This is a genomic window from Pseudomonas sp. IAC-BECa141, from assembly GCF_020544405.1.
GTDB lineage: Bacteria > Pseudomonadota > Gammaproteobacteria > Pseudomonadales > Pseudomonadaceae > Aquipseudomonas.
Genome location: NZ_CP065410.1, coordinates 5,662,844 through 6,118,215 on the forward strand (window position 1 = coordinate 5,662,844; position 455,372 = coordinate 6,118,215).

Here is a 455,372-nt window from a genome sequence, read left to right on the forward strand (position 1 = left end):
CGCCGTAGCCTTCCGGCGCCTGGTCGAGGCTGATGACCTGCACCCCCACCACTTCGGCGATGTTGATGCGGTCCCACATGATCGCCTGCATCAGCTGGCGGTTGTACTTCATCACCGGTGTTTGTCCGGTGTGGAAGCTGTGGGATTTGGCCCAGCCAAGGCCGAAACGAATGCTCAGGCTGCCCATTTTCGCGGCCGCGTCCACAGCGCCCGGATCTTCGGTCACATACAGGCCCGGAATACCGATCTTGCCAGCTACGCGCACCACGCCCATCAGCGAGTTGAGTACGGTGGCCGGGGCTTCGGATTTGACGCCGTCGTGACCATGGCCGCGAGCTTCGAAGCCGACGCAGTCCACCGCGCAATCCACTTCAGGCTCGCCCAGCAATGCAGCGATCTGTTCGTGCAACGGGGTGTCTTTCGACAGGTCAACAATCTCGAAACCCTGAGCCTTGGCGTGGGCCAGGCGGATGGTATTGACGTCTCCGACGATCACCACCGCCGCGCCGAGCAAACGGGCGGAGGCGGCTGCGGCCAGACCGACCGGACCTGCACCCGCGATGTAAACGGTGCTGCCCGGACCAACGCCGGCGGTAACGGCTCCGTGGTAACCGGTCGGCAGAATGTCGGAGAGGCAGGTCAGGTCACGGATTTTCTCCATGGCCTTGTCGCGGTCCGGCAGTTTCAGCAGGTTGAAGTCGGCGTACGGCACCAGCACGTATTCGGCCTGGCCGCCGGTCCAGTCGCCCATGTCGACGTAACCGTAGGCACCGCCGGCGCGGGCCGGGTTGACGGTCAGGCAGACGCCGGTGTGTTGCTCCTTGCAGGAACGGCAGCGCCCGCAAGCCACGTTGAACGGAACGGACACCAGGTCGCCGATTTTCAGGTTTTCGACGTCGCTGCCCTTCTCGATCACTTCACCGGTGATCTCGTGCCCCAGCACCAGACCGACCTGGGCGGTAGTACGGCCGCGCACCATGTGCTGGTCGGAGCCGCAAATATTGGTTGAAACCACACGCAGGATGACGCCGTGCTCGATCTTCCTGCCGCGCGGGTCCTGCATTTTCGGATAGTCGATTTTCTGTACTTCGACCTTGCCAGCGCCGAGATACACCACACCACGATTGCCAGACATGCTTTCACCTCGCTGTTGTTTTTATGGAACCGCGCCGCCCAGGCAGGCAGCGCGTTAAGTGCTCGGGTACAGATGCTGATTCTTGTGTTGCCTGTTATGGCCTCATCGCCAGCAAGCTCGCTCCCACAGGGGTACGCATTCCAATGTGGGAGCGAGCTTGCTCGCGAAAGCGATCTAGAGAACGACCGTGCGATTGGCGTTCAAAAACACCCTCCGCTCAATGTGATACCCCACCGCCCGGGCCAGGGTCAGGCCTTCGATATCACGCCCCTTGGCGATCAGGTCTTCGGGGTAATGACTGTGATCCACCGCCTCGACGCCCTGGGCGATGATCGGCCCCTCGTCCAGGTCGTTGTTGATGTAGTGCGCGGTGGCGCCCACCAGTTTCACGCCCTTGTTGTAGGCCTGGTGATACGGCTTGGCGCCCTTGAAGCCCGGCAGCAGCGAGTGGTGGATGTTGATCGCCTTGCCATCGAGCTTGCGGCACAGCTCCGGTGACAGCACCTGCATGTAGCGGGCGAGAATCACCAGTTCAGCGCCGGCGTCCTCGATCACCTGCCACACCTGCCGTTCCTGGGCGGGTTTGTCGTTGGGGTCGAGGGGAAATGGTAGTAGGGAATCTGGTGCCAGTCGGCCAGCGGCTTGAGGTCCGGGTGGTTGGAGACCACCGCCGCCACATCCATCGACAACTGGCCGATGCGCTGGCGGTAGAGCAAGTCGTTGAGGCAGTGATCGGCCTTGGAAACCATGATCACCACTTTTGGCCGGTAGTTCGGCGCGGTCAGCTCGAAGATCATGCCGAACGCCTGACCGCGTTCGGCGAGGCCGGCGCGGAAGGATTGCTCGTCGAAGCCTTCGGGCTGACGGAATTCCACGCGAATGAAGAACCGGCCCGAAAGCCGGTCATCGAACGAGTGGTGCTCGGTGACGTAACAGCCCTGCTCGAACAGAAAACGCGTCACCGCGTCCACGGTGCCGAGAACGCTGGGGCAGTCGGCGGTCAGAATCCATGTATCCGGGGCGCGGCTCATCGTTTTCTCCTGGGTCTGGCCTCTGATCGTTCCCATGCTCTGCGTGGGAATGCCGCAATGGACGCTCTGCGTCCGTTCTTGGGACGCGGAGCGTCCCGGGATGCATTCCCACGCAAAGCGTGGGAACGATCATTACGCCTGAACGCTTAGGCCGTATTCGGCAGACGCATCCTGCAACCACAACCACCAGTAATCCGAGAAGCTGCGACGGATCAGCAGTTCCCAGGTGTCTTCGGCGGTGTGACGAATCATCAGCTGCGACTTGGAGAACACCGTGCCCACGGCCTTGCCGACCGGGAAGTTGTTCGGGTGCACGTCGTAGCTGGTGGATTTCATCAGCACCTGACGCACGTTCGGGCCGCTCAGTTCAAGTATTTGCTGCCCGCCGCTGACGTTGACGATTGCGATGTGCAGATCGCCCAGCGCTTCGCGCAGTTTCTGCTCGGCGGCGAATTCTTCACCGCTCGGCACGATCAGCAGCCACTCATCCGGCCCCATCCATTGCAGGCTGGTTTCGCCTTTGACGATCACGCTCAGGGCGCCCGGCAATTCGATGCCCAGCGCTTTGTGCACGCCGGCAGCGAACGCGGCATCGTGACCGTCGCCACGGATGGTCAGATGGCCGAGGAGTTTCTTCTCGCGCACGGTCACGCCGGCGGTCTTGCGGCCCTTGCCGACCAGGCTCGCGAGGTCGGCGTGATGCAGCGACGACTCGGCCTTGGCCCCGTTGGTCGGGCGTTGTTGGTAAACGTTGGCTGCGGTCATAAAGCACCTATTCTTTTGTTTGATCGTTCCCACGCTCTGCGTGGGAATGCCGCCATGGACGCTCTGCGTCCGCTCTTGGGACGCGGAGCGTCCCGGGATGCATTCCCACGCAGACGGTTCGACGCCTCGACGTGGGAACGATCAGTGTCAAATGTTCTGGCGATCGCCTTTCGGATCGAAGAACACCGAAGAAACGATTTCCGCCTCGATCACGCTGCCGTCCGCCAGCGGTGCGAACACCCGCTCGCCCATGCGCTTCAGACCGCCCTTCACCACGCCCATGGCAAACGAATAGCCGAGGGAGTTGTGCGCGTAGCTGGAGGTCACGTGGCCGACCATGGTCATCGGGATCGACTGCTTGGTGTTGAACACCAGCTGTGCACCTTCCGGCAGCCACACGTTCGGATCGATCGGCTTCAGGCCCACCAGTTGTTTACGCTGGTCACGCACGCAGTCTTCACGGTTCATGCCGCGCTGGCCGATCCACGAGAACGGCTTGGTGCGGCCGACGCACCAGCCCATGTTCAGGTCGTCCGGGGTCATCGAGCCGTCGGTGTCCTGGCCGACGATGATGAAGCCCTTCTCGGCCCGCAGCACGTGCATGGTCTCGGTGCCATACGGGGTCAGGTTGTACTGCTTGCCCGCCTCGACGATTTTTTCCAGCACGCCCATCGCGTAGTCGGCCTGGACGTTGACTTCGTACGACAGCTCACCGGTGAACGAGATGCGGAACACCCGTGCCGGCACACCGCCGACCAGACCTTCTTTCCAGGTCATGAACGGGAACGCTTCGTTGGCCAGATCGATGTCGGTCACGGCGCTGAGCAGCTTGCGGCTGTTCGGGCCGGACAGGGTCATGGTCGCCCAGTGGTCGGTGACGGAGGTGAAATAAACCTTCAGGTCCGGCCATTCGGTCTGGTGGTACAGCTCCAGCCACTGCAGCACGCGAGCCGCGCCGCCGGTGGTGGTGGTCATGACGAAATGGTTGTCGGCCAGACACGCCGTCACACCGTCGTCGAAGACCATGCCGTCTTCCTTGCACATCAGGCCGTAACGGGCCTTGCCCACGTCGAGCTTGGTCCAGGCGTTGGTGTACACGCGGTTGAGGAACTCGCGGGCGTCCGGGCCCTGGATGTCGATCTTGCCCAGGGTCGAGGCGTCCAGCAGGCCAACGCTGTCGCGCACAGCCTTGCATTCGCGTTTGACCGCGGCATGCATGTCTTCGCCGTTTTTCGGGAAGTACCACGGACGCTTCCACTGACCGACGTCTTCGAACTCGGCGCCGTTTTTCAGGTGCCATTGATGCAGCGCGGTGTAACGCACCGGTTCGAAGATGTGCCCGCAGTGACGGCCGGCTACCGCACCGAATGTCACCGGCGTGTAGTTCGGACGGAACATCGTGGTGCCCATCTGCGGGATGGTCACGTTCAGCGAACGGGCGGCAATCGCCAGGCCGTTGACGTTGCCGAGCTTGCCCTGATCGGTGCCGAAGCCCAGCGCGGTGTAGCGTTTGACGTGCTCGACCGATTCGAAACCTTCGCGGGTCGCCAGTTCGATGGCGGCGGCGGTCACGTCGTTCTGCAGGTCGACGAATTGCTTCGGCGCCCGGGAAGTACCTTTCTCGTGCGGCACCTGGAACAGCGCCAGGGTGGGTTCTTCGAGACGGCTCAGGGCTTTCGGCAACACGGCTTCAACGGTCTGGAAACCGGCTTCGGACGCAGCGCGCACGCCGCCTTCAAAACCGTCAGCCAGCGAATCGCCAAGACCGTAGACGCCGTTGATGCCACCGACGCACACGCGTTTTTGCGGTGCTTCGCCCGGTACGAAACCGAGGATGTCTTCGCGCCAGATCGGCTTGCCGCCAAGGTGCGACGCCAGGTGAACCACCGGGCTGTAACCACCGGAGCTGGCGATCAGGTCGCAGTCGAGCCATTCGCCCGGGCTGGTGACCTTGTGGCCTTTGACATCGATCGCCGCCACGCGGGCAGCGGTGACGTGCTTGCTGCCACGGGCCTCGATCACGGCGCTGCCAGTGAGGATGCGAATGCCTTTGGCGCGCGCTTCTTCCACCAGTGCACCACGCGGATTGCTGCGCGCGTCGGCGATGGCGACCACTTGCAGGCTGGCGTCGAGCCAGTCCAGCGCCACCCGATAGGCGTGATCGTTGTTGGTCGACAGCACCAGCTTTTTGCCCGGTGCCACGCCGTAACGGCGCACGTAGGTCGACACTGCGCCGGCGAGCATGTTGCCCGGCCCGTCGTTGTTGCCGTAGACCAGCGGACGCTCGTGAGCGCCGGTCGCCAGCACCACACGCTTGGCGCGGACGCGGTGAATGCGCTGACGCACCTGGCCGATCGGAGCACGGTCACCAAGGTGATCGGTGAGGCGTTCGTGAATGGTCAGGAAGTTGTGGTCGTGGTAACCGTTGACCGTGGCGCGCGGCAACAGCAGCACGTCCGGAGTGTTCTTCAATTCAGCGATGACACTGGCCACCCACTCCATCGCAGGCTTGCCGTCGAGGCTTTCGCGGGAGTCGAGCAGGCTGCCGCCGAACTCTTCCTGTTCATCGGCGATGATCACCCGCGCACCGCTGCGCGCAGCCGCCAGCGCAGCGGCCAGACCGGCCGGGCCGGCGCCGACGATCAGCACGTCGCAGTGCTGGTTCATGTAGTCGTAGGTGTCCGGATCGACCTCGGTCGGCGAGCGACCTAAACCTGCAGCCTTGCGGATGTACTTCTCGTAAGTCATCCAGAACGATTGCGGATACATGAAGGTTTTGTAGTAGAAACCCGGTGGCATCAGCTTGCCGCCGACCTTGCCGAGAATTCCCATCATGTCGTTGTTGACGCTCGGCCAGCCGTTGGTGCTGGTGGCGACCAGGCCCTGGTACAACGCCTGTTGCGTGGCACGCACGTTGGGAATCTGGGTGGCTTCGGTTGCACCGATCTGCAGCACCGCGTTCGGCTCTTCGGCACCGGCGGCGAAGATGCCGCGTGGACGCGAATACTTGAAGCTGCGGCCAATGATGTCGACGCCGTTGGCCAGCAGGGCTGCGGCCAGCGAGTCGCCTTCGAAACCTTTGTAGGTCTGGCCGTTGAAGGTGAAGCTCAGCACTTTGTTGCGGTCGATCCGTCCACCGTTGGACAGGCGATTGGTCTGGCTCATACCTTCTCTCCCAGCGCCGTCGTGGCTGTTTTCGCAGTGTCAGCCTTGTCGGTGAATTGCGGCTTGGTGCCGATCTTGTAGGTCTCGAGAATCTCGTAGGTCACGGTGTCGCGGGTGACGTTGAAGTACTGGCGGCAACCGGCGACGTGATCCCACAACTCGTGGTGCAGACCGCGAGGGTTGTCGCGGAAGAACATGTAGTCGCCCCACTCCTCGTCGGTGCAGCTGTTCGGATCCAGCGGACGCGGAATGTGCGCCTGGCCGGATGCATGGAATTCCTCTTCGGAGCGCAGTTCGCCGCAGTGAGGACAGAAGATATGCAACATGGGGATTTCTCCTGTTAGTGGGCGACAGCCGCAGCGCCGTGTTCATCGATCAACGCACCGCTGTGGAAACGGTCGATGGAGAAAGGTGCGGCCAGCGGGTGCATTTCACCCTTGGCCAGACTCGCGGCAAACACGTTGCCCGAACCCGGTGTGGCCTTGAAGCCGCCGGTGCCCCAACCGCAGTTGAAGAACATGTTCGGCACCGGGGTTTTCGAAATGATCGGGCAGGCGTCCGGCGTGGTGTCGACGATGCCGCCCCATTGACGGTTCATGCGCACCCGCGACAGCACCGGGAACATCTCGACGATGGCCTGGATGGTGTGCTCGATCACCGGGTACGAACCGCGCTGGCCGTAGCCGTTGTAGCCGTCGATACCGGCGCCGATCACCAGGTCGCCCTTGTCGGACTGGCTGATGTAACCGTGCACGGCGTTGGACATGATCACGCTGTCGATGATCGGTTTGATCGGCTCGGACACCAGCGCCTGCAACGGGTGGGATTCGATCGGCAGACGGAAACCGGCGAGTTTGGCCATGTGCCCGGAGTTACCGGCGGTCACCACGCCGACGCGCTTGGCGCCGATGAAACCCTTGTTGGTTTCAACGCCGATGCACACGCCGTTTTCCTTGCGGAAACCGATCACTTCGGTCTGCTGGATCAGGTCCACGCCCAAGGCGTCGGCGGCACGGGCAAAGCCCCACGCCACGGCATCGTGACGGGCCACGCCGCCGCGACGCTGAACGGTTGCGCCCATCACCGGGTAGCGGGTGTTTTTCGAGCAGTCGAGGTACGGAATTTCGTCCGCGACTTGCTTGGCGTTGAGCAGTTCGCCGTCCACGCCGTTGAGGCGGTTGGCGCTGACCCGACGCTCGGAATCACGGATGTCCTGCAGGGTGTGGCACAGGTTGTAGACGCCGCGCTGGGAGAACATCACGTTGTAGTTCAGGTCTTGCGAAAGGCCTTCCCACAGTTTCATCGCGTGTTCGTACAGGTGCGCCGATTCGTCCCACAGGTAGTTGGAGCGGACGATGGTGGTGTTGCGCGCGGTGTTACCGCCGCCCAGCCAACCCTTCTCGACCACGGCCACGTTGGTGATGCCGTGTTCTTTGGCCAGATAGTAGGCCGTCGCCAGACCGTGCCCGCCGCCGCCGACAATGACCACGTCGTAGACCTTTTTCGGGGTCGGCGTGCGCCACATACGCTGCCAGTTTTCGTGGTGGCTGAGGGAGTGTTTGAAGAGGCCGAAGCCCGAATAGCGTTGCATAGTCATTTACTCCAGAACGCTCAGCGATAAACCGGGAAGTCAGCGCACAGGGCCGAAACCTGCTGGGCGACGTTGGCCTCGACATCGGCATCGCCGAGGTTGTCGAGGATGTCGCAGATCCAGCCGGCCAGCGTCACGCACTGGGTCACCTTGAAGCCGCGGGTGGTCACCGCCGGGGTGCCGATGCGCAGGCCGGAGGTGACGAACGGCGACTGCGGGTCGTTCGGTACGGCGTTCTTGTTGACGGTGATGTGCGCGCGACCGAGGGCGGCGTCTGCGTCTTTACCGGTGAGGCCCTGACGGATCAGGCTGACCAGGAACAGGTGGTTGTCGGTGCCGCCGGACACTACATCGTAGCCACGTTTGATAAAGACGCTCGCCATCGCCTGAGCGTTGTCGATCACTTGTTGCTGATAGGCCTTGAAGCCAGGCTCCAGCGCTTCCTTGAAGCACACGGCCTTGCCGGCGATGACGTGCATCAGCGGGCCGCCCTGGGCGCCGGGGAATACCGCCGCGTTGAGCTTCTTCTCGATCTCTTCGTTCGCCTTGGCCAGGATCAGGCCGCCACGCGGACCGCGCAGGGTCTTGTGGGTGGTGGTGGTGACCACATCGGCGTACGGCAGCGGGTTCGGGTACAGACCGGCAGCCACCAGACCGGCAACGTGGGCCATGTCGACGAACAGCAGCGCGCCAACCTTGTCGGCGATCTGACGGAAGCGCGGGAAGTCGAGGGTTTTCGAGTAGGCCGAGAAACCGGCGACGATCATTTTCGGTTTGTGCTCGACGGCCAGACGCTCGACTTCGTCGTAATCGATCAGGCCGGTGTTGGTGTCGATGCCGTACTGCACGGCGTTGTACAACTTGCCCGAGGACGAAACCTTGGCGCCGTGGGTCAGGTGACCGCCGTGGGCCAGGCTCATGCCGAGAATGGTGTCGCCTGCTTGCAGCAGGGCCAGGTACACGGCGCTGTTGGCCGAGGAACCGGAGTGCGGCTGGACGTTGGCGTAATCGGCGCCGAACAGTTGCTTGGCGCGTTCGATGGCCAGCGCTTCGACCTTGTCGACGTGCTCGCAGCCACCGTAGTAGCGCTTGCCCGGATAGCCTTCGGCGTATTTGTTGGTCAGGCCGCTGCCTTGCGCTTCCATCACGCGTTTGCTGGTGTAGTTCTCCGACGCGATCAGCTCGATGTGATCTTCCTGACGTTGCTCCTCGGCATTCATCGCCGCCAGCAGTGCATCGTCGTAACCCTGGATCCGGTCTTGCTTGCTGAACATCGCGTCTCTCCCAGCGGCATCTGTGCGCCATTCGTCTCGGTAAGGCACGGCGTTCAGCCAGTGCCCTTTGATGCGATGGTATGGCCGGCGCAGGGAGGTCAAATGCCTACGGACGCCACGCAAAGGTGCGTTTACGACATGGCGGGGACGACGGACTCAAACAAGCAGCTGGCGCAAGGCCAGAAGGACCATGAAATGCGCGGGATAGAGCGCATACGCCCAGCGCCGCATGGGTGGCGCGTGGAGGTAAGTGGCGTGTCGCAACAGGAACATTCCGAGCAGTGGCGCGATCAGGCAGGTCGCAAGCCCGAAGATGGCGACGATGTTGCCGAACTGCGCGGCTTCGTACAGCACCCGCCATTGATTCGCGGCCACACACACCAGCCCTGGTAGCAGGCTGAAATACCAGGGCCGATGAAATACCAGCAACATCGCCAGCGGCAGCAGGACACCGAACAGACCGAACATCAGCCGCTCCGGGAACATCGCCGCCGCCAGTAAGGCTCCGACTCCCAGCAGTCGTGAAATCAGCACTCGATCCTGCCAGCCTCGCGCCACCAGCAAACCCAGCACCAGCGTGGGCATCACGTTCAAGGTGTCGGGCTCGGGAATGTACAGACGGTAGGGAATTTCACTGATAGCGCTGAACAGCAGCAACCAGCCCAGATAGCGCCATTCGGTCTTGCGTGCGCCGTCCCGGGTCAGATTCGCCGCCATCGCCAGGCAGAACCACGGGAACGCCAGCCGTCCCGGCACATACAGCCAATCGGCGCTGATCCCGACATATCGCAGGTGATCGAGCAGCATGCTCAGCAGCGCCAGCCACTTGAGCAGATCGAGTGCGCCGTCGCGCCGGCTCAGGTGCATAATCGGCTCGCATCCTTGTAAAGTTTTGACAGCGACATCCCGTGTGCTCCCCGGATGATCTTCGGTACAGTGCGCACCATCATTGACCCCACGAAGCGCCACAAGCGCCTCGATTACGGAAGCCGGCCATGACCGACAAGAGCCAACAATTCGCCAGCGACAACTATTCCGGTATCTGCCCTGAAGCCTGGGCTGCCATGGAACAGGCCAACCACGGCCACCAGCGCGCCTATGGCGACGATGAGTGGACAGCACGCGCCTCCGATTATTTCCGCAAGCTGTTCGAGACCGACTGCGAAGTGTTCTTCGCCTTCAACGGCACCGCCGCCAACTCCCTCGCGCTGTCGTCGCTGTGCCAGAGTTACCACAGCGTCATCTGCTCGGAAACCGCCCACGTCGAAACCGACGAATGCGGCGCACCGGAATTTTTCTCCAACGGTTCGAAACTGCTGATCGCCGGCACTGAAAACGGCAAGATCACCCCGGCCTCGATCCGCGAAGTCGCGCTCAAGCGCCAGGACATCCACTACCCGAAACCGCGCGTGGTGACCCTGACCCAGGCCACCGAAGTCGGCAGCGTCTACACCCCGGAAGAAGTCCGCGCCATCAGCGACACCTGCAAGGAACTGGGCTTGAACCTGCACATGGACGGCGCGCGCTTTTCCAACGCCTGCGCCTTCCTCGGCTGCTCGCCGGCGGACCTGACCTGGAAGGCCGGCGTCGACGTACTGTGCTTCGGCGGCACGAAAAACGGCATGGCGGTGGGTGAAGCGATCCTGTTCTTCAACCACAAACTGGCCGAAGACTTCGACTACCGCTGCAAACAGGCCGGGCAACTGGCTTCGAAGATGCGCTTTCTGTCGGCGCCGTGGGTCGGCATCCTGGAAAACGACGCCTGGCTCAAATACGCCCGCCACGCCAACCACTGCGCGCAACTGCTGGCTGAACTGGTCAGCGACATCCCGGGCGTGGAACTGATGTTCCCGGTTCAGGCCAACGGCGTGTTCCTGCAACTCTCGGAACCGGCCATTGCCGCCCTGACCGCTCGCGGCTGGCGCTTCTACACCTTCATCGGCAAGGGCGGCGCCCGCTTCATGTGCTCGTGGGACACCGAAGAAGAACGCGTACGCGAACTGGCGCGCGACATCCGCGAAGTCATGTCGGCCTGATCGCCTCCCCGTGGCGTTGATCGTTCCCACGTCGAGGCGTCGAACCGTCTGCGTGGGAATGCATCCGGGGACGCTCCGCGTTCCTCTCAGCAGCACCGCAAGATTCAAGGATGAATCCCATGGGCCGAAGCCGCTACACCATCACCGAATCCGACAAACCTCACTTCCTGACCTGCACGCTGGTGGAGTGGCTGCCACTGTTCGTTCGTCCCTACCTCGTCGACCACCTGCTCAACTGTTGGCGTTATCAACAAACCCATCAGGAGCTGAAGCTCTACGGCTACGTGATCCTGGAAAACCACCTGCACTTCGTCGCCCAGGCGCCTGACCTGAGTAAATGCCTGAGCCAGTTCAAATCCTTCACCGCTCGACAGATCATTGATGATCTGCAAAGTAAGGGTGCAGAAAGAGCATTGAATCGGCTTCGCTTCAGCAAACGGGCACACAAGGAAGATCGGGTGTATCAGATGTGGCAGGAAGGTGCTCACGCAGAGATGGTCTACAGCGAAGAAGTCATGCGCCAGAAACTCGATTACATCCACAACAACCCGGTAAAGCGCGGTTATGTCGAGTTGCCTGAGCACTGGCGGTATTCGAGTGCCCGAAATTATGCAGGGCTGGAGGGGTTGATCGAGGTTCAGCGCTGGTACTGAAGCCCCCGATATCCCACCCGCAGATCGTTCCCATGCTCCGCGTGGGAATACCTCCCGGGACGCTCCGCGTTCCTGCCGCACCACCGACGCAACGCCTGCCACCGTCATGACGCGGAGCGTCAAAGGCTGCATTCCCACGCGGAGCGTGGGAACGATCACTACTCATAGCGACAACTGAATTTCCTACCGCCGCCACAGACATCGGCCTCCCTACTCCGATCGTTCCCATGCTCCGCGTGGGAATGCATACCGGGACGCTCCGCGTTCCTGCTGCACCGCCGATGCAACGCTTGCCACCGTCATGACGCGGAGCGTCGAAGGCTGCATTCCCGCGCGGAGCGTGGGAACGATCACTACTCAAAGCGACAACTGCATTCCTACCGCCGCCACAGACGCCTATTCACGCACGGTCACATCGGCCTCCCTACTCCGATCGTTCCCATGCTCCGCGTGGGAATGCCTCCCGGGACGCTCCGCGTTCCTGCCACACCACCGACGCAACGCCTGCCACCGTCATGACGCGGAGCGTCGAAGGCTGTATTCCCGCGCGGAGCGTGGGAACGATCAGGCTCCCCCCTTCCATTTCAGCTCCATCGTCTACATTGTTTGTCGAGCCTTCGCTCGCATAACAATAAGCAGGAGCTTGCGCATGTCGCTAAAAGGCAAAACCTTGTTCATCACTGGCGCCAGCCGTGGCATCGGGCGCGAGATTGCGCTGCGGGCTGCGCGGGACGGGGCCAATATCGTGATCGCGGCCAAGAGCGCCGAACCGCATGCCAAATTGCCCGGCACCATTCACAGTGTCGCGGCGGAAGTCGAAGCGGCCGGTGGCAAGGCCCTGGCGCTGCAACTGGATGTGCGGGAGGAAGAGGCGGTATGTCAGGCACTGGCCCAGGCCAACGAACATTTCGGCGGGATCGATGCACTGGTGAACAATGCCGGGGCGATCAAGTTGACCGGTGTGCAACACATCGAACTCAAGCGCTTCGACCTGATGCACCAGATCAACACCCGCGCGGTGCTGCTGTGCAGCCAGGCGGCCCTGCCCTATCTGAAAAAATCCTCCGGGCACATTCTCAACCTGTCGCCGCCACTGAACATGGCCAGTAAATGGTTCGCCCAGTACAGCCCGTACACGGTGACCAAATACGGCATGAGCATGCTGACGGTGGGCATGAGCGAGGAATTCGCCAGCTACGGGATCAGTGTCAATTCGCTGTGGCCGCAAACCATGATTGCCACGGCGGCGATCGAGTTTCAGTTGGGCAATCGGGAGTCGTTCAAGCATGCGAGGACGCCGGCGATCATGGCGGATGCGGCGCATGTGATTTTGAGCAGCAGTGGGCGGCAGATTACCGGACGGTTGTTGATTGATGAGGAGATTTTGCGGGAGAGCGGTGTGACCGGGTTCGATCATTACCGTTTTGAACGAGAAAGCGACGTGGCACTAATGCCAGATTTGTTTATCGACTGAGAAAAGCCCCTCACCCTAACCCTCTCCCAAAGGGAGAGGGAACTGATTGGGGGATGCTCAAGAAATACACTGACCTGAATCTGCTTTGCCGAATCCATAATCGCCACGCTTAATCAGGTCGATGTATAGCGCAAGACACCGCGGTCGGCTCCCTCTCCCTGGGGAAAGGGAGCTGATTGGGGGATGCTCAAGAAATACACTGACCTGAATCTGCTTTGCCGAATCCATAATCGCCACGCTTAATCAGGTCGATGTATAGCGCAAGACACCGCGGTCAGCTCCCTCTCCCTGGGGAGAGGGCTGGGGTGAGGGGTAGGCCTGGCGCAGGAGACCGCCCCACCGCCGATCAGTATTCGATCCGCACATCCCCCTTCGGCACACTGCAGCAAGAAAGAATGTACCCCTCCGCCTCGTCGTCCTCGGTAATCCCGCCGTTGTGATCCATCTCCACTTCGCCACCCAGCTTGAGCACCTTGCACGTCCCGCAGATCCCCATGCCGCAGGCTTTCGGGATCATCAGGCCGACCTTGGCCGCCGCCGCATGCACGGTCTCGCCGGGAGCCACGCGGATGCTCTTGTCCGATGAGGTGAATTCCACCAGGTGCAGATCCGCCGCCGGGATTTCCGGTGCTTCGGCGGCCTGCTCGGCCTGTTCCACCGCATCGGCGCGGGCTTCCGGCGGCGTGGCGCCGAAGGACTCCTCGTGATAGCGCTTCATGTCGTAGCCGGCGTTTTCCAGCAGGCGCTTGACCGCTGTCATGTACGGCGTCGGGCCGCAGCAGAAGACTTCACGCTCAAGGAAGTCCGGCACCATCAGTTCCAGCATCTTGTGGTTGAGATAGCCGCGATAGCCGGCCCAAGGCTCGCCCAGCCCGTGCTTCTCGCAGATCAGGTGCAGGCTGAAGTTGTCGATCCGCGACGCCATGTGTTCCAGCTCGCGGTGGTAAATGATGTCCTTCGGTGAGCGGGCGCTGTGGATGAACGTCATGTCGACGTTGCCGTTGGTGTCGTAGAACCAGCGCGCCATGGACATCACCGGGGTGATACCGACGCCACCGCTGAGGTACAGCACTTTCGGGCTCGGGAAGTCGATCGCGTTGAACAGCCCGACCGGTCCGTGCACCGCCAGCTCCTGACCTTCATGCAGGGTGTCGTGCAGCCAGTTGGACACCTTGCCCCCCGGCACGCGCTTGATGGTCACCGAAAAGCTGTACGGCACCGACGGCGAGCTGGAGATGGTGTACGAACGCATGATCGGCTGGCCTTCGATTTCCAGCTCCAGGGTCACGAACTGCCCGGGCTTGAAGAAGAACAGGATCGGCTGGTCGGCCATGAAACAGAAGGTGCGCACATCCCAGGTTTCCTGGATGACTTTGACGCAACGGACGATGTGTCGGCCATTGGCCCAGGTCTGGGTGGTGACCGGATTCAGGAAGCTGTTCGACATGCTGTTCTCCACGGCCGACTGTCGGCCTTCATGTGGCGATTCTGCGTATAGCGTGAACGCCCCGTTTACCTATCCGCGACATTCACATACTTATCGCGACCAGCCCCCAACCACCGGGGGTTGCGCGTCGGGAACAGATTGCACCATGTCGCCCATGGATAAGGTTCCCGCCTGCGCCGGCCCCACACTCGCCCCAACACAAACGGTTTCTTTACACCTTGCGCTGCAACCCTGATCAGCCACTTTCGCGGCCACGCAGATGGCCTTGAGGAATTCATCGATGGACACCGCAAAAATCAGCCTGGGCGACCTGCTGGAACCCGCACGCAAGGCCACCGCACAAATGCTGCAGGAGCGCGAGCGCACCTTTTCCCTGCCGCAACCGTTCTACAGTGACGAGCGCCTGTTCGATATCGACATGCAGGAGATCTTCCAGAAAGAGTGGTTGATCGCCGGCATGACCTGCGAGATCCCGGCCAAGGGCAACTACCTGACCCTGCAGATCGGCAAGAACCCGATCATCGTCATTCGCGGTGCCGAAGGCGTGGTGCATGCGTTCCACAACGTCTGCCGCCACCGTGGCTCGCGCCTGTGCACCAGCGACAAGGGCAAGGTCGCCAAACTGGTCTGCCACTACCACCAGTGGACCTACGAACTGGACGGCCGCCTGCTGTTCGCCGGTACCGAGATGGGCGCCGATTTCGACATGAATCAGTACGGCCTCAAACCGGTGAACGTGAAGACCGCCGGCGGCTATATCTTCATCAGCCTGGCGGAAAACCCGCCGGCCATCGATGACTTCCTGTCGACCCTGAACCACTACATGGAACCCTACGACATGGAGAACACCAAGGTGGCGGTGCAAACCACCTTGATGGAAAAGGCCAACTGGAAACTGGTGCTGGAAAACAACCGCGAGTGCTACCACTGCAACGGTTCGCACCCGGAGTTGCTGAAAACCCTGCTGGAGTGGGACGACGTCACCGACCCGCGCGCCGACCAGGCGTTCAAGGATCACGTCGCCGCCTCTGCCGCTGCCTGGGAAGCCGAGAAGATCCCTTACGCTCACGCCAGTTTCGGCCTGCGCAACCGCATCGTGCGCATGCCGCTGCTCAAGGGCACCGTGTCGATGACCATGGACGGCAAACAGGGTTGCGCCAAGCTGATGGGCCGGATCAAAAACCCGGACCTGGGTTCGATGCGCATCCTGCACCTGCCGCACTCGTGGAACCACTGCATGGGTGACCACATCATCGTCTTCACCGTGTGGCCGATCAGCGCCCAGGAAACCATGGTCACCACCAAATGGCTGGTGCACAAGGATGCGGTCGAAGGCGTGGATTACGACGTCGAACGCATGCGCAAAGTGTGGGACGCGACCAACGATCAGGACCGTCGTCTGGCCGAAGAGAACCAGCGCGGGATCAACTCCACCGCGTACCAGCCGGGGCCGTACTCCAAGACTTATGAGTTCGGCGTGGTCAACTTCGTGGACTGGTACAGCGAGCGGATGCTGAGCAACCTCGGCGCCGAGCCTGCACCCTACCTCAAAGGCGTCCCGGTTCAGGGTTAAACCCGCGCCGTACAACAAAACCCGCAGACGTCGTCCGACGCTGCGGGTTTGTTTTTTCGTGCCTTACTTCGCCATGATTCTCATGCTCGAAACCTTGCCATCCAGCGTGTTGCTCGGACCGCCTCGAATGACGCGGTAGGCACCCGCGTCATAACTCCTCTCGAAGCTGCCAATGATCACCGGCGTAGTAATGTCGCTTATAAAATCCACCCGTGCGTAGCCCTGGTTTTCATTCACGTTCTTATTTCCATAGACCATGAAACTGGAGCCGCCCTTGGCTTTCACAACCTTCGCGGACCGCGCTTCATCGTTATCACAGTCACCGCTGAAGTTGAATGTCCGGGTGGTCGCGAGGTTCACCGTACAAACAACATTTTCAGTGGCGGAATTGCCCTCGTAGAACACCACACTTGCGTCACGAAAGTCGCCTGGCGCCGGTGATTTTCCTATCGAAATACGCGAGATCTTTCCATCCAGACCGTTATTACGAACATGGGTTACTTTGATATCGGCGCTTTCAAAGTTGGCCTCGAAACTGCCAAGTTTTACTGATTCATTGATCCCGATATCACGTTTAACATCAACAAAGGTGTAATCGTCACTGGTATTGCCACCGGACGAGTCATAAACACTCAGACGTGTACCTTTGGCGATACCACGCAACTCAAGCGAGCGCGCTTCATCATTCTCACAACCCCGTGCAGGCAAACTGAAATCGAGATCCTGCCCCGCCGGAACAACACAGACACTGTCACCGGTCTTGTCCACATTGTTTTTCGAGTAGAAGTAGAAACCACCCTGAGTCAATGCGGCTGCGTAGGGGAAGGCATCCCCCGTCTGATTGAAATCAATCGTCAGGAAGCTGGGGGCGGTGCGCTTGCCCAGTGCGCTTGCACAATGGTTATCAACACGGCGCTCAAGCCAGGTCAGGTTGTTATCGGTACTGCCCGCATGCAGTGATGTCGCGCCCCAGCCGTGGAACTGGTTCATCACGAACAGCCTTGGCCATTGAGTGAATCCAGTGACTGACACGGTCGGATGGTAATTCGTCCAGCGCGAAGGGCAACTCCATTCATGCTTGAGCGAAGTAATGCCCAGATCCCAGTAGTTCTGGCTTTCCCATTGACTGTCCTGCAGGACATTGATGGTCTTGCCATTGACGTTGTACTCCCCGGCATTTCGGTCGGTGAGAATAACCAGTCGCTTGCCGCTGCCGATCATCTGCTCAAGCGTCGGCCATGTACGGGTGTTCGGATAGGCCTTGGGATCGAATACCCAATCAGCCAGACCTGGCACCCGATTCATCGCATTGTTGAATTCGGCCCTTCCCACAAGGTTTTCCAGCAACAGCGTCACGACAGCGTTGGGATTACTGCGCAGATAAGGCAGAAATACATTGTTCAATGCATCGGCAAATTTCATGTCCGTACGTATGTCGCAAGTACCTTTTTCTCCGGTGTGACACAGATAGGCATCGGCCCCACCCGTCAGGTTTCCGGGGTGCAAGTCCAGCATGAAACCACGAACGCCCCGGTTGAGCTGAGTGCGCATGTCATCCAGATAACCATTGTGAGCAGTGACCCACGAATATTCGTTGAACGGCTTCTTGAAGTCAGTGATACCCGGCGCTGTTTCAGCGGCGGACACTAACGACAAAGAACCAAGCTGGGCACACAAGAGCCCCAGCGAAAGTGCTGTTTTCTTGATAGTAAACATTGTTCAATCTTCCATGATAAAAGTTCCGACAATCAAATGACTGCCGGCAACTTATTTACCGAAAAATCAAACAAGTCGCATATCGAATATATAGTTCCGAATGTTTTTATAAGTTTGAAAAACAAAAATGCGCCCAACCGGGCGCACTTGAGTTAAATACACTAGATTGATCGCCAGCGAACTTCCCCATTCTCGGCGATAAATTCTTCAACGATATTTTCGCCATCCAGCCGAACTTTCGCATATCCGTTCAACACCCGCAGCGGGTAGTCCGGATCGTTCGCATCCTTCGTCTCCGAAAACAGCACCCGCGAATGTCCGTTCAGCTCGCTGGTGGTGCCGTAAGGAATCGCGCCGTGCCCGGCACAGCGCGCATGCAGCCCACCTTGTGGTGCGTAGACGATGCCGTTGTGCAGATGCCCCCAGTACCAGTAATCCGGCTCGCGCCCCAATGCATCGCACACCGGCTGATACAGCGCGGTCTTGTTGTGCCCGGTGATGTCAAAGCCCTGATGGTGGCTGAGCACCATGAGTTTCTTGCGTTTCGGCAGGCCCTTCATCCACTCGATCTGCGGCTTGTTCAGAGTGCCGTCCATGTACAGGTTCATGACGTCCGAGGCATACGCCGTGTCCAGACCGACAATCAGCCAGTCGTCGTTGATCAGGGCAAAGTAGCTGGTGCCCTGCTGCCCCGGAAAACGCGCGGCCAGTTCCTTGAAATAGCCGTGGGCGCCGCTGTACATCTCGTGGTTCGAATTAAGGGTGAACGAGCCGCGGGTGCCCATCGGCCAGCCCGCCATGTCGGTGTCTTCCTGAGAATGGGTGCCGGCGTAATAAACGTCCCCCAGGTGAATGGTGAAATCGGCATTGGCCAGTTGCATCTGATTGGCCACCGACACCGCCGGCGCATGGCTGTTGAACGGACCGGTGCCCCAATCGCCGGCAATCGCCAGCGTTACCTGGCGATCCATTTTCACCAGTGCCGGATCGGTGCCGAAGGTCGCGTGATGGCGCAGGTTTTCAATCCACTTGAGCAGCGCCTCGCTCCACAGCAGATCCAGCAGTTCCCACTTGCGACAGCCCAGCAGCGTGCCGTCCTTGAGCACTTTGGTCTGCAGTTGATCGGGCGATTGCGGCAGCGGCGTCGCGTTGCCGATGCGCAGGATCGACAAGCCGTGGGACAGCTCCCACGGCACCGCCGGTTCGTCGTCCGGCAGCTCGCCGTGCTTGAGCACGTATTGCGCCTGATCGTGACCGCGCTGGAGCAATTTGATGATGGCTTGAAACTCCTGCGGCTCGAGTTCGCTGATGAGCTTCATCCAGGCCATTTCGATGCGCGTGAACAGGCCGTGCAGGCGCACCTTGACCTTGTCGTATTCGTGTTTCAGATGACCGACCGCTGACATGACGTAATCCTCTATCCGTAAGGGTTCACAGGGTTTTCATGAATTCGATCAGCGCACGCTTGTCGTCGTCCGACAGCGTCGTGCCGTACAGGTGACCGCTGTTGTGGTTGCCTTCCAGGCGCGTGTCGTAGGTGAAGTCCGCCGAGGCCTTGGCCTGGGCGCCGCTGGTCACGAAACCGACGTTGACGGGGTCGTAGACATCGGAGCCGGTGATGAACACCTGCGGACGTTTTTCCGGCGGTTGCAGCAAGTCCCACAGGGTCGGCACCGAACCGTTGTGCAGGTACGGCGCGCGCAGCCAGATGCCGTCGGTGGGCGTGTTGCTGTAGCTCTGGGTCTTGCGGTAGGCGCCGAAATCGAACGGCGGTTTCTTGAAGGTATGGAACGCCGCCACCAGCCCGGTGGTGAACGAGTTCAGCCGGTGCGGATCGGTGCCGAGCTGGTCGATGTTGGTGGTGACCTGCCCGGTGTCGACGCGACCGAAATCGTGACAACCCGCGCAATTGGCCTCCCACACCGGTTTGCCCTGAGCGACCCTGGCCTGATCCAGTGCCCACGGCCACGCCGGCGCCTTGTGTCCGAGCAGCCAGTTGGTCACCCGGTTGAAACTCGGCGGCAGCACCGATTCCGGCGTCGCGCCCACGGCCATCGCGGCGGCGTAGTTGCGCTCGTGGATCTTGTTGTTATTGCCGTCCCAGTGCAGGTACATCGATTCCCGGGGTTTCTGGTTCCACACTTGCGGCAGGTCGACGGTGCCGATGGTCGAGTCATCCGGGAAGCCGAACACCACCATTTTCGTCGGGTTGAAGGTGTCGGTGCGTCCCGGCCCCTGTTGCGGGCGCAGCTTCTGCCAGGCGTAGGCCTGCTTCTGTTTGAGCAGCGCGGTCTTGGCCATCGGGATGATCAGGTAACGGTTGTAGAGCTTCTCGAAAAAGCCCAGCTGGAACTTGCTGTTGATCGCCGCCATCACCGCGTCGGTGGTGAATTTCGGATCGCTGGCGCAATCGTAGGCGAACCACTGGAAGGCTTGCAGTTGCAGGGTATTGGCCGGCGCGCTCGGCACATTGACCGCGACGTCGCTGGCATTCGCCCGGTAGGAGCCGGTGTGGCACAACGCGCAGTTCGGCTCGACGGTCGGGTAGCCGATCTGCCGCTTGGCCATCCCGATCGGCAGGTCCTTGCCGTTCTCGAACAGGAAACCGAAGACTTCCCAGCCGCCGGGTTTCGGCAGTTTTTCCGGGCACATCTGCGGCAATACCGAGAACAGGTAATAGGGAATACGCGCTTCGATGCCCAAACCAATCGCGGCGTATTTGTAGTGATCCTCATCGGAGGCGTACTCCTGCTCCGGCACCACGCGCAGCATCTGATACCAGGTCTGGTAACCGATGAACGCCAGCAGCGCGACCACTACCAGCGTACCGACCTTGAACGCGTGGTTCTGCCAATGCCGCGCCCACGCCGCGCGCCATTCGCGCCAGCCGTCACAGAGCAGCGCCAGTGGCCGGTTTTCAGGCGTGGTGCCGAGGTACAGCAGAATGCCGAGGATCAGGAAAAAGCTCAGGTCGCCCATCAGCATCGGCACGAACACCGAACCCTGACTGCTGGTGTTGATCAGGTAGATCCAGAACGCCACGGCGATCAGCCGCGTCAGCACGCACAGCCAGGAATGCACCACGTAGCGCGGCGCGTTGAAGCCCGAGGGCATGTAGAACACGCTGATACCCACCAGCAGCATCCCGGCGTTTTCCAGCCACGGGTCGGAGAGTTGCGGCGGCAGGCCGACCACCGATGTCAGCAACCCCGGCGCAAACAGCGCCGGGATCGCGAACACCATGTTCATCGCAATGCCTAGCCAGATGAAGCGTTGAAACCAGCGGATGTAGCTGTCCATATCAGTTCCCCAGATCCTACCCACGTCGACGCGTCGAACCGTCCGCGTGGGAATGCATCTCGTGACGCTGCGCGTCACAAAAGCGGACGCAGAGCGTCCATGGCGGCTTTCCCACGCAGAGCGTGGGAACGATCGACGGCTATCCGAGGGCGGTTTTCTCCAGGTGTTCAAGGATGATCGGATACACATCGACCACCGCGTTCTTGCCGAACATGCAATCGATGTGGCCGTAACCCGGCACCACATGCCGGCTGTAGCGCTCCGGCCCGTGCTTCTCGCAAACCCGCTGATAGGTCTTGAGCGTACTTTCCGGCAGATAACACTGGTTGTCGGCGCCGCTGATGAAGCAGATCGGCATGGTCAGCCGATCAAAGTGCGGCATGTAAACATCGTGCCCTTTGAAATCCACCAGATGCCCTTTGCGCACGATCAGCGCCAGGTGTTCGAAGGTCTCGATATTGGACTCGCCGAACAGCTCGTGCAGGTTGTCGTGCAGTGTCTCGTTGAGGGTGTCGTGGCGATACAGCGAGGCGTACATGAAGGTGATGCGGTGGCACACCGGGTTGGTGCAATAGCCCTGGGCTTCAATCCGCGCGTAGCCGTTGAGCGCCTTGTCGTAGAGCCGGTTGAACCAGTTCTCCTTGCTGTCGGCGTAGGCGGTCATCGATTTGATACCGATCGCGTCGAGCATCCCCGGCAAGTGCAGACCGGCCTTGAGCCCCGTCGCCGTCGCGACCACCGTGTCGGCGGCGATCTGCGAGCAGACCACCGAACGCACGCCTTGCAAACCGGCGAGCAGCGACATGAAGAACGTGGTCGCGCCGTAGCAATGCACCACGCATTGCACGTCCTTCGCGCCGGTCTTTTGCTGGATCTGCGCAATGGCGGCCTTGAAGTCGTACTGGGCGATCTGGTCACCGTTCCATTCCTTCTTGCTCGCCGGCAGCAGGATGCTCACCCGGAAATCCAGCAGCCACACGTCGTAGTCGTGCTTGCAGAGAAACTCCAGCAGGTTGGTCTGGATGGTATCGGTGGAAAAGATATTCGAGCCCACGCCCAGACCATGCACCAGCATCACCGGGCCTTTGCTGCCAGCCTGATAGCGGGTCAGACGCAACTGCACGCCATCTTCGGTGGAGAAGAAATGCACGGCCGGCGTCGGCGCATCCAGCGGCCGTTTCAACCGTGGCGGCGCGTCGGGGTTGAAGTATTTGTCACCGGCGAACACCCCGCCGTAACTCTCCCAGAGAATCCCGGCAAAGAACTTGCCGAACCGCGCCAGCCCTTCGATGCGCTCGCGCTCGTTGCGCGCATTGAGGACCTTCATGGTGGTCATCTGTTTGGCGAAGTCGGTCGGCTTGATGTGCATCACGCCAGAGCCGATCACCTCGCCGGTCTTGTCCGGCCCGCGATACAGCGTGACGTAGAGGGTGCTGGTGTCGTGCCAGATATTCAGCACGCCGTTGTCTTCCGGCACGGTCTTGAAGGCGCTGAAGAAGTAGTCGTTGCCGTCCTCGGCGGTCAGTTTCATGTCGTACTTCATGTGGCGCGTGTCGACCTGCTGCTCGAACTGCTCGAACAGGTTGAACACGCCGTTGCTGGCGGTCAGCGGCTGCGGCGACAGCGCCGGGGCGATCACCGTGCCGACGATGGTCGCGGCGTGCTCCGGCTCCTTGATCATCCGGTTGAGGTCGTTGGCGGTGATGGTCAGGGTGAAGTCGATCGGCGAGTTGTCCGCCTCGCCGCGCTTGGCTGCCGCCTCATAAACCTTCAGGTCGGTGCTTTGTGCGGCGGTGAATGCGCGGGAGAAGTAGCCCTTCATGGTCTCGGTGAATTGCACGCCAAGGGTCGGTGGCACCGGTTGTTTGCGCGGTGCCGAGGGCAATGTGTAATCGATCTTCCAGCCCCGGTCGGCGGCCAGCAGGCCCATGTTGCGCTCGCTCACGGCGGAGATGGTCAGCAGCGGGTTGACCGCCAGTGACGTCGGGATCACCGCGCCGTCGGTCACGTACAGATTGGCGTAGACGTCGGTGCCGGTCGCACCACTGAACACCTGGCCCTTGTGGTTGACCACGCCTTGCGCGGCGTCATCGCCCATCACGCAACCGCCCAGCGGATGCACCGAGACGATGCTGTGCTTGAGCAGCTTGGTCCAGATCGGGTTCTCGACCCAGATCCCGCCCAGGGCCTTGGTGCTCTGGTACAGGCGTTCGTTGCCGATCTTGAAGTTTTCCTGCTCGCCGACGCCCGGCCAGTCGATGCGCAGTTGATCCTTGCTGTCGAGGACCATGCGTCCCTGACCGCTGTCGTGGCTCATGATCAGGTAGGTCTGCATGTTGTGCAGCGCGCCGTGATACGGGCCGCGCAGAAAGCTTTCCGCTTCGCGCTCCTTGTACTTCACTTTGCCGCTGAAGCTGTCGTCGGTGGGCTTGCCGATCATCTCGGCGAACCCGGCCATCGCCGGCACCATCGGCCGGCCGAGCGCTCCGGGGATCGAACCTTCCTCGATGACCATGCGACTGCTGCGGTCACCCTCGGTGCGCATGTCGATGATCGAGGTGATGCACGGGCCGACCGGTTGCAGTTCCTTGGCCGAATGCGCGCCGAAACCGATGCCGTTGATGGTCTGCTCGCAGTTGTGGCCGAAGCCGAGGATGTCGCCGTTGCCGCTCATGTTCTCGCCGAGCTGGCCGGACATCACCAGGCCCTTGTCCCGCGAGCGCAGCAGAATTTCGGTGGAGCCGAGGGTGCCGGCGGACACCACCACGATGTCGGCTTTCACGAACAGCGTCGGCGCGTCGAACTTCTCGCGGCCGCTGTCGAGGTATTGGAAGTGCACGATCCAGCCGTTGCCGTCGCGCTCCAGATGCCGCACCTGGGCCTGGCAGAAAATCTCCGCGCCGTGATTGGTGGCGTCCGGCAGGTAGTTCATCAACGTGGTGTTCTTGGCCTTGTTATTACAGCCCGAAACGCAGTCGCCGCAGTGGTTGCACGGCAGTTGCTCGACGCCGACGTGGTTGAGGTTGTTGGGCAGTTTGTCGAAGGTCACGTTGATTGGCGGCTTGTAGAAGTGCGCGCCTTGCTTGAGGAAGTCTGCGGATTTTTTGTTGGCGTCGAGTTTCGGCAGGTTTGGCGCGGTGCTCGGGTAGGGGTTGGGTTTGAGCATCTCCCGGGCCCTTTCGTAACCCGCCTTGAGCAGGCCGTCGTGGTCCTCGCGCACCGCCAACGGCCAGCGTGGATCCTTGAACACATCGGCTGTCGGTTCCAGCGAGACGTTGGCATTGATCAGCGACGTACCGCCGAGGCCGCAACCGACCACCACGTTCTGCTGCGCGTTGACGTGCAGATCGAACAACCCGGTGCGCGAGCCGATATGGCCGTCCGGGTCGTGCACCTGCAACTCCTCGGTCGCGGCGATCATGGTATTGGGATATTCGCCGGGCTGAATCTCCCGACCGCGTTCCAGCAGACAGACCCGTTTACCGGCCCGGGACAGGCGCGACGCGGCAATGCCGCCGCCATACCCGGAGCCGATGACGATCACGTCGTAATGTTCCTTGATTTCGCTGATGGGCGTTGCGATCCGTGTCATGAGGGGGTTCCTCTCTCAGGCAGATGGGGCAACTCTGCGGTTGCCTGCAATCAATGGGCGAACGGGCACCTGGCCTCCGGGAAATCCCGACGGCAGTACAGCGGTTTGGGCAGGAATCAGGCGCTACAGACGGGCGTGCTGATTGGCGGCACGACGCAACGTGCGCTTGCGCGGCGAAGGTGCCGGCAGCGCGCGGAGCGTGCAGGGACTGAGGGGTAAGCGGTGGGGCCGGGTATCCATCACGCGTTCTCCCTGAACCAGATGTGGATAAGTGACAGCTGTCCTTGTGCCATTGCAGTGAAGACAGGCACCGGATCGAAGTCAAGGCAGGACCTTAGAACTGTATGAAATGTGATCAATTGCCGTTTGGACTAAGCGCGCCGGGGGTTGCAGAGTTCGGCGAACAAGTTATCCACATAGCCACCCACAGCTAATGGGGACAACTGTGGATGACATGCAAAAATGATCGGGGTTTTGTGAAGAAAAACCGTGACTTATTCAGAAACAGGGTTTCCACTTGCGATTGATTGTTTTTTGATCAAATCTCTGCACATCCCGGATTACTTGGCTTTCAAGGGATGGCAAACACCTTATCCACAGAAGCGCCAACAGAGTTCGGGGGTAACTTGGCGTGCGCTGTGGAAAAACGCTGGAGGCGTTGATAAATCGGGGTTTGCGAGGGAATTGACGGGTTGAAAGGCTGAATTGAACGTTTTTTGATCAAGCCTCTGCAAGCCACGTTTTATATGGCCCCTGGCGGATAGCGAACATCTTATCCACAGAAGCGCCAACAGAGATTGGGGGCAAGTCTGTAAGTTGCCCAGGGGAAAAAGCTCGTAAAAACCGCGAGTCAGGCTGGTTGTTTTTTGATCTGCTGGCTGCAGCGCTTGATTGGCGTGGGGTGCAGGGAGGGGCGAACACGTTATCCACAGATCCGCCAACAGGGATTGTGGGTAAACCGCCCTCTCCCGCGGGAGAGGGTCAGCAACGTTTGTTTACCGGACCACACCTTCTTCGATCAGCAGCTTCAGAATGGCTTGCGCACCGGCCTGCGCGGTAACGCCTTTGAGCACCTGCCCACCACCACCGCTGGCCTTGGCCGTCGCTGCCTTCATCCGGTCCGCCCCGCTCTTGGCCTTGATCACCTTCAACCGTTTCGGCCGGGGCTTGGCCGGTTGCAGGGTCGCCACCGCAAGCAATTCGTCCTCCACCACTTCCACGTCTTGAGCCTGGAGAACACCGCGCCGCGCCGGGCCGTAAGCGCTCTGCCGAGGTTTGGGTGCGGCGTTATCCACAGTCGCCAGAAACGGCAGGCGCACCTTCAACCGGCGCCGCTGCCCACGGGGCAACGCTTGCAGCACCAGTGCCGAACCGTCGTTGATCGACTCGACCTGCGCCAACCCAACCACCAGCGGCCAGCCCAGTCCTTCGGCCAGCAGAAACGGCAGCATCCCCGAGCCTTCGCCGGTTTCCGCCTGGCTGCCAGTCAGTACAACCTGTGCACCGGCATCACGCAGATACTCGGTCAACGCCGGCAGCGCATCGGCGCCAGCCGGTTGTTCCAGCACGTGCAACTGTTCCAGTCCCATGCCCAGGTAGGCGCGCAGCGCCGGTTCCGCGATGTCGCCGGCGTGCAGCACTTGCAGATTGTCGCCCGCCAGTTGCAGGCCGAGCTCCACCGCGCGGGCATCCTGATCGGCGCGGCGCGGGCGGCCGGAGGTCGGGTGGGCACCGATTGAAACCAGACTGATGATCTTTGTGCTCATAACCGTTCCTTAAGCCGCATCGCGCTTGGCTTCGTTGCGGTAAGCCTCTACCGCCGCGATCAAGGCCTGAAGAATTTCCGCGCTTTCGCCGATCACCGACAGGTCGGCACGCTTGATCATGTCGCAACCCGGATCGAGGTTGATCGCCACCACCTTGTCGCAGGCACCGATGCCTTGCAGGTGCTGGATCGCCCCGGAAATCCCCACGGCCACGTAAACCCGCGCGGTGACCCAGGTGCCGGACGCGCCGACCTGACGGTCGCGGGCCATGAAGCCATCGTCCACCGCCACCCGCGAAGCGCCTTCGGTGGCACCGAGGGCGGCAGCGGTCTTGTGGAAAAGCTCCCAGTCCTTGACCCCGTTGCCGCCGGAGAAGATGAACTCGGCTTCGGCCATTGGAATCGCTGCCGGGTCCACCGCCACCGCGCCCAGATCCTCGATCCGCGACAGGCTGCGCGCCACGGGTGTGGATAACTCCACCGGCAGCGCTTCGTGACGGGTTTCGCTGACCGGTTCGGCGCACTCGGCGGACGCCAGAATCAGCCGCGCGACCGGGCGGGCCAGATCCTGCAACCCGGCACCGGCGCGGCCAATGCACTCCTGATCCTTGACCTGCCACACCCGCGTGGCCGGGCGCTCGCCCAGCGCCGCCGCGAAGCGCCGACCCAATTCGCCACCACCGCTGCGGCTGTCCGGCAGCAACCAGTGACGCGGGTTGAACTGGTTATCCACAGCCCGCAGACCCTGGATCCGTTGTTCCGGTGCATAACCGCTGAATTCTTCACCTTCCAGCACCAGCAAGCGGTCAACGCCTGCGGTGGCGAAAGCGTTTTCCTTGTGCTCGCCGAACACCACGGCCAGCACCGCACCATCGCTGCCGGCCAGTTGACGGGCCAGGCCGAGCAGATCGCGGTCGTGGCTGCTCAAACGGCCACCGACCATGTCCGGCACCACGCTGATATAGAACGCCGGAGCCGGCACCTGATGCAGCGGCAATTGCACTTCGACCGCTGCCGAGCGTTTGACCGCCCCGCCCTGCTGGGCGCCGCTGCGGTCGATGCGCTTGATGCCGTTCGGCCCGATAAAGCCGATGCCGTGCAGGTTCTTGCGGATGATCCCGTTGGGCCCCATCCAGCTGTGTTGCGCCGGTTGCATGGCCGCGTGCAGCGGGTGCAGGCGGTTGCGTGCGATCCACTCGGCGCGGGGGTCGCGGCGGATAATGTCGCTCATCAGTGGGCCTCCGCAGGTTCACGTTTGGCCGGGGTGGCAGGCTTGTTCGGCGCGGCGTCTTCGAGCAGCGCGTCGGCCACCAGTTCGGCGATGTCCTTGATCAGCGGACGCGGTTCGACCACGCCTTCGAGCATCGCCGTGCACTGTGGACAACCCACGGCCACCAGCTCGGCGCCGGTCTCGCGGATGTCTTCCATGCGCATGTCGGGGATCCGCTGCTTGCCCGGAATGTCGGTGATCGGCGCCCCGCCACCGCCGCCGCAGCAGCGCGAACGGAAGCCGGAACGTTGCATTTCCTTGATCTCGATGCCGAGGGCGCGCAGCACTTCGCGCGGCGCCTCGTACTCGCCGTTGTAACGGCCGAGGTAGCACGGGTCGTGATAGGTCACGCTGTTGCCTTTGTGCTGACCGAGGTTCAGCGCGCCGGCCTGGATGATTTCCGCCAGATAAGTGCTGTGATGCTGCACGAGATAATTGCCGTCGAACGCGCCGTACTCGTTTTTCAGCACATGGAAGCTGTGCGGATCGCAGGTGACGATGCGGTTGAAGCTGTATTTGGCCAGGGTCTGGATATTGCGTTTGGCGAGCAGCTGGAAGGTGGCTTCATCGCCAAGACGCCGGGCCACGTCGCCGCTGTCGCGCTCTTCGAGCCCCAGCACCGCGAAGTCGACCTTGGCCGCTTTCAGCACTTTGACGAAGGCGCGCAGGGTGCGCTGGTTGCGCATGTCGAAGGCACCGTCGCCCACCCAGAACAGCACGTCGGTGGACTTCTTCTCGCTGAGCAGGTTGAGGTTCAGGTCCGCCGCCCAGTTCATCCGCCCGCCCGGGGCGAAACCGCCAGGGTTGTCGGTGGCAATCAGGTTTTCCAGAACCTCGGCACCCTTGTTCGGGGTCGCGCCTTTTTCCAGGGTCAGGTGACGGCGCATGTCGACGATGGCATCGACGTGCTCGATCATCATCGGGCATTCCTCGACGCAGGCGCGGCAGGTAGTGCACGACCACAGGGTTTCGGCATCGACCAGACCGTTGACGATCGGTTGATGCGGATTGCCGCTGTGTTCGCCCACCGGTTTGCCCGGATACGGGCTGCCGGCGAACTGGGCATCGGTGCCGCCGGCGAGGCCGACGACCATGTCCTGAATCAGTTTTTTCGGGTTCAGCGGCTGGCCGGCGGCGAATGCCGGGCACGCGGCTTCGCACTTGCCGCACTGCACGCAGGCGTCGAAACCGAGCAGTTGGTTCCAGGTGAAATCCTTGGGCTTTTCCACACCCAGCGGCGCGGTCGGATCATTCAGATCCAGCGGTTTCAAACCGGTGGAACGGCCGCCGCCGAAGCGTTCGGCGCGGCGGTGCCAGGCCAGGTGCAAGGCACCGGCGAAGGCGTGTTTCATCGGGCCGCCCCAGGTCATGCCGAAGAACAGTTCCGACACGCCCCACAGCACACCGACCCCGAGAATCGCCGCCAGCACCCAGCCACCGAAGTTCTCCGGCAGGATCCCGGCCACCGGCAAGGTCACCAGGAAGAACGAGGCCGAGAACGCCAGCAGGCTTTTCGGCAGGCGCATCCACGGGCCTTTCGACAGCCGCGACGGCGGGTTGAGCCGACGCCGATAGACGAAGATCGCGCCGACGAACATCACCGCCGTCATCAGCAGCAACGCGTAGCCAAGAATGCGGTTATGCAGGCCGAAACCGTGCACCAGAATCGCCAGCACGATCGACGCCACCGCACCGCCCGCCGTGGCGACGTGGGTGTTGGCAATGTATTTGTCCCGCGCCACCACGTGGTGCAGATCGACCATGTAACGCTTGGGCATGGCGAACAGGCCGCCGATCAGATCGACCTTCGAGGCCCGGCCCCGGCGCCACATGGCCACCCGCCGCAACGCACCCAGCACCGCAAGGGCCAGGGCTGCGAACAACAGGATTGGAAGAAGGGTGTTCAACATAGTGAAGCTCCCACCAGTACAGCCTGGAGAAACACGTTCGGCGTGTTCCTGTGGGAGCGAGCTTGCTCGCGAAAGCGCCGGGTCAGTCGATGCAGCGGTGACTGACAGAATGCATTCGCGGGCAAGCCCGCTCCCACAGGGTCATGTGCAAGCTTTTAGAAATCCTTGCAGAGGCGCAGGGCGTCATAGATCGCAGCGTGGGTATTACGCTGCGCCACGCAGTCACCGATGCGGAACAGCAGGTAACCGTCGCCATTGCTGCTCAACGAAGGTTGCGGCTGGATCGCGAACAGCGCCTCGACATCGATCTGGCCCTTGTTGCGCGAGCCGTCCTTCAGCGCGTAGTAGATTTCTTCGTCCGGACGCACGCCGTTCTCGACGACCACCTGATCCACCACCCGCTCCTCTTTGGCGCCGGTGTATTCGTTCTCCAGCACCGCGACGAGTTTGTCGCCTTCGCGGTAGACCTTCTCCAGCATCATGTCGCCGGTCATGATCACTTCTTTCGGGTACATGCTGCGGTAGTAGGTCGGGAACGACGTACCGCCGATGGCCACGCCCGGCTTGATGTCGTCGGTGACAATCTCGACCTGGCTGCCCTTGTCCGCGAGGAAGTCGGCCACCGACATCCCGGTGAACTCGCAGATGGTGTCGTAGACCAGCACGTTCTTGCCCGGCGCAACCTTGCCGTCGAGCACGTCCCAGCTGCTGACCACCAGCCCTTCGGCAGCGCCCCAGTGTTCGTTCTGCTCCAGGTAAGGGTGACCGCCAACAGCCAGCACGACGATGTCCGGACGCAGGTCCATGATGGTGTCGGCATCGGCGGCAGTGCCCAGACGCAGGTCGACTTTCAGCCGCGCCAGCTCCAGCTGGAACCAGCGAGTGATACCGGCGATCTGGTCACGCTGCGGCGCTTTCGAAGCCGTGGTGATCTGCCCACCGATGAATTCCTTCTTCTCGAACAGGGTCACGTCGTGGCCACGTTCGGCCGCCACGCGGGCAGCTTCCATCCCCGCCGGGCCGGCACCGACGATCACCACCTTGCGTTTCGGTCCGGTGGATTTCTCGATGATGTGCGGCACGCCCATGTATTCACGGGAGGTCGCGGCGTTCTGGATGCACAGCACGTCCAGGCCCTGGTACTGACGGTCGATGCAATAGTTGGCGCCGACGCACTGCTTGATCTGGTCGACCTGGCCCATCTTTATCTTGGCGATCAGGTGCGGGTCGGCGATGTGGGCGCGGGTCATGCCGACCATGTCGACGTAACCGCCCTCCAGAATGCGCGTGGCCTGGTTCGGGTCCTTGATGTTCTGCGCGTGCAGCACCGGAACCTTGACCACTTCCTTGATCCCGGCCGCCAGGTGCAGGAACGGCTCCGGCGGGTAACTCATGTTCGGAATCACGTTGGCCAGGGTGTTGTGGGTGTCGCAACCCGAGCCGACGACACCGATGAAATCGAGCATGCCGGTGTCGTCGTAATACTTGGCGATCTGTTTCATGTCTTCGTGGGACAGACCGTCCGGGTGGAACTCGTCGCCGCAGATACGCATGCCGACGCAGAAGTCGTCACCGACCTCGGCACGCACGGCCTTCAGAACCTCCAGACCGAACTTCATCCGGCCTTCAAAGGTGCCGCCCCATTCGTCGGTCCGCTTGTTGACGCGCGGGCTCCAGAACTGGTCGATCATGTGCTGGTGCACGGCCGACAGTTCGACGCCGTCCAGGCCGCCGGCCTTGGCGCGACGCGCGGCTTGCGCGTAGTTGCCGATCACCCGCCAGATTTCTTCCGGCTCGATGGTCTTGCAGGTGGCGCGGTGCACCGGTTCGCGGATGCCCGACGGCGACATCAGGGTCGGCCAGTGAAAACCGTCCCAACGCGAGCGACGGCCCATGTGGGTAATCTGGATCATGATCTTGGCGCCATGCTTGTGCATGGCGTCGGCGAGATTCTGGAAGTGCGGGATGATCCGGTCGGTGGACAGGTTCACCGAACTCCACCATTGCTGCGGGCTGTCGATCGCCACCACGGACGAACCGCCACAGATCGCCAGGCCGATGCCGCCCTTGGCTTTCTCTTCGTAATACTTGACGTACCGTTCGGTGGTCATGCCGCCGTCGGTCGCGTAGACCTCGGCGTGCGCGGTGCTGAGCACGCGGTTGCGGATGGTCAGTTTGCCAATTTGAATTGGCTGAAACATTGCTTCGAAAGCCATGGCGGGTTCCTCGACTTACAACGGCTTGACGGTGAACAGGCCGTCGTCGTGGCCTTCTTCGGAGCCACCGTAGACCTGCTCGGCCACGGTGCGGATCTTGCTGCCGCGAGCGGCGAGGATCTGATCCATCGCTCCGGCAAACCAGCCGGTGAACATGTAGTCGACCTTGCGCCCGACCTTGCCGTAGACGTAGACGAACGCCGAGTGTTCGAGCTTGACGCTGGCGGTGCCTTTGTCGAGGTCGATGTCCTGGATCTTGAACAGGCCCCAGCCGCGCTGCGACAGGCGCTTCATGTAGTGCTCGAACACCGCGACGCCTTCCAGACTGTGGCACTCGGCTTCTTTTTCACACCAGTGCCAGGCGGATTTGTAGCCGGCCTTGTAGAGGATTTCGGCATAGGCCTCGGCGCCCAGCACTTCCTCGATGCCCATGTGGTTGTTGACGAAGAAATGCCGTGGCACGTACAGCATCGGCAGGGCGTCGGAGGTCCAGACACCGGTCTCGCTGTCGACTTCGATTGGCAATTGCGGGGCGATCTTGGCCATGGAAACTTAACTCCAGAAAAATTTTGGTGTTGCCCCCGGCGCGGACGGCCGGGGGAAAGTATTCGGGAAGCGGCGGCTTATTCGCCCCAGACGTCTTTCAGGACGTTCACCCAGTTTTCACCCATGATCTTGCGTACCACGCGCTCGGAGTGGCCGCGCTTGAGCAGGGTTTCGGTCAGGTTCGGGAACTCGCCGACGGTGCGGATGCCCAGCGGGTTGATGATCTTGCCGAAGTTGGTCAGACGGCGGGCGTAGCCCTTGTCGTGGGTCAGATATTCGAAGAAGTCCTGACCGTGACCCTGGGTAAAGTCGGTGCCGATACCGATGGCGTCTTCGCCGACCAGGTTCATGGTGTATTCGATGGCTTCGGCGTAGTCGTCGATGGTCGAATCGATGCCCTTGGCCAGGAACGGCGCGAACATGGTCACGCCGACGAAACCGCCGTGGTCGGCGATGAATTTCAGCTCTTCATCGGATTTGTTGCGCGGGTGCTCTTTCAGCCCCGACGGCAGGCAGTGGGAATAGCAAACCGGTTTTTTCGATTCGAGGATGACTTCCTCGGAGGTCTTGGAGCCGACGTGGGACAGGTCGCACATGACGCCGACACGGTTCATTTCGGCGACGATTTCGCGACCGAAGCCCGACAGGCCGCCGTCACGTTCGTAGCAACCGGTACCCACCAGGTTCTGGGTGTTGTAGCACATCTGCACGATGCCGACGCCGAGCTGCTTGAACACCTCGACATAGCCGATCTGGTCTTCGAACGCGTGGGCGTTCTGGAAGCCGAACAGGATGCCGGTCTTGCCCTGCTCCTTGGCCTTGCGGATATCGGCGGTGGTGCGGACGGGGATCACCAGGTCGCTGTTTTCACGAATCAGTTTCTGGCTGGCCGCGATGTTGTTGACCGTGGCCTGAAAACCCTCCCACACCGACACGGTGCAGTTGGCCGCCGTCAGACCGCCCTTGCGCATGTCTTCGAACAGCTCGCGGTTCCATTTGGCAATGATCAGACCGTCGATAACGATGCTGTCGGCGTGTAATTCGGCTGGGCTCATCAGGCGTCCCCTTATTGGCGATTCATGCGCCGAATCGTCTGCCGGCGCTTTGGGGCCAGCATATGCCTCGGTGCGCGACCAGCCGGGTGCAAAAACGACAGGGGAATTGCCGAAAGCGTCAATCCGCGACAAAGGGTCGCCAACCGGTCCGACCGGCCACCTGTTCAAGCCCGCGAGCTTGAGCCAGAATCTGCCGCATCCCGGAAACACCACTGGATTAGAGCGGCGACATCAATGAAATCGATCTTCCTGGCTTTGGCCCTGATTGCGACCGGCGTACACGCCGCCGAAGAGTCCGACAACAACCCGTGCGATGCGGTGGAAAACGACGTTCAGACCCTGGAATGCTCGACCTACAGCCGCACCACCGCCGAAGACCTGCTCAAGGACAACTACGCCAGCCTGAACGAGCGTATGCAGGCCACCTACGGCAAGAACCCGGCGCAACTGGCCGACATCACCGCCAAACTCAAGGCCGCCCAGCAACAATGGCTGAAAACCCGCGACGCCGACTGCGCCGTCGAAGCCTTCCCGGCGACGGACGGCAGCAAGGCGTTCAAGATTGCGCAGAATGACTGCGTGGCGCGGATGAGTGACGAGCGGTCGGAGTTTTTGGAGTCGATTGGGCAGGAGTAATCGCTTATTCACCGGAGAAAGCTGGAAGTATTTTCAGCTTTCTGATGCAAAAGAATCTTTTCCCACAAAGCGTTCAGATCTGCCCCACAGATTCTGTCTGAAGCCTCTGTTCTCGGGGCTTTCCATGAAACATAGCGTCAAGTTTTGTTTATTGGCCACCTGAAAAATATAAGCAAAGATTCGCAAATCTTATAAAAGACTTATATTCTGCCATGAACAGCATCCACTGGAACCGAAAGGCCGTTAAGCAACTCCTGAAATTGCACTCCGCTCATCAGTGTCAGGTCAGAGATGCCATCACGGTGCTTGCTGACATGCCTGATGTGGGTAATGTGAAAGCACTGGTTGGTCATGACTACGCCTATCGGCTGCGCGTCGGTAATTACCGAGTCATGTTCGACTGGGATGGCGCGATCAAAGTGGTCAGTATTCAAGAGGTAAAAAAACGCGATGAACGCACTTACTGACATCCAAATCATCAATGATTCCGAGGGCAAACCCGCTTTCGTAGTCATTCCTTACGCGCAATATGTGGCGCAGAAAATGGAGCCTGACCTGATTCCCCATGAGGTGGTCAGTCGTATTGTCGACGGGGCAACTCCGATCAGGGCCTGGCGCGAACATCTCAACCTGACCCAGGAAGAAGTAGCTCGGCGCATGGGCATTTCACAGCCTGCCTTTGCCCAGCAGGAAAGCGTTGCAAAGCCGCGCAAGGTCACTCGCGAAAAGATTGCAGCGGCGTTTGGTATCACCGCCAACCAGCTTGAGCTGTAAGCTGCACCTCTTCCGCCAATCAAGGGATTCACATGAACATCTGCGGTATCGAAATCAAAGGCAGTGAAGCGATCATCGCCGTGGCGTCCCTCGACGGTTCGGTGTTGAGCCATGTCGCTTTGAACACCAAGAAAATCGCTCTGGACGATGACGACGAGGCGGCCAACGTCAAACTGTTCGCCGCGCAGGTCGCATCGTTTGTGCGCGAGAACTCCATCGATCGCATCGCGATCAAGAAGCGCAGCAAAAAAGGCGAGTTTGCCGGTGGGCCGACCACGTTCAAGATCGAGGGTGTGTTTCAGTTGCTGGACGGTTGCGAGGTGACGCTGCTTTCGCCGCAGACGATCAATGCCCAGGCCAAGAAGCACAACTTTGAGCTGCCGGGCACGCTGAACAAGTATCAGCATGAAGCCTACAAAGCAGCGTGTTCGGCGCTATTGAAGAAGTAGGAATTTATCCAGCCAACACAAACCACTGTGGGAGCGAGCTTGCTCGCGAAGAGGGAGTATCAGTCGACATATTTGTTGTATGACCCGCCGCATTCGCGAGCAAGCTCGCTCCCACAGGTTCTTTTTCTGGCCTCAAAATCAAGCCTGAGCGGTACGCCGATCCTCTCTCGGACACCGGGCAAACTTCGCCCGGTAGCTGCGGGTGAAGTACGACGGTGATTCAAACCCGCAGGCGATGCTGACTTCCAGCACGCTCATGTCGGTCTGGCGCAACAGCTGCCGGGCCTTTTCCAGCCGCAAGCGCAGATAGAAATTGCTCGGTGTGTCGTTCAGGTGCAGGCGGAACAACCGCTCCAGTTGCCGCCGCGTCACCTTGATCGATTCCGCCAGCTCGAGGGTGGTCAGCGGCGGTTCGCTGTGCTGCTCCATCTCGCCAATCACATGCACCAGCTTCTTGTTGCTGATGCCGTAGCGCGTGGCGACTTCCATGCGCTGGTGGTCCTTGCGCGGACGAATCCTTCCCAATACAAACTGCTCGCTGACCTGGATCGCCAGTTGCGGGCCGTGGGCCTGGGCGATCAGGTCGAGCATCAGGTCGATGGACGCGGTGCCGCCGGCAGACGTGATGCGCCGACGGTCGATCTCGAACAGCTCCTGGGTGACGCTGAGCTGTGGATAAGATTCCTTGAAGGCGTCGATGGCTTCCCAGTGCAGGGTCAGGCGATGACCATCGAGCAGGCCTGCTTCGGCGAGGACGAAGCTGCCGGTGTCGATCGCGCCGAGGGTTACGCCTTCGTTGTCCAGCCGTCGCAGCCAGTGTTCCAGCGCCGGAGTGGCAAATTTCAACGGCTCGAACCCGGCGACCACCAGCAGCGTCGCCCCTTTCTTCAGGGGCTCCAGCGCCGCATCGGCGTTGACCGACATCCCGTTGCTCGCCAGCACCGCTCCGCCATCGGCGCTCAAGACGTGCCAGCGGTACAGCTCACCGCGAAAGCGGTTGGCCACCCGAAGCGGTTCGATCGCAGAGATGAAACCGATGGCCGAAAAACCCGGCATCAACAAAAAGTAGAAATCCTGGGACATGGTGCGCACTCGGTCAGCGGGTAGCGTGCAACGTTGATACGCCAGTTGTCGGCGGCATTCAAGAGCACAGGTCGCTACAGTGCAAGAGCCAGTCGCCGCAGTGCGTTTTCACAGGGGCATTGCTGCGTAACTTGGCATCACCGGCGCGACAGACGCCGGGATCCACAATAACGACCTGCCGAGGAACCCGACATGAAACGACTGATCAGCAGCTGTGTTCTCGCACTCAGCGGTACCGCGTTTTTAAGCGCCAGTGTCATGGCGGCCGATTCCGCATCGTGTCAGAACGTGCGCATGGGCGTGGTGAACTGGACCGACGTGATCGCCACCAGCGCCATGGCCCAGGTTCTGCTCGACGGACTCGGCTACAGCACCAAACAGACCAGCGCCTCTCAGCAAATCGTTTTCGCCGGCATCCGCGACCAGCGTCTGGATCTGTTCCTCGGCTACTGGAACCCGCTGATGACCCAGACCATCACCCCGTTCGTCGACGCCAACCAGGTCAAGGTGCTTGAAGCACCGAGCCTCAAGGACGCCCGCGCCACCCTCGCCGTGCCGACTTATCTGGCGGACAAGGGCCTGAAAACCTTCGCCGACATCGCCAGGTTTGAAAAGGAACTGGGCGGCAAGATCTACGGCATCGAGCCAGGCTCGGGCGCCAACACCCAGATCAAGGCGATGATTGCGAAGAACCAGTTCGGCCTCGGCAAGTTCCAGCTCGTGGAATCCAGCGAGGCCGGCATGCTCGCCGCCGTCGATCGCGCGGTGCGCCGCAAGGAAGCCGTGGTGTTCTTCGGCTGGGCGCCGCACCCGATGAACGTCAACGTGCAGATGACTTATCTGACCGGCAGCGAAGACGCCCTCGGCCCGAACGAAGGCATGGCCACCGTGTGGACCGTCACCGCGCCGAAATACGCCGAACAATGCCCGAACGTCAGTCGCCTGCTGAGCAACCTGACGTTCACCGCCGAAGACGAGAGCCGGATGATGCAGCCGCTGCTCGATCACAAGGACGCTTTCGAATCGGCCAGGCAATGGCTCAAGGATCACCCGCAGGACAAACAGCGCTGGCTCGAAGGCGTCACCACGTTCGATGGCAAACCGGCGGCTGAAAACCTCCAGCTCACCAGCAAATAAATCGCAACGAAAGAACCACTTCGCAGCCCGCCACGGGCTGCGAACAGACCCATCACGCCTGAAGGAAAACGCACCATGAACCACGACGTCATCATCACCTGCGCACTCACCGGTGCTGGCGACACGACCGCCAAAAGCCCTCACGTGCCGGTCACTCCAAAGCAAATCGCCGCCGCCGCAGTAGAAGCGGCCAAGGCCGGCGCCACCGTCGTGCACTGCCACGTCCGCGACCCGCAGACCGGCAAGTTCAGCCGTGACGTGGCGCTGTACCGCGAAGTCATGGAGCGCATCCGCGAAGCCGACGTCGACATCATCGTCAACCTCACCGCCGGCATGGGCGGCGACCTGGAAATCGGCCCGGGCGAGCGCCCGATGGAGTTCGGTCCGAACACCGATCTGGTCGGCCCGCTGACCCGCCTGGCCCACGTCGAAGAACTGCTGCCGGAAATCTGCACCCTGGATTGCGGCACCCTGAACTTCGGCGACGGCGACACCATTTACGTCTCCACCCCGGCCCAACTGCGCGCCGGTGCCAAACGCATCACCGAGCTGGGCGTGAAGGCCGAGCTTGAGATTTTCGACACCGGTCACCTGTGGTTCGCCAAACAGATGATCAAGGAAGGCCTGCTCGACAACCCGTTGTTCCAGCTGTGCCTGGGCATCCCGTGGGGCGCGCCGGCCGACACCACCACCATGAAAGCCATGGTCGACAACCTGCCCGCCGACGCTGTGTGGGCCGGGTTCGGCATCGGTCGGATGCAGATGCCGATGGCCGCGCAAGCGGTGCTGCTCGGCGGCAACGTGCGGGTCGGTCTGGAGGACAACCTGTGGCTGGACAAAGGCGTGCTGGCGACCAACGGCCAACTGGTCGAACGCGCCACCGAGATCCTCAGCCGCCTCGGCGCCCGGGTGCTGACCCCGGCAGAAGGTCGCAAGAAAATGGGCCTGACCCAGCGCGGCTGACGGCCACACATCAAACCCTGTGGGAGCGAGCCTGCGCGCGAAGAGGCCGGTACATCCGAAGCATCTTCATCAGCAGTGTCGCCGCATTCGCGAGCAAGCTCGCTCCCACAGGGAATCACCGATTTTTCCTAGGAAATCACCATGAGCTTTATTACCGAAATCAAAACCTTCGCAGCACTGGGCAGCGGCGTCATCGGCAGCGGCTGGGTCGCCCGCGCCCTCGCCCACGGCCTCGACGTGGTGGCCTGGGACCCGGCGCCGGGTGCCGAAGCGGCGCTGCGCAAACGCGTAGCCAACGCCTGGGGCGCGCTGGAGAAAAACGGCTTGGCGCCGGGCGCTTCGCAGGATCGCCTGCGCTTTGTGGCGACCATCGAAGAGTGCGTGCGCGATGCGGACTTCATCCAGGAAAGCGCCCCGGAACGCCTCGAACTGAAACTGGATTTGCACAGCAAAATCAGTGCGGCGGCCAAGCCGAACGCCCTGATCGGCTCCAGCACTTCGGGCCTGTTGCCGAGCGAGTTCTACGAGAGCTCGACCCACCCGGAACGCTGCGTGGTCGGTCACCCGTTCAACCCGGTTTACCTGCTGCCACTGGTGGAAGTGGTCGGCGGCAAGAACACTGCGCCGCAAGCCGTTCAAGCGGCGATGAAAGTCTACGAATCCCTCGGCATGCGCCCATTGCATGTGCGCAAGGAAGTGCCGGGCTTCATCGCCGACCGCCTGCTCGAAGCGCTGTGGCGCGAAGCACTGCATCTGGTCAACGACGGTGTGGCGACCACCGGTGAAATCGACGATGCGATCCGCTTTGGCGCCGGTCTGCGCTGGTCGTTCATGGGCACGTTCCTGACTTACACCCTGGCCGGTGGCGATGCCGGCATGCGCCATTTCATGTCGCAGTTCGGCCCGGCGTTGCAGCTGCCGTGGACGTACCTGCCGGCACCGGAATTGACCGACAAGTTGATCGACGATGTGGTGGATGGCACCAGCGATCAGCTGGGCCGGCACAGTATTTCGGCGCTGGAGCGCTATCGTGATGATTGCTTGCTGGCGGTGCTTGAGGCGGTGAAGACCACCAAAGAAAAGCACGGGATGAGTTTCAGCGAGTAATCCTTGCGCCAGCAATTCCGGCCTCTTCGCGAGCAAGCTCGCTCCCACAGGGGACTGCATTCAACTGTGGGAGCGAGCTTGCTCGCGAAGACGGCAACCCAGACAACATCAATGTCGGAACAGATGCCATGCCAACCCTCACCACCTACCAAACCAGAATCATCCCCGACTGGGTCGACTACAACGGCCATCTGCGCGACGCCTTCTATCTGCTGATCTTCAGCTACGCCACCGACGCCCTGATGGATCGCCTCGGCATGGATAGCAACAACCGTGAGGCCAGCGGTCATTCGCTGTTCACCCTCGAACTGCACCTCAACTATCTGCACGAAGTGAAGCTCGACGCCGAAGTCGAAGTGCGCACGCAGATCATCGGCCACGACCAGAAACGCCTGCACCTCTATCACAGCCTGCACCTGGCCGGCGGTGACCAGGAACTGGCCGGCAACGAACAGATGCTGCTGCACGTCGACCTCGCCGGCCCGCGTTCCGCACCGTTTACCCCGGACACCCTGGGCCGTCTGCAAGCCATCGTCGCCGAGCAGGCCGACCTGCCCGCCCCTGCTTACATCGGCCGGGTCATCGCCCTGCCCCCGGCCCGGTAAATCCATCCATCGCAAGGAGCCGCCATGCAAACCGCCGTCGCAGTTGCCGATTTCCGTACTTATCCGTTGATCAGCGCGCTGAACGGCGTGCAGACCCTGGCGGATCGCGTCCTGATTGAATGGGCCGACGGGCGTGTCAGCCCGTTCCACCACGTGTGGCTGCGGGACAACTGTCCGTGTCCGCACTGCGTCTACAGCGTCACCCGCGAGCAGGTGTTCGAGATTGTCGACGCAGCGCCGGATCTATCGCCCTCCGCTGCGCATATCGACACCGATGGCTGCCTGCGCATCGACTGGCAGGACGGCCACCTCAGCCGCTTCGATGCGGGTTGGCTGCGGGCCCACGCCTACGACGACGAATCCCGCTCCGAACGCCTCGCCGCCAAGCCGAAACCCTTCCTGTGGCGCAGCGATTTGCAGCTGCCGGTGTTCGACTATTCAGCCCTGATGCACGACAACGCCGCACTGCTGCAATGGTTGCTGGCGGTACGCGACATCGGTCTGACCCAGGTGCGCGGCGTACCCACCGAGCCCGGTTCGCTGAAGCTGATCGCCCAGCGCATTTCATTCATCCGCGAGAGCAACTTCGGCGTGCTGTTCAACGTTCAATCCAAGGCCGATGCCGACAGCAATGCCTACACCGCTTTCAACCTGCCATTGCACACGGATCTGCCGACTCGCGAGCTGCAACCGGGGCTGCAATTTCTGCATTGTCTGGTGAACGATGCCGAGGGTGGCGAGAGTATTTTTGTCGACGGTTTTGCGATTGCCGAAGCGCTGCGTCAGGAAGATCCCACGTCGTTTCAGGCGCTGTGCGAAATCCCGGTAGAGTTTCGCAACAAGGACCGCCACAGTGATTATCGCTGCCTCGCCCCGATCATCGCTCTGGATGCCTTGGGCCGGGTCGCAGAAATCCGCATGGCCAACTTTCTGCGCGGCGCGTTCGACACGTCCGTGGAACAGATGCCGCTGCTGTATCGCGCTTACCGACGCTTCATCGCCATGACCCGCGAGCCGCGCTTCCGGGTGATGCAGCGACTCAACCCGGGCGAGCTGTGGTGCTTCGACAACCGCCGCACCTTGCATGCACGCAATGCCTTCGACCCGTCCACCGGGGCCCGGCATTTTCAGGGCTGCTATATCGACCGGGACGAATTGCTGTCGCGGATTCTGGTGTTGCAGCGCTAGCCCGCGTCAGCCTTATTCGCAGACAAAAAAAGCCCCGATGCAAGCCGTGACAGGATCGGGGCGAGGGTACTGTTGAGGAGCTGCCATACCGAGGGTGACCAAACCTTCGTGAAGCGAGCTGAGGCCAGTGTGCCCACTCCCCTGGCCGGCAAGTTAGCCGAAAACGACCTGTTCATAGCCGTCGCGGCCACTGCGACAAATCGCCCTTGCCGTGCCTGGGCATGCCTACCAGAATCGAGCCACGACCTCCGTTGCCAAAGAAGGATTCGCGTCATGATGTATGCCGATTTGATCGATCAGGAAGACCTGTTGGGCCAGCTCAAGTCGTTGGGATTCGAAGTACCGTCGGGCTCCACTGCCCAGCAGGCCTGTGAATGCGCGGTGCGGGGGCTGGACGATGTGCGGGCCAACACGCTGCGCACCATGGTCAAGCAGATGTACACCAGCAGCGCGAGCATTCAGCCGATCGTGCGCGAAGCCATCGACAAGCAGTTGCTGCCGGCACTGGCGCAGTACCAGCAAACCCGCGCCTGACAACCCCTCATCGCTGGCAAGCCAGCTACCACAGGATTTGTGCCGGACACAGTTAAAGTGTTCAGCACAAATCAGTGTGGGAGCTGGCTTGCCAGCGATTGAACGATGACTCGATTCAGAGCCTTACGCTGGCGAAAGTGGACTCGTTGCGTGCCTGACTGAGCGCCGACATCGGCCCGGACAGCGGCGACATCACGATGGCCTGCGGCAGCGGCATCATCGCCACCTGCTGGGTGGTGTTGGAGCCGACGCGCTCGTCGCGCGGCGGAATGCCGAAGTACTCGCGGTAGCACTTGGAAAAGTGCGGCGTCGACACAAAGCCGCAGACCGACGCCACTTCGATGATCGACATCGGCGTCTGCTTGAGCAGTTGCCGCGCGCGGATCAGCCGCAGCTTGAGGTAGTAGCGCGACGGCGAGCAGTGCAGGTATTTCTGGAACAGGCGCTCAAGCTGACGACGGGACACGGCGACGTACACCGCCAGTTCGTCGAGGTCGATCGGCTCTTCCAGGTTGGCTTCCATCAGCGCAACGATTTCCTGCAGTTTCGGCTGGTTGGTGCCGAGCATGTGCTTGAGCGGCACGCGCTGGTGATCCTGCTCGTTGCGGATGCGTTCGTAGACGAACATCTCGGAGATCGCGGCTGACAGCTCACGACCGTGATCGCGGCTGATCAGGTGCAGCATCATGTCCAGCGGCGCGGTGCCGCCGGAGCTGGTGAAACGGTTGCGGTCGAGGGTGAACAGGCGGGTGCTCATCGCAACGCGCGGGAAAGCTTCCTGCATCGCCGCCAGACATTCCCAGTGCACGCTGCAATCGAAACCGTCGAGCAGACCGGCGCAGGCCAGGGCCCAGCTGCCGGTGCACACGGCGCCGAGGCGGCGCGACTGACGCGCCTGGCTTTGCAGCCACGACACGTGTTCGCGGGTAACGGTGCGCTGAATGCCGATCCCGCCGCACACGATGATGGTGTCGAGGGCCGGAGCTTTGTGCATGGAGGCGTCGGGGGTGATCTGCAGACCGTCACTGGCCCAGACCTGGCCACCGTCGACGGTGAGGGTGGTCCAGCGATACAGCTCCCGACCGGACAACTGGTTGGCCATGCGCAGTGGTTCGACTGCGGAAGCCAGGGAAATCAGCGTGAAATTGTCCAGCAGCAGAAAGCCGATGGATTGAGGCGCACGGTTCTGGGGTTGAGCCCCGGAGTTGAACGACGTCATCGCGGTATCTCCTCACACAAAGCGGGTGATGGCCTCAGGCGGAGGCTCTTGTTATTGCCATCGTTCTCTTGCGTGAGACGGGCTTTGTTATGACAGAGCAATTGCCATGCCTAAATTTGAATGGCTGTTCAATAACTCCTGAAAACGACGTCGCGACGCGTCTATACAAGCGCTCCAACGAAGGGTAATTCGAAGTGCCATCAGCGGCCGCGAATGCCCTGCTCCGAAGCGTGTGAGCAAATCGGTAGCACTTGTGGGAACTGGCCTGCGCACGATTGTCCTACAGTGTCACCGCAGGCACAGGTGACGGACGGTAGCGCCTTCGAATCAGGCGCTGGAGGTGGGAAAGACGCTTATCTGATAACGACGCGCCAAAAGGTGGCGCGTTTTGATTCCGGTGTGCACTTAACGCGCAGTTTTGACTGGTCCGGCCTCATCGCTGGCAAGCCAGCGATTGGGGCGACCAGGTATCAGCATTCCACCGCGCTGACCGCCAACCCGCCCCGCGAAGTCTCTTTATATTTGTCATGCATGTCGGCGCCGGTATCGCGCATGGTGCGGATCACCCGGTCCAGAGAAATGAAGTGCTGACCATCGCCACGCAAAGCCATCTGCGCCGCATTGATCGCCTTCACCGCCGCAATCGCATTGCGCTCGATGCACGGCACTTGCACCAGACCACCCACCGGATCGCAGGTCAGGCCGAGGTTATGTTCGAGGCCGATTTCCGCCGCGTTGCACAACTGCTCCGGCGAAGCACCGAGCACTTCGGCCAAACCGGCCGCCGCCATCGCACAGGCCGAACCGACCTCCCCCTGACAGCCGACTTCAGCGCCGGAGATCGAAGCATTCTTCTTGCACAGAATCCCCACCGCCGCCGCCCCGAGGAAGTAATCGACCACGTTGGCGTCGGTCACCGCCTCGCTGAATTTCATGAAGTAGTGCAACACCGCCGGAATGATCCCCGCCGCGCCGTTGGTGGGCGCCGTGACCATGCGGCCGCCGGCGGCGTTTTCCTCGTTCACCGCCAGGGCGAACAGGTTGACCCACTCCATCGCGCTGAGGGTCGAGCCGATCACGTTGGGCTTGTTCAATTCCTGAAGACTGCGGTGCAACTTCGCCGCACGGCGGCGCACGTTGAGGCCGCCGGGCAGGATGCCTTCGTGCTTGAGGCCCTGCTCGACGCAATCCTGCATCGCCCGCCAGAGTTTCATCAGGCCGGCGCGGATTTCCTCTTCGCTGCGCCAGACCTTCTCGTTGGCCATCATCAATTCGGCCACGCGCAGGTTGTGGGTCTTGCACAGTTCCAGCAGCTCCACCGCGCTGGAGAAGTCGTAGGGCAATTCAGTGCGATCCAGATCCACCACGCCGCTGGAGGCCTGCGCCTCATCCACCACAAAACCGCCGCCGACCGAATAGTAGGTGTCGCGATGCAGCTCGCCGTGATCGCCTTCGGCAACCAGGGTCATGGCGTTGGGGTGGAACGGCAGGTTCTCGTCGATCAGGCGCATGTCGCGGCCCCATATAAAGGGCACCGACAAACGACCGTCGAGCAACAGCGTGTGGGTTTCGCGCAGGACCTGGATGCGCGGGCCGATCTGCGACGGGTCGATCGCGTCCGGCCACTCGCCCATCAGGCCCATGATCACCGCGTTGTCGCTGCCATGACCGACACCGGTGGCCGACAACGAACCGAACAGCTGCACCTCGATGCGGCGCACCTGCTCCAGCAGGTGTTTGTCGCGCAATGACTCGACAAACAGGGCGGCGGCGCGCATGGGCCCGACGGTGTGGGAACTGGAAGGGCCGATGCCGATTTTGAACAGGTCGAAAACGCTGATAGCCATTGCTGCAGAGCTCCTGAGAGTGCCGGTCCGGGGCATGAAACGCCCGCTGGCGGAGCTGCTACGCTCAAGCTGCGATCCGCCGGAATGCCCGCATCATCGGGCTTTTCCCGGGTCGCTCGGCGTCTGACACCGACGTACTCATGCCCACTAACGCCGTGCCGGTTTCAGCCCGTGTTTTCGCCGTTTTTATGCGGTTCAGATGGCCAGACAGGGCAGAAAAAAGCTGTAAACGACGTCACTGACACTGGATGCGACCATCCCTGTACTGGATACGACGCACCCTGTAGGCGTCAGATTTTCACTGGTACATGATCGTATCGACTCGATTGCAAGGCGCTGCGGTAGAGCTGTCTCCAGAACGCCATCCAACCGCAACCCATAAGTGCGGTGGTCCAATCGGAACACTGCCAAAAAAACACCAAGGAGTCCCCATTCATGAAAGGTTCCCCGTCGTTGTTGTTGGCCGCCATGCTGAGTCTGCCATTGCTGGCTCAAGCCGCAGAACCGGCGCAGTGCAGTACCGTGAACTTCTCCGATGTCGGCTGGACCGACATCACCGCAACCACCGCCACCACCTCCGTCGTGCTCAACGCCCTCGGCTACAAGACCAAGACCACCATGATTTCCGTACCCGTGACCTACAAGTCTCTGGCCGACGGCAAGAACATGGATGTGTTCCTCGGCAACTGGATGCCGACCATGGAAAACGACATCAAGGCCTACCGCGACGCCGGCACCGTGGAAACCGTGCGCACCAACCTCAAGGGCGCCAAATACACCCTCGCCGTTCCGCAAGCCTTGTATGACAAGGGTCTGCACGACTTCGCCGACATCGCCAAATTCAAGAAAGAACTCGACGGCAAGATCTACGGGATCGAGCCGGGCAACGACGGCAACCGCCTGATCCAGAGCATGATCGACAAGGACGCCTTCGGCCTGAAGACCGCCGGTTTCAAGGTCGTCGAATCCAGCGAAGCGGGCATGCTGTCGCAGGTCGACCGTGCGCAGAAACGCGACACTGCCGTGGTGTTCCTCGGCTGGGCACCGCACCCGATGAACAAGCGCTTCAAGATTCAATACCTGACTGGCGGCGATGATTTCTTCGGCCCGGACTTCGGCGCGGCGACCGTCGCGACCAACACCCGCAAGGGCTACGTCGAGGAATGCAGCAACGTTGGCCAACTGCTGAAAAACCTGGAGTTCACCGTCGACATGGAAAGCGAACTGATGGGCAACATCCTGGACGACAAGATGAAGCCTGACGCGGCCGCCAAGGCCTGGCTGAAAAAGAATCCACAGGTGCTCGATACCTGGCTCGCTGGCGTGACCACCATTGACGGCAAACCAGGCCTGGAGGCCGTGAAAGCCAAGATTGCCCAGCCTTGAATTAAGGAGCATCGCTTATGCCGGGCGGCGTACGCCGTCCGGGCTGTTTATTTCCTTGCATGCGGACGTTCACTACCATGCTGATTGATCAGAAAATCCCTTTAGGCCAGTACATCGCGGGCTTCGTTGAATGGTTGACGCAACACGGCGCCAACACCTTCGACGCAATCGCCGTGACCCTGGAAACGATGATCCACGGCGTGACGTTTGCGCTGACCTGGTTCAACCCGCTGGTGCTGATTGGCCTCATCGCCCTGCTGGCCCACTTCATTCAACGCAAATGGGGCCTGACCGCGTTCGTGGTCGCCTCCTTCCTGCTGATCCTCAACCTGGGGTACTGGCAGGAAACCATGGAAACCCTCGCCCAGGTCATGTTCGCGACCCTGGTCTGCGTGGTCATCGGCGTGCCGCTGGGCATCGTCGCCGCGCACAAACCGATGTTCTACACTTTGATGAGGCCGGTACTCGATCTGATGCAGACCGTACCGACCTTCGTTTACCTCATTCCTACCCTGACCCTGTTCGGGCTGGGTGTGGTGCCAGGCCTGATCTCGACGGTGGTGTTCGCCATCGCCGCGCCGATCCGCCTGACCTATCTGGGCATCCGCGATGTCCCGCAAGAACTGATGGACGCCGGCAAGGCCTTCGGCTGCTCGCGTCGCCAACTGCTTTCACGGATCGAACTGCCTCACGCCATGCCGAGCATCGCGGCCGGCATCACCCAGTGCATCATGCTGTCGCTGTCGATGGTGGTGATCGCGGCACTGGTGGGCGCCGACGGACTCGGCAAACCGGTGGTCAACGCACTGAACACTGCTGATATCGCCCTGGGCTTCGAAGCGGGCCTGGCGATCGTACTGCTGGCGATCATGCTCGACCGTATCTGCAAACAACCCGACGCCAAAGTAGGGGGTGACGCATGAGCATAATTCGCTTCGATAACGTTGACGTGATCTTCACCAGAGATCCGCGCGAAGCACTGAAACTTCTCGATCAAGGCTTGACCCGTAGCGAAATCCTTAAAAAGACCGGGCAGATCGTCGGTGTCGAAAAGGCCAGCCTGGACATCAACAAAGGCGAGATCTGCGTACTGATGGGCCTGTCCGGCTCCGGCAAGTCGAGCCTGCTGCGCTGCATCAACGGCCTCAACACCGTGAGCCGCGGCAAGCTGTTCGTCGAACACGAAGGCAAGCAGATCGATATCGCCTCCTGCTCTGCGGCCGAGCTGAAAATGATGCGCACCAAACGCATCGCGATGGTGTTCCAGAAGTTCGCCCTGATGCCCTGGCTGACGGTGCGCGAGAACATCAGTTTCGGTCTGGAAATGCAGGGCCGTCCGGAGAAGGAACGACGCAAACTGGTCGATGAAAAACTCGAACTGGTGGGCCTGACCCAATGGCGCAACAAGAAACCCGACGAGCTGTCCGGCGGCATGCAGCAGCGTGTCGGCCTGGCCCGTGCGCTGGCGATGGACGCCGACATTCTGCTGATGGACGAACCGTTCTCCGCCCTCGACCCGCTGATCCGTCAGGGTTTGCAGGATGAGCTGCTGGAGCTGCAACGCAAGCTGAGCAAGACCATCGTATTCGTGAGCCACGACCTCGACGAGGCGCTGAAACTCGGCAGCCGAATCGCGATCATGAAAGACGGCCGGATCATCCAGTACAGCGTGCCGGAAGAGATCGTGCTCAATCCTGCGGACGATTACGTGCGGACCTTCGTCGCCCACACCAACCCGCTGAACGTGCTGTGTGGTCGCAGCCTGATGCGCACCCTGGACAACTGCAAACGCATCAACGGTTCGGTGTGTCTGGATCCGGGTGGCGACTCGTGGCTGGACCTGGCCGAAGGCAACACCATCAAGGGTGCGCGGCAGAACGGTTCAGTGCTGAACCTGCAGAACTGGGCACCGGGGCAAGCCGTGGAAGGACTGGAACGCAAACCGACACTGGTGGACTCGAACATCGGCATGCGCGACGCGTTGCAGATCCGTTACCAGACCGGCAACAAACTGGTGCTGCACGATAACAATCATGTGGTGGGGATTCTGGGCGACAGCGAGCTGTATCACGCGCTGCTCGGCAAGAACCTGGGGTAAAGAGAACAGACACAAAAACGCCGCGAGAGGATCGCGGCGTTTTTGTTTATCAGGACATGATGATCGTTCCCACGCTCCGCGTGGGAATGCCTCAAGGGACGCTCCGCGTTCCAGCCGCGCTGCCGATTTCAAGCTTGGCATCGATAGGACGCAAAGCGTCCTGGGCTGCATTCCCACGCGGAGCGTGGGAACGATCCTGGATCACAACTCAGCTATAGACCCGGCCAAGGAGTTGCCGATGGCTTTCAAACTGATCGAGCACATCGCGCGTGATCTGATCCTGTGTGAAGCCCATCAGGTCGTAGTCCTGGCTGCCGTTGTGCAGGTACACCTCGGCGCGGTAGAAACGCTGGCGCGCTTCATCGGACTGAGCCGACTCGCTCGGGGTGGCCAGATAGCCGTCCAGGCTCACTTCGTAGACAAAAGGGTTGCCCTCTTCCATCTCGACCCGTACGCCCATGCAACGCTTGGACTTGCCCAGCAGCGTCTGCACTTCCAGGCCCTGGGCACGCATTTGCGCAGCGGCATCTTCCAGCGCCGGGCTGACGTGTTTGTCCATGAAGCGCTGCACCACCGACTGACTCGGTTGCAGATCCAGCTGGGTCAGACGCTCGCTGAAACCACGACGACCGCGTTCAGCCAGTTGCGCCTGCTCCTGTTCGATCTGCATGTCCTGACGCATCGCCTTGTGCAGGCCGAACATGAAGCACACCAGCACCACCGAGAACGGCAGACCGGCCAGCACCACCATGGTCTGCATGGCTTCGAAGTTACCGGCGAACAGCAGGCCGATGGTCACCAGGGTGATCACGACCGACCAGAAGATCCGCAGCCAGTGCGGGGCGTCTTCGTCGACGTTGCCGCCCTTGCAGGACAGGTTCGCCATCATCACCGCGCCGGAGTCGGCCGGAGTCAGGAACAGCACGAAACCAACGAAAATCGACACACCGATGACGACTTTCGACGCCGGGTAGTGTTCAAGCAGTTGATAGATCGCCATCGACGGCTGTTCCAGCGCCGTCTTGCCAAGTTCCACCGCGCCCTGGTTCATCACCAGATCCAGCGCCGAGTTACCGAAGATCGACAGCCACGCCAGGGTGAAACCCAGCGGAATCAACAACACGCCGGCCACCAGTTCACGCACGGTGCGACCACGGGAAATACGCGCGATGAACATGCCGACGAATGGGGCCCAGGAAATCCACCAGGCCCAGTAGAACAGAGTCCACAGGCCCAGCCAGCGGTCGGACTTCTCGCTGTCGCCTTCATAGACGTACAGGTCGAACGTCTTCATGACTACGCCATTGAGGTAGTCGCCGATGTTCTGCACGAAGCCGTTGAGCAGGTGCAGGGTCGGGCCGAACAGCAGGACGAAAATCAGCAGGCCGCTGAACAGGATGATGTTGAGGTTGGACAGACGACGGATGCCGTTTTCCACACCGGACACGGCAGCGATGGTCGCCACGGTGCTCATCACGATGATCACGATCAGCAGGTTGGTGTTGCTGTGTTCCATGCCGAACAGGTTTTCCAGACCCGAAGACACTTGCAGCGAGCCGATCCCCAGGTTGGTCACCAGACCCAGCAGGGTCACGAACATGCCGAAGCCGTCTACCGCATGACCGGCAGCGCCCTTGACCCAACGCTCGCCCACCAGCGGGTACAGTGCCGAACGCAGGGCCAGCGGCTGGTTATGACGGTAAGCGAAATAAGCCACGGCCAGACCGACCAGCGCGTAGATCGCCCAGCCGTGCAGGCCCCAGTGCAGGAAAGTCAGCTGAACAGCCTGACGCGCCGCCAGGTTGGTGGCCGATGCCCCTTCCGGCGGGTTGAAGTAGTGATCCAGCGGCTCGGAAGCGCCGAAGTACAACAGCGAAATACCGATACCCGACGAGAACAGCATCCCCGCCCAGGCGCCGTAGCTGAAGTCAGGGGTATCGTCCTTGCCACCCAGTTTGAGTTTGCCGTAGGAGGAAAACGCCAGGCCGACCACGAAAACGAGATAAGCGGCGATCACCACCATGTAGTACCAGCCGAAGCTGCGGGACAACCAGGCCTGAGCCACTCCCAGCATTCTGCCGGCCTCTTGCGGGGCGATGATCAGAATGGCGGTCAACAACAGAATCAGCGCGGTAGAGGTGTAGAACACCCAACCGTTGACCGTCACCTTCTCGGGCGGGGTCTTTATAAGCGAGGCAGAACTCATGGCACAAATGCTCCAGGCAGTGCGAGAGAAGAACACAAGGCAACACGGAACCCGACCAATCGGTTAGTTGGCAGCCGACCGGCGGGTGATATAAAGACACCCCGAAAAAAGCCCGAACCTGCAGAGATGGCACCGCGAATCGCCGTCGTGGCCGAGGCATGGACGTTCATCCGAAACCTGGCCTTGAGCGTCTTGCCCATTCAACACGTCCATCGAACGTCGAACCGCGCCTTGCCCCGCGCAGGTTTCGAGCATTTTCGGATGTCGGTTTATCGCCACTTACACGTAGGAAAAATCTGTAGGCAGCGACGATTTGTCGCAGATCTTATTCTTTGTTGATTGAACGTTCAATCAAAACAAAATAGACTGGCCCTCAATCCGCCAGGCGTTCATCGCCCGTCGGAAGGCCTAAGGAGATGTGCAAGATGCCCAAGGTCGGTATGCAACCCATCCGCCGCCAACAACTGATCGAAGCCACTTTGCAGGCGGTCGATCAGGTCGGAATGGGGGACGCCAGCATTGCGCTGATCGCCCGTTTGGCCGGTGTCTCGAATGGCATCATCAGTCACTACTTTCAGGACAAGAATGGCCTGATCGCCGCCACGATGCGGTATCTGATGAGCGTCCTCAGCGAGAACGTCACCGCGCGCCGTCAGGCGCTGGCAGACAGCAGCCCCCGGGCGCATCTGCAGGTGATCATCGAAGGCAACTTCGACGCCAGCCAGGTCAATGGCCCGGCAATGAAAACCTGGCTGGCCTTCTGGGCCACCAGCATGCACCAGCCGTCTTTGCACAGGTTGCAGCGGATCAACGATCACCGTCTGTATTCCAACCTGTGCTGCGAGTTCCGCCGTGTGTTGCCGCTCGAAGATGCGCGCACCGCCGCCCGTGGACTGGCAGCTCTGATCGACGGCTTGTGGTTGCGCGGCGCGCTGTCGGGAGACGCTTTCGACACTGCGCAGGCGCAACAGATCGCTTACGAATACATGGATTTCCAATTGGCCAAGCAGGTGAGCTAGAGCACAGAGAAAACGCTCGGCCCCCTGAACTGTCACCGACCAGCGATGCCACAGCTACATGGCTCACCCGGTGACCAACGCCAACCACTAATGCACTTGCGAGGACACTATGGCCCGTTTCGAACTGCAAAAACTCTACATCGATGGCGCGTACTCCGACGCCGGCAGCGATGCCACCTTCGAAGCCATCAACCCGGCTAACGGTGAAGTCCTCGCACACGTGCAACGTGCGACCAAGGAAGACGTCGAGCGTGCTGTGGTCAGCGCCGAAAAGGGCCAGAAAATCTGGGCCGCGATGACCGCCATGGAGCGTTCGCGCATCCTGCGTCGCGCCGTCGACATCCTGCGCGAGCGCAACGATGAACTGGCTGCCCTGGAAACCCTGGACACCGGTAAAGCCTTCTCCGAAACCAAGTACGTCGACATCGTCACCGGCGCCGACGTGCTGGAATACTACGCAGGCCTGGTGCCTGCCATCGAAGGCGAGCAGATCCCGCTGCGTGACACCTCGTTTGTCTACACCCGTCGCGAACCGCTGGGCGTTGTCGCCGGTATCGGCGCGTGGAACTACCCGATCCAGATCGCCCTGTGGAAATCCGCTCCAGCCCTGGCGGCCGGTAACGCGATGATCTTCAAGCCAAGCGAAGTCACCTCGCTGACCACCCTGAAACTGGCCGAGATCTACACCGAAGCCGGCGTTCCGAACGGCGTGTTCAACGTGCTGACCGGCAGCGGCCGTGAAGTCGGCACCTGGCTGACCGAGCACCCGCGCATCGAGAAAGTCTCCTTCACCGGCGGCACCGACACCGGCAAAAAGGTCATGGCCAGCGCTTCGGCTTCGTCGCTCAAAGACGTGACCATGGAGCTGGGCGGCAAGTCCCCGCTGATCATCTGCGACGACGCCGACCTGGATCGCGCCGCCGACACCGCCATGATGGCCAACTTCTACAGCTCCGGTCAGGTCTGCACCAACGGCACTCGCGTGTTCGTGCCGAGCCACCTGAAAGCCGCTTTCGAAGCCAAGATCGTCGAGCGCGTCGCCCGCATCCGCGTTGGCAACCCGGAAGATGAAAACACCAACTTCGGCCCGCTGGTCAGCTTCGCGCACATGGAAAACGTGCTGGGCTACATCGCCAAGGGTAAAGAAGAAGGCGCCCGCGTTCTGTGCGGCGGCGAGCGCATGACCGACGGCGAATTCGCCAAGGGCGCGTTCGTGGCTCCGACCGTGTTCACCGACTGCACCGACGACATGACCATCGTCCGTGAGGAAATCTTCGGCCCGGTGATGTCGATCCTGACCTACGAAACCGAAGAAGAAGTGATCCGTCGCGCCAACGACACCGACTTCGGCCTGGCCGCCGGTATCGTCACCCGCGACCTGAACCGCGCCCACCGCGTGATTCATCAACTGGAAGCCGGTATCTGCTGGATCAACGCCTGGGGCGAGTCCGACGCAAAAATGCCGGTTGGCGGTTACAAGCAGTCGGGCGTCGGCCGTGAGAACGGCATCAGCTCGCTGAACAACTTCACTCGCATCAAATCGGTACAGGTCGAACTGGGCGATTACGTCTCGGTGTTCTAAGACCCGAGTTCTGTATTGCTCGCGAGGCCACCTTCGCTGGCAAGCCAGCTCCCACAGGTCGGGTGTCGCCCACCCAATCTGTGGCAGCCCCGATCCCTGTGGGAGCGGGCTTGCCCGCGAATCGAGTGCAAAGCACTCGCCAGGCCTGACCTGACCAACTTTCAAAGAGGGTGCATGCAATGTCCCAAGAATTCGATTACATCATCGTCGGTGCCGGCTCTGCCGGTAACACCCTGGCGACCCGCCTGACTGAAGACGAAGGCGTCACCGTCCTGCTGCTCGAAGCCGGCGGCCCGGACTACCGTCTCGACTTCCGCACGCAAATGCCGGCCGCTCTGGCCTTCCCGCTGCAAGGTCGTCGCTACAACTGGGCGTACGAAACCGATCCAGAGCCACACATGGACGGTCGCCGGATGGAATGCGGTCGCGGCAAGGGCCTCGGCGGTTCCTCGCTGATCAACGGCATGTGCTACATCCGCGGCAACGCGATGGACTACGACGGCTGGGCGAAACTGCCAGGCCTGGAAGACTGGACCTACCTCGATTGCCTGCCGTACTTCCGTAAAGCGGAAACCCGCGACATCGGCCCGAACGACTACCACGGTGGCGACGGTCCGGTCAGCGTGACCACGCCGAAGGCAGGCAACAACCCGCTGTTCCACGCGATGGTTGAAGCTGGCGTACAGGCCGGTTACCCGCGCACCGAAGACTTGAACGGCTACCAGCAGGAAGGTTTCGGCCCGATGGACCGCACCGTGACGCCGAACGGCCGTCGTGCTTCCACCGCCCGGGGTTACCTGGACGTGGCCAAAAAGCGTTCGACCCTGACCATCGTCACTCACGCCCTGACTGACAAGGTTCTGTTCGAAGGCAAACGTGCCGTTGGCGTGCGTTACCTGGTCGGCGCTGCCGAAGAGCGCGTTGAAGCCCGTGCCCGCAAGGAAGTCATCGTCTGCTCCGGCGCGATCGCTTCGCCGCAACTGCTGCAACGCTCCGGTGTCGGCCCGGCGAAACTGCTGGAAAGCCTCGACATCCCGGTCGTTCACGATCTGCCGGGCGTCGGCGAAAACCTGCAGGATCACCTCGAGCTGTACCTGCAATACGCCTGCACCCAACCGGTTTCGCTGTACCCGTCGCTGCTCTGGTACAACCAGCCGGCCATCGGTGCCGAGTGGCTGTTCAACGGCACCGGCATCGGCGCCAGCAACCAGTTCGAAGCCGGCGGTTTCATCCGCACCCGTCCGGAATTCGAATGGCCGAATATCCAGTACCACTTCCTGCCGGTGGCGATTAACTACAACGGCAGCAACGGTGTGAAAGAGCACGGTTTCCAGGCGCACATGGGTTCCATGCGTTCGCCGAGCCGCGGTCGCGTCCAGGTCAAATCCAAGGATCCGCGCCAGCACCCGAGCATCCTGTTCAACTACATGGCCACCGAGCAGGACTGGCAGGAATTCCGTGACGGCATCCGCCTGACCCGTGAAATCATGCAACAGCCTGCACTGGACGCCTTCCGTGGCCGCGAAATCAGCCCGGGCATCGAAGTGCAAACCGATGAGCAGCTGGACAAGTTCATCCGCGAGCACGCCGAAACCGCGTTCCACCCATCCTGCTCGTGCAAGATGGGCACCGACGAGATGGCCGTAGTGGACGGCCAGGGCCGCGTGCATGGCATGCAGGGTCTGCGTGTGGTCGATGCTTCGATCATGCCGATCATCACCACCGGCAACCTGAATGCGCCGACGATCATGATGGCCGAGAAAATCGCCGACAAGATCCGTGGTCGTCAGCCACTGCCGCGCAGCAAGGCGCCGTACTACGTCGCTGGCGATGCGCCGGTGAAAGGCAAGCCGATGCGTGAAGTGAGCACTGTTGCTCAGTAAGCCGTAACACTCCCCCTTGATCGCTTCCACGTTTTGCGTGGGAGCGATCAGCTGTTTCCTACACCCCCTCTTCACTTGATCCTACCCCCTCGCAGGCCTACTCTAGTCCTCGCCCAATCGTTTCACCCCCCTCCCCGCCGCATCCGCTGCGCCGCTGCTCCCATGACAAGGAGGTTCCCTGATGTTCGATTTCCACCCCCAGCTCAAGCAGCGCTTCGCTGCCTTGCGCACGGGCGCCGAGTTCTTTTCCTTGAGGTATGTCCGCGAGTCCGGCCAGTACCTGTTGGTGCGCAAGAACGTCGCCGAACCGCCGAGCCTGAGCCGCGATGAAGGCGCGATGCTCACCGTCCGGGTCAACGGCGTCGAAGCCTATGCCGCGACCAATGACCTGTCGCAACAAGGCCTGCAAGCCGCCCTCGAGCGCGCCGAACAACAGGCCCGACGGATCAAGCCGCACGCCCTGCTCGACCTGAGCCAGCAGCCGGTGTCCAGCGACCGCGCCGACTACTTTTCACCCAATCTCGAACAACCCTTTCCGTCCCTGAGCGAATGCTTCGAGCTGCTCGGCGCGGAATCCGCCTCGGTGCCAAAGGATGAGCGCCTGGTGAATTGGCAAGTGAGCATCGGCATCACCCACGTCGAACAGATCTACCTGAGCAGCGCCGGCGCCGAATTGCGTCAGGCCCAGCGTTTCGTCTACCCGGGCCTGGACGTCACCGCCTACGACGGCAGCGACAGCCAGACCCGCAGCCTCGGCCGCGAGAACTTCGGCCAGCAGGGCGGCGCTGACGTGATCAGCCGTTGCGGCCTGATTGGCGCCGGCCCGCAAGTCGCCGATCAGGCACTGCAACTGCTGCTCGCGCCGAACACCCCGCAAGGCCCTCGCGACCTGCTGCTGATGCCCGACCAGATGATGTTGCAGATCCACGAATCCATCGGCCACCCGCTGGAGCTCGACCGGATCCTCGGCGACGAGCGCAATTACGCCGGCACCAGTTTCGTCAAAGCCTCGGATTTCGGCAGCCTGCAATACGGCTCGAAACTGCTCAACGTGACGTTCGATCCGGGCATTCCCGAAGAACTGGCGAGTTACGGTCACGATGACGACGGCTCCAGGGCCAGCAAGCAATTCCTGATTCGCGAAGGCCTGCTGGTCCGGCCGTTGGGCGGTGCCTTGTCGCAGTTCCGCGCGGGTCTGGACGGCGTCGCCAACAGCCGCGCCTGCGGCTGGAACCGACCGCCGATCGACCGCATGGCCAACCTCAACATCGAGCCGGGCGACCAGCCGCTGGAGCAACTGATCGGCGGTATCGAAAACGGCATCCTGATGAGCACCAACCGTTCCTGGTCGATCGACGATGCACGCAACAAATTCCAGTTCGGCTGCGAATGGGGCCAGTTGATCGAAAACGGCGAACTCAAGGGCGTCGTGAAGAATCCGAACTACCGGGGCATTTCCGCGCATTTCTGGAAGAGCCTGCGCGCCGTCGGCAACGCCGGCACCACCCAGGTGCTGGGCACGCCGAACTGCGGCAAGGGCGAACCGAACCAGGTGATCCGCGTCGGCCATGCGTCACCGGCCTGCGTGTTCAGCAATGTTGATGTGTTTGGGGGAGACGCCTGATGAGTATTTCCAAGAACCCGTCCGAGGCGTTCAAGGTGCTGGTCGACTGGCTGCGCGATGCCGTGCGCGAGCCGGAACAGTTCACCCTGAGTTATGACGCCGAATCCTCGGCCTTCGTGCGCTTCAACCACGCCAAGGTGCGTCAGGCCGGGCAAGTCCAGCAAGCCGGTATCGGCCTGAAACTGATCGACGACGGTCGTCATGCCGACCTGCACATCACGCTGTCCGGTGAGCAGGCCACCGATCTGCAACGCCTCGCCGAAGGCTTGCAGCAACTGCGCGAAACCCTGCCGTTGCTGCCGCAGGATCCGTACCTGTTGCTCAACCACAACAGCTGGCAGAGCAAGAACGTGCAGGAACATCCGCTGCCGGACACCGAGCAGGTGGTGGCTGAAATTGCCCAGGCGGCCGAAGGTCTGGATCTGGTCGGCTTCTACGCTGCCGGCCCGATCAGCCGCGGTTTCGCCAGTTCTTCCGGCGCATTCGGCTGGCATCAGGCCAACAGCTTCAACTTCGACTTCAGCCTGTTCCACGAAAACGGCGAAGCGGTGAAGGCCAGCTACGCCGGGCACGACTGGAACAGCGAAGACTTCGCCAAACGCATCCAGCAGGCCCGCGAGCAACTCGAGTTTCTGGGGCGACCGCTGCGCACCTTGCCGCCCGGTCAATACCGCGCCTATCTGGCGCCGGCGGCCCTGGAAGAAATCATGGGCATGTTGTGCTGGGGCGGTTTTTCGGCGCAGTCGATTGCCAGCAAGAGCAGCCCGTTGCAGAAGCTGTATGCCGGCGATCAAGCGTTCAGTCCGCTGGTGTCCCTGGACGAAAAAGTCAGCGACTCGCTGAGCCCGGCGTTCTCCGGCGAAGGTTACCCGCGCAGCGATCTGCGGTTGATCATCGAAGGCAAGGCAGGTGATCAATTGGTCGGTTCGCGCAGTGCTGCCGAATACGGGCTGACGGCCAACGGCGCCGGTGGTGGCGAATCGCCGAGCGCGCTGAACATGGGTGCCGGTGATCTGCCGCAGGCCGAGATCCTCAAGCAGTTGGGCACCGGTTTGTACATCAGCAACCTGTGGTACCTGAACTTCTCCGATCAACCGGCGGCGCGACTGACCGGCATGACCCGGTTTGCCACGTTCTGGGTCGAGAACGGAGAGATTCAGGCGCCGGTCAGCACCATGCGTTTCGACGACAGCGCCTACAGCCTGCTGGGTTCGCAGCTGGAAGCATTGACCGCCGAGCGGGAATTGCTGCTGTCGGCGAGCACTTACAGCCAGCGCAATACCTCGTCGGCACTGTTGCCGGGGGCGCTGGTGAGCCGATTGACCCTGACTCTCTAACCTTCCGACCTGATCGTTCCCACGCTCTGCGTGGGAATGCAGCCCGGGACGCTCCGCGTCCCAGCCAAAAGCGGACGCAGAGCGTCCATGGCGGCGTTCCCACGCAGAGCGTGGGAACGATCATCTTCCAGACAACAAGAGGTTCCATGCCCAACCGCCCGCCACTCGACGCCATCACCGCCCGCTGGTTGCCGTGGGTCGTCGCCATCGCTTTCTTCATGCAGTCCCTCGACGGCACCATCCTCAACACCGCCCTGCCGGCCATGGCTCGGGACCTGGCCGAAGACCCGTTGCGCATGCAGGGCGTGATCATCGCCTACATGCTCACCGTGGCCCTGCTGATTCCGGCCTCGGGCTGGATCGCCGACCGCTTCGGCACCAAGAAAATCTTCTTCGGCGCGATCCTGCTGTTCAGCCTCGGCTCGCTGCTCTGCGCCTTGTCGAGCAGCCTGAGCATGCTGATCGGCGCACGCGTGATCCAGGGCCTCGGCGGTGCGCTGATGCTGCCGGTCGGACGCTTGGTGGTGCTGCGCGCCTACCCGCGTTCGGAACTGGTGCGGATCATGGGCTTCATCACCATTCCCGGCCTGCTCGGTCCGCTGATCGGCCCGACCATGGGCGGCTGGATGGTGGAATACCTGACGTGGCACTGGATCTTCCTGATCAACCTGCCGGTCGGCGTCATCGGTTGCTATGCGGTATGGAAATTCATCCCCGACCTGCGCGGCACCGAGCGCACGCGCTTCGACAGTCTGGGATTTCTGCTGTTCGGTGCGGCGATGGTGCTGATCACCATCGCCATGGAAGGCCTCGGCGAACTGCACCTGCCGCACTTGCGGGTGATGTTGCTGCTGTTCGGCGGCATGGCGTGTCTGGCGGCGTACTGGTTACGCGCCGGGCACATTGAAAACCCTTTGTTCGCGCCGTCGCTGTTCAAGACCCGCACCTTCGCCGTCGGCATTCTCGGCAACCTGTTCGCTCGCCTTGGCAGCGGCGCCCTGCCGTTTCTGGTGCCGTTGCTGCTGCAAGTGGCGCTGGGTTATTCGCCGTCCCAGGCCGGGATGAGCATGTTGCCTTTGGCCGCAGCCGCGATGGTCGCCAAGTGGGGCGCGCGACCGCTGATCGAACGTCTGGGCTATCGCATCGTGCTGACCGGCAACACCCTGCTTCTGGGAATCATGCTGGCGAGCATGGGTCTGGTCAGCGAGCAGACGCCGTACTGGCTGCTGCTATGCCTGCTGGCGATTCTGGGGGCGATCAACTCGCTGCAATTCACCGCCATGAACACCGTGACCCTGATCGATCTCGACGACGCCAGCGCCAGCAGCGGCAACAGTTTGCTGTCGGTGGTGGCGCAGTTGTCGCTGAGCCTGGGCGTGGCCTGCGCCGGTGCGTTGCTCGGCGGCTTTACGGCACAAGTCGGCAATGACGGCGTTGAGACCGTGTTGGGCGCATTTCAGCTAACGTTCGTGACCGTGGGGATCATGGCGATGCTGGCCGCGACGATTTTCTCGCAGCTATCGAAAGAGGACGGACGGCGTACCAAACGCCGTGAGGAACATATCGAGCATTGACCGGGGTCCGCGTGGCGAGGGAACCGGCCCTCGTCACAGGCTTTGCGTTCGTCCAGAACTTTCGAGGAAAGTGGCCAGAGGCTGCTACACTGCGCGACATTTTGTTTTGCAGGCCAGTCCCGTGACCACCATCGCCACCGCTTTTAATACTTTGCCGCTGTCCGCCGCCATGCTGGCTAACCTCGACTCCCTCGGTTATGCCCAGATGACGCCGATCCAGGCGCAGAGCTTGCCGGTGATCCTCAAGGGGATGGACCTGATCGCCCAGGCCAAGACCGGCAGCGGCAAGACCGCCGCGTTCGGTATCGGCCTGCTGAACCCGATCAATCCGCGCTACTTCGGTTGCCAGGCGCTGGTGATTTGCCCGACTCGCGAACTGGCCGACCAGGTCGCCAAGGAAATCCGTCGTCTGGCCCGTGCCGAAGACAACATCAAGGTCCTGACCCTGTGCGGCGGCGTGTCCTTCGGCCCGCAGATCGGCTCGCTGGAGCACGGCGCGCACATCATCGTCGGCACGCCGGGCCGCATCCAGCAGCACCTGCGCAAGGGTTCGCTGGTCCTCGACGGCCTGAACACGCTGATCCTCGACGAAGCCGACCGAATGCTCGACATGGGTTTCTACGACGCCATCGAAGACATCATCGAGCAGACCCCGGCCCGCCGTCAGACCCTGTTGTTCTCGGCCACCTATCCGGTGGGCATCAAGCAACTGGCGTCGAAGTTCATGCGTGACCCGCAAACGGTCAAGGCCGAAGCGTTCCACGACGACACCCAGATCGAACAGCGCTTCTACGAGATTTCCCCGGAAGAACGCATGAGTGCGGTGACCAAGGTTCTGCACCACTTCCGCCCGGCCTCCACCGTGGCCTTCTGCTTCACCAAGCAGCAAGTGCAGGAAACCGTCGATCATCTGACCTCCAAAGGCATTTCCGCCGTCGGCCTGCACGGTGATCTGGAACAGCGTGACCGCGATCAGGTGCTGGCGATGTTCGCCAATCGCAGCACCTCGGTGCTGGTGGCTACCGACGTCGCCGCCCGCGGCCTGGACATCGATTCGCTGGACATGGTGATCAACGTCGAGCTGGCCCGCGATTCGGAAATCCACATTCACCGCGTCGGCCGTACCGGTCGTGCCGGCGAGAAAGGCATCGCGGTCAGCCTGGTGGCGCCGTCCGAAGCGCACCGCGCGCAAGCCATCGAACAATTGCAGAAAACCCCGCTGAACTGGGATCAGTTGGACAACCTCAAGTCCCAGGGCGGTGCCCCGCTGCAACCGCCGATGAGCACGCTGTGCATCGCTGGCGGGCGCAAGGACAAAGTGCGTCCGGGCGACATTCTCGGCGCACTGACCGGCGAAGCCGGCATTCCGGGCGCTCAGGTCGGCAAGATCGCGATCTTCGATTTCCAGTCTTACGTGGCGGTTGAACGCACCGTGGTCATGCAGGCGCTGCAGCGTTTGAACAACGGCAAGATCAAGGGCCGTTCGCTGCGCGTTCGGGTTTTGTAAGAACGCTTAAATGATCGTTCCCACGCTCCGCGTGGGAATGCCGCCATGGACGCTCTGCGTCCGCTTTTAAATCGTGACGCGGAGCGTCACAGGATGCTTTCCCACGCAGAGCGTGGGAACGATCTGCGTGGTCATTGTGTGAGGACACCGTTTTGCGCTCTACCGAAGTCGTGATCATTGGCGCTGGCGCCGCAGGGTTGATGTGTGCACTGACAGCCGCCGGGCGCGGACGTCAGGTATTGCTGCTCGACCACGCGAACAAGGCGGGCAAGAAAATCCTGATGTCCGGCGGTGGGCGCTGCAACTTCACCAACATGTACACCGAACCGAGCAATTTCCTCTCGCAGAATTCGCACTTCTGCAAATCCGCGCTGGCCCGCTACACCCAGTGGGATTTCATCGGCATGGTCGCCAAGCACGGCGTGCCGTATCACGAGAAGAAACTCGGTCAGCTGTTCTGTGATAACAAATCCAGCGACATCCTCGGCATGCTCCTGGACGAATGCGATCAGGTCGGCGTCAACCTGCACCTCGAAACCTCGATCCAGACCATCGAAAAGGTTGAAGGCGGTTACCTGCTCGACACCACACTCGGCCAGATCCAGTGCCAGTCGCTGGTGATCGCCACTGGCGGGCTGTCGATCCCGACGCTGGGCGCCACCGGTTTCGGTTACCAGGTCGCCAAACAGTTCGGCCACGAGCTGCTGCCGACCCGCGCCGGGCTGGTGCCGTTCACCATCACCGATCAGCTCAAGGAGTTGTGCACCGAGCTGTCCGGCACCTCGGTGGATTGTCTGGTCAGCTGCAACGACCAGAGCTTTCGCGAGAACATCCTGTTCACTCACCGTGGCCTCAGCGGCCCGGCAATTCTGCAGATTTCCTCGTTCTGGGAGCCGGGCGACACAGTCGAGATCAACCTGCTGCCCGATCACGACGCCGCAAGCTGGCTGCAACAGCAGACCGCCGAGCGTCCGAACAGCGAACTGAAAACCCTGCTCGGCGAAATCTTCACCAAGAAGATGGCCAACCTGCTGGCGGACAACTGGTTCGTCTCCAAACCGATGAAGCAGTACACCCACGCCGAACTGGCGGACATCGCGCAGAAACTCGGCAGCTGGAAAGTCGTCCCGGCCGGCACCGAAGGCTACCGCACCGCCGAGGTAACGCTGGGTGGCGTCGACACCCGCGAAGTCTCGTCCAAGACCATGGAATCGCTGAAAAGCCCGGGCCTGTACTTCGTTGGCGAAGTGCTGGATGTCACCGGGCATCTGGGCGGATTCAACTTCCAGTGGGCCTGGGCCTCTGGCTACGCCGCCGCGCAGTACGTCTGATCCAAAGCCATATACAAAACCCTGTGGGAGCGAGCTCGCTCCCACAGTGGTATGTGGTGCATGAAAGGAACACTTTTTGCTGTCAGATGTGATCGGCGCCATTGCGTCGGCGTCATTACTGGCTCAATTTAGCGGCATCGCCTCGGAAGGCCTTCGCACTTCATGTCCTCGACCTCGTTTCGTCAGTCTTTGCGGCGCCTGTGGGCGCTGGATAAATTCAGCTACAGCGTGCGGGTGTTCATCGCCCTGACCGGCAGCATGGCGCTGTGCTGGTATCAGGATGAAATGGGGCTGCTGATTCCGCTGTTCCTGGGGATCATCGCCAGCGCCCTGGCCGAGACCGACGACAGTTGGCAGGGCCGCCTCAACGCGCTGGCGGTGACGCTGGTGTGTTTCAGCGTCGCGGCGCTGTCCGTGGAATTGCTGTTTCCCTACCCCATCGTTTTCGTCATTGCGCTGGCACTGGCCAGTTTCGGCCTGACCATGCTCGGTGCGCTCGGCGAGCGTTATGGCGCGATTGCTTCGGCGACCCTGATTCTTTCCGTCTACACCATGATCGGCGTGGATCAGCGCGGTGGCGCGGTCACGGATTTCTGGCATGAGCCGATGCTGCTGGTGGCCGGCGCCGCGTGGTACGGCCTGCTGTCGGTGCTGTGGCAGGCGATGTTTTCCAACCAGCCGGTGCAACAGAGCCTGGCGCGGCTGTTCCGTGAACTGGGCTTTTACCTGAAGCTGAAAGCCTCGCTGTTCGAGCCGATCCGTCAGCTGGACGTCGAAGCGCGGCGCCTGGAACTGGCCCAACAAAACGGTCGGGTGGTCGCAGCGCTGAACAGCGCCAAGGAAATCATCCTGCACCGGGTCGGCAACGGTCGGCCCGGCTCGAAAGTCAGCCGTTACCTGAAGCTGTACTTCCTGGCGCAAGACATTCACGAACGCGCCAGTTCTTCGCACTATCCCTACAACGCCCTGGCCGATGCGTTTTTTCACAGCGATGTCCTGTTCCGCTGCCAGCGCCTGCTGCGCCAGCAAGGCAAGGTCTGTCGGGCGCTGGCCGAATCGATCCAGATGCGCCAGCCATTCATTTACGACGCGAGTTTCGCCGAAGCCCTGAGCGACCTGCACGCTTCCCTCGAACACCTGCGCATCCAGAGCAACCCGGCCTGGCGCGGACTCCTGCGTTCGTTGCGCGCACTCGCCGCCAACCTCGGCACCCTCGACCGGTTGCTCAGCGACGCGAGCAACCCCGATGCGCTGGCGGATGCCACCGACAGCAGCCTGCTCGACCGCTCGCCGCGCAACTTAAAGGATGTGTGGATTCGTCTGCGCACGCAGCTGACGCCGACCTCGCTGCTGTTCCGTCACGCCCTGCGCTTGCCGCTGGCACTGAGCATCGGCTACGGCATGGTGCACCTGATCCACCCGTCGCAGGGTTACTGGATCATCCTCACCACGCTGTTTGTCTGCCAGCCGAACTATGGCGCGACCCGGCGCAAACTCGGCCAGCGGATTTTCGGCACGGCGATCGGCCTGACGATTGCCTGGGCGCTGTTCGATCTGTTCCCGAGCCCGCTGGTGCAATCGTGCTTCGCCATCGCCGCCGGCGTGGTGTTCTTTACCAACCGCACCACCCGCTACACCGTGGCGACCGCCGCGATCACGATCATGGTGCTGTTCTGCTTCAACCAGGTCGGTGACGGCTATGGTCTGTTTGTGCCAAGACTGTTCGACACCTTGCTCGGCAGCCTGATTGCCGGGCTTGCGGTGTTCCTGTTCCTGCCGGACTGGCAGGGTCGGCGCCTGAACAAGGTGCTGGCCAACACCCTCACCTGCAACAGCATTTACCTGCGCCAGATCATGCAGCAATACGCCGCCGGCAAGAGCGACGACCTCGCCTATCGACTGGCCCGGCGCAACGCGCACAACGCCGACGCGGCACTCTCCACGACGCTGGCGAACATGCTGATGGAGCCGGGGCATTTCCGGAAGGAAGCCGACGTCGGTTTCCGCTTCCTGGTGCTGTCGCACACCTTGCTCAGCTATCTGTCAGGGCTTGGCGCACACCGGGAAACCCAACTGCCGGCCGAGGTGCGTGAGCATCTGATCGATGGTGCGGGAGTGAAACTGGCCAGCAGCATCGACGAGATCGCCCAGGGCCTGGCGAGCAAAACGCCGATCGCGATCCAGAGCGATGAGGAAGAGGCGCTGGCCAATGAGCTTGAGCAAATGGCAGACGAGATCGACGAAGGCCAGCGACTGGTGCAGACGCAACTGGCGTTGATCTGCCGCCAGCTTGGCCCGTTGCGCACGCTGGCGGCGCACCTGATCAAAGACACAGCCGAAGACTGAGTTGGCCGCACAGGCCTCATCGCTGGCAAGCCAGCTCCCACAGTGTCGGTGTGGTACACAAAATATGTGAACTGCCGCTGTACCTGTGGGAGCGGGCTTGCCCGCGAAGAGGCCCGTTCGTGCACTAAAAATCTTTCAGGCTACATTCCGTGTTGCCTGAGCAGCTTGTCATAGCTGCCATCGGCCTTCATCGACGCAATCGCCTTGTCGAACCCGGCCACGATCTGTTCGTGCTGCGGGTTCTTCAGGCTGACCAGAATGTGCAGGCTGTTCTCGCTCAGCGGCTTGGGCAGAAACTCCACTGCGTTGCGTACTTTCGGTGACTCCCGAGCCAGGTAATAGCGGGCGACGTATTCGTCTTCCAGGGTCAGCTTGACCCGGTCCGCCGCCAGCATGCGCACGGCCATCGCGAAGTTATGCACAGGGACTTTCTGTAACGCGGCGTCGGCATCGAACGGCGCCGAATAGGCGTAGCCGCGCACGACCGCAATCGGATAGGTGTGCAATTCCTGCAGGTTGTTGTATTCGATGGGCGAGTCTTTGCGCTTGAGAAAACGCACGCGATTGAGCAGATACTCGGCAGAAAACTGCCCCAGCTTCGTGCGCTCGTCGTTGTACCAGGCGTTGACCAGCACGTCGTAACGCCCTTCGCCAACCCCCATCAACGCCCGCGCCCAGGGCACCTGCTCATAGGCGCTGGCATAACCGGCACGAGCCAGGGCCGTGCTGACGATATCGGTCGCCAGCCCACCGTTGACCAGCGTGTCATCGGTAAAAGGCGGCCAGACGTCGAATACCAGACGCAGTTTCTCCGCTGCAGCGCTTTGACCCAGCAACAGCAACCCGATCAAAGCAAAGGCTCGATGCAATCGCGGCATGCTTGAAAATCCTTAGCGGGCGGGCCGCCCGGCGTGTTTTCAGTCAAAACCCCAAGGCCCGTTACCGGCGAATCCCAGGCCCTAACATTAGCTCATTGAAGCCATCGCACAGCGCTTCCCAGCAGATTACACAAAGTACGGCGGACCGCGATATTGGAATGATGGCATTTTGGCCTTTGTCACAGATTTCTCAGCCATACAGACTTATTTCGGCGCTGCGCTTAGTATCGGGCGACGTAGTTCAAGGAATCGGAAGATGACAATCGAGTGGGTCTGCAAACATCACAGCGATCTGGGACTGGAGCAGCTGTACGCCATTTTGAAATTGCGCTCGGAAGTGTTCGTGGTCGAACAGCGTTGCGCGTACCTGGATCCGGACGGACAGGATCTGGACGGTGACACCTGCCATTTGATGGGCTGGGACGGTAATCAACTGGTGGCGTACCTGCGCCTGCTGGACCCGGAATCCCAGGGCGGCGACGTGGTGATCGGCCGCGTGCTCACGGCGCCGGCCGGGCGTGGCAAGGGGTTGGGCCATGAAATGATGGAACAGGCGCTGAAACAGGCCGAGAAGCGTTGGCCTGAAGTGCCGATCTACCTGTCGGCCCAGGCGCACTTGCAGGGGTATTACGGGCGGTACGGTTTTGTGGTGGCGGGTGAGGAATATCTGGAGGATGACATTCCGCACATAGGAATGCGTCGGTCTTGAGATTTCCCCTTCGCGGGCTTGCCCGCGAAGGGACTACATCGGTCAGGGATACTCGAGAACAGCCTTGATCTGCCGCAAATTGCGCTCGATCCACCCCCGATCAATCGCCCCCCACTCCCGAATCCGATAACGCCCCGCATGATTGCGCGCGCCCTCTTCCTGTTCGAACTCGCAGACGATATCCAGATCCGCCAGCGCCGCAATGGTGTCCTGCGCCGTACGCCGGGGCATGCCGGTGATCTCGGTCAGCGCCGGCACGCTGCTGGCCAGGCCGCTGTCGATCAGGTACGCCACGTACAAGCGCCGGTAGAAACTGCTCTTGGTCTTGCTTACGTCCATGCATGCGCTCCGGTGTTTGATGTCTTATTGCATGTCCAGCCACGTCAGGTACACCCGCAGATCGAACTCGATCTGGTGATAGCCCGGCAGCATGTGCTCACATAATTTATAGAACGCCTTGTTGTGATCCGACTCCTTGAAGTGCGCCAGTTCGTGCACGACGATCATCTTCAAAAACTCAGGCGCGGCGTCCTTGAACAGCGAGGCGATGCGGATCTCTTTCTTGGCCTTGAGCTTGCCGCCCTGCACCCGCGAGACCGTGGTGTGCAGGCCGAGGGCGCGGTGGGTCAGGTCGAGGCGGTTGTCGAACAGCACCTTGTCGATGGCCGGGGCGTTGCGCAGGTATTCCTGCTTCAAGTCCAGCGCGTAACCGTACAACGCCTTGTCGCTCTGCACGTCGTGACGGCCCGGATAGCGTTGGCTCAGGTAATCACCAAGGCGGTTGTCAGCGATCAATTGGCGCACCTGATCCTGCAGATTCGCGGGATAGGCCTGGAGGTATTTCAACGCAGTCATGGGGCGGCACAGATCATGAAAAGGCCGCCAGTGTAGCGAATTCAACCGGCCAACGCGCTCCAGTCGAACGGCTCGGTAAAGCGTGCGGTGTCCTCGGCGACCAACGGCCGCGCCACCAAAAACCCTTGCACATACTCACAACCATGAGCTTGCAGCCACTGATATTGCTCGACGGTTTCCACGCCTTCGGCAATCACCAGCAAGCCGTATTCCTTGCACAAGTCTATGACCGTGCGCACCAGCGAGGCGTCGCGGGACGAGTTCGGCAATCGGGCGATCAGGTGGCGATCGAGCTTGAGGGTGTCCAGCTCCAGATCGCGCAAGTGCGACAGCGAGCAAGACCCGGAACCGAAATCGTCCAGCGCCACCCGCACCCCGAGATTACGCAGCAGCTTCAGCTGTTTGCGGGTCTCGTCCGGGTTGATCGTCAGCGCCTCTTCGGTCACTTCCACTTCCATCTGGTGCGGCTGCAAACCATGGCGCTCCAGCACCTGACGCAATTCGGTGACCAGATTAGGCAGGCCGAACTGGGTGTTGCTCAGGCTCACGCCGATCACCAGATCTCCTGAGAACTCGGCCTCCCACGCCTTACGCTGCCCGGCGCTGCGATGATAGATCCAGCTGCCGAGCCGGCTGATCAGCGTCGCCTCTTCCAGCAACGGCAGGAACAACCCCGGCGGCACGTCGCCGACGCTCGGGTGCTGCCAGCGCAGCAACGCCTCGAAACCGCGAATCCGGCCATCGCCAATCGCCACCTGCGGCTGGTACACCAGATTGAAATCGCGGTTTTCGATGGCGTTGCGCACGCTCTCTTCCAGCATCAGCCGCGAGCGCGCGCGGCCGTTCATTTCATGATCGTAAAAGCGATATTGCTGACGCCCGGCACGCTTGGCCTCGTACATGGCGATGTCCGAGGCGCGCATCAAACCGTCGAGGTTGTTGCCGCAATCCGGGTAGGTGGCGATGCCGATGCTCGCACCCAAAGCAATATCGAGGCCTTCGATCTGCTGACAGATCGACACCCGCTCGATGAGTTTCTCGGCGATCTTCGCCGCTTGTTCGGGGAATTCCAGATCCAGCAGCGCGGTGAATTCATCGCCACCCATCCGCGCCAGAATGTCGAACGGCCGCAGGCAGGCTTTCAGTTGTTCGGAGACCCAGCGCAACACCCGGTCCCCGGCATCATGCCCGAGGGAATCGTTGACCCTTTTGAAGCCGTCGAGATCGAGGTACATCAGCACCCAGCTGCTGTCCGCGCGCTCGCCGCGCAGCAACAGGTTTTCCACAGTCTGGTAGAAACCCCGACGATTGAGCAGCCCGGTCAGCGGATCAGTGACCGCTTGAAATTCCAGCTGTTGATGCAGATGGCGCACCACCGACATGTCCAGGACCGTCACCACCATCGCGTGCTGTTCACTCGGCAACGCTGCGCAAGACAAGGCCACCGGCACCTGCTGGCCTGGTGCGGTACGCAGCAACGCGTCGTGTAAGCGCAACGTCTCGCCGCGTTTGTAACTGGCATAAAACTCGGAATCGACCCACAGCGGAATGTGCGGTTTCTGCAGGAAATCGAGAAACTCCTGCCCTTCCAATTCCTTTACCGGTGCATTGAGCAGCCGGGAAATCGCCGGGTTGGCGAAGCGGATCAGACCCTCCTCGCCCAGTACCAGAATCCCTTCGGCAGCGTTATCCAGCACCGACGCATTGAAGGCCCGCGCCGACTCCAGATCCTGACTCAGGCGCTGCAACGCCCGGCGATTGCGTTGATGTTCCAGCAACGCCTGGACTTTGGGTTTGAGAATCTGCGGATCGAACGGTTTGAACAGGTAATCCACCGCACCGCTGGCATAGCCCTTGATCACGGCGTCCTGGGACTGCTCGTTGGCGGTGAGGAAAATGATCGGGGTCAGGCGCGTGCGCTGGCTGCCGCGCATCAGACGCGCGACTTCAAAACCGTCCATGCCCGGCATCTGCACATCCAGCAGCACCAGATCGACGTCGTGTTCGAGCAGCAAACTGAGGGCTTCGAAACCGGAAGCTGCGGTCATAACCTGCCAGTCCTGGCGCTGCAACAATGCGCGCATGCTGATCAGATTTTCAGGGTAATCATCAACGATCAAAAGGACTGAGCTGCCTTCACCTGGCTGGGGTTGCGCGCATTCCATGCTGCTTCTCTTGTCGGGACATCTTGTGTCGGGGCATCTCGGATCAGTGTTCCGGCGTTTTCTCGTGAAAACCGTACAGTCACTGAGCGTTCACTCTAGTCCGGGATCTGTAAAAGCAATAGCTGTCATCCAGCCATCATTTAACCAAACCGATAGGCAGCCGACTAACGGTCACCGCTGAAGCCCTCGAAAACCGGGAAACATGGCATTTCGACAGGTTGTTGACGCCAATCATCCGCCAGACGGCCGTTAACAAAAAATCCCACTACGCTTATAAAGGCCGCCCCAAGAACCGCGGGCTAGAGCATCTGGCACGCGCGTACAACTGCAACAGAGTGGAAGAACCGACATGATCGACCTCGCAACCTGGAACCTCAGCGTTCCCGTTGGCAGCCCGCCCTACACCGTCGAAACCTCCAGACTGGTGAACGGCTTCAAGGATCAGTACTTCCATTCCGACACCGGCACCCTGTTCTTCTGGTCCCCGGTGACCGGCTCGAAAACCGAAAACGCCATCTACCCGCGTACCGAACTTCGTGAAACCTACAGCAACGGCACCCTGCGCAACTGGTATTACCCGGACGCCGACAACCTGCTGCGCGCGACCCTCTCGGTCAACAAGGTGCCCAGCTCCGGCAAGATCGTCATCGGGCAGATCCATGCCTATGAAAGCCAGAAGCCGATGCTCAAGCTTGAGTACCAATACAAAGACAAAACCGAGACCGGCAACCTGGTGATCAAACTGCGCACCCATCCGGATCAGGACGAAAGCCGCGTCATCACCCTCGCCACCGGGATCAAACTCAATCGCGAGTTCAACTACCTCATTCACCTGAGCCCCGGCGGCGCGCTGGGCGTGAGTGCGGCCGGGTATCAGTGGGATTCGCAGATCAGCGCGACGTGGCGTAACAAACCGTTGTATTTCAAGGCCGGCGTGTATGTGCAGGACAACACCGGGTACACCAGCGAGGGCGGGCAGGTGACGTTCAGCAAGCTGGATATCGATCACAATAAATAGCGGTGGCGCACACGTTTAAGGCTGCTGTTTAAAGACGGTTCGCGTTACGTCCTGAAGCCTACAACGGCTTGCGTCGCTGCCTACCGGTACGCCAGAATCCGCCGGCTTGTGCGCCTGGAGGGCCGTCGGTAACTTGATTCGGGTCACTGATTCGCAGTGATCGGGTTTAGTAGCCTGTGGTGTTTTCAGCTACGTGCAACGCGCTGTCCATCAGACATTCCAGTCTGACTGTGATGGTGGCTGTGCGCAGGGCGCTTCGGCGCGCCGGTTAATGCTGAATACTCCCCGGTCTACTAACCTGCGCACAGCTGCCACCCTTCTTTTAGTAGGGAAGGACCGGCAGCTCCTTACAGGAGTTTTCAGCTTATGTTCAAACCTACGCCTAACCCGCCAGAAACCGATCCGGCCTCCCCCTACGATTCCCTCGACCCCAAAAAACTCAACGAAGCCGCCGAACGCGCCCTCGACCACTACCTCTGCCCCGGCGCCCGTATCATGGCCACGGTCAACGAACCCGACCCCATGTACTTCGCCAACCCCGCCTACAACACCGAATCACTGCTGGCCAACGCCAGCGAAACCCTCGGCTCCGCCAGCGAAATGCTCAACAACTTCGCCGCCACCCTCCCTCCCGCCGACCGCAAGACTGCGATAGGCATTGCGCAACTGGTGATGCTTGGAGAACTGGCGGTGAATCAGGCGCTGGACCACGTGGAGCCAAAAACTTAATCAGCAACTGGCTGAGGTAACTCATCTACCACAGAACCCGCCATAGGCGGGTTTTCTTCGCGCAGTACCGAAAAACTGCCAACAATAAATCCGTCACCTTCTTAATACGTCGCAAAAAACCAGTATCGACATATAACTATTCGATTTTGAACAAATAAGTAATTGATATAAAAAACTGTCATATTTGACAGTTAGAAAAACCAGAAAAACAACTCACACTATTGACACCAAAGCCAACAAACCTCGAGTAACCAAGAGAGAGCATCATGGCCAAGTACGTCGTACTTCCAGGAGTAACTCTTTATTACAGCGACGCTGTACAGCACCCACTAAAGTCACCATTCGGGGTTAATATGAAAGACCCTCAAAATGTTGTCTACCAGATTCACGGACTACCTTATGCGTCTTACCAGCGCCTATCCGGTATCAGCATAAAACTCCCCGCCAACACACCAATGGCTGGGGACTTGTCTCTCTATATCGACAACGTAACAATGGAAAAATATATCCAGACAATCATAAAAACCCTACGCACCATTTTCCACTCGACAGCGGCGCGACTCAATAGGTACGCCCGCATGAAGCTTAATAGTTTAGGAGCCATAAATCATGGCACAACCGACATACATAGTGACTTCAGCTACAACGTTTTTTTATTCGGACTCTACAATTCCTGCCGAAAAAACTATCGGCATTGACACTAAGTTTCCCCAAAACGCCGCTTATACACTATATGGAAAACCCTATGGGCAATTCCAGAGGCTAGGTGAATTCAACTTGGCTATTGACCCTTCAATCCCTTTACAAGTTGGCCAAACACCCGATGCATATGGTGACAACATCATGACCAACAACCCTGCCAATTCGTTCTCACATAACCGTCAAATATTAGGACCTCAACCGCTTAAAGTTTTTGCTGGAATGCCGGCCATGAGAATACTGGACACTGGAGATATTGAATGCTACGGCTCGGTGACTGATACAGCGAACAACAGGATTTACATAATCCTCTCCAGCGATCATTACCATACAACAGCCATAACCCAAGAACAACGAAACGTACCAAGTTGGGCCAGACAGAAATTTTTAACTAGTAGGATAAGACACACACGATCGCAGAGCATATAAAAACCGCCATATACAAAATCACAAATCTTCCCTATCAAGCTATATCCCCCAACAACCAAACGGAGAATCAAACCATGAGCACTTCCACACCAACAATATCAACCCAGCGGTCAGTTCCATTTGTGCTTTTCCCATTCGACTCTATAGGTAGGGGCGCGAAATGCTGGATTAGAAGACCTGACGGCACAAGCGAAACAGTCGTATTAGACAACATAGATATGATTAACAGAAAAATTTACGCCACACGTCTCGACGGAACAAGTATTACCGAGGAAATCTCTGACATTGAACTATACCGAGAGAGCTACGTTGAGTGGCAAGCAGCCACAAAAAAATAGCGAGTTAACTTTTTAAAACATCAAAAGATGATGGAGAACAGAATGACTATCTTTCACTCCCAGGGCGAAGGTTTGCAATACAAAATTGGCGACACTATCAACTTCACCCACGACGGGTCAGCACTTTTCGACATGCGAATAATTGGAATCGACCAGACCGCAACCTCTTTAATTGCCGCACCTAATAGTGCTCCAAGCAAACTGAAACCCTACCTATTCAGGAATACAACACTCCTTACAAAAATAAGTTTCAAAGAACCGCCTAAAAACCAACTTTCAGTTGGTACGCAAACGCTCACTGCTTATCCAAGGAATGGTAATGGTGCAGTCTCAGGCGGCTTGATTGCATTTTGGGGAACGCCCGGTGCCGGGAGCACTAATTGGGATGACGGTGAGCCACCCTTAGTTCCACGCCCAGAGCACGCTTGGAATGTCCCTGATTATCCTGGGCAACAAACAAGTTGGCACTCGAACCTTTGCGTTTGCTGGAGGTGTCAGGCGATTTACGCTGCTGCCACTGCTTCTCTTGGTCATCCTGCAACGCCATGGGGAGATTATAGGTACGGTGACCCAGTGAAACCTTGAAAGATCAGAAAGGTGAGCTTAAAAAAATAGAAAAAAGGGGAGAAAAAGGGGACGGATTTATTTATCAACAAATAAATCTTCCCCTTTTTCCTTCCATGTAGACCATTCGATTTTTATACACCGCAAAATACTCACCAGCCAACGGAGGCACTTCACATGGCTAAGTACATCGTTTCTCCTGCACCTCTAGTTTTTTACTCCGATAGCAATATTCCAGCAGAACGAAAAATAGGTTTCGACCCCAAGGATATGAACAATGTTGCCTACACGCTCTACAACAAACCGTATAGCTTGTTTCGGCAAAATGACTTTAAGTGACTTTAAGGGGACAGATTTATTTAACATATGAATCCGCCCCCATAAAAAGCCCCTCATCTTTCCTCAAGCATTGAAAGACAGCGTGACCACCTTAACTAAAAAAGGAAGCTCTCCATGGCCACCCAATACGTTGTAGTTAAAGAACCATTTGCCCATTTCTATTCAGACACAACAACTGAAAGAGCGGAACCCATCATGGGTGTAAAACCAAGAGACACCAATAACGTCGCCTATACCTTGTACAACAAACCTTACGGCAAGTATCAATTTCTGGGCGGCTGTAATTTTTTGCTTCCAACATCCATTCCTTTCATACCCGGCATGGTCGTAGACTTTTATGCAGACAACACAACCACAGGCATAACTGCAAACTCATTCATCAACCAGCTGACACTACCCAGCAACTTCAACAATACCGATGTAAGGATTTTCATGGGCATTCCAGCCATGGACAAACTGGATAACGGCCTGATCGAGTGCTATGGCTCTGTGACAGACGCAGTGAACAACACTGTTTATGTTATGCAGTCTCTTTTCTTCACGATCCAGAAACCTTAGAAAACCGGATCATTGAATACCAAAGTGAAAAATTGAGGGGGCGTAATTTATAAATTTGCCATACACACCAAACCAATGAGTTCATCTGCAGAATAAATAAATCTGTTATCGGTCACTTTAACACCATCACACCAAGAAACCTGGAGTAACTGACATGAGTACAACACAAAACGTACAACGCCAGGTGCACCTGCGCACTGGCGACAAATTCACCGCGATCACAAAAAAAAACAAATTGGTCGACGGCACCATCGAATCGATAGACGGCGCAAGCGTAAAAGTAAAGAATACAGCAGGCATATTAGAAACTATTAGAAAGACTGATATCACTGCACTGCAGCTAGACAATTTTGATTATCATATACTTGATTATGTTGGCTCAAAGCCAGCAGCTTTCAACCCGCAGCCTGACTCCCCAAATATCTATCCGGGAATCGCAGAAACCGTAAGCATACCTAGTTTCCCACCCGCCGACCCAAAACCAATTACTGTTAAACCCTATATCCCTCCTGAACCTGATAGCACTCCGTGGATTTGGGATCGCTACAATAATCCCGGGTACGTGGAGGGTTCAAACGGACAACAATTACAACAAGGCTATGTTAGAAGCGACTCAACTACTTATGCATTGAAATTTACCTTCGAAGCGCAAGAAACAATTGAGGAGTCAACTGAAACCGTCAAGGTAAAAAGATATACATACCGCCCTGCATAAGCCAACCGACGACTCCAAGAGCTCTAGAGAACTATGAAGAGCTTATGGGGACAGCGAAACAAGAACTTATGGGGACAGATTTATTTATCATGCCATTGAGCAAACAGCAGCGCCGTTTGCTCTTACTTTTGGATAACCTCATGGCCCAAGAATATCGTCGCCCATAAAAAATCCGCCTCTCGGCGGATTTTTTATTCAATCAGCTCAACACCCAGTCTCAATTGACCTTGGCGTTCAACTCACCCTTCAGATAACGCTGATACATGCTTTCCAGCGAGATCGGCTTGATCTTCGAAGCATTGCCGGCAGTACCGAAAGCTTCGTAACGAGCGATACATACGTCGCGCATCGCCTTCACGGTTTCGCCGAAGAATTTACGCGGGTCGAATTCGCTCGGGTTGGTGGCCATCAGGCGACGCATGGCGCCGGTGGATGCCAGACGCAGGTCGGTGTCGATGTTGACCTTGCGCACGCCGTGCTTGATGCCTTCGACGATTTCTTCAACCGGTACGCCGTAGGTTTCTTTGATGTCGCCGCCGTACTGGTTGATGATCGCCAGCCACTCTTGCGGAACCGACGAGGAACCGTGCATCACCAGGTGGGTGTTCGGAATGCGCTTGTGGATTTCCTTGATGCGGTCGATCGCCAGCACGTCACCGGTAGGCGGCTTGGTGAACTTGTAGGCGCCGTGGCTGGTGCCGATAGCGATGGCCAGGGCATCAACTTGGGTCTTCTTGACGAAGTCAGCGGCTTCTTCCGGGTCGGTCAGCATCTGGCTGTGATCCAGAACGCCTTCGGCGCCGATGCCGTCTTCTTCACCGGCCATGCCGGTTTCCAGCGAACCCAGGCAGCCCAGCTCGCCCTCAACCGAAACGCCGCAGGCGTGAGCCATGGCGACAGTTTGTTGGGTCACGCGGACGTTGTATTCGTAGTCGGTCGGAGTCTTGCCGTCTTCGCCGAGGGAGCCGTCCATCATCACCGAGCTGAAGCCCAGCTGGATCGAGCGCTGGCAGACGTCAGGGCTGGTGCCGTGGTCCTGGTGCATGCACACCGGGATGTGCGGGAATTCTTCGATCGCGGCCAGGATCAGGTGACGCAGGAACGGGGCGCCGGCGTATTTGCGAGCGCCGGCCGAAGCCTGGACGATCACCGGGGAGTCAGTCTTGTCAGCGGCTTCCATGATGGCGCGCATCTGCTCAAGGTTGTTGACGTTGAAGGCTGGAACGCCGTAGCCGAACTCGGCTGCGTGGTCCAGCATCTGGCGCATGCTGATAAGTGCCATTGTGTGTCTCTCTCCCGGTTTGGGTCGTTAATCGTGCCAGCCTGCCGGAGCGGCGGCGGCTATTCAAGTGATTGCAGATCGGGGGTTGAGGCCCGGCCTGGTGATTCGATAAAGCAAATTCTGTTCTATTCGGCTTTGCAGCCCCGGCCGATCAGATCATTGGTAGCGACCCAGTAGACCAGGCCTTCATTACCTTTGATGTGAAACGCCAGCATGTCGTCGCTGTACAACGTGCCCGAGGCGCCCGGCTCTTCTTTCAGGCGATAGACCTGATCGCCACCGCCCAGTCGCACATCGACTGCCTTCTGGCCGGCGTCGGTGTAACGCCACAGCACCTTGGCCTGGCTGTCGCAGGTCCAGGTGGTCCAGTTATCCACAGGAGCGGACGACTGGAACGGGTTCCACTGCGCACAACCACCCAACAAGCCCAGTGCCGCAACGGCGATCAAACCTTTCATCCGTGTTCCTCGACCGGCAGCGCACGCCGCCGGACTTGAGTAAAGAGTCAGACCGGTCAAGGACAACCATGTTCCTTGGCCGGGGTTTGCGTCTCGTATTTGTCCAGACCGTCCGGCCCCGAGCGCTTGTTCAGCACCGGGTTGGTTTCGGCCTGCCAGTCGGCCTGGTAGCAGCCCTTCTGTGCCTCGCCGGGTGCCGGCTCCGGCGCAGCCTTCGGGTTACTCCCGCAGGCTGCCAATGTACCGGTCAGCAACAACAGCGCTAACGACTTGACCATCTGAACACTCCTTTGCCTGGCCAAACGGGCGGCCTCAGGCCTTGGCCCGGCTTTCCAGGACTTCAACGGCCGGCAGCACCTTGCCTTCGACGAATTCGAGGAACGCGCCACCACCGGTGGAAATGTAGGAGATCTTTTCTGCCACGCCATATTTATCGATGGCGGCCAGGGTGTCGCCACCGCCGGCAATCGAGAACGCCGCGCTTTCGGCGATGGCTTCGGCCAGCACTTTGGTGCCGTTGCCGAACTGGTCGAATTCGAACACGCCGACCGGGCCGTTCCACAGGATGGTTTTCGACGATTTCAGCAGTTGGGCGAAGTTGGCCGCGGTTTGCGGGCCGATGTCGAGGATCATGTCGTCCGCAGCGACGTCAGCGATCAGCTTCACGGTCGCTTCGGCGCTTTCAGAGAATTCCTTGGCAACCACTACGTCCACCGGCAGCGGGACGCTGACTTTGGCGGCGATGGCACGGGCGGTGTCCAGCAGGTCCGGCTCGTACAGCGACTTGCCGACCGGGTGACCGGCTGCAGCCAGGAAGGTGTTGGCGATGCCGCCGCCGACGATCAGTTGATCGCAGATCTGGCTCAGGCTGTTCAGCACGTCGAGTTTGGTGGAGACCTTGGAGCCGGCAACGATGGCCGCCATCGGCTTGGCAGGGGAGCCGAGGGCTTTGCCCAGTGCGTCGAGCTCAGCGGCCAGCAGCGGGCCGGCAGCAGCGACTTTGGCGAACTTGGCAACGCCGTGGGTCGAGCCTTCGGCGCGGTGAGCGGTGCCGAAAGCGTCCATCACGAACACGTCGCAAAGGGCGGCGTATTGCTGAGCCAGGTCGTCGGCGTTCTTTTTCTCGCCCTTGTTGAAGCGCACGTTTTCGAACAGCACGATGTCGCCGGCCTTGACGTCAACGCCGCCCAGGTAATCAGCTACCAGCGGCACTTCACGACCCAGCGCCTTGCTCAGGTAGTCGGCGACCGGCTTGAGGCTGTTCTCGGCGGAGAACTCGCCTTCGGTCGGACGACCCAGGTGCGAGCAAACCATCACGGCCGCGCCTTTTTCCAGGGCCAGCTTGATGGTCGGCAGCGAAGCCAGGATACGCGCATCGCTGGTGACAACACCGTCCTTGACTGGGACGTTGAGGTCTTCGCGGATCAATACGCGCTTACCTTGCAGATCGAGGTCGGACATCTTCAACACGGTCATGGGTCGCACTTCCTACGGTTTTTTTGAAGTCGCTGTCTGCAGATAGTGTTCTGCAACATCCAGCATTCGGTTGGCAAAACCCCATTCGTTGTCGAACCAGGCCAGGATGTTCACCAGCCGGGGGCCGGAAACGCGGGTCTGACTGGCATCGACGATGGCCGAATGTGGGTCATGGTTGAAATCACAACTTGCGTGGGGCAGCTCGGTGTAGGCCAACAGACCTTTGAGCGGGCCGCTGGTGGCAGCCTCGCGCAGGATCCGGTTGACCTCGCCGGCGTCGGTATCGCTCGCGGTCTGCATCGTGATGTCGAGGCAGGACACGTTGACCGTCGGCACGCGTACGGCTTTGGCCTGGATTCGCCCGGCAAGTTCCGGCAGCAGGCGCTCGATACCTCGCGCCAGCCCTGTGGAAACCGGGATCACCGACTGGAACGCCGAACGGGTGCGGCGCAGGTCTTCATGGTGATAGGCATCGATCACCGGCTGATCGTTCATCGCCGAGTGAATCGTGGTGATCGACACATAATCCAGGCCGACTGCCTGATCCAGCAGACGCAATAGCGGCACGCCACAGTTGGTGGTGCAGGAGGCGTTGGACACCAGCAATTCATCGCCGGTCAGGCAATCCTGATTGACGCCGTAGACGATGGTGGCGTCGACATCCGCCTCGCTGGCCATCGGCTGCGAAAACAGCACACGCGGCGCGCCAGCGTCGAGGAAACGCTGGCCGTCTGCGCGGGTGTGCCAGGCGCCGGAGCATTCGAGCACCAGATCGACGCCCAGCGACGCCCAATCGATGCCTTCGGGGGTGGCACTGCGCAGGACCTTCACACAGCCGCCATTAATATGCAGACAATCGCCGTCGACCTTCACTTCGCCGGGAAACCGGCCGTGAGTGGAGTCGAAGCGTGTCAGGTATTCGATGCTGGCCATGTCGGCCAGGTCGTTGATCGCGACAATTTCAAACCCTGCCTTCTCGCCTCGCTCGAACAACGCACGCAAGACGCAACGACCAATCCGGCCGTAGCCGTTGAGTGCAACTTTGTAGGGACGCGGTTGAGGCATGGGGTTCTCGATTACCGTGGTGTATCCGTTGATGCGATGGCGCCTGAACCATCGCTATCGCGAGCAAGCTCGCTCCCACAAGGGGCATATGTTGCAAACACTATTTGTGTCACACAACAAATCCCCTGTGGGAGCGAGCTTGCTCGCGATGGCGTCAGTTCAGGCGACACCTATTCTGGATCAGTCTTCCAGCAGCTCTTCAGCCTGGCCCAGGATGTTTTCCAGGGTGAAGCCGAACTCTTCGAACAGTGCCGAAGCCGGAGCCGATTCGCCGTAGGTGGTCATGCCGATCACGCGACCTTCCAGACCCACGTACTTGAACCAGAAGTCGGCGTGTGCCGCTTCGATCGCGATACGCGCGCCAACCTGCAACGGCAGGACCGATTGCTTGTAGCTGGCGTCCTGAGCATCGAACGCGCTGGTGCATGGCATGGAAACCACGCGCACCTTGCGGCCTTGCTCGGTCAGTTTGTCGTAGGCCTGAACGGCCAGACCGACTTCCGAACCGGTGGCGATCAGGATCAGCTCAGGCTCGCCTGCACAGTCCTTCAGTACATAACCGCCACGGCTGATGTTGGCGATCTGGCCGGCATCACGGGTTTGGTGTTGCAGGTTCTGACGCGAGAAGATCAGCGCCGACGGGCCGTCCTTGCGCTCCAGGGCGTTTTTCCAGGCCACGGCCGATTCAACGGCATCGGCTGGACGCCAGGTGTCGAGGTTCGGCGTGCTGCGCAGGCTGGTCAGTTGCTCGATCGGCTGGTGCGTCGGGCCGTCTTCGCCCAGACCGATGGAGTCGTGGGTGTAGACGTGGATGACACGCTGCTTCATCAGAGCGGACATGCGCACCGCGTTGCGGGCGTACTCCATGAACATCAGGAAGGTCGCGCCGTAAGGCACCAGACCGCCGTGCAGGGCAACGCCGTTCATGATGGCGGTCATGCCGAATTCGCGCACGCCGTAGTACATGTAGTTGCCGCTGGCGTCTTCGGCGCTGACGCCTTTGCAGCCTTTCCACAGGGTCAGGTTGGAACCGGCCAGGTCGGCCGAACCGCCCAGCACTTCCGGCAGCAGCGGGCCGAACGCGTTCAAGGTGTTCTGGCTGGCCTTACGGCTGGCGATGGTTTCGCCTTTGGCCGCAACGTCGGCGATGTAGGCGTCAGCCTTCTCGGAGAAGTCGGCCGGCAGCTCGCCGCTCAGGCGACGGATCAGTTCATTGGCTTCGGTCGGGAATGCGGCGGAGTAAGCAGCGAAACGCTGATCCCACTCGGCTTCGAAAGCGCGGCCTTTTTCCTTGGCGTCCCACTCGGCATAGATGTCGGCCGGGATTTCGAACGGGCCGTGGTTCCAGTTCAGCGCCTGACGGGTCAGGGCGATTTCCGCGTCACCCAGCGGGGCGCCGTGGCAATCTTCCTTGCCTTGCTTGTTCGGCGAACCGAAACCGATGGTGGTCTTGCAGCAGATCAGGGTCGGCAGCGGGCTCTTGCGAGCGGTCTCGATGGCGGTCTTGATCTCTTCCGGATCGTGACCGTCGACATTGCGGATCACTTGCCAGTTGTACGATTCGAAGCGCTTGGGCGTGTCGTCGGTGAACCAGCCTTCGACTTCGCCGTCGATGGAGATGCCGTTGTCATCGTAGAAGGCGATCAGCTTGCCCAGGCCCAGAGTGCCGGCCAGGGAAGCGACTTCGTGGGAAATGCCTTCCATCATGCAGCCATCACCCAGGAACACGTAGGTGTGGTGGTCGACGATGTTGTGGCCGGGACGGTTGAACTGGGCGCCCAGTACCTTTTCTGCCAGGGCGAAGCCCACGGCGTTGGCCAGACCCTGACCCAACGGGCCGGTGGTGGTTTCAACGCCCGGGGTGTAACCGAATTCCGGATGGCCGGGGGTGCGGCTGTGCAATTGACGGAACTGCTTCAGGTCGTCGATCGACAGGTCGTAACCGGTCAGGTGCAGCAGCGAGTAGATCAACATCGAGCCGTGGCCGTTGGACAGCACGAAGCGGTCACGGTCGGCGAACGATGGATTGCTCGGGTTGTGCTTGAGGTAGTCGCGCCAAAGCACTTCGGCGATATCTGCCATACCCATGGGGGCACCGGGATGGCCGCTGTTGGCTTTTTGCACGGCATCCATGCTGAGGGCACGAATGGCGTTGGCACGCTCACGACGGCTAGGCATCGCTGATCTCCTGGGTGTGAATAGATTGAAACGGAAAAAAGGAGGGCATTTTCCCTCACCCGAGCGCCTCGGGGCAATGACAGATAGTCATCCGGAGGCGTTTTTCCAATGGATAACATCGGTTTCGGCGGGTGAAACCTTTCCGCTGTTCGTTTGTAGAGTTAACCGGGCGGTGAGAAGTGCAATCGGATGCGCCATCCATCGAGCAATATCAAAACTTTTTGATATAGACCTTGCGATGCCTTCCGGCCGTCACTAGACTGCCAGCCCTATGAACTTACGTGTGCCTTCCATTCGCCATGACGATTGCGACGAGCTGGCGGCCCTGTGCAAGGCCGGCGGCGATCCACTGCGGCTGAATGTATTGCGCGCCCTGGCCAACGACTCGTTCGGCGTTCTGGAACTGGCGCAGATTTTCGATATCGGCCAGTCCGGCATGAGCCATCACCTTAAAGTGCTGGCGCAGGCGGATCTGGTGGCGACTCGCCGCGAAGGCAATGCGGTTTTCTATCGCCGCGCCCTGCCCCACACCGAGTTGCTGGGCGGCAAGTTGCACACTGCATTGTTAGAAGAAGTCGACAATCTGGCGCTGCCGGCCGACGTGGAAACCCGGATCGCAAAGGTTCACGGGCAACGCGCTGCCAACAGCCAGGACTTTTTTGCCCGGGTCGCGGAGAAATTCCGCGCCCAGCAGGATTTGATTGCCGGCCTGCCGCAGTACCGTGAAAGCGTGCTGGCCCTGCTCGACAAACTGAATTTCAATGGCGCAGCCACGGCCATTGAAGTCGGCCCCGGCGATGGTGCATTCCTGCCGGAACTGGCGCGCCGCTTCGGCACCGTAACCGCACTGGACAACAGCGCGGCGATGCTCGAACTGGCCCGTCAGGTATGTGAACGTGAACAGCTGGCTAACGTCAGCCTGCAATTGGCCGATGCATTGAATGGCGTGAGCCTTCAGGCCGATTGCGTGGTGTTGAACATGGTGTTGCACCATTTCGCCGCGCCGGCCGAAGCGCTCAAGCACATGGCCAGCCTGCTGCAACCGGGCGGTAGCCTGCTCGTGACAGAGTTATGTAGCCACAACCAGAGTTGGGCCAGGGAGGCCTGCGGTGATCTGTGGTTGGGGTTTGAACAGGACGATCTGGCCCGTTGGGCCACCGCTGCGGGACTCGTTCCCGGGGAAAGCCTCTATGTAGGCTTACGTAATGGTTTCCAGATTCAGGTCCGCCATTTTCAGCGACCGGCTGGCGACACTCACCATCGGTAAATTCAGGAAAACATCGAGATGAGCGAATACTCCCTCTTCACCTCCGAGTCCGTGTCTGAAGGACATCCGGACAAAATCGCCGACCAGATTTCCGATGCAGTGCTGGACGCCATCATCGCCCAGGACAAGCACGCACGCGTTGCGGTGGAAACCCTGGTCAAGACTGGCGTGGCCATCGTTGCCGGTGAAGTGACCACCAGCGCCTGGGTCGACCTGGAGCAGATCGTTCGTGACGTGATTTGCGACATCGGCTACACCAGCTCCGACGTTGGCTTCGACGGCGCGACCTGCGGCGTGATGAACATCATCGGCAAGCAGTCCCCTGACATCAACCAGGGTGTTGACCGTGCCAAGCCTGAAGATCAGGGCGCCGGCGACCAGGGCCTGATGTTCGGCTACGCCAGCAACGAAACCGACGTGCTGATGCCAGCACCGATCACCTTCTCGCACCAACTGGTGCAGCGTCAGGCCGAAGCCCGCAAGTCGGGTCTGCTGCCTTGGCTGCGCCCGGACGCCAAGTCGCAAGTGACCTGCCGTTACGAAGGCGGCAAGGTTGTCGGCATCGACGCCGTGGTGCTGTCGACCCAGCACAACCCTGAAGTGTCGTACAACGACCTGCGCGAAGGCGTGATGGAGCTGATCGTCAAGCACGTGCTGCCTGCCGAACTGCTGAGCAAGGACACCCAGTTCCACATCAACCCGACCGGCCAGTTCATCATTGGCGGCCCGGTGGGTGACTGCGGCCTGACCGGTCGCAAGATCATCGTCGACAGCTACGGCGGCATGGCTCGTCACGGCGGCGGCGCGTTCTCCGGTAAAGATCCATCCAAGGTTGACCGTTCGGCTGCCTACGCTGGCCGTTATGTTGCCAAGAACATCGTGGCTGCCGGCTTGGCCGAGCGTTGCGAGATTCAGGTTTCCTACGCGATCGGCGTGGCCCAGCCTACCTCGATCTCGCTGAACACCTTCGGCACCGGCAAGATCAGCGATGACAAGATCATCAAACTGGTCCGCGAAGTGTTTGACCTGCGTCCATACGCGATCACCACCATGCTCGACCTGCTGCACCCGATGTACCAGGAAACCGCAGCCTACGGCCACTTCGGTCGTGCTCCGCAGACCAAGACTGTTGGCGAAGACACCTTCTCCACGTTCACCTGGGAAAAAACCGACCGCGCCGACGCTCTGCGCTCCGCTGCCGGCCTGTAATTTTCCTGGCGGTACAGGAAGCCCCGCACGGTTCGCCGTGCGGGGCTTTTTCATTCGTACTCCGTGGGAGCGAGCTTGCTCGCGAAGAGGCCCGAATCAGCGACATCACATTCGGACTGGAAACAGCTCGCAAAACACCCATCTCTCTCAACAACAAATCCTCGCCTAGCCTTCAAGCATCTACCTGAGCAAGGACGCTCACGATGCTTGCCACACTGCGCCTGTTTTTGTTTTTCCTGCCGGTTTTCCACCTCAATACCTTCGCTGCCACCTGCCCGGACTGGCCCGCCGACCGGGCATCGAGCGAAGTCGCCGCCCTGCAACAACAGATCGACCGTTGGGACGACGCCTATCATCGCGAAGGTCGATCAGTGATCGCCGATGAGCTGTACGATCAGTCACGCCTGCGCCTGAACCAATGGCGCCGATGCTTCAAACTTCCTTCACCACCCGAGCCGTTGCGCACTGCATCAGGCCCGGTGGCGCACCCTGTCGCCCACACCGGCCTGGACAAACTTCATGACGCTGCGGACATCGCGATCTGGCTGCGCAACCGCCAAAACGTCTGGATACAACCCAAGGTCGATGGCGTGGCGGTCACCCTGATCTATCGCGACGGCCGGTTGCATCAGGCAATCAGTCGCGGGGATGGCATTCGCGGGCAGGACTGGACGGCTTCGGCCAAAAAGATCGGAGCCATTCCGCAACAGCTGACGCAACCACAGGATCTGCTGGTGCAAGGCGAACTTTACTGGCGCTTGAACGGACACATGCAGGCACGCGCCGGCGGCGCCAATGCCCGCGCCACCGTGGCCGGCCTGCTGGGGCGCAAGGATCTCGACGCGGAACATGCCGCCGGCATCGGGCTGTTTGTCTGGGACTGGCCGCAAGGGCCTGAGGACTCGCCAGAGCGAATCGCGGCCCTGGCGCAATTCGGCTTTCCCCCCACCGAACCCTACACCCAGGCCGTCGCCAGCCTGAACGACGCGCAACGCTGGCGCGATCACTGGTATCGCTCGCCATTGCCATTCGCCACGGACGGCGTGGTTCTGCGCCAGAGCCAGCGACCGCCCGCCGAACGCTGGCAGGCTCGTCCGCCCTACTGGGCTGTCGCCTGGAAATACCCTTTTGCCCAGGCGCTGGCAGATGTACGCAAGGTGAATTTCAAGATCGGCCGCACCGGGCGCATCACGCCGGTGCTTGAACTGTCGCCGGTAACGCTCGATGACCGGCAGATCAAACGGGTCAGCGTCAGTTCGCTCAGGCGCTGGCAGGATCTGGACATTCGCCCCGGCGATCAGGTGGCAATCAGCCTGGCCGGGCTGACGATTCCGCGACTCGACAGCGTAGTGCTGCGCAGCAAGGAACGCGCCGATCTGAACGTTCCGCTGGCCAGCGACTTTCATGCCCTGAGCTGCTGGCAACCGACGCCGGGCTGCGAAAGCCAGTTCCTCGCGCGCCTGACCTGGCTCAGCGGGAAACAGGGGCTGGCCCTGCCCCATGTCGGTCGCGGTACCTGGGAGAAACTTCTCGAAACAGGCCGCCTGAACAGCCTGCTGGATTGGTTGACCCTCGACGGGCCGGAGCTTGCTAACATTGCCGGTCTCGGCGAGCGCAGCAGTGCCCGCCTGCTGCACAGTTTTCACAGCGCCCGCCAACGGCCGTTTCTACAGTGGCTCAAAGCCCTGGGATTGCCACCGACCGGTCAGGCAACACTCGCCGATTCGTGGCAGGCGCTGGCACAACGCAACACCGAACAATGGCAGGCAGAAGCCGGGATCGGCCCGGGCCGCGCGGCGCAATTGAGCGCCTTTTTTCGCGACCCGCAGGTACTGGCCCTGAGTGAAACCCTGCAAGCCGCCGGCGTCGACGGCTTCTGAACATGCAATCCCCGGCCCGCCGGGAACCCAATGTCCGCCGGAGCGCTCCAACAGCGCAGTGCTTTACCGACCCGATTGCCTTTGCACATGGAGCTTTTATGAAATTTCTCGCACCGCTCGCCCTGCTGTCTTTCTGCGCAGTCCTCGCCGCTCCCGTGATGGCCGACGAAGACGCGCCGGGCCTGACCGGTTGTGCCGCCAAGAAGCAGGGCATCATCAACCAGATCGAACAGGCCAAGTCCCGAGGCAACACCGACCAGCAGGCCGGCCTCGAAACCGCCCTGCGCGAAGTCACCGAACACTGCACCGACGCCGGTCTGAAGAAAGAACGCGAAAACAAGGTACTCGATGCCAAGCACGAAGTGAGCAAGCGCCAGGCCGATCTGGACAAGGCCATGAAGAAAGGCGATCCGGAGAAGATCGACAAGCGCAAGAACAAACTCGCCGAATCGCGCAAGGAATTGCAGGACGCGCTGGACGAACTCGACAAGTAACCGCCAATGCGTTGAATGTGATGCCCTCTTCGCGAGCAAGCCCGCTCCCACATCAGACCGGGTTGCTCAGGTGAATACGGTCAAGTGTGGGAGCGGGCCTGTTCGCGAAGGCGTTCACTCAAACAACAGAAATCAATGGTCCCGAAATTCTTTATGGCAGGCACTGCAGGCATCTTCGACTTTCTGCACGGCCGGCCCCAGGTTACTGGCCTTGTAGGGTTGAACCTTGCTGGCGATCACCAGTTCACCGGTAGCCGCTTCAAGGGTGCGGGCCATTTCCTGGAAGCGGGCCTGTTTTTGCCAGACATCGTCCTTGGCGCTGGTGTGATCTTCCTCGCGCACCTGCGGGAAATGTTTCCACGGTTCATGGGACAACGCATCGAGCTTGACCGCACCTTCCGCAAATTTCGGCCCGTCGAAAGCAATGCGCCCGCGCAGCATGCCACCCAGGTCTTCGCTGGTCTTGAGCATCTGTTTGAAGATCGCCTTGCGCTGACCCAGCGGGGAATTCGGGTCGACACCGCCACAGGCGGACAGGGTCAGGCAGGCCAGCAATACAACAGAAATTCTTTTAAGAGTCATGGTGGCTTCAGATCACGGAAATCGGCGGCCAGTATCCTCGGGTCACCGCCAAACACCAATAGCCCTATTAACAATAAGGGTTGCTTGAGCGCATGGAGCACTTCTGCAACCGGCACAGGAAATTCTCCATGAACAGCCGTTTCAAGGCCTGGCGTCATCCGCTTATCGCTATCCTCCCGCTCTTGGCGGTCCTCGCCGGCTGCACCGGTGGCGACAGCGCCAAGCCGAAAACCCACGCCTTGGCCACCTACTCCAGTGCCACCTGGGACGCATTGCCGGCAGTGTCCGACAGCGATCTGGTGGCCGGTTTCGGTTCCTGGCGCAGCGCCTGCACCCGGCTCAAGGCTGATCCGGTCTGGGGCGCGACCTGCGCGGCAGCCGCCAATGTGCCGCAAAGCGCCGGCGACATCCGCGCCTTCCTCAAGCAGAACCTCGACGTCTTCGGCCTGCGCGCCGAGAACGACAACCCCAACGGCCTGATCACCGGCTACTACGAACCGGTCTATCCCGGCAGCCTGACGCAGACCGCCACCGCCAACGTGCCGGTGTATGGCGTGCCCGAGGACATGATCATTGTGTCGCTGGACAGTATTTACCCGGAACTGAAAGGCAAGCGCCTGCGCGGCCGCCTCGAAGGTCGCGTGCTCAAGCCTTACGACGACGCGGCGACCATCGAAAGCCAGGGCGTCAAGGCGCCGGTCGTGGCTTGGTTGACCGACCCGATGAACCTGCAATTCCTGCAGATTCAGGGTTCGGGGCGGATTCAGACCGATGACGGCCGCCAACTGCGTATCGCCTACGCTGACCAGAACGGTCACCCGTACCGGCCGATCGGCCGCTGGCTGGTGGAACAGGGCGAGCTGAAAAAAGAAGAAGTGACCATGGGCGCAATCAGCGACTGGGCCAAGGCCAACCCGTCGCGCATTCCGGAACTGCTGGCGAGCAACCCGAGCTACGTGTTCTTCACCCGCAACCCGGACAGCAACGAAGGCCCGCGCGGCTCGCTGAATGTGCCGCTGACCGCCGGTTACAGCGCGGCAGTGGATCGCAAGGTGATTCCGCTGGGCAGCCTGTTGTGGCTGTCGACCACTCGCCCGGACGGCACGCCGCTGGTGCGCCCGGTGGCCGCGCAGGACACCGGCGGCGCGATTGCCGGCGAAGTTCGCGCGGATCTGTTCTGGGGCACCGGCGATGCCGCTGGACAACTGGCCGGCGACATGAAGCAGCAAGGGCAGATCTGGATGCTCTGGCCAAAAGGCGCGGCGCTGCCGCAAGTGCCGCAGGTGGCCGACAAGCCGTAGGCACAATGCAAAAGATCGCAGGCCTCGTCAGCCTGCGATCTTTCACGGTTCAGACCGACACGAAGAAGAAACTGGCAATAAGCCCCATCCCGACGAACCACACCAGCGACCGCAGCATCGCCCAGTCCGCCAGATAGCAAATGATGTAGAGCAGGCGACTGGTGATGAACAGCACCGCCAGCACATTGACCGTTACCAGCTCCGCAGTGCCCACCAGGTGCGCGACGATCACCGCCGTCGCAAACGCCGGGGTCACTTCAAAACTGTTCAGTTGCGCCGCATGGGCACGGCGCGCCACGCCATCCACGCTGTCCAGAAAGTCCCGGGGATCATGATTGTCCCGCAGCCTGAAACCACCCGAGGCCTTGGCCACGACGGTGCACAGATAGGGCAGAAAGATCGCGATCAACACACACCACAGAGCCACCGTCATAACGCCGTCCTTCTTTCGAGTTTTAGAGTTGCCGGGCGGTCAGAGCTTCATCACCAGCATGCCGACCAGCACCAGCCCACAGGCTAAGAGCCGTGGCCGGCCGAAAGGTTCTTTCAGGTATCGCATGCCGAACAGCACCACCAGGATCACGCTGATTTCACGCAATGCCGCCGCTTCGGCAATCGAACCCAACTGCATCGCCCACAGCACCAGAGCGTAGCTGAACAACACGCAGAACCCGACCGCCAGACCCAGCCTCCATTGCTCGCGCCAGAACAGCCTGAACGCCGGACGTTTGGCCACCCACGCCAGCAACGGAAACGGCCAGGCACTGAGCAGTGTGACCCAGACCAGGTAATCCAGCGGATGCGACCAGCGCCGCAACGCCTGGCCATCGATGTAGGTGTAGCAGCCGATGCACAAGCCGATCAGCGCCACTACCGGCAGCATCGACCACGGCAGGTGTTTCCCGCCGCCGCCCTGCCAAAGCAGGCAGGCCATGCCCAGCGGGATCAACAGGATCCCGAAGATCTGCTGGGTGGTCAGCACTTCGCCGGCGAAGATCAGGGTCAGCGCCAGCACGACCAGCGGCGACAATCCGCGCATCAATGGATAGACCAGCCCCAGGTCGCCGACCCGATAGGCCTGGATCAACAGGTAGCGATAAAGCAGCTCGAACGCCGCCGACGCCAGAATCCACGGCCAGATCTCCGGCGGCGGCAGGCTGATGAAAGGGAATGCCAGCGCGACGAACAACAGTGCCACGGTGTCCATGCAGGCCACCACCAGCAGCCGCTCGGCACTGAATTTGATCAACGTATTCCACGCTGCATGCAACAGCGCCGCCACCAACACCAGAGCTGTCGCCAGCACGTGCCACTCCTTGCTTCTTGTTATTGAGACTGAGCCAATTAGTCAGATTATTGATTCGCGATGTGTCAGCAGCTGTTTATACTGCAAGCGACCACGCCGCACTCAGTTGCGCACAGACAAATTCCAATAATTCCTGCCTGTCCCGTTCTCGTCCGAGAGCGGTCGACGGCCTGCGTATGCCTGATCAAAGCGTCAAGACTAACGACAGAGACCTTGCGCATGCCACTCGCCTTGCTTGCACTCGCTGTTGCCGCTTTCGGCATCGGCACCACTGAATTCGTCATCATGGGCCTGCTGCCCGATGTCGCCCGCGACCTCGCGGTGAGCATTCCCCACGCCGGCCTGTTGATCACCGGCTACGCCCTGGGCGTGGTGTTCGGTGCGCCGATCCTGGCGATCGGCACCGCCAACATGCCGCGCAAGGCCACACTGCTGGGCATGACGCTGATGTTCATCCTCGGCAACGTGCTGTGCGCACTGGCGCCGAACTACGCGACACTGATGGCGGCGCGGGTGGTGACTGCGTTGTGCCACGGGGCGTTCTTCGGCATCGGTTCGGTGGTGGCCGCCGGGCTGGTCGCGCCGAACAAACGGGCGCAGGCAATTGCAATGATGTTCACCGGCCTGACCCTGGCCAACGTCCTCGGTGTACCACTGGGCACTGCGCTCGGCCAGTACGCAGGCTGGCGCTCGACCTTCTGGGCGGTCTCGGTGATCGGTGTGATCGCCGCCCTCGCCCAGTGGCTGTGGTTGCCGAAACATATCCCGATGGACAAGGCCAACCTCGCCAGCGAATTCAAAGTGCTGGGCAAGGTCAACGTGTTGCTGGCGCTGGGCATGAGCGTGCTGGCCTCCACCAGCCTGTTCAGCGTGTTCACCTACATCGCGCCGATTCTGCAGGACATCACCGGCGTCAGCCCCCACGGCGTGACTGTGATGCTGTTGTTGTTCGGCGTCGGCCTGACCGGCGGCAGCATGCTCGGCGGTCGCCTGGCCGACAGTCGCCTGCTGCCGTCGCTGGTGGGTGTCGCGCTGGCGGTGGTGGTGATTCTGGCGGCGTTCAGCCAGACCAGTCGAGCGGTGGTTCCGGCGGCGGTCACGCTGGTGCTGTGGGGGATTTTTGCCTTCGCCCTGTGCCCGATCCTGCAACTGCTGATCATCGATCAGGCGCATGAAGCACCGAACCTCGGTTCGACCCTGAACCAGAGCGCGTTCAACCTCGGCAATGCCGCCGGCGCGTGGATCGGCGGGCTGGTGGTCGCCAGCGGTGCGGACCTGGCCGACTTGCCGTGGACCGGCGCGCTGGTGGGTGTGCTGACCGTGCTGACGGCGCTGTTTTTCATCTACCTGCAACGTCGGGGTGTCGCTGCGGTCAATGTGTCCGGCTGATTTCCCCGGGGACACCATTGTGTCCCCACCCGGCGTCAGCCCATCCAACCCTTGCGTCCTTGCGCGGGCGCGCTGTCTTTCACCCCCCATCCAAAGGACTCCGGATGCTTGAACTCGTTGCCGCTTTCATCTGCCTGACCACCCTCCTCACCTTCGTCAATTTCCGTTTCATCGGCCTGCCCCCAACCATCGGCGTGATGGTGACTGCACTGATGTTTTCCCTGTTGCTGCAAGGCCTGAGCCTGCTCGGTTACCCCGGTCTCGAAGAGCGCGTACAGCAGCTGATCGGCCAGATCGACTTCGGCGATCTGCTGATGAACTGGATGCTCTCGTTCCTGCTGTTCGCCGGCGCCTTGCACGTCAACCTGAGCGACCTGCGCAGCTACCGCTGGCCCATTGGTCTGCTGGCGACCTTCGGCGTACTGATCGCCACTGCCGTGATCGGCAGCCTCGCCTATTACATTTTTGCCCTGTTCGGCTGGCACGTGAGCTTCCTCTACTGCCTGTTGTTCGGCGCACTGATTTCCCCGACCGACCCGATCGCGGTACTCGGCGTGCTGCGTACGGCCAACGCCTCGAAGCCGTTGAAAACCACCATCGTCGGCGAATCGCTGTTCAACGACGGCACCGCCGTGGTGGTGTTCACCGTGTTGCTGGGCATCGCGCAATTGGGCGAAACCCCGACCGTCGGCGCCACGGCCATGCTGTTTGCCCATGAGGCCATTGGTGGCGTGCTGTTCGGCGGGCTGATCGGTTATCTGGTGTACCTGATGATCAAGAGCATCGAGCAGCACCAGATCGAAGTCATGCTGACCCTGGCGCTGGTGATCGGCGGTTCGGCGATGGCCACCGAGCTGCACGTCTCGGCGCCGATTGCGATGGTGGTTGCCGGTTTGATCATCGGTAACCTCGGCCGCAACCTGGCGATGAACGACATGACGCGCAAATACCTGGACGGGTTCTGGGAATTGCTCGACGACATGCTCAACGCCCTGCTGTTCGCGCTGATCGGGATGGAGCTGTTGCTGCTGCCGTTCAACTGGCTGCATGTGGCGGCGGCGACTCTGCTGGCGCTGGCGATTCTGCTGTCGCGCCTGCTCACCGTGGCCCCGGCCATCGTCTTGCTACGGCGCTGGCGCACGGTGCCGCGCGGCACGATCCGGATCCTGACCTGGGGTGGTTTGCGCGGCGGTGTTTCGGTGGCACTGGCCCTGGCCCTGCCGCTGGGCCCGGAGCGCGATCTGCTGCTGAGCATCACCTACATCGTGGTGCTGTCGTCGATCCTGTTGCAGGGCCTGACCATCGGCAAACTGGTCAAGCATGCAACGCGCGACGAGCCGGCGACCGCTGCCGGACCGGCGCACCACTGATCATTTTTTGATCTGCTGCGGATCGGGCTTTTCGGCCTGATCCGCAGACTCTTTCGGAGCGCCGCTTTCACTGCGGATCTGCGCATGACTGATCAGGGCGAAGATGAAACTGCCGCCGATGATGTTCCCCGCCAGGGTCGGCCCGGCAAACACCGCCCAGAAATCACTCCACGGCAGCTCGCCGGCAAACACCAGATAGGACACCTCCGCCGAACCCACCACGATGTGCGTGAAATCGCCCAGCGCCATGAGATAGGTGATGAGGATGATGATCCACATCTTCGCGCTCTCCATGGACGGAATCATCCAGACCATGGTGGCGATCATCCAGCCAGAAACGATGCCCTTGGCGAACATCTGACTCGCGTGGTTCTCCATGACCTTGCGGCCGATTTCGAGAAAGGCTTCATCGGTCTTGCTGTCGAAGATCGGCAGTTCAAGCATCACGTACGCCACCAGAATCGTGCCGCACAGGTTGCCGAACAGCACGACAGTCCAGAGCCGGATCAATCGGCCGAAATTGCCGAACGTCGGTTTGGTCATCACCGGCAGCACGGCGGTCAGGGTGTTTTCGGTAAACAGTTGCTGGCGGGCGAGGATCACTGCGAGAAAGCCTGCGCAGTAGCCGAAGCTGGCGATCACCTTGAATTCTTCGCCCTCGGGCAGACGCGAATTGAGCAGGCCCATGCCCATCAGCGACAGGCCCATGGTCAGCCCGGCGGCCAGCGCCGACCACCACAGCGCGGCAATGCTGCGCTCCAGTTCCTGGTCGCCCTGTTTGCGGATGATTTCATGCAGAACCGCCGCGCGGGGCGGCTGGCTTTTCTCGACTTCGTGTTGTTCCTTGGCCGAGAGGTCGGGGGTCTTGCCGTCTGTTGGTGTGGTCATGGCGGGAAACCGGTGGCGGAGTCATAAGGCTACGACACGCGCCGCTCGGCTTCCGTTCGCCGGTCAGACGCGATTACTCGGTAACGGGCACGTCATCCTTGAACTGGTCTTTGACGTATCTGATTTCGGTCCGCCCGTGCGGCGCCGGCAGACCGTCTTCGCCGAGGTTGACGAAGACCATTTTCTCGACGGTCAGGATGCTTTTGCGGGTGATCTTGTTGCGCACTTCGCAGGTCAGGGTGATCGAGGTACGGCCGAACTCGGTGGCGGTGATGCCCAGCTCGATGATGTCGCCCTGGCGTGAAGCGCTGACGAAGTTGATTTCGGAAATGTACTTGGTCACCACACGCTGGTTGCCCAGTTGAACGATCGCGTAGATCGCCGCTTCTTCGTCGATCCAGCGCAGCAGGCTGCCGCCGAACAGGGTGCCGTTGGGGTTGAGGTCTTCGGGTTTTACCCACTTGCGGGTGTGGAAATTCATCTTCACTCCTGAGCGTCTTGCCGAATGATGGCGCCATCTTGGCAGACTGAGCGGTCATGCTCCATGAGGCTTCTACTATGGTCGCGATTGGCGATCTTCATCCGGCCGACAGAAACCCTTTGGAAGATCAGTCTAGACGGCTATAATCGCCCCCGTTTCAAAACGGTAACCTTCACTTGATACCGTTTTCCCGCCACCTGTCCGAGGGGCGCTGCAGCAGGTTCAACCTGTCAGGCTCGGATGGGGCGTTGGCCGGCTTGCGCCGGACACTAAACGCACAACGGCGCCCATTCGCATACATTACGAATGGAGGCTCTTCATGAGCGCTGTTATCACGCCTGCAGATTTTAACGATTACAAAGTTGCCGACATGTCCCTGGCTGCCTGGGGCCGTCGCGAAACCATCATCGCCGAGTCGGAAATGCCGGCCCTGATGGGTCTGCGCCGCAAGTACGCTTCCGAGCAGCCTTTGAAAGGCGCAAAAATCCTCGGCTGCATCCACATGACCATTCAGACCGCCGTGCTGATCGAAACCCTGGTTGCCCTGGGTGCCGAAGTGCGCTGGTCGTCCTGCAACATCTTCTCGACTCAGGATCAGGCCGCTGCTTCCATCGCCGCTGCCGGCATCCCGGTTTTCGCCTGGAAAGGCGAGACTGAAGAAGAGTACGAGTGGTGCCTGGAGCAAACCATCCTGAAGGATGGCCAGCCATGGGACGCCAACATGATCCTCGACGACGGCGGCGACCTGACCGAGCTGCTGCACAAGAAATACCCACAGGTTCTGGACCGCGTTCACGGCGTGACCGAAGAAACCACCACCGGCGTACACCGTCTGCTGGACATGCTGGCCAAGGGCGAGCTGAAAATCCCGGCGATCAACGTCAACGACTCGGTGACCAAGTCCAAGAACGACAACAAGTACGGCTGCCGTCACAGCCTGAACGACGCCATCAAGCGTGGCACCGACCACCTGCTGTCCGGCAAGCAAGCGCTGGTCATCGGTTACGGTGACGTGGGCAAGGGCTCGGCCCAGTCCCTGCGTCAGGAAGGCATGATCGTTAAAGTCTCCGAGGTCGACCCGATCTGCGCCATGCAGGCCTGCATGGACGGTTTCGAACTGGTTTCGCCGTTCATCGACGGTATCAACGACGGCACCGAAGCGAGCATCGACAAAGCGCTGCTGGGCAAGATCGACCTGATCGTGACCACCACCGGTAACGTCAACGTTTGCGACGCAAACATGCTCAAAGCCCTGAAGAAGCGCGCCGTTGTCTGCAACATCGGTCACTTCGACAACGAAATCGACACCGCTTTCATGCGCAAGAACTGGGCATGGGAAGAAGTGAAGCCACAGGTACACAAGATCCACCGTACCGGCCCGGGCGCTTTCGACGCTCAGAATGACGACTACCTGATCCTGCTGGCCGAAGGCCGTCTGGTGAACCTGGGCAACGCCACCGGTCACCCGAGCCGCATCATGGACGGTTCGTTCGCCAACCAGGTTCTGGCGCAGATCTTCCTGTTCGGCCAGAAGTACGCCGACCTGTCGCCAGCCCAGAAAGCCGAGCGTCTGACCGTTGAAGTACTGCCGAAGAAACTCGACGAAGAAGTAGCCCTGGAAATGGTTCGCGGCTTCGGCGGCGTGGTCACCAAACTGACCAAGCAACAGGCTGACTACATCGGCGTGACCGTCGAAGGCCCGTTCAAGCCGCACGCATACCGCTACTAAGACAAGAGCAGCTGCGAGCTACAAGCTTCAAGCGGCAAGCAAGGTCAAAAGCCGGACTTGCCGTGCGAAGCTTGAGAGCTCTGCCCCTATTTCAAAACAGTTTCAGGCAGCAGGTTTCACGCACGAGAGATCAGCGCACCTCCGCTTCTTTCGCAGCGTGTAACTTGCCGCTCGTAACTGGAGGCTCCCTCCATGTCCCAAGAACGCCGCTACAGCTTCGAGTTCTTCCCGACCAAGACCGATGCTGGGCATGAAAAACTGCTCGCCACTGCCCGTCAGCTGGCCACCTACAACCCTGACTTCTTTTCCTGCACCTACGGCGCGGGCGGTTCGACCCGTGACCGCACGCTGAACACCGTGCTGCAGCTGGAAAGCGAAGTCAAAATCCCCGCCGCCCCGCACCTGTCGTGCGTCGGCGACAGCAAGGACGACCTGCGCGGCCTGCTGAACGAGTACAAGGCTGCCGGCATCAAGCGCATCGTCGCCCTGCGTGGCGACCTGCCGTCCGGCATGGGCATGACCAGCGGCGAGCTGCGTCACGCCAATGAACTGGTTGAATTCATTCGTGAAGAAACCGGCAATCATTTCCACATCGAAGTCGCCGCTTATCCGGAGATGCATCCGCAAGCGCGCAACTACGAAGACGATCTCGCCAACTTCGTGCGCAAGGCCCGCGCCGGCGCCGACAGCGCGATCACCCAGTACTTCTTCAACGCCGACAGTTACTTCTACTTCGTCGACCGTTTGCAGGCGCTGGGCGTGGACATCCCGGTCGTGCCGGGGATCATGCCAATCACCAACTACAGCAAACTCGCGCGCTTCTCCGATGCCTGCGGTGCGGAAATCCCGCGCTGGATCCGCAAGCAGCTGGAAGCCTACGGCGATGACAGCCAAAGCATTCAGCGCTTTGGCGAACAGGTCGTCACCGAGATGTGCGAACGCCTGCTGCAAGGCGGCGCGCCTGGCCTGCACTTCTATTCCATGAACCAGGCCGAACCGAGCCTGGCAATCTGGAACAACCTGAAGTTGCCGCGCTAAAAAGACGTAACCGCAGGACCAGGAGATCGCAGTTGCGACAGCGCTTTCAGCGTTTTCGCCGCTGCGATCTTTTGCTTTTAACGCCCGAAACAGAGCTTCTGCGGCCAGTTTCTGGCTCTTTGCCGTTTCTCGTCGTAATCTCAAGCCATGCCTTTGATCACGCAGTTATTCGCCGTGCTGGTTTTTGCTTGCCTGAGCTTTGCGGCTCGGGGCGAGAAGCTGCGTATCGTCACCGAACCGTGGGCGCCGTACGTCTATGAACAGGGCGGCAAGAACCTCGGACTGGACTACGAAACCACCGCCATTGTGTTCAAGCGCCTGGACATCGAAGTCGAATGGCAGTTCCTGCCCTGGAAACGCTGCCTGTCGATGCTCGAAACCGGCCAGGCCGACGGCGCGCTGGACATCTTCCACAGCGACGAACGCGACGCCACCCTGCTTTACCCGAGCGAACCACTGTCGGACGTCGAGTTCGTGATGTTCTATGCCAACGACCGGCCGCACCCTTTTCACAGCCTTGAAGACCTCAAGGGCCTGACCGTCGGCACCTCGCCGGGCTATCTCTACAGCTCCGACTTTCGCGAATCGACCCTGTTCACCCGCGAGCCGGCCCCGACCCACGAAGCCAACTTCGGCAAACTGGTGCGCGGGCGTATCGACCTGCTGATCACGGATCGCCGGGTGGGCCAGCATTTGCTCGATGAGTTGGGCATTCGCGACAAAATTACCGAAAATCCGACCGTCATCAGCCGCCAGAGCCAGTTTCTGGCCGTGCGGCGCAATGCCGGGATGGATCTGCTGGTGCAGCGCTTCGGCGCCGAGCTCAAGCGTTTCAAGCGCGAACCGGCCTACGCCGAGCTCAGCGCCCGCTACGGCGCGGCCCCCGCCCTGGCGGCGCCGCTGGGCAACGCCACCGCCAGCGGCAAAACCGTTGAGCAGCAGGAAAGCGGCGCGCAGTGATTGCTCTGTTATACTCCGGCGTTCCCGCCAGGCTCACGCCCGGACGCCCGGAACCGTAACAGGCCTCCCGACCCGCTACAGCGCAGCTTCTCAGCCCGCGCGAGCACTCCGGACGTGCCTTCGGAACCGCAGCAGGACCGGACGGGATTGCGTCCTCTTAAACGCCATTCGCGCCAGGCAAGACTCCCATTGGGCCAAGCCCTAACTGAAACAGGATTACTCATGTCCTTTGCTTCCCTCGGTCTCTCCGAGGCTTTGGTCCGCGCTATCGAAGATGCGGGCTATACCGAGCCTACTCCGGTGCAACAGCGGGCCATCCCCGCCGTGTTGCAAGGTCGCGACCTGATGGTTGCGGCACAGACAGGTACCGGTAAAACCGGCGGTTTCGCCCTGCCGATCCTCGAGCGGCTGTTCCCCAACGGCCACCCGGACAAATCCCAGCGTCACGGCCCGCGCCAACCGCGCGTGCTGGTCCTGACCCCGACCCGCGAACTCGCGGCCCAGGTTCACGACAGCTTCAAGATCTACGCCCGTGACCTGAAATTCGTCAGCGCGTGCATCTTCGGCGGCGTCGGCATGAACCCGCAGGTTCAGGCCATGTCCCGCGGCGTGGACGTCCTCGTTGCCTGCCCGGGTCGTTTGCTCGACCTGTGCGGCCAGGGCAGCGTCGATCTGTCCCACGTTGAAATTCTCGTGCTCGACGAAGCCGACCGCATGCTCGACATGGGCTTCGTCCATGACGTGAAGAAAGTCCTCGCGCGCCTGCCGGCCAAACGCCAGAACCTGCTGTTCTCGGCGACCTTCTCCAAAGACATCACTGACCTTGCCGGCAAGCTGCTGCACAACCCGGAACGCATCGAAGTGACGCCGCCGAACACCACGGTCGAGCGCATCGAACAACGCGTCTTCCGTCTGCCAGCCAGCCACAAGCGTGCACTGCTGGCCCACCTGATCACCGCCGGCGCGTGGGAACAGGTGCTGGTGTTCACCCGCACCAAGCACGGCGCCAACCGTCTGGCCGAGTATCTGGACAAACACGGCCTGCCGGCTGTGGCGATCCACGGCAACAAGAGCCAGAACGCTCGCACCAAAGCCCTGGCCGACTTCAAGGCGAATCAGGTGCGCATCCTGGTAGCGACCGACATCGCGGCTCGCGGTCTGGACATCGACCAGTTGCCACACGTGGTCAACTACGAACTGCCGAACGTCGATGAGGACTACGTGCACCGCATCGGCCGTACCGGCCGTGCCGGCCGTTCGGGCGAGGCGATCTCGCTGGTCGCGCCGGACGAAGAAAAGCTGCTGAAAAGCATCGAACGCATGACCAAGCAGAAAATCGCCGACGGCGACCTGATGGGCTTCGATGCCTGCACCATCGAGGCCGAGAAGCCGGAAGCCCGTGAACGTCCGGACATGCGCAACCCGCGCAACGCCCGTGGTCCACGCGGCGACGGCCCGAATGGTGGCGGTGGCGGCGGCGGTCGTAAAGACAAAGGCAAAGACAAGGGCAAGGAAAAACCGGCCGGCGAACGCGGTGAGCGTGGCGAGCGTGGTGAACGTCCTGCCCGTCAACAAAAGCCGCGCGAAGGCACCCAGGCTCGCGAACAACGCCAGCCGAGCCAGCCGCCACGCATCCCGGCAGATCGCGCTCCGGATGAATTCCTCGACGACGATATCGATAATTTCGGCAACCGCGTTGACTACGTGCCGAAGCAGGCTCCGGCCGGTGGCCGTGGTCGCCGTCCTGGCGGTCAGGGCCAGGGCGCAGGTTCGGGCGCGCCACGCGGCGGTCAGTCGCAAGGTCGCCAGAACGGCCCGCGCAACAGCAACGGTTCGAGCACCGGCACCCCGCCAGGCAAACGCAACGGCCCGCGCAATGGCGCCCCGCGTGACGGCCAGGGTCGTCGCGATGAAAACTCGCGCAACCGCCGCCCGGCCCGTGACGATCAGCAACGCGCTGAACCGGCCGTGCAGAACCCACGCAGCAGCGGGCCGAAGATCATGCACAAGGAATCGAAAGCCGACCGCTTCCCGACGCCTGAGCAGCTGGATCAACTGCCAAGCCGCCCACGCGGTGAAAAACCGGCCTTGCTGACCCGCAATCGCTGAGTTTTCGACTGCTATGAAAAATGCCCTGGCCTGAAAACCGGGGCATTTTTTTGTGCGTCGCCGAGACGAGCGTTGCCGAAGGCAATAAAAAAACGCCCCCGGTCGCAAGACCGCGGGCGTTTTTGTGTGTCAGGCGAAAATTACTTCGCTTTGACACCTTCAAACGAGATGTACAGGTCGACGTTGTCGGACTGTGGACCCAGATCCATCATCTTGCCGAAATCAGAGCGCTTGATGCTGGTAGTGCCTTCGAAGCCGGCACGGTAGCCGCCCCATGGATCCTTGCCTTCACCCAGGAAAGTGGCCTTGACCACGATCGGCTTGGTCACGCCGTGCAGGGTCAGGTCGCCGGTGACGTCAGCCGTGTCTTTGCCAGCGGCGTTCTTGCCGGTGGATTTGACGCTGGTGGAAACGAACTTGGCGTCGGCGAATTTGCCCACATCCAGGAAGTCTTTGCTGGCGATGTGCTTGTCACGCTCGGCGTGGTTGGTGAACACGCTGGCGGTCTTCACGTCGAATTCGATCTTGCTGTCTTCAGGCTTGGCAGCGTCGAAGCTGAACTTGCCGCTGATGTCCTTGAAGGTACCCGTGATGTAGCTGTAGCCCAGGTGGCTGATCTTGAAGTCGACGAAGGCGTGCTGGCCTTCTTTATCAACCACGTAGTCAGCGGCCATCACGTTGGCGGACAGAACGGCGGAACCGATTGCCAGAGCGGCCAGAGTCTTTTTCAACATGCTTTGTTTTCCTTTGGAGTCGAGGTTGAACATCAGGCTTTGCGTCCCAGCATTCGTGTCAGGGTCGCATCACGATCGATAAAGTGGTGCTTCAATGCTGCCAACGCATGAAGGCCGGAAAAAATTACCAGCGCCCACGCCAGCCAGAGATGAATCACACCGGCGGTATCTGCCTGATCCGGTAGTCCGGAAACCAGTGCAGGAACTTCAAACAGGCCAAACACCGGGATCCCGACACCGTCTGCGGTGGAAATCAGGTAACCGGCAATCATCACGGCAAACAGACCGAAGTACAGAAATGCGTGGCCGAACTTCGCGCCGAGGCGCGTCATGCGGCTGTAGCTTTCCAGCGACGGCGGCGGCGGACTGACAAAGCGCCACAACACCCGCAACACCATCACCCCCAGCAGCACCAGACCGATGCTCTTGTGCAGATCCGGCGCGTCTTTGCGCCAGGTGCTGTAGTAATCCAGCCCCACCATCCACAAGCCCAGCGCAAACAGCCCGAAGACCGCCAGCGCCACACCCCAGTGCATGAAGATGCTGACCCAACCGTAGCGCGAAGAAGAGTTACGTAGCTGCATTGCCCAAATCCTGTGAGAACTGCGAACCAAGACTAGCGAGTTATCTATCGAATTAAAGCGGAAAATTTTGCTTTGAAATATCGAGAAATACGATCAAGAGTCTGGAAGTGGCGTGTTAAGGAAAGATTAAAGGCGATTTTGCCCAGGTGCGGTTGAGAAAGGGCTGGCAGACCCTCCCCCCATTTCTGCGGCGTGATACGAGGCATGGACCTCGCCGCTCCGCTCGCAGAGACGGCCACGTAGGACAAACATTAACGATATATATGTATTGCAGATTGCGAATTTGCCCATGTTCAAATGAAAACTCAGGCATTCATTTGACAGGTGAAAACATGGCTCTACGATACATTCCTTTTCAAGCAAGTGGATCATCGGTACTACCTCCCAATCAAACAATGACAGCGGGGCAATATCTTCAATCCGAAAACGGCCGATTCCGTTTACTATTACAAAGTGATGGAAATCTAGTAATTAAAGATGGAGAAGCCGTGATCTGGATTGCAGATAGCAATCAGGCTTACAGTAAAACACTCCATCAAAAGAGAATGCGCGAACCTCTGCAATTCGTCATTAGTAACAACGGATTCCTATATGATCCTTCCCGAAGGCGTTTATGGATCGCGGAAGGCAACCACAGTACTGATAAATCGCTTTGGTACAACGCTCACCTCATCCTGCAGGATGATGGAAATCTAGTCATCTATGACGGACGGACTGGGAAACTTAGCTGGGCCCGCTGGGGGTTTGTCCCCGGCAGATTTCCTAAGCCAAGGCCTCTCAAGATCTTGTCTGAAGGCATTCCAATATTCATATGGAATTTCCCATAAAATACGCCCTCTGAGCGCTTCAATTAATAGTCAAAGAGTATTCAGCTAATTTACCGAGCACTCCGGTTTAAATGGATCAATCTTGCATTTATGTGCTAACTCGAAATCATTCCTGGGAATCATCGGGATTTTCAATGGGTCTCTGCACTCACCCAATACGCACCCAGAAAGTGCAACTGACAGGATCAACAATATTGTAAATTTCATAGATGCTCCAAGTTTTTATGGAGCCTATGGCGTACGGCGAGCTGCAAGCAATCAATCCCTTCCGAATAATTTGTGGGATGTTTCCGATTGCTTTGAAAGATCACCGGCACTGCTCAAAAAAACGTAATAACCAAGCATCTGATAGTGGATAAACGCGAAAAAAAACGCGGCCCGTATGGCCGCGCTTTTTATTGAAGCAAAGGCTTACTGAGCCTTCGTATCAGTGGTTGCCGCCGGTTTGGCCGCTGGCTTCTTCGCCGGTTCAGCTTTTTTCACCGCAGGTTTGGCTGCAGGTTTTTTCGTTTCGGTCTTGGCCGCCGGTTTCTTCGCTGCAGGCTTGGCTGGCGCTTTCTTCGCCGGCTCGGCCTTCACCGGAGCCGCTGGCTTCGGTGCTTCTACCGGGGCTGGCGCAGGCGCCGGGGTCGGTGCAGGGGCTGGAGCGGCTGGAGCAGGTGCCGGCTCTGGCGCTTTTACTGGCTCTGGTTTTTTGTCGTCGTCCGAACCACCGAACAGGTTGGTGAAGAAGTTGCCTTTCTTCGCTGCCGTGGCCGCACCCGCTGCACCTGCCGCCGCGGCTGCGGTGGCCGCTGCCGGGCCGACCTTGATCGGTTCGAAGGATTTGCCTGCCGCCAGGTCTTCAACCTGACTGGCCGCGCGCTGGCCGGTGCGCAGCGCGCCTTCCAGGGTGCCTGGGTACAAGGTGTCGGTGTGTTCGCCGGCAAACGCTACGCGTTGCAGTGGACGTTCCCACAGGCGCCAGAATTTGCTGATCTGGCCAGGACCGAAGGCCAGGTAAGAGCCGCCAGTCGACGGGTCGGTGCTGTAACGACGGATTTCATAGCCGGTGAACGAGCCACGGGCCTGTGGATAAAAGGCGTGAAGACGGATCAGTACCTGATCGACCATCTGCTTGTCGCCAAAGGCCTGCATGACGCGGGCATTGTCGCCGGACAGGTTGATCACCACGTTGGCGCCGCCCTTCAGGGCTGGCTCGATCCACAACATGCCCAGGCCGGTGTTGCTGTAGATCTCGCCGGACATCCGCGCCTTGCTTTCCCACACCGGCGTCTTGAACTTCAACATGATCTGGTCGCGCCAGCCGTAGTTGGTGCCCTTGATCGCGGCCAGGTGCTGGGCATCCAGCGCCGGGGTCAGCTGGATCTTGTTGAGGGCGCGCAACGGCACCGCCAGCACGACGTAATCCGCCTGGTAGCCAACGCTGCCGACCTTGACGGTGACGCCATCCTTGTCCTGGGTGATGGCGGACACCGGCGAGTTGGTCTTGATGGTTTTCAGCTGTTTGACGAAGGCCTGGGCCAGCACCGGGCTGCCGCCGACCAGACGCGAAGCGCGCAGGTCACGGTCGGACACGCCGCGATACACCCGGCTCTGCTGCGCGAAATACAGCAGCGACAGACGCGAAGGCTCGTCGTAGTGGGTGCGGATATCCTGGTTGATCAGCTGACGCGCAGTGGCCGGCAGATTCTGCTTGTCGAGCCAGCTCGAGACGTTGATCTGGTCCAGGGCGTGCAGGGTGTTGGTCGCCGCCGGATTCTGCGGGTCGTCGATCGAGCGCGCCAGATCGTCACGGGTTTTCTCGTAGCGCTTGAGCGCTTCGGCCGTGGCCGGTTGTTTGGTGGTGAGGTCGGCGGCGGAGAAATACTCGCCGTCGATCAGGTAACCAGGAGTCCGCACGAATTCAGGGGCTGGCGTGGTGTTCAGCTTGAAGGTCGACACGTACTTGTTCAGCACCGGTTGAGTCTTGTCGTTGCCTATCCACTCGCTGGTGGCCATGCCCGAGCGACCGCCCAGGCTCGGTTTGGCTTCGAGCAGCGTGACTTGCCAGCCCTTGTTCTGCAGTTCGTAAGCCGCCGTCAGGCCCGACAGGCCGCCGCCGATCACGATTGCGGTTTTATCCTTGGCCAGCGCCGTAACGCTAAACAGCCCCAACACCACTAGCGCACAGGCGCGCAGCCAACCGACAGACATTCAGCGAACTCCGGAAAAACACGTAGGAAAATGCAGTTTTGCGGGTCATACGACCCAAAGAATCGCGAAGAATACGTCAGCCATCAAAACGCCGCCAGCGACGTCTATCGGCCCGTACAAAGTAGCTCAATCGACACAATGGGTTGTTCCGGCGCGATGCATTGCATAGGCTTGCGCGATTGTTTGCCCGCGCCTGACGCGAGCCGCCTCGAGGAGACTGAACATGGGCCTGAACAACCAGTGGATGCAACGCGATCTCGCGGTGCTGTGGCATCCCTGCACCCAGATGAAAGACCACGAACAGCTTCCGCTGATCCCGATCAATCGCGGTGAAGGTGTCTGGCTGGAAGACTTCGAAGGCAAGCGTTATCTGGATGCAGTCAGCTCCTGGTGGGTCAACGTGTTCGGCCACGCCAACCCGCGCATCAATCAGCGCATCAAGGATCAGGTCGATCAGCTGGAGCACGTGATTCTGGCCGGTTTCAGCCATCAGCCGGTGATCGAACTGTCCGAGCGTCTGGTGAAGATGACGCCGGAAGGCCTGAACCGGGTTTTCTACGCCGATAACGGTTCGTCCTGCATCGAAGTCGCGCTGAAAATGAGCTTTCACTACTGGCTCAACCGCGGCCAGCCGAACAAGAAGCGCTTCGTCACCCTGACCAACAGCTACCACGGCGAAACCATGGCGGCGATGTCGGTCGGCGACGTGCCGCTGTTCACCGAGACCTACAAAGCGTTGCTGATGGACACCCTCAAGGTGCCGAGCCCCGATTGCTACCTGCGTCCGCAGGGCATGAGCTGGGAAGAACACTCGCGCAACATGTTCGCGGCCATGGAGCAGACGCTGGCGGAAAATCATGACAGCGTCGCGGCCGTGATCGTCGAGCCGCTGATCCAGGGCGCCGGCGGCATGCGCATGTATCACCCGGTCTATCTCAAGTTGCTGCGCGAGGCTTGCGACCGTTACGGCGTGCACCTGATCCACGACGAAATCGCCGTCGGTTTCGGTCGCACCGGGACGATGTTCGCCTGCGAACAGGCCGGCATCCGACCGGACTTCCTCTGCCTGTCGAAAGCCCTCACCGGCGGTTACCTGCCGTTGGCGGCGTGCCTGACCACCGACGAGGTTTACGGCGCGTTCTACGACGACTACCCGACCCTGCGCGCCTTCCTGCATTCGCACAGCTATACCGGCAACCCGCTCGCCTGCGCGGCGGCGCTGGCGACCCTGGACATTTTCGAGCAGGACAACGTGATCGAGCGCAACCGGGCGTTGGCTCAACGCATGGCCTCGGCGACGGCGCATCTGGTGGATCATCCGAATGTCTCGGAAGTCCGTCAGACCGGCATGGTCCTGGCCATCGAGATGGTCAAGGACAAAGCCACGAAAGAGGCTTATCCGTGGCAGGAACGCCGCGGCCTGAAGGTGTTCCAGCATGCGCTGGAGCGTGGCGCATTGCTGCGTCCGCTGGGCAGTGTGGTGTATTTCCTGCCGCCGTACGTAATCACCCCGGAGCAGATCGACTTCCTTGCCGAAGTCGCCAGCGAAGGCATCGACATCGCCACCCGCGAGAGTGTCAGCGTGGCGGTACCGAAGGATTTCCATCCCGGGTTCCGTGATCCGGGTTGATTCGGCTTACTTGAGATTTGCAGTGCCTGGACTGCCTCTTTCGCGAGCAAGCTCGCTCCCACAGCGAAATGCATTCTAAATGTGGGAGCGAGCTTGCTCGCGAATGAAGTCGACTCCGATCCAACTGATTCACATCTTTTCAGAGAACCACCATGAGACTGTCCCGCTTCTTTATCGACGCCCCGCTGAGCACCGGCGAACACGAACTGCCGGAAGCCCAGGCGCATTACATCAGCCGCGTGCTGCGCATGGCCGAGGGCGATGCGGTGCAGTTGTTCGACGGTTCCGGCCACGAGTTTCGCGGATCGCTGGTGGAAGTCGGCAAGAAACGCGTGGTGGTGCAGATCGACGAGCAGTTTGCAGGTCAGGTCGATTCGCCGCTGCAAATCCACCTCGGCCAGGGCCTGTCACGGGGTGAGCGGATGGACTGGGCGATCCAGAAAGCCACCGAGCTGGGCGTGACCGAAATCACCCCGATCTTCAGCGAGCGCTGCGAAGTCCGCCTCAAGGACGAACGCGCCGACAAACGCCTGCTTCACTGGCGTCAGGTGGCAATCAGCGCTTGCGAGCAATGCGGTCGTTCGCGGGTGCCGGTGATTCACCCACCGGTGCTGCTCACCGACTGGCTGAAGCAGACCGAAGCCGAGCTGAAACTGGTGCTGCACCCGGTCGCCGAGCCGTTGATCAGCCACGCCAAACCATCGACCCTGGCGTTCCTGATCGGCCCCGAAGGCGGCTTGTCCGACGCCGAAGTCGAGCAGGCCAAAGGCAACGGTTTCCACGCCGCCCGCCTCGGCCCGCGCGTGCTGCGCACCGAGACCGCGCCAGTTGTGGCGCTGGCGGTGGCGCAGCAACTGTGGGGTGATTTCTAACCCGTCACTGCACCGGATCACTGATCGGTCTGGCAATGATTGCCTTGAGTTCGCTAGTCATCGGGAACTCAAGGTTCAAGCCTTTGGGCGGGATCGGCTGTTCGAACCACTTGCGGTAGATCCCGTTGATCTCCCCCGAGCTGTACAGGTCGGCCAACACACCGTTGACCAGTGCAAGGAACTGCGGATCATCCTTGCGCACCATGCAGCTGTAGATTTCCCGCGACTGCTCCTCCCCCACCACGACCCAGTTGTGCGGGTCGCGCGCCTTGGCCCGTTCGCCGTAGAGCAACGCATCGTCCATGTAGAACGCCGCCGCGCGCCCCGATTGCAGCATCTGGAACGCCTCGCCGTGATCCTTGGCACTGATCACGAACATGTTCAATTTGTGATCGAGGTTGTAGCTCTTCAGATAGCGCTCGTTGGTGGTGCCGGCGGTGGTCACCACGTTCTTGCCGCGCAGGTCATCGAAGCTGTGGATTGCGCTGTCCTTTGCGGTCAACAACTGGCCTTTGACGTAGATGAAACCGTAGGAGAACGCGACCTGCTTCTGCCGTTCGGCCGTCACTCCGGTGGAGCCGCATTCAAGGTCGACCGTGCCGTTCTGCACCAGCGGAATCCGCGTCTGCGAGGTCACCAGGTTGTACTTCACCTTCAGCTCCGGCAGCGCCAACTGCTGTTTGATGCGCTCGACGATCCTGTCCGCCAGTTCCACCGAATACCCCATTGGCTGCCCGGTGTGATCGCCCACATACGAGAACGGCACCGACGCATCGCGATAACCCAGGGTGATGCTGTTGGCGCTGGCAATCTTGCCGAGCGTACCGGTCAGCGGCACTTCATTGGCCTGTGCCTGGGCGCCGATGAACAGCGCCAGTGTGCAGCCGAGCAACGTGATTTTTTGCATTGTTATTCTCCGTTGTGGGTGGGGTGTTTTAGCAGAAAACGTCACGCCGCACGGGGATTGAACCCGTGCAGATCAATGGATGTGCGTTGCTGGCCGATCAGTTCGCTGAGCAACTGCCCGCTGCCGCAGGCCAGGGTGAAACCGAGCGCACCGTGGCCGAGGTTGAGCCACAGATTGCGATACGCCGTGGCGCCCAGCAGCGGAACGCCGGTGGGCGTTGCCGGACGCATGCCGGCCCACTCAATGGCGGCGTCATAGTGGCCGGCGTCGGGAAAGGTGTCGCGGGCCTGGCGTTTGATCAGAGCCAGTCGCTCGGGGTCCACCGCCGGGTCGAAACCGACGATGTCGACCATCGCCGCCACGCGTAACTGTTCGCCGATGCGGGCGTAGACGATCTTGCGGTCGTAGTCGGTGATGCTGACGTCCGGTACCCGGTGTTCACTGCCAATCGGTACGGTCAGGCTGTAGCCCTTCAGCGGATACAGCGGCAGGCGCAGGCCGGGCAGCGCCAGCAACGGGCTGCGATGGCCGGCGGCGATTACCAGTTGTTCGACCGGCAGGGTTTCTTCGCCAAGTTCGATGGCCGTGACGGCGCCGTGGCTGTGATGGATGCCGGTGACTGCCTGACCGAGGCGAAACTCGCAGCGGCCCGACGCGTTCAATCGCGCCGCCAACTGTTGGCAGAAACCGTGACAGTCGCCGACTTCTTCATCCGGCGTGTAGATCGCGCCCACAAACGGCGCCTTGGCCAATGCCGGTTCCAGTTGAGTACATTCGGTGGCGGACAACACCTGCTGTTGCTGCGGATCGGCCAGGCCCTTGCGCGCATGATCGAAGCTGGCGGCGTTGCGGAAGGTCACCAGTTTGCCGTTGCGCCGCCAGTTGAAACCGGCCAGCCCGTCGTCCTCGCGCCAGCGTTTCAGCGTGCTCTGGCTGAACAGCGCCAGACGCAACAGATGCGCGGCGTTTTCACGATTGACCGAGGTGCGGCAGGCGGCGAGAAACGACGCCATCCAGCGCCACTGCGTCGGGTCCAGGCGCGGGCGCAGCTTCAGCGGTGAATCGCCGCGCAGGATCCAGCCGATCGCCTGCAGCGGCACACCGGCATCGGCCAGCGGCGCAACATAGCGATAGGACAACTGGCCGCCGTTGGCGAAGCTGGTTTCGCTGCCCAGCGACTGCCGCGCCTCGACCACTGTCACTTCGAAGCCGTCGCGCACCAGCGCATAGGCCGTTGCCAACCCGATCACGCCGCCGCCGATGATGCACACACGCTGAGCCATGTCCGTCCTTAATCGCTCTTGAAGACGAGACCGAGGTTAGGGCGAGGTGACAGGCGCCGAACAATGAATAAAGATGCCAAACCTATAAACCAAGGTTATGGACTCACCATGCGCCTTCGCCACATCGAGATTTTCCAGGCCATCCGCCAGACCGGCTCGGTCAGCGCCGCTGCGCAATTGCTGCACGTCTCGCAACCGGCGGTGACCAAGGTGTTGCAGCACGCCGAACAGCAGTTGGGTTTTCCATTGTTCCTGCGGGTGCGCGGCAAGTTGCAGGCGACCCCGGAAGCGCTGGAGCTGGAGCGCGAAGTCGACAAGGTCACCGAAAGCCTGCAAAGCGTGCGGCGTCTGGCCCAGAGCCTGCGCCGCGAGCCCGGCCACAGCCTGCGGATCGGCGCGACGCCTGCCCTGGCGCTGTCATTGCTGCCGCCGGCGATACGGCAATGGACGGCGCAGTTCCCGGACATTGCCTGCGAACTGTCCAGCGCCCACAGCCGCGAGCTGATGCAGAACCTGCTGATGCGCGAAGTGGACGTGGCCCTGACGTTGCAGTTGCCGGATCATCCAGGGCTGAAGGCGCAGGCATTGGCAGTGGGCGTATTGGTGGCGCTGGCACCGAAAGGTTACTGGCCCGAGGAAGACGCGGGTCAGCCGTTGTCGCTGATGGCCCTGGCTGGTGCGCCGCTGATCGGGCTGTCCAGCGCCGATCCGCTGGCCGCCCGGCTCGACAGTTATCTGGAAGCCGTCGAGCCCCCGCCTCGGGTACGGATCGCCGTGCAGACGTACTCACTGGCGCGAGCGATGGTGGAGTCCGGCGCCGGGGTGGCGGTGATCGATCCGTTCACGGCGCTCGGTGCTTCGCCGACCAGCACTGTAATCCGCCCTCTCACTCCGCCGCTGCCGATCACGCTGTACGCGGTAACTCGCGCCACTGAACCGCCGCCGCATACCCTCGGCGACCTGTTGCAGATATTCAGCAGCCGCGCGCAGATAGAACTGCAAAACCTCGGCCCTGCGGGAGCGGGCTTGCCAGCGATTGCACTGGCCCCTTCAACACCTGAGTGACTGACAGTCCGTCATCGCGGGCAAGCCCGCTCAAAGGTTTTGGGTGATCTACAGGACGTAAAACAGTATCGCCACAAAGTGCAGCAGACTCCCGGCGATCACGAACAGATGCCAGATCCCGTGGGCATGCCGTAACCGATGGTCGAGGGCGAAAAAGATGATCCCCACGGTATACAGCACGCCCCCCGACGCCAGCCAGGCAAACCCCGCAGTCCCCAGCGCCGCAATCAGCGGCTTGACCGCCACCAGTACGATCCAGCCCATCACCGCGTAAATCACGATCGACAGGATCCGCGCCTCGGAGCGCGGTTTGATCTCTTGCAGGATGCCGATGAGCGCCAGGCCCCAGACAATCCCGAACAACGTCCAGCCCCACGGCCCGCGCAGGGTCACCAGGCAGAATGGCGTGTAACTCCCGGCGATCAGCAGGTAGATCGAAAAGTGATCGACCTTCTTCATGATCGCTTTCTTGCGCCCGCGCACGCTGTGGTACACGGTGGATGCGCTGTAGAGCACCAGCAAGGTGAAGGCGTAAATCGCCACGCTGACGATCTTCCACGGGCTGCCGTCGAGGCTGGCGATCACCAGCATCCAGACGCCCCCGACAAACGCCGCTACCGCCCCGACCAGATGCGTCCAGGCGTTCAGTTTTTCTCCGTGATACATGTGTCGCACACCTCGATTTCATTACCGCAGCGCGCAAGGCTCGGGCCTTGAGCGTAAAAGCGCAATGTTTCCGTTCAACGCGGGCCTGCGCCTGTCCTGATATTTGGGCACAATCGACCGATACCAAGAAGAGTCCGCGCCATGCTGATCGACGAAGAATTGACCCTGAAGAAACTCGAGGTGTTCCTCGCCTTCATGCGCACCGGCAACCTCGCCCGCGCCGCCGCCGAGTTGCAGACCAGCAACGTCAGCGTGCACCGCGCAATCCATTCGCTGGAAAGCGCCCTGCGCTGCCCGTTGTTCAAGCACGAAGGGCGCAACCTGACGCCGCTGGAAAGCGCCTTCGTACTCGAAGAGCGGGCGCAGAAGCTGATTCAGGACGTGGTCGAAAGCGTGCGCCTGACCCGCGAAGCCGCCGGGTTCTCGGCCGAGCGTTTCAAGCTCGGCTCACTGTATTCGCTGACGGTGAAGACCGTGCCGCAGCTGATCATGGGTTTGAAGATCCGCCGCAGCGAACTCAACATCGACCTGATCCTCGGCTCGAACATCGACCTGCTCTACAAACTGAAAAACATGGAAGTCGACGCGATCCTGGTGTCGCTGGACGACACCGTCAACGACCCGGACTGCGAACAGATTCCGCTGTTTTCCGACGACATCTTCCTCGCCACCCCGGCCGATTCCCGTTTTGCTCAGCGCAGCGAAGTGGACCTGGCGCAGGTGCGCGACGAAACCTTCATCACCCTCACCCAAGGCTTCGCCACCCATCAGGACGGGATTCGAGTGTTCAGGCAGGCAGGGTTCGAGCCGAAGGTGGCGATGCAGGTCAACGACATCTTCACCCTGCTGAGCATGGTCAGCTCCGGGGTCGGTTATGCGTTGCTGCCGGGGAGAATTGCGGCGGTGTACGAGAACCGGGTGAAGCTGATTCCGTTGCAGGAGAAGTACCGGTTGCAGCAGCACATCGGCGTGGTGTTTTTGAAGGCCAAGGAGCGGGATCCGAATTTGCTGGCGTTGCTGGCGGAGTGTCGGATGTATGCCAATCGCCAGGTCTCGCAATGATCGTTCCCACGCAGAGTGGAAACGATCACCCATCATCGTCCTAGCCCATCAAACCACGCATCAGCAGAAACAACAGCGAAGGCCCGAGCAAGCATCCAAGTGCGGTATAGAACGCCGCCGTCAGGCAACCATAAGGCACCAGTTTCGGATCGGTGGCCGCCAACCCTCCGGCCACACCACTGGATGTCCCCATCAAACCGCCAAAAATCACCGCACTGCGTGGGTTGTTCAGACCGATCATCGGCGCCACGAACGGCGTCATTACCATCACCAGAATCGCCTTGATCAACCCTGCGGCGATAGACAGCGCCATGACCTCGGAACTCGCGCCAATCGCCGCGCCGGTTACCGGTCCGACGATGTAGGTCACCGCCCCTGCGCCAATGGTCGTCAGACTCACCGCATCGGTATAACCGAATGCCATCGCCACCCCGACCCCGGCAACAAATGACGTGCCCACGCCGACAAACAACGCCAGCACACCAACAAACCCGGCCCGCTTCAGCTCATCGACACTGACGCCAAACGCCGTGGCAACAATCGCGAAGTCCCGCAGCATGGCGCCGCCAAGTAAACCGATACCCGACAACAACGGAATGTCCACGACCCCTTTCTGACCGCCAGTCAGGGCTCCGCCGATATACGACAGCACCAAGCCGAGCAAAATGGCGATGGCCGAGCCGTGCAGACGGCCCTTGGTGAAGGTGTTGGACATCCAGTAGGACACCCACATGGTCAGGCCGACAATCAGGAAACCGCTGATCAGCCCGTAGCCGGTGATGACTTTCATCATTGATTCGTACATGGCGCTCACCCCGCAGTCTTGGCAGGTGTGATCGGCGCCGGTTCCTTGTTACCCAGGCGCACCAGCACCGGCACCAAGGCAAAGGCAATGACCACGGCGAGCGTTCCCGCAAGGATCGCCATCGGCCCGCCCTTCAGCGCGCCGTAAACATTCTGTTGCGCGGCCATGGCGACCACGATCGGAATGTAGATCGCACTCCAGAACTCGACGCCCTGTTCGGTCTTGCCCTTGAGCCAGCCACTTTTGTTCAAGTAACTGCCCAACCCGATCAACAGCAGCATCGCAATACCGACACCGCCGACATTGGCCGGCACGCCGATCAACTTGCCGAGCAGTTCACCGACCCAGATACCCACCAGCGTACAAAAGGCGAGAAACGCCACACCGTAAATAATCATTGTTGTAGTCCTCAAAGTGCATCGTCGAATGTTGTTTTTGTTGTTCGAAGCCTGAGTCGGTGATTTAGGGTCGTCGGCCCTCCTCCTCTCGCAACAGCGCCTGCAAGGTGTCGAGCCGGGCACTGTCGAAGGCAGTGACGGTCCCCTGTTCGAACACCCGGCGCGCCAGCCCGGTCAGCACCGCACCGGGCGGCAGTTCGATCTGTAGTCGCACGCCGCGCTCGTAGGCGCTTTGCACGGTGCCGCGCCAGTCCACCACGCGGCACATGTTGAAGGCGAGGTCGTCGCGCAGCGCTTCTACCTTGGTCACAGGCCTTGCGCGACTGCCGCTCAGGTAAGCGATTTTTGGTGTTTTCAGCTCTACCTGGGTGAACGCCTCGGCGAGGGTTTGTGCCGGCTCATCCAGCAACGGGCAGTGGGACGGCACGCTGACCGCCAGACGTTTTGCCAGCCCGGCGCCACGGCTGCGCGCCAGCTCGGCCACTGCCTGCATCGCCTTGTCGCTGCCGGCAATCACCACCTGGTTATCGGCGTTGATGTTGGCCAGGTACACCGGTGTATCTGCGCTGTGCACCTGAGCCAGCAAATCTTCGACTGTGGAGAGTTGCAGACCGATGATCGCGGTCATCCCGAAGCCCTGTGGATAAGCCTGCTGCATCAACTCGCCGCGCAGGCTGACCAGATGCAACGCATCGCTGAAGCTCAACGCTCCCGCGACCACCGCTGCCGGATACGCACCGATGGACAGGCCGGCGACGTAATCGGCGGTAAGTCCGGCCTGCAACAATTGCCGCGAGGCGGCGACGCCGGCGATCAGCAGGCAGAGCTGAACCGCCCGGGTGCTGCGTAATGCTTCGCCGGAATCCAGCCGCAAGACGTCTTCACCGAGGCTATCGCTGGCCTCAATCAGCGTTTCCCGAGGCAAACGCTGGAGCATGCCGGGCTGCTGCGCGCCCTGACCGGGAAACACCAGCAGGCTGCTCACGCTGCCAGCTCCTGCGGGTTCCACGGATCGCTCACCAGACAGGCTTCATGGGCGTTTTTCAGCAGCACCCGCGAAGTGTTTCCGGCCCACTCGCGCAGGGCGACAGCACCGAATGGCGTCTGCAACTGCAGGTCGACCCGGCAGATCGCCTGATCGAAAACCGCCACCAGTTCACGTGCCTGGTGACGGGTGATGAGTTGCGGTGTACGCAGGATCAGATCGAGATCACTGGCTTCGTGCATGGCCGCAAAACCGCTCGCCAGTTCAAACCCGACACTGCCACTGACACCCCAGACCCAGCCGCAATCATCGAGCATCGAGCGCAGTTGCCGAAGCGCCTGCATGACCGGCAGATCACGCTGGCTGTCGACCTGACAAAGCGCTTCCGGGCTGACCCGGCAAGCAATCGAATCGAGCGCCATGAACGCCGCCAACCGCTGCTCACGCAAGCGACCGCGCACGCCCACCGCCACGAATCCCTCCTCACTCAACGCCCGCCGCACCACCACCGGTTGCCCGGCAGCCAGCGAGTCAATCGCCCACTGCGGCGCATCCGCCGGCAGTTGCGCCGGCGTCATGCCCCACAGCAGGTCGTGGGCCAGAGGCGTGTTCACCACTGCGCCCTCAACAGTTCACGCACGCGGCTGGAGGCTTCGCGATTTTTCGCACCGAGACGATTGCTCAAATCCGTCGCGCCAATATTGCCGATCGCCTGCTTCAGGCATTCGCCGACCCGCGCCAGATCCTCCGCCGTCGGCTGCTCGATCTGCTGCACCGACAGGGTTTCCCAGAGCAACCCGAGACTGGCATAGCTGTCGATGTCATAGGCCATCGGCGGCACGCTGGACGCCAGGGTTTCCAGTTCTTCGACGCTGCGCAAGGTCACCCGAGCCGCCGAAGCCTTGCCCATCGCATGCACCATCACCCCCGGATCACGCAGGGCGATCAAGCGATTAGCCTGATAACCGTGAGCGAGAAACGCCCCTGACATGGCCTTGCCCACCAGCAGCGCTATCACTGGGTGCCCGGCCAGACGCGCGCGAGCATAAGCGTCCGCCGCACCGGCCAGAGCCTGATGAATGCCGAGGGCTTCTTCGCGGCGACCGTAGGCTTGGCTCGGCACATCGACGATGGCGATCAAGGGACGCTTTTGCGGTTTGTCACGGTCGGCGGTGATCGCATCATCCACAGCCTTGGCCAGACCCCAGCCTTCGAGCAACCCGACTTCGCCGTTGCGAGCGCGAGGGAAACGGTTTTGCGGATCGGCGACCACTGCGATAAACCGCCCGAGCTCACCATCGACGACCTTCAACGAGGGCGGCAAACCCTCAATGGCCTTCGCGCCCGCACTCAAGGCGTTGAACCAGTTCAAACCGCGCACGGAATAACCACTCATGAGCGCTCTCCTTGATACAGATCGCGAACCACCGAAGGCTCGATTTGCTTGTCAGTGTCCAGGCTCGTCAGGCGTTGCAGGAACCACTCGGCCCGTTGACTGCGCGGTTGTTTCGGCAGGCCTTGGTGCAGCAGCTCGCCGACCTGATGGCGAATCTGCGCCACGTCATCAGCGGCATAACGGTCTACCAGGCCACTGGCGAAACGTTGCTCGCCACCGGTCAGGCTCCAGATGAAGGGCCGGTCGCGGGAGTCGTATTCCTCGATCCCGGCTTCCTGCTCGATCACCTGCGGACCGTTCAGGCCGAGGCGTGCTTCCTGGGTCACCAGCAAATAGCTGCACAGCGCGGCAGCAATCGACATCCCGCCAAAGCAACCGACGCTGCCGGCCACCACGCCGACCACCGGTTGGTGTTGCTGCAGATCGACAATCGCCGCGTGAATGTCGGCAATCGCCGCCAGTCCGAGGTTGGCTTCCTGCAGGCGCACACCGCCGGTTTCCAGCAGCAGAATGGCGCGAGTCGGGATGCCTTTGCGGTTGTCTTCGGCGGCCAGCTCCAGCGCGCCGGCGATTTTCGCGCCGCCGACCTCACCGAGACTGCCGCCCTGAAACGCGCCTTCAATCGCCGCGATCACCACCGGCAAACCGTCGAGGCGGCCCTTGGCGATCACCACACCGTCATCCGCCTGCGGCACCACGCCCTGACGCCCGAGCCACGGCGACATGACGCGTTGAAACGGGTCGAGCAGTTCGCGGAAGGTGCCGGCGTCGAGCAAGGCTTTCGCCCGCTGCCGTGCGCCGAGTTCGACGAAGCTGTGTTTGTGCAAAAGTGTTGAGGTGTCAGTCATGGCCGATCTCCTCAAAGCCTTGCTCCAGACGCAGGCGCACCACGCCCGGGGTCGCGCCGAAGTCATGGATATCGATGGCCATCGCCGGTGGCGTGGTGCCGTCGAACATCCGCGCGAACAGGTGCTGCCAGCGCTGCTGCGCGCCGTTGACCGAGGTCTGCACGTTGATCGTCAGCTTGCCGGCCAGGCCCGGTTCGATCAGCACTTCCAGATCGCCCGAGCCGACACAACCGACCAGCGCGCGACCGCGCGGCGGCTGCCCGGCGGGGAATTCAAAGGATAAGGTTTCCATCAAAACGCTCCCTGAAGGATGCCGTCGCGCTCGATTCGATCAAGCAGCAGGCTGGCGGCGAGCAAGTCGGCGGCGCCACCGGGCGAGGCATTCAATGCGATGAGTTGTTGATCCAGTTCATGCAGGCGGCGGCGACCGGTGAGGCTGGCGCTGCCACCGGCGTCGAGCACGGCCTGGGCGCCGTGCTGCATGGCGTGCAGGCCCTGTTCGCCGGCGCGGTACAGGACGCAGGTGTCGGCGAGCTCAGTCATGATCGCCAGCAAGCCATCGAGCCGGGCGTTCTGTTCGCCATGGCCGGCGGCGCGGCTGCGTTGGAGCTGCGGCAAACCGCGCTGCACCACCGACGGGAAACCGAGCTGCGCTTCTTCCCGGGCACCGCGAGCGCCGTAGCGTTGGGCGACTTGCGCGCCATGGCTCAGCGGGCGCGGCGCATGACGGTCATCGAGCAATGCCAGGCGCGCAGCGCGCAGGGTAACGGCGCCAGCGCTGGTGGACCTGGTGTCCAGCGCGGCAGCCGTGACCAGCAGGCCCAGCGCCCAGATCGCCCCGCGATGGGTGTTCACGCCGTGGGTGGTGGCGAGCATCGCTTGCTCGCCTTCCCGGCCGATGCGGCCAATGGCTTCGCGCAGCGGCAAGCCGATCTCGCCGAACTCGAGCGCGGCCTCGGCCATTTCCTTGAACGCCGGCCACAACGCCAACGCCGAGGCGTGCATCAATCCCAAGTGCAGATCGGTGTGCGCACCGTTGCCACGTCGGTCCACCAGCGCCGGTTTCGGCGACAGGTCGGCTTCGTCGATCAGCGCGTCCACTGCCAGGTCCGCCAGCCGTTCCGCGAGGGTGATGGTTTTCGGTTGCAGGTTGAGTGCGTGCATTACCAGCTCCTGAACTTGGCGGGCGGGTTATAGAGGCCGCCGGACCACTCGACCAGATCGGCCACGCTTTTCGCCGCCAGCAACTCGCGGGTTGCGTCGGTGCGACGGATGCCAAGGTCTTCGGGCAAGGCGATCAGGCCTTCGCGGCGCATGCGTTCAGTGTCTTTCGGGTTGTGGCGCAGGCCGATGGCCGTGACGCCGGCGACCGCAGCGATCATCGCCTGACGCTCTTCCAGCGAGCGCGCCTTGTACAGGTAGGCGATGCCCTCTTCGGTCAGCAGGTGAGTGACGTCGTCGCCGTAGATCATGATCGGCGCCAGCGGCATGCCGCTTTTCTTCGCCACCTCAACCGCGTCGAGGGTTTCGACGAAGGTCGGTTTGCCGCCCTCCTGGAACGTCTCGACCATCTGCACCACGAGTTTCTTGCCACGCTCGAGCATCGGCTGCTGCGAATCGTCATGCCGCATATCGAGCCATGCCGGAGTGCCGTGACGGCGACCGCGCGGGTCGTGACCCATGTTCGGCGCGCCGCCGAATCCGGCGAGACGGCCACGGGTCACGGTGGAGGAATGGCCGTCGCCATCGACTTGCAGGGTCGCGCCGATGAACAGGTCTACCGCGTATTGCCCGGCCAGTTGGCAGAACATCCGGTTGGAACGCAGCGAGCCGTCGCGCCCGGTGAAGAACACGTCCGGGCGAGCGGCGATGTAGTTTTCCATGCCCAGTTCGGTGCCGAAGCAATGCACGCTTTCGACCCAACCGCTTTCAATCGCCGGGATCAAGGTTGGGTGCGGATTGAGCGTCCAGTTACGGCAGATCTTGCCCTTGAGGCCAAGGGATTCGCCGTAGGTCGGCAGGATCAGTTCGATGGCCGCGGTGTTGAAACCGATGCCGTGGTTCAGCGACTGCACGTTGTGTTTTTCGTAGATGCCGCGGATCGCCATCATCGCCATCAGCACGTGTACAGGCTTGATGTGGCGAGGGTCGCGAGTGAACAGCGGTTCGATGTAGAACGGCTTGTCCGCCACCACCACGAAATCGACCCACGATGCGGGGATGTCCACGCGAGGCAGTTCGCTGACGTCGTCCACCAGTTGGTTGACCTGGACGATGACGATGCCGTCGCTGAAGGCTGCCGGCTCAATCAGCGCCGGGGTGTCTTCGGTGCTCGGGCCGGTGTAGATGTTGCCGGCACGGTCGGCCATGAACCCGGCCGAGAGCACGACGTTGGGAATCAGGTCCACCACCAGCCGGGCGTAGAGTTCGATGTAGGTGTGGATCGCGCCGACTTCCAGCAGACCGTCTTCGAGCAACTGGCTGATGCGCAGGCTCTGGGTGCCGGCAAAGGAGAAATCGAGTTTGCGGGCGATGCCGCGTTCGAACAGGTCCAGATGCTCTGAGCGACCGACGCTGGGCATGATCATGTGCAGGTCGTGGAGCTTTTCAGGATCGGCCTTGGCCAAAGCACGGGAAAGGAAATCCGCCTGCTTCTGGTTGTTGCCCTCCAGCACCACACGGTCGCCGGGCAGGATCAGCGCCTCAAGCGCCGCGACGATCCTGTCGGTGGGCAACACCGCACCGTCGGCCAGCCCGCGCACCTTGTCGAGGCGCCGCTGCTTCTCGTCACGCCGCCGCGTCCAGCGCGAGTCGGGGGATATTGTTGTTGTCATGCTCACTCCACGGGTTCGCTGTCGTGGAGCTACCTTAGGAGTGTCAGGTGGGGGCATCAATCAAGCGCGGTGGCAAACCGTTACGGTCAGCGTAATGAATACTGGCCTCATCGCTGGCAAGCCCTGGTTCAGTGAACCAGTCCGGCATCCACCAACAATTTCTCCAATGCCAACAAATCCGGCACCTTCGCCACCTGCTCCCCGACCTGCACCGCCGCCTGCTCCAGCGCACACAACGGCACGTCGACATAACTCAACTGGCTGTCGAGCTTGTACGAGCGCGGAATCCCCTGCACCAGCAGCGCGATGAACTTCAACTCAGGCCGCCCGCCGAGGGCGTTGAGGATGACGATCCGTGCCCGCTCGCCGATGACGATCTTGTTGCCGCAGGCCGACTCGAAACTCAGCAGCGGAATCTGCCGCTCGCGCCAGGTCACCCGGCCCAGATACCACGGCGGCGTGTCGAGATCGAAGGCACTGGACTGGTAGTCGATCAGCTCGGCAACGGCGACGTTGGGCAGGATCAGGTTGCGATCCGCCAGCGGCAGCAGCAGCCCGGTGAGTTGGCTGGTGCGTTGGTTGTCCCGGCGTTCATGCATGTTTTTTGCTCCACAGCGCGATGCTTTCGAGCAGCACCGATTCCTGGTACGGCTTGCCGAGGTAGTCGTTGACGCCGATGGCCATCGCGCGGTCGCGGTGTTTCTGGCCGGTGCGCGAGGTGATCATGATGATCGGCAGGTGTTTCAGGCGCTCGTCGTGGCGCACCTGGGTCGCCACTTCGAAGCCGTCCATGCGCGGCATTTCGATGTCGAGCAGCATCAGGTCCGGCATGTGTTCTTCCAGCAGCAGCATCGCATCGACCCCGTCCTTGGCGGTCAGCACGTTCATGCCGTGGCGTTCCAGCAAACGACTGGTGACCTTGCGCACCGTGACCGAATCGTCGACCACCATCACCAGCAACGGCTTTTGCGGTTCGCTCTCGATTTCGTGACTGGCCGGCCGCTGCGGCAACCGCGCCTGCATCGCGCGGATCGGCGCCAGCAGGTCGAGAATCAGCACCACCCGGCCATCGCCGAGAATCGTCGCCCCGGACACGCCCTGCACCGACGCGAACTGCGGGCCGAGGCTCTTGACCACGATCTCGCGGGTGCCGGCCATCGTGTCGACCTGCACCGCAATGTGCCGGTCGTTGCACTGCACCAGCAAGACCGGCACCGGCAGGCTCTGGCCGGACAGCTTCGGCCGTGGCGCGGTTTTCAGCAGCTCGCCCAAATAGCACAGTTCATAACGCTGACCGCCGTATTGATAACTCGGCGGGTCGAGACGGAAATGCCCGTCCAGTTCATTCGGCAGCACACGGACGATACCGTCGATGGTGTTCAGCGGAATCGCGTACTGATCCTCACCACACTGCACCATCAGCGCACGGTTGACCGACACGGTGAACGGCAGGCGAATGCGGAAGTGCACGCCCTGCCCCGGCACCGAGTCGATGCTCATGGTGCCGCCCAGTTGCCGGACTTCTTCGTGCACCACGTCCATGCCCACGCCACGCCCGGAAATCTGGGTGATTTTCTCGGCCGTGGAAAAACCTGGCTGAAGAATGAACTGCAGCACATCGCGATCACTGATCTGCGCGTCAGGTGCCAGCAATCCTCGCTTGATCGCCTTGCGTCGCACAGCGTCCAGCGGCACGCCGGCGCCATCGTCGCGGATGTCGAACACGATGTCGCCGCCCTCGCGGGACAGGTCGAGGCTGATCTGCCCCTGCGCCGGTTTGCCCGCCGCCAGCCGGACTTCGGCGGACTCCAGACCATGGTCGACGGCATTGCGCAGCATGTGCTCCAGCGGTGCGGCCATGCGTTCGAGTACGTTGCGGTCCATCTCGCCTTCGGCGTTGCCAACGGTAAACGCGACGTCCTTGCCCAGCTCTTCGGCGACCTGTCGGACGATGCGTTTCAAACGCGGCAACATGCGCTCGAAAGGCACCATGCGCGTGCGCATCAGGCCTTCCTGCAACTCGGTGTTGATCCGTCCCTGCTGCTGCAACAGGTTCTCGGCGTCGTGGGCGCGCCGGTCGAGGGTTTCCTTCAGATCCAGCAAGTCGGAAGCGGACTCGAACAGCGCCCGGGACAACTGCTGCAACTGCGAATGGCGGTCCATTTCCAGCGGGTCGAAATCCTCGTAGCCGAGGCGTTCGGCATCCACTTGCTGACGACTGAGGATCCGCCCCTGGGTTTCGGTGTCGAGCCGGCGCAACTGGTCGCGCATGCGCTCGATGGTGGTTTCCATCTCGTGCAGAGCGGTCTGCGCATCGCTGACTTGCTGTTCGATGCGCCCACGGAAAATCGAGGTTTCGCCGGCGAGGTTGACCAGTTCATCCAGCAGCTCGGCGGAGACCTTGACCATGTCCGCCCCGGCTTCGGGCGCCGGAGCAGCAGGCTCAACCTTCACCGCCACCGGCGGCACCGGCGCCGGAGTTTGCACCACCGGATGGCTGAAATTCTGGATCGCGCTGATCAGCCGATCCGCCGGTGGGCATGGCTGGCCGGCGCGCACCGCATCGAGCATCTGGGCCAACCGGTCATGACCACGCTGCAACAGGGCAAACAGTTCGGCACTGCCCTGCAGGGTACCGGCGGACAGGCTTTCGTAAAGGTATTCCAGCTCATGGGCGAGGTCGCCGATCGGGCCGATTTCCACCATCCGCGCGCCGCCCTTGAGGGTGTGCAGATCGCGCAACAGGGTTTCCACTTCCTGGCGATTGCCGGGCTCGGCCTGCCAGCGCAGCAACGCGGCACCGGAGTTTTCGATGATGTCGAAACCTTCTTCGAGGAAGATTTCCAGCAGCTCCGGATCGTGTCCGGGGCCGTCCTGCGTGACGCTGGTTGGCGGTGTTTCAGGATTGGCGGTCGAGCCCTGACGGAAACGGCGGATCGCCTCGATCAGGTCCTGCGCCGGATCCAGCGGCTGGTGCAGGTGCAACTGTTCGAGGAACTGCGCCAGACGTTCGTGGCTCTGGCGCAGCAATCGGTCGAGGGCTTCGCTGTGGCTGTAACGACGATCCACCAACCCTTCGTAAAGGCCTTCCAGCTCATGGGCCAGATCGCCGACAGCCGCCACCTCGGCCATCCGTGCGCCGCCCTTGAGCGTGTGCAGATCCCGTTGCAGCGACGACAGCGGTGCGCCGTTCTCCGGGTCTTTCAGCCAGCGCTGCAAGGCTTGCCCGGCGCTGTCGAGAATGTCGACCGCCTCTTCGAGGAAGATCTCGACGATCTCGTCGTCCGGCCCGCTGTCGGTGCTGTGTTGTTGCAGCTCGGCGGTGGCGCTGCCCAGTTCGCGAATGCTCGGGGTACGGCTGCCATCACTGCGGATCAGGCCCATGGCCGACGGGTCGAGGCTTTCGTCGAGCAGTTCGTGCAAGGCGCGGATACGCTGCGGTTGCGGGGTGATTTCCTGGCCGGCGGCCAGTTCGTCGAGCATGTTGATCAGGGCTTCATGGGCCTGCTGCGCCTCATGGAAAAACCGCTCGCTGACCGCCAGGCTGCTTTCTTCGACGGCGCCGTACAGATCGAGCAACGCTTCGCACAGCACGTCCACCGGCAGCAGATCCGCCAGGTGCGCGCCCTCGCCCAGGGTCGTCAGTTCATCCAGCAGCGCGCTGAGTTCCTGACGTTCGCCGGGGTGCTGTTGCCAGCGCTGCAGGAGGTTTTCGGCGTCGAGCAGGATGTCCATGCCCTGGGCCAGGAAGTTGTTGATCAGTTGCGGATCGCGCTTGACCCGCAACGCACTGCTCGGCGCGCTGAGGATTGATTCCAGGCGCTCGCCGAGCAGGGTTTCGGTGCGTTTGATCAGCGATTGCGCGCCGACAATCGGCGCCAGCGGATCGTGTTTGAGCTGACGCAGACCGACGCGGAACAGGCCCTCGGCTTCGAGCAGCAGTTCCACTTCGTCCAGGTCCAACGCCAGTTGATGGGCCTTGAATTCCCGGGCGAGCTTGTCGAGCGGCGCCGCCAATTCAGCAATCGGTGAAACCCCCGCCATCGAGGCGCTGCCCTTGAGCGTGTGCAGTGCACGTTGCAATTCGTCACTGGCCTGCAACGGCACATGCTCGGCGGCCTGATCGAGAAAACGGTTGAGGCTGGCGAGATGGGTTTCGGCTTCGTTGCGAAAAATCTCCAGCAGCAGCGGATCGAGGGCCGCGACGTCTTCCACGTCTTCAGCCGGCAGCGGTGTGTCGCCCTTGGCCAGCGCATGAGCACGGGCCGCCAGTTGATCGACATCGTGGCGCTGACGCTGGCCGTTGGTGGCGAATTCGCCGATCAGGTCCGGCAACAGCAGCAGCGTGTCGGCAAGCAACTGGTGCACCGCCGGGCCGGGTTCGACGCTGTGTTCGAGCACGCGGTTGAGCAGGTTTTCCACCGCCCAGGCCAGTTCGCCGATAACCAGCGCACGCACCATCCGGCCGCTGCCCTTGAGGGTGTGGAACGCGCGGCGCAGCTCACTGAGGGCGGCGCGGTCATCGGGCTCGGCAGACCAGCGCGGCAGGTATTCGCTCAGTACTTCGAGCACTTCCCCGGTCTCTTCGAGGAACACTTCGCGCAGCTCGTCGTCCACCGGTTCTTCATCAGCCGGTGGCGGCAGCAGGCTGCCCGGCGTGGTCAGCGCCGGCGGGTTGACCGCCGACACCGGGCTGGCCAGCACTTCGGCCAACGACTGCACGATCTGCGGATCATCCAGCTCCTGCAAATCCTGCATCACCAAGGCTTCGCTGGGGCTGAGCACATCGTCGAGCACCGGCACATGCGGCTCGCCGGGCTGTTCGTCGGGAAAGAAACCGAGACTGGCGAGGCTTTTCTGCGCGATATCCAGCAAGTGCTCGCTGGGTGCCTGCGGGTCATCGGTCATGCGCTCAAGGTAGTACTCGAGGCTGCTGATGGCGTCGGCGAGGCTGTCGAGTTGCTGCCAGCCCGGCTCATGAGGGTCGAGCAACAGATGCTCGCGGATGAACCCGTTGCAGGCTTCGAGCAGGCTTGCCGCGCGCGCCAGCGGAATCATCGCCAGTGCACCGCGCACCTGGGTCAGCAGCGCCGGCAGGCTTTGCAGTTGCTGGCGATCCCAGTCGGCGTCGATGTAGTCGACGATCATGTCCTTGGCCTGTTGCAGGCAGATGCGCGCTTCCTTGATCACGATCTGATGGATCTGCGTCAGGTCGGTGGTCGGCAGGCGCGAGTCTTCCGGGCTCTCCGGCTCCACCGTACCCACCATCCCGGCCAGCGTCGCCTCGACGTAGAGCAAGGCGCCGGCGACGTCCATCAGCGTGGCATCGTTCGGTTCGCGCTGGCCCTGCGCAAGGCTGAGCACCACTGCCAGTTGATCGATGATGACCTTGCGCGGCTGACCGAAACCAAGCACCGCCAGCGTATCGGCGATCTGCCGCAGCGGTGCCAGCAGGCTGTCCAGGTCCGAGGCGTGCTGGCGGTCGCTGCGCACGAACAGATCGAGGCGTTCCTTGACCCGTACCAGCTCTTCGCACAGCGCCGCGAGCACCGAGCGCATGGCATCGCGGTCGGGACCGGCCAGGCGCGCGCGTTCTTCGTCGACCATCGCGCTGTCGGGCAGCGCGTCGTCCAGGGAGTAGCGATCTTTCATGGTCAGCATCTGCCCGGTGGGATGTTCGGCTTTGGCGATATAAAACAGCAGGCTTTTCAGCAGTTCAGGCGGTGGCGGCTGGTTGAGGCCGGGCATGCCCTGTTCGAGCAGGCGCTTGAGTTCCTTGTCGGCGTCCTTGAACAGACTGCGCAGGGCCGGGCTGTTGGCGATTCGCCCTTCGCGCATGCCCTCGACCAGCGCCGAGGCGACCTGCCACAACGGGCTCAGCGGCGAGTGACCGCTGAGTGCTTCAAGTCGGGTAAAAACCTTGGCCAGATAACCGAGATGCGTCTGGTCGTCCTGCTCGCGGAGCAATCCGACCAGCGCCATTTGCAGCATCTGGCGCAACTTGCGCAGCACATTCGCCAGCTCTGGCGGTTCCAGCAGCGCCAGTGTTTCTTCGCTCAAAGGCGCCAGTTCGGGCAATTGCGGGCTGAACAGGCTGGTTTCCGACAACAGGCTTTCGCCTCGGGCGCTGCGCAAGTCGTTGATCAGCGGCAGTACCACCAGCGGCAGGTCACGGCGGGCGCCCTGCACGCGGTCGAGGTAAGTCGGCAACTGGCCCAGCGCCTGCAACAGCAAGTGCAGCGCTTCGTCGCGGTGGCTGACACGGTCGTTCTGCAACGCTTCGACCAGGTGTTCCATTTCTTCGGCGAGCAATGCCGCGCCATAGAACTCGACCATCTGCAGGCTGCCATGCACCTGATGGATGCAGGCCAGACACTCGTCCAGCCCCGGCACCGACTGCGGATCGTCGAGAACGGCTTCAATGGCCTGATGCGCCTGTCTCAGCGTCTCGGCTATTTCACCCTTGACCCATTCGAGGGCCACGTAGTCGTGCCGGTCACCCATAACCACTCCGCTCGACATGGCCTCGCCCGCAGGCCTCACGCCTTGTCCGCGACGGGCGAAGGCGCCGCCGGCAAGGTGAACCCGGACACCGAGCGACGCAACTGGCTGGCCATTTTCGCCAGGTTGCCGATGCTCTCGGCGGTGGCCGTGGAACCGGACGAGGTCTGCGAGGTGATCTGCTGAATCACGTTCATCGTCAGGGAAATCTGCCCGGCCGAAGATGTTTGCTGCTGCGCCGCGTTGGAAATGCTCTGGATCAGCGCCGCGAGGGTCTTGGACACGCCTTCGATTTCTTCCAGGGCCACACCGGCATCCTGCGCCAGCCGCGCGCCGCGCACCACTTCGGTGGTGGTCTGCTCCATGGAAATCACGGCTTCGTTGGTGTCGGTCTGGATCGCCCGCACCAGCGTTTCAATCTGCCGGGTCGCGGCAGACGAACGTTCGGCCAGCCGTTGCACTTCGTCGGCAACCACGGCAAAGCCACGGCCGGCGTCACCGGCCATCGAGGCCTGAATCGCCGCATTGAGGGCGAGGATGTTGGTCTGGTCGGCAATGTCGTCGATCAGGCTGACGATGTCGCCGATCTCCTGAGACGACTCGCCCAGACGCTTGATGCGTTTGGCGGTGTCCTGGATCTGCTCGCGGATGTTGTCCATGCCGTGGATGGTGTTGTGCACCACCTCGTTGCCCTTGTTGGCGATCTCCACCGATCGCTCGGCCACCGCCGACGATTCGGCGGCGTTGGCCGACACCTGATCGATGGATTGGGCCATGTCGCTGATCGCGGTCGAGGCTTCGGAAATCTGCTGGGCCTGATGCTCCGAGGCCTGGGCCAGGTGCATCGCGGTGGCCTGGGTCTCCTGCACCGCCGCGGCGACCTGGCCGGCGGTGAGGTTGATGGTGGCCACCAGATCGCGCAACTGATCGACGGAATAGTTGATCGAGTCGGCGATGGTCCCGGTGAAGTCTTCGGTCACCGAGGCGGTCACGGTCAGGTCGCCGTCGGCGAGGTCTTCGATCTCGTCGAGCAGGCGCATGATCGCGTTCTGGTTGCGTTCGTTCTTCTCGGCGGTCTCGCGCAACTGGCGGTTGGTTTCCCGGACCATGACCATGCCGATCAGGATGATCGAAGCCAGCGCCAGCAGGCCCAGCACATAACCGCCGATGGTGTCGGTGCTGCGTCCGCCGGCAAGGTTTTCGAAACCGGTGGCCAGGTGCGAGGCTTCGTCGAGCAGGGTCTGCGACAGGCTGAAGATATTGGTGGCCGACTCACGGACCTTGAACAGCTCAGGCGAGGTCTCGAGGATTTCATCCACCGAACCGGAGACGAACTGGAACAGCTCGGAAATATCGCTCAAGCGAGCGCGGGCGTCGCGGTCTTCGACCTGGCTGATCTTCAGCGTCGAGTTGCCTTGCAGCATGCCGTTAAGCACCTGACCGAAGCGTGCGGCATCGCGACCGAAGGCGTCGGCGGCCTGCTGGGAGTTTTCATCGCCGGAGAGCACGGTGTTCACCGCGCCGAGAATCCGCTCGGCCAGCAGCGACTGACGCTGGGCCATCGCCACCTGTCCCGCCGGGGCACCGCGTTGCAGGAGGATTTCGACGACTTTTTCGTATTCGATCTGCAACTGCGGCACGGTTTCGGCCAGGGTCGCGGCCACCTGATGCAGGGACAGCACGGTCTGTTCGCTGGAGAGAATCGCGTCGGTGTTTTTCAGCAGGCGTTCCCAATCCAGCTGCACGGCGCGCATTTCCGGGCGCACGGTGGACGGCGCGGGTGGCAGGCCGGTGGCCGGGTCGCCTTTCTTCAAATAGCCCCAGCGCTGGGCGAAGTCGTTGCGCGCATCGCTCAACAACTTGAACGCGGCGGCCTTGCCGGCGGCGGCTTCGGTGGCGTTCTTGGCGATCCGCTGCGACAGCACCCGCAGCTCGCCGGCGTGGCCGATGTACTGCTTGTCGTAGTTGGCCTGGGTGTTGAGGTAAGCGAAGTTAGCGAACAGCAGCATGATGAACACGATCAGTGCGATGAACAGCACGATGATCTGCGAGCGGCTGCGCGAGCCTTCTGCGGGCTTGCCTGTTTTTGCTTTGATCATCGGTCCTCGCCTGTTAAACCGCGACGTGCATGAAACTCGGTGACTGCGCCAGCGCAAACAGGCTGAACACCCGCCAGTTCTGCTCGCGCCGGAAATAGCCCTTGATGAACTCGCCCTTGGAGCCTTGCCGTTTACTGATCGAGACCGACTCGAAACTGTCCTGCTCGAAGTGCTGCAGGCCGAAGACTTCATCGACCAGCAACCCGGCAAACACGTCCTGATGCTCTACCACCAATACCCGCCGCTGTTTGCGCATCGGTGACAGCTCATGGCCGAAGAATCCGCACAGGTCCATGACCGGCAGCAGCCGACCGCGCAGATTGGCCACGCCCTTGACCCACGGCTTGACCCCCGGCAGCTGGGTGACGCGCAGTTCGGGCAGCACTTCGCTGACTTCGCCCATCGGCGTGACGTACCAGTGCTCGCCCAGACGAAAGCCGATGCCGCTCCAGCGATCCTGGCGCGCAGCTTGCGACGGCAGGTCGGCCGCCAGCAGGCGACAGCGCTGGTCGATCTGCCACAACAGTTCGAACGCGGTCAGCGACTCGCTCATGACGGCGCGATCAACCGGCCAGCACGTTGTTCAGGGTCTTGATCAGCGTGTCTTCGTCGACCGGTTTGGTCAGGTAGTCCCTGGCGCCCTGGCGGGTGCCCCAGACCTTGTCGGTCTCCTGATCCTTGGTGGTGATGATGATCACCGGGATGTGGCTGGTTTCCGCATCCTTGGTCAGCTGACGGGTGGCCTGAAAGCCGTTGAGGCCGGGCATGACGATGTCCATCAGCACCGCGTCGGGTTTTTCCTGACGGGCCAGGGCCACGCCGTCGGCGCCGTTTTCGGCTTTCAGCACTTCGTGCCCGTGCTTTTCCAGCATGCCGGTGAGTTTGTACATTTCGGTCGGCGAATCATCGACGATCAGGATACGTGCCATGGTCTTCCCCATTTTTCTTGTCGACACCGGGCCCGCTGGCCGAGCGTCTCTGTGCGTGTCTTACTGCGGCAAAGCGGCAGCGAAGCCCGGAACATGGGCCGAAATCGCGTCGAGCAGTTCTTCCTTGCTGAAAGGCTTGGTCAAAAATTGATCGGAACCGACAATCCGCCCCTTGGCCTTGTCGAACAACCCGTCCCGGGACGACAGCATGATCACCGGCGTGCCCTTGAACGCGTTGTTGTTCTTGATTAAAGCGCAGGTCTGATAACCATCCAGACGCGGCATCATGATGTCGACAAAGATGATCCCGGGATGGTGGTCGGCGATCTTCGCCAAGGCATCAAAACCGTCGATCGCGGTGATGACTTCGCACCCTGCATTTTTCAACAGGGTCTCGGCGGTGCGACGAATCGTTTTCGAGTCGTCGATCACCATGACCTTCAAGGCGCTGGACTGCTGTTCCATAAGGGGGCTCTACCGTCGCCTTTGCGAATCAATTTGTCCGTTTTGCGATGACTGATGGCTGGAAACCCTTGATGCTCAAGGGCCAGCACGGCTGGCAGCCTTTTTAGCACAGTCTCCAGACGCAATCTATCGACGGGTTTTTCCTTGACCGAAAACCCGCCCGGCGCCACTCTGGCGGCACTTTTTTCATACCGATCCGGTAGCCAATTTTCGAGGAAAACCCAATGAGCGTTCGCGTCGGGATTGTCATGGACCCTATCGCCAGCATTTCCTACAAAAAGGATAGCTCGCTGGCCATGCTGCTGGCGGCGCAGAAGCGCGGCTGGGAACTGTTCTATATGGAACAGAAAGACCTTTATCAGGGTGAAGGCCAGGCACGGGCGCGGATGAAGCCGCTGAAAGTCTTCGCCAACCCGGAAAAATGGTTCGAACTGGGCACCGAGCAGGATTCACTGCTCAGCGACCTGAACGTGATCCTGATGCGCAAGGATCCACCGTTCGACATGGAGTTCGTCTACTCCACCTACTTGCTCGAACAGGCCGAAACCGCCGGCGTGCTGGTGGTCAACAAGCCGCAGAGCCTGCGCGACTGCAACGAAAAGCTGTTCGCCACGCTCTTTCCGCAGTGCACGCCGCCAACCATTGTCAGCCGCCGTCCGGACGTGTTGCGCGAATTCGCCGACCACCACGGTGACGTGATCCTCAAGCCGCTGGATGGCATGGGCGGCTCGTCGATTTTCCGGCACACCGCCGGCCATCCAAATCTGTCGGTGATTCTGGAAACCCTGACCCTGCACGGCAAGCAACAGATCATGATCCAGGGTTATCTGCCGGCCATCGTCGATGGCGACAAGCGCATCCTGATGATCGACGGCGAGCCGGTGGATTACTGCCTGGCGCGGATTCCGGCCCATGGCGAAACCCGTGGCAACCTCGCGGCCGGCGGCCGAGGCGAAGCCCGTCCGCTGACCGACAAGGATCGCTGGATCGCCGCCCAGGTCGGCCCGACCTTGCGTGAGAAGGGCCTGCTGTTCGTCGGCCTGGACGTGATCGGCGAGCATCTGACCGAAATCAACGTCACCAGCCCGACCTGCATCCGCGAAATCGACAACGCTTTCGGCACCGACATCGGCGGGATGCTGATGGATGCCATCGAGAAAAAGCTGCAAGGTTGATGTACATCACATGCAGCCTGTCGCTTGATGCTTGAAGCCCAAGGCGTAAAACCAACATTGCGTTATCATGCGCGGCCTGTGAAAAACGCGATGTTGGTTTTCTTGTCATGACACTTCCGTCCGATCTGCCTGCTGAACTCGCCCACCGCGGCGTGCGCCCGGTCGATCGCCTCGGATTTACCCTGTTTCTCGCGGCGCTGATCCATTTGGCACTGCTGCTCGGCGTGGGCTTCACCATGGTCGAGCCCAAGCAGATCAGCAAAACCCTGGAAATCACCCTCGCCACCTTCAAAAGCGAAAAGAAGCCGGCGAAGGCCGATTTCCTCGCCCAGGAAAACCAGGAAGGCAGCGGCACTCTCGACAAGAAAGCGGTCCCCAAGACCACCGAAGTCGCGCCGTTCCAAGCAAACGAGGTCAAGAAAGTCACCCCGCCGCCGGCCGCCAAGCCGCAAGTGCAGGAAGCCGCGCCCAAGGCGGCCGTGACCACCGTCGCGCCGAAACCGAAAAAGGCGCCGACCAAGAAAGAAGAAGCCAGGACCGAGATCAAACCAACGGTCGATGCGCCGACTTTCGACAGTTCGCAACTCTCCAGCGATATCGCCAGCCTCGAAGCGGAACTGGCCAAAGAACAACAGCTGTACGCCAAGCGCCCGCGCATCCACCGCCTGAGCGCCGCATCGACCATGCGCGACAAGGGTGCCTGGTACAAGGACGAATGGCGCAAGAAGGTCGAGCGCATCGGCAACCTCAATTACCCCGAGGAAGCCCGGCGCAAGCAGATCTACGGCAATCTGCGCCTGATGGTGTCGATCAACCGCGACGGCTCGCTGTATGAAGTGCTGGTGCTGGAGTCCTCCGGCCAGCCGCTGCTGGATCAGGCGGCGCAGCGCATCGTGCGACTGGCAGCTCCGTTTGCACCGTTTACCGGCGACCTGTCGGACATCGACCGGCTGGAAATCATCCGCACCTGGAAATTCGCCCGCGGTGACAAACTCTCGAGCAACTGACACACCGAAGAACCCCTGTGGGAGTGAGCTTGCTCGCGAATGCGGTGTGTCATACAACATTGATGTGACTGATCCACCGCTTTCGCGAGCAAGCTCGCTCCCACATTGGAACAGTGTTGCAAGCATCTCCAGCTTGTCAGTTCGCCCCCCGAACGCCACACTAGCGCACATGAAAAACGTCAGCCCCAGCTACCTCAAGCATCACTTCCTGATCGCCATGCCACACATGGCCGACCCGAACTTTGCCCACACCTTGACCTACATCGTCGAGCACACGGCCAATGGGGCCATGGGGCTGGTGGTCAACCGACCGCAAGAGCTGAATCTGGCCGACATCCTCGAACAACTGCGCCCGGACATCGATCCGCCAGCGCTGTGCCAGCATGTACCGATCTTCATCGGCGGCCCGGTACAGACCGATCGCGGTTTCGTGCTGCATCCGGCGGGCCAGACCTTCCAGGCCACCGTCGAGCTGGACGGCGACCTGGCCCTGTCGACCTCGCAGGACGTGCTGTTCGCCATTGCCGACGGCGTGGGCCCGGCCAAAAGCGTCATCACCCTCGGCTATGCCGGCTGGGAAGCTGGACAACTGGAGGCCGAACTGGCCGACAACGCCTGGCTGACCTGCCCGTACGACGCCGACATCCTGTTCAACACCAGCAGTGAACTGCGCCTGGAGGCGGCGGCCAGGCACCTGGGGATCAACCTCAGCCTGCTGACCAGCCAGGCAGGACACGCCTGATGGCCCTGCGCCTGATCCTCGGCTTCGACTACGGCACCAAACAGATCGGCGTCGCGGTCGGCCAGGTGATTACCGGCCAGGCCCGCGAACTGTGCACCTTGAAGGCGCAAAACGGTGTGCCGGACTGGAATCAGGTCGAAGCCCTGATAAAGGAATGGAAGCCCGACGCCGTGGTGGTCGGCCTGCCGCTGAACATGGACGGAACGCCCAGTGAAATGTGCGCCCGCGCCGAGAAATTCGCCCGACGCCTCAACGGCCGCTTCAACCTGCCTTTCTATACCCACGACGAACGCCTGACGACCTTCGAAGCCAAGGGCGAACGACTGGTGCGCGGCGGGCAGAAAGGCAGCTACCGCGACAACCCGGTGGACGCCATCGCCGCCGCCCTGCTGCTGCAAGGCTGGCTCGACGAAAACACCGCACTATTTGAATCCTGACAAGCGCTACGGCGCTTTTCTTTTGGTTACAACCCGAGCCAAGGTTCGCGAGAACCGGCTCGACCCCAAGAAGGAGCAACCATGAGCCTGCCCAATCCCGCCGATCTGATCAGCCAGATGGCGACCCGCCTCAAGGCGCACCTTGCCCAGCGTAATATCAGCGAACCGCGTTACATCGGCATCCGCACCGGCGGCGTCTGGGTCGCCCAGGCCCTGCTTGCAGAGCTGGGCAGCGACGCGCCATTGGGCACGCTGGATGTTTCCTTCTACCGCGACGACTTCAGCCAGAACGGCCTGCACCCGCAAGTGCGCCCGTCCGCCCTGCCCTTCGAAATCGAAGGCCAGCATCTGGTGCTGATCGACGACGTACTGATGAGCGGCCGGACCATCCGCGCCGCCATGAACGAACTGTTCGACTACGGCCGCCCGGCCAGCGTGACGCTGGTCTGCCTGCTGGACCTGGACGCCGGCGAACTGCCGATCCGCCCGAACGTGGTCGGCGCGACCCTGTCGCTGGCCGCCCACGAGCGGGTCAAGCTGTCCGGCCCGGAGCTGGCCCTCGAACTGCAAGACCTTGCCCTTTAATCCGCCCTATTGAGAGTCCCCTTCGCGATGACGCCTCTAGATACCAAGCGCCCGCTGCAGCTCAATGATCAGGGCCAGCTGCGCCACTTCCTCTCGCTCGACGGCCTGCGCCGCGAGTTGCTGACGGAAATCCTCGACACTGCCGACTCGTTCCTCGAAGTCGGTGCCCGGGCCGTGAAGAAGGTCCCGTTGCTGCGCGGCAAGACCGTGTGCAACGTGTTCTTCGAAAACTCCACACGCACCCGCACCACCTTCGAACTGGCGGCCCAGCGACTGTCGGCGGACGTGATCACCCTGAACGTGTCGACCTCGTCGGCCAGCAAGGGCGAAACCCTGCTCGATACCCTGCGCAACCTGGAAGCCATGGCCGCCGACATGTTCGTCGTGCGCCACGGTGACTCCGGCGCTGCGCACTTCATCGCCGAACATGTCTGCCCGCAGGTGGCGATCATCAACGGCGGCGACGGCCGGCACGCGCACCCGACCCAGGGCATGCTCGACATGCTGACCATCCGCCGCCACAAGGGCGGCTTCGAGAACCTTTCGGTGGCCATCGTCGGCGACATCCTGCACTCGCGGGTGGCGCGCTCGAACATGCTCGCCCTGAAGACCCTCGGCTGCCCGGACATCCGCGTGATCGCGCCGAAGACCCTGCTGCCGATCGGCATCGAGCAATACGGCGTGAAGGTCTACACCGACATGACCGAAGGCCTGAAAGACGTCGACGTGGTGATCATGCTGCGCCTGCAGCGTGAGCGCATGACCGGCGGCCTGCTGCCGAGCGAAGGCGAGTTCTATCGCCTGTTCGGCCTGACCACCGCGCGCCTGGCCGGCGCCAAGCCCGATTGCATCGTCATGCACCCGGGGCCGATCAACCGTGGCGTGGAGATCGAGTCGGCGGTGGCCGACGGCCCGCACTCGGTGATCCTCAATCAAGTCACCTACGGCATCGCGATCCGTATGGCCGTGCTGTCGATGGCCATGAGCGGACAAACAGCGCAGCGTCAATTCGAGCAGGAGAACGCCCAGTGAAGCTCAGCATTCTCGGCGCCCGCGTCATCGATCCAAGCAGCGGCCTGGATCAAATCACCGATATTCACGTTGAAGCCTGCAAGATCGTCGCCCTGGGCGCTGCACCGGCCGGTTTCAGCGCCGTCGAAACCATCGACGCCCAAGGCCTCGTCGCCGCTCCCGGCCTTGTAGACCTGAACGTTGCCCTGCGCGAGCCGGGCTACAGCCGCAAAGGCACCATCGCCAGCGAAACCCGCGCGGCTGCGGCCGGCGGCGTGACCAGCCTGTGCTGCCCGCCGAAGACCAGACCGGTACTCGACACCTCCGCCGTGGCCGAGCTGATCCTCGACCGCGCCCGCGAGGCCGGCAACACCAAAGTGTTCCCGATCGGCGCGCTGAGCAAAGGTCTGGATGGCGAACAGCTTGCAGAACTCGTTGCACTGCGCGACGCCGGTTGCGTGGCGTTCGGCAACGGCCTGGAGAGCTTCCGCAACACCCGTACCCTGTGCCGGGCGCTGGAGTACGCGGCGACCTTTGACCTGACGGTGATTTTCAACTCCCAGGATCACGACCTGGCCGACGGCGGCCTGGCCCACGAAGGCGCTACCGCCAGTTTCCTCGGCCTGCCGGGCATTCCGGAAACCGCTGAAACCGTGGCCCTGGCCCGGGACCTGCTGCTGGTCGAACAGACCGGCGTGCGTGCGCACTTCAGCCAGTTGACCAGTGCTCGTGGCGTAGCCCTGATCGCTCAGGCTCAGGCTCGTGGTTTGAAAGTCACGGCGGATGTTGCCCTGTATCAGTTGATCCTGACGGACGAAGCGCTGATCGATTTCAGCAGCCTGTATCACGTACAACCACCGCTGCGCACCCGCGCGGATCGCGACGGCCTGCGTGAGGCGGTGAAGTCCGGGGTGGTCTCGGCGATCTCCAGCCATCACCAGCCCCATGAGCGCGATGCCAAACTGGCACCGTTCGGCGCGACCGAGCCGGGCATCAGCAGCGTCGAGCTGCTGCTGCCGCTGGCGATGACGCTGGTGGAAGATGGTCTTGTGGATCTGCCAACCCTGCTGGCACGCCTGAGCGCCGGCCCGGCCGAGGCCCTGCGCCTGCCGGCGGGCAAGCTGGCGGTGGGTGGCGCGGCGGATATCGTGCTGTTCGATCCGAAGGCTTCGACCGTGGCTGGCGAAACCTGGCTGTCGAAGGGCGAGAACTGCCCGTTCCTCGGCCATAGCCTGCCGGGTGTGGTGCGTTACACCTTGGTGGATGGCCGGATCAGCCATCAGGCTTGATACCGAGTCGAGCCTAATCGCGAGCAAGCTCGCTCCCACAGGATTTGTGCAGTGACAAATCCCAGGTTACACACAGAACCTGTGGGAGCGGCGGTGCGACGATTCGACTTGCCAGCAATGACTTACTGAAAGGCACCCCGCCCTTCGGCATTACGCACCGACACCTGATCGTTCAGCGTCCAGAAGTCATACAGCACTCCCAGAAAGAACAACCCGCCGGTCAGCAGATAAATCACCCCGCTGATCCACTTGCCCTGATACATCCGGTGCACGCCGAGCGCGCCGAGGAAGGTCAGGAGAATCCACGCCACGTTGTACTCGATAGGGCCCGCGGCGAAACGCAGGTCGGCTTCGCGATCCATCGCCGGGATCAGGAACACGTCGATCAGCCAGCCGATTCCCAGCAACCCGAAGGTGAAGAACCAGATCGTGCCTGTCACCGGCTTGCCGTAATAGAAGCGGTGAGAGCCTGTGAAACCGAAAATCCACAACAGGTAACCGATCACCTTGCTATGGGTGTCTTTTTCCTTCACACGGGGCAGCTGATAGCTGTTCATTAAGACCTCGATACACGCGATAGATAAATATTCTTTAATTCTTTGTGACTTTTTTACAGGTTGCCGACGTATGGCAAATGCTACCGTGTCTCCCGTCAAACCCTTATAGCACCGGACTTCTGTCCGACAATTGCGTATTTTTGCCGCTTATTTGGTTCCGTTGGCACCCGATTGAATCGACCAACGGCCTCGGAAGTGACAAAAAAGCTGTTATAAAGTTGCGCGCTAACACACCAAGAGCCCTGCCTAATGCGTCCATTTTTCAAGACATGGCTAACCATTTGCCTATTAATGCCACTGGCCGCCCACGCCACCAATCGTGAGCAACGTCTTCCAAACGTTAACGGTTTCACCCCCAAATCCCATGCCTCTGCTCCTTCGAACAAAGGCAAACAGGTCAAACACACCACGCTGAGCAGCAACGGCCGCAGCAAGCTGGTGCCACCAATGGCGACCAAGGAAAGCAGCAATGTCCTGAGTCGTGCGGTAAACGTCCTCGGTACGCCATACCGTTGGGGCGGCAGCAGCCCGAGTAAAGGCTTCGACTGCAGCGGTCTGGTGAAATACGCGTTCAACGACGCCACGTTCGACCTGCCACGCACCTCGAATGCCATGGCCAGCGGTCACGGCGAGAAAGTCGAACGCAAGGACCTGAAGCCGGGCGACCTGATTTTCTTCAATATCAAGAGCCGTCGGGTCAATCACGTTGCCATCTACCTGGGCAACGATCGTTTCATCCACGCACCACGGCGCGGCAAGTCGGTGAGCATCGACACTCTGAACAAGCCGTACTGGGAAAAGCACTACGTGGTGGCCAAACGCGTATTGCCGAAGGAACAGGGGCAGATGCGCGTCGTTCAGCGCTAACACCATACCGATCGTTCCCACGTCGAGGCGTCGAACCGTCCGCGTGGCAATGCCTCAATGGACGCTCCGCGTCCGCTTCGGCAGGGACGCAGAGCGTCCCGGGCTGCATTCCCAAGCAGAGCGTGGGAACGATCAGAACAAAAAAATCGCAGCCCACGGGCTGCGATTTTTTTTGCCTAGAAGTTATCCGGCGTACGCGCCTTCTCCCGCGCATGTTCGCGACTGATCAAGCCCTTGGTCACCAGATCCTTCAGGCACATGTCGAGTGTCTGCATCCCCAGTGAGCCGCCGGTCTGTATCGCCGAATACATCTGCGCCACCTTGTCCTCGCGGATCAGGTTACGGATCGCCGACGTCCCCAGCATGATCTCGTGCGCCGCCACCCGGCCGCCGCCGATCTTCTTGATCAGCGTCTGCGACACCACCGCCAGCAACGACTCCGAGAGCATCGAACGGACCATGGACTTTTCATCCCCGGGGAACACGTCCACCACCCGGTCGATGGTCTTGGCCGCCGATGTGGTGTGTAACGTGCCAAACACCAGGTGCCCGGTCTCGGCGGCGGTCAGGGCCAGGCGAATGGTTTCCAGGTCCCGCATCTCGCCCACCAGGATCACATCCGGGTCTTCACGCAGCGCTGAACGCAATGCAGTGGCGAAACTGCGGGTATCGCGATGGACTTCGCGCTGATTGATCAGGCATTTGCGCGATTCATGGACGAATTCGATCGGATCTTCGATGGTCAGGATGTGGTGATGGCGATGGGTATTGAGGTAATCGATCATTGCCGCCAGGGTTGTGGACTTGCCGGAGCCGGTCGGTCCGGTCACCAGCACCAGCCCGCGTGGCGCATCCGTGATCTTGCGAAAGACGTCGCCCATGGCGAGGTCTTCCATGCTCAGCACTTTCGACGGGATGGTCCGGAATACCGCGCCAGCGCCGCGGTTCTGGTTGAAGGCATTGACCCGGAAGCGCGCCACGCCAGGGACCTCGAAGGAAAAGTCGGTTTCCAGATGTTTCTCGAAGTCCACCCGCTGGGTGTCGTTCATGATGTCGTAGATCAGTTCATGCACTTGCTTGTGATCCAGCGCCGGCAGATTGATCCGCCGCACGTCGCCATCCACGCGGATCATCGGCGGCAGACCAGCCGACAGGTGCAGGTCGGAAGCGCCCTGTTTGGCGCTGAAGGCCAGCAGTTCAGTGATATCCATAGCGTCCCTCAATTCCAGTAGAATGCCGCGAACCTTCAGACCGCTGGCGCCAAATCCTGCCTGAAAAGTCACCGAACGATGATCAGGCAAGGCAAAAGTCGGCGAAGAAGCGGAGTTGACGTCAGTCAATGAGCATTCTGAGGTGACTTTTAACGCCGCATGATCGAGTGCAGGCACTTTTCAGGCAGGATTTGATGTCCACGATAGCAGACAACATCGCCCTCGTTAGTTCACGCATTCATGCCGCCACCGCTGCCGCCGGCCGCGATGAAAACAGCGTCCGGCTGCTGGCCGTGAGCAAGACCAAACCCGCCCAAGCCCTGCGCGAAGCGTACGCCGCCGGCCTGCGCGACTTTGGCGAGAACTACCTGCAGGAGGCCTTGGGCAAACAGCTCGAACTGGCCGACCTGCCCTTGATCTGGCACTTCATCGGCCCCATTCAGTCGAACAAGACCCGCTCGATTGCCGAGCATTTCGCCTGGGTGCACTCCGTGGATCGTCTGAAAATCGCCCAACGCCTGTCCGAACAACGCCCGACGGATCTGCCGCCCCTGAACATCTGCATTCAGGTCAATGTCAGCGGTGAAGCCAGTAAATCCGGCTGCACCCCGCAAGACCTGCCAGCCTTGGCCCAAGCCATCAGCACCTTGCCGCGCCTGAAGCTGCGCGGATTGATGGCGATTCCCGAGCCGACCGAAGATCGCGCCGAGCAGGATGCTGCATTCGCTGCCGTCCAGAAATTGCAGGCCGGCCTCGATCTGCCGCTCGACACACTTTCCATGGGCATGAGCCACGACCTCGAGTCGGCCATTGCCCAGGGCGCGACCTGGGTCCGTATCGGTACGGCCCTGTTCGGCGCCCGCGACTATTCCCAATCTTGACCATTTCCAGATAAGGACCTGACATGAGCAACACACGTATTGCCTTTATCGGTGCCGGCAACATGGCCGCCAGCCTGATCGGCGGCCTGCGGGCCAAGGGTCTGGAAGCTGCACGGATTCGCGCCAGCGATCCGGGTGAAGAAACCCGCAACCGGGTCAGCGCCGAGCACGGCATCGAAACCTTCGCCGACAACGCCCAGGCCATCGACGGCGCCGACGTCGTCGTGCTGGCAGTCAAGCCGCAGGCCATGAAGGCCGTGTGCGAGGCCATCCGCCCGAGCCTGAAACCGAATCAACTGGTGGTCTCCATCGCCGCCGGCATCACCTGCGCCAGCATGACGGCCTGGCTGGGAGAGCAGCCGATCGTGCGCTGCATGCCGAATACCCCGGCGCTGCTGCGTCAGGGTGTGAGCGGTTTGTACGCCACCAGCGCAGTGAGCGCCGAACAACGCCAACAGGCTGAAGAACTGCTGTCCGCCGTGGGCATCGCTCTGTGGCTGAACGAAGAGCAGCAACTGGACGCAGTCACCGCCGTCTCAGGCTCCGGCCCGGCGTACTTCTTCCTGCTGATCGAAGCCATGACCGCCGCCGGCGTCAAACTCGGCCTGCCGAAGGAAACCGCCGAGCAACTGACCTTGCAGACCGCGCTGGGCGCCGCGCACATGGCGGTGTCCAGCGACGTCGACGCTGCCGAGCTGCGCCGCCGCGTGACCTCGCCGGCCGGCACCACGGAAGCCGCGATCAAATCGTTCCAGGCCGGCGGCTTCGAAGCCCTGGTGGAAAAAGCACTCGGCGCCGCCGCGCACCGCTCGGCCGAAATGGCCGAACAACTGGGCAAATAAGGAGCCTTACATGATCGGATTGAACACCGCAGCGGTTTACGTGCTGCAAACCCTCGGCAGCCTCTATCTGCTGATCGTGCTGCTGCGCTTCGTCCTGCAACTGGTGCGGGCGAACTTCTATAACCCGCTGTGCCAGTTCGTGGTCAAGGCTACCCAGCCGCTGCTCAAGCCGCTGCGCCGGATCATCCCGAGCCTGTTCGGCCTGGACATGTCGTCGCTGGTACTGGCGATCCTCGTGCAACTGGTACTGATGGCGCTGACCCTGCTGCTGACTTACGGCACCACCGGTAACCCGCTGCAACTGTTGATCTGGTCGCTGATCGGCGTGACGGCGCTGTTCCTGAAGATATTCTTCTGGGCCATGATCATCAGCATCATCCTGTCCTGGGTCGCACCGGGCAGCCACAATCCGGGCGCCGAGCTGGTGAACCAGATCTGTGAACCGGCCCTGGCGCCGTTCCGTCGCATCGTTCCGAACCTTGGTGGCCTGGACCTGTCGCCGATCTTCGCTTTCCTCGTGCTGAAGCTGATCGACATGCTGGTGATCAACAACCTTGCGGCGATGACGATGATGCCGGAAATCCTGCGCCTGCTGATGTGAGCTGGTTTCGTTGGGACGGTGACGATCTGATTCTGGAATGTCACCTGCAGCCGGCTGCCCGCAGCGATGACTTTTGCGGGCTGCACGGTGATCGCCTGAAGATCCGCCTGACCGCGCCGCCGGTCGAGGGCAAGGCCAATGCTTATCTGATGGGCTTTCTGGCCAAGGCTTTTGGGGTTTCCAGGAGTCAGGTCAGTTTGCTCAGCGGCGAGTTGAACCGGCAGAAGCGGGTGAAGATTTGCTCGCCGAAGAAGTTGCCGGATTTGCCGGGTTTGGTTTTTCCCTGATCGATCCCACGCAGAGCGTGGGAACGAGCGCAGGTAGTTGCTTGCCGCTAACCCCACCGGTCTTTAGACTTACGCCTCATTTCAACGAGAGCAGGGTCGATGCCAGCTGCCTTTCCCCCCGATTCTGTTGGTCTGGTGACGCCGCAAACGGCGCACTTCAGCGAACCGCTGGCCCTGGCCTGCGGCCGTTCGCTGGCCGATTATGACCTGATCTACGAAACCTACGGCACGCTGAACGCGCAAGCGAGCAACGCCGTGCTGATCTGTCACGCCCTGTCCGGCCACCACCACGCCGCCGGCTACCACAGCGTCGAAGACCGCAAGCCCGGTTGGTGGGACAGCTGCATCGGCCCCGGCAAACCGATCGACACCAACAAGTTCTTCGTGGTCAGCCTGAACAACCTCGGCGGTTGCAATGGTTCCACCGGCCCGAGCAGCCTCAACCCGGAAACCGGCAAGCCGTTCGGCGCCGACTTCCCGGTGCTGACTGTAGAAGACTGGGTGCACAGCCAGGCACGCCTGGCCGACCTGCTCGGCATCGGCCAGTGGGCCGCGGTGATCGGTGGCAGCCTCGGCGGCATGCAGGCGCTGCAATGGACCATCACTTACCCGGATCGCGTGCGCCATTGCCTGGCCATCGCCTCGGCCCCCAAGTTGTCGGCGCAGAACATCGCCTTCAACGAAGTGGCGCGCCAGGCGATCCTCACCGACCCGGAATTCCACGGCGGTTCGTTCCAGGAACAGGGCGTGATCCCCAAGCGCGGCTTGATGCTGGCGCGGATGGTCGGGCACATCACCTACCTGTCCGACGACTCCATGGGCGAGAAATTCGGTCGCGGCCTGAAGAGTGAAAAGCTCAACTACGACTTCCACAGCGTCGAGTTCCAGGTCGAAAGCTACCTGCGCTATCAGGGCGAAGAGTTCTCCGGGCGCTTCGATGCCAACACCTATCTGTTGATGACCAAGGCGCTGGACTACTTCGATCCTGCGGCGAACTTCAACGATAACCTGGCGAAAACCTTCGAAGGTGCGAAAGCCAAGTTCTGCGTGATGTCGTTCACCACCGACTGGCGTTTCTCCCCGGCCCGCTCGCGGGAACTGGTGGACGCGCTGATGGCGGCGCGCAAGGACGTCAGCTACCTGGAAATCGACGCGCCACAGGGCCACGACGCCTTCCTGATTCCGATCCCGCGTTATTTGCAGGCGTTCGGCAATTACATGAACCGCATTACGTTGTGAGAAAGCCATGAGAGCTGATCTGGAAATCATCCAGGAATGGATCCCCGCCGGCAGCCGCGTGCTCGACCTTGGTTGCGGTGATGGCGAGTTGCTGACCTGGCTGCGCGACCACAAGCAGGTCACCGGCTACGGCCTGGAAAACGACCCGGACAACATCGCCGAGTGCGTGGCCAAAGGCATCAACGTCATCGAGCAGGACCTGGACAAAGGCCTGGGCAACTTCGCCAGCAACAGCTTCGACGTGGTGGTGATGACCCAGGCCCTGCAAGCCGTGCATTACCCGGACAGGATCCTCGACGAAATGCTGCGGGTCGGCCGCCAGTGCATCATCACGTTCCCCAACTTCGGCCACTGGCGCTGCCGCTGGTATCTGGCGAGCAAGGGCCGGATGCCAGTGTCCGAGTTCCTGCCGTACACCTGGTACAACACGCCGAACATCCACTTCTGCACCTTCGAAGACTTTGAAGAACTTTGCCGCGAACGTGAGGCGAAGGTCATTGATCGGCTTGCCGTGGATCAACAGCACCGCCACGGGTGGGCCAGTAAGCTATGGCCTAATCTGTTAGGTGAGATCGGTATCTACCGCGTCAGCAGCCCGGGGCTTGCGGATCACAGAATCGCGGTCTGAACCACGACATTGCGAGGAGAACGAACATGGGACGCTTGATTACCGTGCTATTGGCCGCCTGCCTGAGCCTGTCGGCCGTTGCCGCCGATGCCATCAAGGGCGAGCGCAAGGAAGTGTTCGGTGATGTCACCGTGCATTACAACACCTTCAATTCCACCTACCTGACGCCGGACATCGCCAAGGCTGCCGAGCTGGTCCGCAGCAAGAACCAGGGCGTGATCAATGTCTCGGTGATCAAGGACGGCAAGCCGTTGATCGCCAACGTCACCGGTACGGTGAAAGATCTGACCAGCCAGAGCGTGCCGCTGACCTTCCGCCAGGTCACCGAACAGGGCGCGATCTATTACATCGCCCAGTACCCGGTGGAACAGCAGGAAACCCGCACCTTTGAAATCAAGGTGCAGACCGGCGACAAGATCAACACCATCAATTTCAACCAAGAGCTTTTCCCTGGCCAATGATCAATCTCAAGCAACTCGTACTGGCCAGCCACAACGCCGGCAAACTCAAGGAACTCCAGGCCATGCTCGGCGATTCGGTGCAATTGCGCTCGATCGGCGAATTCAGCAGCGTGGAGCCGGAAGAAACCGGCCTGTCTTTCGTCGAGAACGCGATCCTCAAGGCCCGCAATGCCGCGCGCATCTCCGGGCTGCCGGCGCTGGCCGACGATTCGGGCCTGGCAGTGGATTTCCTCGGCGGTGCGCCGGGCATCTATTCGGCGCGTTATGCCGACGGCAAGGGCGACGCGGCGAACAATGCCAAGCTGCTCGACGCCTTGAAGGATGTGCCTGAAGCCGAACGCGGCGCACAGTTCGTCTGCGTGCTGGCGCTGGTGCGTCACGCCGACGACCCGCTGCCAATCCTCTGCGAAGGCCTTTGGCACGGGCGCATCCTGACCGCTGCCAGCGGTGAGCACGGTTTCGGCTACGACCCGCTGTTCTGGGTGCCGGAGCGTAACCTGTCCAGCGCCGAGCTGAGCCCGAGCGACAAGAACCAGATCAGCCACCGCGCCCGCGCAATGAATCTGCTGCGCCAGCGTCTGGGCTTGAAATGACCGGTGACTCTTCCGCGTCGCCACTGATCGTCGGTGGCGCCGCCTCCTCGCCTCGGACGCCGTTGCCGACGCTGCCGCCCCTGGCGCTGTACATCCACATCCCGTGGTGTGTGCGCAAATGCCCCTATTGCGACTTCAACTCCCACACCGCCAGCCCGGTGCTGCCGGAGCAGGAATACGTCGATGCGTTGCTGGCTGACCTCGATCAGGATCTGCACGCAGTGTATGGCCGTGAGTTGAGTTCGATCTTCTTCGGCGGCGGCACACCGAGCCTGTTCAGCGCTGAAGCACTCGGTCGCTTGCTGGAAGGCGTGAAACAGCGCATTCCGTTTGCCGATGACATCGAGATCACCCTGGAAGCCAACCCCGGAACCTTCGAACAAGAGAAGTTCGTCGCCTACCGCAAACTGGGGATCAATCGCCTGTCGATCGGCATCCAGAGCTTCCAGCAGGAAAAACTCAAGGCCCTCGGCCGTATCCACAACGGCGACGAAGCGGTACGCGCCGCCGGCATGGCGCGTCAGGCCGGGTTCGATAACTTCAACCTCGACCTGATGCACGGCTTGCCGGACCAGTCGCTGGACGATGCCCTGAGCGATCTGCTCCAGGCGATCGAACTGAAGCCGACGCATATTTCCTGGTATCAGCTGACGCTGGAGCCGAACACCGTGTTCTGGAACCAGCCGCCGGTGCTGCCGGAAGACGACACGCTGTGGGACATTCAAGAGGCCGGACAGGCGCTGCTGGCCGAGCACGGTTACGCGCAATATGAAGTTTCGGCCTATGCGCAACCGGGTCGCCCGGCGCGGCACAACCTGAATTACTGGAGCTTCGGCGACTTCATCGGTATCGGCGCCGGCGCCCACGGCAAGCTCAGTCACCCGGACGGGCGCATCGTCCGCACCTGGAAGACGCGCCTGCCGAAGGACTACCTCAACCCGGCCAAAAGCTTCCAGGCAGGCGAGAAAGCCCTCACCAACGACGAAATGCCGTTCGAGTTCCTGATGAACGCCCTGCGCCTGACCGCCGGCGTCGAATCGCGTCTGTACCCGGAGCGCACCGGACTGCCGCTGGAGAGTCTCGACGAACACCGGCGCGAGGCCGAACAAAGCGGTCTGTTGCAGGTCGAACCGTCACGTCTGGCGGCCACCGAGCGCGGACAGCTGTTCCTCAATGACTTGCTGCAGAAATTTCTGAGCTGACCGCTCTTAAGGAAACCGCATGGATTTGATACTCGACCTGCTCACCACCGTGTCCCGCTGGAGCCGCAGCAACCTCTCGGAAATCGCTCTGGCGCTGGTGGGCTGTCTGCTGGTGCTGTTTGGCGCCGACTTCAAGGGCTGGGTCGAGCAACGGCTGGGCAGCATCGCCGGCGCCCTGCGCGTCCCGCTGATGGCCCTGCTGTGCATGATCGGCAGCGGCGCGGCGCTGATTTACGCCACACCTTGGGTGGTGAAGGGGCTGAGCCAGTTCAACAACTACAGCCTGGCGCCGGTGTTGCTGGTGGTGCTGGTGTTGATCGGCGTGGTCGCGGATCGCCGCTGATTTTCAGCTACTACCCAAAACGACTGTGGGAGCGAGCTTGCTCGCGATGGCGGTGTAACAGACGACATAAATGTTGAATGTGACGGCCTCATCGCGAGCAAGCTCGCTCCCACAGTTTTTATTGCGTGATGCTTAGGACTGCTTTTCGAACTTCAGATCCCACACGCCATGCCCAAGACGTTCGCCGCGGCGTTCGAACTTGGTGATCGGGCGTTCGACCGGGCGTGGCACGCACTTGCCGTCTTCGGCGAGGTTGCGGTAGCCCGGGGCGACGTTCATCACTTCCAGCATGTATTCGGCGTATGGCTCCCAGTCGGTGGCCATGTGCAGAATGCCGCCAACCTTCAGCTTGCTGCGCACCAGTTCAGCGAAGGACGCCTGAACAATGCGGCGCTTGTGGTGACGGCTCTTGTGCCACGGATCCGGGAAGAACAGCATCAGGCGATCGAGGCTGTTGTCGGCGATGCAGCGGTTGAGCACTTCGATCGCGTCGCAATCGTAGACCCGCAGGTTGGTCAGGCCCTGAGTCAGCACGCCATTGAGCAGCGCGCCGACACCCGGACGGTGAACTTCGACACCGATGAAATCCTGTTCCGGCGCAGCGGCGGCCATTTCCAGCAGCGAGTGGCCCATGCCGAAACCGATCTCCAGCGAACGCGGCGCGGAACGGCCGAACACCTGGTCGTAATCCACCGGCGCATCGGCCAGCGGCAGGACGAACTTCGGCGCGCCCTGATCCAGGCCGCGCTGCTGGCCTTCGGTCATGCGCCCGGCGCGCATCACAAAACTCTTGATGCGGCGGTGTTGGCGCTCGTCGCCTTGTTCCGTCTGGATTGGCGTGTCGTTCGATTCAGTCATCAATAGCTCTTACTTGATCAGACCATCCAGCGGCGAAGAGGCACTGGCATAGAGTTTTTTCGGCATGCGGCCGGCGAGGTAGGCCAGGCGGCCCGCGACGATCGCGTGTTTCATGGCTTCAGCCATCATGATCGGCTGCTGGGCGTGGGCGATGGCCGAGTTCATCAGCACGGCGTCACAGCCCAGCTCCATCGAGATGGTGGCGTCGGAAGCGGTGCCGACACCGGCATCCACCAGCACCGGGATCTTGGCTTCTTCGAGGATGATCTGCAGGTTGTACGGATTGCAGATCCCCAGGCCCGAACCGATCAGACCGGCCAGCGGCATCACCGCGATGCAGCCGATTTCCGCCAGTTGCCGGGCGATGATCGGGTCATCACTGGTGTAGACCATCACGTCGAAACCTTCCTTGACCAGCACTTCGGCGGCCTTGAGGGTTTCAATCACGTTGGGGAACAGGGTTTTCTGGTCGGCCAGCACTTCCAGCTTCACCAGGTTGTGGCCATCGAGCAGCTCACGGGCCAGGCGGCAGGTGCGCACGGCTTCCACCGCGTCGTAGCAGCCTGCGGTGTTCGGCAGGAAGGTGTAGCGATCCGGCGACAGCACTTCGAGCAGGTTCGGCTCGCCTTCGATCTGGCCCAGGTTGGTGCGGCGCACGGCGAAGGTGACGATCTCGGCACCCGAGGCTTCGATGGCCAGGCGGGTTTCTTCCATGTCACGGTACTTGCCGGTACCGACCAGCAAACGCGACTGGTAAGTACGACCGGCCAGAACGAAAGGCTTGTCGCTACGAACGATGCTCATGGGGAATCCTCTGTTGGGGTGAGGGTCTTGCAGAATTGTCGGCCCATGCAGGCCTGGCGACTAGCCGCCGCCTATCGCGTGCACGACTTCGACATTGTCGCCGTCGTTCAGCGTGGTGTCGGCGTGCTGGCTGCGCGGGACGATATCCAGATTGAGTTCGACCGCGACGCGGCGTCCGGTCAGGTCCAGACGGGTCAGCAGGGCCGCAACGGTTTCACCGTCGGGCAGTTCAAAGGATTCACCGTTCAACTGAATGCGCATGCGCAACGCCGCCATCACTTTTTAGGGGGTGGCATTCTAGCCCGATCATGACCTAAAGGTCAGCACCAAGCGTCAAGCGGTTGGCTGCAGGCGCCAGGCGGCGAGTCCGAGGCACAGCCAGCCGATCAGGAATGCCAGGCCACCGAATGGGGTGATGATGCCGAGCTTGCCGATGCCGAGGGTGGTCAACAGGTACAGGCTGCCGGAGAACAGCAGGATACCGACGGTGAACGAGATACCGGCCCAGGCGACCAGACGCCCCTGAAGCTGCGTGGCCAGCAGCGCCACGCCGAACAGCGCCAATGCGTGTACCAACTGATACGTGACGCCAGTGTGGAAGATCGCCAGGTAATCCGGGGTCAGGCGGTTTTTCAGGCCATGGGCGGCGAATGCGCCAAGGCCGACACCCGTGAAACCAAAGAAGGCAGCCAGCATCAGAAAGCTACGCAGCATGTAGAACTCCACTCAGACTCGATCGGCAGGGTCTGTATAATGGCCCGCTCAACCGGTTCGGCCAAGCCATCTCTATGCTGCGTTTATTTCTCCGTCGTTTCACGAAGGCCCTGCTCTGGTTCGCGGGCGGCAGCGTATTGCTGGTGTTGGTGTTTCGCTTCGTGCCGCCGCCGGGCACGGCGTTGATGGTCGAGCGAAAGATCGAATCCTGGGTCGACGGCGAGCCGATCGATCTGCAACGCACCTGGAAGCCGTGGGACGAGATCTCCGATGATCTGAAGGTCGCGGTGATTGCCGGCGAAGACCAGAAATTCCCCGAGCACTGGGGTTTTGACCTGAGTGCAATCAAGGCAGCACTGGCCCACAACGAACTCGGCGGTTCGATTCGCGGCGCCAGTACCCTGAGCCAGCAAGTGTCGAAGAACCTGTTCCTGTGGTCGGGCCGCAGTTATCTGCGCAAAGGCCTGGAAGCCTGGTTCACCGCGTTGATCGAAGTGTTCTGGCCCAAGCAGCGGATTCTCGAGGTGTACCTGAACAGCGTCGAGTGGGATGACGGCGTGTTCGGCGCCGAAGCGGCGGCACGGCATCACTTCGGCGTAGGTGCCAAGTCATTGTCCCGGCAGCAGGCGAGTTATCTGGCGGCCGTACTGCCGAATCCTCGGGTGTGGAGCGCCAGTCATCCGACTGCTTACGTGTCGCGCCGCGCCGGATGGATTCGCCAGCAGATGAGCCAGCTGGGTGGCGACAGCTATCTGCTGACACTCGATGAGTCACGTCGGGCACCCTGGGCCCAATGAGTTTCTGAAGCGCACACGAAAACGCCCCGATCATCACTGATCGGGGCGTTTTTTATTGCCAGACTACCGGTTATGCGGCAATCGACAACTTGAGCTTGTTCATCGCGCTCTTCTCGAGCTGACGGATCCGCTCGGCCGACACGTTGTACTTCTGCGCCAGATCGTGCAGCGTGGCTTTCTCTTCTGCCAGCCAGCGCTGGTAGAGAATGTCGCGGCTGCGTTCGTCCAGCACTTCCAGCGCTTCGTGCAGATTGTGATTGGAGTTGTCGCTCCAGTCGGCATCTTCCAGTTGACGCGCCGGGTCGTACCGGTGGTCTTCCAGGTAGTTGGCCGGCGACTGGAAAGCACTGTCGTCGTCGGCTTCGGCAGCCGGGTCGAAGGCCATGTCATGGCCGGTCAGGCGACTTTCCATCTCACGCACTTCACGCGGCTCGACGCCGAGGCTTTCCGCCACACGGTGGACTTCCTCGTTGTTCAGCCAGGCCAGACGCTTCTTCTGGCTGCGCAGGTTGAAGAACAGCTTGCGCTGGGCCTTGGTGGTCGCGACTTTCACGATCCGCCAGTTGCGCAGGATGAACTCGTGAATCTCGGCCTTGATCCAGTGCACCGCGAAGGACACCAGACGCACGCCCATTTCCGGGTTGAAACGCTTAACGGCCTTCATCAGGCCGACGTTACCTTCCTGGATCAGGTCAGCCTGAGCCAGACCGTAGCCGGAATAGCTACGGGCGATGTGTACGACAAACCGCAGGTGGGCGAGCACCATCTGCCGAGCCGCCCCCAGATCCTGCTCATAGTAGAGACTCTCGGCCAGTTCACGCTCCTGCTCCGGCGTCAGCAATGGAATGCTGTTGACGGTGTGCACGTAGGCTTCCAGGTTTGCGCCTGGAACCAATGCATACGCAGGTTGCAAAGAATTGGACATACGGAAAAACCTCCGACTTACATACTCATGCTTTTCAGCATTGCGAAAAATTGACCGGAAACTCAAATGAAAGTTTCCTTAACCACTGAAAGGTCAATCACGCGCAAAAAAGATTCTACTTCGGCGCCAACTCCCTGAGATGACGTGCGACTGCAATCCATGCACCGATATAACCCAACAGCACCGCGCCAAGCAAGAGCGACAGACCGTCGGCAACTGGCACGCCGGCCAGTGCGAAGTCACTGCCGTACAAGCCGGCCAGCCCGACCACCGCGTCATTCAGCCAGTCCAGGCCGAACGCCAATACACCCCAGGACAGCAGCCCCGCACCGAAGCCATACAACGCGCCCATATAAAGGAAAGGACGACGCACATAGCTGTCGGTGCCGCCGACGAGTTTAATCACTTCTATCTCGGTGCGGCGGTTTTCAATATGAAGACGAATGGTATTGCCTATCACCAAAAGCAATGCGGAAACCAGCAACACCGTCAGACCGAACACAAAACGGTCGCCGAGCTTGAGGATGGCGGCCAGACGCTCGACCCAGACTAGATCAAGTTGCGCCTGTTGTACCTTCGGCAGCTCGGAAAGTTTTTGTCTTAATGCTTCCAGGGTCGACTTGTCGACCTCGTTCGGCGTCACCAGCACCACGCCCGGCAGCGGGTTTTCCGGCAGCTCGCGCAGGGCTTCGCCCAGTCCCGACTGCTGCTGGAATTCTTCCAGCGCCTGGTCGCGGCCGACATATTCAGCATCAGCTACGCCGGGCATGCCTTTGATCTGGTCGCGCAACGCTTCGCCCTGAGACGGACTGGCCTCGAGCTCCAGGTACAGCGAAATCTGCGCCGCGCGCTGCCACGAGCCGCCCAGGCGCTCGACGTTGCTCAGCAACAGCGAAAGCCCCATCGGCAGGCTCAGGGCAACCGCCATCACCATGCAGGTGAAGAAGCTGCCGATCGGCTGCTTGCCGAGACGGCGCAGGCTGTCGATCCAGCTGGCGCGATGGCTTTCGATCCAGGCACGGAACAATGTGGCGAAATCCGGGCCGTCGTCATCGTCGTGCTTTTTCTTCTTTGGCGGTTGCGGATCGGCTGCCTTCGGGGCCACGCGCTCGGAAACCTTCGGACTACGTGTTGCACTCATACGCCGGCCTCCCCGTCGCCGATCAATCGGCCGCGTTGCAGAGTCAGCATGCGATGGCGCATGCGCGCGATCAGCGCCAGGTCGTGACTGGCGATCAGCACGCTGGTGCCCAGACGGTTGATGTCTTCGAACACGCCCATGATCTCGGCCGCCAGACGCGGGTCGAGGTTACCGGTCGGTTCGTCCGCCAGCAGCAAAGCCGGACGGTGAACGATGGCGCGGGCAATGCCGACGCGCTGTTGCTGACCGGTGGAGAGGTCGCCCGGATACAGTTCGGCCTTGTCCGACAGCGCCACACGCTCCAGCGCCGAATCGACGCGCTTGGCGATTTCAACCTTGGACAGCCCGAGAATCTGCAACGGCAGCGCGACGTTGTTGAACACCGTGCGATCAAACAACAGTTGATGGTTCTGGAACACCACACCGATCTGTCGGCGCAGGAACGGAATCTGCGCATTGCTGATGGTGCTCAGGTCCTGTCCGGCCAGCAGCAGTTTGCCGCTGGTCGGACGCTCCATCGCCAACAACAGGCGCAACAATGTGGATTTACCGGCACCGGAGTGGCCGGTGACAAACAGGAACTCGCCGCGACGGACTCGAAAGCTCAGCTCATGCAAGCCGACGTGACCGTTCGGGTAGCGCTTACCGACCTGTTCGAAACGAATCATGAACGCTCCCGCTCGGCGAACAATGCCTGGACAAAGGGTTCGGCTTCAAAGGTACGCAGATCGTCGATGCCTTCACCGACGCCGATGTAGCGGATCGGCAGGCCGAATTGCTTGGCCAGGGCGAAAATCACCCCGCCCTTGGCGGTGCCGTCGAGCTTGGTCAGCGCCAGGCCGGTCAGTTCGACGGTCTGGTTGAATTGCTTGGCCTGGTTGATGGCGTTCTGACCGGTGCCGGCGTCGAGCACCAGCAGCACTTCGTGCGGCGCATCGGCGTCGAGCTTGCCGATCACCCGGCGAACCTTCTTCAGTTCTTCCATCAGGTTGTCTTTGGTGTGCAGACGACCAGCGGTGTCGGCGATCAGCACATCGATGCCACGGGCCTTGGCGGCCTGCACGGCGTCGAAGATCACCGAAGCCGAGTCCGCGCCCGTGTGCTGGGCGATCACCGGAATCTTGTTGCGCTCGCCCCAGACCTGCAATTGCTCGACAGCTGCGGCACGGAAAGTGTCACCGGCGGCCAGCATGACTTTCTTGCCTTCCAGCTGCAGCTTCTTCGCCAACTTGCCGATGGTGGTGGTTTTGCCGGCGCCGTTGACGCCGACCACCAGAATCACGAACGGCTTGTTCTGGGAAGCGATTTTCAGTGGCTGTTCGACCGGCTTGAGCATTGCGGCCAGCTCGGCCTGCAGGGATTTGTACAAGGCGTCGGAATCGGCCAGCTCTTTACGTGCGACCTTCTGGGTCAGACGCTGGATGATCACCGAAGTCGCCTCGACGCCGACGTCGGCCGTCAGCAGGCGGGTTTCGAGATCGTCGAGAAGATCGTCATCAATGGCTTTCTTGCCGAGGAACAGGCTGGCCATGCCTTCGCCAATACTGGCGCTGGTCTTGGACAGGCCTTGCTTGAGGCGGGCGAAGAAGCCGGCCTTGGTTTCCTCGGTGCGCGGGGCCTCGACCGGGGTTTCCACAAGAGCGACTGGCGCTACGGCGACTGGTGCAGGTGCAGGTGCAGGTGCAGGTGCAGGTGCAGGCTCGGGCGTTTCAACAATCGGGGCAACCGGGGCAGCAACCACAGGTTCTGGAATGACAGGAGCGGCTTCCACCACTGGCGCCTGAGCAGGTTCCGGCGTAAACGCAACCGGCGCAGGAATCGGCGGCGTAACGTGCGGCGCGGCCTCTTCCACCAGCGCCACCGGCTCTTCCGCCACCGGCAAGGTCAGCCACGGCTCACTGGCCGGGGTCAGCGGCAATTCGGCGGCAGCCGGCGCTTCAGGCTCGGCCTCGGCCACCGGTTGCAACACCGGCTCGGCGATCGGCAGCACAACCGGTGCCGGCGCTTCTTCTAATACGGGAGCAGGCGCGGGGGCTGGCTCAGGAATGGCAGTCGGCTGTTCGATGACGGGTTCCTGCGGTTTCTTGCGCAGCCATCCGAACAGGCTTTTCTTCTCGCCAGCCGCAGCTGGGGTCTTCTTGTCGTCGTTGGAACCAAACATGGAGGACGGCTATCTCACGGTAGCGACGCGCCACAGGGGCGCCCCGGCAAATAAATATTCGATGCAGAACAGACTGTGTTTCACCCAGCTTGTTCACGCGCAACATTTTGTCGAGGCACCAACGGCACCTCAAAGGAATCGTTTTAATGAAGGACTGGCCGGCAAAATCGGCGAAAAAGCGAAGTTTAGCTGATAAACCAAAGCCTTCTGCCGCAAACCCATACAACCTGATCAGGTTTCAAAACCGGATAGGCGTGGTCGCCGGTAAAACGGATCAGTATCCTAGCACCCTCTCGCCCGCCGACGCTAAGACCAAGCGGGCAGCCCAACAGGTTTAAAAACGAATGAATGCTCTAGCCCGCCGCGCCGCAGGCCTGCTGCTCAGCACAGTCTGCCTGCCCCTTTCGGCCCTGGCGGCCGATCCGCAACCGACTCACGAATTTACCCTCGACAACGGCCTGAAGGTCGTCGTGCGCGAAGACCATCGCGCGCCGGTGGTGGTGTCGCAGGTCTGGTACAAGGTCGGTTCCAGCTACGAAACCCCGGGCCAGACCGGTCTGTCCCACGCCCTCGAGCACATGATGTTCAAGGGCAGCGAAAAAGTCGGCCCCGGCGAAGCTTCGCTGATCCTGCGCGACCTCGGCGCCGAAGAGAACGCCTTCACCAGCGACGACTTCACCGCTTATTACCAGGTGCTGGCCCGCGACCGTCTGGGCGTGGCCTTCGAACTGGAAGCCGACCGCATGGCCAGCCTGCGGCTGCCGGCCGACGAGTTCGCCAAGGAAATCGAAGTCATCAAGGAAGAGCGCCGCCTGCGCACCGACGACAAGCCGATGTCCAAGGCCTACGAGCGCTACAAGGCCATGGCCTACCCGGCCAGCGGTTATCACACGCCGACCATCGGCTGGATGGCCGACCTTGAGCGGATGAAGGTCGAAGAGCTGCGTCACTGGTATCAGTCCTGGTACGTGCCGAACAACGCCACATTGGTGGTGGTCGGCGACGTGACCCAGGACGAGGTGAAAAGCCTCGCCCAGCGCTACTTCGGGCCGATCCCGAAACGCGACGTGCCACCGGCGAAAAAGCCGCTGGAGCTGGCGGAACCGGGTGAACGCCAGATCACCTTGCATGTGCAGACCCAACTGCCAAGCCTGATGCTCGGTTTCAACGTTCCGAGCATCGCCACCGCCGAAGACAAACGCTCGGTCAACGCCTTGCGCCTGATTTCGGCGTTGCTGGACGGCGGCTACAGCGGCCGCATCCCGACCCAGCTGGAGCGCGGTGAAGAGCTGGTGTCCGGCGGTTCGTCGAGTTACGACGCCTACACTCGCGGCGACAGCCTGTTCACCCTGTCGGCCACGCCGAACACCCAGAAGAAAAAGACCATGGCCCAGGCTGAAGCCGGTCTGTGGAAACTTTTGGATCAGCTGAAAACCACCGCACCGTCCGCCGAAGAACTGGAGCGCGTGCGTGCGCAGGTTATCGCCGGCTTGGTCTTCGAGCGCGATTCGATCACCAGCCAGGCCACCGCCATCGGCCAGCTGGAGACCGTCGGTCTGTCGTGGAAACTGATGGACACCGAACTGGCCGATCTGGAAAGCGTCACCCCGCAAGACATCCAGAACGCCGCCAAGCTGTATTTCACCCGCGAACGTCTCAGCGTCGCCCACGTCCTGCCATTGGAGACGACTCATGAGTGAGCGCAAAACCCCACGCCTGCTGCTCGGCCTGATCGCCGTGGCCGTCATCGGCTCCGCTGCGTTCTATCTGGTGCCGAGCGACAACACCAAGGCCAGCGAAGCGCTGGATAACGCCAAGTCCAGCCAGAAGCTGCAATCGCTGGCCGAACTCGACGGCAAGGCCCCGGCCAGCCGCAAGCTCGACGTGCAGACCTGGAACACCGCCGAAGGCGCCAAGGTGTTGTTCGTCGAGGCTCGCGAATTGCCGATGTTCGACATGCGCCTGATTTTCGCCGCCGGCAGCAGCCAGGACGGTAACGCGCCGGGCCTGGCCCTGCTGACCAACGCCATGCTCAACGAAGGCGTGGCGGGCAAGGACGTCGGTGCCATCGCCCAAGGTTTCGAAGGCCTGGGCGCGGACTTTGGCAACGGCGCCTATAAAGACATGGCCATCGCCTCGCTGCGCAGCCTGAGCGCCGCCGACAAACGCGAGCCGGCGCTGAAACTGTTCTCGGAAGTGGTGGGCAAACCGACCTTCCCGGCCGACTCCTTCGCGCGCATCAAGAACCAGATGCTCGCCGGTTTCGAGTACCAGAAACAGAACCCCGGCAAACTCGCCAGCCTGGAGCTGATGAAGCGTCTGTACGGCGATCACCCATACGCCCACTCCAGCGACGGCAACGCGCAAAGCGTGCCGAAAATCACGCTGGCGCAACTGCGTGAGTTCCACGCCAAGGCGTATGCGGCGGGCAACGTGGTGATCGCACTGGTGGGCGATCTGTCCCGCAGTGAAGCCGAGGCGATTGCCAATCAGGTGTCCGCTGCGCTGCCAAAAGGCCCGGCGCTGGCGAAAATCGAGCAACCGACCGAACCGAAGGCCAGCGTCGGCCACATCGAATTCCCGTCCAAGCAGACCAATCTGATGATTGCGCAACTGGGCATCGACCGTGATGACCCGGACTACGCCGCGCTGTCGATGGGCAACCAGATCCTCGGCGGTGGCGGTTTCGGCACCCGGCTGATGAGCGAGGTGCGTGAAAAGCGCGGCCTGACCTACGGCGTGTATTCAGCCTTCAGCCCGATGCAAGCTCGCGGCCCGTTCATGATCAATCTGCAGACCCGTGCGCAAATGAGCGAAGGCACCCTGAAACTGGTGCAGGACGTGCTCGGCGACTACCTCAAGACCGGCCCGACCCAGAAAGAACTGGACGACGCCAAGCGCGAACTGGCCGGCAGCTTTCCGCTGTCCACCGCGAGCAATGCCGATATCGTCGGTCAACTCGGCGCCATGGGTTTCTACAACCTGCCGCTGAGTTATCTGGACGACTTCATGCGTCAGTCCCAGAGCCTGACGGTCGAGCAGGTTCGCGATGCCATGAACAAACACTTGAGCACGGATAAACTGGTCATCGTCAGCGCTGGCCCGACCGTGCCGCAAAAGCCGTTACCGGCCCCATCTGATAAACCTGCCGAGCAGCCGCTCGGGGTTCCGGAGCATTAATGGCCAGTCCAAAGAAACCTGTACAAAAACTGCACAACGGGGTGAACCAGTTGCGCATCATCGGCGGCGAATGGCGCAGCCGCAAACTGAGCTTTCCTGATGCGCCGGGCCTGCGTCCGACGCCGGATCGGGTACGCGAAACCCTGTTCAACTGGCTCGCGCCTTACGTTGCCGGGGCCAAGGTTCTCGATCCGTTCGCCGGCAGCGGCGCACTGTTTCTGGAAGCGCTGTCCCGTGGCGCAGCAATGGGTCAGGCCCTGGACGCCAGCCATGTTGCGGTCTCCAGCCTGAAAGAACACCTCGGCACGCTGCGCTGCACCAACGGCCACGTACAGACCGCCGATGCGCTGCGCTACCTGGAAACCCAGACCGCGACCGCGTTCGACCTGGTGTTCCTCGACCCGCCGTTCAACCAGAACCTGCTGCCGTCGGTGTGCACATTGCTGGAAGAGCGCCAATGGCTGGCCGAAGATTCGTGGATCTACACTGAAAGCGAAACCGCACCATCGACCCTCGGCCTGCCGGGCAACTGGCGCCTGCACCGCGAGCAGAAATCCGGGCGGGTGTACTACGCGTTGTGGCAGCGCAGCCTGCCCGCTCTCTGACACCGTCGATCCACGCAATGCCCGGCGTGCGGTAGATAACTACCGCACGCCTCCCCTGCAAAATCTCCACAGTGGATTACGCCATTTCCGTAATCCACTGAGGATGAATCACTTATGGACACTTTGTGCAGCAGGATGCTGCCTTGCCTGGCCCTCGCCCCGCTGCTGGCGCTGGCCGATCCACCACCGACCACCCATGAGTTTCGGCTGGACAATGGCCTGAAGGTCGTCGTCCGCGAGGATCACCGGGCCCCGCTGGTCACCTCGCAACTCTGGTTCAAAGTCGGCTCGGCTGACGAATCGCCGGGCCAGACCGGACTGTCCCACGCGCTGGAGCACATGCTTTACAAGGGCAGCAGCAAGACTTGTCCGGGTGAGGCATCGGCCATTCTGGAATCCCTGGGCGCATCGGAAAATGCCTTTACCAATAAGGACGTCACGGCCTATTACCAGACGCTGCCCAAGCCTTATCTGGGCGTCGCGTTTGAGCTGATGGCCGACCTGATGTCGACCGCTCACCTCAGACCTGAGGATTTCACCCCCGAGATTGCCGTCATTCAAGAGGAACGTCGCTGGAGTGTTGAAGACAGTCCTCTCGACACCGCAATGGAACGCCTGGAAGCTCTGGCCTATCCCTCCAGCAGCTACCGAACGCCCGTCAGCGGCTGGATGACCTGCACGGTCTGAACGCCACTCAGTTGCGGGACTGGTATGAGTCACGCTATTCCCCCGGCAATGCCACGCTGGTTGTCGTCGGTGACGTCACGCTCGATTACGTTCAGCCCTTGGCTCAGCGTTACTTCGGCAGCCTGCCCGGTCGCGCCTTTCCACAAGCCGTGAAACCTCATGAACTGCCGGAGCCGGGCGAACGCCGAATCACACTCAAACAACCGGTTCCTGCCCCACAACTGATCATGGCAATCAACGTTCCCAGCCTGGCTACGGCAGACACCGATCGGACCGCACACGCACTGCAGCTGATCAGAATGTTGCTGGCAGGCTCCCAGAGCGCACGCCTGCAAAAACGCCTGTTGCACCAGGAGCATTTGCTCAGTCAAGTCGACGCCAGCTACAACCTTTACAGCCGTGGCGACACCCTCCTGATAGTGCGCACCCGGCTCGACAATTCGCACTCGGCCACGCCTGACAAGGCGCAATCACGCGTCTGGGATCTGTTCGAGGAGCTGCGCACAACGCCTCCCTCCATCGATGAACTGGAACGCGCGCGAACCCAGTTGATCGCCCAAAGGGTTTTTGCACGAGATTCTATCGAGAGCACTGCCCAACAGCTGGCCGCCCTCGAGAGCATTGGCCTGTCGTGGCAATTGCTCGATCAGGAGATTGCCGGGTTAAAGAACGTGACGCCCGAGGACATCCGTCAGACCGCTGAAAAATATCTGATCCGCGAACGCCTCAGCACCGCCCATGTGCTCATGGAGAAAAAACATGGATAAATCGGCGCGCGTCTTTGAGTCTGTCCTGGCCTGTTTCGCACTCATCGGTTGGCTGTCAGCCAGCCCGGCTACTGCCGCCAACTCGCCAGCCGGCTTTCCCGACACTCGATTGCAATCGTTGCTGGAAACAGACTCCACACAACAGGCTCCACGCCCCTTTACCATCAAGGGCTGGAAAACCACGACAGGCATCAAAACGTTATTCATCCGCACCACGGATCTGCCAATGTTCGACGTTCACGTCAGCTTCGCCGGCGGCAGTGCACGCGATGGCGACACACCCGGTCTGGCAGCGGTGACATTCAGTCTGTTCAACGAAGGCGTCGCCGACATGAGTGATCATGCAGCTATCGCCGAAGTGTTCGACGGGCTGGGAGCGAAGCTCGGGATGGACCTGGATCAGGAACGTGCCACTTTCACGTTGCGCAGCCTGAGCGATCCAGACAAAAGCAGCCCGGCACTGCAGCTGTTTACGCAAATGCTGGGGCAGCCCGCTCTTACCGAAGAAGCTCTGCTCAGGGTCAAGCGCGAGCTTCGTGGCTTGCAGCTGGCAGAACAGCAACAACCTGCGCAAATTGCCTCGCTGCGCCTGCAGGATCTGCTGGCTGCGGACACGCCATACGCCCGTTCGATCTACGGAACCGATGCCGGCCTGACCTCGCTCACCCGTCAGGCCGTTCAAACGTTTCACAGCCAGACCCACTCGGCAAGCCAGACACAAATTACATTGGTGGGAGACCTTTCCGTCGAACAGGCACAGGCCATCAGCCTGCAAATCGCCAACGCGCTACCCGCGCCCCTCGTTGCATTGCCCACCGTCGAACCGCTCAAGGCGTTCGGTACTGAAATGCATCGCCATGTCGAGCGCACACAGGAACAGGTTCACGTATTGCTGGGACAACCCAGCCTGTCGCGCCAACACGAAGACTTCGTTGCGCTGTATGCCGCGACGCTGATTTTCGGCAGGGGAGCAAACTCCCGTCTGATGACAGAACTGCGGCAAAAACGCGGCCTGGTGTACGACGCCAGCATTCGCACCAAAGACTGGGCGGGCAGCGGCCTGACATCAATCACCCTGCAGACCAGCCCTCAATTCGCGAATGAAACGGTGGCCCTGGTGAAATCGATGCTCAGCAAATTCCGGCGTGAGGGCCCGACACAGGAGGAATTGGCTTACTTCAAACGCCGACTGGCCAACGCCAACATCGTTAGCAGCGCCAGCAACGCGCAGATTCTCGGGCGCCTGGCCGAGATCAACCGGCATCACTTGCCACTGGACCTGGACTTCTTCGCACAACAGGTGCAGCGCCTGACGCTTGAACAGATCAGAACGGCAATGGACAAACATCTGCCGGACGATCAGTGGCGGGTAGTGACGGTCGGTCCGACGGTACCCCAAGTGCCGCTCCCGCAACCGGCCATTGTCCCGACCGTCGAGCCGTCGGGGCATTCGTGTCGCGCCGATGCAGGCTTTGTGGCAAGTTAGACCTCCCTTGAAGTGACAGCCCTTGTATGACTGTCACTTCATGCATGACACCGTCGAGATTTACCGTGCGCGCACTTCTTTCTCCTTCCGAACCAGGTTTTCGTTTCACGCCCGCCTTCGGCCTTGGCAATCCGCACCTGCAAACCTTGTGGGGGCCGCTTTGGCGCAAGACCGTTCACCTTGACCGCCAGCGCGAACGGCTATGGCTGGAGGATGGCGACTTTCTCGACCTCGACTGGTACGGCCCGCACAGCGCCGAAGCGCCACTGGTGCTGGTGTTGCACGGGCTGACCGGCTCCTCCAATTCGCCTTATGTGGCCGGAATCCAGGCAGCGCTCGCCGCACAGGGCTGGGCCAGTGTTGCGCTGAACTGGCGCGGCTGCTCCGGCGAGCCGAACCTGTTGCCGCGCAGCTACCATTCCGGCGCCAGCGAAGACCTCGCCGAGACCATCCGCCATCTGAAAGCCAAGCGGCCACTGGCGCCGTTGTATGCGGTCGGCTATTCCCTCGGCGGCAATGTGCTGCTCAAGCATCTGGGGGAAACCGGCAGCGCCAGCGGCGTACGGGGTGCCGTGGCGGTGTCGGTGCCGTTTCGCCTCGATCAATGCGCCGACCGTATCGGCCAGGGTTTCTCCAAGGTCTATCAGGCGCACTTCATGCGCGAGATGGTGGCCTACATCAAGAACAAGCAGCGCCAGTTCCAGCACGACGGGCGCGAGGACGGTCTTGCCGCACTGGCCGCTCTCGGCTCGCTGGAAAACATGCGCACTTTCTGGGATTTCGATGGCCGGGTGACCGCGCCGCTGCACGGTTTCGTCGATGCCGAGGATTACTATCGCCGGGCATCGAGCCGTTACTTTCTCGGAGAGATTCGCACGCCGACCCTGATCATTCAGGCGGCGGACGATCCGTTCGTGTTTCCCCACAGTTTGCCTTCAGCCAGTGAGCTATCGAGCTCGACCGTGTTCGAATTGCAGAACAAGGGCGGGCATGTCGGCTTCGTCGACGGCACGCTCCGCCAGCCGGGCTATTACCTGGAACGACGGATTCCGCAGTGGCTGGCTGACGCGGGTCGCGGGTGAGGTCATGAGCGATCGGGGCGAGTCGATCCGTTTCTGGCAAGCCGCGCCTCTGGCCGGGGTCGAGCTGTTGACCGCGCGCTACATCGAGCATCGTTTCGCCCCGCACGTCCACGACGGTTATGTGATCGGCATGATCATGGCCGGTGCCCAGCGCTACCGTTATCGCGGCGCCGAACACCTGGCGGGCAGCGGCACGCTGGTGCTGATCAATCCGGATGAATTGCACACCGGCCACAAGGGCACCGAGGACGGCTGGCTGTACCGTGCGTTCTACCCGGACACCGGCAAGATTGTCTCGCTGCTTGAAGAACTGGAGCTGCCGACCGCGCCGATGCCGGCCTTTGGCGCAACGCTGTATCGCGACCCGGATCTGGTCACCGGCTTCAGTCAGTTGCACCGCTTGCTGGAAAGCCCCGCCACCGCGCTGCAACAGCAAACGGTGTGGCGCGAAATGATGATGCGGCTGTTGCAGCGTCACGCGGCGGTGCAAATCAACGGCAACCCCGGCAAGGAGCATCGCGCGGTGGCGATGGCCAAGGAGTTGCTGCACGCGCAACTGGCGGCGCCGCCCTCGCTGGAAGAACTGGCGGCGGCCGTGAACCTGTCACCCTTCCACTTCGCCCGGGTGTTCCGCCGCGCCACCGGCATGCCGCCGCACAGCTGGCTGATGCAGCAGCGGATCGCCTGTGCGCGGGGCTTGCTGCAGAGCGGCTGCGTGCCGGTGGAAGTCGCCGCGCAGCTGGGATTTGCCGACCAGAGCCATCTGAGCCGGCAGTTCAAACAGGTTTATGGTGTGGGGCCGGCGGCCTATCGCAGCGCGCGGCTGGGTCGCTGAGCGCTTATTCGCCCGTCGCGATACCGCGCGACGGCTCGTTGATCCACTCGCTCCACGATCCGGCATACAGCGAACCCAACGGGTAACCCGCCAGACACAGGGCGAACAGGTTGTGACACGCTGTCACCCCGGAGCCGCAGTAAGCCACCAGATCGGCCGGCGAACGCTCGCCGAGTTTCGCGGCGAAACGCTGCTTGAGCTGATCGGCCGGCAGGAAACGCCCGTCGCTGCCCAGATTGTCGGTGAACGCCGCGCACTGCGCGCCGGGAATGTGCCCGGCGATCGGGTCGATCGGTTCCACTTCACCCTTGAAGCGCGGCAACGCGCGGGCATCGAGCAGGGTCAGGGCCGGTTGGCCGAGGCGCTGCTGCAATTGCTCGGCGCTGAGCAGCAGGTTCATGTCCGGCTGGCCGCTGAAGTTGCCGCGGACCGCTGACGGTGGATCGAGGCTCAGCGGCAGCCCCGCCGCATGCCAGGCCTTGAGCCCGCCATCGAGAATGAACACGCCGTCGCGCTTGCCCAGCCACGCCAGCAACCACCAGGCCCGCGCCGCATAGGCGCCCGGGCCGTCGTCATACAGAACCACGTCACTGTCGTTGTTGATGCCGAAGGCTTGCAGGCGATCAATCAGCGCCGTCGGCTCCGGCAGCGGATGGCGACCGGTCACGCCTTTGGTCACCGGGCCGCTGAGGTCCCGCTCAAGATCGGCGAAATGTGCCCCGGCAATGTGCCCCTCGGCGTAGCTGCGCTGGCCGTAATCCGGGTCTTCGAGGGCAAAACGGCAATCGAGAATCACCAGCCCCGGCTGCGCCTTGCGGGCATCCAGGGCGGTCGGGCTGATCAGTTGCGCAATCGGCATAGCGAACGACTCCAGTGAGGAAATGGAATTACGGTCTCTCTTCGAGGGCCTGGGCCAGCGGCACGTAGAACTCTTCGAACAAGGCGTTGACCTCATCGCGGGCCTGCTCGGTGACGAACCCCGCTTCCAGCACCAGCACCTGATACACGCCACGTTTGATGGCCTGTTCGCTGAGGTGATTGGAATTTTCTCGGGTCGTGCACAGGAAGCGCACCCACGAGGTGAGGATGATCCACGCGTTGAGGGTCAGGGATTCGATCTGCACCCGGTCCATCTTCAGGATCCCGGCGGCAACGAAGCCTTCGTAGATCGCCGCGCCCTGGATCACGCAGCGCTGGGAGAAGCGCCGGTAACGCTCGGCCAGATCCGGATCGCTGTCGAGCAGATGCTCGAGATCGCGGTGCAGGAAACGGTAGCGCCACATCGCCGACAGCAATTCCTTGAGATAGAAACGCTTGTCTTCGACCGTCGCGGCCCGGCCCTGGGGCGGACGCAGGAAGCTGTCCACCAGGCTTTCGTACTCACTGAACAGCACGGCGATGATCGCCTGCTTGTTGGGGAAGTGGTAGTACAGATTGCCCGGAGAAATCTCCATGTGGGCGGCGATGTGATTGGTGCTGATGCTGCGCTCGCCCTGCTGATTGAACAGCTCGAGGCTGTTCTGCACGATGCGCTCGCTGGTTTTGATCCGTGGGGCCATGGCTTGAGCTTTAATTCAGAGTGCGTTGGGGGGCATCTTACGACCTAACCGGAACCGGATAAAACCAGGATGCGCAAGGAAGCCATTTGACTTTCTAGAGCATAGACTCTAAAAAGTTCGTCACAACAACATCTCCGGAGCTGACAATGACTGCCGATATTGCCTACCTGCAAACGCTGCAACAGCCGCTGGAAGAGCTCAATCGGCTGTTCGATGCGCAGCGTGCCGCCTACGCCGCCAACCCGATGCCGCCGGCGGCCCAGCGTCAGCAATGGCTCAAGGCCCTGCGCGATTTGTTGAGCAGCGAGCGGCAGGCCCTGATCGACGCCATCAGCTCCGACTTCAGCCACCGCAGCGCCGATGAAACCCTGCTCGCCGAACTGATGCCGAGCCTGCACGGCATTCACTACGCCAGCCGGCACATCAGCCAGTGGATGAAACCTTCGCGGCGCAAAGTCGGCGTTGCCTTCCAGCCGGCATCGGCGAAAGTCGTGTACCAGCCGCTTGGCGTGGTGGGCGTCATCGTGCCGTGGAACTACCCGCTGTTCCTGGCCATCGGCCCGTTGACCGGCGCCCTCGCGGCCGGTAATCGGGTGATGCTGAAACTCAGCGAATCGACCCCGGCCACCGGCCTGCTGCTCAAGCAACTGCTGGCGCGAATCTTCCCCGAGGATCTGGTGTGCGTGGTGCTCGGCGAGGCCGATGTCGGCGTGGCGTTTTCGAAGATGCGCTTCGATCACCTGCTGTTCACCGGCTCCACCAGCGTCGGCAGGCACGTGATGCGCGCGGCGGCAGAAAACCTGACCCCGGTGACGCTGGAGCTGGGCGGCAAATCCCCGGCCATCGTCTCCCACGACGTGCCGCTCAAGGACGCCGCCGAACGCATCGCCTTCGGCAAGACCCTCAATGCCGGCCAGACCTGCGTGGCCCCGGATTACGTGCTGGTGCCGGAAGCGCGCATCGGCGGTTTCGTCGAAGCCTATCGCCAGGCCGTGCGCGGGTTTTATCCGACACTCGCCGACAACCCGGACTACACCGCCATCATCAACGAGCGCCAACTGGCGCGACTGAACAGCTACCTCAGCGACGCCACCAGCAAGGGCGCGCTGCTGATTCCGCTGTTCGAGCAGGGCCAGGGCCGGCGCATGCCGCACAGCCTGCTGCTGAATGTCAGCGACGAGATGACGGTGATGCAGGACGAAATCTTCGGCCCGCTGTTGCCGATCGTGCCGTATCAGGATCTGGATCAGGCATTTGCTTACATCAATCAGCGGCCACGTCCTCTGGCTCTTTACTACTTCGGCTACGACAAACGCGAACAGAAGCGCGTGCTCAGCGAAACCCATTCCGGCGGCGTCTGCCTCAACGACACGCTGCTGCATGTGGCGCAGGACGACATGCCGTTCGGTGGCATCGGCCCGTCGGGCATGGGGCATTACCACGGGCACGAAGGTTTCCTGACGTTCAGCAAGGCCAAGGGCGTGCTGGTCAAACAGCGTTTCAACGCGGCGAAACTGATCTACCCGCCCTACGGCAAATCCATTCAGAAACTGATCCAGAAACTGTTCATTCGCTAACGTCACCGCCGGGTAATAACAACAATGCACCCAAGCCTGACCGAAACACCTGCCCTCTCGCGCCGTGGCCTGCTGAAATTCAGCCTGGGCGCCACGGCGTTCCTCGCCACCGCCGGGCTTGGTGCCAGCCTCAGCGGCTGTTCATCGAGCGTATCGGCCCACGGATTCACCACGCTGCGCAGCGGTGACCTGCTGTTTCTGCGCGCGCTGATTCCGGTAATGCTCGATGGCGCCGTCGCGGTGGAAAAGATGCCCGCCGCTGTCGATGGAACCCTGAAGTCGCTGGATTACAGCCTCGATCACCTGTCGCCGGAAATGCTCAAGCTCACCCGGCAACTGTTTGATGTGCTGGGCATGGCGGTGACGCGCGGGCCATTGACCGGAATCTGGGGCAGTTGGGAAAACGCCAGCCCCGAGGCGATCCGCCATTTCCTCGATCGCTGGGAAAACAGCTCGCTGAGCCTGCTGCGCATGGGCCACAGCTCATTGCTGCAAATGGTGATGATGGCCTGGTACACCCGCGCCGAATCCTGGGCCCATTGCGGTTACCCCGGCCCGCCCGCCGTTTGAGCCTGGCGCCCCACGCAAAACAATAATAAGAGAACCTGATCGATGCCCGTACCCGACCCGTTTCGCGAAGGCCTTGCCCGTGGCTGGAAAACCTACAACGGCGCGCAACTCAGCGATGACCTGACCCTGGCAACCGATGTCGCCATCATCGGCAGCGGCGCCGGCGGCGGCACCACCGCGGAAATCCTCAGTGCCGCCGGCTACAAAGTGCTGTTGATCGAAGAGGGTCCGCTCAAGACCAGCAGCGATTTCAAACTGCTGGAAGACCAGGCCTACAGCAGCCTCTATCAGGAAGGCACCGGCCGCATGAGCAAGGACGGCGCGATTACCATCCTTCAGGGCCGCGCGGTTGGCGGCACCACCCTGATCAACTGGACATCGAGCTTTCGCACGCCGGAGCCGACCCTCGAACACTGGGCCAAAGAACACAACGTCAAAGGCCACAGCCCCGCCGACATGGCACCGTGGTTCGAGAAAATGGAGCAGCGCCTCGGCGTCGCCTCGTGGAGGGTGCCGCCCAACGCCAACAACGACGTGATCCGCAAAGGCTGCGAACAGCTCGGCTACAGCTGGCACGTGATTCCGCGCAACGTGCGCGGCTGCTGGAACCTCGGTTACTGCGGCATGGGCTGCCCGACCAACGCCAAGCAGTCGATGATGGTCACGACCATTCCGGCAACGCTGGAAAAGGGCGGCGAACTGCTCTATCTGGCCCGGGCCGAAAAACTGTTGATCAACGGCGACAAGGTCACCGGGCTGCAGTGTGTGGCGATGGACGAACGCTGCGTCGAGCCGACCGGACGCACGATCACCGTCAAGGCGCGGCATTACGTGCTGGCCGGCGGCGGGATCAACAGCCCGGCGCTGCTGATGCGTTCGGATGCACCGGATCCGCACAAACGCCTGGGCAAGCGCACCTTCCTGCATCTGGTGAACATGTCCGCCGGGCGTTTCGACGAAGTGATAAACCCGTTCTACGGTGCGCCGCAGTCGATCTATTCGGATCATTTCCAGTGGAAGGACGGCACCACCGGCCCGATGGCTTACAAGCTTGAAGTGCCGCCGCTGCACCCGGCGCTGGCTGCCACATTGCTCGGCGGGTTCGGTCAGGAAAGTGCGCAACACATGGCGGACCTGCCGCACACCCACGCGATGCTGGCCCTGCTGCGTGACGGTTTTCACCCGGACAGCCAGGGCGGCAGCGTCGAGCTGCGCGGTGACGGCTCGCCGGTACTCGACTATCAGGTTTCGCCTTACGCCTGGGAGGGTTTGCGTCGCTCCTTCCACAGCATGGCCGAGATCCAGTTCGCCGGCGGCGCCAAAGCAGTGATGCCGATGCACGCTGATGCGCGCTACGTGAACAGCCCGGCCGAGGCCCGCTCGTTGATCGACAGCCTGAGTCTGCAGTTGTATCGCACCCGCCTGGGCAGTGCCCACGTCATGGGCGGCTGCGCGATGGGCGAAGACCCGAAAACCGCCGTCACCGACAGCCTCGGCCGCCATCATCAACTGCGCAATCTGTCGATTCATGACGGCTCGCTCTTTCCCACCAGCATCGGCGCCAACCCGCAGTTGTCGGTCTACGGTCTGACGGCGCAACTGGCGACATCCCTCGGCGAACGGCTGAGAAACCCGTGAAAAAGACGAAAATTCCGATCGTCTATAGTGCTTTCTTACCCAACAGGCGACTTTCCCGACCGGGACGGCTGCGATACCATCCGACTCCCCAACGGATTCCCGCCAGGACGACGCGATGAACCGAGTGTTGTACCCAGGTACCTTCGACCCTATTACCAAGGGCCATGGCGATCTGGTCGAACGCGCCTCGCGCCTGTTCGACCACGTGATCATCGCCGTCGCCGCCAGCCCCAAGAAGAATCCGCTGTTCCCGCTGGAACAACGGGTCGAGCTGGCCCGCGAGGTCACCAAACACCTGCCGAACGTGGAAGTGGTCGGCTTCTCGACGCTGCTGGCGCATTTCGCCAAGGAACAGAACGCCAACGTGTTCCTGCGTGGCCTGCGCGCGGTGTCGGACTTCGAATACGAATTCCAGCTGGCCAACATGAACCGCCAGTTGGCCCCGGATGTGGAGAGCCTGTTTCTCACCCCGTCCGAGCGTTATTCGTTCATTTCCTCGACCCTGGTGCGGGAAATCGCGGCCCTGGGCGGCGATATCAGCAAGTTCGTCCACCCGGCGGTGGCCGAAGCCCTGACCCTGCGCTTCAAGAAGTAACGACCGTTCAAACGGCGCCCGCGTGCACTACGGGCGCCAATGCGGCACAATTGCGCGCATTGATTCATAGCGCCCGGGCTCCCCGCCCCGGCTGGAGTTAGCATGTCCCTGATCATCACCGACGATTGCATCAACTGCGACGTCTGCGAACCCGAGTGTCCGAACGCCGCCATTTCTCAAGGCGAAGAGATCTACGTGATCGACCCGAACCTGTGCACCCAGTGCGTCGGCCACTACGACGAGCCACAGTGTCAGCAGGTCTGCCCGGTGGATTGCATTCCACTGGACGAAGCCCATCCGGAGACTGAAGAACAGTTGATGGAGAAGTACCGCAAGATCACCGGCAAGGCCTGAGTTTCTGACCGTGATCGCAGCAGCAGGCTGCGATCACGTCATTCACGCTGTTCGAATCCCTCTCCAGTGCAGCCCAGGCAACGCACGAACGCCGCTTTCGCCGGCGCCACCACCAGCGCCTCTCCCGCATCGCCAATCCCGCCACCCAGCGCGGTGAACGGCAACGACACAACGAACGCCCCGGCACCGATCACCGTCGCCACCACCAGTAACGGACGGGCAATCAGCAGATCGCCGAGCATGGCGTAGGCCGGTGGATTCTGGATGGCGTAACGAGGATCGCCGCTGCCGCCTTCCGCGGCCTGAATGGTCAGGCTGAAGCACAGCAGCAGGGCGACGATGAGGGTTTGCAAGGACTTCATGGCACGATCCTTCGGGCTGAACAGTGAGACAACTCACTATAGACCGTAGGCGTTTTTCGGACGTCCAGCTCAGCTTTGGCAGCGCGGGCACCAGACGCTGGCGCGCTGGCCGAGCTTCATTTCCCGCAAGCCTGTGCCGCAGACCTTGCAGTGCTCGCCACCGCGACCGTAGACAAACAGCTCCTGCTGGAAATACCCCGGCTGCCCGTCGCCACCGATGAAATCACGCAACGTGGTGCCGCCGCGCTCGATGGCAGCAGCGAGGATGCGCTTGATCTCGATCGCCAGCTTCAAATACCGCGCCCGGGAAATGCCTTTGGCTTCACGGCGCGGATCGATACCGGCGGCGAACAGTGCTTCGGTCGCGTAGATATTGCCGACCCCCACCACCACCGCGTTATCCATGATGAACGGTTTGACCGCCATCGAGCGCCCGCGCGACAGCTGATACAACCGCTCGCCATCGAACAGATCGGTCAACGGCTCAGGGCCCAGACGGATCAGCAACTCGTGATTGAGCGGGTCATTGCTCCACAGCATCGCGCCGAAACGTCGCGGATCGGTGTAGCGCAAGGCCAGTCCGGAATCCAGTTCGATATCGACATGCTCATGCTTGGCCGCCGGCATCCCGACCTCAACCAGCCGCAAGTTGCCGGACATGCCCAAGTGGCTGATCAGCGTACCGGCCTCGGCGTTGATCAGCAGATACTTGGCGCGTCGCTCGACCAGCACGATGCGCTGCCCGGACAGCCGCACATCGAGGTCTTCGGGAATCGGCCAGCGCAGCCGCCGGTCCCGCACGATCACCCGGCTGACGCGCTGGCCTTCCAGGTGCGGGGCGATGCCGCGACGGGTGGTTTCGACTTCCGGCAGTTCAGGCATGGATTCCTCGAATCATCAGCTTCTCTAATCAGTGCGCGCCAAGTTCGCGGATCGTCTGCTTCAACGTTTCGAAGTCGTAATCCGAGAGGCCGATGTACTCAAGCACCAGCGGCCCGACAGCCTGCCATTCGAAGTCTTCGGTCTGGTTGCCCAGCACCCGGTACGACGCACAGATGTGCTCGGCCATCTTCAGGATCGCCAGCAGGTTCTTCATCTGACTGTTGCGCGAGGTCTCGTCGCTGAAGATCGCCAGGGCATTGTGGTGGTTGGCGATGGCCGCGCTGACATGTTCCGGCAGGCGCCAGGACTTGGCGGTGTAATAACCGACCACCGAGTGATTGGTGTTGTAGACATCGTTCTCGGTATCCACGACCCGGCGCTCGGCACTCGCGTTGGCGTAGGCCTTTTCGAGCGTCGTCATGTAATCCGGGAAACGCTGAAGCATCAGCGGCACGCCGCAGTCGTGGAACAGACCCAAGGCGTAAGCCTCGTCGCTCGCCTCGGTGCCGACGCGCTTGGCCAGGGTCAGGCAGGTCATGGCCACGTCCTGGGCGGTGTCCCAGAAACGGTTCAGGGTGACGATGGTGTCGTCGTTCATCTCGCCCTTGATCGACATGGCATTGATCAGATTGATGATCGAACGGCTGCCCAGCAGGTTCACCGCGCGCTTGATCGAGGTGATCTTGTTGCTCAGGCCGTAATACGGCGAGTTGACGATTTTCAGCAGCGAGCCGGAAAGGCCGGGATCCTGGGAGATCAGCTTGGCGATCGTCTCCAGGTCCGGGTCGGGCATGTATTGCTCCATTTGCAGATCCACCATGATCTGCGGCTGCGCGGGCACGCTGATGCCTTGCAGGGACTGTTGAATCTGTTCGGTGGTCAGCTCTTGGGACATAAGTACACACTCTGGGACAGGCGGCGATTCTAACCTCTAAAAACCGCCGCACGACACACCAGTGGGCAATTCGCAGGAACTTTCACTTTTGCCCGGCCTTCGGAATCTGTAGTGCCTGGAACAGTTCTCGATCTGTCCCGGGCTGTAATCCCAACAGACTCAGGAGCTTAACGATGGCAAATTCTCTCGGCAGCAAGCGCGTCGCTTTTCTGGTAACCGATGGTTTCGAGCAAGTTGAACTGACCGGTCCCAAAAACGCACTCGAGCAGGCTGGAGCGCAGGTTGACATCCTCTCTGCCGAAACCGGCAGCGTCAAAGGCTGGAACCACGATAAACCTGCGGACGATTTCAAGGTCGACCAGACTTTCCAGGGCGCAAGCATCGATCAGTACGACGCCGTGGTGCTCCCGGGCGGCGTGCAGAACTCTGACACCATCCGCATCGACCAGGACGCGCAACATCTGGTCAAGACCGGTGCCTCCGCCGGCAAACCGATCGCGGTGATCTGTCACGGCAGCTGGCTGTTGATTTCGGCCGGGCTGGTCAATGGCAAGACCATGACCAGCTACAAGACCGTCAAGGACGATCTGGTCAACGCGGGGGTGAACTGGGTCGATCAGGAAGTCGTAAAAGACGGCAACCTGATCAGCAGCCGCCAACCGGACGATATTCCGGCATTCAGCAAAGCGCTGATTGACGCGCTGTCGGCATAGAGCACAGGCGAGTGGACACGGGAGCGGGCCTGCTTGCGATGAGGCCCGCCGCGTTTCATCGCACGCCAAACCCGGCATAAGGCGCAACACGGTATACTCCCGCTCTTTTTTCCGGAGCGACGTCATGTCCCTGCCTAGCTTGCGCCTCAAAGCCAACGCCGACCGTCGCCTGCGCGCCGGTCACTTGTGGATCTACAGCAACGAAATCGACGTGGCCGCGACCCCGTTGCACGGCTTCAAGGCCGGCGACCAGGCGATCCTCGAAGCCGCCGGCGGCAAGCCGCTGGGCATCGTTGCCATGAGCCCGAACAACCTGATCTGCGCCCGCCTGCTGTCGCGCGACATCAAGCTGCCGCTGGACAAGTCGCTGCTGGTGCATCGCCTCAACGTGGCCCTGTCGCTGCGCGAGCGCCTGTTCGACAAACCGTTCTATCGTCTGGTCTACGGCGATTCCGACCTGCTGCCGGGTCTGGTGGTCGACCGTTTCGGCGACATCCTCGTGGTGCAACTCGCTTCGGCGACCATGGAAGCCCATAAAGATGACGTGATCGCGGCGCTGACCCAAGTGCTCAAGCCAAGCGGCATCCTGTTCAAGAACGACTCCGCTGCCCGCGATGCCGAAGGCCTCGAGCGTTACACCGAAACCGTCTTCGGCGTGGTGCCGGAGTGGGTAGCACTGGAAGAGAACGGCGTGAAATTCGAAGCACCCGTCGTTCAAGGTCAGAAAACCGGCTGGTTCTACGATCACCGCATGAACCGCGCCCGCCTGGCCCCTTACGCCAAGGGCAAGCGCGTGCTGGACCTGTACAGCTACATCGGTGGCTGGGGCGTGCAGGCCGCCGCATTCGGCGCCAGCGAAGTGTTCTGCGTCGACGCATCGGGCTTCGCCCTCGACGGCGTTGAGCGCAACGCCGCACTGAACGGTTTCGCCGACAAGATGACCTGCATCGAAGGCGACGTCTTCGAAGCCCTGAAGGAACTCAAGGCCGGCGAAGAGCGCTTTGACGTGATCGTTGCCGACCCGCCTGCGTTCATCAAACGCAAGAAAGACCTGAAAAACGGTGAAGGCGCCTACCGTCGCCTGAACGAGCAAGCCATGCGCCTGCTCAACAAGGACGGCATCCTGTTCAGCGCTTCGTGCTCGATGCACCTGCCGGAAGACGATCTGCAGAACATCCTGCTGACCAGCGCCCGTCACCTGGACCGCAACATCCAGCTGCTGGAGCGCGGCGGTCAGGGCCCGGATCATCCGGTACACCCGGCCATCCCGGAAACCCGCTACATCAAGAGCATCACCTGCCGCCTGCTGCCGAACAGCTGACAGATCCACGGCATTGACGCTATCGAAAGGGGAGCCCACGGGCTCCCCTTCTTTTTGTCTTTGATTTTGCTTTCCTACATTTATCTTCCTACCAACGTGCAGGATATTTCCGCAAATACTTTATTTACTGAAATTTAACTTACATAACCAGTTCCAGCCAAAGATCACTCCGACAAAATTACTGGATTATTCCTACTTAATATTTGCTTGCGATTAATCCATTACAAACTATTATTAAGTCGTCACCACGGAGGTGACACCAACTAATCCAAGTAACAATGAACAAGGAGTTCAATCATGAAAGCAATCACTCTGGAATCCCGCACCCTCGCAAACCTGGCTTTTCTGGTCGCACCTAAAGCCCGTTAAATAAGGTGGGCGCTGGGTATAGCCGGCTACCCAGCGCCTCTGACAAAGCAACTATCCAGAGCAGCGTGTCCCAACATGCATATAAACCCTTATTTATTCATACTGCCGCGAACTCCCGGCCAGATAGTCTGGAATTACAGAGACCATACTCAACATGAACTTGATCTTGAGTATTCCTCCCGACTGGCGCAACTTATTCACAACCCCGACTTATATGACAGCAGCAACATAATAGATACACAGCTATTAAATGCCGGAATACTGACTTCTTTAAAAATCTCCGCCCCTGCCTGGGGCTGGGATGAACTGTCCATGATCTACCATATCGGGACTCGGGATATTCCTTGCGAACATACTCCCCGAAATATTCAGGAATGGTCCAGGCAATACCTCGAACACTGCAACACGGTGCTCGCCACTCCACCGCCACACGACATGCCTGTGGATATCGGTCCGAACGCACTCATCGCCCTGCCCGAGCCGCTGGCATTGAATGACGACAGCCTGTCGAATTCGCTGACCCGGCGAAAGACCTGCCGATCCTTCACCGGCGCCGCCGTGTCGCTGGACGATGTCGGCACCTTGCTTTATCTGTCACTTGGTTACCTGCGAGAACGCGACGCCGATCGCGACGACAGCATCGCCGATGGACTTGGCGCGCGACGCAGCAGCCCTTCCGGCGGCGGCCTCAATGCCTGCGCCGGGTTCGTGCTGGTACAGAACGTCGACGGACTGGCGCCCGGCATGTATGCCTACCGCCCCACCGAACATGCCCTGAGCTTCATCAACCCTTTGCCCGATACCGCGCCCGGCAATCTGCTGGGAGGCCAGCACTTCATCAACAACCTGCCATTGGGGCTGTTCATCACCGCCCGTTTTGACCGGCTCTGGTGGAAATACCCGCATTCGCGTGCCTATCGAATGGCATTCGTCGAAGCCGGGCACCTTTCGCAGACGTTTCAACTGGTGGCTACGGCCCTGGGCATGAACACCTGGCTCACGGGCGCGTTTTCCGATGATCAGGTCGAAACGTTGCTGCAACTCGAGAACAGTGCGGAGCAACCCTTGTTTTTCGTCGGTTGCGGGGAAAGCGACGGTCAGGCGATGTGTCAGGAAATGCGCGACCTGCTGCGTGAGGCACAACCATGAACGCCCTCGCCCCGGCACCGGTTTTCCAGTTCACCCTGAGTGACTGGAACACCCGCGCCTCGGTCCGCACCAGCCCTCACGATTACCGCTTGCCGGACAACGTGCAGGAACAACTGGAGACCCGGCACTGGTTTCCGCCGACATTCCTGCCCTACCTGGCCCACCCGGCCATCGAGGCAGCGGGCCGTTCGATGCTGCATCGGCTTACGGCCCGACATCTGGTGCATTTTCTCGACTACACCACATTGCTCGAACACCGGATCGTCAATCGCGCCGTCGAAACCATCGTCCACGGAGAACTGCCGGTCGCGGTGCCGGCGCCGATGAAAACCGCCGCACTGCAGCTCTACACCGACGAGGGCTATCACGCTCTGTTTTCCAGTCAGGTGGCGGAGCAGATCGCCAGTCTCTACGCCATCACCGGGCGCCCGGTCATGCCCGGACGGATCACCCGGATGAACCTGCTGATCGCACGCACCGGGCAGGAGCACCAGCCGCTGGCGCGCTTTCTTCTGGGTTTCGTCTCGGAAACCATCATTGCCCGTGAACTGCTGGATGTCTGCCGCGACAGCCTGGTGTCCGGCGTCAACGATATGTTGCGCGATCACCTCACCGACGAAGCGCGCCACAGCCGCTATTTCACCGAAGTGTTCCACTACCTCTGGTTGCACCTGGACCCGCGACAGCGAACGTTCACCGCGACGACCTTGCTCGACATTCTGGAAATCTTCTTCGAAGTGGATGAGCACTGGCTGCAGGAAAGCCTCTGTGGCGCGGGCATTGCCAACACCACGGTGATGGACATTCTCGGCACGATGACTACAGCGCAGGCCATTCGACAGCGAGCACGCTCCGGCAGCCTCGCCACGATAAGCGCATTGAAGAAAGCCGGATTTTTCGCCGAACCTCAAAACCAGACACTTTTTGCCAGGGCGGGACTGATCGATGGATGACGGACAATCTGTGGTGACCGGACGTCAGCGGCGCGGAGCTGTCAGTCTTTTGCTGGCGATGGTGTTGCTCGGCGTCTTTCCGCTGGATGTCCTGCTGCCTTCGTTCCCAGCACTGGCCGAACACTTTCACCGCACCCCGGCGGACATCGCCCTGTCGATCAGCCTGTTCGCCGTCGGTATCGCCTTCGCCCAGTTGCTGATCGGGCCGCTGTCGGATGTGATCGGACGCAAAGGCCTGCTGCTCGCCGGCATGAGCGTTTCTATGCTCGGCGCCCTCGGGTGCGTGATGACCTCGGACTATTCGCTGTTTCTGACGTTCCGGGTGGTGCAGGCGCTGGGGTGCGGTTGCTTCGTGCTGTCCCAGGCGCTGGTGCAGGATCTGTTCGAAGGCGAAGAACGCGATCGCCTGCGGATCCTGATGGTCACCGCCGGCGGGATATTCATCTCGGTATCGCCGCTGGCAGGCACCTTTCTTCAGGCGACACTGGGTTGGCGCGGCAGCTTCTGGGTGTTCATCGGCTTATCCGCCGCAGTGCTGCTCAAGGCCTGGCTGCTTCTGGAAAACACCCGACCGACCGCCAGTGACACACGTACGAACTTCTTCATGGCCTATCGACGGGTTCTGGGAGATTTCGACTTCGTCGGCTACTGGCTGATTTCAGCGTTTGCATTCGCCTGCCACTTTTCATTCATCGTGATCTCGCCGCTGATCTTCATGGATCGGCTGCAACTTTCCGCTTACGAATTTTCGTTGATCCTGCTGATCTACGGTGCGGCTTACGTCACCGGGGGTATCCTCGCCAGCCTGTTGAGCAGACACCTCAACAGCGACCAGCAGATGGTCGTCGGCCTGAGCCTGATCCTGTCCGCGGGCCTGAGCATGCTTTACCTGTCATCAAGCTTTGCACTGGCTCCGGCGACCGTGCTGATCCCGATGCTGATCTGTACCGCCGGCACTACCATTGCACGGCCGGCGGCCACTTCCCGGGCCATGAGCCTGTTTCCGGAAAACGCCGGCACCTCGGCCTCGGCCGGCAGCACGATCATTTTCATCTGCGGCGGCATGATCAGTGCCTTGATCAGCCTGAGCCCGGCCAACCTGCAATCCACGCTCGGCTACAGCTTCGTGATACTCAGCGGGGTAGCACTGGTATTGAACGCCCGGATCAGTCGGCGCAATGATCTCGTGGGGCGACCGGACAGCGATTAACCTTGCCGGTCGTCATCCCGCACGCTTCGTCAGCACTGGAACAACGCTTTGCGCCATTCCCTCCTGACGCCAGCGGTGTAGAATCGCGAGATTCATCGCCATTCATCCCCGGCGGGTTTATGAGCTCAGGCTGAGACCAGCGGCGATCCCGCAACGTCATCGGCAACATCAGGACACACGGCCATTTCTGAGTGTTCCAGACGTCAATAGAAGCTCACTCCCTTTTGATACCTGATTAGCCGCCCGGAGTGCTCCATGCCAGATTACCGCTCGAAAACATCCACCCACGGCCGCAACATGGCCGGCGCCCGCGCACTGTGGCGCGCCACCGGGATGAAAGATGACGACTTCAAGAAGCCGATCATCGCCATTGCCAACTCCTTCACCCAGTTCGTACCGGGCCACGTTCACCTGAAGGACCTGGGCCAGCTGGTTGCTCGCGAGATCGAACGCGCTGGCGGCGTCGCGAAAGAATTCAACACCATCGCCGTGGACGACGGCATCGCCATGGGTCACGACGGCATGCTCTATTCGCTGCCGAGCCGCGAGATCATCGCCGACTCCGTCGAGTACATGGTCAACGCCCACTGCGCCGACGCCATCGTCTGCATCTCGAACTGCGACAAGATCACCCCGGGCATGCTGATGGCTGCGCTGCGCCTGAACATACCGGTGATCTTCGTCTCCGGCGGTCCGATGGAAGCCGGCAAGACCAAACTGGCCAGCCACGGTCTCGACCTTGTCGACGCCATGGTGATCGCCGCCGACTCCAGCGCTTCTGACGAGAAGGTTGCCGAGTACGAGCGCAGCGCCTGCCCGACCTGCGGTTCGTGCTCCGGCATGTTCACCGCCAACTCGATGAACTGCCTGACCGAAGCCCTGGGCCTTGCATTGCCGGGCAACGGTTCGACCCTGGCCACCCACAGCGATCGCGAACAGCTGTTCCTGCAGGCCGGCCGCACCATCGTCGAACTGTGCAAACGCTACTACGGCGAGAACGACGAATCGGTTCTGCCGCGCAACATTGCCAACTTCAAGGCGTTCGAGAACGCGATGATGCTCGACATCGCCATGGGTGGTTCGACCAACACCATCCTGCACTTGCTGGCCGCCGCCCAGGAAGCCGAGATCGACTTCGACCTGCGTGACATCGATCGTCTGTCGCGCAAGGTGCCGCAACTGTGCAAGGTCGCACCGAACATCCAGAAGTACCACATGGAAGACGTGCATCGCGCTGGCGGCATTTTCAGCATCCTCGGTTCGCTGGCCCGTGGCGGCCTGCTGCACACCGACTTGCCGACCGTGCACAGCCGCAGCATGGAAGAAGCCATCGCCAAGTGGGACATCACCCAGACCGACGATGAAGCCGTGCACCACTTCTTCAAGGCAGGCCCGGCCGGCATTCCGACGCAAACCGCGTTCAGCCAGTCGACCCGTTGGGAAACCCTGGACGACGACCGTGAAAACGGCTGCATCCGCAGCTTCGAACACGCCTATTCGAAAGAAGGCGGCCTGGCCGTGCTGTACGGCAACATCGCCCTGGATGGCTGCGTGGTGAAAACCGCCGGCGTCGATGAGTCGATCCACGTCTTCGAAGGCAACGCGAAGATTTTTGAAAGCCAGGACAGCGCCGTGCGCGGCATCCTCGCCGACGAAGTGAAGGAAGGCGACATCGTCATCATTCGCTACGAAGGCCCGAAAGGCGGCCCAGGCATGCAGGAAATGCTCTACCCGACCTCGTACCTGAAATCCAAAGGCCTGGGCAAAGCCTGCGCCCTGCTGACCGACGGCCGTTTCTCCGGCGGTACTTCCGGCCTGTCCATCGGCCACGCTTCGCCAGAAGCTGCGGCCGGCGGCGCGATCGGTCTGGTGCAGGACGGTGACAAGGTGCTGATCGACATTCCAAACCGCTCGATCAACCTGTTGATCAGCGACGAAGAACTGGCGGCACGCCGGGTCGAGCAGGACAAGAAAGGCTGGAAACCGGTCGAGAAGCGTCCACGCAAAGTGACCACGGCCCTCAAGGCCTACGCCCTGCTGGCGACCAGCGCCGACAAAGGCGCGGTGCGCAACAAGGCGATGCTCGACGGACTGTGATGCTTAACCGTCGTGCATAAAAATGCCCCGCCAAGTGCGGGGCATTTTTTTGCCTTCAGTTTGATCGTTCCCACGCTCTGCGTGGGAATGCAGCCCGTGACGCTCCGCGTCACTGGACGCGGAGCGTCCCGGTAGGCATTCCCATGCGGACGGTTCGACGCCTCGACGTGGGAACGATCATCGTAGAAAGGTTTACTGGATTTCTTCCGGCTTCACGATCACCCAGTTCTTGTCCGCCGTCACCGGCAAACCTTCTTTCGCCTGGGCCGCTGCGTGCTTGGCCATCATGCCGTTGAGCTGGGTCATGTACTTGTCCTTGCGGTTGATCCACAGGTGAATACCGCCCTTGGCCACGTCCACATCGTGGAACAGCATGTAGCCGTCGCTGGTCGGCGTGTCGCCACCCACCAGGACCGGTTTTTTCCACTCGTCGATGTAGGTCAGAATCGCCGCGTGCTTGCCGGCCATCCAGGTCGCCGGGGTCCACAAGTACGGGGTCAGTTCGAGGCCGAGGTTGGCCTTCTCGTCATACTTGCCGGCGGTGATCTGCTTGCGCGCGGTGGTCAGTTCGCCGGTCTCGCGGTTCTTCAGCAACGTGGTCACGCCGATCACGTTCTGCGGTTTGACGTTGTAGCCATACTTCGGATCGGCCGCGACCATGCGCACCAGTTCTTCGGAGGCGGCGGTCATCACGTAGACCTCGATGCCGTTTTCCATCAACTTGTTGTACAGCTCTTTCTGGCCGGTGAAGATCTTCGGCGGGTTCACATCCAGATTCTTGACCACATCACCTTCGTAATAGGTCGTCGGCACCGGTTTGCCTGAGGCCATCAACTCATCGACATAGCCCTTGAGTTCCTTGAGGGTGAAACCGGAAAACACCTGCGCGACCCATGGATAGCAAACCATGTCGTCAACTTCGCAGAGGCGGTAGTAGTAGCTGAACAGGCTTTCCTTGTGGTCGGCGGTGTCCTTGAACGGCATCAGTTTCAGGGAAGGGTCGAGCTTGTCGCGGGTGATCAGGCCCTTGTTTTCCATGAACGGCAACAACGACTCTTCGAGGTCGTAGCGGTAACTGGTGTTGTCCATGTCGAACACCGCGTAGTTACCCTTGTTGGCATTGGCGGCGATCATCGCGTCCAGTGCCTTGGCCTGATCCGCCGGCCAGTGTTTCAGGTCGGTGGCGAATGCCTGAGTGACCAGGCCCATTCCCACAGTCAGTGCGACAGCCAGAAATTTCGGTGCAAACTTCATTGGCGCTTCTCCCTGGGTCAAAGAAATCGACGCTAACAAATAAATGTGACAGTCCCCGTCTGTCAGCGACCATCCGCGTCCGTTTCGCGCCAGTTGCATCCCCGTGAGCGACACCCGCTTATTCCAAAACCGACGGACGACCTTTGATTTCGGTATTAAATCATTGGAAATCAAACTGTTAGGCTTGCCGGTTCGCAACAGCCCCGGAAGGTTGTTGGCACAGTCTTTTCTGGAGTTCTCATGAATCTGCCCCTGATTCTCAACTTGCTGGTGTTCCTTGCCCTGCTCTTCGGCCTGGCGCAAACCCGTCACACCACGTGGAGCCTGGCGAAAAAAGTCCTGCTCGCGCTGGTGCTGGGCGTGGCATTCGGCGTCGCGCTGCACACGATCTACGGTGCCGGCAACCCGGTGCTGAAAGCCTCGATCGGCTGGTTCGACCTGGTCGGCAACGGTTACGTGCAACTGCTGCAAATGATCGTGATCCCGCTGGTGTTTGCCTCGATCCTCAGCGCCGTGGCCCGTCTGCACAATGCTTCGTCGCTGGGCAAGATCAGCTTCCTGACCATCGGCACGCTGCTGTTCACCACCGCGATTGCCGCGCTGATCGGCATCGGCCTGACCAACCTGTTTGGCCTGACCGCCGAAGGCCTGGTCGCCGGGACGCAGGAAATGGCCCGCCTGCAAACCATTCAGACCGACTACGCCGGCAAGGTCGCCGACCTGAATGTGCCGCAATTGCTGCTGTCGTTCATCCCGCAGAACCCGTTCGCCGATCTGGCCCGAGCCAAGCCGACCTCGATCATCAGCGTGGTGATCTTCGCCGCGTTCATGGGGGTTGCCGCGCTGCAACTGCTCAAGGATGACGTCGAGAAAGGTCAAAAAGTGATCAACGCCATCGACACCCTGCAAGCCTGGGTGATGCGTCTGGTGCGTCTGGTGATGAAGCTGACCCCGTACGGCGTACTGGCGTTGATGACCAAAGTGGTGGCCGGTTCCAACCTGCAAGACATCATCAAGCTCGGCAGTTTCGTCGTGGTGTCGTACCTCGGTCTGGGCCTGATGTTTGTGGTGCACGGCCTGCTGGTGTCGGCGGCCGGGATCAACCCGCTGCGTTTCTTCCGCAAGATCTGGCCGGTGCTGACCTTCGCCTTCACCAGCCGCTCCAGCGCGGCGAGCATTCCACTGAGCATCGAAGCGCAGACCCGTCGTCTGGGCATTCCGCAATCGGTGGCAAGTTTCGCCGCTTCGTTCGGCGCGACCATCGGCCAGAACGGTTGCGCCGGTCTGTACCCGGCGATGCTGGCGGTGATGGTTGCGCCAACCGTCGGCATCAACCCGCTGGATCCGCTGTGGATCGCGACGCTGGTGGCGATTGTTACCTTGAGTTCGGCCGGTGTGGCGGGCGTGGGGGGCGGTGCGACCTTCGCCGCGCTGATCGTGCTGCCGGCCATGGGCTTGCCGGTTTCGCTGGTGGCGTTGCTGATTTCGGTCGAGCCGCTGATCGACATGGGTCGCACGGCGCTGAACGTGAGTGGTTCGATCACCGCCGGTGCGATTACCAGCCAGGTGATGCAGCAGACCGACAAGGCCCTGCTGGATGCCGATGAGCATGCGGAACTGGCTCAGGCTTGATTGACGTTGTGGCGAGGGAGCGTGCTCCCTCGCTGATCGTTCCCACGCTCCGCGTGGGAATGCAGCCCGTGACGCTCTGCGTCACTGGACGCGGAGCGTCCCTAGAGGCATTCCCACGCAGGAGCGTGGGAACGATCGAGATTCAGGCTTTTTCCCAGACTTCGAAGTTGTAAGCCGGTTTGTCGCCTTCAGCCGGATTCGGCACGTTCGACACCCGCTTCCACTGGTTCAGATCGAACTCCGGAAACCACGCATCGCCTTCCCGGCTCAGTGCCACACGGGTCAGATACAGACGATCCGCCTGCGCCAGTCCCTGCGCATACAGTTGCGCCCCGCCAATCAGCATCAACTCATCGACGCCCTGCTCTTTCGCCCAAGCTTCGGCGCGAACCACGGCGGCTTCCAGCGATGGATAGACTTCCGCGCCCTCCAGCACCAGATCCTGCTGACGGCTGACTACGATGTTCAAACGGCCCGGCAATGGACGACCGAGGGAGTCCCAGGTCTTGCGACCCATGATGATCGGCTTGCCGAGCGTCGTGGCCTTGAAGTATTTGAAGTCCCCCGGCAAGTGCCAGGGCATGCTGTTGTCGACGCCGATCACGCGGTTTTCACCGAGGGCTGCGATCAGGCTGAGGGGGAGAGATTTAGTCATGCCGGCGAGGATACCAGAGCCGCGCTTACCCCGATAAGCGCCACAGCGGTTATGCTCACGGCTCAATCAAGCAACGGGATGCCGCGTGACTGAACTGACTCCACTGCAAAACCTCTGGCTCACCGAAACCGTGCGCCTGCGCGAAGAACACGCAGGCCCGCTGGACGATCCGGAAGCCAATCGCCTGGCCCGCGCGGCCGGCGGCGATCTGCCCGGACGCATTCAACGCCGCGCCCTGTGGCTGGCCGAGCGCGATGGCCTGACCTCGGCGCTCAAGCGCTGGCTGCAAGGCGCGCGCCTGGCGCTGGTGTTGTTGGCGATCTTCGCGGTACTGAGCGGCGCCGGCCTGGCCTTCGCCGCACTGGGCCAGACGCCGGTCAATGTGTTCTGGGCGCTGGGCAGTCTGCTCGGGCTGAACCTGATCCTGCTGTTGAGCTGGGCGCTGGGGCTGATCTTCGCTGGCGAACATGGCGCCACTCTCGGCCGCTTGTGGCTGTGGCTCAGTGAAAAACTCGCTCGCGACGCCAAGGCTGCGCAACTGGCGCCGGCCCTGCTGCTGATGCTGCAACGCCGGAAACTCAATCGCTGGGCGCTCGGCACGCTGGTCAATGGCCTGTGGTTGCTGGCAATGCTCAGCGCGCTGGTTTTGCTGCTGACGCTGATGGCGACCCGGCGCTACGGCTTCGTCTGGGAAACCACGATTCTCAGCGCCGACACGTTCATCAACATGACTCAGGCCCTCGGCGCCTTGCCGGCGCTGCTGGGCTTTAACGTGCCCACGGTCGAAATGATCCGCGCCAGCGGTGACACCGCGCTGAACATCGAAAGCGCCCGTCAGGCCTGGGCGACCTGGCTGGTCGGCGTGCTGGTGGTGTACGGCGTGCTGCCGCGTCTGCTGTTGGCGCTGTTCTGCTTCTGGCGTTGGAACAGCGGCAAGGCTGCGCTGCGTCTGGACCTGAACCTGCCCGGATACGCCCAGTTGCGCGAACGCCTGATGCCGACCAGCGAACGTCTCGGCATCACCGATCCCGAGCCTGCGCAATTGCATCGCGTCGAAAGCACCGTCGGCGAACACGCCAGCGATGGCGCGTTACTCGTGGCCATCGAACTCGATGATCAACACCCATGGCCGCCGACGCTGCCGAAAAACGTCAGCAACGCCGGCATCCTCGACAGCCGTGAATCGCGCAACAAACTGCTCGAACAACTCAGCCGCTTCCCGCCGGCGCGCCTGGCGATCGCCTGCGACCCAAGGCGTTCGCCGGATCGCGGCAGCCTGGCGCTGATTGCCGAGTTGGCGCGCAATGCCGCCGCCACCCGCGTCTGGCTGATGCAGGCGCCGCAAGGACAAGCACTGGACGCCGAACGCCTCGGCGACTGGCATGTGGCTCTGCAACAACTCGAACTGCCGTTTGCCGATTGCGCCCCGTTGAACTGGCTGGAGCACGGACATGACTGATGCCTGGAAAGCGCCGCTGAAACTGGCGGTAGTCGGCCACACCAACGTCGGCAAGACTTCACTGTTGCGCACCCTGACCCGCGATGTCGGCTTCGGCGAAGTCTCCCATCGCCCAAGCACCACGCGGCATGTCGAAGGCGCGCGGCTGTCGGTGGATGGCGAGCCGTTGCTCGACCTCTACGACACGCCGGGCCTGGAAGACGCCATCGCCCTGCTGGATTTTCTCGAGCGCCTGGAACGCCCCGGTGAACGCCTCGACGGCCCGGCGCGATTGGCGCGGTTTCTCGACGGCAGCGAAGCGCGCCAGCGTTTCGAACAGGAAGCCAAAGTGCTGCGGCAACTGCTCGCCTCCGATGCCGGCCTGTACGTGATCGACGCCCGCGAACCGGTGCTGGCCAAATACCGCGACGAACTGGAAGTACTGGCCAGTTGCGGCAAGCCGTTGCTGCCGGTGCTGAATTTCGTCAGCAGCGCCAACCACCGCGAGCCGGACTGGCGCGAAGCACTGGCGCGTCTCGGCCTGCATGCGCTGGTGCGTTTCGACAGCGTCGCCCCGCCCGAGGATGGCGAGCGGCGGCTATATGAAAGCCTCGCCCTGTTGCTGGAAAACGCCCGCCCACAACTTGAACGCCTGATCGCCGATCAACAGGCCCAGCGCCTCGTCCGCGAGCAAAGCGCCGCACGCCTGATTGCCGAATTGCTGATCGACTGCGCCGCGTGCCGACGCAGTGTGGCGAGCAACGCCGAACAGGAACAACAAGCCATCAGCGAATTGCGCAAAGCCGTGCGTCAGCGCGAACAACGCTGCGTCGAAGCGCTGCTCAAGCTCTACGCCTTCCGCCCACAGGACGCCGCCGCGAGTGATCTGCCATTGCTCGACGGGCGCTGGGGCGATGACCTGTTCAACCCGGAAACCCTCAAGCAGCTCGGCGTGCGGGTCGGCGGCGGAATTGCCGCCGGTGCCGCAGCCGGCGCGGGTGTGGATCTGCTGGTCGGCGGCATTACGCTCGGCGCTGCCGCTCTGGCCGGTGCCATTGCCGGTGGCGCCCTGCAAACCGCCCGCAGCTATGGCAACCGCCTGCTCGGCAAGATCAAAGGGCAGCGGGAACTGACGGTCGATGACAACGTGTTGCGCCTGTTGGCCCTGCGTCAGCGGCAATTGCTGCAAGCGCTGAACGCCCGAGGCCATGCGGCGCTGGACAGCATTCAGGTGGCGACGCCGCAGGACAAGACCTGGCGCGAGGGCAAGTTGCCGGAGGCGCTGAACAAGGCGCGGGCGCATCCGCAGTGGTCTTCGCTCAATCCGCATCCGAAGCTGAATCAGGCTGAGCGGCAGGAGCAGATTGAGTTGCTGGCCACAGAGCTGTAGTGCCTGATCCGCCGTCTTCGCGAGCAAGCTCGCTCCCACAGGTACTTTGAGCGTTCACAGGATCTGTGTTTACCAAAGATCTTTGTGAGAGCGAGCAAGCTCGCGAATGCAGCAGCCCGGTCCAAGACTTACACAGCAAGCAACCGCGCTGCCTTGCCCTTCAGCACACCCAGATCCATCACCGGCACGGCCATTTCCTTCGCCAGCTCATCCCACTGGCGCATCCGCAGGCTGACGGCACACAACGGATCCTGCTCGAACGCATCGGCTTCAGCCTCGGTCATCACCCCGCCCTGATAGTCCAGGGTGCGGCGACTGGCTTCGCTCAAGCGTTCGTAATAGCCCGATTCCCTGAGCGTCAGATAGCGCTTGGCCTGAACGTGATACTCGACCAGCCGCGCCAGGCGCTCGCTGAATCCGGCCTCGCGCAAATAATCCGCGCCGAGGCGTTCGTGGCTGACCACGCCGTAACCACCCATGTTCTCCGCACCTTCGGCACACAAATGGCCGATGTCGTGAAAGAACGCGGCGAGTACCACTTCGTCGTCGAAGCCTTCGGCGATGGCCAGTTGCGCCGCCTGGGACATGTGTTCGATCTGCGATACCGGTTCGCCGATGTAGTCGCTGGCGCCGAAGCGCTCATAGAGGCCGAACACCCGGTCGATGACTTGCTCGTGACTCAACATCAGTTCTCTCCCAAAAGCTGTGCGACATTGCGCTCGGCCATGGCCGGGCCGACGCTCATGCCGACGCCGCTGTGCATCAGCGCCACACTCAGCCCCGGCGCCGGGCGCAGGAACGAAAACGGCCCCGGCCCCCGGGAACCATAGACACCCTGCCAGCGCTCGACCACTTGTACCTTGCAACCGAGAGTCTGCTCGGCCAGTTCGAGCATCCAGTTGTCCACCTGCTCGGCGTTGAACGGCGACGGATCGCTGCCGTAATGGTGCGAATCGCCGATGATCAGCTCGCCATAGGGCGTCGGGCTGATCAAAAGGTGGATGCCGTTTTCCTGCAGGTGCGGTTGTTCGCGCAGGATTTGCGCCTGCACCGCCGATGCTTCCGGCAAGTCAGCGAAGGCGCCGTAGTGCACGCAGCTGAGACCGGTGAGCAAGGCATGTTGCAAGTTCAGGTCAATCTGCGGCCGAGCGCGAAGCATTTGCAGGCGGCAGATTTGCGGGTCGAGGGCGGCAATCGGCTCGGCCAGCAAGGTCTGATAATCGTGACCGGAACAGACGATGATCTGCTCGGCGGTGAAGGTGCCGGCCGTACTGTGCAGGCGTCCCGGTTCGACGTCGCGCACCAGCGTCGAGAAGTGAAACCCGACGTTGAGTTCGCGGCGCAGGTATTGGATCAGCGCCGGAATCGCTTCCCGGGAATACAGTTGTTGATCGTCCATCCCGTGCAGCGCGGCGCGGTGATGGCTGAACTGGCCGCCATACAGATCGCGCAGCGCGGCACCGCGTAGCAGCTCGACGCGGTAGTCGTGCTCGACGGCGCGCCCGGCGCAGAAGGCTTCGAGCAAATGTTCTTCGGCCTCGGTGCGGGCGAACAGGTACGAGCCGTTGCGTTTGAGTTGCAGGCCGGCGAGCTGCGCCCACTGGCCCCAGATTTCGCGGCTGGCCTTGGCCAGCTCCAGCATCGGGCCCGGTGGCTGGCCGGTGACCAGCGCCTGGCCGAAGTTGCGTACCGAGGCGCCGAGAGGCGTGGAGGTGCGCTCGAAAACCGTGACCTTGAGACCGCGCCGGGCGGCGGCGTAAGCGTGGGACAGGCCCAGGATGCCGGCGCCGACGATCAGCAAGTCTTTGTGGTGTGTCATGCAGCCCCCAATGATCGTACTCGCGTCCAGGCGCTTCTCGTTCCCACGCTCTGCGTGGGAATGCAGCCAAGGACGCTCCGCGTCCTCTGTGACGCAGAGCGTCACGGTATTCATTCCCACGCGGAGCGTGGGAACGAGCGGGCAAGAAGATTTACTTGGCGGCGACTTTCTCGGACTTGCCGTCATAGCGCTTGCGCCATTCGGTCAGGATCTCGTCGCGGTTCTTCGAGGCCCAGGCGAAGTCGTTCTTGATCAGGCGCTGCTCGTAGTCGGCCGGCAGTTCGGTCTGCGGCTTGGCGATGCCCGGCTGGGCGAGGACGGCGAAGTTTTCCTTGTACAGGTCCATCGCCGGGGCGCTGGCGGAGAAGTCGGCCAGTTTCTTCGCGGCCTCTTCATGCGGCGTGCCTTTGATCACGGCAGTCGCTTCGATCTCCCAGCCCAGGCCCTCTTTCGGCAGGATGATGTCCAGCGGCGCGCCCTGACGCTTCAGCTGAACGGCCGGGTACTCAAAGGAAATCCCGATCGGGAATTCGCCCGCTGCCGCCAGTTTGCAAGGCTTGGAACCGGAGTGAACGTACTGGCCGATGTTCTGGTGCAGACCGTCCATGTAAGCCCAGCCCTGTTTCTCGCCGAAGGTTTGCAGCCAGGCGCTGACGTCCAGAAAACCGGTGCCGGACGAGGCCGGGTTCGGCATCACGATCTTGCCTTTGTACTCAGGCTTGGTCAGGTCTTGCCAGCTCACCGGTTTGGTCAGGCCCTGCTTTTCGGCTTCGACGGTGTTGAAGCAAATGGTCGCGGCCCAGACGTCCATGCCGACCCAGGCTGGCGGGTTGGCGGCGTCGCGGTAGTTTGCGCCGATCTTGCCCAGGTCCTTCGGCGCATAGCTTTGCAGCATGCCCTGTTGATCGAGGATTGCCAGGCTCGACGCCGCCAGGCCCCACACCGCGTCAGCCTGCGGGCGATCCTTTTCGGCAAGCAGTTTGGCGGTGATGATCCCGGTGGAATCGCGCACCCACTTGATCTCGACGTCCGGGTTGGCTTTTTCGAAGGCCTCTTTGTAGGACTTCAACTGCTCGGCTTCGAGGGCGGTGTACACCGTCAACTCGGTTTTTGCCGCGAAGGCATTCAGGCTGAAAGTAGCGAGCACAGCAGCGGCCAGGGCCATAGGCTTGAACATGATCGTTTTCCTGTAGGTGAGTTGAGCGATAGGGGACAAGTCGTGGATCAGTGGCCGGGCGCCGTTTGCCGCCAGGCCTGGGAACGGCGCAGCAAGCCGCGCGAAGCCCAAGCCAGCAGCAAGGACACGCCCGCCGAGGTGAACAGAATCAGGGTCGACATCGCCGCCGCGCCGCCGACGTTGCCGGCGTCATCCATGTTCAGTACCGCCACCGCCGCGAGAATGGTGTCGGGGCTGTAGAGGAAAATCGCGGCGGACACGGTGGTCATGGCCGAGACGAACAGGTAGCGCACGATGTCCAGCAGCGCCGGCAGGCAGATCGGCACGGTGACCCGCAGGTAATGCCGGTACAGCGGCGCCTTGAGCGACAGCGCGGCGGCCTCGAACTCGGCGTCGAGCTGACGCAGCGCGGTGGTGGCGGTCATCTGCGCAGTGGTCAAATAATGAGCAATGGTGCAGACGATCAGCAGGGTCATGGTCCCGTACAGCACGTGCAGCGGGTTGCCGGTCAGGTTGAAAAAGAAGACGTAACCCAGACCGAGCACCAGCCCCGGTACCGCCATCGGTACGAAACTGAGCATGCGCAGTGTCAGATTCAGCCCGCGCTGGCTGCGGGTCTTTTCCATCAGGTAGGCGCCGGTGAAGATCAGCACACTGCCGATCAACGCCGTGCCCAGCGCCATCTTCAGACTGTTGCCGTAGGCCTGCCAGCCACCGCCGGCGGTCTCGTTGAACTGATAGTGGTTGAGCGACAGCGACAGGTTGTACGGCCAGAACTTCACCAGCGACGAGAACACCGCCATGCCGAACACCAGCAGCAACGCGGCGCTGATCAGGAGGACAACGGCGAGATAAAAGGCATCACGCTTCTTCGACGGCGCCGGTTTGAACACCTGGGCGCGGCCGCTCATGGAGTCGCCGTGACGATGACGCAACCAGGCATCGACGCCGAAGCTGAACAGCGCCGGCAGCAGCAGAACCATGCCGATCAACGCACCGCGACCGAATTGCTGCTGGCCGACCACGGCTTTGTAGGCTTCCAGCGCCAGCACCTGATAGTCGCCACCGACCACCACCGGTACACCGAAATCGGTGATGGTCAGGGTGAACACCAGACAGAACGCGGCGAACACGGCCTGACGGGTCGCCGGCCAGGTGATGCTGCGAAAGGCTTTCGCGGGACTGGCGCCCATGCTCGACGCAGCGTCGAACAGTCGTGCATCCGCCAGTGACAGGGCTGACAGCAAAATCATCAAGGCATGTGGGAAGGTGTAGATCACCTCACCCAGAACAATCCCCCAGAAACCGTAGATGTTGTCCGAGAGCAGTCCGCGCAGCATGCCCTGATTGCCGAACAGATAGACCAGCGCGATCCCCGGCAACATCGACGGCGCCATCAATGGCAGCAACGAAATCCCGCGCCAGATACCCTTTGCCGGAATCAATGTGCGCTGCAAGGCGTAAGCAAACAGGTAGGCCAGCGGTACGACGATGGCCGCGACGCTGAGGGAAACTTTCAGGCTGTTGCCGAGCAGCCAGTGGAAATTGTCGCTGGTCACCAGTTCCTTCGCGGCGAGCCAGCCACCGCCCTGCCCGGCTTCGCTGCTGAAGCCGCGCCAGAAGATCGCCAGCAATGGCAACAGCACCGCCACACCGAGCAGCACCAGCAGCAGGAGTTTGCCGCCGAGGACGAAGATCCGGTCGCCGACCTCGGCCCCGGACACCTGCCGCGCCTGCTTTTGCGGTAGTGGCAGTGCGAGGTTGCTGTTCATCAGGCAAACACCTGCAGGCTGCGGGGCGGCAAAGCAACCATGATCTGCTGGGCGCCGAGGCGCGGCATGGCTTCCGGCGCCAGTTCGGCGAGCAAGGCATGACCGGGCAATTGATCGAGCTCGAAGCTCATGCGGCAGCGATTGCCGAGGAAGGTGATCTCGCGGACCCTGGCCGGGAACAGGTTTTCCTCATGCACCAGCGGATTGACGTTGATCGCTTCCGGGCGGCAGAACAGTCGGCCCGACGGACTGTGGACGCTGCCGTCGGCCAGGCGCAGGTCCATCCCGCCAACCTTGGCGTGGCCGTCGCTGCTGCGCTGGAACGGCAGCCAGTTGCCCTGGCCGACAAACTCGGCCACGAACGGTGTGGCCGGGCGGTTGTAGATTTCCTGCGGGGTGGCGTACTGCTCGACCTTGCCGTTGTTCATCACCGCAATGCGATCGGCCATCAGCATGGCTTCGTCCTGATTGTGCGTGACCATCAGGGTGGTGATGCCGAGGTTGCGTTGCAGTTGGCGCAGCTCGGTGCACAGATGCTCGCGCACCCGGGCATCGAGGGCCGACATCGGTTCGTCGAGCAACAGCAGCGACGGCGCGGGGGCCAGGGCTCGGGCCAGGGCTACACGTTGTTGCTGGCCGCCGGACAACTGGCCCGGGTACTTTTTCTCACTGCCGCTGAGGCCGACCAGTTCCAGCATCTGACCGACACGACGGCGCACTTCATCGCGACCACTGCCGGCGAGGCCGTAGGCAATGTTCGCTTCGACGGTCAGATTGGGAAACAGCGCGTAGGACTGAAACAGAATGCCGTAGTCCCGAGCCTGTGGCGCGAGGTGGGAAACGTCGCGCTCACCGAGGTACAACTCGCCGCTGTCCTGCTTCTCCAGACCGGCGATGCAACGCAACAGCGTGGTCTTGCCACAGCCCGACGGGCCGAGCAGGCACACCAGCTCACCGGCCGCGACATCGAGGGAGACATTATCCAGCGCGGTGAAGGCGCCGAAGCGCTTCTGCACGCCACGCACTTTCATCGGTGCGCCGGGGTTGGTCAGGGCAGTTGCGATTGCAGGGGTCATGGACAGGCCTCATCAAGCGGATGAGGCAGATCCTAGAGTTGTAATGCGTCGGTCATATGGCAACGAGGCAAAAACGACTGATAGTGGTATTGAGGGATTTTGGTTCGCCACGGATCGTTCCCACGCTCTGCGTGGGAATGCAGCCCGGGACGCTCCGCGTCCCAAGAGCGGACGCAGAGCGTCCAATGAGGCATTCCCACGCAGAGCGTGGGAACGATCATTACGATCAGGCCGGGGACATTTCCTGCGCCAGTCCAAGAAACGCTGCCGGCAACCGGGCGCTCTTGCGCTCCTTGAGGCAGTAGAGGTATTCGGGAATCTGCGGTGCATTCTCCAGGGTCAGCACCCGCAATTGCGGATCATGCGGCACTTCCTGACGGGCGATGATGCTGATGCCGATATTGCGCAGCACCGCTTCGCGGATCGACTCGCGGCTGCCGATCTCCAGCAACGGCCCGAAACTGACGCCGGCGCCGGCCAGCAACTCTTCGGTCAGGCGACGGGTGGTCGAGCCGGATTCACGCATCAGCAAGGTATGCCCGGCCAGCGCACTCAGCGCTACATGGTCGTGCGCTGCCAGCGGATGATTGCGATGCACCGCCAGCACCAGCGGATCGCTGCCGAGCACTCTACGGATCAACCGCGCATCGTCGAGCAGTTGCGACGACGCCGCGACATCCACCCGATAGTCCTCCAGCGCTTCGAGCACCTGCTGCGAGTTGCCGATTTCCACCGACACTTCCACCTGCGGCAGGCGCTCACGGAAGGTCTTCACCAGATCGAGGATGTAATACGGCGCGGTGGCGGCGATGCGCAGCGTGCCCTGCACCTGGCCACTGTTGCGCAGGAAAAACTCGATGTCGGCTTCCTGCTGCAACAGCGCCTTGACCATCGGCAACAGCCGCGCGCCTTCGTCGCTGACACTCAGGCGCCGGCCGCCACGGTAGAACAGTTCCACCGAATACTGGCTTTCCAGATTGCGGATCTGGGTGGTCACGGTCGGTTGGCTGAGGCCGAGCTTTTTTGCCGCCAGCGTGATGCTGCCCAGACGGGCCACCATGTAAAACGCTTTCAGCTCGGCACTCAGCACAACCGTCCCTCTTCCTCTACTTGCGCAACAGGCGCAAACCGTTGAACACCACCAGCAGGCTCACGCCCATGTCGGCAAACACCGCCATCCACATGGTGGCGAGCCCGGCGAAGGTTACCCCAAGAAAGATCGCTTTGATCACCAGCGCCAGCGCAATGTTCTGTTTCAGGATGCTGGCCGTGTTGCGGGACAGGCTGATGAAGGCCGGAATCTTGCGCAGATCGTCGTCCATCAGGGCGACATCGGCGGTTTCGATCGCGGTATCGGTACCGGCCGCCGCCATCGCAAACCCGATCTCGGCCCGAGCCAGTGCCGGTGCATCGTTGATACCGTCGCCGACCATGCCGACTCGACGGCCCTGCGCGTACAGATCTTCGATGGCTTGCAGTTTGTCGGTCGGCAACAAGTCGCCCTTGGCCTGATCGATCCCGACCTGCGCCGCAATCGCCTGGGCGGTGTGGACGTTGTCGCCGGTCAGCATCAGGGTTTTCACGCCCAGATCATGCAACTGGCGGATCGCCTCGCGGCTGGTTTCCTTGACCGTGTCGGCTACGGCGAACAGCGCCAGCGGGCCGGAACGGTCGAGCAGCAACACCACGGACTTGCCCTGTTTCTCCAGCGCGAACAGCTTTTCTTCCAGTTGCGGCGAGCACAGGCCGAGTTCTTCGACCAGACGGTGGTTGCCCAAGTGGTAGGCCTGACCGTTGATCTCACCTCTCACCCCGCGGCCGGCCAGCGCTTCGAAGTTATCCACAATCAGCGGCGCGAAACCTTTATCCACAGCCGCATTGGCGATGGCCAGCGACACCGGGTGATCGGAACGCCCGGCCAACGCGGCGGCAATCGCCGGGGCCGTGGCGTCGGCGGTCGGATCGAGGGACAGGTAATCGGTCTGCACCGGTTTGCCGTGAGTGAGGGTGCCGGTCTTGTCGAGGGCCAGATAGTCGAGTTTGAAACCGCCCTCCAGGTACACGCCACCCTTGACCAGAATGCCTTTGCGCGCCGCCGCCGCGAGGCCGCTGACGATGGTCACCGGGGTGGAAATCACCAGCGCACACGGGCACGCGACGACCAGCAGCACCAGCGCGCGGTAGATCCAGTCGAACCACGCGGCGCCCATGAACAGCGGCGGGATGATCGCCACGGCCAGGGCCAGGACGAAGACCACCGGGGTGTAGATTTTCGAGAACTGATCGACGAAGCGCTGGGTCGGTGCCCGCGCGCCTTGCGCCTGTTCTACGGCGTGGATGATCCGCGCCAGAGTGGAATTGTTCGCCGCTGCGGTCACCGCGTATTCCAGCGAACCAGCCTGGTTGATGGTGCCGGCAAACACTTTGTCGCCGACGGTTTTCTCAACCGGCAGGCTTTCGCCGGTGATCGGCGCCTGATCGATGGTCGAACTGCCGCTGACAACTTCACCGTCCAACGCAATACGCTCGCCGGGTTTTACCCGCACGCGGGCGCCGATATCGATGCTTTTCACCTCCAGTTCGACCCAGTTGCCGTCCGCCTGCAACACCGTCGCCCGCTCCGGCGTCATCTGCATCAGGCCGCTGATGGCGTTGCGCGCGCGATCCAGCGAGCGCGCTTCGATCAGCTCGGCCACAGTGAACAGGAACATCACCATCGCCGCTTCCGGCCACTGGCCGATCAACACCGCACCGGTTACGGCGATGCTCATCAGCGCGTTGATGTTGAGGTTGCGGTTCTTCAGGGCGATCCAGCCCTTTTTGTAGGTGGTGAGGCCACCGCTGAGGATCGAGATCAGCGCGATGATCGCCACCACCCAGGTCGGCGCAGCGCTGGTGAAGTGGATCACTTCGGCAGTCAGCGCACCGACGCCGGACAGCGCCAGCGGCCACCAGTGTTTTTTCACCGGGGCTGGCGCTGGTGCTTCAACGCCCGCCTCCAGCGGCTCGGCCTGCATGCCGAGGGATTTGATCGCGTCGATGATCGGCGCGGTGTCCGGCAGATTGTGGGTCACGCCGAGCACGCGGTTGATCAGGTTGAATTCCAGCTGCTGGATCCCGGTGAGTTTGCCGAGCCTGTTCTGGATCAGCGTCTGTTCGGTCGGGCAGTCCATTGCTTCGATGCGGAAACTGCTCAGCCGGGCGTCAGCGCTTTTCGCTTCGCTCAGTTGAATCAGCGACGGCGCCGCCGCTTTCGATGCACAGCAGGCATCAGCGCCGTGGTCGTGTTTATGCACAGGCTGCAATTTGTGGCGGTGGTCGTGTCCCGCGTGGGATTGGTGGGTGTGCTGGGAATCGCTCATTGGTCGCGTCCATGAAGGTGCCTGTTGCCAAGTAAAGACCCTGTAGCCACTATAGGGTCAAGCACCCTTTTGGAGATGGCCGTCATGAAGATCGGAGAACTGGCGAAACAGACCGATTGCGCCGTGGAAACCATCCGCTACTACGAGCGCGAAAACCTGCTGCCGGAACCGGCCCGCAGCGACGGCAACTACCGGGTCTACACCCAGGCCCACGCCGAACGCCTGACCTTCATCCGCAACTGCCGCACCCTCGACATGACCCTCGAAGAAATCCGCAGCCTGCTCGCCTTGCGCGACAGCCCGCAGGATCAGTGCGAGAGCGTGAATGCGCTGATCGACGAGCACATCCAGCACGTCAAGGCGCGGATCGACGGGCTACTGGCATTGCAGACGCAACTGCTCGACCTGCGACAGCGGTGTGGCGAAGGGCCGGAGGCGGATCAGTGCGGGATCCTGCAGCGGCTGGAGGTGAGTGGCGGGGTTGTGGCGGCGGAGATTGAGCATTCGCATGTGGGCCGTAGTCACGGTCACTGAGCACACCACATAACACTGTGGGAGCGAGCTTGCTCGCGAAGGCGGAGTGTCAGTTGGTAAAAATATCGACTGACCCGACGCTTTCGCGAGCAAGCTCGCTCCCACAGTTTTTTACATTGCCTGTCAGACCGCCATCGGCGCGGTCATCGGCGCATGGTGCTCGTAGCCTTCCAGCGAGAAGTCGCTCGGCTCTACCAGCTCCAGCCACTCCGGCTGATACACGCCCGTCTTGGCAAATTCCGGCACACGATCCGAAATCTTCAGCTTCGGCATGGCGAACGGCTCGCGCTTGAGCTGTTCGTTGAGCATGTCCAGGTGGTTTTCGTAGACGTGGGCATCACCGATGAAATAGGTGAACCAGCGCGGCGTGTAGCCGGTCAGGCGACCGATCAGGCTCAGCAGCGCCGCGCCTTCGGTGAGGTTGAACGGCGTGCCCAGGCCCAGGTCGTTGGAGCGGATGTAGAGGGTCAGAGAGATCTCTTTGGTCTCGACATTCGGGTGGAACTGGTACAGCAGATGGCACGGCGGCAAGGCCATTTCATCGAGCTGGGCGCAGTTCCAGCCGTGGAACAGGATGCGGCGGCTGCCCGGGTCCTTGATGATCGTGTCGACGCACTGGCGCACCTGATCGATGGCTTTGTACAAGACCACGTAGGTCTGGCCGTCTTCTTCGCCCTGGGCAATCTGCTTGTAGCCGTTGCTCAGGGTCTGTTCGATGGCGGCGGTGTTGCTCAGCGGAATCTGCTTGTACGCCGGCCATTTGCGCCATTGCACGCCGTAGATTTCGCCGAGGTCGTCTTCACCCTGGCGGAACGGGTTGGCCAGCCACTGGGCGTTTTCGTTGGCGTTCTGATCCCAGACCTTGCAGCCCAGCGCACGGAATTCGGCGGCGTTGTTCACGCCACGCAGAAAGCCGCACATCTCGCCGATGGCCGATTTGAAGGCCATCTTGCGGGTGGTGATCGCCGGGAAACCTTCCTGCAGATCGAAGCGCAGCATGGCGCCCGGAAAGCTGATGGTGTTCACGCCGGTACGGTTGGCCTGTTTGGTGCCGTTGTTGATGACGTGCGACACCAGATCGAGATATTGCTTCATGAGTTACCTGTTTCCCTGAGCCCCGGCAGACATCGCCGGGGATCGAATGTTTAAGCTGTCGGTGCAACCGGCGCCGCCGGGGCGCGGTGGTAGGCCAGCCAGATCAGGAACAGCCCGCCGATGATCATCGGTACGCAGAGTACCTGCCCCATGGTCAGCCAGTTCCAGGCCAGATAGCCCAGTTGCGCGTCCGGCACGCGGACGAATTCGACGATGAAACGGAAGATGCCGTAGAACAGCGCGAACATGCCGGAGACCGCCATGGTCGGCCGCGGCTTGCGCGAGAACAGCCAGAGGATCAGGAACAGCGCCACGCCCTCGAGCGCGAACTGATACAGCTGCGACGGGTGACGCGGCAGTTGCGCCGGGTCGCTGAACGGCGGAAACACCATGGCCCACGGCACGTCGGTGGCCTTGCCCCACAGCTCGGCGTTGATGAAGTTGCCGATGCGCCCGGCGCCCAGGCCGATCGGCACCATCGGCGCCACGAAGTCCATCAGCTGGAAGAACGACTTGCCGTTACGCTTGCCGAACCACAGCGCGGCCAGCATCACGCCGATGAAACCGCCGTGGAACGACATGCCGCCCTTCCACACTTCGAAAATCAGCGTCGGGTTGGCGATATAGGCGCTCAGGTCGTAGAACAGCACATAGCCCAGACGTCCGCCGACAATCACCCCCATCGACAGCCAAAACACCAGATCGGAGAGTTTCTCCTTGGTCCAGGTCGGGTCGAAACGGTTGAGCCGGCGCGATGCCAGCAGCCACGCGCCGCCGATGCCGACCAGGTACATCAGGCCGTACCAGTGGATTTTCAGCGGACCGATGGCCAGGGCCACCGGATCGATCTGCGGGTAAGGCAGCATTGCGACTCCTCGTTAGCATTCAAATCTTCAAAAATTCCCGGGCGACGCTGTCACCTCAGGATTAAGCCAGGATTGCGACCTGCCAAAACAGACGGCTCAGAACAAAAAGCTCAAGCCCACGCAAAACAGCAAAGCCGCGAACAGCCGTTTCAGCAACTTCGGCGACAACCTGTGCGCCAGCCGCGCGCCGAGACGGGCGAATACCATGCTGGTCAGGGCAATGCCGAGCAGCGCCGGCAGATACACAAAACCGAGACTATGAGCCGGCAGTAACGGATCATGCCAGCCCAGAATCATGAAACTTATTGCACTGGCCACGGCAATCGGCAGGCCGCAGGCCGACGAGGTCGCCACCGCCTGCTGCATCGGCACGCTGCGCCAGGTCAGGAACGGCACGGTCAGCGAGCCGCCGCCGATCCCGAAAATCGCCGACGCCCAGCCGATCACACTGCCGGCCACGGTCAGACCGAGTTTGCCCGGCACCGTTCGGCTGGCCCTGGGTTTGACATCCAGTGCCAACTGCGCCGCGATCACCAGGGCAAACACACCGATGATCTTTTGCAGGTTGGGCCCGGAGATCGCCTCGGCGGTCAGCGCACCGAAACCGGCGCCGAGCAGGATGCCGACGGTCATCCAGCGGAAGATCGGCCAGCGCACCGCGCCGCGTCGATGATGTTCACGCACGGCGTTGACCGAGGTGAAGATGATCGTCGCCAGGGACGTGCCGACCGCCAGATGGGTCAGGATCGACGGATCGAAGCCCTGCAAGGTGAAACTGAACACCAGCACCGGCACGATGATGATCCCGCCGCCCACTCCGAACAGCCCGGCCAATACGCCCGCACAGGCGCCGAGCGCCAGATAGAGCAGAAATTCCATGACTGCCTCCCAAGGCGCGTCCCCAAAACCGGAGCGGCATGGTAACGGATGGATACCCTTCGGCTCCACTGGCGATGGATGCACGGACAATGTCTGCGTAGAGTGGGCAAAAAACACACAAGGACCACCTTATGTGCCTGATCGTTTTCGCCTGGCGGCCGGGGCATGCCCAGCCGCTGATCGTCGCGGCCAACCGCGACGAGTTCTACGCCCGGCCCAGCCTGCCGCTGGCGCAGTGGCCCGAGTCGCCGCATGTTCATGCCGGTCGGGATCTGGAGGCTGGGGGCACCTGGCTCGGCCTGGGCGCCAACGGTCGTTTTGCGGCGCTGACCAACATTCGCGATCCGCATCAACCGCCGGCCCGACGCTCTCGGGGCGAGTTGGTGGCGGGATTTCTCACCGGAAACCTGTCGATCGATGACTATTTGTCCGACGTTGTCGCCCGCTCCCCGGAATATGCCGGCTTCAACCTGCTGCTGGGCAATGCCAACGAGCTGTGGCATTTCAATGCGCGGTCATCGGAACCGGTGATGTTGCAGCCCGGTGTTTATGGTTTGTCCAACGCCGGGCTGGATACGCCGTGGCCGAAACTGCTCAAGGCCAAGGCAGCGTTGAGTGGCGTGCTGGATGATCCGCAGCCCGAGCGGTTGTTGGCGTTGTTGGGGGATGCACAAACGGCGCCGTTTGCCGAGCTGCCGGACACCGGCGTGGGGCTGGCGACCGAGTCGTTGCTGTCGAGTGTGTTTATTGCCAGCCAGAGCTACGGGACACGGGCGAGTACGGCGTTGATTGTGCAGGCTGACGGGACGCGGCGGATGGTGGAGCGCAGTTTCGGGCCGTATGGCGGGCACTTGGGGGAAGTGGAAATTCTGATTTAGGCGTTGCTATACGGGCGCCATCGCTGGCTTGCCAGCGATGAGGCCCTCAGAATTTCAGAGCGGGTTGGCTGCCGCCGGATTGACCATCTTCGCCAACCCGAGTTTCTTCAACGCCAGTTGCAGCGAGCTGTGGATCACCTGCGGGTTGTCGATGGTCATCAACTCCGCCAGCAGTTCCTTGGCCTTGCTCAGGTTGATCTGGCGCAACATCCATTTCACCTTCGGCAGGTTGGTGGCGTTCATCGACAGGCTGTCGAAGCCCATCGCCATCAACAGCACCGCCGCCGCCGGGTCACCGGCCATCTCACCGCAGATGCTCACCGGCTTGCCTTCGGCATGGGCGTCGCGCACCACGGTTTGCAGGGCTTGCAGCACCGCCGGGTGCAGGTAGTCGTAGAGATCGGCGACCCGCGGGTTGTTGCGATCCACGGCCAGCAGGTACTGGGTCAGGTCGTTGGAGCCGACCGACAGGAAGTCCACCATCCGCGCCAGCTCTTTGGTCTGGTAAACCGCCGCAGGAATTTCGATCATCACACCCACTGGCGGCATCGGCACGTCGGTGCCTTCGTCGCGCACTTCGCCCCAGGCACGGTGAATCAGGTGCAGCGCTTCTTCGAGCTCGTGGATGCCGGAGATCATCGGCAACAGGATCCGCAGGTTGTTCAGGCCTTCGCTGGCCTTGAGCATCGCGCGGGTCTGCACCAGGAAGATTTCCGGATGGTCGAGGGTGACGCGGATCCCGCGCCAGCCGAGGAACGGGTTGTCTTCCTTGATCGGGAAGTACGACAGCGACTTGTCGCCGCCGATGTCCAGGCTGCGCATGGTCACCGGTTGCGGGTGGAACGCGGCAAGCTGCTCGCGGTAGATCGCCAGTTGTTCCTTCTCGCTCGGGAAGCGCTGGTTGATCATGAACGGCACTTCGGTGCGGTACAGACCGACGCCTTCGGCGCCACGCTTCTGCGCCCGCGCCACGTCTGCCAGCAGGCCGGTGTTGACCCACAGCGGCATGCGGTGGCCGTCGAGGGTCACGCACGGCAGGTCGCGCAGGGAGTCGAGACCCAGCGCCAGTTGTTTCTCTTCTTCCACCACCTCGGCGAACTGCTTGCGCAGCACATCGCCGGGGTTGGTGTAGACCTCGCCGCGATTACCGTCGACGATCAGTTCGATGCCGTCGACCTTGGCATACGGCAGGTCGACCAGGCCCATTACCGTCGGGATGCCCATGGCCCGGGCCAGGATCGCGACGTGGGAGTTGCCCGAACCGAGTACCGACACCAGACCGACCAGCGTGCCTTCCGGCACCTCGCCGAGCATTGCCGGCGTCAGTTCTTCGCTGACCAGAATGGTCTTTTCCGGATAGACCAGGTTCTGCTGACGCTCTTCCTGCAGGTAGGCGAGCAGGCGACGGCCCAGGTCCTTGACGTCCGACGCCCGCTCACGCAGGTATTCGTCGTCCATCAATTCGAAACGGTTGACGTGATCGGTCACGACCTGGCGCAGCGCGCCCTGGGCCCACTGGCCGGTCTTGATCACGGTGGTGATTTCGCTGCCCAGCGAGGCATCGTCGAGCATCATCAGGTAGACGTCGAACAGCGCGCGCTCTTCCGGACGCAGCTGGGTCGCCAGTTTGGCCGACAACGCACGCATGTCGGCCCGCACGCCTTCGATGGCGGTCTTGAACAGCGCGAGTTCCGCGTCGATGTCGGTGATGGTCTTGTCCGGCACCACGTCCAGATCCGCCGGCGGCAGCATGACCACCGCGGTACCGACCGCCGCACCCGGCGAACCCGGCACGCCGACGAACTTGGCTTCCTGGATGCCCTTGCCCTGACGGCCAAGGCCACGGATCGAGCCGGTAGCCTCGGCGTGAGCGATGACACCAGCGAGTTGCGCGCTCATGGTCACGAGGAAGGCTTCTTCACCTTCATCGAACTGGCGGCGTTCTTTCTGCTGGATGACCAACACGCCGACGACGCGGCGGTGGTGAATGATCGGCGCCCCGAGGAACGAGGCGTAGCGCTCCTCGCCGGTCTCGGCGAAGTAGCGGTAGCGCGGGTGATCCGCGGCGTTTTCGAGGTTCAGGGGTTCTTCACGCGTGCCGACCAGGCCGACCAGACCTTCGTTGGGTGCCATGCTGACCTTGCCGATCGAGCGCTTGTTCAAGCCCTCGGTGGCCATCAGCACGAAGCGGTTGGTCTCTGGATCAAGCAGGTAGACCGAGCAGACCTGGCTGCCCATGGCCTCTTTGACGCGCAACACAATAATCCCCAACGCCGCCTTGAGATCCTTGGCGGAGTTAACTTCCTGGACGATCTTGCGCAGCGTATTGAGCATGGCTCGGGGTCGAACTCCGTCGTCAGTCGCGCGCTAAAAGGCGCGGGGCAAGCTCTTTGAGAGCGCGGCGATACACTTCGCGCTTGAATGTCACCACCTGGCCCAACGGATACCAATAACTGACCCAGCGCCAGCCATCGAACTCCGGTTTACCGGTCAAATCCATCCGCACCCGCTGCTCGTTGGAGACCAGGCGCAGGAGAAACCATTTCTGTTTCTGGCCGATGCACAGCGGTTGGCTGTGGGTTCGCACCAGACGTTGCGGCAAACGATAGCGCAACCAGCCCCGGGTACAGGCGAGAATTTCAACATCTTCGCGTTCCAGGCCAACTTCTTCGTTCAGCTCGCGGTACAAGGCGTCTTCCGGCGTCTCCTCGGGATTGATTCCCCCTTGCGGAAACTGCCAGGCATCTTGATTGATACGGCGAGCCCATAGCACCTGGCCGGCGTCATTCGTCAGAATGATCCCGACATTAGGGCGGAAACCATCGGGGTCGATCACGGCAACAACCTCGCAAACGCATGTCGCCGCATTGTTCCACAAAGGTTGTGAAGGCGGCAACGAAGGTTCCGAGCTTATGTGCACTCTTGTGAAAAGACCGTATTCTTGTGGCCTTTTTACTGACTTTTCAGCGGGTAACTGCAATGCGCCTGGCTTTATTCGATTTGGACAACACCCTTCTGGGCGGCGACAGCGACCACGCTTGGGGCGATTATCTGTGCGAACGCGGCTTCCTTGACCCGATCGCCTACAAGGCCCGCAATGACGAGTTCTACCAGGATTACCTGGCCGGCAAACTGGATAACGCCGCCTACCTGAACTTCTGCCTGGAGATTCTCGGCCGCACCGAGATGGCCGTGCTTGAGCAGTGGCACAACGATTACATGCGCGACTGCATCGAACCGATCATGTTGCCAAAAGCCGTTGAGTTGCTGAACCAGCACCGCGACGCCGGCGACAAGCTGGTGATCATCACCGCCACCAACCGCTTCGTCACCGCACCAATTGCTGCGCGCCTGGGCGTCGAAACCCTGATCGCCACCGAATGCGAGATGCAGGACGGCCGCTATACCGGACGCAGCACCGACGTGCCGTGCTTCCGTGAAGGCAAGGTGACGCGCCTGAACCGCTGGCTGGAAGAAACCGGGCATTCGCTGGAAGGCAGCTATTTCTACAGCGACTCGATGAATGACCTGCCGCTGCTGGAGCAGGTGGTGAATCCGGTCGCAGTCGACCCGGATCCGAACCTGCGGGCCGAAGCCGAGAAACGCGGCTGGCCGGTAATCAGTCTGCGCGACTGACTACGCCTTCGTCGGAACGCCGCCCGGACCAAGCCCGCCCCAACATTGGATCTGTGTCGCACACAATCCCCTGTGGGAGCGGGCTTGCTCGCGATTGGGGTCGACTCGATCCCGGGCCTTAAACCGGCTTGGCGCCCATCAACCCGGCAATCGCGATAAAGCAGACCAGCCCGAACAACGCCAGCCCCAGACTGAACCGGCCCACGCCGCCCGGCGCCTTGCGCAACCGGTTCAAGCGCACCAGCAGCCAGAACCACGCCAGTGCGGCCACGGTGTACAGCACGCTGGAAGCCAGAATCCACGTCTGCCCCAGCGGCCAGCCCACCAGATGCACCATCCACCAGCCGGTAAACGGCATGCTCACCAGCGCCAGCACGATCAACAACCAGACAAACAGCCATGGCCGCTGCAACGTGCGGCTGCCCGCCGTCGCATCACCGTTGCGCCGTGCGCGCCAGACGCCTGTTCCGAGGCCCAGCGCACCGAGCAGCAACACCGCGGTCGCCAGCATGTGCGCCGCTTTCAGGGCGGTTAACGTTTCCATGATCCGATTTCCTTATGGCCTGCCCATCAGCGTAGCCGTTCAGCCAAGAAACAGCTGATAGGCCGGGTTGTCGCTTTCGTCCCAGTACGGGTAGCCGATTTCCTCAAGGGCTGCGGGCACCAGATGACGTTCGTCGTGGGGCACTTGCAGGCCCGCCACCACACGGCCGTCCGCCGCACCGTGGTTGCGGTAGTGGAACATCGAGATGTTCCAGCGGCCGCCGAGTTTGTTGAGGAAGTTGAACAGCGCACCCGGACGCTCCGGGAACTCGAAGCGCAGCACCACTTCATCGACCACGTGCGCCGCACGTCCGCCGACCATGTGACGGATGTGCAGCTTGGCCAGCTCGTTGTCGGTCAGGTCGAGCACCGGGAAACCCTGCTCGGTCAGGCTCGCCAGCAACGCACTGCGCGGGTCGCTGTCCGGGTGCGTCTGCACGCCGACGAAGATGTGCGCTTCGCTGCCATTGTTATAGCGGTAGTTGAATTCGGTGATCTGGCGCTTGCCGATGGCCTCGCAGAATGCCTTGAAGCTGCCGGCCTTCTCCGGGATGGTCACGGCGATGATCGCTTCACGACCTTCACCCAGCTCGGCGCGCTCGGCGACGTGGCGCAGACGGTCGAAGTTGACGTTGGCCCCGGAATCGATGGCCACGAAGGTCTGGCCGCTGACGCCGCGCTGCTCGACGTACTTCTTGATACCGGCCACGCCCAGGGCGCCGGCCGGTTCGGTGATCGAACGGGTATCGTCGTAGATGTCCTTGATCGCCGCGCAGATTTCGTCGGTACTGACGGTGATCACTTCGTCGACGTAATCCTTGCAGATGTCGAAGGTGTGCTGGCCGATCTGCGCCACCGCCACGCCGTCAGCGAAGATGCCCACGGCCGGCAGCACCACACGCTCGCCCGCGGCCATCGCCGCTTGCAGGCAGTTGGAGTCGTCGGGTTCGACGCCGATGACCTTGATGTCCGGACGAAGGTATTTCACGTACGCCGCGATGCCGGCGATCAGACCGCCGCCGCCCACCGGGACGAAGATCGCGTCCAGTGGCTGCGGGTGCTGGCGCAGAATCTCCATCGCCACGGTGCCCTGCCCGGCAATGGTGTGCGGATCGTCGTACGGGTGGATGTAGACGTAGCCTTTTTCATCGACCAGTTTCAGCGAGTAGGCCAGCGCTTCCGGGAAGGAATCGCCGTGCAGCACCACCTTGCCACCACGGGAGCGCACGCCTTCGACCTTGATTTCCGGGGTGGTCTTGGGCATCACGATGGTCGCCTTCACGCCCAGCACTTTCGCCGCCAGGGCCAGGCCCTGCGCATGGTTGCCCGCCGACGCGGTGACCACGCCACGGGCGCGCTCTTCGTCGCTCAACTGGGTCAGCTTGTTGTAGGCGCCGCGAATCTTGAACGAGAACACCGGCTGCAAGTCTTCGCGCTTGAGCCAGATGTCGTTGCCCAGCCGCTCGGAGAGCTGGCGGGCGTTCTGCAGCGGCGTTTCTACGGCAACGTCATAAACGCGCGAGGTGAGGATCTTCTTGACGTACTGTTCGAGCATCGGAAAGCATCACTGAGCGGGTTGGGCAGGGCCAACGAGTCTAACCCGGCTTTTGGGCGCACGACCACACGAATCCAGAGGTTTTAGCCCGGCTTGAGGCTATAATGCCGGCCTTTCCGTTCTTACCTTGCCCGCTTCCGGAGCCCGCATGACCCAGGATCAACTCAAACAGGCCGTGGCCCAGGCCGCCGTCGACTTCATCCTTCCGAAACTCGACGACAAGAGCATCGTCGGCGTCGGCACCGGCTCCACCGCCAACTGCTTCATCGATGCCCTGGCCCAGCACAAGGGCGCATTCGATGGCGCGGTCGCGAGCTCCGAAGCCACCGCCGCGCGCCTCAAGGGCCACGGGATTCCGGTGTACGAGCTGAACACCGTGAGCAATCTGGAGTTCTACGTCGACGGCGCCGATGAAAGCGACGAACACCTGAACCTGATCAAGGGCGGCGGCGCAGCACTGACCCGCGAGAAGATCGTCGCGGCCGTGGCCAAGACCTTCATCTGCATCGCCGACGCCAGCAAACTGGTGCCGGTGCTGGGCGCGTTCCCGCTGCCGGTGGAAGTGATCCCGATGGCCCGCAGCCACGTGGCCCGCGAGCTGGTGAAGCTGGGCGGCGACCCGGTCTACCGCGAAGGCGTGCTGACCGACAACGGCAACATCATCCTGGACGTGCACAACCTGCAGATCACCAATCCGGTGGAGCTGGAAGCGCAGATCAACGCGATCGTCGGCGTGGTCACCAACGGCCTGTTCGCGGCACGCCCGGCGGATCTGTTGTTGCTGGGCACTTCCGAAGGTGTGAAAACACTGAAAGCTGAATAAGCCGAAACTACCCACATCTTTGTGGGCAGATGAAAAAACCTGTGGGAGCTAGCTTGCTCGCGATAGCGGTGTGACAGTCGACATGTTTGGCGACTGACCCTCCCTCATCGCGAGCAAGCTCGCTCCCACAGTGTTTTGGGCTTTTGGTTAGTTCTGCGCAGGCCTCTTGAAGACGTAGAACAGATTCGGCTCGCTCACCAGATACAACGTCCCGTCGTCATCCATCGCGATACCTTCCGCCTGCGGCACGGTTTTCTTCAGGCCCTGTCGACCACCGCTCAACGACATCGTGCTCAACGGGCGCCCGTCCACATCCAGTTCCAGAATCAGCCGCGATTCATCGGACAGCGCCAGCAAATGACCGCTGCGCTCGTCGTATTGCAGACTCGACAGATCTCGCACGAACATCCCGGCATCGCGTTTGGGATTGTTGATTACGTGTACCGCGTAGGATTTTTCCGGGTTGAAGTGCGGAAAACCGTGCACTTCATAGATCAGCATCGGGTCCCGTTCCTTGGCCACGAACAGGCGCTTGCCCACCGAGTCGTAAGCCAGGCCTTCAAACCCCTTGTTGCCGCTCATGTGCACACCAAGGGTCATCTGCTCGGCGTCCGCCGCATCGAGGAACGTAGTGTCGTGCTCCAGATGGATCTTGATCAGCCGTTGCTGGCGCTCATCGGTGATTACGTAGGTATCGGCGCTGATGAACTCCACCGCCTCCGGATCGCCGAAGCCGATCAAGGCAACACGGCGCAGGATCGTGCCATCCAGTGACAGCTCGATCAGCTCGGCATTCTTGTTGGTCACGGTGAACAGGCTCTTGCGCACCGGATCGTAGGTCAGCGCCGAGACGTCGTCGTTCAGTCCGTCAATGACCTTCGCTTCGATCGCTACCCGATATTGATCCAGCCCGATGGCCTCGCTGTTCATCGGCTGCCAGAGCGTATTCAGGTTGAACCAGGCACGCTCGAACAGGCGCATGTATTGGCCGATCGCAATCAGCGCGATCAGGGCAATCACCGACAGGATGATGAACAGAGGCTTGGGACGGGCAAGTCGACGCATTCGGGGCAGGCTCGGAATCAAAACAGGCGGATGAAATATCACGCCTGTCTGAACTGAAGCTTAATGGCCACTTGCCTCAAGCCACAACTCCACAGATCTGCAATTGCTGCGGGAGCAATTACTTCTGCTTTTCGAAGCGGTAGAACAGGTTCGGCTCGCTGACCATGTACAGCGTGCCTGCCTCGTCCATGGTCACGCCTTCGGCGCGGGGAATGGTGTTCTTCAAGCCGTTGAAACCGCCGAGCAGGGTCATGAAGCTGACTTGTTCGCCCTTCTCGTCCAGCTCCAGCAACAGGTGCGAATCGGCGGACAGCACCAGGGTGTGACCGGTGCGCGGGTCAATCGCTAATGCTGAAAGGTTGCGCAGGTCCAGCTCATCGCTGTCGAGTTTCTGCTTGTCGCCTTTGAGCGTCTGGCTGCCGTCGCTTTTCCAGGTGAACAGCGCAGGCGGACGCTCCTCGCCCAGCAGCAGTTGCTGATTGCGGGCGTCCCAGGTAATGGCTTCGAAAGCTTTGTTCTGGTCTTTCGACGGGCCGAGGTCGTATTTGGGGAAATCGTCGCGCTTCAGCTCACGGGTGTCAGCATCGACCTTGACGATGGAGAGCATGTGCGCGCGCTCGTCGACAATCGCCATCAAGCCGTTTTCCATCACCGTCAGGCCTTCCGGATTGCTCCAGCCCACCAGCGGCATCTTGCGCAGCACGTCGCCCTGCAGAGTCAGCTCGACCAGAAACGGGTTCTTGCCCATCACCGAAAACAGGGTTTTGGTCTGCGGGTTATAGGACAGGTCCGAAGCTTCGTCCTTCTCCATGCCAGGCAGCAGTTTGGCGTCGATGACCGCCCGGTAGTCCGGAAGCCAGACGCTTTCCTGCTTCTCGGTCGAACTCTCGAAGCGCTCCAGCACCCACAACAGGCCACGGTCATCCCAATGCATGGCAAACGCCAGCCCGTACGTAGCGGCGGCTACCAACAACAGCCAGGAATACCAGCGCAGGGCGAAGCGTGAACGGCGAGCGGGTTTGAGCTGAGTTTGAGATGACATCAAAGGACGCGTTCCGAAAATTCAGGCTACGGGTAATAGCACAAAGAGGCCGGCTCAGACGCCAGAATGACCGGAATTATCCGGACTAAATGTGAAAAAAACGGCAAATGGCCGGAACGCCTTATATGTTTGCGAGCTGAAACGCACAAACAAATGTGGGAGCAAGCTCGCTCCCACAGTTTTTTTCAGAGTTGCCGTCAGCGAACGCTGCTGGTGAAGCGACTGGCGCCCGGCAGTTCCAGCACGATTTCATCGCCAACGTTCAGCGGACCGACGCCCACCGGTGTGCCGGTGAGAATCACGTCACCGGCCTGCAGCGAGAAGCAGCCGGCCATGTGCTGGATCATCGGCACGATCGGGTTGAGCATCGCGCTGCTGTTGCCGTCCTGGCGCACTTCGCCGTTGATGGTCAGGCGAATGCCGATGTCGGTCAGGTCGGAAAAGGTGCTGCCGACCACGAACGGTGCAATCACCGCCGCGCCGTCGAACGACTTGGCGATTTCCCACGGCAGCCCTTTCGACTTGAGCTCGGCCTGCTTGTCGCGCAGGGTCAGGTCCAGCGCCGGGGCGAAACCGGAGATCGCGTCCAGCACTTCTTCACGGCTCGGCTTGGTCGACAGTGGCTTGCCGATCAACACAGCGATTTCCGCTTCGTAATGCACCGAGCCACGCTCGGTCGGAATGCTGAAACCGCCTTCCAGCGGTACCACGCAACTGCCGGGCTTGATGAACAGCAACGGCTCGGTAGGCACCGGGTTGTCCAGTTCCTTGGCGTGTTCGGCGTAGTTACGGCCGATGCACACCACTTTTCCCAGCGGAAAATGAATCCGCGTACCGTCGACATACTGGTGCTGATAGCTCATTACCGACTCCTGCCTTCATTGATTCATCAGGGATTGCCAATCAAACCGCGAAGATCTTGCCCGGGTTCATGATGCCGTTCGGGTCGAACACCGCCTTGACCGCTTTCATGTATTCGATTTCCACCGGCGAGCGGCTGTAGGTCAAGTAGTCGCGTTTGGTCATGCCCACGCCGTGTTCGGCTGAAATCGAACCGTTGTACTTCTCCACGGTTTCGAACACCCACTTGTTGACGGTGGCGCACTTGGCGAAAAACTCGTCCTTGCTCAGGTTGTCCGGCTTGAGGATGTTCAGGTGAAGGTTGCCGTCACCGATGTGGCCGAACCAGACAATTTCGAAATCGGGATAGTGTTCACCGACGATCGCGTCGATTTCCTGCAGAAATGCCGGGACTTTCGAGACGGTGACCGAGATGTCGTTCTTGTACGGCGTCCAGTGGGAAATGGTTTCGGAGATGTATTCGCGCAACTTCCACAGGTTCTGCAACTGGGTTTCGCTCTGGCTCATCACGCCGTCCAGCACCCAGCCCTGCTCCACGCAATGCTCGAAGGTTTCCAGCGCGGTATTGGCCACTTCTTCGGTGGTCGCTTCGAATTCCAGCAAGGCATAGAACGGGCAGTCGGTTTCGAACGGCGCCGGGACGTCGCCACGGCCCATGACCTTGGCCAGGGCCTTGTCGGAGAAAAATTCGAACGCGGTCAGGTCGAGCCGGCCCTGGAATGCGTGCAGCACCGGCATGATCGAATCGAAATCAGCCGTGCCGAGGACCATCGCGGTCAGGTTTTTCGGCGAACGGTCCAGGCGCATGGTCGCCTCGACCACAAAACCCAGGGTGCCTTCGGCGCCGATGAACAGCTGCCGCAGGTCATAACCGGTGGCGTTCTTGATCAGGTCCTTGTTCAGTTCCAGCACATCGCCCTTGCCGGTCACCACTTTCATGCCTGCGACCCAATTGCGGGTCATGCCATAGCGAATGACCTTGATCCCGCCGGCATTGGTACCGATGTTGCCGCCAATCTGGCTGGAACCTGCCGAGGCGAAGTCGACCGGGTAGTACAAGTCATGTTCTTCGGCGGCATTCTGCAATTGCTCGGTGACCACGCCCGGCTGACAGACGGCGGTGCGGTCGGTGAGGTTGATATCGAGAATCTGGTTCATGTAGTCGAACGACACGACCACTTCGCCATTGGCGGCCACGGCGGCGGCGGAAAGCCCGGTGCGCCCGCCCGACGGCACCAGCGCCACTTTATGTTCGTTGGCCCAGCGCACGACGGCCTGCACCTGCTCGATGGTCTTGGGGAACACGATGGCGCTGGGCGCCGGGGCGAAATGCTTGGTCCAGTCCTTGCCATAAGCGTTCAGGGAGTCGGCATCGGTCAGGACCTTGCCAGGCTCGACCAGGGTCTTCAGTTCATCAATCAGGGCAGGATTGGTCATCGACGGAACTCTCGAACAATTCATGGTCATCCTGAGAACGCTTCACGTCGCAGGAATGAGTGATTAGCGGGGTGGCTATGCTAGCATACCGACCCCGCAGGCCAGTGCCCCAGGCCGGTTCTGCGGTGACGGCTTTCTTGTCGTCCAGGTCAATGTCTGTTGACCATTTCCTGCCATTTTTCTCCGGGATACAGGTTTACGCAGATGAGCAAGACTTCTCTCGATAAGAGCAAGATCAAGTTCCTTCTTCTCGAAGGCGTCCACCAATCGGCTGTCGACGTCCTCAAGGCGGCGGGCTACACCAGCATCGAATACCTGACAGGCTCCCTGCCGGAAGCCCAGCTCAAGGAAAAGATCGCTGACGCTCACTTCATCGGCATTCGCTCGCGCACCCAGCTGACCGAAGAGATCTTCGATCACGCCAAGAAGCTGGTCGCTGTCGGCTGTTTCTGCATCGGCACCAACCAGGTTGACCTGGAAGCGGCCCGCGAGCGCGGCATCGCCGTGTTCAACGCGCCGTACTCCAACACCCGCTCCGTGGCCGAGCTGGTGCTGGCCGAAGCGATCCTGCTGCTGCGCGGCATCCCTGAGAAAAACGCTTCCTGCCACCGTGGCGGCTGGATCAAGTCCGCAGCCAACTCCTTCGAGATCCGTGGCAAGAAACTGGGCATCGTCGGTTACGGCTCGATCGGTACTCAGCTGTCGGTCCTGGCGGAAGGTCTGGGCATGCAGGTGTTCTTCTACGACACCGTGACCAAGCTGCCACTGGGCAACGCGACCCAGGTCGGCAACCTGCACGAGCTGCTGGGCATGTCCGACATCGTCACCCTGCACGTTCCGGAAACCGCTGCGACCCAGTGGATGATCGGCGAGAAGGAAATCCGCGCCATCAAGAAGGGCGGCATCCTGATCAACGCTGCACGCGGCACCGTGGTCGAGCTGGATCACCTGGCCGCCGCGATCAAGGACAAGCACCTGATCGGCGCCGCCATTGACGTGTTCCCGGTCGAGCCGCGCTCCAACGACGAAGAGTTCGAAAGCCCGTTGCGCGGCCTGGACAACGTGATTCTGACCCCGCACATCGGTGGTTCCACCGCTGAAGCGCAGGCCAACATCGGTCTGGAAGTAGCAGAAAAACTGGTCAAGTACAGCGACAACGGTACCTCGGTATCGTCCGTGAACTTCCCGGAAGTAGCCCTGCCGGCTCACCCTGGCAAGCACCGTCTGCTGCACATCCACGAGAACATCCCGGGTGTGATGAGCGAGATCAACAAGGTCTTCGCCGAAAACGGCATCAACATTTCGGGTCAGTTCCTGCAGACCAACGAGAAGGTCGGCTACGTGGTGATCGACGTCGACGCCGAGTACTCGGAGCTGGCGCAAGAGAAGCTGCAACACGTCAACGGCACCATCCGTAGCCGCGTGTTGTTCTGATCCGGCGCTGAGCGACAAAAAAGGGAGCCTTCGGGCTCCCTTTTTCATGCACGCGAGAACGTCATTCGACGTTGACGGTGATCTTCTTCGACACGATCGGCGGATCGAACGCCATGTGACCGCTGTCACCCAGCTCCAGTTGCAGGGTGTGCTTGCCCGGCGCGAGTTTGATGTCCGCCTGGGTCTGCGCCTTGCCGAAATGCATGTGGTTGGCGTCGGTCGGCACAACGGAGCCGGCCGGAACGATTTCCTTGGCATCGATCAGCAGATGGTGATGACCGGTGTTCTTGGTGACGTCACCGGCCGGCGCCAGCGCGATGTCCTTTACACCGAACTTGACCGTGAAGGTCTGCGGAACCGTGGCTCCGTCCTCGGGAGAAACGATGAACACTTCGGCGCCCTTCGGTGCCGGAGTGGCCGCACTGGCCAGTACCGAAACACCCATCAGCACACCGGCCAACGCTGCACGTGACATAAAGCTTTTCATTTTCTTCTCCAGTTTTTCCGTAAAATCCGCACGGTCATGACAACTTCATGACCATTCGTTGTCGAAGGCACTCGACAACCATAGCAAAGCGAGCCTGGAAAACAGGCCGATATCGATTTCAAAGGAGTGACCATGCGTTTTCTGCCTGGCCTGATCTGTCTGCTTCCCCTTCTGAGCCCTCTGGCTCACGCCGAACTGATTGATGACGTCAACGACCGTGGCGAGTTGCGCATAGCCCTTGAGGCTAATACACCGCCCTTCAATTTCAAGGACGGCGACACGCTCACGGGGTTCGAGGTCGAGCTTGGGCAACTGCTGGCCAACGAACTGGATGTGCGGGCCGACTTCATCGTCACCGACGAAGCCGATCTGCTCCAGGGCGTCGAAAGCGGCAAGTACGACGTCGCGCTCAACCACATAGCACTGACACCTGAGCTCAAGGAACGTTTCGACATGAGCGAGCCTTACACGCAGGTGAATGCACAATTGCTGGCGAAAAAGGACGAGCAGCCCCGGCCGATGGTACTGGTCCAGGCACTGACCGAAGAGAAGCCGAAGGTCGGGCCGCCGGTGGATCTGGCGATTCCGTTTCAGAAGGGTAACCCGGCGTTCCACGCAAGCCTGGAAAATGCCTTGCAGCGGATCAGGGCGGATGGGCGGCTGGAAGCGTTGTCGAAAAAGTGGCTGAGCGTGCAGGCCTCTGAAGACCTGAAGTGAACACAACTTCCGTGTGGGAGCGAGCTTGCTCGCGAAAGCGGCCTGTCAGCCACCGATATCGGTACTGACAATACGCAATTGCGAGCAAGTTCACTCCCACAGTGTTGTTGGTGTGTGATTAGTCGAGTTGTGTCAGCGCTTGTGCAGCCTGCGGCAATTCGAGCTCGCTGAAGACCTGCACTCCATGGCGCTTGAGCAACGCTGCAGTAACCCCCTCGCCACTCACCTTCACCCCACTGAACGTCCCGTCATAGGTCAACAGGTTTCCGCACGAAGGACTGTTGGCCTTGAGCACCGCCACCCGAATCCCGTGCTTGTGCACCAGCGCCAACGCCTGCCGCGCGCCGTCGAGAAACTGCGCGCTGACATCTTCGCCCTCGGTGGTGATCACCGAGGCGAGCCCGTCCAGTACTTCGCTGCCCTGCCCGCCCGGAATCTCTGCCGCCGCTCGTGGTGTCGGCAAGCCGCCGGCGACCTCCGGACACAACGGCACCACGCGCCCTTCGGCAATCCACTGTTCCAGCAGATCGAACGGCCCGCTGGCCCCACCGTCATAACGCACGCGATGGCCCAGCAGGCAGCGACTGACCAGAATCCTGTGCATCTCAGAACGGCTCGTTGCCACGGCGGCGGAACCAGCCTGTCAGCGACAGCCGCTCGCGCTGTGCCGGCAGAACCTCGTGGGGGACTTCACCGGAGAGAAACACCACCAGACAACCGCCCGTAGGCTGTACGTCATGAACGCGGTCGTTCTCCAGGTACATGCGCAGTTGCCCGCCATCCTCCGGCAACCAGCCGTCATTGAGGTAGATCACCGCCGAGACCATGCGCCGGTCATCGTCGCGGAAACGGTCAACATGCTTGCGGTAGAACGCGCCCGGCGGGTACAGGGCGAAATGGCATTCGAAATCTTCCAGACCGAGGAACAGTCCGCGATTGAGGGCCTCGCGCAAACTGTCCATCAGGTTCAGATAACGGTCGCTGGCCTCGGCCTGGCCGGGATCGATCCATTGGATATGGTCGCCGCGAATGCCCTCGCGAACCTCAGAAAACGGCCCGCGTCCGACGCCCGCCGGCGCCAATTCACCTTCGGCGTCACGTTTGCGGCACTCGGCCGCCAGCGCGCGGGTCAAATCCGCAGGCAGGAAAATGTTCTGCTGCGACCAGCCGCGCTCGGCCAGGTCGTCGACGATACGTAACAGCAGCGGGTGATCAGAGGATATTTGCATGGCGCGCATAGTATGCCTGCGGCAAGAAATCCGACAGAGCCACGCGGCGGCTTGATACGAATTCTCGACAAGTACTGGCACCGCACGGAGAATAGTCGGCTGCCGACAGGAGTCCTTATGCGCCGTTTGCTTTTTTCACTGTTGATGTTCTGCGTTTTGCCCGCCTGGGCGGACGACCACGACCAGTTGTACAAGGTCGCTGGCTGGCCAGAACAACGCGCGCATTTCAACGACGCACTGAGTGCCGCGCAGCAGCGTTACCAGAACAGCCTGCCGCCCGCGGTGTTTCAAGCGCTGGTGAACAACAGCAACCAGCGCTTCGCCCCCCAGGCCGTGGATCAACGCGCCGAAGCGCAACTGCGCAAGAACCTCGCCGATCCGCAACCGGCCCTGTCGTTCTTTCAGTCACCGCTGGGCAAGAAGATCGTCGCCGCCGAACTGCTGGCGACCCGCCGCGATCAACTGGCGAAAAACGCCAAGGGCCTGCCGAAGATGCCGGCCAGCGACAGTCGTTTGCTGATCATCGGCCACCTCGCCCAGGCCCTGCCCGCCCGTGAAGCCGGTGCCGAAGTCAGTCTGGCGATTGCCGGCGTGGCGGCGGACAGCCTGAGTTCGATGATCCCCGGCCTGCTCGGCGGCGGTCAGGCCCAGGGCATGTTGAACGGTCAGCGCCAACGGCTGATGGATCAGATCGGCGCCGACCTGAACAACACGCTGCTGTACGTCTATCGCGACCTGTCGGATGAAGAGCTGGAAGAGTTCGCGACCTTTGCCGAATCCACTGAAGGCAAGGCCTACTATCAGGCCGCGCTGGCCGCGATCCGCGCCGGGCTGGCCGTCGGCCAGAGCACCTCGAACCTGAATCAATAAATCTCTGCTGCCTGACCGACCGCCTTCGCGAGCAAGCTCGCTCCCACAAAGGATTGCGATCTATTGTGGGAGCGAGCTTGCTCGCGAAGGGGCCCTCAGGATCACGAGTGATACCGGCCTTTGATCCGCTTGCTCAGAAACTCGAAATACTCCTCGCGCATTTCCGCCGTTTCGTTGGCCAGGTGATGGCGCGCGTCGGCCAGCAGCAAAATCTGCGGCCGGTCGAACTTCCACTTCATCACTTGCAGGTTGTGCTGCCAGTCCACGGTCATGTCCGCCTGGCCCTGCACGATCAGTGGCCGGCGCGGACTTTTCTTCGCGTATTCCACCCGGTTGATCCAGCGTGACAGCGCACCGACCCACGCGGTCGGCAGACGCTTGGGCTGCAACGGATCGGCCTGCAGGAACGACAGGAAATCCGGGTCGTTGGAGTTTTCGCTGAAACGTCGGGCGATGCCCCTGACAAAGGGCCGCAGCAGGTAGTAACTGAACTGCGACCAGCCCCAGGCGCGCGGCCGCACCAGCGGCGCCAGCAGAATCAACTGCCCTTGGGCCGGGCTGTTTTCACCATGGTTGAGCACATGATCGACAATGATCGCCCCGCCGGTGCTTTGCCCGCACAGGTGCCATGGCTGCGGCAACGCAATCGAGCGCGCCTCGGCGAACAGGCCTTGCAGCGCATCCTGATATTCGGAGAAATCACGGATGCTCGCACGCTCGCCGCTGGACAGACCATGCCCCGGCAGATCGCAGGCAATCACGGCGAAGCCCTGATCCAGCGCCCACTCGATCACATGCCGGTACAGGCCGGTGTGGTCATAAAAACCGTGCACCAGAAACAGCGTGGCCTTGGCCGTTTCCGCCGGCCACCAGCAATGACTGACCAGTTGATAGCCATCAATGTCGAACCGGCCCATTCCTCGCCAGACATCACGCTCCGGAAAGTCGGTCTTGTAGAACCGCTGATACGCCTTCGCCTCCTCGGACAACGGCTGCCACTCGGCCAACGGCTTGAGGCTCGCACGCAGATGATCGGGATCGAAAGCAACAGACATGGGCAATTCCAGAACGGTAAACGGACTTTATCGGCCTGCGATATTCATCTGTAGAAGCAAGCATGGCAAGCTTGGGGGCGCTCTCGACTGATTTCCCCACCGCGTTGTCGCCTTAAAGCGAGCCAGGCAAGGCGCAGGCCGCGGGGAATGGTGTTCCCTTTCCAAGGCCTGCAACGCAGGCTGGCTCGCTTTAAGGCACAACCCGAAGGGCCGGGCCTGCTGTTGTGCAGGGCTGCTTTGCTCGAAGCTTATTTGGAACAACCAAACCGCGCTTCTCGCGCCTTGCCCTGCACAACAGCAGACCCGGCGCGGCGGGGAAATCAGTCGAGAGCGCCCCCAGCCTCTGAGGAACCAAATCCATGCGCCCGCCCTACCGCACCGCACTGTTTGCCAGCCTGCTCGCCATCGTGTGTGCCGGCGTGCTGTGGGCAGCGTACGACTGGTTTCAGGGCAGCTACCTGCGGGCGTTCAGCGAACACACTGCGGTGTTTTCCGGCGACCCGTTGCGCCTGCCCGACGACCTCGCCGGCCCCGGCAATATCCGTCTGGTGCATTTCTGGGATCCGGCCTGCCCGTGCAACGTCGGCAATCAACAGCACCTGACCGAGATGGTCGAACAGTTCGGCCCCAAGGGCGTCGAGTTCTTTGCCGTGCAGAAGGCCGGCAGCCACGGCCAGTTGCCCGCCACGCTCAGCAATCTCAAGACCATCGCGGTATTGCCCGGCGCCGAACAGATTCCCGCGAGCCCCGCCGTAGCGATCTGGGATCGCAGCGGCAAACTGGCGTATTTCGGGCCTTACAGCGAAGGGCTGACCTGTAATTCCAGCAACAGTTTTATCGAACCGATCCTGCGAGCCTTGAGTGACGATCGTCCGGTCAATGCCACCCATACGCTGGCGGTTGGTTGCTACTGTCCGTGGCCGGCAGAGACGAAGTAAGGCATTCCGGACATTTCAAGGACGGCGATGCGCAGCACACGAAGCGTGTGCTAATTGTTTGCAGCCCGCACGGGCGGCAATCCCGAATGCACAAGGAGTCACCATGAAACGCGTCTTCACCGTTCTTGCCTTGCTCATCGTTGTCCTGCTCGCCGCCGGCGGGTGGTATGTCTACAGCAAGCAACCGACGCGTCAGGGCCAGGTAGAACTGCGCAACCTGCAAGGTTCGGTGACCGTGCGTTACGACGAGCGCGGCGTGCCGCACATCCGCGCCGAAAACGAGGCCGACCTCTACCGCGCCCTCGGCTATGTGCACGCCCAGGATCGCCTCTTTCAGATGGAAGCCATGCGCCGTCTCGCCCGGGGCGAACTGGCCGAAGTGTTCGGACCAAAACTGCTCGACACCGACAAACTGTTCCGCAGCCTGCGCATCCGCGAGCGCGCCGCCAGTTACGTGGCCGGCCTCGACAAGCAGTCACCGGCGTGGAAGGCCCTGCAAGCCTATCTGGACGGCATCAATCAATATCAGGACTCGCACGCCGCCCCTGTCGAGTTCGACGTGCTGGGCATCCCCAAGCGGCCGTTCACCGCCGAAGACAGCATCAGCGTCGCCGGCTACATGGCTTACAGCTTTGCCGCCGCGTTTCGCACCGAACCGCTGCTGACCTACGTGCGCGATCAACTGGGCGCCGACTACCTCAACGTCTTCGACCTCGACTGGCAGCCCAAGGGCGTGCTCGCCAAGGGTCACGCCGGCATGGCGCCGGCCCTCGCCGCCGAAGACTGGAAAGACCTGAACACCCTCGCCCGCGTCAGCGAACAGGCGCTGATCGATAACGGCCTGCCGCAGTTCGAAGGCAGCAACGCCTGGGTGATCGCCGGCAGTCGCAGCAAGAGCGCCAAGCCCTTGTTGGCCGGCGACCCGCATATCCGTTTCTCGGTACCGTCGGTGTGGTACGAAGCGCAGCTGTCGGCGCCGGGCTTTGAACTCTACGGCCATCATCAGGCGCTGGTGCCGTTTGCGTTTCTGGGGCACAACCTGGATTTCGGCTGGAGCCTGACCATGTTCCAGAACGATGACCTGGACCTGATCGCCGAGAAGGTCAACCCGGACCACCCGGATCAGGTCTGGTATCGCGGCCAGTGGACCGACATGGTCAAGACCGAGCAGCAGATCGCGGTGAAAGGCCAGGCCCCGGTGACCATCACCCTGCGCCAGTCGCCCCACGGCCCGATCGTCAACGACGCCCTCGGCAGCGCCGCCGGGAAAACCCCGATTGCGATGTGGTGGGCATTTCTCGAAACGCCAAACCCGATCCTCGAAGGTTTCTACCAGCTCAACCGCGCCGACACCCTGGCCAAGGCTCGCGCCGCTGCCGCCAAGGTGCAGGCACCGGGGCTGAACATCGTCTACGCCAACGCCAAGGGCGATATCGCGTGGTGGGCCTCGGCGCTGTTGCCCAAGCGTCCGGCCGGGGTGAAGCCTGGCTTCATTCTCGACGGCAGCAGCAATCAGGCGGACAAGGACGGCTACTTCCCGTTCAGCGCCAACCCGCAGGAAGAGAACCCGGCGCGGGGCTATATCGTCTCGGCCAACTTCCAGCCCGTGTCGCCGACCGGCATGGAGATTCCCGGTTACTACAACCTCGCCGACCGTGGCCAGCAGCTCAACCGCCAGCTCGCCGACAAGAGCGTGAAGTGGGACAACGAGGCCAACCAGAAACTGCAACTGGGCACCGCCACGGGTTACGGGCCGCGTCTGCTGGCGCCGTTGCTGCCGGTACTGCGTGAAGTGGCGGGCAATCCCGCCGAGCAGAAGCTGATCGAACAACTGGCCCAATGGCAAGGCGACTATCCGCTGGATTCGGTCAGTGCGACGGTGTTCAACCAGTTCCTGTTCAACCTTGCCGACGCGGCGATGCGTGATGAGCTGGGCAATGATTTCTTCGAAACCCTGCTGTCGACCCGAGTGATCGATGCAGCCCTGCCCCGGCTCGCGGCGAATGCCGATTCACCGTGGTGGGACAACCGCAGCACGCCGGCCAAGGAAACCCGCGTCGACACCGTACGCGCCGCGTGGCAGGCGAGCATGGCGCACCTGAAGTCGACTCTCGGCGACGATGCTTCCGGTTGGCAATGGGGCAAGGCGCACACGTTGACCCATGGTCATCCGCTGGGGCAGCAGAAGCCGCTGGATCGCATTTTCAACGTCGGCCCGTTCGCTGCACCAGGCTCCCATGAAGTGCCGAACAATCTCTCGGCGAAAATCGGCCCGGCGCCATGGCCGGTGACTTACGGCCCGTCGACGCGGCGGTTGGTTGACTTCGCTGATCCGGCTCACAGCCTGACCATCAACCCGGTCGGCCAAAGCGGCGTGCCGTTCGACAGTCACTATGACGATCAGGCGGAAGCGTATGTGGATGGGATGTATGTGCAGGCGCATTTCAGTGATGAAGAGGTAACGGCGAATACGCGCAGTACCTTAAAGCTGTTGCCGGCGCGAGCGGCGCAATAAGCGCCGCTCAAACCATCGCCGCAAAATTCAGCCGGAATTGCTGCGGCGTCACCCCCAGCCGCCGGTTGAACACGCTGCGCATGTGTTGCGCATCGCGAAACCCGCATTGATAGGCCACCGTCTTCAGCGGCGCCGTGGTGCTTTCGAGCATCACCCGCGCCGCATCCACGCGCGCCCGTTCGACGAACTCCGCCGGGGTGACTTTCGCCTCCCTCGCAAACACCCGGGAGAAATTCCGCGCACTCATGTTCGCCGCATTCGCCAGGTCGGCGATGGTCAGGTCGCCGGTGAGATTGGCCAGCACGTACAGCTGCACCCTCGCCACCGCCGACGTCGGCTCGGCATGGGGCGCGAGAAACGGGCTGAACTGCGACTGCCCGCCCGAACGCTGGGTAAACACCACCAGCCGCTTGGCCACGCTCAGCGCCACCTCGGCCCCGTAGTCACGCGCCAGCAGGTACAGCGACAGATCGATCCCCGCCGTCACCCCCGCCGAGGTGTAGAGCTGGCCATCCTCGACGTACAACCGATCCGCCTCGACCCGGCTCGACGGGCACAACTGCGCCAGTGCTTCGGCGTCGTTCCAGTGTGTGGTGATCGTGCGCCCGTTCAGCAATCCCGCACGGGCGAGCATGAACGCGCCGTTGCAGATCGAGCCAAAACGCCGCGCCCGTCCACAAGCCTCACGCAGCCAGGCATCGAACGTCTCGCCGAAATCCAGAAACGGCAACTGTGGCCCGCCCGCCACCAGCAGCAAGTCATAAGCCTCCTGCACTTCGCTGAAATGCCGATGCGCGCTCAGGGTCAGCCCGTTGGAACACGCCATCGACCCGCGCTCAACGCCGATCACCTCGAGCCGGTAATGATCCTCTGGTGCCAGGAAGCGGTTGGCCTCGGCGAACACATCCATCGGCCCGCTGACGTCCAGCGCCTGCACGCCGGGGAACACCACAATGGCGACGGTTTTGTTCATGGTGATGTGGGCTCCCGGGGAATGACGGATCAGCGCCAACCCTAGCCAATCCTCACCGCAGAAGCGAGCTGGCACGATTTGCAGGTGCAATGGCAAGGATCGCAGCCATGGATCGATTGTCCGGTTTTGCCCCCGGGAACAGACTTTCTCCATCAGCGCCACGACGGCGTTTTCGACGAGGAAGCTCAACATGACCACGACCATCGCCGGTATCCGGATCCCCGACAGCGCCCTCGCCCGGGCCACCACCGAATACATTCGCGACATCGAATCCGACCTGCTTTACCACCACTCGCGCCGGGTGTTTCTGTTCGGCGCCTTGAGCGGCGAACGCAAGCAACTGGCCTATGATCCGGAGCTGCTGTACGTCGGCGCGATGTTCCACGACCTGGGGCTGGTCGAAGGTCACCGCAGCGATGACGAGCGTTTCGAAGTCGATGGCGCCAACGCAGCTGCCGAATTTCTCAAGCCATACGGCTTGAGCGATGACGACATCGAGCAGGTCTGGCTGTCGATCGCCCTGCACACCACGCCGGGGGTGCCGAAGCATTTGCGTCCGACCGTGGCGCTGGTGACGGCGGGTGTCGAGATGGATGTGCTGGGCATGGACTACGCGGCGTTCACCACGGTGCAGCGCGAGGCAGTGGTGCATGCGCATCCACGGGGCGAAGGCTTCAAGGAGTGCATCATCTGCGCGTTTGCCGACGGCTTGCGGCATCGTCCGCAGACCACGTTCGGCAATGTGAAAACCGATGTGCTGAAAGATCAGATGCCGGGGTTCAAGCCGATGAACTTTGTCGAGGTCATCCGCAACTCTCCTTGGTCGGCCTAAAACCAACTGTGGGAGCGAGCTTGCTCGCGAAGGGGGCGTATCTGCCAACATTGATGTTGAATGACACACCGCTTTCGCGAGCAAGCTCGCTCCCACAGTTTGGATTGGGGTTGATCACAGAGTTGTGATCACCCCCACTGGCTCAAGCCGCTTCCGGCGTCGGCGCCCGGCGCACGTCCGGTTGCTTCCACGAATCCGCAGCGCCTTCTTCGATGGCTTGCTGGATCGCTTTCTTGCGGGCTTCTTCGGCACGGCGGCTGAAGAACCAGACCAGGAAGGTCACCAGCGACACCGCCAGCAGAATCAGGCTGGCCACGGCGTTGATCTCCGGCTTCACGCCCAGACGCACCGCCGAGAACACCTCCATCGGCAGGGTCGTCGAACCCGGGCCGGACACGAAGCTCGCCAATACCAGGTCATCCAGCGACAGGGCGAACGACATCATGCCGCCCGCAGCCAGCGACGGCGCGATCATCGGGATGGTGATCAGGAAGAACACCTTCCACGGACGCGCACCGAGGTCCATCGCCGCTTCTTCGATCGACAGGTCCAGCTCGCGCAGACGCGCCGACACCACCACCGCCACGTAGGCCGCGCAGAACGTGGTGTGGGCGATCCAGATGGTGACGATGCCGCGCTCCTGGGGCCAGCCGATCATCTGCGCCATCGCCACGAACAGCAGCAACAGCGACAGACCGGTAATCACCTCAGGCATGACCAGCGGCGCGGTGACCAGGCCGCCGAACAGCGTGCGGCCCTTGAAGCGGGTGATGCGGGTCAGCACGAAGGCTGCCAGCGTACCCAGCGCCACGGCGGCAACCGCGGTGTAGCAGGCGATTTCCAGCGAACGCACCACCGAGCCCATCAGTTGGGTGTTGTCGAGCAGGCCGACGTACCACTTCACCGACCAGCCGCCCCATACCGTCACCAGTTTGGAGGCGTTGAACGAGTAGATCACCAGGATCAGCATCGGCAGGTAGATGAACAACAGGCCGAGCACCAGCATCAGGCTGGAGAAACGGAAGCGCTTCATTCTTTACCCTCCATTTCCTTGGCCTGACTGCGGTTGAACAGGATGATCGGCACGATCAGGATCGCCAGCATCACCACCGCCAGGGCGGACGCCACCGGCCAGTCACGGTTGTTGAAGAACTCTTGCCAGAGCACTTTACCGATCATCAGGGTTTCCGGGCCGCCGAGCAGTTCCGGGATCACGAACTCGCCCACCACCGGGATGAACACCAGCATGCAGCCGGCGATGATGCCGTTCTTGGACAACGGCACAGTGATTTTCCAGAAGCTGTTGAAGGTGCTCGAACCCAGGTCGGACGCAGCCTCCAACAGGCTCGGATCATGCTTCACCAGGTTGGCGTACAGCGGCAGGATCATGAACGGCAGGTACGAATAGACGACGCCGATGTACACCGCGAGGTTGGTGTTGAGGATCTGCAGCGGCTCGTCGATCAAGCCCATGCTCATCAGGAAGCCGTTGAGCAGACCGTTGTTGCTGAGGATGCCCATCCACGCATACACGCGGATCAGGATCGCGGTCCAGGTCGGCATCATGATCAGCAGCACCAGCACCGTTTGCACTTCCTTGCGGGCGCTGGCGATGGCGTAGGCCATGGGGTAGCCGATCAACAGGCACAGCAACGTGCTGAAAAACGCCATTTTCAGCGAGCCGAGGTAGGCGGCGATGTACAGCTCGTCGTCGCCGAGCATCGCGTAGTTGCCCAGGTTCAGCAGCAGTTGCAGCTTCTGTTCGGCGTAGGTGTAGATCTCGGTGTACGGCGGGATGGCCACGTCCGCTTCAGCGAAGCTGATCTTCAGGACGATGAAGAACGGCAGCATGAAGAACAGGAACAGCCAGATGAACGGGACCCCGATGACCAGTTGACGGCCACCGGGAATTATTCGATTGAGCCGGCGTTTGAATTTGCGCATGTTCATGAGCGAAGTACCACGCCGCTGTCGTCTTCCCACCACACGTAGACCTGATCGCCCCAGGTCGGACGTGCGCCACGGCGCTCGGCGTTGGCCACGAACGACTGCACCAGCTTGCCGCTCGGCAACTCGACGTAGAACACCGAGTGACCGCCGAGGTAGGCGATGTCATGCACCTTGCCGCTCGACCAGTTGTACTCGCAGGTCGGCTGGTCGGCGGTGACCAGCAGTTTTTCCGGACGGATCGCGTAGGTCACGGACTTGTCCTGCACCGAGGTGCTGATGCCGTGGCCGACGTAGATCTGCCGGTCGAGGTCCTTGCAGGTGATGGTCGCGTGGCCTTCGGCGTCGTCGATCACTTCGCCTTCGAAGATGTTCACGTTGCCGATGAATTCGCAGACCAGACGGCTGGTCGGGGTTTCGTAAATGTCGATCGGGCTGCCGATCTGGGCGATCCAGCCCAGGTGCATGATCGCGATGCGCTCGGCCATGGTCATGGCCTCTTCCTGGTCGTGGGTCACCATCACGCAGGTCACGCCGACGCGCTCGATGATTTCCACCAGCTCAAGCTGCATCTGCGAACGCAGTTTCTTGTCCAGTGCGCCCATCGGCTCGTCGAGCAGCAGCAGTTTCGGCCGCTTGGCCAGCGAACGCGCCAGCGCCACACGCTGACGCTGGCCGCCGGACAACTGGTGCGGCTTGCGCTTGGCGTACTGGCTCATCTGCACCAGTTTGAGCATCTCGGCCACGCGGGCGTCGATCTCGGCTGCCGGGATCTTGTCCTGCTTGAGGCCGAACGCGATGTTCTGCGCCACGGTCATGTGCGGGAACAAGGCGTACGACTGGAACATCATGTTGATCGGTCGCTCGTACGGCGGCATGTCGGTGATGTCGACGCCGTCGAGGAAAATGCGCCCCTCCGTGGGCCGTTCGAACCCTGCCAGCATCCGCAGCAGAGTGGATTTGCCCGATCCCGAACCGCCGAGCAGGGCGAATATCTCGCCCTTCTTGATTTCCAGGGACACATCGTCCACGGCAACCGTCTCGTCGAACTTCTTCGTGACCCGGTCGATTTTGACCAGCACCTGTTTCGGTGTCTGATCGCCCTCGAGGGCTTTCTTATAGGCGCCGGAGGCAACTGCCATTTACAAAACTCCCAGAAAAAGAGTGCAGTTCGCCCACGCAAGACGAACCCAGGATAGTTTGTACGTTGAAGCTATTTACCCGACTTGACCTTGGTCCAGCTGCGGGTCATCAAACGCTGAATGTTCGGCGGCAGCTCGATCGACACGTAGGTCTTGTCGAGTACGGCCTGCGGTGGATAAACCGACTCGTCGGTGCGGATGGACTGCTCCATCAGCTTGTCCGAACCCGGGTTGGGGTTGGCGTAACCGACGTAATCACTGACCTGGGCGATCACCTCAGGTTTCAGCAAATAGTTGATGAAGGCGTGGGCCTCTTTGACGTTGGCCGAATCCTTCGGAATCGCCAGCATGTCGAACCACAGCGCGCCACCTTCTTTCGGGATCGAGTAGGCGATGTTCACGCCTTTCTTGGCTTCTTCGGCGCGGTTCTTCGCCTGGAAAATGTCGCCGGAGAAACCGATGGCCACGCAGATGTCGCCGTTGGCCAGGTCGCCGATGTATTTCGAAGAATGGAAGTAGGTCACGTAAGGACGCACCGCCAGCAACTTGGCCGTGGCCTTCTCGTAATCCTTTGGATTGGTGCTGTTGGCGTTCAGGCCCATGTAGTTGAGCACGGTCGGCATCATTTCATCGGCCGAATCGAGGAACGCCACGCCGCAGCTGTGCAGCTTCTTGATGTTCTCCGGCTCGAACAGCACGCTCCAGGAATCGATCTTGTCGACGCCGAGGACTTCCTTGACCTTGTCGACGTTGTAGCCGATGCCGTTGGTGCCCCACAGGTACGGCACGGCGTACAGGTTGCCCGGATCGTTCTGCTCCAGGCGCTTGAGCAGCACCGGATCGAGATTGGAATAGTTCGGCAACTGCGCCTTGTCGAGCTTCTGGAACGCGCCCGCCTTGATCTGCTTGCCGAGGAAGTGGTTCGACGGCACGACCACGTCGTAACCGGTACGCCCGGCGAGCAGCTTGCCTTCCAGGGTTTCGTTGGAGTCGAACACGTCGTAGACCGGTTTGATCCCGGTTTCTTTCTGGAAGTCGGCCAGAGTGGTCTCGCCGATGTAATCCGACCAGTTATAAATATGCACAGTACCGGCGGCTTGGGCACCGACAGCGAACGTCAGGCCGGCGGCAGCCAGCAAGGCATTGCGCAAAGAAGAAAAAATAGGCAAGTGGAGGTCCTCTGATTTAGTTGGGCCCAAGTTGCCCCGTGCTGCATGACAGTCACGGTTGCCCGGCAACAAAACCGGCGCGCAACTTACCTTCGAAAAACCGTTCCAGCAAAACTTTCTGTCATTTAATTGCACCGCTGGCCGCCCGGATGAAGGCGACGGCCAGCGATGACTGCTTCAAACCGGCTTATTTACCGGATTTGATCTTGGTCCAGCTGCGAGTGATCAGACGCAGGGTGGCTGCGTCCAGATCGCTGATCGCATAGAGCTGCTTCTTCACTTCAGCCGAAGGGTAGATGCTCGGATCGCTGGTGATTTCCTTGTCCACCAGCGCCGTGGCCGCCTTGTTGCCGTTCGGGAAACGCACGGCGTTGGTGATTTCGGCCATCACTTTCGGCTCGAGCAGGTAGTTCATGAACTTGTAGGCGGCTTCGACGTTTTCGGCATCCTTGGGAATGGCGACCATGTCGTAGAAAGTACCGGCACCTTCTTTCGGAATGGTGTAGGCCAGTTTGACCTTGTCACCGGCTTCCTTGGCGCGGGTCTTGGATTGTTCCAGGTCACCCGAGTAACCGACCGCCACGCAGATGTTGCCGTTGGCCAGGTCCGAGATGTACTTCGAGGAGTGGAAGTAGGCAATCGAAGGACGCACTTTGAGGAACAGGTCCTCGGCGGCTTTCAGGTCAGCCTTGTCTTTGCTGTTGGTCGGTTTGCCCAGGTAGTGCAAAGCCGCCGGAATCATTTCGGTCGGAGCGTCGAGGAAGCTCACGCCGCAGCTTTTCAGCTTCTCGATGTTTTCAGGCTTGAACACGATGTCCCAGGAATCGATCTTGTCGATGCCCAGCGCGGCCTTGACCTTCTCCGGGTTGTAACCGATGCCGATCGAACCCCACATGTACGGGAACGCGTGCTTGTTGCCCGGGTCGCTGGCGTCGCCAACGGCCTTGAGCAGGTCTTCGTCGAGGTTCTTCCAGTTCGTCAGCTTGGACTTGTCCAGTTCCTGATAAACGCCGGCCTTGATCTGCTTGGCCAGGAAGTTGTTGGAAGGCACCACGATGTCGTAACCGGACTTGCCGGCCAGCAGCTTGGCTTCCAGGGTTTCGTTGCTGTCGAAAACGTCATAGACGACCTTGATGCCCGTCTCTTTTTCGAAATTGGCAACCGTGTCCGGCGCGATGTAGTCGGACCAGTTGTAAACGTGCAACACCTTGTCGTCCGCCTGAACCGCACCCGCCATCACGCCCATCAGGGACATGGCGAGCAGAGTCTTGCCAGCGAGCTTTTTGCCTAATGCCTTCATGCGTTAATGCTCCAAATTTTCTTTTTTGAACCACTTTGTTCAGCGGCCGAACCCGGACAACTGGAACCGCGACTAGTCTGGCAAGATCCGAGGCGGTCTTTCAAGAAAAGACCAGCCTTTCTGACAGTTCCGAGCGACTTCGCAACAGCTCCATCGCTCTGAGCCTAGCACTTAGCCCTGCAACGCACTCAGGGTCAGATCCAGGCACTTGCGTGCCTTTGTAACGAGCTCGTCGATCTCCGCCTTGCTGATCACCAGCGGCGGCGCGATGATCATGGTGTCGCCCACGGCACGCATGATCAGGCCGTTGTCGAAGCAGAACTGGCGGCAGATCATGCCCACACCCTTGCCTTCGTAACGCTTGCGAGTGGCCTTGTCCTGCACCAGCTCGATGGCCCCCAGCAGACCGACCCCGCGCACTTCACCCACCAACGGGTGATCGTTCAGTTCGCGCAGACGTTTCTGCAAATACGGTGCCGTTTCTTCGTGGGCGCGTTCGATGATTTTCTCTTCGCGCAGAATCCGGATGTTTTCCAGACCCACCGCCGCCGCCACCGGGTGACCGGAGTAAGTGAAGCCGTGGTTGAAATCGCCGCCCTCGTTGAGCACCGCCACCACTTCGTCACGCACGATCAGGCCACCCATCGGGATGTAGCCGGACGTCAGGCCTTTGGCGATGGTCATCATGTGCGGCTTGAGGTCGTAGAAATCACTGCCGAACCATTCGCCGGTACGGCCGAAACCGCAGATCACTTCGTCAGCCACGAACAGGATGTCGTACTTGGCGAGGATTTCCTTGATGCGCGGCCAGTAGGTGTCTGCCGGAATGATCACGCCGCCGGCGCCCTGGATCGGCTCGGCAATGAAGGCACCGACGTTGTCCACGCCGACTTCGAGAATCTTCTCTTCCAGCTGATTGGCCGCCCAGATCCCGAACTCTTCCGGGGTCATGTCGCCGCCTTCGGCAAACCAGTACGGCTGGGCGATGTGGACGATGCCCGGAATCGGCAAGTCGCCCTGTTCATGCATGTAGGTCATGCCGCCCAGGCTCGCGCCGGCCACGGTGGAGCCGTGGTAGCCGTTCTTGCGGCTGATGATGACTTTCTTGTTCGGCTGGCCCTTGATCGCCCAGTAGTGGCGAACCATGCGCAGCATGGTGTCGTTGCCTTCGGAGCCGGAACCGGTGAAGAACACGTGGTTCATGCCTTCCGGCGCCACGTCGGCGATGGCCTTGGCCAGTTCCAGCGCCGGCGGGTGCGCGGTCTGGAAGAACAGGTTGTAGTAAGGCAGTTCGCGCATTTGTCTGGCGGCCGCATCGGCCAGCTCATCGCGTCCATAACCGATCGCCACACACCACAGACCCGCCATGCCATCGAGGATCTTGTTGCCCTCGCTGTCCCACAGGTACACGCCCTTGGCGTTGGTGATGATCCGTGGACCCTTTTCTTTCAGCTGCTTGAAGTCGCTGAAAGGGGCCAGGTGGTGATCGCTGCTGAGGGCTTGCCACTCACGGGTTTGCGGGTTGTTGCTGGTCATGCCAATTCTCCTTGTTATCGGTGAAGGCGCGGCGGCTGGCCACCGCGCCCGGCGTATCAGACGGCGAAGAGCAGGTATTCACGCTCCCAGGAACTGATCACGCGCTTGAAGTTTTCATGCTCGGCCCGCTTGACCGCGACGTAGCCGGTGATAAAGGTCTTGCCCAGATATTTCTCGATGGTCGCGCTGTTTTCCATGCGCTCCAGGGCGTCCTCGATGGTCAGCGGCAGGCGCAGGTTGCGGCGCTCGTAACCACGGCCCACGACTGGCGCGCTCGGGTTGATGCCTTCGACCATGCCGATGTAGCCGCAGAGCAGGCTTGCGGCAATCGCCAGGTACGGGTTGGCGTCCGCGCCCGGCAGACGGTTTTCCACCCGACGGTTCTGCGGGCCGGCGTCCGGGACGCGCAGGCCCACGGTGCGGTTTTCTTCGCCCCACTCCACGTTCACCGGCGCCGAGGTGTCCGGCAAGAAGCGGCGGAACGAGTTGACGTTCGGAGCGAACAGCGGCAGCAATTCAGGGATCAGCTTCTGCAAGCCACCGATGTGGTGCAGGAACAGCTGGCTCATGGTGCCGTCGTCATTGGAGAACACGTTCTTGCCGGTCTCGATGTCGACGATGCTCTGGTGCAGGTGCATCGCACTGCCCGGCTCGCCGGTCATCGGCTTGGCCATGAAGGTCGCGGCCACGTTGTGCTTCAGCGCAGCCTCACGCATGGTGCGCTTGAACACCAGAATCTGGTCGGCCAGCGACAACGCATCGCCGTGACGGAAGTTGATTTCCATCTGCGCCGTGCCGTCCTCGTGGATCAGCGTATCGAGGTCCAGCTCCTGCAATTCGCACCAGTCGTAGACATCTTCGAACAGTGGATCGAATTCGTTCGCCGCTTCGATGGAGAACGACTGGCGACCGATCTCCGGACGTCCGGAACGGCCGACCGGCGGCTGCAATGGATAGTCCGGGTCGTCGCTGCGCTTGGTCAGGTAGAACTCCATTTCCGGCGCCACGATCGGCTGCCAGCCCTTGTCGGCATAGAGTTTCAGGACTTTTTTGAGGACGTTGCGCGGCGACAGCTCGATCGGGTTGCCTTGCTTGTCGTAAGTGTCGTGGATCACCTGGGCGGTCGGCTCGATGGCCCATGGCACCAGGTACACGGCGTTCTGGTCGGGACGGCAGATCATGTCGATGTCGGCCGGGTCGAGCAGTTCGTAATAGATGTCGTCTTCGACGTAGTCGCCGGTCACGGTCTGCAACAGAACGCTCTCTGGCAGACGCATGCCTTTTTCGGCGATGAACTTGTTGGTCGGCGAGATCTTGCCCCGGGTGATGCCGGTCAAGTCGCCGATCATGCATTCGACTTCTGTGATCTTGTGGTCTTTCAACCAATCGGTGAGCTGGTCGAGGTTGTTACTCATAAATGCCTCTGGGCTGAGTCTCCTGACAGATGTCAGGCAATGTTTGACGCACCAGGCGTCGCGTTAAAGGGCCTTGCTCGCGCGCAGTGCCGGCTTACGCCTGGCACCGCGCATAGACAATGAAGGAGGAGCTTACCTGCCCTTTACGCTGGTGTTGCATTTCCTGTGCACATTCCGGGTGTGCAGAATCACGGGCACGGCGACGGACGCGATGCAGGCCGGGAGCGGGAAAGAGATCTATATTGAAAGTAGAACCGTTAAAGAGGATGCCCTCGCACACGTCCGGAATATCGGACGCTGCCGCTCGATCTGCCATGGGCAGGGAGATCGCTGGCACGTTGCAGGCCTTGCGGGCCGTGCTGCGGACGGACGTGTCGCCACTGATGTGATAAGCATGCAGACCGGACTGCAAAGAGCAGTCGGTGACGCCGATTAACGGCAGGCGAGACATGAAGCACCCCGGTATTATTGCTGTTATGGGTTTGACCCGAGCTTAGCCTTGTTCATTTTTTTACACAACACCCCCGTAAAAAATACAACACGGCCTGCTCAAGCCTGCGGGTGGCGCGTCCTTCACGGATAAAAAAATGCCCCAAAGTGCCCCATAAATGCCCTCGTGGCGCTTTTTCAGGGCAGAAAAGGCCTCGCTTGACTTCGGCAGGCCGTTCGGGTTGACTGAAACCAGAAAAGATCAATGATTGATATTTTTAACAACAAAGGTGTTGCATCATGTCGGTACCCCCGCGTGCCGTTCAGCTTAACGAAGCGAACGCGTTCCTTAAGGAACATCCTGAGGTTCTGTACGTTGACCTTCTGATTGCGGATATGAATGGTGTGGTGCGCGGCAAGCGCATCGAACGCACCAGCCTCCACAAGGTTTACGAGAAAGGCATCAACCTGCCGGCCTCTCTATTTGCTCTGGATATCAATGGTTCGACGGTGGAAAGCACCGGTCTGGGCCTGGACATCGGCGACGCCGACCGTATCTGCTATCCAATCCCCGATACCCTGTGCAACGAGCCATGGCAGAAGCGCCCGACCGCGCAACTGTTGATGACCATGCACGAACTCGAAGGTGACCCTTTCTTCGCCGATCCGCGCGAAGTGCTCCGTCAAGTTGTTGCAAAGTTTGACGAGCTTGGCCTGACCATCTGCGCCGCATTCGAACTCGAGTTCTACCTGATCGACCAGGAAAACGTGAACGGCCGCCCTCAGCCGCCACGCTCGCCGATCTCCGGCAAACGTCCGCACTCGACCCAGGTCTACCTGATCGACGACCTCGACGAGTACGTCGACTGCCTCCAGGACATTCTGGAAGGTGCCAAAGAGCAAGGTATCCCGGCCGACGCCATCGTCAAGGAAAGTGCCCCGGCGCAGTTCGAAGTGAACCTGCACCACGTCGCCGACCCGATCAAGGCGTGCGACTACGCAGTCCTGCTCAAGCGTCTGATCAAGAACATCGCCTACGACCATGAAATGGACACCACTTTCATGGCCAAGCCGTACCCGGGCCAGGCAGGCAACGGTCTGCACGTCCACATTTCGGTTCTCGACAAACAAGGCAAAAACATTTTTGCCAGCGAGGATCCCGAGCAGAACGCCGCGCTGCGTCACGCGATCGGCGGTGTGCTCGAGACCCTGCCCGCGCAGATGGCTTTCCTCTGCCCGAACGTCAACTCCTACCGTCGTTTCGGCGCACAGTTCTACGTGCCGAACTCGCCGAGCTGGGGCCTGGATAACCGCACCGTGGCCCTGCGCGTACCGACCGGCTCCGCCGACGCGGTCCGTCTGGAACACCGCGTGGCCGGCGCCGACGCCAACCCGTACCTGCTGATGGCATCGGTGCTGGCGGGCGTGCACCACGGTCTGACCAACAAGATCGAGCCACCGGCCCCGACCGAAGGCAACAGCTACGAGCAGAACGAGCAGAGCCTGCCGAACAACTTGCGCGATGCCCTGCGCGAGCTGGACGACAGCGAGGTGATGGCCAAGTACATCGATCCGAAATACATCGATATCTTCGTCGCCTGTAAAGAGAGCGAGCTGGAGGAGTTCGAACACTCCATCTCCGACCTCGAGTACAACTGGTACCTGCACACCGTTTAAGCGGATTGCAGCAAACGAAAACGCCGTTGGCTTCTCAGCCAGCGGCGTTTTTTTATTGGCCTCTGTGGCAGAGATTCAAGCTCTGCGTACAATGCCCGCTGCCCCGCAGGAGACTTTCATGACGCGTCCCGCCCCCGTCCGCAAACCCCGTGCCCGCAGTCAGGCGCGGATCGATTCGATACTCGACGCCGCACGCACGCTGCTGGCCGCCGAGGGCGTGGCGAGCCTGTCGATCTACAGCGTGGCCGAGCGCGCGCAGATTCCGCCCTCCTCGGTCTACCACTTCTTCGCCAGCGTCCCGGCGCTGCTCGAAGCCCTGACGGCGGACGTGCACGCAGCCTTCCGCGCCTGCCTGCAAGCGCCGATCGACCACACTGCCCTGCGCGACTGGCGTGACCTGTCGCGGCTGGTCGAAGAGCGGATGCTGCAGATCTACGGCGAGGATGCCGCCGCCCGGCAACTGATCCTCGCGCAACACGGTCTGACCGAAGTCACCCAGGCCGACCGCCAGCACGACCTCGAACTCGGCGACCTGATGCACAAGCTGTTCGATCATCACTTCGAACTGCCGCGCCTGCCGGATGACGTGGATGTGTTCGCGCTGGCCATGGAACTGGGCGACCGCGTCTACGCCCGTTCGGTGCAGCAGCATGGGCAGATCACCCCGCGCATGGCCGAAGAAGGGATGCGGGTGTTCGATGCCTATATCGGGCTGTATCTGCCGCCCTATCTGCCCAAACGCTGAGACATGATCGTTCCCACGCTCTGCGTGGGAATGCCTCTGGGGACGCTCCGCGTCCAGTGACGCGGAGCGTCACGGGCTGCATTCCCACGCGGAGCGTGGGAACGATCACTCGACCGCACTGACCATAAAAAACCCCGAAGGGCTCACACCCTTCGGGGTTGTGTTTTACTCACAGACTTACAACTTGGCGATGGACACCTCGGTGGATTTCACGAAGGCGATCACTTCGCTGCCGACCTCCAGCTCAAGTTCCTTGACCGAACGGGTGGTGATCACCGACGTGACGATGCCGGAAGCGGTCTGCACGTCGATTTCCGACAGCACGTCGCCGAGAACGATCTCCTTGATCGAGCCTTTGAACTGGTTGCGTACGTTGATGGCTTTGATAGTCATGGCATTGATTCCTGTCGTTTGCTTGAGTTATTGAGCCCAACGCAGTTGCGTCGGCAAGGGTGAAACGGGTTCCGGCGCCGGCGGCTCGCCGGGCAGGGACAACACACGATTGAGTACTTCGGTTTCCAGCGCGGCCAGGCGATGTGAGCCTCGTACCCGAGGGCGCGGCAGCTCTATTTGCAGATCGAGACCGATTTCGCCGTCCTCGATCAGAATCACCCGGTCGGCAATCGCCACCGCTTCGCTGACGTCGTGGGTCACCAGCAACACGGTGAAACCATGTTGTTGCCAGAGACGTTCGATCAGTTGCTGCATCTCGATCCGGGTCAGCGCATCCAGCGCACCCAGCGGCTCGTCGAGCAGCAACAGACGCGGTTGATGAATCAGCGCCCGAGCCAGCGCCACGCGCTGCTTCTGCCCGCCGGACAGCGCCGCCGGCCACTCATTGGCGCGATCGGCGAGACCGACTGCATCCAGCGCCTGCAAGGCTTGCGCACGCCAGTTGCCCTTGAGGCCGAGACCGACGTTGTCGATGATCTTTTTCCACGGCAGCAGCCGCGCTTCCTGGAACATCAGCCGGGTGTCATCCCGGGCATCGCTGAGCGGTGCAGCACCCGCCAGCAGATCGCCGCCGGTGGGTTGATCGAGGCCGGCCAGCAAGCGCAGCAAGGTGCTTTTGCCGCATCCGCTGCGCCCGACCACAGCGACGAACTGCCCCGCCGGAATGTGCAGATCGATGTCTCGCAGCACCTGCCGCGCGCCGAAGGTCTTTCGCAGGTTGCGCACCGCCAGCGGAATCCCGCGCAGCAGGCGTGGAGGTTGTTGAGCGGTCATGCCGCACCTCCTTTGGCCACTTGATACGCCGGATGCCAGCGCAGCCAGACGCGCTCAAGGCCACGGGCAGCGAGGTCGGCCAGCTTGCCGAGCACCGCGTACAGCAGAATCGCCAGCACCACCACGTCGGTCTGCAAAAATTCCCGGGCGTTCATCGCCAGGTAACCGATGCCGGAACTGGCAGAAATGGTTTCCGCCACGATCAGCGTCAGCCACATGAAGCCAAGGGCGAAGCGCACACCGACCAGAATCGAAGGCAGCGCGCCCGGCAGAATCACCTGCCAGAACAGGCTGAAACCGGACAGGCCATAACTGCGCGCCATCTCCACCAGCGCCGGATCGACGTTGCGGATGCCGTGATAGGTGTTGAGGTAGATCGGGAACAACGTGCCCAACGCCACCAGAAAAATCTTCGCCGACTCGTCGATGCCGAACCACAGAATCACCAGCGGAATCAGCGCCAGGTGCGGCACGTTGCGGATCATCTGCACCGAGCTGTCGAGCAGACGCTCGCCCCACTTCGACAGACCGGTGATGAAACCCAGCACCAGGCCGATGCTGCCACCGATGGTGAATCCCAGCGCGGCGCGCCAGCCGCTGATTGCCAGGTGCGTCCAGATTTCACCGCTGCGCACCAGACTCACGCCGGCTTCGATCACCGCCACCGGTGCCGGCAGAATCCGCGTCGACAACCACCCTGCCGACACCGACAACTGCCACACCCCCAGCAACAACACCGGCAACGCCCAGAGCGCGAGGCTGTGGATAAATTTCTTCATGGCAGCGCCTCAGCTCTGGGACGCGGCTTTGGGAAGAATGTCGTTGGCCACCATCTCGCCGAACGGGCTGACGTAACCGGCGCTTTTCGGCAGTTCCGGGCGCTCGACGTCGAGGTGCGGAAACAACAGCTCGGCCACGCGATAGGATTCTTCGAGGTGTGGATAACCGGAGAAGATGAAGGTATCGATGCCCAGATCCGCGTATTCCTTCACCCGTGCCGCCACGGTCGGGCCGTCGCCGACCAGCGCCGTACCGGCACCGCCGCGCACCAGACCGACGCCGGCCCACAGGTTCGGGCTGACTTCGAGGTTGTCGCGGCTGCCGCCGTGCAGCGCGGCCATGCGTTGCTGACCGACCGAATCGAACCGCGCCAGCGAGGCCTGGGCACGCTTGATGGTGTCGTCGTCCAGATGAGAAATCAGACGATCCGCCGCTTGCCAGGCTTCGGCGTTGGTTTCCCGCACGATCACATGCAGACGGATGCCGAAGCGTACGGTGCGGCCGAGCTTGGCAGCCTTGGCGCGAACCTGTTCGATCTTCTCGGCGACTGCCGCGGGCGGCTCGCCCCAGGTCAGCACCATTTCCACTTGTTCGGCGGCCAGATCCTGCGCGGCTTCCGACGAGCCGCCAAAGTACAGTGGCGGACGCGGTTGCTGGATCGGCGGATAGAGCAATTTGGCGCCCTTCACGCTGATGTGCTCGCCGTCGTAATCCACGGTTTCGCCCTCCAGCACACGGCGCCAGATCCGGGTGAATTCAACCGAGGCCTGATAGCGCGCTTCGTGATCGAGGAACAGACCGTCACCCGCCAACTCTTCCGGATCGCCACCGGTCACCAGGTTGAACAGCGCACGGCCGCCGGACAGACGATCCAGAGTCGCGGCCTGACGCGCCGCCACCGTCGGGGAAATGATCCCGGGGCGTAGGGCGACGAGGAATTTCAGACGCTGGGTCACCGGGATCAGCGAGGCCGCCACCAGCCACGAGTCCTCGCAGGAACGGCCGGTGGGAATCAGCACGCCGCCGAAACCCAGTCGATCCGCCGCTTGCGCGACCTGTTGCAGATAACCGTGGTCGACGGCGCGGGCGCCTTCGGCGGTGCCAAGGTAATGGCCGTCGCCGTGGGTCGGCAGGAACCAGAAGATGTTGAGGCTCATGGAGTGGTCTCCTTGGGGATTCGAATTACTGGGCCTGGGTGGCCGAGCTTTGGGCCACAGCGGCCGGTGGGGTCCAGATCACGTCCTTGATGCTCAGCGGCTTGGGAATCAGCTTGAGCTGGTAGAAGGTGTCGGCGATTTTCTGTTGTGCGGCGACCACTTCCGGGGTCAGGAACAGCGCGCCGTAGCCCTGGCGTTTCACCGAGGTCAGGGTGATGTCTGCCGGCAGGCCGAGCAGCGGCGACACCTGTTGGGTGACGTCTTGCGGGTTGGCTTTGGACCACTCGCCGACGGCGCGCACCTCGTCCACGAGGGTCTTGATCACCTCGGGATTTTTCTGTGCATAGGGTTTGGTCGCCAGGTAGAACTGGTGGTTGTCGACGATGCCTTTGCCGTCACGCAGGGTGTGCGCTTGCAGCTGTTTCTCGGCGGCAGCCTGGTAGGGGTCCCAGATGACCCAGGCGTCGACGCTGCCACGTTCGAACGCGGCGCGGGCATCGGCCGGCGGCAGGAATACGGTTTGAATGTCGGTGTACTTGAGGCCGGCGTCTTCCAGCGCACGCACCAGCAGGTAGTGAACGTTGGAGCCTTTGTTCAGGGCGACTTTCTTGCCCTTGAGATCCGCCACCGATTTGATCGGTGAATCTTTCGGCACGAGGATCGCTTCGCTGTTCGGCGCTGGCGGCTCGTAGGCCACGTAGAGCAGGTCGGCACCGGCTGCCTGGGCGAAGACCGGCGGGGTTTCGCCGGTGACACCGAAGTCGATCGAGCCGACGTTCAGGCCTTCCAGCAATTGCGGGCCGCCTGGGAATTCAGTCCATTGCACGTCGACGCCTTGGGCGGCGAGGCGTTTTTCCAGGGTGCCCTTGGCTTTGAGCAGCACCAGGGTGCCGTACTTCTGATAACCGATTCTTAGCGTCTCGGCTTGAGCTTGAGTGATGGCGCCGAAGGACACAGCCGCAGCAAACAGAGCGACCAGACCACGACGCAAAAATACAGTGCGCATAGCGCTCTCCTTTTTTGCTGTTGGGTTTTGGCTGCACCTGCTTGCCCGTTGGCGGGCGAGTAAGGCCAGTACTTCAACTTTCGATGTGGCTCAAATGCTCCAGCGAGCACTCAACAAACGTTCGTTCAACAACCCCGGCTCCAGTGGCTTCGGCCGACGGGCCATGGCGCTGACAAACTGGTCCAGCGCTTCATGCAACCGCTGCTCCAGCGCCGGTGCCAGCTGCGCCTGGGCACTGCCCTCGCCGTAGGCGATCTGGCTGTCCTCGGCAAAAATACCTTGCAGCATTTCCTGGGCTTTCAATGCCGACAGCACAGGTTTGAGGGCGTAATCGACCACCAGCATGTGGGCGATGCTGCCGCCGGTGGCCATCGGCAAAACAATCTTGTGGTTCAGCGCACGTTCGGGCAGCAGATCCAGCACGGTCTTCAGAGCGCCGGAAAACGACGCCTTGTACACCGGCGTGGCGATCAGCAGGCCATCGGCGTTTTCAATCTGTTGCAGCAGGTGGAGCACCTTCGGGCTGTCGAAGCGGGCGTGGAGCAGGTCTTCAGCCGGAAAGTCCCGCACCTGATAACTCACCACTTCCACCCCTTGCTGCTGCAACCAGCGTTGCGAGCGCTCCAGCAACACCCCGGAGCGGGAACGTTGACTGGGACTGCCACCGAGTGAGACGACCAGCATTCAGAAGATTCCTTGCGCGTTACAGGCGATTCGCGGGTTGCGGTCTCGCTTCAATGACAGTGACCTTACCAGCTCATTTATATATCCATAAATCATATTTATTCATTTGGTTATTCTTTAAAGAGATATGTATTTCACTTTCCTGCGGGCAAAAAAACAGGCCGTGAAAACGGCCTGAAACCCTGCATCGTGTTCGTACTGATCGCTCCCTAGCACTGATGATCGTTCCCACGCTCTGCTTGGGAATGAATCCATGGACGCTCCGCGTCCACTGTGACGCAGAGCGTCACGGGCGGCATTCCCACGCGGAGCGTGGGAACGATCTGCAACGAGGTGTGCCCGGTCAGATCACTTGTTCGGCTGTGGTGTGAGGCGCAGATACGGTTTCACCGCGCGGTAGCCCTTCGGAAAGCGTTGCCTGATTTCGTCTTCGTCCTTGAGCGACGGCACGATCACCACGTCTTGCCCGTCCTGCCAGTTGGCCGGGGTGGCCACCTTGTAGTTGTCGGTGAGCTGCAGCGAATCGATCACCCGCAGAATCTCGTGGAAGTTGCGCCCGGTGCTCGCCGGGTAGGTGATGGTCAGGCGGATCTTCTTGTTCGGATCGATCACGAACAGCGAACGCACGGTCAGGGTGTCGTTGGCGTTCGGATGGATCAGATCGTACAGATCGGAGACCTTGCGATCGGCGTCGGCCAGGATCGGGAAGTTGACGATGGTGTTCTGGGTTTCGTTGATGTCTTCGATCCACTTGTGGTGCGAATCCACCGGATCGACCGACAGCGCAATGGCTTTCACGCCACGTTTGCTGAACTCATCCTTGAGCTTGGCAGTGAAGCCCAACTCGGTGGTGCAGACCGGGGTGAAGTCCGCCGGGTGAGAAAACAGCACGCCCCAGCTATCGCCCAGCCATTCATGGAAACGAATCTTGCCGGCGCTGGAATCCTGTTCGAAATCGGGGGCGATATCGCCAAGTCTGAGGCTCATGGTGCGGCTCCTGATGAGTTGTTGGAGACCTCAACTGTAGCTCGGGATTCGTTCTTCTGAAAAAGAATAAATAACGAGATATTTATATCGTTATTGAATATTAAACATCTGTTCACTGGACGCCCCGCAGCATCGCGACGAACATCGCCCACAAGGTTCGAGAAGGCCTTGAGTTGCTGTAAAGAGGGGAACATCGGGAAAGGCTTACGGGGGTGAGCCGGACCCGAAACGCAAAAGCCCCGTCCGGCGCGATGCCGGACGGGGCTTTTTTACATCGGGCTTTTTACATCAGTGCAGGAGCGCGCTATTACAGCAGCGGGATCGAGTAGCTGACGATCAGGCGGTTTTCGTCCTGGTCACGCTGACCTGGAATGTCGTTGCGCCAGGTAGCGTTTTTCCACATCAGACCCAGGTTTTTCAGCGGGCCTTCTGGTACCACGTAACCAACAGTCAGGTCGCGTTCCCACTCGGAAGCACCGGTACCGTTCTCCCGACGGTTGGAGCCTACGGTGTCGATGTCGTCACCGCGCAGGTAAACCACACCGGCAGTCAGGCCTGGCAGGCCGACTTTGGCGAAGTCATACGAGTAGCGAGCTTGCCAGGTTTTCTCGCCGGCACGACCGAACTTCTGGATCTGCATGTCGGTGATGGTGTAGTTCGACGAACCGTCGCCCTGGTTCAGCCAAGGGAAGTCGGAGCTGCCGTTGGAAACCTGGTAGCCGCCACCAAAAGTGTGACCCTCAACGGTGTACAGGAACAGGCCGCTGTACAGGTTGTTGTCGATCGGGCCTTTGCCGCTGACGTTGCCAACATAATTACCGTTGCCGAAGTAGGCCGCGGTGTTGTTGTTGGCGCCATCGTCGCTGCTGTGGAAGTAACGGAAGTCAGACTTCAGCACGCCCGGGCCGATTGCCCAGTTGTGAACCAGACCCAGGAAGTGTTGCTTGTAGAAGTCTTCCAGGTTGCCGTAGTAGTACTGGGCAGTCAGGTCTTTGGTGATCTTGTAGTCACCACCGGCGTAGTAGAACTTGTTGCTGTTGGCTACGCGAGCATTCGCACCGCCGATGGACAGGTTCTCGTTGTTGCTGGAGTTACGACCTTTCACAGCTTCGATTTGACCAGCGACCAAAGTCACGTCCTTGATCTCGCCGGAAGTGATCTGACCGCCCTGCCAGGTTTGTGGCAGCAGACGGCCATCGTTGGTCACGATAACCGGGTTCTTCGGCTGCAGAGTACCCAGCTTCAGTTCGGTCTGGGAGATCTTGGCCTTGGCAGTCAGGCCCAGGCTGGAGAAATTATCAACCGCTTCACCGTTGGACTTGCTTGGGAACACGGTGCCGCCGTAAGAAGCGCCAGTGGCGCCGTTAGTGCCGCCGCCCGAATCCAGACGAACGCCCAGCAGGCCGATAGCATCAATACCGAAGCCTACGGTGCCTTGGGTGTAACCGGAGATGAAACGCAGATCGAAGCCTTGGCCCCATTCTTCGTTCTTGTTCTGCACGCCGGAGGCGGTTTTGGCAGCGCCATCGCGGTTGTCAGTGTTGATATAGAAGTTACGCAGCCCCAGGGTGGCCTTGCTGTCTTCGATGAAACCGGCGGCGCCTGCCTGCTGCGCCAAAACCCCTACGGCCACGGCCAGGGCCAAGGTGGACTTGTTCATGTTTCGCTCCTCTCGTTTCTATTTCTTTTGCTTTTTTTTGCTGTCGGCTCCGGATCAATTGCCCGAAAACCTGGAACACCTAACGCTGCGGATCTCTTAGCCCCGTCAAAGCCGCGGAAGCATACCTCGTCATAATCTCGAAAAGAATTGTTCCACTCTTTTTAAGAACGTCGAGACATATACAAACGCGCGACAGAATCGAGGTATCGGCTCAATCGCCGATTCCTGAACCCTTCAGATTGTCGAGGGACAAAAATGCCAAAACACCGCAGCGCATTCCGGACGTCGGACGGTCTACTCTAGACTGACGCCGAAAAACACAAAAAGAATAAAAAACACTCAATAAGTAACATTCAGGAATATGGAATAAAAGGCAAAAAAAACCTTGCCGAGCGGCAAGGTCTTTTTTCAGCACCTTTTACAGGAAGCTATAGGTGTAGTTGAAGATCAGACGGGTCTGATCCTGATCGGCAATATTGATCTGGCTGCCACGATAAACACCATTGCGCAGTGTCACGCCGAAGCCTTTGAGTACGCCCTCTTGAACGGTGTAATCAATACGCATGTCTCGCTCCCACTCGGACATGTCGCTACCGGTACCGTTCGTTGCCTTGATGTTTTCGCCATGCAGATAAGCGATCGAGGCTTTGAGGCCCGGTACGCCCAGACCTGCGAAGTCATAGGAATACTGTCCGAAGGTGGTGTTTTCACCGGCACGGACAAAGCCGTTAACCATGGCGTCAGTGAACAAATAGAAACTGGTCCCACCGGCACCTTCGGGACGACCGTTGCCATCCACCACGTTGCCTTGGTTCAAGTAGACGAAACCACCGTCATCGTTGACGCGTTGATGGCCGAGCAAGAACGCGTTGCCACCCAAGGTGTATGTGAACATGGCGCTCCAGGTCTTGTTATCGACCTCGCCCGGGTTCCTGGCATAACCACCGTTGTTATTGAAGCGGTAGCCTGCCTCCCCGTTCTTGCCATCGGAGCTGCTGTCAAAATAGCGGATATCGGTCTTGAACGACTGGTTGGTGCCGATCGGAAGAACATGCACCAGGCCGAAGAAGTTCTGCTTGTAATAATCCTGCAGGTTGGAGTGGTAGTACTGCAGGGTCAGGTCTTTGGTGACCTTCCAGTCGGCGCCTGCATAGCGGAACTGATTGCTGTCCTGCGTACCACCAGCCACTGCCAGGCCAGTGCTGTTTGTCGAGGCACGACCCACTGCATGCTCGAGCTGACCGGCGTTGAAGGTGACGTTATCGATTTCCTTGGAGGTGACCGTGCCACCCTCGAAGGTTTGAGGCAGCAGGCGGCTATCGTTCGCGACCAGAATCGGCAAGTTAGGTTGCAGAGCACCACCCAAGTGAGCTTCGGTCTTGGACAGACGTGCCTTGACGTTACCCGCTATGCGGCTCCAGGAATGTGTTGCCGAGCCGTCGGAATCACTTGGGGAGAACGTGTTGCTGTCCGGGTGGTGCCCACGTCCACCATCCAGGTGAATGCCGCTGATCGCCTGCACATCCAGACCAAACCCGACCGTGCCCTGAGTGAAACCGGAGAGGTAATCGAACTTGAAGCCCTGCGCGGTCTCTTTCTGATCGGCGCCGCCATCACGGTTATCGTTGTTGTAGTACATGGTGCGGGAGCTCAGGGAAGCCTTGCTGTCTTCGATGAAACCCGCGGCACCTGCCTGCTGCGCCAATACCCCAAAGGCCACAGCCACGGCCAAGGTGGACTTATTCATTGTCAAGCTCCTCTCGTTTCTAATTCTTGTTTTCCCGGCCCGGATCGACGCCCGAGTCCCAAGGTTAGCGATTAGCGCCAGAGCGTGACTCACAAGTCAATCGTAACCATGTGTGTCTACGACCATAGTCTAATCTCCGGTTTTTTGGTCCATGCAGTTTCATGAGTTCGTCATGAATCCGAAAAGAATTGATGTCTTCTTTTCTAATACCCTTTAGGAATTTAAACCCCGTGTTTAAAGGCTCGAGTGCTCCCCACGCGAACGCGACGATCAATTTCTGAAGAGTATTTGAATCACCCTGTCGAGAGTGATTTGTGCTGAAGCAATCCGGAAACATTTCCATCACAACAACCGCCAACCCGCGCAATATCCAGATCAATTGTTACAGTTTGTGTATCGGGATATTTTTTTCACGCACAACGCATCCGCCTTGCCGAATTGACCTGGCTCGATGCAGCAATTGTGTTCAGTGACGTTGAATCAGGAGGAGTACTGCAGAAAGCGGCTGAGTGGGGAGCTTGCGGCCTGCATCTGCTGCCCCACAGCCTGATGAGTCAAAGCGTCTTTTCGAAGATCTTCGAATTGCGCTGATAGTTATAGAGCGAAGCCCGCGCCGCCGGCAGGCGCTCGACGCTGCTCGGTTCGAAACCGCGCTCGCGGAACCAGTGGGCCGTGCGGGTGGTGAGGACGAACAGGGTCTTCAGACCCTGCGCCCGGGCGCGGGTTTCGATGCGCTCGAGCAGTTCGTCGCCACGACCGCCATGGCGATACTCGGGATTCACCGCCAGGCACGCCAGCTCGCCGGCATCCGAATCGGCAATCTGATACAGCGCCGCACAGGCGATGATCATTCCTTCACGCTCGACCACGCTGAACTGCTCGATTTCACGCTCCAGCACCTCACGGGACCGACGCACCAGAATCCCCTGCTCCTCCAGCGGGCTGATCAGATCGAGCAAGCCGCCGACATCTTCAATAGCCGCCTCGCGCACCAGTTCGAATTGCTCCTGGGCCACCAGCGTACCGCCACCGTCACGGGTGAACAGTTCGGTCAGCAGCGCACCGTCCTCCGCATAACTGACGATATGGCTGCGCGCCACGCCGCCACGACAGGCTTCGGCGGCAGCATCCAGCAGTTCCGCCTGATAGTTGCTGCCCAGACGCTGCAAGTGCGCCGGCACCTGTTGCGGGCGCAGCTCACGCACCAGTTTGCCGTTTTCGTCGATCAGACCGGGGTCGGCACCGAACAGCAGCAGCTTGTCGGCACCCAGATCGATCGCAGCACGGGTCGCCACGTCTTCACAGGCCAGGTTGAAGATTTCACCGGTCGGCGAATAGCCCAGCGGCGACAGCAGCACGATGGAGCGCTCGTCAAGCAGGCGGTTGATGCCCTTGCGGTCGACCCGGCGCACTTCGCCGGTGTGGTGATAGTCGACACCTTCCAGCACGCCGATCGGCCGTGCCGTCACGAGGTTGCCGCTGGCCACCCGCAGACGCGAGCCCTGCATCGGCGACGAAGCCATGTCCATCGACAGCCGCGCTTCGATGGCGATGCGCAGCTGGCCGACCGCGTCGATCACGCACTCCAGCGTCGCGGCATCAGTGATGCGCATGCCGTGGTGGTAGTGCGGGGTCAGGCCGCGGGCGGCGAGACGGGTCTCAATCTGTGGGCGAGAACCATGAACCAGCACCAGCCGCACGCCGAGGCTGTGCAGCAGCACGATGTCGTGGACGATATTGCCGAAATTCGGATGCTCGACGCCGTCGCCCGGAAGCATGACGACGAAGGTGCAATCGCGGTGAGCATTGATATAGGGAGACGCGTGGCGAAGCCAATTGACGTATTCGGGCATGAACCTGGGCCTGTAATAAATAGCAGCCGGAAAAGGGGCGAAACGGAAAACGCACAGCGGGCTGATGGTTATCGTCGGAACAGGCTTGGCGACACGCGCGCTCTCCTCATGAATACGGGTGGGTGTGTGGGCAATTTATACAGCTTTGAGACAGTAATGTTCGATCAACTGCCGCAATAGATGCACGGTAGGCTGCAAACGTGACATTTCGAGGTACTCGTCCGGCTGGTGCGCACAAGCGATGTCGCCGGGGCCGAGGACGATGGTTTCGCAGCCAAGGCGCTGAAGATAAGGCGCTTCGGTGCCGAACGCTACCGCTTCGGCCGCGTGGCCGGTGAGTTTTTCGGCAATTCGCACCAGTTCCGCGTCTTCGGCCTGCTCGAACGGCGGCACTTCGGGAAACAGCGGTGCGTAATCGATCTTCACCTGATGGCGTTCGGCGACCGGATTGAGCCTGTGCAGAATCTCGCTGCGCAAGACCTTGGGGTCCATCCCCGGCAGCGGCCGCAGGTCGAATTCCAGCGAACACTGGCCGCAGATGCGGTTGGGGTTGTCGCCACCGTGGATACAGCCGAAGTTCATGGTCGGCTGCGGCACGCTGAACTGCGGGTTGTTGAATTCGCGCTGCCACAACAGGCGCAGGCCGCGCAGTTCGCCGATGGCGTCGTGCATTGCTTCGAGAGCGCTGTGTCCCAGACGCGGATCCGACGAATGGCCGCTCTGCCCGAGGATATCGATGCGCTCCATCATGATGCCCTTGTGCATGCGGATCGGCTTGAGCCCGGTCGGCTCGCCGATCACCGCCGCCCGGCCCAGCGGCCGCCCTGCTTCAGCCAGCGCCCGGGCACCGGACATCGAACTTTCTTCATCGCAGGTGGCAAGGATCAGCAGCGGTTGCTTGAACGGCTGGTCGAGCAGCGGTTGCACGGCTTCGATGATCAGGGCGAAAAAGCCCTTCATGTCGCAACTGCCGAGGCCGACCCAGCGGCCATCGACTTCGGTGAGTTTCAGCGGGTCGGTTTTCCACAGCACATCGTCGTACGGCACCGTGTCGCTGTGCCCGGCCAGCACCAGCCCGCCGGGGCCGCTGCCGAAACTGGCGAGCAGGTTGAATTTGCCGGGGCTGACCTGCTGGATGTCGCAAGCGAAACCGAGGTCGCAGAGCCAGCCCGCGAGCAGGTCGATCACCGCCCGGTTGGACTGATCGAGGCCCGGCTGGGTGCAACTGACCGACGGCGCGGCGATCAGTGCAGCGAACTGGTCTTGCATGGACGGCAAAGGCATCGCTGACTCCAACTCCCGGATTGAGGTTCATCATAGAACCATCCGGCGCCGAGAATAAACCGCCGCAAAGCGTAGGAAGGTTCAGTCCTGTACACTGCACGACCTTGGCAGCCACACATTCCCCCGGCTGCGCTCCCGATCCTGGATTTTCCGGCCATGCAGAAAGAAACCGAAATCAAACTCCGCGTCAGCCGCGAAACCCTCGCCGCCCTGCGCGAGCACCCTCTCCTGAAAAAACGCAACAAAAGTGGCTGGGAACGCCGTGAGTTGATGAATCAATACTTCGACACGCCCGAGCGTGACCTGGCCCGGGCCAAAGTTGCCCTGCGCCTGCGCAAGGACGGTGAAGAAGTGATTCAGACCCTCAAGACCCGTGGCCAGAGCGTCGCCGGCCTGTCCGAGCGTAACGAGTACGACTGGCACCTGCCCAAAGCCAAGCTCGACGTGAAGAAACTCGACGGCGAGTGCTGGCCCGAGTCCCTTGCCGAGCTGGACAAGAAAACCCTGAAGCCGATCTTCACCACCGATTTCGTCCGCGAACGCGCCGAAATCGCCTGGGGCCGTGGCAAGACCAAAGTGGTCATCGAAGCCGCGCTGGACCTGGGCCACGTGGTGGTCGGCAAGCAGAAAGAAGAAATCTGCGAGCTGGAACTGGAACTGCGCGAAGGCGAACCTGCCGCGCTGCTGGAACTGGCCGCCGAACTGGCCGAAACCCTGGCCCTGATGCCGTGCGACATCAGCAAGGCCGAGCGCGGTTATCGCCTGTACGACGCCAACAGCTACTCGCTGAGCCTGCCGGCGCCGGCCATTACCGCCGAAACACCGCTGGACGACGCCTTCGCCGCCCTGGCCTGGCACTTGCTCGGCAGCAGTCAACGTCTGGCCGAACAGTATCGTTTCAACGGTCACTGGCGCCTGCTGCAGGACTGGGTCGAGAACCTTGCGGAAATGCGCGCCCTGCTGAGCAGCCTTGGCCAGGCTGCGCCCCGTCAGTCGACCCACGACTTGCGCGTTGCGCTGGATGCACTGCTGGAAGACTGGCGCCCGCTGGTACAGGTCGGCATCGAAGACGAAGACGTGCGCAAAGCCGCGCCGGAGCAGTTCCTCGAAGAACTGGAAGACCCGCGCTGGGGCCTGTTCTCGCTGAACGCTTCGCGCTGGTTGCTGGCCCGCACCTGGACGGCAGACCGCAACACCCGTGGCAATCGCCAGGGTGCCGCGCAGTTGCAAAGCTGGCTGCCGCGCCTGCTGGGCGAAGAAGCCACTTCGCTGCAATTGCAGCGTTATCAGCAGCAACCGGAAGATCTGGCCGAGCAACTGCCGCGCATCGAGCGCATCCAGGTCTGGCTGCACCACGCGCGCAACGTGCTGGACATCCCGGAAATGGATCGTCTGTACGGCGAGCTGAACAAACTGGCGCAACTGGCCAACGAGCCGACCATCACTGACGAACTGCTCGATGCACGCAAGCATCAGGCGATTGCGGTGTACCAGAATCGCGCCTGGAAAATGCTGCTGCGCATGTAACACCGCCATCGCCAGCAGACTGTGATCGTTCCCACGTCGAGGCGTCGAACCGTCTGCGTGGGAATGCCTCAATGGACGCTCTGCGTCCGCTTTGGGACGCGGAGCGTCCCGGGCTGCATTCCCACGCAGAGTGTGGGAACGATCATCAAATCAGCGCAGTACCGGCAGGCTCGTCGTCGACTTGATCTCCGACAACGCCACAATCGAATTCACTTCCTGAATCCCCGGCACCAGCGACAGCTTCTCGAAGAAGAATCGCTCATACGCCTCGATATCCGCCGCGACGATCCGCAGCAGGAAATCCACCGCCCCCATCAGCACATAACACTCCAGCACTTCGGGAAAGCCGCGAATCGCCTCGGTGAATTCAGTGAAGTTCGAACGGCCGTGGGCGTTGAGTTTGATCTCGGCGAAGATCTGCGTGTTCAGGCCGATTTTCTTGCGATCGAGCAAGGTCACCTGACCACGAATGATCCCCTCCTCCTTCATTCGCTGAATTCGCCGCCAGCAGGGCGACTGCGACAGGCCGACCTGTTCGGCAATCTGTGCGCTGGACAGGGAAGCGTCCTCTTGCAGCAACGCGAGAATGCGTCGGTCGTAACCGTCCAGCTCACTGTGCATAAATAATCCTCGGAATCAGCCAATAGCGAATTGATCCAGCCGATCAATTGCAGAATCGGCTCATCTTAGATAAGAAATGCCCGGCATCGAATGTAAAAATTTCTCCACTGATTCCGGAGACCTGCCATGCCACACCTCGAAGCCGTCAACACCCCCGCGCCCCGTGCCGATGTGTGGAACGCCAGCAACCCTCATTGCCTTGCGCAGTACCGGATCCTGGCCGAGGCCGAGCCGGATGTGCTGGTGCGCGTGCTGAACCTGTTCGCCTTGCAGTTCCTCACCCCGGAACAGGTCAATGTCCAGCGAATGGACGATTTGCTATCGATCGACATCGTCATGGGTGGCCTGAGCTGGCACCGCGCCCAGGTGATCGCGGAAAAACTTCGTAACCTGATCAGCGTCTGCTCGGTAAACCTGCAAAACCCCGACGCGGCGTGGGATGCGCCGGCGCAGGCGACCGGCTGACAAGAGCCGAAACGTCTTCGTCGGGTAGTGGCCCAACGGTCGGCGGGGCCACGACTATCCTTTGCGCACTGTCGTTCAAAAGGAGTCCGCATGCCCGTTCAACTTGCCACTCAGGACCGCTGGCTGGATCTCAATGAGGTACTGCGTGAACTGGTCGCCCAGGGTTTCATCTGCCAGGACTCGGCCGAGCAGGCGCTGAATGCCCGGCGCCGGCATGCCGCCCACGGCCAGAAGCACCCGCTGGAATTCATCGCCAGCCAGCAACTGGACGACCTCAGCCGTCCGGGCAAACACCTCGACCTGGAAAGCCTGACCCTGTGGCTGGCGCAGCAGGCCGGCCAGCCATATCTGCGGATCGATCCACTGAAGATCAACGTCGCCGCCATCACACCGCTGATGTCCTATGCGTTTGCCCAGCGCCACAAGATCCTCGCGGTGTCGGTCGACCGCGACGCGGTCACTGTGGCCAGCGCCCAGCCCTACGTCAGCGGCTGGGAGGCGGATCTGACTCACGTCCTGAAACTGCCGATCAAACGGGTGGTGGCCAACCCCGCCGACATTCAGCGTTTCAGCGTCGAGTTCTTTCGTCTCGCCAAATCGGTCAGCGGTGCCAGCAGTGCCGATGCGCACGGCGGCAATCTCGGCAACTTCGAGCAACTGCTCAATCTCGGTGCCAGCGATCAGGAACCGGATGCCAACGACGCCCACATCGTCAACATCGTCGACTGGCTGTTCCAGTACGCCTTCCAGCAGCGGGCCAGCGATATCCACATCGAGCCCCGGCGCGAGCAAGGCACGGTGCGCTTTCGCATCGACGGCGTGCTGCACAACGTCTATCAATTTCCGCCGCAGGTGACGATGGCCATCGTCAGCCGCCTGAAAAGCCTCGGCCGGATGAACGTTGCCGAGAAGCGCAAACCCCAGGACGGCCGGGTCAAGACCAAGACCCCGGACGGCGGCGAAGTCGAGCTGCGGCTGTCGACCCTGCCCACCGCGTTCGGCGAAAAAATGGTGATGCGGATCTTCGACCCGGAGGTGCTGCTCAAGGATTTCGACCAGCTCGGGTTTTCCGCCGACGACCTGCGGCGCTGGCAGGACATGACCCGCCAGCCCAACGGCATCATTCTGGTCACGGGCCCGACCGGTTCGGGCAAGACCACCACGCTCTACACCACACTGAAAAAACTGGCGACCCCGGAGGTCAACCTCTGCACCATCGAGGATCCGATCGAGATGGTCGAGCCGGCGTTCAACCAGATGCAGGTCCAGCACAACATCGACCTGACCTTCGCCGCCGGCGTGCGCGCGCTGATGCGGCAGGATCCGGACATCATCATGATCGGCGAGATCCGTGACCTAGAGACCGCCGAAATGGCAATCCAGGCGGCATTGACCGGGCACCTGGTGCTCTCGACCCTGCACACCAACGATGCGCCGAGCGCCATCAGCCGCCTGCTGGAACTCGGCGTGCCGCATTACCTGATCAAGGCCACCGTGCTCGGGGTGATGGCGCAGCGACTGGTACGAACCCTGTGCCCGCACTGCAAGGCGCCGCTGACTCTGGACGAAGAAGACTGGCAAACCCTGACCCGGCCGTGGCAGGCGCCGCTGCCGGGCAATGCGCAACGGGCCATCGGTTGCCTGGAATGCCGCGACACCGGTTATCACGGTCGTGCCGGGGTCTACGAAATCATGCAACTGAGCGACAGCCTCAAGGCCTTGATCAGCACCGACACCGATCTCACCGCGATCCGCCGGCAGGCGTTCAAGGAAGGCATGCGCAGCCTGCGATTGTCCGGCGCACAGAAAGTCGCGGCAGGGCTGACAACCCTTGAGGAAGTGTTGCGGGTGACACCCCAGAGCGAGCAGAAATAGCCGCTCACGGAACCGGATCGGGGAAACGGCGATCCAACCGGTTATTCAACACCAGTGGAGTCACCCAACATGCATCTCAAACTTGCTGTCGCCACCCTTGCCCTGCTGTCTCTGCCTGTTGGTTCGGCAATGGCCGACAGCTTTTGGCGTAACGTCATTTCGTCCGGTGCCACCACCGGCTCGACCTACCTGACCTTCAAGGATCACAAACTGATCGTTGCCGCCCAGGACGATGCCGGCAGCTTCGTCGCCAGTGACGGCGGTATCCGTGGCCCGTACCTGGAAGCGGCGATGCAGAAAGTCCGCGCCGACAATCCGGGCCTGCAGGCAACGGACATGGAACTGGCGAACGCGATTCTGGCGAAGAACGCCGTGGCGTCGGAATAACTTTCCGGACAGACAAAAATGCCGCTCACACGAGCGGCATTTTTGTGCCCGCAGTTTCCGGTTCGCCCTGACCCGCTCCCACGGTCGAGGCATACGCGAAAGATCAGCGGTAATCGTCCACCGGCACGCAGGCGCAGAACAGGTTGCGGTCGCCGTAGACGTTATCGACCCGGTTCACCGCCGGCCAATACTTGTGCGCCTTGGTGTGAGCATCCGGCGTGATGCCCTGCTCGATGCTGTAAGGCCGATCCCACACGCCGGTGATATCGGCCAAGGTGTGTGGCGCCCGCTTGAGCGGGTTGTCTTCGGCCGGCCAGTTGCCGTTCTGCACCTCGGTGATTTCTGCGCGGATGCTCAGCATGGCGCCGATGAAGCGATCCAGTTCGGCCTTGGACTCACTTTCGGTCGGCTCGACCATCAGGGTGCCCGGCACCGGGAACGACATGGTCGGCGCGTGGAAGCCGTAATCCATCAGGCGTTTGGCGACGTCTTCCTCGCTGATGCCGGTGGCGGCCTTGAGCGGCCGCAGATCCAGAATGCATTCGTGGGCGACCCGCTCGTTGCGCCCGGTGTACAGAACGGGGAAAGCGCCGGACAGGTGCTGCGCCAGGTAATTCGCCGCAAGGATCGCCACTTCGCTGGCGTCCGCCAGTTGCGGCCCCATCATCGCGATGTACATCCAGCTGATCGGCAGAATGCTCGCACTGCCCCACGGGGCAGCGCTGACCGCTCCGTTCTGCGGTTGCGGCCCGTCGATCGGGATCACCGGATGGTTGGCAACGAATGGCGCCAGATGCGCACGCACGCCAATCGGCCCCATGCCCGGCCCGCCTCCGCCGTGGGGAATGCAGAAAGTCTTGTGCAGGTTCATGTGTGATACGTCGGCGCCTATGTCCGCCGGCCGCGCCAGCCCGACCTGGGCATTGAGGTTGGCGCCGTCCATGTACACCTGGCCGCCGTGCTTGTGGATAACTTCGCAGATTTCGCTGATGCCTTCCTCGTACACGCCGTGGGTCGACGGGTAGGTCGCCATCAGGCACGACAGCCTGGCGCCAGCCTCGGACGCCTTGGCTTTCAAATCTTCCAGATCAACGTTGCCGGCCTCGTCGCACTCGACAATCACCACGTGCATCCCGGCCATCTGCGCCGAGGCCGGGTTGGTGCCGTGGGCCGAGGAAGGAATCAGACAAATATCCCGCCCGCCCTGCTGGCGGCTCTCATGGTATTTGCGGATCGCCAGCAGCCCGGCGTACTCGCCCTGGGCACCGGAGTTGGGCTGCATGCAGATCGCATCGAACCCGGTGATCGCGCACAGCCAGCGCTCCAGCTCCTCGATCATCAGCGTGTAACCGACAGCCTGCTCCCGGGGAACGAACGGGTGCAGGTTGGCGAACTGCGGCCAGGTGATCGGGATCATCTCGCTGGTGGCGTTGAGTTTCATGGTGCAGGAGCCCAGCGGGATCATCGACTGGTTGAGCGCCAGATCCTTGTTCTCCAGCTGCTTGAGGTAGCGCAGCATCTCGGTTTCGCTGTGGTGGGCGTTGAACACCGGGTGACGCAGGTACGGCGTGCTGCGTTGCAGTGTGTCGGGAATGCCGGAGGTCAGCGTTTCGCCGTCGAGATCATCGACACTCAACCCGTGATCGGCGCCCAGCAGCACATCGAACAGCCTGGCCACGGTGGTTTCATCACAGGCCTCGTCGAGGCTCAGCCCCAGTTGGCCACGACCAAGGATGCGCAGGTTGATCTGCGCGGACCGGGCACTTTCAATGATCGCGGTTTGCGCCCCGCCGACGTCCAGCGTGAGGGTGTCGAAGAAGTGTTCGTTGAGGCGCTTGATGCCATGGCGTTCAAGCCCGGCGGCGAGAATGCAGGTCAGCCGATGCACGCGCTGAGCGATTCGTTTAAGTCCTTCCGGGCCGTGATAGACCGCATAGAAACTGGCGATGTTGGCCAGCAACACCTGGGCGGTGCAAATGTTCGAATTGGCTTTCTCCCGGCGAATGTGCTGCTCGCGGGTTTGCAGGGCCATGCGCAGCGCGACGTTGCCACGGGCATCTTTCGACACGCCGATGATCCGCCCGGGAATTGCCCGTTTGTATTCCTCGCGACTGGCGAAAAACGCCGCGTGCGGGCCTCCATAACCCATTGGTACACCGAAGCGCTGGGATGAGCCGAACACCACGTCCGCACCCAGTTCGCCCGGCGGGGTCAGCAGCAACAGGCTGAGCAGATCCGCCGCCACGCAGGCCAGCGCCTGCTGCGCGTGCAGGTGGTCGATCAGCGGCCGCAGGTCGCGAACTTCGCCGTGGGTGTCGGGGTATTGCAGCAGCGCGCCGAACACCTGGTGCTGCTTCAAGTTATCCACAGTGTCGACGATCAGCTCGAAACCGAAGCCTTCGGCGCGGGTCTGCACCACGGAAATGGTCTGGGGATGACAGTTTTCGTCGACGAAGAACAGATTGCTTTTTGACTTCGCCACCCGCTTGGCCAGAGCCATGGCTTCCGCGGCGGCAGTGGCTTCATCGAGCAGGGAGGCGTTGGCCAGTTCAAGGCCGGTGAGGTCGATGGTCAGTTGCTGAAAGTTGAGCAACGCTTCGAGCCTGCCCTGGGCGATTTCCGGTTGGTAAGGCGTGTAGGCGGTGTACCAGCCGGGATTTTCCAGCACGTTACGCAGGATGACGGTCGGCGTCAGGGTGCCGTGGTAGCCCATGCCGATCAGGCTGGTCCAGACCTGATTCTGTTCGGCATAACCGCGCAGCTTGGCCAGCGCCGCCTGTTCGTCCAGCGCCGGCGGCAGGTCCAGCTCGCGGTTGAGGCGAATGCCCGGCGGCACGGTCTGTTCGATCAGTTCGACCCGGCTGCCGAGGCCGAGGCTGTCGAGCATCGCCTGCTGCTCGGCGGCATCCGGGCCGAGGTGGCGGCGCAGGAAGGCATGGGGATCGCGTAACTGGCTCAGGGATGGCAACTGGGACATGACGGGCTCTCTCTTGGCTGGCGGCTCAGCGTCAATGCAACACGGTCAAACCAGCATAGCAGCCACCCCGACCGCAAAAGTCCCGGGCAGAAAAAAGCCCCGACGGGTCGGGGCCTTGGGATCTGGCCTGCAGCTTATTCGCCGATGGCGGCCTTGTAGGCGGCAGCGTCGAGCAGTTTGTCCAGCTCGGACTTGTCGCTTGGCTTGAGCTTGAAGATCCACGCGGCGTACGGATCGTTGTTCAGCTCTTCCGGCGAACCGGCCAGGTCTTCGTTGACGGCAATCACTTCGCCACCAACCGGGGAATAGATGTCGGAAGCAGCCTTGACCGATTCGACAACGCCGGCGGCATCACCGGCGGCGAACACCTTGCCCACTTCTGCCAGCTCGACAAACACCACATCACCCAACGCTTCCTGGGCGTGATCGCTGATGCCCACGGTGACAGTGCCGTCGGCTTCCAGGCGCGCCCATTCATGACTTTCGGCAAAACGCAGTTCAGCTGGGATGTTGCTCATGCTCGGTGTCCTCAAGAAATTGTCAGCGGTCGTGCCCGCCGGAAAAGGTTTAGATCAAGGTTTTGCCGTGACGGACAAAGGTCGGTTTGACCACTCGTACCGGATACCACTTGCCACGGATTTCCACTTCGGCGCGGTCGGCAGTCGCCATCGGTACACGCGCCAGGGCAATCGACTTGCTAAGCGTAGGAGAGAAACTACCACTGGTGATCTCTCCTTCGCCAACATCTGCGATACGAACCACCTGATGCGCACGCAAAACCCCGCGTTCCTCAAGCACCAGGCCGACCAGTTTGTGCTGCACGCCGGCGGTTTTTTCCGCTTCCAGCGCATCACGTCCGATGAATCGGCGCGTGGCCGGTTCCCAGGCGATGCTCCAGGCCATGTTCGAGGCCAGTGGCGAAACGTCCTGATGGATGTCCTGACCGTAGAGGTTCATCCCCGCTTCCACCCGCAAGGTGTCGCGAGCGCCGAGGCCAATGGGAGAAATGCCGGCGCCCACCAGATCGTTGAAAAATCCCGGAGCCTGATCGGCCGGCAGGGCGATTTCCAGACCGTCCTCACCGGTATAGCCGGTGCGCGCAATGAACCAGTCGCCGTCGACGTGGCCTTCAAAAGGCTTGAGCATCTGGATCAGATTGGCGCGGGACTGGGTCACCAGTTCGGCAATCTTGTGCCGGGCATGGGGGCCTTGAATGGCGAGCATCGCCAGCTCGGAGCGTTCGTGCATTTGCACATCGAAGCTGCCCAACTGTGCCTGCATCCAGGCCAGATCCTGATCGCGGGTGGAGGCGTTGACCACCAGACGATAACCGTCCTCGAGACGGTAGACGATCATGTCGTCGACGATACCGCCGCGCTCGTTGAGCATGGTGCTGTACAACGCACGGCCGGGGCTGTGCAGACGTTCGACGTCGTTGGCCAGCAAATGCTGGAGCCAGACCTTGGCCTGGGGGCCGGTGACATCGATCACGGTCATGTGGGAAACATCGAACACCCCGCAATCGCGACGCACTTCGTGATGCTCCTCGACCTGCGAGCCGTAATGCAGGGGCATGTCCCAACCGCCAAAATCGACCATCTTCGCGCCAAGGGCGAGATGCAGGTCATACAGAGGCGTACGCTGTCCCATGGGTTTCTCCTTCCGGGCGTGGCGAAGGTGCGGAACGCTGCTGCACGGATCGGAAAACCCCGTAAAAAAGGGCTTTCAGCCGATTTCAGCGACAGGGTCTGTCAGACGGACCGCACCGAATGCCGCGCATTGTAGCCGCATGATTCAGGACTCACTACTAAGTGTTTCGATGTGCCGAGCGGCGAATAAGTCCGACAACCGGCAACAGACCGACCAGCACCAGGGTCAATGCCGGCAGCGACGCCCTCGCCCATTCGCCTTCGCTGGTCATTTCGAAGATCCGCACCGCCAGCGTGTCCCAGCCAAACGGGCGCATCAGCAGGGTCGCGGGCATTTCCTTGAGCACATCGACGAACACCAGCAAGGCGGCGCTGAGCGTGCCGGGCAGCAACAGCGGCAGATACACTTTGAAAAACAGTCGCGGCCCACTGACACCCAGGCTGCGTGCCGCTTCAGGCAAAGAAGGCCGTATACGCGCCAGACTGCTTTCCAGCGGCCCATAGGCCACCGCCACGAACCGCACCAGATACGCCAGCAGCAACGCCGCCAGACTGCCCAGCAGCAACGGTTTGCCCGCACCGCCAAGCCAGCCGGACAGTGGAATCACCAACTCCCGATCCAGATAACTGAACGCAAGCATGACCGACACCGCCAGCACCGAGCCCGGCAAGGCATAACCGAGATTGGCCAGACCGACCGCGGAGTTGATCGTCCGGGTCGGCGCCAGACGCCGGGCGAACGCCAGCAACATCGCCACGCCGACCGTGATCAGCGCCGCCATGCCGCCCAGATATAACGTGTGGAGAATCAGCCCGGCGTAGCGCTCATCCAGATCGAATCGCCCGCGCTGCCAGAACCACACCACCAGTTGCAGCACCGGAATGACAAACGCACAGGCGAACACCAGACCGCACCAGCCGCTCGCCGCCCAGGCCTTTGGCCCGCGCAAGTGATACAGCGCCTTGACCCGTGGTCGCTCGTTGCTTGCCCGATTGGCGCCGCGTGCGCGACGTTCGCCGTACAGCACCAGCATCACCACCAGCAACAACAGGCTGGCCAGTTGCGCGGCGCTTGGCAGGCTGAAGAAGCCGTACCAGGTCTTGTAGATCGCGGTGGTGAAGGTGTCGAAGTTGAACACCGAGACCGCCCCGAAATCCGCCAGGGTTTCCATCAACGCCAGCGCCACACCGGCACCGATGGCCGGCCGCGCCATCGGCAACGCCACGCGCCAGAACGCCTGCCACGGCGACTGGCCGAGCACTCGCGCGGCTTCCATCAAGCCCTTGCCCTGCGCCAGGAACGCGGTGCGCGCCAGCAGGTAAACGTAGGGATAAAACACCAGCACCAACACCAGAATCACGCCACCGGTGGAGCGCACTCGCGGCAGGCGCAGGCCGCTGCCGAACCATTCGCGCAGCAGGGTCTGCACGGGACCTGCGAAGTCCAGCAGGCCGACGAAGACGAACGCCAGCACGTAGGCCGGGATGGCGAACGGCAGCATCAGCGCCCAGTCGAGCCAGCGTCGTCCGGGGAATTCGCAGAGGCTGGTGAGCCAGGCAAGGCTCACGCCGATCAGCGTCACACCGACACCGACGCCGAAGACCAGCGTCAGCGTATTGCCCAGCAGGCGCGGCATCTGGGTTTCCCACAGGTGCGACCAGATCTGCTGGTCGATGGTTTGCCATGAGAGCAGGAGCACGCTGAGAGGGAGCAACACCAACGCGGCGATGGCGAAGACGATGGGGTACCAGCGGCGTTGGGCGGGGTGGGCCAATGAAACAGTCTCGTTCAAATGTGTGTGCCCACGCTTTGCGTGGGCACACATCCTGTGACGCTCCGCATCACGCTATCGTTGATGCGACGCAGAGCGTCGGGGCCTGCATTCCCACGCAGTCGGTTCGACGTGGGAATGATCAAAAAAAGTGAAAACTCAGTTCCAACCCGCCCGATCCATCATCCGGATCGCTTCAGCCTGACGCTTGCCCGCCACTTCAACCGGCAGCGTATCAGCCACGAACTCCCCCCAAGCCGCCACTTCGTCCGAAGGTTTCACCGCCGGATTCGCCGGAAACTCCTGGTTCACATCGGCAAAGATCTTCTGCGCTTCAGGCGTGGTCATCCACTCGACCAGCGCCTTGGCCGCTTCCGGGTGTGGTGCGTGTCTGGTCAGGCCGATACCCGACAGATTGACGTGTACACCGCGATCCGCCTGGTTTGGCCAGAACAGTTTCACCGGCAGTTCCGGCTTCTGCTTGTGCAGGCGCCCGTAATAGTAGGTGTTGACGATGCCGACGTCGCACTGGCCGGCGTTGATCGCCTCCAGCACCGCGACGTCGTCGGAGAACACGTCGGTGGACAGGTTGTTGACCCAGCCCTTGAGGATCTTCTCGGTCTTCTCGGCGCCGTGCACTTCGATCATGGTGGCGGTCAGCGACTGGTTGTAGACCTTCTTCGCCGTGCGCAGGCACAGGCGGCCTTCCCAGTTCTTGTCGGCCAATGCTTCGTAAGTGGTCAGTTCACCCGGTTTCACCCGTTCGGTGGAATAGGCGATGGTCCGGGCGCGCAGGCTCAGGCCGGTCCAGGCGTGGCTGGACGAGCGGTATTGCAGGGGAATGTTGGCGTCGATGGTTTTCGAGGTGAAGGGCTGGAGAATGCCCATCTGCTCGGCCTGCCAGAGGTTGCCGGCATCGACGGTCAGCAGCAGGTCGGCGGTGGCGTTCTCGCCTTCGGCCTTGATCCGCTGCATGAGCGGCGCTTCCTTGTCGGTAATGAACTTGATCTTCACCCCGGTCTTGGCGGTGTAGGCATCGAACACCGGTTTGATCAGTTCATCGATACGCGAGGAGTAGACCACCACCTCGTCGGCGGCCTGGGCGGCAGTGCTGCCGATCAGGGTCAGGGCCAGTGCGGTCAGAACACGCTTGGATGCCAACATGGGAGCGGTCTCTCGGTCGGGAAAAGTGGCCCAAATGATAAGGACTCACATTTGCGAGCTCAATCGAACACTTTCCCAAGGAGTTACCAGATGTTGCACAGCCCGAAACTTCCGGCGCCGTCAGCCTCAATAGAGCACTAAGGTTTAGCCAGGACTGGAAGGTCCCCAGTCAGCCCCAATGCTTCACGCACAAACAGCGCCTTGGCCTCTGGCATCTGCTCGACGATTTTCAGGCCGGTGTTGCGCAACCAGCGCAATGGCAATGGATCGGCCTGGAACAACCGCTCGAACCCCTCCATCGCCGCCATCAGTGCCAGGTTGTGCGGCATGCGCCGGCGCTCGTAGCGGCTCAGGACTTTCACGTCCGCCAGGCGTTCGCCGCGTTCGTGCGCTTGCAGCAGCACTTCAGCCAGCACGGCGGCATCGAGGAAGCCGAGGTTCACGCCCTGCCCCGCCAACGGGTGAATGGTGTGCGCCGCATCGCCGATCAGCGCCAGGCCTTCGGCCACGTAACGTTTGGCGTGGCGTTGACGCAGCGGCACGCACAGGCGCGGGTCGGCGCTGATGACTTCGCCAAGGCAGCCTTCGAACGCTCGCTCCAGCTCACGGCAGAAATCCGCTTCATCCAGCGCCATCAATCGCTCGGCCTCGCTCGGCGTGGTCGACCAGACGATCGAGCACCAGTCCTGCTGACCGTTACGCTCAAGCGGCAGAAACGCCAGCGGCCCGTGATCGGTGAAACGCTGCCACGCGGTCATCCGGTGCGGTTTGCTGCTGCGCACGCTGGTGACGATGGCGTGATGCAGGTAATCCCACTCACGGGTGGCGACGCCGGTCAGACGGCGCACGGCGGAATTGGCCCCGTCCGCCGCAATCACCAGCGGTGCGCGCAAAGTGCGGCCGTCGGCCAGGGTCAGCAGCCAGTCGTCACCGGAGCGGCGCATCTGCTCCAGCCGCGCGTTGGCCAGCAGGCCCATGTCGCAATCGTGCAGACGGTCGAGCAAGGCATCCTGGACCACGCGGTTTTCGACGATATGCCCGAGCACATCGGCGTGTACGCTGCTGGCCGAGAAGTGAATCTGGCCGGTGCCGCTGCCGTCCCAGACGTGCATGTCGGTGTAAGGGCTGCTGCGTCGGTTGACGATGCCGTCCCACACGCCGAGGCGATCGAGGATGCGCTGGCTGGCCGCCGACAGTGCGCTCACCCGTGGCTCGAACGGCGCGTCGCCATTGAAGGGTTTGACGCTCAACGGGCTGCCGTCGAGCAACAGCACTTCCAGTCCGCTGCCCTGCAACGCCAGCGCCAGGGCACTGCCGACCATTCCGGCTCCGACAATCAGCACATCCGCGCGCATTTCCATGCTTTAAGCCTGTCTCGCTGGCGGCTTGAGCCGCACGTAAAGGGTTTTACCGACCCGCGCCACCAGGTTGCCGGCGCCGTCATGAATATCGACCTGCAACTGCGGCAGGTACTTTTCGCCACTGGCGGTCTGCCGACGGATCTCGTCGAGCAACGTGTCGTCGATGTGGAACCGGGCGAACACCGGGCCTTTGCCTGGCGCTATGAAATCAATGTCAGCGGCCTTGTCCCAGACGATGTACCGCGAGCCGAGGTTTTCCATGAGCATCAACATGAAGAACGGATCGACCATCGAATACAGACTGCCGCCGAACTGGGTGCCGACATAATTGCGGTTGTACCAGCCCAGGCCCATCGAGACCTGAATGTCCCGAAAGTCATCGCTGATGTGCTTCACCCGGACACCCGCGCCGAAGTATGGCGGGTAGAACGTCATGATCCAGCGCATCAGCCGCGCCTTGCCAAATAGTTTGATCAGCCACTCACGCATCCGGCCGCGTCCCCAGCCCCATGGCCTGACGGGCGAACCAGCGTTTGGCCGGCGGCAGCAGATCGAGGCCGAGCAGGCCGATGTTGCGTCCCAGTGATACCAGCGGCTGGGTACTGCCGAACAGCCGCGTGACCTGATCGGAGAAGCCGACGGTGAGGTCCTGATCGAGACGCTGACGCTCGCGATAAGCCTGCAACGTGGCGAAATCCCCCAGCGGTTTGTCGCTGGTCAGCAGCGCGGCGGCCAGCGCATCGGCATCGCGCAGGGACAGGTTGAAACCCTGCCCGGCAATCGGGTGCAGACTGTGGGCGGCGTTGCCGAGAACGGCCAGATGCGAACGCACCTGCTCTTCGGCTTCCACCAGCGCCAGGGGGTACAGATGCCGTGCGCCGACCTGTTTCAGGGTGCCGAGGCGATAACCGAACACGCCTTGCAGTTCGCTGAGGAAATCCCGCTCGCTCAGGTCCGCCAGACGTTGCGCGTCCATGCCCAGACGGGTCCAGACCAGCGCGCAACGGTTTTCCGGCAGCGGCAGCAGCGCCATCGGGCCTTCGTCGGTGAAGCGTTCGAACGCCATGCCGTTGTGGGCTTCGCTCGGGGTGATGTTGGCGATCAGTGCGCTCTGGTTATAGGGGCGCTTGCGTACGTTGATGCCCAGTTGCTCACGCAGACCGGAACGGCCGCCATCGGCGAGCACCGCCAGATCGCACTCGACCGTGGTCTCATCGTTGAGGGTCAGGCGATAGCCGTCCGGCAACGGTTCCATGCGGGAGACTTCTGCCGGGCAGCGCCAGCTGATCACGTCTTTGTCGAGGTGCTGCCACAGGCACTGACCGAGCCAGGCGTTTTCCACTACATAACCAAGTGCCGGAACGCCCTCTTCCATCGCCGACAGGCGAGCGGTGGAAAAGCGCCCACGGTCGGACACGTGAATCTGTTTGATCGGCTCGGCGCGGCGGGAGATTTCCTGCCACACGCCCAGCCGCTGATAAATCTGTCGCGAGCCGAAGGACAGCGCCGAGGAACGCGCGTCGTAGCTTGGCTGCCAGGTGTTCCCGGGGGCGAACGGTTCGATCAGCACGATCTTCCAGCCACGGGCCTTGGCCCCGGCCTGCAAGGCCAACGCCAGACTGGCGCCGACCAGACCGCCACCGATGATTGCCAGATTGACCCGACTCATGCCGCGCAGGTCCGTGCTTGCGCCATCAGGGCTTCGATCTCGGCGACGGTTTTCGGCACGCCGCCGGTCAGGATTTCACAACCGCTCTTGGTCACTACCACGTCATCCTCGATGCGCACGCCAATGCCGCGCCATTTTTTCGCTACGTTCTGATTGTCCGGGGCGATGTAGATGCCCGGCTCCACGGTCAGCGCCATGCCGACTTCCAGCACCCGCCATTCGCCGCCGACCTTGTACTCGCCGACGTCATGCACATCCATCCCGAGCCAGTGGCCGGCGCGGTGCATGTAAAACGCCTTGTAGGCCTCGGAGGCGATCAATTCGTCGACTTGGCCCTGCAACAGCCCCAGCTTCACCAGCCCGGCGGTAATGACCCGGACCGTGGCCTCGTGCGCCTGGTTCCAGTGTTTGTTCGGAGCGATTTCAGCGAACGCTGCTTCCTGCGAGGCCAATACCAATTCGTAGATCGCTTTCTGCTCGGCGGAAAACTTGCCGTTGACCGGCCAGGTGCGGGTGATGTCGCTGGCGTAGCAGTCGATTTCGCAGCCAGCGTCGATCAGTACCAGATCGCCGTCCTTGAGCAACGCGTCATTCTGCTGGTAATGCAGGATGCAGCTGTTGCGCCCGGCAGCGACGATCGAACCGTAGGCCGGCATTTTCGCCCCGCCCTTGCGGAACTCGTAATCGAGCTCGGCTTCGAGGCTGTACTCGTACAGGCCGGCACGGCTGGCCTGCATTGCCCGGATGTGGGCCTGGGCGGAAATCCGCGCCGCTTCGCGCATCACCTTCACTTCTGCCGCCGATTTATACAGACGCATGTCGTGCAGCAGGTGATCCAGGGCAACGAATTCGTTCGGCGGCTGGGCGCCGAGATGCGCCTTGGAACGGATCACGTTGATCCAGTCCATCAGGTGGCGGTCGAACTCCGGGTTGCTGCCCATGGCCGAATACACCCGGTCGCGGCCTTCAATCAGGCCCGGCAGGATGTCGTCGATGTCGGTGATGGGGAAAGCGTCGTCGGCGCCAAAATCGCGAATCGCGCCTTCCTGGCCGGCGCGCAGACCGTCCCAGAGTTCGCGTTCGGCATTGCGTTCACGGCAAAACAGCACGTACTCGCCGTGTTCGCGACCGGGCATCAGGACGATGACCGCCTGTGGCTCGGGGAAACCGCTGAGGTACTGGAAGTCGCTGTCCTGGCGATAGACATGCTCGACGTCGCGGTTGCGGATGGCGACCGCGGCGGCAGGCAGGATCGCGATGCTGTTGGGTTCCATCTGCGCCATCAGCGCCTTGCGGCGCCGGGCGTATTCCGCTTTCGGGATATGGATCATGGGCAGATGGCTTTCCCTGGCACGCGATCAGTGCAGCGACGGCTTGGCCGCTGGCGGCACGTCGGCCTTTTTGGTTTCGGAGAACAGCAGCAGCGGCGCTACACGCAGGTACTCCATGACTTCCATATAGTCGCTTTCGCCGTCTTCGGACTCTTCCAGTGCGTCTTGCACCTGGGAGATTGCTGCAAGATCCTGCAACACTTCGGTGGCTTCGGTGCTCAGCATGCTGCTGTCGCGGCAGTTCAGGCCGAAACCGGTGAGGAAGCCCTGGCACCATTCGCCCAGCGCGGCGGCGCGCTCGGTCAGCGGAGCGTCATCGTTCGGCAGCAGCAGAACCACGGTGATATCGTCGCCGGTGAGTTCGCTCTTGACCATCTCCTGCAGACCGATCAGCGCGTTGCGGACGTTGTCCTGCGGCTCGCTTTCGAGCAGCTCGGCAGCATCGATCAGCCATTCTTCGGCATTGAAGCCGGCGCCGGCGCAACTGCGACCCAGCAACAGGCCGTGCAGTTCGGCAGGCGAAACGGAGTGACCGCTGGAATTGAGCAGGGTGGCAAAGCCTTGGTACGGGGAATTCTGAATGGGCATGGGCAGCTAGGCGCCAGACGGCGCTATGTCTAGAATGAAGGCCTTGTATCCTACATCGACAGACTCGCCAAGACCATTAAAGGCTGTCCGCCAGCCAAACCCATCAGACCGAATCAGTGGACACAATGGAAGACACCGACCTGCAAGCGCTGATGGCCAGACTCGAACTGCTGATTACCCGAGTCGAGCAACTAAAAAGTCAAAATGCACTCTTACTTGCTCAGGAAAAGACCTGGCGCGAGGAACGCGCGCACCTCATTGAAAAAAACGAAATCGCCCGGCGTAAGGTCGAATCGATGATTTCGCGCCTCAAGGCCCTGGAGCAAGACTCATGAGTTCAAGCAATAGCGTTACCGTGCAGATCCTCGACAAAGAGTATTCGATCATCTGTCCCCAGGAAGAGCGCAGCAATCTGATCAGCGCCGCCCGCTATCTGGACGGCAAGATGCGCGAGATCCGCAGCAGCGGCAAAGTCATCGGCGCCGACCGCATCGCCGTGATGGCCGCGCTGAACATCACCCACGATCTCTTGCACAAAGAAGAGCGTCCGGACATCCAGGCCAGCGGTTCGACCCGTGAACAGGTGCGTGACTTGCTCGATCGTGTCGATCTGGTGCTGGCCGACGATCCGGACATCAGCAAGGGCTGATTCGCCAGGCCGCTTGAGTTATACTCGCCGCACTCCCTGGGGTGCTTGCCAGTTGACGATGTCCCTGAGCCGATTTGCACTACCCTGGGGGTTGCACGTTGGGCTGGTGTGCATGTCCGCCAGACGGAAAGCCTTAAAGCCTACTGCATCCTCCACCTTGAACTCTCGGGTTCAAGGGCTAAGTCGACAGCGGCTCATCCGGGGAGCCTGATTCGAATCCGATGCCGGTGCATGCCGGCATCGGATTTTTTATGCGTACGTTTTCGTCCCACCCTGCCGAAGCCGAACCATGACCGAACCCGCGTTGCTGCCCCGCCCCCAACTGCGCCGCCTGCTGCGCAAGGCCCGCCGCTCTCTGACGCCGAGCCAGCAACGCCAGGCCGCCGAAGGCCTGTACAAGCAACTGGCACAAGACCCGCACTTTCGCCGGGCCAAACACATTTCCCTGTACCTGCCCACCGACGGTGAAATCGACCCGCGCCTGTTGCTGCGCGCAGCCCAGCGGCGTGGCAAGAAAACCTACCTCCCGGTGCTCAGTGCCTGGCCGAGGACCAAAATGGTCTTTCAACAGATCCGCCCAGGCGAAAAACTCAAGCCCAACCGTTTTCGCATCCTTGAGCCGCGCGCCAATCTGGCCCGTCAGCGCAAGGTCTGGGCACTGGATCTGGTGTTGTTGCCACTGGTGGGATTCGACGATGTCGGCGGGCGCCTGGGCATGGGCGGCGGATTCTACGACCGCAGCCTGGCGTATCTGGCCCGACGCCAGAACTGGCGCAAGCCTACACTGCTGGGTCTGGCCCATGAATGTCAGAAAGTCGGACGTCTCGCGCAAGCGAGCTGGGATGTACCGTTGCAGGGAACGGTGACAGACAAGGCATGGTATTTCGCGGGATAGACGCCGCGCGGATCAGCGGCGTCGAAAAGGCAGTTTCAGCGTTTGAAGGCTGTCGACTGTTGTACTTGTTGCGCCACTTCAATCGGAGCATCGGCCTTGTTGGCCCACAGACTTTGCGCATAACCGGTGGTCACGACGCCCAGACCGAACAAAATAACCAAAGTCCACAGCAAATCCGGTTTGCGTTTCATCGATTGCCCCCCTCAAGGCACATCATCACGATGACAGCAGCGGTTTCCATTCGTAGGCCGTGCAGCAGCGTCAAGCTTTAAAGGCCGGCATTTTGCGACAACGTGAACCTCTGCGCAAATGCTGACGTCAACCGACCGTCGGTTTGTCATAAAATTGCCCGACAACCTGCCCAACGACCGCTTGAGGAGCACACACCATGGCCTACTGGCTGATGAAATCCGAGCCCGACGAGCTCTCGATCAAGGGTTTGGAAAAGCTCGGTAAAGCGCGCTGGGACGGGGTTCGCAACTATCAGGCACGCAATTTCCTGCGGGCCATGGCAGTAGGGGACGAATTCTTTTTCTACCACTCCAGCTGCCCGGAGCCGGGAATTGCCGGGATCGGCAAAATCATTCAGGCCGCGTACCCGGATCCCACCGCAATGGATCCGCAAAGCCATTATTTCGACCCGAAAGCCACGCCAGAGAAAAACGCCTGGAGCGCGATTGACGTCGCCCATGTGGAGACGTTCAGCCGGGTCTTGAAGCTGGATTATCTGAAACAGCAGACCGCACTGGCCGAAATGCCGCTGGTACAAAAGGGCTCGCGACTGTCGGTGATGCCAGTGACGGCCGAGCAGTGGGCGGCAGTACTCGGTTTGCGCTGAGAGACCTCGGCCCTTGCGGCTGACATGACTCAGCACTGCTGCTTCGCCGACATTTGACCGACATCAAGCGATGCCATCGCTTAACCCGTCAGACTGAACGCCCAAGACGCAGGATGCCCTCATGTCAACGCATCGACGCTCCTCTCTGATATACGCCGGCGCCCTCATTCTGTTGTTGATGGCGGCCGGAGGCTTCGGCTACTGGAAGTCCATGAGCAACCGCCTTCCCGAGGGGCTCCACAGCGCAAACGGGCGACTTGAGGCAACGCAAGTGCAGATCGCCAGCAAGACCCCGGGACGTCTCGCCGAGGTCTTGGTCGACGAAGGCGACAAGGTCAGCAAAGGGCAACTGCTTGCGCGAATGGACACCCGAACCCTCGAGGCCCAGCGTAATCAGGCCGAAGCCGAGGTTATCCGCGCCCGCGAGAACCTCGCCGCCGCCCAGGCCAACGTGCAGTTACGCCTGAGCGAGCAACTGCTGGCCCAGCAAGAACTTGGCCGCTCGCAGTCGTTGTTCAAGCACGGTTTTGTCAGCGCGCAGGTCATCGATCAATTGCAATCAAGGATCGGCACCGCTAACGCTGCTGTGACTGCTGCCCGGGCGCAGGTCGCTGCAGTCAGCGCGGCCATCGGTGCAGCCCAGGCCCAGGTTGCGCAACTGGCCAGCGAGATCGATGACAGCCGTCTGCGCGCGCCGATCGACGGGCTGATCCAGTTGCGCATGGCCGAACCCGGCGAAGTGCTGGGTGCCGGCGGCCGAGTCCTGCTGCTGATCGATCCCGGCGACCAATACATGAATCTTTACTTGCCGGCTTCCGTCGCCGGGCGTCTGGCGGTCGGCGATGAAGCGCGGATCCTGCTCGACGCCCTGCCCGATCAGGCCTTGCCGGCGAAAGTCAGTTTCGTGGCGGCCAAATCACAATTCACACCCAAAGAGGTCGAAACCCGCGACGAGCGACAAAAACTGGTCTTTCGCGTCAAGCTGCGCCTGACCCGACCTGGCGACGTCCCCCAGGCCAAGCCCGGCATGCCCGGCGCAGGCTATGTGCGCACCGCGCCGATCGACTGGCCGGCCAATCTGCAATGAACAGCGTCGCGGTTCACGCGAACGCCATCACTCACCGCTATGGCGAGCGGCAAGCCCTGAATGGCATTGCGTTCGACCTGCCGACCGGTACCCGCTGCGGCTTGATCGGCCCTGACGGCGCAGGCAAATCCAGTCTGTTGGGGCTGATTGCGGGCGTGAAAACCCTTCAGCAAGGGCAACTGGAAGTGCTTGGCGGTCCGATCCAGGATCGCAGCCACCGCAACACGCTGTACGCGCGCATCGCTTTCATGCCGCAAGGATTGGGCGGCAACCTGTACCCGGAACTGTCGATCCGCGAGAACGTGCATTTTTTCGCCACCTTGTTCGGCCTCTCTGCAGACGAAAGCGCCCAGCGCCTGCACAACCTGTTGCTCGCGACCGATCTGCTGAGGTTCGCCGATCGACCAGCCGGCAAACTTTCCGGCGGCATGAAACAGAAACTCGGACTGTGTTGCGCACTGATCCACGAACCGGATCTGCTGATCCTCGACGAGCCGACCACCGGCGTCGATCCGCTTTCACGCCGCAAGTTCTGGGAGTTGATCGACGATGTTCGACGCCAACGACCGCAGCTGACCCTGCTGGTCGCCACGGCCTACATGGAGGAAGCAGAGCAGTTCGAGCATTGCCTGATGCTCGACGGCGGGCGGATGATCGCCACCGGTTTGAGCCGCGAACTGGCCGCTGTAACGCCCAGCGGCAAGCTGGATGACGCCTTTACTCATTTCCAGGGTGACAGCCGTCACACCACTCAACCACTGCAGATCCCGCCTCGCACCGGCAACGCCGATATTGCCATCGAAGCTCATGACCTGACGTTGCGTTTCGGCGACTTTACGGCCGTGGATCACGTCAGCTTCGCCATCGGGCGAGGCGAGATTTTCGGTTTCCTTGGCTCCAATGGCTGCGGCAAGACCACCACAATGAAAGTCCTGACCGGACTGATGCCTGCCAGCGAAGGTAGCGCAACGCTGCTGGGCAATCCGGTGGATGCGAAGGATCTGGCCACGCGCAAACGGGTCGGATTCATGTCTCAGAGCTTTTCGCTGTATGGCGAACTCAGCGTCCGGCAGAACCTTGAACTGCACGCACGCCTGTTCGACTTGCCGAAAACCGAGAGCGCCCAGCGCATCGACGCGCTGATTCAACGCTTCGATCTGCACGGTGTCGCCAATCAATCGTCCGGGGCCTTGCCGCTGGGAATACGCCAGCGCCTGTCACTGGCGGTGGCGGTCTTGCACGGCCCGGAAGTGCTGATTCTGGATGAGCCGACCTCCGGAGTTGATCCCGCGGCGCGAGACGATTTCTGGCGCCTGTTGATCGAGCTGTCCCGTGATCAAGGCGTGACCATTTTCCTCTCCACCCATTTCATGAACGAAGCTCAGCGTTGCGACCGCATTTCGCTGATGCACGCGGGCAAAGTGCTGGCCTGTGACACGCCGACGGCACTGCAACAACAGTTTGGCGGCAAGTCCCTGGAGGCAGCGTTCGTGAGCTGCCTTGAACAGGCTCAGGGCGACGCCGAAACCGCCCCGCCCCCCGAGCCGTCACCGGCCCCGAAAGCGCCGGCCGGTTCCGTCAAGGAACGGGTTTTCAGTTTCGGTCGTCTGACGGCAGTGGCTCGCCGCGAAGGCAAAGAGCTGGTCCGCGACAAAGTGCGCATGGCGTTTGCACTGCTGGGTGCGATTTTCATGATGGTGATTTTTGGCTTCGGGATTTCCCTGGATGTGGAGAACCTGGCCTTTGCCGTGTATGACCAGGATCAAACGCCACAAAGCCGCGCCTATCTGGAGGCCTTTCGCGGCTCCCGCTATTTCGCCGAACAGCCGCCCATCGAAGATCCACAGGCTCTGCACCGTCGGCTGCAACGTTCGGAAATCAAACTGGCGCTGGAGATCCCGCCCGGCTTCGGCCGCGACCTGTACGCCGGGCATCGGCCGGAGGTCGCGGCGTGGCTGGATGGCGGCATGCCCTTTCGCGCCGAGACCAGTCGCAACTACGTCGAGGCCGTTCATCTGGTCAATCTTGAGCAACTTGCCGAACAAAGCAGCCCGGCCTTGACCCTGTCAGCCCCGGCCACGCTGCAGACCCGCTTTCGCTATAACCAGGATGTGGTCAGCGTCAATGCCATCGGTCCCGGCGTGATGGCGCTGATTCTGGCCTTCATTCCGGCGATGCTGACGGCGCTCGGCATCGTGCGCGAGAAAGAGCTGGGCTCAATCACCAACTTCTACGCCACGCCCCTGACCCGCCTCGAATTCCTCCTGGGCAAACAAATGCCTTATCTGCTGGTCAGCCTGGTCAACCTCGCCGTGCTCACGGCCATGAATCGCTGGTTGTTCGGCGTGCCCTTCAAGGGCAGCCTGCCGACCCTTGCGTTCGGCGGGCTTTTGTATGTACTGGCCACCACCAGCATGGGCCTGCTGATTTCAGCGTTCACCCGAACACAGATTGCGGCGATCCTCGGCACCATGATCATCACCAGCCTGCCGACCATTCAGTTCTCGGGTCTGATCGTGCCGCGTTCTTCGCTGGAAGGGGCCGCCGCCGTGATGGGCGTGCTGTTTCCGGCCGGTCACTTCCTCGACATCGCCGTAGGAACGTTCACCAAAGCTCTGGACCTGCGCCAGCTCTGGCCACAATGCCTGGCGCTGGGCGGCTTTTTTATCGGGTTCACCGGTTTGAGCCTGATCATGCTGAAAAAGCAGGAGGCCTGATGCACAAGCTCGCACATATCCTGCGATTGGGCCTCAAGGAGCTGACGAGCCTGCGCCATGACAGCGTACTACTGCTGTTCCTGTTCTATGCCTTCACCGTGGCCATCTATATGCCAGCCGCCGGTTCGGTGATCGGCGTGCATAACGCCAGCGTGGCGATTGTCGACGAGGATCACGGCGCCCTTTCGCGCCAATTGGCCGAGGCGCTGCAACCTCCGGAATTCCAGACGCCGGTACCGCTGCCCTACGAGCAACTGGATGAAGTCATGGATAGCGGCCGATACACATTCGTCATCAACATCCCCGCCAGTTTTCAGACAGACCTGCTCGCGGGTCGCCAGCCAGCCCTGCAGGTCAACGTCGACGCCACCGCCATGAGTCAGGCGTTCATGGGCGCCGGCTACATCAGCCGGATATTTCAACGTGAGTTATTGGCTTACTCAGGCCAGGGTGATGTGCAGACCGGGTCTGCGGTGCAACTGACGACTCGAGCCCTGTTCAATACCAATCTTGAGGGCGGTTGGTTTCTGGCCGTGATTCAGATCGTCAACAACATCACTATTCTGGCGATTGTTCTGACCGGCACCGCGCTCCTGCGCGAGCGCGAACACGGCACACTGGATCATTTGCTGGTGCTGCCGCTGACCGCACTGGAAATCATGCTGGCGAAAGTCTGGAGCAATCTGCTGGTGGTGGTGCTATGCACCTGGCTGTCCCTGGAAGTGATTGTCAAAGGTGCGTTGGGCGTACCTTTATCCGGCTCATTGAGCCTGTTCTTGCTGGTTACGGCCGTTTATCTGTTCGCCAGCACCGCGCTGGGCATATTTCTGGCAACGCTGGCGCGTTCGACACCGCAGTTCGGCCTGCTGGCCATCCCGGTGATTATCCCGATGTTGCTGTTGTCCGGCGGCAGTACACCACTGGACAGCATGCCGCAGTGGTTGCAATGGGTCATGCAAGGGTCACCGTCCACCCACTTCGTCAGCCTCGGCACCGCGATCCTGTTCCGCGACGCCGGGCTGAGCGTGGTGTGGCCTGACTTGCTGGCGCTGGTCGTCATCGGTTTGCTGTTCTTTTTCATCGCCCTGGCACGGTTTCGCAAGAGCCTGGCGTCCTGAACAACCGCGACAACGTTTACTGAATGATCAGGTTGTTGAACAACAGATCCTCGACCACCGGCTTGCCGGTCTCGTCATTCATCACTTGCTGGGTCTGCTTCAAGGCTTCCTGACGCAGTTTTTCCTTGCCTTCGATGCTGCCCATCGCTTCGGTGGTTTGCTGAGTGAACAGCGCCACCAGTTGATTGCGAATCAGCGGCTCGTTGGCCTTGACCAGTTTGGTCGCCTCTTCGCCGGTCACCCGCAGTGCCACGTCGGCCTTGTAGACCTTCAGCTTCGGCGTGCCATCCAGCCCGTAGTTGCCCACGAACGGCGGGCTCAGGGTGATGTAGTTGACCTTCGGCGCCTCGCCCTCTTTGGCTTCTTCGGCCAGCGCTGCCACAGGCAGAGACAGGGCCAGCAACAACATGATCCACGCTTTCACAATTCGCTCCTTATCCGGTTTGCGGCCTAGCATAACGACCCGCCGCGCAAGCACAAGCTTATGGCGGACTATCAGGGCCGGGCATGCTCGTTGACCCGTTGACTGCCACACCTACACTTATCGGCCATCACTCCCAAAGGAATAGCCCTGATGAAAGCCGTGCTGTGCAAAGCCTTCGGCCCTGCCGAATCGCTGGTGCTGGAAGACGTCGCCAGTCCTGTCGCCAAGAAGAACGAAATCCTGCTGGACGTGCACGCCGCCGGGGTCAACTTCCCGGACACGCTGATCATCGAGGGCAAGTACCAGTTCAAGCCGCCCTTCCCGTTCTCCCCGGGTGGGGAAGCCTCCGGCGTGGTCAGCCAAGTGGGTGAAAAGGTCAGTCACCTGAAGGTCGGCGACCGGGTCATGGCCCTGACGGGCTGGGGCAGCTTTGCCGAGCAGGTCGCAGTGCCGGGCTACAACGTGCTGCCGATCCCGCCGTCGATGGATTTCAACACTGCCGCCGCGTTCAGCATGACCTACGGCACGTCGATGCACGCCCTCAAACAGCGCGGCAACCTGCAACCGGGTGAAACCCTGCTGGTACTCGGTGCCTCCGGCGGCGTTGGCCTCGCCGCCGTGGAAATCGGCAAAGCCATGGGCGCCCGGGTGATTGCCGCCGCCAGCAGCGCGGAAAAACTCGCCGTCGCCAAGGCTGCCGGTGCCGACGAACTGATCAACTACAGCGAAACCAGCCTCAAGGACGAGATCAAACGCCTGACCGACGGCCAGGGCGCCGACGTGATCTACGACCCGGTCGGCGGCGACCTGTTCGACCAGGCTATCCGCGCCATCGCCTGGAACGGCCGCCTGCTGGTCGTCGGCTTCGCCAGCGGACGCATTCCCGAACTGCCGGTCAACCTCGCCCTGCTCAAGGGCGCGGCGGTACTCGGCGTGTTCTGGGGTTCCTTCGCCCAGCGCCAGCCGCAGGACAACGCCGCAAACTTCCAGCAACTGTTCGGCTGGTTTGCCGAGGGCAAGCTCAAGCCGCTGGTGTCGCAGGTCTACCCGCTGGGCAATGCCGCGCAGGCGATCAATGATCTCGGGCAGCGCAAGGCTGTGGGCAAGGTTGTCGTCAGCGTGCGCTAAACGGAAAAAGCTGTCTGGTCATGTACCTGACCAGACAGGCATGCACTGTTCTCATAAAACCTTACGAATGTCTTCCGGCAGAAGGGTGACGTATTTAAGGCCTGGACTCTTTTGGCAGCGCGTCACAATGCTGGGAACACGCTTGTTCATTTTGGCGACCATGGCCAGGCGTTGCTCCATCGGGATCTGTCCCTGGAAAAACGTATTTGCCAGATAACCGCGCACATAATGAAACGGTGCAGCATCCACCCAGGCATGTCTTGGATAGTGCGCCAGCAAACTGTTGAACTCGCGGCATTTGAGATCCTTCAGCCACAGATTGACACCGTCGGGAGAGTCGAATCCGAACGTCATCGGGGCGATTATTTCCTGCTCTGGCGGGCGTTCTCCTTCAACAGTCCACGGTTTAAAGCGCCATTGCGCCAGCGCTTTTTTGACCGCATCGGACAGTTCGGCATGATCGCTTTTCAAAATGCCGACCTTACTCACCGCTCCGTCTGCACTGACGGTAAAGCTTACTTTGACGCCTCCGGTAAACCCGGCCCGTTGCAGCCCCGGAGGGTAGATTGGTTTCGGATGATGTTCCGGAATCAAAAATACCTCGGCCGCCCAGGTACTGCCCGCCACCAACAGCAAAACCAACAACGTACACCAGCGCATGATTCCTCCCCTCGCGACCCGAATGCCCGATCAGGCATCTGCGAAAAGGTTAAGGCGCGCCCCTCCAAAATAGAACGTCGCGGCTTCTGCGTTGCAAGCAGGAGATTTCCTCAAAACTTGCCCTACGTCTCGCTGAAACCCTGCAGGAAGCCGCCGAAGTAACCTTTCCCACAGCGCCCCTCACTTATATCTGAGCGACATGTTCATAAAGGAACGTGCGACTTCCAACATTTCCACTGTTTTGTCGATGGGAAGCGGTGCTATTTTCGGTAACGAAACTGTAACATTCGCATCCGCAGTCAAAACAAGAAATCTGGAGCTCTTGAATGTTTGCTTTCTTTCGTCCTGCCGCACATCAGGCTCCATTGCCTGAAGAAAAAATCGACAGCACCTACCGACGCCTGCGTTGGCAGATCTTCGCCGGCATCTTCTTTGGCTACGCGGGTTACTACCTGCTGCGCAAGAACTTCTCGCTGGCCATGCCGTACCTGATCGACGAAGGCTACAGCCGTGGCGATCTGGGCCTGGCGATGTCGGCGATCGCCATTGCGTATGGCTTGTCCAAGTTCCTCATGGGCCTGGTCTCCGACCGCTCCAACCCGCGTTACTTCCTGCCCTTCGGCCTGCTGGTATCGGCCGGGGTCATGTTCATTTTCGGTTTCGCGCCTTGGGCAACGTCCAGCGTGACCATGATGTTCATCCTGCTGTTCATCAACGGTTGGGCCCAGGGCATGGGCTGGCCGCCGAGCGGACGCACGATGGTGCACTGGTGGTCGCAGAAGGAACGAGGCGGCGTGGTGTCGGTGTGGAACGTGGCGCATAACGTCGGGGGCGGCCTGATCGGCCCGCTGTTCCTGGTCGGCATGGGCCTGTTCAACGACTGGCACGCAGCGTTCTACGTTCCGGCCGCTGTTGCTCTGGCGGTAGCGGTGTTCGCGTTCGTGACCATGCGCGACACCCCGCAATCGGTTGGCCTGCCGCCGATCGAGAAGTACAAGAACGACTATCCGGAAGGCTACGACGCCAGCCACGAAGACGAATTCAGCGCCAAGGAAATCTTCGTCAAATACGTGCTGCGCAACAAAATGCTCTGGTACATCGCCATGGCCAACGTCTTCGTTTACCTGCTGCGCTACGGTGTACTGGACTGGGCGCCGACCTACCTGAAGGAAGCCAAGGGTTTCACTGTAGATAAAACCTCGTGGGCCTATTTCTTCTACGAATGGGCGGGGATTCCAGGCACGCTGCTGTGCGGCTGGATGTCAGACAAGATCTTCCGTGGCAACCGTGGCCTGACCGGCATGGTGTTCATGGCGCTGGTGACCGTGGCGACCCTGGTTTACTGGCTGAACCCGGCCGGCAACCCGACCATCGACATGATCGCGCTGTTCTCCATCGGCTTCCTGATCTATGGCCCGGTGATGCTGATCGGCCTGCAAGCGCTGGAGCTGGCACCAAAGAAAGCCGCCGGTACTGCTGCGGGCTTCACCGGTCTGTTCGGGTACTTGGGTGGTTCGGTCGCGGCCAGTGCAGCGATGGGCTACACCGTGGACCATTTCGGCTGGGATGGCGGTTTCGTGTTGCTGGTGGGCGCTTGCCTGCTGTCGATGGCCTTCCTGGCCCCGACCCTTTGGCACAAGCAAGTCGCCAGTCAGACCCGCGAAGCAGTCGCCTGATCGGCCTTTGACCTGCAGCGCTTGAGCCGCGCCTCCAGATTCCGGTCTGGCATGGCGTGGCTGCGCAGGGCGTGAGCGGTCTGCTCGACATAATCGCGAGTCGTGCCGTAACGCCCGCAAGCGCTTTCGAACACCTGGCTCAGCACATGATCCGGCAAGTTGCCGGCATAGCTGGGCAGGTGTCGCTCCAATACGAATCCCAAGGCCTGAACCTGGCTGCCATCTTCGAGTCGGCAGTTGAGCCAGTGTGGGCGATAGGACGGGAACGGCATCTCGCGCTTCCACAACGCATAGAGCGCGCTGTCCAGGTTGTCTTCCGGCAACCGGTAGGCAAAGCCGCTGCATGAACCGCCCCGGTCCAGACCAAAGACCAGACCCGGCATTTCCGGCGTGCCGCGATGCTCGTGGGACCACAGGTACAAGCCACGATGGTAGCCATGCACTCGACCGCGCACACGCTCGACGGCGGTGCATTCCGGCCGCCAGATCAGCGATCCGTAGGCGAACAGCCACACCGGCCCGCCCTTGTGGCGCGCCATGGTCGATTGCATGGAAGCGAGAAGTTGTTCGTGCGTCAGCTGCGGCCCGAGATCGAGCCGCGGAGGGTAAGCCAGGTTCAGAAAAGCGTTTTCAATGGCGCTCATGGCGAATAGCGTTCAGCTCCCCGCGGGTGAAGAATTACTTAATAGAACGCACCGCTGTAACAATAAGGCACATATGTTTTAAAGCAATTGGAGTGCCATGGCACAGTTCTTAATTTATTGCCTGATTGATATATAACCTACCGGCATTTATGCAATTACATAAATACCGATCGGCTATATAGAGCGTTATAAAGAATTCAGGAACGGGGCGCGTAAGCGAACACATCCGCACGCATCTGATGGGCATCCATCCCCGCTTCCACCAGCGCATCCAGCGTGCCGTAGACCATGGCCGGCGAGCCGCTGGCGTAGACGTGCAGCGGTTTCAGATCGGGAAAATCCTCACACACCGCCTCATGCAACATGCCGCAGCGCCCTTCCCAACCGCATTGATCACTGACGACCTTGTGCAGGAACAGGTTGGGCAACTTCAGCCATTCGTCCCAATGTTCGATTTCGTAGAAGTCTTCCGGGCGACGCACGCCCCAGTACAAGTGCACCGGCTGTTTGAAGCCGTTGGCCCGGCAATGTTCGATCAGGCTGTGGATCTGCCCCATGCCGGTGCCGGCGGCGATCAGCACCAGCGGCCCGTCCGGCAATTCCGCCAGATGGGTGTCGCCGAACGGCAGTTCGACCCGCACCATCGGGTTGCGCGTGAGCTGATCGATCAGGTTCAGCGCACTGGATTCGCGCGCCAGCACATGGATTTCCAGATCGCGCCCGCCGTGGGGCGCCGAGGCCATGGAGAACGCCGACTTCTCGCCGTTCTCGCGCTCGATCATCAGGTACTGACCGGCGTGATAGCGCGGCGGCTTGCCGGCCGGTGCCCGCAGGCGCACACGAAAGGTATCGCCACCGACGTCCCGGCATTCGATGACCTGACACGACACACTGCGCACGGGCAGTTCTCCCAGCGCGAGCACGCCATCCCACAGCACGATGCAGTCTTCCAGCGGCTCCGCTATGCAAGTGTAGAACTCACCGTGGTCGTGCACCTTGCCGGCCTGTTCGACCCGGCCTTCCACCAGCAGCGCCGCACACACATGGCAATTGCCGTTGCGGCAGCTCTGCGGGCATTCATAGCCCAGGCGCCGCGCACCATCGAGAATCCGCTCTCCGGGCCGTATCTCGAGCACCGCTCCGGAGGGCTGCAGGGTTACACGCATCAATCTATTCCTAACTGATTCCAGATGGCATCGATCCGTTGGGTGACGGCATCATCCTTGACGATGACGCGGCCCCACTCGCGAGTGGTTTCGCCCGGCCACTTGTGGGTGGCATCCAGGCCCATCTTCGAGCCGAGCCCCGACACTGGCGAGGCAAAGTCGAGGTAGTCGATCGGCGTGTTGTCGATCATCACCGTGTCGCGCTTGGGGTCCATGCGCGTGGTGATGGCCCAGATCACGTCGTTCCAGTCACGCGCGTTGATGTCGTCGTCGGTGACGATAACGAACTTGGTGTACATGAACTGTCGCAAAAACGACCAGACACCCAGCATCACGCGCTTGGCATGGCCCGGATACGCCTTCTTCATCGTCACCACGGCCATGCGGTACGAGCAGCCTTCCGGCGGCAGGTAGAAGTCGGTGATCTCCGGGAACTGCTTCTGCAGGATCGGCACGAACACTTCGTTCAACGCCACGCCGAGAATCGCCGGCTCATCCGGCGGACGGCCGGTGTAGGTGCTGTGGTAGATCGGTTTGATCCGGTGGGTGATGCGCTCGACGGTGAACACCGGGAAGCTGTCGACTTCGTTGTAGTAACCGGTGTGGTCGCCGTACGGGCCTTCATCGGCCATTTCGCCCGGATGGATCACGCCTTCGAGGATGATTTCAGCGGTGGCCGGCACTTGCAGGTCGTTGCCACGGCACTTCACCAGTTCTGTGCGGCTGTCGCGCAGCAGACCGGCGAAGGCGTATTCGGAGAGGCTGTCCGGCACCGGGGTGACCGCGCCGAGAATGGTCGCAGGATCCGCACCGAGGGCCACGGACACCGGGAACGGCTGACCCGGATGCTTCTCGCACCACTCGCGGAAATCCAGCGCGCCACCCCGGTGGCTGAGCCAGCGCATGATGACCTTGTTGCGGTCAATCACTTGCTGACGGTAGATGCCGAGGTTCTGCCGATCCTTGTTCGGGCCCTTGGTGACGGTCAGGCCCCAGGTAATCAGCGGTGCCACGTCGCCCGGCCAGCAGGTCTGCACCGGCAACATCGCCAGATCGACGTCGTCGCCTTCGATGACCACTTCCTGGCACGGCGCGTCTTTGACGACTTTCGGCGCCATCGCAATGATCTTGCGGAAGATCGGCAGCTTCGACCACGCATCCTTCAAGCCCTTCGGCGGCTCCGGCTCCTTGAGGAACGCCAGTAGCTTGCCGATTTCGCGCAGCTCGCTGACCGACTCGGCGCCCATGCCCATCGCGACCCGCTCGGGAGTGCCGAACAGGTTGCCGAGCACCGGAATGTCATGGCCGGTCGGTTTCTCGAACAGCAGCGCCGGGCCCTTGGCCCGCAGCGTGCGGTCGCACACCTCGGTCATCTCCAGCACCGGCGAGACGGGAATCTGGATGCGTTTCAACTCTCCGCGCTGCTCAAGCTGCTGCACGAAATCCCGAAGATCCTTGAATTTCATTGACGATGGCACCCTCAAAATAGGCGTACATCCTACCTGCTCTGACGGGCAAACAGCAGCCCGTCAGCATCAGGCCTCGCTCAATTGTGGCTCGTACCCAGCAGCAGAGGCGCAAACAGCGGGCTCAGCCGGGAGCTCCCCGCGTCCGAAAGATGATCCTCATCCTTGTACTGCGAATGACCGTTGACCTCGATGCTGCAGACGCCGTTGGCGCACATCAGCGGCGTTGGATCGATCACGTGCACACCCGGATCAGCGGCGCTCATTGAGTCGAACAGGCTGCTGAGGAAATGCTGGCGCGCCAGATGTTCCTCAAGCGGACGACCCAGCCCTTCGGCTGACCTTCCGATCCGCGCCAGGCTGGTCAAGCGGTTGACGATGCCTTTGCGTTGCAGCGGCACCTCCTTGAACAGCCAGACTTGCGCCCCCGTCGCTCTCAATGCGGCAACTCGCGCTTTCAGCGCTGCGGCCATGCGTTGCTCGGCCTGGACGGTATCGTCTTGCGAATTGAGCAGCACCTTCTTGTCGCCGTCTTCGCGGCCATACACGTAAAGGCTCCAGTTGGACGCCAGCACCACATCCTTGATGCCGAGACTGCGCACGCGTTCCATGGTCCGTTCGTTGAAATCCTTGCAGCGCTGACGCGGGTCGTCGCTGAGAATCGGCGGGCACGCGCTCATGCTGTACAGCCAAACCGGACGCCCCTCGCGACGGGCATTATTCTCGATAGCCGGCAGCAAGGCGGCGGCGTGGCTATCGCCCCAGAACAATTGAGTGGCCGGAACATCCCCACTGCCACCCACCAGACAGGCCTTGTCCAGCTCTTTATCCTGAGTCACCAGCATGCATTTCATCTGCCCCGCATGCCACTCACGGGACTGTGCATACTCCAGCGCTTTACCGGTCAGACGTTGAGGGACGCCACCGGCGGAACGGATCGCCGACCCCGTCGCCACAAGTGCAACGATGGCCGCCAGACTGCCTGCCAGCACTGCATTACGCGAGGCGAGCAAGCGTTTTTCGCGAAACGGCAGCTCGATATAGCGCAGACTCAGCCAGGCCAGACCCAGCGCCAAGGCTATCCAGCCGATTGCTTCAACAGGCTGAATGCCATCGATGGAAATCGCGTTGGCATAGACAAACACAGGCCAATGCCAAAGATAGAGCGAATACGAAAGCAAGCCGACCCAGACCAACGGCCGCAGACTCAAGAGCCGCCCGGTGAGGCTCGCACCTTGCGCGCCCGACCAGATCAACGCCGTCGTCCCCAGTACCGGCAACAAGGCTGCCCAGCCCGGGAACACGGTGGACTTGTCAAAAGTGAACACCGCAACCAGTACTGCCACCAGACCGGCCAGCCCCACAGCCTGATACAACCAGGGACGCACCGCCTGTTTCGGCGCCGGCATGACCGCGAGCATCGCGCCGCAGAGCAACTCCCAGGCCCGGGTAGGCAGCGAGAAGAAGGTGAATTCCGGCTTGTGGTCGATGTTGGCGATGTTCAAGCCGAACGATACCAGCAACACGGCGAACAGCATCCAGCGCCAATGGCGGAAATAGCGGATCAGCACCGCCATCAACAGCGGAAAGAAGATGTAGTACTGTTCTTCTACCGCCAGCGACCAGGTGTGCAGCAGCGGCTTCAGATCCGAGGCTGGCTGAAAGTAGCCGTCCTCTCGCATGAACAGAATGTTGGAGATGAAAAGCGACTGATAGCGCACTGTTCGCCCGAGTTCGGCGAAGTCCTTGGCCGTCAGCAGCAACCAGCCCAATGCCAGCGTCACCAGCATGACCACACTCAGGGCAGGAATGATGCGGCGGGCACGGCGTGCCCAGAAATCAATGAAGCTGAAGCGCTGAGAGCTGATTTCGCGGAACAGGATCGTTGTGATCAGGAAGCCGGAAATGACGAAAAAAACGTCAACCCCGACAAAGCCGCCACTGAATGTACTGAATCCGAAATGAAACAGTACGACCGGAATAACCGCCAGAGCTCGTAATCCGTCGATATCACGGCGATTGCCAAACGTGTGCATGATCTTTCTCGTTCTGGATACAGAGTCCTTGGAAAGCGCGAAAGTTATCAGCCACGTACATTTCAATCCAGATACAAATAATCCGTTGCAAAAAAAGCGCCCTTATAGGGCGCTTTATTCAAACAACAGCGAATTACTTGCGCTTCATCGACAGGAAGAATTCGTCGTTGGTCTTGGTCGTTTTCAGCTTGTCGACCAGGAACTCGATGGCCGCCACTTCGTCCATCGGGTGCAGCAGTTTGCGCAGGATCCACATACGCTGCAGCTCATCGTCGGCAGTCAGCAGCTCTTCGCGACGGGTACCGGACTTGTTGATGTTGATGGCCGGGAACACACGTTTCTCGGCGATACGACGGTCCAGTGGCAGCTCCATGTTGCCGGTGCCCTTGAACTCTTCGTAGATCACTTCATCCATCTTCGAGCCGGTTTCAACCAGCGCGGTGGCGATGATGGTCAGCGAGCCGCCTTCTTCGATGTTGCGCGCGGCGCCGAAGAAACGCTTCGGTTTCTCCAGGGCGTGGGCATCGACACCACCGGTCAGCACCTTGCCGGAGCTCGGAATCACGGTGTTGTAGGCACGGGCCAGACGGGTGATGGAGTCGAGCAGAATCACCACGTCCTTCTTGTGTTCGACCAGGCGCTTGGCCTTCTCGATCACCATTTCAGCCACTTGTACGTGACGGGTCGGCGGCTCGTCGAAGGTCGAGGCAACCACTTCGCCGCGCACGGTGCGCTGCATTTCGGTCACTTCTTCCGGACGTTCGTCGATCAACAGCACGATCAGGTGAACTTCAGGATTGTTACGGGCGATGTTCGCCGCGATGTTCTGCAGCATGATCGTTTTACCGGCCTTCGGCGGTGCAACGATCAGACCGCGCTGGCCTTTGCCGATCGGGGCGCACAGGTCGATCACGCGACCGGTCAGGTCTTCGGTGGAACCGTTGCCGGCTTCCATCTTCATGCGCACGTTCGGGAACAGCGGAGTCAGGTTCTCGAAGAGAATCTTGTTCTTCGCGTTCTCAGGACGATCGAAGTTGATCGTGTCGACCTTGAGCAGGGCGAAATACCGCTCGCCTTCCTTCGGAGGGCGGATCTTGCCAACGATGGTGTCACCGGTGCGCAAGTTGAAACGGCGGATCTGGCTCGGCGAGACGTAGATGTCGTCAGGGCCGGCGAGGTAGGAAGCGTCAGCGGAGCGCAGGAAGCCGAAGCCGTCCTGGAGAATCTCCAGCACGCCATCACCGGAGATTTCCTCACCGCTTTTAGCGTGCTTTTTCAGCAGGGAGAAAATCACGTCCTGCTTGCGCGAACGGGCCATATTTTCTATGCCCATCTGTTCGGCCAATTCGAGCAGTTCGGTAATCGGCTTTTGCTTGAGTTCAGTCAGATTCATATAGGAATGACGTAATCATTTATGGAGGGGGGAAATTAAGCTTTTGGCTTAATGAGGCCGCGCCGCGGAGAAGGCGACAGGATCGCGTACTTATTCGAAAAGGAGTGCGTCGGCGACGGCTAGCAGGGGGCAGTGGAGAAACCAGTGCGGGGCCGAATGTATCACCTGAGTTTCGGAGCGTCTAGCCCTGAATACGCAAAAAGCCCCGCAAATTGCGGGGCTTTTCAAGGACAGTCTTTACCGCAACGCTTAGATGTTGGCGTCGAGGAAAGCTTTCAGCTGAGACTTCGACAGCGCGCCGACCTTGGTCGCTTCCACGTTGCCGTTCTTGAACAGCATCAGGGTTGGAATACCACGCACGCCGTGCTTGGCAGGGGTTCCCTGGTTTTCGTCGATGTTCAGTTTGGCAATGGTCAGCTTGCCTTCGTATTCCTCTGCAATCTCGTCCAGAACCGGAGCGATCATTTTGCAAGGGCCGCACCATTCAGCCCAGTAGTCGACCAGGACAGCGCCTTCGGCCTTGAGTACGTCGGCTTCGAAGCTAGCGTCGCTAACGTGTTTGATCAGATCGCTGCTGCTCATGGAATTCTCCAGGTTGTAAGCAAAAAAACGTGGCCCATCATAGCCGCCCTTCCCTTGTTCAGGAAGCCGCAGATGATTGAGTCTTGCTATGGCACCCGATGAGTTTGGGTATAGCTCAAGTCACGCGCTGGCGGGGGCAATGAAGGAAATTCCGGTGCGCAGGGCCGCGTTGCGCACGTGTTCCTGCATGGCTTTCTGCGCGGCGGCAGAGGCCCGGCGAGCCAGGGCGCGAAGGATCTTGCGGTGTTCCTGCCAGGTTTCCATGGCCCGCTCGGCGCGGATGAACGGTAGTTTCTGGCTCTCCAGAAAGATGTCGGCACTGGCGGTAAGGATGCTCAGCATCGCCTGATTGCCGCTGGCCAGCAGGATCCGCCGGTGAAATTCGAAATCCAGTTTCGCCGCCGCCTCGAAGTCGCCGGCGCGCAGCTGCTCGCGCATGGCCGCGACGTTGTCTTCCAGTTCGTCCAGATCAAACGTGCTCAGCGTCACCGCCGCCAGACCGGCCGCAAACCCTTCCAGCGCATAGCGCAATTGAAAGATTTCCAGCGGCGAAGCCTGGGCTGCAAACGGCCACGCCGGCGCGCCCTCGCCGCGCGGCAATTCCACCGGCGCCTGCACGAACACGCCTTTGCCCGGCTGGATGCTGACCACGCCCAGCGCACTCAAGGACGACAACGCCTCACGCAGCGACGCGCGACTGACACCCAACTGAACCGCCAGATCCCGTTGCGAGGGCAGCGCATCGCCGGGGCCGAAGCCCTGCTCGGTGATTAGTTTGCGGATCGCTTGCAGCGCCACTTCGGGTACGGCGCGGGAGATCGAGTTCATGGTTTTCCAGACGAACCAGGCCAAGGTGCGGCCAGTTGTAAAGCTATTCGAGGCATCAGGCAAGTCGTGCCCCAGCGGGGTTCGACAGGGCGCGTCGATGCGCTATCGCAGTGCGAAACCCGATCCGACTGTTCAGACCAGTAAGACCGAACAAACCCGCTAAACCCGTGGCTTTGCGGGGCCGAACCTCTGTCTTGGCACGGCCCATGCTCTGTCCGATCGCACATTTCACTTCCCGCCGATCCGGAGATTGTCCATGACGAAGCGTTACAGCGCCCTCCTCGCCGCCCTGTTTGCCGGTCTGATGCTGAGCCAGGCCCCCGCCCATGCCGACGGTCTGGATGACGTGGTCAAGCGCGGCACCTTGAAAGTCGCCGTGCCTCAGGACTTCCCGCCGTTCGGTTCGGTCGGCCCGGACATGAAGCCGCGCGGCCTCGATATCGACACTGCGAAACTGCTGGCCGAGCAGCTCAAGGTCAAACTCGAACTGACCCCGGTCAACAGCACTAACCGCATTCCATTCCTGACCACCGGCAAGGTTGACCTGGTGATTTCCAGCCTCGGCAAAAACCCCGAGCGCGAGAAGGTCATCGATTTTTCCCGCGCCTATGCGCCGTTCTACCTCGCCGTGTTCGGTCCGCCGGACGCAGCCGTCAACACTCTCGACGACCTGAAGGGCAAGACCATCAGCGTCACCCGTGGCGCCATCGAAGACATCGAGCTGACCAAGGTCGCTCCCGAAGGCGTGACCATCAAACGCTTCGAAGACAACAACTCGACCATCGCCGCCTACCTCGCAGGGCAAGTCGACCTGATCGCCAGCGGCAACGTGGTGATGGTCGCGATCAGCGAAAAGAACCCGAAACGCGTTCCCGCGCTGAAAGTGAAACTCAAGGATTCGCCGGTCTACGTCGGCGTGAACAAGAACGAGCCGGCGCTGCTGGGCAAGGTCAACGAGATCCTGGCCACTGCCAAGGCTGACGGCGCGCTGGAAAAGAATGCGCAGACCTGGCTCAAAGAGCCGCTGCCGGCCGACCTCTGACCGGCGCCGCGGGAGACTTTAATGGCCTATCAGTTCGATTTCTTGCCGGTGGTGGAAAACACCGACCTGCTCCTGCGCGGGGCGTTGTTTACCCTTGAGCTGACGGCCATCGGCGCGCTGCTCGGGGTTGGCGTGGGCATCGTCGGAGCGCTGGTGCGGGCGTGGAAGATCCGTCCGTTCTCGGCGATCTTCGGCGTGTACGTGGAGCTGATCCGTAACACGCCGTTTCTGGTGCAGCTGTTCTTCATTTTTTTTGGCCTGCCGTCCCTCGGCGTGCAGATTTCCGAGTGGCAGGCGGCGGTGCTGGCGATGGTGATCAACCTCGGTGCCTATTCGACCGAGATCATCCGCGCCGGCATCCAGGCAATTCCGCGCGGGCAGCTGGAAGCCGCGGCGGCATTGGCGATGAGCCGCTTCGAAGCGTTCCGTCACGTGGTGCTGCTGCCGGCGCTGGGCAAGGTCTGGCCGGCGCTGAGCAGCCAGATCATCATCGTCATGCTCGGTTCGGCGGTGTGTTCGCAGATTGCCACCGAGGAGTTGAGCTTCGCCGCCAACTTCATTCAGTCGCGCAACTTCCGCGCCTTTGAAACCTACGCCCTCACCACCCTCATTTATCTGTGCATGGCGCTGTTGATCCGTCAGTTGCTGAACTGGCTCGGCCGGCGCTACCTGTCCAAAAGCAGCGCAAGGAGCAGCCAATGAGCGACTTCACGTTCTGGGACATCCTGCGCAACCTGCTCACCGGCCTGCAATGGACGCTGGCGTTGTCGCTGGTGGCGTTCATCGGCGGCGGGGTCGTCGGGTTGCTGATCCTGATCATGCGCATCTCGAAAAACCCGCTGCCCAGCAGCATCGCCCGCACCTGGATCGAACTGTTCCAGGGCACGCCGCTGTTGATGCAGCTGTTTCTGGTGTTCTTCGGCGTGGCACTGGCCGGCGTCGAGATTTCGCCGTGGATGGCGGCGGCGATTGCCCTGACGCTGTTCACCAGCGCCTATCTGGCGGAGATCTGGCGCGGCTGCGTCGAGGCGATTCCCAACGGTCAGTGGGAAGCGTCGTCGAGCCTGGCGCTCAATCCGCTGGAGCAACTGCGCTACGTGATCCTGCCGCAGGCGCTGCGCATCGCCGTGGCGCCGACCGTGGGCTTCTCGGTGCAAGTGGTCAAGGGCACCGCCGTGACCTCAATCATCGGCTTCACCGAACTGACCAAGACCGGCGGCATGCTCGCCAACGCCACCTTCGAACCGTTCATGGTCTACGGCCTCGTCGCCCTGGGCTACTTCCTGCTCTGCTACCCCTTGTCCCTCAGTGCGCGCTACCTGGAAAGGAGACTGCATGCCTCTGCTTAGAATTTCCGCTCTGCATAAATACTACGGCGATCACCACGTGCTCAAAGGCATCGACCTGACCGTCGAGGAAGGCCAGGTGGTGGCGATCATCGGTCGCAGCGGCTCGGGCAAATCCACCCTGCTGCGCACCCTCAATGGCCTGGAATCGATCAACGACGGCGTGATCGAAGTCGACGGCGAATACCTCGACGCTGCCCGCGCCGACCTGCGCAGTCTGCGGCAGAAAGTCGGCATGGTGTTTCAGCAGTTCAACCTGTTCCCGCACCTGACGGTGGGCGAGAACGTGATGCTCGCGCCGCAAGTGGTGCAGAAAGTGCCCAAGGCCAAGGCGCAAGAACTCGCGCGGCGGATGCTGGAACGTGTGGGTCTGGGCGAGAAGTTCGATGCCTTCCCGGAGCGTCTCTCCGGCGGCCAGCAACAGCGCGTGGCGATTGCCCGGGCACTGGCGATGTCGCCGAAGGTGCTGCTGTGCGACGAGATCACCTCGGCGCTGGACCCGGAGCTGGTCAACGAGGTGCTCAGCGTGGTCCGCCAGCTCGCCAAGGAAGGCATGACGCTGATCATGGTCACCCACGAAATGCGCTTCGCCCGGGAGGTCGGGGACAAACTGGTGTTCATGCATCAGGGCAAGGTGCACGAGGTGGGCGATCCGAAGGTGCTGTTTGCCGATCCGCAGACGCCGGAACTGGCGAATTTCATTGGCACTGTGGAAGCAACTGCCTGAAACGGCCTGCTACCCGATCATTCCCACGCTTTGCGTGGGAATGCAGCCCGGGACGCTCCGCGTCCCAAAAGCGGACGCAGAGCGTCCATTGAGGCATTCCCACGCAGAGCGTGGGAACGATCAGCGTCATTGACCGCGCAGCGGTCACTGACTTTATGCGCTGAATCAAGGGTTTGAACCCTGCGCGTTGGCGGCAGCGTTTGATCGTGGCACGATGGCGGGGTTATCGACCGAGACCCCCTGACCATGCCCCAATCCCAAGCCAAGAATCTGTCCCTGATCGCCGCGATCGACCTGGGCTCCAACAGCTTCCATATGGTCGTGGCCAAGGCCCAGAACGGTGAAATCCGCATTCTCGAGCGGCTCGGAGAAAAGGTTCAACTGGCCGCCGGCATCAACGATGAGCGTCAGCTCAACGAAGAGTCCATGCAGCGCGGGCTCGACTGCCTCAAGCGCTTTGCCCAACTGATCAACGGCATGCCACTGGGCGCCGTGCGGATCGTTGGCACCAACGCCCTGCGTGAGGCGCGCAACCGTGGCGAATTCATCCGCCGCGCCGAAGAAATCCTCGGCCATCCGGTGGAAGTCATCTCCGGTCGTGAAGAGGCGCGCCTGATCTACCTGGGCGTGTCCCACACCCTCGCCGACACACCGGGCAAGCGTCTGGTCGCCGACATCGGCGGCGGCAGCACCGAATTCATCATTGGCCAGCGTTTCGAACCGCTACTGCGCGAAAGCCTGCAAATGGGCTGCGTGAGCTTCACCCAGCGCTATTTCAAGGACGGCAAGATCACCCCGGCCCGCTACGCCCAGGCTTACACGGCGGCGCGCCTGGAAATCATGAGCATCGAACACGCCCTGCACCGCCTGACCTGGGATGAGGCCATCGGCTCCTCGGGCACCATCCGCGCCATCGGCCTCGCGCTAAAGGCCGGCGGCCATGGCACCGGCGAAGTGAACGCCGAAGGCCTGGCGTGGCTCAAGCGTCGCCTGTTCAAGCTTGGCGATGTCGACAAGATCGATTTCGAAGGCATCAAGCCTGACCGCCGCGCGATCTTCCCGGCGGGCCTGGCGATTCTCGAGGCGATCTTCGATGCTCTTGAACTGCAACGCATGGATCACTGCGAAGGCGCACTGCGTGAAGGCGTGCTGTACGACCTGCTGGGCCGCCATCACCACGAAGACGTGCGCGAACGCACCCTGACCTCGCTGATGGAGCGCTACCACGTCGATCTGGAACAGGCTGCGCGGGTCGAGCGCAAAGCCCTGCACGCCTTCGATCAAGTGGCCGTGGATTGGGAGCTGGACGACGGCATCTGGCGCGAACTGCTGGGCTGGGCGGCGAAAGTGCACGAAGTCGGGCTCGACATCGCTCACTATCACTACCACAAGCACGGTGCCTACCTGATCGAGCACTCGGACCTCGCCGGCTTCTCCCGCGAAGACCAGCAAATGCTCGCCCTGCTGGTGCGCGGCCACCGCCGCAACATCCCCAAGGACAAGTTTGCCGAGTTCGGCGACGACGGCGACAAGCTGATCCGTCTGTGCGTTCTACTGCGTTTCGCCATCCTGTTCCACCACATTCGTGGCACCCAGGCGATGCCGCAAGTAGCGCTGCATGCCAACGGCAACCACCTCGACGTGGAATTCCCGGAAAACTGGCTGGATGAAAACCAGCTGACCCAGGCCGATTTCGGGCTTGAAGCCGAATGGCTGACGCGGGTGGGGATTGTTCTGACCGTTCACTGAGTGACAAGTCAGGCGCAAAAAAGGCGATCCGGATGGATCGCCTTTTTTATTTCTTTGAAACCTGCGGTCAGCTGCTCACCGGCAGAATCGGGCTGCCCAAACGCTCCAGCAACGTCGCCTGCGCACTGCGCGGGTTCTGGTTGCCGGTCGGCGTGTTGCGGATGTAGCGGCCGTCCGATTGCAGGCTCCAGCTGTGGGTGTTGTCGGTCAGGTACAGCTCCAGCTCTTTCTTGACCCGGGTCAGCAGCTTCTTGCCCTCAACCGGGAAGCAAGTCTCGACGCGCTTGTCGAGGTTGCGCTCCATCCAGTCGGCGCTGGAGAGGAACATCTGCTCCTCGCCACCGTTGAGGAAGTAGAACACCCGGGTGTGCTCGAGGAAGCGGCCGATGATCGAGCGCACGTGAATGTTGTGCGAAACCCCGGCGATGCCCGGACGCAGGCAGCACATGCCGCGCACCACCAGATCGATGCGCACGCCGGACTGGCTGGCCTTGTACAGCGCGCGAATGATCTTCGGATCGGTCAGCGAGTTGAACTTGGCGATGATGTGCGCCGGTTTGCCGTCGAGCGCAAATTGCGTCTCGCGGGTAATCATGTCGAGCATGCCCTTCTTCAGGGTGAACGGCGCATGCAGCAGCTTCTTCATGCGCAGCGTCTTGCCCATGCCGATCAACTGGCTGAACAGCTTGCCGACGTCTTCGCACAAGGCATCGTCCGAGGTCAGCAGGCTGTAGTCGGTGTACAGACGGGCGTTGCCGGCGTGATAGTTACCGGTGCCGAGGTGCGCGTAACGCACGATCTCGCCGGCCTCGCGACGCAGGATCAGCATCATCTTGGCGTGGGTCTTGAAGCCGACCACGCCGTAGATCACCACCGCACCGGCCGCTTGCAGACGGCTGGCCAGTTGCAGGTTGGATTCTTCGTCGAAACGCGCCCGCAGCTCGATGACCGCCGTCACTTCCTTGCCGTTACGCGCGGCGTCCACCAGCGCATCGACGATTTCCGAGTTGGCGCCGGAACGGTACAGGGTCTGGCGCACCGCCAGAACATGCGGATCCTTGGCAGCCTGGCGCAGCAGGTCGACCACCGGGGTGAACGACTCGAACGGGTGCAGCAGCAGGATGTCCTGCTTGCTGATCACGCTGAAAATGTTCTCGCTGTTTTGCAGCAGTTTCGGGATCTGCGGCGTGAACGGCGTGTATTGCAGTTCCGGATGGCTGTCCAGCCCGGTGATGCTGAACAGACGCGTCAGGTTCACCGGACCGTTGACCTGGTACAGCTCGGTCTCGCTCAGGTTGAACTGCTTGAGCAGGTAGTCCGACAGGTGTTTCGGGCAAGTGTCGGCGACCTCCAGGCGCACGGCGTCACCGTAACGACGGGAGAACAACTCGCCACGCAGGGCGCGGGCCAGGTCTTCGACGTCTTCGGAATCGAGCGCAAGGTCGGCGTTTCGGGTCAGACGGAACTGGTAGCAGCCTTTTACCTTCATGCCCTGGAACAGGTCATCGGCGTGAGCGTGGATCATCGACGACAGGAACACATAGTTGTCACCAGGGCCGCCGACTTCTTCCGGCACCTTGATGATCCGCGGCAGCAGGCGCGGCGCCGGGATGATCGCCAGACCGGAATCGCGCCCGAAGGCGTCGATACCTTCGAGCTCGACGATGAAGTTCAGGCTCTTGTTCACCAGCAACGGGAACGGGTGCGTCGGGTCGAGACCGATCGGGGTGATGATCGGCGCGATCTCGTCGCGGAAATAACGGCGGACCCAGGTCTTGAGCTTGGTCGTCCAGTTGCGCCGACGGATGAAGCGCACCTGATGCTTTTCCAGCTCCGGCAACAGAATGTCGTTGAGAATCGCGTACTGGCGGTCCACGTGACCGTGCACCAGCTCGCTGATGCGGGCCAGGGCCTGATGCGGTTGCAGGCCGTCAGCGCCGGCCTGTTCACGGGCGAAGGTAATCTGTTTCTTGAGGCCGGCGACGCGGATCTCGAAGAATTCGTCGAGGTTGCTGGAGAAGATCAGCAGGAACTTCAGCCGCTCCAGCAACGGGTAGGACTCGTCCAGCGCCTGTTCCAGCACGCGGATGTTGAACTGCAGTTGCGACAATTCACGGTGGATGTACAGGCTGCTGTCATCCAGGCCGGGAATCGCGATCACCGGTGCCGCCGCGGCAGGCTCGGTTGCCGGCGCGGGTGGCGCAGGCTCCAGTTCCGGCGGGGTTTCGGTAATCTGCTCGACCACGGGTTGAGCTTCTTTTACGGCAACTTCAGTGAGTCCTTCGGTATTCATCGAATGTTCCTGGGAGGGCTATTTCTGCTCTCGTAACAATTGAGCGGCACGGACAGCAAAGTAAGTGAGGATGCCATCAGCGCCGGCACGTTTAAAGGCGGTCAGGGATTCGAGGATCACGCCTTCGCTCAACCAGCCATTCTGGATCGCCGCCATGTGCATGGCGTATTCACCGCTGACCTGATAGACGAAGGTCGGCACTTTGAAGGCATCTTTTACCCGGAACAAAATGTCCAGGTACGGCATGCCGGGCTTGACCATGACCATGTCCGCGCCTTCAGACAAATCCGCGCCCACTTCGTGCAGCGCTTCGTCGCTGTTGGCCGGGTCCATCTGATAGGAGGCCTTGTTCGCCTTGCCCAGGTTTGCGGCCGAACCTACCGCATCGCGGAACGGGCCGTAATAGGCGCTGGCGTACTTGGCCGAGTAGGCCATGATCCGCACATTGACGTGACCGGCCAACTCCAGCGCTTCGCGGATTGCCTGGATGCGGCCGTCCATCATGTCCGACGGGGCAACCACCTGGGCGCCAGCAGCGGCATGAGACAAGGCTTGCTTGACCAGCGCATCGACAGTGATGTCGTTCTGCACATAGCCTTCTTCATCGAGAATGCCGTCCTGACCGTGAGTGGTGAACGGGTCGAGGGCAACGTCGGTAATCACGCCCAACTCGGGGAATCGGTCACGCAGGGCGCGGGTAGCGCGCTGGGCGATACCTTGCGGATTCCAGGCTTCGGCGGCGTCGAGGGATTTGAGCTCCGGCGGGGTGACCGGGAACAGCGCCAGCGCCGGAATCCCCAGCTCGACCCATTTCGCCGCTTCTTCAAGCAGCAGGTCGATGGTCAGGCGCTCGACACCTGGCATCGAGGCCACGGCTTCGCGGCGGTTTTCACCGTCGAGCACGAACACCGGCAGGATCAGGTCATCGACCGTCAACACGTTCTCACGCACCAGCCGCCGGGAAAAATCATCACGGCGATTGCGACGCAGACGGGTGGCAGGGAACAGACGGTTGGCTGGGGTAAAGCTCACGGCAGACTCCTGAGCCCGCGCAAACCGGCGAGCGTGACAGTTATAGATGGCCATTATGACGGTCGTATGACAGTTATGTGCACCCCTGCGACAGGTAGTCGCTTTCCATTGTCCGTGTAGGAAATGTTCACGTCGAGACACATTTCGACACTTTCCTGAATGTGTCCGAAGGGTTAGGCTGCGCGTTCATTTCGCCAGCACCCAGACAATGCTCCAACAATTTCTGCATGACTTCGGCTACTTTGCCCTGTTTCTCGGGACGTTTTTCGAAGGCGAAACCATCCTGGTGCTCGCGGGCTTCCTCGCGTTCCGTGAATACATGGACATCAAACTGGTGGTGGTCGTGGCGTTCTTCGGCAGCTATGCCGGGGATCAGCTGTGGTACTTCCTGGGCCGCAAACACGGACGCAAATTGCTGGCGCGCAAACCGCGCTGGCAGATGATGGGCGACCGCGCGCTGGAACACATCCGCAAGCACCCGGACATCTGGGTCCTGAGCTTTCGCTTCGTATACGGCCTGCGCACGGTGATGCCAGTAGCGATCGGCCTGTCGGGCTATCCGCCGGGACGTTATCTGCTGCTCAACGGTATCGGCGCCGCGATCTGGGCCACCGCCCTGGCCGCTGCCGCCTATCACTTCGGCGCTGTGCTCGAAGGCATGCTCGGCAGCATCAAGAAGTATGAGTTGTGGGTGCTGGGCGCACTGCTGGTGCTCGGCCTGGGCCTGTGGCTGCGCCGCCGGTTCAAGAATGCCCGGCTGGCGAAAAAGGTCTACGAGGAAGAACAGGCCGAGCAACTGGCCAAGGCCGAACAGCACAAAGCCGACATGGCCAAGGCTGCCGACCCTAAGACGCCAGCCGAGTAAGTCGCTGGCGGCAGCAATACAGCCCGATGCCGCTGAGCAGGCTGTAACTGAGCAGGCCGACCCATATCCCCGGGCTGGCCGGCCACAGCCCGACCAGCGGCGCCAGCCACACCAGCGGCAGGTTCGATGCCAGCCGCAGCGCTTCCAGCCTTCCCGCCCACGGGCGATTCTCCAGGGCCACGCCCAACACGAACAGACCGAACGCCACCGCGCTCCAGCCAAGCAGCAATGCAGCGGTGGACAGACTGTGTTCCAGATTCATCAGGTAACTGCCCAGCGCCACGTACACGCCGAACTGCAACCCCACGTACCACTGCCGACGGCTGTCCAGCGCCACCTCGAATTTGCGGAACTGACGCAGGTCCGGCTTGCTCATCGGGTACTTCGCCGCGACGTCCGCTGGACGCCATCCGGTGCGCATGAACCAGATCCTAATTTTGTCCCACGTGCGCTCGGCCCGACGCGCGTCCTCCCACAGCTGCGCGTAGAACTGCAGGTTGGCCCACAACGGATTCCAGCTCGCCAACGGCGTGGTCACGCCAAAAATCACCGGTTCATTGTCGTCCTCTTCCTGGAACGAGCCGAACAGACGGTCCCAAATAATGAACACCCCGCCGTAGTTGCGATCCATGTAGAGAGCGTTCTGTGCATGGTGGGCCCGATGATTGGACGGCGTGACGAAGCACCACTCGAACCAGCCGAGCTTGGGAATATGCCGGGTGTGGACCCAGAACTGATACAGCAGATTCAGCGCCGCAACACTGACGAACACCAGCAGCGGCACACCGAGTACCGCCATCGGCAGGTAGAAAATCCAGCTCAGCAGAAACCCGGTGCTGGTCTGGCGCAAGGCGGTGGAAAGGTTGTAGTCCTCGCTCTGGTGATGCACCGAATGCGCGGCCCAGAGGATGTTGCGTTCATGGCCCATGCGATGCAGCCAGTAATAGCAGAAGTCATAGAGAACAAAGGCCAACACCCACACCCAGACGCTGTCCGCAGGCAACCTGACCAGCGCCAGATGCTCAAGGGCAAACGCATAGGTCACCAGGCCAACACCCTTGGTCAGCAGGCCGGTGGTGGTCGACAACACGCCGGTGCTGATGCTGTTCACCGCATCGGCCAGGCGATAGTTGCTCACCCCGCGCCAGCGGTCGGCGATGAGCTCGGCCGCCATCAATACGAAGAAAAACGGCACCGCATACAGAATGAAGTTCATGACGTGCCCTGGTCGAAATCTGTAGCACAGATCCTAGGTGTAGCCGCGGCTGCACCCTATGGCAACGAGCGACAAATTAGTGGACATTTAACGCCATGAATCTGGAGAGAAACCCATGAGCAAAAAAGTTGCAGTGATCTTGTCCGGTTGCGGCGTGTACGACGGCGCCGAGATCCAAGAGAGCGTCATCACCCTGGTGCGCCTCGACCAGCGCGGCGCTCAGGTGCAGTGCTTCGCCCCGAACATCGCGCAATTGCATGTGATCAACCACCTGACCGGTGAAGAAATGCCCGAGTCGCGCAACGTGCTGGTGGAATCGGCACGCATCGCCCGGGGCAACGTCAAGGACCTGCGCGAGGCCGATGTCGAGGACTTCGATGCACTGATCGTGCCCGGCGGTTTCGGTGCAGCGAAGAACCTGTCGAACTTCGCCAGCGAAGGCGCCGGCTGCACCGTACAGCCGGAAGTGCTGGCGCTGGCCGAAGCCTTTGCCGAAGCGGGCAAGCCTGTCGGCCTGATCTGCATCTCGCCCGCGCTGGCCGCGAAAATCTATGGCCCGGGCGTGACCTGCACCATCGGCAACGATGCCGACACGGCCGCCGCCATGAACAAGATGGGCGCCACCCACGAAGACTGCGCGGTGACCGACATCATCGAAGACAAGGCGCGCAAACTGGTGACGACCCCGGCGTACATGCTGGCGCAGACGATCAGCGAGGCGGCTTCGGGGATTAACAAGCTGGTGGATCGGGTGCTTGAGCTGACCCACGAAAACGACGCCTGACCGGCGATAGCGATCGTTCCCACGCTCCGCGTGGGAATGCAGCCTTGGACGCTCCGCGTCTGCCTTGCAACGGCGGTGAGGCTGGGACGCGGAGCGTCCCGAGAGGCATTCCCACGCAGAGCGTGGGAACGATCAACGTTCAGGTTTTGCGGGTGAGCCTGGTGAGGATCCGATCCAGCGCGTTGGCAAACGCCTGCTTCTCCCGGTCACCGAACGGCGCCGGCCCGCCGCTGACCTGGCCCTGCTCACGCAGATCGGTGAACAGGTTGCGCGTCGCCAGCCGCTCAGCCATGTTCTGCGCGTCGAACTCCTTGCCTCGCGGGTCCAGCACCGCCACACCCTTCTTCACCAGCCGGTCGGCCAGCGGGATGTCGCTGCAGATCACCAGTTCGCCCGGCACCGCGTGTTCCACCAGATAATCATCCGCCGCATCCGGGCCACTCGGCACCACGATCAGCTTGACGATCGCCAGCGCCGGTTTGCTCTGCGGCTGCCCCGCCACCAGCACCACCTCGAAGCGGCGCTTGAGGGCAAACTTCACCACCAGCTCTTTAGCCATCTTCGGGCAGGCGTCGGCATCGATCCATACGCGCATCATCTCAGGCCGCCACCCGGCGCTTTTCCGCCACCCGGCTGCGACCGTAGAGCACGATGATCGCCGCAATCGCCACGGCCTGCGCCGTCAGCGAATAGGCATCGGCGTGAATCCCCAGCCAGTCGAAATCGAAGAACGCCACCGGCCGGGTGCCGAAGATCCCGGCTTCCTGCAACGCCTTCACGCCGTGGCCGGCGAATACCACCGACAACGCGCAGAGCAGCGCTGCGTTGATGCTGAAGAACAGCGTCAGTGGCAGTTTTGCCGAACCGCGCAGGATCACCCATGCCAGACCGAACAGCAGCACCAGTGCCGTCGCGCCACCGGCGAGTACCGCGTTATGCCCGGCGGGACCGGCCTGCAACCACAGGGTTTCGTAGAACAGGATCACTTCGAACAGCTCGCGGTACACCGAGAAGAACGCCAGGATCGCGAAGCCGAAACGCCCGCCGCCACCGACCAGGCTCTGTTTGATGTAATCCTGCCAGGCCGCCGCGTGGCGACGGTCGTGCATCCACACGCCAAGCCACAACACCATGACACTGGCGAACAGCGCCGTGGCGCCTTCGAGCAGTTCACGCTGGGAGCCGCTGACATCGATGACATACGCCGCCAGCGCCCAGGTGCCAAGGCCCGCCAGCAGCGCCAGACCCCAGCCGATGTTGACGCTGCGCACCGCCGATTGCTGGCCGGTGTTGCGCAGGAACGCGAGGATCGCCGCCAGCACCAGAATCGCTTCCAGACCTTCGCGCAGCAGAATCAGCAGGCCGGAAATGTAGCTCAGCGACCAGCTCAGACCGTCGCTGCCCAGCAGACCGGCAGATTCCTTGAGTTTGGCCTTGGCCGCGTCCAGACGCTGCTCGGCCTGCGCCACCGGCAAACCGTCCTGCAGCGATTGCCGATAGGCCATCAGGGATTTTTCGGTGTCTTTACGCACGTTGGCATCGACGTTGTCCAGCGAGCTTTCGACCAGTTCGAAGCCTTCCAGATACGCCGCCACCGACAGGTCATAGGCTTGATCGTGCTCACCGGCACGGTACGCCGCCAGGCTCTTGTCCAGCGTCGCGGCGGTGTAGTCGAGCAACTGCGCAGGGCCGCGCTTGACCTGCGGCGGCTGCGCCCGTTGCACGCGGAAGATCGCAGCGGCGTCAGCGCCCTCGGCAGCCTGCACTTCGGCCGGAGTCTGACGGGCAAGGTCGGCGATGTTGTAGGTCTTGTCGGATTTGGCCGTGGCCGGATCGGCGCTGAACTGTGCGATATAGGTCGCCAGGTCCCAGCGCTGACGATCATCCAGTTGATCGGCGAAGGCTGGCATGTCAGTGCCTTCGACGCCCTGACCGAGGGTGCTGTAGATCGCGTACAGACTCAGGTGATCCATCCGCGCGGCGTCGCGCAGATTGGCCGGCGCCGGCGTCATGCCAAGGCCCGCCGGGCCGTCACCGGCACCCGTGTCGCCGTGGCACACCGAGCAGTTTTGCGCGTAGAGCGGCGCGCCACGGATCGGATCAGGCGTGATGATCGGGGCCTGGCTGACTTCATAAGCCACCGCCAGTTTCGCCCCCAGTTGCCGGGCCTGACGGGCCACGTCCGCGCCGTCCTGTTTCGCCGTGATGGCGGCGTGCAAGGCAGTGACACCCTGTTCCAGCGCCGCCTTGTCAGGTTTGGCCGGCAGGCCGGCGATCAGCCCTTGCAGCACTTGGGTGAATTCCAGCTGCTCGCGGTATTCACCGTCGTCGATGACCTTGCCAGCCTGCACCGTCGGCGGGTAATCGGCGCTGATGTAATCGAGCAGGTGCAGCGCTTGCGGTGCGCCTTCCACGGTGTCGGCCAGCAGATTGAAGCTGCTCAGCGCGCACAACGGGAACACCAGCCAGGCCAGAAATCGGGACGCGGCAGTCATGAATGAGTCTCAAGTGGAAATGCGAAGTTACATATTGTTCACGTCGAGGGAGCCTGACTCAAGCTTTCTCTCCAATCGCCGGCACTTGGCCATCGCCCGCCCATATAATCCGACACCTCCCGCCTTACTGTTCAAGGAAGAGCTGCACTCCATGCGCCAATGCCTGCTGTTCCCGATGTTAATCGGCACGCTCCTGCTACTTAGCGGATGCGCCGCTTACCGCAATTACGACCTGGAAATGCAGCAAACCAACGACCGGCTGATGCTCGGCGACTATCAGGGCGCACTGGATGTGCTGGAGTGGCACAACCCCTGGGAAGACAAGGACCTGCTCTACTACTTCGAGAAGGGTTCGATTCTCAGCTTCGCCAACGCACGCCCGCAGAGCCAGAAAGCCTGGCGCAGCGCCGACCGGATGGTGTTCCAGCGCGAAGAAGCCGTGCCTTCCGCACCCATGAAGCTGCTCAACCGGTTTGCCTATGAAATGGGCACCATGCTGGTCAACGACAAGCTCAGTCGCTACGAAGGCTATGACTACGAAAAAGTCATGCTGACCACACAGATGGCCCTCAACCAATTGGGTGAAAGTGATTTCGACGGCGCCCGGGCAGACATCAAGAAGACCCACGAACGTGAAGCACTGATCGCCCGCCAGCGGGAGCGCCAGTATGAAGAGCTCGAGGAACAGGCCAAAGCTCAAGGCATCGTCGTGCAATACAAGGATCTGCAGGGCTATCCCGTCACTACCCTGGATGCGCCGGCGGTGATTGAACTGAAAAACGGTTACCAGAGTGCTTTCAGCCATTACCTGGCCGGGTTCACCTATGAAGCGCTGGGTGAACGGGATCTGGCCGCACCGGGTTATCGCCAGGCGATCGAGTTGCGCCCAAACACGCCCTTCCTCGAACAGGCGTTGCGCAATCTCGACAAACCGCCGGCCAAGGATGATGAAAGCGATGTTCTGATCGTCGTCCAGAGCGGTCTGGCGCCGGCCCGCAGCTCGGTAACGGTGCCGATACCGGTGCGGCTCAATGAAAATCTGGTCATTACCGCGCCGATCTCGTTTCCCATTCTGGTGCCGGACACCGTCACACCGGCGTTCGACCACATCCTGGTGGATGGCCGCAAGCGGCGGCTGACCATGATCAACAGCGTTACCGACATGGCATTCCGTACGTTGCGCGACGACATGCCGGCGATCATTTCCCGGGCGATGTTCCGCGCCAACATGGCCGCCATTTCCCAGGCGCAGGAAAACGAGCGCAATCCGGCCAAGGCCTCGCTGGTCGTCACCGAGCACGATCCCTTTGAGGAGGCCGATACCCGAACGTGGCGCACGCTCCCCGACAAGACACTGGTGGCACGCATTCGACTGAAGAAAGGCGATCATCGATTCAATGCGCCCAATGCGCCCGGAGCGTCATCGGTCATCCTGCGCATCGACCGCGATCACCAGTTGGTCAACCTGCGAGTTCTGAGAGATGTCGCCAACGTAATCGGCAATGCCAGATTGCCGGATAAGTAATGGCACCTAACTAACCGGTGCAATTAAAAAGCTATTACATAGCCAGCATCGCCCGCTTATAATGCCGCGCCCCCGCTATCGCGATGCGGCATTAAAGCTCCTCTTTTTATGAGGAATTGGCAGGAGGCCAATGCCACTGTCGATCGGTCCCAGCAGCCCGACCCGCACCCGAGGCTGTCGCTACTCATGGAAGAAGTACCCCATGGCATTCCGCGCTCCCACTCTGATCGCGCTCAGCGCCGTCACCCTGCTGTCCGGCTGTTCGGCGTTTCGCAACTACGATTCCGAACTGGCCCAGACCAACCAGCAACTGGCTACCGGCAACGTCGACGCCGCCCTGACCCTGCTGGAAAAGAACAACACCGGCCCGGACAAGGACCTGCTCTATTACTTCGAAAAGGGTGAACTGCTGCGCGCCAAGGGCGATCTGTCCGGCAGCCAGAATGCCTGGACCAGCGCCGACCAGGTGGTGGGCAAGTGGGAAGACTCGGTCAAGCTCGACACCGACAAGTACCTGGCCCAGTTCGGCAGTTTCCTGGTCAACGACAAGGTGCGCCGCTACGAAGGCTACGACTACGAAAAAGTCATGCTGACCACGCAGATGGCCCTGAACCTGCTGGCGGTCAATGATTTCGACGGCGCCCGTACCGCAATCAAGAAGACGCACGAACGTGAAGCGGTGATCGCCGACCTGCGCGACAAGGAATACCTCAAGAGCGAAGAGGAAGCCGAAAAAGAAGGCATCAAGACCGAGTACAAGGACTTGCAGGGCTATCCGGTCGCCAGCCTCGACGCGCCGGAAGTGGTCGGCCTGAAAAACAGCTACCAGAGTGCGTTCAGCCACTACCTGGCCGGTTTCGTCTATGAAGCCCTGGGCGAGAAAGACCTGGCTGCGCCGGGCTATCGCAAGGCTGCCGAGCTGCGCCCGAACACCCCGCTGCTGGAGCAGGCGCTGGTCAACCTCGACAAGCCGGTCAAGAGCGACGACAGCGACATCCTGATCGTGGTGCAAAGCGGTCTGGCGCCGGCCCGCGATTCGATCCGCGTGCCGTTGCCGCTGCCAATCTCCAACAACGTAGTGATCACCCCGCTGTCGTTCCCGATCATCAAACCTGACACCTCCACCGCGACCTTCGCGCAGATCGGCGTCGATGGCCAGCAGGTCGACCTGACCGCACTGAACAGCACCACCGCCATGTCCCGCCGCGCGCTGCGCGATGACATGCCGGGGATCATCCTGCGCACCACCGTGCGCGCGATCACCAAAGGTGTGGCGCAAAAGAAGATCAACGAAACCAACCCGCTGGCCGGTCTGGCGGTCGGTATTTCTTCAGCTGTGCTCGAAGGTGCCGATACCCGTACGTGGCGCACCCTGCCGGACACCACACAAGTGGTCCGTCTGCGCCTGAAAAAGGGTGAGCACCAGGTTACTCTGCCGAGCGCCGTCGGGGGCTCTCAGGTCAAGGTGACCGTCGATCAGCGTTACCAGGTGATCACCCTGCGCGCCGTCGGCAATCAGGTGTTCGCCGCCGGCCTCGCCGCCCACGTCACCCCGAGCGCTGGCGCCACCGCCGTGGCCAGCCTCAAACAACCTTAAGAACGGAGTCTTTGCATGCGCCTCAAACTCATCGCCGTCGCCGCCTTCGCCCTTCTGGCGAGCGGCTGCGCCACCCCGCCACCGCCGGAGCCGGGCAGCGCCGCGAGCAAGGTCGTGGCCATGGGCCCGCAGAAACACATCGTGATCGGCGCGATGCGCGTGGCCCGCGAAAACGGTTTCATGACCGTCAACGTGCAGTTGAGCAACACCCTCAACAGCAACAAGACGTTCTACTACCGCTTCGCCTGGCTCGGGCCGGAAGGGTTCCCGATCGCCGAAGAAGAAGTCTGGAAGAGCCAGATGATGTACGGCGCCCAGACCAGCTTCATCCAGGGCATTGCCCCGACGCCGAAAGCCGTGGACTTCCGTCTGGAACTCAAGACACCTTAAGCCCGACACCCTATTTCCGATTCAGAGACCATTCCCATGTTTGCACGCTTTTCCTTCATCGCCGTCCTCGCCCTGCTGGCCTCCGGTTGCGCCAACACTTCGCCGACCCTGGGCAGCAAGAACATCAGCTACGGCGACACCAAGGCCGTTGAAACCGTGACCAACGAGTTCGGCTCCACCGACCTGCAGATGATCGCCGAATCGATGACCCGTTCGCTGGCCCAGTCCGGCATCCTGCAGGGTCGCCCTGTGGTGCAGGTCTACGACGTGAAGAACAAGACCAGCGAATACATCGACACCCGCGAAATCACCACCAGCATCAAGACCCAGCTGATGAAGTCCGGCACCGCCCGCTTCGCCAGCGACAACACTGCGATGCAGAGCCAGGTCGACCAACTCAAGCTGCAAAATCAGAGCGGCCTGTACAAGAAGAGCACCGTGGCCAAGACTGGCAACATGATCGCCGCCAAATACCGTCTTGAAGGTTCGATCAGCTCGATCGTCAAGCGCAGCAGCGACTACAAGGACGTCTTCTACAAATTCAGCCTGCAACTGATCGACGTTGAAAGCGGTCTGGCGGAGTGGATGGACGAAAAAGAGATCCGCAAAACCACGGAGCGTTAATCGATGCGCGCATGGATTGGCATGATGGCCCTGGCTTGCGCGTTCAGCGTGCAGGCGGCCCCGAAAGTCGCGGTGACGGATCTGGCGTACCAGGAACGTGTGGAGCAATACATCCACATCGTTTCGGCACAGAACAATTACCGCGAAGGTTATTACAGCGCCAGTGGGTCTTCGAGCTACAACGAGCTCGAAGCCACCACCAGCTACATCGAACAGACCGAACTGCGTAAATTCACCGGTGACATCAAGGGTGAAATCCTGCGTACCGGCATGTTCCAGCTGGTGCAGGGCACGCCGTACACCGCGTCCTCCAAGGGTGACGTCTACGACGTGATCAAGCGGATCAAGGCCGGCAACTTCAAGGGTGCCGATTACGTGCTGTTCGGCACTGTATCGGACATCGACTTCACCCAGGACGTGAACGAGCTGGCGAACACCGACAGCTACTCCGCCGTGCTGGGCCTGACGCTGGTGGCTGACTTCAGCCTGATCAACACCAAGACCTACGAAATCACCTCGGCGTTCACGGCGATGGGTGAAGCGCAGGACACCAAACTGGTGAACCACCGCGACATCAAGATCTCGCTCAACCGCCCGCGGGTGGTGCGTGACGTGTCGAAGGCGCTGGGCGAAGACGTGGCCGGGCAACTGAGCATGCAGCTCGGCGGTGGCGGTTACGAGCAGCCGCGTGAGCCGCAGCAACGTAACAATCTGCCGCGTGATACGGCGCCAGTGATTCTGCGCTGATTAACAGTCGGAAACGAAAAAGGCGACCTGCAAAGGTCGCCTTTTTTGTGCCTGTACGCTTTACGCAGCAGCTTTGCGCAACGTCGCCATGAACGCCGCGGCGCCAATGAACAGCCCGGCAAACGTGCGGTTCATGCGTCTCTGCTGAGTCGGTGTGCGCAACAGGCGCAGCACCTTCGAAGCCAGACCGGTGTAGCCGGCCATGACGATCAGGTCGACCGCAATCATGGTCACGCCGATCACCACGTACTGGATCAACAGCGGCGCATGCGGATTGATGAACTGCGGCAGCACCGCCAGCATGAACACCAGGGCCTTGGGGTTGCTGATGTTCACCAGAAAGCCACGGAACACCAGGGCCAGCGGTTTGCCGATCGGCCGGACCGCCGCGTCGTCACTCATGTCCATCGGCAGTGCGCGCCACTGCTTGATCGCGAGATAAACCAGGTAGGCGACACCGAACCATTTGATCGCGTGGAACGCGGTGGCCGAAGCGGTGAGAATCGCGCCGACACCGGCGCCGACGATGGCGATCTGCACAGCCAGGCCGATCTGCAGGCCCAGGGCATTCCAGTAGCCGCGCCAGAAACCGTATTGCAGGCCGCTGGACATCGACGCAATGGCGCCGGCGCCCGGAGAAAGGCTGATCACCCAGCAGGCGGCAAAAAACGCCAGCCATGTTTGAAGCTCCATCGCACACCTCGACTTCGGACTCGTGACAATCCTCAAAGCTAATGCGGATTTGGCTGGATGACTACCGATTTTTTGCAGGATGTTGCGGCCGCCGACCAACGTGGCCGGCGCGCGATCACTTTTCGAAACCGCTGGACGGGAACACATCCGTGCCGCGCCAGCGTCGCACCGAACGCTGGAAGAACAGGCTGTTGGGCACTTGCACCATGGCGCTGCCGGTGCCGAGTTCTTCGGCTTCGATCAAGGTGGTGTAGAGCAGATTGATCGCTACCACCCGACCTTTGACGCCGGGCTTGTCGGTGGTGTCCACCAGTTCGACCACGTCGCCGAGACGAAACGGACCGACGGTGAAGATCAGAATTGCGCAGAGCAGGTTCGACAGCACGCTCCACATCGCGAAAAAGGCCACCGCGGCCACCGCGACGAAGCCCGACAACGCAGTCCAGAGCACCGTGGCCGAGACTCCAAGGCGTTCCAGCACGAAGATCAGCGCACTGCCCATGATCAGCCAGCGCAGACCGCCGCGCAGCGGCATCAGCAGCTGCGGCGGGAACGGATACTTCTCGCCCAGGCGGGTCAGGAATCGGGCGACGACACGCTGGGCGAAGTAGCCGGCCAGCAGGATCAGCAGAATCTGCACGCCGAGCCAGATCGGCTCGACCCACATGGCCGGCAATGGAAGTTTGAAGGCTTCCATCAGGACAACGCCTCCAGCTCCGCCTGCATGCTTTCCAGCGTTTCCAGGGCTTGCATCCACGCTTCTTCAAGTTCGCCTTCGCGGACTTTCAGCTTGGCCTGCTCGGCCAGCAGGTCACGCAATTCGCTCTTGCGCGCCGGCTCGTAGATGTCGCTGTCGCCAAGGCTGGCATCGACCTTCGCCAGCTTCTCGTGCAGCTTGCCGAGCTCGGCTTCGAGCTTGTCAGCCTCGCGCTTGTGCGGCGCCAGTTGCTGACGCAACGCAGCGGCGGCCTGACGCTGGGCCTTCTTGTCAGTCTTGTCCGGATTGACCGGCGTGTTGCTGACCGGGGCGTTGCGCTGGCGGTATTCGACCAGCCAACGAGCGTAATCCTCGAGATCGCCGTCGAACTCTTCGACCTTGCCGTCCGCGACCAGGAAGAAGTTGTCGGTGGTGCTCTTGAGCAGATGCCGATCGTGGGAAACCACCAGCACCGCACCACTGAATTCCTGCAACGCCATGGTCAGCGCCAGGCGCATTTCCAGATCCAGGTGGTTGGTCGGTTCGTCGAGCAGCAACAGGTTCGGCCGTTCCCAGGCGATCAGCGCCAGGGCCAAACGGGCCTTTTCGCCACCGGAGAAATTCAGCACCGGCTCGTCGATCCGCGCACCGCGGAAGTCGAAACCACCGAGGAAGTCGCGCAGGGTCTGCTCGCGCTCGGTCGGCGCCAGACGCTGCAAGTGCAGCAACGGGCTGGCCTTGGCATCCAGAGAGTCGAGCTGATGCTGGGCGAAGTAGCCGACCACAGTGTTCTCACCGCGAGTCAGGCGCCCGGCCAGTGGTTCGAGTTCACCGGCGAGGTTTTTGATCAGCGTGGACTTGCCTGCACCGTTGGGGCCGAGCAAGCCGATTCGCGCGCCGGGGGTCAGTTGCAGCTTGACCTTCTCCAGCACGGTTTTCTCGCCATAACCCAGGCGCGCATCAGACAGGTCGATCAGCGGGCTGGAGATCTTGGTCGACTCGCGAAACACGAAGTCGAACGGCGAATCGACGTGGGCCGCCGACAGTTCCTCCATCCGCTCCAGCGCCTTGATCCGGCTCTGGGCCTGACGGGCCTTGGTGGCCTGGGCCTTGAAGCGGGCGATGTAGCTTTCCATGTGCGCACGCTGCGCCTGCTGCTTCTCGTAGGCCTGTTGTTGCTGGGCCAGACGCTCGGCACGGGCGCGCTCGAACGCGGTGTAGCCGCCACGGTAGAGCGTCAGCTTGCGCTGATCGACGTGGGCCACATGATCGACCACTTCATCGAGGAAATCCCGGTCGTGGGAAATCAGCAGCAAGGTGCCGGGGTAACTTTTCAGCCACTCTTCGAGCCAGATGATGGCGTCGAGATCCAAGTGGTTGGTCGGTTCGTCGAGCAGCAGCAAGTCTGATGGGCACATCAAAGCCTGCGCAAGGTTCAGACGCATCCGCCAGCCACCGGAGAAATCTCCTACCTGACGATCCATCTGCTCGTTGGTGAAACCGAGCCCGGCGAGCAACTTGCGCGCTCGCGCATCGGCGGTGTAACCATTGGCGCTGTCGAGTTCGGCGTGCAGGCGCGCCAGCGCGGTGCCGTCGTGGGCCTCTTCGGCTGCCGCGAGCTCGCGCTGCACTTGGCGCAGACGCAGGTCACCGTCGAGCACATAGTCGACCGCCAGGCGTTCGAGCGTATCGACCTCCTGGCGCATGTGGGCGATACGCCAGTCGGCCGGCAGCAGACAGTCGCCCGAGTCCGGGTGCAACTCACCGCGGAGCAAGGCGAACAGGCTGGATTTGCCGGCGCCGTTGGCACCGATGAGGCCGGCTTTCTGGCCGGCGTGCAGGGTCAGCTCGGCGTCTTCTAGCAGACGTTGCGGGCCACGCTGTAAAGTCAGGTTCTGAAGTCGGATCATAATGGCGGCGGAGTCTACCAGCTTCCCCCGCAACTGGCGCGAGTAGCACGATGTCCTCTGACCTGTGGAGCTTTGCCCTTGCCGTCTACGCCCGTCCTGGCGTGGAGGATGCCTGCCTGCGCCTGCAATCGGCGGGAGCCAACGTGTGCCTGATGCTATGCGGCTTATGGCTGGAACAACGCGATGTGACCTGTGACGAGGTGCGCGCCCGGCAGCTTGTGGAACTGACAGAGCCCTGGGACCGGGAAGTGGTCCAGCCGTTACGCGCATTGCGCACGCAGTGGAAAACCCTGGCCGACACCGATCCGGTGCTCAAGGGCATGCGCGAGCAGATCAAGGGACTGGAGCTGGAGGCGGAGCGTGCACTGCTGTCGCGACTTGAAGGCGCCGCGCAAGGCTGGAAGCGTGACTCCAAGGAATCGAGAGACTGGCTGAACGTGCTGGCCGGCCCGGCGGCCAACCTGAACCGCGACGCGCTGCAAGTGCTGCGCGTCGCGGCGACCGGCGCTTAGGAAGCGCTGGACGGATTGCTGGTGACGCTCGACACCGGCGCCGGGGATGGCGTGGTTGCGGTGGTCGAGGTAGTGGCGGCCGGTGCCGGTGCTGCAGTCGGAGCCGGGGTTGCCGGTGCGGCAGGTTTGGCAGCAGGCGCAGTGGCAGGTTTTGCTGCAGCTGGTTTTGCTGCTGGCTTGGCGGCAGCTGGCTTGGCAGCGGCAGGTTTTTTCACCGCAGGTTTTGCAGCAGGTTTCGCTGCTGGCTTGGCGGCCGGTTTGGCAGCGGTCGCTGGCTTGGCTGCGGTGGTTGCAGGCTTCGCGGCGGCAGCCGGTTTGGCGGCTGGTTTGGCAGCAGCTTTTGCCGCAGGTTTCGCCGCCGCTTTGGCAGCAGGTTTCGCCGCAGGTTTGGCAGCGGTTTTCGCCGCAGGCTTGGCAGCAGCAGTTTTGGCGGCTGGTTTGGCAGCGGCTTTAGCGGCTGGTTTTGCTGCCGGCTTTGCAGCCACTTTGGTGGCTGGCTTGGCAGCAGGTTTCGCAGCTGCAGTGCTTGCCGGAGCGGCCTTCGCAGCAGCGGTTTTCGCCGCAGGTTTGGCAGCTGGTTTTGCAGCAGCCGGCTTGGCAGCAGCTGGTTTGGAAGTCGCTGGTTTGGCTGCTGTGGTTTTGGCCGCAGGTTTAGCAGCGCTGGCGGCTGCAGGTTTCTTCGCGGCTGGTTTTGCAGCGGCTTTCACTGGCGCTTTTGCAGGGGCTTTGACCGGTGCTTTTGCAGCAGGTTTGGCAGCCGCTTTTTTCGCAGGCGCCGCTGCCGGTTTGGCCGAACGCAGGGACAACGCCTTGCCGACGGCCTCTTGAACACGACCGACACCCTGGGCCAGTTTCAGGCTTTCCTGGGCATCGCGCTTGAGTTGCAGAATGTAGCTGCGGGTATCGGACTGACGCTCCTTCAGGGCATCAAGCAGATCTTCAAGTTCCTTCACGGCAGCCTTGGCCTTGGTCTGCGCCTTGGCTTTACCGGCCGCTGCTGCGTCCTGCAATTTGGTGCGGGATTTGTGCAGCTTTTCTTGTGCCTTGCCGCGCTGCTTTTCCAGTTTGGCGAGCAGTTTTTCAGCATCAGCCAAGGCTTGGGAGCAAGCGTTTTCCAGATGCTCGAGCAAGCTGCCCGAGAGTTGTTGGAGTAAATGCAACGGAGTGTTTACAGGCTTCTTGGTGGCCGACATGGTTTACCTCCTGGCTGACGTGAGTGCGGCTCATACTAGACCTCTGCTGCTACCGCCGCTAGGGCATGTTGACAGTATCGAAAGCACTCGGTTGCAGGCTTGCGAAAAACTTCTGCGCATTGGCAAAAGCAGTTCACCGTTGCAGACGTTCGCGCTGGCATAATCCACCGCAATTCAGGACGGAGAGTGCCCATGTCGCGCTACCTTTTTTTATCCCTCTGCATGATTTTTTCCTTGGCGCAGGCCGACGAAAAAAACACTGCAAACGATGCCCACGATCTGGCTTACAGCCTGGGTGCCAGCCTCGGTGAACGGCTGCGCCAGGAAGTGCCGCAGCTACAGATCCAGGCGTTGATCGAAGGTCTGCAACAGGCCTATCAAGGCAAACCGCTGGCACTGAGCGAGGCACGCATCGAGCAGATCCTCGCCGATCACGAATCGCAGACAGCCGAGCAGGCAGCGATGCCTTCGACTGAAGCCGCGATGGAAAACGAGCGACGTTTTCTCACCGCCGAAAAAGCCAAACCGGGTGTGAAGGAGCTGGCCGACGGCATCCTGCTGACCGAGCTTTCGCCGGGGAACGGCACGAAGGCCGGCCCGGATGGAAAAGTGCAGGTGCTGTATGTCGGCCGACTGCCGGATGGCACCGTGTTCGATCAAAACACACAACCACAGTGGTTCAATCTCGACAGCGTGATCGCCGGCTGGCGCACGGCGCTACAGAACATGCCCGTGGGCGCGAAGTGGCGTCTGGTGATTCCGTCGGATCAGGCTTATGGCGCTGACGGTGCCGGCGACCTGATCGCGCCGTTTACACCGTTGGTGTTCGAAGTGGAATTGCGCGGCGCGACCAGTTGATCGCCCAATAAAAAACGGTGCGCCTGGGGCGCACCGTTTCTGGTTCTTGCAAGGCCGGATTCAGGCCTGAACCGAATCCTCTTCCTTATGTGCGGTATGCAGCACTTCGATCAGGCAGTCTTCCAGTTCGAAGCGCTCGTGGAGCAGGCCGCCCAGCTCCTTGAATTTCTCAGCAACGCATTTGCCTTCATCGCAAAGGTCGTTGAATGCGAGCAGCTTTTCGGTGATGACATCGATCCGTGGGTAGATCGTCTCGGCCAGTTCCAGGCCGCGCTTGTCGTTGAAGGCCTTGGCCTCGCCCGTCAGCTGTTCGTAGATCTCGAAGTGGCCGGCCGAGACGTAATCGACCAGCACGCCGCAGAACTCCTGCAAGGGCTTTCGATCCTCGGACAGCGCCTGAGGCTTGGCGCCCAGCTTGTCATAGGCAGCGATCAACTCCTCACGCTCCTGCAGCCAGCGGTCGATCAGCAGATGAACTCCACCCCAACGTTCCTGAGCATTCTGACAACTTTCGAGCATGGCGATCTCTCTTCCCTTGTGGGTCATGCTGCTCTACACCCGCGCCCCTTCTTGTGGCTAATGCTTTGAGAGGCGGCCAGGCAGAGCGTCATCGAGCAACACAATTCCAATGACACGTGCGGGCCAGATTATGCCCGCACGACTATGGCTTCAAGGTACGCAGGAGAGAAAGTTCATACAAGTGTTTAATCCCTGACCAGCGCCGGGTGCGACGGTTGGCCGCGCAGCGGTCGCTGCAAAGCCATCCAGACCTGTCGCAGCAACTGATAAAAAGCCAGGATCGACATCCCCACAAAAAACAGCAGACTCCACTCCGGAATGCTCAGATCGAACAGCGTCCAGGACAATTCCGCGCAATCGGCGGTGTCGTTGAACATGCGCATCAGTGCGCACAACCACGGCAGGCTGCTGAACATCTCTTCCGGCCCGGGCCCGCAATGCGCCAGTCTTTGCAGGGAATCACTTTGCAACAGCACTTGCCGCCAGGCCGCCGTCATGCCGCCAAGACTGGTCAACAATGCCATCACCCAATACAGCGACAGACCGACACGTTGCGGCCCATGGATCGCAGCCATACCACAACAAAGGGTGAGGACACTCATGAACAGACGCTGGACCAGACACAGGCTGCAAGGCACCAGACCGACCGCGTATTCGAGGTAATAGGAAGCTCCCAGGGCCAGAATCCCCGCAGTGAAAGCCATAAAGAACAGGGAGCGTGAGCAGGCCAAAGACATGGCTTATCCGTAAAAATAAAGACAGGCAGTTACGGTAGAGGAAAGCGCCTCGAGCTTTCAAGGCAGGTCACTGGCGACACTTCATCAGAAGTGTAGGGAAATCCCGACAAGCACAGAAGGATTCGGTGCAGTCCACTGTAGGACTTTGCTCAGGAAGGGATTTACGGGTAACTATTCAGTCACCGGAAGAAAAAGGAGGAGCATCGCTCCTCCTTTCTGATCACGCTCGAACAGCTACGGGTAATGGCGCAGCCAGCAGGCGTTCATCCAGCATCCCGAGCCCTTCCTGGAACAGCAGATTGCTGCGCTCGGTGTCACCCAACCGGGCCAGCAGGCGAGCCAACTCGGCGCAGGCCTCCGGATTACGCTGCACTCGCAGGCTGCTTTCCAGATAATCCCGCGCCTTGCCCCACAGACTGGCTTGCAGGCACAAACGCCCCAACGTCAGCAGCAGGCTGGCGTCGCCCGGATGATCCTTGAGCCAGCCTTCAGCCGCCTGCAACTGACGCGCCGGATCACTGCCGCGCACCAGACCGTAAAGGCGCGCCAGATGGCTGTCGTACTTACGCTTGAGCGCCGTGCGCAGCACTTCTTCCGCTTCGACCTGGGCGCCCAGTTGGCGCAACTGCTCGGCGTAGGCCAGTACCAGCGCCGGTTCCTGGCGCTGGGCAGAAGTCAGCTGCTGCCAGGCTCGGTTGAGCGACTGCAAACCGACTGCGCCATCCTCTTCACGCTGGGCCGCCAGGGACAGATTTTCTCCCCAGGCGCGACGCTCGAGCTCGGTCAGCTCAGCCGGTGGCAGGACTTTGTCCTTGCGCAGCTCCGGCAACAGCCGGATCACGGACGACCAGTCACCGCGCTGCTGATGCAGGCGCTGCAACTGACGCAAAGTCTGCACATTGTGCGGATGGCGCTCGTGCATCGCCTGCAAAGTGACCAGCGCGCCATCGGTATCGCCACGATCGGTCTGCAACTGCGCATGGCTGAGGGCGATCGCCAGCTCGGCCTGCGGCTGACGCTCGAGGGCGCGCTCCAGCAGGCGATCGCTTTCCTCGTAGTGGCCTTGTTCGTTGGCGGCGCGAGCGGCGCCCAGGTAATACAGCAACGGTTGACGCTCGGCTTCGGCGGCCCGGTAAAGGTGGCGCTGGGCACTGGCCCAGCGACCTTCGGCCAGGTCGAGCTGACCATGCTCGATCGCCACCTGCACACGGCGACTGCGGTTGCGTCGCGACCATGGATTGACCACGCCGCCGGAGGTCAGCACCAACTCGACCAGCGCCTTGATGCCCCAGACCAGCAGCCACAGCACCGCGACCACCGCCAGGGTTGCCCACAGGCTCGACTCATAACGAAAGCTTTTGTAGGCGACCAGCACGTAACCGGAATGCTCGGCAATCGCCAGGCCCAGCGCCGCCGTTGCCGCGATCACCAGAAACACGATCACATACAGGCGCTTCATGGTGTCGCCTCCTGAGCGGTGCTCGCGGCCGGTTTGGCGAAGGGTTTCACTGATTCCTCGGCGTTGACGTTACGGCGCTCCAGATACGCCTGCACCGCGCTCAACGTTCCGGCGAGATCCGGCGTATTGACGGTAACCGGTTGCTTGCTCAGTTCCGCGACCTGCTCGAGCATGATTTTGCTCTGCGGGTTGTCCGGATTGAAGTTGCCGGTGAGAACGTCACGCGCTTCGGCCAGGGCCTGGGTGTACACCGGCGCCTGGCCGTTGAGCGCAGCCCATTGCGCCTGCTCGAGCGAAAGGCTCAGGGCCAGACGCACCTGACTCAGACTCTGGCCAGCAAGCAGCGGCCGGACGTTTTTGTCAGCGTTGAAATCGATGCGGATGTAGCGCGAGATCTGATCCCACCACTGCGCCCAGCGACTGGCGCCATCGCCGTCGGAAGTCAGGCCCAGCAGCGAATCGCCGCGATCCTTGTATTCCGGCGCCAGCTCGGTGAGACCGACGACCTGATCGCGCAAGGCGCCCAGGCGCAGAAACAGCCCGGTGCGATCCGGCTGTTCGGTACTGCGCAGCGCCACAAGGGTTTTCGCCACTTGCTCGCGGGCGGCGAACGAACCGGGATCATTCTGCTCACGCAGGATTTCGTCGGCACCCTGCACCAGTGCCTGAGCGCTGCTGATGTCCTGCAGGGCGGAAAGACGCAGACTGGCCAGACGCAGCAAGTGTTCGGCCTCGGCCAGACGCCAGTCCTTGCGGCTGGCGCCGAGGACGGTTTCCAGACGCTGATTGAGGCGCTGCTGATCGCCCTGAAGCTGGGTCACCAGACGCTGGCGATCGGCAAGTTCATCGGCGCCGGGCAATTGCCCGAGACGCTCGGTCAGTCGTTGCTCGTTGAGCTTCAGGGTCTGTGCCTGATCGTTCAACGCTTGAACCTGACTCAATTGATTTTGAGTGTTGGCCTGCAGGTGTCGCACCTGCCAGACACCCCAGCCACCCACCGCAACACCGGCGGCGCCGAGCAGCAGCGCGAGAATGGCCAATCCGTTGCCTCGGCGCGGTTCGGCGGCCGGTGGCGGTGCATCAACCGGTGCATCGATCACAGGTTGAACGTCATCTTTAGGCAAGGTTGTTTCGCTCACGTATCCATCCTTTGCATTAGAGAACGGGCACGGGATGCTCCCGTAACGCCGTCAGCAAAGCCGCGGCACTCGCGCCGCGACAATCCACAACTGTTCGGGCCCCGGCGGCACTGGCCTGCTCGGCAACCCTTGGGCTTGGAACAAACAACGGCAACTGCGCAAGCACAGGCCAGGTATCGCCGGCCAGTTGGCGCAGGTGCTCGAAACCCTGTCCACTGCTGACCACCAGCCCGTTCAGGCGTTCCGCTGCAATCCTGCGAGGCAGCTCCTGCGGCGCATAGTCCGGCAGGTCGCGACGGTACAACTCCAGATATTCGACACTAGCACCAAGCGCGCGCAGGCGCTCGGCCAGCAATTCGCGTCCGCCCTCCCCGCGCAGGATCAACACCTGCGAACCGGGCACGGCCACCGCCGCCAGAAGACGCGGCAATTGCAGCAAGGCTTCGCTGTCGTCGCCCGCGTCCGGGAAGCTCACATCCAGCCCCCGATCCCGAAGGATCGCGGCGGTCGCCGCACCCACGCTGAACCATGGCATCGTCGGAGTCGACAGGCCCAGAGAATCGAGCAGATCCATCGCGATCCGCGCCGCCGGCTTGCTGACCACGATAACGGCGCTATAACGCGGCAGTTGCGTGATCGTGTGGCGCATTGTGTCAGAGACCGGCAGTGGCGCAATTTCCAAAAGCGGCAGACAACTGCTGAAAAACCCTTGTTCGGCCAGCACGGCGGCGAGCGCCGAACAGTCCTCCGCCGGGCGCGTCAGCAGCAGGCGCCAGGCGGTCACTCGTGACCTGCCTCGCCGTAGACTGCCTTGAGAATATCGTCGGCGCCCTGGCTGAGCAGGTCTTCGGCCACCTGCACGCCCAGCGTCTGGGCTGCGGCACGCGGCGCACGGGCCTGTGCGCTGAGCAGCTTGCCGCCGCTCGGTTCGCCCACCAGACCGCGCAGCCACAATTGATCGCCTTCGAGCACGGCGTAGCAGGCGATCGGCACCTGGCAGCCGCCATTCAGATGTTTGTTGAGGGCACGCTCGGCCGTGACACGGTCAGCGGTGTCGGCGTGATGCAGGGGTGCGAGCAGGGCATGGATTTCCGTGTCGGCACTGCGGCACTCGATACCGACGGCGCCCTGGCCACCGGCCGGCAGGCTGTCGTCGACGCTGATGGCCGAGGTGATGCGGTCTTCGAAACCAAGACGGATCAGACCAGCTGCCGCGAGGATGATCGCGTCGTACTCGCCGGCGTCAAGCTTGGCCAGACGGGTGTTGACGTTGCCGCGCAGGAAACGGATCTCCAGATCCGGACGGCGGGTCAGCAACTGCGCCTGACGACGCAGGCTGGAGGTACCGACGATGCTGCCGGCAGGCAATACATCGAGGCTGGAATATGCATTGGAGACAAACGCGTCACGCGGATCTTCGCGCTCGCAGATGCAGAACAGACCGAGGCCTTCGGGGAAATCCATCGGCACGTCTTTCATCGAGTGCACGGCGATGTCGGCTTCGTTTTCCAGCAGCGCGGTTTCCAGTTCTTTAACGAAAAGGCCCTTGCCGCCGATTTTCGACAGGGGCGAATCAAGCAGCTTGTCGCCACGACTGACCATGGGCACCAGCGTCACCAGCAGGCCCGGGTGGGCTGCTTCCAGACGGGCTTTGACGTATTCGGCCTGCCAGAGGGCCAGAGCACTTTTGCGGGTGGCGATGCGGATTTCGCGAGAGGACATGGATCAATCCGTACTGAATAGATACGGCGGATAATAACAGCTCAGCCAAATCCACTTTGACCTGAATCAGAAACGGCGTGGCCTCCCTGGCCTGCAATGCCTGGTGAAAAGAACGAAGAACCGCCCGGAGCCTGCGGCCTAAAGCCCCTGCATCATTTTGCGCACGCCCGCCACATGCCGGCGGCTGACGATCAGCGCGTCACCGTTCAGACCCTTGAGGAACAACTGGAAGTGGCCCAGCGGTGTGCGTTGCAGTCGCTCGATGCGGTCGCGGGCGACCAGCGCGTTGCGGTGGATCCGCACGAAGCGCTCGCCGAATTCGTCTTCCAGTGCCTTGAGCGGCTCATCCAGAAGAACTTCGCCGGCTTCGTGGCGCAAGGTCACGTATTTGTGGTCGGCAATGAAATACACCACCTGATCCAGCGGGATCAGTTCGATGCCTTTACGGGTGCGGGCGCTGATGTGGCTGCGCGGGCCGTTACCGCTTTCGGCGGCAGGACGGGTCAGGGCCGAGAGCTGGGCCCGGTTGGGACGTTCAGCCCGTTTCAGGGCGTCATGCAGATGTTCGGTTCGCACGGGTTTCACCACATAGCCCACGGCGCTGGCCTGAAGGGCTTCCACGGCAAATTCATCGGGACCTGCGCAAAACACCACGGCTGGCGGGGTCTCGCGTTCGCACAGACGGGCAGCCACCTGCAGGCCATCGAGGCCCGGCATGCGAATATCGAGCAGCACGATATCCGGCTTGTGGCTGTCGATCAGCGCCAACGCCTCTTCGCCATTGGTGGCGCTAGGCTCCAGGACTGTGTAGCCCTCGAGCTCGCTCACCATTCGGGCGAGGCGCTCGCGGGCCAGTGGTTCGTCATCAACGATCAGGACATTCATATTGCGCTGGATTCCTGCGTGAGTCTCGCACAAGGATAGCGTAGACAAGTGGAGTGACGTCCGTCACCGCGATCCACGCTAAGACTAGCGCGAGCGTCAAAAAGTGCCGTACGTCGGCCGGCAATATTTGCCGACACGTGCAACGTACCGACTGACGCCCGTCGCCGACTGCGTTTTACGCAGGGTATGCCAATGGCCAATACACCCACCCCTCTCTCTTCTTATAGTCGGTGGCCGGACCTTTGCGCGATCCGCCGCCACGTCGACCCCTATGTCCTACTGTAGACGCTCGTCAGGCCGATATTGCTCAATCGAAAAATATCCTTGCGCAAATCCCCCGCAGACACCGGCGACTATGGAGGAGGACATGAGAAAAAAACGTATCGACCAGTGTCAGCGACAGGATTGGCAACCCTGTTATTATCCGCGCCAGCGTTTCACGCCTTCTTTCTTCAAGCCGATACGAGCGAATTCATGAGCACTGACAAGACCAATCAGTCCTGGGGCGGCCGCTTCAGTGAACCCGTCGACGCCTTCGTCGCCCGCTTCACCGCCTCCGTCACTTTCGACCAGCGCCTGTATCGCCACGACATCATGGGCTCGATCGCCCACGCCACCATGCTGGCCAAGGTCGGCGTGCTGACGGATGCCGAGCGCGACAGCATCATCGATGGCCTGAAGACCATCCAGGGCGAAATCGAGGCCGGCCAGTTCGACTGGCGCGTCGACCTCGAAGACGTGCACATGAACATCGAAGCACGCCTGACCGACCGCATCGGCATCACCGGCAAGAAGCTGCACACCGGCCGCAGCCGCAATGACCAGGTCGCCACCGACATCCGCCTGTGGCTGCGTGACGAGATCGACCTGATCCTGAGCGAAATCACCCGCCTGCAAAAAGGCCTGCTGGAGCAGGCCGAGCGCGAAGCCGCGAGCATCATGCCGGGTTTCACCCACCTGCAGACCGCTCAGCCTGTGACCTTCGGGCACCACATGCTGGCCTGGTTCGAAATGCTCAGCCGCGACTACGAGCGTCTGGTCGACTGCCGCAAGCGCACCAACCGCATGCCGCTGGGCAGCGCGGCGCTGGCCGGTACCACCTACCCGATCGACCGCGAATACACCGCGCAACTGTTGGGCTTCGACGCCGTCGGCGGCAACTCGCTGGACAACGTGTCCGACCGGGACTTCGCCATTGAATTCTGCTCCGCCGCAAGCATCGCGATGATGCACCTGTCGCGCTTCTCCGAAGAGCTGGTGCTGTGGACCAGCGCGCAGTTCCAGTTCATCGATCTGCCGGACCGCTTCTGCACCGGCAGCTCGATCATGCCGCAAAAGAAAAACCCCGACGTGCCGGAACTGGTACGCGGCAAGACCGGCCGTGTGTTCGGCGCCCTGATGGGCCTGCTGACCCTGATGAAAGGCCAGCCACTGGCCTACAACAAGGACAACCAGGAAGACAAGGAACCGCTGTTCGACGCCGCCGACACCCTGCGCGACTCGCTGCGTGCCTTCGCCGACATGATCCCGGCGATCAAACCGAAACACGCCATCATGCGTGAAGCGGCGCTGCGCGGTTTCTCCACTGCCACTGACCTGGCCGACTACCTGGTGCGCCGTGGCCTGCCGTTCCGTGATTGCCACGAGATCGTCGGTCACGCGGTGAAGTACGGCGTCGACACCGGCAAGGATCTGGCCGAGATGAGCCTGGAAGAACTGCGTCAGTTCAGCGATCAGATCGAACAGGACGTGTTCGCCGTGCTGACCCTGGAAGGCTCGGTGAATGCCCGTAACCACATCGGCGGCACAGCGCCGGCGCAGGTCAAGGCTGCCGTGATTCGCGGCCAGGCGTTGATCGCCAGCCGCTAAAAGCTGAAAGCTTCGCGAGCAGGCCCGCTCCCACAATTGATCTCGATTGGACATCTGCCCGGTGTTCGCAGCAGATCGAATGCGAGAGCGGGCCTGCTCGCGAAAGCCATCTCGAAAGCACCAGCAAACTTACTTTTTGGCCGCGATCATCGCCAAAAACGCCGGCATCGCTGCATCCTTGTCCGCCTCGATCTTCTGCACGTGCGGATTCTGCTCAAGCCGCTCCAGCAGCGCCCTGGCCTTCGGCATTTCCGCCAGCAAATCCAGACCGAACAGTTTGTGCCCCACCGCAGCCGCCAGCGGCACGCTGTAGAGGAAGTACAAATCCGCAATGCTCAGGCTGTCGCCCGCCACATACGGGTCGAACTTGCCGTGACGTCCCAGCGCCGCAAAACCCAGCAGCAATTCAGCCTTGGTTTTCTCTTTGATCGCCTCCGGCAGCGCCGTACCGAAAAACGCTTCGCCATAACAGGCACGGGCCGGCAGCTCGATATACAGCTCGATTTCCTTGGCCACTGCCAGCACCTGGGCACGGGCGAACGGTTCGGTCGGTAACAGCGGGACACCCTGCTGACTGCTTTCGAGGTATTCGAGCATCACCATCGTTTCGTTGATGTAACCGCCTTCGGCCCCCAGCACCGGCACCTTGCCGCGCGGGCTGATGGCCAGAGATTCAGGCGTCGGCGTCGGGTAGAACGTGACCTCTTCGAACGGCAGGCCTTTTTCCAGCAGCGCCAGTTTGACCATGTTGTAGTAGTTGCTGACGGAGAATCCATAGAGCTTGAACATCACATAGCCTCCAGGCCGTGCGGGGTGGGCAGTGCCTGTTTATAGATCGCCCGGGGGATTCTCGCCAGCAGCATCACGCCGCTGAATGCGGGTAAACTGGCGCCTTTCCTTGAGGAGCCTGCCATGAGCGAGCCGACTGACATCGACAATGATGAAGAAGAGTTCACCGAATCGACGCTGATCGAAGCGATCGAGAACCAGATCGAAAGCGACAACCCGCCAGCGGCCAAGGCAACCTTCAACAAGCTGACGCTGGTCGGCTACGAGCGCGAAGACATCCTGAACCTGATGGCCCATGTGCTGGCCTACGAAATCGATTCGATGCTCGACGATGACCGCGCGTTCGATACCGAATGGTACGAAACCGCGCTGCGCGCATTGCCGGAACTGCCACCGGAAAAGCAGTAACCGGTCTCGCCCTGTGGGAGCAGGCCTGCTCCCACACAATTTGTCATCCATCTCCACGGCCTTCTGCTGACCCCTGACTACACTGGAATCCACCCCGGGACGAAAACCCTGACACGCGCACTGGACAGGCCGCGCCGGCAGGTTCACCTTAGGGGCGCTGTCGTCCAATTCCTAGAAAGTCTGGAGTCCTTATGTCGCTTACCCCTGAGTTGGTTGCCGAACTGGAAGTCCTCGCACTCTTCAACCTGGACAGTTCCCAGGAAGGTCTGAAAATTCATCAGACCGCTGCCCCGAAGCACATTGCCGCCGCACAACGCCTGTTTGAAAAAGAACTGACAGACCAGCCTGATGGCGGTTACCTGACCAGCCTCGGTCGCGATGCCGCACAAAACGTGCAAACCGTACTGACGATTCTCAAAGAGCAGCAAAACGCCTGATCCTCCCGACTTTGCCCACGGAAACCCCTGCCACGGGATTTCCGCGGGCCAGCCATGAACGTTGCCCATCGCCCAACGTTGGAAATCTGACGTCAAAAAACAAATTCAGCTTAAAACTCCTGCTGCTCAGGCGCTAAACTCCCGGACACCCGAGACCCCTTGCCTCCGAGCCCTGCGCGCCGGTTTGAGCCGACATGACCCGCACCCATGAAATCCGCCCCGACCTGGACGAAGGCATCGACCGCAAGGTACTCAGCCAGCTACGTGCACGTTTTCTGAAACTCAATGAAGGTCGCCTGAACCGGGCACTGGAAGGCCTGTCGACGCGCCAGCAAAGTGTGCTGACGCTGCTGCCGCTGTTTTTTCACGTCAATCATCCGCTGTTGCCCGGTTATGTCTCGGGCGGTACGCCGGCCGGGCTGTCGAATTACGAACCGGACGCCGACGCGCTGGCCGAAGCCCAGCGCCTGACCCGCTCGTTCTCCTACAAACCGCGACACGGCAGCAACCCGCCTCGACCGATTCATGGGCTGTTCCTGATGGGCAGCCTCGGCACGCTGGCCCAGGCCGATCAGAGCGACATGGACGTTTGGGTCTGCCATGCCCCCGACCTGAGCGACAGTGAACTGGCCGAGCTGCGCAAGAAATGCCAGTTGCTCGAAACCTGGGCTGCCAGCCAAGGGGCAGAAGCGCATTTCTTCCTGATCGACCCGGTGCGCTTCGTCAAAGGCGACCGCGACACCCAGCTCAGCTCTGAAGATTGCGGCACCACCCAGCACTATCTGCTGCTGGACGAGTTCTATCGCACCGCGATCTGGCTCGCCGGGCGCACGCCGATCTGGTGGCTGGTGCCGGTCTACGAAGAACGCGCCTATGACGCGTACACCCACACCCTGATTTCCAAGCGGTTTATCCGCAACGATGAAACCCTCGACCTGGGGCCGATGGCGCACATTCCGCCGGGCGAGTTTGTCGGCGCCGGGCTGTGGCAACTGTTCAAGGGCATCGAATCGCCTTACAAATCGGTGCTCAAGCTGCTGCTGACCGAGGTCTACGCCAGCGAGCATCCACAGGTGCAATGCCTGAGCCTGCGCTTCAAGCAGGCCGTATTCGCCAACCGGCTGGACCTCGACGAGCTGGACCCGTACATGGTGGTTTACCGGCGGATCGAGGAATACCTCACGGCGCGCAACGAACCGGAGCGTCTGGAACTGGTGCGCCGGGCGCTGTACCTCAAGGTCAACCGCAAGCTCACCGGCAACACCCGCACCCAGAGCTGGCAGCGTTCACTGCTGGAACGACTGGCCAGCGAATGGCATTGGGACCAGCGGCAACTGGCACTGCTCGACAGCCGCAGCCAGTGGAAAGTCCGCCAGGTCAGCGCCGAGCGCCGGGCCCTGGTCAACGAGCTGAATTACAGCTACCGCTTTCTGACCCAGTTCGCCCGCACCGAACAGACCGTCAGCCTGATCAACAAGCGCGACCTCAACGTTCTCGGCCGGCGCCTGTACGCCGCGTTCGAGCGCAAGGCGGACAAGGTCGAGTTCATCAATCCCGGCATCGCCCCGGATCTGGCCGAAGACACCCTGACCCTGGTGCAATCGCCGAACAAAAAGGAACCGGGCCAAACCCAGTGGGGCCTGTACAACGGCAGCCTGACGGCGCTGGAGTGGGAACATTTCGCGCCGATCAAGCGCAGCCGCGAGTTGCTGGAACTGCTGACCTGGTGCCACCGCAACGGCGTGATCGACAGCAGCACCCGACTGGCCCTGCACCCCGGCACCAGCGACCTGAGCGAGTTCGAGCTGTTCAACCTGCTCGGCAGCCTGCAGCAATGCATCGCCCTGCCCTTGTCGACCGTTGCCGAAGAACCGCTGCTGCGCGCCGCCGTGCCGAGCGAAGTGCTGATGCTGGTGAATGTCGGGGTCGACCCGCTCAAGCATCACCGCGACCTGAACATCCTGATGACCACCGAGCGTACCGATTCGCTGAGCTACGCCGGTGTGCGCGAGAACCTGGTGCTGACCCTGGATCAGGTCACGCTCAACAGCTGGAACGAGGTACTGGTCAACCGCTTTGACGGTCCGCATGCCTTGATGGACTGCCTGCGCGATTACCTCAACAACCTGCCGCGCGGACTGCAACAACCATCGCTGCGAGTGCGTTGCTTCTGTCACAACCGCGCGCAGTTCATCGCCCGCCGGGTGGAAGAAATCGTCGACACCGCGCAGACACTGCTGTTAAGCGATTTGAATCACCGCTACCTGATCCAGGTGCAGCAGCACTATCACGTGCTGGAACTGGTGCCGGGCCAGGTCAGCCATGTGGCCCTCGCCACCCTGCCGGCGCTGCTTGATTACCTTGGTGAGGAACAGCCGCGCTACAGCCCGCTGCACCTGGATCCGATGGCGCTGGAAGACCACGACCTGGCGCTGATCCTGCCGATGGGCCAGCCCGAATGCATTCAGGTGTTCTACCGGCTCACCGAACAAACCGCCGAACTGTACGTACTCGACGAGTTCAACGCGCTGTGGCAGCAGCACTTGCCCTATCACGACGAGCAAAGCCTGTTGGTGCCGTTGCAGCGATTCCTGCAATCGATCCAGTTCCGCCGCGAAGCACTGCTGCCGATGGACTCGGGCCACGCCGTCAGCCTTGAAATCTTGTATTACCAGTTATTGCCATCAGGGCCGGGACGCGCGCGACGGGTCGAAATGCGCCCGGCGCCGCAGACGCCGGTCAACAAACCGTTCTACGACGTGCAGGCGATCGTCGGTAAAGCCGCACCCGGCGAAGTGCAGGTCACGCTGTATTGCAATCAACGGGAATTCAGCGAGCTGGAACATGGCGACCAGCTGTTCAGCGTGGTCGCCCGGGAGATCGTCGGGCAGCGCCGGGAAACCGAGCGCTACCGCTGCTACATCACCGACCTCGACCTGTCGGGTGTGATCGGTGACGGGCAGAGTTCAAGCAATCTGTATCTGCGTTACAAGGCCGACCTGGAACGCTCTCTGAACGAGGCGCTCGAGCAGGTCTGAGGCGGGTTATTCCGGGAAGTCGCCGCCGTTGGCCGGCTGCGACTCGACTTCCAGCAAGGTCAGTTTCAAGGTCTTGCCACCCGGTGCCGGCCAGTCGATGTGCTGACCGACTTTGAGGCCCAGGAGCGCACTGCCGACCGGGGCCAGGATCGAGACTTTGCCTTCGTCGGCGTTGGCGTGCTTCGGGTAGACCAGGGTCAGGTGGTAGTCCTTGCCACTGCTTTCTTCACGGCAGTGCACACGGGAATTCATCGTCACGACATCGGCAGGCACTTCATCGTGACCGACCAGGGTATCGGCGCGGTCCAGTTCGGTTTGCAGCGCGATCACGCCCGGCAGCGAGTCATCCAGGCTGTCGATCAGGCGCTCCAGACGTTGCACGTCCAGACGGGTAAGGGTGATGGAAGGTGCGGTCATGATCCGGGCAGACTCCTTTCTTCTGCACACAAAAAAAGCAAAACCCCGCCAAAAAAGACGGGGTTCTCACCAGGCCTCGATGGGTTGAGGCGTTTCCGGACACTATCACAGCTCAAAAAATATACAAGCTACGCTCCGGCGAGCTGCCGGCGCTGAGCCGCCTGCGCACAAATCACCCGACGGCGCTCGTCATCGGCCGAACGCCACTCGCGGATGTCTTCGACATGGCGCATGCAGCCGCGGCAGACCTTCTGCTCATCCAGCCGACAGACGCCGGTGCACGGCGAAGGCACGGCCGGGCTGACGTTGCTGTAGAGCGGCTTCGGCGGACGGACGGGCGCGGTATCAGTCACGAAATCACAGGCCTTCGAAATCGAATTCGGTGCCGGCCTGCTGCTTGACGATGCGCTCCAGCATTTCGCCCAGCTGCTCTTCGCTCTTGTCGCACATCCAGCGTTCGCTTTCTTCGTCGTAGTCGAAGTGGAAACCACCGGACACTGCGGCCAGCCACAGCTGACGCAGCGGTTCCTGACGACTGAAGATCAGCTGGGTGCCGTTCTCGAACTTGACGGTCAGCACACCGGCCGAGTTCTCCATGTCGATGTCCATGTCGCTGTCGTCGAAGATGTCTTCCAGTTTTTCCTGGGTTTCATCGACCAGATCGTGGAAACGGGCTTCGGACAAACTCATTGCGGCAACCTCAAAAAATGTCTGATCAGGCTCAAGCGCCGCAAGATACGGACGCTGCCGGCCGATTGCAAAGGATAACGACCAAGCGCCCTGCCCGGCGACGAAATATCCACCCGCCACGCGGGAAAAGTTTCCGCGCCGCAGCCCGAGCCCCGCCGGACGGGAGTTCCGTCGCATAGGCAAGCTGCCGGGTGGCCGGTATACTCCGGCGCAATTAACGCATATTCAAGGATTTCGCCATGAAGCGCCTGATCTCTTCCATCGCTGCGATCGTCGCGGTTGCCTGCCTCGTTTCGGCTTGCGGTCAGAAAGGCCCGCTGTACCTGCCCGATGAAGATCAGGACCCGGCCGAGCAAGCCCAGTCTTCGCAAAAGCAGCCTGTCTCCAAGGCACACAAGCACGACGTTTACTAAGGGATCGCCATGGACGCTTTTAACTACCGTGGCGGGGAACTGTTCGCGGAAGGTGTGGCGCTGTCCGCCATCGCCGATCGCTTCGGCACACCGACCTACGTCTACTCCCGCGCCCACATCGAGGCCCAGTACCTGGCCTACGCCGATGCGCTGGCCGGCATGCCGCACCTGGTCTGCTTCGCGGTCAAGGCCAACTCCAACCTCGGTGTCCTGAATGTCCTGGCCCGCATTGGCGCCGGCTTCGACATCGTCTCCCGTGGCGAACTGGAACGCGTACTGGCCGCCGGCGGCAGCCCGGACAAGATCGTGTTCTCCGGCGTCGGCAAGACCCGTGACGACATGCGCCGCGCGCTGGAAGTCGGCGTGCATTGCTTCAACGTCGAATCCACCGACGAGCTCGAGCGCCTGCAGCTGGTCGCCGCCGAGCTGGGCGTTCGCGCGCCGATCTCGCTGCGCGTCAACCCGGACGTCGATGCCGGCACCCACCCGTACATTTCCACCGGTCTCAAAGAGAACAAGTTCGGCATCGCCATCGCTGACGCCGAAGACGTGTACGTGCGTGCCGCGCACCTGCCGAACCTGGAAGTGGTCGGCGTTGACTGCCACATCGGTTCGCAACTGACCTCCCTGCCACCGTTCCTCGATGCCCTCGACCGCCTGCTGGATCTGGTCGATCGCCTCGGCGATTGCGGCATCCACCTGCGCCACATCGATCTCGGTGGCGGCCTGGGTGTGCGTTATCGCGATGAAGAGCCGCCATTGGCCGCCGATTACATCAAGGCCGTGCGCGAGCGTCTGGTCGGTCGCGACCTGGCACTGGTGTTCGAACCGGGCCGCTTCATCGTCGCCAACGCCGGCGTGCTGCTGACCCAGGTCGAGTACCTCAAGCACACCGAGCACAAAGACTTCGCCATCGTTGACGCGGCCATGAACGACCTGATCCGCCCGGCGCTGTACCAGGCCTGGATGGACGTGACCCCGGTCAAGCCACGCGAGACCGCTGCGCGTACCTACGACGTCGTCGGCCCGATCTGCGAAACCGGCGATTTCCTCGCCAAGGAACGCGAACTCGCGCTGGAAGAAGGCGATCTGCTGGCCGTCCACTCGGCCGGTGCCTACGGTTTCGTGATGAGCTCCAACTACAACACTCGCGGCCGTGCCGCCGAAGTGCTGGTGGATGGCGATCAGGCTTTTGAAGTGCGTCGCCGCGAGACCGTGGCCGAGCTGTTTGCCGGCGAAAGCCTGCTGCCGGAGTAACCCCATGCTGCTGCGTTTTACCAAGATGCACGGCCTGGGCAACGACTTCATGGTCCTCGACCTGGTCAGCCAGCACGCGCACATTCAGCCCAAGCACGCAAAAATGTGGGGCGACCGGCACACCGGCATCGGTTTCGACCAGTTGCTGATCGTCGAGGCACCGAGCAATCCGGACGTGGATTTCCGCTACCGGATCTTCAATTCCGACGGCTCCGAAGTGGAGCAGTGCGGCAACGGTGCGCGCTGCTTCGCCCGCTTCGTGCTCGACAAGCGCCTGACCGCCAAACGGAAGATCCGCGTCGAGACCAAGGGCGGCATCATTGAACTGGACGTGCGTAACGACGGCCAGATCGGCGTGAACATGGGCGCCCCGCGTCTGGTGCCGGCGGACATTCCGTTCCAGGCGCCGGAGCAGGCCCTGAGCTATCAGGTCGATGTCGACGGTACGCCGGTCGATCTGGCGGCGGTGTCCATGGGCAACCCCCATGCGGTGCTGCGGGTCAGCGATATCAACACTGCACCGGTGCATGAACTGGGGCCGAAAATCGAACACCATCCGCGCTTCCCGGCACGGGTCAACGTCGGTTTTCTCCAGGTCATCGATCGCCATCGCGCGCAACTGCGCGTGTGGGAACGCGGCGCCGGGGAAACCCAGGCCTGCGGCACCGGTGCCTGCGCTGCTGCTGTAGCGGCGATCAGTCAGGGGTGGATGGATTCGCCACTGCTGATCGACCTGCCGGGCGGGCGTCTGTCCATTGAATGGGCAGGCCCCGGCCAACCGGTGTTGATGACCGGCCCGGCAGTGCGCGTATACGAAGGACAAGTGCGTCTTTGAGTGAGCAGAAGCCATGACCGATAAGCCTCAGGTACCCGCCCGACAATCCGGTGAATCAGCGTCCGAGAGCCTGGAGGCGGCAGCGGTTGCCGCGTACCTGGAGGCTCATCCGGACTTCTTCGTCGAGCATGAAGAACTGCTGCCGTCCCTGCGCATCCCCCATCAACGCGGCGATACCGTCTCGCTGGTGGAGCGTCAGATGGCCATTCTGCGCGACCGCAACATCGAGATGCGTCATCGCCTCTCGCACCTGATGGACGTCGCCCGGGACAACGATCGCCTGTTCGACAAGACCCGTCGCCTGATTCTCGCCCTGATGGACGCTGCCACTCTGGAAGACGTGGTGATCAGCGTCGAAGACAGCCTGCGCCAGGATTTCCAGGTGCCCTTTGTCAGCCTGATCCTGCTCGGCGACAACCCGGCCCCGGTCGGTCGCTGGGTGACCCACGCCGATGCGCAAACCGCCATCGGCGGCCTGCTCACCGAAGGCAAGAGCGTCAGCGGCAGCCTGCGTGAACACGAGCTGGACTTCCTGTTCGGCGAAGAGCAACGCAAGCAGATCGGCTCCACCGCCGTAGTCGCCGTCAGCCATCAAGGCATCCACGGGATTCTGGCTATCGCCAGCCGTGATCCGCAGCACTACAAGAGCTCGGTCGGCACGCTGTTCCTCAGCTACATCGCCGAAGTCATGGGTCGCGTGCTGCCACGGGTCAACAGCTCCCTGCGCTCGGTACGCTGAGCATGGAACGACAACTGGACGCTTACTGCGAACACCTGCGCAGTGAGCGGCAGGTGTCGCCGCACACCCTGTCGGCCTACCGCCGCGATCTCGATAAAGTCCTCGGCTGGTGCAACAAACAGAACATCGGCAGCTGGCAGGCACTGGATATCCAGCGTCTGCGCAGTCTGATCGCCCGCCTGCATGCCCAGGGCCAGTCCTCGCGCAGCCTGGCGCGCCTGCTCTCGGCGGTGCGCGGGCTCTATCACTATCTGAACCGCGAAGGCCTCTGCGATCACGACCCGGCCACCGGCCTGGCACCGCCCAAAGGCGAGCGCCGCCTGCCGAAAACCCTCGACACTGACCGCGCCCTGCAACTGCTTGAAGGTGCTGTGGAGGACGATTTTCTCGCGCGGCGCGATCAGGCGATTCTGGAGTTGTTCTATTCCTCCGGCCTGCGCCTGTCGGAGCTGACCGGGCTCAATCTCGATCAGCTCGATCTGGCCGACGGCATGGTTCAGGTGCTGGGCAAGGGCAGCAAGACGCGCCTGTTGCCGGTCGGCAAAAAGGCCCGGGAAGCGCTGGAACAATGGCTGCCTTTGCGGGCGCTGACCAATCCGGCGGACGATGCCGTGTTTGTCAGCCAGCAAGGCCGACGTCTCGGCCCGCGCGCGATTCAGGTGCGGGTCAAACTGGCGGGCGAGCGCGAACTGGGACAGAACCTGCACCCGCACATGCTGCGGCACTCCTTCGCCAGCCACCTGCTCGAATCCTCCCAGGACCTGCGCGCGGTGCAGGAACTGCTCGGCCACTCGGACATCAAGACCACCCAGATCTATACCCACCTGGACTTCCAGCATCTGGCGGCGGTCTACGACAGCGCCCATCCACGGGCCAAACGCATGAAAGGCGACGATTCATGAGTATCCAGTTGATCACCTTCGACCTCGACGACACCCTGTGGGATACCGCCCCGGTGATCGTCAGCGCCGAAGCGGTTTTGCGCGAATGGCTGAGCGAACATGCGCCGAATCTGGGCGCAGTGCCGGTGGAGCATCTTTGGTCGATCCGCGAGCGGGTGCTGGCCAACGAACCGGGACTCAAGCACCGCATCAGCGCGCTGCGCCGGCGAGTGCTGTTCCATGCGCTGGAGGAAGCCGGCTACGCCCACGGCGAAGCGTCGGAACTGGCAGACAAGAGTTTTGAAGTGTTTCTGCATGCGCGGCATCAGATCGAGGTGTTCCCGGAGGTCGAGCCGATCCTGGAAACCCTCGCCAAGCACTACGCCCTCGGCGTGGTCACCAACGGCAACGCCGATGTACGTCGTCTCGGGCTGGCGGACTACTTCAAGTTCGCGTTGTGCGCCGAAGACATCGGCATCGCCAAGCCGGATGCGCGACTCTTCCACGAAGCGTTGCAGCGCGGTGGCGTGAGCCCCGAAGCCGCCGTGCATATCGGCGATCATCCGGGGGATGACATCGCCGGGGCGCAGCAGGCCGGTCTGCGAGCGATCTGGTTCAACCCGGCCGGCAAGGTCTGGGAAGCGGAACGCCTGCCGGATGCCGAGATTCGCAGCCTGACCGATCTGCCCGCGGTGCTCGCCCGCTGGAACAGCCGCCGCTAGATTTCTTTCGCCCATGAAAAAGCCCGCAGCGACGGCGGGCTTTTTCAGCAAGCAAGCGGCACGCCTCAGATAGGGCGGCTGCCGTACTTGTTGTCCGGCTTCTTGGGCGGATCGGCGACCACGTTGGCCTCCACTTCCTGAACCTTGCCACCGCGCGCAAGGAACTCTTCCATGGCCTTGGCCAGGGCATCGCGCTCCTTGTTCTTGGCTTCGATGCTCGGCAACTCGTCGACCGATACCGCAGCCTTGGCCTTGCCTTTGGCAGCCGGGGCCGGCGTATCGTCACCGCCATCGTCTTCAGCAACGTCTTCCGCTGCTGCTTCCAGACCGTCTTCGGCCTCGTCTTCGTCGCCTACTTCGAGGTCGTCGTTTTCCAGATCATCGTCGCTCATGTTCTACCTCATGACTTGCGAAAAGCAGATTAGTTATAGACCAGCTTTAGCGACTGTCGAAAGTCGCCGGAAAAAAATCGGTAACCATTGGTGACCAACGGTTTATGCCTCTTCACCGTGCAAGGTGGCGAGGACTTTACGGGCACCGCCATGATCACGGTGCTCGCCCAGGTAAACGCCTTGCCAGGTGCCCAGTGCCAGTCGGCCCGCCGTTATCGGCAAACTGATCTGACAGCCCAGCACGCTGGCCTTGAAGTGCGCCGGGAGGTCGTCCAGGCCTTCGTCGTTATGCTCATAGCCGTCTGCTCCTTGTGGGATCAGACGATTGAAAAATCGTTCGAAGTCGCGACGTACCGCCGGATCGGCGTTCTCGTTGATGGTCAACGACGCCGAGGTATGCTGCAGCCACAAATGCAACAGACCGACCCGGCATGCCTTGAGTTCGGGCAGGCCGGCGAGCAACTCGTCCGTCACCAGATGAAAGCCCCGGGGCCGCGCCCGCAGGGTTATCAGAGTCTGTTGCCACATACAGTTCTCCGCACGTTCGGGGCGCATTCTAGCGCGCTCTGGAAAAAAACAAAGGCCCTGATGTTCCTTCAATGATGTAAGCCTTTGGCCGCAGAAAAACACACGTCGTAAACACGACCAAAGCCGTACGAAAAATCCTTTCAGCCATATCAGGGAAGACAAATTCCAGACAAAAAAATGCCCGGCAAGCCGGGCAAGTTTTTGCGGCGCGTGCTTACAGGTTGTAGCCGCGCTCGTTGTGTTGTGCCAGATCCAGGCCAACCGATTCTTCTTCCTCGGTCACGCGCAGACCCATCACGGCATCCAGCACCTTGAGGATGATGAAGGTCACGATCGCGGTGTAGATCACGGTGAAGCCGACGCCTTTGCACTGAATCCAGACTTGTGCGGCGATGTCGGTGACGGTGCCGAAGCCACCCAGCGACGGTGCGGCGAACACACCGGTGAGGATCGCGCCGAGGATACCGCCGATACCGTGCACGCCGAAGGCATCCAGGGAGTCGTCATAACCGAGTTTGCGTTTCAGGGTGGTGGCGCAGAAGAAGCACACCACGCCCGCTGCCAGACCGATCACCAGTGCGCCCATCGGGCCCACGGTGCCAGCGGCCGGAGTGATCGCAACCAGGCCTGCAACCACACCGGATGCGATACCCAGTGCGCTTGGTTTGCCGTGGGTGATCCACTCGGCGAACATCCAGCCCAGTGCGGCAGCGGCGGTCGCGATCTGAGTCACCAGCATCGCCATGCCGGCGGTGCCGTTGGCGGCTGCGGCGGAACCGGCGTTGAAGCCGAACCAGCCAACCCACAGCATCGCCGCGCCCATCAGGGTGTAACCCAGATTGTGTGGCGCCATCGGGGTGGTCGGGAAGCCTTTGCGTTTACCCAGTACCAGGCAGGCAATCAGACCGGCCACACCGGCGTTGATGTGCACCACGGTGCCACCGGCAAAGTCGAGTACGCCCCAGTCCCACATCAGGCCGCCGTTGCCGGACCAGACCATGTGCGCGATCGGTGCATAGACCAGGGTGAACCAGATGCCCATGAAGATCAGCATCGCGGAGAACTTCATCCGCTCGGCGAACGCACCGACGATCAGCGCCGGGGTGATGATCGCGAAGGTCATCTGGAAGGTGATGAAGACCGCCTCGGGGAACAGCGCCGCCGGGCCGGTCAGGCTCGCTGGCGTGACACCGGCCAGGAACGCCTTGCCGAATCCACCCACGAACGAGTTGAAGTTGACGACGCCTTGCTCCATGCCGGTGGTGTCGAACGCGATGCTGTAGCCATAAATGACCCACAGGACGCTGATCAGGCCGGTAATGGCGAAGCACTGCATCATCACGGAAAGAATGTTTTTCGACCGGACCATGCCGCCGTAGAACAGCGCGAGGCCGGGAATGGTCATGAACAGTACGAGGGCTGTGGAGGTGAGCATCCAGGCGGTGTCGCCGGAGTTCAGGACTGGAGCTGCCACTTCGTCTGCCGCCATGGCCAGGCCGGGCATTACGATAGACAACAGGGCTCCTAGCCCTGCGAATTTACGCAGAGTCATATTGTTTTCTCCTGGGGCGTTGGGTTTGTGGCGGCGTTTAGATCGCGTCGGTATCGGTTTCGCCGGTACGGATGCGGATCGCCTGTTCCAGATTGACCACGAAGATCTTGCCGTCACCGATCTTGCCGGTGTTGGCAGCCTTGGTTATCGCCTCGATAACCCGATCCAGATCCTTGTCGTCGATGGCAACGTCGATTTTCACCTTGGGCAGAAAATCGACCACATACTCCGCGCCGCGATACAGCTCGGTGTGACCCTTCTGCCGACCGAAGCCTTTGACTTCAGTAACGGTAATGCCCTGCACGCCGATTTCGGACAGCGACTCGCGCACGTCGTCCAACTTGAACGGCTTGATGATGGCAGTGACTAGCTTCATGAAACTCTCTCCCGAATTGGTGGACTTGCCCCAGGAAAACAAACCCGACTCAAGTCTAAGCGCAGTGCCTGGCTTTGTAACGCTTCGTTGTCGACGCCAGCTAACCGCTCCAGACGAAACTCCCCGCTCCGTCTGCCGCACTGCATTCGTCACAGCGACTGCATCAGTGCATGGGTCGAAGGTGACTAAGCAGAAAGCTTGCCATCTCGCCAAAAACCCCTGATTTCAATCCCTTGGCCGCTGTCGCAGATGCCATCACCCAAATGGCACTCGGGATACGCACAACAACGGTGCGCGGCCGTGCATCCAGTTGCGCGAAAAGCGTGCATCCGTGCCTGCGTCAATGACTATAGACACTGCGTGATACACTGCCGGCCATTGTTTCCAGGACATATCCCATGCTCGCGCCCAAAGACTTCCTCGACGCCCTGAGCGGCACCGCCTCCCGCCTGTTCAGCGGCGATACGCCCTTGCCAAAAGCCGAAATCGAAAGCCAGTTCAAGATGCTGCTGCAAAGTGCCTTCAGCAAACTGGACCTGGTGAGCCGCGAAGAGTTTGACAGTCAGATGGTGGTGCTGGCGCGCACTCGCGCCCGGCTCGAAAGCCTTGAGGCGAAGGTGGCTGAATTGGAAGCGAAGCTGACGCCGCCGGCCGAGTAAAACCTCGTGTCTTTGTGAATGCGGCCCCTTGTGGGAGCGGGCTTGCCCGCGAATGAAGGTCGGAACGACCTTCCCGCCATTCAGGATTCGCTATTGACTCTCGGCAGAATCCTACAGCTTGCAACCCCGCCGTCCGATTGCGTCGTGAAGCCCTGATTCCTAAGCTCACCCAATGCTGAATGTTCAGCACTGGGTTTGGCGACCCGGAAAGCTTAAGGCGCACGACAACCATGATGGCGGCTGTGTTTACCGCCACATCGAGTCATGGCGGTTGTGCGTGGGAGACCTTCGGGTCTGCCGGGTTCCTTTTGCTCCGGTTCGCCAACCCGCGTACGACTGCCACCCAATTGTTTGGCGACAATTGAGGGCAGCCCTAAAGCAAAAGGAGCTGTTCAATGAATAACGAAGAGACGTATCTCACTCCTCAGGTTTTCACCCGCCACAAACTCCCCCTCCACGCCCTGCTCATCCAGAACCAACCCTGGTTCTCCGCCCGCGACCTGGGCCGCCTGCTGCACATTTACCTCAACGAACGCATGCTGCGAAAACTCGACCCCGACCAATACCAAACCCGCAAAACCCTGATCCACAACCAGATCGAAAACACCCTCCTGATCAGCGAGTCCGGCATCTACGCCCTCCTCGTCTATCACTACTGCCCCGAATACCGAGCGCTACGCGAATGGCTCACCCATCAAGTCATCCCCACCCTGCGCGACGCCCAGCACCCCACCACAAGCGAACGCCCACAGCTAAGCCTGCTGAATTGGCCCGAGATGTCGTTGAGTTTGCTGCACTGGAATAACCAGCCGTGGATTCGGTTGCAGGATGTGCCGTTGATGGTGGTAGAACGGGAAATGCTAAAGTGCCCAGAACCGGGCACTTGGTGGAAGAGGGCTTCGCGGATGCTGCAATCGCTATAGGCCCGCATGCCGGAGCTGGGCCCTGCGTAAATCGTAAGTCGACTGAAGATTCATCCAGAATTCAGGTGTGGTATTGAGGTGGATCGCCAGCCTGATTGCCAAATCGGCGCAGATCCTGAGCTGGCATTTCACAAGCTTCTCGATCTCGGTTTCAGGCCAGTTCGTGGGCATGGCCAAGTCCATGACTGTCATGCCCAACGGCTCCATGAACTCCTTATTCAGAACCTCGCCGGGGTGAATCGAGCGCATACCATTGCGGTTCATTTTTCGCCTCCAGAGGCTGCATTGAGCGGCCAAACTGGAGCACCCGACTTTGCAATACAAGACCGTCGAGTCGCTTTCACTAGCGTCCTACAACTATTAGGGCATGCCCCTACAAAAATCGGCGTCTACGCCTGGTTATGCAGTCCTTACACCTGTCATTACATTGGCAAACGAAAATGCACCCATCAGGATGGAGGTCTCAGTGAAGGATAAAAAGAGGAAGACAAAGCTACTTCAGGTTGTTGAACTACACCTCGAAGCACTTCGACTGGCTGGAAATTTGTCAGCCAATCAACGGAGGTTTATTGAAGTTGCCGTTACGTGCGGACCTGAGCTTGAGCCAAGTGGTCTGTTAGCAGGCAGAAGATGAATGCATAGGCCCGCACAACCGCTTTCTGATACGTCTTGTAAACCTCTACTCAAACGCTAGAACCCCGCTCAACTACCCTTCAAAAACCCGCAGGAAGCGGCCCCCGATTCAACACAAGGAACGACCATGTCCCTCGCCATCGTCCACAGTCGCGCCCAGATTGGCGTGGATGCTCCCGCTGTCACCGTCGAAGTCCACCTGGCCAACGGCTTGCCCTCGCTGACCATGGTCGGCCTGCCCGAAGCGGCGGTGAAAGAGAGCAAGGACCGGGTGCGCAGTGCGATCATCAATTCCGGGCTGCAGTTCCCGGCGCGGCGGATCACGCTGAATCTGGCGCCGGCGGATCTGCCCAAGGATGGCGGGCGGTTCGATCTGGCGATTGCGCTGGGGATTCTGTCGGCGAGCGTGCAGGTGCCGACGTTGACGCTGGATGACGTGGAATGTCTGGGTGAGCTGGCGTTATCCGGCGCTGTGCGGGCGGTGCGCGGGGTGTTGCCTGCGGCACTGGCGGCACGCAAGGCCGGGCGTACGCTGGTGGTGCCACGGGCGAATGCCGAGGAGGCTTGTCTGGCTTCGGGACTGAGGGTGATTGCGGTGGATCATCTGCTGGAGGCCGTGGCGCATTTCAATGGACATACACCGGTCGAACCCTATGTCTCGGACGGGCTGATCCATGCCGCCAAACCCTATCCCGACCTGAATGAAGTACAGGGCCAACTGGCCGCCAAGCGGGCGCTGCTGATTGCCGCCGCCGGTGCACACAACCTGTTGTTCAGCGGGCCACCCGGGACGGGCAAGACGTTGCTGGCCAGTCGATTGCCGGGGTTGCTGCCACCGCTGACCGAGAGTGAAGCGCTGGAAGTGGCGGCGATTCAATCCGTCGCCAGTGGAGCGCCGCTGACCCATTGGCCACAGCGCCCGTTCCGCCAGCCGCATCACTCGGCCTCCGGGCCGGCACTGGTCGGTGGCAGTTCAAAACCGCAACCCGGCGAAATCACCCTCGCTCATCACGGCGTGCTGTTTCTCGATGAGCTGCCGGAGTTTGATCGCAAGGTGCTGGAGGTTCTGCGTGAACCGCTGGAGTCCGGCTGCATCGTGATCGCCCGTGCCAAGGAGCGGGTGCGCTTTCCCGCGAGATTCCAGCTGGTGGCGGCGATGAATCCCTGTCCCTGTGGATATCTGGGCGAACCAAGCGGCAAGTGCTCCTGCACACCGGACATGGTGCAGCGCTATCGCAACAAACTGTCGGGGCCGTTGCTGGACCGGATCGATTTGCACCTGACGGTGGCACGAGAGGCGACAGCGTTGAACCCTGCCGTGAAACCGGGAGAAGACAGCGCCAGCGCGGCCAGGCTGGTCGCCGAGGCCCGCGAGCGTCAGCAAAAACGTCAGGGCTGCGCCAATGCGTTTCTCGATTTGCCGGGGCTGAAGAAGCACTGCAAGTTATCCACAGCCGATGAAGCCTGGCTGGAGACGGCGTGCGAAAGACTGATCTTGTCGTTGCGCTCGGCGCACCGGTTGCTCAAGGTGGCGAGGACATTGGCGGATCTGGAGAAATGCGCGGATATCAGTCGCGAGCATCTGGCCGAAGCGTTGCAATACCGGCCGGCGACTCAGTAAATGCCGCGATGGTGGTGGGCCAAAACGCGAGCAGGCTCGCTCTCACAGGTCCTACAAGAACCCTGGGGGAGCGAGCCTGCTCGCGATAGCTATTTCAAAGAGGCCTCAACGGAAGCGGTCGACCTCCTGGCGCAGGTCGGCTGCCAGGCCTTCCAGTTCCTTGGCGGTGATTGCCAGGTTGGACACCACCTCGCGCTGCTCGCTGTTGGCCATCGCGATGCTCTGCAGGTTGCTGCTCAACAGCGTCGCGGTGCTGCTCTGTTCCTGGGTCGCGGTGGTGATCGCGGCAAATTGCTGGCCTGCCGAACGGCTCTGCTCATCGATCCGCGCCAGCGCCGATGCGACGTTGGCGTTGCGCGACAGGCCTTCCTGCATCAGCACGTTGCCTTGTTCCATGGTGCTGATGGCGTTGCCGGTTTCCTGCTGGATGCTATGGATCATGCCGGAGATTTCATCGGTCGCCTGACGAGTGCGCGACGCCAGATTGCGCACTTCGTCGGCCACCACGGCAAAACCCCGACCCTGTTCACCGGCACGGGCCGCTTCGATGGCGGCGTTGAGTGCCAGCAGGTTGGTTTGTTCGGCAATCGAGGTGATCACGCTGACGATGCCACCGATTTCCTGGGAGCGCTGACCCAGCGTGTTGATCACGGTCGCCGTGGTGTTCAGTGCGCCGGCAATCTGCTCCAGCGAGGACGACGCTTCTTCCATCGACGTGCGACCGATCTGGGTCTGCTGAGCGTTTTCCTGGGCCAGACGCTGGGTGTTGCCCATGTTGTCGGCAATGTTCAGCGACGTGGCGGAGAACTCTTCAACCGCACCCGCCATGCTGGTGATTTCGCCAGACTGCTGCTCCATGCCTTCATAGGCGCCGCCAGACAGGCCGGACAGCGCTTGAGCCCGACGGTTGACCTCTTCCGAGGCGCGGCGGATGTGCTCGACCATGGTCGACAGCGCCTGGCTCATCTGGTTGAAGGCGCGGGCCAACTGGCCGATTTCGTCATTGCTCGACACGCTCAGACGCACGCTCAGATCACCGGCACCCAGGGCTTCCGCCTGACGTACCAGATCACCCAAAGGCGCCAGTTTGCTGCGCAGCAACCAGACCACGGAGCCGACCGCCAGCAACATTGCCAGCAGACTGCCGATGGCCAGTTGGGTACCCACGCTCCAGGTCACCGCGCGAATCTCGGCCTTCGGCATGCTCGCCACCACCGACCACGGGCCGCCTTCGAACGGCACGGCAATGCTGTAGAAGTCTTCGGACTTGTCGTTCCAGAACCGACCTTTACCCGGCGTTTTCGCCAGATCATTGATCACAGGAACCGCTTGATCCAGCGCCTGCACGCCAGCCGGCGCCACCAGCCATTGGTTCTTTTCGTCCAGCAGTGCCAGCGAGCCGGTCTGGCCGATGCGGAAGCGCTTGAGGTTTTCGAACTGGGCGTTCTGCGCGTCGGTGTAATCGAAGCCGACGAACAACACAGCAATCACCTTGCCGCTGCTGTCACGCACCGGGGTGTATTGAGTCATGTAGGAGCGATCGAACAGCAAGGCGCGGCCAACATAACCCTGCCCCGCCATCAACTTCGCGTAGGCCGGGTGAGCGTGATCGAGCAAGGTGCCGATGGCGCGACTGCCATCCTGCTTGGTCAGCGAGGTGCTGACCCGCACGAAGTCTTCGCCGCTGCGCACGAACAGCGTGGCGACACCCGCCGTCATCTGCTTGAACTCGTCGACTTCCTTGAAGTTGTTGTTCAGCACTTCGCTGCCCAGATGCAGGCCTGGGGTCTGGGTGCCAGCGACGTTGACCGGCTCGCCCGGATGAATGCTCAGGCCGGCGCTGAAGCGCTTCTCGAACAATCCGCTCAGGCGCTGGGTGCTTTCACGCAGCGTGCCGTGGAAAGTGCTCAACTGATCGGCGAGCAGGCGTGCCTCGCTGGCCAGGTGTTCTTCACGAGTGGCGAGGTTGGCGGTGTCCAGCGAACGCAGGGCGAACACCGTACTGCCGCTGATGACAATCGCCAGTATCACGGCGAGCGCGAGGCCCAGCTGCGAGGCGATCCGAGCGCGAGGTTGAGACATGGACAGCTCCTGGCCGAGCCACGGGATCCTCCTTGATCCTGACTCGGAAATTTTTCTAATAGTGGGGGTGAATCGTGGATACCGGCACGACGGTTCCACATGCACGTATTCGGCGGTAAAACCGAATACTTGAGCGAATAGCAGGGTTATGGCGAAAGGCCGGCATTGTGCAGGCTCGAACGTTTCAGCTCAAGCGTGTGACCGCCGGCAGCGTCATGGCGCGGACTTCGCCTTGCAGGAAGTCGCTCAGGCGGCGCAAACGTTCACCTCCCGGACGGGTTTTTGGCCACACCAGGTAATAATTCAGTCCGCTGGCGACCGCCGTCGGCCACGGCAGACTCAGGCGTCCTTGCGCGACATCCTCGGCCACCATCAGCAAATCCCCCATGGACACACCGTAGCCCCGGGCCGCCGCAATCATTCCGAGTTCCAGGGTATCGAACACCTGCCCGCCCTTGAGTGACACCTGATCCGACAACCCCATGTGTTCCAGCCAACTGCGCCAGTCCCGGCGATCCGGCGTCGGGTGCAGCAATTCGGCGCTGGCCAGCCGTGCAACGTCCCAGGGCTGGTCGTTGAGCAGATTCGGCGCGCCGACCGGAATCAGTTCCTCTGGAAACAGCAGGCTGGCTTCCCAGTCCGGCGGGAAATGCCCGTCACTGAGCAACACCGCGCAATCGAAGGGCTCGTTGTTGAAGTCCACCGAATCCACGTCCATCCAGGCGCTGGTCAGTTGTACCTCGTTGCCCGGCTGTAGATGGCGGAAGCGACTGAGCCGCGCCAGCAACCAGCGCATGGTCAGGGTCGACGGAGCTTTCATGCGCAGGATGTCATCCTCGGCGCGCAAGGTATTGCAGGCTCGCTCCAGGGCGGCGAATCCCTCGCGGATGCCCGGCAGCAGCAGGCGCGCCGACTCGGTCAGTTGCAGATTGCGACCGCTGCGATGGAACAAGCGGCAGGCGAAATGCTCTTCGAGCGTGCGGATGTGCCGGCTCACCGCACTTTGCGTGATCGACAACTCTTCGGCGGCCCGCGTGAACGAACTGTGACGGGCCGCCGCTTCGAATGCGCGCAGGGCATACAAGGGTGGAAGACGACGGGACATGCACAACGCTCCAATGGCGGGATTGCGCCAACTTAGCAGAATCGTCGCAGGATGAGTTTTAATCATGCCACCCATCCTTTTTATCCCTTTGTGCAACCCGCACCAAACCCTGAGAATCGACGGTCTCCTGCTCCCTCTTTTATATGGATGTGAACACCATGCAGCGTCCTGTGCGTACCGAACTCTGGGCCATCCTGCGGCTGGCGGGGCCGTTGATTGCTTCGCAGTTGGCGCACATGCTGATGGTGCTGACCGACACCCTGATGATGGCGCGCCTCAGTCCCGAAGCGCTGGCCGGAGGTGGTCTGGGCGCAGCCAGCTATTCGTTCGTGTCGATTTTCTGCATCGGCGTAATCGCGGCGGTCGGTACCCTGGTGGCGATTCGTCAGGGCGCCGGCGACATCATCGGCGCCGCCCGCCTGACTCAGGCCGGGCTATGGCTGGCGTGGCTGATGGCACTCGGTGCCGGGTTGCTGTTATGGAATCTGAAACCGGTGCTGTTGCTGTTCGGCCAGACCGAGACCAACGTCAACGCCGCCGGGCAGTTCCTGATCGCCCTGCCCTTCGCCCTGCCCGGCTACCTGAGCTTCATGGCCCTGCGCGGTTTCACCAGCGCCATCGGCCGGGCAACACCGGTGATGGTCATCAGCCTCGCCGGCACCGTGGCCAACTTCCTGCTCAATTACGCGTTGATCACTGGCATGTTCGGCCTGCCGAAACTGGGCCTGACCGGTATCGGTCTGGTCACGGCAATTGTTGCCAATTGCATGGCACTGGCGCTGGCCTGGCACATCCGCCGGCATCCGGCCTATAACGCCTACCCGCTGCGTGAAGGCCTGTCGCGGCCGAACCGGCAGTACCTGAAAGAACTCTGGCGCCTGGGTCTGCCGATTGGCGGCACCTACGCGGTAGAGGTCGGGCTGTTCGCCTTCGCGGCGCTGTGCATGGGCACCATGGGCAGCACCCAACTGGCGGCGCATCAGATTGCGCTACAAATCGTTTCGGTGGCATTCATGGTGCCGGCGGGGATGTCGTATGCGATCACCATGCGCGTCGGCCAGCATTACGGCGCCGGGCAATTGAGCGATGCGCGGATGTCCGGGCGGGTCGGTATCGTCTTCGGTGCAGTGGTGATGCTGGGGTTTGCGATGGTGTTCTGGCTGCTGCCGAATCAGCTGGTCGGTTTGTTCCTCGACCATAACGATCCGGCATTTGCCGAGGTGATTCATCTGGCCGTGAGCCTGCTGGCCGTGGCGGCGTGGTTCGAGCTGTTTGACGGTACGCAGACGATCGCCATGGGCTGCATTCGCGGGCTCAAGGATGCCAAGACCACGTTTCTGGTCGGGCTCGGCTGCTACTGGCTGATCGGCGCGCCGTCGGCATGGCTGATGGCGTTCCATCTGCACTGGGGGCCGACCGGCGTCTGGTGGGGGCTGGCGCTGGGACTGGCCTGCGCGGCAGTGAGCCTGACGCTGGCATTCGAATGGAAGATGAAGCGGATGATTCGCCTTGAGCCGCAAGTTCAAGGCTTCAAGATCGCTCAGCCCGAGTGAGTTTCCCTGAGGGAGCAAGCTTGCTCCCTCAGGTATTTGAGGCTAAACCACAATACCCAGCGGCGGCTGACTGGCATCAGCCACCAGATACTCAACCAGCTCGGCCAACGGCAGCGGCTTGCTGATCAGATACCCCTGCACCTGATCGCAACCGAAACCGCGCAACAGATCCAGTTGCTCGCGGGTTTCCACCCCTTCGGCCACCACTTCCAGGTGCAGGTTGTGCGCGAGATTGATCATCGCGTGCACCAGTTTGCGGTTTTCTTCGCGTTGCTCCATGCCGCCGACGAAACTCTTGTCGATCTTCAGCAAGGTGATCGGCAGGCTGTTGAGGTGCACGAACGACGAGAACCCGGTGCCGAAGTCATCCAGCGAAAAACGCACGCCGAGGCGACCGAGCGCGTCCATGGTCTGCTTGACCAGATCGCTGCGGCGCATCACGGCGGTTTCGGTGAGTTCGAATTCCAGCCATTGCGCCTCGACACCGCGCTCGGCGATCAAGCGGCTGAGCGTCGGCAGCAACTGGCTGTCCTGAAACTGGCGGAACGACAGGTTGATCGCCATGTGCAGCGCCGGCAGACCGCGCTCGCGCAACGCCTGCATGTCACGCAGGGCCCGGGAAATCACCCAATAACCCAGCGGCACAATCAGGCCGCTCTGCTCGGCCAGCGGCACAAATTCGCTCGGCGCAAGCAAGCCGCGCTCACTGTGACGCCAGCGCACCAGCGCTTCGAGGCCGACGATCTGGCCATCCTGCAGATTCAGGCGCGGCTGGTAATGCAGCTCCAGCTCATCGCGGCGCAAGGCCCGGCGCAGCTCGCTTTCGAGGTCGGCCATGCTCCGCGCGTTGCGGTTGATCCGTTCGTTGAAGATGTGAAACGTGCAGCCCTGGGTGCTCTTGGCCTGTTGCATGGCGATGTGCGCGTGCCACATCAGCGGATCGGCACCGGCCTGGGCCCGGGCATGAGCGATGCCGAGGCTGGAACCGATCAACAGGCTTTCGCCATCGACCCAATAAGGTTCGGCCAGGGCTTCGGTGATGCGTTCGGCCATCCATTCCGCCCGTTGCGGGGCGCGGCGGGTGTCGATCAGCAGGGCGAATTCGTCGCTGCCCAGGCGTGCCAGTTGATCGCCGACTTCCAGCTGACTTTTCAGCCGTGCGACGACTTGCAGGATCAGGCGATCGCCGGCCTGATGGCCGAGGGCGTCGTTGGCGTGGCGGAAGTTGTCGAGATCGAGGTGGCCGAGGGCCAGGCCGCGACCGTCGTTTTCGGCGAGGCGCGCCGTGAGCAGGGTCTGGAAGCCCTGGCGGTTGGCGATGCCGGTCAGCGGATCCTGTTCGGCCAGGCGTTGCAGGGTGTTTTCCAGCACGCCGCGTTCGCGCACATGCCGCAGGCAACGCCGGAGCATGCCGGCATCGAGGGCATCGAACACCAGCCAGTCGCTGACGCCATCGGGCGCGGTCGCCGGCTCCTGTTCCAAAAGCAATACCGTCGGCAGGCTGCAACGGCCGGGCGCCGGCTGCAACGCGGGAACGGTCAACAACACCGCGTGGCGGTTGTCTTCGAACAGGCTGCTGACCGACTCCCAGTTCGGCGCGCTGATCAGCACCGCCGCACTCCCCAACGGAGCCAGACACTCGCGCAATAACGCTGTCCACGCTGGCTCTTCGGCCAGTAGCAGCAAACGCAAGGGTTCGACAGGCGTAGTCAAGCTGACTCCCTAGACTCTGCAATGATGTGGGCGGCGGGCATTATGCCGTTGCGGCAACCAATGACCAAACGACAACGGATATCAAAACGTTATTTTGTGTCACGAATGAGAACATTAGCCGCAAAATCACCGCGCATCCTGCGTGAAAGTAACAAAACCGGCAAATTTCAATCGCGTGCTGCGTCACAAGTCGGAGAGAGCAGCACAAATCGCTGAGCCTGTTAAAATGCCGGCCCATTTCGTCAACGACTCCCGAATTTCCGTATGTCCCGACTCAATCCCCGGCAGCAAGAAGCCGTGAACTACGTCGGCGGCCCTCTATTGGTGCTCGCCGGTGCTGGCTCCGGCAAGACCAGCGTGATCACGCGCAAGATTGCGCACCTGATCCAGAACTGTGGCATCCGTGCCCAGTACATCGTCGCCATGACCTTCACCAACAAGGCCGCGCGCGAGATGAAGGAACGGGTCGGCACCCTGCTGCGCCCCGGCGAAGGTCGCGGCCTGACGGTCTGCACCTTCCACAACCTGGGCCTGAACATCATCCGCAAGGAACATGAACGGCTGGGCTACAAACCCGGTTTCTCGATCTTCGACGAAACCGACGTCAAGTCGCTGATGACCGACATCATGCAAAAGGAATACGCAGGCGACGACGGCGTCGACGAGATCAAGAACATGATCGGCGCCTGGAAAAACGACCTGATCCTGCCGGCCCAGGCCTTGGAAAACGCCCGCAACCCGAAGGAACAGACTGCCGCCATCGTCTACACCCACTACCAGCGCACGCTCAAGGCGTTCAACGCGGTGGACTTCGACGACCTGATCCTGCTGCCGGTGAAACTCTTCGAAGAGCACGCCGACATCCTCGAAAAGTGGCAGAACAAGGTGCGTTACCTGCTGGTCGACGAATATCAGGACACCAATGCCAGCCAGTATCTGCTGGTGAAAATGCTCATCGGCAAGCGTAACCAGTTCACCGTGGTGGGCGATGACGACCAGTCGATCTACGCCTGGCGCGGCGCACGGCCGGAAAACCTGATGCTGCTCAAGGACGACTATCCGTCCCTGAAAGTGGTGATGCTGGAGCAGAACTACCGCTCCACCAGCCGCATCCTGCGTTGCGCCAACGTGCTGATCTCGAACAACCCGCACGAATTCGAGAAGCAGCTGTGGAGTGAGATGGGCCATGGCGACGAGATCCGCGTGATCCGCTGCCGCAACGAGGACGCCGAAGCCGAGCGCGTGGCGATGGAAATTCTCAGCCTGCACTTGCGCACCGACCGCCCGTACAGCGATTTCGCGATCCTCTATCGCGGCAACTACCAGGCCAAGCTGATCGAGCTGAAACTGCAGCACCATCAGGTGCCGTACCGTCTGAGCGGCGGCAACAGCTTCTTCGGCCGCCAGGAAGTGAAAGACCTGATGGCCTACTTCCGCCTGATCGTGAACCCGGACGACGACAACGCCTTCCTGCGGGTGATCAACGTGCCGCGTCGGGAGATCGGTTCTACGACCCTGGAAAAACTCGGCAACTACGCCACCGAACGCAAGATCTCGATGTACGCCGCCACCGACGAACTCGGCCTGGGCGAGCATCTGGACAGCCGCTTCACCGATCGCCTGTCGCGCTTCAAGCGCTTCATGGACAAGGTGCGCGAGCAGTGCGCCGGCGAAGACCCGATCTCCGCCCTGCGCAGCATGGTCATGGACATCGACTACGAGAACTGGCTGCGCACCAACAGTTCCAGCGACAAGGCCGCGGACTACCGGATGAGCAACGTCTGGTTCCTGATCGAAGCCTTGAAGAACACCCTGGAAAAAGACGAAGACGGCGAAATGACCGTCGAGGATGCCATCGGCAAACTCGTTCTGCGCGACATGCTGGAACGTCAGCAGGAAGAAGAGGACGGCGCCGAAGGCGTGCAGATGATGACCCTGCATGCGTCCAAGGGTCTGGAATTCCCTTACGTGTTCATCATGGGCATGGAAGAGGAAATCCTCCCGCACCGTTCCAGCATCGAAGCCGACACCATCGAAGAAGAACGCCGACTGGCCTACGTGGGCATCACCCGCGCGCGCCAGACCCTCGCGTTCACCTTCGCCGCCAAGCGCAAACAGTACGGCGAGATCATCGACTGCGCGCCCAGCCGCTTCCTCGATGAGCTGCCGCCGGACGACCTGGCCTGGGAAGGCAACGACGACACACCGACCGAAGTCAAAGCCGTGCGGGGCAATAGCGCATTGGCAGATATACGCGCGATGTTAAAGCGCTAGAATTGACCACTTTTTTAAAACCTTAGGGCGCACAAGGCGCCAACAGAGGACAGCTTCATGGAAGCCCTGCACCAGAAAATCCGCGAACAAGGCATTGTGCTTTCCGACCAGGTCCTGAAGGTCGACGCCTTCCTGAACCACCAGATCGACCCGGCCCTGATGAAGCTGATCGGCGACGAATTCGCCACGCTGTTCAAGGATTCGGGCATCACCAAGATCGTCACCATCGAAGCGTCGGGCATCGCCCCGGCGATCATGACCGGTCTGAACCTCGGCGTGCCGGTGATCTTCGCCCGCAAGCAACAGTCCCTGACCCTGACTGAAAACCTGCTGTCGGCGACGGTCTACTCGTTCACCAAGAAGACCGAAAGCACCGTGGCCATCTCCCCGCGTCACCTGACCAGCAGCGACCGCGTGCTGATCATCGACGACTTCCTGGCCAACGGTAAGGCATCCCAGGCGCTGATCTCGATCATCAAACAGGCCGGCGCCACCGTCGCGGGCCTGGGCATCGTGATCGAGAAATCGTTCCAGGGCGGCCGTGCGGAACTGGATTCGCAGGGTTACCGCGTCGAGTCGCTGGCTCGCGTGAAATCGCTGGCGGGCGGCGTCGTGACCTTCATCGACTGATCACTGACTCAACTGCGCCGCAATACTTGTGGGAGCGAGCTCGCTCCCACAGTGTTTTGTGTAGCGGTTACTGCGCGGTGGCCTTCAGGCCCGTAAGCAACAACCGCTGAAACAGGTCTTCCTTCAGGCCTTCCGGGTGGGTCAGCTGCATGCGCGCCAAATGCTCCGGATACAGCGAAGCCTGCGGCGCATCCAGCGCGGCCTTGCCCAGTTCCAGAATCTCGGTCAGCTTGAATTTGCTCTTGAGCCAGTTCAGCGCCCGTAACAGATCCTTCTCGACCTCAGTGAAATCACAGCCCAGCGGATATTCCGGAAACAGGTTCGGATGCCGTGCGGCAATCGCCTGCAAGCGTTGTGGGGTGTTGTCGGTAAAGCGCGGATCGAGACGGAAATCCTTCGGCAGCTTGCCGACCTTCTGCGCCTGTTCGATCAGGCCTTGCTGGAAGCGCGAGTCGCTGATGTTCAACAGCGCCTCGATCACCACCGCATCCGATTTGCCGCGCAGGTCGGCGATGCCGTACTCGGTGACCACGATGTCGCGCAGATGCCGTGGAATCGTGCAGTGGCCGTACTCCCAGACAATGTTCGAACTTACATCGCCGCAGGACTCGCGCCAGCTGCGCAGCAGCAGAATCGACCGCGCATCGTGCAGCGCATGGCCCTGGGCAACGAAGTTGTACTGCCCGCCGACGCCGCTGAGCACCCGCCCGTCTTCCAGTTGATCCGCCACCCCGGCGCCCAGCAGGGTCATGGTGAACACGGTGTTGATGAAGCGCGCATCGAGGCGTTGCAGGCGCTTGAGCTCTTCCTGACCATACAGCTCGTTGATGTAGCTGATACGGGTCATGTTGAATTCGAGGCGTTTGCTCAGCGGCAACTCGCGCAAGCGCTCATAGAAACTGCGCGGCCCGAGGAAGAAACCACCGTGAATCGACAAGCCGTCGGTTTGCGCCGCCTCGTCGAGAGTCCCGGCGTTGGCCTGCTCCTGAGTCTGCACATCCGGGTAGACCTTGCGCCGGATGATCCCGGCTTCGGCCAGCACCAGCAGGCCGTTGACGAACATTTCGCTGCAACCGTACAGGCCCTTGGCGAACGGTTCGATGCCGCCCTCGCGTTCGATTAACTGTGCCCACTGGCTGAGGTTCACATCGGCCAGCAAGTGCTTGTACGAGGCGTTGTCAGCCTGACGCGCCAGCAACGCAGCGGTCAGCGCATCGCCCATCGAACCGATGCCGATCTGCAAGGTGCCGCCATCGCGCACCAGGGTGCTGGCGTGCAGACCGATGAAGTGATCCTGAAACCCGACGGGCATGTTCGGCGTGGAAAACAGCGTGCTGCTGTCCTTTTCATCGATCAGCAGGTCGAAGGTGTCGATATCGATTTCGGCATCGCCCGGCATGTACGGCAACTCGGTGTGCACCTGGCCGACCAGCAGAATGGTCTCCCCCGCCGCCCGGCGTTTGGCGATCATCGGGAACAGGTCGAGGGTGATGTCCGGGTTGCAGCTCAGGCTCAGGCGATCGGGATGTTCGCTGCTGCTGGCGAGCAACTGCGCCACCAGGTTCAGGCCGGCGGCATTGATGTCGCGGGCCGCGTGGCTGTAGTTGCTGCTGACGTAATCCTGCTGGGCCGGCGCACTGTTTAGCAGGCTGCCGGGCTGCATGAAGAACTGTTCGATGCGAATGTTGGACGGCAGGCTGTCGCGGTGCAGGTCGGCGAGGAAGTCCAGCTCCGGGTAATCGCCAAACACCCGCTCGACGAAGGGTTCGATGAAGCGCTTCTGCAACCCGTCGCCCAATGCCGGACGGCCGAGGCACAGGGCGGTGTAGATCGTCAGTTGCCGTTCGGGCAAACCGGCGATGCGGCGGTACAGCGCGTTGACGAAGGGGTTGGGTTTGCCCAGCCCCAGCGGCAGGCCCATGTGGATATGCGCCGGCAACCGCGCCAGTACGTCGTCCACTGCCTGTTCGATCGAACACAACTGCACCATCTGAAGCCTCCTGCCCGTTCCGTGAATAGAGGTACGACCGAGATTGCCGGTTGTTTGCTGCAAAGAACAGCCTCAGGCCCAAATCGCGCGTACAAAAAAACCGTCCGAAGACGGTTTTTTTCGTCGAAAGCGCGGCTTATTTCAGGCCGGACATCTTCTGGATCGCGCCCTTCAGCTCTTCATCGGAGCAGTCGGCGCAGGTGCCTTTCGGTGGCATGGAGTTGATGCCGGTGATGGCCTTGGCCAGGATGCCGTCGAGGCCGCCCTGGTGATCGGCGCGCTCTTTCCAGGCCGCGGTGTCACCGATTTTCGGTGCGCCCAACAGGCCGGAGCCGTGGCAAGCGTTGCAATGTTTGGCAATCACTTCGTCCGGCGTCTTGGCACCGCCACCGCCGCCTGCCGAAGCAGCGACTTCCATCCCCTTGCACTCTTGCCCTTGAACACACACCTGGCCGACCGGCTCGAGGCGTTTGGCAATGTCGTCATTCGTCGCAGCTTGAGCGCTGACAGCCCAGAGGGCCAGTACGGTTGCTGGTGCAGCCAGCATTTTCATAATTAGGTTCACGCGTTCACCCTCAATGGTGGCTATTCACGCCTGCGGCCACGGTTCGCAGGCGGGCGCAAGTATAGCGGTTAGCCCGCTTCACTGAAACAACCCCAAAGTCGAAGGGGTTATATCGCGCTGTGGAACAACGGTTCGGGTGCCTTCGCCGTGTGGCCTGGCGCCTCTTTGTTTAAAAATTCGCCGGCGTGGCTGCGCTGATTAGTCGCGCCGGCGCATCGAACGGATTACGGAAACGATGCGGCTTGGTACTTTCAAAGTAGTAGCTGTCGCCGGCTTCGAGGATAAAAGTTTCAAGACCCACCACCAGCTCCAGGCGCCCTTCCACCAGAATCCCGGTTTCCTCGCCTTCGTGGGTGAGCATTTCCTCGCCGGTATCGGCGCCCGGCGGATAGATTTCATTGAGGAACGCGATGGCCCGGCTCGGGTGCGCGCGACCGACCAGTTTCATGGTCACGGCGCCGTCGGAAATGTCGATCAGCTCGTTGGCCTTGTAGACGATCTGAGTCGGTTTTTCCTGCAGGATCTCTTCGGAAAAGAACTCGACCATGGACATGGGAATCCCGCCCAGAACTTTCCTCAGCGAACTGATCGAAGGGCTGACGCTGTTCTTTTCGATCATCGAAATGGTGCTGTTGGTGACGCCCGCGCGCTTGGCGAGTTCACGCTGGGACAGTCCTTTGAGCTTGCGGATCGATTGCAGTCGTTCACCGACGTCCAAGGCGGGAGCCTCCTGATGCTGTAGAAATATTGAGCGTTATCATGGCGACAGCGTTCAGTATTTACAACACTTGGGCCCCGCTTGCGCTTTAACCCTCGGAATAGAGCCTTGGCACCCGACGCAGGTTGCAGAAGATCTGGTACGGAATGGTGTCCGCCCACTTCGCCACGTCGCTGGCGAGGATGTTTTTGCCCCACAGCTCGACAGTCGAACCGAGGCCGGCTTGCGGCACGTCGGTCAGGTCGATGCACAGCATGTCCATCGACACCCGGCCAAGAATGCGGCTGCGCTGGCCGGCCACCAGCACCGGCGTGCCGGTCGGCGCCTGACGCGGATAACCGTCGGCGTAACCCATGGCAACCACGCCGATGCGCATCGGTTTGTCGGTGATGAATTTGGCGCCGTAGCCCACCGGCTCGCCGGCCGGCAGTTCGCGCACGCTGATGACTTTCGACTCCAGCGTCATCACCGGTTGCAGACGCTCGGCCACGGCGCTGGCTTCTTCGAACGGGGTGGCGCCGTAGAGCATGATGCCCGGGCGCACCCAGTCGCTGTGAATCTGCGGCCAGCCCAGCACCGCCGGCGAGTTGCGCAGGCTGACTTCAGCCGCCAGGCCCTGACGTGCCGCTTCGAACACCGCAACCTGATCGGCGCTGCTCTGCTCGTGCAGCTCATCGGCCCGGGCGAAGTGGCTCATCAGCACGACTTTCGCCACCTTGCCGCTGGCCAGCAAACGCTGGTAAGCCGCCGGGTAATCCTTCGGATGCAGGCCGACACGGTGCATGCCCGAATCAAGCTTCAGCCACACGGTGATCGGTTTGCTCAATGCCGCCTGCTCGATTGCTTCGAGCTGCCACAGCGAATGCACCACGCACCAGAAATCGTGCTCGACGATCAGCGCCAGTTCGTCCGCCTCGAAAAAGCCTTCGAGCAACAGCACCGGTGCACGAATCCCGGCAGTTCGCAGCTCCAGCGCTTCTTCGATGCACGCCACCGCGAAGCCGTCCGCTTCAGCCTCCAGCGCCTGGGCGCAACGCACTGCGCCATGGCCGTAGGCATCGGCCTTGATCACCGCCAGTGCCTTGGCACCGGTGACTTCACGGGCGATACGGTAGTTGTGACGCAGGGCTTGAAGGTCGATCAGGGCACGGGCAGGACGCATGGCAGCAGACTTCTTGGCGGTCATGGAAATAAAAACCGGCGCTGGCTGACGGCGTGAACCGCCAACAGCACCGGGAGAGGGATCTTTACAACGGGTTACGGTAATGCAGCGACGATGGAGATCTCGACCAGGATGTTCGGCTTGGCCATCTTCGCTTCCACCGTGGCGCGGGCCGGGGCGGCTCCCTTGGGCAGCCACTGGTCCCACACCGAGTTCATGGCGGCAAAGTGCGCTTCAATGTCCTTCAGGTAGATCGTCGCCGACAGCAGATGCTGCTTGTCGGTGCCGGCCAGATCGAGCAGACGCTCGATGTTGGCGAGTACGTCGCGGGTCTGCTGTTCGACACCGGCATTGAAGTCATCGCCGACCTGCCCGGACAAATACACCGTACCGTTGTGGCTGACGATCTGACTCATGCGCTCATTGGTGAGCTGGCGCTGGATTGCCATGCTTCGCGGACTCCTGGGTGGTGTTGCCATAACGGGAAATATCGAGGCCTTCGGCGCTAATTTGAGGTTTTTTCTTCGCCATCAGGTCGGCCAGCAAGCGACCGGAGCCGCACGCCATGGTCCAGCCGAGGGTGCCGTGACCGGTGTTCAGGAACAGGTTCTTGAACGGGGTGGCACCGACGATCGGTGTGCCATCCGGGGTGGTTGGGCGCAGGCCGGTCCAGAAACTCGCTTCGGCCAGATTGCCGCCCCGAGGATAAAGGTCGTTGACGATCATCTCCAGGGTTTCGCGCCGGCGCGGGTTCAGCGACAGGTCAAAACCGGCGATCTCCGCCATGCCGCCGACGCGGATGCGTTTGTCGAAACGGGTGATCGCGACCTTGTAGGTCTCGTCGAGAATGGTCGACGTCGGGGCCATGTCCGGATTGGTGATCGGCACGGTCAGCGAGTAGCCCTTCAACGGATACACCGGGGCCTTGATACCCAGCGGCTTGAGCAGTTGCGGCGAGTAACTGCCGAGGGCGAGTACGTAGCGGTCAGCGGTTTCCAGCTTGCCGTCGATCCACACGCCGTTGATGCGGTCGCCGGCGAAGTCGAGGCGCTGGATGTCCTGACCGAAACGGAATTCCACACCCAGTCTGGTGGCCATTTCGGCGAGGCGAGTGGTGAAGATCTGGCAGTCACCGGTCTGGTCGTTCGGCAGGCGCAGGGCACCGGCGAGGATGTCGGTGACACCCGCCAGAGCCGGTTCGACGCGGGCAATGCCGGCGCGGTCGAGCACTTCAAACGGCACGCCGGACTCTTTCAATACGGCGATGTCCTTGGCGGCGTTATCCAGTTGCGCCTGGGTGCGGAACAATTGAGTCGTACCGAGGCTGCGGCCTTCGTAGGCGATGCCGGTCTCGGCGCGCAATTCGTCGAGGCAGTCACGGCTGTACTCGGACAGGCGGACCATGCGCTCCTTGTTCACCGCGTAACGGTTGGCGGTGCAGTTACGCAGCATCTGCGCCATCCACAAGTATTGGTCGATGTCGGCAGTGGCCTTGATCGCCAGCGGCGCGTGACGTTGCAGCAGCCACTTGATGGCCTTGAGGGGCACGCCCGGCGCAGCCCACGGCGAGGCGTAGCCCGGCGAGACCTGGCCTGCGTTGGCGAAACTGGTCTCCATGGCCGCGGCGGGCTGCCGGTCGACCACCACCACTTCAAACCCGGCACGGGCCAGATAGTAAGCACTGGCGGTACCGATGACGCCGCTACCCAAGACCATAACGCGCATTTTTGTATCCCTCTCGCGGCGTGCCGCGTACGTCTGTTGTTAGAGCAATGATGCGCGCAGTGTAAAAAAGATTCGCCAGTGCTTTTCACTGTATAAGCGCCTATATTTGGCGACAATTCTCGGCAAAAACCCTTTTCACGGAGGCGCATCCCCTATGCGTACCAACACTCAGACCAAACGTGAGCTGGACAAGATCGACCGCAACATCTTGCGGATTCTGCAGGCGGACGGGCGGATTTCATTCACCGAACTGGGTGAGAAGGTCGGGCTCTCCACCACGCCGTGTACCGAGCGGGTGCGGCGCCTGGAGCGTGAGGGAATCATCATGGGCTACAACGCCCGCCTCAATCCGCAGCACTTGAAGGGTAGCCTGCTGGTGTTCGTCGAGATCAGCCTCGACTACAAATCCGGCGATACTTTCGAAGAGTTCCGACGTGCGGTGCTGAAATTGCCCCACGTGCTGGAATGCCATCTGGTGTCAGGGGATTTCGACTATCTGGTGAAGGCGCGGATTTCCGAGATGGCCTCGTACCGCAAGCTGCTGGGCGACATCCTGCTGAAGCTGCCGCACGTGCGCGAATCCAAGAGCTACATCGTGATGGAAGAAGTGAAAGAGAGCCTGAGCCTGCCGATTCCGGACTGAACGCTCAGACCAGCACCTGTCGGTTTTCCGCCATGTACTCGAACACCTGCTTCTCGACCCTTGGGTGAATCAGCTCCACCGGCCGCCGGCCGTTGGGGCACGGCAAGGTCTGGGTCGTTCCGAACAACCGACAGATCAACGGCCGCTCGTCATACACCGTGCAGCCATTCGGCCCCAGGTGCACACAGTTGAGTGCTTCCATGGCCGCGTCCTGCTCGGCGCGCGTCTTGCGCGGGAGGCGGGACATTTCCTCGGGTGAGGTGGTCACCGGCCCGCAACAGTCATGGCAGCCTGGCACGCACTCGAACGTGGGAATCTGCTGACGCAGGGTGCGGATTTTCTGACTGTTGCAGCTCATTGCAGCATTAACCGGAGCGAAATAGGCGGCAATTGTGCCGCAAAACCCGTGTTCCAGACACCACGGGCCGACCAATGTTGCCCGGCCTCGGGCCTGCGGCTTATGCTCCGTCAAATTTTCTCGACACCCGCTCAGGATGACGCCCATGAATGCCCGCGCCCAAGCCACCGCGAGCCAGCACCACGTTGCCTCTTACTACGCCGCCAGCAGCCTGCCGCAACCCGACCATCCGGTGCTGCAAGGTGAACTGATCGCCGACGTGTGCGTGGTCGGTGGCGGTTTCTCCGGGCTGAACACCGCGCTGGAATTGGCTGAACGGGGCTTGAGCGTGGTGCTGCTGGAAGCGCACCGGATCGGCTGGGGCGCCAGCGGTCGCAACGGCGGGCAACTGATTCGCGGGGTCGGTCATGGCCTCGATCAGTTCGCCAACGTGATCGGCGCCGACGGCGTGCGGCAGATGAAACTCATGGGCCTGGAAGCGGTGGAAATCGTCCGCCGGCGCGTCGAGAAATTTCAGATCCCTTGCGACCTGACCTGGGGTTACTGCGACCTCGCCAACAAACCCTCCGACCTGGAAGGTTTTGCCGAAGACGCCGAAGAGTTGCGCAGCCTCGGTTATCGCCATGAAACACGTCTGCTGCAGGCGAACGAGATGCACACCGTGGTCGGCTCCAGACGCTACGTCGGCGGCCTGATCGACATGGGTTCCGGTCATTTGCACCCGCTGAACCTGGCACTCGGCGAAGCCGCCGCGGCGCAGCAAGCGGGGGTGAAGCTGTTCGAGCAATCGGCGGTGACCCGCATCGATTACGGCCCCGAAGTCCGCGTGCACACCGCGCAAGGCTCGGTACGGGCGAAAACCCTGGTACTCGGCTGCAATGCCTATCTCAACAATCTGAATCCACAACTCAGCGGCAAGGTGCTGCCGGCCGGCAGCTACATCATCGCCACCGAACCGCTGAGCGAGGAGCAGGCCCACAACCTGCTGCCGCAGAACATGGCGGTCTGCGACCAGCGAGTGGCGCTCGACTACTACCGGCTCTCGGCGGACCGGCGCCTGCTGTTCGGCGGCGCGTGCCATTACTCCGGGCGTGACCCGAAGGATATCGGCGCGTACATGCGGCCGAAGATGCTCGAAGTCTTTCCGCAACTGGCCTCGGTGAAGATCGATTATCAGTGGGGCGGGATGATCGGCATCGGCGCCAACCGTCTGCCGCAGATTGGCCGGCTCGCCGACCAGCCGAATGTGTATTACGCCCAGGCCTATTCCGGTCACGGCGTGAATGCCACGCACCTGGCGGGCAAGCTGCTGGCCGAGGCCATCAGCGGCCAGCACGGCGGTGGCTTCGACCTGTTCGCCAAAGTGCCACACATCACCTTCCCCGGCGGCAAGCATCTTCGTTCGCCGCTGCTGGCGTTGGGGATGTTGTGGCATCGATTGAAAGAGTTGGTGTGAGATCGTTCCCACGCTCCTGCGTGGGAATGCATCCAGTGACGCTCTGCGTCACAGCGGACGCGGAGCGTCCGGGGCGGCGTTCCCACGCAGAGCGTGGGAACGATCCCTCTAAATCCGCCAGAACGGCTTCAACCCCTCCTCCAGTGCCTGTTCGCGGGTCAGCCCGATATCCTTGAGCTGTTCCGGCGTCAGGCGCAGCAACGCCTTGCGCGTGTGCAGACGATGCCAGAACAGACCCCAGCGACTCAGGCCGGACGGTGCGTTGCGCAGGATCTCATTGCGCGCGTTGTCCTGTTGCCCAGCCTCCAGTTCCTGACTGTGTAACGTCAGCCGCACATCGCTCAAGCCGTTCATTTTTGTCGCTCCTGTTTACTTGGGTAGCCAGAGATTCCATGATGCGCGGGCGAGCGAAAGCATTACAGATTCAACACATCTGTATTATTTCCATACAGATTTGTTGTTCCCGAGACTGAATTGTCGATTTACGCCGCATCTGTACTGGTTTTTCGAATCATCTGCATCGAGGCAGTGCCATGACCCTGTACGTGAACCTTGCCGAACTGCTCGGCACCCGCATCGAACAAGGCTTCTACCGTCCTGGTGATCGCCTGCCGTCGGTGCGCGCCCTGAGCGTGGAACACGGGGTCAGCCTGAGCACGGTGCAGCAGGCCTACCGGATGCTGGAAGACAGCGGACTGGCCACGCCCAAACCCAAGTCCGGGTACTTCGTGCCGGTGGGTCGCGAGTTGCCGGAACTGCCGGCGGTCGGGCGTCCGGCGCAACGGCCGGTGGAGATTTCCCAGTGGGATCAGGTGCTGGAACTGATTCGCGCCGTGCCGCGCAAGGACGTGGTGCAACTCGGTCGCGGCATGCCGGATATCTCGTCACCGACGATGAAACCGCTGCTGCGCGGCCTGGCCCGTATCAGCCGCCGTCAGGACATGCCCGGTCTGCATTACGACAACATCCACGGCACCCTCGAACTGCGCGAACAGATCGCCCGGCTGATGCTCGATTCCGGCTGCCAGTTGAGCGCCAGCGATCTGGTGGTCACCACCGGTTGCCACGAAGCGCTGTCCACCAGCATCCACGCGATCTGCGAGCCCGGCGACATCGTCGCGGTGGATTCACCAAGCTTTCACGGCGCCATGCAGACCCTCAAGGGACTGGGCATGAAAGCGCTGGAAATCCCCACCGACCCGCTCACCGGCATCAGCCTCGAAGCCTTGGAACTGGCGTTGGAGCAATGGCCGATCAAGGTCATCCAGCTCACGCCCAACTGCAACAACCCGCTTGGCTACATCATGCCGGAGTCGCGTAAACGCGCCCTCCTCACCCTGGCCCAGCGCTTCGACGTGGCGATCATCGAGGACGATGTGTATGGCGAACTGGCCTACACCTATCCACGTCCGCGCACGATCAAATCCTTCGACGAAGATGGCCGTGTCTTACTGTGCAGTTCGTTTTCCAAGACTCTCGCGCCGGGGCTGCGCATCGGCTGGGTCGCGCCCGGTCGCTATCTCGAACGGGTGCTGCACATGAAATACATCAGCACCGGTTCTACAGCCCCACAGCCGCAGATCGCAATCGCCGAATTTCTCAAGGCCGGGCACTTCGAGCCACATTTGCGGCGGATGCGCACGCAATACCAGCGCAATCGCGACCTGATGATCGACTGGGTGACCCGTTATTTCCCGGCCGGCACCCGCGCCAGCCGCCCGCAGGGCAGCTTTATGCTCTGGGTCGAATTGCCGGAAGGTTTCGATACGCTGAAACTGAATCGTGCGCTGCACGACCAGGGCGTACAGATTGCCGTCGGCAGCATCTTTTCCGCCTCCGGCAAGTACCGCAATTGCCTGCGCATGAACTACGCGGCCAAACCGACAGCGCTGATCGAAGAGGCGGTGCGCAAAGTCGGCGCGGCCGCGATCAAGCTGTTGGCCGAGGCCGATTAATCCACCGTAAAGGCGCCCTGACCTTCAAACCGCACCGGTTCGACGGGGCGGCTTGAGGCGTCATCCACCCGCGCATCAAGTTCCATCTCCACTTCCAGCAGACTGCCCCGGGCACCGGTGTCCGCCCGCCACGGGACGACGCGGATCCCCGGGCGCAGAACATCGCCTTCGACCGATTGACCGCTGTCCAGCCGCCAATGCACCGCCACACCATCGAGACGCACTGCCACGATACGCAGTTGCAGCGTGCCCGCCGCCCAACGGAAACGCTGCGGATCGGCCGGGGGCGCGACAAATGCCCAGCGCATCAAGCGCACGTCGGGGCACTGCACCCGCAAATGCACGCTGCGCAGGCCGAAGCCCGGCCCCCGGCCATCGAGCGCCGTGCGTTGCAGCAGGTCGGCGCGCGTTGCGCTACCCAGGTTGATGCTCGCCGGCGACAGGCTCGACTGACACGTTTCGGCGCCTGACGCCGGTTCAACCACCAGGCACAGCAACACGACCAGAAACAGCAGAAATTTCATCAGATGCACTCGTTCAGGACAGTTCGGCCGGGGCGCAGGTGGCATCGACCCGCTCGATCAGTGCGCTGTCTTCAGGGGATTCGGAAAGCGGGAAACGCAACGTGCACCGCGTGTTGTCAGGGAGCTGCACATGCAGGCGCTGACCCGCTTTTGCGTCAGGCAGAAAAATCGTTCCGCCGTCCTGGACCGTTGTCAGGTAGCGGCCCTGTTCATCGTGAACACTCAACCCCTTGGCCAGCCATTGCCGGTCGACGGTCATGGCGTTGAGCAACAGGCGCCGGACCGTGACGAGCGAGAAGTCCAGATGCTGCACCGATCCGCGGGCGGGCTGCACCTGCTTCACCCCGTCGAGCACTTCAACGTTGCGCGACAGGCTTCGCGGGTCGACTTCCAGCCGTGCGGTCGACCAGGCCGGCAGATTCGCCGCGACTGCGTGGCCCGAGCCATCGGTCCAGACCGGACCTTGAGGCGTGTTCAGTTTCACGCCCGATCGGTCACCGGCCTTGAGAACGCCGAAGGTATCGCGCAGGGGATAGGGCGACAACGTTGCGCCATCGCGATGCAGCGCTACACCACCGCGCAGCCCCACGTCGTAATCGGTCGCGCCGGATCGCTGGCCGACGCCTGCGTCGAGGCTGGTGTAGCGCGGCAGTGCATTGAAGCGCACGCCATAACTGGCCGCAGTCTCATCGCGGTATTCAGCGTTGGCGTTGTAAGCCAGGTTTTCACCCAGTACGTCGCTGACGGCCACGCCCCGGCGCAGGCCGGATCGATCATCACGGCGCAAATAACCCCGCAACCTTCGCTGGCCTCCGAGCGCCATTCCCAGCGTCAGGTAGGCGGAGTTGCCCAGGCGATCGGGCGCCGCATCGCCAATGGCGCGTTCCAGGTTCAACGACAGGCTGATGCGCTCAGGCCATGTGCGAGACCACGACAGGCCAAGACGCGACTGCGCCGGTTCACCCTGGGTCGAATAGCGTGACCAGGTCGCCCCGAATGCGCCCCATTGATCCGCCGACCCCGTGACAGAAAAAACCAGGTGATCGCGACCGGGGGATTCGGCGCGGTGAAGGTCTTGATCCCAACCGGTGTCAGACAGCGTGCGAAAGTTCCGGCTCTGGCGCACCGCAACCAGACTCGTCGACAGGCTCTCGGACAACGGCGCACCGAGCGTCAATTGCGTCTGGCTGCCCTTCACGCCACGGGAGCGTTCATCGGACAACACCTGCTTCACGCCCAGTGCATAGCCACCGGCCCACTGCCGTTGCAGGCCCCAGCCAGCCGACAGGTAGTCGGTTGCCCCCAGTACACCGGCGGTCAGTCGGGTGGCCTGTTGCCAATCCCAATCCTTGCTGATCGCGGTGAAAGAAGGTGTCGGTCGGTCGTCCGAGCCCAACCGTCGCACCGTACCCAGCGCAAAGTTGAACCCGCTCGGCCCGGCCCATTGCGCTTCGTGAAGGCTGGCCGCCGGCACGCGCAAGCGCCGCGCCTGCCCATCCTGTTCGTGGACGGTCACGTCCAGATCAATCCGGTTGCTCAGCAACGGCAGCGCTCGCAGCGTGAACGGTCCACTCGGCACCATGGTGGTGTAGATCATCACGCCGTTCTGCCGGACTTCGATGCGAGCCGGCGAATAGGCAACGCCCTCCACTTGCCCGCGCGCACCGTCCTGCGCCGTTCGCAACTGAGCGAATGCCGCTTCCGGCACGATCTGCACACCGTCGAACGACTCACCGGCAAACAAGGTCGATGCGAGATTCAATTGCCCGATCTGCAGACTGGCCTCGGCGTCCTCCAGGGTTCGCGCACCGTAGGCATACAAGTGCTCGAACCGCGAGTTGCCGGAAGTCGACGTATAGGACTGCCGGCTGCGCAGCACCCAGTCACCGGCATTCAGGCCGACCTCCGAGCCCAGGCTCTGAAACCTGTCGTGCCGGCCTTCTTGCTGGCTGCCGACCAGCAACGCGTCGTAGTTGAAAACCCCGGCCGTACCGCCATGAGCGAAATTGATGGGCGCACGCGCCGGCAACATCAGACTGTCGGTCGGCACCAGCAGATCAATCAGCTCGCGCCCCGGATCCAGTTGCGCGACCGCTTCGGGAAATCCCTCCGTCAGCGTCATGCATTGTTCCGGTTGCAGCCTGGCCATCGAAGCTGGTGGACGCACGCCCGCAACGTTCATCCACTGGGTGTGCAAACACAATTCGCCGCGCTCGTTGAATGTCATCCGTACACGGCCTCTGGCCTGCCCGTTGACCTCAAGTGCCACGGAATGCTCGCCTTGGGTGAAACGCGGCGCCTCACGAAAGTACGCCGCCAGCGCAGGATCGATGCCGCGGTCTCTCAACACGCGGGCGTCGAACTCCAACGGTTCGGCCGCCAGCGCGTTGCCGTTGGCCGCGATCAGTAACACGCCCCAACGAGCGCAGACCTTCATCAGCGAGTAACCGGCGCGTCGTAATGGTCGACCGCAAAGCCGTAAGTCGTGGCCGGGAAAATCCTGACCGCCATCGTCTGGGTCGAGGTGTGCAGTGGCAGCTCAGCGTGCAAGCGCTCACCGGGCAGGATGTAGGTCTTGGGCAGATTCACCGAACGGGTGCCCGGCAAAGGCACAATGGTTTTCGCCAGTCGGACCACATAGGGGCTCGGATTGACGACCTGCACACCCGAGGCGTCCATTGACCAGGTCAACCGTTTCCATGGCTCGCGCTCGATCGGCAAACCGGCAGGACGCAGAATCACCGGCAGGTTCTGGCGTACACCGAGAGCAACCCGCGCTCCGGCGGCGTCACTGGTCGGGCTGATCCCCTCGAAGATCACCCGCTTCAGGCGCTCGGTCTTCAACGGTTGCCGGTTTTGCAGAATGAATCGCACTTGCTGAATGCCGCCCGGCTCGACCCGGGCAATGGGCGGGGTGAAGATCAGCAGTACGTCGTCACTGTCCTCGATGTTTTCAACGGTGGTGTGCAGCAATGCGGGATGCGTGTCGGTATTGCGCACGTTCATCACCGCTTCACCCATACCCTCTTCCACCAGCAGCACCGGCGTCTGCGGAACCATTCCGGCGGCATGGGCCAGCGGCATTGAAAACCATGCGGACAGGCACAGCAGTGCCGTCTTCAGAGCAGACTTGAAAGAAATGAGCATCGGGATAATCCGTGAAATCCTGAATGCGACCCGGCAGGCGCCGGATCGCGCTCGCGTGTACCCGCCAGTCCCGGTGCCTGAGGGACGCCGGGACGCGGCCGTCAGAGGTAGAACATGTCGAACGTCACGGAGCCGTCCAGCGGGATTTCGTTGGCAATCGGCAGGGCGTTGCTTGGGCCGATGATCGGCAGCAGATGCATCGGGAAACCGTGGTGGCGGGCAGCGACCGGACCGGTCGCGGCGCTGGCGCCCCACGAGTACAACTGCGGCGCATTGCTGACCAGCGTACTGTTCGGCACACGCCATGCCGGGGCCGCCAGCGTCCGGGTCAGCAATGTCTGGGCATTGCCGTCGGTCTCTGGAATACCGTGACGCAAGGCGAAACCACCAATACGCGTACCGCCGATTTCGCCCAGCCCGTAAAACAGCGCCGGATCGCTCTGGCCAGTACCATCACTGATGCCCGGCAGTTTGGTGCCGGCGCGGTTGTCACGCACAGACACTTCCACGGGCGCCGGCGCATCGCAATTGATGTGCAGGGACACATCGCGACCGGGCAACAGGGTCTGGGTGGTCGGATTCAGCGTCGCCGCCGAAATCTTGCGCAGGTCCACCGTGCTGCCACCGGCAAATGCCGGAATGCAGGAGGTCGGGATAATGGTGCCGATGACATTCAGGTCAACGCTTTCTGCCATAGCGATTGTTGGCAGCAGCGCCGCCGCCAGTACTGCAAGACGGTATGTCTTTTTCATAAGCCGTAATCTTCCATTTGATTGACAGTTCAGTCCCTGCAAACCAGGTATGTAATTAAGCGGGATGATGATTGCGGCTTATGAGAGATAAATCTGTAGGAAACGGGAGCGCTCAAATAGTGAAATTACGACTGGTTGAATAGGCAATTTGTACTCAGTGGCGGAATCCTACATTTCTGTGGCGAGATGCTTCGTACCGCCATGCCTCCCGAGTCCGGGTTTCAGTACGCGTTAAAGCGCACATCGATCTCGAACCGGGTCAGATCGGCAACCCGGGTCTGCGCTGACCCGACCCGCCCTTCAAGTTCCACTTCAACGTCCATGCGCTGACCTTCCAGTGCAACCCCCGCCCGCGCTGGAATCAGGCTTTGCCCGGCGGGCCAGACGGCCACTCCGGAGGCGACACCCGGTTCAAAGCCAAGCCACTGCACGGCTTTGCCATCCACCCGAACAGCCAGCACATGGACCCTCAACGTCCCTGCGCCAAACCGATAGTCCACGGCATCCGCTGCCGGCGCCGCCAGATCGAGTCGCAGCGCAGCTGGCCGTTCACATTGAACGGTGATCTGCACCCGCCGGCGCCCGAAACTCAACAGGTCATTTTCCAGGGGCTGTTGCAGCAACTGGCCGCGCGTCATCGCACCAAAATCGATGGAAGGCTGCCCCAGCCTGACTGCACAGCCCGACTGCGCCTGTGCCGGCTCGGCGGTGAACACGGTACTCAGCAACGCCAGACCTATCGTGGCGCTATTCAAACGATGCATGGTGACTGACTCCTTAAACCGCGTGGCAGGTGGCATGCGCTGTTTCGTACAGTGCTTGCGTATCGGGTTGTTCGCCGAGGCTGTAGGCCAACCGGCAGCGACTGCCATCGGGCAGCACCACGTGCAAAATCGTGTCTGGCCGGGCATCGGGCAGAAAGATCGTGCCGGCCTCCAGTACGTTGGTGATGTACTGCCCCTGCGCGTCGAAAACAGCTCCGCCCTTGCGCAAAAGAACGTTATCGGCGGTGCGCGCCTGCAACAGCAGACGACGTGCGGTGACCATGTCGAACGCCAGATACGCCACCGCGCCACGTCCGGCTTCGACTTCCTGAAAAGCGTTGTGCACATCGATGTTGCGCCCCAGGCTGGCCGTGTCGAGCTCGACGCGGCCTCTGCTGTATGCCGGCAGACTGGCCGCCACGGCGTGCCCGGAATAGTCGGTCCAGACCGGGCCGCGCGGGGTGTTCAACTTGACGCCCGCGCTGTCACCGGCCTTGAGCAAGGCGAAGGTTTCGCGCAGCGGATAAGGCGACAAAGTCACGCCGTCACTGTGTACCAGCGCACCGCCGCGAAGGCCGATGTCATAGTTCCGGTTGCCGGCGCCGCTGCGGGAATAGCCCATGTCCATCTGACTGTAACGGGGCAAAAGGTTGACCCGCCCGTTGAACCCGGCGCTGCCGTCATCCGGTCGCTCGGCTCCGATGCTGTAGGCCAGGGTGTCGCTGAGTTGTTCATTGAAGCGCAGACCGCTACGCGTACCGCTCACGTCGTCGTTGCGCACATAACCGTTCAACGTCTGGCGCCCGCCCAACGGCAGACTGACACTCAGATAGGCCGCGGTGCCACGAGCATCGTTGGAGGCCCCGGCGACATCCCGTTCAACCGTGAATGTCACATTGGTCCGCCGAATGCTCTGCGACCAGGCCAGGGCGACTCTGGAAGTGGCCGTCCCGTCGAACATGGAAAACCGCGAGTAACTGGTGGAAAAGCCTCCGTACAGCGGACTGCTGGTGCTGAGGTTTGCCGTCAGTTGATTGCGTACTCGCTGGAACGGTCGCTCATTGCGCGAATCCCAAGTGGTGTCCGACAGTGTGCGAAAACCCTGGGTTTGTCGGGTCAGCGCAACACTTGTCGACAACCTTTCATTCAACCGACCGCTGGCGGTCCACTGCAATTGCGTGCCGGACACAGCCTCATCCTGTGCCCGGGAAATCACCTGCCGGCCACCGAGTACCCAGCGATCGCCGACGCCGCCCTGCAATGCCCAGCCCAGCGACTCATAACCCGTACCGAACATGGCGCCGGCCGTGATCTGCCCGCGCGGCCCCCACAGCCAGTCCTTGCTGGCTGCGACGAAGGACGGCGCATCACGCTCGTCACCGGCATAGCGCCGCACCTGCCCGGCGGCCAGCGCATAACCTGCCGCCCTGCCCGTCATTGCGTCTCGCAACTGCGTCGCCGGCACAATGAAACGCCGTTGCTGACCGTCCTCTTCATGCACCGTCACTTCCAGATCCACGCTCTGGCTGAGCAACGGCAATCCCACCAAAGTGAACGGCCCGCCGGGCACCACGGTGGTGTAGATCAGCGCACCGTTCTGGGTCACTTCGATCCGCGCAGCGGAATAGGCGATGCCTTCAACCCGCGCACCGGCGCTGTCATCGTCCAGCGCGATCAGGGCCAATTCCGGTTGCACCTGCAACCCGTTGAACGCTTCACCGGAAAACAGCGGCGAGACCATGTTCAACTGACCCAGTTGCAGGTTGGCCCGGTAGCGTTCCGAGGTGTGCGAGGCGTAGGCATACAAATGCTCGAGACGATCCTGTCCGTCGAACTCGCTGTATACCTGGCGGCTGCGAAACGACCAGTCCGCCGTATTCAGGCCCAGCTCGGCATTCAGATTGCGAAATTGCGAAGACTGACCGGCGAAACGACTGTCCAGCAGCAAGGCGTCGTAGTTGAACAGGCCTGCCGTGCCACCGTTGAGGAAACTGCGACCGGCCGGGCGATCAGGCACCAGCGCATCGGTGGGCAACAGCAATGCGATGTGCTCCTGCGTCGGATCGACCTGTACCACCGCGTCCGGAAAATACCGGGCGAACAGCTCGCATCCCGATCCGCCCGCCGGTTCGAGGCGATGCGCCAACCGGATGCCGCCCCGCTCCAGAAGGGACGGCGTGAAACACAACTCACCTTCGGCATCGAACGCCACCTGCACCCGCCCCTTCGCAACCCCATTGACCGACAGCGCGACGGCCTGCACGCCCTCGCGAAAACGCGGTGCCTGGCTGAAATATTCGGCCAGACGCGGATCCAGCCCACGGGACTTGAGCACGTCCTGGTTGAACTGCACGGGCAGACCCTCGGCGCTTCTGGCGACAGTGGCGGTACCGAGAGCGATGATCAACGCCGCACCGGCCAGACAACTTCGATGCATTAATCCGTCACCAAAGGAGCATCGAAGTGCGCAATGGCGAAACCGTAGGTGGTCACTGGAAACAGCCGCACCTGAAGTGGCGCATGACTCGGATCAGGCGTTCCGCTCAAGGTCAGTCGCTCGCCGGGCAGCACATAGGTGCGACCCAGATCCATCTCCTTCCGGCCCGGCAGCAGCGTCACCGAATGGCCCAGCCGCACCACGTACGGGCTGGGATTGCGCACCTGGATGTCTGCGCCTTGTCGCGACCACACCAGATGCTTCCAGGGCTCGCGGTCGACCGGCAGATTCGCCGGACGCAGGATCACCGGAATGTTCTGTCGCACGCTCAGACTCACTTGCGCCTTGCCCGTCGAGTTCTGCGGCGCGATGCCCTCGAAGATCACGCGCTTCAGACGCTCAGTCTTCAAGGGTTGTGCGCTGCGCAGAATGAAACGCACACGCTGCGTCGCACCAGCCTCGACCCGTGCGACCGGCGGGGTCAGCAACAGCAATGACTCGGTGTCTTGCGGCACGTCTTCGACAGACGTGTGCAGCAGCGCGGGATGCGACTCGCTGTTGAACACATTGATGCCGGCCTCACCCACACCTTCGTCGAGCACAACGACAGGCGTCTCGGGAACCATTCCCGCCGCCCGGATCGAGCCGGGCACCCACAAGGAAACCAGCAGCACACTGGCGATGGCTTTTCGCAAAAAGGCGTTCATGACGTTGTCCACGGGCGAGCGCGCAGCCGGCATCCATGCCGGGCCACAGGCCAGCCGATTACATTGATTGGAACGGACAGGCCCGGAAGCGACCGGTGCCTGTCGATTAGTTGCGCGTTACGCGCGGTGTCAGAGGTAGAGCAGCTCGAACGTTGCCGAGCCATTGAGCGCGATGTCAGAAGTGATCGGCAGGTTCACCGACGGGCCGATGACCGGCACCAGCGTCATGGGAAAGGTGTGCACGACGCCCGGCGTCGGGCCTGCGGCCAGGGATGCGCCCCACGAATAACGAAGATTGCCGCCCTCGGCATTCTTTCCCACCAGCGTTGCGGTATCCGGAGAGTCCCAGTTGGTCATGCCCCCTTGCTTGTACATGATCATCGACGGCTTGCCATCGACTGTGGGGGTACCGTATCGCAGGCCGTAACCACCGATCTTGGTGCCCGCCACCTCGCCGATTCCGTAGATGTACAAAGCCCAATCGGTGCCATCGATGACGATACCTTGCAGTTGGGTATGGGCCTGATTGTCATGCACCTTGATGGCCATGGGCGCGGAGGCCGAGCAACTTACATTCAGCGTGACATTGTGGTTGGTCAGTTCGGTCTGACTGTCGCGGTTCAGTGCCGCGGCGGAAATATTCCCCAGATCCACCGTGTTACCGCCGGTGAAGGCCGGCGTACACGTGGTCGGGATGATTTTGCCGGTGATGGTCAGGTCTGCACCGGCGGCCATGGCCAGTGCCGGACTCAGGGCACTGGCGACAGCGATTGCACGAAAGGTCTTGCGCATGAAAATTCTCACTCCATAAGAATCGAAAGATGACGGCCAGCTGCGCTTCTTCTGCTGAAAAACAGGAAATTTCCTGCCTCAGAATCAGCGCCGCCATTATTCAGATTGCTTCCTGACAGCGATGTAAGGCGAGGGAGTAATGCGCGCTGGAAAAATCGCTGTGGGGTGTAGCTGATGTGAGCCGGAAAAATCCTCAAATTGTTTAAGAAAAGGCGTCCTGCCGACAGTCATAAGCTACAAGCCGCTCTGTTTCAGGGATCGGATTAACTGCCCTCTCGAACAGGCAACAGGCGGCGTGCACCGTGCCATACTCCAGACCTCGCCCACACCCGGAACCATCCGACTTGAGCTCCAGACACTTCCTGCCGCTTGTACTGCTGCCCGCCCTGGTTCTCGCCGGGTGCGCCTCACTGGATGTCCCGCGCGAACCGAGCCAGGCATTGCCCGCCTCCGACTCCGCGTTCGGCCGTTCGATCCAGGCTCAGGCTGCGCCCTACAAGGGCCAGTCCGGCTTTCGCCTGCTGTCCAACAGCACCGAAGCGTTCACCGCCCGCGCCGAGCTGATCCGCAACGCTCAACGCAGCCTCGACTTGCAGTACTACATCGTCCATGACGGCATCAGCACCCGCATGCTGGTGGAAGAAGTGTTGAAGGCTGCCGACCGTGGCGTGCGGGTGCGAATCCTGCTGGACGACACCACCAGCGACGGCCTCGACCTGATCATTGCGACTCTGGCAGCGCATCCGCAGATCCAGATCCGCCTGTTCAATCCGCTGCACCTGGGGCGCAGCACCGGCGTGACCCGGGCGGCGGGACGCCTGTTCAACCTGTCGCTGCAACACCGGCGGATGCACAACAAGTTGTGGCTGGCGGACAACAGCGCGGCCATCGTCGGCGGGCGCAATCTGGGCGACGAATACTTCGATGCCGAGCCCAACCTGAACTTCACCGATATCGACATGCTCAGTGTCGGGCCGGTCGCCGAGCAGCTCGGGCACAGTTTCGACCAGTACTGGAACAGCGCCCTGAGCAAGCCGATCGACGAGTTCCTTTCCAGCAAACCATCAGCCAAAGACCTGCAGAACACCCGCACGCGCCTGGAAGAGTCCCTGGAAGAAACCCGCAAACAGAATCATGCGCTGTATCAGCAGTTGATGACCTACCGCACCGACCCGCGCATGGATATCTGGCGCAAAGAACTGATCTGGGCCTGGAACCAGGCGCTGTGGGACGCGCCGAGCAAGGTGCTGGCCAAGGATGAACCCGATCCGCAATTGCTGCTGACGACCCAACTGGCGCCGGAGCTGACGGGTGTCAGCAAAGAACTGATGATGATTTCCGCCTATTTCGTGCCGGGGCAGCCAGGGCTGGTTTACCTGACCGGCCGCGCCGATGCCGGCGTAGCGGTGAGCCTCTTGACCAACTCGCTGGAAGCCACCGACGTGCCGGCGGTGCACGGCGGTTATGCGCCCTATCGCAAGGCGCTGCTGGAACATGGCGTGAAGCTCTTTGAGCTGCGGCGCCAGCCTGGGGATAACTACGGCAGCGGCCCGCACCTGTTTTACAGCAAGTCCTATCGCGGCTCGGATTCGAGTCTGCACAGCAAGGCGATGATCTTCGACGGCAAAAAATCGTTCATCGGCTCGTTCAATTTCGACCCGCGCTCGGTACTGTGGAATACAGAGGTCGGTGTGCTGGTGGACAGCCCCGAACTGGCGGCTCACGTGCGCGAGCTGGCCTTGCAGGGCATGGCGCCAGCACTGAGTTACGAAGCCAAACTGCAGGACGGAAAAGTGGTGTGGGTCACCGAGGACAACGGCCAGATGCACACGCTGACCAAGGAACCGGGCAGTTGGTGGCGACGCTTCAATGCGTGGTTCAGCACCACCGTGGGACTGGAGCGGATGCTGTAGCAGCCCGCTCCAACCGGCACATCAAGCGGGCTCCGGCACCTTGCCGAACGCCCCTTGCCGCGACAACAGAATCACCAGCCCGAACGCCCCGGCCGCCATCAGCCAGGGCAACGCGTGACCGCTGATCCACTGGCTGCCCGCGCCCGCCATCAACGGCCCGATCAGGCAACCGACGCCCCACAGCTGCGCGACATGCGCATTGGCGCGCACCAGCGCATCGTCGCGGTAGCGCTCGCCGATCAGGATCAGCGACAGGGTGAACAAGCCACCGGCACTGGCGCCGAACAGCACCCACAGCGGCCAGATCAGCAAAGTGTCGAGCAGCATCGGGATCGCCAGACTCGACAGCATCAGCACCACGGCGCAGCCGGTGAACAAAGTCCGGCGCGACAGGTAGTCGGCCAACGCACCGATGGGCAATTGCAGGAGCGCATCGCCCACCACCACGGTGCTGACCATCGCCAGCGCAATCTCTGCGGTGAAACCCTGTTGCAGGCAATACACCGGCAACAGCGTCAGGATCATCGCTTCGAACGCGGCGAACAGCGACACCGCCCAGGCGATGGCCGGCAGTTCACGAGCGAACCCCCACAGATCGCCGAAGGTCACGCTGCTGGCCTCGCTGCTTGGCGCGCCGCTGCGGCCCAGCAGCAGAAACGGCGAAGCGATCAGCAGACCGACACCCACCCAGAAACCGTAATCGTGATCGGTGCCGAGTGCGCCCAACAGCAACGGACCGGACAGTTGGCTCAACGCGTAACTGCTGCCATACAGCGCGACCAATCGCCCGCGCCAGTGCTCGACCACCAGTTGATTGATCCAGCTCTCGCCGAGAATAAACACGATGGTCAGGGCCACGCCGATCATCAGCCGCAGCACCAGCCAGATCGGGTAGCTCGGCAGCAACGCCAGCAGGCCGATGGACAGCGCCCCGGCCCACAGACACAGGCGCATCAGGTTCGCCGTACCGAAGCGCGCCGCCAGATGACTGGAGATCTTCGCCCCCAGCAACACACCGATGGCCGGCATCGCCGCCATCACGCCGATGGCGAACGAGCCGTAGCCCCAACCCTCCAGACGCAACGACACCAGCGGCATGCTGACGCCGAGGGCCAGGCCAACACTCAAGACAGACGCCAACACGGCGAAATACGTCGCCCAACGCATGGTCCACGCTCCTGTGGATAATTTTTATGTGCACCCCAAAACACTGTGGGAGCGAGCGTGCTCGCGATAACGGTTTCACATTCAGCCGATGTGCTGATGGATACACCACTAACGCGAGCAAGCTCACTCCCACAGGGATCTTTGTATCGTTCGGGGCCCGCCTGAGCAGGCTCCGTCAACGGTTTACAGCTTGATCCAGGTTGCCTTCAGCTCGGTGTATTTGTCGAACGCGTGCAGCGACTTGTCGCGACCGTTGCCCGACTGCTTGAAGCCGCCGAACGGTGCGGTCATGTCGCCGCCATCGTACTGGTTGACCCACACGCTACCGGCACGCAGGGCCTTGGCGGTCAGGTGCGCCTTGGAAATGTCCTGGGTCCAGACCGCTGCCGCCAAACCGTAAGGCGTGTCGTTGGCGATGTTGATCGCTTCCTCGGCGGTATCGAAGGCAATGACCGACAGCACCGGGCCGAAGATCTCTTCCTGGGCAATCTTCATCGCGTTGCTCACGCCGTCGAAGATCGTCGGCTCGACGTAGGTGCCACCGGTTTCCTGAAGGATGCGCTTGCCGCCGGCCACCAGTTTGGCGCCGTCGGTGTGTCCCGACTCGATGTAGGACAGCACGGTGTTCATCTGCTGGGTGTCGACCAGCGCACCCACGTTGGTGGCCGGATCCAGCGGGTTGCCCGGTTTCCAGGCTTTCAGTGCCTCGATCACCATCGGCAGGAATTTGTCCTTGATCGAACGCTCGACCAGCAGACGGGAACCTGCGGTGCAGACCTCGCCCTGGTTGAAGGCGATGGCACTGGCGGCGGATTCGGCGGCGGCTTGCAGGTCCGGCGCATCGGCGAACACGATGTTCGGGCTCTTGCCGCCGGCTTCCAGCCAAACGCGTTTCATGTTCGATTCGCCGGAATAGATCATCAGTTGCTTGGCGATCTTGGTCGAACCGGTGAACACCAGGGTATCGACATCGTTATGCAGCGCGAGCGCCTTGCCGACGGTGTGCCCGTAGCCCGGCAGAACGTTCAGCACGCCTTTCGGAATACCGGCTTCAACGGCCAGTTCGGCGATGCGGATGGCGGTCAGCGGGGATTTTTCCGACGGCTTGAGGATCACCGAGTTACCGGTCGACAGGGCCGGGCCGAGTTTCCAGCAGGCCATCATCAGCGGGAAGTTCCACGGCACGATGGCACCGACTACGCCCACAGGCTCGCGGGTTACCAGACCCAGTTGGTCGTGTGGGGTGGCGGCGACTTCGTCGTAGATCTTGTCGATCGCTTCACCGCTCCAGCTCAGGGCTTGGGCGGCACCCGGTACGTCGATGTACAGCGAATCGCTGATCGGCTTGCCCATGTCGAGGGTTTCGAGCAGGGCCAGTTCTTCGGCGTGCTGCTTGAGCAGGCCGGCGAAACGGATCATGGCGGCTTTGCGTTTGGTCGGCGCCAGGCGCGACCAGACGCCGGAATTGAAAGTGGCGCGGGCGTTTTCCACGGCGCGCTGGGCGTCGGCGGCGTCACAGCTGGCAATCTTGCCCAGCAGACGGCCATCGACCGGGCTGATGCACTCGAAGGTCTCGCCGGAGACGGCATCGGTGTACTCGCCATTGAGGTAGGCGCGGCCTTCGATCTTCAGGTCGCGGGCGCGTTGTTCCCAGTCGGCACGAGTCAGGGTGGTCATTCGAGTGTCCTCCTCTTGTTCAATACGAGCGCCGCGATCGTCGCGGTCGTCCTCAGGAATACTGCCCGGCCAGCCTGCTTTTCGGCCCAAGGCATCCGCCACCCTAAACCAGCGGCCGGGGTTGTTTCAATATATTTGACATAAGGCAGTTATACAGCCTTGCGGCGTTCAATTTAATCAACATAGACTTTGACCCTTTCACGCCACCGCGCCGTCATCACGGGAGAAAACAACAATGAACATCCAGAACGTCGTCGACATCAGCCTGACCATGGACCAGGCCGAACGCTATCGCCCGGATCCGGCCAAAGTGCTCAAGGGTGATCCCGAGCAAGCGGTGTTCAATCAGTACGACAGCCCCTGCGGGCAAATGGGCGTTGGCGTGTGGGAAGGTGCCGTTGGGCAGTGGACGGTGAATTACACCGAACACGAATACTGCGAAATCCTCCAGGGCGTTTCGGTACTGCGTGACGGCGAAGGCAATGCCAAGACCCTGCGTGTCGGCGACCGCTTCGTGATTCCGGCCGGTTTCCGTGGCACCTGGGAAGTGCTGGAGGCGTGCCGCAAGATTTATGTGATTTTTGAAGACAAAAAATAAATACATATCGCACGGAGTGCCGGAGAAGAGTGAAAAATCCTGACGTCCACAAAGGACATTCAATCATAAGGATATGAAAACATGACTCAGGAAAACGCATTTCAACTGATCAGCCATCTGATCGGTACTCCCTTTGTACCGGCCGTCAGGGCCTACATCAAGGAGCTCACCGGCTACTCCGTCAAAGATCCAGACGAACAGGAACAGGAAGATCTTGAAAACGTCGAGACCCTGATCGTCGACCTCAACCCCATGCGTGGAATTATCTGGTTCAATCTGAACCGAAAATGATCCGACGGATTTGAAGCTCCCCCTCTCAAGAAGGCCTGCACCGAAAGGTGCAGGCCTTTTTTGTGGATCAGGATCACGGCAGCGACGACTTTTCGGCAACAAAAAAGGCCCGTATCGTGAGATACGGGCCTTTTTCGTAAGTCGGGAAAAATCAATTACTTGATTTTGCCTTCCTTGTAGATCACGTGCTTGCGAACAACCGGATCATATTTCTTGATCTCGATTTTGTCCGGGGTAGTACGCTTGTTCTTGTCGGTAGTGTAGAAGTGACCAGTACCGGCGCTCGAGATCAAACGAATCAATTCACGCATGATTAGCTCCCTTAAACCTTGCCGTCGCGACGCAGCTCGGCCAGCACAACGCTGATGCCACGCTTGTCGATGATACGCATGCCTTTGGCGGAAACGCGCAGGCGTACGAAACGTTTCTCTTCTTCAACCCAGAAGCGGTGATGCTGCAGGTTCGGCAGGAAACGACGACGGGTTTTGTTGTTTGCGTGGGAAATGTTATTCCCGGTTACCGGACCCTTACCGGTAACTTGACATACTCTAGACATGCCTCAGCCCTCTAAAACCACATGCCCAACCCGGCATGGGTTGGCCGCTTAATCTCTAGTCATTGTGGCGCCAGGCGCCGCGATTCTTTAGAGGTCTTACCGGCTACACCTACAAGCGAAGGAACCGGGCCCCTAGAAAAGAGCGCTGCTTTATACCAGAAAGACCACGGAGCAACAACTTTCCGTGTGCAAAGAATGGTCAAAAAGCCGCTTTTTCTGCCTGCAGGCGCCTTGGATAAAGGCTGCCGGCAATTTTTACCATTCGTCGAAGAAAATCGATCATACCCGCTGTCGAGACTTTTCCTGCCGTCTCTTCCGACAAATCCTCAGCCGCGAAGCCGCGAAAATGCAAAAAGGGGATAGTCATTTGCAATCGCGACCACTAGGGTAGGCCTTTTCCAGACTGCACTTGCAGATGGGCCTTCGATCTGTAAAGGAAGCCGACCATGCGCCTCGCTGCCCTCCCCCTGCTCTTCGCCCCGCTGTTACTGAGTCCACTGGCCCAGGCCGCCGCCCTGAGCGTCTGCACCGAGGCCAGTCCCGAAGGGTTCGACGTGGTGCAGTACAACTCGCTGACCACCACCAACGCCTCGGCCGATGTGCTGATGAATCGCCTGGTGGACTTCGACACCGCCAGCGGCAAGGTCGTCCCGAGCCTGGCCGACAGCTGGGAAGTCAGCACCGATGGCCTGACTTATGTCTTCAAGCTGCACCCGCAGGTGAAGTTCCACAGCACCGAGTACTTCAAGCCGACTCGCGAACTGACCGCCGAAGACGTCAAGTTCAGCTTCGACCGCATGCTCGACCCGGCCAACCCGTGGCACAAAGTCGCCCAGAGCGGTTTCCCTCATGCCCAGTCAATGCAACTGCCAACGCTGATCAAAAAGATCGACGCACTGGATCCGCTGACCGTGCGCTTCACCCTCGATCACCCGGACTCGACGTTCCTCGCGACCCTGAGCATGGGTTTCGCCTCCATTTATTCTGCTGAATATGCCGACAAGCTGCTGAAGGCTGGCGCAACCGACAAGTTGAACAGCCAGCCGATCGGCACCGGCCCGTTCGTGTTCAACCGGTTCCAGAAAGACGCTTCGATCCGCTACAAGGCCAACCCGGACTACTTCCGCGGCAAACCGGCAGTGGATCCGCTGATCTTCGCCATTACCCCGGACGCCAACGTGCGCCTGCAAAAGTTGCGGCGTAATGAGTGCCAGATTGCCCTGTCACCCAAGCCATTGGACGTACAGGCCGCAAAAGAAGAACCGACGCTGAAAGTCGAAAAGACTGACGCGTTCATGACCGCATTCGTCGGCATCAACAGTCAGCATCCGCCGCTGGACAAGCCGGAAGTGCGCCAGGCGATCAACCTCGCTTTCGACAAGGCCAACTACCTTAAAGCCGTGTTCGAGGACACCGCCGAAGCCGCCAACGGCCCATATCCGCCGAACACCTGGAGCTACGCGAAGAACCTGCCGGGTTACCCGCACGACGTGGACAAGGCCAAGGCATTGCTGGCCAAGGCCGGGTTGAAGGACGGTTTCCAGACCACCATCTGGACGCGCCCGTCCGGCAGCCTGCTCAACCCGAACCCGAGCCTCGGCGCACAACTGCTGCAATCGGATCTGGCGGAAATCGGCATTCAGGCGGAAATCCGCGTGATCGAATGGGGCGAGCTGATCCGTCGTGCCAAGGCTGGCGAGCATGACCTGCTGTTCATGGGCTGGGCCGGTGACAACGGTGATCCGGACAACTTCCTCACCCCGCAGTTTTCCTGCGCGGCGGTGAAGTCCGGCACCAACTTCGCCCGCTACTGCAATGCCGACCTGGACAAACTGATCAGCGCCGGCAAGACCACCAGCGAACAAGGTGTGCGCACCAAGCTGTATGAGCAGGCGCAGGCGCAGATCCAGCAGCAGGCGCTGTGGCTGCCGCTGGCGCATCCGACGGCGTATGCGCTGACGCGCAAGGATGTGCAGGGTTATTCGGTGAGCCCGTTCGGTCGGCAGGATTACTCCAAGGTCACCCTCAAGTAATCCGCCCCGGCTTGCAGCGACTGCAGTCGCTGCAAGCTACATCCAGCCACACTCCGCCATCGACAGTGGTTCCCCGTCACCAACGATGAAGTGATCGAGCACCCGCACGTCGATCAGCTCCAAAGCTTTCTGCAAGCGTTTGGTCAATAATCGATCAGCCTGGCTGGGATCGGTGTTACCTGACGGATGGTTATGGCACAGGATCAGGGCCGCCGCGTTATTGGCCAACGAGCGCTTCACCACTTCGCGGGGATGCACCGCCGTATTGTCGATCGAGCCGCGAAACAGCGTCTCGAAGGTCAGCACTTGATGTTTGGAGTCGAGAAACAGGCAACCGAACACTTCGTGCGGCTCGTGGCGCAGCATCGCCTTGAGGTAATCGCGGACCACCTGTGGATTCTCCAGCGCCGTTTTCTGCCGCATGCGCTCGGCCAGATGTCGCCGCCCCATCTCCAGCACAGCCTGCAGTTGGGCAAACTTCGCCGGCCCCAGGCCCAATTGCTCGCTGAACGCCCCGAGATCAGCCTCCAGCAACGCCCGCAGGCTGCCGAACTGATTCAACAAGTGTCGCGCCAGATCCACCGCGCTTTTACCGGATACGCCGGTTCGGAGAAAAATCGCCAGCAATTCGGCATCGGAAAGACTTCCCGAGCCCTGTTCCAACAGCTTCTCCCGCGGCCTTTCCGCCGCCGGCCAATCGCGAATACTCATACACGTTCCTTGTCTGTGGGCGCCGCTGTTCCATAGCGGTCGCTGTGATATCGTAGCCCATCTTTTTTGCGGGCGAATTCACCCTGGGGAGGGGGTTTCGCCACGCATGTCACCAACGAAATGAAAGGCAGACCTATGCAGCGGCTGTATCGGAAACGCATCGTTCTGGGCGTCGGCGGCGGCATTGCTGCCTACAAGAGCGCCGACCTTGTGCGCCGCCTGATCGATCAGGGCGCCGAAGTGCGCGTGGTCATGACCCGTGGCGGCAGCGAATTCATCACCCCGCTGACCATGCAGGCCCTGTCCGGCCACCCGGTTCACCTGGATCTGCTCGACCCGGCCGCCGAAGCGGCGATGGGCCACATCGAACTGGCCAAGTGGGCCGATCTGGTGCTGATCGCCCCGGCCACCGCCGACCTGCTGGCCCGTCTGGCTCAAGGCATTGCCAATGATTTGCTGACCACGCTGGTGCTGGCCACCGACGCCGTTGTCGCGGTCGCTCCAGCGATGAACCAGGCCATGTGGCGCGACCCGGCGACCCAGGCCAACCTGCAACTCCTTGAAAGCCGTGGCCTGAAGACCTTCGGCCCGGCCTCCGGCAGCCAGGCCTGCGGCGACGTCGGCATGGGCCGCATGATGGAAGCCACCGATCTGGCCCAGCTCGCGGCGGACTGCTTCCAGCGTCAGGCACTGACCGGCAAGCATGTGGTCATCACCGCCGGCCCGACCCAGGAAAACATCGACCCGGTGCGCTACATCACCAACCACAGCTCCGGCAAAATGGGCTTCGCCCTGGCGGAAGCGGCGGTGGAAGCCGGCGCCCGCGTCACGCTGATCAGCGGCCCGGTGCACCTGCCGACGCCGGATCGCGTCACCCGTATCGACGTGGTCAGCGCCCGCGACATGCTCGCCGCGTGCGAAGCCGCGATCCCTTGCGACATCTTTATCGCCTCGGCGGCGGTCGCGGACTACCGTCCGGAAGTCGTCGCCCCACAAAAATTGAAAAAAGATCCTACGAGCGGTGACGGCTTCGTCCTGCAAATGGTGCGCAACCCGGACATCCTGGCCACCATCGCGACCCGTTCCGACCGTCCGTTCAGTGTCGGCTTCGCCGCCGAGACCGAACACCTGCTCGACTACGCTGCACGCAAGCTGAAGGACAAGAATCTCGACCTGATCGTCGCCAACGACGTCGCCAACCCGAGCATCGGTTTCAACAGCGAAGAAAACGCCTGCAGCGTCATCGACCGTGGGCTGCACGCCACGGTTTTCGCCCAGACCAGCAAGAGCAAGATCGCTCGCCAGCTCGTCACCTTTATCGCCGAACGTCTGAACCAGGTTTAATTTACATGCACGCTTTGCAAGCCAAGATCCTCGACCCACGCATCGGTACCGAATTCCCGCTGCCGCAATACGCCACACCGGGCTCCGCCGGCCTCGACCTGCGCGCCATGCTGCAAGAGGACATCGTGATCAAACCGGGTGAAACCGTGCTGATCCCTACCGGGCTGTCGGTGTACATCGGCGATCCGAACCTCGCCGCGTTGATCCTGCCGCGCTCGGGCATGGGCCATAAGCACGGCATCGTGCTGGGAAATCTGGTCGGCCTGATCGACTCCGACTACCAGGGTCCGCTGATGGTGTCCTGCTGGAACCGTGGCCAGACCGAATTCACCATGCCGGTCGGCGAGCGTCTGGCGCAGCTGGTGCTGGTGCCGGTGGTGCAGGCGCACTTCGAAATGGTCGAAGAGTTCGTCGAAACCGAGCGTGGCGCTGGCGGTTTCGGCCATTCCGGCACCAAGTGATCGATTAGAAATCCATCGTGGCGAGTGCGTGTTGCTTGCCACGAAATTCAAAATGTCATCTGCAAGGTTTAGCGCCGAAAATCAAGGTATTGGCAGGCCAAAGCCACGCCGTACAAGGCGTCATGGCCCTTTCACACCACGAACTCTCTGTGAAAACCGCCGTCATACCCTTCAGTTTGAGCTTGCCGTCGAATGAATCGCCGGCGTGTCCAGCCACTTTCGAGATGGAGCATTTTCGCAGATGAGCACCCCCGCCCAAGTCGCCCCGAAGCTTCCCGACAGCATCTTCCGCGCCTACGACATTCGCGGCACCGTGCCGGAATTCCTCAATGCCGAAACCGCCTACTGGATCGGCCGCGCCATTGGCTCCCAAAGCCTGGCCCAGGGCGAACCGAACGTATCCGTTGGCCGTGACGGCCGTCTGTCCGGCCCCGAACTGGTGGCAGAACTGATTCGCGGTATCGCCGAAAGCGGTTGCCACGTCAGCGACGTTGGCCTGGTGCCGACCCCGGCGCTGTACTACGCCGCCAACGTGCTGGCCGGCAAATCCGGCGTGATGCTCACCGGCAGCCACAACCCGTCGAACTACAACGGCTTCAAGATCGTGATCGCCGGCGACACCCTCGCCAATGAGCAGATCCAGGCCCTGCACGAGCGCCTCAAGACCGGCAACCTGAGCAGCGGCACGGGCAGCGTGACCCAGGTCGAAATTCTCGACCGCTACACCACCGAAATCGTCCAGGACATCAAACTGGCCCGGCGCCTGAAAGTCGTGGTCGACTGTGGCAACGGCGCGGCCGGCGTGATCGCCCCGCAACTGATCGAAGCGCTGAACTGCGAAGTCATCCCGCTGTTCTGCGAAGTCGACGGCAACTTCCCGAACCACCACCCGGACCCGGGCAAGCCTGAGAACCTCGTCGACCTGATCGCCAAGGTCAAGGAAACCAAGGCTGACATCGGCCTGGCCTTCGACGGCGACGGCGACCGCGTCGGCGTGGTGACCAACACCGGCACCATCGTGTTCCCGGATCGCCTGCTGATGCTGTTTGCCCGTGACGTGGTGGCGCGCAACCAGGACGCGGAAATCATCTTCGACGTCAAATGCACCCGCCGTCTGATCCCGCTGATCAAGGAATATGGCGGCCGGCCGCTAATGTGGAAGACCGGTCACTCGTTGATCAAAAAGAAAATGAAACAATCCGGCGCGCTGCTGGCCGGCGAAATGAGCGGGCACATTTTCTTCAAGGAGCGCTGGTTCGGTTTCGATGACGGCATTTACAGTGCCGCACGGCTGCTGGAAATCCTCAGCAAGGAAAAATCTTCGGCCGAGGAGCTGTTCGCGACCTTCCCGAACGATATTTCCACGCCGGAAATCAATATCCATGTGACCGAAGAGAGCAAATTCAGCATCATTGATGCACTGCACGATGCGCAGTGGGGCCCAGGCGCCGACCTGACCACCATTGACGGCGTGCGGGTCGACTACGCCAAAGGCTGGGGCCTGGTGCGCGCGTCCAACACCACACCGGTGCTGGTGCTGCGCTTCGAGGCCGATGACGAGGCGGAACTGCAGCGCATCAAGGCTGTGTTCCATGCCCAACTGAAACGCGTTGCACCTGATCTCCAACTACCGTTCTGATTGCTGATTCACCCGGAGCCCTGAATGACCCTCGAACGCGATGCCGCCGCCAACACTGCCAAGGTCCTGTCCGAAGCGCTGCCTTACATCCGCCGATACGTCGGCAAGACCCTGGTGATCAAATACGGCGGCAACGCGATGGAAAGCGAGGAGCTGAAAACCGGCTTCGCCCGCGACATCGTGCTGATGAAGGCCGTGGGCATCAACCCGGTCGTGGTTCACGGCGGCGGCCCGCAGATCGGTGATCTGCTCAAGCGCCTGTCGATCGAAAGCCATTTCGTCGACGGCATGCGTGTCACCGACGCCGCGACCATGGACGTGGTGGAAATGGTCCTCGGCGGCCAGGTCAACAAAAGCATCGTCAACCTGATCAACCGTCACGGCGGCAGCGCCATCGGCCTGACCGGTAAAGACGCCGGGCTGATTCGTGCGAAGAAGCTCACCGTCACCCGCCAGACCCCGGAGATGACTCAGCCGGAAATCATCGACATCGGACATGTGGGCGAAGTGGTCGGGATCAACACCGAACTGCTGAACCTGCTGGTCAAGGGCAACTTCATCCCGGTGATCGCGCCGATCGGCGTGGGTGAAAACGGCGAGTCGTACAATATCAACGCCGACCTGGTGGCCGGCAAGGTTGCCGAAGCACTGAAAGCCGAGAAGCTGATGCTGCTGACCAACATCGCCGGCCTGATGGACAAGTCGGGCACCGTACTGACTGGCCTGAGCACTCAGCAGGTCGACGACCTGATCGCCGACGGCACCATCTACGGCGGCATGCTGCCGAAAATCCGCTGCGCGCTGGAAGCGGTTCAGGGCGGTGTCGGCAGCTCGCTGATCATCGATGGCCGCGTACCGAACGCGATCCTGCTGGAAATCTTCACCGACACCGGTGTGGGCACGCTGATCAGTAATCGCAAGCGTCCCTGATCGCTGAAAGATAAAAGATCGCAGCCTGCGGCAATTCCTGCAAAAACGAATTTCGCGTGTATGAAATTTCTGCAGGAGATGACGAAGTCTGCGATTTTTTTGTGCGCGAAAGAAATATCCGACGCTCATCAGCGAAGCGTCCTACATCGCGAAAGCAGCAATCTTCATAGGATCTTCCCTGAATTCACAGGAGATCTTCCCCATGCAAAAAAACCACGTACCGTATGGCAGTGACGTTTCAGCAGGCACCTACAAATGTGCAGACTGTGGACGCCAGTACTCCAATCAATCGAAAACCTCGCTTCCGCCCTGCCCTGACTACCAACCCAGCACCCACGTGCTCAATGGCTGGAACATCTTGAGCGGTCAGGGCGATGCAGTGGCAGATCCGTATCCGGATCAGTCTTCCAAATAATCGTGGAGAACTGAATCATGCAGATCTCATTCACGATCGACGCCGACGCTTTCGAGCAGGAGTAAAAGGAACCGGTCAAAAAAAACCCTGCGCATCGGCGACGCGGAAATTGCCCACGCTCTTCAGCGTATCGCCAAGGCCAGCCTGACCGAGTACCTGAAAATGCTGGTCGAGGGCGGCATGCCCAGCCGGGCCGACGAAGCCAGGCAGGATCGTCTCCTTTACCTGATTCAAAGCTACTTCGGGCAGACATTACCGACCGAATCGCAAATCTCGACCATTTTTCAACTGACCCAGAGTCAGAGCAAAACCTTGCTGAAGAACACCGTGTCGCGCTTTCGCAATCAGCTCGATGACATCCTGCAGCAGAGCATGCGCGCAGTCGCCAGAAGATCAAAAACGCCTTTTACTGGCATGCGCTACCACTGACGTGCGCCTTTGTGGCGCTGTTTTACGTCAATCTGCCAGCCGACGTGCGCATTATCGACAGCAGCACACTGGATCTGTGGGACTTCGATGTTGATCGCACGCTGTACGGGATGGTGGTTGGGGCGCTGCTGGCATTTGCGTTGACCAATACGATCCTGACGCTGAAATTGCTTAAAAAATGGCACATGCTGCGTTAGCTGAAAACCAAAAGACCCCGCTCAGCCTGACTGAGCGGGGTCTTTTTTTGCCTGGAAGAAGCGATCAGACGCCGAACTGGGCGCGATAGGCTTCAACGGCTGGCAGGTGCTGCTTGAGCTGCGGATCGTCAGCCAGGAATTCCAGCACCTGATTCAGCGAAACGATGCTGATGACCGGGATGCCGAAATCACGCTCGACTTCCTGGATTGCCGATAGCTCACCGTTGCCGCGCTCCTGACGGTTCAGGGCGATCAGCACGCCGGCAGCCTTGGCGCCGTCCTGGGAAGCAATGATCTGCATCACTTCACGGATCGCGGTGCCGGCAGTGATCACGTCGTCGATGATCAGCACCTCACCGGTCAGTGGTGCACCGACCAGGCTGCCGCCTTCGCCGTGAGCCTTGGCTTCCTTGCGGTTGAAGCACCACGGCAGATCACGGTTGTGGTGTTCGGCCAACGCCACGGCAGTGGTTGCCGCCAACGGGATGCCTTTGTAGGCCGGGCCGAACAGCACGTCGAACGGAATACCGCTCTCGGCGATGGCTGCGGCGTAGAAACGGCCCAGCTGTGCCAGCGCGGAGCCCGAGTTGAACAGGCCGGCATTGAAGAAGTAAGGACTGGTGCGCCCGGACTTCAGGGTGAACTCACCGAAGCGCAAAACGCCGCGATCGATGGCAAAACGAATGAAATCGCGCTGATACGCTTGCATGAAAAAAACCCCAAATACCACGGATTTAGCTAATTAGCTTGACGCCGTGTATCATACACGCACGCGATTTTTGGGGCCATTTATGCGGATCATCAGTGTGAACGTCAATGGTATTCAGGCTGCAGTCGAGCGCGGTTTGCTCAGTTGGCTGCAGGCACAGAATGCCGACGTCATCTGCCTGCAGGACACCCGTGCCTCCGCCTTTGAACTGGACGACCCAGCCTTCCAACTGGACGGCTACTTCCTTTATGCCTGCGATGCTGAAGTCCCTGCCCAAGGCGGCGTGGCTTTGTATTCGCGGTTGCAACCGAAGGCTGTCATCAGCGGTCTCGGCTTCGAGACGGCCGACCGCTACGGGCGCTACCTGCAAGCAGATTTCGACAAAGTCAGTATTGCCACCTTGCTGCTTCCTTCGGGGATGAACGGCGATGAAGACTTGAACCAGAAGTTCAAGCTCATGGACGACTTCGGCAAGTACCTGGACAAACAGCGGCGCAAACGTCGCGAGTACATTTATTGTGGCTCGCTGTACGTCGCGCAGCAGAAGCTCGACATCAAGAACTGGCGCGACAGCCAGCAATCTCCGGGCTTCCTGGCGCCAGAACGCGCCTGGATGGACGAGATTGTCGGCAACATGGGCTATGTAGACGCCCTGCGCGAAGTCAGCCGCGAAGGCGACCAGTACAGCTGGTGGCCGGACAACGAACAGGCCGAGATGCTGAATCTGGGCTGGCGTTTCGACTACCAGATCCTGACCCCGGGCCTGCGGCGCTTCGTGCGCAGCGCACGCCTGCCGCGTCAGCCACGGTTCTCGCAGCACGCGCCGCTGATCGTCGACTACGACTGGACGCTGACCATCTAAGCGTCGTTTCGCAGTAGAAAAAATGCCCGTATCGCAGGATACGGGCATTTTTTTGCGTCAAACCCAGGCTGGAACGCGCGTCAGACCGCGGCGAAGAACGGCAGCGCCAGATACAACTTGATCACTATGACGTTGATGATATCGATGAAAAATGCACCCACCATCGGTACGACCAGAAACGCGATCTGCGAAGGACCGTAACGCTGCGTCACCGCTTGCATGTTGGCGATGGCGGTAGGCGTCGCACCGAGGCCGAAACCGCAATGCCCGGCCGCCAGCACTGCCGCGTCGTAATTGCGGCCCATGATCCTGAACGTCACGAACACCGCGAACAGCGCCATGACCAGCGTCTGCACGGCCAGGATGATGAAGATCGGCAACGCCAGGGCTGCCAGATCCCACAACTTGAGCGACATCAGTGCAATGGCCAGAAACAGCGACAGACTGACGTTGCCCAGCACCGAGACTTCCCGCTCGAATACCTGATACAGGCCAAACGCCGAGAGGCCGTTACGCAACACGACGCCCACGAACAAGACACAAACGAATGTCGGCAACTCGAATGCCGTGCCGTGCAGCAGCCCGTTCAGGAGATTGCCCACCAGCAGGCTGACCGCGATCAGCGCCAGTGTTTCGATGAACGAGAACGGCGTGATCGAGCGCTCCCTGTTCGGCTGCTCGAACCCCTTTGGCAGACGCGGCGCCTCCTGCGCATGACAACCAGGCACCTCGACACGTTTGATAAGCAGACGGGCAACCGGCCCACCGATCAGACCACCCAGTACAAGACCGAATGTCGCCGAGGCCATCGCCAGCTCGGAGGCGGAGGCCAGACCGTATTTCTCGCTGAATACCGTTCCCCACGCGGCACCGGTTCCGTGACCACCGGCCAGTGTGATGGAACCCGTCAACAGCCCCATCAGCGGGTCAAGCCCCAGCAATGTGGCGAGTCCGATGCCCATGGCGTTCTGCAGGATCAGGAGACCGGCGACCGCTAATATAAATATCCCTACTACGCGACCGCCCTTTTTGAGGCTGGCGAAGTCCGCACTCAGACCGATAGTGGCAAAAAACGCCAGCATGAGCGGTGCCTGCAGCGAGGTATCGAATCGGACTTCTATATCGAGCGCTCGCAATACCAGAAGAACCACAGCAACCAACAGGCCACCCGCAACCGGTTCGGGAATATTGAAATTGCGCAGTACACCAACACGGGTAACAAGACCACGTCCCAGCAGAAGTACAAGAGAAGCGGCCACGAGCGTGCCGTAGAAATCGAGCTGAATCATCTGTTTTATTCTTGGCTATATATTCGCAAGCGAACTTTTCCCTGGTTACGCCTCACGAATCGGCTGGCTGTTTCAACACTGGAAACACTGAAATTCAAGAGCCTTCGATGGTCTGAATATATCGAAATATTTCTGAAGGAATATGACGTGCGGCAACCTTAACAAGCGCAAAGTCATGCTGCCAATGCCCATTGGCCGCATCGAGGCATTACAGTTGTGACTAAAAATGTAAGACCGATGAATATATAAAATTTCTTTTGCCATTCATCGCAGACAGATTATTCCTACAAGGAACTCAGGTTTATTAAGTTGCAAAAAAAGCCCTGGCAGGCCAGGGCTTTTTAAATATACAGAATTGATTATTCCAACATGCACCTTCGGCTGAATGCTATTTGATCAAGCGCCAGGTAAACGGATAACGGTACGGAAAACCTTCATTGGCTTTTACGCCACCGATGATTGTCAGCACCAGCGCCGCAATGGCCAGCAGGCCGAACAGCACGAACCCGATGATCACCAGCATCAGTACGAAGCAGATCATTGAAGCAATCGCCACGGTGATCTGGAAATTCAGCGCTTCCTTGCCCTGGGCGTCGATGAACGGATCGGTCTCGCGCTTCATCTGCCACAGGACCAGTGGCCCGATCAGCGTTCCGAACGGAATCCAGATCCCCAGCAAGGCGGACAAGTGACAAAACATCGCCCATTGGCGAACCTCCTGGCTCGGCTTGGGCAACAACTCTTGCTCATCACTCATCTCGTCCTCCTTGCGGGTTGCGAACCTGCTCAGTCGGCCAGCGCAGCCTTTTGCAGTTCGAAGATCTCGTTCATGCCTTTCTTGGCCAGTTCCAGCATCGCGTTCAGCTCTTCAGGCTGGAACGGTGCGCCTTCAGCGGTGCCCTGCACTTCGATGAAACCACCGGTGCTGGTCATCACCACATTGAGGTCGGTCTCGGCGGCGGAATCCTCAAGATAGTCCAGATCCAGCACTGGCTCGCCCTGGTACATGCCAACAGATACGGCACCGATCATTTGCTTGAGCGGGTCGCCACCTTTCAGGCCGCCACGCTTCTTGATCACTTTCAGTGCATCGACCAGCGCAACCATGGCGCCGGTGATCGACGCGGTACGGGTGCCACCGTCGGCCTGGATCACGTCGCAGTCGACATACAGGGTGACGTCGCCCAGCTTGGACATGTCCAGTGCAGCGCGCAGGGAACGGCCGATCAGGCGCTGGATTTCCAGGGTGCGACCGCCCTGCTTGCCACGGCTCGCTTCACGCTGGTTACGCTCACCGGTAGCACGCGGCAGCATGCCGTATTCGGCGGTCAGCCAGCCCTGGCCCTGACCTTTAAGGAAACGCGGCACGCCATTTTCAACGCTGACGGTGCAGATGACTTTGGTATCACCGAATTCGACCAGTACGGATCCCTCGGCGTGTTTGGTGTAGTTGCGGGTAATGCGGATCGAGCGGAGCTGATCGGCAGCGCGACCACTTGGACGTTTCATAGGAGATACCTGTACTGGGGACGGAAAACTGCGGAGCATTATAGAGCCGCACGCCGCGCCTGGGCACTCGTTAAAAAATCCCGCCGACGACCGAAGGCCCTGAAACGCGCTTCGCCGACGGCCTGCAGCCCTTTGTCACACCGTGTGTTTGGGCGCATCTGCCGCACTGCGCTACAATCCTGCGCCTTTGCTGCCAGTCGGCTTAAATTCATTGATATCGAGCTGCGGAGCTTCAATTCGCGCCGATCTGTATCGCGAGGTCACCCCATGGTGCACAGCATGACCGCCTTCGCCCGCGTCGAAAAAGCCGGCGTTCAGGGCACCCTGAGCTGGGAGCTGCGCTCGGTCAACAGCCGCTACCTGGAACCCCATCTGCGTTTGCCGGAATCGTTTCGCGACCTCGAAGGCGCCGTCCGCGAAGCCCTGCGCCAGGGCCTGTCGCGCGGCAAACTGGAGTGCACCCTGCGCTTCACCGAAGAAAGCGCCGGCAAGCCGCTGCAAGTGGATCGCGAGCGCGCCGCGCAACTGGTCGCTGCGGCCGAAACCGTCGCCAGCCTGATCAAGAACCCGGCGGCGCTGAACCCGCTGGAAGTGCTGGCCTGGCCGGGCGTACTGGTCGCAGACGCCACCGACCCGCAAGCGCTGAACGCCGAGGCGCTGGCCTTGTTCAATCAAGGCCTGAAAGACCTCAAGGCCGGCCGCGAGCGCGAAGGCGCAGAGCTGGCACGCCTGATCAACGATCGCCTGACCGCCATCGAAGAAGATGTGGTGACCCTGCGCGAACTGGTTCCGCAGATGCTTGCCACCCAGCGCCAGAAAGTCCTCGACCGTTTCGCCGACATGAAGGCCGAACTGGACCCGCAGCGCCTGGAACAGGAAATGGTCATCCTCGCGCAAAAAAGCGACGTGGCCGAAGAACTGGATCGCCTGAGCACTCACATCATCGAAGTTCGCCGGGTGCTGAAATCCGGCGGTGCCGCCGGCCGGCGCCTGGACTTCCTGATGCAGGAGCTCAACCGCGAAGCCAACACACTGGGCTCCAAGGCCTTCGACCCGCGCAGCACCCAGGCGGCGGTCAACCTCAAGGTGTTGATCGAGCAGATGCGCGAACAAGTGCAGAATATTGAGTAAGGCTATCCCCGACATGACCCACAGTACCGGCACCCTGTACATCATTTCCGCCCCCTCGGGCGCGGGCAAAAGCAGTCTGGTCAAGGCCCTGACCGACGCCAAACCGGAAATCCGCGTCTCGATTTCCCACACTACCCGCGCCATGCGCCCGGGCGAAGTGGACGGCGTGAACTATCACTTCGTGACCCGCGAAGAGTTCGTGAAGATGGGCGAGCACGGCGATTTCCTGGAACGCGCCGAAGTCTTCGGCAACTTCTACGGCACCTCGCAAAGCCGCCTGCAGCAGACCCTGGACGAAGGCCATGACCTGATTCTGGAAATCGACTGGCAAGGCGCGGAACAAGTGCGCAAGCTGATGCCGCAGGCCCGTTCGATCTTCATTCTGCCGCCATCGCTGCAGGCCCTGCACCAGCGCCTGACCAACCGTGGCCAGGACAGCGACGAGATCATCGACGGCCGGATGCGCGAAGCGGTCAGCGAGATGAGCCACTACGTCGAATACGACTACCTGATCATCAACGACGATTTCGCCCACGCGCTGGATGATCTGAAGGCGATTTTCCGCGCCAACCAGCTGCAACAGAAACGCCAGCAAGTGCGTTTTGGCAAATTGCTGGCTGAATTGCTGGGCTGAAACAGCACTTCACAAAACCGCTGCAAGAGCTTTACATTGGTGCTTGCAGCGCGTTGAAGAGTCTGGTCAAAAAATCAGCGCTTCCCTAATCGCTGGTGTTTTTTTAAACTGCCGAGTCCGCTCGCCCAACCGGGCAGCGCGCATATTGCATTCGCTCCGAGGAATACCATGGCCCGCGTAACCGTTGAAGACTGCCTAGAACACGTGGATAACCGCTTTGAGCTGGTCATGCTCTCTACCAAGCGTGCCCGTCAACTGGCCACCGGCGGCAAAGAGCCGAAAGTGGCATGGGAAAACGACAAGCCTACCGTCGTCGCCCTGCGCGAAATCGCTGAAGGTATCGTGACTCCCGAATTCATCGCCGCCGAAGAAATTGTCACCGAAGACCCGGTCTTCGCTGCCTTTGCTCCAGAGGACGAGTCCAACGAGGCCGTTTAAGCCTATGCCTGGTCGACGTAGCAAGGCGCGGGATCACAGCTTGCGGCAGGAGTCATCATGCCGAGCATAGACGCCCTCGCCGATCGAATATCGACCTACCTCGGTCAGGACCAGGTCAATCTGGTCCGCCGAGCGTATTTCTACGCCGAACAAGCCCACGACGGCCAACGCCGCCGCAGCGGCGAGGCGTATGTCACGCATCCTCTTGCCGTGGCGAACATTCTTGCCGACATGCACATGGACCATCAGAGCCTGATGGCCGCGATGCTGCATGACGTGATCGAAGACACCGGTATCGCCAAGGAAGCGCTGCAAGCGCAGTTCGGCGAGACCGTGGCCGAACTGGTCGACGGGGTCAGCAAACTGACCCAGATGAACTTCGAGACCAAGGCCGAAGCCCAGGCGGAAAACTTCCAGAAAATGGCCATGGCCATGGCGCGCGACATTCGCGTGATCCTGGTCAAGCTCGCCGACCGTCTGCACAACATGCGCACCCTGGAAGTGCTGTCCGGTGAAAAGCGCCGGCGCATCGCCAAGGAAACCCTTGAAATCTATGCCCCCATCGCCAACCGGCTGGGCATGCATTCGGTACGCATCGAGTTCGAAGACCTCGGCTTCAAGGCCATGCACCCGATGCGTTCCGCGCGGATTTACCAGGCGGTCAAACGCGCCCGCGGCAACCGCAAGGAAATCGTCAACAAGATCGAAGAGTCCCTCGGCCATTGCCTCGCCATCGACGGCATCCAGGGCGAAGTCAGCGGTCGCCAGAAACACCTCTACGGCATCTACAAGAAAATGCGCGGCAAGCGTCGGGCCTTCAACGAGATCATGGACGTCTACGCGTTCCGGATCATCGTCGACAAGGTCGACACCTGCTACCGCGTACTGGGTGCCGTGCATAATCTGTACAAACCGTTGCCGGGCCGCTTCAAGGATTACATCGCGATTCCCAAGGCCAACGGCTATCAGTCGCTGCACACCACGCTGTTCGGCATGCACGGTGTACCGATCGAGATCCAGATCCGTACCCGCGAAATGGAAGAGATGGCCAACAACGGCATCGCCGCCCATTGGCTGTACAAATCCAGCGGCGACGAGCAGCCGAAAGGCACTCACGCCCGAGCCCGTCAGTGGGTCAAAGGCGTGCTGGAAATGCAGCAACGTGCCGGCAACTCGCTGGAATTCATCGAAAGCGTGAAGATCGACCTGTTCCCGGACGAGGTCTATGTGTTCACGCCCAAAGGCCGGATCATGGAGTTGCCCAAAGGCTCCACGGCGGTCGACTTCGCCTACGCGGTGCACACCGACGTCGGCAACAGCTGCATCGCCTGCCGGATCAACCGTCGTCTCGCACCGCTGTCCGAACCGCTGCAAAGCGGTTCCACGGTCGAGATCGTCAGTGCCCCCGGCGCGCGGCCGAACCCGGCGTGGCTCAACTTCGTGGTCACCGGCAAGGCGCGAACCCATATCCGCCATGCGCTGAAACTGCAACGCCGCTCCGAATCCATCAGCCTCGGCGAGCGCCTGTTGAACAAGGTGCTCAACGGCTTCGACAGCGCGCTGGAACAGATTCCGGCCGAACGCGTGAAGGCGATGCTCACCGAGTACCGCCTCGAACTGATCGAAGACCTGCTCGAAGACATCGGCCTGGGCAACCGCATGGCCTATGTCGTGGCACGCCGCCTGCTCGGCGAAGGCGAGCAATTGCCAAGTCCGGAAGGCCCGCTGGCGATTCGCGGCACCGAAGGTCTGGTCCTCAGCTATGCCAAATGTTGCACGCCGATCCCGGGCGACCCGATTGTCGGCCACCTGTCGGCTGGCAAAGGCATGGTCGTGCACCTGGAAAACTGCCGCAACATCAGCGAAATCCGCCACAACCCGGAAAAATGCATCCAGCTCTCGTGGGCCAAGGATGTCACCGGCGAATTCAACGTCGAACTGCGCGTCGAGCTGGAGCACCAGCGCGGCCTGATCGCCCTGCTGGCCAGCAGCGTCAACGCAGCCGACGGCAATATCGAGAAAATCAGCATGGACGAACGCGATGGCCGCATCAGCGTCGTCCAGTTGGTGGTCAGCGTCCACGACCGTGTGCACCTGGCCCGCGTGATCAAGAAACTGCGCGCCCTGACCGGGGTGATCCGCATCACCCGCATGCGCGCATAACTCAAACAATACAAGGAGTCATACATGACCAAGACTGTTATCAGCAGCGACAAGGCCCCGGCCGCCATCGGTACTTATTCCCAGGCGATCAAGGCCGGCAATACCGTTTACATGTCGGGTCAGATTCCCCTCGATCCAAAAACCATGGAACTGGTCGAAGGCTTCGAAGCCCAGACCGTCCAGGTGTTCGAGAACCTGAAAGCCGTGGCCGAAGCCGCCGGCGGTTCGTTCAAGGACATCGTCAAGCTGAACATCTTCCTCACCGACCTGAGCCACTTCGCCAAGGTCAACGAGATCATGGGCAAGTACTTCGACCAGCCTTACCCGGCTCGCGCCGCCATCGGCGTGGCAGCCCTGCCGAAGGGTTCGCAGGTTGAAATGGATGCCATTCTGGTCATCGAGTAATGCGGCATGGCGCGGTCCAACACACCGCGCCGACTGCTCTGCGGTAAAGAAAAGGTTTTGAAAGGATTCCACCATGCGCAAAGCGCTTGCTCTCTCGCTGCTCGCCATTTTCCTCGGCGGTTGCGCCAGCAACCCTGCCGACCGTGACATCAGCGGCACCTGGATCAATCAGGTCGCCATCGATGCCGCTGCCAAGGGCGGCCCCCTGCGCGAAGCGCTTCAGGCTTACGGCCCGAATCTGGAGTGGGACGTCAACACCAAGGCCGGCCAGGCCCGCTATACCAACGGTTTCGAAAACGTCGAAGGTCGCTTGCTCGGCGAACAGTCCGGCGTCTGGAAAGTCGACTTCTATGGCAGCTCCGCCAGCGAGCTGAAACGTGACGGTGGCCAACTGCAACAAGCCGCCAACGAAAACGAACCGGAACAAGTCTTCGACCGCGCGCAAATTCCAGTGCCGGACGGCGCCCCGATCGGCGCCAGCTTCGAACGCGCGCTGTATTCCGCTTATCTGGGCGGCAACTGGACGATCACCAGCGGCCAGGGCGAAGGCGCCACCGTGCAGTTCCAGGCTGACGGACAAGTCTCCGGTCTGCCGGGTGCCGACCGCTATGCCCTGTGCCTCGCGGGCGATTGCGCGTCGATGAGCAGCGGCAACGACAGCATGTGGTTGCAGCAGAACGGCCAGGGCAACAACTGGATCTTTGTGCGCAAGGGCAAAGAGCTGGAAATCCTGCAGGCCGTGAATACGGCGCTGGCGGACGAACAACCGCAGTTCACCCCGGGTGAGCGCAAGTGGTTGCTCGAGAAGCAGTGATCTGCGCTTGAGACAAGAAAGGCGGAAGCAAGCCATTGCTCCCGCCTTTTTTATGTCCGCAAGTCAGCAGCGACCTTCAAGAATCGCGGCATACCCCTCGCGATAACTCGGATACCTCGGCACCCAACCCAACGCCTTGGCCCGTGCATTGCTGCAACGCTTGCTGCCGGTACGACGCACACTCTCGTCTTCCGACCATTCGGTGACGCCCAGATACTCGCGCAGCCACGCCACCACCTCGGCGAGCGGCGCCGGCGCATCGTCCACGCCGATATAGATGTCATCCAGCGCCACGCCCTTGCGATCCGCGTCCAGCAGATAAGCCATCAACCCCGCCGCATCATCGGCATGGATGCGATTGCCATACAGCGGTGGGTCAACCGCCACACGATAACCACGGCGTACCTGGGTCAGCAGCCATTCACGTCCCGGGCCATAAATGCCGGTCAGGCGCACGATGCTCGCGGGAATGCCGCTGTTGAGCGCAACCTGCTCGGCCTCCAGCATCAACCGACCGGAATAACCCGCGGCAACGGTTTCGGATTTTTCATCAACCCATTCGCCGTTCTGCTGCCCGTAAACACTGCTACTGGAAACGAACAGCAACCGATCAGGCTCTTGCCCGTAATCGTTCAGCCAACCCAGCACATGCTGCAAACCCTGCACATACGCCGCGCGATAACCGGCCTCATCGTGATCGGTGGCCGCCGCGCTATACACCAGGTAATCGATAGCGCCCACCGGCCAGGTCGCCGGGCAATCCTCATTGAACAAGTCACCGGCCACACCGATAACGCCCTCCGGCAAACGTGAAACATCCCGGCGCAGGCCGTATACCTGGAAGCCGGCAGCCAGCAATTGCGTGGCCAGACGGCTGCCGACATCACCGCAACCGGCGATCAAAACAGAAGGCGCGGACATCAAAAATCTCCCATCGGAAAGCGACAGACTAGCCTCGGCAAGGGACGAGCGGCTAGCAATGAAGGAAAAAAAGCAACTCTATTACTTTTGTTAACAAGAATTACTTGCAATAATGCACGCCACTTTTGTTCTCGGCCTCACGAGGCCTGGAAGAGCATCACCGTTTTTCTATCTCAGGTCCGGCCAGCATGACACGCATTCAAAACTCCGCTTCGCCAACCAACCGACCTCGCGCCTGGAGCGCCGTGGCTGCTCTGCTGCTCAGCCTGATGCTGGCACCAGTTGCTGCATTCGCTGACGCACAAGCCCCGGCCGCGCCAGCCGCCACCGAGCAGAGCGCTCCGGCCGCCGCACCTGCCGCGACCGATCCGGTGCAGGCCGTAGAGGCCAGCGCCGCCGATGGACCGGAAGTCCTCGAAGCCGACAACAGCCTGGGCATGGCCCATGACCTGTCGCCATGGGGCATGTACCAGAACGCCGACGTCATCGTTAAAGCCGTGATGATCGGCCTGGCCATCGCCTCGATCATCACCTGGACCATCTGGATCGCCAAGGGCTTCGAGCTGATGGGCGCCAAACGCCGGCTGCGCGGTGAAATCGCCAACCTGAAAAAAGCTGCCTCCCTCAAGGAAGCCAGCGCTACCGCGGCGAAAGAAGGCACGCTGGCCAACCTGCTGGTACACGACGCCCTGGAAGAAATGCGCCTGTCGGCCAACGCCCGCGAGAAAGAAGGCATCAAGGAGCGCGTCAGCTTCCGCCTCGAGCGTCTGGTCGCCGCCTGTGGCCGCAACATGAGCAGCGGCACCGGCGTCCTCGCCACCATCGGCTCCACTGCGCCGTTCGTCGGCCTGTTCGGTACCGTGTGGGGCATCATGAACAGCTTCATCGGCATCGCCAAAACCCAGACCACCAACCTTGCCGTCGTAGCACCGGGCATCGCTGAAGCGCTGCTGGCTACCGCACTGGGTCTGGTTGCCGCGATTCCTGCCGTGGTCATCTACAACGTCTTCGCCCGCTCCATCGCCGGTTACAAGGCTCAGGTGTCCGATGCGTCGGCTCAGGTTCTGCTGCTGGTCAGCCGCGACCTCGACCACCAGCCTGAGCGCAACAGCTCGCAACCGCACATGGTGAAAGTGGGGTAATCGGCCATGGGCCTGCATTTGAAAGAAGGCGCAGACGACGATCTGGCCGAGAACCACGAAATCAACGTCACGCCGTTCATCGACGTGATGCTGGTGCTGTTGATCATCTTCATGGTGGCCGCTCCGCTGGCCACCGTGGACATCAAGGTTGACCTGCCTGCCTCCACCGCCAAACCGGCACCGCGGCCGGAGAAACCGGTATTCCTCAGCGTGAAGGCTGACCAGCGCCTGTTCATCGGCGATGACGAAGTGAAAGCCGAAACCCTCGGCGCCGCACTCGACGCCAAGACCCAAGGCAAGAAAGACACGACGATCTTCTTCCAGGCCGACAAAGGCGTGGATTACGGCGACTTGATGAGCGTGATGGATAACCTGCGCGCCGCCGGCTACCTGAAGGTCGGTCTGGTCGGACTCGAGAGCGCAGTCAAGAAATGATCACGACGCGCCATAAGCTGACGCGTTACAGCGGTAGCCTGGCCGTGGTGCTGGGTGTTCACGCGCTGGCCATTGCGCTGGCGCTGAACTGGAACGCCCGCCCGCCCATCGAATTGCCGCCGCAGGCAATGATGGTCGAGCTGGCACCGGTTCCGGCCCCGCCACCGCCCGCACCGCCGAAAGTCGTCACGCCACCGCAGCCACCGGCTCCGGTTGAAGAACTGCCGATCCCGAAACTGGCCGAAGCGCCAAAAGCCGAGATCGCGGTGCCCAAGCAAAAACCAAAACCCAAGCCAAAGCCGCAACCGCCCAAGCCGGTTGAGAAGAAACCGGAGCCTGTGAAGGAAAAACCTTCCGAGGAAAAACCGGCGGAGCCTCAGCAGACCCAGGCGCCGACGGAGAAATCCGCCCAGCCGGCACCGGGCCCGTCGCCTGCACAATTGGCGGCCAAGGCCAGTTGGCAAGGTACCCTGCTTGCGCATCTGGCCAAGTACAAAAAGTACCCGGCCAGCGCTCAGGCACGGGGCAAGGAAGGTTTGAACCGGTTGCGTTTCGTGGTTGATGGCGAAGGCAACGTGCTGTCGTTCGAACTGGTGGGCCGTTCCGGCAACGCCGATCTGGACCGGGCCACCCTGGAAATGATCCGCCGCGCCCAGCCGCTGCCCAAGCCACCGGCCGACATGCTGACCAATGGCGCAATCGAAATCGTTGCGCCGTTTGTTTACTCGCTGGAACGCCGCCGCTAGAAGGCACCGCAAAACCTGTGGGAGCGAACTTGCTCGCGAAGAGGCCTGTCAGGCAACGCTGCTTCGTCTGATACACCGCTTTCGCGAGCAATCTCGCTCCCACAGGGTTCTGCGACAACCGGACGAACCCGACACAAAGGCACCCAAAGGTGCCTTTGTCATATCTACCAACGGCAAACCGGCATTGCCCGGTGTCGCATTCATCACTCAGTCTGATAACGTGCGTCTATCGATTGCAGCCGGTATGCTTGGCCCGCATCTTCATGGACGCTTGCTATGACTCTCACAGAATTACGCTACATCGTTACCCTCGCCCAAGAGCAGCATTTCGGCCACGCGGCCGAGCGTTGCCACGTCAGCCAGCCGACCCTGTCGGTGGGCGTGAAAAAGCTTGAAGACGAACTCGGTGTGCTGATTTTCGAGCGCAGCAAAAGCGCCGTGCGCCTGACCCCGGTCGGCGAAGGCATCGTCGCTCAGGCGCAAAAAGTGCTGGAGCAGGCCCAGGGCATCCGCGAACTGGCCCAGGCCGGCAAGAACCAGCTGACCGCCCCGCTGAAAGTCGGCGCGATCTACACCGTCGGCCCGTACCTGTTCCCGCACCTGATTCCGCAACTGCACCGGGTCGCCCCGCAGATGCCGTTGTACATCGAAGAAAACTTCACCCACGTGCTGCGCGACAAACTGCGCAACGGCGAACTGGACGCGATCATCATCGCCCTGCCGTTCAACGAAGCCGACGTGCTGACCCTGCCGCTCTATGACGAACCGTTCTACGTCCTGATGCCGGCCCAGCACCCGTGGACGCAAAAAGAATCCATCGACGCCGCCCTGCTCAACGACAAGAGCCTGCTGCTGCTCGGCGAAGGCCACTGCTTCCGCGATCAGGTACTGGAAGCCTGCCCGACCCTGACCAAGGGCAACGACGGCGCCAAGCACACCACGGTCGAATCCAGCTCGCTGGAAACCATTCGCCACATGGTCGCCTCCGGCCTGGGCATTTCGATCCTGCCGCTGTCGGCGGTGGACAGCCATCACTACGCCCCGGGCGTGATCGAAGTACGTCCGCTGTCGGCACCAGTGCCATTCCGCACTGTGGCCATCGCCTGGCGCGCCAGTTTCCCGCGGCCGAAAGCCATCGAGATCCTCGCCGACTCCATTCGCCTGTGCTCGGTCGCCAAACCTGCCGCGCCGGTCACGGCCGGTTAAGCCAGAGTCATGACTGAGCTGTCGCAGGTCTCGGTCACCGCACTCAAGGGTGTCGGTGAAGCCATGGCCGAGAAACTGGCCAAGGTCGGCCTGGAGAACCTCCAGGACGTACTGTTCCACCTGCCGCTGCGTTATCAGGATCGCACCCGCGTGGTGCCGATCGGCGCGCTGCGGCCGGGACAGGACGCCGTGGTCGAAGGCACCGTCAGCGGCGCCGACGTGGTCATGGGCCGGCGTCGCAGCCTCGTCGTGCGTTTGCAGGACGGCACCGGCGGCCTGAGCCTGCGCTTCTATCACTTCAGCAACGCGCAGAAAGAAGGCCTCAAGCGTGGCACGCGGATTCGCTGCTACGGCGAAGCCCGACCCGGTGCGTCAGGGCTGGAGATCTACCACCCGGAATACCGCGCCATCAACGGCGACGAACCGCCGCCGGTGGATGAAACCCTGACCCCGGTCTACCCGCTGACCGAAGGCCTGACCCAGGCGCGCCTGCGCCAGTTGTGCATGCAGACGCTGACCCTGCTCAAGCCGGCCACCCTGCCCGATTGGCTGCCGACCGAACTGGCCCGCGACTATCAACTGGCGCCGCTGGCCGACGCGATCCGCTACCTGCACAACCCGCCCGCCGATGCCGACGTCGACGAACTCGCCCTCGGTCATCACTGGGCCCAGCATCGTCTGGCCTTCGAAGAGTTGCTGACTCACCAGCTATCGCAGCAGCGCCTGCGCGAAAGCATGCGTTCCCTGCGCGCGCCAGCGATGCCGAAAGCCACCAAGCTGCCCGCGCAATACCTGGCCAACCTCGGCTTCAATCCGACCGGCGCTCAGCAACGGGTCGGCAACGAAATCGCCTACGACCTCAGCCAGCACGAACCGATGCTGCGGCTGATTCAGGGCGACGTCGGTGCGGGCAAAACCGTGGTCGCCGCCCTCGCGGCGCTGCAAGCGCTGGAGGCCGGCTATCAGGTAGCTCTGATGGCGCCGACCGAGATCCTCGCCGAGCAGCACTTCATCACTTTCAAGCGCTGGCTCGAACCATTGGGCATCGAGGTGGCGTGGCTGGCCGGCAAGCTCAAAGGCAAGAACCGCGCCGCCGCGCTGGAACAGATCGCCGGCGGCACGCCGATGGTGGTCGGCACCCACGCGCTGTTTCAGGACGAAGTGCAGTTCAAGAACCTCGCGCTGGTGATCATCGACGAACAACACCGCTTCGGTGTGCAGCAACGTCTGGCGCTGCGGCAGAAAGGCGTCGGCGGGCGCATGTGCCCGCATCAACTGATCATGACCGCCACGCCGATTCCACGGACGCTGGCGATGAGCGCCTACGCCGACCTCGACACCTCGATCCTCGACGAACTGCCGCCCGGTCGAACCCCGGTCAACACCGTGCTGGTCACCGATACCCGCCGCGTCGAAGTCATCGAGAGGGTGCGCAGCGCCTGCGCCGAGGGCCGTCAGGCCTATTGGGTGTGCACGCTGATCGAAGAGTCCGAAGAGCTGACCTGCCAGGCCGCCGAAACCACTTTCGAAGACCTGACCGCCGCCCTCGGCGAGTTGAAGGTTGGGCTGATCCACGGCCGCATGAAACCCGCCGAGAAAGCCGCCGTCATGGCCGAGTTCAAGGCCGGCAACCTGCAACTGCTGGTCGCCACCACCGTGATCGAAGTCGGCGTGGACGTGCCCAACGCCAGTCTGATGATCATCGAAAACCCCGAACGCCTCGGCCTTGCGCAACTGCACCAGTTGCGCGGTCGCGTCGGTCGGGGCAGCGCAGTCAGCCATTGCGTGCTGCTCTACCATCCGCCGCTGTCGCAAATCGGCCGCCAGCGCCTGGGCATCATGCGCGAGACCAACGACGGTTTCGTCATCGCCGAAAAAGACCTCGAACTGCGCGGCCCCGGCGAAATGCTCGGCACCCGCCAGACCGGCCTGCTGCAATTCAAGGTCGCCGACCTGATGCGCGACGCCGATCTGCTGCCCGCCGTACGCGATGCCGCCCAGGCCTTGCTCGAACGCTGGCCTACCCATGTCAGCCCGTTGCTCGACCGCTGGCTGCGACACGGGCAGCAATACGGCCAAGTGTGAGCACCGTCGCAGTTTCTCAAAGCTCGTTCCAACCAAGCTGGTTATACTCCAGCAATTGTTTCAAAAACGGATACAGACCATGACCGAAGCTGCTCTCGCCCCCGAATCCCCGCACGCTCCGTCTGTTATTCGGCTGCTGCTCAACAAGCTGGGCGTCGCCTACGAAGAAGTGCTCGACCACCACGGCCTCAACGCCTCGCGCAAAGTGCAGGCCGTGTTGCTGGACGACGCGGTCGGTGCGCTGATGGTGCTGTTTCCACAGAGCCAGTTGCTGGATCTCAACCGCCTCGCCGAACTGACGGGCCGTCGCCTGACCGCCGTGTCCACCGAGCGCCTGGAAAAGATGCTCGGCAAACACAGCCTGAGCCTGCTGCCGGGCCTGCCGGCGCTGACCAGCTCGCCGTGCCTCTACGAAGAAAGCCTGCTGCGCGAGCCGAAGTTGCTGATCAACTCCGGCGAGCCGGGCCTGCTGCTGGAAATCGCCAGCGACGACTTCAAGACCATGCTGACCAAGGCCAGCGCCGCCAACTTCGGCGAAGCCCTGAGCAGCATCCGCCCGAACCTCGACCGCCCGGACGATGACCGCGAGGAAATCACCCAGGCCGTACAGGCGTTTACCGCGCGGCGCATCCAGCAGCGTCTGGAAGCGACCATCGAGATTCCGCCACTGGCCGAAACCGCACAAAAAATCATCAAGCTGCGCGTCGACCCGAACGCCACCATCGACGACATCACCGGCGTGGTCGAAACCGACCCGGCGCTGGCTGCGCAAGTGGTGAGCTGGGCGGCGTCGCCGTACTACGCGTCGCCGGGCAAGATCCGTTCGGTAGAAGACGCGATCGTCCGCGTGCTGGGCTTCGATCTGGTGATCAACCTGGCTCTGGGCCTGGCCCTCGGCAAGACCCTGAGCCTGCCGAAAGACCACCCGCAACACACCACGCCGTACTGGCAGCAGTCGATCTACACCGCCGCCGTCATCGAAGGCCTGACCCGCGCCATGCCGCGCGCCCAGCGTCCGGAATCCGGCCTGACCTACCTCGCCGGCCTGCTGCACAACTTCGGCTACCTGCTGCTGGCCCACGTGTTCCCGCCGCACTTCTCGCTGATCTGCCGGCACCTGGAGGTCAACCCGCACCTGTGCCACAGCTACGTCGAGCAACACCTGCTGGGCATCAGCCGCGAACAGATCGGCTCCTGGCTGATGCGCTACTGGGACATGCCGGACGAACTGGCCACCGCCCTGCGCTTCCAGCACGACCCGAACTACGACGGCGCCTACGCCGAATACCCGAACCTCGTCTGCCTGGCCGTGCGCCTGCTGCGCAGTCGCGGCATCGGCTCCGGGCCGGATGAAGACATCCCGGATGCGCTGCTGGAGCGTGTTGGTTTGACTCGCGACAAGGCCAATGATGTGGTCAGCAAAGTACTGGAAGCCGAAGTCCTCCTGCGCGAACTGGCTTCGCAGTTCAGCCAGGCCTGATTTGCGCTCATAAAAAAGGCCCCGCACTCAACCGAGTGTGGGGCCTTTGTATTTGATCGTTCCCACGCTCTGCGTGGGAATGCAGCCCATGACGCTCCGCGTCACAGCCTCACGCAATACTCAAGCAGCCTTGGCCTTCGCCTTCCGCGGCTTCAAATACTTCATCAACCCCTGAAACCACATGACCAGCGCCGGATTCCCCTTCAGCTGGATCGACTTGTCCTGAATCCCCTGCATGAACGCCAACTGCTTGTTCTTCGCCTGCATCGTGGCAAACCCGAACGCCGCATCCTTGAAGGCAATCGCAAACGCCGGCTCCGCCACCACCCCGGACTTGCTGGTAATGCGCTGATCTTTCACCACGAAATGCCGCGCCACTTTCCCGTCCAGAGTCTGTAGCTGAAACACCAGATCCTTGTCACCCAACTGCTGCTGGAACGCAGGATTTGTCCGACTGGCCTTACTCATCAACAGACCCAGCATCCACAGAAGAAAACGAAATTTCATGCGCACAGCCTCAAAAGGAAAATGAACGGCCGGGGGAGTGTAAGGGATTCGAACGGATTCGCCACTATCTTGGACGGATAGAAGACGATGCATGGCTTTTCTCGCATGATGACTACCAAGTCACGATTTCCGCCCCACAACCTGATCGTTCCCACGCTCCGCGTGGGAATGTCTCCCGTGACGCTCCGCGTCACACCATCCCCCCGTCCTACACCTGAAGAAACACATTCCTGTAGGAGCTGCCGAAGGCTGCGATCTTTCGGTCTGCTGCCCCGCAAACCTATGGGAAATTTCCTGCGAAGCGCCGGGATACCTATGAACTAGGCAGGCTGGGACATCACCGATAGCCTCTGTGTGTCACCGCAAAATCGGTGACTCGGACGTGCAAGTCCGGGCTCGTCATTCATCCGGTTATAGCTATTCACCATGCATTTTCCTATGCTCGCGAATCGTTATGGCGGCTGTGTGTGGGAGACCTTTGGGTCTGCCGGTTGCCGAGTCCGGTCTTGCACACCTATACACAGCTGCCACCCTTTCGAAGCAAGCGAAGTGGTGTCGGCTCCATGACTCGGTAAAATCACGATGATCAAACCAACACCCAATCCCCCGAAATTCCAGAAAACCCGGAAACCTCCCCTTACGAATCCCTCGATTCAAAGAAACTCCACGAAGCCGCCGAACGCGCCCTCGACCACCACTTCAAACCCAGAACCACACGCCCCAAACGCCTGGGCGGCCTGTTCGCCCTCTGCCCCAACGCCGACGCTGAAGCCCTCATGGCCAACGCCTCCGAAGACCTCCTGTCCATCAGCGCTTTCGCCGCCAACCTGGCCGACGACCTCGACGGCCCCCGCCGCTCGATGGCATTGGGCCTGAGCAGAATGGCGGATGGCGTGCGGTTAATGGTGGAAGGCACGCTCGATCACATTGAGTTTCGGGAGTATCAGGGCAAGCCGTAGCTGAATCGCGGGTGGAAAAAAGGGGACGTTGAGTCCCCTTTCGAAACTATCCGTTCTTACCACTGGCAACCGGTCTCAGGTGTCGCCTCCATGGTGATGTCTTGATCGAACGAGTACTGCTTGCCCGATTTGTAATTCCTGTAGTGCATCGAATTCACCCTCGCACCCTGAGTTGCCATCTCATATTCTCCAGTCACCACACCGTCAGAAACTTCTACCCACGTCGTCGTGAACTGATGAGGGCCTTCCTCAGTCATGACCTCGTCCTCGGTGTTCCGATAGACAAGGGGGATAGCTTTCTTCGACTTGCTATACCTGACACCTGCGCCGCCCCATTTGGTGACAGTGTCGAAATAGGTTCTGAATTCAAAATTGATGTTGTTTCCATCAAGTGAGCGAAAGCAAGAAACCCGCGTTGAGACTTCGCTATAGGCGGCAAGCGGAGAAAGACACAGCGCAACAAAGAACATTGAGGCAGTTTTCAAACCGTTCATTCCTTCAACGATTAAGAGGTAATTGAAAGCGCATGCGCACTGCGCAGTTAGCGATGTCCTCCCGGAACACACGCTCACTCATTTCGCAGTGCCCATCGACGTATTGCCGCCACAACGGATCGTCGAAGTTGTCACCCCCCAATCGTTCCATCGAAGCCGTCAGACCTTTTTCTCGATCCTGCCCCGCCATGGCCGATGCAGCTTTATAAAAACCGTCCAGGGGTAACCCAGTCTGCAGAGCAACCAATTCCCCCAACCGGGCATTGCTTGTTTGCACCAGGCACCCAAGCCTTTCGATGGGCGCCTCTGCACCGGGCAAGGCCGACTGATAGACATCCTCGCAATACGCCTCTTTGAAGCGCACCCACTTCTTTTGCACATCAGTCAGTTTCTTCTTGTCGGTCGGCGCCAAACCGACCAGCGCTTTCTTGTATTGCTCATTCAGCACTGCATCGACTTTCTCGAAAGACTGCTGACCGCAAATGATCAAATCGGGATTGGAAAAGCTGTCGGGATTGCAGGTTTCCTGAGCATGCGCAGGAACCAGCAAAGCAGCCAAAGAAACACCCGCGACCAGTTCAAGGAACGTCTTGAGTTTGATCATGATCCGGATACTCCAGAGCTGCGCTCAGCAACCCGAGCAGGAATCTTCGAAGCCTTTCCTGCTTCCGACATGCTCGATGCATATTGCTTGTACGCCGGCACCGCGCGCTCTTTATCGTTCATAGCCCATTACTGTCCGAAGCGGTTTCAAGCAAAAACGGGACGAATTTGTTTTCGCAAAATCGAGCGCAACAAATAAATCCGCCCCCTTTAACTCACCGACAACAGTCGTTTCACTTCGCATCCCTTGATTGATGAATTGCAATCCAATACCCCGCAAAAAAAAACGGAAGAACCAACCGGACAATTCAATTTGAAGTCCCTTGGCAGAAACCCCATCAAACGACAGCGCTGCCAAGGCCCAGCCATGACTGGTGAGCCTTAATAAAGAGTAATCTGCAACTTCTTCTATTACTGCGCCGTAGCGCGCTGCCTCACCCGATCAGGAACCTTGGCTTGCTTGCCATCTTCGTTCATGAGTTCGATGTACACCTTGTAGTTTTTTTCTGCGGATGCTTGATCACCTTCCGCCCAATAGGCATCTGCCAGATTAAGATAGGCGACTGTCCGCCTAGGACTTTCTGAAATAACTTTTTTCAAGAGCCAAATTGCGTCGTTGTTGAAGCCTGCCTGCTGCCAAAAAAATGCTACGTCATTGAACACTTGCTGGCTGGCAGAAGAATAACCATACTCACCAATGTAGCGTTCAATAAAACTACGCTTCGGAAAATCAGCAAACCTGGACTCATCCTTATAAAGGCGCGATGTAGCATTTTTGAACTCAATCAACAGCTCTTCTTTTATTTTTTTTTCCACGCCGGAAACCAATTGTAACTTACTCAAGCAATCAGAACTTTCACATTTCTGCGTTTCGTCATGCTCAAGTACCGAATAGCAATATGGTTGCGGCTGCCCCGCAGAGCCAGGACCTTTCTGCAGATATATAAGGCCATCATCATTTGTATTGATTGATTGACAATAAGGAACCACACCAAAAGTATCAGGTACTCCGGACCTGTTTTTACCAATATCTACACTACTTACGATCTTGCTCGCATCAAGTGTTTGCACCTTTCCGTTAGAACTAAGTATCCAGAAGCTGTTTTCCTGAGAGCTACAGTCACATTCGCAACTCAATATATAACTTTGGCTCCTGATATCAAATTTCGCCTTCGGAACGCCATCAGAACCACAGAAGTTCTCCGAAATAGCCACAGAACAAATATTGGTATCAGGATCGCATACTAATTTTTTGCTTTCGCTCCACGCCGGTGAAGAAAACAAAATCAAAGTAATAAACCAGCGGAATTTAAAGCTCACAAATATCACCCTCAACGATTATTCCGTAATTACCGTTTTCTCGCGTGGCCGTATTGCCACTCATTGTAGCGGTATATTTTTGTCCTTGAATGATCCCCATCCGACGACTGAATGCATCAGCCCTGTAGGCCGTCGCCGCTTTTTCTGCTCGTTTTTTACATACAAAAATCAGTAGTTCTTTCTGAGTTGTAATATTGGCGCTTGGGAACTCAGTTCTAATAAGCTGTTCCGCCTTCGAAAGGTTGTTCTGCTGAACACACAAATCGTATAGCGCACAGTACGTCCGTAGCTGAATCTTCGCCATCAAATTCGGTGCCAATTCGCGCATCAATTTGATGCAAGACATCACATTGTCATTGTATTTCGCCGCATGATTCAGCTGAATCTTCTGAAACGCCTCGACTTCGCCAATTTTTTTAAAGGCCGACTTCCACCCCGCGTTGTTGTTGGCGATCACTCCCGACGCCCAACTCATTTGGGCAGTCGTATCCGCAGAGTTCAGCGAAGTTATCAATGCCTGGAAATTCATGTTGGCGCCAAAGCATCCATCAAAAGTAGCTTGATCCGCTCCCCGCATCTCCAACAAAACCGGCCCCAAAGTACCCTGCCCAAAGTTCCACTGAATAACACCGAAAGACATTCCTTGACCGTCGAAGTTACCCGCCAGTGCCTCATAATCCAGCTTGCTCTTTCCTTCGTATCCGGAGGAAACCAATAGGGCAATTTCTTTCGCCTTGCTGAGTGGGATACAAGCAGCTGACAGCGCGTTCGCTACAAATGCAATCGAATGAAAATGCCATATCAAATCGGTACTGATGGCAGCCTTTTCTTTCAGATCATCCCAAAATACATAGCTGCTGATCCTTTCTTTTTCATGCTTCAGTGTCTTCGGAGCATGCTCAAGCTCTGTATCGAGCCGGCTCCATTTGGGAGCATCTGCTTTCGCTTTCCACTCGGTCGGATGATGGGCCACCAGCCTGGACCATTGCGAGCGCGTGTCTGGGTTTTTCAAAGCCTCGGCCAACTCGGTCGGATCGACGTCCCCGCTCTTGTCTTTATCGATCTTCGCAAACAGATCCTGAAAGAACGCAGGCATGTCTTTCGGATCGAGAAATCCGTCCGCTGTCGCATTGGTTTCTTCGACGATCTGAAACCCCAGCTTTTCCCAATCATGCTGAGTGATGATTTGTGCACCGGCTTTCTTGACCAGGCCGTTGACCGCCTGAGCATTGTCAGTGACGGTCACATCGTAGTAATCGTCGGTACCCACTTTAATGACCGGGGCCTTGTTCAAATCAACCGCATGTTCCGTTTTCAGCACCGTACTATCCGTCGCAGGTGCTTTTTTCTTCAACTCACCTCCGGCCGGCAAATACAGATATTGCTTGCCGATCTTCAGCCCAGCCGTATTCTTGAGGAAGTCTTTTATGTCGGCTTCGGCAGTAAATATCTCGACGTGTACTTGATACTTACTCGCTACACCGCCATCTTCGCCGGTCAGATTTTCAGTCAATCCCAGATAGCCAATCGGATCTCCCGCCTTGATACCGGTACTGGCAGATTCTACAGAATTGAAGCTACTCGGGATTACATCCCAGGCAACGTGGTCGTTTTCCACAATCGCCCAAAAGCTGGGAGGAAGGCTTCCCGCCCCTGCCAAACTACCACTGCTGGTACACTTCGCCATTCGGCGAATTGTCCCGGAAACATTGAGATTCAGAACCTCTTTGCTTTCAAACTCCACCGTACTATGAGGGGTAAGTTGCAGCGAGCCCATCTTGGCACCGGCGGCCTGTCCATTTTGGGGCGAGACCGGATCTTGATAAAGTTCCAATCTCTTCAATGCGGTTCCCTTCACCTTGCCTTGCCAATATTTGGGCTTTAAACGCTCCGGGATCGGGTCTGCCAGCCATATACGTGCGGGTTTGGAGTTTTTGTAGGGCTCTCCATCTTTCAAGTACGCGAACCAGACCTCTTTGCCAGCTTCGCGAACTTTGTGGCCACTTTTTTTAACGCTACCTGACAGGATTTTCCCTTTCGCATAGGTAACGTTGCCTAAGTCCTTTTGATCCAATATCTCAAGTTTGGTCCCCGCAACGAGCTTTCCGACGTTCTGTATGCTGCTGGATTCAGGGAAATCGTCGTAAGCGTTGAAGTCACTTACTTTCATGGTCACTTTAGGCTTTGGAGTTTCTTCCTCAGTCAGCGGATAACGCTTGAAGGGCAGAAGGTGCATGTACAAGCTGTAGAAATTAAGCTTGTTTTGCTTGCCTTTATTCGGTCCTTCTTCTGGGTTTGGTGCAGATTTGTACTCATGTCGCACCAAACAAAACGAGTTGGAATACTTAAGTTTTTTCTCATTTTCGCCGAATGTGGACTCCAAATAATCTTCGTTAAGTCGGTAGGCCACAACTTCACCGTCGGCCATACACCGAATTGGTTCGTTCAAAATGCATTGAGGAGCGCTGGCATTGCTGATGTGAATGCCGCCGTGCCAAAACTTGTTGCTGCCCAGCAGGTAGTGGCCAGCAGTTTCAGCCTCTAGGGCTTTGTATACTTCATCTGCTCCAGTGAACTGCTTACCATCTGGTTTTCTAAATGGATATTGAAAACTCATCAATGGTGCAGCCCCCGCAGCTGCCGGTGCGGGAGCGGGAGCGCCCCCCCCGTCCGAGTCGACTCCTTAACCCTTAAAAATTTTGTAGGGACTGGCCAGTACCAAGCCTTCCCAACGGCACCGAATTTGGCAGTGGCTGGTCCAGAACTTTGTGCTCCGAAGAATTCTCCAAACTCAGAATCCAGCGTACTGTCATAACTTTCTACAATACCTGTATGGTTTAACGTCTTGTTTTGATGATTTGACGTGGCATTAATCCAGAGTACGATATCTCCCCGCTTCACATTAGCCGGGCTTATCACATCGTAATATTTGAGCGCTTCCTGGCTATTAAGCCCGGCGGTATTCTGATAAGGAACTTCGTAGCCCGCCCCCGTCAGCAACAAGTTAACCATATGAGAACAGTCGACAATTTTTTTACCATTCTCTACAGCGTAACCATCCCCGCCCTCCTTATAGCTATAATTCGCGCTGGTGTAATTTCCAGATAAATCCAGTGGCTCTGTCATTTCTGCTTCCTGCAATAATCAATAGCAATAGCTGGCTTTAGCAATTCCAGCAGGCTGCTTATTCAGACGTTCCAAATGTGCGATAGACCCTTTGCTGCCTTTTTGGGCAGCGAGTTGGTAGCAGGCAATCGCCCTGGACATGTCCTTAGTAACCAATTCTCCAGTTTCAAAAGCTCGACCGAGTGCATTTGTTGCAAAGGCATCTCCCATACGGGCCGCCTGCGTCAACGCTTCTTCAGCCTCTGCTGGATGCTGGCATGGAGCATTAGAGGAAACATTGTTTCCATCGCAATAAAACAACGAAAGGCTCATCGCACCCTCAGGCAAAGTGGTCGCTGCTGCCTTGAATAGCTGTTCAACCTTATTAGTTTCTAGCTGCGGAGCCATGCCAGAAAGGCTCAAACTTGCAGCATTCAAACTAGCCTGAGGATCACCGGAAGCTGCTGCGCATAGGTAGTTTTCCAAAGAAGCTTCAAATAACTCACCTGTGAGTCGGTACTGCTCTAACCCCCCCAGGCCTCTGAAGGCTTCTGCACGCTGGAAGCAAAAGTTCTCTGCCTCGCTCATGTGGGCATTGCTCGCCTCTACGAGATCTTTCTCTCTGATCGACCAATCTTCAACACCCTCAAGCACCCAACACGCTTGGCGAGAAAAGTTGAAGATCTTGATGTGGCTGTTACCTGCTCGCTTGTCCACTACGTTGAAATGGCTATCGTCGATCGCTTCGACCACCACGCGTTCAGTCTTGTCTGTGCCCACAGGCGACATGAGCGGAAATGGCAAACTGGAGCTCTTGACTCCCGTCGTTTGTGGCTCAAAAACTCCGTGTTCTCCCACTGGCTTCAAAACAAGCGACTTCACCGTCATCGCAGTCAACCGCTGCTGAGTTTCAGCATTCGCAGAGAACGCCGTCAGGAATTGGGAAAAGTCCTCAGACGGACAATCATCAGCATAAGCGCTGCCATGAAACAGGCTCAGCAGCGAGGCGGTGAAAGCCGCTACCGCGAAACCGTGCCTTTTCTTCAAAAAACCATTCATGTCGATCACTCAGAAAACACAAAAAAAGCCTTCGGCTTAACCTTCTCAGGCGGCGCATTCAACAACGCCTGATCCATCAAACTCCCCGCCTTATCCTTATCCGCCGCCCCCGGCAGCACCGGCGGTTTGATCCCGATGCCAGTGCCCGCACCCGGCGAGCCGCCGGCATTGATCTTCACAACCGGCCCAACCACCGTCACACCACCGCCATCGAGCTTGATGAAACTGCCGCCGCCGAGAATCGTCAGTTCGGAACCGGCCTCGATGACGATCTTGTCTCCCGCCTTGATGTGTATCTCTTTCCCGACGCTGGTCAGTTGCGCCGTCCCGAGCTTCACATGCTGGCTCTCGCCGATGGTCAGGTGGTCGTCCATCCGTGCTTCGATCTTGCGGTCGCTGATGGTGGTGCGGTGTTCTTCGGCCTTGAGTTCGGTGTAGGTGTTCTTCACCACCGTGTCGTGGCGTTCGTTGCCGACGCGGATCTTCTGGTCGTGTTCGATGTTTTCGTCCCAGTCGCGCTGGGCGTGGATGAAGATTTGTTCGGCGCCTTTTTTGTCTTCGATGCGCAGTTCGTTGTAGCCACCGCCGCCCGGGGAGCTGAGGGTTTTGAAGACGCTGCGGGTCTTGTTCGCCGGCAAGGCGTAGGGCACCGGGTTTTCCTTGTGGTACAGGCAGCCGGTGACGAGGGGTTGGTCAGGGTCGCCTTCGAGGAAGGTGACGAGGACTTCCATGCCGATGCGCGGGATGGAGATGGCGCCGTAGCGGTCGCCGGCCCAGGAGCTGGAGACCCGCAGCCAGCAGCTGGTCTTGTCGTCGGCCAGGCCTTCGCGGTCCCAGTGGAATTGCACCTTGATGCGGCCGTACTGGTCGCAGTGGATTTCTTCGCCTTTGGGGCCGGTGACCATGGCGGTCTGGCTGCCGAGGACGCGGGGTTTCGGGTGTTCCAGCGCCGGGCGGTAGAACACGTCCCACGGGGTGGCGAGGAAGCGGTTGCGGTAGCCCTGGTGGAAGTCGTCCTTGTTGTCGGTGGTGTCGCTGGTCACCGATTCTTCGAGGACTTGCGGCTGTTTGCCTTCGTGGAATATTTCGGTGAGCAGCCACAGGTCGTTCCACTCGCTGCGCGGGTGGTCGGACATTTCCATGAAGTGGCCGCTGACCAGTTTGGTCTGGTCGCTGCGGCCTTCGGCCTGACGGTAGTCGGCTCGGTGGCGTTCGAGGGCGCGCTGGCTGAGGAACTTGCCTCGCGCACGGTCGATGAAGCGGCCGGGGTAGTCGTAGTCTTCGAGATCCGGTTCAGTGCTCTCGCCGTCGGGCTTGTAGGCCGCTTCCATTTGCAGACGCGGCTTTTCGAAGTCGTAGTCGCGGCGGGTGGTGCGGCTGGTGCGGGTTTCCAGGCGCAGCTTGAAGCCTTTGATCACCGGTTCTTCGGCGACCATGCCGCTACCCTGCACATACGCGGTCGGCTGGCCGAGGTTGGGGAACACGGTCTGGTCATCGCCGAACACCAGCAGGTGGCCTTTCTTGCTGTGCTGGAAGTGGTAGTGAATGCCTTCTTCTTCGCACAGGCGCTGGACGAAGTGCAGGTCGGTTTCGTCGTACTGCACGCAGTAGTCGCGATCCGGGCACGGCTGGCTCAGCTGGAAGCTGTAGGCGTTGCCCTTGATGCCGTGCTCGTCGAGGATCAGCGCGATGATTTTCGGCGCCGACATCTGCTGGTAGATGCGCTGGTTGGTGCGGTGATGCAAGTATTGCAGCTGCGGCACCAGCGAAACCTTGTAGCGGGTCAGGCGCTTGCCGGCATCACCCTGGGCGACGCGGTAGATCTGGCCGTGGATACCGGAGCCTTGTGGATCGAGGGCGAGGAACGCCTGTTTGTGCAGGAGTTTTTCCAGGTCCAGATCCGGGTTTTCGCTGACCAGTTCGAGGTCGAAGCGAAACGGCTGGCTGATGCCCTCGGTGCCGGTGAACGACAGGACTTGCAGGTCGCCTACGTAGTCTTCGACCGTGAGGCTGAAGTGCGTTTCGTTAGCTGGGTTGAACATAGTGTGCTCCCTGTTCGAATGTCATCCGTTACGCCCTCAGCCGCAAACGCTGCAACCAGGACGAAGTGGCGCCCAAGGCGTCACGCAATTGGTCGGCAGAAATGTTGCGCTCTGCCGCGTCAAAGGCCAGCGCGGTGCGCAGCGCCGGCCAACAGTGGGTCGGCAGATTTGCCGGGGCTTGCAGTTCGCGATCCAGGTGTTCGTCACGGGCCTGGGTCGAGGGCAAGCGGCGGAACGGGTGTTTGCCGCCCGCCAGTTCATAGATCACGCAGGCTACGCCGTACACGTCTGCGCTGGCCGACAACGGTTGGCCCTCAAGCAGTTCGGGGGCGGCGTAGCCCGGGGTCCAGGCGTTGAAGCGCTCGCGGCTCAGGTGCGGCAGGCCGGACAGCATGCCCTCCTCGGCTTGCCCGAGACCGAAGTCGAACAGGCGCACGCCGTCTTCGCTGAGCATGACGTTGCTCGGTTTCATGTCACCGTGCAGCACGCCACGACGGTGGGCGTAGGCCAGCGCGTCGAGCAGCGGCAGCGCGATGTCGCGCAATTCCTTCCACGGCAGGCCCAGTGGCCGCTCGCAGAGCAGTTTGTCCAGGGTCAGGCCACGCATGAGTTCCATGGTGATGAAGGCCCGCTGGCAATCGGTGTCCACTTCGAACGTGTGCGGTCGCAGCACGTTGTCGTGACGCAGGCGTCGGGTCAGGGCGAACTCGCTGTAGAGCAAGGCACTGGCGTCCGGCGACTCGGCAAATTCTTCGCTGAGGATTTTCAGCGCAATGTAAGGATCGGGATCGCCGAACTGTTCGTGCAGCAGATCCCGGGCCCGGTAAACCGCACCCATACCGCCGGCCCCGAGCAGGCGCTCGAGGTGATAGCGGCCTGCCAGAACGTCCGGCAGTTCGCCGACGCTGGCCTTGGTCGGCGCCAGCGCGGGTTCGGCGTTGTGCTGCTTCGCGAAAGCGAAATAGGTCAGGTTATTGGCCTGCTCTTCGCTCATCAGCAAGTCGTCGACTGAGGATTCGATTTCAGTCATTGGCGGATCACCACGGCCGTCAGGTTGTCGCGAGCGGCGCCACGCAGGGCGCCGTCGAACAGACGTTCCAGCGCCACATGCGGCGCCGCCAGACTGAGAGCGTTGCCGAGGGCATCACTGCTCAGGCCTTGATACAAACCATCACTGCACAGCAGGAACACATCGCCCGGATAAACCTCGAGTTCCAGCACATCCAGGGTCAGTTGTTCCGCCGCGCCCACGGCCCGGGTCAGGGCTTGGGCGGCCGGGTGCGCCGCTGCCTGTTCGACACTCATCTGTTGCTCGTCGATCAATTGCTGTTGCAGCGAATGGTCCTTCGACAGCTGATACAACCGCTGCCCGCGCCACATATAACAACGACTGTCGCCGGCCCAGATGCAGGCCGCGCGATTGCCGTCCACCAGCAACGCCACGACGGTGCTGCCCATGATGCTGTCGTGGCGCCCGGCAGTAACGGTCAACTCTTGCCCCAGGCGCCGGTTCAGCCAGTGCAGGCACTGGCGGATGGCTTTGAGGCGTTCGTCGAAGTCTTCGTGCTGCGGCAGTTCAGCCAGGCTGGCGACGATCAACTGGCTGGCGATGTCGCCACCCTGATGACCGCCCATGCCGTCCGCGACCACCCACAGCCCATGCTGCGGGGTGTCGAGGAAAGCATCTTCGTTGCGCGACCGCACCTTGCCCGGGTCGGTTCGCGCCGCGCTGCGCCAGGGACTGGCCACCAGCATCAGAGCTGCACCGGCATACGGAAGGTACGCATCACGCCCATGTCGAACGGATTCGGCGTGCGCTGGCTGGTCAGCAGGTAGTTGGCGCGCAGGCCACCTACGTCGGCTTTCAGCACCAGCACGTCGCGACCGGTCAGGTACTCGGTCTGCATCAGGTCGAACAGACGGAACAGCGACCACGGGCCGGAGTTCTTCTCGATGCCGATCGGGCGCCCTGCCATCTTGTCCATGACCAGGCTGGTGCGACCGTCTTCAGCATCGGTCGGCCACTTGAAGCTCATGGGCAGAATCGGACCGTGGCGGTATTCCATGGTCTTGTCGCCGAACTTGAACTCGGAGCGGCTGACCGCCGGATCGAGGGTGTACGGCTCAAGCTTGAACTGCACAGTCGGTTCGGCCGGGTTGATCGAGAAGAAGCTCTGGCGAATGTTCAGTGCAGCCGCCATCTGGTCGAGGAAGACCTTGGACACCGGCAGGCTGCGACCGTCGATGCTGCGCATCCGGTAGTTGCCCGGATCACCGCTGACGAACGGACGCATGTAGTTGTCGAAGAAGCGGTCGATGGTGCCTTGCGCCCGGAAAAACTCGCGGAAATCGCTGATCGCCACATCGCTGGTGCTTGAGGCGCTGAACGGATAGCGCTTGCTGATGGTTTTGCCATACACGCTGTACAGCTCGTTCTGATACCGGCCGTTCAGGTATTGGTAGGCATCGTTGAGCACCAGACGCCACGAGTCTTCGGCCAGCACGTTGAACCACACACTCAGCGGACGCGGCAGACGGCCGGACGCATTGCGCAGGTTGGTCAGCGCATCACGCTGGCCGCTCATGCGGGTCTTGGCCAGTTCGAACGCGGCCTGCTCCGGCGTGCTGGAACGGGCCAGGCCCGCCAGTTGCAGTTGCAGGTCGTTGAGCGCGGTGAAGGCCGGGGTCAGGTCAGCGGCCGGGCCGTTGTTGTCGTCGAGCAGTTTATGCAGCGGCTCAAAGCGTCGTTGCAGCGACTTCTTGGCAGTGTCCGGCAGATTCTTCGCCACGTTCATGGCCGAAGCCTTGTCGGCGACAGCGGAAGCGAGCTTGCCGACCTTGCCCAGTTTGCCCTTCTGGCCTGCCAGTGCATCGGCGGCGTCACCGGCTTCATCCACCGGCTCAGGGGCCGCCGGGAAGCGAGTGTTCTCACGCACTTCGGTCAGCAGCGCCAGCACCGGCGAGTTGGCCGAGGTCAGGCCCGCCAGTTGCTCGGCGCCTTCACCGGCATCGCTGATCGGCGGCAGTGCCACCTGGCCAACCGCTTCGCTCCAATAGTTGGCGTAGTCGCGGAAGTACAGTTGCTCCAGCTCGACCATCAGGCGACGCAAGTCCATGTCGCTGATGCCCGCGCCTTCGCCCAGCACCCAGTTGTCACGCAGGATGTCGGTGACCAGCGATGCGCCCTGCACCGAGAAATACTGCTGATAGCCGGTCTGGGTGTAGAAGCCCGGAATCACGTATTCGGTGCCGATGAACAGCGAGCCCTGCGGCCCGAGGTGCTGGCTGAAGCGATAGTCCGGCAGGTTGCGCGCCTGCTCGCGGAGCATGCGGTAAACCACGTTTGCCAGCGATTCACTGCGCAGGACCTGACGCGCCTGAGTCACCAGTTGCTCGTTGAGTGGATAGATGAACGGCAACTCCAGCAGACGCTCCAGATGGGCATTCAAACCGTTCTGCACGGCGGTGTTGCCGGAGTAGCGCTGGGACCAGTCGGTGGCGACCCAATCCTTGAGCCACGCCGCGTCACGACGATCCTTCATGTTCAGCATCAGGTACGCGCGCAGGCTGTTGATCAGCTTTTCGCGGTCCTTCATGTTGGCGCGGATCTGGCCTTCGAGCATCGTCGCGACGCGCGGCAGCAGTTGCTTTTCGAGCTCGTGCTCGTAAGCCTCCTTGACCACCGGATTGACGTCCTGGCCCTGATACAGCCCCATCCGCTCGTGGTACGCAGCGTCGCCTTTCTTCGGGAACACTTGAGTCGCGGCGTAGCTGGTGTCGAGGGTTTTCAGCGTGCCCATGGCGTCATCGCGCGGCGACAGTGCCGTGCGTTGCTGGGTCCAGTTCTGCGCCAGATTGCGCAGGTTTTCCAGACGCTCCCAGTTGGCCGAGAAACCGCCGGCCCAGAGCATGCCGAACAGCACAAGCGCGCCCAGTGCGCCGACGTACAACGCACGCTGGCCCCAGTGGATGCGGCTGCGCTCGCGCTTGTCCAGACCGGCGAGGTCGGACTCGGGGAAAATCACGCGGCTGAGCAAATGGTGGATGAAACGCGAACGACCGCTGCGCAATGTCGGCAGCACGCCGGCCCTCATGCCCAGACTCGCGCCGATACCGGCAGTGGTCGAATCCATTTCCTGAGTCAGATGCGGAGCGCTGGTCAGGTAGAAACCACGCAGCAGCGTCGCACGCTGGTAGCGGTTGCCGGTGAAGGCCATGTCGACGAACAGGCACAGGCGCTCGCCGATCTGGCCCATCTGGTGCGGGAAGTCGAGGATGCGGCCACGGCGCTGGGTGTCGCGCTCGGAGTGCATGCGCATGATCACCTGGCTGTTGAGGCGACGCAGCAGCTCTTCGAACTCGTTGCGCAACACGGCCACATCGGTGCCGACCTGATCCTTGCGGAAACTGGTCCCCAGCACCTGATCGCTTTCTTCGCGGGTCAGTTGGTCGAAGAACTCGTCGAAGCCCAGCAGCTTGTCAGCCTTGCTCAGCACCAGATACACCGGCACGTCGACGTGCAGCTTCTGATAGACGTCTTGCAGACGCGCGCGCACCTGGCGGGCCAGGGTGTCGATGTCCTGCTCACTGCCACTGGTGAGGGTTTCCACCGGAATGGTCACCAGCACGCCGTTCAGGGGACGACCGCGACGACGCTTGCGCAACAGTTCCAGCAGCGTGGTCCAGGCGCTCCCGTCGACTTCCGAATCCGGCTGGGTCAGGTAGCGGCCGGCGGTGTCGATCAGCACACCGTGATCGGCGAAGTACCAGTCGCAATGACGGGTGCCGTGGGTGTCGCGGGTCAGCTTGCGGTCGATCTTGTTGATCGGGAATTCCAGCCCGGAGAAGTCCAGCAGGCTGGTCTTGCCGCTGGCCTGCGGGCCGATCAGCAAGTACCACGGCAAGTCACTGCGCCAGCGCTCGCTGCGGCCGCGATACAGGCTCGAAGTCTTGAGGGTTTTCAGGGCGTCCTTGAAACGCTCCTTCAACTCTTTCTGCTCTTCTTCGATCAGTTCGTCACGGCGGATACGGTCCTGGCCGTCTTCGGTTTCTTCGACAGCTTTCTTGCGGATGCCGGCGCGCCAGCTGACGAAGACCATGGTCAGGCCCCAGATCAGGAACAGCACGGCGATGGTCAGCAAGCGCGAGGTGGAACTCTCCCAGAACTTGTAATCATCCACTGCCAACAACGGGCCGACGAACCACACCAACAGTGCCACGAACAGCACCAGCAGCAGAGTCCAGACCCAGGTCTGGCGCAGGAAGGCGCCGACTTTCTTGAAAAACTTTTTCATCACACGTCCCTGTTTACGGCTGCGACTGCGGCTGGGCCGCGGCCGGATCAAGCGGCTGATAAGGTTGCAGAACGGTGTCGCGCTGCTCGCCCAAGACCCAGGCGAAGCCCGAATACATCATCACCAGACAGACGAAGGTGAACAGCACCACCATCCACGCCGGCACGATGCGCACCAGGTTGCGACGCTGATCGTTGAGGCCTTCCCACTGCGGCGACAATTCACGCGGCACATCGCCACGCAACTGGCGGATCTGCCGGTACAGGGCGTCGCGGATGCCTTCGAGTTCCAGCATGCCGCGTGCCTGCACGCGGTACTTGCCCTCGAAACCGAGGGACAGGCACAGGTACATCAGCTCCAGCATCGGCAGGTGCTTGACCGGGTTTTTCGACAGCCGATCGAGCAGCTGGAAGAACTTCTCACCACCGAAGGTTTCGTTGTGGAAACTACTGAGCAGGCTCATCTGCGACCACTCGCTTTCGTTGCCCCACGGCGTGGTCACGACGGCTTCGTCGACCACGGTGCAGAGCACGTAACGGGCGGCCATCACCTGGCTGCTTTCGGCGCCGTTGTGCAGGGCACGCACTTCAAACAGCTTGAGCCCGGCGGTCAGGCGCTCGTTGAGCGCGTAGAGGTCTTCGCGGGTGTCGCTGTGTTTGAGGCGCACCACTTCCGACAGCAATTCGGAAGAGGCGGCCACCAGCGAATTGAGGCTGATATTGAAGGCTTCCGCCGGGCGCAGGCGCGCGGCGTAGATCATCCGTTCTTCCAGTTGTTCAAAGCGCGGTGGCGCAGCGAAGTCGGTCAGCGGACTCGCCGCCGGGCCATGGCCCTGACGGTCGAGCAGGACGGTTTTGTCGTCCTGGTTGTGTTCCATGTCCTTGATCATGTCGGTCAGTTCCTGATGGCCCAGAATTTCAGTTCAAGCTCGGCGAATTCGCCGGACACGTGGAACGCGAAGCCGCCGGAGCGCTCGAGTTGCGCCAGGTCTTCGGAACTGAGTTCGAGGATGAAATAGGTTTTGTTGGAGTGGAACGCGATCTGCCGCGGGGCCACCGGCAACGGTTTGACCTTGATCCCCGGCAGGTGCAGGTTGACCAGTTGGCGGATGCGCTCCACCGGGCCGACCTTGAGGTGCGCAGGCAAGCGGTTGCGCAGTTCTTCGGAGTCGCAGTTGGCACTGGCTGCCAGCACGAACGACGCCGAGCCCAGCAGTTTGTGGTCGTGCAGCGGCGACACGATGATCCCGTACTGACGCGCTTGCAGGATCAGTTCGATAGCGTGCTGTTCCAGCACCATCGACAGTACCTGACGGATCGACTCCATCAGTTTGCGGAAGCTCGCACCCTGGTCGGCGTGGGAGTAACGGCTGTCCAGGCGCGGGCGTTTGCTGTCGCTGGAGAAGGTCGCCAGATCGCCAAGCATGGTCAGCAGCGTGCGGTACAACTCTTCCGGATGAACCTGCTCCAGACCCAGGTAGTGGCGCAGCAACAGTTCGGTGCGGTTGATCAGTTGCAGCATCATGAAGTCGCCGATTTCCGCGCCACCGACCTTGCCGTTCGAACGGATGCGCTCGGCAATGGTGTCGCCCCGGTGACCGAGCATGCTGATCACTTCTTTCAGGCACGACAGCAGGTAGCTGGAAGCGTGGGCCTGAATGTAGGTCGGCACGAAATCCGGATCGAGGCTGATCACGCCGTCCGGCGTGGTGTCGAGCACGTCGCAGATTTTCAGCTTCACGTAGGCCTGGTCGCTCTGCTGCTCGCCGAGCAACAATTTGAAGTCCGGGCGACCGCAGCTGACCTGGCTGGCGGAATCATCACCGGCGTTGGAGTCGGCCACTTCGGCGTCATACGCGGTGTAGCGCGCCAGCACGTCCGACTGCTCCGGGCGACGGGCCTCGATGTGGTTACCGGTGACCAGCGGCAGCGCCAGGTAAACCGGCATGTTGCCGGTGTTCGGCGGAATGTCCAGGGCCAGCGGTTCGGTGTTGCCGCCGAGTTCGAACAGGCTGCCGTCCGGCAGGATCCCCGAGGCTTCACTGATCACCAGTTTGCCCATGTTGAGGAACTGCAAGTCGATCTCCAGATTCAGGAAACCCCAGGTGTAGCCGCCCAGCAACTGGGTGCGGGTCTTCATCTGGTGATCGTAGTAGCGGTCGTTGTGCTGGAAGTGCTGCGGACGCAGCAGCATGCCTTCCTGCCAGATGACTTTATGGGTATTCATGGTCAGTCATCCGCCTTGGCGAGCACTTCGTTGGTCTTGCGGATACCGGCCTGATCCAGAGTCAGATCGGCTTCGGTGACTTCCAGCGGCGTGATCGGGAACGTGTGGCGCCACTTGGTTTCCGGCAGGTCACGGTACGCGGCGAGGATGCCGATGAAGCGACTGCCCTCCTCCACGCTGAGTTTCAGTTCCACGGTCTCACCCGGGCGCAGTTCGAGTTCTTCGCTGGCCACCAGGTCCGGGTTGAGGGATTCCTTGGCGCGCTCGTAGAGGCTGAAGAAATCGGCGTTCTCGAACGTCACCGGGTGCTTGAGTTCGAACAGGCGCACCACGATCGGCGACGGACGACCGTTGAGGTCCGGGTTCAGCTGGTCGCTGCCGGTCAGCTTCAGGTTGATCTTGGTCACTTTCGAATACGGCGACAGCGACGAGCAACCGGCGAGCAGCACCAACAGGGTGAGCGCGGTCAGCGTCTTGAAAAAAGCGGTCGAGCGGCGAGACATGCGCATCATCCTTGGTGGTCGGTGTGGAGGGTGGAGATCAGGCGGATCTGTTCTTCGTAGGCCTGGGCGAAGTCGCGGGCCAGCAGACGCTCGCTCCAGTCGTCGTCCTGACGCAGCGCATGGTGATAACGGTTGAACGCTCTCCAGCGCCCGCCGGCGGTGGCGAGCAACGGCTTGTTGTCACGCTCGAAACGCAAGGTCAGTTGCTCTGGCGAGAAGTGCTCCAAAGTGCCGCGCACCGCCGCGCGGCTGGCGGTCAGCAGCGCTACCTGATGCGCCTGCAAGTCGCGGAAAGCGCGGGAGATCGCCTGCTCGGCCGGCAAGTGACCCGGCTTGTGCGGCTGCAACAGGATGTCCAGCGCTTCGCTCGGGTCGACGGCGAATTTCAGCGGGTTCTTGTTGGTGCCTTGCACGGTGGTCTGGGCCAGACGCAGTTCGTTCTTCAGCTCCGAACGGGTGCGCAAGCTCTGTTGCAGACCGCCGATGCTCTGGCGCAGCAGACGTGCAGCGTTCAGCGCGAGGGCTTCTCGCTCGTCGTGGCTGAGGTTCTTCACGTTCACGCCGAGGGCTGCGCCGAATTTATCCCAGAAGGTTTCGCTCTGACGCTCGACCGCTTTCGGCGCCGGCGCAGGTTCTGGCGTGGGCTCGACGATCAGTTCCGGCACCATCAGGCTTTCCATGTCGATACGCGCATAGTCGGCGCGCTGACGGGAGTCTTCTGGGTCGGTCACCGGTGCGAGCATTTCCTCGAACTCCGAGTACACGCGCTCTTGCTGCTCCAGCGATTTCAACGGGTCGAGGTCGAGGAACGCGTCGTCCGGAATGATGCTGCCAGCGGCGCGGGGCAGGCCGACTTCACCGTCGAAGGTCGCCGGGTCGCGCACCAGGCGCGCACGAATCTCGAAGTCGCCCAGCACGTAGGTGCTGCCGTGCTCGATACGCACCGGTTCGCCCTTGTGCAGGCGTGCGCCGCTGTCGCCGTCCTGAACACCGTTGCTGCTGGTGTCGGTCAGGAAAAACGTGCCCTCGCGATAGCTGACGATCGCGTGATGATTGGACAAGTGCCGCTTGCGGTCAGGGATGATCCAGTCGCAGTCCTCGCCCCGCCCGATCACGCCGCCGGCCTGTTTGAAGGTCCGCTGGCACAGCTCGGTGGGCACGAACTGCTTGGTGTTCAGCATTTCGAAAACCAATTCCATGTTTGATGCTCCTTGCGGTCACTTGCCGCGATTGACCGCCTGCGGATCACCCAACGGGCGGTAATCGTTATCGTTGAATTTGTAATTGCCGCTGCAACCGCCGAGGCCGCATAGAACGACGAGGGTCAGCAGGACAGCGTGCCAGTGACGAACAGACATCAGAGGGTCTCCAGGTGTAGACAAAGCACAAAGCGCCGACCCTCGCGGGCGGCGCTGAAACAGGTTTTCGAGGTGAATCCGACGGACTTTCGCCTACCCATCGAAATCACCCAGATTGATGTTCAAGCGGCCGAGCCGGTACAGCAGCGTGCGGCGTGGCAAGCCCAGTTCGCGTGCGGCGAGCGTCTGGTTGCCGTCGTTCTTGCGCAGGCAATCAAGCAGCAGATTGCGTTCGACCGCTTCCAGGCGTTCGCGCAGATTCAGGCCGCAGTGGTCTTCCGGCGCCGGCGTCAATTCCAGGCGCAGCGAGAAATGCTCGGCCAGCAACTCGCCGCCCTCGCACAACAACACCGCGCGCTCGACCAGACCTTTGAGTTCACGCACGTTGCCGGGGAAGGTGTAACCGGACAAATGTTCCAGGGCCGCGTCCGACCAGCGCACCGGATCACGTTGCAGGAAGGTGCAAGCCTTGTCGGCGAAGTGTCTGGCCAGGTCGAGGATGTCGCCTTCGCGCTGACGCAGGGCCGGCAACTCGATCGGGAACTGCGCGAGGCGGTAGTAAAGGTCCTCACGGAATTTGCCTTCGCTGACCAGCACCGACAGATCGCGGTGCGTCGCGGCGATGATGCGCACGTCGATCTTGTGGGTGTCGTTGGAACCCAGCGGGCGGATCTCGCCTTCCTGCAGAACACGCAACAACTTGGCTTGCAGCGACAGCGGCATGTCGCCGATTTCATCGAGCAACAGGGTGCCGCCGTTGGCCGCGTCGAACAGCCCGGCGCGGTCGCGATCGGCACCGGTGAACGCGCCTTTGCGATAGCCGAACAGCTCGCTTTCCAGCAGGTTTTCCGGGAATGCCGCGCAGTTCTGCACGATGAACGCCTGGGATCGGCGCGGGCCGCAATCGTGGATCGCCCGCGCGACCACTTCCTTGCCGGTGCCGGTCTCGCCACGCAACAGCACGGTGTACGGGCTGTGCAGGACTTTGCTGATCAGCGAATAGGTCTGGCGCATCGCCGCGCTTTTGCCGATCAGGCCGTAACCGCTGGCGCTCGGCAAACTGCGCACGACCGGCGCGGCCGCATCCACTGGCTGGCGCAGGCGTTGCAGCAGATGCAGCTGACCCAGCACGAACGAGCCGAGCTGGCCGAGGGAATCGGCGAAGCCTTGCAGGTCGACATGCCGACGGCTGGCGCACAGCAACAGACCCTCGACGGCCTTCTGCTGATTGACCAGCGGCACGCACAACAGTGATTGCCAAGGCGTGGACGACGCCGGCAGAAAACTGGTTTCGTGCAGGCTGCCGCCCAGGTCGTCGAGGCACACCACGCGGTTCTGGCACAGGGCGAACTGCAACAGTTGCTCGCCGTTGTAGTCCGCCGGCAGGCTCGCCGCGCTGCGCGGTTGCAGCACGCCGTCGAGGCATTCGGCATTCATCCCCAGCGACGTGTGCGTGGCGTCCAACAGGTACAGCTGCGTCAGTTCGCAACCGCTCAGCCCGGCCAGACCGCGCACGAAGTCACCCAGCAGCGCAGCACCGTCCGCCGCGCGCGACAGGCTGGCGAACTGCGCCAGCAAGGCTTCGGCATAGACCAGTGGCTGCGGCACTTGAGTGAACATCACACTCACCTCAGGCGAACTCGCAGGTCACACCGGCTTCGCCGTCAAGCGTCGCATGCACGCGCTTGAGGCTTTCACCGGTGGCCATGGCATCGAGCAAGCGGTCGGCCACCAGCGGCAGCACGTGCTGGTCGAGCAAATGGTCGATCAGGCGCGCACCGCTTTCGCTCTGCGTGCAGCGCTCGGACAGGTGATCGACGAGGTTCTGGCACCAGCTGAAATCCAGTTGGCGACGGTTCAGACGCTCGCCCAGACGACCGAGCTTGATCTCGATCAGCTCGCGCAATACCGGGCCGCCGACCGGGTAGTACGGCACCACTTTCATCCGCGCCAGCAGCGCCGGTTTGAAGTGTTTGCTGAGCACCGGGCGAATGGTTTCTTCCAGCACTTCGGCGGTCGGACGCGCGCCGTCTTCGCAGAGGTCGCTGATCTTGTCGCTGCCCAGGTTCGAGGTCATCAGGATCAGCGTGTTGCGGAAATCGATCTCGCGCCCTTCGCCGTCGTTGGCCACGCCCTTGTCGAAGATTTGGTAGAACAGGTTGAGCACGTCCGGGTCGGCCTTCTCGACTTCATCGAGCAACACCACCGAGTACGGTTTCTGGCGCACGGCTTCGGTGAGCATGCCGCCCTCGCCGTAACCGACGTAGCCTGGCGGTGCACCGATCAGGCGGGAAACGGTGTGCTTCTCCTGGAACTCGGACATGTTGATGGTGGTGATGAAACGGTCGCCGCCGTACAGCAGGTCGGCGAGCGCCAGGGCGGTTTCGGTCTTCCCGACGCCACTCGGGCCCACCAGCAGGAACACGCCGACTGGTGCATCAGGCTTGTTCAGGCCGGCAGCGGTGGCGCGCATCGAGCGATCCAGCGCGTGCACGGCTTGTTCCTGACCACGGATGCGGGTGCGCAGGTCAGTGGCGAAGCTTGCGACCTTGGCATTGTGTTCACGGGCCAGTTGCGCCAGCGGCACGCCGGTCCAGGCGCTGATCACTTCGGCCACCAGGCGCGGGCAGACTTCGAAGCTGACCAGACGCTCTTTGACCTGCGCAGCCGTCAGCTCGCTGTGAGTCTTGTTCAGCTCGGCCTCCAGCGCTTCGACGCTCTGGCCTTGCGCGACTTCGGCAGCGCGAGTTTCGATCACGGTGCCTTCGGCGTCCTCTTCAACACTGACGGTCGGCTCGACGGCGGCGGCTTCGCGAGCCTTGGCCAGTTGCTGACGCAGCTCCAGCAGGCGCTCGGCCAATTGCTTCTGTTCGGTCCACAGGGTTTCCAGCGCGACCATTTCGGCTTCGGCTTCGTCCAGACGCGCTTCCAGTGCCTCCAGCGCTTCGTGGTCGATCAGCAGACCGGCTTCGGCATCGCGGCGCAGGGCCTGACGCTGACGGCCACCTTCAGCCAGTTCGCCACGCAGGCGCTCCAGGCTTTCCGGGGCAGCAGCGAGGCTGATGCGAACGCGGGCACACGCGGTGTCGAGGACGTCGACAGCCTTGTCCGGCAGTTGCCGACCGGCAAGGTAACGGGCGGACAGTTCCGCTGCCGAGACCACCGCGTCATCGCGCAAGTAGATGCCGTGGCTCTTCTCGTAAACCTGCGCCAAGCCACGCAGGATGGTGACGGCTTCGCTCACGGTCGGTTCGTGCAGTTGAACCGGTTGGAAACGACGGGCCAGCGCCGGGTCTTTCTCGAAGTATTTCTTGTACTCGGCCCAAGTGGTGGCGGCGATGGTGCGCAGCTCACCGCGAGCCAGCGCCGGTTTCAGCAGGTTGGCCGCGTCGGAACCGCCGGCATTGCCGCCCGCGCCGATCAAGGTGTGGGCTTCGTCGATGAACAGGATGATCGGTTTCGGCGAGGCTTTGACCTCGTCAATCACGCCTTTGAGACGACGCTCGAATTCACCTTTGACGCTGGCGCCAGCCTGCAACAGGCCCATGTCCAGCGACAGCAGTTCAACGCCCTTGAGCACTTGCGGCACTTCACCGGCCGCGATGCGCGAGGCCAGTCCTTCGACGATGGCGGTTTTACCGACACCGGCTTCACCGACCACGATCGGGTTGTTCTTGCGGCGACGGGCGAGGATGTCGACCATCTGGCGGATCGCGCCATCGCGGCACAGCACCGGGTCGAGTTTGCCGGCGCGGGCCTGTTGGGTCAGGTTGTGGGTGAAGCGCTGCAGCAGCGATTCGCCCTGAGCGGCCGGCTGACCGTTGGCGGCTGGTTGCTCCTGTTGCGACAGGGCAAATTCTTTCAGCCGATCGATGTTCAATCTGGCGAGCAACGGCTGGTAGCGGCTGCCGGCGTAGCGCATCGGATTACGCAGCAGCGCGAGGATCAGCGCCGCGTCTTCGACCGAGGTCTGGCCCAGTTCAAGGTTGGCCACCAGCAGCGCGTCCTGCAGCCACTGCACCAGCTCCGGAGCGAACACCGGGTTGCGCGAAGCGCTGTGCTCGACCCGCGATTGCAGCGCGGCGCTCAGTTCGCCGGCATCAACGTCGGCATCCTGCAGCGCGCGGGAGAGCAGACCGTTCGGGCGCTCCAGCAGGCCGAGCAGCAAGTCTTCGACCAGAATCTTGCTGCCGCCACGGGCGACACAGCGCTCGGCCGAACGCTCCAGATCGCGACGGGTTTCGGCGTCCAGCGCCTGGATGAGTTGTTGCAGGTCTACGTTGATCATGGCTCACGTCCTTAATGAATTTTGCTGCCCAGGGTCACCACGCCGTCTGCTTTCTCGCAGCCCAGCCAACTGGTCCACCCCAGGCGACAGTCGTTCTTCTCGCCAATGCGCAGTTCGCGGATTTCTTCCGGACGCAGCACCAGGCGAATGTCGTAATCGAGCGGGTCACGCAAGGTGAACCGAACCAGCGCGCAGAGCGGCTGGTAACCGAAACCGATGGGCAGGAATTCGTGGAATCGCTCCCAGTCGAGTTCGGTGATGTGAATGCGGAATTTGCCGCTGCGATCGCGCACCTGTTCGCCCAACACCAGGTCTTCACCCAGCACGCTGTTGGCGAAGCCGAGGCGGTTGCGCTGTTCTTCGAGAATTTCCACGCGGCGCTCGATGCACTGCTCGATGACCAGGTCTTCGTGTTTGAAGTAGTAACGCAGCACCGCTTCGATCAGCGCCGCCGAGTGCGCCCGCAGACTGAGCAGGCCGAGGTACGGCAGCAGGCGTTTCCAGTTCAGTTCCTTGGCCTTGCGGATCTCGTCGCCGCCGAGGCCGATCAGGGCAAACAGGTGCGAGGAGAACGGGTCGACCGCGCCGCTCTGGAAGCTCGCGCGATAGCGATACTTGCGCCAGATCGGCAGCATCAGTCGTTGCAGGCGATGGTGGAACAGGTCGAGGAAATTGCGCGTCGGGTTGCCGTCTTCGCTGTCGCCCAGGGCTTGCTCGCCATAGAACGCCGGCAGCGGCGAGCCGGAACCGACCAGGCCGATCAGGTTGAAGCGCAGGCGCGCGCGCATCTGCCCGTGCTCTTCGAAAAACTCCACGCGATCGACATCGCTGCGCGGAAACCCGAGGCTCGGGTTGGCCTGGAATTCAAGCTGGTCGTACAGGTCGTCTTCGCTCAGGTACGGGTGCGCATCGCGCAGCCGGTCGATCACCAGCAGCACGGCCTGAAACAGCGAGTACTCGCGTATTACCTTCGTCAGCCCGCTTAAAGCAGGGGCTGCAGGCCCATACGTGGTGTCCATTGGTACACCTCTCCCTGTGTGCTTTTTACCCGCAGCTCGTGGAATGAATTGAGACTGGCGTAAAGCGCGAAAAACTCGTTGAGAACCGAGGCGAAGACGAACAAGTCGCCCTCACCGATATACCCTTCCGGGTCGATGGTCAGTTCGGTACGCAGACCGCGCACCGGCAGACCACGGTGCAACCGGTCCACGTGGTGATGCTTGATGTGCTTGAGGCCGCCGAGCAGGCGCTTGCTGACCTTCTCCGCGTGCTGGTCGTAGTAGCGCGGCAGGTCGTAGGTTTCGAGAATCACCTTCAGTGCATTGACGTCGGCCAGCGACAGATAGTTGAGCGACATGTTGCTGATCAGCTTCCACAGGAAGTCACGGTTCAGCGGCGGCGCGAAACTGGAAGTGGCCGGGGTGATGTTGCGGAAACTCAGAAACTCCGGGGTCTCTTCGCAGGCCATGCAGATCTGCCCGAGCTTGAGTTTGCGCGGCAGGTTCTGGTTGGTGCAGACCAGCTCGATTGACAGGGTTTCGTGGGCTTCGGTGTGGCGGATGCCGAAGCTCAGGTAGGTGTCGAGACCGTCGTGCAGCAACGACGAACGCTGGCGGATGCTGTAATGCGGACGGCTGTTGGGCACGTCGAAACTCGGGTCATGCTCAAAGGATTCGAACGGCACGTACTCCTGATATCCGAGGCCGCCGGGCTTCCAGCCGGTCACGGTTTCCACCGAGAACACGCCGCAGTTTTCCAGATCGTATTCGGCCGGCAGCAGCAGGTATTCGTCCTGTTTGCCGTCGAGGCGGATCGGCAGTGCGTCGTGCTTGAACAGGTTGACGATCGGCGTGCAGAACAGCTTCACGTTATCCGTCGTCGGACGCATGCGCATGATCCCGCTCTTGCGGATGTCGAAGCGCAATTCCAGGCCGCGCATCTGCTTGAGGGTGTCTTCCGGCAGCGCCTTGAGGATGTCCAGACCGTGGACATCGACGAACAGGAACTTGTCCTGGAAAGCGAAGTATTCCTGCAGGTAGCGATAGCCGCGGAAGGTGTTCAGCGGATACGGGATCAATGCTTCTTCTTCGGCAAAACCCACTGGCTTGACCCGGTCACCCGGAATCTTGAACGCCATCGGCTTGCCGCTCACGCCATCGATGGGCTTGCCGGCGCCGTCGAGGGGGATCAGTTCGATGCCGTCGAGGTTGCGCAGCAGGCTCAGGTAGAGCATCTGGCTGATGTAGCGCTCGCCGGCAAAGTGCAGACGCAGCTTGCTCAGCTCCAGCTCGCCGAGGTGGCCGTCGGCGCTCATCTCCAGGCGCAGGCTGAGCAGCGAACCGTCGCCCTTCACCGAGTAGTTGAGCGCAGCCAGATCCAGCGCCATGACTTCAGTCGGATAGCAGGTGCGGAAACGGCAACGCACGTCTTCGATCGGCACGCTCTCGACCGGCGTATCACGCTCGACCTTCAGCGCCGGCCCCGAACGCTTGAGCGGATCGAACTGCAGAATGCTGAACGCCGGCAGCGGGCGCATGTAGTTCGGCCACAGCAACTGCATCAGAGAATGGCTGAGCTCCGGCAACTCGTCATCGAGCTTCTGGCGCAGACGCCCGGTCAGAAACGCAAAGCCTTCCAGCAACCGCTCCACATCCGGATCCCGCCCGGCCTGCCCCAGGAACGGCGCCAGTGCCGGACTACGCTCGGCGAAACGGCGGCCCAGTTGGCGCAGTGCGGTGAGTTCGCTTTGGTAGTAGTGGTTAAAGGACATGTCTGGCTGCCTAGCTATTGATTCGTTTTATTTGCAAACTGAAACTACTGAAAGCGTTAATACGAAAAAAAGAAAACATTTCATTTAGTACTCCGAGCCAACAATAATCTTTCAAACTTGTTAGCCACCCATATCGCCAGAGCAGTCAGCCCACCCGTTAAAACGCTATAAGCCGCCGCGCGAACAGGGTAAAGCGGCAAAAGATAAATCAATATCAATGCAACCATTAAAAAAACGATGCTAAATTTAAATATCCGCCCTGGAATCAAAGCAACAACTAAATTTACAAAAACAAATAGATAAAAGACCATATACATGGCAATCCCGACAGAAGCGCCACGCGAAGTCAAACCACCAAATAAAACCTTATATAGCGAAACACCATAGTAATTAACAACGACATAAATTACGCAGGCAAAAAAATGCACTGATAGGCCCGCCGCCAGCCTCGCCATCATCTTTTCCACTCTCCATACTTATCTACAGAGCCTTGCGTGATGGAGCTTCTTAACTTCTGATCGGATGTGCCGAGATAAACCGTGCTGGTCACCACTTTCTCGCGATAGCCCATTCGCCCAGCAAATACCCTTACCGTTTCAGTACGTAGTTCAAAGTTCTCCGAAGCCCATAAAGCCCCACGCAGCACCATGTAATTATCGTATTCGTTGGTTTTGTCCTCCTTTGGGAATATAGGAACACCGTCACCATATTTCATACCGGTTTCAACGGTTTTCTTAATAGCGGCTTCCAAAGATTTGGTTTCTTCCAGATATAAACGGTAGGTATCGGTCGCAAACGGTATTTGCCCAACCCCATCACCCCAATAGGGCTCACCATCGATCATGACCAATATAAATCCGGCACCACCCTCAGAACTATTTTTCCAATCACCAGGCATTGTCGGAGCAAAGCTAATTGACATCCTATCAACAATTGCAAATTTAATAATTTGCGACCAGTTAAACTGCTTATAGGCATTATAAGCGTCTGTGCCAGCAGTTTTAGACTCGGGATTCACCCAAATTTTCTTCCGATAATTATCAGCCAGAGGCTCAAACCATTGAATTGCTTCCGCATACAGTTTCTCAGCTTTCATGATTCTGAACTGAACATCTGAAGCATTCGGTTTTAGAGCAAAAAGAGGTACCCCATTCCCTCTGGTTATTAGCCAGACGTGAGGCAATGGAATCTGTTTCGGTTTTTTATCTTCACTCGGCGTAGTTTCGGCTTTGATTTTCAGTTCCGTTTTTCCATCGGAAGTTTCGAAAATGTGAGCAACGCCGTCGATGACAATAGAAGTTTCCACGCGATTACTCCGACGACACGTAGATGGTAACCATCTCGCCTTGTTTTCCAGTGGAGAAACACCCTGTGCCTCCCGCCGCCGATGAACATCCTGCTTTCTCTAAGCCACTGTCAGAAACTATTCTGTAATTCAGGTTTGCTACTGGCTGTCCATCCGCTGTATGGAAAGAAAAAACGCGGTTGAAAACTCCAGGAATGACTAATGGCTCCGGCGGCACAAACGGCGCCGGCGAATGCGAATTGCCGATAATCACCGTCCCGGAGCCGGCAGTGACCTTGTTGCCATGGGCCCCGACCGAACCAACGGTGGCAGCCGGCTTGCCGTTGATCAGAACCGTAGTCGCAAGGTCGCCGACCAACGCGCCACCACACGCCGAGGCATCGCCCTGGCGAGCGGCCGGGAGGCCGTCGAAGAACACGTCGCCAGAACCGGCGGCGATCGGGTTGGTGCCGTGGCCGGGGAGCGGGCAAGCAGTGGGGTCGGATACGCGTGCTGCAGGTTTGCCAGACATCGGGATTCTCCTTAGTTGACCTTCACTTGACCGCTGCCATCCAGGCGCGCGGCGAAACTCACCTGACGCTTGAAACCCTCGACTTCCAGCAGGCCTTCGATGCTGAAGGCCAGGCGGAGCTGGTCGTGATCACGCGGCAGGGAAATGACACGCACGTTGCTCAGGCGCGGTTCGTAGGCTTCGATGAAGCTTTCGATGGCCAGGCGGGCCTGACTCAGGGAGTCGTGCAGGCTCAGGCGCATGTCATTGAGATCGGGCAACCCGTAGTCGGACAGCGTTTGCACGCTGCCGGCCCGGGTGCTGAGCATTTTGGCCAGATGGGCAGCCACCGACGCCATGGCAGAAGCCTCGAGGCTCTTGCCCTTGCGTAGTTCCGCGTCGCCGTTGAGGCGTTCGAAAAGGCTGCCGTATCCGTCCATGAGTCGCTCTTACTCTTTGTCCAGCTTGCCAACCAGCGACAGGGTGAAATCGGCACCCATGTACTTGAAGTGCGGGCGCACGTTCAGGCTGACGCGGTACCAGCCCGGCTCGCCTTCAACGTCGCTGACGATCACTTGCGCAGCGCGCAGCGGACGACGGCCACGGACTTCGGCGCTCGGGTTTTCCTGGTCGGCCACGTACTGGCGGATCCACTTGTTCAGTTCCAGTTCGAGGTCGGTACGCTCTTTCCACGAACCGAGTTGCTCGCGCTGCAGCACTTTCAGGTAGTGAGCCAGGCGGTTGACGATCATCATGTACGGCAGCTGGGTGCCGAGCTTGTAGTTCAGCTCTGCCGCCTTGCCTTCTGCGCTGATGCCGAAGAACTTCGGCTTCTGCACGGAGCTTGCGGAGAAGAACGCCGCGTTGTCGGAGCCTTTACGCATGGTCAGGGAGATGAAGCCTTCCTCGGCCAGTTCGTATTCACGACGGTCGGAAACCAGAACTTCGGTAGGAATCTTGGTTTCGATTTCGCCCATGCTTTCGAAGTGGTGCAGAGGCAGGTCTTCGACCGCGCCGCCGCTCTGTGGGCCGATGATGTTCGGGCACCAGCGGAATTTGGCGAAGCTGTCGGTCAGCTTGGTACCGAAGGCGAAAGCGGTGTTGCCCCACAGGTAATGCTCGTGGCTGTTGGCAACGTTTTCCTTGTACACGAACGACTTGACCGGGTTCTCTTCCGGGTCGTACGGGTTACGCAGCAGGAAACGCGGAACGGTCAGGCCAACGTAGCGGGAGTCTTCCGAGGTACGGAAGCTCTGCCATTTGGTGAATTGCGGGCCTTCGAAGTGATCTTTCAGATCCTTCAGGTCCGGCAGACCGGTGAAGCTTTCCAGACCGAAGAATTTCGGGCCGGCAGCAGCGATGAACGGCGCGTGGGACATGCAGGCTACGCTGGACACGTACTGCATCAGTTTCACGTCCGGCGAGCTTGGGGACAGGTAGTAGTTGGCGATGATCGCGCCAACCGGCTGACCACCGAACTGGCCGTATTCAGCGGTGTAGATGTGCTTGTACAGGCCCGACTGCATCACTTCCGGCGAATCTTCGAAGTCGTCCAGCAGGTCGTCCTTGGAGACGTTGAGGATTTCGATCTTGATGTTTTCGCGGAAGTTGGTGCGGTCGACCAGCAGTTGCAGGCCACGCCACGACGATTCCAGCGCCTGGAAGTCCGGGTGGTGCAGGATTTCGTCCATCTGACGGCTGAGCTTGGCATCGATCTCGGCGATCATGCGGTCAACCATGGCTTTCTTGACCGGCTCACCGTTGTTCTGCGGCTTGAGCAGCTCTTCGATGAACGCCGACACACCGCGCTTGGCGATGTCGTAGGCTTCGTCGTCCGGCGTCAGGCGGGTTTCGGCGATGATGCTGTCGAGGATGCTGTACTCGCCGTTTTCTGCGGCGTTCTGTTGTGCTGCGCTAGTGCTCATTGTGTTGGCTTCCTTGGCTGCTGGAGTCTCAAGCGTCCGGGGCTGCGGCGTTCAGGCCCAGCTCACCGAGTACGCGACCGCGGGATTCATCGTCGGCGAGCACGCCTTCGATGGCTTTACGGAACGCAGGTGCGTTACCCAGCGGGCCTTTGAGGGCCACCAGCGCGTCACGCAGTTCCATCAGTTTTTTCAGCTCAGGCACTTGCTCGACCAGGCTGGCCGGGTTGAAGTCCTTCATGGAGTTGACGCGCAGTTGCACAGCCAGCTCGTCGGCCTCGCCATCTTCCTGAAGACGGTTCGGCACGCTCAGCGTCAGACCCAGCTCTTGCTTGGCCAGCACTTCGTCGAAGGTCATCTTGTCGATGCTGATCGGCTTGCGATCCTCGATCTTGCGATCGTCCTTGCGGTGGGTGTAGTCACCGATTGCCAGCAGCTTCAGCGGCAGTTCAATCTCTTCCTGAGCACCGCCGGTGGCGGGTTTGAAGGTGACGTTGATGCGTTCCTTGGGGGCTACCGAGCCTTCTTTGGCCATGGCTTTTCTCCTTGCGGTTGTGGCCCTGGGGCCTATTCGAGTACCACTTCGAGATCGAGGTGGCACAGCCTGCGATAAATCTCTTCCTTGCGTTCACGTACGGCATGGTTCTGCGGCAGTAACTCGCAGCAACTGTGCAGCAGGTGCAGCACTTCCAATGCAAGATCGGGCTCCCAGGCGTGCAGGCCTGAGTCCTGTAATGTCTGATCGAGGGTTTCGAGCTGGTTCTTGGCGAGTTCGTATTTCTTGGCCAGGAAGCACAGCCGCGCGAGAGCGAACTGCCAGAAGAAGCGTTCGCGGCCGCCGTGCGCCGATTGCAGGCCCTGCTTGAGGATCTGCACCGCTGGCTTGAGGCCTTCCTTGCGCAGGATCGGCTGGACTTCTTCCAGCGCTTTTTCCCAGGCAGGCTGGGTTTCGACGTTCTCGGTCTCGACCTTGCGCGGCGCGCTGGCGCTTTGCAGGTGCGGCATGACGTTGCCGGCGATCCACGCCCGGGTGGACGGATCGGCAAACGGCGCGCCGTCATGGAAACGCAGCTCGATGATGCCGGGCAGGCGCTGAATCAAAAGCGCGAAGTGGATTTCCACTTCGCGCATGGCCAGCTCGGCGTTGAGGTTCTGGAGACATTCCCAGACCATTCGCTGGCCATCGAACCAGAACGGCGCCTTCGCCAGGCTCGCCTCCAGCTCCACCAGCAGGTCGGCGTATTTGCCCTGGTCGAAACGGTCCTGATACTGCTTGAGCTTGTCGACCGGCAACCCGCGCAGCACGGTGATCTGCTCGGCGTTGCGCTCGGGCACCGCGTCGATCGTCATCCACAGCAAGGTACGGTTGAGGCGCAGGGCGCGCAGGTCGGTGGCTTTCTGCTTGAGCCACCAGGCGCACAACGGGCGGGCACTTTCCTGTTGGGCGCGCAGGGCCTTGTGGGCTTCTTTCTCGTTGTCGATCGGCGCGCCGGGCGCCAGCAACTGGCTGGCGGCCTGTTTGACCTGTGCCACCGCCGCGCCCACCACGCCGGGAGCCGGCTGATTGTCGGCAGCGCGCTGGATCATGGTTTTCAGGCGGCGGGAAAGCGGCAGCAGCAGCGGCGCATCATCGCCCAGATGCTCAGTGCAGGCGGCGTCGAGACCGGACAGGTGCTCGGATAACTGCCGGAACATCGGCAGCTGTTCCTTGATCGCGATGTTCTCGGTGATCACCTGCTCCAGACGCGGCACCAGCCAGCCAATGGCGGCGGCCCGGGTGCGGGGTTTGAGCGGGTGAACTTCGGCCCAGTTGTTTTCCGACAAGTGGTGCAGCATTCCGAGGCCGGCCAGCAGACCGGGGAAGGATTCACGCTGGTACAGCGACCAGGTCAGCCAGGCGCCGACACGCAAATCCTTGGATTGGGTACGCAGGAGGTTTTCGCTGTTTTCGCGAATTTTCAGCCAGTCGATCTGTCCGCTTTCGTGCATCGACGAGGCTTTGGCCAGCTCGCTTTCCAGCGCCTCGAACTCGCTCGAGAAACGAACGTCTTCGCCCGCAAAATTCTCTTTGGAAACAGAGACTTTAGCGAGTTCGAGGTAATGGGCGGAAAGTTTGCTTGAGTAGGACATCCATGGCCTTTATTTGGATTACGGTCGTGCGCCTATTGGAATTGCAGCGGCGCGGGACAGTATCGAAGAGCAGAGGGAAGACTCATCCAATTGAGTACGTGCTCTTTCAAGTGGGCGCATCGTAATCACTATGATGGCCACTAGCAAGCATCTGATTAAACAACAAGACGAAGTGTTCATTGGGGTGTGTAGGAGATCCCCTATATGTCGCAGGGGTTTCCCTGATATCGGTTTATATTTCACATTTTCGACCTGCTGCCCCGTAAGCATTGATCTAGAGCGCCCAGTGAAAGCCAGCAACAGTAGTAGCACGCCCGTTCCATAAATACGGATGAAAGCATGACAAAAACGGAAAAAATTTGAAGTAGGACGATTCCGAAAATACACGCTCATCTATTAACAAATGACTGGCGACAGCAGCAAACAATAAAAGTGCCATCAAATTGATGGCAATTCATATGTTGAATATTGTTGGAATACCTGCACAGACAGGACTATCGCAGGGTTTCCTTATCACCTTGAATCACTTTCCCACAGGCATTTCCCACAACCCTGGCGCTGTTTTACAACGCGGAATGTTCCGACTTAAACCAGGGACTCTTCTTACATAAATTTGTTTCACGCCTTGTTAGCGTGCCGGGCAATGTTCGCGTGCGCTGACCAGGGAGGGTTTCGACATCACGCCAAATTTCCCTCTCTGCTTAAGGACAAGCGTATGTCTGGAGCTGTCAGTTCTGCGCGCTTTACGCTGCAGATTCCCACCGTTCGCAACGACTTCAAGGTGTTGGCTTTCGAGGGTTCCGAGGCCGTCAACACGCTTTATGCCATCAAGGTAGAACTCGTCTGCGAGGTTCAGGATTTCGACATGGAACCTTTGCTTGGTCAGCCGGCGTTCCTGCGCTTCGGACTGGATGGCGAAGGTATTCACGGGTGCATCGAGGATGTACAGGCAGGCGAGTCTGGAAAGCGCCTGTCGCACTATGGCCTGACACTGGTTCCAGTCCTCCACTATTTGCAGTTCAGTCACGATCAACAGATTTTCCAGAACCAGACTGTCCCGCAAATCATCACCCAAGTGCTCAAACGTCACGGCATCCTTGCCGATGCGTTCAGGTTCCATGTCCAGACCTTGCCACCACGCGCGTACTGCAGCCAGTACGGTGAAAGCGATTTCGAGTTCATCCAGCGCCTGTGCGCCGAAGACGGCATCACATGGCATCACCAGCATTCTGTGGAGAGGCATTTGCTGGTGTTCACCGATGACACGGTGTTCCTGCCGACATTGCACGCAACAACCTACCGGCACGACAGCGCGATGGTGGCGGAGCACCCGATGGTCCACCGGTTTTCCTGGCATGCCCGAACACGTACCAGCCGCGTCACCCGTCGGGACTACGACCTGAAGCGCCCGCACCTGTTGCTTGAAACCCGCTTTGTCGCCGATTTCACCCCCGAACTTGAGGACTATCGCTACCCGCTGGCGATCGAGAACGAAAAGCGCGGCAAACAACTTGCCCGTCAGGCCCTGGAACGCCATCGCTCCGATTATGAAACGGCCGAGGGTCAGAGCAACCAGCCAACCCTGCGCTGTGGCCACCTGTTCGAATTGACTGAACATCCCCGCAAGCAATGCAACGGGATGTGGCAATTACTCGAAGTCACGCACACCGGGCGACAACCTCAAGTTCTGGAGGAACACGCCACAAACGAAACCACTACTGCAGACGGTTTTACCCAGGGGTATCGCAACAGCTTCCGCGCCATACCTGCCGAAGTGGTTTTCCGCCCTCCACTGCCTGCGCGCCGGCCACCGTTGGTGAGCCAGACGGCTCGGGTAACCGGGCCAAAAGGTGAAGAGATCTACTGCGATGAGTTCGGTCGCGTAAAGATCGAATTCCACTGGGACCGGGCCGAGCTGAACTGCGAACGCAGCAGTTGTTGGGTACGAGTGTCGTCGAACTGGGCCGGAAACGGTTTTGGCGCAATGACCCTTCCCCGTGTCGGAATGGAAGTCGTGGTGACCTTTCTGGAGGGCGACCCCGATCAGCCACTGATTACCGGTTGCGTGATCAACAAACTCACGCCCGCGCCTTACAGATTGCCCGAGCACAAGACCCGCACCGTGCTGCGCAGTCGCAGCTCACCCGACACCGGCGGCTACAACGAACTGACGCTAGAAGACCGTGCCGGCCAGGAACTGGTTTACCTGCGCGCCCAGCGCGACATGGAGCGGCAGATCCTCCATGACAGTCGACTGGAGGTCGGACGCGATCGACAAGAAAGCATCCAGGGCAGCAGCCAGACATCTGTCGGCAAGGTCATTGCCGTCGAGGCAGGACAGCACGTGCAGATCAAGGCCGGTGCCAATGTGGTGCTGGATGCGGGCGCCAGCATCACGCTGAAAGCGGGCGGTCATCACATCGTGATCGACGAGGGCGGGATCTTCAGCAGTACCGAGATTGTGATGGGCGGCGAGGTATCCAGGGATGGATCTGCCAAGCGTTTTGTGTCGCAGGCCACGGGTGATCCGGCAGCAAGACAGACGACAGCCTCGCGACCCTCCCCAGAGGAAAGCGAGCTCGAAGAAGAGGAAGAAGAAGTCGAGCTGGAGGATGAAACGCCTGCCGGGATTACGTTGCGGATTGGCGTGTTTTTCGATGGAACGGGAAACAACAAGGCCAACAGCGAAACGGTCGCGGCTTGCTATGCGCCAGATGCCAATCTGGCGGAGGCGGCCGAAGAGATTCAGAAGCACTGCGCCACTTATGGCTATGACGGAAATGGCAACTCGCCGGATAACAGTTATGGCAATGATGTGAGCAACATTGTGCGTTTGCATGAGCTGTATACAGACCATGCCTTCGAGGTATTGCCGGAGAAAACGAAACAGGCGTCCTTGCGCGTATACATCGAAGGCATTGGTACGACAGCTGATGGAGGCGATTCACTTTACGCCCAGGCAACCGGACGAGGCGAAACGGGTGTCCTGGCTCGTGTGGAGCAGAGCCCTGAAAAAATCATGGAGCAAATTCGATCACTGATTGATAGCAACCCCAACGCGCTAATAGAAAAAATCGAGTTCGATATTTTCGGTTTCAGTCGAGGCGCCGCCGCTGCACGGCACTTCGCAAACGAAGTGCTCAAAGGCAAACGCAGCATTCTCGCAAAGGCGTTGCCAGCGGGCTCTCCTTTCTTAGTCAGTAGCTTTGACTGGGATTCACAATCCAGTATCGGCATCAATTTCATTGGTCTGTTTGATACCGTCGCGGCAATCGCCAATCCATGGTTGCTCGATTTCACAGGTGCAAACAGCAGAAATCCGGGGCTGAACTTAAAGTTGCCGGATGGTTGCGCCAGCAAAGTGGTGCACCTGGTGGCCCGTGATGAACATCGCGAGAACTTTGCCCTTAACAGCCTGGGTGAGATTGATCTGGTTTTGCCCGGCGTCCATTCGGATCTGGGAGGTGGTTATCTGCCCAGAGCCAGGGAGAAGCTTCTGTTGAGCAGCCCGGTCACCAGCACCATCAGCCGAAGCCACGAAGCGACTCGTAGCGCAGCCTATGTCGCTGCCGAAAAGGAGGCGTTTGCCTGGTATACGAAAGGCGTCATCGAAGATGACGCTCCAGGCAATCAACTGCGGGTTGCACTCTGGGAAACCCCTGTAATTCAACGATTGGAAAGGGGCCGATCCACACCGGATCCCCAGAAGCGGGTTTATGCTGCGGCCATGATTGAGCGCCCGGTACACGGTGAGTTGTCGTTGGTGTATTTACGCATCATGCGTGAGCTGGGGGTCAGACATGGTGTGCCATTTGAAGCGATTGACGAAAACGATTCAAAACTTTCGCTACCTGAGGAACTGATCCCGATCCACACCAAGCTTGAGGCTTATGCGCTTGGAAATTCATCCGTTGAGGGACTGACCATCCAAGAACGGGCTTTGTTACGCAGCCGCTATATCCACCTATCTGCGCACTGGAACGCAGCCAAAGATTTCAACAACAGCGACTGGAGCGTTGTTTTTATCAACCGCCCAACAAAGAACAAACAACGAGTGGTGCACCCCCATGAATAAATTCACTCGGCCCGTCAAAAAACACACGGGGTTCGTCTTCGGATTGCTGTTGGTGCTTTGCACTCAAAGTCATGCACAACCGATCACCAAACGGCCCTGGTACCTCGGCTTCGGAGCACCCGCCTACATGGAGGTCTGGATTGAAACGGCCGACGTGGTGGATATCCGTGAACGTGTGTTCAAACGCGCCGGAGCCGGGATTGCCTCGGTGAACACCCCCGCCGACAACAAGGGCAAGCCCGCAGGCTGGCCTGACAGCCCCGGCAGCGGCGCCGGACGTGACGTCACCGGTGCCGATCTTCCCCGCTTGATCTATGTGCGATGGCAATCACTGGCTGAGCCTCAAACCTATGAGGCCTACATTGTGATTCCCGAATCTGCGCAGGAAATCATGCGCAAGCCGGAAAAGGCGTACTGCAGACTGGATGGTAAATGGATCACGGATTACCGCGACCGCGTAACTATTGGCTTGGCGCCCGGGGAATTGCCAAGGTGTGGCTGAGGGGACCGTGCTTGAGGTCAGTCGAAATTACCCGAGTCGAAGGAACTATCAATCCCAAAGGTCCCTATGACGGTAAATCCGGAGGTAAACATCGACCTCTCAAAGACGTATCCAAAACCTACATCGAAAAATACGGCATCCCCTTCGGGAGCTGGTAAGGCATCACAAACACCCTCCAGTCACTTGTCATGTGCAATCGCTGCACGAAGGATTCCGTAATCAATAAAGGGAGCGTTAAAAGCATCATGAGCGGTAGACACAATAAACAATCAATATCGGGGATTGGATGCGCTCTGGTTGTCATGCTGACGCTCACAACCAGCACCTCTGTTCGAGCGGAAGGCTGCGTTGGTATTGGATGCCTGGTGAACGGTGGCCCCCTGGAGTTCTCAATGCTGACGGGTATCGGCTTGCTTCTCACAGTGGCGGGACCGTTCATTTCAACTTCGGAGGCCAGTGCAAACAAATCCTCGAAACATTACACCCAGGCCCTGATAGACGATGCAGCCACACATCTGGCGACGGAGGGCGAATACGAAAGCCCCATACTCGAGTCCGAGTGGCGTAAATACCTGAAATCTTATGGACACCAGCCAAGCAAGAACGAGTTCGCCAGAATGGTGCTGGCCACCTACGGGTAACCGGCCAAGACAAATGCCATTACGATCTGCCAAGTCCGGTTCGGCTGGTCAACAGCCAACAAAAATGGGCATCCGACCGCAATCGAGATGCCCATTTTTTATTCCGCTCCCCCGCTACGCGGGCTGTGGATTACGGATTGACGCTGTCTTTCAACGATTTGCCTGGCTTGAACGCAACGGTGTTGCTGGCCTTGATCTTTACCGGTTCACCGGTTTGCGGGTTTTTACCGGTGCGGGCACCGCGGTGGCGTTGCAGGAAGGTGCCGAAGCCCACCAGCGTGACGCTGTCCTTGCGGTGCAGGGCGCCGGTGATTTCTTCGAGAACGGCGTTGAGAACGCGGTTGGCCTGCTCTTTGGTCAGATCTGCTTTTTCAGCGATTGCAGCGGCGAGTTCTGGTTTACGCATTAGTGAAGCCCCTTTGACGGTTTTTTGTTGTTATGTCCGTGCTGTTCTCGTTGGAACAGCGCCCAAGGCGCCGCAGGCTCTACTCTGCGGCAGACGGGAGTGAGGATGGCACGCGGTTAAGGGCGGCGCCAGTCTCCACGCGACCTTTGTGGGGGCAAAAGCGGGGTGATTCCGACAGAACGACCGGTATTTACGCCAGTAAGGCCGGAAGCTGTTTGTTCAGCGCGAGTTTTTCCATCACTGCCGCACCGGTCAGGGCATAACCGAGCAATTGCCCTTCGGCGTCGTGGCACAGCACCTTGATGTCGGCGCCCTGCCCTTCGACCGTCCAGGCACCCTCGCGGCCCCGTGGTGGCGGCGAAACCACCAGCGGGCAAACCGGCGTTTTCACGGTGATCGGCATCGGCCCGTAATTCACCACGGTCGGGTTTCCGGCCAGAGTCTGTGCCAGCGCTCGCGCACAACTCATGAGGGGCATGACGTACAGAAGATTCAGCCCGTCGACCTCGGCGCAGTCGCCCAGGGCGTAAATATTGGCGTGAGAGGTCTGCAAATGACGGTCGACTACCACGCCGCGATTGGTCTGGATACCGGCAGCCGCCGCCAGATCGATCCGTGGACGCAGGCCGATAGCCGAGACCACCACATCGCAAGGGATGACCTGGCCGTCGGACAGGTGCGCTTCCAGCCCATCAGCCACTTTTTGCAGACGGGTCAGCACCGGGCCGAGGTGAAAACGCGCACCGAGACTTTCCAGCCCGGCCTGCACCGCAGCCGCCGCAGCGGGGTGCAGCAGGGTCGGCATCACCTGTTCGCACGGTGCAACCAGTTGCACCTCGTAGCCGCCCAGAATCAGGTCATTGGCGAACTCGCAGCCGATCAGCCCGGCGCCGAGCAGCAACACCCGACGCTTGCCTGCCGCCGCCTCGCGAAAACGTGCGTAGTCTTCGAGATCGTTGATCGGGAACACCAGATCCCCGCCATCGCCTTCGATCGGCACCCGCACGGTTTCGGCGCCCCAGGCAAGGATCAGGTCGCGATAGCTCACCGCTTCCTCGCCGATCCACAGCCGCTTGTGGCCAGGGTCGATGCCGCTGATGCGGGTGTGGGTGCGGATTTCGGCCTTCAATTGCTCGGCCATGGCGCCCGGTTCGGCCATGCTCAGGCCATCGGCGTCCTTGTTCTTGCCAAAACCGGTGGACAGCATCGGCTTGGAGTAGGAACGACCGTCATCGGCAGTAATCAGCAGCAACGGGGTTTCGCCATCGAGTTTGCGAAACTCGCGGGCCAGGTTGTAACCCGCAAGCCCGGTGCCAACGATTACGACAGGTGCGCTCATGCCCTACTCCTCAATGTTTTCTCAGTTGATTTCGATCATTTCGAAGTCCATCTTGCCGACGCCGCAGTCCGGGCACAGCCAGTCTTCCGGCACGTCCTGCCACAGGGTGCCCGGCGCAATACCGTCATCCGGCCAGCCTTTGGCTTCGTCATAGATCAGGCCGCAGACCACACATTGCCACTTTTTCATTCAGGTACTTCCTCAGGGTTCAGGCTTTATCCGGCGCGGACGGTCGATGGTGCCGCGCTGCCGTCCGGCTCAGGGCGTTTTGTACTGATCGGGCCGGGCAGATGCAAGCCTGTTCGGCGCAGCGGCGACCCGGATCACTCAAACTCGCGGCTCGCCATGGTAAGCTCGCCGCCTCATTTGCTGCCAATAATGACTCATTGTGCAACACACAAACGACCCGCTGTGGCGCCCGCAAAGCGAACTGACACCCCTCCCCGACACATCCACGCTCGACTGGCTGTTCGACGAAGGTTCCCTGACCCGCCGGCTGACGCGCCTGTCCGATGACGGCTTCAGCATAACGCCGCTGTTCGAGGGCTGGCAGACCCTGCGTGACGACGAATGCGCGGCGCTGGATCTGGCCGAAGGCAGTGAAGGCTGGGTGCGCGAGGTTTATCTGCGCGGGCATGGCGAGGCCTGGGTGTTCGCCCGCAGCGTGGCGTCACGCAGTGCCTTGCAGGGCGACGGCTTGCACATGGATGAACTGGGCAGCCGTTCGCTGGGCGAACTGCTGTTCTGCGATCACGCCTTCCAGCGCCGCGCCATCGAAGTCTGCCATTACCCGGAACACTGGCTGCCCGAAGGTTCCCGGGCTGCCGGCCTGTGGGGCCGCCGTTCGCGCTTCGACCGTGGCGCCTTGAGCGTACTGGTGGCGGAGATTTTCCTGCCTGCGCTGTGGGAAGCCGTCCGCGCCCGTCCGGAGAACTGCTGATGTACCAAAGCCTGCTCAAATCCCTGAATCGCTTGAACCCGCGCGCCTGGGACTTCATCCAGCTGACCCGGATGGACAAGCCGATCGGCATTTATCTGCTGCTGTGGCCGACGCTCTGGGCCCTGTGGATTGCCGGTAAAGGCTCGCCATCGCTGGCCAATATCGTGATTTTCGTCCTCGGCGTGGTATTGACCCGCGCCGGTGGCTGCGTGATCAACGACTGGGCCGACCGCAAGGTCGACGGCCACGTCAAACGCACTGCGCAGCGACCTATCGCTGCCGGCAAGATCAGCTCGAAAGAAGCGCTGGTGTTCTTCGCGCTGCTGATGGGCGTGAGTTTCCTGCTGGTGCTGTGCACCAACGCCGCGACAATCTGGCTGTCGCTGGGTGGTCTGGCGTTGGCGTTCACTTATCCGTTCATGAAGCGCTACACCTATTACCCGCAGGTGGTGCTGGGCGCGGCGTTCTCCTGGGGGATGCCGATGGCGTTCACCGCCGAGACCGGTGAGTTGCCGGCCACAGCCTGGCTGCTATGGATTGCCAACCTGCTGTGGACGGTGGGCTATGACACTTATTACGCGATGACCGACCGCGACGATGACCTGAAGATCGGCGTGAAATCCACGGCGATCCTGTTCGGCGATGCCGACCGGGTGATCATCCTGACCTTGCAGGCATTGTCACTGGGCTGTCTGCTGCTGGCGGGGTCGAAGTTCGAGCTGGGGATCTGGTTCCACCTCGGCCTGCTGGTGGCTGCCGGGTGCTACGCCTGGGAGTTCTGGTACACCCGCGACCGGGACCGGATGCGTTGCTTCAAGGCGTTCCTGCACAACCACTGGGCCGGGCTGGCGATTTTCGTCGGGATCGTGCTGGATTACGCGTTGCGCTGATCCACAGAACCTGTGGGAGCAAGCCCGCTCCCACAGGGGAGTTGCGTTTATTTGTGCTCGTGCACCACGTGCCACACGTCCTTCATGCCATCGCCCTTCATTTCTCCGGGCTTCTCATCCTTCACGAACGTATACAGCGGCTTGCCGTCGTAGGCGTACTGCATCATGCCGTCATCGCGCTTGATCACCGTCCATTTGCCTTCGGCCTTGGCGCCTGCGGGAGCCATCATCGGCGGCCAGTTCTTGGCGCAATCGCCGTTGCACATCGACTTGCCGCCACTGTCCTTGTCGAACGTGTAAAGCGTCATGCCCTTGTGGTCGACCATCATTCCGTCCTTCATCATGGCCGGCTCGGCCGCCATCGCCAGTCCAGGCAGAGTCAGGGCGGCAGCCATCAGCAAAGCCTTAAAGGAAGCAGTCAATTGAGTCATGGAAACCTTCTTTTGTGGTTGTCAGGATTCGGACTTAGAGCTTAGTTCAGGATTTGCACAATCGCCGCCGGACTAAAATACTGTCACACGACTGCAATAATTCCGTTATCTAATGCGGCGCAAGACAGTTAAATGACAAGAGGATTAAGGCATGGTTGGCAGGAGCATTCTGATCGTCGACGACGAAGCGCCCATTCGCGAAATGATCGCCGTTGCGTTGGAAATGGCCGGCTATGACTGCCTCGAGGCAGAGAACTCGCAGCAGGCGCACGCCATCATCGTCGATCGCAAGCCGGACCTGATTCTGCTCGACTGGATGCTGCCGGGCACCTCCGGCATCGAACTGGCCCGCCGCCTCAAGCGTGACGAGCTGACCGGTGACATTCCGATCATCATGCTCACCGCCAAAGGTGAAGAGGACAACAAGATCCAGGGTCTGGAAGTCGGCGCCGACGACTACATCACCAAACCGTTTTCCCCACGCGAACTGGTGGCGCGCCTGAAGGCCGTGCTGCGTCGCGCCGGCCCGACCGATGGCGAAGCGCCAATCGAGGTCGGCGGCCTGCTGCTCGATCCGATCAGCCACCGCGTGACTATCGACGGCCGTCCGGCCGAGATGGGCCCGACCGAATACCGTCTGCTGCAATTCTTCATGACCCATCAGGAACGCGCCTACACCCGCGGCCAGTTGCTGGACCAGGTCTGGGGCGGCAACGTCTATGTTGAAGAGCGCACCGTCGACGTGCACATCCGGCGCCTGCGCAAAGCCCTCGGCGACGCCTATGAAAACCTGGTACAAACCGTGCGCGGCACCGGCTACCGGTTCTCCACCAAAGCCTGAGCCGAGCGCCAGCCCCGCAGACAAGGACCGCATTTTCCGTGAACCAAAACTGGCATGGCACCCTGATTCGCCACATGCTGTTGCTGGTCACCGGCTGCCTGGTAATCGGCCTGATCACCGGCTACTACGGCTGGAGTCTGGCAGCGGGCCTGGGCCTGTACCTGGCCTGGACGCTCAAACAACTGCTGCGCCTGCACGAATGGCTGCGCCTGCACCAACCCGATGAAGCACCGCCCGACGGTTACGGCCTCTGGGGCGAGGTGTTCGACAGCATCTACCATCTGCAACGCCGCGACCAACGGGTACGCGGACGCCTGCAAGCGGTGATCGACCGCGTCCAGGAGTCCACCGCCGCGCTGAAAGACGCGGTGATCATGCTCGACAGCGACGGCAATCTGGAATGGTGGAACCGCGCCGCCGAGACCTTGCTCGGCCTCAAGACCCCACAAGACAGCGGTCAACCCGTGACCAACCTGGTTCGTCATCCGCGCTTCAAGGAATACTTCGAGCAGGAAAGCTACGCCGAGCCGCTGGAAATCCCCTCGCCGACCAATGATCGCGTGCGCATTCAGATGTACCTCACGCGCTACGGCAACAACGAACACCTGATGCTGGTGCGCGACGTCACACGCATCCATCAGCTGGAACAGATGCGCAAGGACTTCATCGCCAACGTCTCCCATGAGCTGCGCACGCCGCTGACGGTGATCTGCGGCTACCTGGAAACCCTGCTCGACAACGTCGAGGAAGTGAACCCGCGCTGGAGCCGCGCGCTGCAGCAGATGCAACAACAGGGCGGCCGCATGCAAACCCTGCTCAACGACCTGCTGCTGCTGGCCAAGCTGGAAGCCACCGATTACCCGTCGGACAATCAGCCGGTGCACATCGACACTTTGCTGCAGTCGATCAAGAGCGACGCGCAGCAGTTGTCCGGCTCAAAGAATCAGCACATCACCCTGGAAGCCGACACCCGCATTCTGCTCAAGGGCAGCGAGGCGGAACTGCGCAGTGCGTTCTCCAACCTGGTGTTCAACGCCGTCAAATACACGCCGGCCGAAGGCAATATCCGCATTCGCTGGTGGGGCGACGATCAAGGCGCACACCTCAGCGTGCAGGATTCCGGGATCGGCATCGACAGCAAACACCTGCCGCGCCTGACCGAACGCTTCTACCGCGTCGACTCCAGCCGCAACTCCAACACCGGCGGCACGGGCCTGGGTCTGGCCATCGTCAAACACGTACTGCTGCGCCATCGCGCACGGATGGAGATCAGCAGCGTGCCCGGTCACGGGAGCACGTTTACCTGCCATTTCGCTCCGGCCCAGATCGCTCAGGCACGGGTCATCAGCGCCGCTGAGTAATGCCGGACTAGGCAATCGCCAGGTCAGCCGCTACATTGGCTGACTTGCGCCTGCCTTTTCAGGTGCGGATTTTTCTTTCTTCGAATCACACGGAACCCGCAAAACTCCATCATGGACCCTTCCCCTGGCTTGTCCCTCGCAACAATATTCGCCGATTTCGGCATGATTCTTTTCGCTCTGATCCTGGTTCTGCTCAACGGCTTCTTCGTTGCGGCGGAATTCGCCATGGTCAAACTGCGCTCGACCCGGGTCGAAGCGATCGCCGAGCAGCACGGCTGGCGCGGGCACATCCTGCGCACGGTGCACAGTCAGCTCGATGCTTACCTCTCGGCGTGCCAGCTCGGTATCACCCTCGCCTCCCTCGGTCTGGGCTGGGTCGGCGAGCCGGCGTTTGCGCACATTCTCGAGCCGCTGCTGAGCGCGGTCGGCGTGCAGTCGGCCGAAGTCGTCAAAGGCATTTCGTTCTTCACCGCGTTCTTCATCATTTCCTACCTGCACATCGTGGTCGGCGAGCTCGCACCCAAATCCTGGGCGATCCGCAAACCCGAGCTGCTGTCGCTGTGGACCGCGGTGCCGCTGTACCTGTTCTACTGGGCCATGTACCCGGCGATCTACCTGCTCAACGCCAGCGCCAACACCATCCTGCGCATAGCGGGGCAAGGTGAGCCCGGCCCGCACCACGAGCACCATTACAGCCGTGAAGAACTGAAACTGATCCTGCACTCCAGCCGTGGCCAGGACCCGAGCGACCAGGGCATGCGCGTACTGGCCTCGGCGGTGGAAATGGGCGAACTGGAAGTGGTCGACTGGGCCAACTCCCGGGAAGACCTGATTACGCTCGAATTCAACGCGCCGCTGAAAGAAATCCTGGCGATGTTCCGTCGCCACAAGTTCAGTCGTTACCCGGTGTACGACAGCGAGCGCAAGGAATTCGTCGGCCTGCTGCACATCAAGGACCTGCTGCTGGAACTGGCGGCGCTGGATCACATTCCCGAGTCGTTCAACCTCGCCGAGCTGACCCGCCCGCTGGAGCGCGTGTCGCGGCACATGCCGCTGTCGCAGCTGCTGGAGCAGTTCCGCAAGGGCGGCTCGCACTTCGCCGTGGTGGAAGAAGCCGACGGCAACATCATCGGCTACCTGACCATGGAAGACGTGCTGGAAGTGCTGGTCGGCGACATTCAGGACGAACACCGCAAGGCCGAGCGCGGCATCCTCGCCTACCAGCCGGGCAAGTTGCTGGTACGAGGCGATACGCCGTTGTTCAAGGTCGAGCGCCTGCTGGGGATCGACCTGGACCACATCGAAGCCGAAACCCTCGCCGGGCTGATCTACGAAACCCTGAAACGGGTGCCGGAAGAGGAAGAAGTGCTGGAAGTCGAAGGCCTGCGGATCATCATCAAGAAGATGAAAGGTCCGAAGATCATTCTGGCCAAGGTACTGATGCTCGACTGACGGGGTTTACTGCTTGCCCAACGCAAAGTTGGGCAACGCCCCCAGCGGCTGGTTGAACTGATACGGAATCGACACCAGCCCCATCCCGGTATTGCGCTGCACCACAAAGTGCAGGTGCGGACCGCTGCTGTTGCCGGTGTTGCCGGACAGCGCCAGCGGACTGCCCACCGTCACTCGCTGACCTTCCCGCACACTCACCGATCCTTGCTTGAGATGCAGGTACACGCCCATCGTGCCGTCGTCGTGCAATATCCGCACGAAGTTGCCGGACGGATCGGTGCCGCGCCCGTTCTGGGAATTCTCGGTCTTCACCACCACCCCGGCTCGCGCGGCGATGATCGGCGTGCCGACCGGCATGGCGATGTCCATCGCGTATTTGTTCTTCGGCCCGAAATGGCTGTAGTCGCCATTGGCGCCCTGACTCAGACGGAACGGCCCGCCCCGCCACGGAAACGGATAGCGATAGCCCTGAGCCGCGCCTGCGGGGTCACCGAGGGAATACTGGAACATCGGCGTGTACACCAGCGGCTTGCCACCGGACACCGCCGTCAGCAGCGCCAGCCGCGTATTGCTGCGCGCCGGCAGCACCCGGCGGATCGTTTGCGCCGGCGCGCCACGCACGTTGCTCAACCCGGTAAACGCCAGCGCAACCTCGACCGGCGCATACAGGTCGTTGCGCACGAACACCACGTCCGCGCCCTTCTGCTTCTTGATGTCGAGATAGACCTGGCGCTCAAGGCGCTCGACCATCCGGTCCTGAAACACGAACACCTGGGAGCCTTTGCTCGGACGGTCGCTGTACGAAACCACTCCGTTGGCATCGGTGGACTTGTAGATCGTCATGGCCACAGTCGAGGTGGAGGCCATGAACAGACCACAGAAAAACAGCAGGCGCAGGGGCATGGGCAAAAGTTCTGTCGAGTAAGGCCTGGGAATGAGCCTAGCAGCTGAAGCAGACCAGGCTAGTCGACAGATGTTTCAAATTGGCGTGAATGATCGTCCCCACGCTTTGCGTGGGGGGACGCGGAGCGTCCCTTGAGGCATTCCCACGCGGAGCGTGGGAACGATCAATGTCAGGCGACGAAGATTACGCGCCTGGAACGAAGTGCTTCTGCGCCGTGCCGCGGGCGATCAGGCGGGAGATGTAGTCGAGCTTCTGCGCGTCCTGGTCGACGAAGCGGAAGGTCAGTTGCAACCAGTCGCTGTCGGGTTTCGGCTCGTGGGCGACGACGGCGTGCAGGTAGCCGTTGAGGCGGGCGATTTCGGCGTTGTCGCCCTGCTCAAGGTCCAGCACGGCGCTGTCGAGGACCTGAGGCAGGTTGTCGGTGCGTTTCACCACCAGCAGCGCTTCCTTGATGCTCAGGGCCTTGATCACGCATTGCTGGGTGCCGCTCGGCAGGCGCAGCTGGCCCTGACCGCGACCACCGGCCGGAGCGCTGGAGGCTGCCGGGGCTTTCACTGGCGGGCTGTTGAGCAGACCGCGCTGTGGCGCGGCGGCAGGTGCCGGGGCCGCAGCGGCAGGCTTGGCAAACGGGTTGGCCGCAGCAGCAGTCGGTGCGGAACCGGCTACGGCAGCCTTGCCGCCGGTCAAGGCGCTCAGGGAGTCGTTGCCGAATGCCGAGTTCATCTTGGTCGGAGCGCTGTTCATCAGGGTGTCGAGCTTGCCGACCTTGTTCAGGGCCTGCTTGACCTTGGTCAGCAGTTGCTCGTTGGTGAACGGCTTGCTGACGTATCCGGTGACGCCGGCCTGGATCGCCTGCACAACGTTTTCCTTGTCGCCCCGGCTGGTGACCATGATGAACGGCATGGTCTTGAGGTTGTCCTGCTCACGGCACCAGGTCAGCAGTTCGAGGCCGGACATTTCCGGCATTTCCCAGTCGCACAGCACCAGGTCGAAGGCTTCCTTGGCCAGCATGGCCTGAGCCTTCTTGCCGTTGATGGCGTCCTCGGCGCGGATCCCCGGGAAGTAATTACGCAGGCACTTTTTCACCAGGTCACGAATGAACGATGCATCGTCCACGACCAACACACTGATCTTGCTCATCCAACACCCCTATTAAAATCCCGGCAAGCATAACGCTGGCTGATGGCACATTGCCAAAACTCTTCAGTCACGCCGGGACTTTTCGTTCGCGGGTGCTGCTTTTTAATTCGCTCTTCAACTCGGATCCGCTTTCTGAAAGCAGAAACAAAAACGCCCGGCCAAAGGGCCGGGCGCTTTTCTCAGGCAATCTTACTTATCGTCAGCATCGTCCGGAACATTAGCGGTTTCGCCACTTGTCCCTTCAACTTCTTCCTTCATGCGCTTGAGGCCCATGTGGCGCACGTCGGTGCCGCGCACCAGGTAAATCACCAGCTCCGAGATGTTGCGCGCATGGTCGCCGATCCGCTCCAGCGAACGCAGTACCCAGATAATGCTCAAGACCCGCGAGATAGAGCGCGGGTCTTCCATCATGTAGGTCGCCAGTTCGCGCAGGGCGGTCTTGTATTCGCGGTCGATGATCTTGTCGTACTGCGCCACCGACAACGCCAAGTCGGCGTCGAAACGGGCAAAGGCGTCCAGCGCATCACGCACCATGTTGCGCACCTGGTCGCCGATGTGGCGCACTTCGACGTAACCGCGCGGCGCTTCACCCTCTTCGCACAGCTGAATCGCACGACGGGCGATCTTGGTCGCTTCGTCGCCGATGCGCTCCAGGTCGATCACCGACTTGGAGATGCTGATGATCAGACGCAGGTCGGACGCCGCCGGCTGACGACGGGCCAGGATGCGCAGGCATTCTTCGTCGATGTTGCGTTCCATCTGGTTGATCTGGTCGTCGATCTCGCGCACTTGCTGGGCCAGGCCCGAGTCGGCCTCGATCAGCGCGGTGACCGCGTCGTTGACCTGCTTCTCGACCAGCCCGCCCATGGCCAGCAGGTGGCTGCGCACTTCTTCCAGTTCGGCGTTGAACTGCGCGGAAATGTGATGGGTAAGGCCTTCTTTACTAATCATGTTGGCGTCCTTGGAGCGTCCGGTAAGGTGCAAGCGTCAATTCAGTGAGCGACAACCAGTGTCTGCTAGCCGTAACGACCGGTGATGTAGTCTTCGGTCTGCTTCTTGGCCGGATTGGTGAACAGGGTATCGGTGTCGCCGAATTCCACCAGTTTGCCCATGTACATGAACGCCGTGTAGTCGGACACCCGCGCTGCCTGTTGCATGTTGTGGGTCACGATGACGATGGTGAACTTGGATTTGAGCTCGTAGATCAGCTCTTCGACTTTCAGGGTCGAGATCGGGTCGAGTGCCGAGCACGGTTCGTCGAGCAGCAGCACTTCCGGTTCCACCGCGATGGTACGGGCGATCACCAGACGCTGTTGCTGACCACCGGACAGGCCGAGGGCCGAGTCATGCAGACGGTCTTTCACTTCGTCCCACAGGGCCGCGCCCTTGAGTGCCCACTCGACGGCTTCATCGAGGATGCGCTTCTTGTTGATGCCCTGGATGCGCAGGCCGTAGACCACGTTTTCGTAGATGGTCTTGGGGAACGGGTTCGGCTTCTGGAACACCATGCCGACCCGGCGACGCAGCTCGGCCACGTCTTCACCCTTGCGGTAAATGTTGTTGCCGTACAGGTTGATCGCGCCTTCGACGCGGCAGCCGTCCACCAGGTCGTTCATGCGGTTGAAGGTACGCAGCAGCGTGGACTTGCCGCAGCCGGACGGGCCGATGAAGGCGGTCACGCGCTGTTTCGGGATGTTCATGCTGACGTCGTACAGCGCTTGTTTGTCGCCGTAGAACAGGCTCAGGCCCGGCACTTCGATGGCCACGGTTTCCTGCTCGAGGTTCAGGCTCTGCTTGTCGCGGCCCAGGGCAGACATGTTGATGCCGTGGGTATGTGTTTCGTGCTGCATGGGAGATCCCCTGTGCTAACAAATTCGGTTCGTTTTTTGTGGGAGCCAGCCTGCTGGCGATTCAGGCAACGCGGTGTCTCTGTGAATCCGCGGTGATGCCTTCGCGAGCAAGCTCGCTCCCACATAGAAATCAGTGCTGCAAATCAGCTGTCCAGCGCCTTGTACTTCTCGCGCAGGTGGTTACGAATCCACACTGCCGACAGGTTGAGCACGGCAATCACCAGCACCAGCAGCAACGCGGTGGCGTACACCAGCGGTCGTGCGGCTTCGACGTTCGGGCTCTGGAAGCCGACGTCGTAGATGTGGAAGCCCAGGTGCATGATCTTCTGGTCCAGGTGCAGGTACGGGTAGTTGCCGTCCACCGGCAGCGACGGCGCCAGTTTCACCACACCCACCAGCATCAGCGGCGCCACTTCACCCGCGGCACGGGCCACGGCGAGGATCATGCCGGTCATCATGGCCGGGCTGGCCATTGGCAGAACGATCTTCCACAGGGTTTCAGCCTTGGTCGCGCCGAGAGCCAGCGAGCCCTCGCGCACGGTCCGCGGGATCCGCGCCAGACCTTCTTCAGTGGCCACGATCACCACCGGCACCGCCAGCAGTGCCAGGGTCAGCGACGCCCAGAGCAGGCCCGGCGTACCGAAGGTCGGTGCCGGCAGCGCTTCCGGGAAGAACAGACGGTCGAGCGAACCGCCCAGCACGTAGACGAAGAAGCCCAGACCGAACACGCCGTAAACAATCGCCGGAACACCCGCCAGGTTGTTCACCGCAATCCGGATAACCCGGGTCAGGGTGTTCTGCTTGGCGTATTCACGCAGGTAAACCGCCGCCAGCACGCCGAACGGGGTCACGATCATCGCCATGATCAAAGTCATCATCACGGTGCCGAAGATCGCCGGGAAGATCCCGCCTTCGGTATTCGCTTCACGGGGGTCGTCGGAGAGGAATTCCCAGACCTTGTTGAAGTAGAAACCGATCTTGGTCATCGTGCCCATGGCGTTCGGCTGGTAGGCATGAACCACTTTGCCCAGGCCGATTTCGACTTCCTTGCCGTTGGCATCGCGAGCGGTCAAAGCGTCGCGGTTGAACTGTGCGTGCAGATCGGTCAGACGGGCTTCGACGTCCTGATAGCGGGCGTTCAGCTCGGCACGTTCGGCGTCCATGTCCGCTTGCGCGGTGGCGTCGAGTTTACCTTCCAGTTCCAGTTTGCGACCGTGCAGACGGATGCGCTCGAGGCCGGCGTTGATCGCGCCGATGTCGGTTTTTTCCAGCGACTTGAGCTGCGCGGCGAGGCCATTCACGCGGTTGATCCGCGCTTGCAGCTCAGGCCAGGCCGCTTCACCTTCGGCGATCACCTTGCCGTCCTGCTTGACGTTGACCAGGTAGCCGTAGAAGTTGCCCCACTCACGGCGCTCCAGCGCCATCAGCTCCGGCGGGTTCGTCTGGTTGGTCAGCCACTCGCCGACGATCCAGGTGAAGTCGTTGCCGTTCAGGTCACGGTTGCCAACCTTGATCAGCTCGCGGGTCATGAATTCCGGGCCTTCGTCAGGCACCGGCAGGCCGGCGCTCTTCAGACGGGCGCGCGGCACTTCTTCTTTCTGCACCACTTCGCCCACGACCAGATGCTGGCCCTGGCCGGGTACGTCATAGCTGGCGTGGATCAGATCCGCCGGCCAGAAGTGACCCAGACCGCGCACGGCGATCACCGCCAGCAGGCCAATGGTCATGATGACCGCGATGGACACCGCGCCACCGCTGATCCAGACGCCGGGGGCGCCGCTCTTGAACCATCCTTTCAGGGAGTTCTGTTTCACAGACTTCTACCTTTCTTAAAGCGACGAGTATTTCTTGCGCAGACGCTGACGAATCAGTTCCGCGAGGGTGTTCATGATGAAGGTGAACAGCAGCAGCACCAGCGCCGAGAGGAACAGCACGCGGTAGTGGCTGCCGCCGACTTCCGACTCCGGCATTTCCACCGCGACGTTGGCGGCCAGGGTGCGCAGGCCTTCAAACAGGTTCATTTCCATGACCGGGGTGTTGCCGGTGGCCATCAGCACGATCATGGTTTCGCCGACCGCACGGCCCATGCCGATCATCAGCGCCGAGAAGATGCCCGGGCTGGCGGTCAGGATCACCACGCGAGTCATGGTCTGCCACGGCGTGGCACCGAGGGCCAGCGAGCCCAGGGTCAAGCCGCGCGGGACGCTGAACACGGCGTCTTCGGCGATCGAGTAGATGTTCGGGATCACCGCGAAACCCATGGCCAGACCGACCACCAGTGCGTTGCGCTGGTCGTAGGTGATGCCCAGGTCGTGGGAGATCCACAGGCGCATGTCACCGCCGAAGAACCAGTTCTCCATGAACGGGCTCATGTACAGCGACAGCCAGCCCACGAACAGGATCACCGGGATCAGCAGCGCACTTTCCCAGCCGTCCGGGACTTTCAGGCGGATCGATTCAGGCAGGCGGCTGAAGGTGAACCCGGCGAGCAGAATGCCGATCGGCAGCAGCATCAGCAGGCTGAAGATACCCGGCAGGTGCCCTTCCACATACGGTGCGAGGAACAGACCGGCGAAGAAGCCGAGGATCACCGTCGGCATCGCTTCCATCAGCTCGATCACCGGCTTGACCTTGCGGCGCATGCCCGGGGCCATGAAGTACGCGGTGTAGATCGCAGCGGCGACGGCCAGCGGAGCAGCCAGCAGCATCGCGTAGAACGCGGCTTTCAGGGTGCCGAAAGTCAGTGGCGACAGGCTCAGTTTCGGCTCGAAATCGGTGTTGGCCGCAGTCGATTGCCAGACGTATTTAGGCTCGTCGTAGTTCTCGTACCAGACCTTGCTCCACAGCGCGCTCCACGACACTTCCGGGTGCGGGTTGTCGAGCAGCAGCGGTTGCAGCTTGCCGCCGGCTTCGACGATCACGCGGTTGGCCCGTGGCGACAGACCGAACAGGCCCTGGCCTTCGACCACCTGATCGACCAGCAGGGTGCGATGCGCGGTGCTGTGGAACACGCCGAGCTTGCCGCTGGCGTCCAGGGCCAGGAAGCCTTTGCGACGCTCCTCAGCGGTAATTTCAACGATCGGCGTGGTGCCCATCTGGAAGGTGCGGATCTGCTTCAGGCGCAGCTCGCCATCGGTGTCGCGAGCCATGAACCACTGGGCCAGGCCACCCTTGGAATCGCCGACGATCAGCGAGATGCCACCCACCAGTTGGGTGGCGGCAGTGACTTCGGCTTCGCCGTTTTCCAGCAATTTGTAGCGACCGTTGAGGCTCTTGTCGCGCAGGCTGAACACGTCGGCCTGGGCACGCCCGTTGACCACGTACAGCCACTGCTGGCGCGGGTCGACGAAGATGTTTTTCACAGGCTCGGTCATCTGCGGCAGATCGATACGCTTCTGCTCGTTGGTGACTTCGCCGGTCATCATGTTTTCTTCGCTGGTCAGCGACAACACATTGAGTTGCGAACCGGTGGAGCCGACCAGCATCAGGGTCGAGTCGGTGGCGTTGAGGCTGACGTGCTCCAGTGCACCGCCGCTCTCGTTCAGCGCAATCGGCGCTTCGCCGTACGGGAACTCGATCGCCGGGGTGATGGTTTTCTTGCCTTCCGGGTAGCTGACTTTATAGGTGTGACGGAACACCAGCGCCTGACCGTTGGACAGGCCCACGGCCACCAGCGGATGGCCCGGCTGGTCTTCGCCGATGGAGGTCACACTGGTGCCTGCCGGCAAAGGCAGATCGACGCGCTTCAATTCAGCGCCACTGTCGATGTCGAAGAACAGCGCCTGGCCCTTGTCGGAAACGCGCATGGCCACCTGATTCTGCTCTTCGAGCGAAATCATCAGCGGCTTGCCGGCGTCCTGCATCCAGGCCGGGGTGATTGCATCTTTCGCGGTCAGGTCAGCACCTTTGAACAACGGCGCAACCACATAGGCGAGGAAGAAGAAGATCAGGGTGATGGCTGCCAGCACCGCCAGGCCGCCGACGAGGACGTACCAGCGGGTGAAGCGATCCTTGAGCGCGCGAATGCGGCGCTTGCGTTGCAACTCAGGCGTATTGAAGTCAATGCGCTTGGGAGGGTTCGTAGTCATTTTGGAATTGGCCAGATCATTCATGCGCACACCCTAGCGATCCTGTATGACAGAAAGATGACAATGCAGTGACGCACCAAATCCGCCGCCAGCAGGGCACTGGCAGTGGATAGAAGAATTCGGGAAGTGTGGGGGCCGGGCCGCTTGCGGGCCGGGCCCCACACATGAGTCAGGCGGGGTTCACCCCTGACTCAGTTTGTTACTTTTTTGCGACTTCAGCGCCGCCTTCCTTCAGACCCAGGTCAGCCAGTGCTTTTGCAGCAACCTTGGCTGGCAGTGGGATGTAACCGTCTTTCACGACCACTTCCTGACCCTGTTTCGACAGAACCAGTTTCACGAACTCGGCTTCCAGCGGGGCCAGAGGCTTGTTCGGGGCTTTGTTGACGTATACGTACAGGAAACGCGACAGCGGGTACTTGCCGTTCAGGGCGTTTTCTTCGCTGTCTTCGATGAAGTCAGTGCTGCCTTTCTTCGACAGAGCAACGGTTTTCACGCTGGCGGTCTTGTAGCCGATGCCCGAGTAACCGATGCCGTTCAGCGAGGAGCTGATCGACTGCACAACCGAAGCCGAGCCTGGCTGTTCGTTGACGTTAGGCTTGTAGTCGCCTTTGCACAGGGCTTCTTCCTTGAAGTAGCCGTAAGTGCCGGATACCGAGTTGCGACCGAACAGTTGAACCGGCTTGTTGGCCAGGTCGCCGGTCACGCCCAGGTCACCCCAGGTTTTCACGTCGGTCTTGGCGCCGCACAGACGGGTGGACGAGAAGATCGCGTCAACCTGTTCCATGGTCAGGTGCTGGATCGGGTTGTCCTTGTGCACGAATACAGCCAGGGCGTCCACGGCAACCGGGATAGCGGTTGGCTTGTAGCCGTATTTCTGCTCGAAGGCCGCCAGTTCGGTGTCCTTCATCTTGCGGCTCATCGGGCCCAGGTTGGAGGTGCCTTCAGTCAGCGCAGGTGGCGCAGTGGCGGAGCCTGCGGCCTGAATCTGGATGTTTACGTTCGGGTATTCTTTTTTGTAGTTCTCAGCCCAGAGGGTCATGAGGTTGGCCAGGGTATCGGAGCCGACGCTGGACAGGTTGCCCGACACACCAGTGGTCTTGGTGTAGCTCGGGATAGCAGGGTCAACAGCGGCAACCGCGTTGGCAGTCGCAACGCCAGCAGCGACAAAAGTCATTGCCGCCATCAAACGCTTCAGTTTCATGCCTTACTCCTAGCAGATAGGGTGTGTTAAGTCGGGGCCAAGTATCAGCAGGCCGTGTGAACACTCTATGGCTGAAATATGACAATTGGATGAAAGGCCAGCATGTCGTGACAGATCGTTCCCACGCTCTGCGTGGGAACGCCGCCATGGACGCTCCGCGTCCGCTTCAAGACGTGACGCGGAGCGTCACAGGATGCATTCCCACGCAGAGCGTGGGAACGATCAGCGTGAGGGGAATTTAGCGACCTTTGCTCCACAACCACGCGCCGACCAGGATCCCCATCCCGCACAGCACCGCTACATAGTAGGCAGGCCCCATCGCGCTTTCTTTCAGCAGCAGGCTGACGACCATCGGGGTCAGGCCGCCGAAGATCGCGTAAGCGACGTTATAAGAAAAGGACAGACCACTGAAGCGCACGACCGGCGGGAATGCTTTCACCATCACATACGGCACCGCGCCGATGGTGCCGACCAGCAGTCCGGTCAGCGCATACAGCGGGAACAGCCAGTCCGGGTGATCGGCGAGGCTGTGATAGAAGGTCCAGGAGCTGGCCAGCAGCGCCGTGCAACCGACCACGAATACGCGTCCGGCACCGAAGCGATCCGCCAGTGCGCCGGAAAGGATGCAGCCAAAGCTCAAGAAGACGATGGCAAGGCTGTTGGATTGCAGCGCGGTGGTCGGCGAAAAGTGATAGACCGTTTGCAGCACGGTCGGGGTCATCAGGATCACCACGACGATCCCGGCGGACAGCAGCCAGGTCAGCAGCATCGACACGGCGATGGCCCCGCGATGGTCACGCAGCACTGCACGCAGCGGCACTTCTTCGGCCAGCGCCTTGCGCTGTTGCAGTTCGGCGAACACCGGAGTTTCATGCAGCCAGCGACGCAGGTAGACCGAGAACAGGCCGAACACGCCACCCAACAGGAACGGGATCCGCCAGGCGTAATCCGAAACTTCCGTTGGCGTATAGATGCTGTTGATCGCAGTGGCGACCAGCGAGCCGAGCAGGATGCCAGCGGTCAGGCCGCTGGTCAGGGTGCCGCAGGCATAGCCGATGTGCTTGCCGGGTACGTGTTCGGAAACGAAGACCCACGCCCCCGGAACCTCACCGCCAATCGCAGCGCCCTGGATCACCCGCATCAACAGCAACAGGATCGGCGCCCACAGGCCGATCTGCGCGTAGGTCGGCAGCAGGCCCATGATCAGGGTCGGCACGGCCATCATGAAAATGCTCAGGGTGAACATCTTCTTGCGCCCCAGCAGGTCGCCGAAGTGCGCCATCACGATCCCGCCCAGCGGCCGCGCGAGGTAACCGGCGGCGAAGATGCCGAAGGTCTGCATCAGGCGCAGCCACTCGGGCATGTCGGCCGGGAAGAACAATTTGCCGACCACGGTGGCAAAGAACACAAAGATGATGAAATCGTAAAACTCCAGCGCGCCCCCCAGGGCCGATAGCGACAGAGTCTTGTAGTCATTGCGGGTCAACGGTCGTGCGGGTTGGTCGGGCTGCGCGAGGCTCGAGGGCGCTGTGGTCATGGCAAGGTCTTCTCTTATAGTCGGATCTGCCGCCACAACAACGCTGGCTGTGGCTCGGGCAGGTTCGGCACCATAGCAAATTGTTCGAAAAAGCACATAGAGACGCGTATTTGCCGGTCGAAATGAGAACCGGACGGTCGTCGCGGAGTCTACCGACCGATATACTCGCAACCTTGCTCCGGTTTGTAAGGGGTTGCTGTGCGAAAACGCCGTTGGCCCGACCCTTGCTCGGGATTAGCCGGTTTCGCAGAGTTTCTCCTTAGGCGCCTGATGGAAAACGTGACGAACGTAGTATGTTCGGTGCTGAATCGTTTTTCCCGAAGACGGCTACCACCAGCAATACCCAACGAAGAGTCACGGGTCAGAGGCACCCCAGGCATGATAGAGCTCGAACAAGAAGATCCGATCCCGCAAGGCGACCTGGCCCTGCAAATCACCGCACTTCCCCGCGAAACCAACGGCTTCGGCGATATTTTCGGCGGCTGGCTGGTGGCGCAGATGGACCTGGCAGGCACTGCCATGGCCAGCCGCGTCGCCGGTGGCCGTGTCGCAACCGTCGCCATCGACCGCATGGCTTTTCTGGTGCCGGTGGCTGTCGGCGCGCAATTGTCCTTTTATACCCAGACCCTGGAAATCGGCCGCAGCTCGATCCAGATGATGGTCGAGGTGTGGAGCGACGACCCGCTGTCCAGCGAGTGGCGTAAAGTGACCGAAGCCGTGTTCGTGTTCGTTGCCATCGATGGCAGCGGTCGCACCCGTTCGGTTCCGCCGCGCGCCTGTTAAACCTCGCGGCCGTTTCACGGTCGATAGTCGTCCAAGTTGCTGATCGAGAGTTGCCCCATGAACACGCCCAACGTTGAAGCCGTGAAACTGGATGAACTGAACTGCTGGCGCATCCGCCACGGTCAGGCCGAAGTGCTGGTGGCCCAGCAAGGCGCGCACATCCTCAGTTATCAGGTAGACGGCCAGCCGCCACTGATCTGGCTGAACGACAAGGCCGTGTTCAAGACCGGCAAGAGCATCCGCGCCGGCGTGCCGGTGTGCTGGCCGTGGTTCGGCATCTTCGCCCGCAACCCGCAGAGCGTGCAGGCGATGCGCACGAGCGAAGAACCGGCCGGGGCCCACGGATTTGTCCGGGCGATGGATTGGGAACTGGGCGGCATCGAAGCCGAAGGCGAAAGCCTGAAAGTGGAATTCAAGCTGCCTTACCCCGAGGGCGGTTTTCCGGAATGGCCGCATCAGGTCGACCTGACCCTGACCCTGCGCCTCGACGATCAGTTGCACATCAGCCTGACCAGCCACAACCGTGGCACCGACACCGTCAGCATCAGTCAGGCGCTGCACAGCTATTTTGCGGTCAGCGATGTGCGCAACGTGCGCGTCGAAGGCGTGGATGGCCTGGACTACATCGAGACCCTGGATGACTGGAAGACTCACACCCAGCAAGGCGATCTGCGTTTCGCCGCAGAAACCGACCGCATCTACCTCGACGCCCCACCGCAATTGAGCATCATCGACCCAGCCTGGGAACGACGCATCGTGCTGAACACCACCGGCTCACGCACGGCGGTGATCTGGAACCCGTGGATCGACCGCGCCGCCGCGCTCAGCGACATGGATAACGACGGCTGGCAACGCATGCTGTGCATCGAGACGGCGAACGTGATGAACGATGTGATGAACCTGGCGCCGGATGCCAGCCACACCCTGGGTGTGAGCGTCGGCAGCCAGCCCCTCTGAAAACAAAAATCGCAGCCCTGGGGCTGCGATTTTTTTTGCGGGTCGCAATTACAGATCCGATTCCTGCACCACCCGCACCTTGTCCGCGTCCAGCGCATACGCCGCATCGGCCAGGTCATTGCTGACCTTTTCGATCTTCAGCGTGCCGGTCACCCACAGCGGCGTGTAGATGTCATCCAATTTCAAGCCTTTTGGATAACGCACCAGCACCAGTTGATTCGGCGGCGGTGGCGGCACATGAATGCACGCGCCCGGATACGGCACGAGGAAGAACAGCGTGCTGCGCCCCTTGGCGTCGGACTCCAGCGGCACCGGGTAACCACCGATACGGATGTGCTTGTCGTTCATCGACGCCACGGTCTTGGTCGAATACATCACCGCCGGCAAACCCTTGGCCTGCTTCATCCCGCCCTTCTGGGTGAAGGTGCCGGTGGCTTCCGGGGAGTTGTGGTCGATTTCAGGCATGGCCTCAAGGGCTTTCTGATCCGACTTGGGCATCAGTTCCAGCCAGTCGGTTTCCGGCAGATCGCCGGCGTGAGCCAGACCGCTGCCCAGCAAAAGGAGAGTCAATAGAAGACGGCGCATGGAGGTGCTCGGTAAAGGATGCTCGAATAAGGAGGGAACGCTGAATCGCCGAGCATTCTAGCCCTCCCCGCCGGATTGGCAGAGAGGGCTTTGTCGCTTTGGATCAGTTCTTTTTGATCAGGCCGTAGATCACCAGCAGGATGATCGCGCCGACCAGCGCGCCGATGAAGCCTGCGCCCTGACCCGCCTGATAGATGCCCAGGGCCTGGCCGCCGTAAGTGGCTGCCAGCGAACCGCCGATACCGAGCAGGATGGTCATGATCCAGCCCATGCTGTCATCGCCCGGTTTCAGGAACCGCGCCAGCAGGCCGACGATGAGGCCGATAAAGATGGTTCCGATAATTCCCATGGCATTTCCCTCTGAATAGTAGATATGCCCAAGCCTAGTCAGACTTTGGCATCCTGCCATGAGAGAGCGGCGGCCCCTTAATGGTTCCGCCGCTGCCAGATGAAACTGTCGTTACTCGGCGATCAGCGCTTCGACCTTGAGGATCTGCTGCTCGAGAGTCGCCTTGTCCTTGCAGCGCAGATTGGCGTGACCGACCTTGCGCCCGGCCTTGAAGGCCTTGCCGTAGTGATGCAGATGGCAATCATCGATGGCGATGACTTTCTCCACCGGCGGCACGACGCCGATGAAGTTGAGCATCGCGCTCTCGCCGACCTTGGCAGTCGAACCCAGCGGCAGACCGGCAACGGCTCGCAGATGGTTTTCGAACTGGCTGCACTCGGCGCCTTCGGTGGTCCAGTGCCCGGAGTTGTGCACGCGCGGAGCGATTTCGTTGGCCTTGAGGCCACCGTCGACCTCAAAAAACTCGAACGCCATCACGCCGACATAATCCAGCTGCTTGAGCACGCGGCTGGAATAGTCTTCGGCCAGCGCCTGCAGCGGGTGATCGGAGCTGGCGACCGACAGCTTGAGGATGCCGCTGTCGTGAGTGTTGTGCACCAGCGGATAGAACCTGGTCTCGCCATCGCGGGCGCGCACGGCGATCAGCGACACTTCACCGGTGAATGGCACGAAGCCTTCCAGCAGGCAAGGCACGCTACCCAGTTCAGCGAAGGTATCGACCACGTCTTCCGGCTTGCGCAGGACTTTCTGGCCCTTGCCGTCGTAACCCAGGGTACGGGTTTTCAGCACGGCCGGCAGACCGATCGAAGCAACGGCGGCGTCCAGGTCGGCTTGCGACTGGATGTCGGCGAATGCCGGGGTCGGAATCCCGAGGTCCTTGAACATGCTCTTTTCGAACCAGCGGTCGCGAGCGATGCGCAGGGCTTCGGCACTCGGGTAGACCGGTACGAATTGCGAAAGGAAGGCCACGGTTTCGGCCGGGACGCTTTCGAACTCGAAGGTCACCAGATCGACTTCATCGGCCAATTGGCGCAGATGATCCTGATCGCCGTAATCGGCCCGCAGGTGTTCGCCCAGCGCAGCGGCGCAAGCGTCCGGCGCAGGGTCGAGGAAAGCGAAGTTCATGCCCAGCGGGGTGCCCGCCAGGGCCAACATGCGACCCAACTGGCCGCCACCGATTACACCGATCTTCATCTCAACAACCTCAGGCAATACGTGGGTCTGGATTGTCCAGGACGCTGTCTGTCTGCTCGGCACGGAAGGTCTTCAGTACCGCGTGGAATTGTGGATGCTTGGCGCCCAGGATGCTCGCCGACAACAGCGCGGCGTTAATCGCGCCCGCCTTGCCGATGGCCAGAGTCGCAACCGGAATACCGGCCGGCATCTGCACGATCGACAGCAGCGAGTCGACGCCCGAGAGCATGGCCGACTGCACCGGCACGCCCAGCACCGGCAGGTGGGTCTTGGCCGCACACATGCCTGGCAGGTGGGCTGCGCCACCGGCACCGGCGATGATCACCTCGATGCCGCGGCCTTCAGCCTCTTCGGCGTACTGGAACAGCAGATCCGGGGTGCGATGGGCGGATACCACCTTGACCTCGTAAGGGATGCCGAGCTTTTCCAGCATATCGGCGGTGTGGCTAAGGGTGGACCAATCGGACTTGGAGCCCATGATCACGCCAACCAGTGCACTCATCGTCGCGCCTCTTCTCTCTGGGCGCCCGCAGGCGCGTCAAAAACAACAAGCCACGCAGAATGCGTGGCTTGTTGTAGGAAAAATGGCCGGACGAACCGGCCGAAGGCCGCGCAGTATACCGCAAAGAAAGCAATAAACAGCCCCCGTTGCGACCATCTGTCAAATGAGCCAAAGCCCCGGTTTTATTGACTCAAAGGTCAGCGCCAGCGCATTCAGGAAGATTGTGCGGCACCGCCTTCCAGCTTGCGCCACAACAACCGCACATTGGCCTTGCGCACCAGCGCACAGCGGTAGAGGCGAATCTCCAGTGGCACATGCCATTGCGGACCACCGCAGATCACCAGTTCGCCCCGGGCCAGTTCGTTCCGCACACTCAACTGCGGAACCCAGGCAATGCCGAGGCCTTCCAGGGCCATGCTTTTAAGGCTGTCAGCCATGGCGGTTTCATAGATGGTGGTGAAGCGCAGCTGACGCTGGCGCAGCAAACCGTTTACCGAACGCCCGAGAAACGCCCCGGCGCTGTACGCCAGCAACGGCACACTGCCCTCGCCTTCCAGATCGAACAGCGGTTTGCCGTTGGCATCCGCCGCACACACAGGAAGCATTTCGGTGTGGCCCAGGTGCAGCGACGGGAAGATTTCCGGGTCCATCTGCATGGCCGCGTCCGGGTCATAGAAGGCCAGCATCAGATCGCAGCCACCTTCACGCAGCGCGTGCACTGCGTCGCCGACGTTGGTCGCCACCAGCCGCGTGGCGATGTTCAGGCCTTCGTTGCGCAGTTGCGCGATCCAGCGCGGGAAAAAACCGAGGGCCAGCGAGTGCGCCGCCGCGACCTGGATCACTTCGCCCTGCCCGCCTTCCAGATGATGAAGATGGCGCAGCACTTCACCGAGCTGCTCGACCACGGTGCGCGCGGTCACCAGGAACAGTTGCCCCGCCGCTGTCAGCTCGACCGGCGTACGCGAGCGGTTGACCAGCGTCAGCCCGAGCGCCGCTTCCAGGCTGCGGATCCGCCGACTGAAGGCCGGCTGGGTCACGAAGCGCCGTTCGGCCGCCTGCGAGAAGCTGCGGGTGGCGGCCAGAGCACTGAAGTCCTCGAGCCATTTGCTTTCCAGATTCATCACGTCCTCCCGGACACGCACCAAAACGGGTCACACGTCTGCCGCGCACGCGGCGTCACACGGGCATTATGCCGAATGTGCATAGGGCAGTGTTTAACAGCATTGGCCCAAAAACTCCCACAAGCCTAGCATTCGCAGCGTTCCGGCACAGACCGGGTCCATATCGAGATGATTTCTATCATGTCCTCCGCTGCATCATTCCGCACAGAAAACGACCTGCTTGGCGCCCTCGAAGTCCCTGCTCAAGCGTATTACGGCATCCAGACCCTGCGAGCGGTGAACAACTTCCGCCTCTCCGGCGTTCCGATTTCGCACTACCCGAAGCTGGTTGTCGGTCTGGCGATGGTCAAACAGGCCGCCGCTGACGCCAACCGTGAGCTGGGCCACCTGAGCGAAGCCAAGCACGCTGCCATCAGCGAAGCCTGTGCACGTCTGATCCGCGGTGATTTCCACGAAGAGTTCGTGGTCGACATGATTCAAGGTGGCGCCGGTACCTCCACCAACATGAACGCCAACGAAGTGATCGCCAACATCGCGCTGGAAGCGATGGGTCACCAGAAGGGCGAGTACCAGTACCTGCACCCGAACGACGACGTGAACATGGCGCAGTCGACCAACGACGCCTACCCGACCGCAATCCGTCTGGGTCTGCTGCTGGGTCACGACGCGCTGCTGGCCAGCCTCGACAGCCTGATTCAGGCATTCGCGGCCAAGGGTGAAGAGTTCAACCACGTCCTGAAGATGGGTCGTACCCAGCTGCAAGACGCCGTGCCGATGACTTTGGGTCAAGAGTTCCGCGCCTTCGCCACCACCATGAGCGAAGACCTGGCCCGTCTGAAGACACTGGCTCCGGAAGTCCTGACCGAAGTGAACCTGGGCGGCACCGCGATCGGCACCGGCATCAACGCCGACCCGCGCTATCAGGCCCTGGCCGTAAAGCGTCTGGCGCTGATCAGTGGTCAGCCGCTGGTTCCAGCCGCCGACCTGATCGAAGCCACCTCCGACATGGGCGCCTTCGTGCTGTTCTCCGGCATGCTCAAGCGCACCGCGGTCAAGCTGTCGAAGATCTGCAACGACCTGCGTCTGCTGTCCAGCGGCCCGCGCACCGGCATCAACGAAATCAACCTGCCGGCGCGTCAGCCAGGCAGCTCGATCATGCCAGGCAAGGTCAACCCGGTCATCCCGGAAGCCGTGAACCAGGTGGCCTTCCAGGTCATCGGTAACGATCTGGCGCTGACCATGGCAGCCGAAGGCGGCCAACTGCAACTGAACGTGATGGAGCCACTGATCGCTTTCAAGATCCTCGACTCGATCCGTCTGCTGCAACGCGCCATGGACATGCTGCGCGAGCACTGCATCGTCGGCATCACCGCCAACGAAGCGCGCTGCCGTGAACTGGTCGAACACTCGATCGGTCTGGTCACCGCACTGAACCCGTACATCGGCTACAAAAACGCCACCCGCATCGCCCGTATCGCCCTTGAAAGCGGCCGCGGCGTGCTGGAACTGGTGCGCGAAGAAGGTCTGCTCGACGAAGCCATGCTCGCCGACATCCTGCGCCCGGAAAACATGATTGCTCCGCGTCTGGTGCCTCTGAAGGCCTGATCCGACGCGTTACTTGTAGCACCGCTCACCAGGTCGAGGGACTAGACACCTCTCACCTTTTGAGGGCTTGGGGAGCATTCCCCGAGCCCTTTTTTTTAACTGTTTGAACCTGAGAACCGTATGTATGGAAGCTGGCCGCAAACCGGCTCCCAGACAAGCCCGACGCCGGTAACGTCGGGTGTTTCAAAGCTTCGTTTCGTCGCTTGCACCACAACCGTGCAGACGGGCGCCGCACTGATCGGTATAGTGCCGCCCCTCTTCGCGTGAGCGGTCGTCGGTAACGAGGCCATAACCCATGCGAAACCCGAACTAATAACAAACCCGCGATATGGATCCGGGACGAAACCCTCGCCTCGCCCGTTGTGCCGCGCGCACACCGGTGTAACGCGATGTTTCCGACCATCCAGCATTTGCTTACACAATAAACAGCGAGGAAAAATCCATGCTCGAAGTCATCAACGACTTCCTCTCAGGGAAAGTACTGATCGTGCTCATTGTCGGGCTCGGTAGCTACTTCACGATTCGCTCGCGTTTCGTTCAATTGCGCCACTTCTTCCACATGTTCGCGGTGTTCCGCGACAGCCTCAAAGGCAACGCCGGGCAGCTCAGTTCGTTCCAGGCCCTGATGCTCAGCCTTGCCGGCCGCGTCGGTGCGGGCAACATCGCCGGTGTCGGCATCGCCGTGACCCTCGGTGGTCCGGGTGCGGTGTTCTGGATGTGGGTGACCGCTCTGGTCGGCATGTCCAGCAGCTTCTTCGAATGCACCCTGGCCCAGGTCTACAAGCGCGCCGACGGCGACGGTCTGTACCGTGGCGGTCCGGCTTACTACATCCAGCACGGCCTGAAACTCAAAGGCATGGCGGTGGTGTTCTCGATTCTGCTGCTGGTCACCTACGGCTTCGCCTTCATCGGCCTGCAGTCCTACACCGTGACCCACTCGCTGCAAAACGCCTTTGCCTTTGACCCGCAACACACCGGCATCGTCCTGGCTGTGCTGCTGGCCATTACCTTCATCGGTGGCATCAAGCGTATTGCCTCGGTGTCCGACCTGCTGGTACCGATCAAGACCCTGGCCTACATCGGCGTGACCCTGTACGTGATCGGCACCCAGATCGAACACGTGCCAGCCATGCTGGAAACCATCTTCAAGAGTGCCTTCGGCCTCGACCCGGCTTTCGGCGGCCTGCTTGGCAGCGCCATCGTCATGGGCGTGAAGCGTGGCGTATTCGCCAACGAAGCCGGTCTGGGCAGTGCGCCGAACGTCGCCGCCGTGGCCGCCGTGAAGCACCCTGGCGCTCAAGGCGTGGTTCAGGCGTTCAGCGTGTTCCTCGATACTTTCGTGATCTGCACCTGCACCGCGCTGCTGATCCTGCTGTCGGGCTTCTACACCCCGGGGTTCGAAGGTGACGGCATCGTCCTGACCCAGAACTCGCTGGCCGCCGTGGTCGGTGACTGGGGCCGCCTGTTCGTCAGCGTCGCGCTGTCGCTGTTCGTCTTTACTTGCATCCTCTACAACTACTATCTGGGCGAAAACAGCCTGCAATTCCTCACCCGCAACCGCGCTGTGCTGATGACGTTCCGCGGTCTGGTGCTGGCGCTGGTGGTCTGGGGTTCGATGCAGGATCTGTCGACCGTGTTCGCCTTCGCCGACATCACCATGACCTGCCTGGCCTTCGTCAACCTGATGGCCCTGGCCATGCTGTTCAAGGTCGGCATGCGCGTGATGCGCGACTACGATGCGCAGCGCCGCGCCGGCGTCGACCAACCAGTGTTCGACTCCAGCAAGTTCAGCGACCTGGATCTGGACCTCAAAGCCTGGCCTGCCAATCCGTCGGCCGACACCCAGGCCAACACTCAGCCGCAAGGCATCCCGGCAGCGCAACGCTGATCGGGTAAAAACCGGGCGCAGCTCTTGCGCCCGGCGTGACACAGGCAGCGGTCGGCGTCATGCTCGACCGCCTGCTGTCCTCG

The 455,372-nt window shown here is 61.1% G+C and carries 419 protein-coding genes, 1 other RNA gene, 5 pseudogenes and 1 riboswitch (1 of these 426 cut by a window edge); of the genes and pseudogenes, 186 read left to right on the forward strand and 239 right to left on the reverse strand.

The genetic code is table 11. The annotated features are described in order from the left end of the window. The 8 genes and pseudogenes from fdhA to I5961_RS26040 form a co-directional block, all read right to left on the reverse strand. Positions 1 to 1,135, reverse strand: the 5' portion of a protein-coding gene (fdhA, locus tag I5961_RS26005) for a formaldehyde dehydrogenase, glutathione-independent (protein ID WP_085688554.1). The gene continues 65 nt to the left of window position 1, outside the view; 1,135 of the gene's 1,200 nt are visible here — the first part of the coding sequence; the start codon lies at positions 1,133 to 1,135; its stop codon lies beyond the left edge, outside the window. 174 nt (positions 1,136 to 1,309) lie between these two features. Further along, a pseudogene (gene purU, locus I5961_RS26010) lies at positions 1,310 to 2,166 on the reverse strand (formyltetrahydrofolate deformylase). A gap of 132 nt (positions 2,167 to 2,298) precedes the next feature. Next, positions 2,299 to 2,931 carry a sarcosine oxidase subunit gamma gene (locus I5961_RS26015; protein WP_227233724.1) on the reverse strand — a complete coding sequence of 211 codons (633 nt, stop codon included), beginning with the start codon at positions 2,929 to 2,931 and terminating at the stop codon, positions 2,299 to 2,301. Positions 2,932 to 3,078: 147 nt separating this feature from the next. Further along, the gene (locus I5961_RS26020) at positions 3,079 to 6,096 is read right to left on the reverse strand and encodes a sarcosine oxidase subunit alpha (RefSeq protein ID WP_227233726.1); all 3,018 of its coding nucleotides are present in this window, start codon (positions 6,094 to 6,096) and stop codon (positions 3,079 to 3,081) included. Next, positions 6,093 to 6,422 carry a sarcosine oxidase subunit delta gene (locus I5961_RS26025; RefSeq protein ID WP_011336273.1) on the reverse strand — a complete coding sequence of 110 codons (330 nt, stop codon included), beginning with the start codon at positions 6,420 to 6,422 and terminating at the stop codon, positions 6,093 to 6,095. Before I5961_RS26025 ends, I5961_RS26020 begins: the two co-directional genes overlap by 4 nt. Before the next feature lie 14 nt (positions 6,423 to 6,436). Further along, entirely contained in the window at positions 6,437 to 7,687 is a 1,251-nt protein-coding gene (locus tag I5961_RS26030; RefSeq protein ID WP_085688558.1) for a sarcosine oxidase subunit beta, read from the reverse strand. Between the two features lie 20 nt (positions 7,688 to 7,707). Further along, entirely contained in the window at positions 7,708 to 8,961 is a 1,254-nt protein-coding gene (gene glyA / locus I5961_RS26035; RefSeq protein WP_085697766.1) for a serine hydroxymethyltransferase, read from the reverse strand. Positions 8,962 to 9,117: 156 nt separating this feature from the next. After that, a complete protein-coding gene (locus tag I5961_RS26040) occupies positions 9,118 to 9,828 on the reverse strand; it encodes a TraX family protein (protein ID WP_227233728.1) in 711 nt (236 codons plus the stop codon). Positions 9,829 to 9,956: 128 nt separating this feature from the next. Between I5961_RS26040 and I5961_RS26045 the strand changes: the two genes are divergently transcribed. From I5961_RS26045 to I5961_RS26055, 3 genes are all read left to right on the forward strand, one after another. Beyond that, a complete protein-coding gene (locus I5961_RS26045) occupies positions 9,957 to 10,997 on the forward strand; it encodes a low specificity L-threonine aldolase (protein WP_007959802.1) in 1,041 nt (346 codons plus the stop codon). Positions 10,998 to 11,116: 119 nt separating this feature from the next. Further along, entirely contained in the window at positions 11,117 to 11,650 is a 534-nt protein-coding gene (locus I5961_RS26050) for an REP-associated tyrosine transposase (RefSeq protein ID WP_085702864.1), read from the forward strand. A gap of 649 nt (positions 11,651 to 12,299) precedes the next feature. Beyond that, a complete protein-coding gene (locus I5961_RS26055) occupies positions 12,300 to 13,124 on the forward strand; it encodes an SDR family oxidoreductase (protein WP_085702865.1) in 825 nt (274 codons plus the stop codon). Between the two features lie 346 nt (positions 13,125 to 13,470). Here the strand turns inward: I5961_RS26055 and gbcB are convergent, their stop codons facing one another. Then, complete coding sequence (gene gbcB, locus I5961_RS26060) at positions 13,471 to 14,571, reverse strand: glycine-betaine demethylase subunit GbcB (protein ID WP_085697770.1); 1,101 nt, start codon at positions 14,569 to 14,571, stop codon at positions 13,471 to 13,473. A gap of 280 nt (positions 14,572 to 14,851) precedes the next feature. Between gbcB and gbcA the strand changes: the two genes are divergently transcribed. Continuing rightward, entirely contained in the window at positions 14,852 to 16,144 is a 1,293-nt protein-coding gene (gbcA, locus tag I5961_RS26065) for a glycine-betaine demethylase subunit GbcA (RefSeq protein WP_085697771.1), read from the forward strand. A gap of 63 nt (positions 16,145 to 16,207) precedes the next feature. On the opposite strand, the gene I5961_RS26070 is transcribed toward gbcA, so the two are convergent. The 10 genes from I5961_RS26070 to I5961_RS26115 all read right to left on the reverse strand — a co-directional run bounded on the left by I5961_RS26070 (position 16,208) and on the right by I5961_RS26115 (position 33,514). Continuing rightward, positions 16,208 to 17,860, reverse strand: coding sequence for a hypothetical protein (locus tag I5961_RS26070; protein WP_085697772.1), 1,653 nt, complete (start codon positions 17,858 to 17,860; stop codon positions 16,208 to 16,210). A 161-nt stretch (positions 17,861 to 18,021) separates the two neighbouring features. Next, positions 18,022 to 19,266 carry a metallophosphoesterase family protein gene (locus tag I5961_RS26075; RefSeq protein WP_085697773.1) on the reverse strand — a complete coding sequence of 415 codons (1,245 nt, stop codon included), beginning with the start codon at positions 19,264 to 19,266 and terminating at the stop codon, positions 18,022 to 18,024. 25 nt (positions 19,267 to 19,291) lie between these two features. Beyond that, on the reverse strand, positions 19,292 to 21,160 hold the full coding sequence (locus I5961_RS26080; RefSeq protein WP_085697774.1) for a hypothetical protein: 1,869 nt from the start codon (positions 21,158 to 21,160) through the stop codon (positions 19,292 to 19,294). Between the two features lie 139 nt (positions 21,161 to 21,299). Then, positions 21,300 to 24,752 (reverse strand): alpha/beta fold hydrolase, encoded by a 3,453-nt coding sequence (locus I5961_RS26085; RefSeq protein WP_227233730.1) that lies wholly within the window; start codon positions 24,750 to 24,752, stop codon positions 21,300 to 21,302. A 995-nt stretch (positions 24,753 to 25,747) separates the two neighbouring features. Further along, positions 25,748 to 26,518, reverse strand: a complete 771-nt coding sequence (locus tag I5961_RS26090; RefSeq protein WP_085697776.1) for an electron transfer flavoprotein subunit beta — start codon at positions 26,516 to 26,518, stop codon at positions 25,748 to 25,750. 9 nt (positions 26,519 to 26,527) lie between these two features. Beyond that, entirely contained in the window at positions 26,528 to 27,748 is a 1,221-nt protein-coding gene (locus I5961_RS26095; protein WP_227233731.1) for an electron transfer flavoprotein subunit alpha/FixB family protein, read from the reverse strand. Beyond that, positions 27,748 to 29,697: a dimethylglycine demethylation protein DgcB gene (dgcB, locus tag I5961_RS26100; protein ID WP_085697778.1), complete on the reverse strand. Its 1,950-nt coding sequence runs from the start codon at positions 29,695 to 29,697 to the stop codon at positions 27,748 to 27,750. Before dgcB ends, I5961_RS26095 begins: the two co-directional genes overlap by 1 nt. Before the next feature lie 155 nt (positions 29,698 to 29,852). Further along, positions 29,853 to 31,913: a dimethylglycine demethylation protein DgcA gene (gene dgcA / locus I5961_RS26105; protein WP_085688582.1), complete on the reverse strand. Its 2,061-nt coding sequence runs from the start codon at positions 31,911 to 31,913 to the stop codon at positions 29,853 to 29,855. Positions 31,914 to 31,928: 15 nt separating this feature from the next. Next, positions 31,929 to 32,459, reverse strand: a complete 531-nt coding sequence (locus tag I5961_RS26110) for a DUF5943 domain-containing protein (protein ID WP_227233733.1) — start codon at positions 32,457 to 32,459, stop codon at positions 31,929 to 31,931. A gap of 77 nt (positions 32,460 to 32,536) precedes the next feature. Then, the gene (locus tag I5961_RS26115; RefSeq protein WP_039768004.1) at positions 32,537 to 33,514 is read right to left on the reverse strand and encodes a dipeptidase; all 978 of its coding nucleotides are present in this window, start codon (positions 33,512 to 33,514) and stop codon (positions 32,537 to 32,539) included. A 234-nt stretch (positions 33,515 to 33,748) separates the two neighbouring features. On the opposite strand from I5961_RS26115, the gene I5961_RS26120 reads away from it, so the two are divergent. The 4 genes from I5961_RS26120 (at position 33,749) to I5961_RS26135 (ending at position 35,373) form a co-directional block, all read left to right on the forward strand. Further along, complete coding sequence (locus tag I5961_RS26120; RefSeq protein WP_085697909.1) at positions 33,749 to 34,150, forward strand: lysozyme inhibitor LprI family protein; 402 nt, start codon at positions 33,749 to 33,751, stop codon at positions 34,148 to 34,150. 212 nt (positions 34,151 to 34,362) lie between these two features. After that, complete coding sequence (locus I5961_RS26125; protein WP_085697779.1) at positions 34,363 to 34,617, forward strand: type II toxin-antitoxin system RelE family toxin; 255 nt, start codon at positions 34,363 to 34,365, stop codon at positions 34,615 to 34,617. Continuing rightward, positions 34,601 to 34,924, forward strand: coding sequence for a helix-turn-helix domain-containing protein (locus I5961_RS26130; protein WP_227233734.1), 324 nt, complete (start codon positions 34,601 to 34,603; stop codon positions 34,922 to 34,924). The genes I5961_RS26125 and I5961_RS26130 overlap by 17 nt, the downstream gene beginning before the upstream one ends. Positions 34,925 to 34,956: 32 nt before the next feature. Next, positions 34,957 to 35,373 carry a DUF3010 family protein gene (locus tag I5961_RS26135; RefSeq protein WP_227233736.1) on the forward strand — a complete coding sequence of 139 codons (417 nt, stop codon included), beginning with the start codon at positions 34,957 to 34,959 and terminating at the stop codon, positions 35,371 to 35,373. A 138-nt stretch (positions 35,374 to 35,511) separates the two neighbouring features. Here I5961_RS26135 and I5961_RS26145 read toward each other — a convergent pair whose 3' ends face one another. Beyond that, the gene (locus I5961_RS26145) at positions 35,512 to 36,456 is read right to left on the reverse strand and encodes a GlxA family transcriptional regulator (RefSeq protein ID WP_085688589.1); all 945 of its coding nucleotides are present in this window, start codon (positions 36,454 to 36,456) and stop codon (positions 35,512 to 35,514) included. 192 nt (positions 36,457 to 36,648) lie between these two features. On the opposite strand from I5961_RS26145, the gene choX reads away from it, so the two are divergent. The 6 genes from choX (at position 36,649) to I5961_RS26175 (ending at position 41,990) form a co-directional block, all read left to right on the forward strand. After that, on the forward strand, positions 36,649 to 37,593 hold the full coding sequence (choX, locus tag I5961_RS26150; RefSeq protein WP_227233737.1) for a choline ABC transporter substrate-binding protein: 945 nt from the start codon (positions 36,649 to 36,651) through the stop codon (positions 37,591 to 37,593). 75 nt (positions 37,594 to 37,668) lie between these two features. After that, positions 37,669 to 38,556: a 3-keto-5-aminohexanoate cleavage protein gene (locus I5961_RS26155; RefSeq protein WP_085697783.1), complete on the forward strand. Its 888-nt coding sequence runs from the start codon at positions 37,669 to 37,671 to the stop codon at positions 38,554 to 38,556. Between the two features lie 141 nt (positions 38,557 to 38,697). Further along, the gene (locus I5961_RS26160) at positions 38,698 to 39,663 is read left to right on the forward strand and encodes an L-carnitine dehydrogenase (protein ID WP_085697784.1); all 966 of its coding nucleotides are present in this window, start codon (positions 38,698 to 38,700) and stop codon (positions 39,661 to 39,663) included. A gap of 128 nt (positions 39,664 to 39,791) precedes the next feature. Beyond that, positions 39,792 to 40,268 carry a thioesterase family protein gene (locus tag I5961_RS26165; RefSeq protein ID WP_085697785.1) on the forward strand — a complete coding sequence of 159 codons (477 nt, stop codon included), beginning with the start codon at positions 39,792 to 39,794 and terminating at the stop codon, positions 40,266 to 40,268. A 24-nt stretch (positions 40,269 to 40,292) separates the two neighbouring features. Further along, entirely contained in the window at positions 40,293 to 41,456 is a 1,164-nt protein-coding gene (locus tag I5961_RS26170) for a gamma-butyrobetaine dioxygenase (protein ID WP_085697786.1), read from the forward strand. Positions 41,457 to 41,729: 273 nt separating this feature from the next. Further along, complete coding sequence (locus I5961_RS26175; protein WP_085688602.1) at positions 41,730 to 41,990, forward strand: hypothetical protein; 261 nt, start codon at positions 41,730 to 41,732, stop codon at positions 41,988 to 41,990. A 115-nt stretch (positions 41,991 to 42,105) separates the two neighbouring features. On the opposite strand, the gene I5961_RS26180 is transcribed toward I5961_RS26175, so the two are convergent. Then, on the reverse strand, positions 42,106 to 43,209 hold the full coding sequence (locus tag I5961_RS26180; protein WP_007959756.1) for a GlxA family transcriptional regulator: 1,104 nt from the start codon (positions 43,207 to 43,209) through the stop codon (positions 42,106 to 42,108). A gap of 470 nt (positions 43,210 to 43,679) precedes the next feature. Next, entirely contained in the window at positions 43,680 to 45,056 is a 1,377-nt protein-coding gene (locus tag I5961_RS26185) for an L-serine ammonia-lyase (RefSeq protein ID WP_227233739.1), read from the reverse strand. Positions 45,057 to 45,491: 435 nt separating this feature from the next. On the opposite strand from I5961_RS26185, the gene I5961_RS26190 reads away from it, so the two are divergent. The 3 genes from I5961_RS26190 to choV all read left to right on the forward strand — a co-directional run bounded on the left by I5961_RS26190 (position 45,492) and on the right by choV (position 48,540). Next, a complete protein-coding gene (locus I5961_RS26190) occupies positions 45,492 to 46,442 on the forward strand; it encodes a choline ABC transporter substrate-binding protein (protein ID WP_085697788.1) in 951 nt (316 codons plus the stop codon). A 77-nt stretch (positions 46,443 to 46,519) separates the two neighbouring features. Further along, positions 46,520 to 47,365: a choline ABC transporter permease subunit gene (gene choW / locus I5961_RS26195; protein ID WP_007959749.1), complete on the forward strand. Its 846-nt coding sequence runs from the start codon at positions 46,520 to 46,522 to the stop codon at positions 47,363 to 47,365. Continuing rightward, on the forward strand, positions 47,362 to 48,540 hold the full coding sequence (gene choV, locus I5961_RS26200; protein WP_085697789.1) for a choline ABC transporter ATP-binding protein: 1,179 nt from the start codon (positions 47,362 to 47,364) through the stop codon (positions 48,538 to 48,540). The genes choW and choV overlap by 4 nt, the downstream gene beginning before the upstream one ends. Positions 48,541 to 48,748: 208 nt before the next feature. Here the strand turns inward: choV and I5961_RS26205 are convergent, their stop codons facing one another. Further along, positions 48,749 to 50,689: a BCCT family transporter gene (locus tag I5961_RS26205; RefSeq protein ID WP_227235638.1), complete on the reverse strand. Its 1,941-nt coding sequence runs from the start codon at positions 50,687 to 50,689 to the stop codon at positions 48,749 to 48,751. 482 nt (positions 50,690 to 51,171) lie between these two features. On the opposite strand from I5961_RS26205, the gene betI reads away from it, so the two are divergent. The 9 genes from betI to yccS all read left to right on the forward strand — a co-directional run bounded on the left by betI (position 51,172) and on the right by yccS (position 64,949). After that, the gene (gene betI / locus I5961_RS26210; protein WP_011336305.1) at positions 51,172 to 51,765 is read left to right on the forward strand and encodes a transcriptional regulator BetI; all 594 of its coding nucleotides are present in this window, start codon (positions 51,172 to 51,174) and stop codon (positions 51,763 to 51,765) included. A 109-nt stretch (positions 51,766 to 51,874) separates the two neighbouring features. Further along, positions 51,875 to 53,347: a betaine-aldehyde dehydrogenase gene (gene betB / locus I5961_RS26215; protein ID WP_085697791.1), complete on the forward strand. Its 1,473-nt coding sequence runs from the start codon at positions 51,875 to 51,877 to the stop codon at positions 53,345 to 53,347. Positions 53,348 to 53,526: 179 nt separating this feature from the next. After that, the gene (gene betA, locus I5961_RS26220) at positions 53,527 to 55,230 is read left to right on the forward strand and encodes a choline dehydrogenase (protein WP_227233740.1); all 1,704 of its coding nucleotides are present in this window, start codon (positions 53,527 to 53,529) and stop codon (positions 55,228 to 55,230) included. Positions 55,231 to 55,411: 181 nt separating this feature from the next. Continuing rightward, complete coding sequence (locus I5961_RS26225; protein ID WP_227233742.1) at positions 55,412 to 56,854, forward strand: TldD/PmbA family protein; 1,443 nt, start codon at positions 55,412 to 55,414, stop codon at positions 56,852 to 56,854. Next, positions 56,854 to 58,191, forward strand: coding sequence for a TldD/PmbA family protein (locus tag I5961_RS26230; protein WP_227233743.1), 1,338 nt, complete (start codon positions 56,854 to 56,856; stop codon positions 58,189 to 58,191). Before I5961_RS26225 ends, I5961_RS26230 begins: the two co-directional genes overlap by 1 nt. Before the next feature lie 146 nt (positions 58,192 to 58,337). After that, positions 58,338 to 59,765, forward strand: coding sequence for a multidrug transporter subunit MdtD (gene mdtD / locus I5961_RS26235; protein WP_085697795.1), 1,428 nt, complete (start codon positions 58,338 to 58,340; stop codon positions 59,763 to 59,765). Positions 59,766 to 59,886: 121 nt separating this feature from the next. Continuing rightward, complete coding sequence (gene dbpA / locus I5961_RS26240; RefSeq protein WP_085697910.1) at positions 59,887 to 61,272, forward strand: ATP-dependent RNA helicase DbpA; 1,386 nt, start codon at positions 59,887 to 59,889, stop codon at positions 61,270 to 61,272. A 152-nt stretch (positions 61,273 to 61,424) separates the two neighbouring features. Continuing rightward, positions 61,425 to 62,603: an NAD(P)/FAD-dependent oxidoreductase gene (locus I5961_RS26245; RefSeq protein ID WP_227233745.1), complete on the forward strand. Its 1,179-nt coding sequence runs from the start codon at positions 61,425 to 61,427 to the stop codon at positions 62,601 to 62,603. A gap of 162 nt (positions 62,604 to 62,765) precedes the next feature. After that, positions 62,766 to 64,949 (forward strand): YccS family putative transporter, encoded by a 2,184-nt coding sequence (gene yccS / locus I5961_RS26250; protein ID WP_085697797.1) that lies wholly within the window; start codon positions 62,766 to 62,768, stop codon positions 64,947 to 64,949. 140 nt (positions 64,950 to 65,089) lie between these two features. Here yccS and I5961_RS26255 read toward each other — a convergent pair whose 3' ends face one another. Then, positions 65,090 to 65,827: a substrate-binding periplasmic protein gene (locus I5961_RS26255; protein ID WP_085697798.1), complete on the reverse strand. Its 738-nt coding sequence runs from the start codon at positions 65,825 to 65,827 to the stop codon at positions 65,090 to 65,092. Between the two features lie 256 nt (positions 65,828 to 66,083). Between I5961_RS26255 and I5961_RS26260 the strand changes: the two genes are divergently transcribed. Beyond that, on the forward strand, positions 66,084 to 66,536 hold the full coding sequence (locus tag I5961_RS26260; protein WP_085697799.1) for a GNAT family N-acetyltransferase: 453 nt from the start codon (positions 66,084 to 66,086) through the stop codon (positions 66,534 to 66,536). Positions 66,537 to 66,578: 42 nt separating this feature from the next. Here I5961_RS26260 and I5961_RS26265 read toward each other — a convergent pair whose 3' ends face one another. From I5961_RS26265 to I5961_RS26275, 3 genes are read right to left on the reverse strand one after another with little or no spacing between them, the layout of a single operon-like run. Next, on the reverse strand, positions 66,579 to 66,875 hold the full coding sequence (locus tag I5961_RS26265) for a winged helix-turn-helix domain-containing protein (protein WP_085697800.1): 297 nt from the start codon (positions 66,873 to 66,875) through the stop codon (positions 66,579 to 66,581). A gap of 24 nt (positions 66,876 to 66,899) precedes the next feature. After that, a complete protein-coding gene (locus I5961_RS26270; RefSeq protein WP_227233746.1) occupies positions 66,900 to 67,391 on the reverse strand; it encodes a M48 family metallopeptidase in 492 nt (163 codons plus the stop codon). Between the two features lie 41 nt (positions 67,392 to 67,432). Further along, positions 67,433 to 69,556, reverse strand: a complete 2,124-nt coding sequence (locus tag I5961_RS26275; RefSeq protein WP_227233748.1) for a putative bifunctional diguanylate cyclase/phosphodiesterase — start codon at positions 69,554 to 69,556, stop codon at positions 67,433 to 67,435. Positions 69,557 to 69,905: 349 nt separating this feature from the next. On the opposite strand from I5961_RS26275, the gene I5961_RS26280 reads away from it, so the two are divergent. From I5961_RS26280 to I5961_RS26310, 7 genes are all read left to right on the forward strand, one after another. Then, complete coding sequence (locus tag I5961_RS26280) at positions 69,906 to 70,574, forward strand: polysaccharide lyase family 7 protein (protein ID WP_227233749.1); 669 nt, start codon at positions 69,906 to 69,908, stop codon at positions 70,572 to 70,574. A 366-nt stretch (positions 70,575 to 70,940) separates the two neighbouring features. Beyond that, on the forward strand, positions 70,941 to 71,303 hold the full coding sequence (locus tag I5961_RS26285; RefSeq protein WP_085697804.1) for a DUF6124 family protein: 363 nt from the start codon (positions 70,941 to 70,943) through the stop codon (positions 71,301 to 71,303). Between the two features lie 266 nt (positions 71,304 to 71,569). Beyond that, a complete protein-coding gene (locus I5961_RS26290) occupies positions 71,570 to 72,001 on the forward strand; it encodes a hypothetical protein (protein WP_085697805.1) in 432 nt (143 codons plus the stop codon). A gap of 810 nt (positions 72,002 to 72,811) precedes the next feature. Then, entirely contained in the window at positions 72,812 to 73,354 is a 543-nt protein-coding gene (locus I5961_RS26295) for a hypothetical protein (protein WP_139832586.1), read from the forward strand. Positions 73,355 to 73,510: 156 nt separating this feature from the next. Continuing rightward, positions 73,511 to 73,672 (forward strand): hypothetical protein, encoded by a 162-nt coding sequence (locus tag I5961_RS26300; RefSeq protein WP_170929723.1) that lies wholly within the window; start codon positions 73,511 to 73,513, stop codon positions 73,670 to 73,672. Positions 73,673 to 73,786: 114 nt separating this feature from the next. Further along, complete coding sequence (locus I5961_RS26305; protein ID WP_085697806.1) at positions 73,787 to 74,230, forward strand: hypothetical protein; 444 nt, start codon at positions 73,787 to 73,789, stop codon at positions 74,228 to 74,230. A gap of 154 nt (positions 74,231 to 74,384) precedes the next feature. Continuing rightward, entirely contained in the window at positions 74,385 to 74,945 is a 561-nt protein-coding gene (locus I5961_RS26310) for a hypothetical protein (protein ID WP_139832587.1), read from the forward strand. A 217-nt stretch (positions 74,946 to 75,162) separates the two neighbouring features. Here I5961_RS26310 and fba read toward each other — a convergent pair whose 3' ends face one another. The 6 genes from fba to tkt form a co-directional block, all read right to left on the reverse strand. Continuing rightward, complete coding sequence (gene fba / locus I5961_RS26315; protein ID WP_007959708.1) at positions 75,163 to 76,227, reverse strand: class II fructose-bisphosphate aldolase; 1,065 nt, start codon at positions 76,225 to 76,227, stop codon at positions 75,163 to 75,165. A gap of 125 nt (positions 76,228 to 76,352) precedes the next feature. After that, on the reverse strand, positions 76,353 to 76,685 hold the full coding sequence (locus tag I5961_RS26320; protein ID WP_227233751.1) for an MliC family protein: 333 nt from the start codon (positions 76,683 to 76,685) through the stop codon (positions 76,353 to 76,355). A 56-nt stretch (positions 76,686 to 76,741) separates the two neighbouring features. Beyond that, positions 76,742 to 76,963: a hypothetical protein gene (locus I5961_RS26325; RefSeq protein ID WP_085697808.1), complete on the reverse strand. Its 222-nt coding sequence runs from the start codon at positions 76,961 to 76,963 to the stop codon at positions 76,742 to 76,744. 34 nt (positions 76,964 to 76,997) lie between these two features. Next, positions 76,998 to 78,161 carry a phosphoglycerate kinase gene (locus I5961_RS26330; RefSeq protein ID WP_227233752.1) on the reverse strand — a complete coding sequence of 388 codons (1,164 nt, stop codon included), beginning with the start codon at positions 78,159 to 78,161 and terminating at the stop codon, positions 76,998 to 77,000. Positions 78,162 to 78,173: 12 nt separating this feature from the next. After that, on the reverse strand, positions 78,174 to 79,226 hold the full coding sequence (epd, locus tag I5961_RS26335) for an erythrose-4-phosphate dehydrogenase (protein WP_227233754.1): 1,053 nt from the start codon (positions 79,224 to 79,226) through the stop codon (positions 78,174 to 78,176). 180 nt (positions 79,227 to 79,406) lie between these two features. Then, complete coding sequence (tkt, locus tag I5961_RS26340; protein ID WP_227233755.1) at positions 79,407 to 81,404, reverse strand: transketolase; 1,998 nt, start codon at positions 81,402 to 81,404, stop codon at positions 79,407 to 79,409. A 271-nt stretch (positions 81,405 to 81,675) separates the two neighbouring features. Between tkt and I5961_RS26345 the strand changes: the two genes are divergently transcribed. The 4 genes from I5961_RS26345 (at position 81,676) to I5961_RS26360 (ending at position 86,254) form a co-directional block, all read left to right on the forward strand. Beyond that, the gene (locus tag I5961_RS26345; RefSeq protein ID WP_085697812.1) at positions 81,676 to 82,671 is read left to right on the forward strand and encodes an ArsR/SmtB family transcription factor; all 996 of its coding nucleotides are present in this window, start codon (positions 81,676 to 81,678) and stop codon (positions 82,669 to 82,671) included. Between the two features lie 18 nt (positions 82,672 to 82,689). Further along, the gene (metK, locus tag I5961_RS26350) at positions 82,690 to 83,880 is read left to right on the forward strand and encodes a methionine adenosyltransferase (RefSeq protein WP_011336330.1); all 1,191 of its coding nucleotides are present in this window, start codon (positions 82,690 to 82,692) and stop codon (positions 83,878 to 83,880) included. Positions 83,881 to 84,083: 203 nt separating this feature from the next. Further along, a complete protein-coding gene (gene ligB / locus I5961_RS26355) occupies positions 84,084 to 85,760 on the forward strand; it encodes an NAD-dependent DNA ligase LigB (protein WP_227233757.1) in 1,677 nt (558 codons plus the stop codon). A gap of 98 nt (positions 85,761 to 85,858) precedes the next feature. After that, positions 85,859 to 86,254 (forward strand): DUF1090 domain-containing protein, encoded by a 396-nt coding sequence (locus tag I5961_RS26360; protein WP_085697814.1) that lies wholly within the window; start codon positions 85,859 to 85,861, stop codon positions 86,252 to 86,254. A gap of 132 nt (positions 86,255 to 86,386) precedes the next feature. On the opposite strand, the gene I5961_RS26365 is transcribed toward I5961_RS26360, so the two are convergent. Then, positions 86,387 to 86,836: a c-type cytochrome gene (locus tag I5961_RS26365; RefSeq protein WP_085697815.1), complete on the reverse strand. Its 450-nt coding sequence runs from the start codon at positions 86,834 to 86,836 to the stop codon at positions 86,387 to 86,389. Positions 86,837 to 86,964: 128 nt separating this feature from the next. Between I5961_RS26365 and I5961_RS26370 the strand changes: the two genes are divergently transcribed. Then, positions 86,965 to 88,137 carry a murein transglycosylase A gene (locus I5961_RS26370; protein WP_227233758.1) on the forward strand — a complete coding sequence of 391 codons (1,173 nt, stop codon included), beginning with the start codon at positions 86,965 to 86,967 and terminating at the stop codon, positions 88,135 to 88,137. 49 nt (positions 88,138 to 88,186) lie between these two features. Here the strand turns inward: I5961_RS26370 and I5961_RS26375 are convergent, their stop codons facing one another. Further along, complete coding sequence (locus tag I5961_RS26375; protein ID WP_085697817.1) at positions 88,187 to 88,570, reverse strand: MAPEG family protein; 384 nt, start codon at positions 88,568 to 88,570, stop codon at positions 88,187 to 88,189. 39 nt (positions 88,571 to 88,609) lie between these two features. Further along, positions 88,610 to 89,443, reverse strand: a complete 834-nt coding sequence (locus I5961_RS26380; RefSeq protein WP_085697818.1) for an EamA family transporter — start codon at positions 89,441 to 89,443, stop codon at positions 88,610 to 88,612. A gap of 219 nt (positions 89,444 to 89,662) precedes the next feature. Here I5961_RS26380 and I5961_RS26385 point away from each other — a divergent pair, with 219 nt between their 5' ends. Then, entirely contained in the window at positions 89,663 to 90,832 is a 1,170-nt protein-coding gene (locus I5961_RS26385; RefSeq protein WP_085702887.1) for an MFS transporter, read from the forward strand. A gap of 104 nt (positions 90,833 to 90,936) precedes the next feature. Further along, entirely contained in the window at positions 90,937 to 92,202 is a 1,266-nt protein-coding gene (locus tag I5961_RS26390; protein WP_227233760.1) for a cation:proton antiporter, read from the forward strand. Here I5961_RS26390 and I5961_RS26395 read toward each other — a convergent pair whose 3' ends face one another. Further along, positions 92,203 to 93,090 carry a formate/nitrite transporter family protein gene (locus tag I5961_RS26395; RefSeq protein WP_227233761.1) on the reverse strand — a complete coding sequence of 296 codons (888 nt, stop codon included), beginning with the start codon at positions 93,088 to 93,090 and terminating at the stop codon, positions 92,203 to 92,205. Between the two features lie 73 nt (positions 93,091 to 93,163). Further along, on the reverse strand, positions 93,164 to 93,571 hold the full coding sequence (locus tag I5961_RS26400; protein ID WP_011336338.1) for an acyl-CoA thioesterase: 408 nt from the start codon (positions 93,569 to 93,571) through the stop codon (positions 93,164 to 93,166). Positions 93,572 to 93,768: 197 nt separating this feature from the next. Further along, a riboswitch (S-adenosyl-L-homocysteine riboswitch) is annotated at positions 93,769 to 93,867 on the forward strand. Positions 93,868 to 93,890: 23 nt separating this feature from the next. Here I5961_RS26400 and ahcY point away from each other — a divergent pair. From ahcY to I5961_RS26420, 4 genes are all read left to right on the forward strand, one after another. Further along, entirely contained in the window at positions 93,891 to 95,300 is a 1,410-nt protein-coding gene (gene ahcY / locus I5961_RS26405; protein ID WP_085697822.1) for an adenosylhomocysteinase, read from the forward strand. A gap of 192 nt (positions 95,301 to 95,492) precedes the next feature. After that, positions 95,493 to 96,338 carry a methylenetetrahydrofolate reductase [NAD(P)H] gene (metF, locus tag I5961_RS26410; protein ID WP_085697823.1) on the forward strand — a complete coding sequence of 282 codons (846 nt, stop codon included), beginning with the start codon at positions 95,493 to 95,495 and terminating at the stop codon, positions 96,336 to 96,338. A 147-nt stretch (positions 96,339 to 96,485) separates the two neighbouring features. Next, complete coding sequence (locus I5961_RS26415; protein ID WP_227233763.1) at positions 96,486 to 97,298, forward strand: substrate-binding periplasmic protein; 813 nt, start codon at positions 96,486 to 96,488, stop codon at positions 97,296 to 97,298. A 222-nt stretch (positions 97,299 to 97,520) separates the two neighbouring features. Then, on the forward strand, positions 97,521 to 99,407 hold the full coding sequence (locus I5961_RS26420; protein ID WP_227233765.1) for a DEAD/DEAH box helicase: 1,887 nt from the start codon (positions 97,521 to 97,523) through the stop codon (positions 99,405 to 99,407). Between the two features lie 140 nt (positions 99,408 to 99,547). Here the strand turns inward: I5961_RS26420 and I5961_RS26425 are convergent, their stop codons facing one another. After that, positions 99,548 to 100,141: a YceI family protein gene (locus I5961_RS26425; RefSeq protein WP_085697911.1), complete on the reverse strand. Its 594-nt coding sequence runs from the start codon at positions 100,139 to 100,141 to the stop codon at positions 99,548 to 99,550. 32 nt (positions 100,142 to 100,173) lie between these two features. Next, positions 100,174 to 100,725, reverse strand: coding sequence for a cytochrome b (locus tag I5961_RS26430; protein WP_085689662.1), 552 nt, complete (start codon positions 100,723 to 100,725; stop codon positions 100,174 to 100,176). Between the two features lie 332 nt (positions 100,726 to 101,057). Between I5961_RS26430 and I5961_RS26435 the strand changes: the two genes are divergently transcribed. After that, a complete protein-coding gene (locus I5961_RS26435; RefSeq protein WP_227233767.1) occupies positions 101,058 to 101,552 on the forward strand; it encodes a hypothetical protein in 495 nt (164 codons plus the stop codon). A 411-nt stretch (positions 101,553 to 101,963) separates the two neighbouring features. Here the strand turns inward: I5961_RS26435 and I5961_RS26440 are convergent, their stop codons facing one another. Continuing rightward, positions 101,964 to 103,748, reverse strand: a complete 1,785-nt coding sequence (locus I5961_RS26440; protein ID WP_085697827.1) for a flavin monoamine oxidase family protein — start codon at positions 103,746 to 103,748, stop codon at positions 101,964 to 101,966. A gap of 223 nt (positions 103,749 to 103,971) precedes the next feature. Here I5961_RS26440 and I5961_RS26445 point away from each other — a divergent pair, with 223 nt between their 5' ends. Together I5961_RS26445 and I5961_RS26450 are read left to right on the forward strand one after the other, a co-directional pair. Further along, complete coding sequence (locus I5961_RS26445) at positions 103,972 to 105,378, forward strand: adenosylmethionine--8-amino-7-oxononanoate transaminase (RefSeq protein ID WP_227233769.1); 1,407 nt, start codon at positions 103,972 to 103,974, stop codon at positions 105,376 to 105,378. A 152-nt stretch (positions 105,379 to 105,530) separates the two neighbouring features. Further along, positions 105,531 to 106,250 carry a 16S rRNA (uracil(1498)-N(3))-methyltransferase gene (locus I5961_RS26450; protein WP_227233770.1) on the forward strand — a complete coding sequence of 240 codons (720 nt, stop codon included), beginning with the start codon at positions 105,531 to 105,533 and terminating at the stop codon, positions 106,248 to 106,250. Between the two features lie 4 nt (positions 106,251 to 106,254). On the opposite strand, the gene I5961_RS26455 is transcribed toward I5961_RS26450, so the two are convergent. Together I5961_RS26455 and I5961_RS26460 are read right to left on the reverse strand one after the other, a co-directional pair. Beyond that, a complete protein-coding gene (locus tag I5961_RS26455) occupies positions 106,255 to 107,157 on the reverse strand; it encodes a transporter substrate-binding domain-containing protein (protein WP_085702894.1) in 903 nt (300 codons plus the stop codon). 41 nt (positions 107,158 to 107,198) lie between these two features. Beyond that, entirely contained in the window at positions 107,199 to 108,440 is a 1,242-nt protein-coding gene (locus tag I5961_RS26460) for a D-amino acid dehydrogenase (RefSeq protein WP_227233772.1), read from the reverse strand. Between the two features lie 108 nt (positions 108,441 to 108,548). Here I5961_RS26460 and I5961_RS26465 point away from each other — a divergent pair, with 108 nt between their 5' ends. After that, on the forward strand, positions 108,549 to 109,505 hold the full coding sequence (locus I5961_RS26465) for a LysR family transcriptional regulator (RefSeq protein WP_227233773.1): 957 nt from the start codon (positions 108,549 to 108,551) through the stop codon (positions 109,503 to 109,505). 48 nt (positions 109,506 to 109,553) lie between these two features. On the opposite strand, the gene trhA is transcribed toward I5961_RS26465, so the two are convergent. Further along, entirely contained in the window at positions 109,554 to 110,171 is a 618-nt protein-coding gene (trhA, locus tag I5961_RS26470; protein ID WP_011336351.1) for a PAQR family membrane homeostasis protein TrhA, read from the reverse strand. A 141-nt stretch (positions 110,172 to 110,312) separates the two neighbouring features. Here trhA and I5961_RS26475 point away from each other — a divergent pair, with 141 nt between their 5' ends. Then, positions 110,313 to 111,233 (forward strand): LysR substrate-binding domain-containing protein, encoded by a 921-nt coding sequence (locus I5961_RS26475; RefSeq protein ID WP_227233775.1) that lies wholly within the window; start codon positions 110,313 to 110,315, stop codon positions 111,231 to 111,233. 40 nt (positions 111,234 to 111,273) lie between these two features. Here the strand turns inward: I5961_RS26475 and madM are convergent, their stop codons facing one another. The 15 genes from madM to pilG all read right to left on the reverse strand — a co-directional run bounded on the left by madM (position 111,274) and on the right by pilG (position 128,493). Next, complete coding sequence (gene madM, locus I5961_RS26480; protein ID WP_085697912.1) at positions 111,274 to 112,038, reverse strand: malonate transporter subunit MadM; 765 nt, start codon at positions 112,036 to 112,038, stop codon at positions 111,274 to 111,276. 5 nt (positions 112,039 to 112,043) lie between these two features. Further along, positions 112,044 to 112,436 (reverse strand): malonate transporter subunit MadL, encoded by a 393-nt coding sequence (gene madL / locus I5961_RS26485; RefSeq protein WP_025109166.1) that lies wholly within the window; start codon positions 112,434 to 112,436, stop codon positions 112,044 to 112,046. 64 nt (positions 112,437 to 112,500) lie between these two features. Beyond that, entirely contained in the window at positions 112,501 to 113,421 is a 921-nt protein-coding gene (gene mdcH, locus I5961_RS26490; RefSeq protein ID WP_227233777.1) for a malonate decarboxylase subunit epsilon, read from the reverse strand. Beyond that, positions 113,418 to 114,038, reverse strand: coding sequence for a malonate decarboxylase holo-ACP synthase (locus I5961_RS26495; protein WP_227233779.1), 621 nt, complete (start codon positions 114,036 to 114,038; stop codon positions 113,418 to 113,420). Before I5961_RS26495 ends, mdcH begins: the two co-directional genes overlap by 4 nt. Continuing rightward, a complete protein-coding gene (mdcE, locus tag I5961_RS26500; protein ID WP_227233781.1) occupies positions 114,032 to 114,817 on the reverse strand; it encodes a biotin-independent malonate decarboxylase subunit gamma in 786 nt (261 codons plus the stop codon). Before mdcE ends, I5961_RS26495 begins: the two co-directional genes overlap by 7 nt. Continuing rightward, positions 114,814 to 115,665 (reverse strand): biotin-independent malonate decarboxylase subunit beta, encoded by an 852-nt coding sequence (locus I5961_RS26505; protein WP_227233783.1) that lies wholly within the window; start codon positions 115,663 to 115,665, stop codon positions 114,814 to 114,816. Before I5961_RS26505 ends, mdcE begins: the two co-directional genes overlap by 4 nt. After that, positions 115,658 to 115,957 carry a malonate decarboxylase subunit delta gene (locus I5961_RS26510; RefSeq protein WP_003229075.1) on the reverse strand — a complete coding sequence of 100 codons (300 nt, stop codon included), beginning with the start codon at positions 115,955 to 115,957 and terminating at the stop codon, positions 115,658 to 115,660. The genes I5961_RS26505 and I5961_RS26510 overlap by 8 nt, the downstream gene beginning before the upstream one ends. Continuing rightward, complete coding sequence (locus I5961_RS26515; RefSeq protein WP_085697840.1) at positions 115,957 to 116,829, reverse strand: triphosphoribosyl-dephospho-CoA synthase; 873 nt, start codon at positions 116,827 to 116,829, stop codon at positions 115,957 to 115,959. The genes I5961_RS26510 and I5961_RS26515 overlap by 1 nt, the downstream gene beginning before the upstream one ends. Next, positions 116,829 to 118,499: a malonate decarboxylase subunit alpha gene (gene mdcA / locus I5961_RS26520; RefSeq protein ID WP_085689631.1), complete on the reverse strand. Its 1,671-nt coding sequence runs from the start codon at positions 118,497 to 118,499 to the stop codon at positions 116,829 to 116,831. Before mdcA ends, I5961_RS26515 begins: the two co-directional genes overlap by 1 nt. A gap of 128 nt (positions 118,500 to 118,627) precedes the next feature. Further along, positions 118,628 to 119,098 carry a chemotaxis protein CheW gene (locus I5961_RS26525; RefSeq protein WP_085697842.1) on the reverse strand — a complete coding sequence of 157 codons (471 nt, stop codon included), beginning with the start codon at positions 119,096 to 119,098 and terminating at the stop codon, positions 118,628 to 118,630. Beyond that, positions 119,091 to 125,003 (reverse strand): Hpt domain-containing protein, encoded by a 5,913-nt coding sequence (locus I5961_RS26530; RefSeq protein ID WP_227233785.1) that lies wholly within the window; start codon positions 125,001 to 125,003, stop codon positions 119,091 to 119,093. The genes I5961_RS26525 and I5961_RS26530 overlap by 8 nt, the downstream gene beginning before the upstream one ends. 35 nt (positions 125,004 to 125,038) lie before the next feature. Continuing rightward, positions 125,039 to 127,099 (reverse strand): methyl-accepting chemotaxis protein, encoded by a 2,061-nt coding sequence (locus I5961_RS26535; protein WP_085702899.1) that lies wholly within the window; start codon positions 127,097 to 127,099, stop codon positions 125,039 to 125,041. Between the two features lie 13 nt (positions 127,100 to 127,112). Continuing rightward, complete coding sequence (locus I5961_RS26540) at positions 127,113 to 127,652, reverse strand: chemotaxis protein CheW (RefSeq protein WP_085689623.1); 540 nt, start codon at positions 127,650 to 127,652, stop codon at positions 127,113 to 127,115. A gap of 10 nt (positions 127,653 to 127,662) precedes the next feature. Continuing rightward, positions 127,663 to 128,028: a twitching motility response regulator PilH gene (pilH, locus tag I5961_RS26545; protein WP_011336365.1), complete on the reverse strand. Its 366-nt coding sequence runs from the start codon at positions 128,026 to 128,028 to the stop codon at positions 127,663 to 127,665. Positions 128,029 to 128,088: 60 nt separating this feature from the next. After that, the gene (pilG, locus tag I5961_RS26550; protein ID WP_007953330.1) at positions 128,089 to 128,493 is read right to left on the reverse strand and encodes a twitching motility response regulator PilG; all 405 of its coding nucleotides are present in this window, start codon (positions 128,491 to 128,493) and stop codon (positions 128,089 to 128,091) included. 224 nt (positions 128,494 to 128,717) lie between these two features. Here pilG and gshB point away from each other — a divergent pair, with 224 nt between their 5' ends. The 7 genes from gshB (at position 128,718) to I5961_RS26585 (ending at position 134,739) form a co-directional block, all read left to right on the forward strand. Further along, a complete protein-coding gene (gene gshB / locus I5961_RS26555) occupies positions 128,718 to 129,668 on the forward strand; it encodes a glutathione synthase (RefSeq protein WP_085697846.1) in 951 nt (316 codons plus the stop codon). A gap of 107 nt (positions 129,669 to 129,775) precedes the next feature. Beyond that, complete coding sequence (locus I5961_RS26560) at positions 129,776 to 130,675, forward strand: energy transducer TonB (protein WP_085697847.1); 900 nt, start codon at positions 129,776 to 129,778, stop codon at positions 130,673 to 130,675. A gap of 169 nt (positions 130,676 to 130,844) precedes the next feature. After that, entirely contained in the window at positions 130,845 to 131,417 is a 573-nt protein-coding gene (locus tag I5961_RS26565) for a YqgE/AlgH family protein (RefSeq protein WP_085689619.1), read from the forward strand. Continuing rightward, positions 131,417 to 131,854, forward strand: coding sequence for a Holliday junction resolvase RuvX (gene ruvX, locus I5961_RS26570; protein ID WP_007953334.1), 438 nt, complete (start codon positions 131,417 to 131,419; stop codon positions 131,852 to 131,854). The genes I5961_RS26565 and ruvX overlap by 1 nt, the downstream gene beginning before the upstream one ends. 81 nt (positions 131,855 to 131,935) lie before the next feature. Further along, positions 131,936 to 132,439: a bifunctional pyr operon transcriptional regulator/uracil phosphoribosyltransferase PyrR gene (gene pyrR, locus I5961_RS26575; protein ID WP_011336369.1), complete on the forward strand. Its 504-nt coding sequence runs from the start codon at positions 131,936 to 131,938 to the stop codon at positions 132,437 to 132,439. Between the two features lie 27 nt (positions 132,440 to 132,466). Continuing rightward, the gene (locus I5961_RS26580) at positions 132,467 to 133,471 is read left to right on the forward strand and encodes an aspartate carbamoyltransferase catalytic subunit (RefSeq protein WP_007913665.1); all 1,005 of its coding nucleotides are present in this window, start codon (positions 132,467 to 132,469) and stop codon (positions 133,469 to 133,471) included. Next, entirely contained in the window at positions 133,468 to 134,739 is a 1,272-nt protein-coding gene (locus tag I5961_RS26585; protein ID WP_227233786.1) for a dihydroorotase, read from the forward strand. The genes I5961_RS26580 and I5961_RS26585 overlap by 4 nt, the downstream gene beginning before the upstream one ends. 122 nt (positions 134,740 to 134,861) lie before the next feature. Here the strand turns inward: I5961_RS26585 and I5961_RS26590 are convergent, their stop codons facing one another. Next, positions 134,862 to 135,296, reverse strand: a complete 435-nt coding sequence (locus tag I5961_RS26590; protein ID WP_085697850.1) for an NINE protein — start codon at positions 135,294 to 135,296, stop codon at positions 134,862 to 134,864. A gap of 249 nt (positions 135,297 to 135,545) precedes the next feature. On the opposite strand from I5961_RS26590, the gene I5961_RS26595 reads away from it, so the two are divergent. Then, positions 135,546 to 136,163: a C40 family peptidase gene (locus tag I5961_RS26595; RefSeq protein ID WP_007953345.1), complete on the forward strand. Its 618-nt coding sequence runs from the start codon at positions 135,546 to 135,548 to the stop codon at positions 136,161 to 136,163. Between the two features lie 176 nt (positions 136,164 to 136,339). Here I5961_RS26595 and I5961_RS26600 read toward each other — a convergent pair whose 3' ends face one another. Further along, the gene (locus tag I5961_RS26600) at positions 136,340 to 137,374 is read right to left on the reverse strand and encodes a type IV pilus twitching motility protein PilT (protein ID WP_007953348.1); all 1,035 of its coding nucleotides are present in this window, start codon (positions 137,372 to 137,374) and stop codon (positions 136,340 to 136,342) included. Positions 137,375 to 137,568: 194 nt separating this feature from the next. Here I5961_RS26600 and I5961_RS26605 point away from each other — a divergent pair, with 194 nt between their 5' ends. The 10 genes from I5961_RS26605 (at position 137,569) to I5961_RS26650 (ending at position 144,451) form a co-directional block, all read left to right on the forward strand. Then, entirely contained in the window at positions 137,569 to 138,255 is a 687-nt protein-coding gene (locus I5961_RS26605; RefSeq protein ID WP_227233788.1) for a YggS family pyridoxal phosphate-dependent enzyme, read from the forward strand. Between the two features lie 23 nt (positions 138,256 to 138,278). Continuing rightward, positions 138,279 to 139,097 carry a pyrroline-5-carboxylate reductase gene (gene proC, locus I5961_RS26610; protein ID WP_007953353.1) on the forward strand — a complete coding sequence of 273 codons (819 nt, stop codon included), beginning with the start codon at positions 138,279 to 138,281 and terminating at the stop codon, positions 139,095 to 139,097. A gap of 10 nt (positions 139,098 to 139,107) precedes the next feature. Then, positions 139,108 to 139,698 (forward strand): YggT family protein, encoded by a 591-nt coding sequence (locus tag I5961_RS26615; RefSeq protein ID WP_085689611.1) that lies wholly within the window; start codon positions 139,108 to 139,110, stop codon positions 139,696 to 139,698. Then, positions 139,695 to 139,985, forward strand: a complete 291-nt coding sequence (locus I5961_RS26620) for a DUF167 domain-containing protein (RefSeq protein ID WP_085689609.1) — start codon at positions 139,695 to 139,697, stop codon at positions 139,983 to 139,985. Before I5961_RS26615 ends, I5961_RS26620 begins: the two co-directional genes overlap by 4 nt. A gap of 99 nt (positions 139,986 to 140,084) precedes the next feature. Further along, the gene (gene metX / locus I5961_RS26625) at positions 140,085 to 141,224 is read left to right on the forward strand and encodes a homoserine O-succinyltransferase MetX (RefSeq protein WP_085697852.1); all 1,140 of its coding nucleotides are present in this window, start codon (positions 140,085 to 140,087) and stop codon (positions 141,222 to 141,224) included. Positions 141,225 to 141,231: 7 nt separating this feature from the next. Beyond that, a complete protein-coding gene (gene metW / locus I5961_RS26630; protein WP_227233789.1) occupies positions 141,232 to 141,852 on the forward strand; it encodes a methionine biosynthesis protein MetW in 621 nt (206 codons plus the stop codon). A gap of 26 nt (positions 141,853 to 141,878) precedes the next feature. Next, entirely contained in the window at positions 141,879 to 142,313 is a 435-nt protein-coding gene (locus I5961_RS26635) for a DUF4426 domain-containing protein (protein ID WP_227233791.1), read from the forward strand. Further along, entirely contained in the window at positions 142,310 to 142,906 is a 597-nt protein-coding gene (gene rdgB, locus I5961_RS26640; RefSeq protein ID WP_227233793.1) for an RdgB/HAM1 family non-canonical purine NTP pyrophosphatase, read from the forward strand. The genes I5961_RS26635 and rdgB overlap by 4 nt, the downstream gene beginning before the upstream one ends. Then, positions 142,903 to 144,108, forward strand: coding sequence for a radical SAM family heme chaperone HemW (hemW, locus tag I5961_RS26645; protein WP_085702908.1), 1,206 nt, complete (start codon positions 142,903 to 142,905; stop codon positions 144,106 to 144,108). The genes rdgB and hemW overlap by 4 nt, the downstream gene beginning before the upstream one ends. Positions 144,109 to 144,127: 19 nt before the next feature. Continuing rightward, complete coding sequence (locus I5961_RS26650; RefSeq protein WP_085702909.1) at positions 144,128 to 144,451, forward strand: DUF3392 domain-containing protein; 324 nt, start codon at positions 144,128 to 144,130, stop codon at positions 144,449 to 144,451. Between the two features lie 132 nt (positions 144,452 to 144,583). On the opposite strand, the gene trmB is transcribed toward I5961_RS26650, so the two are convergent. The 4 genes from trmB to I5961_RS26670 all read right to left on the reverse strand — a co-directional run bounded on the left by trmB (position 144,584) and on the right by I5961_RS26670 (position 146,827). Continuing rightward, positions 144,584 to 145,309 (reverse strand): tRNA (guanosine(46)-N7)-methyltransferase TrmB, encoded by a 726-nt coding sequence (gene trmB, locus I5961_RS26655; RefSeq protein WP_085702910.1) that lies wholly within the window; start codon positions 145,307 to 145,309, stop codon positions 144,584 to 144,586. 9 nt (positions 145,310 to 145,318) lie between these two features. Beyond that, the gene (locus I5961_RS26660; protein ID WP_007953385.1) at positions 145,319 to 146,113 is read right to left on the reverse strand and encodes a thiazole synthase; all 795 of its coding nucleotides are present in this window, start codon (positions 146,111 to 146,113) and stop codon (positions 145,319 to 145,321) included. Between the two features lie 60 nt (positions 146,114 to 146,173). Continuing rightward, positions 146,174 to 146,374, reverse strand: a complete 201-nt coding sequence (gene thiS / locus I5961_RS26665; protein WP_007953386.1) for a sulfur carrier protein ThiS — start codon at positions 146,372 to 146,374, stop codon at positions 146,174 to 146,176. 72 nt (positions 146,375 to 146,446) lie between these two features. Continuing rightward, a complete protein-coding gene (locus tag I5961_RS26670) occupies positions 146,447 to 146,827 on the reverse strand; it encodes a DUF423 domain-containing protein (RefSeq protein ID WP_085697857.1) in 381 nt (126 codons plus the stop codon). A 74-nt stretch (positions 146,828 to 146,901) separates the two neighbouring features. On the opposite strand from I5961_RS26670, the gene mtgA reads away from it, so the two are divergent. After that, a complete protein-coding gene (gene mtgA / locus I5961_RS26675; protein ID WP_085697858.1) occupies positions 146,902 to 147,624 on the forward strand; it encodes a monofunctional biosynthetic peptidoglycan transglycosylase in 723 nt (240 codons plus the stop codon). A gap of 70 nt (positions 147,625 to 147,694) precedes the next feature. On the opposite strand, the gene rpoH is transcribed toward mtgA, so the two are convergent. From rpoH to ftsY, 4 genes are all read right to left on the reverse strand, one after another. After that, on the reverse strand, positions 147,695 to 148,549 hold the full coding sequence (gene rpoH / locus I5961_RS26680) for an RNA polymerase sigma factor RpoH (protein ID WP_007953393.1): 855 nt from the start codon (positions 148,547 to 148,549) through the stop codon (positions 147,695 to 147,697). A gap of 115 nt (positions 148,550 to 148,664) precedes the next feature. Further along, complete coding sequence (gene ftsX / locus I5961_RS26685) at positions 148,665 to 149,690, reverse strand: permease-like cell division protein FtsX (protein ID WP_085697859.1); 1,026 nt, start codon at positions 149,688 to 149,690, stop codon at positions 148,665 to 148,667. Next, positions 149,687 to 150,358 carry a cell division ATP-binding protein FtsE gene (gene ftsE, locus I5961_RS26690; protein WP_007953396.1) on the reverse strand — a complete coding sequence of 224 codons (672 nt, stop codon included), beginning with the start codon at positions 150,356 to 150,358 and terminating at the stop codon, positions 149,687 to 149,689. The genes ftsX and ftsE overlap by 4 nt, the downstream gene beginning before the upstream one ends. Beyond that, positions 150,355 to 151,851 carry a signal recognition particle-docking protein FtsY gene (gene ftsY, locus I5961_RS26695; RefSeq protein ID WP_227233795.1) on the reverse strand — a complete coding sequence of 499 codons (1,497 nt, stop codon included), beginning with the start codon at positions 151,849 to 151,851 and terminating at the stop codon, positions 150,355 to 150,357. Before ftsY ends, ftsE begins: the two co-directional genes overlap by 4 nt. On the opposite strand from ftsY, the gene I5961_RS26700 reads away from it, so the two are divergent. From I5961_RS26700 to I5961_RS26735, 8 genes and pseudogenes are all read left to right on the forward strand, one after another. Beyond that, positions 151,850 to 152,044: a hypothetical protein gene (locus I5961_RS26700; protein ID WP_080511029.1), complete on the forward strand. Its 195-nt coding sequence runs from the start codon at positions 151,850 to 151,852 to the stop codon at positions 152,042 to 152,044. The genes ftsY and I5961_RS26700 overlap by 2 nt on opposite strands. Positions 152,045 to 152,195: 151 nt before the next feature. After that, a complete protein-coding gene (locus tag I5961_RS26705; protein ID WP_227233797.1) occupies positions 152,196 to 153,551 on the forward strand; it encodes a M16 family metallopeptidase in 1,356 nt (451 codons plus the stop codon). Further along, the gene (locus I5961_RS26710; protein ID WP_227233798.1) at positions 153,544 to 155,031 is read left to right on the forward strand and encodes a M16 family metallopeptidase; all 1,488 of its coding nucleotides are present in this window, start codon (positions 153,544 to 153,546) and stop codon (positions 155,029 to 155,031) included. Before I5961_RS26705 ends, I5961_RS26710 begins: the two co-directional genes overlap by 8 nt. Continuing rightward, a complete protein-coding gene (rsmD, locus tag I5961_RS26715) occupies positions 155,031 to 155,636 on the forward strand; it encodes a 16S rRNA (guanine(966)-N(2))-methyltransferase RsmD (RefSeq protein ID WP_227233800.1) in 606 nt (201 codons plus the stop codon). The genes I5961_RS26710 and rsmD overlap by 1 nt, the downstream gene beginning before the upstream one ends. A gap of 114 nt (positions 155,637 to 155,750) precedes the next feature. After that, positions 155,751 to 157,090 (forward strand): annotated as a pseudogene (locus tag I5961_RS26720) (M16 family metallopeptidase). Positions 157,091 to 157,316: 226 nt separating this feature from the next. After that, on the forward strand, positions 157,317 to 158,576 hold the full coding sequence (locus I5961_RS26725; RefSeq protein ID WP_227233801.1) for a M16 family metallopeptidase: 1,260 nt from the start codon (positions 157,317 to 157,319) through the stop codon (positions 158,574 to 158,576). Positions 158,577 to 158,641: 65 nt separating this feature from the next. Next, a complete protein-coding gene (locus tag I5961_RS26730; protein WP_227233803.1) occupies positions 158,642 to 159,658 on the forward strand; it encodes a hydrolase in 1,017 nt (338 codons plus the stop codon). A 4-nt stretch (positions 159,659 to 159,662) separates the two neighbouring features. Continuing rightward, on the forward strand, positions 159,663 to 160,493 hold the full coding sequence (locus I5961_RS26735; RefSeq protein WP_227233805.1) for an AraC family transcriptional regulator: 831 nt from the start codon (positions 159,663 to 159,665) through the stop codon (positions 160,491 to 160,493). A 4-nt stretch (positions 160,494 to 160,497) separates the two neighbouring features. Here the strand turns inward: I5961_RS26735 and I5961_RS26740 are convergent, their stop codons facing one another. Both I5961_RS26740 and I5961_RS26745 read right to left on the reverse strand, forming a co-directional pair. Beyond that, positions 160,498 to 161,352 (reverse strand): sulfurtransferase, encoded by an 855-nt coding sequence (locus I5961_RS26740; RefSeq protein ID WP_085697868.1) that lies wholly within the window; start codon positions 161,350 to 161,352, stop codon positions 160,498 to 160,500. Between the two features lie 28 nt (positions 161,353 to 161,380). Continuing rightward, positions 161,381 to 162,052, reverse strand: a complete 672-nt coding sequence (locus I5961_RS26745) for a TetR/AcrR family transcriptional regulator (RefSeq protein WP_085697869.1) — start codon at positions 162,050 to 162,052, stop codon at positions 161,381 to 161,383. A gap of 146 nt (positions 162,053 to 162,198) precedes the next feature. Between I5961_RS26745 and I5961_RS26750 the strand changes: the two genes are divergently transcribed. From I5961_RS26750 to I5961_RS26770, 5 genes are all read left to right on the forward strand, one after another. After that, positions 162,199 to 163,629 (forward strand): coniferyl aldehyde dehydrogenase, encoded by a 1,431-nt coding sequence (locus I5961_RS26750; protein WP_085702918.1) that lies wholly within the window; start codon positions 162,199 to 162,201, stop codon positions 163,627 to 163,629. A 24-nt stretch (positions 163,630 to 163,653) separates the two neighbouring features. Continuing rightward, positions 163,654 to 164,199 (forward strand): twin-arginine translocation pathway signal protein, encoded by a 546-nt coding sequence (locus I5961_RS26755; protein WP_085697871.1) that lies wholly within the window; start codon positions 163,654 to 163,656, stop codon positions 164,197 to 164,199. 42 nt (positions 164,200 to 164,241) lie between these two features. After that, the gene (locus tag I5961_RS26760; RefSeq protein ID WP_085702919.1) at positions 164,242 to 165,837 is read left to right on the forward strand and encodes a GMC family oxidoreductase; all 1,596 of its coding nucleotides are present in this window, start codon (positions 164,242 to 164,244) and stop codon (positions 165,835 to 165,837) included. Between the two features lie 115 nt (positions 165,838 to 165,952). Continuing rightward, positions 165,953 to 166,432 carry a pantetheine-phosphate adenylyltransferase gene (gene coaD / locus I5961_RS26765; RefSeq protein WP_007953414.1) on the forward strand — a complete coding sequence of 160 codons (480 nt, stop codon included), beginning with the start codon at positions 165,953 to 165,955 and terminating at the stop codon, positions 166,430 to 166,432. Positions 166,433 to 166,534: 102 nt separating this feature from the next. Continuing rightward, the gene (locus I5961_RS26770; RefSeq protein WP_003195146.1) at positions 166,535 to 166,786 is read left to right on the forward strand and encodes a YfhL family 4Fe-4S dicluster ferredoxin; all 252 of its coding nucleotides are present in this window, start codon (positions 166,535 to 166,537) and stop codon (positions 166,784 to 166,786) included. A 38-nt stretch (positions 166,787 to 166,824) separates the two neighbouring features. Here I5961_RS26770 and I5961_RS26775 read toward each other — a convergent pair whose 3' ends face one another. The 3 genes from I5961_RS26775 to I5961_RS26785 all read right to left on the reverse strand — a co-directional run bounded on the left by I5961_RS26775 (position 166,825) and on the right by I5961_RS26785 (position 168,871). Continuing rightward, the gene (locus I5961_RS26775) at positions 166,825 to 167,148 is read right to left on the reverse strand and encodes a multidrug transporter (RefSeq protein WP_085697873.1); all 324 of its coding nucleotides are present in this window, start codon (positions 167,146 to 167,148) and stop codon (positions 166,825 to 166,827) included. Positions 167,149 to 167,217: 69 nt separating this feature from the next. Beyond that, positions 167,218 to 168,030, reverse strand: a complete 813-nt coding sequence (gene mutM, locus I5961_RS26780) for a bifunctional DNA-formamidopyrimidine glycosylase/DNA-(apurinic or apyrimidinic site) lyase (protein WP_085702920.1) — start codon at positions 168,028 to 168,030, stop codon at positions 167,218 to 167,220. Between the two features lie 28 nt (positions 168,031 to 168,058). Beyond that, positions 168,059 to 168,871, reverse strand: coding sequence for an HDOD domain-containing protein (locus I5961_RS26785; RefSeq protein ID WP_176247728.1), 813 nt, complete (start codon positions 168,869 to 168,871; stop codon positions 168,059 to 168,061). A gap of 227 nt (positions 168,872 to 169,098) precedes the next feature. Between I5961_RS26785 and I5961_RS26790 the strand changes: the two genes are divergently transcribed. The 6 genes from I5961_RS26790 (at position 169,099) to ilvD (ending at position 176,737) form a co-directional block, all read left to right on the forward strand. Beyond that, complete coding sequence (locus I5961_RS26790; RefSeq protein ID WP_085689565.1) at positions 169,099 to 169,638, forward strand: type 1 glutamine amidotransferase domain-containing protein; 540 nt, start codon at positions 169,099 to 169,101, stop codon at positions 169,636 to 169,638. 124 nt (positions 169,639 to 169,762) lie between these two features. Continuing rightward, positions 169,763 to 170,959, forward strand: coding sequence for a class I SAM-dependent rRNA methyltransferase (locus I5961_RS26795; protein ID WP_085702921.1), 1,197 nt, complete (start codon positions 169,763 to 169,765; stop codon positions 170,957 to 170,959). Positions 170,960 to 171,403: 444 nt separating this feature from the next. Beyond that, a complete protein-coding gene (locus I5961_RS26800) occupies positions 171,404 to 172,477 on the forward strand; it encodes a SagB family peptide dehydrogenase (protein WP_085702922.1) in 1,074 nt (357 codons plus the stop codon). Further along, the gene (locus I5961_RS26805) at positions 172,474 to 173,430 is read left to right on the forward strand and encodes a diiron oxygenase (protein ID WP_085702923.1); all 957 of its coding nucleotides are present in this window, start codon (positions 172,474 to 172,476) and stop codon (positions 173,428 to 173,430) included. Before I5961_RS26800 ends, I5961_RS26805 begins: the two co-directional genes overlap by 4 nt. Further along, on the forward strand, positions 173,423 to 174,640 hold the full coding sequence (locus I5961_RS26810) for an MFS transporter (protein WP_227233806.1): 1,218 nt from the start codon (positions 173,423 to 173,425) through the stop codon (positions 174,638 to 174,640). The genes I5961_RS26805 and I5961_RS26810 overlap by 8 nt, the downstream gene beginning before the upstream one ends. A gap of 255 nt (positions 174,641 to 174,895) precedes the next feature. Continuing rightward, positions 174,896 to 176,737, forward strand: coding sequence for a dihydroxy-acid dehydratase (gene ilvD / locus I5961_RS26815; protein ID WP_064380052.1), 1,842 nt, complete (start codon positions 174,896 to 174,898; stop codon positions 176,735 to 176,737). A gap of 192 nt (positions 176,738 to 176,929) precedes the next feature. Here the strand turns inward: ilvD and I5961_RS26820 are convergent, their stop codons facing one another. Next, positions 176,930 to 177,991 carry a phosphorylcholine phosphatase gene (locus tag I5961_RS26820; RefSeq protein ID WP_085702925.1) on the reverse strand — a complete coding sequence of 354 codons (1,062 nt, stop codon included), beginning with the start codon at positions 177,989 to 177,991 and terminating at the stop codon, positions 176,930 to 176,932. 240 nt (positions 177,992 to 178,231) lie between these two features. Here I5961_RS26820 and I5961_RS26825 point away from each other — a divergent pair, with 240 nt between their 5' ends. After that, positions 178,232 to 179,623: an L-cystine transporter gene (locus I5961_RS26825; protein WP_085697880.1), complete on the forward strand. Its 1,392-nt coding sequence runs from the start codon at positions 178,232 to 178,234 to the stop codon at positions 179,621 to 179,623. Between the two features lie 142 nt (positions 179,624 to 179,765). On the opposite strand, the gene I5961_RS26830 is transcribed toward I5961_RS26825, so the two are convergent. Further along, positions 179,766 to 180,278, reverse strand: a complete 513-nt coding sequence (locus tag I5961_RS26830) for a dihydrofolate reductase (protein ID WP_227233808.1) — start codon at positions 180,276 to 180,278, stop codon at positions 179,766 to 179,768. A gap of 85 nt (positions 180,279 to 180,363) precedes the next feature. Here I5961_RS26830 and I5961_RS26835 point away from each other — a divergent pair, with 85 nt between their 5' ends. Further along, complete coding sequence (locus I5961_RS26835) at positions 180,364 to 181,737, forward strand: DUF2868 domain-containing protein (RefSeq protein ID WP_085702928.1); 1,374 nt, start codon at positions 180,364 to 180,366, stop codon at positions 181,735 to 181,737. After that, a complete protein-coding gene (locus I5961_RS26840; protein ID WP_227233810.1) occupies positions 181,730 to 183,106 on the forward strand; it encodes a GTPase/DUF3482 domain-containing protein in 1,377 nt (458 codons plus the stop codon). Before I5961_RS26835 ends, I5961_RS26840 begins: the two co-directional genes overlap by 8 nt. Before the next feature lie 128 nt (positions 183,107 to 183,234). Here the strand turns inward: I5961_RS26840 and I5961_RS26845 are convergent, their stop codons facing one another. The 7 genes from I5961_RS26845 to I5961_RS26875 form a co-directional block, all read right to left on the reverse strand. After that, entirely contained in the window at positions 183,235 to 183,792 is a 558-nt protein-coding gene (locus tag I5961_RS26845) for a phosphonate degradation HD-domain oxygenase (RefSeq protein WP_085697884.1), read from the reverse strand. Continuing rightward, entirely contained in the window at positions 183,792 to 184,925 is a 1,134-nt protein-coding gene (locus I5961_RS26850; RefSeq protein ID WP_227233811.1) for a TIGR03364 family FAD-dependent oxidoreductase, read from the reverse strand. The genes I5961_RS26845 and I5961_RS26850 overlap by 1 nt, the downstream gene beginning before the upstream one ends. 151 nt (positions 184,926 to 185,076) lie before the next feature. Next, positions 185,077 to 186,102 (reverse strand): putative 2-aminoethylphosphonate ABC transporter substrate-binding protein, encoded by a 1,026-nt coding sequence (locus I5961_RS26855; protein ID WP_064600170.1) that lies wholly within the window; start codon positions 186,100 to 186,102, stop codon positions 185,077 to 185,079. Positions 186,103 to 186,149: 47 nt separating this feature from the next. Further along, entirely contained in the window at positions 186,150 to 187,874 is a 1,725-nt protein-coding gene (locus I5961_RS26860; RefSeq protein WP_227233813.1) for a putative 2-aminoethylphosphonate ABC transporter permease subunit, read from the reverse strand. Then, positions 187,874 to 188,950, reverse strand: coding sequence for a putative 2-aminoethylphosphonate ABC transporter ATP-binding protein (locus I5961_RS26865; RefSeq protein ID WP_227233814.1), 1,077 nt, complete (start codon positions 188,948 to 188,950; stop codon positions 187,874 to 187,876). Before I5961_RS26865 ends, I5961_RS26860 begins: the two co-directional genes overlap by 1 nt. A gap of 226 nt (positions 188,951 to 189,176) precedes the next feature. Further along, on the reverse strand, positions 189,177 to 190,040 hold the full coding sequence (locus I5961_RS26870) for a LysR family transcriptional regulator (RefSeq protein WP_085697889.1): 864 nt from the start codon (positions 190,038 to 190,040) through the stop codon (positions 189,177 to 189,179). 16 nt (positions 190,041 to 190,056) lie between these two features. Next, positions 190,057 to 192,312 (reverse strand): heavy metal translocating P-type ATPase, encoded by a 2,256-nt coding sequence (locus I5961_RS26875; RefSeq protein ID WP_227233816.1) that lies wholly within the window; start codon positions 192,310 to 192,312, stop codon positions 190,057 to 190,059. A gap of 84 nt (positions 192,313 to 192,396) precedes the next feature. Between I5961_RS26875 and cadR the strand changes: the two genes are divergently transcribed. Continuing rightward, the gene (gene cadR, locus I5961_RS26880; RefSeq protein ID WP_227233818.1) at positions 192,397 to 192,846 is read left to right on the forward strand and encodes a Cd(II)/Pb(II)-responsive transcriptional regulator; all 450 of its coding nucleotides are present in this window, start codon (positions 192,397 to 192,399) and stop codon (positions 192,844 to 192,846) included. Between the two features lie 123 nt (positions 192,847 to 192,969). On the opposite strand, the gene I5961_RS26885 is transcribed toward cadR, so the two are convergent. The 3 genes from I5961_RS26885 to I5961_RS26895 form a co-directional block, all read right to left on the reverse strand. Then, entirely contained in the window at positions 192,970 to 193,941 is a 972-nt protein-coding gene (locus I5961_RS26885) for a thymidylate synthase (protein ID WP_227233819.1), read from the reverse strand. Positions 193,942 to 193,991: 50 nt separating this feature from the next. Beyond that, complete coding sequence (gene lgt / locus I5961_RS26890; protein WP_007953463.1) at positions 193,992 to 194,807, reverse strand: prolipoprotein diacylglyceryl transferase; 816 nt, start codon at positions 194,805 to 194,807, stop codon at positions 193,992 to 193,994. 96 nt (positions 194,808 to 194,903) lie between these two features. After that, positions 194,904 to 195,686: a sulfite exporter TauE/SafE family protein gene (locus I5961_RS26895; RefSeq protein WP_085697892.1), complete on the reverse strand. Its 783-nt coding sequence runs from the start codon at positions 195,684 to 195,686 to the stop codon at positions 194,904 to 194,906. Positions 195,687 to 195,817: 131 nt separating this feature from the next. On the opposite strand from I5961_RS26895, the gene I5961_RS26900 reads away from it, so the two are divergent. Then, positions 195,818 to 196,564: an NRDE family protein gene (locus tag I5961_RS26900; protein WP_085697893.1), complete on the forward strand. Its 747-nt coding sequence runs from the start codon at positions 195,818 to 195,820 to the stop codon at positions 196,562 to 196,564. A gap of 54 nt (positions 196,565 to 196,618) precedes the next feature. Here I5961_RS26900 and ptsP read toward each other — a convergent pair whose 3' ends face one another. Next, positions 196,619 to 198,898 (reverse strand): phosphoenolpyruvate--protein phosphotransferase, encoded by a 2,280-nt coding sequence (gene ptsP / locus I5961_RS26905; RefSeq protein WP_085697894.1) that lies wholly within the window; start codon positions 198,896 to 198,898, stop codon positions 196,619 to 196,621. Between the two features lie 22 nt (positions 198,899 to 198,920). After that, on the reverse strand, positions 198,921 to 199,400 hold the full coding sequence (locus tag I5961_RS26910) for an RNA pyrophosphohydrolase (RefSeq protein ID WP_053163553.1): 480 nt from the start codon (positions 199,398 to 199,400) through the stop codon (positions 198,921 to 198,923). Between the two features lie 143 nt (positions 199,401 to 199,543). On the opposite strand from I5961_RS26910, the gene I5961_RS26915 reads away from it, so the two are divergent. After that, positions 199,544 to 200,200, forward strand: coding sequence for an HAD family hydrolase (locus tag I5961_RS26915; RefSeq protein WP_085697895.1), 657 nt, complete (start codon positions 199,544 to 199,546; stop codon positions 200,198 to 200,200). Between the two features lie 118 nt (positions 200,201 to 200,318). On the opposite strand, the gene I5961_RS26920 is transcribed toward I5961_RS26915, so the two are convergent. Together I5961_RS26920 and ilvA are read right to left on the reverse strand one after the other, a co-directional pair. Next, complete coding sequence (locus tag I5961_RS26920; protein ID WP_085697896.1) at positions 200,319 to 200,744, reverse strand: DUF2269 family protein; 426 nt, start codon at positions 200,742 to 200,744, stop codon at positions 200,319 to 200,321. 39 nt (positions 200,745 to 200,783) lie between these two features. After that, on the reverse strand, positions 200,784 to 202,298 hold the full coding sequence (gene ilvA, locus I5961_RS26925; RefSeq protein ID WP_227233820.1) for a threonine ammonia-lyase, biosynthetic: 1,515 nt from the start codon (positions 202,296 to 202,298) through the stop codon (positions 200,784 to 200,786). Positions 202,299 to 202,446: 148 nt separating this feature from the next. Here ilvA and rpiA point away from each other — a divergent pair, with 148 nt between their 5' ends. Continuing rightward, complete coding sequence (rpiA, locus tag I5961_RS26930; RefSeq protein ID WP_227233821.1) at positions 202,447 to 203,121, forward strand: ribose-5-phosphate isomerase RpiA; 675 nt, start codon at positions 202,447 to 202,449, stop codon at positions 203,119 to 203,121. 147 nt (positions 203,122 to 203,268) lie between these two features. On the opposite strand, the gene I5961_RS26935 is transcribed toward rpiA, so the two are convergent. The 4 genes from I5961_RS26935 to I5961_RS26950 form a co-directional block, all read right to left on the reverse strand. Beyond that, the gene (locus I5961_RS26935; RefSeq protein WP_227233822.1) at positions 203,269 to 204,186 is read right to left on the reverse strand and encodes an SdiA-regulated domain-containing protein; all 918 of its coding nucleotides are present in this window, start codon (positions 204,184 to 204,186) and stop codon (positions 203,269 to 203,271) included. Positions 204,187 to 204,304: 118 nt separating this feature from the next. Beyond that, complete coding sequence (locus I5961_RS26940) at positions 204,305 to 205,228, reverse strand: SdiA-regulated domain-containing protein (RefSeq protein WP_085702379.1); 924 nt, start codon at positions 205,226 to 205,228, stop codon at positions 204,305 to 204,307. 197 nt (positions 205,229 to 205,425) lie between these two features. Continuing rightward, positions 205,426 to 206,091 carry a fumarylacetoacetate hydrolase family protein gene (locus I5961_RS26945; protein ID WP_085697901.1) on the reverse strand — a complete coding sequence of 222 codons (666 nt, stop codon included), beginning with the start codon at positions 206,089 to 206,091 and terminating at the stop codon, positions 205,426 to 205,428. Between the two features lie 40 nt (positions 206,092 to 206,131). Continuing rightward, entirely contained in the window at positions 206,132 to 207,526 is a 1,395-nt protein-coding gene (locus tag I5961_RS26950; protein WP_085702378.1) for an FAD-binding oxidoreductase, read from the reverse strand. A 204-nt stretch (positions 207,527 to 207,730) separates the two neighbouring features. Between I5961_RS26950 and serA the strand changes: the two genes are divergently transcribed. Further along, complete coding sequence (gene serA, locus I5961_RS26955; RefSeq protein WP_007953487.1) at positions 207,731 to 208,960, forward strand: phosphoglycerate dehydrogenase; 1,230 nt, start codon at positions 207,731 to 207,733, stop codon at positions 208,958 to 208,960. A 61-nt stretch (positions 208,961 to 209,021) separates the two neighbouring features. Here the strand turns inward: serA and I5961_RS26960 are convergent, their stop codons facing one another. Next, positions 209,022 to 209,447, reverse strand: a complete 426-nt coding sequence (locus I5961_RS26960) for a DUF4399 domain-containing protein (RefSeq protein ID WP_007953489.1) — start codon at positions 209,445 to 209,447, stop codon at positions 209,022 to 209,024. A gap of 132 nt (positions 209,448 to 209,579) precedes the next feature. On the opposite strand from I5961_RS26960, the gene I5961_RS26965 reads away from it, so the two are divergent. Further along, positions 209,580 to 210,164 (forward strand): transporter substrate-binding domain-containing protein, encoded by a 585-nt coding sequence (locus tag I5961_RS26965; RefSeq protein ID WP_085697903.1) that lies wholly within the window; start codon positions 209,580 to 209,582, stop codon positions 210,162 to 210,164. Positions 210,165 to 210,282: 118 nt separating this feature from the next. On the opposite strand, the gene I5961_RS26970 is transcribed toward I5961_RS26965, so the two are convergent. After that, positions 210,283 to 210,768, reverse strand: coding sequence for a DUF523 domain-containing protein (locus I5961_RS26970; protein WP_085702376.1), 486 nt, complete (start codon positions 210,766 to 210,768; stop codon positions 210,283 to 210,285). Position 210,769: 1 nt separating this feature from the next. After that, positions 210,770 to 211,402, reverse strand: a complete 633-nt coding sequence (locus I5961_RS26975) for a 2OG-Fe(II) oxygenase (protein WP_085697905.1) — start codon at positions 211,400 to 211,402, stop codon at positions 210,770 to 210,772. 108 nt (positions 211,403 to 211,510) lie between these two features. Between I5961_RS26975 and I5961_RS26980 the strand changes: the two genes are divergently transcribed. Continuing rightward, positions 211,511 to 212,263, forward strand: coding sequence for a DUF2059 domain-containing protein (locus I5961_RS26980; protein WP_085697906.1), 753 nt, complete (start codon positions 211,511 to 211,513; stop codon positions 212,261 to 212,263). Between the two features lie 101 nt (positions 212,264 to 212,364). On the opposite strand, the gene I5961_RS26985 is transcribed toward I5961_RS26980, so the two are convergent. After that, the gene (locus I5961_RS26985; protein ID WP_227233824.1) at positions 212,365 to 213,318 is read right to left on the reverse strand and encodes an alpha/beta hydrolase; all 954 of its coding nucleotides are present in this window, start codon (positions 213,316 to 213,318) and stop codon (positions 212,365 to 212,367) included. 359 nt (positions 213,319 to 213,677) lie between these two features. Between I5961_RS26985 and I5961_RS26990 the strand changes: the two genes are divergently transcribed. Next, on the forward strand, positions 213,678 to 214,256 hold the full coding sequence (locus I5961_RS26990) for a DUF6436 domain-containing protein (protein WP_227233826.1): 579 nt from the start codon (positions 213,678 to 213,680) through the stop codon (positions 214,254 to 214,256). A gap of 103 nt (positions 214,257 to 214,359) precedes the next feature. Next, a complete protein-coding gene (locus I5961_RS26995) occupies positions 214,360 to 216,771 on the forward strand; it encodes a penicillin acylase family protein (protein ID WP_227233828.1) in 2,412 nt (803 codons plus the stop codon). Between the two features lie 7 nt (positions 216,772 to 216,778). Here the strand turns inward: I5961_RS26995 and I5961_RS27000 are convergent, their stop codons facing one another. Further along, complete coding sequence (locus I5961_RS27000) at positions 216,779 to 217,744, reverse strand: GlxA family transcriptional regulator (RefSeq protein WP_085702390.1); 966 nt, start codon at positions 217,742 to 217,744, stop codon at positions 216,779 to 216,781. A gap of 190 nt (positions 217,745 to 217,934) precedes the next feature. On the opposite strand from I5961_RS27000, the gene I5961_RS27005 reads away from it, so the two are divergent. Next, positions 217,935 to 218,576, forward strand: coding sequence for an HD domain-containing protein (locus I5961_RS27005; RefSeq protein WP_227233829.1), 642 nt, complete (start codon positions 217,935 to 217,937; stop codon positions 218,574 to 218,576). Positions 218,577 to 218,718: 142 nt separating this feature from the next. On the opposite strand, the gene I5961_RS27010 is transcribed toward I5961_RS27005, so the two are convergent. From I5961_RS27010 to I5961_RS27045, 8 genes are all read right to left on the reverse strand, one after another. Then, positions 218,719 to 219,609, reverse strand: coding sequence for an ABC transporter permease subunit (locus I5961_RS27010; RefSeq protein WP_085696933.1), 891 nt, complete (start codon positions 219,607 to 219,609; stop codon positions 218,719 to 218,721). Next, positions 219,606 to 220,487 (reverse strand): ABC transporter permease subunit, encoded by an 882-nt coding sequence (locus tag I5961_RS27015; protein WP_234206559.1) that lies wholly within the window; start codon positions 220,485 to 220,487, stop codon positions 219,606 to 219,608. Before I5961_RS27015 ends, I5961_RS27010 begins: the two co-directional genes overlap by 4 nt. Before the next feature lie 35 nt (positions 220,488 to 220,522). Then, positions 220,523 to 221,665 carry an ABC transporter ATP-binding protein gene (locus I5961_RS27020; RefSeq protein ID WP_085689847.1) on the reverse strand — a complete coding sequence of 381 codons (1,143 nt, stop codon included), beginning with the start codon at positions 221,663 to 221,665 and terminating at the stop codon, positions 220,523 to 220,525. A gap of 71 nt (positions 221,666 to 221,736) precedes the next feature. Next, a complete protein-coding gene (locus I5961_RS27025) occupies positions 221,737 to 222,834 on the reverse strand; it encodes a polyamine ABC transporter substrate-binding protein (RefSeq protein WP_085696931.1) in 1,098 nt (365 codons plus the stop codon). 187 nt (positions 222,835 to 223,021) lie between these two features. Next, entirely contained in the window at positions 223,022 to 224,134 is a 1,113-nt protein-coding gene (locus tag I5961_RS27030; RefSeq protein ID WP_085696930.1) for a polyamine ABC transporter substrate-binding protein, read from the reverse strand. A 171-nt stretch (positions 224,135 to 224,305) separates the two neighbouring features. Continuing rightward, entirely contained in the window at positions 224,306 to 225,670 is a 1,365-nt protein-coding gene (locus I5961_RS27035; protein WP_227233831.1) for an aspartate aminotransferase family protein, read from the reverse strand. A gap of 56 nt (positions 225,671 to 225,726) precedes the next feature. Next, positions 225,727 to 227,085: a glutamine synthetase family protein gene (locus tag I5961_RS27040; protein ID WP_085696928.1), complete on the reverse strand. Its 1,359-nt coding sequence runs from the start codon at positions 227,083 to 227,085 to the stop codon at positions 225,727 to 225,729. Positions 227,086 to 227,179: 94 nt separating this feature from the next. Then, a complete protein-coding gene (locus tag I5961_RS27045) occupies positions 227,180 to 227,536 on the reverse strand; it encodes a gamma-glutamyl-gamma-aminobutyrate hydrolase family protein (RefSeq protein WP_227233833.1) in 357 nt (118 codons plus the stop codon). 278 nt (positions 227,537 to 227,814) lie between these two features. Between I5961_RS27045 and I5961_RS27050 the strand changes: the two genes are divergently transcribed. Beyond that, on the forward strand, positions 227,815 to 229,191 hold the full coding sequence (locus I5961_RS27050; RefSeq protein WP_085696926.1) for a glutamine synthetase family protein: 1,377 nt from the start codon (positions 227,815 to 227,817) through the stop codon (positions 229,189 to 229,191). 118 nt (positions 229,192 to 229,309) lie between these two features. Next, positions 229,310 to 229,936, forward strand: a complete 627-nt coding sequence (locus I5961_RS27055; RefSeq protein WP_227233834.1) for a TetR/AcrR family transcriptional regulator — start codon at positions 229,310 to 229,312, stop codon at positions 229,934 to 229,936. 177 nt (positions 229,937 to 230,113) lie between these two features. On the opposite strand, the gene I5961_RS27060 is transcribed toward I5961_RS27055, so the two are convergent. From I5961_RS27060 to argE, 11 genes are all read right to left on the reverse strand, one after another. Then, positions 230,114 to 230,329 carry a TOBE domain-containing protein gene (locus I5961_RS27060; RefSeq protein WP_065259896.1) on the reverse strand — a complete coding sequence of 72 codons (216 nt, stop codon included), beginning with the start codon at positions 230,327 to 230,329 and terminating at the stop codon, positions 230,114 to 230,116. A 27-nt stretch (positions 230,330 to 230,356) separates the two neighbouring features. Further along, positions 230,357 to 231,163 (reverse strand): aliphatic sulfonates ABC transporter ATP-binding protein, encoded by an 807-nt coding sequence (gene ssuB / locus I5961_RS27065; protein ID WP_227233836.1) that lies wholly within the window; start codon positions 231,161 to 231,163, stop codon positions 230,357 to 230,359. After that, positions 231,160 to 231,942, reverse strand: coding sequence for an aliphatic sulfonate ABC transporter permease SsuC (gene ssuC / locus I5961_RS27070; RefSeq protein WP_227233838.1), 783 nt, complete (start codon positions 231,940 to 231,942; stop codon positions 231,160 to 231,162). Before ssuC ends, ssuB begins: the two co-directional genes overlap by 4 nt. Before the next feature lie 9 nt (positions 231,943 to 231,951). Next, positions 231,952 to 233,100: an FMNH2-dependent alkanesulfonate monooxygenase gene (gene ssuD, locus I5961_RS27075; protein ID WP_011336452.1), complete on the reverse strand. Its 1,149-nt coding sequence runs from the start codon at positions 233,098 to 233,100 to the stop codon at positions 231,952 to 231,954. A gap of 25 nt (positions 233,101 to 233,125) precedes the next feature. Next, on the reverse strand, positions 233,126 to 234,106 hold the full coding sequence (locus I5961_RS27080; protein ID WP_227233840.1) for a sulfonate ABC transporter substrate-binding protein: 981 nt from the start codon (positions 234,104 to 234,106) through the stop codon (positions 233,126 to 233,128). A gap of 90 nt (positions 234,107 to 234,196) precedes the next feature. Continuing rightward, positions 234,197 to 234,790 (reverse strand): NADPH-dependent FMN reductase, encoded by a 594-nt coding sequence (gene ssuE / locus I5961_RS27085; protein WP_085696921.1) that lies wholly within the window; start codon positions 234,788 to 234,790, stop codon positions 234,197 to 234,199. A 348-nt stretch (positions 234,791 to 235,138) separates the two neighbouring features. Continuing rightward, positions 235,139 to 235,777: a peroxiredoxin gene (locus I5961_RS27090; protein WP_227233842.1), complete on the reverse strand. Its 639-nt coding sequence runs from the start codon at positions 235,775 to 235,777 to the stop codon at positions 235,139 to 235,141. A gap of 307 nt (positions 235,778 to 236,084) precedes the next feature. Further along, positions 236,085 to 237,437, reverse strand: coding sequence for an OprD family porin (locus I5961_RS27095; protein ID WP_227233843.1), 1,353 nt, complete (start codon positions 237,435 to 237,437; stop codon positions 236,085 to 236,087). Between the two features lie 418 nt (positions 237,438 to 237,855). Then, a complete protein-coding gene (locus tag I5961_RS27100) occupies positions 237,856 to 239,184 on the reverse strand; it encodes an OprD family porin (protein ID WP_085696917.1) in 1,329 nt (442 codons plus the stop codon). Between the two features lie 554 nt (positions 239,185 to 239,738). Further along, positions 239,739 to 241,037 (reverse strand): amino-acid N-acetyltransferase, encoded by a 1,299-nt coding sequence (gene argA, locus I5961_RS27105; protein ID WP_085696916.1) that lies wholly within the window; start codon positions 241,035 to 241,037, stop codon positions 239,739 to 239,741. Between the two features lie 135 nt (positions 241,038 to 241,172). After that, entirely contained in the window at positions 241,173 to 242,321 is a 1,149-nt protein-coding gene (argE, locus tag I5961_RS27110) for an acetylornithine deacetylase (RefSeq protein WP_227233845.1), read from the reverse strand. Positions 242,322 to 242,477: 156 nt separating this feature from the next. Here argE and I5961_RS27115 point away from each other — a divergent pair, with 156 nt between their 5' ends. Further along, the gene (locus I5961_RS27115; protein WP_085696914.1) at positions 242,478 to 243,848 is read left to right on the forward strand and encodes an inorganic triphosphatase; all 1,371 of its coding nucleotides are present in this window, start codon (positions 242,478 to 242,480) and stop codon (positions 243,846 to 243,848) included. A gap of 150 nt (positions 243,849 to 243,998) precedes the next feature. Here the strand turns inward: I5961_RS27115 and I5961_RS27120 are convergent, their stop codons facing one another. After that, on the reverse strand, positions 243,999 to 244,469 hold the full coding sequence (locus I5961_RS27120; protein ID WP_085731489.1) for an Lrp/AsnC family transcriptional regulator: 471 nt from the start codon (positions 244,467 to 244,469) through the stop codon (positions 243,999 to 244,001). 126 nt (positions 244,470 to 244,595) lie between these two features. Here I5961_RS27120 and I5961_RS27125 point away from each other — a divergent pair, with 126 nt between their 5' ends. From I5961_RS27125 to I5961_RS27135, 3 genes are all read left to right on the forward strand, one after another. Then, complete coding sequence (locus I5961_RS27125; protein ID WP_227233847.1) at positions 244,596 to 244,934, forward strand: hypothetical protein; 339 nt, start codon at positions 244,596 to 244,598, stop codon at positions 244,932 to 244,934. 90 nt (positions 244,935 to 245,024) lie between these two features. After that, positions 245,025 to 246,809 carry a GspE/PulE family protein gene (locus I5961_RS27130; RefSeq protein WP_227233849.1) on the forward strand — a complete coding sequence of 595 codons (1,785 nt, stop codon included), beginning with the start codon at positions 245,025 to 245,027 and terminating at the stop codon, positions 246,807 to 246,809. 69 nt (positions 246,810 to 246,878) lie between these two features. Beyond that, on the forward strand, positions 246,879 to 247,196 hold the full coding sequence (locus tag I5961_RS27135) for a DUF2388 domain-containing protein (RefSeq protein ID WP_085702360.1): 318 nt from the start codon (positions 246,879 to 246,881) through the stop codon (positions 247,194 to 247,196). Between the two features lie 103 nt (positions 247,197 to 247,299). Here I5961_RS27135 and gcvP read toward each other — a convergent pair whose 3' ends face one another. The 10 genes from gcvP to I5961_RS27185 form a co-directional block, all read right to left on the reverse strand. After that, positions 247,300 to 250,173, reverse strand: a complete 2,874-nt coding sequence (gene gcvP, locus I5961_RS27140; RefSeq protein WP_227233850.1) for an aminomethyl-transferring glycine dehydrogenase — start codon at positions 250,171 to 250,173, stop codon at positions 247,300 to 247,302. 134 nt (positions 250,174 to 250,307) lie between these two features. Further along, on the reverse strand, positions 250,308 to 250,691 hold the full coding sequence (gene gcvH, locus I5961_RS27145) for a glycine cleavage system protein GcvH (protein WP_085702358.1): 384 nt from the start codon (positions 250,689 to 250,691) through the stop codon (positions 250,308 to 250,310). Between the two features lie 49 nt (positions 250,692 to 250,740). Next, positions 250,741 to 251,823, reverse strand: coding sequence for a glycine cleavage system aminomethyltransferase GcvT (gcvT, locus tag I5961_RS27150; protein ID WP_085696909.1), 1,083 nt, complete (start codon positions 251,821 to 251,823; stop codon positions 250,741 to 250,743). 157 nt (positions 251,824 to 251,980) lie between these two features. Beyond that, positions 251,981 to 253,597 (reverse strand): ABC transporter permease, encoded by a 1,617-nt coding sequence (locus tag I5961_RS27155; RefSeq protein WP_227233852.1) that lies wholly within the window; start codon positions 253,595 to 253,597, stop codon positions 251,981 to 251,983. A 156-nt stretch (positions 253,598 to 253,753) separates the two neighbouring features. Next, positions 253,754 to 254,758 carry an extracellular solute-binding protein gene (locus tag I5961_RS27160; RefSeq protein WP_085696907.1) on the reverse strand — a complete coding sequence of 335 codons (1,005 nt, stop codon included), beginning with the start codon at positions 254,756 to 254,758 and terminating at the stop codon, positions 253,754 to 253,756. Positions 254,759 to 254,895: 137 nt separating this feature from the next. After that, complete coding sequence (locus I5961_RS27165; RefSeq protein ID WP_176247713.1) at positions 254,896 to 256,113, reverse strand: 2-octaprenyl-3-methyl-6-methoxy-1,4-benzoquinol hydroxylase; 1,218 nt, start codon at positions 256,111 to 256,113, stop codon at positions 254,896 to 254,898. 9 nt (positions 256,114 to 256,122) lie between these two features. Then, entirely contained in the window at positions 256,123 to 256,608 is a 486-nt protein-coding gene (locus tag I5961_RS27170; RefSeq protein WP_085696905.1) for a DUF4442 domain-containing protein, read from the reverse strand. Then, a complete protein-coding gene (gene ubiH / locus I5961_RS27175) occupies positions 256,601 to 257,788 on the reverse strand; it encodes a 2-octaprenyl-6-methoxyphenyl hydroxylase (protein ID WP_085702355.1) in 1,188 nt (395 codons plus the stop codon). The genes I5961_RS27170 and ubiH overlap by 8 nt, the downstream gene beginning before the upstream one ends. Next, positions 257,785 to 259,119, reverse strand: coding sequence for a Xaa-Pro aminopeptidase (gene pepP / locus I5961_RS27180; protein WP_227233854.1), 1,335 nt, complete (start codon positions 259,117 to 259,119; stop codon positions 257,785 to 257,787). Before pepP ends, ubiH begins: the two co-directional genes overlap by 4 nt. Before the next feature lie 27 nt (positions 259,120 to 259,146). After that, positions 259,147 to 259,707: a YecA family protein gene (locus I5961_RS27185; RefSeq protein WP_085696902.1), complete on the reverse strand. Its 561-nt coding sequence runs from the start codon at positions 259,705 to 259,707 to the stop codon at positions 259,147 to 259,149. 125 nt (positions 259,708 to 259,832) lie between these two features. Between I5961_RS27185 and I5961_RS27190 the strand changes: the two genes are divergently transcribed. The 4 genes from I5961_RS27190 (at position 259,833) to I5961_RS27205 (ending at position 261,251) form a co-directional block, all read left to right on the forward strand. Further along, positions 259,833 to 260,042: a TIGR02449 family protein gene (locus tag I5961_RS27190; protein WP_007940359.1), complete on the forward strand. Its 210-nt coding sequence runs from the start codon at positions 259,833 to 259,835 to the stop codon at positions 260,040 to 260,042. Beyond that, positions 260,039 to 260,356 carry a cell division protein ZapA gene (locus I5961_RS27195; protein WP_007951811.1) on the forward strand — a complete coding sequence of 106 codons (318 nt, stop codon included), beginning with the start codon at positions 260,039 to 260,041 and terminating at the stop codon, positions 260,354 to 260,356. Before I5961_RS27190 ends, I5961_RS27195 begins: the two co-directional genes overlap by 4 nt. A 30-nt stretch (positions 260,357 to 260,386) precedes the next feature. After that, a non-coding RNA gene (gene ssrS, locus I5961_RS27200) (6S RNA) lies at positions 260,387 to 260,565 on the forward strand. An 80-nt stretch (positions 260,566 to 260,645) separates the two neighbouring features. After that, entirely contained in the window at positions 260,646 to 261,251 is a 606-nt protein-coding gene (locus I5961_RS27205; RefSeq protein WP_085696901.1) for a 5-formyltetrahydrofolate cyclo-ligase, read from the forward strand. A gap of 35 nt (positions 261,252 to 261,286) precedes the next feature. Here I5961_RS27205 and I5961_RS27210 read toward each other — a convergent pair whose 3' ends face one another. Further along, positions 261,287 to 261,442, reverse strand: a complete 156-nt coding sequence (locus I5961_RS27210; RefSeq protein WP_007911192.1) for a hypothetical protein — start codon at positions 261,440 to 261,442, stop codon at positions 261,287 to 261,289. Between the two features lie 197 nt (positions 261,443 to 261,639). On the opposite strand from I5961_RS27210, the gene I5961_RS27215 reads away from it, so the two are divergent. From I5961_RS27215 to I5961_RS27230, 4 genes are all read left to right on the forward strand, one after another. Continuing rightward, entirely contained in the window at positions 261,640 to 262,089 is a 450-nt protein-coding gene (locus I5961_RS27215) for an EVE domain-containing protein (protein ID WP_085696900.1), read from the forward strand. 121 nt (positions 262,090 to 262,210) lie between these two features. Then, the gene (locus I5961_RS27220) at positions 262,211 to 263,176 is read left to right on the forward strand and encodes an HlyD family secretion protein (RefSeq protein WP_085702354.1); all 966 of its coding nucleotides are present in this window, start codon (positions 262,211 to 262,213) and stop codon (positions 263,174 to 263,176) included. Further along, on the forward strand, positions 263,173 to 265,893 hold the full coding sequence (rbbA, locus tag I5961_RS27225) for a ribosome-associated ATPase/putative transporter RbbA (protein ID WP_085702353.1): 2,721 nt from the start codon (positions 263,173 to 263,175) through the stop codon (positions 265,891 to 265,893). Before I5961_RS27220 ends, rbbA begins: the two co-directional genes overlap by 4 nt. Continuing rightward, positions 265,893 to 267,011, forward strand: a complete 1,119-nt coding sequence (locus I5961_RS27230) for an ABC transporter permease (RefSeq protein WP_085702352.1) — start codon at positions 265,893 to 265,895, stop codon at positions 267,009 to 267,011. The genes rbbA and I5961_RS27230 overlap by 1 nt, the downstream gene beginning before the upstream one ends. A 16-nt stretch (positions 267,012 to 267,027) precedes the next feature. Here the strand turns inward: I5961_RS27230 and I5961_RS27235 are convergent, their stop codons facing one another. Next, a complete protein-coding gene (locus I5961_RS27235) occupies positions 267,028 to 267,435 on the reverse strand; it encodes a flagellar basal body-associated protein FliL (RefSeq protein ID WP_027610485.1) in 408 nt (135 codons plus the stop codon). A gap of 150 nt (positions 267,436 to 267,585) precedes the next feature. On the opposite strand from I5961_RS27235, the gene I5961_RS27240 reads away from it, so the two are divergent. Continuing rightward, a complete protein-coding gene (locus tag I5961_RS27240) occupies positions 267,586 to 268,563 on the forward strand; it encodes an NADPH:quinone oxidoreductase family protein (RefSeq protein ID WP_085696896.1) in 978 nt (325 codons plus the stop codon). Between the two features lie 51 nt (positions 268,564 to 268,614). Here the strand turns inward: I5961_RS27240 and I5961_RS27245 are convergent, their stop codons facing one another. Continuing rightward, positions 268,615 to 269,223 carry an energy transducer TonB gene (locus tag I5961_RS27245; protein WP_085702351.1) on the reverse strand — a complete coding sequence of 203 codons (609 nt, stop codon included), beginning with the start codon at positions 269,221 to 269,223 and terminating at the stop codon, positions 268,615 to 268,617. A gap of 326 nt (positions 269,224 to 269,549) precedes the next feature. On the opposite strand from I5961_RS27245, the gene glpT reads away from it, so the two are divergent. Beyond that, positions 269,550 to 270,899 carry a glycerol-3-phosphate transporter gene (glpT, locus tag I5961_RS27250; protein ID WP_085696894.1) on the forward strand — a complete coding sequence of 450 codons (1,350 nt, stop codon included), beginning with the start codon at positions 269,550 to 269,552 and terminating at the stop codon, positions 270,897 to 270,899. On the opposite strand, the gene I5961_RS27255 is transcribed toward glpT, so the two are convergent. The 7 genes from I5961_RS27255 to I5961_RS27285 all read right to left on the reverse strand — a co-directional run bounded on the left by I5961_RS27255 (position 270,875) and on the right by I5961_RS27285 (position 279,014). Continuing rightward, positions 270,875 to 271,543, reverse strand: a complete 669-nt coding sequence (locus I5961_RS27255; protein WP_085696893.1) for a gamma-glutamylcyclotransferase — start codon at positions 271,541 to 271,543, stop codon at positions 270,875 to 270,877. The genes glpT and I5961_RS27255 overlap by 25 nt on opposite strands. A gap of 197 nt (positions 271,544 to 271,740) precedes the next feature. Beyond that, entirely contained in the window at positions 271,741 to 272,709 is a 969-nt protein-coding gene (locus I5961_RS27260) for a CDP-6-deoxy-delta-3,4-glucoseen reductase (protein WP_227233855.1), read from the reverse strand. Further along, on the reverse strand, positions 272,709 to 274,175 hold the full coding sequence (ubiD, locus tag I5961_RS27265; RefSeq protein ID WP_227233857.1) for a 4-hydroxy-3-polyprenylbenzoate decarboxylase: 1,467 nt from the start codon (positions 274,173 to 274,175) through the stop codon (positions 272,709 to 272,711). The genes I5961_RS27260 and ubiD overlap by 1 nt, the downstream gene beginning before the upstream one ends. A gap of 80 nt (positions 274,176 to 274,255) precedes the next feature. Continuing rightward, the gene (locus tag I5961_RS27270; protein WP_227233858.1) at positions 274,256 to 276,211 is read right to left on the reverse strand and encodes an acyltransferase family protein; all 1,956 of its coding nucleotides are present in this window, start codon (positions 276,209 to 276,211) and stop codon (positions 274,256 to 274,258) included. Positions 276,212 to 276,344: 133 nt separating this feature from the next. After that, positions 276,345 to 277,604 carry a transcription termination factor Rho gene (rho, locus tag I5961_RS27275; RefSeq protein WP_007951825.1) on the reverse strand — a complete coding sequence of 420 codons (1,260 nt, stop codon included), beginning with the start codon at positions 277,602 to 277,604 and terminating at the stop codon, positions 276,345 to 276,347. Between the two features lie 249 nt (positions 277,605 to 277,853). Further along, positions 277,854 to 278,186, reverse strand: a complete 333-nt coding sequence (gene trxA, locus I5961_RS27280; RefSeq protein WP_085696889.1) for a thioredoxin TrxA — start codon at positions 278,184 to 278,186, stop codon at positions 277,854 to 277,856. A 120-nt stretch (positions 278,187 to 278,306) separates the two neighbouring features. After that, positions 278,307 to 279,014: a FadR/GntR family transcriptional regulator gene (locus I5961_RS27285; protein WP_007951828.1), complete on the reverse strand. Its 708-nt coding sequence runs from the start codon at positions 279,012 to 279,014 to the stop codon at positions 278,307 to 278,309. Positions 279,015 to 279,270: 256 nt separating this feature from the next. On the opposite strand from I5961_RS27285, the gene I5961_RS27290 reads away from it, so the two are divergent. The 5 genes from I5961_RS27290 to ppx all read left to right on the forward strand — a co-directional run bounded on the left by I5961_RS27290 (position 279,271) and on the right by ppx (position 283,878). After that, positions 279,271 to 280,056, forward strand: coding sequence for a transporter substrate-binding domain-containing protein (locus I5961_RS27290; RefSeq protein ID WP_085696888.1), 786 nt, complete (start codon positions 279,271 to 279,273; stop codon positions 280,054 to 280,056). Between the two features lie 21 nt (positions 280,057 to 280,077). Next, positions 280,078 to 280,758 (forward strand): amino acid ABC transporter permease, encoded by a 681-nt coding sequence (locus I5961_RS27295; protein WP_085702347.1) that lies wholly within the window; start codon positions 280,078 to 280,080, stop codon positions 280,756 to 280,758. Next, the gene (locus I5961_RS27300) at positions 280,755 to 281,405 is read left to right on the forward strand and encodes an amino acid ABC transporter permease (protein ID WP_085696886.1); all 651 of its coding nucleotides are present in this window, start codon (positions 280,755 to 280,757) and stop codon (positions 281,403 to 281,405) included. Before I5961_RS27295 ends, I5961_RS27300 begins: the two co-directional genes overlap by 4 nt. Then, positions 281,392 to 282,129 (forward strand): amino acid ABC transporter ATP-binding protein, encoded by a 738-nt coding sequence (locus tag I5961_RS27305; protein WP_227233860.1) that lies wholly within the window; start codon positions 281,392 to 281,394, stop codon positions 282,127 to 282,129. The genes I5961_RS27300 and I5961_RS27305 overlap by 14 nt, the downstream gene beginning before the upstream one ends. 246 nt (positions 282,130 to 282,375) lie before the next feature. After that, positions 282,376 to 283,878 carry an exopolyphosphatase gene (ppx, locus tag I5961_RS27310; RefSeq protein WP_085696885.1) on the forward strand — a complete coding sequence of 501 codons (1,503 nt, stop codon included), beginning with the start codon at positions 282,376 to 282,378 and terminating at the stop codon, positions 283,876 to 283,878. A gap of 67 nt (positions 283,879 to 283,945) precedes the next feature. Here the strand turns inward: ppx and ppk1 are convergent, their stop codons facing one another. Then, a complete protein-coding gene (gene ppk1, locus I5961_RS27315; RefSeq protein ID WP_227233862.1) occupies positions 283,946 to 286,171 on the reverse strand; it encodes a polyphosphate kinase 1 in 2,226 nt (741 codons plus the stop codon). Positions 286,172 to 286,189: 18 nt separating this feature from the next. Beyond that, complete coding sequence (gene hemB, locus I5961_RS27320) at positions 286,190 to 287,203, reverse strand: porphobilinogen synthase (RefSeq protein ID WP_085696883.1); 1,014 nt, start codon at positions 287,201 to 287,203, stop codon at positions 286,190 to 286,192. Between the two features lie 208 nt (positions 287,204 to 287,411). Here hemB and I5961_RS27325 point away from each other — a divergent pair, with 208 nt between their 5' ends. Further along, on the forward strand, positions 287,412 to 288,068 hold the full coding sequence (locus tag I5961_RS27325; protein WP_085702345.1) for a DedA family protein: 657 nt from the start codon (positions 287,412 to 287,414) through the stop codon (positions 288,066 to 288,068). On the opposite strand, the gene I5961_RS27330 is transcribed toward I5961_RS27325, so the two are convergent. After that, the gene (locus tag I5961_RS27330; RefSeq protein WP_085696881.1) at positions 288,049 to 289,284 is read right to left on the reverse strand and encodes a sterol desaturase family protein; all 1,236 of its coding nucleotides are present in this window, start codon (positions 289,282 to 289,284) and stop codon (positions 288,049 to 288,051) included. The two genes, I5961_RS27325 and I5961_RS27330, sit on opposite strands and share 20 nt — an antisense overlap. A gap of 115 nt (positions 289,285 to 289,399) precedes the next feature. Between I5961_RS27330 and elbB the strand changes: the two genes are divergently transcribed. After that, positions 289,400 to 290,068 (forward strand): isoprenoid biosynthesis glyoxalase ElbB, encoded by a 669-nt coding sequence (elbB, locus tag I5961_RS27335; protein WP_227233864.1) that lies wholly within the window; start codon positions 289,400 to 289,402, stop codon positions 290,066 to 290,068. Positions 290,069 to 290,207: 139 nt separating this feature from the next. Here the strand turns inward: elbB and I5961_RS27340 are convergent, their stop codons facing one another. After that, positions 290,208 to 290,663, reverse strand: a complete 456-nt coding sequence (locus I5961_RS27340) for a YaiI/YqxD family protein (protein ID WP_227235640.1) — start codon at positions 290,661 to 290,663, stop codon at positions 290,208 to 290,210. A 4-nt stretch (positions 290,664 to 290,667) separates the two neighbouring features. Beyond that, positions 290,668 to 292,563, reverse strand: a complete 1,896-nt coding sequence (locus I5961_RS27345) for an FTR1 family protein (RefSeq protein WP_227233866.1) — start codon at positions 292,561 to 292,563, stop codon at positions 290,668 to 290,670. A 151-nt stretch (positions 292,564 to 292,714) separates the two neighbouring features. Here I5961_RS27345 and I5961_RS27350 point away from each other — a divergent pair, with 151 nt between their 5' ends. The 5 genes from I5961_RS27350 to I5961_RS27370 all read left to right on the forward strand — a co-directional run bounded on the left by I5961_RS27350 (position 292,715) and on the right by I5961_RS27370 (position 297,446). Then, positions 292,715 to 294,088 carry a COG3014 family protein gene (locus I5961_RS27350; RefSeq protein WP_085696878.1) on the forward strand — a complete coding sequence of 458 codons (1,374 nt, stop codon included), beginning with the start codon at positions 292,715 to 292,717 and terminating at the stop codon, positions 294,086 to 294,088. 202 nt (positions 294,089 to 294,290) lie between these two features. Next, positions 294,291 to 295,685 carry a COG3014 family protein gene (locus tag I5961_RS27355; RefSeq protein WP_085606055.1) on the forward strand — a complete coding sequence of 465 codons (1,395 nt, stop codon included), beginning with the start codon at positions 294,291 to 294,293 and terminating at the stop codon, positions 295,683 to 295,685. Between the two features lie 15 nt (positions 295,686 to 295,700). Further along, positions 295,701 to 296,075 (forward strand): YcfL family protein, encoded by a 375-nt coding sequence (locus I5961_RS27360; protein WP_227233868.1) that lies wholly within the window; start codon positions 295,701 to 295,703, stop codon positions 296,073 to 296,075. Between the two features lie 36 nt (positions 296,076 to 296,111). Beyond that, a complete protein-coding gene (gene lpoB, locus I5961_RS27365) occupies positions 296,112 to 296,699 on the forward strand; it encodes a penicillin-binding protein activator LpoB (RefSeq protein ID WP_007951848.1) in 588 nt (195 codons plus the stop codon). Between the two features lie 3 nt (positions 296,700 to 296,702). Continuing rightward, complete coding sequence (locus I5961_RS27370) at positions 296,703 to 297,446, forward strand: penicillin-binding protein activator LpoB (RefSeq protein WP_085696875.1); 744 nt, start codon at positions 296,703 to 296,705, stop codon at positions 297,444 to 297,446. A 60-nt stretch (positions 297,447 to 297,506) separates the two neighbouring features. Here the strand turns inward: I5961_RS27370 and I5961_RS27375 are convergent, their stop codons facing one another. The 3 genes from I5961_RS27375 to abc-f form a co-directional block, all read right to left on the reverse strand. Continuing rightward, on the reverse strand, positions 297,507 to 298,139 hold the full coding sequence (locus I5961_RS27375) for a LysE family transporter (protein WP_064600316.1): 633 nt from the start codon (positions 298,137 to 298,139) through the stop codon (positions 297,507 to 297,509). Positions 298,140 to 298,254: 115 nt separating this feature from the next. Then, a complete protein-coding gene (locus tag I5961_RS27380; protein WP_011336505.1) occupies positions 298,255 to 298,836 on the reverse strand; it encodes a mechanosensitive ion channel family protein in 582 nt (193 codons plus the stop codon). After that, complete coding sequence (gene abc-f, locus I5961_RS27385) at positions 298,836 to 300,746, reverse strand: ribosomal protection-like ABC-F family protein (protein WP_227233870.1); 1,911 nt, start codon at positions 300,744 to 300,746, stop codon at positions 298,836 to 298,838. The genes I5961_RS27380 and abc-f overlap by 1 nt, the downstream gene beginning before the upstream one ends. A 50-nt stretch (positions 300,747 to 300,796) precedes the next feature. Here abc-f and I5961_RS27390 point away from each other — a divergent pair, with 50 nt between their 5' ends. Further along, complete coding sequence (locus I5961_RS27390; protein ID WP_227233871.1) at positions 300,797 to 301,258, forward strand: TIGR02444 family protein; 462 nt, start codon at positions 300,797 to 300,799, stop codon at positions 301,256 to 301,258. Here the strand turns inward: I5961_RS27390 and I5961_RS27395 are convergent. Continuing rightward, entirely contained in the window at positions 301,255 to 302,451 is a 1,197-nt protein-coding gene (locus I5961_RS27395) for an AlgP family protein (protein ID WP_227233873.1), read from the reverse strand. The genes I5961_RS27390 and I5961_RS27395 overlap by 4 nt on opposite strands. 192 nt (positions 302,452 to 302,643) lie before the next feature. Here I5961_RS27395 and I5961_RS27400 point away from each other — a divergent pair, with 192 nt between their 5' ends. Further along, positions 302,644 to 303,309, forward strand: a complete 666-nt coding sequence (locus I5961_RS27400; protein ID WP_227233875.1) for an FKBP-type peptidyl-prolyl cis-trans isomerase — start codon at positions 302,644 to 302,646, stop codon at positions 303,307 to 303,309. Between the two features lie 60 nt (positions 303,310 to 303,369). On the opposite strand, the gene I5961_RS27405 is transcribed toward I5961_RS27400, so the two are convergent. From I5961_RS27405 to I5961_RS27435, 7 genes are all read right to left on the reverse strand, one after another. Then, positions 303,370 to 303,828 (reverse strand): Rsd/AlgQ family anti-sigma factor, encoded by a 459-nt coding sequence (locus I5961_RS27405; protein WP_007951863.1) that lies wholly within the window; start codon positions 303,826 to 303,828, stop codon positions 303,370 to 303,372. A 185-nt stretch (positions 303,829 to 304,013) separates the two neighbouring features. Then, positions 304,014 to 304,565 carry a disulfide bond formation protein B gene (locus I5961_RS27410; protein WP_085696870.1) on the reverse strand — a complete coding sequence of 184 codons (552 nt, stop codon included), beginning with the start codon at positions 304,563 to 304,565 and terminating at the stop codon, positions 304,014 to 304,016. 220 nt (positions 304,566 to 304,785) lie between these two features. Then, entirely contained in the window at positions 304,786 to 306,024 is a 1,239-nt protein-coding gene (locus I5961_RS27415; protein WP_085696869.1) for a heme biosynthesis protein HemY, read from the reverse strand. Next, entirely contained in the window at positions 306,021 to 307,163 is a 1,143-nt protein-coding gene (locus tag I5961_RS27420) for a uroporphyrinogen-III C-methyltransferase (RefSeq protein WP_085696868.1), read from the reverse strand. Before I5961_RS27420 ends, I5961_RS27415 begins: the two co-directional genes overlap by 4 nt. Positions 307,164 to 307,179: 16 nt before the next feature. Next, positions 307,180 to 307,947 (reverse strand): uroporphyrinogen-III synthase, encoded by a 768-nt coding sequence (locus I5961_RS27425; protein ID WP_227233877.1) that lies wholly within the window; start codon positions 307,945 to 307,947, stop codon positions 307,180 to 307,182. Beyond that, on the reverse strand, positions 307,944 to 308,885 hold the full coding sequence (hemC, locus tag I5961_RS27430; RefSeq protein ID WP_227233879.1) for a hydroxymethylbilane synthase: 942 nt from the start codon (positions 308,883 to 308,885) through the stop codon (positions 307,944 to 307,946). Before hemC ends, I5961_RS27425 begins: the two co-directional genes overlap by 4 nt. 138 nt (positions 308,886 to 309,023) lie before the next feature. Continuing rightward, the gene (locus I5961_RS27435; RefSeq protein ID WP_085696865.1) at positions 309,024 to 309,770 is read right to left on the reverse strand and encodes a LytR/AlgR family response regulator transcription factor; all 747 of its coding nucleotides are present in this window, start codon (positions 309,768 to 309,770) and stop codon (positions 309,024 to 309,026) included. A 474-nt stretch (positions 309,771 to 310,244) separates the two neighbouring features. Between I5961_RS27435 and argH the strand changes: the two genes are divergently transcribed. Beyond that, positions 310,245 to 311,639 carry an argininosuccinate lyase gene (argH, locus tag I5961_RS27445; protein ID WP_227233881.1) on the forward strand — a complete coding sequence of 465 codons (1,395 nt, stop codon included), beginning with the start codon at positions 310,245 to 310,247 and terminating at the stop codon, positions 311,637 to 311,639. Between the two features lie 129 nt (positions 311,640 to 311,768). On the opposite strand, the gene I5961_RS28670 is transcribed toward argH, so the two are convergent. Next, a complete protein-coding gene (locus I5961_RS28670; RefSeq protein ID WP_085696862.1) occupies positions 311,769 to 312,428 on the reverse strand; it encodes a glutathione S-transferase family protein in 660 nt (219 codons plus the stop codon). 123 nt (positions 312,429 to 312,551) lie between these two features. Here I5961_RS28670 and I5961_RS27460 point away from each other — a divergent pair, with 123 nt between their 5' ends. The 3 genes from I5961_RS27460 (at position 312,552) to I5961_RS27470 (ending at position 316,311) form a co-directional block, all read left to right on the forward strand. Next, entirely contained in the window at positions 312,552 to 312,836 is a 285-nt protein-coding gene (locus I5961_RS27460) for a hypothetical protein (RefSeq protein ID WP_085702337.1), read from the forward strand. 191 nt (positions 312,837 to 313,027) lie between these two features. After that, positions 313,028 to 313,273, forward strand: coding sequence for a TIGR02647 family protein (locus I5961_RS27465; protein ID WP_085696861.1), 246 nt, complete (start codon positions 313,028 to 313,030; stop codon positions 313,271 to 313,273). Positions 313,274 to 313,467: 194 nt separating this feature from the next. Beyond that, positions 313,468 to 316,311 (forward strand): class I adenylate cyclase, encoded by a 2,844-nt coding sequence (locus I5961_RS27470; protein ID WP_227233883.1) that lies wholly within the window; start codon positions 313,468 to 313,470, stop codon positions 316,309 to 316,311. Positions 316,312 to 316,317: 6 nt separating this feature from the next. Here the strand turns inward: I5961_RS27470 and rnk are convergent, their stop codons facing one another. The 3 genes from rnk to cyaY all read right to left on the reverse strand — a co-directional run bounded on the left by rnk (position 316,318) and on the right by cyaY (position 317,418). After that, positions 316,318 to 316,728 (reverse strand): nucleoside diphosphate kinase regulator, encoded by a 411-nt coding sequence (gene rnk, locus I5961_RS27475; RefSeq protein WP_085696859.1) that lies wholly within the window; start codon positions 316,726 to 316,728, stop codon positions 316,318 to 316,320. A gap of 128 nt (positions 316,729 to 316,856) precedes the next feature. After that, entirely contained in the window at positions 316,857 to 317,081 is a 225-nt protein-coding gene (locus I5961_RS27480; RefSeq protein WP_085696858.1) for a DUF1289 domain-containing protein, read from the reverse strand. A gap of 4 nt (positions 317,082 to 317,085) precedes the next feature. Next, positions 317,086 to 317,418 carry an iron donor protein CyaY gene (gene cyaY, locus I5961_RS27485; protein ID WP_085696944.1) on the reverse strand — a complete coding sequence of 111 codons (333 nt, stop codon included), beginning with the start codon at positions 317,416 to 317,418 and terminating at the stop codon, positions 317,086 to 317,088. A 239-nt stretch (positions 317,419 to 317,657) separates the two neighbouring features. Here cyaY and lptM point away from each other — a divergent pair, with 239 nt between their 5' ends. The 6 genes from lptM to I5961_RS27515 are packed head-to-tail and all read left to right on the forward strand — an operon-like array spanning position 317,658 to position 322,265. Further along, positions 317,658 to 317,831, forward strand: a complete 174-nt coding sequence (lptM, locus tag I5961_RS27490) for an LPS translocon maturation chaperone LptM (protein ID WP_085696945.1) — start codon at positions 317,658 to 317,660, stop codon at positions 317,829 to 317,831. A 9-nt stretch (positions 317,832 to 317,840) separates the two neighbouring features. Continuing rightward, positions 317,841 to 319,088 (forward strand): diaminopimelate decarboxylase, encoded by a 1,248-nt coding sequence (gene lysA / locus I5961_RS27495; RefSeq protein ID WP_085702335.1) that lies wholly within the window; start codon positions 317,841 to 317,843, stop codon positions 319,086 to 319,088. Positions 319,089 to 319,092: 4 nt separating this feature from the next. After that, complete coding sequence (gene dapF / locus I5961_RS27500) at positions 319,093 to 319,923, forward strand: diaminopimelate epimerase (RefSeq protein WP_085696856.1); 831 nt, start codon at positions 319,093 to 319,095, stop codon at positions 319,921 to 319,923. A gap of 13 nt (positions 319,924 to 319,936) precedes the next feature. Continuing rightward, positions 319,937 to 320,662: a DUF484 family protein gene (locus I5961_RS27505; RefSeq protein WP_007951894.1), complete on the forward strand. Its 726-nt coding sequence runs from the start codon at positions 319,937 to 319,939 to the stop codon at positions 320,660 to 320,662. Between the two features lie 2 nt (positions 320,663 to 320,664). Further along, positions 320,665 to 321,564: a tyrosine recombinase XerC gene (xerC, locus tag I5961_RS27510; RefSeq protein WP_007951897.1), complete on the forward strand. Its 900-nt coding sequence runs from the start codon at positions 320,665 to 320,667 to the stop codon at positions 321,562 to 321,564. Continuing rightward, on the forward strand, positions 321,561 to 322,265 hold the full coding sequence (locus I5961_RS27515) for an HAD family hydrolase (RefSeq protein ID WP_227233884.1): 705 nt from the start codon (positions 321,561 to 321,563) through the stop codon (positions 322,263 to 322,265). The genes xerC and I5961_RS27515 overlap by 4 nt, the downstream gene beginning before the upstream one ends. 65 nt (positions 322,266 to 322,330) lie before the next feature. On the opposite strand, the gene sutA is transcribed toward I5961_RS27515, so the two are convergent. The 4 genes from sutA to glnK form a co-directional block, all read right to left on the reverse strand. Further along, the gene (gene sutA, locus I5961_RS27520) at positions 322,331 to 322,657 is read right to left on the reverse strand and encodes a transcriptional regulator SutA (protein WP_007951900.1); all 327 of its coding nucleotides are present in this window, start codon (positions 322,655 to 322,657) and stop codon (positions 322,331 to 322,333) included. A 102-nt stretch (positions 322,658 to 322,759) separates the two neighbouring features. Further along, complete coding sequence (locus tag I5961_RS27525) at positions 322,760 to 323,185, reverse strand: secondary thiamine-phosphate synthase enzyme YjbQ (protein WP_085696853.1); 426 nt, start codon at positions 323,183 to 323,185, stop codon at positions 322,760 to 322,762. A 214-nt stretch (positions 323,186 to 323,399) separates the two neighbouring features. Then, positions 323,400 to 324,737, reverse strand: coding sequence for an ammonium transporter (locus I5961_RS27530; protein ID WP_007951904.1), 1,338 nt, complete (start codon positions 324,735 to 324,737; stop codon positions 323,400 to 323,402). 37 nt (positions 324,738 to 324,774) lie between these two features. Continuing rightward, a complete protein-coding gene (gene glnK, locus I5961_RS27535) occupies positions 324,775 to 325,113 on the reverse strand; it encodes a P-II family nitrogen regulator (RefSeq protein WP_002555808.1) in 339 nt (112 codons plus the stop codon). Positions 325,114 to 325,511: 398 nt separating this feature from the next. Between glnK and I5961_RS27540 the strand changes: the two genes are divergently transcribed. Both I5961_RS27540 and I5961_RS27545 read left to right on the forward strand, forming a co-directional pair. Beyond that, a complete protein-coding gene (locus tag I5961_RS27540; protein WP_011336527.1) occupies positions 325,512 to 325,772 on the forward strand; it encodes an accessory factor UbiK family protein in 261 nt (86 codons plus the stop codon). A gap of 395 nt (positions 325,773 to 326,167) precedes the next feature. Then, entirely contained in the window at positions 326,168 to 326,695 is a 528-nt protein-coding gene (locus tag I5961_RS27545) for a Bro-N domain-containing protein (protein WP_227233886.1), read from the forward strand. Here I5961_RS27545 and I5961_RS27550 read toward each other — a convergent pair. Continuing rightward, positions 326,690 to 326,959, reverse strand: coding sequence for a HigA family addiction module antitoxin (locus tag I5961_RS27550; RefSeq protein ID WP_227233887.1), 270 nt, complete (start codon positions 326,957 to 326,959; stop codon positions 326,690 to 326,692). The two genes, I5961_RS27545 and I5961_RS27550, sit on opposite strands and share 6 nt — an antisense overlap. A 496-nt stretch (positions 326,960 to 327,455) precedes the next feature. On the opposite strand from I5961_RS27550, the gene I5961_RS27555 reads away from it, so the two are divergent. Next, the gene (locus I5961_RS27555; RefSeq protein ID WP_227233889.1) at positions 327,456 to 328,949 is read left to right on the forward strand and encodes a YifB family Mg chelatase-like AAA ATPase; all 1,494 of its coding nucleotides are present in this window, start codon (positions 327,456 to 327,458) and stop codon (positions 328,947 to 328,949) included. A 105-nt stretch (positions 328,950 to 329,054) separates the two neighbouring features. On the opposite strand, the gene I5961_RS27560 is transcribed toward I5961_RS27555, so the two are convergent. Next, on the reverse strand, positions 329,055 to 331,031 hold the full coding sequence (locus I5961_RS27560) for a methyl-accepting chemotaxis protein (RefSeq protein WP_227233890.1): 1,977 nt from the start codon (positions 331,029 to 331,031) through the stop codon (positions 329,055 to 329,057). Between the two features lie 184 nt (positions 331,032 to 331,215). Then, the gene (locus I5961_RS27565; protein ID WP_085685856.1) at positions 331,216 to 332,136 is read right to left on the reverse strand and encodes a LysR substrate-binding domain-containing protein; all 921 of its coding nucleotides are present in this window, start codon (positions 332,134 to 332,136) and stop codon (positions 331,216 to 331,218) included. 158 nt (positions 332,137 to 332,294) lie between these two features. Between I5961_RS27565 and I5961_RS27570 the strand changes: the two genes are divergently transcribed. Continuing rightward, positions 332,295 to 333,689 (forward strand): NorM family multidrug efflux MATE transporter, encoded by a 1,395-nt coding sequence (locus I5961_RS27570; RefSeq protein ID WP_227233892.1) that lies wholly within the window; start codon positions 332,295 to 332,297, stop codon positions 333,687 to 333,689. Between the two features lie 42 nt (positions 333,690 to 333,731). Here I5961_RS27570 and I5961_RS27575 read toward each other — a convergent pair whose 3' ends face one another. Beyond that, positions 333,732 to 335,402 (reverse strand): putative bifunctional diguanylate cyclase/phosphodiesterase, encoded by a 1,671-nt coding sequence (locus I5961_RS27575; RefSeq protein ID WP_227233893.1) that lies wholly within the window; start codon positions 335,400 to 335,402, stop codon positions 333,732 to 333,734. A gap of 264 nt (positions 335,403 to 335,666) precedes the next feature. Here I5961_RS27575 and rep point away from each other — a divergent pair, with 264 nt between their 5' ends. Together rep and I5961_RS27585 are read left to right on the forward strand one after the other, a co-directional pair. Then, positions 335,667 to 337,676: a DNA helicase Rep gene (rep, locus tag I5961_RS27580; protein ID WP_039765244.1), complete on the forward strand. Its 2,010-nt coding sequence runs from the start codon at positions 335,667 to 335,669 to the stop codon at positions 337,674 to 337,676. Positions 337,677 to 337,733: 57 nt separating this feature from the next. Next, positions 337,734 to 338,306 carry a xanthine phosphoribosyltransferase gene (locus tag I5961_RS27585; RefSeq protein ID WP_075946495.1) on the forward strand — a complete coding sequence of 191 codons (573 nt, stop codon included), beginning with the start codon at positions 337,734 to 337,736 and terminating at the stop codon, positions 338,304 to 338,306. A gap of 67 nt (positions 338,307 to 338,373) precedes the next feature. Here the strand turns inward: I5961_RS27585 and I5961_RS27590 are convergent, their stop codons facing one another. The 6 genes from I5961_RS27590 to dadA all read right to left on the reverse strand — a co-directional run bounded on the left by I5961_RS27590 (position 338,374) and on the right by dadA (position 344,466). Beyond that, positions 338,374 to 340,296 (reverse strand): acetyl-CoA hydrolase/transferase C-terminal domain-containing protein, encoded by a 1,923-nt coding sequence (locus I5961_RS27590; RefSeq protein ID WP_227233895.1) that lies wholly within the window; start codon positions 340,294 to 340,296, stop codon positions 338,374 to 338,376. Positions 340,297 to 340,432: 136 nt separating this feature from the next. Further along, positions 340,433 to 340,849: a c-type cytochrome gene (locus tag I5961_RS27595; protein ID WP_039765242.1), complete on the reverse strand. Its 417-nt coding sequence runs from the start codon at positions 340,847 to 340,849 to the stop codon at positions 340,433 to 340,435. Between the two features lie 181 nt (positions 340,850 to 341,030). After that, on the reverse strand, positions 341,031 to 341,579 hold the full coding sequence (locus I5961_RS27600) for a cupin domain-containing protein (protein ID WP_003229444.1): 549 nt from the start codon (positions 341,577 to 341,579) through the stop codon (positions 341,031 to 341,033). Positions 341,580 to 341,667: 88 nt separating this feature from the next. Continuing rightward, positions 341,668 to 342,741 (reverse strand): alanine racemase, encoded by a 1,074-nt coding sequence (alr, locus tag I5961_RS27605; protein WP_227233897.1) that lies wholly within the window; start codon positions 342,739 to 342,741, stop codon positions 341,668 to 341,670. A 95-nt stretch (positions 342,742 to 342,836) separates the two neighbouring features. Further along, positions 342,837 to 343,190, reverse strand: coding sequence for a RidA family protein (locus I5961_RS27610; protein ID WP_227233899.1), 354 nt, complete (start codon positions 343,188 to 343,190; stop codon positions 342,837 to 342,839). Further along, positions 343,162 to 344,466, reverse strand: a complete 1,305-nt coding sequence (dadA, locus tag I5961_RS27615) for a D-amino acid dehydrogenase (RefSeq protein ID WP_227233901.1) — start codon at positions 344,464 to 344,466, stop codon at positions 343,162 to 343,164. Before dadA ends, I5961_RS27610 begins: the two co-directional genes overlap by 29 nt. A 154-nt stretch (positions 344,467 to 344,620) precedes the next feature. On the opposite strand from dadA, the gene I5961_RS27620 reads away from it, so the two are divergent. Continuing rightward, positions 344,621 to 345,109, forward strand: coding sequence for an Lrp/AsnC ligand binding domain-containing protein (locus tag I5961_RS27620; RefSeq protein WP_003177284.1), 489 nt, complete (start codon positions 344,621 to 344,623; stop codon positions 345,107 to 345,109). A gap of 4 nt (positions 345,110 to 345,113) precedes the next feature. On the opposite strand, the gene I5961_RS27625 is transcribed toward I5961_RS27620, so the two are convergent. After that, the gene (locus I5961_RS27625) at positions 345,114 to 345,467 is read right to left on the reverse strand and encodes a YkgJ family cysteine cluster protein (RefSeq protein ID WP_085696843.1); all 354 of its coding nucleotides are present in this window, start codon (positions 345,465 to 345,467) and stop codon (positions 345,114 to 345,116) included. A 145-nt stretch (positions 345,468 to 345,612) separates the two neighbouring features. Here I5961_RS27625 and I5961_RS27630 point away from each other — a divergent pair, with 145 nt between their 5' ends. Further along, the gene (locus tag I5961_RS27630; RefSeq protein WP_085696842.1) at positions 345,613 to 346,923 is read left to right on the forward strand and encodes an NAD(P)/FAD-dependent oxidoreductase; all 1,311 of its coding nucleotides are present in this window, start codon (positions 345,613 to 345,615) and stop codon (positions 346,921 to 346,923) included. 108 nt (positions 346,924 to 347,031) lie between these two features. On the opposite strand, the gene I5961_RS27635 is transcribed toward I5961_RS27630, so the two are convergent. Then, entirely contained in the window at positions 347,032 to 347,277 is a 246-nt protein-coding gene (locus I5961_RS27635; RefSeq protein WP_085696841.1) for a DUF1127 domain-containing protein, read from the reverse strand. Between the two features lie 179 nt (positions 347,278 to 347,456). Here I5961_RS27635 and I5961_RS27640 point away from each other — a divergent pair, with 179 nt between their 5' ends. Next, entirely contained in the window at positions 347,457 to 348,878 is a 1,422-nt protein-coding gene (locus tag I5961_RS27640; protein WP_227233903.1) for a PLP-dependent aminotransferase family protein, read from the forward strand. Here I5961_RS27640 and I5961_RS27645 read toward each other — a convergent pair. The 8 genes from I5961_RS27645 to I5961_RS27680 all read right to left on the reverse strand — a co-directional run bounded on the left by I5961_RS27645 (position 348,875) and on the right by I5961_RS27680 (position 358,001). After that, complete coding sequence (locus I5961_RS27645) at positions 348,875 to 349,402, reverse strand: hypothetical protein (RefSeq protein WP_085702328.1); 528 nt, start codon at positions 349,400 to 349,402, stop codon at positions 348,875 to 348,877. The two genes, I5961_RS27640 and I5961_RS27645, sit on opposite strands and share 4 nt — an antisense overlap. A gap of 13 nt (positions 349,403 to 349,415) precedes the next feature. Next, complete coding sequence (locus I5961_RS27650; RefSeq protein ID WP_227233905.1) at positions 349,416 to 351,839, reverse strand: fimbria/pilus outer membrane usher protein; 2,424 nt, start codon at positions 351,837 to 351,839, stop codon at positions 349,416 to 349,418. Next, entirely contained in the window at positions 351,839 to 352,549 is a 711-nt protein-coding gene (locus I5961_RS27655; protein ID WP_085696837.1) for a fimbria/pilus chaperone family protein, read from the reverse strand. Before I5961_RS27655 ends, I5961_RS27650 begins: the two co-directional genes overlap by 1 nt. A gap of 101 nt (positions 352,550 to 352,650) precedes the next feature. Beyond that, positions 352,651 to 353,301 carry a DUF1120 domain-containing protein gene (locus tag I5961_RS27660; protein WP_085696836.1) on the reverse strand — a complete coding sequence of 217 codons (651 nt, stop codon included), beginning with the start codon at positions 353,299 to 353,301 and terminating at the stop codon, positions 352,651 to 352,653. A gap of 221 nt (positions 353,302 to 353,522) precedes the next feature. Further along, positions 353,523 to 354,065: a hypothetical protein gene (locus tag I5961_RS27665; protein ID WP_227233907.1), complete on the reverse strand. Its 543-nt coding sequence runs from the start codon at positions 354,063 to 354,065 to the stop codon at positions 353,523 to 353,525. Positions 354,066 to 354,078: 13 nt separating this feature from the next. Next, positions 354,079 to 356,502, reverse strand: coding sequence for a fimbria/pilus outer membrane usher protein (locus I5961_RS27670; RefSeq protein WP_227233909.1), 2,424 nt, complete (start codon positions 356,500 to 356,502; stop codon positions 354,079 to 354,081). Continuing rightward, positions 356,502 to 357,209: a fimbria/pilus chaperone family protein gene (locus I5961_RS27675; RefSeq protein ID WP_227233911.1), complete on the reverse strand. Its 708-nt coding sequence runs from the start codon at positions 357,207 to 357,209 to the stop codon at positions 356,502 to 356,504. The genes I5961_RS27670 and I5961_RS27675 overlap by 1 nt, the downstream gene beginning before the upstream one ends. Before the next feature lie 129 nt (positions 357,210 to 357,338). Then, positions 357,339 to 358,001 (reverse strand): DUF1120 domain-containing protein, encoded by a 663-nt coding sequence (locus I5961_RS27680; RefSeq protein WP_085696832.1) that lies wholly within the window; start codon positions 357,999 to 358,001, stop codon positions 357,339 to 357,341. A gap of 344 nt (positions 358,002 to 358,345) precedes the next feature. On the opposite strand from I5961_RS27680, the gene I5961_RS27685 reads away from it, so the two are divergent. Continuing rightward, complete coding sequence (locus tag I5961_RS27685; protein WP_085696831.1) at positions 358,346 to 359,914, forward strand: phospholipase D family protein; 1,569 nt, start codon at positions 358,346 to 358,348, stop codon at positions 359,912 to 359,914. A 21-nt stretch (positions 359,915 to 359,935) separates the two neighbouring features. Here I5961_RS27685 and I5961_RS27690 read toward each other — a convergent pair whose 3' ends face one another. Then, the gene (locus I5961_RS27690; RefSeq protein WP_085696830.1) at positions 359,936 to 361,081 is read right to left on the reverse strand and encodes an MFS transporter; all 1,146 of its coding nucleotides are present in this window, start codon (positions 361,079 to 361,081) and stop codon (positions 359,936 to 359,938) included. 183 nt (positions 361,082 to 361,264) lie between these two features. Next, positions 361,265 to 362,758 carry an aldehyde dehydrogenase gene (locus tag I5961_RS27695; RefSeq protein WP_085696828.1) on the reverse strand — a complete coding sequence of 498 codons (1,494 nt, stop codon included), beginning with the start codon at positions 362,756 to 362,758 and terminating at the stop codon, positions 361,265 to 361,267. Positions 362,759 to 362,993: 235 nt separating this feature from the next. Here I5961_RS27695 and I5961_RS27700 point away from each other — a divergent pair, with 235 nt between their 5' ends. Together I5961_RS27700 and I5961_RS27705 are read left to right on the forward strand one after the other, a co-directional pair. Further along, positions 362,994 to 363,356: a cupin domain-containing protein gene (locus I5961_RS27700; protein WP_085696827.1), complete on the forward strand. Its 363-nt coding sequence runs from the start codon at positions 362,994 to 362,996 to the stop codon at positions 363,354 to 363,356. An 81-nt stretch (positions 363,357 to 363,437) separates the two neighbouring features. After that, positions 363,438 to 363,647, forward strand: coding sequence for a hypothetical protein (locus I5961_RS27705; RefSeq protein WP_227233912.1), 210 nt, complete (start codon positions 363,438 to 363,440; stop codon positions 363,645 to 363,647). A gap of 155 nt (positions 363,648 to 363,802) precedes the next feature. On the opposite strand, the gene rpmG is transcribed toward I5961_RS27705, so the two are convergent. The 3 genes from rpmG to I5961_RS27720 form a co-directional block, all read right to left on the reverse strand. Continuing rightward, positions 363,803 to 363,958: a 50S ribosomal protein L33 gene (gene rpmG, locus I5961_RS27710; RefSeq protein ID WP_003177274.1), complete on the reverse strand. Its 156-nt coding sequence runs from the start codon at positions 363,956 to 363,958 to the stop codon at positions 363,803 to 363,805. 11 nt (positions 363,959 to 363,969) lie between these two features. Then, positions 363,970 to 364,203 (reverse strand): 50S ribosomal protein L28, encoded by a 234-nt coding sequence (gene rpmB / locus I5961_RS27715; RefSeq protein ID WP_003177273.1) that lies wholly within the window; start codon positions 364,201 to 364,203, stop codon positions 363,970 to 363,972. Between the two features lie 199 nt (positions 364,204 to 364,402). After that, positions 364,403 to 364,570, reverse strand: a complete 168-nt coding sequence (locus I5961_RS27720; protein WP_170929695.1) for a hypothetical protein — start codon at positions 364,568 to 364,570, stop codon at positions 364,403 to 364,405. Between the two features lie 79 nt (positions 364,571 to 364,649). Between I5961_RS27720 and I5961_RS27725 the strand changes: the two genes are divergently transcribed. Then, the gene (locus I5961_RS27725) at positions 364,650 to 366,236 is read left to right on the forward strand and encodes an ABC transporter substrate-binding protein (RefSeq protein ID WP_085696825.1); all 1,587 of its coding nucleotides are present in this window, start codon (positions 364,650 to 364,652) and stop codon (positions 366,234 to 366,236) included. 36 nt (positions 366,237 to 366,272) lie between these two features. Here the strand turns inward: I5961_RS27725 and radC are convergent, their stop codons facing one another. After that, positions 366,273 to 366,947: a RadC family protein gene (gene radC / locus I5961_RS27730; RefSeq protein WP_085696824.1), complete on the reverse strand. Its 675-nt coding sequence runs from the start codon at positions 366,945 to 366,947 to the stop codon at positions 366,273 to 366,275. Positions 366,948 to 367,082: 135 nt separating this feature from the next. On the opposite strand from radC, the gene coaBC reads away from it, so the two are divergent. The 6 genes and pseudogenes from coaBC (at position 367,083) to I5961_RS27760 (ending at position 372,362) form a co-directional block, all read left to right on the forward strand. Next, positions 367,083 to 368,291 carry a bifunctional phosphopantothenoylcysteine decarboxylase/phosphopantothenate--cysteine ligase CoaBC gene (gene coaBC / locus I5961_RS27735; protein ID WP_085696823.1) on the forward strand — a complete coding sequence of 403 codons (1,209 nt, stop codon included), beginning with the start codon at positions 367,083 to 367,085 and terminating at the stop codon, positions 368,289 to 368,291. Between the two features lie 5 nt (positions 368,292 to 368,296). Beyond that, positions 368,297 to 368,752: a dUTP diphosphatase gene (gene dut / locus I5961_RS27740; protein WP_007954445.1), complete on the forward strand. Its 456-nt coding sequence runs from the start codon at positions 368,297 to 368,299 to the stop codon at positions 368,750 to 368,752. A gap of 262 nt (positions 368,753 to 369,014) precedes the next feature. Then, positions 369,015 to 370,391, forward strand: a pseudogene (locus I5961_RS27745) (phosphomannomutase/phosphoglucomutase); the annotation flags it as partial. A gap of 24 nt (positions 370,392 to 370,415) precedes the next feature. Then, on the forward strand, positions 370,416 to 371,321 hold the full coding sequence (gene argB, locus I5961_RS27750) for an acetylglutamate kinase (protein ID WP_007954443.1): 906 nt from the start codon (positions 370,416 to 370,418) through the stop codon (positions 371,319 to 371,321). Positions 371,322 to 371,898: 577 nt separating this feature from the next. Beyond that, on the forward strand, positions 371,899 to 372,165 hold the full coding sequence (locus tag I5961_RS27755) for a hypothetical protein (RefSeq protein ID WP_227233914.1): 267 nt from the start codon (positions 371,899 to 371,901) through the stop codon (positions 372,163 to 372,165). An 11-nt stretch (positions 372,166 to 372,176) separates the two neighbouring features. Continuing rightward, positions 372,177 to 372,362: a hypothetical protein gene (locus tag I5961_RS27760; RefSeq protein ID WP_319633915.1), complete on the forward strand. Its 186-nt coding sequence runs from the start codon at positions 372,177 to 372,179 to the stop codon at positions 372,360 to 372,362. A 64-nt stretch (positions 372,363 to 372,426) separates the two neighbouring features. On the opposite strand, the gene pyrE is transcribed toward I5961_RS27760, so the two are convergent. After that, complete coding sequence (gene pyrE, locus I5961_RS27765; protein WP_007954442.1) at positions 372,427 to 373,071, reverse strand: orotate phosphoribosyltransferase; 645 nt, start codon at positions 373,069 to 373,071, stop codon at positions 372,427 to 372,429. An 82-nt stretch (positions 373,072 to 373,153) separates the two neighbouring features. Here pyrE and I5961_RS27770 point away from each other — a divergent pair, with 82 nt between their 5' ends. Then, the gene (locus tag I5961_RS27770; protein ID WP_007920349.1) at positions 373,154 to 373,933 is read left to right on the forward strand and encodes an exodeoxyribonuclease III; all 780 of its coding nucleotides are present in this window, start codon (positions 373,154 to 373,156) and stop codon (positions 373,931 to 373,933) included. 80 nt (positions 373,934 to 374,013) lie between these two features. Here I5961_RS27770 and gltS read toward each other — a convergent pair whose 3' ends face one another. The 3 genes from gltS to rph all read right to left on the reverse strand — a co-directional run bounded on the left by gltS (position 374,014) and on the right by rph (position 376,731). Continuing rightward, complete coding sequence (gene gltS, locus I5961_RS27775) at positions 374,014 to 375,222, reverse strand: sodium/glutamate symporter (RefSeq protein WP_227233916.1); 1,209 nt, start codon at positions 375,220 to 375,222, stop codon at positions 374,014 to 374,016. Between the two features lie 388 nt (positions 375,223 to 375,610). Continuing rightward, positions 375,611 to 375,979, reverse strand: coding sequence for a DUF4870 domain-containing protein (locus I5961_RS27780; RefSeq protein ID WP_085696819.1), 369 nt, complete (start codon positions 375,977 to 375,979; stop codon positions 375,611 to 375,613). A gap of 29 nt (positions 375,980 to 376,008) precedes the next feature. Further along, complete coding sequence (gene rph, locus I5961_RS27785; protein ID WP_003229494.1) at positions 376,009 to 376,731, reverse strand: ribonuclease PH; 723 nt, start codon at positions 376,729 to 376,731, stop codon at positions 376,009 to 376,011. A gap of 267 nt (positions 376,732 to 376,998) precedes the next feature. Between rph and I5961_RS27790 the strand changes: the two genes are divergently transcribed. From I5961_RS27790 to I5961_RS27815, 6 genes are all read left to right on the forward strand, one after another. Continuing rightward, positions 376,999 to 377,862 carry a YicC/YloC family endoribonuclease gene (locus I5961_RS27790; protein WP_085696818.1) on the forward strand — a complete coding sequence of 288 codons (864 nt, stop codon included), beginning with the start codon at positions 376,999 to 377,001 and terminating at the stop codon, positions 377,860 to 377,862. Between the two features lie 13 nt (positions 377,863 to 377,875). Continuing rightward, the gene (gene gmk, locus I5961_RS27795; protein WP_085696817.1) at positions 377,876 to 378,496 is read left to right on the forward strand and encodes a guanylate kinase; all 621 of its coding nucleotides are present in this window, start codon (positions 377,876 to 377,878) and stop codon (positions 378,494 to 378,496) included. A 168-nt stretch (positions 378,497 to 378,664) separates the two neighbouring features. After that, complete coding sequence (gene rpoZ / locus I5961_RS27800; protein WP_065258182.1) at positions 378,665 to 378,934, forward strand: DNA-directed RNA polymerase subunit omega; 270 nt, start codon at positions 378,665 to 378,667, stop codon at positions 378,932 to 378,934. Positions 378,935 to 378,991: 57 nt separating this feature from the next. Further along, positions 378,992 to 381,097 carry a bifunctional GTP diphosphokinase/guanosine-3',5'-bis pyrophosphate 3'-pyrophosphohydrolase gene (gene spoT / locus I5961_RS27805; protein WP_085696816.1) on the forward strand — a complete coding sequence of 702 codons (2,106 nt, stop codon included), beginning with the start codon at positions 378,992 to 378,994 and terminating at the stop codon, positions 381,095 to 381,097. 24 nt (positions 381,098 to 381,121) lie between these two features. Beyond that, positions 381,122 to 381,502 (forward strand): RidA family protein, encoded by a 381-nt coding sequence (locus tag I5961_RS27810; protein ID WP_085685905.1) that lies wholly within the window; start codon positions 381,122 to 381,124, stop codon positions 381,500 to 381,502. Between the two features lie 73 nt (positions 381,503 to 381,575). Next, the gene (locus tag I5961_RS27815; protein ID WP_085696815.1) at positions 381,576 to 382,316 is read left to right on the forward strand and encodes a hypothetical protein; all 741 of its coding nucleotides are present in this window, start codon (positions 381,576 to 381,578) and stop codon (positions 382,314 to 382,316) included. A gap of 63 nt (positions 382,317 to 382,379) precedes the next feature. Here I5961_RS27815 and I5961_RS27820 read toward each other — a convergent pair whose 3' ends face one another. Beyond that, on the reverse strand, positions 382,380 to 383,237 hold the full coding sequence (locus I5961_RS27820) for an NAD-dependent epimerase/dehydratase family protein (RefSeq protein WP_227233917.1): 858 nt from the start codon (positions 383,235 to 383,237) through the stop codon (positions 382,380 to 382,382). Between the two features lie 188 nt (positions 383,238 to 383,425). Between I5961_RS27820 and exbB the strand changes: the two genes are divergently transcribed. The 6 genes from exbB to I5961_RS27850 all read left to right on the forward strand — a co-directional run bounded on the left by exbB (position 383,426) and on the right by I5961_RS27850 (position 390,331). Beyond that, a complete protein-coding gene (gene exbB / locus I5961_RS27825; protein ID WP_227233919.1) occupies positions 383,426 to 384,379 on the forward strand; it encodes a tonB-system energizer ExbB in 954 nt (317 codons plus the stop codon). Positions 384,380 to 384,385: 6 nt separating this feature from the next. Further along, on the forward strand, positions 384,386 to 384,814 hold the full coding sequence (exbD, locus tag I5961_RS27830) for a TonB system transport protein ExbD (protein WP_064379836.1): 429 nt from the start codon (positions 384,386 to 384,388) through the stop codon (positions 384,812 to 384,814). Then, positions 384,811 to 385,560 (forward strand): energy transducer TonB, encoded by a 750-nt coding sequence (locus I5961_RS27835; protein WP_085702317.1) that lies wholly within the window; start codon positions 384,811 to 384,813, stop codon positions 385,558 to 385,560. The genes exbD and I5961_RS27835 overlap by 4 nt, the downstream gene beginning before the upstream one ends. A 276-nt stretch (positions 385,561 to 385,836) precedes the next feature. Beyond that, entirely contained in the window at positions 385,837 to 386,766 is a 930-nt protein-coding gene (locus I5961_RS27840; protein ID WP_064379831.1) for a hydrogen peroxide-inducible genes activator, read from the forward strand. A 9-nt stretch (positions 386,767 to 386,775) separates the two neighbouring features. Continuing rightward, positions 386,776 to 388,851, forward strand: a complete 2,076-nt coding sequence (gene recG / locus I5961_RS27845; RefSeq protein ID WP_227233920.1) for an ATP-dependent DNA helicase RecG — start codon at positions 386,776 to 386,778, stop codon at positions 388,849 to 388,851. Positions 388,852 to 388,930: 79 nt separating this feature from the next. Beyond that, the gene (locus I5961_RS27850) at positions 388,931 to 390,331 is read left to right on the forward strand and encodes an aminoacyl-tRNA deacylase and HDOD domain-containing protein (protein WP_085702315.1); all 1,401 of its coding nucleotides are present in this window, start codon (positions 388,931 to 388,933) and stop codon (positions 390,329 to 390,331) included. Positions 390,332 to 390,451: 120 nt separating this feature from the next. Here the strand turns inward: I5961_RS27850 and I5961_RS27855 are convergent, their stop codons facing one another. After that, positions 390,452 to 390,838 carry an SCP2 sterol-binding domain-containing protein gene (locus I5961_RS27855; RefSeq protein ID WP_227233922.1) on the reverse strand — a complete coding sequence of 129 codons (387 nt, stop codon included), beginning with the start codon at positions 390,836 to 390,838 and terminating at the stop codon, positions 390,452 to 390,454. Between the two features lie 582 nt (positions 390,839 to 391,420). On the opposite strand from I5961_RS27855, the pseudogene I5961_RS27860 reads away from it, so the two are divergent. Beyond that, a pseudogene (locus I5961_RS27860) lies at positions 391,421 to 391,797 on the forward strand (DUF6124 family protein). A gap of 56 nt (positions 391,798 to 391,853) precedes the next feature. On the opposite strand, the gene I5961_RS27865 reads toward I5961_RS27860, so the two are convergent. From I5961_RS27865 to tssA, 27 genes are all read right to left on the reverse strand, one after another. After that, positions 391,854 to 392,291, reverse strand: coding sequence for a hypothetical protein (locus I5961_RS27865; protein ID WP_227233924.1), 438 nt, complete (start codon positions 392,289 to 392,291; stop codon positions 391,854 to 391,856). 4 nt (positions 392,292 to 392,295) lie between these two features. Next, the gene (locus I5961_RS27870) at positions 392,296 to 392,895 is read right to left on the reverse strand and encodes a lysozyme inhibitor LprI family protein (RefSeq protein WP_085702313.1); all 600 of its coding nucleotides are present in this window, start codon (positions 392,893 to 392,895) and stop codon (positions 392,296 to 392,298) included. Positions 392,896 to 393,006: 111 nt separating this feature from the next. Continuing rightward, positions 393,007 to 393,252: a hypothetical protein gene (locus I5961_RS27875; protein ID WP_227233926.1), complete on the reverse strand. Its 246-nt coding sequence runs from the start codon at positions 393,250 to 393,252 to the stop codon at positions 393,007 to 393,009. A 53-nt stretch (positions 393,253 to 393,305) separates the two neighbouring features. Beyond that, positions 393,306 to 394,214: a tetratricopeptide repeat protein gene (locus tag I5961_RS27880; RefSeq protein ID WP_227233928.1), complete on the reverse strand. Its 909-nt coding sequence runs from the start codon at positions 394,212 to 394,214 to the stop codon at positions 393,306 to 393,308. Then, positions 394,204 to 396,831, reverse strand: coding sequence for an EF-hand domain-containing protein (locus I5961_RS27885; protein WP_227233930.1), 2,628 nt, complete (start codon positions 396,829 to 396,831; stop codon positions 394,204 to 394,206). The genes I5961_RS27880 and I5961_RS27885 overlap by 11 nt, the downstream gene beginning before the upstream one ends. Next, entirely contained in the window at positions 396,831 to 397,340 is a 510-nt protein-coding gene (locus I5961_RS27890; protein ID WP_227233931.1) for a hypothetical protein, read from the reverse strand. Before I5961_RS27890 ends, I5961_RS27885 begins: the two co-directional genes overlap by 1 nt. 18 nt (positions 397,341 to 397,358) lie before the next feature. Further along, positions 397,359 to 398,378: a tetratricopeptide repeat protein gene (locus I5961_RS27895; RefSeq protein WP_085702312.1), complete on the reverse strand. Its 1,020-nt coding sequence runs from the start codon at positions 398,376 to 398,378 to the stop codon at positions 397,359 to 397,361. A gap of 5 nt (positions 398,379 to 398,383) precedes the next feature. Further along, entirely contained in the window at positions 398,384 to 400,420 is a 2,037-nt protein-coding gene (locus I5961_RS27900; RefSeq protein ID WP_227233932.1) for a type VI secretion system tip protein VgrG, read from the reverse strand. A gap of 28 nt (positions 400,421 to 400,448) precedes the next feature. Next, complete coding sequence (locus tag I5961_RS27905) at positions 400,449 to 401,450, reverse strand: serine/threonine-protein kinase (protein WP_227233934.1); 1,002 nt, start codon at positions 401,448 to 401,450, stop codon at positions 400,449 to 400,451. After that, a complete protein-coding gene (locus I5961_RS27910; protein ID WP_011336583.1) occupies positions 401,447 to 402,175 on the reverse strand; it encodes a PP2C family protein-serine/threonine phosphatase in 729 nt (242 codons plus the stop codon). The genes I5961_RS27905 and I5961_RS27910 overlap by 4 nt, the downstream gene beginning before the upstream one ends. Beyond that, a complete protein-coding gene (tssM, locus tag I5961_RS27915) occupies positions 402,175 to 405,714 on the reverse strand; it encodes a type VI secretion system membrane subunit TssM (RefSeq protein ID WP_227233936.1) in 3,540 nt (1,179 codons plus the stop codon). Before tssM ends, I5961_RS27910 begins: the two co-directional genes overlap by 1 nt. Positions 405,715 to 405,727: 13 nt before the next feature. Beyond that, positions 405,728 to 406,603 (reverse strand): type IVB secretion system protein IcmH/DotU, encoded by an 876-nt coding sequence (icmH, locus tag I5961_RS27920; RefSeq protein WP_085696801.1) that lies wholly within the window; start codon positions 406,601 to 406,603, stop codon positions 405,728 to 405,730. Positions 406,604 to 406,608: 5 nt separating this feature from the next. Further along, a complete protein-coding gene (gene tssK, locus I5961_RS27925; protein WP_085696800.1) occupies positions 406,609 to 407,940 on the reverse strand; it encodes a type VI secretion system baseplate subunit TssK in 1,332 nt (443 codons plus the stop codon). Between the two features lie 2 nt (positions 407,941 to 407,942). After that, a complete protein-coding gene (tssJ, locus tag I5961_RS27930) occupies positions 407,943 to 408,443 on the reverse strand; it encodes a type VI secretion system lipoprotein TssJ (RefSeq protein WP_011336587.1) in 501 nt (166 codons plus the stop codon). A gap of 5 nt (positions 408,444 to 408,448) precedes the next feature. Continuing rightward, positions 408,449 to 409,642, reverse strand: a complete 1,194-nt coding sequence (tagH, locus tag I5961_RS27935; protein ID WP_085612405.1) for a type VI secretion system-associated FHA domain protein TagH — start codon at positions 409,640 to 409,642, stop codon at positions 408,449 to 408,451. Between the two features lie 18 nt (positions 409,643 to 409,660). Then, entirely contained in the window at positions 409,661 to 409,801 is a 141-nt protein-coding gene (locus tag I5961_RS27940; RefSeq protein ID WP_003229566.1) for a hypothetical protein, read from the reverse strand. A gap of 93 nt (positions 409,802 to 409,894) precedes the next feature. Beyond that, a complete protein-coding gene (locus I5961_RS27945; protein WP_085696798.1) occupies positions 409,895 to 411,421 on the reverse strand; it encodes a sigma-54 interaction domain-containing protein in 1,527 nt (508 codons plus the stop codon). Positions 411,422 to 411,431: 10 nt separating this feature from the next. Then, positions 411,432 to 414,089 carry a type VI secretion system ATPase TssH gene (gene tssH / locus I5961_RS27950; protein WP_227233938.1) on the reverse strand — a complete coding sequence of 886 codons (2,658 nt, stop codon included), beginning with the start codon at positions 414,087 to 414,089 and terminating at the stop codon, positions 411,432 to 411,434. Between the two features lie 11 nt (positions 414,090 to 414,100). Then, positions 414,101 to 415,108 carry a type VI secretion system baseplate subunit TssG gene (gene tssG, locus I5961_RS27955; RefSeq protein ID WP_085696794.1) on the reverse strand — a complete coding sequence of 336 codons (1,008 nt, stop codon included), beginning with the start codon at positions 415,106 to 415,108 and terminating at the stop codon, positions 414,101 to 414,103. Next, a complete protein-coding gene (tssF, locus tag I5961_RS27960; RefSeq protein WP_085702306.1) occupies positions 415,072 to 416,859 on the reverse strand; it encodes a type VI secretion system baseplate subunit TssF in 1,788 nt (595 codons plus the stop codon). Before tssF ends, tssG begins: the two co-directional genes overlap by 37 nt. An 80-nt stretch (positions 416,860 to 416,939) precedes the next feature. Further along, positions 416,940 to 417,317, reverse strand: coding sequence for a hypothetical protein (locus I5961_RS27965; RefSeq protein WP_085702305.1), 378 nt, complete (start codon positions 417,315 to 417,317; stop codon positions 416,940 to 416,942). Then, on the reverse strand, positions 417,314 to 418,165 hold the full coding sequence (locus I5961_RS27970) for a hypothetical protein (protein WP_085702304.1): 852 nt from the start codon (positions 418,163 to 418,165) through the stop codon (positions 417,314 to 417,316). The genes I5961_RS27965 and I5961_RS27970 overlap by 4 nt, the downstream gene beginning before the upstream one ends. A 4-nt stretch (positions 418,166 to 418,169) precedes the next feature. Then, positions 418,170 to 418,676, reverse strand: coding sequence for a PAAR domain-containing protein (locus I5961_RS27975; protein WP_085702303.1), 507 nt, complete (start codon positions 418,674 to 418,676; stop codon positions 418,170 to 418,172). Positions 418,677 to 418,687: 11 nt separating this feature from the next. Beyond that, a complete protein-coding gene (tssE, locus tag I5961_RS27980; protein WP_065258216.1) occupies positions 418,688 to 419,095 on the reverse strand; it encodes a type VI secretion system baseplate subunit TssE in 408 nt (135 codons plus the stop codon). Positions 419,096 to 419,104: 9 nt separating this feature from the next. After that, the gene (gene tssC / locus I5961_RS27985; protein ID WP_065258217.1) at positions 419,105 to 420,580 is read right to left on the reverse strand and encodes a type VI secretion system contractile sheath large subunit; all 1,476 of its coding nucleotides are present in this window, start codon (positions 420,578 to 420,580) and stop codon (positions 419,105 to 419,107) included. Positions 420,581 to 420,608: 28 nt separating this feature from the next. After that, complete coding sequence (gene tssB / locus I5961_RS27990) at positions 420,609 to 421,112, reverse strand: type VI secretion system contractile sheath small subunit (RefSeq protein WP_003229587.1); 504 nt, start codon at positions 421,110 to 421,112, stop codon at positions 420,609 to 420,611. 32 nt (positions 421,113 to 421,144) lie between these two features. Next, positions 421,145 to 422,707: a type VI secretion system protein TssA gene (tssA, locus tag I5961_RS27995; RefSeq protein ID WP_085696782.1), complete on the reverse strand. Its 1,563-nt coding sequence runs from the start codon at positions 422,705 to 422,707 to the stop codon at positions 421,145 to 421,147. Positions 422,708 to 423,422: 715 nt separating this feature from the next. On the opposite strand from tssA, the gene tssI reads away from it, so the two are divergent. The 3 genes and pseudogenes from tssI to I5961_RS28010 all read left to right on the forward strand — a co-directional run bounded on the left by tssI (position 423,423) and on the right by I5961_RS28010 (position 427,925). Beyond that, positions 423,423 to 426,782 carry a type VI secretion system tip protein TssI/VgrG gene (tssI, locus tag I5961_RS28000; protein ID WP_085702302.1) on the forward strand — a complete coding sequence of 1,120 codons (3,360 nt, stop codon included), beginning with the start codon at positions 423,423 to 423,425 and terminating at the stop codon, positions 426,780 to 426,782. Further along, positions 426,775 to 427,442, forward strand: a pseudogene (locus I5961_RS28005) (DUF2931 family protein). The gene tssI and the pseudogene I5961_RS28005 overlap by 8 nt, the downstream one beginning before the upstream one ends. 234 nt (positions 427,443 to 427,676) lie before the next feature. Further along, positions 427,677 to 427,925 carry a hypothetical protein gene (locus tag I5961_RS28010; RefSeq protein ID WP_227233940.1) on the forward strand — a complete coding sequence of 83 codons (249 nt, stop codon included), beginning with the start codon at positions 427,677 to 427,679 and terminating at the stop codon, positions 427,923 to 427,925. Between the two features lie 130 nt (positions 427,926 to 428,055). On the opposite strand, the gene I5961_RS28015 is transcribed toward I5961_RS28010, so the two are convergent. The 3 genes from I5961_RS28015 to I5961_RS28025 form a co-directional block, all read right to left on the reverse strand. Beyond that, entirely contained in the window at positions 428,056 to 428,331 is a 276-nt protein-coding gene (locus I5961_RS28015) for an HU family DNA-binding protein (protein ID WP_003213368.1), read from the reverse strand. A gap of 190 nt (positions 428,332 to 428,521) precedes the next feature. After that, entirely contained in the window at positions 428,522 to 429,670 is a 1,149-nt protein-coding gene (locus I5961_RS28020; protein WP_085702300.1) for an NAD(P)/FAD-dependent oxidoreductase, read from the reverse strand. Between the two features lie 21 nt (positions 429,671 to 429,691). After that, positions 429,692 to 429,859 carry a rubredoxin gene (locus I5961_RS28025; protein WP_085696775.1) on the reverse strand — a complete coding sequence of 56 codons (168 nt, stop codon included), beginning with the start codon at positions 429,857 to 429,859 and terminating at the stop codon, positions 429,692 to 429,694. 199 nt (positions 429,860 to 430,058) lie between these two features. Here I5961_RS28025 and I5961_RS28030 point away from each other — a divergent pair, with 199 nt between their 5' ends. Both I5961_RS28030 and ubiA read left to right on the forward strand, forming a co-directional pair. Next, complete coding sequence (locus tag I5961_RS28030; protein ID WP_085696773.1) at positions 430,059 to 430,610, forward strand: chorismate--pyruvate lyase family protein; 552 nt, start codon at positions 430,059 to 430,061, stop codon at positions 430,608 to 430,610. Further along, the gene (ubiA, locus tag I5961_RS28035; protein WP_085702299.1) at positions 430,610 to 431,500 is read left to right on the forward strand and encodes a 4-hydroxybenzoate octaprenyltransferase; all 891 of its coding nucleotides are present in this window, start codon (positions 430,610 to 430,612) and stop codon (positions 431,498 to 431,500) included. Before I5961_RS28030 ends, ubiA begins: the two co-directional genes overlap by 1 nt. 47 nt (positions 431,501 to 431,547) lie before the next feature. On the opposite strand, the gene I5961_RS28040 is transcribed toward ubiA, so the two are convergent. Further along, entirely contained in the window at positions 431,548 to 431,931 is a 384-nt protein-coding gene (locus I5961_RS28040) for a hypothetical protein (RefSeq protein WP_085702298.1), read from the reverse strand. Positions 431,932 to 432,082: 151 nt separating this feature from the next. Here I5961_RS28040 and phoB point away from each other — a divergent pair, with 151 nt between their 5' ends. The 3 genes from phoB to I5961_RS28055 all read left to right on the forward strand — a co-directional run bounded on the left by phoB (position 432,083) and on the right by I5961_RS28055 (position 435,585). Next, positions 432,083 to 432,772 (forward strand): phosphate regulon transcriptional regulator PhoB, encoded by a 690-nt coding sequence (phoB, locus tag I5961_RS28045; RefSeq protein ID WP_003229608.1) that lies wholly within the window; start codon positions 432,083 to 432,085, stop codon positions 432,770 to 432,772. 74 nt (positions 432,773 to 432,846) lie between these two features. Beyond that, positions 432,847 to 434,133, forward strand: coding sequence for a phosphate regulon sensor histidine kinase PhoR (gene phoR, locus I5961_RS28050; RefSeq protein ID WP_234206561.1), 1,287 nt, complete (start codon positions 432,847 to 432,849; stop codon positions 434,131 to 434,133). A 111-nt stretch (positions 434,134 to 434,244) separates the two neighbouring features. Next, positions 434,245 to 435,585, forward strand: coding sequence for a hemolysin family protein (locus I5961_RS28055; protein WP_007954342.1), 1,341 nt, complete (start codon positions 434,245 to 434,247; stop codon positions 435,583 to 435,585). A gap of 6 nt (positions 435,586 to 435,591) precedes the next feature. Here the strand turns inward: I5961_RS28055 and I5961_RS28060 are convergent, their stop codons facing one another. The 8 genes from I5961_RS28060 to I5961_RS28095 form a co-directional block, all read right to left on the reverse strand. After that, positions 435,592 to 436,488: a peptidoglycan DD-metalloendopeptidase family protein gene (locus tag I5961_RS28060; RefSeq protein ID WP_085696763.1), complete on the reverse strand. Its 897-nt coding sequence runs from the start codon at positions 436,486 to 436,488 to the stop codon at positions 435,592 to 435,594. A 184-nt stretch (positions 436,489 to 436,672) separates the two neighbouring features. Beyond that, positions 436,673 to 437,629, reverse strand: a complete 957-nt coding sequence (locus I5961_RS28065) for a response regulator (RefSeq protein WP_085702297.1) — start codon at positions 437,627 to 437,629, stop codon at positions 436,673 to 436,675. 189 nt (positions 437,630 to 437,818) lie between these two features. After that, positions 437,819 to 438,580 (reverse strand): phosphate signaling complex protein PhoU, encoded by a 762-nt coding sequence (gene phoU, locus I5961_RS28070; RefSeq protein ID WP_085696759.1) that lies wholly within the window; start codon positions 438,578 to 438,580, stop codon positions 437,819 to 437,821. Positions 438,581 to 438,645: 65 nt separating this feature from the next. After that, entirely contained in the window at positions 438,646 to 439,479 is an 834-nt protein-coding gene (pstB, locus tag I5961_RS28075; protein WP_085696757.1) for a phosphate ABC transporter ATP-binding protein PstB, read from the reverse strand. Positions 439,480 to 439,622: 143 nt separating this feature from the next. After that, complete coding sequence (gene pstA, locus I5961_RS28080; protein WP_085696755.1) at positions 439,623 to 441,293, reverse strand: phosphate ABC transporter permease PstA; 1,671 nt, start codon at positions 441,291 to 441,293, stop codon at positions 439,623 to 439,625. 15 nt (positions 441,294 to 441,308) lie between these two features. After that, positions 441,309 to 443,342, reverse strand: coding sequence for an ABC transporter permease subunit (locus I5961_RS28085; RefSeq protein WP_170929696.1), 2,034 nt, complete (start codon positions 443,340 to 443,342; stop codon positions 441,309 to 441,311). A 424-nt stretch (positions 443,343 to 443,766) separates the two neighbouring features. Beyond that, positions 443,767 to 444,768: a phosphate ABC transporter substrate-binding protein PstS gene (locus tag I5961_RS28090; protein ID WP_085696751.1), complete on the reverse strand. Its 1,002-nt coding sequence runs from the start codon at positions 444,766 to 444,768 to the stop codon at positions 443,767 to 443,769. Positions 444,769 to 445,006: 238 nt separating this feature from the next. After that, the gene (locus I5961_RS28095) at positions 445,007 to 446,305 is read right to left on the reverse strand and encodes an MFS transporter (protein WP_227233942.1); all 1,299 of its coding nucleotides are present in this window, start codon (positions 446,303 to 446,305) and stop codon (positions 445,007 to 445,009) included. 378 nt (positions 446,306 to 446,683) lie between these two features. Here I5961_RS28095 and I5961_RS28100 point away from each other — a divergent pair, with 378 nt between their 5' ends. Together I5961_RS28100 and I5961_RS28105 are read left to right on the forward strand one after the other, a co-directional pair. Continuing rightward, positions 446,684 to 447,088, forward strand: a complete 405-nt coding sequence (locus tag I5961_RS28100) for an acyl-CoA thioesterase (protein WP_085696748.1) — start codon at positions 446,684 to 446,686, stop codon at positions 447,086 to 447,088. A gap of 57 nt (positions 447,089 to 447,145) precedes the next feature. Next, a complete protein-coding gene (locus tag I5961_RS28105) occupies positions 447,146 to 448,045 on the forward strand; it encodes a D-hexose-6-phosphate mutarotase (protein ID WP_227233944.1) in 900 nt (299 codons plus the stop codon). 48 nt (positions 448,046 to 448,093) lie between these two features. Here the strand turns inward: I5961_RS28105 and I5961_RS28110 are convergent, their stop codons facing one another. From I5961_RS28110 to I5961_RS28130, 5 genes are all read right to left on the reverse strand, one after another. Beyond that, positions 448,094 to 448,630, reverse strand: a complete 537-nt coding sequence (locus I5961_RS28110; protein WP_085696744.1) for a DUF3299 domain-containing protein — start codon at positions 448,628 to 448,630, stop codon at positions 448,094 to 448,096. Between the two features lie 103 nt (positions 448,631 to 448,733). Beyond that, complete coding sequence (locus tag I5961_RS28115; RefSeq protein ID WP_085696742.1) at positions 448,734 to 448,979, reverse strand: GlsB/YeaQ/YmgE family stress response membrane protein; 246 nt, start codon at positions 448,977 to 448,979, stop codon at positions 448,734 to 448,736. Positions 448,980 to 449,090: 111 nt separating this feature from the next. Further along, a complete protein-coding gene (locus I5961_RS28120; RefSeq protein WP_085702293.1) occupies positions 449,091 to 450,173 on the reverse strand; it encodes a 5-(carboxyamino)imidazole ribonucleotide synthase in 1,083 nt (360 codons plus the stop codon). Between the two features lie 10 nt (positions 450,174 to 450,183). Beyond that, on the reverse strand, positions 450,184 to 450,675 hold the full coding sequence (gene purE, locus I5961_RS28125; RefSeq protein ID WP_007954291.1) for a 5-(carboxyamino)imidazole ribonucleotide mutase: 492 nt from the start codon (positions 450,673 to 450,675) through the stop codon (positions 450,184 to 450,186). Between the two features lie 212 nt (positions 450,676 to 450,887). After that, entirely contained in the window at positions 450,888 to 451,796 is a 909-nt protein-coding gene (locus tag I5961_RS28130; RefSeq protein ID WP_085702292.1) for a LysR substrate-binding domain-containing protein, read from the reverse strand. Between the two features lie 180 nt (positions 451,797 to 451,976). Here I5961_RS28130 and aspA point away from each other — a divergent pair, with 180 nt between their 5' ends. Both aspA and I5961_RS28140 read left to right on the forward strand, forming a co-directional pair. Continuing rightward, positions 451,977 to 453,401 (forward strand): aspartate ammonia-lyase, encoded by a 1,425-nt coding sequence (aspA, locus tag I5961_RS28135; RefSeq protein WP_085696738.1) that lies wholly within the window; start codon positions 451,977 to 451,979, stop codon positions 453,399 to 453,401. Positions 453,402 to 453,843: 442 nt separating this feature from the next. After that, positions 453,844 to 455,289: an alanine/glycine:cation symporter family protein gene (locus tag I5961_RS28140; protein WP_085696737.1), complete on the forward strand. Its 1,446-nt coding sequence runs from the start codon at positions 453,844 to 453,846 to the stop codon at positions 455,287 to 455,289. Positions 455,290 to 455,372 lie beyond the last annotated feature (83 nt).

Bases quoted from the DNA above. Each gene is read 5' to 3' on its own strand.
- betI (WP_011336305.1), top strand. From the start codon at position 51,172: ATGCCCAAGGTCGGTATGCAACCCATCCGCCGCCAACAACTGATCGAA.
- rep (WP_039765244.1), top strand. From the start codon at position 335,667: ATGTCCCGACTCAATCCCCGGCAGCAAGAAGCCGTGAACTACGTCGGC.
- I5961_RS28040 (WP_085702298.1), bottom strand. From the start codon at position 431,931: ATGACTCAATTGACTGCTTCCTTTAAGGCTTTGCTGATGGCTGCCGCC.
- I5961_RS26615 (WP_085689611.1), top strand. From the start codon at position 139,108: ATGATCGGATTGAACACCGCAGCGGTTTACGTGCTGCAAACCCTCGGC.
- choW (WP_007959749.1), top strand. From the start codon at position 46,520: ATGCTGATTGATCAGAAAATCCCTTTAGGCCAGTACATCGCGGGCTTC.
- I5961_RS26025 (WP_011336273.1), bottom strand. From the start codon at position 6,422: ATGTTGCATATCTTCTGTCCTCACTGCGGCGAACTGCGCTCCGAAGAG.
- I5961_RS26915 (WP_085697895.1), top strand. From the start codon at position 199,544: ATGCGCCTGGCTTTATTCGATTTGGACAACACCCTTCTGGGCGGCGAC.
- I5961_RS26895 (WP_085697892.1), bottom strand. From the start codon at position 195,686: ATGGAATTTCTGCTCTATCTGGCGCTCGGCGCCTGTGCGGGCGTATTG.
- I5961_RS27020 (WP_085689847.1), bottom strand. From the start codon at position 221,665: ATGGCAGTTGCCTCCGGCGCCTATAAGAAAGCCCTCGAGGGCGATCAG.
- argE (WP_227233845.1), bottom strand. From the start codon at position 242,321: ATGCCTTTGCCGTCCATGCAAGACCAGTTCGCTGCACTGATCGCCGCG.
- I5961_RS27975 (WP_085702303.1), bottom strand. From the start codon at position 418,676: ATGTCTGGCAAACCTGCAGCACGCGTATCCGACCCCACTGCTTGCCCG.
- I5961_RS26750 (WP_085702918.1), top strand. From the start codon at position 162,199: ATGACTGCCGATATTGCCTACCTGCAAACGCTGCAACAGCCGCTGGAA.
- I5961_RS27890 (WP_227233931.1), bottom strand. From the start codon at position 397,340: ATGACAGAGCCACTGGATTTATCTGGAAATTACACCAGCGCGAATTAT.
- I5961_RS28090 (WP_085696751.1), bottom strand. From the start codon at position 444,768: ATGAAACTGAAGCGTTTGATGGCGGCAATGACTTTTGTCGCTGCTGGC.
- tssJ (WP_011336587.1), bottom strand. From the start codon at position 408,443: ATGTCTCGCCGCTCGACCGCTTTTTTCAAGACGCTGACCGCGCTCACC.
- I5961_RS27895 (WP_085702312.1), bottom strand. From the start codon at position 398,378: ATGAATGGTTTTTTGAAGAAAAGGCACGGTTTCGCGGTAGCGGCTTTC.
- argH (WP_227233881.1), top strand. From the start codon at position 310,245: ATGAGCACTGACAAGACCAATCAGTCCTGGGGCGGCCGCTTCAGTGAA.
- gcvP (WP_227233850.1), bottom strand. From the start codon at position 250,173: ATGTCCCAGTTGCCATCCCTGAGCCAGTTACGCGATCCCCATGCCTTC.
- fba (WP_007959708.1), bottom strand. From the start codon at position 76,227: ATGGCACTTATCAGCATGCGCCAGATGCTGGACCACGCAGCCGAGTTC.
- dgcB (WP_085697778.1), bottom strand. From the start codon at position 29,697: ATGTTGAACACCCTTCTTCCAATCCTGTTGTTCGCAGCCCTGGCCCTT.
- I5961_RS27645 (WP_085702328.1), bottom strand. From the start codon at position 349,402: ATGAAATTTCTGCTGTTTCTGGTCGTGTTGCTGTGCCTGGTGGTTGAA.
- I5961_RS26510 (WP_003229075.1), bottom strand. From the start codon at position 115,957: ATGGAAACCTTATCCTTTGAATTCCCCGCCGGGCAGCCGCCGCGCGGT.
- mutM (WP_085702920.1), bottom strand. From the start codon at position 168,030: ATGCCTGAACTGCCGGAAGTCGAAACCACCCGTCGCGGCATCGCCCCG.
- I5961_RS26325 (WP_085697808.1), bottom strand. From the start codon at position 76,963: ATGGTCAAGTCGTTAGCGCTGTTGTTGCTGACCGGTACATTGGCAGCC.
- I5961_RS26860 (WP_227233813.1), bottom strand. From the start codon at position 187,874: ATGAACAGCAACCTCGCACTGCCACTACCGCAAAAGCAGGCGCGGCAG.
- I5961_RS27295 (WP_085702347.1), top strand. From the start codon at position 280,078: ATGGCCTATCAGTTCGATTTCTTGCCGGTGGTGGAAAACACCGACCTG.
- I5961_RS27010 (WP_085696933.1), bottom strand. From the start codon at position 219,609: ATGAAGCGCTTCCGTTTCTCCAGCCTGATGCTGGTGCTCGGCCTGTTG.
- I5961_RS26400 (WP_011336338.1), bottom strand. From the start codon at position 93,571: ATGAATTTCCACACCCGCAAGTGGGTAAAACCCGAAGACCTCAACCCC.
- I5961_RS27550 (WP_227233887.1), bottom strand. From the start codon at position 326,959: ATGAACCGCAATGGTATGCGCTCGATTCACCCCGGCGAGGTTCTGAAT.
- I5961_RS27460 (WP_085702337.1), top strand. From the start codon at position 312,552: ATGAGCGAGCCGACTGACATCGACAATGATGAAGAAGAGTTCACCGAA.
- I5961_RS27255 (WP_085696893.1), bottom strand. From the start codon at position 271,543: ATGAGCGCCATTGAAAACGCTTTTCTGAACCTGGCTTACCCTCCGCGG.
- I5961_RS26840 (WP_227233810.1), top strand. From the start codon at position 181,730: ATGACTGATGCCTGGAAAGCGCCGCTGAAACTGGCGGTAGTCGGCCAC.
- I5961_RS26790 (WP_085689565.1), top strand. From the start codon at position 169,099: ATGGCAAATTCTCTCGGCAGCAAGCGCGTCGCTTTTCTGGTAACCGAT.
- I5961_RS27260 (WP_227233855.1), bottom strand. From the start codon at position 272,709: ATGCGTGTAACCCTGCAGCCCTCCGGAGCGGTGCTCGAGATACGGCCC.
- argA (WP_085696916.1), bottom strand. From the start codon at position 241,037: ATGCCCGAATACGTCAATTGGCTTCGCCACGCGTCTCCCTATATCAAT.
- I5961_RS26055 (WP_085702865.1), top strand. From the start codon at position 12,300: ATGTCGCTAAAAGGCAAAACCTTGTTCATCACTGGCGCCAGCCGTGGC.
- I5961_RS26960 (WP_007953489.1), bottom strand. From the start codon at position 209,447: ATGAAAAGCTTTATGTCACGTGCAGCGTTGGCCGGTGTGCTGATGGGT.
- glnK (WP_002555808.1), bottom strand. From the start codon at position 325,113: ATGAAGCTAGTCACTGCCATCATCAAGCCGTTCAAGTTGGACGACGTG.
- I5961_RS27625 (WP_085696843.1), bottom strand. From the start codon at position 345,467: ATGAGCTGCAACAGTCAGAAAATCCGCACCCTGCGTCAGCAGATTCCC.
- I5961_RS26560 (WP_085697847.1), top strand. From the start codon at position 129,776: ATGACACTTCCGTCCGATCTGCCTGCTGAACTCGCCCACCGCGGCGTG.
- I5961_RS26990 (WP_227233826.1), top strand. From the start codon at position 213,678: ATGCGCCCGCCCTACCGCACCGCACTGTTTGCCAGCCTGCTCGCCATC.
- I5961_RS27595 (WP_039765242.1), bottom strand. From the start codon at position 340,849: ATGAAAATGCTGGCTGCACCAGCAACCGTACTGGCCCTCTGGGCTGTC.
- pilH (WP_011336365.1), bottom strand. From the start codon at position 128,028: ATGGCACGTATCCTGATCGTCGATGATTCGCCGACCGAAATGTACAAA.
- I5961_RS27035 (WP_227233831.1), bottom strand. From the start codon at position 225,670: ATGACCAGCAACAACCCGCAAACCCGTGAGTGGCAAGCCCTCAGCAGC.
- I5961_RS27410 (WP_085696870.1), bottom strand. From the start codon at position 304,565: ATGTCTTTGGCCTGCTCACGCTCCCTGTTCTTTATGGCTTTCACTGCG.
- metK (WP_011336330.1), top strand. From the start codon at position 82,690: ATGAGCGAATACTCCCTCTTCACCTCCGAGTCCGTGTCTGAAGGACAT.
- tssM (WP_227233936.1), bottom strand. From the start codon at position 405,714: ATGAAAAAGTTTTTCAAGAAAGTCGGCGCCTTCCTGCGCCAGACCTGG.
- I5961_RS26095 (WP_227233731.1), bottom strand. From the start codon at position 27,748: ATGAGCGACATTATCCGCCGCGACCCCCGCGCCGAGTGGATCGCACGC.
- I5961_RS27005 (WP_227233829.1), top strand. From the start codon at position 217,935: ATGACCACGACCATCGCCGGTATCCGGATCCCCGACAGCGCCCTCGCC.
- I5961_RS26970 (WP_085702376.1), bottom strand. From the start codon at position 210,768: ATGCACAGGATTCTGGTCAGTCGCTGCCTGCTGGGCCATCGCGTGCGT.
- I5961_RS26755 (WP_085697871.1), top strand. From the start codon at position 163,654: ATGCACCCAAGCCTGACCGAAACACCTGCCCTCTCGCGCCGTGGCCTG.
- rpoH (WP_007953393.1), bottom strand. From the start codon at position 148,549: ATGTCCAATTCTTTGCAACCTGCGTATGCATTGGTTCCAGGCGCAAAC.
- I5961_RS27570 (WP_227233892.1), top strand. From the start codon at position 332,295: ATGCAGCGTCCTGTGCGTACCGAACTCTGGGCCATCCTGCGGCTGGCG.
- I5961_RS26505 (WP_227233783.1), bottom strand. From the start codon at position 115,665: ATGACTGACACCTCAACACTTTTGCACAAACACAGCTTCGTCGAACTC.
- I5961_RS28060 (WP_085696763.1), bottom strand. From the start codon at position 436,488: ATGCCCCTGCGCCTGCTGTTTTTCTGTGGTCTGTTCATGGCCTCCACC.
- gshB (WP_085697846.1), top strand. From the start codon at position 128,718: ATGAGCGTTCGCGTCGGGATTGTCATGGACCCTATCGCCAGCATTTCC.
- I5961_RS26760 (WP_085702919.1), top strand. From the start codon at position 164,242: ATGCCCGTACCCGACCCGTTTCGCGAAGGCCTTGCCCGTGGCTGGAAA.
- I5961_RS27815 (WP_085696815.1), top strand. From the start codon at position 381,576: ATGCGCAAAGCGCTTGCTCTCTCGCTGCTCGCCATTTTCCTCGGCGGT.
- I5961_RS27210 (WP_007911192.1), bottom strand. From the start codon at position 261,442: ATGAAACGCAAACCGGATTTGCTGTGGACTTTGGTTATTTTGTTCGGT.
- I5961_RS26940 (WP_085702379.1), bottom strand. From the start codon at position 205,228: ATGTCATCTCAAACTCAGCTCAAACCCGCTCGCCGTTCACGCTTCGCC.
- I5961_RS26430 (WP_085689662.1), bottom strand. From the start codon at position 100,725: ATGCAGCTACGTAACTCTTCTTCGCGCTACGGTTGGGTCAGCATCTTC.
- I5961_RS26455 (WP_085702894.1), bottom strand. From the start codon at position 107,157: ATGCAAAAAATCACGTTGCTCGGCTGCACACTGGCGCTGTTCATCGGC.
- I5961_RS27770 (WP_007920349.1), top strand. From the start codon at position 373,154: ATGCGGATCATCAGTGTGAACGTCAATGGTATTCAGGCTGCAGTCGAG.
- I5961_RS27000 (WP_085702390.1), bottom strand. From the start codon at position 217,744: ATGAACAAAACCGTCGCCATTGTGGTGTTCCCCGGCGTGCAGGCGCTG.
- I5961_RS26445 (WP_227233769.1), top strand. From the start codon at position 103,972: ATGGGCCTGAACAACCAGTGGATGCAACGCGATCTCGCGGTGCTGTGG.
- I5961_RS26090 (WP_085697776.1), bottom strand. From the start codon at position 26,518: ATGAGCACAAAGATCATCAGTCTGGTTTCAATCGGTGCCCACCCGACC.
- I5961_RS26595 (WP_007953345.1), top strand. From the start codon at position 135,546: ATGCGTCCATTTTTCAAGACATGGCTAACCATTTGCCTATTAATGCCA.
- rph (WP_003229494.1), bottom strand. From the start codon at position 376,731: ATGAAACGTCCAAGTGGTCGCGCTGCCGATCAGCTCCGCTCGATCCGC.
- I5961_RS26155 (WP_085697783.1), top strand. From the start codon at position 37,669: ATGAACCACGACGTCATCATCACCTGCGCACTCACCGGTGCTGGCGAC.
- I5961_RS27940 (WP_003229566.1), bottom strand. From the start codon at position 409,801: ATGTCTGTTCGTCACTGGCACGCTGTCCTGCTGACCCTCGTCGTTCTA.
- tssH (WP_227233938.1), bottom strand. From the start codon at position 414,089: ATGATCAACGTAGACCTGCAACAACTCATCCAGGCGCTGGACGCCGAA.
- I5961_RS27240 (WP_085696896.1), top strand. From the start codon at position 267,586: ATGAAAGCCGTGCTGTGCAAAGCCTTCGGCCCTGCCGAATCGCTGGTG.
- I5961_RS26775 (WP_085697873.1), bottom strand. From the start codon at position 167,148: ATGAAGTCCTTGCAAACCCTCATCGTCGCCCTGCTGCTGTGCTTCAGC.
- I5961_RS28020 (WP_085702300.1), bottom strand. From the start codon at position 429,670: ATGAGCGCACCTGTCGTAATCGTTGGCACCGGGCTTGCGGGTTACAAC.
- radC (WP_085696824.1), bottom strand. From the start codon at position 366,947: ATGAGTATTCGCGATTGGCCGGCGGCGGAAAGGCCGCGGGAGAAGCTG.
- I5961_RS26040 (WP_227233728.1), bottom strand. From the start codon at position 9,828: ATGCACCTGAGCCGGCGCGACGGCGCACTCGATCTGCTCAAGTGGCTG.
- I5961_RS27290 (WP_085696888.1), top strand. From the start codon at position 279,271: ATGACGAAGCGTTACAGCGCCCTCCTCGCCGCCCTGTTTGCCGGTCTG.
- I5961_RS26825 (WP_085697880.1), top strand. From the start codon at position 178,232: ATGAATCTGCCCCTGATTCTCAACTTGCTGGTGTTCCTTGCCCTGCTC.
- epd (WP_227233754.1), bottom strand. From the start codon at position 79,226: ATGCCTCAACCGCGTCCCTACAAAGTTGCACTCAACGGCTACGGCCGG.
- I5961_RS26525 (WP_085697842.1), bottom strand. From the start codon at position 119,098: ATGCATGAACGCCGGGACAACCAACGCACCAGCCAACTCACCGGGCTG.
- dapF (WP_085696856.1), top strand. From the start codon at position 319,093: ATGCTGCTGCGTTTTACCAAGATGCACGGCCTGGGCAACGACTTCATG.
- I5961_RS26385 (WP_085702887.1), top strand. From the start codon at position 89,663: ATGCCACTCGCCTTGCTTGCACTCGCTGTTGCCGCTTTCGGCATCGGC.
- I5961_RS28095 (WP_227233942.1), bottom strand. From the start codon at position 446,305: ATGACCACAGCGCCCTCGAGCCTCGCGCAGCCCGACCAACCCGCACGA.
- tssC (WP_065258217.1), bottom strand. From the start codon at position 420,580: ATGAGCACTAGCGCAGCACAACAGAACGCCGCAGAAAACGGCGAGTAC.
- I5961_RS27270 (WP_227233858.1), bottom strand. From the start codon at position 276,211: ATGCACACGTTTGGCAATCGCCGTGATATCGACGGATTACGAGCTCTG.
- I5961_RS26540 (WP_085689623.1), bottom strand. From the start codon at position 127,652: ATGAGCGAGTCGCTGACCGCGTTCGAACTGTTGTGGCAGATCGACCAG.
- gmk (WP_085696817.1), top strand. From the start codon at position 377,876: ATGACCCACAGTACCGGCACCCTGTACATCATTTCCGCCCCCTCGGGC.
- I5961_RS27160 (WP_085696907.1), bottom strand. From the start codon at position 254,758: ATGTTGGCATCCAAGCGTGTTCTGACCGCACTGGCCCTGACCCTGATC.
- I5961_RS26770 (WP_003195146.1), top strand. From the start codon at position 166,535: ATGTCCCTGATCATCACCGACGATTGCATCAACTGCGACGTCTGCGAA.
- I5961_RS27870 (WP_085702313.1), bottom strand. From the start codon at position 392,895: ATGATCAAACTCAAGACGTTCCTTGAACTGGTCGCGGGTGTTTCTTTG.
- rsmD (WP_227233800.1), top strand. From the start codon at position 155,031: ATGGCCAGTCCAAAGAAACCTGTACAAAAACTGCACAACGGGGTGAAC.
- I5961_RS27040 (WP_085696928.1), bottom strand. From the start codon at position 227,085: ATGAGTAACAACCTCGACCAGCTCACCGATTGGTTGAAAGACCACAAG.
- icmH (WP_085696801.1), bottom strand. From the start codon at position 406,603: ATGATCAAGGACATGGAACACAACCAGGACGACAAAACCGTCCTGCTC.
- I5961_RS27840 (WP_064379831.1), top strand. From the start codon at position 385,837: ATGACTCTCACAGAATTACGCTACATCGTTACCCTCGCCCAAGAGCAG.
- I5961_RS27395 (WP_227233873.1), bottom strand. From the start codon at position 302,451: ATGTCGGCCACCAAGAAGCCTGTAAACACTCCGTTGCATTTACTCCAA.
- I5961_RS26320 (WP_227233751.1), bottom strand. From the start codon at position 76,685: ATGAAAGGTTTGATCGCCGTTGCGGCACTGGGCTTGTTGGGTGGTTGT.
- pyrR (WP_011336369.1), top strand. From the start codon at position 131,936: ATGAGCCTGCCCAATCCCGCCGATCTGATCAGCCAGATGGCGACCCGC.
- I5961_RS26635 (WP_227233791.1), top strand. From the start codon at position 141,879: ATGGGACGCTTGATTACCGTGCTATTGGCCGCCTGCCTGAGCCTGTCG.
- I5961_RS27610 (WP_227233899.1), bottom strand. From the start codon at position 343,190: ATGGCAATCCAGCGCCAGCTCACCAATGAGCGCATGAGTCAGATCGTC.
- I5961_RS27330 (WP_085696881.1), bottom strand. From the start codon at position 289,284: ATGAACTTCATTCTGTATGCGGTGCCGTTTTTCTTCGTATTGATGGCG.
- I5961_RS26435 (WP_227233767.1), top strand. From the start codon at position 101,058: ATGGCTCTACGATACATTCCTTTTCAAGCAAGTGGATCATCGGTACTA.
- I5961_RS26530 (WP_227233785.1), bottom strand. From the start codon at position 125,003: ATGGGTGACCGGCACGACTACGTGGCCCTCGAATGGGTCAAGGGTGAA.
- ilvA (WP_227233820.1), bottom strand. From the start codon at position 202,298: ATGCTCGAACAGTACGTCAAGAAGATCCTCACCTCGCGCGTTTATGAC.
- I5961_RS27230 (WP_085702352.1), top strand. From the start codon at position 265,893: ATGCACAAGCTCGCACATATCCTGCGATTGGGCCTCAAGGAGCTGACG.
- gbcB (WP_085697770.1), bottom strand. From the start codon at position 14,571: ATGTCGAACAGCTTCCTGAATCCGGTCACCACCCAGACCTGGGCCAAT.
- I5961_RS26075 (WP_085697773.1), bottom strand. From the start codon at position 19,266: ATGTCAGCGGTCGGTCATCTGAAACACGAATACGACAAGGTCAAGGTG.
- I5961_RS26135 (WP_227233736.1), top strand. From the start codon at position 34,957: ATGAACATCTGCGGTATCGAAATCAAAGGCAGTGAAGCGATCATCGCC.
- I5961_RS28110 (WP_085696744.1), bottom strand. From the start codon at position 448,630: ATGCGCCGTCTTCTATTGACTCTCCTTTTGCTGGGCAGCGGTCTGGCT.
- ruvX (WP_007953334.1), top strand. From the start codon at position 131,417: ATGGCCCTGCGCCTGATCCTCGGCTTCGACTACGGCACCAAACAGATC.
- I5961_RS26975 (WP_085697905.1), bottom strand. From the start codon at position 211,402: ATGCGCGCCATGCAAATATCCTCTGATCACCCGCTGCTGTTACGTATC.
- I5961_RS26745 (WP_085697869.1), bottom strand. From the start codon at position 162,052: ATGGCCCCACGGATCAAAACCAGCGAGCGCATCGTGCAGAACAGCCTC.
- I5961_RS26950 (WP_085702378.1), bottom strand. From the start codon at position 207,526: ATGACCAATCCTGCCCTGATTGATGAACTGAAGACCCTGGTCGAGCCT.
- ppx (WP_085696885.1), top strand. From the start codon at position 282,376: ATGCCCCAATCCCAAGCCAAGAATCTGTCCCTGATCGCCGCGATCGAC.
- I5961_RS27695 (WP_085696828.1), bottom strand. From the start codon at position 362,758: ATGACCACCCTGACTCGTGCCGACTGGGAACAACGCGCCCGCGACCTG.
- I5961_RS26390 (WP_227233760.1), top strand. From the start codon at position 90,937: ATGCTTGAACTCGTTGCCGCTTTCATCTGCCTGACCACCCTCCTCACC.
- I5961_RS27060 (WP_065259896.1), bottom strand. From the start codon at position 230,329: ATGACTATCAAAGCCATCAACGTACGCAACCAGTTCAAAGGCTCGATC.
- I5961_RS26810 (WP_227233806.1), top strand. From the start codon at position 173,423: ATGGATGACGGACAATCTGTGGTGACCGGACGTCAGCGGCGCGGAGCT.
- I5961_RS28670 (WP_085696862.1), bottom strand. From the start codon at position 312,428: ATGTTCAAGCTCTATGGATTCTCCGTCAGCAACTACTACAACATGGTC.
- I5961_RS26130 (WP_227233734.1), top strand. From the start codon at position 34,601: ATGAACGCACTTACTGACATCCAAATCATCAATGATTCCGAGGGCAAA.
- I5961_RS27965 (WP_085702305.1), bottom strand. From the start codon at position 417,317: ATGATGGCGAGGCTGGCGGCGGGCCTATCAGTGCATTTTTTTGCCTGC.
- I5961_RS26230 (WP_227233743.1), top strand. From the start codon at position 56,854: ATGAGTATTTCCAAGAACCCGTCCGAGGCGTTCAAGGTGCTGGTCGAC.
- coaBC (WP_085696823.1), top strand. From the start codon at position 367,083: ATGCAGCGGCTGTATCGGAAACGCATCGTTCTGGGCGTCGGCGGCGGC.
- ligB (WP_227233757.1), top strand. From the start codon at position 84,084: ATGCTTGCCACACTGCGCCTGTTTTTGTTTTTCCTGCCGGTTTTCCAC.
- I5961_RS26170 (WP_085697786.1), top strand. From the start codon at position 40,293: ATGCAAACCGCCGTCGCAGTTGCCGATTTCCGTACTTATCCGTTGATC.
- I5961_RS27125 (WP_227233847.1), top strand. From the start codon at position 244,596: ATGCCACACCTCGAAGCCGTCAACACCCCCGCGCCCCGTGCCGATGTG.
- mdcA (WP_085689631.1), bottom strand. From the start codon at position 118,499: ATGACAACAACAATATCCCCCGACTCGCGCTGGACGCGGCGGCGTGAC.
- I5961_RS26885 (WP_227233819.1), bottom strand. From the start codon at position 193,941: ATGAAGCAATATCTCGATCTGGTGTCGCACGTCATCAACAACGGCACC.
- I5961_RS26115 (WP_039768004.1), bottom strand. From the start codon at position 33,514: ATGAGCCCAGCCGAATTACACGCCGACAGCATCGTTATCGACGGTCTG.
- I5961_RS27050 (WP_085696926.1), top strand. From the start codon at position 227,815: ATGTCGGTACCCCCGCGTGCCGTTCAGCTTAACGAAGCGAACGCGTTC.
- I5961_RS27080 (WP_227233840.1), bottom strand. From the start codon at position 234,106: ATGCGCACTGTATTTTTGCGTCGTGGTCTGGTCGCTCTGTTTGCTGCG.
- pilG (WP_007953330.1), bottom strand. From the start codon at position 128,493: ATGGAACAGCAGTCCAGCGCCTTGAAGGTCATGGTGATCGACGACTCG.
- I5961_RS27300 (WP_085696886.1), top strand. From the start codon at position 280,755: ATGAGCGACTTCACGTTCTGGGACATCCTGCGCAACCTGCTCACCGGC.
- I5961_RS27390 (WP_227233871.1), top strand. From the start codon at position 300,797: ATGTCCTCTGACCTGTGGAGCTTTGCCCTTGCCGTCTACGCCCGTCCT.
- I5961_RS26280 (WP_227233749.1), top strand. From the start codon at position 69,906: ATGATCGACCTCGCAACCTGGAACCTCAGCGTTCCCGTTGGCAGCCCG.
- I5961_RS27655 (WP_085696837.1), bottom strand. From the start codon at position 352,549: ATGCTCATTTCTTTCAAGTCTGCTCTGAAGACGGCACTGCTGTGCCTG.
- coaD (WP_007953414.1), top strand. From the start codon at position 165,953: ATGAACCGAGTGTTGTACCCAGGTACCTTCGACCCTATTACCAAGGGC.
- metX (WP_085697852.1), top strand. From the start codon at position 140,085: ATGCCAGCTGCCTTTCCCCCCGATTCTGTTGGTCTGGTGACGCCGCAA.
- I5961_RS27090 (WP_227233842.1), bottom strand. From the start codon at position 235,777: ATGAGCCTCAGACTTGGCGATATCGCCCCCGATTTCGAACAGGATTCC.
- I5961_RS27345 (WP_227233866.1), bottom strand. From the start codon at position 292,563: ATGACTGCCGCGTCCCGATTTCTGGCCTGGCTGGTGTTCCCGTTGTGC.
- metW (WP_227233789.1), top strand. From the start codon at position 141,232: ATGAGAGCTGATCTGGAAATCATCCAGGAATGGATCCCCGCCGGCAGC.
- I5961_RS27720 (WP_170929695.1), bottom strand. From the start codon at position 364,570: ATGACTATCCCCTTTTTGCATTTTCGCGGCTTCGCGGCTGAGGATTTG.
- rbbA (WP_085702353.1), top strand. From the start codon at position 263,173: ATGAACAGCGTCGCGGTTCACGCGAACGCCATCACTCACCGCTATGGC.
- I5961_RS28105 (WP_227233944.1), top strand. From the start codon at position 447,146: ATGAACACGCCCAACGTTGAAGCCGTGAAACTGGATGAACTGAACTGC.
- I5961_RS26875 (WP_227233816.1), bottom strand. From the start codon at position 192,312: ATGAGCGATTCCCAGCACACCCACCAATCCCACGCGGGACACGACCAC.
- I5961_RS27560 (WP_227233890.1), bottom strand. From the start codon at position 331,031: ATGTCTCAACCTCGCGCTCGGATCGCCTCGCAGCTGGGCCTCGCGCTC.
- I5961_RS26795 (WP_085702921.1), top strand. From the start codon at position 169,763: ATGTCCCTGCCTAGCTTGCGCCTCAAAGCCAACGCCGACCGTCGCCTG.
- I5961_RS27850 (WP_085702315.1), top strand. From the start codon at position 388,931: ATGACCGAAGCTGCTCTCGCCCCCGAATCCCCGCACGCTCCGTCTGTT.
- I5961_RS26985 (WP_227233824.1), bottom strand. From the start codon at position 213,318: ATGTCTGTTGCTTTCGATCCCGATCATCTGCGTGCGAGCCTCAAGCCG.
- I5961_RS26425 (WP_085697911.1), bottom strand. From the start codon at position 100,141: ATGTTGAAAAAGACTCTGGCCGCTCTGGCAATCGGTTCCGCCGTTCTG.
- I5961_RS27705 (WP_227233912.1), top strand. From the start codon at position 363,438: ATGACTCAGGAAAACGCATTTCAACTGATCAGCCATCTGATCGGTACT.
- I5961_RS28120 (WP_085702293.1), bottom strand. From the start codon at position 450,173: ATGAAGATCGGTGTAATCGGTGGCGGCCAGTTGGGTCGCATGTTGGCC.
- I5961_RS27185 (WP_085696902.1), bottom strand. From the start codon at position 259,707: ATGCCCATTCAGAATTCCCCGTACCAAGGCTTTGCCACCCTGCTCAAT.
- tagH (WP_085612405.1), bottom strand. From the start codon at position 409,642: ATGGAATTGGTTTTCGAAATGCTGAACACCAAGCAGTTCGTGCCCACC.
- I5961_RS27360 (WP_227233868.1), top strand. From the start codon at position 295,701: ATGCGCCTCAAACTCATCGCCGTCGCCGCCTTCGCCCTTCTGGCGAGC.
- I5961_RS26050 (WP_085702864.1), top strand. From the start codon at position 11,117: ATGGGCCGAAGCCGCTACACCATCACCGAATCCGACAAACCTCACTTC.
- I5961_RS26145 (WP_085688589.1), bottom strand. From the start codon at position 36,456: ATGTCCCAGGATTTCTACTTTTTGTTGATGCCGGGTTTTTCGGCCATC.
- I5961_RS28010 (WP_227233940.1), top strand. From the start codon at position 427,677: ATGCTGACGGGTATCGGCTTGCTTCTCACAGTGGCGGGACCGTTCATT.
- I5961_RS27100 (WP_085696917.1), bottom strand. From the start codon at position 239,184: ATGAATAAGTCCACCTTGGCCGTGGCTGTGGCCTTTGGGGTATTGGCG.
- I5961_RS27120 (WP_085731489.1), bottom strand. From the start codon at position 244,469: ATGCACAGTGAGCTGGACGGTTACGACCGACGCATTCTCGCGTTGCTG.
- I5961_RS26475 (WP_227233775.1), top strand. From the start codon at position 110,313: ATGCTGATCGACGAAGAATTGACCCTGAAGAAACTCGAGGTGTTCCTC.
- I5961_RS26440 (WP_085697827.1), bottom strand. From the start codon at position 103,748: ATGTCTGTCGGTTGGCTGCGCGCCTGTGCGCTAGTGGTGTTGGGGCTG.
- I5961_RS26030 (WP_085688558.1), bottom strand. From the start codon at position 7,687: ATGCAACGCTATTCGGGCTTCGGCCTCTTCAAACACTCCCTCAGCCAC.
- I5961_RS26460 (WP_227233772.1), bottom strand. From the start codon at position 108,440: ATGGCTCAGCGTGTGTGCATCATCGGCGGCGGCGTGATCGGGTTGGCA.
- I5961_RS26180 (WP_007959756.1), bottom strand. From the start codon at position 43,209: ATGACGTCGTTCAACTCCGGGGCTCAACCCCAGAACCGTGCGCCTCAA.
- spoT (WP_085696816.1), top strand. From the start codon at position 378,992: ATGCCGAGCATAGACGCCCTCGCCGATCGAATATCGACCTACCTCGGT.
- I5961_RS26740 (WP_085697868.1), bottom strand. From the start codon at position 161,352: ATGCCGATTGCGCAACTGATCAGCCCGACCGCCCTGGATGCCCGCAAG.
- I5961_RS26515 (WP_085697840.1), bottom strand. From the start codon at position 116,829: ATGCACGCACTCAACCTGCAACCGAAAACCATCACCCTCGCGGAACGG.
- phoR (WP_234206561.1), top strand. From the start codon at position 432,847: ATGCTGTTGCTGGTCACCGGCTGCCTGGTAATCGGCCTGATCACCGGC.
- tssB (WP_003229587.1), bottom strand. From the start codon at position 421,112: ATGGCCAAAGAAGGCTCGGTAGCCCCCAAGGAACGCATCAACGTCACC.
- I5961_RS26260 (WP_085697799.1), top strand. From the start codon at position 66,084: ATGACAATCGAGTGGGTCTGCAAACATCACAGCGATCTGGGACTGGAG.
- lgt (WP_007953463.1), bottom strand. From the start codon at position 194,807: ATGCTGCCTTACCCGCAGATCGATCCGGTGGCCCTGGCCATCGGTCCG.
- I5961_RS26580 (WP_007913665.1), top strand. From the start codon at position 132,467: ATGACGCCTCTAGATACCAAGCGCCCGCTGCAGCTCAATGATCAGGGC.
- I5961_RS26110 (WP_227233733.1), bottom strand. From the start codon at position 32,459: ATGGCCAAGATCGCCCCGCAATTGCCAATCGAAGTCGACAGCGAGACC.
- ubiD (WP_227233857.1), bottom strand. From the start codon at position 274,175: ATGAAATTCAAGGATCTTCGGGATTTCGTGCAGCAGCTTGAGCAGCGC.
- aspA (WP_085696738.1), top strand. From the start codon at position 451,977: ATGTCCTCCGCTGCATCATTCCGCACAGAAAACGACCTGCTTGGCGCC.
- I5961_RS27910 (WP_011336583.1), bottom strand. From the start codon at position 402,175: ATGCTGGTGGCCAGTCCCTGGCGCAGCGCGGCGCGAACCGACCCGGGC.
- I5961_RS26420 (WP_227233765.1), top strand. From the start codon at position 97,521: ATGTCCTTTGCTTCCCTCGGTCTCTCCGAGGCTTTGGTCCGCGCTATC.
- rpmB (WP_003177273.1), bottom strand. From the start codon at position 364,203: ATGTCTAGAGTATGTCAAGTTACCGGTAAGGGTCCGGTAACCGGGAAT.
- I5961_RS26935 (WP_227233822.1), bottom strand. From the start codon at position 204,186: ATGCGTCGACTTGCCCGTCCCAAGCCTCTGTTCATCATCCTGTCGGTG.
- I5961_RS27540 (WP_011336527.1), top strand. From the start codon at position 325,512: ATGCTCGCGCCCAAAGACTTCCTCGACGCCCTGAGCGGCACCGCCTCC.
- I5961_RS27650 (WP_227233905.1), bottom strand. From the start codon at position 351,839: ATGAAGGTCTGCGCTCGTTGGGGCGTGTTACTGATCGCGGCCAACGGC.
- I5961_RS28115 (WP_085696742.1), bottom strand. From the start codon at position 448,979: ATGGGAATTATCGGAACCATCTTTATCGGCCTCATCGTCGGCCTGCTG.
- yccS (WP_085697797.1), top strand. From the start codon at position 62,766: ATGTCCTCGACCTCGTTTCGTCAGTCTTTGCGGCGCCTGTGGGCGCTG.
- tkt (WP_227233755.1), bottom strand. From the start codon at position 81,404: ATGCCTAGCCGTCGTGAGCGTGCCAACGCCATTCGTGCCCTCAGCATG.
- I5961_RS27530 (WP_007951904.1), bottom strand. From the start codon at position 324,737: ATGACTCTGCGTAAATTCGCAGGGCTAGGAGCCCTGTTGTCTATCGTA.
- tssI (WP_085702302.1), top strand. From the start codon at position 423,423: ATGTCTGGAGCTGTCAGTTCTGCGCGCTTTACGCTGCAGATTCCCACC.
- I5961_RS26125 (WP_085697779.1), top strand. From the start codon at position 34,363: ATGAACAGCATCCACTGGAACCGAAAGGCCGTTAAGCAACTCCTGAAA.
- I5961_RS27680 (WP_085696832.1), bottom strand. From the start codon at position 358,001: ATGCGCAAGACCTTTCGTGCAATCGCTGTCGCCAGTGCCCTGAGTCCG.
- I5961_RS28055 (WP_007954342.1), top strand. From the start codon at position 434,245: ATGGACCCTTCCCCTGGCTTGTCCCTCGCAACAATATTCGCCGATTTC.
- I5961_RS26285 (WP_085697804.1), top strand. From the start codon at position 70,941: ATGTTCAAACCTACGCCTAACCCGCCAGAAACCGATCCGGCCTCCCCC.
- purE (WP_007954291.1), bottom strand. From the start codon at position 450,675: ATGAGTGCACTGGTTGGCGTGATCATGGGCTCCAAGTCCGATTGGTCC.
- I5961_RS27350 (WP_085696878.1), top strand. From the start codon at position 292,715: ATGCGCCAATGCCTGCTGTTCCCGATGTTAATCGGCACGCTCCTGCTA.
- I5961_RS27780 (WP_085696819.1), bottom strand. From the start codon at position 375,979: ATGAGTGATGAGCAAGAGTTGTTGCCCAAGCCGAGCCAGGAGGTTCGC.
- I5961_RS27375 (WP_064600316.1), bottom strand. From the start codon at position 298,139: ATGGAGCTTCAAACATGGCTGGCGTTTTTTGCCGCCTGCTGGGTGATC.
- gbcA (WP_085697771.1), top strand. From the start codon at position 14,852: ATGGACACCGCAAAAATCAGCCTGGGCGACCTGCTGGAACCCGCACGC.
- I5961_RS26710 (WP_227233798.1), top strand. From the start codon at position 153,544: ATGAGTGAGCGCAAAACCCCACGCCTGCTGCTCGGCCTGATCGCCGTG.
- betA (WP_227233740.1), top strand. From the start codon at position 53,527: ATGTCCCAAGAATTCGATTACATCATCGTCGGTGCCGGCTCTGCCGGT.
- I5961_RS27030 (WP_085696930.1), bottom strand. From the start codon at position 224,134: ATGAAGGCATTAGGCAAAAAGCTCGCTGGCAAGACTCTGCTCGCCATG.
- I5961_RS27415 (WP_085696869.1), bottom strand. From the start codon at position 306,024: ATGAAGCGCCTGTATGTGATCGTGTTTCTGGTGATCGCGGCAACGGCG.
- choX (WP_227233737.1), top strand. From the start codon at position 36,649: ATGAAACGACTGATCAGCAGCTGTGTTCTCGCACTCAGCGGTACCGCG.
- gcvT (WP_085696909.1), bottom strand. From the start codon at position 251,823: ATGGGACAGCGTACGCCTCTGTATGACCTGCATCTCGCCCTTGGCGCG.
- I5961_RS26255 (WP_085697798.1), bottom strand. From the start codon at position 65,827: ATGCCGCGATTGCATCGAGCCTTTGCTTTGATCGGGTTGCTGTTGCTG.
- I5961_RS26265 (WP_085697800.1), bottom strand. From the start codon at position 66,875: ATGGACGTAAGCAAGACCAAGAGCAGTTTCTACCGGCGCTTGTACGTG.
- I5961_RS27190 (WP_007940359.1), top strand. From the start codon at position 259,833: ATGGAAGACACCGACCTGCAAGCGCTGATGGCCAGACTCGAACTGCTG.
- I5961_RS28085 (WP_170929696.1), bottom strand. From the start codon at position 443,342: ATGCAGGACGCCGGCAAGCCGCTGATGATTTCGCTCGAAGAGCAGAAT.
- trhA (WP_011336351.1), bottom strand. From the start codon at position 110,171: ATGTATCACGGAGAAAAACTGAACGCCTGGACGCATCTGGTCGGGGCG.
- I5961_RS27165 (WP_176247713.1), bottom strand. From the start codon at position 256,113: ATGCGCGCGGATGTGCTGATTGTCGGAGCCGGAATGGTCGGCAGTGCC.
- I5961_RS26290 (WP_085697805.1), top strand. From the start codon at position 71,570: ATGGCCAAGTACGTCGTACTTCCAGGAGTAACTCTTTATTACAGCGAC.
- mtgA (WP_085697858.1), top strand. From the start codon at position 146,902: ATGCTGCGTTTATTTCTCCGTCGTTTCACGAAGGCCCTGCTCTGGTTC.
- dgcA (WP_085688582.1), bottom strand. From the start codon at position 31,913: ATGGCTTTCGAAGCAATGTTTCAGCCAATTCAAATTGGCAAACTGACC.
- phoU (WP_085696759.1), bottom strand. From the start codon at position 438,580: ATGATTAGTAAAGAAGGCCTTACCCATCACATTTCCGCGCAGTTCAAC.
- I5961_RS26395 (WP_227233761.1), bottom strand. From the start codon at position 93,090: ATGACCACACCAACAGACGGCAAGACCCCCGACCTCTCGGCCAAGGAA.
- I5961_RS27670 (WP_227233909.1), bottom strand. From the start codon at position 356,502: ATGCATCGAAGTTGTCTGGCCGGTGCGGCGTTGATCATCGCTCTCGGT.
- ssuC (WP_227233838.1), bottom strand. From the start codon at position 231,942: ATGAAGAAATTTATCCACAGCCTCGCGCTCTGGGCGTTGCCGGTGTTG.
- I5961_RS27370 (WP_085696875.1), top strand. From the start codon at position 296,703: ATGCGCGCATGGATTGGCATGATGGCCCTGGCTTGCGCGTTCAGCGTG.
- metF (WP_085697823.1), top strand. From the start codon at position 95,493: ATGTCCCAAGAACGCCGCTACAGCTTCGAGTTCTTCCCGACCAAGACC.
- I5961_RS27900 (WP_227233932.1), bottom strand. From the start codon at position 400,420: ATGTTCAACCCAGCTAACGAAACGCACTTCAGCCTCACGGTCGAAGAC.
- I5961_RS27045 (WP_227233833.1), bottom strand. From the start codon at position 227,536: ATGTCTCGCCTGCCGTTAATCGGCGTCACCGACTGCTCTTTGCAGTCC.
- I5961_RS27505 (WP_007951894.1), top strand. From the start codon at position 319,937: ATGACCGATAAGCCTCAGGTACCCGCCCGACAATCCGGTGAATCAGCG.
- I5961_RS26850 (WP_227233811.1), bottom strand. From the start codon at position 184,925: ATGACACACCACAAAGACTTGCTGATCGTCGGCGCCGGCATCCTGGGC.
- I5961_RS26225 (WP_227233742.1), top strand. From the start codon at position 55,412: ATGTTCGATTTCCACCCCCAGCTCAAGCAGCGCTTCGCTGCCTTGCGC.
- I5961_RS27640 (WP_227233903.1), top strand. From the start codon at position 347,457: ATGACCCTGTACGTGAACCTTGCCGAACTGCTCGGCACCCGCATCGAA.
- I5961_RS26185 (WP_227233739.1), bottom strand. From the start codon at position 45,056: ATGGCTATCAGCGTTTTCGACCTGTTCAAAATCGGCATCGGCCCTTCC.
- rpiA (WP_227233821.1), top strand. From the start codon at position 202,447: ATGACCCAGGATCAACTCAAACAGGCCGTGGCCCAGGCCGCCGTCGAC.
- ssuD (WP_011336452.1), bottom strand. From the start codon at position 233,100: ATGAGCCTCAACATCTTCTGGTTCCTGCCGACCCACGGCGACGGCCAT.
- I5961_RS27620 (WP_003177284.1), top strand. From the start codon at position 344,621: ATGCGTACCAACACTCAGACCAAACGTGAGCTGGACAAGATCGACCGC.
- I5961_RS26965 (WP_085697903.1), top strand. From the start codon at position 209,580: ATGCGTTTTCTGCCTGGCCTGATCTGTCTGCTTCCCCTTCTGAGCCCT.
- pyrE (WP_007954442.1), bottom strand. From the start codon at position 373,071: ATGCAAGCGTATCAGCGCGATTTCATTCGTTTTGCCATCGATCGCGGC.
- I5961_RS27115 (WP_085696914.1), top strand. From the start codon at position 242,478: ATGCAGAAAGAAACCGAAATCAAACTCCGCGTCAGCCGCGAAACCCTC.
- I5961_RS26310 (WP_139832587.1), top strand. From the start codon at position 74,385: ATGAGTACAACACAAAACGTACAACGCCAGGTGCACCTGCGCACTGGC.
- I5961_RS27525 (WP_085696853.1), bottom strand. From the start codon at position 323,185: ATGTGGCAACAGACTCTGATAACCCTGCGGGCGCGGCCCCGGGGCTTT.
- I5961_RS26535 (WP_085702899.1), bottom strand. From the start codon at position 127,099: ATGATCAAAGCAAAAACAGGCAAGCCCGCAGAAGGCTCGCGCAGCCGC.
- I5961_RS26820 (WP_085702925.1), bottom strand. From the start codon at position 177,991: ATGAAGTTTGCACCGAAATTTCTGGCTGTCGCACTGACTGTGGGAATG.
- pepP (WP_227233854.1), bottom strand. From the start codon at position 259,119: ATGATCCATATCCCGAAAGCGGAATACGCCCGGCGCCGCAAGGCGCTG.
- I5961_RS26855 (WP_064600170.1), bottom strand. From the start codon at position 186,102: ATGTTCAAGCCTATGGCCCTGGCCGCTGCTGTGCTCGCTACTTTCAGC.
- alr (WP_227233897.1), bottom strand. From the start codon at position 342,741: ATGCGTCCTGCCCGTGCCCTGATCGACCTTCAAGCCCTGCGTCACAAC.
- I5961_RS27690 (WP_085696830.1), bottom strand. From the start codon at position 361,081: ATGCGTTGGGCGACGTATTTCGCCGTGTTGGCGTCTGTCTTGAGTGTT.
- elbB (WP_227233864.1), top strand. From the start codon at position 289,400: ATGAGCAAAAAAGTTGCAGTGATCTTGTCCGGTTGCGGCGTGTACGAC.
- I5961_RS26305 (WP_085697806.1), top strand. From the start codon at position 73,787: ATGGCCACCCAATACGTTGTAGTTAAAGAACCATTTGCCCATTTCTAT.
- I5961_RS26450 (WP_227233770.1), top strand. From the start codon at position 105,531: ATGAGACTGTCCCGCTTCTTTATCGACGCCCCGCTGAGCACCGGCGAA.
- ssuB (WP_227233836.1), bottom strand. From the start codon at position 231,163: ATGACCGCTCAACAACCTCCACGCCTGCTGCGCGGGATTCCGCTGGCG.
- I5961_RS26080 (WP_085697774.1), bottom strand. From the start codon at position 21,160: ATGGACAGCTACATCCGCTGGTTTCAACGCTTCATCTGGCTAGGCATT.
- rdgB (WP_227233793.1), top strand. From the start codon at position 142,310: ATGATCAATCTCAAGCAACTCGTACTGGCCAGCCACAACGCCGGCAAA.
- I5961_RS27855 (WP_227233922.1), bottom strand. From the start codon at position 390,838: ATGAAATTTCGTTTTCTTCTGTGGATGCTGGGTCTGTTGATGAGTAAG.
- I5961_RS27700 (WP_085696827.1), top strand. From the start codon at position 362,994: ATGAACATCCAGAACGTCGTCGACATCAGCCTGACCATGGACCAGGCC.
- I5961_RS26805 (WP_085702923.1), top strand. From the start codon at position 172,474: ATGAACGCCCTCGCCCCGGCACCGGTTTTCCAGTTCACCCTGAGTGAC.
- tssG (WP_085696794.1), bottom strand. From the start codon at position 415,108: ATGGACACCACGTATGGGCCTGCAGCCCCTGCTTTAAGCGGGCTGACG.
- thiS (WP_007953386.1), bottom strand. From the start codon at position 146,374: ATGCGCATTCAGTTGAACGGTGAATCCTTTGAACTGCCCGACGGTGAA.
- I5961_RS26360 (WP_085697814.1), top strand. From the start codon at position 85,859: ATGAAATTTCTCGCACCGCTCGCCCTGCTGTCTTTCTGCGCAGTCCTC.
- dadA (WP_227233901.1), bottom strand. From the start codon at position 344,466: ATGCGCGTTATGGTCTTGGGTAGCGGCGTCATCGGTACCGCCAGTGCT.
- I5961_RS27905 (WP_227233934.1), bottom strand. From the start codon at position 401,450: ATGACTGAAATCGAATCCTCAGTCGACGACTTGCTGATGAGCGAAGAG.
- lpoB (WP_007951848.1), top strand. From the start codon at position 296,112: ATGTTTGCACGCTTTTCCTTCATCGCCGTCCTCGCCCTGCTGGCCTCC.
- I5961_RS27590 (WP_227233895.1), bottom strand. From the start codon at position 340,296: ATGGTGCAGTTGTGTTCGATCGAACAGGCAGTGGACGACGTACTGGCG.
- I5961_RS26800 (WP_085702922.1), top strand. From the start codon at position 171,404: ATGCATATAAACCCTTATTTATTCATACTGCCGCGAACTCCCGGCCAG.
- I5961_RS26120 (WP_085697909.1), top strand. From the start codon at position 33,749: ATGAAATCGATCTTCCTGGCTTTGGCCCTGATTGCGACCGGCGTACAC.
- I5961_RS27220 (WP_085702354.1), top strand. From the start codon at position 262,211: ATGTCAACGCATCGACGCTCCTCTCTGATATACGCCGGCGCCCTCATT.
- I5961_RS27555 (WP_227233889.1), top strand. From the start codon at position 327,456: ATGTCCCTCGCCATCGTCCACAGTCGCGCCCAGATTGGCGTGGATGCT.
- I5961_RS26830 (WP_227233808.1), bottom strand. From the start codon at position 180,278: ATGACTAAATCTCTCCCCCTCAGCCTGATCGCAGCCCTCGGTGAAAAC.
- madM (WP_085697912.1), bottom strand. From the start codon at position 112,038: ATGTACGAATCAATGATGAAAGTCATCACCGGCTACGGGCTGATCAGC.
- trxA (WP_085696889.1), bottom strand. From the start codon at position 278,186: ATGAGCAGCAGCGATCTGATCAAACACGTTAGCGACGCTAGCTTCGAA.
- I5961_RS26375 (WP_085697817.1), bottom strand. From the start codon at position 88,570: ATGACGGTGGCTCTGTGGTGTGTGTTGATCGCGATCTTTCTGCCCTAT.
- lysA (WP_085702335.1), top strand. From the start codon at position 317,841: ATGGACGCTTTTAACTACCGTGGCGGGGAACTGTTCGCGGAAGGTGTG.
- I5961_RS26920 (WP_085697896.1), bottom strand. From the start codon at position 200,744: ATGGAAACGTTAACCGCCCTGAAAGCGGCGCACATGCTGGCGACCGCG.
- dut (WP_007954445.1), top strand. From the start codon at position 368,297: ATGCACGCTTTGCAAGCCAAGATCCTCGACCCACGCATCGGTACCGAA.
- I5961_RS27135 (WP_085702360.1), top strand. From the start codon at position 246,879: ATGCATCTCAAACTTGCTGTCGCCACCCTTGCCCTGCTGTCTCTGCCT.
- I5961_RS27565 (WP_085685856.1), bottom strand. From the start codon at position 332,136: ATGTCCCGTCGTCTTCCACCCTTGTATGCCCTGCGCGCATTCGAAGCG.
- tssE (WP_065258216.1), bottom strand. From the start codon at position 419,095: ATGGACGGATACGGCAGCCTTTTCGAACGCCTCAACGGCGACGCGGAA.
- I5961_RS26175 (WP_085688602.1), top strand. From the start codon at position 41,730: ATGATGTATGCCGATTTGATCGATCAGGAAGACCTGTTGGGCCAGCTC.
- recG (WP_227233920.1), top strand. From the start codon at position 386,776: ATGACTGAGCTGTCGCAGGTCTCGGTCACCGCACTCAAGGGTGTCGGT.
- I5961_RS26365 (WP_085697815.1), bottom strand. From the start codon at position 86,836: ATGACTCTTAAAAGAATTTCTGTTGTATTGCTGGCCTGCCTGACCCTG.
- cadR (WP_227233818.1), top strand. From the start codon at position 192,397: ATGAAGATCGGAGAACTGGCGAAACAGACCGATTGCGCCGTGGAAACC.
- I5961_RS27820 (WP_227233917.1), bottom strand. From the start codon at position 383,237: ATGTCCGCGCCTTCTGTTTTGATCGCCGGTTGCGGTGATGTCGGCAGC.
- I5961_RS27205 (WP_085696901.1), top strand. From the start codon at position 260,646: ATGACCGAACCCGCGTTGCTGCCCCGCCCCCAACTGCGCCGCCTGCTG.
- I5961_RS26650 (WP_085702909.1), top strand. From the start codon at position 144,128: ATGGATTTGATACTCGACCTGCTCACCACCGTGTCCCGCTGGAGCCGC.
- I5961_RS27245 (WP_085702351.1), bottom strand. From the start codon at position 269,223: ATGCGCTGGTGTACGTTGTTGGTTTTGCTGTTGGTGGCGGGCAGTACC.
- I5961_RS27835 (WP_085702317.1), top strand. From the start codon at position 384,811: ATGATCACGACGCGCCATAAGCTGACGCGTTACAGCGGTAGCCTGGCC.
- rnk (WP_085696859.1), bottom strand. From the start codon at position 316,728: ATGACCGCACCTTCCATCACCCTTACCCGTCTGGACGTGCAACGTCTG.
- I5961_RS28100 (WP_085696748.1), top strand. From the start codon at position 446,684: ATGATAGAGCTCGAACAAGAAGATCCGATCCCGCAAGGCGACCTGGCC.
- rpoZ (WP_065258182.1), top strand. From the start codon at position 378,665: ATGGCCCGCGTAACCGTTGAAGACTGCCTAGAACACGTGGATAACCGC.
- ssuE (WP_085696921.1), bottom strand. From the start codon at position 234,790: ATGCTGGTCGTCTCACTCGGTGGCAGTCCCAGTCAACGTTCCCGCTCC.
- I5961_RS26845 (WP_085697884.1), bottom strand. From the start codon at position 183,792: ATGTTGAGTCACGAGCAAGTCATCGACCGGGTGTTCGGCCTCTATGAG.
- ubiA (WP_085702299.1), top strand. From the start codon at position 430,610: ATGTACCAAAGCCTGCTCAAATCCCTGAATCGCTTGAACCCGCGCGCC.
- I5961_RS26300 (WP_170929723.1), top strand. From the start codon at position 73,511: ATGGCTAAGTACATCGTTTCTCCTGCACCTCTAGTTTTTTACTCCGAT.
- I5961_RS26865 (WP_227233814.1), bottom strand. From the start codon at position 188,950: ATGACCCCTGCAATCGCAACTGCCCTGACCAACCCCGGCGCACCGATG.
- I5961_RS27755 (WP_227233914.1), top strand. From the start codon at position 371,899: ATGCTGGTCGAGGGCGGCATGCCCAGCCGGGCCGACGAAGCCAGGCAG.
- exbB (WP_227233919.1), top strand. From the start codon at position 383,426: ATGACACGCATTCAAAACTCCGCTTCGCCAACCAACCGACCTCGCGCC.
- pstB (WP_085696757.1), bottom strand. From the start codon at position 439,479: ATGCAGCACGAAACACATACCCACGGCATCAACATGTCTGCCCTGGGC.
- I5961_RS27790 (WP_085696818.1), top strand. From the start codon at position 376,999: ATGGTGCACAGCATGACCGCCTTCGCCCGCGTCGAAAAAGCCGGCGTT.
- I5961_RS27435 (WP_085696865.1), bottom strand. From the start codon at position 309,770: ATGAATGTCCTGATCGTTGATGACGAACCACTGGCCCGCGAGCGCCTC.
- I5961_RS27055 (WP_227233834.1), top strand. From the start codon at position 229,310: ATGACGCGTCCCGCCCCCGTCCGCAAACCCCGTGCCCGCAGTCAGGCG.
- madL (WP_025109166.1), bottom strand. From the start codon at position 112,436: ATGATTATTTACGGTGTGGCGTTTCTCGCCTTTTGTACGCTGGTGGGT.
- I5961_RS26670 (WP_085697857.1), bottom strand. From the start codon at position 146,827: ATGCTGCGTAGCTTTCTGATGCTGGCTGCCTTCTTTGGTTTCACGGGT.
- gcvH (WP_085702358.1), bottom strand. From the start codon at position 250,691: ATGAGCAACATCCCAGCTGAACTGCGTTTTGCCGAAAGTCATGAATGG.
- ftsY (WP_227233795.1), bottom strand. From the start codon at position 151,851: ATGTTTGGTTCCAACGACGACAAGAAGACCCCAGCTGCGGCTGGCGAG.
- trmB (WP_085702910.1), bottom strand. From the start codon at position 145,309: ATGACTGAATCGAACGACACGCCAATCCAGACGGAACAAGGCGACGAG.
- I5961_RS27095 (WP_227233843.1), bottom strand. From the start codon at position 237,437: ATGAACAAGTCCACCTTGGCCCTGGCCGTGGCCGTAGGGGTTTTGGCG.
- I5961_RS27400 (WP_227233875.1), top strand. From the start codon at position 302,644: ATGTCGCGCTACCTTTTTTTATCCCTCTGCATGATTTTTTCCTTGGCG.
- I5961_RS26370 (WP_227233758.1), top strand. From the start codon at position 86,965: ATGAACAGCCGTTTCAAGGCCTGGCGTCATCCGCTTATCGCTATCCTC.
- I5961_RS26070 (WP_085697772.1), bottom strand. From the start codon at position 17,860: ATGTTTACTATCAAGAAAACAGCACTTTCGCTGGGGCTCTTGTGTGCC.
- exbD (WP_064379836.1), top strand. From the start codon at position 384,386: ATGGGCCTGCATTTGAAAGAAGGCGCAGACGACGATCTGGCCGAGAAC.
- ppk1 (WP_227233862.1), bottom strand. From the start codon at position 286,171: ATGAATACCGAAGGACTCACTGAAGTTGCCGTAAAAGAAGCTCAACCC.
- I5961_RS27355 (WP_085606055.1), top strand. From the start codon at position 294,291: ATGGCATTCCGCGCTCCCACTCTGATCGCGCTCAGCGCCGTCACCCTG.
- I5961_RS26020 (WP_227233726.1), bottom strand. From the start codon at position 6,096: ATGAGCCAGACCAATCGCCTGTCCAACGGTGGACGGATCGACCGCAAC.
- ilvD (WP_064380052.1), top strand. From the start codon at position 174,896: ATGCCAGATTACCGCTCGAAAACATCCACCCACGGCCGCAACATGGCC.
- I5961_RS27545 (WP_227233886.1), top strand. From the start codon at position 326,168: ATGAATAACGAAGAGACGTATCTCACTCCTCAGGTTTTCACCCGCCAC.
- ptsP (WP_085697894.1), bottom strand. From the start codon at position 198,898: ATGCTCAATACGCTGCGCAAGATCGTCCAGGAAGTTAACTCCGCCAAG.
- I5961_RS27470 (WP_227233883.1), top strand. From the start codon at position 313,468: ATGACCCGCACCCATGAAATCCGCCCCGACCTGGACGAAGGCATCGAC.
- betB (WP_085697791.1), top strand. From the start codon at position 51,875: ATGGCCCGTTTCGAACTGCAAAAACTCTACATCGATGGCGCGTACTCC.
- ahcY (WP_085697822.1), top strand. From the start codon at position 93,891: ATGAGCGCTGTTATCACGCCTGCAGATTTTAACGATTACAAAGTTGCC.
- tssK (WP_085696800.1), bottom strand. From the start codon at position 407,940: ATGAATACCCATAAAGTCATCTGGCAGGAAGGCATGCTGCTGCGTCCG.
- I5961_RS26330 (WP_227233752.1), bottom strand. From the start codon at position 78,161: ATGACCGTGTTGAAGATGTCCGACCTCGATCTGCAAGGTAAGCGCGTA.
- I5961_RS28130 (WP_085702292.1), bottom strand. From the start codon at position 451,796: ATGAATCTGGAAAGCAAATGGCTCGAGGACTTCAGTGCTCTGGCCGCC.
- I5961_RS27380 (WP_011336505.1), bottom strand. From the start codon at position 298,836: ATGGAAGCCTTCAAACTTCCATTGCCGGCCATGTGGGTCGAGCCGATC.
- I5961_RS27130 (WP_227233849.1), top strand. From the start codon at position 245,025: ATGCCCGTTCAACTTGCCACTCAGGACCGCTGGCTGGATCTCAATGAG.
- I5961_RS26465 (WP_227233773.1), top strand. From the start codon at position 108,549: ATGCGCCTTCGCCACATCGAGATTTTCCAGGCCATCCGCCAGACCGGC.
- choV (WP_085697789.1), top strand. From the start codon at position 47,362: ATGAGCATAATTCGCTTCGATAACGTTGACGTGATCTTCACCAGAGAT.
- I5961_RS26705 (WP_227233797.1), top strand. From the start codon at position 152,196: ATGAATGCTCTAGCCCGCCGCGCCGCAGGCCTGCTGCTCAGCACAGTC.
- I5961_RS26565 (WP_085689619.1), top strand. From the start codon at position 130,845: ATGAAAAACGTCAGCCCCAGCTACCTCAAGCATCACTTCCTGATCGCC.
- I5961_RS27810 (WP_085685905.1), top strand. From the start codon at position 381,122: ATGACCAAGACTGTTATCAGCAGCGACAAGGCCCCGGCCGCCATCGGT.
- rpmG (WP_003177274.1), bottom strand. From the start codon at position 363,958: ATGCGTGAATTGATTCGTTTGATCTCGAGCGCCGGTACTGGTCACTTC.
- abc-f (WP_227233870.1), bottom strand. From the start codon at position 300,746: ATGATCCGACTTCAGAACCTGACTTTACAGCGTGGCCCGCAACGTCTG.
- I5961_RS27340 (WP_227235640.1), bottom strand. From the start codon at position 290,663: ATGCGCGTATGGATCGATGCCGACGCCTGCCCGAAGATGGCTAAAGAG.
- I5961_RS27635 (WP_085696841.1), bottom strand. From the start codon at position 347,277: ATGAACGGCTTGAGCGATGTGCGGCTGACGTTACACAGTCAGGAACTG.
- glyA (WP_085697766.1), bottom strand. From the start codon at position 8,961: ATGTTCAGCAAGCAAGACCGGATCCAGGGTTACGACGATGCACTGCTG.
- ftsE (WP_007953396.1), bottom strand. From the start codon at position 150,358: ATGATTCGTTTCGAACAGGTCGGTAAGCGCTACCCGAACGGTCACGTC.
- I5961_RS26415 (WP_227233763.1), top strand. From the start codon at position 96,486: ATGCCTTTGATCACGCAGTTATTCGCCGTGCTGGTTTTTGCTTGCCTG.
- I5961_RS27215 (WP_085696900.1), top strand. From the start codon at position 261,640: ATGGCCTACTGGCTGATGAAATCCGAGCCCGACGAGCTCTCGATCAAG.
- I5961_RS26085 (WP_227233730.1), bottom strand. From the start codon at position 24,752: ATGACACGGATCGCAACGCCCATCAGCGAAATCAAGGAACATTACGAC.
- argB (WP_007954443.1), top strand. From the start codon at position 370,416: ATGACCCTCGAACGCGATGCCGCCGCCAACACTGCCAAGGTCCTGTCC.
- I5961_RS27665 (WP_227233907.1), bottom strand. From the start codon at position 354,065: ATGCATCGTTTGAATAGCGCCACGATAGGTCTGGCGTTGCTGAGTACC.
- I5961_RS27725 (WP_085696825.1), top strand. From the start codon at position 364,650: ATGCGCCTCGCTGCCCTCCCCCTGCTCTTCGCCCCGCTGTTACTGAGT.
- sutA (WP_007951900.1), bottom strand. From the start codon at position 322,657: ATGAGCGACGATGATCTGGAAAACGACGACCTCGAAGTAGGCGACGAA.
- I5961_RS26045 (WP_007959802.1), top strand. From the start codon at position 9,957: ATGACCGACAAGAGCCAACAATTCGCCAGCGACAACTATTCCGGTATC.
- xerC (WP_007951897.1), top strand. From the start codon at position 320,665: ATGGAACGACAACTGGACGCTTACTGCGAACACCTGCGCAGTGAGCGG.
- I5961_RS26015 (WP_227233724.1), bottom strand. From the start codon at position 2,931: ATGACCGCAGCCAACGTTTACCAACAACGCCCGACCAACGGGGCCAAG.
- I5961_RS26190 (WP_085697788.1), top strand. From the start codon at position 45,492: ATGAAAGGTTCCCCGTCGTTGTTGTTGGCCGCCATGCTGAGTCTGCCA.
- I5961_RS26345 (WP_085697812.1), top strand. From the start codon at position 81,676: ATGAACTTACGTGTGCCTTCCATTCGCCATGACGATTGCGACGAGCTG.
- I5961_RS26160 (WP_085697784.1), top strand. From the start codon at position 38,698: ATGAGCTTTATTACCGAAATCAAAACCTTCGCAGCACTGGGCAGCGGC.
- I5961_RS27195 (WP_007951811.1), top strand. From the start codon at position 260,039: ATGAGTTCAAGCAATAGCGTTACCGTGCAGATCCTCGACAAAGAGTAT.
- I5961_RS26725 (WP_227233801.1), top strand. From the start codon at position 157,317: ATGTTCGACGTTCACGTCAGCTTCGCCGGCGGCAGTGCACGCGATGGC.
- proC (WP_007953353.1), top strand. From the start codon at position 138,279: ATGAGCAACACACGTATTGCCTTTATCGGTGCCGGCAACATGGCCGCC.
- I5961_RS26295 (WP_139832586.1), top strand. From the start codon at position 72,812: ATGACTATCTTTCACTCCCAGGGCGAAGGTTTGCAATACAAAATTGGC.
- I5961_RS27865 (WP_227233924.1), bottom strand. From the start codon at position 392,291: ATGAACGGTTTGAAAACTGCCTCAATGTTCTTTGTTGCGCTGTGTCTT.
- tssF (WP_085702306.1), bottom strand. From the start codon at position 416,859: ATGTCCTTTAACCACTACTACCAAAGCGAACTCACCGCACTGCGCCAA.
- I5961_RS26660 (WP_007953385.1), bottom strand. From the start codon at position 146,113: ATGAGCATCGTTCGTAGCGACAAGCCTTTCGTTCTGGCCGGTCGTACT.
- lptM (WP_085696945.1), top strand. From the start codon at position 317,658: ATGAAGCGCCTGATCTCTTCCATCGCTGCGATCGTCGCGGTTGCCTGC.
- I5961_RS27885 (WP_227233930.1), bottom strand. From the start codon at position 396,831: ATGAGTTTTCAATATCCATTTAGAAAACCAGATGGTAAGCAGTTCACT.
- ubiH (WP_085702355.1), bottom strand. From the start codon at position 257,788: ATGAGTCGGGTCAATCTGGCAATCATCGGTGGCGGTCTGGTCGGCGCC.
- I5961_RS28025 (WP_085696775.1), bottom strand. From the start codon at position 429,859: ATGAAAAAGTGGCAATGTGTGGTCTGCGGCCTGATCTATGACGAAGCC.
- rho (WP_007951825.1), bottom strand. From the start codon at position 277,604: ATGAATCTGACTGAACTCAAGCAAAAGCCGATTACCGAACTGCTCGAA.
- I5961_RS27515 (WP_227233884.1), top strand. From the start codon at position 321,561: ATGAGTATCCAGTTGATCACCTTCGACCTCGACGACACCCTGTGGGAT.
- glpT (WP_085696894.1), top strand. From the start codon at position 269,550: ATGTTTGCTTTCTTTCGTCCTGCCGCACATCAGGCTCCATTGCCTGAA.
- I5961_RS27945 (WP_085696798.1), bottom strand. From the start codon at position 411,421: ATGTTCACTCAAGTGCCGCAGCCACTGGTCTATGCCGAAGCCTTGCTG.
- phoB (WP_003229608.1), top strand. From the start codon at position 432,083: ATGGTTGGCAGGAGCATTCTGATCGTCGACGACGAAGCGCCCATTCGC.
- I5961_RS27585 (WP_075946495.1), top strand. From the start codon at position 337,734: ATGGAAGCCCTGCACCAGAAAATCCGCGAACAAGGCATTGTGCTTTCC.
- I5961_RS26980 (WP_085697906.1), top strand. From the start codon at position 211,511: ATGCGCCGTTTGCTTTTTTCACTGTTGATGTTCTGCGTTTTGCCCGCC.
- I5961_RS27285 (WP_007951828.1), bottom strand. From the start codon at position 279,014: ATGAACTCGATCTCCCGCGCCGTACCCGAAGTGGCGCTGCAAGCGATC.
- I5961_RS27170 (WP_085696905.1), bottom strand. From the start codon at position 256,608: ATGCGTGAGTGGCTGATCAAACTATTTGGCAAGGCGCGGCTGATGCGC.
- I5961_RS26270 (WP_227233746.1), bottom strand. From the start codon at position 67,391: ATGACTGCGTTGAAATACCTCCAGGCCTATCCCGCGAATCTGCAGGAT.
- I5961_RS27630 (WP_085696842.1), top strand. From the start codon at position 345,613: ATGAATGCCCGCGCCCAAGCCACCGCGAGCCAGCACCACGTTGCCTCT.
- I5961_RS27325 (WP_085702345.1), top strand. From the start codon at position 287,412: ATGCTCCAACAATTTCTGCATGACTTCGGCTACTTTGCCCTGTTTCTC.
- I5961_RS26165 (WP_085697785.1), top strand. From the start codon at position 39,792: ATGCCAACCCTCACCACCTACCAAACCAGAATCATCCCCGACTGGGTC.
- I5961_RS27305 (WP_227233860.1), top strand. From the start codon at position 281,392: ATGCCTCTGCTTAGAATTTCCGCTCTGCATAAATACTACGGCGATCAC.
- I5961_RS26590 (WP_085697850.1), bottom strand. From the start codon at position 135,296: ATGAACAGCTATCAGCTGCCCCGTGTGAAGGAAAAAGACACCCATAGC.
- mdcE (WP_227233781.1), bottom strand. From the start codon at position 114,817: ATGAGTGGTTATTCCGTGCGCGGTTTGAACTGGTTCAACGCCTTGAGT.
- tssA (WP_085696782.1), bottom strand. From the start codon at position 422,707: ATGTCCTACTCAAGCAAACTTTCCGCCCATTACCTCGAACTCGCTAAA.
- mdtD (WP_085697795.1), top strand. From the start codon at position 58,338: ATGCCCAACCGCCCGCCACTCGACGCCATCACCGCCCGCTGGTTGCCG.
- I5961_RS27405 (WP_007951863.1), bottom strand. From the start codon at position 303,828: ATGCTCGAAAGTTGTCAGAATGCTCAGGAACGTTGGGGTGGAGTTCAT.
- I5961_RS26945 (WP_085697901.1), bottom strand. From the start codon at position 206,091: ATGAGCTATCAGCACCAGTATGTCGACGGTACGCGGATTCATTTTCCG.
- I5961_RS28015 (WP_003213368.1), bottom strand. From the start codon at position 428,331: ATGCGTAAACCAGAACTCGCCGCTGCAATCGCTGAAAAAGCAGATCTG.
- gltS (WP_227233916.1), bottom strand. From the start codon at position 375,222: ATGATTCAGCTCGATTTCTACGGCACGCTCGTGGCCGCTTCTCTTGTA.
- I5961_RS26995 (WP_227233828.1), top strand. From the start codon at position 214,360: ATGAAACGCGTCTTCACCGTTCTTGCCTTGCTCATCGTTGTCCTGCTC.
- I5961_RS26600 (WP_007953348.1), bottom strand. From the start codon at position 137,374: ATGGATATCACTGAACTGCTGGCCTTCAGCGCCAAACAGGGCGCTTCC.
- I5961_RS26275 (WP_227233748.1), bottom strand. From the start codon at position 69,556: ATGGAATGCGCGCAACCCCAGCCAGGTGAAGGCAGCTCAGTCCTTTTG.
- I5961_RS26700 (WP_080511029.1), top strand. From the start codon at position 151,850: ATGGAGGACGGCTATCTCACGGTAGCGACGCGCCACAGGGGCGCCCCG.
- I5961_RS28140 (WP_085696737.1), top strand. From the start codon at position 453,844: ATGCTCGAAGTCATCAACGACTTCCTCTCAGGGAAAGTACTGATCGTG.
- I5961_RS26900 (WP_085697893.1), top strand. From the start codon at position 195,818: ATGTGCCTGATCGTTTTCGCCTGGCGGCCGGGGCATGCCCAGCCGCTG.
- serA (WP_007953487.1), top strand. From the start codon at position 207,731: ATGAGCAAGACTTCTCTCGATAAGAGCAAGATCAAGTTCCTTCTTCTC.
- cyaY (WP_085696944.1), bottom strand. From the start codon at position 317,418: ATGAGTTTGTCCGAAGCCCGTTTCCACGATCTGGTCGATGAAACCCAG.
- I5961_RS26735 (WP_227233805.1), top strand. From the start codon at position 159,663: ATGAGCGATCGGGGCGAGTCGATCCGTTTCTGGCAAGCCGCGCCTCTG.
- hemC (WP_227233879.1), bottom strand. From the start codon at position 308,885: ATGTCCTCTCGCGAAATCCGCATCGCCACCCGCAAAAGTGCTCTGGCC.
- I5961_RS26605 (WP_227233788.1), top strand. From the start codon at position 137,569: ATGTCCACGATAGCAGACAACATCGCCCTCGTTAGTTCACGCATTCAT.
- I5961_RS27675 (WP_227233911.1), bottom strand. From the start codon at position 357,209: ATGAACGCCTTTTTGCGAAAAGCCATCGCCAGTGTGCTGCTGGTTTCC.
- I5961_RS27660 (WP_085696836.1), bottom strand. From the start codon at position 353,301: ATGAAAAAGACATACCGTCTTGCAGTACTGGCGGCGGCGCTGCTGCCA.
- I5961_RS27465 (WP_085696861.1), top strand. From the start codon at position 313,028: ATGTCGCTTACCCCTGAGTTGGTTGCCGAACTGGAAGTCCTCGCACTC.
- hemW (WP_085702908.1), top strand. From the start codon at position 142,903: ATGACCGGTGACTCTTCCGCGTCGCCACTGATCGTCGGTGGCGCCGCC.
- ftsX (WP_085697859.1), bottom strand. From the start codon at position 149,690: ATGAGTGCAACACGTAGTCCGAAGGTTTCCGAGCGCGTGGCCCCGAAG.
- I5961_RS28065 (WP_085702297.1), bottom strand. From the start codon at position 437,629: ATGAGCAAGATCAGTGTGTTGGTCGTGGACGATGCATCGTTCATTCGT.